Here is a 346,310-nt window from a genome sequence, read left to right on the forward strand (position 1 = left end):
CGCCCAACCGTTCCGAGAGCTCAATCTCACGCAGCCGGTCGCCGGGCAGAAGAGTGCCCTCGCGAATCTCGTCCAGCAGGCGCTGATACGCGGAATTGCCTTGTGGGCCAGGTTGTAACGGGGCGTCATGAAGGGTCATCGCAGGTTCTCTTGTCATCTTGCGTCCAGTTGTATACATATGGATACATTATAAGTCAACGAAGCTGGAACGCTTACCTTGCACAGCCAAACCGATACCCCCTCTCTTCTGACGAAACAGGCCGTCACGCTCGGCCTGGCGGTGTTGGGCACTGGGGTATTTTGGGCGCTGAACCTGCCGCTACCCTTTCTGTTCGGGCCAATGAGCGCATGTTTGATTGCAGCTCTTGCACACGCACCGATGCAAGGCTTTGGACAGGTCTCGGTTGCCGCCCGCACTATACTGGGCGTGGCGGTAGGGGCATCGATTACGCCGGCTCTGTTTGCTGAATTGCCGAAAATGGCCGCGTCAATTGCGCTGATCCCGTTCTTCATCCTGCTGATCGCGCTGGTAGGTGTGCCATTCTTTCGCAAATTCTGGGGCTTTGACTCCACAACGGCTTTCTACGCAGCCATGCCGGGCGGTTTGCAAGACATGATCATTTTTGGCACTGAGGCCGGGGCCAATCCGCGTACCTTGTCCTTGATCCACGGTACGCGCGTGCTGATCATCGTGACGTTGGCCCCCTTGTTCCTCACCGTGTTCTATGATGCCCAGCTCACCAATCCGATTGGCGAGCCCGCGCACAACCTGCCAATACATGAATTGGCGCTGATGGTTCTGGCCGCCATTGTCGGCTGGAAAGGCGGAGAGCGGATCGGCCTGTTCGGGGCGTCAATCCTGGGGCCAATGATCCTGACGGCAGCCTTGTCACTGGGCGACTTCATTCATACCCGACCGCCTCGCGAGGCCATCCTAGCAGCGCAGTTTTTCATTGGCTGCGGAATTGGTGCGAAATTCGTAGGTGTCACATGGGTCGAACTACGCCGGGTAGTGGCAGCGGGCTTCGCCTATGTCATTGTCCTTGCCGTCCTGGCAGCCGCTTTCACCGCCGTTGTCACCACCTTGGGACTGGGCCAACCTGTCGAGGCGTTTCTGGCCTTCGCGCCCGGTGGGCAGGCAGAGATGACGGTGCTGGCCATCGTCTCGGGCGCGGATTTGGGCTTTGTGATCACCCACCATCTGACAAGGATCGTGTTAGTGATCATTGGTGCGCCCATCGCCGCAAACCTTATTCTGCGTTGGTCCAAACCTCGGGGTTGATCATGTGGATCGGAGCGCCTTCGGCATAGGCGTTCACCTGATCGAAAATATCCGCGAATTGCAGGTCGAACTCATCCTCAGTGACAAAGCCGATATGTGGGGTCGCGATCAGGTTGGGATGTGACAAAAGCGGGTCGGTCGGATCAATCAGTGGCTCGGAATCGAACACATCAATCGCCGCTTTGCCGGGGCGACCGACGTTCAGCGCCTCAAGCAAAGCACCAGGTGCGATCAGCCCGGCTCGCGAGGTGTTCACAAACAGCGCCTCCGGCTGCATCTGTGCGAAATCCGATGCGGTGATGATCCCGCGCGTGTCCGGTTTCAAGCGCACATGGACCGAGATAACATCGCTGCTGCCAAAGAACGCTTCACGGCTGGGCGCGACCTGCGCGCCATCCGCCTGCGCACGCGCCCGGCCTTCTACGGATGACCACCAGACCACATTCATCCCAAAGGCCTCGGCATAATTTGCAATGGCGCGAGCAATGCGGCCATAGCCATAGAGCCCCAACTGACGCCCCCTCAGCGTCTTGCCCACGCCCGCCTGCCAGTGCCCTGCTTTGACCGAGGCCATTTGTGCGGGCAAATTCCGCATCCCGGCCATGATTAACGCCCAAGTAAGTTCGGCTGCAGCATAAGACGGCGTCCCGCCATGCATGTTTGAGCACAGCAGCACGTCGTGATCTGTGCAGGCCTCAACATCGACATGAGGATAAACGCTGCGCTGGCTGATCAGTTTCAGGTTTGGTAATTTCTCCAGCAAGGCGCGGGTGACTTTGGTACGTTCGCGGAACAGGACAAGCACCTCTGCGTCCTGCAGTCGTTCGGCCAGAGTGTCAGCGTCTTCGACATGATCCGTCCATACCGTCACCTCATGAGCGGTGAGTTTCTCAAAACAAGGCAGGCCACGCAGCGTGCCAAACCAGTCATCAAGAATGTGGACCTTCATCGGCTTTCTATACCCTGCTCGGTGTTCAGTTTTCTTGGCGTCGGGACAAAATGCGGTGCGTCAAGGGCGGCCAGAGCGTTTCGGACCCGTTCGCTTTGATCCAGCAGATGGTTGAACTGCTCATCACACCCGGCGATCGGCGTTGGGTATTCTGCCATATCTCGCCGCAAGGCCGCTTGCGCCAGCTTTAGTTCCAGACGCGCGATACCGAGGCATTCCGAATAGTCGACCATCGTGACCTCCTCTTTTGTATACCATAGTATACTTAATGGCTGCCACCTAATCAACTCCCGTCCCAAACAGATTGCGGCACATAAACATGCCCGTCAGCCAACTTGCGCGCAGTTCGAACTAAGCCCGCCGCGTTCACGGTGAAACCTTCGTCGGTAGAGAAATTGACCAGCACGTCTATTTTGCCCGAGGCGTGTTCCAGAACAACTTCGGCTGGGCTTTTAGTGGGGCGATCCAGCAAACCGTCGGCGACGGTTCCGGGCGTCAAAGCACAAGACGCCATGCATTGCGCGCCGGTGACCGCCATGGTCGGGTGGGTTTTCCACGGCATGAAATACCGCACCGCAAGCGTTCCGCACTCTCTGGCCGGAGCAACAAGGCCGAACTTAGGGGTGACCGATTTGGACACATCCCCCATACCCATCCGCTGGCCTGCTTCGATCCTAACGGCCTCCATCCGGTCAAAGAACGCGCGGTTTGCGTCCAGCTCCTTGGCGCTCTCATAGCCCGTCAATCCGAAATCTGTGGCGCGGGCGATAGCCATCGGCATAGCGACATCCATGCAGGTCAGTTCGACGCCCTGAACTGCATCGCGCAGGTTGCCCGTAGGCAGGAACGCTCCGGTGGCCGAGCCCACCACGCCCATGAAACTCAACTGCACCGGCGCTGAATGACCGGGAACGCCGGCGATCTCCGCATCACCCTCATAGGTCAATTCGCCCCCGGGTGTATTCACCTTGGCCACGACCCGAGCCCCAGTGTTGACGGCCCGAATGCGAACTTCAGTTTCATCGCCCTGCGGTTTGAACAGGCCCATCTCGATAGCCGCAGGGGCAACCCCGGACAGGATGTTGCCGCAAGTCGGTTTGAAATCGACCAGCTTGTCCTCGACCGAGACCTGAGCGAAGAAATAGTCGATATCGGCCCACTCATCCTCACTGACCGACAGCATCGCGACTTTTGTGGTCACCGCCGCGCCGCCGCCGATGCCGTCGATGTTCAGCGACTGCCCGGAACCAAGGGCGGCTATCAGCACCTCGGCTAGCGCGTCCAGATCCTCGGGCAAATCCGAGCGACGGAAATACGGGCCTTTCGACGTGCCGCCACGCATCAGCATATAAGGGATTGCGGTTTGAGTCATTTTGAACCCCTCACTTCAACGGCCAGGGCAGGCTGACCATGTCCTGCAACAGACCCGGCGGGAAATCGCGGTTCAGAGCGCCCGCCATCAGGCACATGAACCCGATGCCGCAGGCGGTCAGGATCAGAGTCATCTGCCAGCTGGACCCGGCGCGGATACGGAGAAAGGCGATCAGGAACCCTATCAGGGCGAGGATGAAGCCCACCACCCACGTGGCCGCGATCAAACTGGCGAACCATGCCAGAGTGGACCACAGACCGTGGGGTGCGCTGGCGTCTTCACCGGCGATTTCCTTGTCGGCAAAGATCGCGTCACCCTCGGGCCGCCGCATCATCTGGATCAGAAGGATCACGCAACAGAACAGCGAGACGCTGCCGATCACCAGCGGGATGATCTTGTCGGTCATATTGTAGTCGGGGATCATGTTGGCGTTGACCAAAGCGACGATCAGATAGGCCATGATCACCAGCAGAAAGATAAGCGGCGCGCGTTTGGTACCGGCCTGAACATCACCCTCGGCCATGATCATCTTGGCCTGCCGGATACCCAGAATGACCGAGACGACTGTGACCACGATCAGGACGATCACGATGGGGCTGAAGACATACTCCATCCCCTCGCCAAAGCTTTTGCGGAACCGGAATGAGGCGATCTGGAACGCCTGATTGGTGAACTTCTCAACCGGGTTCGACAGAACGAAACCGATCAGGAAGGCGGGGCGCGACCAGTCGAAGCGGCGCAGGAAGATGCCGATCAGGCCGATTACGAACAAGGCCAGCAGGTCTTCGAAGTTCTGACCGGACTGGAACGCCGCAAAGCTGATCAGCATGAACAGGAACGGGGCCAGATAGGTGAAGCGGATCGTGGTCAGCTTGGCGATCCCGCCCGATGCCGCGATGCACAAGATCGTGCCCACGACGTTGGCCAGCGCCAGCAGCCAAACGATTGAATAGGTGATGTCGAGATTGTCTTTCAGCATGCTTGGACCGACCTCGATATCGCCAGACCCCAGCAGGGCCACCGCGCCGATAAAGATCGCCATTGAGCCGGAACCGGGAATGCCAAACAGCAAAGTTGGCACCAGCCCGCCGCCCTCCTTGGCGTTGTTCGAGCTTTCCGGGCCGATGACTCCGCGCACTTCGCCTTTGCCGAAATTGCTCTTGTCCTTGGTGGATTGAACCGAATGGCCGTAGGCAATCCAGTCGACAACCGAGCCGCCGAGGCCGGGTATGACGCCAACAATCACGCCAATGATCGAACAACGCACCGACAGCCATATATTTGCGAACCAGTCTTTGACACCGTCCAGCCAACCGGCGCCCAGTGAGGCCCCTTTGGCAATCGACCGATCTTGACGCAGCAGCGATACGATCTCGGGCACCGCAAAGATTCCCAGGCCAACGATAACCAGCTTCAGGCCGTCCGTCAGATAAGGAATGTCATAAGTCGCCATGCGCAGCGAACCGCCTGCATCCGCCTCACCAATCGTGCCGACCATCAGGCCCAGACCGGCGGCGGCGACTCCTTTCAGCGGGATCCGCCCGGCCAAAATGGCGACCATCGACAGGCCGAGAATTGTGATCATCAACATCTCGGGCAGGCCGAAGGCCAGAACGATGGGCCGCGCGATCAGAATGAACATGGTCAGGAAGGTCGCGCCGACCAGCCCGCCGAAGAGGGACGAGGAAAAAGCCGCCGACAGCGCCCTTGCCGCTTCGCCCTTTTTCGCCATGGGGAAGCCGTCCAGCACGGTCGCCTGCGAGGCCGAGCTGCCGGGGATGCCCATCAGGACGGACGCAAAAGTGTCCGACGTCGGCACTACCGCGACCATCCCGATCATCAGCGCCAGACCAAGGATCGGGTCCATTCCGAACATGAAAGGCAACAGCAGGGACAGACCGGCAATGCCACCAAGCCCCGGAAAGACGCCCACAGCCAGCCCCATAACGACGCCGAGCACAAGATAACCCAATACGATAGGTTGCAGGATAAGACCCCACGCGTCACCAAGCGCAGGTAGAGCGGTGGCGAAAACCTCCATAGCGGCCGCCTTTCATTAACTGTTTTGTATGTAGAGAAACGCGCGCCCTTCGTTGGGCGCGCGACGACGTGTCAGCTTAGTTCAGCTCGACGCCGTAGGCCTCTTTCAGCCAGTTCAGGACGTATTGCTTGGCATTGTCGTCCACATTGGTCGCCGTCTGCAGAGCAGATTTTGAGCCTTCGCCGACAAAAACAGGATACTTACCAACGCGTTTCGAGGAGATATCAGCAAAATCGCCCCGCTCGGTCACAGCTTGGAACGCTGCTGTATAGGCATCGACGACCTCTTGCGGCGTGTCACCGGGCAGGAAGGCCAGCTTCTGAACCGGGAAGCCTGCCACGAAGAAGGCTTTCCACGCATCCCAAGCCTCACCGCTGGTTTCGCAACCATCTGTGGCCTCGCAAACCTCTTTAAAGGTCGGAATATCCGGGAATGTCGGGTCGCGCACGATATTGCCATCCGCATCCAACGCGCCCCACGTCATCATCGGAACGGCCTGACCAGCCTCGACCAGCGGGGCCGAGCCGCCCAGATAGCCCGAGGACGTTTGGTAATCGATATTGGCTTCACCACGTTCGAACATCAGGCGGCCATCACCGCGGCCCTTGATGCCAAAGACAGGCTCAACATTCATGCCCAGCATCTGCCAGGCCAGCAGCGGCACAAGGTCTAAACGAGTCGCGCCCTGCGAGCCGTAGATGAAGTTGGTGTCTTTCAGCGCATTGGCAGAACCATCAAACTTGGCTCCATCCTCGGCGTTCAGATAGGCAACGCCACCGGTACCCGACGCCATAACCGGAATCCAATCGTTGTATTCGTAGCGCACACGCGGGTCGCTCAGCAGATACGGGAACTGTGTTGAACCCGACGTGCCAAACAGCAGGGTGCCATCGTCGTGCTCCTGCTCCTGAAACCAGTTCGCTCCTTTGGTCGATCCTGCACCGGGCATGAACTTAACTACCACAGTCGGCTGACCCGGCAGCGCCTCGGACAGAAGCGGGGCAAAGAAGTTGGCCCATTTGGCCGACCCGCCCGTTTCCGAGAACGGAATGACCCATTCGATGGTCTTGCCCGAGAAATCGACCTCGGCAGCGGCAGGTGCGGCGAGTCCGGCGGCGGCAATCAGCCCCACGACGGCGCGACGGGTGAAGTTGGAAATGGCCATTGGTTCCTCCCTGTTGACCAGACAACCACGTCAGCGCCCTCCGCACCACCGTGATTGCAAATAGAACTGTGGGGTTGATTCCCCCTCCCATCTGGCAATCATGGAGCGCCAACCTTGCGCGAAACTTGCAGGAGCCCGAATGCGGATCGTCATCGTCGAGGATAACGAGACCCTCGCCAACGCCATTGCCTATCGCCTGCGGGACAGGGGCCATGCCGCTGACGTGCTGACAGATGGTGTCGCGGCCGATTTGTATCTGGAACAGGAAGGCGCAGACCTGATCGTTCTGGACATCAACCTGCCGGGTCGGTCAGGGCTTGAGATCTTGCGGTCCCTGCGCAACCGGGGCGACAGCGCGCCTGTCATCCTGCTAACCGCACGTACCGAGACCAGCGACCGTGTTTCCGGTCTGGATATGGGCGCTGACGATTACCTCGTGAAACCCTTCGAAATGGACGAACTCGAAGCCCGCATCCGCGCGCTGTCCCGTCGCAAACAACTGGATTATGGCGCGCGCGAGACCATCGGAGATCTTGAGTTCGACCGCACCGCCCGGCAGGTGAGCGCAAAGGGCCAAATTCTCGATGTGCCGCGTCGGGAAATGGCTGTGCTTGAATGCCTGCTGGAACGGCGGGGCAGGATCGTCCCCAAAAGTCAGTTGACCGATTACGTCTACGGCGTGGGCGCCGATGTCGACGATTCAGCCGTCGAGCCGCATGTGTCACGACTGCGCAAACGCCTTCAGAACCTTGGCATCCGGATCAAGACCGCCCGTGGCCTTGGATATCTGCTAGAGGTGCAGAAGTGATCCGGCACGGCTCACTCAGGCTCAGGCTTTTCATTCTGATCCTGACGCCATTGGTGCTGCTCGCAATCCTGCTTGGATACTGGCGCTACACCGTGGCCCAGAAAACGGCGCAGGAGTTATTTGACGACAGCCTGCTATCCGCCGGTCTGGCCATTTCGCGCGACGTGGCTGTGTCAGAAGGCGATGCCTTGTCGCCCACCACGCGCAGCTTGATCCGCGATGCGTCAGGCGGGGAGATTTTTTATCACGTGACCGGACCCGGTGGCATCTACGTCACAGGGTATGCATATCCTCCGGCCGCTGCAAACCCGTCAGAGCAAGACGCATACCAGCCGCAATTTTTCGAAGCAGTTTATCGGGATGAGTCGGTGCGCGTGCTGAAAATGACTGAGCGGGTCACGTTGGATAACCTGGTGGGCGATGCGACAGTCACAGCGTGGCAACGCGTTGCGGACCGCAACGCTTTTGCCAACGAACTGTCGATCCGCGCCGCGATCCTGATGGGTATTCTGCTGGCCACCCTTGCCGTTGTCGTGTGGTTCGGGGTCGCACGCGGGTTGCGCCCCTTGCTGGATTTGCAGGATGCGATCGACCTACGCTCACCTGACGACCTGAGCGAAATCAGACGCCCGGTCCCGGTCGAGGTTCATGGAATTGTTCAGACGTTGAACCGGCTGTTTGGACAGGTCGAGCACAGCATCAACGCCCATCAGGTGTTTATCTCAGAAGCCGCGCATCAATTGCGAAATCCGGCGGCTGCGGTCCAGTCCATGGCTGAGGCATTGCGCGATGCAAAAACAGATGAGGACAAAGACAAACGGATAATCGAGCTGGTGGCAGCGGCAAAGAATTCGGCTACAGTGGCGGAACAACTATTGTCACTGGAACGACTGCGGCAACCTACGCATCAGGATCAGATGGACAAGATTGATTTCCGTGCGGTTGTGGAAGAGGCCTGCGCTGACATGGGCGTTCATATCCTCACACAAGGGATCGATTTTGAAGTCACATTGCCAGAACCAACAATCTTGGTCTCGGGAGATCGGATCTTTTTGGCAGAGGCTATCAAAAACCTGCTGGACAATGCGCTTAAGCACGGCGGCGCTGAACTGAGCCGAATATCAGTTGTACTGCGTTGTGACGCGGGGAACGTCAAACTAACCGTATCTGATGACGGAACCGGCCTTTCACCCGACCAAAGCGAAGCCGTTTTCAGTCGATTTTCGCAGCTGGAATATTCCGAAGGTAGCGGTTTAGGGTTGTCGATTGTCTCAGCTGTCGCGAAGCGTCACGGAGGAGTGGTCGCAATCAACCAAGTCGAGCAAGGAGCAAGCGTTACGCTCGAGCTTCCCATAGCCCTATAGTTTGTTTCTATTTCTGCCCGGAACCCGAAACCTTTCATAATCAAAGAGAATTATTGCGATTACAGCGAATGACCGGTTTCCGCCAGTTTCATTAGAATAACAATGCGTTCTTGCGCAAACAGTAAGGGCGCAGCCTGCTCCGCTGCACCTGCTTTGGGTCATCGGCATATGGACAATCCAAACGCCTCTGGCTGTAAAGGGTAAGACGCTGCCTTCCCACTCGGGCAACCCTATTAGACAACACCGTGTCCTCGGCTACGCCTGCGGGCCGCACCACTATTGTCGAATAGCATTGCCTCGCCCCCATCCGCGTTCGCCACGTGGCAGATCAGCAGGAACAGGCGCTTTCGGCGTCTGATCTGCAAATCAGCCCTGATTTTCCCAAAAAGAAGTCAGGATCAATGAGATCGGTCCAGGTGTTAGATGAAGGAAGTGAGGCGAAAATGGAAAGGTCCTGTCGCTGGTGGCAGAACTATGTGTCGCCTTACACAAGCACTGTGGAACGTCACTGATTCCTGACTCAATCGGCGCACAAAACCTCAATAAATGGGCAAATCACGTCATTCAATTCTGACCCAAACGTCAAGCATTTCTGACCCAATACCGGTAGCCCCTATTTATTGACACTGCGGCCAAGGTGTGTGGAGAGCCCATTTTGACAAATGCTGCGCGCGCACGAGCGACTTCGAAGCTCTGATTGCTGCCTTGGGTCTGCGCAAGGATCACACCTTGTAGAAGCCAACCAGACTATCTCCACGCTACGGTGCGGTCCGCCTAAGCTGCCATTGAAGTACTGCGACACAATCGCCGAAAGAGAAATTTTTTGTGGAAATTAATGCGAACTCTCCTCAATCGTCACGCAGAACTAGATCTTTTGACAGTTATTTGGTTTTCACCGAAAAACCAAAACAGACCCGCCTGAGGACGGGTCTGTATTTCGGCCGAACGATGTTTTGGGAGGAACATCGATTGGCCGTTTTGGTCTCGCCAGAGGTTCAACCAAAATGCTCTTTGAAGCGATCGATACAGCGGCGGAAACCGTCTTCGAAATTTCCGTTACCGGGATGGTAGACACTTTCGAATGATATCACCCCATCATAGGCGTCGGTTTTCAGAGCATCCGCCATCGGCTGAAACTGATCGGCCAGTTGGCCTTCGCCCATTTGTTTGACCGTCAATGTTGCGCGGGGCGTGTCGACTTGAACGTCCTTGATGTGGATGTGCCCGAGATAGCCATCTTTTACCTCGTCATACCCAGCAGGAAACGCTTGTTCGTGACACCAGCAATTGTTGGCCGGATCCCAAAGTACCTTTAACGTGTCTTTGGCATCCAGATCATCGATCAGCTTACGGGCGGTGTAATTCGAATTCACCATGGTCCCGTTGCCCGTTTCGACGACCAAAGTCACTCCGCCGTCCTTGGCAACGTCAATCGCCGGTGCAATCAGGGGCAGCATCGCGTCCCATGCACCCTTGGCGACGTTCCATTTTTCTGCACCTCCGGACCCCCACAGAATCTGCTCTTTCTTCGGAGTCATAATGCGCACCAATGGGCCGCCGACCACATGCGCCATGTCGATCACGCGCTTCAGAGCATCCATATGCTTGCTATGCAGGTCGTCCCCTGGTTTGTTCGCCCCGGTCATTCCCGCGAAGATGTGGCGCGACAGACAGGATACAGGCTTGCCCCGATCCCGAAGCAGCGCGTCAATTTCCCTGATCTCATCCGCAGAGTGATCGCCAACCTCCGTATCGCCGACAAATTGCAGTTCGGCATATTCGAGGTCAAACTCATCCATCACATCGACCGCGTGTTTCAGGTCGCGACTGATGCCATCACAGATAACGCCAAGTTTCATGTTCTTGTCCTTTCTCAGCGATGCAACTCAGCGCCGACAATGTCTTCGATCACGCGGGTGCAGGCCCAGTTGTCGCCATCGGGGAATTTGGTTTTGCCAGCATGGAAAATCTGCATGGCAGATGAAGCAGTATGCATTGGAACGCCGAGCTCTTCGGCCAGATCCAGTGAGATGGTCAGGTCCTTGTGCATGGTGCCGATGCCCGAGCCAGTGTTTTCGAATTTACGGTCGATGATGTTCTCCAGCGCTGTGTTGGTGCATCCGCATCCCGCGCCAGAGGTCGAAAAGACCTTGAACAGGTTTTCGCCCTTCACGCCCGCCTTGGCGGCAAGAACCGACGCCTCAAATGTTGCCGAAAAGATTGAACCGATCAGAGTCTGCAGACATGCTTTTACGGTCTGACCTTGGCCGGGCCCGTCCCCTACGCGGTGAATGGTGGCCGAGACCGCCTCCATCACTGGTTGGAATTCGTCCAGTACGGTATCAGGGGCCGCAGCCATCATGGTAAGAGTGCCGCCCTGCGCACCCGGAAAGCCGCCAGAGACAGGGCTATCGATCAGGTGAATGCCAGAACCGGCCACGGCCTCACCAATCTCGCGGGCTTCACGCGGTTTGATCGTGGCTGTCAGAATGACCGCCCCGCCCTGCGCCATGTGACGGACCAGACCGTCTTCACCAAGAATGACAGCCTTGGCCTGGTCGCCATTCATGACCATGACATAGACAGCATCCGCGTTGGCCCCCACATCTGCCACGCTGGTAGCAGGCACTCCGCCCATTTCACCTAGCGTCTTCAGTCGCGCCTCACTCAGATCAAACCCCGTGGTTTCGAACCCGTTTTTGATTAGGTTCCTGGCCAGCCCGCTGCCCATGTCTCCCAATCCTATGACACCTACACGTTGCATAATTGTCTTCCTAATGTGTCGCCCGGCTTGGCCGGCGTTGAGGTTTGGCGCCCATAATTTTTTGGGCGTCGATGTGTGCGGGGATTTCAGGCTTTGGCTGACCAAGGCCGGGCAGGTCCGGAAGACACCCCGCTGCCCAATTCTGTGTCGTTACGGTCCCATCACCGCGTCCGGTATCCACATAACCAGTTGCGGGAAGATCGCGATCAATATCAGCACCACCACATTTGCCAGCAGGAACGGCGCGGCCCCGACGAAAATCTTTCCGATCGGCATACGGCAGATCGCAGCGCAGACATTCAGGCAATTTCCTACTGGCGGTGTGCATGCACCAACCGCGAGACCCGAGACCATCACCACACCAAAATGCACGCCGGAAACGCCCAGCTTTTCAGCAACCGGCAACAGAACCGGTGTCAGTAATAGAATGGCGGGACTAACGTCGATGAACGTACCCGCCATCAGGATCAAAATGGCTGTCAGAACCATGAAGGCGACCGGGCCAAGTCCGAGGCCCGAAACGAAATCGGCCAGTTGATTGGGTACACGTTCCAGCGCCAGTACAGTGATGAACACCTGACTGAACGCGATGATCATCATGATCTTGGCCGACATGATGATGGCGTGGCGCATGGCTCCAGGCAGTTCTTTGAGAACGCCGAAGCCGACGATGAATAAGCCGATGATCAGACCGTAAACCACCGCCGCTCCGGCTGTCTCGGTCGGAGTAACGAAACCGAATACAACCGACCCCACGATCAGGATTGGCATCAACGCCACGGCAGCCGAACGCCGCGCCTGTCGCCCTGCCTCGGCCAACGTGAACGGTACATCTTCGGTCGGGTAATCGTTCTTCTTGGCCAACAACCACACGACGATCAGCTGCAGCAGGCCAACCATGATGCCGGGAATGATCCCGCCCAGAAACAGGCGACCGATGCTCTCTTCGGCAGCGACGGCGTAGATAATCATGGGAACAGACGGCGGGATGATCATGCCCATAGTGGACGAGGCAACCGTGATCCCCGCTGCGAAACTCTTGGGGTAACCTCGTTTCTCCATCTCAGGAATCAGCACGGACCCGATTGAAGCAGTATCCGAGGCAGAAGAACCCGAGATGCCACCAAAAATCATCGAGCCCACGACGTTGACCAATCCCAGCCCACCTTTCAACCGACCGACGAAGAACATGGACAGGTCCAGCAGGCGTCGCGTAATGCCTCCGGAATTCATCACCAGTCCCATCAGGATGAAGAAGGGCAGTGAGACCAGCGGGTAATTGTTGATGCCCGAAAAGAATCGCTGCACGACGAACCCTGTCGCCGCGGGGGCCTCGATCAGGAAATACGCCAGTGATGCCAGTCCGAGAGAATAGGCAATGGGAACTCCACAGACCAACAATATTCCAAGCGTGGCAAAAAGGATCAACATGTCAGTCCTCCGGCATCCAGAGAACATCGATGGAGTCCCGACCGCCCAGCGTCAGAACCACGCGAACGAAACAGTAGAAAACGGCAATCGAACAGGAGATCGGAACAATGATGAACACATATGCCTGAGGCATTCCGAAGGGTTGCCACATGTTTTTGCCTGGCCCTGCGATCCAATCGATGGACAGCCAGACCAATGCCGCGTTCATCACTCCGACAAGGACAAGCCCCGCCACGTAGAAGGCCATTTTGACGTAGTAGGGCATCATGTCGATGAAGAATGTGATCGCGATATGCTCGCGCTTCGTAATCGCGACTGCACCGCCCAAGGCCGAAGTGCAAAGAAACGCAATCTTAACCTGTTCGTCGACGCCGTAGATTGCCATGTCAAAGGGGCGCATCAGGACTTTGGTGACGACAATCACCAGAAACACCCCGAACAGCACAACCATCAGCGCTTCAATAACGCGCGTCAGTACACGGTCAATTGCAGAGAGAGAATCCATAAACCGGTTCCGATAAGAAGGGACTCCGGGCGCAGAGTTAAGGCGCCCGGAATTGCCATTTCAGATCAGCCGCAAGACGCCGCTGCAGCACGGGCAGCGTCGATATCATCCATCGTGAAATGACCTGCGTCGATCATCTGTTGATAGACCGGCGCAACGGCTTCCTGGAAACCCGCCAGGGCTTCGGGCGTCAGTTCGTTGATCTCCATGTGCTTACCGAGTTCGCCGACGATGTTCGTTTCAGCATCGCGATACAGCTTGTCCGACATCGCCATCGCTTCGACCGCAACCTCGTCAAAGGTGGCCTGAAGGTCTTCGGGCAAACCGTCATACCATGCCTTGTTGACGATCAAAGGATCGGGGCCGGTCATGTGGTTCGACAGCGTCAGATACTTTTGCACTTCGTGAATATTGAAGTCCCAGATATTTTGCGGCGGGTTATGCTGCCCGTCAATCACGCCCTGTTTGAATGCCTGATATGCCTCTGAAAACGGCATGGCGACCGGAACCGACCCGATGGCTGTGCCCGTGGCGATCATCAGATCAGATTGAGGTTCGCGAATGCGCAGACCTTGCAGATCAGCAACCGATGTTATTGGCTGAACGTTGTTGGTATAGGCCCGGAATCCTTGGCTGATACCGGTGGCAGGGATGTGATATCCGTTCGCCTCAGCACGGGCCTGAACGCCCTTGGTGAAGTCCGAACCGACCAGACATTCCATCTCATCCCAATTCGCGACGAGGAACGGCAACTGGTACAGGTTGAATGCCCCGGACGCGTCGGCAAAGAAACCGCCACGCGTGCCTTGCAGCAAACCGGCCGTCACCTGATCCATCATTTCACGCTCGTTACCAAGCGCGGCACCAAAGAAATTCTCGACTTCGATGCGACCGTCCGTACGTTTTTCAAGTTCAGTCTTGAACCAGTCCATGGACTGCGAACGGATTGAGGTTTCCGGCTGCTCATTACCATATTTAAAGGTGAAGTCCGCCGCCAGTGCTGTACTGGCCGTCATTAATAGGCCGGTTACCCCGGCCAGTAATTTAGCTGTGTAGGTCATGTTATCCTCCCTGAACGGGACTCGATCCCGTTGCATGACGTTGGGATAAGCCCCCTTACAATTCGGTGGCAAGAAAAATTGCATCAAATGACGGGAATGATGGGTTTTGATGTTCTTAGAGGTTTATTTGAGGATGATTTTGATCGGGAATGATGTTAGCAGAGGCTTATGAGCGATGAAGCTGTAATAATCCCAAAGAAGGCACGTGTCTCCGAGATTGCGAGGATCGCGGGGGTCGGCACCGCTACGGTTGACCGGGTTTTGAACAACAGATCAAACGTAAAGCCTGAGACCCGCCAGCGGGTTTTGCAGGCCAAGCACGCGATCGAATCCGGCGCTCAATTGGACCAGCCTGCGCGACCCTGGCGGCTGAAGATATTTCTACCAGAGGAAGCCGGACCATCGACAGAATTTCTGGGCAACTGTTTTCAGAGTGTTTTCACCAATGGCCGCGCCACTGTCGAGTGTGTCTTTTCCACGAAATTGGAACCATCAGTGTTGGCTCGAAAACTAAGAGCCTGCGCCGGGCAGGGAATTGATGCAGTTGGCTTTCAGGCTTTGGATGATCCGCGGGTTCGCGACGCAGTTGAAGAGCTGCACGGTTTGAATATTCCCTGCATACCTGTCGTCTCCGATCTGATCAGCCCTGTTCTGGGCCAATTTGTCGGGACGGACAACATGGCCGCAGGACGAACAGCGGCCTATTTTATGGGTCGAATGCTACGGCAATCCGGAACCGTCGGCGTGATTTCCGGCGAGCAACTATATCGCAACCATTCGGATCGAGAGATGGGGTTTCGGTCGGCCTTGCGAAGGGATTTCAGCCACCTCCGCGTTGTGGGTACCTATATCGGCCACGATGATGTACTGGAAAATCGCGTGGTGGTGGGCCAGATGCTGGACGAGCATCCTGGGCTGCTGGGCATTTATAACGTTGGCGGTGGCAACGAAGGCATTGTGGCGGCTCTGGCTGATCGCGATTTGACGGGAGAAATCATGCTGATCGGCCACAACCTTACGCCGAAGACGAGAAACTACCTGCTGGACGGATCAATGGATCTTGTCATCCATCAGAATATGCAACGGATCGCCGAACAAGCCGTTCAAACCCTGATCGCGACACTGGAAAACCGCTCCCATCAGGCAGAGGTCGTTCCAGTTGAAGTCATCACCCGTGAAAACATCAACGGCGCCACTTTCGGCTGATGTTCACAAGTTTTCTGATGTGCAAAGATCGAAGGGAATAACCCCAACCTGTTCCTGAATTGGTTTTCCAGTCAGACACCGAGACATTATCTGAGTCACGCGATCAGCAACCTGATCCAGCGGATTGTTGACCACCAAATCGATACTGCCATCGGCAAGCGCGGCTTCGGTAACCGGTGTCCGTTCATGGCAGATGTAGACAATCTCTCGCGATTGCCCTGCCTCGCGCAGCGCTTTCAATGCTCCGGTCACTCCGCCTCCGCAATGATAGACGCCGGAGAGGTCTTTGTTGGCCCGCAGCAATTCTGCTGTCGCTTCATATGCGACTGCCGCGTCATCCAGATAGACCACAGAGTCTCGAAGAGGTTTCTGCGGTGCAAATTCGCGCATGTAGCTTCTGAACCCACTCTCAAGCGCTTCGTGCCCCAGATACCTGTGCGACCCGATAAGGATGCCAACCGCGCCTTCGGTTCGATCAAGACGCGCCATCGCCCAACCTGCCGTCCGCCCCGCTTTTCGACTGTCGATCCCGACATAGGCAGTAATGTGAGGCGAAGACAGCGGCGAGAGCAATGCAATGACAGGGACATCAGCGCTGGCGATCGCACGATTGATCTCCGGGTGATCAATCGCAACCAAGCCTATGGCGTCTACCTTGCCGTGCATTTCGTCAATCGCAGTTGCAAGCTCGGACGGCGACAGACTTTCTACATACCGGACCACAACATTTGCCCGGATACTGCGCAACTGCTCTGCTTTTTGCTGCAACTCGATTGCCAATTCGCGATAAAACCACTTGCTTTCCTTTTGAAGAATAAAGCCCAACCGTTTAGCTGGAGCCATCTCCTCAACTCGGCGCCGCAACAATCCTGCCGAGCGATACCCCAACGCTTCTGCCGCTGAAAGAACCCGCGCAGTTGTCGCCGCAGAAACCGGCGCACGCGCATTCAGAACGCGGTCTACTGTTGCGACGCCTACCCCCGCCTTTTCTGCGACGTCTTTGAGTGTGACACGGGCCATAGCACGCTCCATGATAAAACGTATCATCTATTTTACAGAATATTCTGAGAGAAATGATAGAAAATATCACGACAGGTTTGACGATTCAGGCGCTCCTCGGTTCTGCTCGGCAACAGCAATGTAGAAAAGGAACCTGATGTGCTGCAGGACAATACCATTCCTTGGCGGGATTATTCGCTGACGGGCCGGGACAGCGGTCCAAGCTTTGCACCTAAACAGTGGTATTCTACTCCAGTCCCCCGGAAACGGATGAAGGAACTGATGAAGCGCCGCGATGCTCCGGCCCTGATCGACTACGGGATCTGGCTGGGATTTGTGTTGGCAACCGGTGCTCTGGTCATTCTGACCTGGGGTACGTGGTGGGCAGTGCCGTCTGTCATCCTCTACGGGGTGTTTTATGGATCCTGTGCCGACAGCCGTTGGCATGAATGCTGCCATGGGACTGTATTCAAAACGCCTTGGCTGAACACTGCAGCCTATCAGCTGGCCTCATTTATGTCGCTGAAAAACCCCTATCTTTGGCGGTGGAGCCATACACGCCATCACACGGACACGGTGATCGTCGGAAAAGACCCCGAGATTGCGTTTCCACGGCCTCCGCATCCACTCAACATCTTATGGAACATGCTGCATCTGCAATCTGGCTGGAGTGAATTGAAGAAGATGTTTCGGTTGTCGGCTGGTCGTTTGACCAAAGATCAGAAAACCTTCCTCATCGAAGCCGACCGTTCTAAGGCGTTCTTGGCGTCGCGTGTTCACCTCGCAATCCTCGCAATGACATTTGCTTTGGCAATGGTGCTGCAATCATGGCTGCCCATTGTACTGATCGGCGGTCCCACTTTCTATGGTTCGTGGTTGCATCACCTGTTGGCGTCACTACAGCATGCCGGGCTGGCAGAAGACGTCCCGGATCACCGATTGAACTCGCGAACCGTCTACATGAACCGGTTCTTCCGCTTCGTGTATTCGAACATGAACTACCATGTGGAACATCACATGTATCCAATGGTGCCGTTCTACAATCTCCCGGCCCTGCACGAAGAAATCAAAGGCGATTGCCCACCAGCTTACAAGGGAACACTGACCGCATTTCGCGAAATGCTCCCAGCCATTCTGATCCAGCGGCGCGATCCGTTCTACTTTGTCGACCGCAAGCCGTTGCTGCCCAAGGACGCTAACCCCAGCCCAGAATACACTCGACCAACAGCCATAGCGGCCGAGTGACCCACTCCCCGGAATACAGGAAAGCCTATGACGAACTGGACCCGCGCCTGCGCTTGCGATGACATCGAAACCGAAGATCTAATCCGTTACGACAATGGCGATCGTACCTTTGCCATCTACCGAAGCCCCGAGGACGAATTTTACTGCACAGACGGCCTGTGCACCCATGAAGAAGTGCATCTGGAAGACGGTCTGGTGATCGATCATCTGATCGAATGCCCCATGCACAACGGCCAATTCGATTATCGCACCGGCGAGGCAAAGCGCTCACCGGTCTGTGTGAACCTGAAAACCTACCCAGTTAAGGTCGAAGACGGAGATGTCTTTATCGATATCGGGTGACGTCATGAAACGTATCTACGACTGGGACGCGAAGTTCTCACTTAGAAACTACACCGCTTCCGACCTTCGTGCGCTAAAGGGTATCCGCAAGCTGGTTCAGACGACGGCGAATACAACCGAAGAGGCAGCAGCCGCGAAAGATGCCGGAATTGACTTGATCATGGGCAATGCCCACAACACGTCCACCGTGCGTCAAGGCGCGCCTGAATTGTTCTTCACCGCTGCACTCGGTCTCCCGGACTTTGCAACCGAAAGTGACGTGCTGACCGCCGCGTTTGAGGCCATGAAGGATGGTGCCGACAGCATCTACACGGCAAGAGGACCGCACATCGTTGAACTTTTAGCGCGCGAAGACATCCCCGTGATGTGTCATCTTGGCCTGGTTCCTCGCAAATCCACTTGGCGGGGCGGCCTGCGCGCCGTTGGTAAGACTGCGGAAGAGGCTATCGCGCTTTGGAATGCGTTTCGCACAATGGAAGATGCCGGAGCCTTTTCGGTAGAGGCTGAAGTAATCTGTGACCGAGTAATGGCTGAGATTTCCTCGCGTACGTCGCTGATAACATCGTCGCTCGGTTCGGGTCCCGGCGCAGACATCATCTACCTTTTTCAAAATGACATATGCGGAGAGCAACCTGAAAGCCCGCGCCACGCACGCGCCTTTGGTGATCTCAAATCACTATATGAACAGATAAAACACCAACGCCGAGTTGCACTTACGGCGTTCAGGGAATCTGTTGAAGAGGAGCAATTTCCAAACCCATACGAGTGCGCAACAATCTCGGACGCGGAGTTTGAAAGTTTTATTACACGACTAAAATAATCTATTTGGCTAAGGAAAGTTGCACCCAGAACCACATTTTGAGAACCGGAATTATCACCCAACGATGATCGATGTACGTTGGTCCCCATTCGCGACGGGCAGCAAAGAATTTTGTAATCGCGTACAAGTACCTTTCCCGCCCGACCAGCAGGGCGTTGTCGTCGCAACCCACCAGCAGCTGTCGTTCGAGCAACCGCAGCGAATTCGAACTTTGTCCCGCCCACTTGCCACATGACACTAGAAGTTGAACGTCCGGAATGTGCGGGAAGCGGTCGTTCGCTGCGTTCGCGAAACCACATGGTTTGCTGACAAAGCGGACTTTCGAATTGATCGTCTAAGGAAGTGCATTTGAACGTCCCAGAGCTAAGGAGTGCCCCCCAAAAAGATTCGATCCAATGCGTCACCGCGGTGTTCACTGTAAAATTTTTTGATACATGCAAAAAAACTGTGCAGACATTCCGCTGCGCGCGAAAAATAAGCTGAGAAATTGGGCGAACCGGTAGTCCGATGACTACTTTTGATGGAGTTGTAATTGCGATCAATGACGCTTGGGCTCACTTGATTCTCTATGAAAACAAACCTGACAGTCGTTGTAGTCGAACAGAATCAAGAACGTGCTTTTGCAATTGTAGATTCCTTAAAAGAGTCCGGAGACGTTGAGGTTTTTGTGATCGGTAATGTCTCCGGGCTGGCACGCAAAATCGCAACGCATAGCCCAGACATTGTCCTGATAGATATCGACAATCCCTCGCGCGATATGCTTGAAGAGCTGACCGTTGCGTCGGGTCCACTGGAACGTCCCGTGGCTATGTTCGTCTCGGGCGCAGCGGGCGGGTTGTCAAAAGCCGCCGTTGAAGCTGGGGTCTCAGCATATGTAGTCGATGGCCTTCAAGTCGAGCGCATAAAACCTGTGATCGATACCGCCATCGCTCGCTTTCAGGTACTACGTCAGATGCGGACCGAACTGGCGGAGACCCGCCGCGCCTTGGAAGATCGCAAGGTGATCGACCGCGCCAAAGGGTTGTTGATGAAGGCCAAGGGTGTGTCGGAAGACGAAGCCTATGCCCTGCTGCGCAAAACTGCGATGAATCAGAACCGCCGGGTCGCGGATGTTGCCGAAGCCCTTGTAACTGCGTCGGGGTTGTTGTCATGAGAACCCCAATTCTGCCCGTCGCCTATATGCCTCTGGTCGACGCGGCCCCGCTTATCGTCGCGCGCGAGATGGGGTTTGACCATGCCGAGGGTGTTTCGCTGGACCTGCGCCCAGCCCCGTCATGGTCCTCTTTGCGCGACATGCTCGCCTTCGGGCATGTGGATGCGGCGCATTTGCTGTCGCCTATCCCCGTTGCGATGGCTTTAGGTCTTGGTGGCATTGCAACGCCGCTATCCGCCGTGTCTGTCCTTTCCCTGAATGGCAATGTCATCGGCGTTGGAACGCAATTGGCTGACCGGTTGACCGAACAAGGTTACGGCTTCGACTTCTTTGATGCCGCTGCGGCTGGGACTGCGCTGGCAAAGGCCGCCGGTGACGTTTTGGTATTTGGCGTGCCTTTTCCCTTTTCAATGCATGTTGAATTACTGCGCTATTGGGTTTCTAGAACCGAGCTGGCCTCTAAACGGGTCGAAATCCGAACTGTGCCACCGCCGCTGATGGCGCAGGCACTCGCGGGTGGCGAGATCGATGCCTTCTGCGTGGGCGAGCCTTGGGGCTCATTCGCCGTAGACGACAATGTCGGCGCACTGCTGCTGCCCGGCAAGGCGATCTGGACCTGTGCACCTGAAAAGGTGTTGGCGGTCAGAAACGATTGGGCCGAAACCGAGCCGCATTTGCTGGGCAGCCTCATGCGGGCCGTTTGGCGCGCGGGGCGCTGGCTCTCGAACGCAGACAGCCGGACGACCGCGTCCGAGATGCTATCGCGTAAAACCTACCTCAACGTCTCACCCGAACTGATCGACCGAGCATTGATGGGCGAATTCACAATCTCGGCCCGCGGCGAGCAACGCCATGTGGATGGATTCGTCGAGTTCTTTGACGGCGCCGCTACTTTCCCGTGGCGCAGCCAGGCGAAATGGGTCGCGCATCAATTGGCGCAAAGAAACGGGCTGGACGCCGGAACTGCGGAACGACAAGCCGCCAAGGTCTTTCGCAGTGATCTCTATCGCCGCGAGTTACAAGGGTTGGGCGTCGAAACCCCCGGCGCGTCGGAGAAACTGGAGGGGGCGTTGCCCGAGTCGACGGCGGTTGCCTCGGCCAATGGCAGCCTGATTCTGTCTCGGAATGTCTTTTTCGACCGGCGCATTTTCGAGCCTACCGGGTAAGTCTGCACAAAATTTTTGCAGTGCAGCATATCTTCTTGCTGCATTGCAGAATTTTCAGGGTGAAAACCTCAAAAAGTGATGACGCCGCGCTTTGCGACTGACTTAATTAAGACATCGGCAGGCAACGACGCCCACCGACGGAATTCGCCCATAGTCCAGGGCACCTCACAAGAGCAAAGCCGCTCGACCATCCGCCACCTCCTCCCGGCGGACTGTGTCGGCGGCTTTTTTGTTTGCCCAAGGGGTTGGGCTGAACCGAAAGGGATCGAGATGAAAATGCTTCTTTTAGGCCTCGCTGCAACGACGGCACTTGTGTCTCCGGCGCTAGCCGAGTTGGAACTGGAAAAAGACGAGCTGACGTTTGGCTTCATCAAGCTGACCGATATGGCGCCGCTGGCTGTTGCTTATGAGAATGGGTACTTTCTGGACGAAGGCCTGTTCGTGACGCTGGAAGCACAAGCCAACTGGAAAGTGCTGCTGGACGGCGTAATCGACGGTCAGTTGGACGGCGCGCATATGCTGGCTGGACAGCCTTTGGCAGCGACCATTGGGTACGGGACCGAAGCCCATATTATCACTCCGTTTTCGATGGACCTGAACGGCAACGGCATCACCGTCTCCAACGAGGTTTGGGAAGAGATGAAGCCGAACATCCCTGTCATGGAGGATGGCCGTCCTCAGCACCCGATCAGCGCCGAAGCTCTGGCTCCGGTGGTTGAGAAATACAAGTCCGAAGGCAAGCCTTTTAACATGGGCATGGTCTTCCCGGTTTCGACCCACAATTACGAACTGCGCTATTGGTTGGCAGCCGGTGGTCTGCATCCGGGCTTCTACAGCCCCGAAAACGTGACCGGTCAGATCGGTGCAGATGTATTCCTGTCGGTGACGCCTCCGCCGCAGATGCCTGCCACGTTAGAGGCCGGCACGATCTATGGCTACTGCGTGGGTGAGCCGTGGAACCAGCAGGCCGTGTTCAAGGGTATCGGCGTTCCGGTGATTACCGACTATGAGCTGTGGAAGAACAACCCGGAAAAGGTGTTTGGCATCACGGCAGAGTTCGCCGAAGAATACCCAAACACCACTCTGGCCGTGACCAAGGCTCTGATCCGTGCTGCGCAGTGGCTGGATGAAAACGACAACGCCAACCGCCCTGAAGCCGTCGAAATTCTGAGCCGTGCGGAATACGTCGGCGCGGACTATGACGTGATCGCCAACTCGATGACCGGCACGTTCGAATACGAGAAAGGCGACAAGCGCGAAGTTCCTGATTTCAACGTGTTCTTCCGCTACAATGCGACCTACCCGTTCTACTCAGACGCCATCTGGTACCTGACCCAGATGCGCCGTTGGGGTCAGATCCCCGAATCCAAGCCCGACAGCTGGTATGACGAAGTCGCCAAATCCATCTACAAGCCTGAGATCTATCTGGAAGCCGCGCGCTTGCTGGTCGACGAAGGGCTGGCGAATGAGGCCGACTTCCCTTGGGAAAGCGATGGTTACAAAGCGCCGACCCCTGCCGAGGATATCATCGACGGCATCGCCTATGACGGCCGCGCCCCCAACGCCTATCTCGAAAGCCTCTCCATCGGTCTGAAAGGCGATCAGAAGATCGTCGGCTCGGACGTGCAAGGCTAATCCCGAAACAGCGCGCCCGGCATTGGTCGAGCGCGGACCCCAAAGTGCCCCGCCATCGCAAGGACACATCAGATGACAACGGTCGATCCCGAATTCAACGCAGACGCCGCCCGAGAGGCGCGTCGCGCCCGCCTGTTCACCCGTATCAACGCAGCCGACAAATGGTTCCAGGTTCTGGGCCTCAGCTGGGCCACCCCGGTTCTGAAGGCCGCTGCCGGAGACAACCCGCGCGCCCAGATGACCGAGATCTGGCGTCTTCTGGTCGTTCCCCTTTTGTCGATCTGCGCGTTCCTGCTGTTGTGGGGGACATTGGCACCCAAAGTTCAAACCTCTCTGGGCGCGGTCCCCGGACCGGCTCAGGTCTGGGAAGAAATGATCAACCTGAACGAGGACGCGCAGGCCAAGGCCGCCAAACGCGACAAGTTCGAGGCGATGGTTGAGAAACGGAACCAGAAGCTGATCGATGCGGGCCGGGCGGATGAGGTCAAGCAAGTCGCTTACACCGGTGCTCCGTCCTACTACCAGCAAATCTGGACCTCGATCAAAACCGTGTTTTTCGGCTTCCTGATCGCTACGGTTGTGGCTGTTCCGCTTGGGATCGCTGCTGGCCTTTCACCGACTGCAAATGCGGCGCTGAACCCGCTGATCCAAATCTTCAAGCCGGTCTCACCGCTGGCATGGCTACCGATCGTTACCATGATCGTCTCGGCGGTTTACGTCACCAATGACGGCTTGTTCGCCAAATCCTTCCTGATCTCGGCCATCACTGTGACCCTGTGTTCGCTTTGGCCCACGCTGATCAACACTTCTCTGGGCGTGGCATCCATCGATAGAGACTTGGTAAACGTTTCCAAGGTTCTGAAAATGAACACTTATACCAAGATCACCAAGCTGGTGCTGCCCTCGGCCTTGCCGCTGATCTTCACTGGCCTGCGCTTGTCGCTGGGCGTCGGCTGGATGGTTCTGATCGCGGCTGAAATGCTGGCGCAGAACCCCGGCTTGGGCAAATTTGTCTGGGATGAGTTTCAGAACGGCTCGTCCAGCTCGCTCGCCAAAATCATGGTTGCGGTCTTCACCATCGGCATCATCGGCTTTCTGCTGGACCGGGTGATGTACGCGCTGCAATCGCTGTTTACCTTCACGAATAACCGGTGATCGAGATGAGCATTCTGAGCTTCAAGAAGGCCTCGAAATCCTTCGGTGCAGGCGCCGCACGCACCGACGTGCTGAAAGGTATCGACCTTGACGTGCAAGAGGGTGAGTTTCTGGTGATCCTCGGCTTCTCGGGCACCGGCAAGACGACCTTGATCAACCTGATGGCCGGACTGGACACCCCAACCGGCGGAGAGGTCACGTTCAAAGGTACTCCGATCAAGGGGCCGGGCCCCGAGCGTGGCGTGATCTTCCAAAACTATTCTCTGATGCCGTGGCTGACGGTCAGCGGCAATGTGGGTCTGGCGGTAGACACAGTCTTTCCCGGCCTCAGTAAGGCCGAGAAATCCGAGAAGGTTGCGCACTACGTGAAGATGGTAGGCCTAAGCCATGCCGCAACGCGCCGCCCAGCAGAACTGTCCGGTGGGATGCGACAGCGGGTCAACGTGGCGCGCGCCTTGTCGATGAACCCCGAGGTTCTGCTGCTGGATGAGCCTCTGTCAGCGCTTGACGCGCTGACTCGCGCCAATCTGGCGGATGAGATTGAACACATCTGGGAGGCTAACAAGAAAACCTGTGTCCTCATCACCAATGACGTGGATGAGGCAATCATTCTGGCCGACCGGATCATTGCCCTGAACCCGGATGGTACGCTCGGACAGGAGTTTCGGGTGTCGATCCCGCGCCCACGGGATCGGGGCGCGATGAACAACGAAGAAACATTCAAGCGCTTGCGCGCTAACGTCACCAAATACCTGATGGATGTGGGAATCGAGGCCAAGGTCGAAGGCTCCCGCATCCTGCCCGATGTCACCCCAATTCATGGCGTGCCAACGGCGGTGGCAGAGGCGCAGAAAGGGATGATCCAGGACCGCTTCCTAGACTTCTCGCAACTGCACAAGGTTTATCCGACTCCCAAAGGCCCGTTGACCGTGGTCGAGGATTTCGACCTGAAGATCGACAAGGGAGAATTCATCTCGCTGATCGGCCACTCTGGCTGTGGCAAATCCACGGTTCTGACAATGGCCGCTGGGCTGAACGACATCTCGAAAGGCGCGATCAAGCTGGATGGACGCCATGTCGAAGGGGCAGATCCTGAGCGCGCCGTCGTGTTCCAGTCACCCAACCTGTTCCCGTGGCTCAGCGCCAAGGAAAACGTCGCGATTGGGGTGGATAAAGTCTATCCCAAGGCCAGCTTGGCCGAGCGGCAGGATGTGGTCGAATACTATCTGGAGCGGGTCGGTCTGGCCGATGCGATGGACAAATCCGCCTCAAACCTGTCGAACGGCATGAAGCAACGCGTCGGCATCGCCCGCGCTTTTGCCCTGTCTCCCAAACTGCTGCTGCTGGATGAACCGTTTGGAATGCTCGACAGCCTCACACGATGGGAATTGCAAGAAGTTCTGATGGAGGTCTGGTCCCGCACCAAGGTCACCGCGATCTGTGTGACCCACGACGTGGATGAGGCGATCCTTCTGGCCGACCGTGTGGTGATGATGACCAACGGCCCGCAGGCAACGATCGGCAGGATCACCAAGGTTGACCTGCCGCGGCCGCGCACTCGCAAGGCCCTTTTGGAACATCCGGACTACTACGCCTACCGGCAGGAAGTCCTCGATTTCCTCGAAGAATACGAACACGGCGCCAAGCCCAACACACCCGCCCCCAAGGCGATTGCAGCGGAGTGAAATCATGAAGCAAAGACTTGTTGTCATTGGCGCAGGTATGGCCTCAGGTCGGGTGCTGGAACACCTGACCGATGCCGCGCCGGATGCGTTCGACATCACCCTGTTCAACGCCGAGCCTCGCGGGAACTACAACCGCATCATGCTGAGCCCCGTTCTATCGGGAGAGAAGACCTATGAAGAGATCGTCACCCATGACGACACCTGGTATGCCGAGCGCGGCATCTCCTGCCGCTTTGGCGAAAAAGTTGAAAAAATCGACCGCGAGATGAAGGTGGTCGTGGGCGCAAACGGCCACGTTCCATACGACAGGCTGGTGATCGCCACCGGGTCTAACCCGTTCATCATCCCCTTGCCCGGTCATGATCTGGACGGCGTGATTGCCTATCGTGATCTGGAAGACACCCAGCAGATGATGGGCATGGGCCCGGACAACAAGGTTGTCGTCATCGGCGGCGGCCTGCTGGGGCTTGAAGCCGCCGCGGGCATGGCCGCGCATGGGGTTGACGTCACGGTCGTTCATATCATGGGCCACCTGATGGAGCGTCAGTTGGACGAAGCTGCAGGCTATCTGCTGAAGAAGTCGCTGGAAGACAAAGGCATCAAGATTTGCCTGCAGGCGAATTCCAAGGAAATCCTCGGGGAAGACGGCAAGGTCCGCGCTCTGTTACTGGATGAAGGGACCGAACTGCCCTGTGATCTGCTGGTCATGGCGGTGGGCATCCGCCCCAATACCGCGCTGGCGCAGGAGGCAGGGCTGGCAACCGGGCGCGGCATTCGTGTGGATGACAAGATGCTGACCTCGGACCCGGATGTCTACGCCGTGGGAGAATGCGTCGAACATGACGGGGCGGTCTTTGGCCTTGTCGCGCCGCTCTATGATCAGGCGAAAGTGGCCGCGCAGGTGCTGTTGGGCGAAGAGGCAGCGTTTGTTCAGAAAATCCTCTCAACGAAGTTGAAGGTCACCGGCTGTGATCTGTTCAGCGTGGGCGATTTCGCGGATGGGCCGGGACGTGAGGATATCGTGTTCCGCGACCCTTCGCGCGGCGTCTACAAGCGGCTCGTCATCGAAGAGGATCGTCTGGTCGGCGCGGTCATGTATGGCGACACTGCCGATAGCAATTGGTTCTTCGGCCTGATCAAGGACAGTACTAGCATCGAAGACATGCGCGAGACGCTGATCTTCGGTCCGGCTTATCAGGGGGGCGATACCGCGGACCCTCTTTCAGCCGTTGCAGCATTGCCGCCTGAAGCGGAGATTTGCGGCTGCAACGGCGTATGTAAAGGAAACATAGTTGAGGCGATCAACGCAGGCGCCAACGGTCTGGGCGCCGTGCGTGAAAGCACCAAGGCCAGCGCCTCGTGCGGGACATGCACGGGGCTGGTTGAACAGGTGTTGCAAGTCACCCTGGGCGATGAATTCCAAATGCCAACGGCGCAACCGATCTGCGGTTGCACCGATCTGACGCATGAGGACGTACGGCGTTTAATCAAGGGCCAGGAACTAAAAAGCCAGGCCGCTGTCTGGCAGGAGCTTGGCTGGACAACGACAAATGGCTGCCATGTCTGCCGTCCAGCGATCAACTACTACCTGCTGGCGGATTGGCCTTTGGAATATCAGGACGACCCGCAAAGCCGGTTTGTGAACGAACGCAAACACGCCAATATCCAGAAGGATGGTACATTCAGCGTTGTGCCGCGCATGTGGGGCGGGATCACTACCCCCGGAGAACTGCGCGCCATCGCTGACGCCGCTGACAAGTATGATGTGCCAACCGTCAAGGTCACCGGCGGTCAGCGCATCGATCTTCTGGGCGTGAAGGGTGAGGATCTGCCTTCGATCTGGTCGGATCTGAACGAGGCTGGTCTGGTCTCGGGCCACGCCTATTCCAAGGGTCTGCGGACGGTCAAAACCTGTGTCGGAACCGATCATTGCCGGTTTGGCACGCAGGACAGCACCGGCCTTGGTATCAAGCTGGAGAAAATCCTGTGGGGCTCGTGGACGCCGCACAAGCTGAAACTGGCAGTATCCGGTTGTCCTCGCAACTGTGCTGAGGCGACCTGCAAGGATATCGGTGTCGTTTGCGTGGAATCTGGCTATCAGATCAGCATCGGCGGGGCCGCAGGTATGGACGTGAAAGAGACCGAGTTGCTCTGTCAGGTGCCCACCGAAGACGAGGCCATCGAGGTCGTGATGGCCGTCACCCAGGCCTATCGTGAAGGCGGTAAGTATCTGGATCGATTGTATAAATGGCTGGAGAAGGTCGGCATGGACTGGGTCAAGGCGCAGGTTGTGGATGATCTTGAAAACCGGGCCGACTTGGTCGCGCGGTTTGAACTGTCGCAAAGCATCTACCGCAAGGATCCATGGGCCGAACACGTGCGCGACAAGGCGCAAACTTATGCGCCGATTGCAGATTTCACACTGGAGGCGGCGGAATGAGCTGGATCGACATCGGACATATCGACGACATACCACTGCGCGGAGCGCGTCTGGTCAAAACCCATATCGGCTGTATCGCCGTCTTCCGGACCGCCAAGGCAGAAGTATACGCCGCGACAAACAGCTGCCCGCACAAGGGTGGCCCATTGTCCGAAGGCATTGTCCACGGCCAGTCGGTGACCTGCCCCTTACACAATTGGGTGTTCGACCTGAACACAGGCGAAGCGCAGGGTGCCGATGACGGTCGGATCACCACATATCCGGTGCGCCTCGAAGATGATCGTATTCTGCTCGACGTCAGCGCGGTTGCTCAACGGAGCGCAGCCTGATGGACGGCACCAGCCTACCCGAAGTTCGTTCGACCTGCGCTTATTGCGGGGTTGGCTGCGGTGTGCTCCTGAGGCCTGATGGGGTCGGAGGTTTGACCGTTCGCGGCGATCCGGATCATCCGGCGAACCGTGGTCGTTTATGTTCAAAAGGACTGGCGTTAGGTGAAACTGTCGGGCTGCAACACCGGTTGCTGGCTCCTCGCGCCTTTGGCCAGAACACCAGTTGGGACAATGCCTTGCAATTGGTCGCAGATCGGTTCTCTGCCGCAATTAAGAAGCATGGGCCGGACAGCGTGGCTTTTTATGTATCAGGACAGTTGCTAACCGAGGACTACTATGTTGCCAACAAGCTGATGAAAGGCTTCATAGGCTCGGCGAATATCGACACCAACTCGCGGCTATGCATGGCTTCGACCGTGGCCGGGCACAAACGCGCCTTCGGGACAGATACAGTACCCGGAACCTTTGAGGATCTAGACGAGGCTGATCTGGTTGTCTTGGTTGGCTCGAATCTCGCTTGGTGCCACCCCGTTCTGTATCAGCGTGTCATAGCTGCCCGTCAGGCGCGCGGTACGAAGATTGTAGTTGTCGATCCGCGTCGAACAGCAAGCTGCGATCAAGCAGATCTCCATCTGGCGCTGCGACCCGGCAGTGACGTGGCGCTGTTCAATCGGTTGCTGAACAGAATTCACCAAACGGGGCATATTGCTCCGGATTTTCTGGATCGCAGCCTGGGGTTCAATGAAGCCCTCGAACTCGCGCAGCTTGATGATGCGAATGAGACCGGGCTAAGCCCTGATGAAATTGAGGCTTTTTGCGATTTATGGATCGGTACAGAGCGCGTTGTTACGATCTTCAGCCAGGGAGTAAATCAATCCTCCAGCGGATCAGACAAGGTCAACGCGATCCTGAACTGCCATCTGGCCACCGGGCGGATCGGTCGCGCAGGGATGGGTCCGTTCTCGGTCACCGGTCAGCCTAACGCTATGGGAGGCCGAGAGGTCGGTGGCTTGGCCAACATGCTCGCATGTCACTTGGATATCGAAAACGAAGCTCACAGAACAGCCGTCCAGGACTTCTGGAAAGCTCCAAAGATGCCAGAAAAGCAGGGGCTGAAAGCGGTTGACCTGTTTCGCGCTGTCGAAGGCGGTCAGATAAAGGCACTTTGGATCATCCACACCAATCCGGCGGCCACCATGCCGGATGCAGACCGAGTGATGGCGGCTATCAAAAAAAGTCCATTCGTAGTTGTCAGTGACCTGACTGCCCGAACAGACACTGCACGCGTTGCAGACGTTTTGTTGCCCGCTGCGGGATGGGGCGAAAAAAGCGGAACAGTAACCAATTCAGACCGCACGATCAGCAGACAACGCGTCGTTCTGTCACCTCCGGGACAAGCACGTGCGGATTGGGATGTTATGGCCGAGGTGGGCCGCCGCATGGGGTGGACCGAGGCATTCAGTTATGAGTCACCGGCGCAGATTTTTCGAGAATACGCGAACATGACTTCGCTTGCCGTGGCATTTGGCAAAGACTTGGACATTACCGAATTTTCGGACATTGATGACTCGGACTACGAAGATCTGAACCCGTCACGGTGGCCGACGACATCTCGCAAATCGGATGGCCGATTTTTCGGTGATGCGCAGTTTTTTCATCCGGATGGCAAAGCACGTTTTGTTCCTGTCACTCATCGTTCACCCAAAGCGGCGACGTCTGACCAATACCCGTTTCTGTTGAACACAGGACGAAACCGGGATCAGTGGCACACTATGACTCGGTCTGGGTTGTCTCCCCGTCTTTCGGCCCATTTGGCCGAACCATACGTCGAGGTTAATCCGAAGGACGTTGATCGGTTGGGTCTTGGTACCGCAGATTTGGTTGAGCTCAACAGCGTGGTCGGAAGCGGCATTTTTCGACTTCGCATCACAGACACCGTCGCGCCAGGTCAAGTATTTGCTCCCATTCACTGGACAGGTGAAACGGCGCCAACAGCCCGTGTGGATGCGCTTGTTCCAAGTGTAGTCGATCCAATCTCTGGACAGCCTGAGAGCAAGGCGGCGGCCGTTTCTGTGCGACGTATGAATGCCTCGTGGTACGGTTTCGCCGTGTCCGTCGATGCGGCCTCACCTACGGCAGAATATTGGGCAATGAGCAAAACGGCCAAAGGTTACAGGATCGAGTTAGCGGGGAAGCAAGATATTGACGATTGGGAAGACAAAGCCCGCGAGTGGTTTGGGCTATCCGATGCCGTAGTGACTTCAATCGAAGATTCCAAACGCGGCTCGTACAGGATCGCATTGTCTGACGGACAGCGCCTTTTGGCAGCGCTCTTTGTTTCCCGACAACCCATCACACTAATGCGAGAGTTTTTGGCAACTTTGCCTGAGGTCTCACTCCATCAGATTCTGTCTGGCCGGTCATCTTCCGCTTCTGAAGACTGTGGACCAATCATCTGTTCGTGTTTCGGGGTGGGATTAAAGACCATCATTAGCGCCATTCACGACAAACGTTTGATCGATGTGGACGATATCGGAGATACCCTTCAGGCTGGAACGAACTGTGGTTCATGCCGTCCAGAGTTGGTTGACTTGGTCACGGAGCATTCGAAGTTGAAACGCAATAACCCGAAGAATTGCCTGCAAGAACAATAAGGGTAGACACGGGGTTTTCGACCAAGACTGCGGTTTGCTTTTATCGGCATTCAAATAAAGCATGGGTTCTGTTCATACTGTTCAACATATCCAATTTAGCCTTACTGGGGTCAGAAGATGTCTTTGCCTATTGTTTCCGACCTCCACCCATGCCCGAGTTTCGCGTTTGTAGTAAGTGTCTCGTCTGACGAGCCGCACTTAGCAAAAGCGATGAAATTCGCGTCGCTACAGAGGGCCGCGAGGCAACTGAAACAACCCCGCCACCTTTTTTGATGGCGGGTTATTTTTGAGCCCAAATTGAGTCAGAGCTTGATCCGGAAGGCTGCGAAGCCGTCGGCACCTTCTCCGGCGTCCTCAATTGTGACACCCTTGACGTCGCCTATGTAATCCCGTGCTTTCGGGCCTGTCTCGAACAAAACAGTCGTGTCCGCAAGCGGAGCAAAAGACCAGTTGGCATCTGCCTTTGGATCAATCGTACCCTGTTCGACAATGTAGCGAACGATGACGTCGCGGTTGGTATCCGGGGCCTCAAATACGATTGTGTCACCTAAAGCTCCGGGGAATGAACCACCCCCTGATGCGCGATAGTTGTTGGTGGCGATAATGAACTCCATATCATCGGTAACTGGTTCGCCGTCGTAAGAAAGGTTCACAATGCGCGCTGCATCGGGGTTAATCTCTTCTCCCTTGGGTCCGAAGCGCGATGGCTGGGACAGGTCAATTTCATAGGTCACGCCATCTATGACGTCGAAATTGTAGGACGGGAATTCCGGGTTCAGCAGGATCGCATCCTTTGAACCCGTCTCAACCTGATTGAACATTCCGGCCGACCGTTCCAACCAACCCCTAACTTGCGCTCCATTCACGCGGACTGCGCGCACCGTGTTCGGATAGAGATAGAGATCCGCGACGTTTTTGATGGCAACATCACCAACGGGTACATCGGTGTAGTATTCCGGACCACCGCGGCCACCAGCCTTGAAAGGCGCTGCCGCAGACAGGATCGGCAGGCCTTCATGTTCGGTGCCTTTCAGCATCTCTTCGACATACCACTTCTGCGCAATCGAGACGATCTGGACTGAGGGATCATCTGCGACCAGCGCGAAATAACTGTGCAGCGGTGCCGAGGTCTTGCCAACTGCGCGACGAACATAGGCCAGCGTTTCGTCGTGATCCGTCGCAACCGAGTCCAGGACGCGCTCATCATCTTCGACCAAGGCGGTGATTGACCGGTCTTCGTTCCGCCGCGAGATAGGCCGCGCCTCGGATGTGGTTGTCACCACCCGCCATTCATTTCCATCCCGTTGCAGCAGCAGATCAAGCAGACCAAGATGCGACCCCCAGAACCCGCCCATGACGGCGGGCTTGCCCATCAGAGTACCTTTATCGACGTCAATTCCGGGGCGGTCTGCAAAGGTAGGCGACGGAAAAACTAAATGGTTGTGACCTGTGACCAGCGCGTCGATCCCTTCGACGCCAGCCAGCACGACCGACGCGTTTTCCATACCATCTTCATGGTTGGCGTCCCCAATCCCGGAATGCGACAAGGCGATGATCAGGTCGCAGCCCCGCTCCTGCATCTCAGGGACAAAAGCCTTTGCCGTCTCAACGATATCCCGCGCTTGGACATTGCCTTCGAGATGCTTGCGATCCCAGTTCATGATCTGCGGAGGCGTAAAGCCTATCACACCGATCTTGATCGGATGTTTTGTGCCGTCACCCATTTCGATCTCGCGGTCGAGAATGGCGTATGGTTGGATAAGCGTCTTGTCCTCGCGCGGGCTTGCGCCTTTCTCCTTTGCTACATTAGCCAGAACCGCTGGGAAATCCGCACCTGCCAATGAGGTCTCAAGAAAGTTTAATCCGTAGTTAAACTCGTGGTTGCCCAGTGTGGCCGCATCATAGCCAATCGTATTGAATGCGGTGATGATTGGATGGCTGCCCCCTTCTTTCATACCGCGTTCATAGGCGATGTAATCGCCCATTGGGTTTCCTTGCAGAAAGTCTCCGTTGTCCACCAGAAGCGAGTTCGTCGCCTCAGAGCGGATTTCATTTATGATCGAAGCCGTACGGGACAGGCCCACCGTGTCACGGGGCTTGTCGGCATAATAATCATAGGGGAATACATGAACATGGATGTCGGTTGTTTCCATGATCCGCAAATGTGCCTGGTTGTTCGCCGCAGCAGCCGAGAAGGGGTGAAGCGTAACGGCTGCGGCACTTGCAGCAGTTGTGTACAGAAACTGACGACGCGAAATTGGTGGGCGGTTAGAGAACGACATTGGGCACCTCTCAAGTGGGTTGGTCAACGCGACTTTCGCGGACTATCCGCGGCATTCGTATGAAATCGGTTACGAGAGCATGTGTCGCGTTATTCACAGGCGGCTGTACTTAACACCATACGTTAACTTTGGGGGTTTGCTAAGGGATCGCAGATGGTGAACCTAAGCCAATAGTTGCTTATCAATCAAACGCGGCGAGTTTTTGAACCTTCGAACCTGAAGGAAGCAAGCAAAATGCTGAAAAAGATATACTTTGACATATATTTTCTCGTTCATGCACCCTTGTTTCGCAGAGCTGCAACAGATGGTTGCTCCTGTCCGCAGTCCGCTAGTTCTCCAGGCAACACAGTTTGCAGCCTCGGCGAAACCGCTTGCTTGGATCCGACATGGCTTCCAGTAAAACGTCAATAGAGCTAATGAAGTCCTTGACTTGGTATTAAACGGACGTCTTCATTGAATAAGTACTTGTTCTTATTGTTTAACAAATAAGCCATCGGTTAATTGGCGGTTTAAGTTAACAAGGAGATGCTTGCTGGCAGAGTACATGTAGAGATCCTGTTACTAACGTAAGCAAAACTTATTGATGTCCGATATAGCGTCTTGGCTAAAGAAACATGGTTTGTCCAAGTATGCTGTCGCTTTTACTGAACATGAAATCGAACTTGGCGACCTGTCCGAATTAACTGACGAAGACCTAGTAACAATCGGACTTCCCCTCGGGCCGAGGAGGCGGTTTCTGAAAGCCATTCGCGCCAGCATAGAAGAGGAGCGGCGACCGCCCAGCAAAACCAACAGCCCCGAGATCGTGGCAGAGCGGCGACAGCTTACGGTAATGTTTATCGATCTTGTCGGATCAACGGAAATAGCACAAAGCGTCGATCCGGAGGATCTGGCCGATGTACTTCGACTTTTTAAGGAAACCTGTGCGGCGGCTGTTGCAGCGTTTGATGGCCATATTGCCAGCTACTATGGCGACGGAATCATGGTTTTTTTTGGATTTCCCCACGCCCATGAAGATGATCCCGAACGCGCCATTCGTGCGGGTCTGCGTATCATTGATGAGATGCCGGATGTTCGCACCCACGCGAAACTCAACGTCCGGATTGGGGTCGCAACCGGATTGGTCGTGGTCGGCGATCTGCGAGGCGAAAAGATGTTTGAGGACGGAACGGCGATGGGTGAGACGCCCAACTTGGCCGCGCGTCTTCAAGCGATGGCAGATCCGGGGACGATGATTATCGCCCCAACCACTCATCAGTTGGCTGGTGATGCTTTTGAATACGTTTTGCGTGGCGCGTTCAAGCTCAAGGGTTTTGCTAAGGAAGTCGAAGCCTGGCAAGTAACCAGAGAGCGAGAAACAGTCAGCCGGTTTATGGCGATCGACAGTGTTTTGCTCAAGCCTTTGGTCGGTCGCGCCGCAGAATTGAAGGCGTTGAACGATAATTGGGCCTTGGCCAGTAATCGAAATGGGCAGGTTGTGTTGGTGTCAGGCGAGCCGGGAATTGGCAAGTCGCGTCTGGTGGAGGAATTTCGGCAGAACATCTCCGATTTGCCCCACACGCAAATGCGATATCAATGTTCTCCATATCACTTTGCGACTGCACTGTACCCTGTCATTCGCCAACTTGAGAGTGCCACTGATCTTCGCGCTGACGAGTCAAATCACGTCAAGCTTGAAAAAATCCGCGGCGTGTTGAGCGATCAAACCGACCAAGCTTTGAAGTTGGCAGCATCCCTTTTGTCCATACCGTTCGAAGATCATTTGGGGCCGTTGGATCTGACACCGCGGCAGATCATGGATCGGTCTCTGGAATTGTTGCTGAACAATCTTTCGTCAAAGGCTGAAGATCATCCGGTTCTCTTCCTGTTTGAAGATGCTCACTGGATTGATCCAACAACCAAATTGTTGCTGGATCGTTTGGTGGAGCGAATTCGCGACCTTCCAGTTCTGGTGGTTATGACGTTCCGGCCTGAGTTCGATCCAGGTTGGACACTGCAATCGAACCTTACGAAAGTTAATTTGAAGCAATTAAGCTTTCGACAGGTCAAGAGCATTGTTGACGAAGTCGCCAAAGACGAGTTGGTCGCTGACGGGATGTATGATGTGGTCGCGGCAAGATCCGACGGTGTGCCGCTATACGTCGAGGAGGTGACAAAAGATCTCCTTGAATCGGGCGTCCTGACCAGGGGAAGGGACACTTACACGATGGGTGGGGCATCGCCTGCGAACTCGGTGCCAAGTACGTTACATGATGCACTGATGGCACGCCTTGACCGCCTGAGCTCTGCCAAAGAGGTTGCCCAGATTGGAGCTGTAATTGGCCCTCAGTTTACTTACCAGTTGATTTCAAAAGTGGCCAGAATCAGCGATAAAGCGTTACGCGCAGGATTGGAGCTTCTGGTCGAAGCTGGCATAGTTTCAGTTTTTCGCGCAGAGGATTTTGAAACCTTCAGCTACCGTCACGCCCTTATTCGTGACACCGCATACAACAGCCTTCTAAAGCGAGAACGCCGGGTTCTGCACTCTCGCGTCGCGCAATATTTGGATGACACGTTGGCTCACACTGGTGACGCAAGCCCGGAAATTCTGGCTCATCACTATACCATGGCAGGAATGTGTAAGGAGGCCGTAGACTATCGTTACCTTGCAGGCCAACGAGCAGTCCAGCGATCCGCTAACATTGAGGCAAGCACGCAACTGTCGTTGGCGATTGAGCAGCTTGGCGAAATGGATCAAAGTTTTGAACGGGACCGCAAGGAAATTGAGATTCAGGTACTCAAGGCTGGTGTCTTACGATCAACCGCAGGAATAGCTGCCGACGAAACCGGTTCTGTTTATGCAAGAATACGCGAATTGTGTGAACGCATCGACGAAACCGAGCATCTGTTCCCAGTTCTGAATGGTTTGTATTCCTTCCATTTGGTGCGTGCCGAGTATGATTTGGCTAGGGACGTCGCAGCGCAATTGCTGGACCTAGCGGTGTCGACTCGTGAGACGCAGCATCAGATGGTGGCGCATCGCGCAATGGGTGCTGTACTGTTCCACATTGGTGACCTGGTGTCGGCGTATGAGCATTTAAGCAAAGCACTGGACCTCTACAGCAGGAAACGTGATGCGCATCTGGCGTACATCTATGGGTCCGACCATGCGGCGATTACTTCGTGCTTTTTAAGCTTGGCCATTTGGATGCGTGGGGACCCGGACAAAGCCCTTGAGGTTCAACAGCTCGCGGTGGCGGGTGCAAAAGAGCTGGAGCATGCTCATAGCATCGCGCAGTCAATGACCTATCTGTGTATGCTTCACCTTCTGCGCCGTGAACCCGCAAAAGTGCTGGAGATCGCGGAACAGCTTGAGGAACTTTCAGCCAAGCACTCGTTTACATTCATGTCTTTGACCGCGACCTTGTGGCGAAGCTGGGTGAATGCCTATGTTTCGCCGAAACAAGAAACGATCGATGCGTTACACGCAGCGTCTATAACTTGGTGGGAGAGTGGTGCGGGAAACTATAAACCGTTCTTTCTGACCCTAGTGGCGGAACTCACCTTGAACATAGGTAATCGGGACGGTGCCCTGAAATTGTTGGCTCAGGCCCGTGATCAACAGCACCACACAAATGAAGGCTGGGCCCGATCCGAGACCGATCGAGTCTACGCGCTCGCACGTTGCGAGAATGAGCTCGCAGAAAAAGCATTTCTTGAGGCTTTGGCCACTGCAAGAGAACAGAAAGCTAAGATGTTTGAACTCCGAACGTCGGTAGATTACGCAGAACAATGCAGACTATTTGGACATACGCACAAGGCGATATCTGATCTTCGTACTGCTCTGGATGGTATTGCAGGAGGTGAGTCTACGATCGATGTGATTGATGCAATTAAGCTCCTTAATCAAAGACCCGTAAGCTAAATTTCATGCTTTTCAAGGCATCACGCGGTTCTACTGATTGCGAAACTCTTTTTACGGAATGCGGAAATTTTTCACTTCATTGCGCCAACTGTGAGGCAATACGCTTGGAGATTTCGCTGACGCAGCGAATGACAGCATTGCGGGGTGCAACTGTAGCAATAATAGTCGCGCTCAAAGTCGTATCGCGCCGTTTGTCTGGGTCGTGGGTACGACGGCAATCGAACTCACGGGACGCATTCATGCGCCCGGCGATGTAGGCGCGCAAACGAGCTAATTCCTTTCCCGCACCGAAAAAGCGCCAAAGGAGATGGGGGCCGATCTGCGCAATGTGGCAGGTTGCAGTTATATCTGACTGACCTGTTACAGGCAGGCGAATTCGCCCGTGTGCATGGTGAGGTGTTCAAAGATATCGACCGGGTACTGACCGCTGTTCAGGTCGACCTGACGCAACCCGGTCTGTTGGTGAAGATCGACGTTGACGCAGTGATTCGCAACAAAAACGGAGAAATCAGCGGATTCTGAACATGAGTCCCCAAGAAAGGATTTGATCGCACCTTCGGCTTGTGTACTGTATACAGAATACAAGAATGGTAAAATAACAGACACAGGGAGCTAATGTGATGATCAAAACAGCACTACTAAGCGGAACATGCATCGCGCTAATGGCCTCGACGGCCGCTGCAGAGATCAAAGTTGGATTTATCGGGTCACTGTCTTCGGACACCGGTTTGTCCACGCTGCGCGGTGCCGAAGTTGCCATTGAGGAACTGAACGCCAATGGCGGTGTTCTGGGCCAGCAGATCACGCTTGTTTCAGCTGATACCGGGCAGGACCCTACCGAAGGCGTGCGCGCTTACGAGTATCTGGCGGAAACCGAAGAGGTTGATTTTATCATCTCGGGCTCGATCGACGATGTGTCGCTGGGCTGGCTGCCACGGATGCAGGAATACCGCATCCCGACGCTGGACACCTGGACATCTTATATCGGCATCATCGACATGGTGGCCGAAGACCCCGAGGGTATGGCTCCCTATTTCATGAACATCGCCTCGGACGAGGCGCTGGCAACGCTGTACATTAACTTTGGCGCGGATGTGTTGAAGGGCCAAATGGGCTGGGACACCGTGGTCATTTTAGCCGAGGACACAGCCTTTGGCGAGGCCATCACCGGTCTTGTGACCGAGGCGCTGGCCCCCGTGGCCGGGATCGAAGTCAAGGACATCATCACCTATGACGTCGCCACCGTCGATTTCGCGCCGATCTTCAGCCGGGCGCAGGATACGGGCGCAGATTTCATCTATCAGGTCTCGTCGGTAAACTCGCAGGTGGTATCCTCGCAATATGTAAAGCTTCAGGTGCCGATGGCGATGACGGGCGTAAACGTCTCTGCCCTGGGGATGGAGTATTGGGAGGATACAGGAGGGGCTGGCGGTGGCATCTCAACCCTGTCGCCGGTGCCTTCGGTGGGTTTCAAGCTGGACCCGGCCAGCCAGGAATTTGTCGACACCTATCAGGCCAAGTATGACAGCCGCCCGCTGCTGCCCCATTTTAATGGGTTCAACGCTTATCACGGGTTGAAACAGGCGATGGCGGCAGCCGAAGAGGCCGGTGGGTTTGACAAGGTCGAGGCCTGGGCCGAGGCGATGAAGAAGCAGGATCTGGTGCTGGATCTGGATGGTCAGTTGTGGCTGCGTTACGCCTTCTGGGGCGATGACGAGGTTGAGCCCGTCACCAACCGGACCTATCCGCACAACGCGCGTTTTGACTTGTCTGAACCTTTCGACGATGCCCAGCCTTCGATGGTTGTGGTCCAATGGTACGAAGACGGCACGGCGGCTGTGGTCTACCCCGAGAAATACGCGACGGGCGAGTTCACTCTGCCCAGCTGGGTCGAGAAGTAATCCCACCGCGTAGAATAGCATAAAGCGGGCGCGCGCCTTGATGCGCGCCCGAAGCTAAGGATCCAAACTAAATGTTGCAGATACTGATACAGGGGCTTTTGCTCAGCGGTCTCTATGCGCTTATCGCCATGGGTTTCACGCTGATCTTCAGCATCGGCCGCGTCCTGAACCTTGCCTATGGCGCATATCTGATGGTCGGTGGGTATATCTATTTCTGGGTGTCGCAGACCCTGGGAATGCCCAAACTGATGGGTGTTGTCGTTGCCGCCGCGCTGGGTGTGGTGATGGGGGTGCTGAAATACCGCCTGATCGTCAAGACACTGAAAGGCGATCATGTCGCCGTTGAGATTTCAACGCTGATACTGGCCGTCGTCATTCAGGCGGGCGTGGTGCTGGCCTTTGGCGACAGCAGCAAGATCCTGCTGCCGATCGTACCCGGCGTGATTAATGTGGCTGGGGCCTCGGTGACGTATAACATTCTGATCGCTACGCTGATCAGCTGGGCCATTTTGCTGGGCCTCTATGCCTTTGTGCGGCTGACCCATACCGGGCGGGCGATGCAGGCGGTGTCGATGGACGCCAAGGGCGCGGCAATCTCGGGCATCGACCCGGACCGGATCAACCTGATCACCTGGGGCATTTCCGGCGCGCTGGGTGCGCTTGGCGGGGTGTTCTTCGCCAGCTACACGCAGCTGTCGCCCTCGATGTGGGTGGCCCCGCTGATCATCTCGGTCGCGGTTGTCATCGTCGGCGGGATCGGATCGATCATCGGCACGCTGGTGGTGGCCCATATCGTCGGCTTTCTCGAGGTTATCGTGGTGGCGACACTCGCCCCGGAACTGCGCGGCGTGTTCACCATGCTGCTGATCATTGGCGTGCTGGTGACGCGTCCACAGGGCCTCTTTGGCCGCGAGGAACTTTGACGATGGAGCTGCGCTGGTTTCACTTTGCCCTCTGGGGCGGTCTGATCGCTGGAATGCTGTTGCTGCCGCAGGTCGTCTCGAACGGCACACTGCGGACGATGATCTTTGCCAACTACTTGGCGATCTTCGCCATCAGCTGGGACGTATTGTCCGGTCGTACCGGGTATATCAGCTTTGGCCACCCGTTCCTGATCGGGATCGGGGCCTATACCACGGCGATCCTGACCAAGCGGTTTGACGTGCCGGTCGAAATCTCCATCCCGGCTGCAGTTCTGGTCACCATGGCTGCGGGTCTGCTGGTGCTGCTGCCTGCGCTGCGCATCCGTGGCAGTTACTTTGCGCTGGTCACGCTGGCCTTCATGGAGCTGCTGTACCAACTGGTGCAGGTGATCCGTCCGGATCTGACCGGCGGCACCCGCGGCATGTCGGGCATCCAGACCCTGACCCGTGGTGCGGCAAACGGCTATTACCTGTCGACCGCGCTGATGCTGAGCGTTGCGATCAGCATGTGGCTGCTGATGAAAACCCGTCTGGGCACCGCACTGGCCGCCATCGGCATGAACGAGGAAAGCGTGCGGGGCTCGGGCCTCAACACCACGCGGCTCAAGGCGTTTGCCTTTCTGACCAGCGCGATGGTCGCAGGGCTGGGCGGGGCGTTCTATGTCCACTATCTGGGCTCGCTGGCACCACGTGCTCTGTTCGATATCAGCTTTTTGTTCACCATCATCGTGGCGGCGCTGCTGGGCGGAACCTCGACCATCATCGGTCCGATGATCGGAGCGTTCTTCATGACCTTCCTGCTGGAATACCTGCGTCCGGTGTTGCCGGGGGCGGAACGGTACTTCGTCTACGGGGCGATCGCGCTGGTCCTTTACATGTATCAGCCCAAAGGCCTGATCGAACTGATACAGCGCGGCTTTGCCCGGCTGCGGAAAGGAGGTGTGGCATGACCGCAGCGCTGGAAGTCACAAACCTGTTCAAACGCTTCGGCGGGCTGGTCGCCACCAATGGTCTGTCCTTCTCCCTCAAAGAGGGTGAATCCCTGGGCCTGATCGGTCCGAACGGGGCGGGCAAGACCACCGTGTTCAGCCAGATCATGGGCGAGCATCGCCAGAACAGCGGCACGATCGAGCTGTTCGGGAATGAGATCTCGTCCCTGCCGACATCACAGCGGATTCAGGCCGGGGTCAGCCGGACCTATCAGATCCCGCGCCCTTTCGGCGACATGAACGTGGCCGAAAACATCCGCGTAGGCCTGATGCCCGACAATATCTGGCAGATGATCACCAGATCTCCCGATCCCGACCGGGAACGCGAACTTGCCCTAAGCGTCGGATTTACCGAGGCCGATCTGGAACGGACCCCGTCCGAGCTGGCCATGGGTGATCTGCGCAAGCTGGAAATGGCCCGCACCATGGCCACCGCACCCAAGGTGATGCTGCTGGACGAGGTGTTCGCCGGTCTGACCGTGGGGGAGATCGCGCAGATCTCGGAACTGATCCAGCAGATGCGCAAGGATGGCATGACCTTCCTGATCGTCAGCCATGATCTGCCCGCGCTGGAGCCACTGATCGACCGCGCCGTCGCCATCGAGCGGGGCACGATGATCGCCGAGGGCACCTTTACCGAGGTGATGAATGACAAGGCCGTGCAGGCCTCGTATCTGGGGAGCGCCTGATGTCTTATCTGGAAATCGAAAACCTGTCGGCGTTCTACGACAAGGCGCAGGCGCTGACCGACATCTCGATCACCGTCGAACCGGGCGAGATCGTCGCCGTGGTCGGCCCCAACGGGGCAGGCAAGTCCACCCTTTTGGACAGCATCATGGGTTTGGTGGAAACCGAAGGTGACATCCGGCTGCATGGCCACAGCCTGACGGGCCGGACCCCCGCCGAGATCGTGCGCCACGGCGTCGGTTATGCGCCGGAACGGTTCAACCTGTTCCCCTACATGTCGGTGCGCGACAACCTCATGGTCGGTGCCTATACCGCCCGCGAGGATATCGAGGACAACATGGACATGGTCCACAAGCTGTTCCCGCGCCTGAAAGAGCGGGAAGTGCAGGAAACCTCGACCCAATCGGGGGGTGAACGGCAGATGGTGTCCTTTGGGCGTGCGCTGATGACCAGCCCCGAACTGCTGCTGATCGACGAACCGACGATCGGCCTGGCCCCCAAGATCTGCAACGAGATCGCCGAAGTTGTTCGACAGTTGAACAAGGAATTCGGCCTGACCGTTGTGATCACCGAGCAAAACGCCAACTTCGCGTTGTCTCTGGCCAGCCGGATCTACGTGCTGGAATCGGGCCGGATGCAAACCTCGGGAACCGCCGAAGAACTGCGCAACGATGAACGGCTGCTGGAGGCCTATTTCGGCAGCCACTGAGGCATGCGCGGCTTTGTGCTGGCCATTTCTCTTCTTTGCGTCGGCGCTTGTTTGACGAACTGAAAGACTGCAGTCCAACAAAAAATTGTTGGCGAAAGCGTAGCGAATTTTCCTTATGTCCAAGAAGATTAAATTTGTTTACGATCTAACTTAGCGGCTGCATCGAGCGTCCAGAATGCGGGCTGCGATCACAGTATCTTTCCTAGTCGATGAATGACTGGCTGGGGCCGCCAACGAAAGCGGCCCGCAGTATTCAGATTTCAATTGCCTCTGCTATAGCAAGTACATCCTCGAGCTCAACTCCGAGATACCGAACGGTACTGTCCATCTTTGTATGCCCAAGTAAGAGTTGTACCGCGCGCAGATTGCCCGTCTTTTTGTAAATCTGAGTAACCTTTGTGCGCCGCATCGAATGTGTGCCATATGCGCTGGCTTCCAAACCTATAGACATGACCCAATCACGCACGATCCGGGCATACTGGCGCGTTGAAATGTGCAAACGCTCATGGAAACGCCCTGGCCAAAGGTATTCAGACCCAACCATAAGTTCATCTTCCATCCACTTCTCGACGGAGGTTCGAGTACCTTCAGAAATTTCGAAGCGGACCGGTTTCTGAGTTTTACTTTGCAGCACCGAAGCCCGCTCCTTGATCTGACCAGAGGCCATGATGTCAACGACTTTCATCTTCACCAAGTCACAACCGCGCAACTTGCTGTCGATGGCCATATTGAAGAGAGCGAGGTCGCGATGGTTCTCTGCGAGCTCCAATCTTACTCGAATTGCCCAGACGTGTTTGGGTTTTAACGGGCGTTTTTGACCGACGATGCGTCCCTTGTTCCAAGCTGGGCGAAGCGCGCGAATGGCAGGTAAGTTTGGTGTATCCATAACTGATCCTCCTTTCCGCCATTCCCGCCCACAACGACAACCCGACGTTGACAAAAGAGGATATCACAGGATGCCGCGTTGCCGCCGAGATTGGCTGCGAATCATACCTCCCAAAGGCCGCAAAGCGAAACTCTTTTAGGTGCACCAAAATTAGACCTTGGTCACCGTGAGACGTGCTTATCACCGCAGATTTCACTGGGCGAAGTTACGAGCATGTTGCGGGTGCCAGCGTCACAGTCGGAGTACATGCACCGAACACTGAGCATGGCGAACAACGAGAGCAGCCGTGGAACCCAAAAAGAACTCTTTCATCCCAGGTTTGTGTGAAGCGAGGACGATACAGTCGATGCCGTGTTTGTTGGCGTATTCGGTGATTGCGCGACCCGCCGATTGGCTCTCGATCAGGATAGACGACACTTCTGTCTCACTTGTTAGGCGCTCGGCCAAGCGCGCCTTTGCTTTTTGGAGAGACTTTTCTGCGATTCCTTCATCCATATAGTACATTATCTGTCTGTTTGGGGGCTCATGGACATGCGCGGCAGTGATTTTTCCACCTTCGGATACAAGGGCATGTGCCGCCGCAAGTGCGTGTTCACTGATGCCATGCTCCAGAGACAGAGCGACTAGAATATTTTTGTACATTTCAAACCTCCGTATTCAGGTCTTCAGTTTTCTGCTGCTAACTCGCCGCTCCTATTTCACGTTCGGGAGGGCGCACAGGCACCCCAGCCGTAAGAATGGGGTGCGTGCAGTTTCGTCTTGGGCTTATTTGTGCTTTCCCGTCGCTACCTGCTGAGCAGGAGGTCCGGCAGGAACAGGGCCAACTCTGGTACAAAAGTTGTCAACATCAGCGTTGGGAGCCAGGCAAAGACTATGAAGATCAAAGTCGGCCATAACATGCGCGAAACCGGTTCATCACAGACCTGCGCACCAAGATAGAGCAGAGGTGCAGTCGGAGGGGTGATGTTCGCCATACCTAAGTTCACGCCAATCACGGCCGCGAAATGGATGGGATCCATGCCGGTGCTCTGCGCGATGGGCAGTAGGATTGGTGTTGCCAAAAGCAGACCGGAGATATCGTCCATCAGCATCCCGATCAGGATCATCACGACGTTGATCATCAGAAGGATGACGACCGGATTGTCCGAAACGGAATAGACCAGATCTTTGGCCAACTGAGGTGCACCCTGCGAGATCAGGTTGTCCGACACGATCAGAACCATGAAGATCATGACCATGACCACACCAATCGTAACTCCGGAATTCTGGATCGTCTGGGCCAGAGTTTTCCAGGTCAGGCCACGATAGAAGTAGAGCGCGATTGGGATCGAGTAGACCACTGCGATACCGGCGGCTTCGGTCGGTGTCATGATACCGCCATAGATACCGCCAAGGATGATCAACGGCATCATAAGCGCAGGTCCGGCCAGGCGCGCCTGAACTCCGAATGTCGGCAGGAACGGTTTAGGACGCTCCGTCAGGTTGATGTCGTCATACTTCCGCAGCATGAACTGATTAACGATTATCAATAGCGTGATCAGGATGATCGCCGGAATGACCGTGGACAAGAAGCACTTTAGTACATGCTGCTGTGCGACCCAGCCATAAAGGATGTGCGACGAACTCGGCGGGATCAACAGACCTAAAGGGCTGGCCGCTACGATCAAAGCCGCCGATTGCCCACCCGGATAGTTGGCCTTTTTCAGGTGGGGCATCATGATGCCGCCGATACAGGTCAGCGTTGCGTTTGCACTGCCGGAAATGGAGCCAAACACACCGCAGGCCAGCACCCCCGCTGCGCTCAAACCTCCTTTGATGTGACCAATGAACATTTCAGCCAGTGCAACAAGAGGGGCGGCGATCTTACCTTTTTCCATGATGCCACCGGCAATCATGAAGAGGGGGATCGCCAGAAGCACCAGTGAGCGGATACCTGTAGAGCCGGTGGGCAAGTAGCCAGTGATGGATTGATCTCCAATAAGGGCGATGAAAATCAAAACCGATCCGAATGCCACATAAACGCTGACGCCTAACAGCAGCATAAAGCAGACGATAAGGAGACTTCCTCCGATGATCATTGGGTTTCTCCTTTTTGCATTTCGGATCTCAGGGGTAGACCGAGCCCTTTGCGGATGTGCACGTACAAATATGCCGCCGTGAACGTCGCCATGAGGCCAAAGGCAATCATGATTGCAATCCGCCAGGTCACAAACGGAATGCGCAGCACCGGGGTTGCGCGCAGCCGGGGGAATGAGAAGTCATCAAGCAGCGAGACATAACAGGCGTACATGAGGAATAGGATCACCAGCACCTCGACTGTCAGGACGACAAAGCCGCGCCACCAAATCAACCGAGGATTTTGGATCACAATGCCAAGAATGTCCGCGTTGATGTGCAGGTTGCGGGCAGAGGCCAGAACAGCACCTGCAAAAAAGCCGATGATGCTAATGCCCAAAAGCCATTCTTCGTAGGCAAACAGATCACCGCCAAATCCATACCGGATGACAACAACTGCCCCAAATGTGAAAGCCATCAGGAAACCGGCAAACATAACGATCTGCCTCATGACAAAAGCCACTGCTTTCAGCGGATACCCAATAATGACTGGCAACTCGTCAGTGATTTTTTGCGAACTCTTCTTTTCTGCGCTTTCGACGACCAATGGACGTTCAGCTTCAGAACTAGACATCTTTCTCCCTCCCTTTGTTGAGCCAAAGACCAAAAAAGGGCCAGATGATCTGCTGGCCCTTCTTCTCAGTGATTATTGCTGTTCTTTTGCTGCCAGCAGGCGGTCGATGATGTCCTGACCGACGTTTTGTGCCATTGCGGGCCAGACCGTTTCCTGGACATGAGCGGCCATCGCAGCTTGTTCTTCGTCGCTCAGGCGCAAGATGGTGTAGCCTTTGTCGATCAGTTTCTGGCCGAACACTTCGTCGTTCTCACGGTTGTAGGCAAAGAAGTCTTCGGACGCCTTGGTCATAGCGGCTTGCAGAGCGGTGCGCTGTTCATCGTTCAGCTTGTCGAGTGTCCGCTGCGACGCATAGAAAGTTGTCAGTTCCGAAATCGAGTTGTACTCGACAAAATGGGTGCCAACATCTGACTGAGCGAAGATCGAGTAGGTGGCTGTCTTGGTGCAGCAGATCGCCCCATCAACAATACCGGCCTGAAGTGCGGGGAAGATGTCGCCCCATGCCATGGTGGTCGCCTGGTAACCCAGTTCTTCGACCATCGACTTCACAACGCTGGACGACCAGACGCGAATGTTCATGCCCTTGTCGTCAAAAGTATTCCAGTTCTGGGGCTCTTGCGACGAAACGATGCCGATGAACCCTTCCGGATTCTGCGCCATGACGCGCACGCCATATTCGTCGGTGATCTCTTGCAGGATGGTGTTGAACTCGGAGTCCATGTTCAGAAGCGTGCTCTCCATGTCATCCCAGCCGCCCAGCAGGAACGGCATTGACAGGAATTCGAGGCGTGGATCTGTATCGGCATAGATGAACGCCGATGCCAGATCGATGTTGCCGCGTGCAACATCTTCGAACAGCGCCTCACCAGAACCCAGCTGGTTTGCAGGGAAGACCTCGACCTTCAAGCCGACATCCGCTGCTGCCACATCCGCTGCGACCTGTTCCATCATCTTCGTGCCCTGATGATCGATCGGGAACACGCCAGCGAAGCGCAGTGTCATGTCTTCCGCTGCAGCGGTCGTTGAGATTGTGGTTGCAGCGAGCAAAGCTGCGCCACCCATCGCGCCGAGGGCGCGGCGGTTAATCTTCGTAATCATTAAGGTTTCCTCCTCAGTGGTGTGTGTCCCGCCGCATTACGCGCGGTGGGACATTTCTTTGCTTCAGTTCAGCAAAGTTCCGGGGCGATGAACTCGTATCCAAGGTCATCGGCCACAGCCTTGTAAGTCACCTTTCCGTGGGCCACGTTCAGGCCATTCATCAGGTGACGATTGTCTGCAAGCGCCTGCTTCCAGCCATTGTTGGCAATAGCCAGAGCGTGCGGCAGCGTGACGTTGTTCAGTGCATAGGTCGAGGTTCGGGCGACTGCGCCCGGCATGTTGGCGACGCAGTAATGAACAACATCGTCGACAACATATGTGGGCTCGGCGTGAGTGGTGGCTTTGGACGTTTCAAAGCAGCCGCCCTGATCGATCGCCACGTCCACGACGACCGCACCGGGTTTCATTTTCGAGATCAGCTCGCGCGAGACCAGCTTGGGCGCAGCAGCGCCCGGGATCAGAACCGCGCCAACAACCAGATCGGCATTGGTGACTTCTTCCTCCAGTGCAGCTTTGGTTGAATAGACAACCTTGGCCGAGGCCTCGAAGTGGTTTTCCAGCTTCTCCAGAACTGCAGGGTTACGGTCCAGAATGGTCACGTCCGCGTGCAGGCCGACGGCCATCTGGGCCGCGTTGAAGCCAACGACACCACCGCCGATGACCACAACTTTGCCCGGCTTCACACCAGGCACGCCGCCCAGCAATACACCCAGACCGCCCTTGGCCTTTTCCAACGCGCTGGCCCCGGCTTGGATCGACATGCGACCGGCAACCTGGCTCATCGGTTTCAGCAGGGGCAGACCGCCATTGTCGTCGGTGACGGTCTCATAAGCGATGCAGACAGCGCCCGAGTCGACCAGATCTTTGGTTTGTTCCGGGTCGGGGGCCAGATGCAAATAGGTATAAAGGATCTGACCTTCACGCAGCATGGTGCGCTCAACGGCCTGAGGTTCCTTCACCTTCACAATCATCTCTGCATTGGCAAAGATATCGGCTGCAGTTGCAGCAATTTCGGCTCCGGCAGCGCGATAGGCGTCGTCATCAGCCCCAATGCCAGTCCCGGCATTGGTCTCTACGATGACGTTGTGACCATGCGAGACCAGTTCCGCGACGCTTTCGGGGGTCAGGCCAACCCGATATTCATGGTTCTTGATTTCCTTGGGAACACCAATGAACATGTTCTTCACTCCTTGGATCGAATGATCATTTCGCCGTAGGCATCACAAACTCAGCACCTTCCGAGATGCTCTCGGGCCAGCGCTGCATGATGGATTTCTGCTTGGTGTAGAAACGCACACCCTCTTCGCCATAGGCGTGCATGTCTCCGAACAGGCTCTTCTTCCAGCCGCCAAAACCGTGCCAGGCCATCGGAACCGGGATCGGAACGTTGACGCCGACCATGCCGACCTGAACCTGCTTGCCAAACTCACGTGCAGCATTGCCGTCGCGGGTGAACAGCGACACGCCGTTGCCAAACTCGTGGTCGTTGATCAGTTGCAGGCCTTCGGCAAAGTTCGAGACGCGAACACAGGACAGAACCGGGCCAAAGATCTCTTCCTTGTAGATCTTCATGTCTGTCGTGACATTGTCGAACAGAGTGCCGCCCAGGAAGAAGCCTTCCTCATGCCCTTCGACGCTGTAGTCGCGGCCATCGACCAGCAGGTCAGCACCTTCTGCAACGCCAGAGTCGATGTAACCCTTGATCCGGTCACGCGCAGCAGCCGTAACGATCGGGCCCATCTCGGCATCCAGCTCAAGGCCATTCTTGACCTTCAGGGTTTCGGCGCGCTCTTTCAGAACCGGGATAAGCTTGTCGGCAGCATCGCCAACCAGCAGAGCAACCGAGATCGCCATGCAGCGTTCGCCCGCCGACCCAAAGGCCGCGCCAATCAGGGCGTCGGCAGCCTTGTTCATGTCCGCATCGGGCATCACCAGCATGTGGTTCTTTGCGCCACCCAGGGCCTGAACCCGTTTGCCGTGCCGCGCACCAACCTCGTAGATGTAGTTCGCAATCGGGGTCGAACCGACAAAGGACACAGCCTTGACGTCGTCATTCTCCAACAGCGCGTCCACGGCGACCTTGTCACCTTGCACGACGTTGAACACGCCATCGGGGAAACCGGCTTTCTGCATCAGATCCGCGTACAACAGCGCTGCGGACGGATCGGTCGGCGACGGCTTCAGGATAAAGGTATTGCCTGCGGCGATGGCGATCGGGAACATCCACATCGGAACCATGACCGGGAAGTTAAACGGCGTGATCCCGGCCACAACGCCCAATGCCTGACGCGTGGTCCAGTTGTCCATTCCAGTAGACACCTGCTCCGTGTAATCGCCTTTGAGGAGTTGAGGGATGCCGCAGGCAAACTCGATGATGTCGATGCCGCGCTCAACTTCACCCTGCGCGTCCGTAAACACCTTGCCGTGTTCGACGGTGATGGCGCGGGCCAGATCGTCCTTATGCTCGCGCACCAGGGCCAGGAAGTTGTTCATCAGGCGGGCGCGGCGGATCGGCGGGGTATTCGACCACTTGGGAAACGCTGCTTTGGCAGCTGCAACCGCATCGTCAACCGTCTGTACCGTCGCCAGCGACACCGCGCCGGTTTGCGCCCCGGTTGCAGGGTTGAATACCGGCTGGGTCTTCTCACCAGAAGGAGCAGTGATTTGGCCATTAATGTAGTGGCCGATCAAAGCGATCGGGGATGCATCTTTCATGATGTCAGTCCTTTTTGGGGTTAGAAGTCAGTGGTCATGGCAAGTCAGCCAATACCTCTCCAAGTGTTTGACAGAGTGTCGTTATTTCAGGTTCCGAAATGATAAGCGGCGGCGACAAGGCGATAATGTCACCGGTGACACGGATCATTATTCCGGCGTCCCAGCCCCGTTTCATTGCATCATAACCCCGTGCCCCAGGCGCGCCCTCTCGTGGTGCAAGCTCGACCGCGCCCACCAATCCCAGATTGCGGATATCGATGACGTTGGGCAGACCCTTGAGGCTGTGAAGCTGATCCTCCCAGTGCTGCGACAGCAATGCAGCGCGCCGGAATAGATCATTCTGCTTGTAACTCTCCAGCGTTGCCAGCGCCGCGGCGCAGGACACAGGGTTGGCGGAATAGGTATAACCGTGGAACAGCTCAATCGGCGCATCGGCGTTTTCCATAGCCGAGTCATATATCTTGTCGGATACGATGACCGCTCCCATCGGAATGACACCATTGGTGAGGCCTTTGGCGGTCGTGATGATGTCCGGCTTTACATCATAATACTCTGATGCTGTCGCTGCCCCCAAGCGGCCAAAAGCGGTGATGACCTCGTCGAAAATCAGCAGAATGCCATGGCGGTCGCAGATCTCACGCAGCCGCTTTAGGTATCCTTTCGGCGGCAGGAGAACACCGGTCGAACCGGCCATTGGTTCGACGATCACAGCCGCAATGGTCGAGGCGTCATGCAAAGCAACCAAACGCTCCAGATCGTCTGCCAGCTCTGCCCCGTGTTGTGGGCAACCGCGGGAGAAAGCGTTTTTGTCCAGATCATGCGTGTGACGCAGGTGATCAACGCCGGTCAGAAGCGTGCCGAAATGCATGCGGTTCTTGACGATACCGCCAACCGAGATGCCACCAAACCCTGTGCCGTGGTAGCCACGCTCGCGCCCGATCAAACGCGTACGCGCCCCATCGCCGCGCATTCGATGGTAGTGCAGCGCAATCTTTAGCGCCGTATCAACAGACTCGGAGCCAGAGTTGGTGAAGAAAGCATGGTTCATCCCCTCAGGCATCATCGCGGTCAGCTTTGCCGACAACTCAAATGCCTGCGGGTGTGAGAACTGGAAGTTTGGTGCGTAATCCAGCTCGTGCACCTGTTTCTGTACCGCTTCAACGATAAGCGGATCACGGTGACCGGCATTGACGCACCACAGTCCGGCGGTGCCGTCCATGACCCTGCGACCATCGGAGGTAGTGTAGTACATCCCATCAGCCGCTTGGATCATTCGGGGCTCGCGAAGGAAATCACGATTGGCCGAAAACGGCATCCAAAACGATGACATTGAGTTGGGTTGATCGAGCACGTTCTTTCCTCGTGAAACAGATTTTCATTTGATGACAAATCTTTGCAGAGTTCAGACCTTCCGCACACCCGGCTTTATGCGATTCTGTAAGTTATTGAAAAACAGACCGCCGCCCCCTAATGTGCTTAAAATCAAAAGCGGGAAATCATTATGGATGCCTCACTAAAATCTGATCTGGAAACCGCAAGACGGCTGCGATTGATTCGAACCTCAAAGGGCCTCAGTCAGCGCGAAATGGCAAAGCGGGCCGGTGTGGGAAGCGGTACGATTTCTCAAATTGAAAGCGGATCGTCCCAGCCATCTGTGGCATTGCTCAAGAAGATTCTTGCAGGTGTAGACATAAATCTTGGTTTCTTTTTCAGCTTTGAACTCAAAAACGACGACAGCTTTTATTTTCCTCACAGCAGCATGCGTGATCTTGGATCACCCGGAGTTTCCTATTTGCTTGTCGCAGGTGAGCGCCGAGACAGAAAGCTTCAGATGCTCATAGAAAAGTACGACGTCGGAGCTGACTCGGGTCGGTCTGAACTATCGCATGAAGGAGAGGAATGCGCGGTTGTGATAGAGGGCCGTCTTGAAGTGACGGTAGATGGGCAGTCCAGGGTTCTGGGTCCCGGGGACGCGTACTATTTCTCAAGCATATTGCCACACAGGTTTCGAAACGCTGGAGACACACCCTGTAAAGTCATTAGCGCATGCACTCCTTCGTCGTTCTGACTAAATCACAAGACCTCTTCTGTGAACGCTTCAATATTTCGCGGGATGGTCAAATTCGATAACCAACTCAGAATGTGGAAATGAAATCAACATTCACGATCAGGAGCCAACTGTCGCCTTTCTCACGCCCCCCCCCGACGGCGGGCTTATTAGGTTTCGCGCCTGCAGCGAATGGCCGAATGCGTGCTGCCGCTGCGGCATCTTGAATGCTCGGCGAAGGTCGGGATTGGGCCGAATGTCACTTTTCGCTATTAAGGGAATTTAATGATCGTCAATGGTGGCTATCATCCTTCACGCCTCATTCCTTTCGTGGGCCAGCGGGATTTGGACAAGCCAAACGCCCCTGGCCGTCAGGGTGAGGGCGCTGCCCTCCCCCTAGGGTAACCCTATTAGACAGGCCGTGTCCTCGGCTGTGCCTGCGGGCCGCACCACCCCTATCGAATAGCGTTGCCTCGCCCCCTCCCGCGTTCGCCACGTGGCAGATTAGCAGGAACAGGCAGCTTCGCTGTCTGACCTACAAATCAGCTCTGATTTTCCGATATGGATGTCAGATCAAACCATAATGTCTGCGGGAGTATGAAATCGGGGCGGCGTGTTAGTTGATGACTCAAAGATCAAATTCAACTGATATCCAACGTTGGGGGCGCCTTCCGATGTCGAACGTTCACTGATTTCTGGTCCAACTGTGACGGTTGGGTCAGGTTCGTGTGACGTTCAACAAGCACTGTGGAACGTCACTGATCTTTGACTCAATCGACGGTCAAAACCTCAATAGAACTGGGAATCGCGTCATTCATTTCTGACCCAAACGTCAAGCATTTCTGACCCAATACGAATAGCGGCCCTTCATCGGCGCTGCTCCATAAAGTCCGCTCCCGGAGATGCACCGCACGGCTGATCCGCTTGACGGTGCGCCATAGACCATTCATCAACTAGGTCTGCTTAGTTATGTGGATCTTGCGGATCGCATCGACCCGCCCCCTACCTTGCCCCATCAGAACTTCAACCTGCCGTAGCTTCGAGACAATCTCCTCGGCTTGCGTCGCTTATTTCCCATCGTAAATCCTCCGTTCTTCTAAACATAGCGGCGGACCACTTAAAAGGGGGAGGATCAAGAGAACAAGCATGATATTAGATTGGTGTATCCACCGTTCAAACATCACCTTGTGCGACCAGGATCGTGAGCTATGACGCCTTCGACTTCTCGCAGTTTGGCAATATCGCACAGAAGTAGCTGCGGTCCATCCCGGATGACGAGGCGCAACTTGCTCCAGCGGCTCATCTCTCGCGATACTGCCTCACGGTGAGTACTGATACGCACCGCCAAATCGTAGTGGGTCGGGGCCGGCGAGATTATCGCCGTGCCTTCGCGGAAATTGGGACCGCCAGCCAAACGAAGCAACTCATGCACCAACCTTTCGCGGACCAACATAGTCGAAAATTCGAATATGCGTTCTGTCATCACCCGGCTTTGCCTAGCAAAGTGATGCAACAGCGCTGACGCGAAATCCGGTTCGGTTATGGTTAACCGTGCGAACTGCTCGCGCGTTAATACGTTGACGGTCACATCGCTGACCGCAATGATGCTGGCCGAGCGTGGCTCTCCATCGATGGCTGCCAATTCCCCGAATATCTCACCTTCACGGACGTCGCGAAAGGTAACCATCTTACCCTCAGCCGACAAAACCGTCGCGCGCACCACGCCCTCCAGCACCACAAAGGCTGAATCGGATGTGTCATCTTGTGCAATGATTATTTCGCCTGCAGAATAGCACTGAGTTGCACTCATCTGTTCCAAAGCCTGACGTGCCGATGGAGATAAGTAATTGATAAAACAGCTAGCGTCTGGTCGGTCCATGCTCGTCCTTGCGCATTTACTGGGCTGGCAAAAACCCCGCGGAATCACTTGGCCGAGAGCATTATACTGCGGGATGTCAAGGAGGCCGCAAAGAGTTGCAATACGGCCCCAAATAGAATTTGCGCGAAAACCGCCATGGGTTATCCAAAGTTGATGAATGCGATCCAAATATCCGATCGCAAGCTACGAAGCTTGAACGGTTTGCATCGTCCCATAGACCGAGGGCGGTTCGTACACTAAAATTTGACCTAAACTGCTCACGTGGGCCCCTCCAAAGCCCCCAAGTTTTCATACGGTGCGAATAACATGAAAAACAAGGAACTTATTAAAAGAACTGCCGTTATCTGCTACGCAGATGCTAGTAAATACACTCTCCTGACCCGCGAAGATGAAGACGGAACGCATTCAGTATTGAAGTATGAGTTAGAACGTCTTACCCAAATTGTAAAAGATTACGGCGGAACAAATCTTGGATTTGCTGGAGATTCACTTCTCTCTGAATTCCCGACCATTAAAAGTTCCGTAGAAGCAGCTCTCGAATTTCAGAGACGAGAAGAGAAGTGGGCAGATGACGAACAAGTTATTCGCTTGCGGTTTAGAATTGGTATCAATTTTGGCGATGTGATTGAGGATAAAGGGAATATCTACGGGGATGGCGTGAACCTTGCGGAGCGTTTGCACCGACTTGCTGATCCGGGCGAGATCTGTGTATCCGAAGCTATGTATCGGGCCTTGGAAAGTACAAGCTCTTGGCATTTTCATGACATTGGCAAACATTCAGTCCACAATGTTAAACAGCCTATTAGAGCTTACATCGTTTCTGAAAGGTCCTTAACTCGACGGCAAAGTCGGATTGCAGTTACGACCACTCAGCTTGACTATTTGATCGCAATGTCTGTCAGAATTTTGGAATTTTCAACGCTGGCCAACGCAACTGATCTGGAAAAAATGTCTGAAACGACTGAGCACATCACCAGTCGTTTTGAGCTTATCGTCGGTCATTTCGGAGGAACTCCTCAGATCGGTACAAACGGGCGATTGCACGCTTTGTTTGGCACGCCCAAGAGTTTTGGGGACGATGCTGAGCGGGCTATTCAGGCAGCGTTAGATTTCGAGAGATTTTTGACTGAATCTGAATTGCAAACCTCAGTCCGGATTGGTTTGGACATCGGGCCGGTCCTTGTATCTAATATTAAAGGTCGCGAGAAGCAAGCTGTTGGCGCTCCACTGATAAATGCGGACTTAATTGTTTCCGCGTTTGACTCACCTGGTATTTGGGTATCTCGAATTTTGCGTGGTGCGTTGCCACCATCTTTTGAGTTTGATGCGCAGCAGAAAATAATAAAGCGAGACCAAAGGCAGCCGATTTGGAAACTTCTTAATTATAAGCCTACCCACATACCGGATCGAAATTTCGTTGGGCGCAAGCGTGAACTAGGACTGCTGCGACATTTGCTCAGCGATTGCTTCTCTAATGGCAAGGGCGCAACGATACAAATTTCAGGCGAAGCAGGATTAGGGAAATCTTCTTTGCTTTCCCAGTTTTTGAATTTGGCCGACGAGTTTTCCTGCATGAGTTGTTTTGGAGTAATTCGCGATTTCGGAGCGATAAGGGGGCGGGACGCGTTACGAATGATTTTTTTTCGACTACTTAGCACCGAAGAGTTCGTCGTTGAGCGATCGGATCAAGCAATACGAGCAATCGAAAGTCGCTGGCCTAATTCAATCATAGGTTCACTACTTTGCGAAATCATTGGACTGCCCCAGGGGAATGAAGGGGTGCATGAAATCGAAATCACAGATTTGGCGGTCCAAACAAAGGATCGTCGAGAGGCAATTATTGCTCTTTTGGAAGAGGCGACCGAGAAGCGCCCAGTGATCATTGCAGTCGAAGATATCCACTGGGCTGACACTTTTGTTTTGAGCGTCCTAGAAGTGTTTTTCGAGGCTTCACAGAACTTCCCATTATTAGTGGTTTTTACTTCGAGAGAGCAGAACAATATTTCAAACCGCCATCCGATTATTAACTTTCAACTATCGCATCTATCCATCCAAGAATCAAAAGAGCTAGCTCGTGAGACAGTTCGATCAGTTGAGGATGAGGAAAAGAAAAGGCTAGACGCTGAGAGAGTGGCTAGTTGCGTGCAACGCGCCGGCGGCCACCCATTTTTCTTGGTCAATTTAATCAGGAACGACTCGGCAGAAACAACGCACGAATTGCCGCCAACAATCATGAGTGCCATTCGGCATAGATTCGATGGGCTGTCTGAGGGAGAACTCTCGGTTCTTCAGAGTGCTTCCGTGGCGGGTCAGAAATCTGAATGGGACCTTGTCCGATACATCATGGGCTCGCAAGATGCTGATATTTCGCGTTTGGTAGATAGAAGATTGCTCAAAGCAGATCACGACAATTGTGTCTTTGAACATTCTTTGATTAGAGATGCTATGTATTCACTCCTCTTACCCTCCCGAAAGCAGCATTTGCACAAAAAGGCTGCCGAATACTACGAACTTCTCCAACATGATTTGCCTACGCTCGCAGAGCATCTCATGAGCGCCGGAGATAAACGAGCAGCCGACGCATTTTTTGCTGCAGCTCGCGCAGAGGCGCGGCAATATCGCAACGACAATGCGATCACTTTGGCGTCGCGGGGTCTTGAGTTGATTCCAGAGGATGACAATCAAAACCGAATAAAACTGGGGCTGTTCTTGGGAAAAACTCAAGCTTTGAATGGAGATTTGGTAAAATCAAGCGATAGCCTGAAGGCTGCACTTGAACTCGGGACTGACGAAGACGAAATACCTCAAATTGAAGTTCAGCTTGCAGCGAATGCTGCTGGCTGTGATCGCTATGAAGATGCTCTGAAACTACTTGATAGTGCGATCTCCAAGATCTCGAGCACCGGAGATCACGAGAAACTTGCGAATGCATATCGAGAGAGAGGAAACGTTTACTTTGCTCTTGGCAAGATCAAGGAGTGTTCCAATTCTCACAATGCTGCACACAAGCACGCCGAAACTTCCAGAGATCCGACTACTTTGATACAAACTTATGGCGGGATGGGCGACGCCGAATATGCTCTTGGGCGTATGAGGCGCGCGCGCGACTATTTCGAGAGATGCGTAGAGATGGCGACTGCTCATGGTATGCTTCATCTCAGAGGTGCAAACGAACACATGCTTCCAACGTGCGGGCACTACTTCCGCAATCTTGCTTCTGTTGTTAGTGAATGCGAAGCAGCCTTGGAAATTGCGCGTTCAGGTTCTCATCGACGGGGTCAACTTTGTTGCTTTTCGGTACTAAGTGTCGTCCATTTCGACAGAGGTGACAGTGCAGCTGCGCTTGAAGCTGCAGAAAGCGCCGAAAGTCTCGCCAGAACTTTACACTTGGCCCGTTTTCGACCGCTCAACTTGACTTACATGGCCAAAGTCTGTCGTGTCGGACATCAGATCGCCAAGGCGCGGGAATATATCGATGAAGCTTTGCTACTATCGCGTCAGCTCGGTATGAACTACAACGGTCCCCGCATCCTTGCTGAGAAAGCTTTGCTGAGTGACAATGTGGATTCCAAAAAACGTGCACTTGATGAGGGAAAGGAGATTCTGTCCGGTGGTTGTATCGGGTCCGGTCATCTTTGGTTTCATCGAGATGCGATCGAAGTTTCTCTCGGAATCGGAGAATTAGAGAGCGCCGAAGAACATATGGATGCTCTAGAAAGGTATTCGCTCGCCGATGACTTAACTTGGGCAAAACTAATATGTGCGCGTGGAAGAACGCTTATTAAGTACTCAGGTGACGCTGACGTCTCCTCGAAACATGAAGAACTTAAGGCGTTAATGTCGGCAGCTACCAACTACGGCTTCGGATCGCTTGTGGATAATATTAAACAAGATCTTTTGCAGCAATAGAATTAACGCTGCCGGTGTTCGGGTGCTCCCGTATTAACAACTACGCCTCTAGTGTAAAGCATTTGCAGAAGTGCAATTGCATCGGATTCTTTTAGTCTTTGCCTCCAAATCTGAATGATCTCTTGCACAGAAATATTGGACTTCAAAACCCATACAAGGTCTTTCAATGACACGGAATGATAAAAAGCAAATGGTTCATCCAGACTAGGATGATGCAGCGCTGGTGAAAGTTCAACAAAGTTCCCTGCGAGCAAGGGGACTTTTTGGAATTTTGCTTGATTGCATAGTTTTACAATGCTGCTCGGAGAAAGTGGAATTGGCGAGCGAGTTGCTTCAGGGCGGGCTGCAGTTTCTTTTAACGCCGCTCTTCGACGCCAGAAGGTCGTCGGATGCAAAACTGCCTGCTCTCGATAGTAACCTCCCGCCACGTTCTGAGCATGCTGCAGTATTCGGCTCTGTCGTTCTCTGTAAAAAGTTTCAGCAATATCCTTATCTTTAGGCCTCGCAAGCATTGTATTTATGACCGCCGCGCCACGTAGGGCAGAAGACATCGCAAAAATCACTCCTTGAGCAGACAACGGGTCGACGCTAAAGGCTGCATCACCCACTCTAATGAAACCGTCAGAAATTGGCGGCTCCTTTGAGAGAATTGATGCATCACATGCAAAAACCTTAGTGCATAACGTGCCATCGATGTTTCCATCTTCTCTGTTCAAGCCTTGCAATAGCTCTAGGTACGCTGCCTTTAGTGAGGATGCGCGCTTAATGACTGGGTTCCAAGGGTCGGAAAAAACCGCCAAATTGGTCGTGCCATCTGGGAGCGAGGCGCTCCAGATCCATGAATTTTTATCGGCGATTATTCTGGTGCCATAGCATGCCCGAGTTTCTGTGCTCCAATATGCAAAGAGTGCCAAGGTTTTTGGGGACATTCGCTCGGTTCGGGCGGCAAATTGTGACCTGCGTCCCGTCGCGGCCACAACGTAGCAGCAATCTACACGCGCTTGTTCAACCCCGTGTCGGATGATCAAACTCCATTCACCACTTTTTAGTCGCTTTGACTGGACGATTACTGCAGGCATTCTCACGTCAACCCCTGCCTCAAACACCGCGTCGCGAAGAGTTTGATCAAATCTGGCGCGGTCGGTATGGAAGGCTGCCAGCGGATCATCCTGCGTCGATATATGGCGTTTCCCTGCCCAATCCACGACTGATCCAGCACGCTTCATGCAGTTGGCGCTCTCGAGGCGATCACGCACACCAAGAGTGTCGAGTATGGCCAACACCGGGCGGGCTATCGATTCTCCTAGTCGTCGGCAGGGCTCGATATTCCGCTCCAACAGACATACCTTAAGGCCCAGCGTGTTCAGTCGCATGGCAATTGCGCACCCGGCGGGACCGCCACCAACGACACATACATCAAATACCCGGCTGCGCATGTGAGTACTCAGAGTTAATCATTCGCTTCGGCAGCACCCGCAATGGAAGGCTCGGCCACCTCTTGAACACGCAATTCGGAAGACGCAACAACATCTGAGAAAGAAGGGACGGGCAAACCAAAATAGTTTGGAACTTTTTTGCGCAAGCGCACGTATGCCTTTAGGCAATAATGCAACCATCCCCGGACGTAGTCACAAGAAGGCCGGCCCCGTTCAATCACTTCGTGGTGGCAGCCACCTCCACACAAATACCGGGCCCAACATCCCGAGCATGGGCTCTGGAAGTGGACATGCCGTTCCGAAAGCCACCTCCTCTGGGATTTGCCATCTAGGCCCTGCCAGATGTTTCCCATAGCTCCAGCGTCATCGTCAACAAAACGGTGACAGGCAAACAATCCTCCGTCTGCTGATACACCGAGATATCCTGCCCCGGCACCGCATGGGTATGGGCGATGTGTTCCCTGGTGGAGTTCTTTGAGAGCATTGACCATATTTGCGAATGGGAACCGGCGACCAGCCAGAATATGGCTCTCAAACGCCCTTCCGCACGAAATCATTTGCTCCAGCAAGACCGTTAGATCCGATTTGTCCATCTCGCCAATGCCAGTGGGAGAACGCAACATTGGCGAAAAGCCAACACTATGAAACCCGAGCGCTACAAACTCCTCCAGTGTTTCAGTTAGCCTAAGGTTTTTCGGAGTTACCGTCACTCTAGCCGAAACCTGCATCTGCCGTTGTGTCAAGAGTAGCGTCTCGATGCGTTTAAGGATTCTCTCATAGCTACCACGGCCACCTTTGAAAGGGCGCAATGCATCGTGGGTTTCTCCGACTCCATCTAAGCTGATCGTGACGGCAAATCCATGGCGCTCAAAAAACTCCGCATCCTCTGGCCGGACCAAGGTACCATTTGTCGTTATGGAAAAGCCAATTCGCACCCCGAGTTCTTCGGCGCGTTTGGCGGCATAATCAGTCGTTCGTTGCAGCAGCACCCTGTTGATCAGCGGCTCGCCACCTAGAAAGGCTAAGTTAACCCTCTCCCCTGGCTTCACTCCACGGACAAGGCGTTCGACTGACGCCAGTGCTACGTCTTCAGACATGTTCTTTGCAGCGCCTCCGAACTCACCCTGTTGGGCATAGCAGTAGGTGCAGCCAAGATTGCACTTTTGCGCGATGGCCAGCGAAAGTGCATGTGGAGGAAACCGTTTCACCGGCCTGTCATCGATCAGCGGCGGAGTATCTAGACCAAAGCGCGCGAGAAGTGCGCCAGCCCCGTCGGTATCCCCGGCACCCGTCAGCCTCTGATATGCATCAGCAAACTCATCCTCCACCGCAATAATTCTTGAGCCGTTTGCTAGAAACAGGTGGGGCCCGTCTTCAGTATCGAATAAAAAGCCTTGCGAAAGCCATGACCTCTCCTCTCCTGCGAAATCCGCTAGATTTGAGGAGGTCATGTTTCCACCCCTGAGTCATCCCCGGTCGCTGCCGCCGGATTTGGCACCACACCATCAGGAACATCTTTCCCACCCACTACAAATTGGAACTTACTTTCCCAATCTTGCATGACGTCTTCATGTTTGAGGTTCTCCTCAGGTCGCAATGAATAAAACGGTTTGCCATCTTCAACTACGCGATCCGGATTCAACCAATGATTTCCGGCGTCATTTTCGTCAGTTATGTTTACGTAGTCAGGACGATTAGATGCCCAATAATAGCAGGCACAACCAATATAATCTGTTTGCCAAGGCGAACATAAGCTCTCAGTTATCTCTCCTGCTAGTGTAGTCGATTTCGAAATAAGCCCGCTATTGTTTTCCACAAGAGAGTTGACAGTAAACTCATGTGACGATGGAAATTCCACCATGCCCAATCCGTTCGTCGTAATCGCTCGTGCACTGAACTTGCACAAGACCGGCAATTTACTCCGAATAGCCTTTTCGAAGTGGATTCTGGAAAGCGAGTTACTCCACTCAAGCGGAGTGCTGCTGAGCCGTTCGTTTTGGCCACCGATAGTTTTTGGCCCAGTCACGTCAATTGTAAGAGACTTGCCGTCGACACTATCCAAGAACAAACCTGCGAACGTAAATCCTTCCTCAGCAATAAAGTCAATCACGGCTATCAGCTCATCGAGAAAACCAGTCGGCACCTCTGACTGAGACACCGCGATTACTTGATTTGTAGACTCAAGAAGTTCAATTCCCTTGAACACACGTTTCCAAACATTCTGAAAGTTGAACTCCAAGCCTGGAAAAAAATTGCCAACCGCAGTACTTGGATGGGAGGCAGGTGGATTTCCCACGCCCAGGTAGTTCTGTTGAGCGAGAGCATCAGTGGGCGAGATGCTATCAGGTAATGATTTTGCCATCGAATTAATCCTTAATCTTCAAGTTTGAGGGAACCGTAGCTCGCTCTGTAGAATTGTTTTCAGGACTGCGCGGTGTGTTCCTCCATCCTGGGGCAGGATCTATCTTCATCTTCTCAATCCGGACACCAGCTTTCGCACTCGTGGCTCCCGGCTCCACATTGTGTACTGCGACATCGTTTTCTTGAGGTTCATCTGCCCCGGGAACGATACTAGCTGCCACAGGGAGCGCTCCCGGTTGCCCTTCGTGTTCGACGACGTTGTCTTCTTGTGGTTCGTCTGTTTCCTGAGTGAAAGTCGAGTCTGCCAATCCGAGCTTATTGATTTGCCTCATTGTAAGACAAAGCTCGAGGCCTTCATTGCCTCTCATCATCGACGGCATCAATCGTCGCGAGTCATTTGACAAGTCGGCAATTTGTTCAGGCATACGAACAATGCCCATCATAGGAAAGGCGTCTTCTAAGTCGGCCGCTTGCAGTGCAGCGCGAAGTGCGAAACCGTGAGCCTGAACGACGCTTGAGTACTCTGCACCACCCTGCCCAAAAGTAGGTTCATAAATTCGACCCGTCCCGGTAACTTGGCCTGGCATATTGTTTCGATTTTGAGGAATACCGGCGATTGGTTCATCCCCGTTTTGTACCATTGTGTTCATTTGTTGAACTGTCTCGACGCCTCGACGAAGAATATCCTGTACGTCATTCAGTGCACTTTTTTTGCCGTCATCATCAATTGGCGTGTCCACAATAGTACCCATAACCATTTGCTCGACGTCATCGGAGATCGATCGCACCGGCAAGCAATCGGGAGCAAAGTCAGGCACCGCAGACGAAAAACGAGCGTACGAACTAATCGTTTTTTCCGGAAGGGAAATTGAAACCTCGAGAATCCCATCACAAGTATCGTCGAAGTAGCCATGGCTCAGCTTCGTGTTTCCAACGTCCTCACCTTGAAAAATATCTGCGGGCGCAGTGAAGGGCGGTGTATCCGGCTTGTTGTACCAATAGCGATCCCATTTACCCGGATATTCAGTTGCAGGACTCTGTGCTGTATCGTGGCGAGCGGCACGATGTCCCGCATAAACGTCGTCGTTTGTAAGTGGCTCGCCGGTTTCTACATGTCTGTCAACCTGATTTGGTCCAAAGACCTTGCCCATTGCTGGTGTGAACCGAGCGCGGATTTGAGGGTGTGAGTCGTTTGGCCGAATGTACCTGATGGTACCAAATTTTATGTTTTTGCCTGGTTTGAAGTTTTGGCACTCACCCATCAGCGTTTTGGTGTCATGGTCAGAGAACTGATCAACAACGGCGACCACGTTGTCATTCTCATCGCCTGTCCGTCTGAAAGCTTTGGAGTTTGCAGCCACGACACGCCACTTCACATCAGATGCAGACAAGCCCAGTTCCGAGAGGTGTAGACTAGTAAGCCTAAGTAGCGGTCCATCGTCTTCGAAAACAGCCCACACTTCAAAAAAAGGACAAACTGGCTTGATTCTGCCATCGGCATCGCGGAAATTTATCGTCTCCACCTCCTCGACCCGCTGCAGGCTAACTGTTCCGTCGTCTGCGTTTACCACAAGCGATTCTGCTGCGATCAATTGACGGTAAGTCCGCGTTGGATTGTCATCTTCATCCTTTGCAACGGTTGGCTTCCCGTATTCATCGCGAAACACATCCAATACGTAATTCTGCATCGGCTCCGGCGAAGAGCCGAACCTAGCAATTCCCATGGGAGGCAATATTCTGATTTCTTTGATATCGGTGATTGTTTCTGACAATGTCTTACCCCTCCTTAGACGCCGCTATAGTGCAGTGCCGCAACAAGCTTCAGTCATCGAGATCCATTGTTCAACTTCGGGAAGCATCGAGTCTTGTCGTCATCCTAAAGCACTTCGATCTCGACCTAAGTGGGAAATCCCACACTCATTGACTGGGCGCTTTATTCAGGATGTCCTTCATCTATCCATTTCTTGAAGAGGTCGATATCCGCTTGCGGCCATCGCTGATCCGGCGGCATAAGCTGAGGGTGACCTTCAGGCTTCTCCAAACGCCTTAGGATTTTTTGACTGCGGGATTTGACCTCGTCGTAATCTGTCAGATCAAAGCGCTTGAAAGATGGGATCGTCGGCCCTGATTCACCTTTCATGTGCGCCGTGTCTATATCGGTGAATAACGGCTTGATGTCTCTTTCGAAACTGGTATTTGAACCTTCGCTCTCGGGCATGGCAATCCTCTCTCCGTGCGTTAGCTTTGTGATCAATTCTTGGTCTACGCTGCGAATAAATTCAAACACGGACGCATCTGAATCATTCAGAAAGGGATCGCTCGATTTAATATCTTCAACGAGTGACGCTGATGAATGTATCGTTGCTAGATGCGCACGGATGCGATCGCAGTCACGGTCTGGCAGTTGAAGCGTGTAAGGAAGCTCGAACGTCGGTCCAGCACGCATCGGATCGTCCGGCTCACCCAATGGGCGTTCGACGATCCGGTCAGAAATGGCGCTGAGAAGATGCATTTCGTTAAGAGCCGAGTCTCTAAATGCGTTTCGCCACATGATATTTGCCTGCGTGTTACTGTCGATCAAAAGGTGGTGCTGTAGCACGCCAAACATCAGCCTGTAACGAACGTTGAACAGTTGCGCCCATTTCCTCGCATGGACGTTTGAAATCGGAGTGACTTCAAATGCCCTGGCACGCTTGAATTCTAACGTACTCGGATTACACGGTACCGGAAGATGCGGAGACCAGGATTCCGAAGCCTCCAACGAGACTGCGTATGCCTTGTAGAGTTCCAGCAACTCTCTAAAGTGCGACGAATGTCCCTCGCCGTCGATGGTAGGAGCTTCCCCTTGCTCCGCGATCTCCCTAAGCGCTTCTATCGCTTCGCCGCGAGTGGTGATTGGAGGGATAAGGATACCACTGCCGTCGAATGTCCAGTCTTCTTCCTTAGCCTGATACCCCTCAACGAAGTTCAGAAAGTCGCCATCAGAAAGATGCTTCCCTTCTTGTCCATTCTGCGGTGCAGAAAACAAGTCTATGAGCCGAGCGTATAGTAGACCCACTCGATTTACGTTTTGTGTAGAACCGATGATGGCTTCAACCAGTGATCTTTCTAAGTCCTCCACGACTTCAAGGAACGGCATTTCAGCCGCGATGTATCGGTTGAGTGATCCAGCCTCTTCAAGGCAACGAGCGATTTCCTCTTCTGTTCCGCCCCCATCGGGAAGCTTGGCGGGCTGAGCGATCGTCAGCGGCTCAAGTGTAAACGGGAACGGGTAAAACTCTGAACGAAACGGAGTGTCTTCACGCTCAAAGTTTAGAGGCCCTCCGATCAGACGCAGGAGGTTCTGAACGGTAACCAAGTGTCCCATTTCTTCCTTGGCTATCTTCAGCAGAGTTTTGCTCCAGTCACGGGCTATTTTGTGCTGCTTGTTCAGAGTAAAGGAAGCGTACAGATACTGCACCATCAGAGAGTGCTCGATCTCCGCTGCCGTGTGCAGAAGAAAGATCGCTTCGTCGCGTGGTAAGAGTATCGGATCGTGGAAAGGAAGCTCTTTCTCCACCGATGATCCGAGCATTTCCGAGAATGCGACTAAACGTGAACCTTGCCAAGTTAGCAGTCGCGTACGCATCTTTCCCTCCTACGGTTATCACCTTCGGCGTGGAATCAGCCAGCTATATGTCTCTGGTAGATGGCTGTCATCTCTTCTTCGACGGCCGTGAACCAACCGACTTCGTGAAGACTTTGCAGCGCCCCCTCGCTAAGGCCTACTGAAGTCAAACAATTTTGGCATTCCAGTTCAAGCCTTTCCGCATCGAACTCCTGGGTCAGCACCGCAATTGCGTGAACCAAGGATGTCACATAACTTTTACTTTGTTCCGGTTTGGCACCATGTTTCGTAAGCCAGCAAACTGATGTGGCTGTGACTTCGAAGAACATTGCCATAAAGGCCCCAGCGCACGTGTATGCGTGAAACTGCGCTTCATCATCGAAGGTCATAACCTCGCCAATTTGAGAAAAAATATGTTCTACATCCTGCTCTCGCGGATATATCAGAATAGGGCCTATACCCTTGACAATTGGTGGCAATGGGTAGGCGCGAACGATTTTCGGACTAGACCTGCAGTAATGTCGTAATCTTGGCAAATCTATCCCGGTCGCTAAGCTAACAAGTGTTTGATCTGGCCGCAAAACAAGCCTTTGACAAATTTTTTGCACTTGCTCTGAACGCACTGCAAGAATGATAACACTGCACTTTGCAACGATCGTTTCAGCTTCAGCACGTATGACATTGTTGAATTTGGAGGAAAGCTTGTAAGATTGCGCCGAATTTCGGTTCGAGACCCAGACCTGAAACGGCCAAGCTGCGTGACCTAGTAAACCTTCCACTATTGCTGAACCCATGGCGCTGGTTCCAATTACCCCAATTTTCACCATGATTTCATTTCTGTAACTGTACCTCCGAATTTGCCAACAATTACAGTCTGTTTGCGCCAGTTTAGAGCCTTAGAATAAACTGTAAGGAGGATATGCATCGCTTGATCCTTTGTGACAGTTTTTTTCGAATTCTGCCCAAAATTGCACAATTCGCACAGCTACGATGTGTGGTTTCCCACAAGACTAGCTTTTTATTGGCTGGTACTTTCGCGTTACTGAGCCGGCGGAGCTCATCATAATCTCTCGATGCTGCAGGCATTGTTGCAATGGACCAGCTATATTGTAGCTTCCGTGCTCAACCATGCCTCAACGCCGCGATTCTGGTGCTGCAGCCACAAGCACTTTCTGCATCGGCAACAGCCAGCCTTGCAAGAGAAGGTTCAATTTGTGTTGCAGGTGTCGCCAAAAGTCACCTTGAATGAAAGGTCTCGCAACCTTTGGCTGTCCGATGGTGTCACAACGCTCGGCGAAAATCGCTAAACGGGTGTTATGTGAAGCGATCTCTGGTTGTATTATCGCCCATCTGAGTCCTCATCACTCCAGTGCCCCAACTGCAGATTCTCAAGACAGATCATCAAGGTTTGCACAGAGGACGATGTCACGTAGCGCAGAGACGTTCCGAAACGATGAGCTTTCAAAACGTTCTGCCGGATAAGCGCCTTCACCCGCGTTCGCCACGTGGCAGATTAGCAGGAACAGGCAGCTTCGCTGTCTGATCTGCAAATCAGCCCTGATTTCCCAAAAGGGAAGCCAGATCAAACGAAACCCTTAGTGGGAGAATTAAAATGGGAAATTTGGGTCAGTTTGAGACGCAAAGGTCAATTTCAACTGATGTCCAACGTTGGTGGTGCCTTCCGATGTCGAACGCTCACCCCGTTTCTGGTCCAACTGTGACGGTTGGGTCAGGTTCGTGTGACGTTCAACAAGCTGTCGGGCGACACATAGTTTTGCCATTCAACAACAGCTAAGCCATTGATTTTGAGTCATTCGATTTTTTAGGTGCGCACGGGTTTTGCCATTTGCGACTCAAAGGCTTTCCATCGAGATGGAGCAGCCGAAAGAGTCTATTCTGTTTTTTGATCGCCCTCATCGGCACAGATCGTTTCTAAATCACTCAAAATTTCTGCCAATTCTTCTCTCACAAGCTTTAGCCGTGCTATCGATATCGTTTCGCTCCGTCCCGCCAATTCGAGTACAACCGCGAAAACTGTGTCTGAATGCTTCATCAATGCGATCAGGTTTTCGCCTGTTGGTCCGTATGAGCCAGATATCCAGTTCTTAGCCGTTCGTTCACTTGCTCCAGTCCACCGCATCGTTGATTTTGTAGCTCGCCCTGCCCCACCCAGTTCTTGAGAAAGAGCGTCGCTGATCGCCTCCCTGTATTCTGACGCCGAAACGCGCTCGTCGCACTTTCGATGAAACGTGTTGCCCTTTTTATGAAACATGTTTCCGGACCTCTCCCTTTAGGATTGAGAAAGGAATCGCAGAGTTCCCGTACAGGTTTGCAAATTTGAGTGGTGGGAGCCGCAGCATTGAGTTGGCCGAAGAACAAGACAGACAGGGAAAACCGCCGGAACGCTGCACAGTACGTTCGCATGTCGACAGAGCATCAGCGCTACTCGACCGAAAACCAGGCCGACGCCATCCAGCGCTATGCCGATGAACGCGGCTACAGAATTATCCGAACCTATTCTGATGCAGGCAAAAGCGGATTGAGAATTCAAGGCCGCGCAGGCCTATCGCAATTGATCGACGACATCGAAACTGGCCAGACCGAATTCGGAACTGTTCTCGTTTACGATGTCAGCCGTTGGGGGCGCTTCCAGGACGCGGATGAAAGCGCCTACTACGAGTATATCTGCAATCGGGCTGGCATTTCGGTCGAATACTGTGCGGAACAGTTCGAGAATGATGGCAGCCCAATGTCCACCGTCGTCAAAGGTTTAAAGCGGGCAATGGCAGGCGAATACAGTCGCGAGCTTTCGCAAAAGGTCTTTGCGGGGCAGCAGCGGCTGATCGAGTTGGGCTATCGACAAGGCGGCGCAGCTGGGTTCGGGTTGCGGCGGATGCTGATTGATGAAGCAGGACGTACCAAGGGCATTCTTTCGCGAGGTGAACATAAGAGTATTCAGACCGACCGGGTAACACTTGTTCCGGGTCCCGCTGATGAAATCGCAATAGTGAATCAGATCTTCTTGAGATTTGTGAACGACGGTTGGTCTGAAACTGAGATTGCGTCAGACCTGAATCAGCGCGGAATTCCAACCGATCTGGATCGCGATTGGTCACCAGCGGTTGTACGTCAAATTCTGACCAACGAAAAATACATCGGGAATAATCTCTGGAACCGCAATTCCTTCAAACTTAAGAAACGCCATGTCCGGAACGATCCGGAAAATTGGGTTCGCGCTGTTGGTGCCTTTGAAGCAATCGTTGACGCCAACCTGTTCGACGCTGCCGGAGCAATTATTGCAGCCCGCTCCCATGTGTTGTCCGACGAAGAAATGCTAGATCGGCTAAAGGAGGTTTTGGAGGAAAACGGGTACCTCTCGGGCTTTGTCATCAATGAAGCACCAAAGCTTCCATCCAGCGGGGCCTATCAGAACAGATTTGGTAGCCTGTTGCGCGCTTACAGCCTCGTCGGCTTCAAGCCTGACAGAGATTACCGATACGTTGAGATCAACAGACGATTGCGCAGCCTGCATTCCGACATCATCCGGGACATCATCGCCGGAGTCGAAGCCGTTGGCGGAGATGTCGCTCGTGACCCCAATACAGATACCCTCATCATCAATGACGAGTTCACCGTTTCCATTGTCATCGCACGCTGCATGCAAACAGGCGCGGGCGCGTATCGCTGGAACATTCGCCTGAGCACCGGCCAACTTCCGGACTTGTCCATCGTCGTCAGGATGGGACAGGCCAATACCGCGCCCCTCGACTACTACTTGTTGCCCACCTTTGACATGACCAAATCAAAGTTACGCTTGGCGGAAAACAACGGCTTGTCCCTTGATGCATTCCGCTTCGACAACCTGGCGCATTTCTTCGACATGGCCGCACGTACGCCAATACTGGAGGCAGCGTGATGGACCATGCGCCGGTCGGACACACTGTTCTTGTTCCTGTCGATGCAATTACCGTCGTCAACCCAAGGCTCAGGAACAAAAAGGTGTTCGACGAGATTACCGCGAACATCGCGGAGCTTGGGTTGAAAAGACCCATAACGGTTGCTGCGCGTGAGACTGAGGACGGAAGTGAGCCAGCGTACGAATTGGTCTGCGGCCAGGGCCGCCTTGAGGCATTCAAGGTTCTTGGCCAGTCTGAAATACCAGCGATCGTCATAGATGCCAGCAGCGAAGATTGCCTTGTTATGAGCCTGGTGGAAAACCTGGCGCGCAGGCACCACCATTCGCTGGACTTGCTCAGAGACATTGGGCGCCTCAAAGAAAGGGGCTACTCTGAAACTGAAATCGCCGCCAAGACTCAGCTGTCCAAGAAGTATGTCCACGGCGTCATCAAACTTCTGGAAAGTCACGAACACCGCCTCCTGCGTGCAGTGGAGAGTGGTAAGATTCCGGTCAGTGTTGCCGTTGACATTGCGGACGCGGATGACGTCGGCGTGCAACGTGTTCTGAGGCAAGCTTATGAGAAAAAGCTTCTGCGCGGCGGCAGACTCCTGGCGGCTAAACGTCTTGTTGAGGCGCGCCAGAAGCATGGCAAGGGCCGCGCGCCCACTGGCGAACGACCGCGTAAAAGCCTGTCGGTCGAAAGCCTGCTCAAGACTTATGAAAACGATGTCGAGAAAAAGAAGGTGTTGCTGAGAAAAGCAAGTGCAACGCGCAGCGAACTGCTCTTTCTGACACAAGCGCTCAAGACCCTGATGACTGACGAAAACTTCGTCACTTTGCTTCGCGCCGAAGGGCTTACCAATCTGCCAAAGCAGGTTGCAGACCGGTTGGCGCAATCCGAGGAGGTGTCCGCATGACGGTGACCAGGAAAGAACGGACGGTTGTAGCTGCTTTTGAACAGGAACTGGTGACACTCTCATTCTTGAACATCGCGCCGCTCTATGTGCTCACGCCGCAAAAGAAGGCCAGCATCAAGTTCAAACAGATCGCCGCATCAGTTCAGGAAATTGGCCTTGTTGAACCTATTGTTGTGTCCCGCGACCCGTACAACGCTGGTCAATATACTCTGCTTGATGGGCATCTGCGCCTCGAGGTTTTGAAAGACCAGGGTCAGACACATGCGCGATGTCTTGTCTCCACGGACGACGAAGCCTTCACCTACAACAAACGCATCTCTCGTCTCGCGACCATTCAAGAGCACAAGATGATCCTGAGAGCCCTCTCTCTTGGCGTACCGGAGGCCCGTTTGGCGAGCGCGCTTAATGTCAACATCAAGACCCTGAAGCAGAAACGCCAGCTTCTGGATGGTATTTGCGATGAGGCGGCGGAACTGCTGAAAGACAAACAAGTGGCTTTGACTGGGTTTCAGATTCTGAAAAAGATGAAGCCAATCCGCCAGATTGAAGCAGCGCAATTGATGGTCGCCATGAATAAGTTCACGATCAACTATGCCCGATCGCTTCTGGCCGCGACACCCGAGCGCCAGTTGGTGTCAGCGGCAACGCCGAAAAAGATCAAAGGCATTTCGCGCGAACAGCTGGAGCTGATGGAGCGCGAGTCTGCCAATCTGGAACGCGAGGTCCGCCTTGTCGAAGACAGCTACGGCGCGGATCATCTCGATCTGGTCCTGACACGCGGGTACATCGCGAAACTGATGCGCAGCGAGCAGATCACACGCTACCTGTCGCTGCACCATGACGCGTTCTTGCCCGCATTTGAAAAAATCACCGAGAACGAGGCCTTCACTTCATGATCTCTCGCGGCTGATTGAAACGGTTATTGGGGACCCGGACCCATCAAGCGCGGGGACCGCAGGAGACGCCGCACGGTGGGGCGGATCAAGCGCGGCGATGGGGAGGACGGCGACCCCGTCGGAGCCCATCATGCCGGGCCAGATGCCCGGCAGGTTTCTCGATGGTCCGCGCGTGTCTCCCGATACAGAGGCACGCGCAGACAACTTTTGGCTGAAATGCCTCACCATAACGAACCGCGAACGTCGTTGAAGCGGCATAATGTGAAGCGATATCTGGTTCAGTGGTTCTTTAATCTGCTTGTCAAAATGCTCCAGCAAATCAATGCGCTTGATAACGAGCATTGATAGCGCATGCAGATACCAACTGCGATGAGCCAGTCTCAATTGATGCTGCGATCTGTATTTGCATCAGCTTTGGGTCGGACTCTATTCTTGTCGTATTGAAGCTTCTTCGAGCCGTGTTTTGAGACGACCAATAACATTTTGCGCAGTGGCAATCTCATCTGGCGAAAGGCCCTCCGACAGTTCATTCACCCATGGGATTTGCCTCGCAATCGCGGCTTCGTACAACTCCTGCCCCTTTCGAGTCATGACAACCAAGTGCGCCCGCTTGTGGTGTGGGTTCGGCTGAAACTCCACCATGCCTTCTTTGCTCAATTCATTGATGATCCGTTGTACGCCTTGCCGGTGAACACCCATCGTCCGTGCATGCCAGGCAACGGATTCCGGTCGATCAGAATAGGCGATGGCGCCAAGGATCTGCCATCGAGCACTTGTCAGACCGAGTTCTGATACAAGGCGATCACCGGCAAGCTGCAATCGACCGTTCAGCCGAAACACATCCAGTATCAAGGCTGTCACGGCTTCTCCTTCTTCGGTCCTTCGCGCATCCGGCATGTCGATTCCTCATTTTATTTGACAACGTGTTGTCATTGTGTTTGATACTTCCTAAATATGACAACATGACACCAAGTTGAAGCTACTTTCAAGGAGCACCGAAATGGTAAGTTTCAAACCCCTCGACCCGGAGTTTCCAATTGAACGGCAATTGGACATCGACGCTGGACCCGTCGTTCTCGTCAATCTCTTCACAGTCGATCCCGTTGACCAAGTCGCCTTGGTAGAAGCTTGGAAGTGCGATGCCCAATGGATGAAGAAGCAACCGGGTTACATCAGCACCCAACTGCACAAAGTCGTTGGCGACGGCAGCATGTACCTGAACTACGCGGTCTGGGAGTCTGTTGCGGACTTCCGCGCGGCGTTTTCAAACCCCGAGTTTCAGCAGCAGCTCAGCCATTATCCCTCAAGCGCTGTGACCGCCCCCCATCTGTTTGAGAAGGTTGCGGTGCCGAATTGCTGCACGGCCTGACGAAATCCTTTCCAAAAGGCAATTTTAGAGAACCACTATGAAAACAAAGATTCACGCCATCGCGGGCGGCATCGGCTTTGTGATGATCCTCCTCTTCTGGACATCAACGGTCACCAGCGAACTCTTTGCGAGCCATGAAACAGTGGCAACCGTCAAGGCATTGATCCTGAAAGGCATGTTCATCCTCATCCCGGCAATGGCGATTGCTGGCGGATCGGGCATGGCAATGGGCCGGAAACGCAAGGATGCGCTTACGAAGGCCAAGAAAACCCGAATGCCTGTCATTGCGTTGAACGGCTTGCTGATCCTCGTACCGGCCGCTTGGTTTCTGGCTGGCAAAGCCGCTGCTGGCGAGTTTGACAGCACCTTTTACACAGTTCAGGTGATTGAGTTGATCGCTGGCGCAGCCAACCTCGCGATGATGGGATTGAACATTCGCGATGGTTTAAGGATGACCGGCAAAATTAAGCGCCTACACTGAAAGCTCGATTCTAATCCAAGTGCTAGCGAAATTGCCGACATTCGAGCGAAGGCGACGAATTGGTGCATTGTTGTGCCAAGAGGACATCAAGATACACCCAACACAATGTCGGCCTACTGGTCGCTTAGAACAACCAAAGCTTGAAAGTGCTAATCTCAACAAACCGCGAACATCCTTGTAGCGGTTTTATGTGAAGCGATCTCTGGTTGAGTGATGACCGTTCAGTGGAACAAGTACGAAAGGCTGCCTCGCGGGACAAACCGGACTTGTGCACACGCGGTTTTTGCTGACGCAGCGATTGTTCGCACATGCGGCAGTATGATTGCCGCTGCGCAGCGGTGGGTCGTCAAACCGGTCATTAACCGGCTTGCTCTTGGCGCGATCCGGGACCATGCTTTCGCCGCTGGCCTATTCGACAACTCACAGGCGGGACATTGCCGCCGTTGTCCTTTCAGATGTTCGCTGACGCGACATCCATTCGCAAGTGCAGCGCGCTCATCGCTGCGTTGAAGCCGAAGTCATCAAACCGGTCATTCAGCGTAATTGCGATACCCAAATTTCAACCGTTTTCGCTGCTGCCACGTCAAACAACCTAGACAAGCAACGGAGCCGCCTTTCGCTTATATGGCGATTGTCGACGCAGAAATTTCACGCGGCTGCGGCACGCTATTATTGCAACGCAGCGTGCATCGCTGATCCAGCCATCCCTGGGTGTGGTTTGTCTGACTAGGTAGACTAGTCATACTTTTTCAATCCAAGCTTTTGAAATCGAAAATGTTATTAAACGGCAAATCAAAAACGAAAAGCAGCCACCCCTATCGGGGTGACTGAAGTCGGGGAGATTTACGATCTATGCTTTAGAAAGATCAGGTGCCGCCAAAACATGCGGCGTATTGTATGCTTCGAGGTCCAATTGATCTTCGGACTTGGCGATCAGAACGGTGCACGCCGCGTCCCCCGTGACGTTGAGCGATGTCCGCGCCATGTCGAGAATACGGTCGATACCCGCAACGATTGCAACGCCTTCCAGCGGCAGCCCAACCGATGTCAGAACCAGCGACAGCATGACAAGACCAGCGCCGGGAACGCCGGCGGTTCCGATCGAGGCAAGCGTCGATGTCAGGATGATGGTGATGTATTCGGACATGCCCAAGTCAACGCCGAACGCCTGCGCGACAAAGAGTGCAGCAACACCTTGATACATCGCCGTGCCGTCCATGTTGATGGTCGCACCAAGAGGAAGCGTGAAGCTGGCTACGGAACGATTTACACCCAGATTTTTCTGTACAGCTGTCATGGTGACCGGAAGCGTTCCCGAGGAAGACGTGCTGGTAAAGGCCACGATCTGAGGTTCAACGATGCCCTGGAAGAACCGCACCGGGTTCAGACGGCCAAGGAATGTAACCAGACCACCATAGACGAACAATGCGTGTAGGATGCAGCCAATGTAAAGTGCCGCAATGATCGTACCCAACGGAAGAAGAAGATCCAGACCGTAAGTGCCTGCAACCCAAGCCATCAGGGCGAAAACACCGTAGGGTGCGAACGATATGACGATTTCCGTCAGTTTGAGGATGACCGAATTCAGGGCTTCAAAGAAATCCCGGATCGGTTTTCCCGCGTCCCCAACAAGGTTGATAGACAGGCCGAACATGATGGCGAAGAAAATGATCTGCAGCACTTTACCGTCAGCCGCTGCCGCAATTGGGTTTTTGGGCACGATCGCGATAAGCTGATCAATGAATGGTGGTGCAGTTTTTGCTTCCATCGCAGCGGCGGCGCCTAGGTCGATGCCTACACCAGGCTGGAAAAGTGTCCCAAGAAGAAGCCCGATGGCAATCGCGAACGCAGTTGTGCAGAGATAGAAGACGACCGATTTAAGGCCGATCCGGCCCATACGCGCCATGTCGCTGACCGAGGTCATACCGCAAACCAGCGATACAAAGATCAGCGGTACGATCAGCATTTTGATCAGCGAAAGGAACAATGTCCCGATGTACTTGATCGTTGTTGCAAATTGTTCGTTGCCGGTTGTGTTCAAAATGACACCGACGATGACCCCAAGAACAAGGGCGATAACGATTTGCTTCCACAGAAGCAGGTTTCTCCAGGGCGCGAGAAACCCTGTTTTTTGATTTGCGGTTTCCATGATTACCTCCCTTTCCACTGGGCAGTCGGTATGTCGAACTGCGAGCAATCATGTATTCTTTAACAGCCTAGTGATCGGCCTTACGCCCCAAATGGAGAAACGGCGTTGCAAGTTTTGCAACGCCGTTTCTAAACAGTCAAAAGCACTTGAATTTACGTACTCGCTAACTGCACGCATTTGCGGGCGAGCACATCTGTCGGATCGACTGGTAATGCGGCCAATCTCGGGTCACTGGCATCGATAATCAAAGGAAGCTCTGTGCATCCCAGAATGATTGCTTCTGCCCCATTTTCGACCAGATGCCCGAATGCCTGCGCTATCTGCTCGACACAAAGCCCGTCAGTGTATCCGGCTTTCACCCCCTGCGGCCCATAGATGGAGTCCATGACCAAAGCCTGATGGGTTTCGTCCGGCAAAATCGACTGCAGGCCAGCGTTTGAGAGCGCTTGCTGATACAGGCCGCTATGGATGGTTCCGTTTGTTGCCAGGATGCCCACACGTCGACTTTCTGGCGATTGTTCGGTGATGTAGTCCGCTGTGGTGGAAAGAATGCTGACAATCGGAATATCCAGGTGACGCTGAATGCGATCCACATAAGCATGGGCAGTGTTGCACGGGATGGCGATCATATCAGCGCCGCCCCGTTCCAGCTTTTTGCAGGTGGAATAGAGAGCCACTGTGGGATCTGTGCCATTGCTGACCAGGTTCTCGGTACGATCAGGGATTTGCGGATTTTGTTCGACCAGAACTTTGATGTGATCCTGATCTCGCGACGCTTCGGTCGCCCCCACAAGCTTACCCATAAAATCTACGGTTGCAGCTGGCCCGACGCCGCCAACGATTCCCACTTTGAACTTGTGGTGCCGGTCGACCTTGGTCGCGTCCAATGCGTGCCGTGCATACGCAGCAGCCGTGTCGACAGCGGCCATTCCTTCAGGGATCGTGAGTTGATCCAACAGCAGCGGCAACTCCGTCATGCCTGGAACAAAAACTTCCGCCCCTTGCTTTGACAGACCGTTAAGGGCCTGATCGATCGGAGATATAATCTCAGGCCCCCTGTTTCCTGACTTGAAGCCGCCCACACCATAGATCGCCTTCATCACACTCATTTCCAGTTCAGTAGACGGGTAAATGACCGAAACGAGGTCGCCAAACAGCGCTTCGAATAGCCCGCTCTTTCGGACGAAAGGCGTTGTCAGCACTCCAATCCTTGATGGCGCAGACGGTAGTCCATCAATGGCGTCTTTGATGGCGTCGGTCATGCTGATCAGCTTGATTTCAAGCTCATCCTCCAGTTCCTGCAAAAAGCAATGGGTGATAAAGCACGGCAGCAGAGCTGCGTGACACCCCTCCCGCTCCATTTTTGCCAGAGTATCAAACACATACAGCTTCCGATGCGTGGGGCTATAGGCGCTTTCCATTGGCGCAACAGGCTCGCGCATTGGCTTCTGTTCGAATATTAGCTCCCGATGGTCACCCTCCGATTTTACCGGGGTCGATTCCACGATCCGATAAAGCAAATCAGCCCCCGACAGCGCACCAAGCCCACCGACGATACCAAGGCGTAGAGTTCCGGTTTGTTTCATTCGACAATACTCGCTTCGCCAAAGTTCAGATGCGACAGCGCGATCGCAGCCTGTTCGCTAGGCAGCACTGGCTCAGCTGCTGCTTGCAGGCTCAGACCGTTCGCCTGAGCATGTTTTGCAAGTTTTGTTGCCGCCTCATATCCAATGATCGGCGCCAGTGCGGTGACATGTACAAGGCTGTTTTCAAGCAGGGCCTGGCAACGCTCTTCATCTGCAACGATGCCATCCACGCATCGGGCTGAAAGGACGTTCATTGCGCTCGTTAAAGATCCCATCGTTTCCAGAACCTTGTGGATGATGACGGGCTCCATGGCGTTCAGCTGAAACTGTCCTGCCTCAGCGGCCATTGTAACAGTGAGATCGTTCCCGATCGCCTGATAGCAGACCTGATTTACCACTTCCGGGATCACGGGGTTCACTTTTCCGGGCATGATCGACGACCCGGCCTGCACCGCCGGTAGAATAATCTCCCCAATTCCGGCACGCGGGCCTGACGACATCAGGCGCAGGTCGTTGCAGACCTTGGACAGTTTGATGCTGACTCTCTTGAGTGTGCCTGAGAACATGACAAATGCTCCAAGGTCAGAGGACGCTTCAATAAGATCTGCGGCGAGTGACAGGGGCTCACCCGAAATATCCCGCAGATGGGCGACGGCTGTTTCACCAAATTTAACTGGCGCGTTAATACGCGTTCCAATCGCTGTACCGCCCAAGTTTACTTCGGTCAGCAGGCGCGACAAGTCGCTTAAGCGATCCACATCTTCGTTTATTGTTGTCGCAAATCCCCGGAATTCGGCCCCTAGAGACATTGGAACAGCATCTTGCAGCTGGGTCCGTCCGACCTTCATGATGTGGTCAAACTCCTCAGCTTTTGCCATCAAAGATTTACTCAGAGAGTGCATCGCTTCAATGAGCGGGCTGATCCGGGCCAGAACTGCCAACCGGATCGCAGTCGGGTAGACGTCATTTGTGGACTGAGAGCGGTTTACATCATCGTTTGGATGAAGGTGGCGGTATTCACCAAATTGCAGCCCTAATTTCTGTAGGGCAAGATTCGCAATAACTTCGTTGGCATTCATATTAGTGGATGTGCCTGCGCCTCCTTGCATAACGTCGACAACGAAGTGTTCGTGATGCTGACTCTCCAGGATTTCATCACAAACCGCGACGATGGCATCAGCTTTTTGGTGGGCAAGCTCTCCAAGCTGCTTGTTGGCAAGCGCGCAGGCCTTTTTGACCGCCGCCAGCCCTGTGATCAGTTCGGGATAATGACTGATCGCAACCCCCGTGATCGGGAAGTTCTCCAATGCGCGCTGGGTCTGACACCCCCATGCAGCAGCCTGTGGAATACTGATTGCACCCAGACTGTCCGTTTCGGTTCGAGTTGTGGTCATCCAACGGCCTTTCGCTTGAAATCTTATGTGGCCGAAAAAGAGCGGTCACATCCCCGATGTGGATTGGGGTTGCTTCGCAAGCTAAGATTTCGACTGTTGCAGCGCCAACGCTATTGGCGCATCATCATTGCAAAACTTGCAACAGCATATGGTCTTATGACGATGCCACCAGAAAGAACCTGACATGGAGATTGATTGGCTTGAAGATTTTCTGGCCCTTGCGACCGCCGGTGTCTTTGCAAGGGCGGCTGATGCCCGCAACATCAGTCAATCCGCCTTCACCCGGCGCATCAAGAACCTAGAGCACTGGGCTGGTACCCCATTGTTTGACAGAAGCGTTCACCCGGTAGAACTCACCGCTGCGGGCAAGGCGTTCCGACAGACCGCAATTGATACGGTAAGTGCACTGAACCTCACAAAGGACGACATCCGCAGCCTGTCGCGCCGCGAAGCCGATACCCTGGACTTTGTGGCACTGCATACACTGGCGATCTCATTCTTTCCGGCTTGGCTGGGCCAGATGACAGACTACCTTGGCCCTGTAAAAACACGGCTGGTTGCCGAGAATTTTTCCGGTTGCGCCGAGGCTATTCTCAATGGCAGCGCAGACTTCATGCTGTGCTATTCACATCCTTCTGTGCCGACAATATCGGATGAAGCCCGATACCCTTCAACGACAATTGCCAAGGATAAAATTATCGCTGTCAGCGCTGTGAATTCCAGAAACGAACCTGTGTTCAGCCTGGATGAACCGGGCGAAGTACCTTACCTGTCTTATCCGCCCGACACTTTCCTAGGGCGCATATCACAAGTCTGCCTGAAGCGTGGCAACCTACAGGATACCCTGTCCCCGACCTATGAAAACTCTGTTGCTGAGGCGCTCAAATCGGCGTGTTTTGAAGGGCATGGCGTTACGTTTCTCCCAGAAGTATCTGTGAAACGCGAACTGGCTGCAGGCAAACTAACGAAGGTGAGCAAGCCAGGTTTCGAAGTTGAGATATACGTCAAACTCTATCGTTCAATCGAACGATCCAGACCGCAACTGGAACGGTTCTGGAGGCTCAGCCAAAAGCAACAGTAGCTCCGATCTCATAGCGCTGCTTCTGCGATTTCAAAATCGACACTTGAGTTTTTGGCCAATGTCCAAAAGCGCTCGACAGCAGGGCGGCTTGTTTGCATGTTACGAAAGAGCTTGATCGGCATCTGATGCTCTGCATCGGGATGGCTGATCCGCACAAGAGTTCCATCGTCAAGCTGGGGTTTGATGGCCATCTCGGGAAGCCAGGCAACGCCTAGCCCCTCAAGGCATGCCGCCTTTTGCGCCTCGGCAACCGAGTTTTCGCTTTGCGTGTCCAGCCTGTCAGCCAAATCGGCCCGTTCAATCACGTCTCGGCTTAGACGACCGAGAAAACTCTCCGAGGGGTAGGACAAAAAGGGTAGACGACCCTTCTGGTCAAAGTGAAATAGCGCTGTGCCGTCTGTATCGGCGCGGGAGACAGCAACCAGACAATCATCAGAGACCGTGATGGATGGGTACCACGAATTTTCGGTCAGTACCGCCATTGAGGGGTGGTCATAGCTTAGCATGAAGTCAACGTTGCCAGCCGTCAGTGTCTCAACACAATCTGAAAAATTATCCACGACGAAATTGGTCCTGACCGGGCCGATGGATTTGGATATTCTCCTGATCCAAGAAGGAACAAATGATATAGAGATCGTGTGCAGAACCGAAAACTTCAGCACTTCTCCGGCAACGCCTGAAAGCTGAGTCAGCTCTGCTCGAGCCTGTTGCAACGCGCTGAGTGTTTGACACGCCGTCGAACGAAACGACTCTCCTGCTGATGTCAGTACGACCGGGTGAACACTGCGGTCAAAAAGCGGAGCGCCAACCCAGTGTTCCAGATTTTTGATACGTCTTGTGAATGCAGATTGGCTGACTCTGCGGCTATGGGCGGCCTTTGCGAAAACACCCGCCGTGGCTAGGGCGAGAAAATCTTCCAGCCAATCAATTTCCATAGGTCTGCTCCATAGATCACAAGTAATTGTAACCGTTGGCAAGGGAAGGATGAGTTGCAAACATTGCAATCGTGTTGCGAAGAACACCGAATGCGTTTTGGCGTCCTTCCGTTTGGACCCTGACCAAAGACGTGTATTGCGCAAAGGCCGGTACCAATTGAGCTAAGAATTCCACTTTGCCACACGCCAACGGCAGCGGTGCTCTCCGTATTGCAGCACCGAGCTATTAGCTTTTTTGGAAAAAACCACAGTGCGCCCACTCACAGCAGATTTTGAACACTTCGGCTAAATGGCAGCGTTTCCCGTCGCCTTGCAGCAGTGCCACACTCGCGCTTGCGGCAATTTTCTCGCTGCGAGCGCTGGCAGCGAAATTCAAAGGCTTCTGCTGTGGGCTCCTTCGAGCCATTCGCCGCGTCCCGCCTAAATGTCAGGTTTTGAGTTCTCGGAGGGAAGGCCTTAGATAAAGGCCATTGGACATTGCTGAACGGGTGTTACGTGAACCACCTTCTAGTTACATCGTCACCCATCTGGGTCCTCATCGCTCCAGTGTCCAATTTCGTAAACACCCTGCTTTTTCAAGCGACGTATGAACGCTAGGTAGTTAACTACGCGGTCGATCTCATCCAATTCTCCAGTGGCAAAGGCGACCGCAATCATCTTGAATTGGGCCTCAATATCTTCCGCAATTTTTTCGTCTCGTCGAGCCAGACCCTTTCCAGTCCTCAAAGAAACAGTAGTTGTTTCGTCTTCGCTCCACATCTCATCGAGATAGGCCTTTAGATTAAGCTCGGGACTATTCGCGCCCAGCTTGCCTACGGCCTCCCATATTGGTTGAAGCCGTTCAGTAAGACTTCTTCGACTACTAGTCATGTTTCTTCACCTCGCAGTACAGCAGTTCAACGTAGTTGCCCCAATCGATAGACCGTCACTAAAACTGATGAGCATGAGCGGCGGAACATCAACTTAGCTCCGCCACCAGCTTTTATTGACTAAAGCAGTCAGTTTAGATTGACGTTTTACCCCCCCCCAATCGTCAGTTCTCGAACCACGTCCCGTGTCTCGTTCGGGTACGCACGAACGAACCCAGCCTCGCAGGAAATTGTCTCAACTCCTCTTCGGTCCAGCGCCGGAGCCAAATGGATCGCGGCGATCTCAAACTGCTCTGCCATTTGGCCCAGCGTTACGTAGGATTTTTCAAACGTTTGAATACTCTCTTCAGTGATGTAGCAACGGTAGTGCTGCGTGTCCGGGTTTCGCAGCTTTACCTGCTTAAGGTATCCACAATCCCGCAAGAGCCGGATTGACCCGATACTAATTCTCAAGCGCGCCGCCGCATCCAGAAGCGACAGATCGCCAGAAAACACGCGCTCCGATTTTTCCAAGATCTCAGCGCAGTCTATAAGAATTCCAGCCAACCCCTCTACGTCCGGATCTCTCCAAACGCCGGTCAGTCGGCCTGCTGCCCAATCGGCGACAACGCGAGCCAGGGCCACCCTGCTCTGTCGGCTGTACTCCGAGAGGGGCAACCTATGACGTGTCCGAGAGGCAATGCGCAGGCCTTCAAGCCTAGTCAGCAAGGTCTGTACCGAGGACGATGGAACATAGCGCAGAGACGTTCCAAAACGATAGGCTTCCAGAACATTGTGCCGGATCAGTGCCTTAACATGGACCGGATGGATATTCAGCTGGACCGCGGTGGATTTGGTATTCTGCAACCCAGACCAGAAGTCGAGCACGGCAGCCAGATCCTCATGGCTGACATCTTTCATGTATGACAGATCGCTCGCATTTATACCGCGAAGATGAGCGAGAATGCCTCGCACCCGAACCTCGCCGACCCCATGTAGCTCCCGCGCGCGTTCAAGCGTGGTGAGTTTGGGTGCTGTGATTTCCGTACCCAGAACTTTCGCACCGGTCTGCAGCGGATAATTCTCCCGAACGAAATCCTGCACGCAAGACCTGAGCACTGCTGTCGCCGGGTCCTTTTCAGTTTCTTTCAGCCAGGTATAGAATTCGCCCATATCTGTTGTGAAATAAGACCGTTTAGAGGAAGACTGGCGCCTGGCACGCTCCAACTCAGATTTCAGGGCTTCCGGCCCACTCTTCAGAACCTCGAAACCAGTCGACATGCAAGTACGCTCCTGTTCGAAGTCCAAATCCGAACGGCCGACGCCGCGGTCCATAGCAATCGCCATACCTAATGTCAGAGCGGACTGATGAAGATGCGTCAGCTCCAGCGAATCCAACCAGTCACCGGCGACCCCAAACTCAATACGGCGGCTCAGGTAGGTTTCAAACGAGGATCGCCCAAGCGTTGTTGCGTCTTGAGCGGCTTCAAAGATCAGATCCTGGTGACGCGTCACTTGCTCAACCACGTCGTAGGTGAGATGCGCATGCGACGCGTTGGGAAGCTGGAGCAACGGTACGCCATGCTTGGCACAGGTCCCGATCGGCAGCACCAACCACTCAAGAAGTTGAAACGCATTCTCAGGACCCGACCCATTTATGGCATCCACAATACACTTCGGACAGACTCGGGTGGTAGCCCGGCGGAACGAACCCGAGGTGGCAAAGGAATGCCCGACGCGGTACCGACAGGGGCCAACCAATCTGGCCGCCGCCAACTCCAACGCTTCAAGTGGCACCCCAGCCAGTTGTGACAGCCGCTCCAGCTGATCCGGATGGGCTGAACAGATATGGGGCCATCTCAAACCCAGATCTGAACAGAACTCCCTTGTAACACTAAGATTGCGACGTGACAGCCGGGCGACATAGGAAGCAGGCGTCTCCATGTGATGATGAGGCAGAGTGAGAGCGAGTTGTCGTTTCATTGCAACCCTCCGTCCAACGAGGGGTCGCCGTGATCCAACCAGCCCATGATGGTCCTAACATCTATGCTAATGTAGTCTTGGGCAAGGAATGGGTTGAAAGCAGGTATACAACCCGACTTGCGCCGGAATGCTTCTGCAAAATGTCCAAGTCGGAGCTGGGTTTCTCCGTCGTAGAGCGCCTCTTCTATCCCACTCAGACACATTTCGATGATCATTCCAAACTCATTGCCGCCTGCGTGAACCAGCCACTTGAGAAACTCTCTCTGTTGAAGTTCGTTGGAATGTGTCAGACCAGACTTCTCAACGAACTCAGTAAAGATCTCTGTGACCTCGGGTTCGTGGGATATCCAGCTCACTGCACCCAGGTACACAACATCTATGCGCCTTTTAAGCTGAACATCAGAATTGATCATCTCGATCAGATCGGGCGTGCCAGACAGAACAAGACCAACCGGCCAGTCCTTATCGTTCATAAGCGATTTTAGGGTGTTCACCACATCATTGCGGGTTTTGACGCCTTTGCTGATGTAAAGGTCCTGAGCCTCGTCCAGATGCACAAACAGGGTCCTTCGCAGTTGGAGAAACTGACGCACCTGCGTCCAGATGATCCCAACCGATTTGTCCCGAGCGAGCGGATATCCCAAACCGGACAGGATCGTCATGCCAACATTCTTTAGCGTCGCTGGTGACGGCACCAGTAGCCGGATCACTTCCGCCACATCCTGTCCCTCCGTTGGCAGGATCAGGTCCGTATGATTGTCAAACAAGCGGTCTGCGAGAGTGGATTTCCCACTGCCGGACGCCCCGATCAGAGCAAGACCACGCGCCTCGCTGCGACTACCCATTCGGATAGCCGCTCGTCTTCGGCGCAGATGACGATCAAAAACCAGTTTGAGATCGTGGAACACCTGATGCGAAACGAACATGTTTCTAAGACGTGCAATCTGTACGTCGATCTCATCAGATGGGTCGCCAGGGAGATCAGTCATCTTCAATCCTCCATTTCGAAACTCTCGGACGATCCTCATCAGGGTTTTGCTCCCGGACAGCACTATCGTCGGAGACTTCGTCGTCCTCGTCTGATAGCGAGATGACATGCCCGAATAGATCTGGCTCCGGCGGAAGGTCAAAGTCTTCAGGATCATCCGTTTCGATGCTTAAACCTAGGAACAGATCTTCCCTGGCCCGTCTAAGCCCTGCCGGTGTCTGACGCTTCAGGACAGCCCCGAACCTGCGTTCTTCATCGGAGGTCTTTTGGATGATGGCATGCAATGCGTCAGGGACAGTCTTCTCCTGAAGCACGGCCTCAGCCTTGTATTTAAGCCGCAGCTGACGCGCAGTCGCTTCCCACTGTTCATATGACACGGCGTCAAAGCACTTCTGCAGAGCGCGCGCCGCATACCACTTTTTCCCGATCTGAATCATGATCCAACCGAGATCGTTCAGGTCAACTTTTATTTGAACGTGACGGCGACGATCGTGCACATAGAACTCACGAAGTGCCTGGCAGGTTTAGTCGATGCCAAACAGCCTCACTCCTTTGCCAAAAACACGCCTGCGATACCTCACTCCAAAGGCTTTGCGTCGGGTGGTTTCAGCGAGCTGGGGGACAATACCCATTTTCTCGGCGAGGCGTTTCCAGCAGTTATTGGAGGTTTCGCCGTTCAGCCCACGGTGCGGCATGTTGTGATACACGTCCACAACGAACCTGATGAGGATTTCCATCAGCGCGTCATCTGAAAGAGAAGCCATCTCTTCCGAAGGGTAATCTCCTCGCTCTTTAGGATCGGAAAATGTGCGACCGGCGAGGAGAGGCATCAGAGCCGTCCCAAAGGTTCGAAAGATACGCTCCACGCGCCCGCGCAAACGCGGTAGCCCGCCGCGAGGCGTCTCAACAACCCCATGTGCATCAAAGACCGCACTTCGAAACGCGTCGTCCACAAAAGCAACGCCAAGATCGGTCACCAGGGAACTCACCCCGCCGTAGTGATGCCAGGTCGATTTGCAGCCAGCCGCTATCGCAAGGTCCGATTTGTCGCGTGTGATGTCAGACAAAAGAGCCATGGCGTCTTGGCAATTCGGCTTTTCCGCCAGTCTCATACCCACCACACATCGCGTGGCACAGTCGATCGCGAGATAGAGCCAACGACGCCCACGGTTCAGCTTGGCGAGCTCTTCAGGACTCAAATGATCCAGCGCGCCCCTTTCAGCAAGTATCGTGATTAGATCAACGCACCATTCATCTATCTCAACACGCTCCATTGGATAGCTTGCTGTTACACCTTCCTCATAGAGCGCGAACTTGCGATTGGCGTAGTCCACGCCGTGCCTTTGGACGCATGTGAAATACGGATCAAGCTCGGAAAGTGCGCGCTCAACTTTGCGCCGCGAAGGAATTGTGAGTTCCGGCTTGCCCTCCACCACTCGTTGCTTGTTCACAGTTTTGAACCGGTCCCGGCACACGTCCGCGACGTTCTTCTTGGTTAGTCTTTTCCGGGTCAAATAGGCTTCGAGGCATTCGCCCAGCAATCTCGAAGCCTCGAGGCAGAACCGCGCAGTTCGGTTGCCGGATCTATGTGTGCCCGGGATCAAGCCAAGCGGAGAGCCGCCTGCTTTCTCGTATCGTTTCACCCATTCTCTTAAGGTTCTTGGACTGGGTGGGTCCCGATAAACGTTCTTCTTTCCGGCCCTCGGATTCCGCCAATTGCTTTGGGCAGCCCGTGCCTGTTTGTTCACATGGGCCTCGATGGAAGGAATGACACTCTGAAGTGAGAAATCGGTCCTCTTCGCCTCATCGACACGCTCGAACTGGTAAAACCCGTCGACCCAGGAGAAGCGCCAGACTACTTCGGATCTCACGTCATCTGGCAAGCTTGCTATTGCTTCAACACCCGCACTCATTCGCAAGTCCTGGCGTTCAGGTAGGTAATATCCGGGATCAAAGGTCACATCGGGCCTTTGAAGAAGGTCGGCAAATTCGTCGAATGTGAGAGACAGGTTCCGGCCAGTCTCATCAAAATCTTCGAAGTAGTAACCAAAGTCAGTTTTCCGGTCTAATTTGTACTTCCGGCCGTCTACCGTCAGAAGGCCAAAGACACTCACTCTGAAAGGCAGGTTCATTTTACACCCCCCTTCGAAAGCAAAGTGTCGAGATCAATCAGGTGCTTTCTGTCGGCCGTGAGTATGTCTTCAAAGATCCCAATCACAATGCTCCTGAACCCTGCGCCACCGAGCCCCAACAACTGGCACATCTCGTTGATCAGCAGGAACAGGCGCCTTCGGCGTCTGGTCTGCAAATCAGCCCTGATTTTCCCAAAAGGAAGTCAGGATCAATGAAATCGGTTTAGGTGCTGGGTGAAGGAAGTGAGGCGAAAATGGCAAGGTTCTGTCGCTGGTGGCAGAACTATGTGTCGCCTGACAAAGCACCAAATGGCGGACCGAGGAGGATTCGAACCCCCGACCCCTTGATTCGTAGTCAAGTACTCTATCCAGCTGAGCTATCGGTCCGCGTTGGTGAGGCGGTATTTAGACCCGGGGCGGTGGACGTGCAAGTCGATTCTTCAAAAAACTTTCAAAAAGTCACGTCGCCGCGGGGAAGCCTTATTTCAAAGGTTGTTCCGCTTGCGCTGGTGTCTTTCAGAAGCAGATCTCCGCCATGGCCGCGCACCAGTTCCTGTGAAATCGCAAGGCCCAGACCCGAGCCTCCTTTGCGGACGCCGCCCTGAAATGGTGTGAACAGATTCTCGCGCGCCTTTGGCGGCAGACCGGGGCCCGTGTCGCTGACTTCGATGCACCAGCTGGTCTCGAACTCGCATCCGGCGATGGTCACGCGGCCGGGTTTGCCTGATGCGACCAGGGCCTGTCTGGCATTGCGCACAAGGTTCATGATGACGCGGAACAACTGCTCGGGGTCGGCGCGTACGACCAGGTCCTCGGGGACTTCGTTGACGATTTCGACGTGGGCATCCGCAACGGCCAGTTGTTCGCTGGCCGCCACATCCGCTGCCACGTCCCGAACCCGGACCATTGTCAGGGTCGGCGCGGGCTCTTCAGCGCGGCCGAAGGCCAGGGTGCTTTCGCACAGTGAGACGGCCCGCGTGATCGAGTTGACCAGTTTCGGCGCCAGACGACCAACCAGCGGGTCATCGCTGGATTCGATCCTGTCAGTGAACAACTGCGCCGAGGTCAGGATGTTACGCAGATCATGGCTGACCTTGGCGACGGCTCCGCCAAGCTGTGCCAGACGCTCGCGCTGTTTCAGGGCCTGGGTCAGATCGGTCTGCAAGGTTTTCAGTGCCTCTTCCGCCTCGCGCAGTTCCGTGACTTTGGAGGCGGGTGCAATGATACCCCGCGCGTCCTCAGGCGCGCTGGCGTAGCGCTGCATGTAGCCGACAACGCTTTTGATCGGACGGACAAGGACGACGCGAACCGCCAGAAACAAAAGCGACGCCGTGATGATCGAGATTACAAAGGACAGACCGAGAATCCGAAGGCCGTAATCCACCATCGCCATGCGCAAAGGCGCGCTGTCGATGGTCACCTCGATCAACAGCCCGGCCCCTTTGACCGGCTCTCCGATCACGCGAACAACTTCGTTTTCGACCGTGAAGATACGGTTCACCGCGTCGCGGATCAGAATCCAGGGGCCCGCATCGCGCAGATCATAGGTGTTGGTGATCTGCTCGGGGATTGGCGAGGACAGCATCAGCTGCCGGACCTCGTCACGCCGCAAAACCACGTTATAGACACCGGCATTGGCCAGCAGTTCGGCCTCAAGCTCATCGGCCAGCATGTCGTCGGCCAGCAACGCGAGCGAGGCGATCTGCGCACGCTCAAGCCTGTTCAGCAGAAAGTCTTCGCGAAAGCGCGCAATCGAGGGGACAAAGATCAGGATTTCGGCCAACATCACGAAGACCGTCGTCAGGATCAGGAAACGGCCCGAAAGCGAGTTCAATTGGCGCTCCTTCTTTAGGTCAGGGGATCCAGCGCTGGACGAACCTGACCACTCGTTTAACTGTCTGATTCTCAAACAGCCTCGGCGAGAAATAAGCACCCGCCACACGTTTGTTAAGCTCTCCTATCGTCGGATAGGGGGAAACCATCGCGGCGATCTGACCCATCTTAAGGTTATTGGCAAGCGCAAGAGACCACAAGTTGATCAGTTCCCCGGCTTGATGCCCCACGATCGTTGCACCGACAGGTCGGCCTTTTACGACCATAACCTTGATAAACCCTTTCGTCTTGCGCTCGGAAATGGCGCGGTCGTTGTGGTGGTAGTCGAACCGGGCGATTTCCATCTTGTCCCCATGCTGTTCGCGCGCCTGCGCTTCGGTCAGACCAACCTGGGCCAGTTCCGGGTCGGTATAGGTTGCCCACGGAATATGCGCGGTCTTGGCCTTGGATGGCAGGCCAAACAGCGCGGATCGGATGATGATACCGGCATGATACCCGGCGACATGGGTGAATTGCAGCCCGCCAGCGACGTCGCCGATGGCATAGACCTTGCGGTTGCTGGTGCGCAGAGCGTCATCGACCTTGATACCCGTCCGGGTGCGGTCGATCCCCGCCGCCTCAAGGTTCAGGCGTTCGACGTTGGCCTTGCGTCCGGCGGCCATCAGAAGGTGGGTACCGGCAAAGACCTCTCCGGTTTCTGTGACAACCTCGACCGCGCCGTCTGCGCCCCTGATCTCGGCGACCATCGCCTGTTCGCGGATATCGACGCCTTCCGCTTTCAGGGTATCCAGCACGATTGCGGCGGCCTCGGGGTCATCCTTGCCCAGCGCCTTCAGGCCCTCGATCACCGTCACTTTGCAGCCCAGCCGGATATGCGCCTGCGCCATTTCCATACCGATGGGGCCGCCGCCGATGATCAGCAGGTGATCGGGCTTTTCGCGCAGGTCAAAGATGGTTTCGTTGGTATAGAACGGTACCGTCTCCAGACCCGGTATCGGAGGCACAAGCGGCGATGAGCCCGTTGCGATCACCACGCGGCGGGCGGTGATCACATTGTCCCCCGCCTGCACCTGCGTTGGCGACAGGAAGGTCCCAAACTCGCGAATGACCTTCACGCCGAAACCTTCGAACCGGTCCTGACTGTCCATCGGTTCGATCTGTGCGATTACGTCGTGCACGTGGTCCTTGGCGGCCCCATAGTCCACCTGTGGGACGACATCCGACACCCCAAAAGGTGATGCGTGGGCTTGCGCATAGGCGGCCTTGCCACTGGCAATCAGCGCTTTGGATGGGACGCAGCCGAAATTCAGGCAATCGCCACCCATCTTGTGACCTTCCAGCAGAATCACATCGGCCCCCATCTGGGCAGCCCCGGCAGCCACGGACAGGCCACCTGACCCGGCACCGATCACCAGGATATCGGTCTTCAGTTCTGTCATGAGTCAGGCGTCCTTTTTGCCACGCAGGGCTTTGATTACAATCGGCAGAGCAGCCAGCACACACAGACCAATGATAGGCCCGATCACAAATGGCTCCCACAACAGGGACACGTCTGGGGTTTCACCCCGGTCGAACACCCCGCCCAGCCCGACGCCGATCCAAGTGTAGACAATGCCGCCCGGAATGATGCCCAGCGCGGTTGTGATCAGGAAGTTGCGGAACTTCACGCCGACCAGCGCGGGCACCAGATTGGCGACAAAGAAGGGAACGACCGGAACCAGCCGCAACAGGAACAGGACCGAGATCTCATTCTCACGCAGCCCGTCTTTCAGCTTTTTGACCGTACCTTCCGAGGATTCCAGCCGCGCCGTCAGCGACTCGCCCAATCCCCAACGCGCAGCCAGGAAGATGGCAGATGCGCCAACGGTCGCGGCAAAAACGTTGAATAACGTGCCCGCGAACAGACCGAACAGGAACCCGCCGGTCATGGATGCCACAGCAGCGCCGGGCAGCGAGAATGCAACGATCACGATGTAGATCGCCACAAAAGCGGCCGCCATTGCCCAGTAATTTGCATCGCGCCAGGCCAGCAACGCCTCGCGATTGTCGCGCAGGGTCTCGAAGCTCAGGTAATCGCCAAGCGTAAAAAACCCGACCGCAGCAGCGGCAAGGATAACAAGCAAGGGGATATGACGCGCAATTCCGCTGCGCGGCGCCTGGGTCGTTTCGCTCATCTGGCCATCCGGCTTTGTCTGTTTAATTCCTGACCCAACATGCGCTGCCCGACGGCCAAGCAACAGGGCCCTCACGCGGCCTTGAACTATGTGGCAGGGAATGTGAGGGTTTCGGGCGCAAAACCCGGAATTTGAAACCTTTTCCGGGGCCGGGATACAGAATTGTTGCAAAAGGCGTCAAAACCCCGGTCTTGGGGTTTGACTTACCCCCCGCTTAGCAGTAGAGGACGGGCTTCGAACACTAGGGCCAGGCGAATCCGCGCCGCACCCGACCGCTATAGATTGGAGACGGAGCGATGAAACGCACCTATCAGCCTTCGAACCTGGTTCGCAAACGCCGCCACGGTTTCCGCGCGCGCATGGCCACCAAGGCCGGCCGCAAGATCCTGAACGCACGCCGCGCACGCGGTCGCAAATCGCTGAGCGCATAAGCCGCTCACCGATCAGGTTATGAACATGACGCCGCCGGAGGCCCCTGAGGATGGTAGAAACCACCCCCGGGAAACGCCCCCGGCGGCGTCCGTTTGCGCGCCTGTATCCCTGACGGTTCTCAAAACCCGATCGGATTTCCTGAAAGCGGCACGTGCGCGCCGACAGGGCACGTCGTCGATGATGGTGCAGGCCCGCAAGCGCGCACCTGACGAAGCCCCGGGGCTGCGCGTTGGGTTCACCTGTTCCAAGAAAGTGGGCAACGCTGTTGCACGCAACCGCGCCAAACGGCGCTTGCGCGAGGCTGCAAGGGCCGTTTTGCCACAACATGGACAGGACGGGTGGGATTACGTTCTCATCGGCCGCGCCAATGTCACGGCAGATCGCCCATTCGCGGCGTTGCTGGATGATCTGCGATACGCGCTGCGCAAAATACATGCGCCGCGCAAGTGACCTTTCTCTCCCATATCATCGCGCTGCCAATCCGGGCATACCGGCTGATCTTCAGCCCATGGGTCGGATTCAACTGCCGCTATCAACCGACCTGCTCGGCCTATGCGCTGGAAGCGCTTGAAAAGCATGGCCCGATCAAAGGCGCATTGCTCGCCGCGCGTCGCATTGGCCGGTGCCACCCCTGGGGCGGCGATGGCTATGACCCGGTGCCCGAAAAGACCACCAAACCGCCCGACTAGAACAGCGCCAGATTGCCCCGGTCAGTGAACTTTCGGGTCGGAATGACTTCGCGGTCCAGTTTGCCCGTCAATGTGTGGTGCAGGTCTTCATAGAACCGCGACGAATCGAAGTACCAGCTATGGGTGGCCGATGGGCCGTCCGGATAGTCATCGCGATTGTCTTTGAAATACGCGCCGCAATACAGGTTCACGGCCTTTTCCGGATGATCGTCCGGCATGCCGACACGCCCCAGCCTGCGCGACACGCCGACCCGTTTGACCTCGGACACCGACAGCACCTCATCAAAGGGGCTGTAATAACATGTCAGCCGTGTGCAGTGGCGCATCAGGGACGAGGTTTTGGAACTGCCATCCCGGAACGACTTTGCCGACACATCCGCCGCGACAAAGGCAATCTGGCTGGTCATCCAGCTGTGTTGCGCGATTTCGTGGTCATCATCGGCAAAATCCATCGCCTCGCGCACCAGAAACGTGCCCATGGAATGGGCCAACACATGAATGTTGTATCGGCAATCCGCCGTCTGCATGCGCGACAGACGTCTGATCCCATGGGTAAACAGCTTGTCTGCCGAGCGCCGCGCGTCGGCCCGGTCTGAACTGTAACCCAGCACCGACCCGTCGCTGGGCCAGTCAAAGCTGACAAGCGCGCCTTTGAAGCCATGCGCCTCCAGCCCCTTGCGGATTTTCCGGTGCCGCTCCAGCATCTCGAACTGCTCGGTGTTGAAGCCGTGCACAAAGATGACGATGTTGCCCTTTTCATCATCCGTGGCACCGGCCTCGTCCTGAACTTTTCCGACCCACTGCGACACCGGAACTTCGTGTTTTCGGGCCGGTGTCTTTACGTTCGACGGAATCGCCAAATACCGCGCCGTGCCCAGTTTGTTCGAATAGTGATCTCCGCTGCGCCCGCGGACCGAGAAAAAATAGTCCATTACTAGCTCCAACTCCAAATCCCGCGAAGATAGCATAATCGGGGTGGTTTCCCAAACCGGCGAACGCGCAACACCTTGCCCGGACCAACGGTCCGCTGTAACCACGGCCCATGTTTGATGATGCAGACGATATCCACCCGCTCTTCGCCGGCGTGCCCTCGACCACCGAGTTCAAGAAGCTGCGCAAGCGCATCGTGCGCCAGACGCGCGAAGCGATCGAGCAGTATGGCATGGTGGACCCGACCGCCCATGACAAGAACGGCAAGCCGCCCCGCTGGCTGGTCTGCCTGTCTGGCGGCAAGGACAGCTATACCCTGCTGGCGGTTCTGTATGAGCTGAAATGGCGCGGCCTGCTGCCCGTGGATCTGCTGGCCTGCAATCTGGATCAGGGCCAGCCCGGCTTTCCCGCCACCGTCCTGCCCGAGTTTCTGGAGCGTATGGGCGTGCCCCATCGGATCGAGTATCAGGACACCTATTCCGTCGTCATGGACAAGGTCCCGCAGGGCCGCACCTATTGCGCGCTATGCTCGCGCCTGCGCCGCGGCAACCTGTACCGCATTGCCCGCGAAGAGGGATGCTCGGCCGTGGTGCTGGGCCATCATCGCGACGATATTCTTGAGACCTTCTTCATGAACCTGTTCCACGGTGGGCGTTTGGCCACCATGCCGCCGAAACTGGTGAATGAAGAAGGTGACCTGTTCGTCTATCGTCCCCTCGCCCATGTGGCCGAGGCGGATTGCGAGAAATTCGCCAACGCCATGCGTTACCCGATCATCCCCTGCGATCTGTGCGGCAGTCAGGACGGGTTGCAACGCCAGCAGGTCAAACAGATTCTCGACCAATGGGAAAAGAACAGCCCCGGTCGTCGTCAGGTGATGTTTCGCGCCCTGACCAATGCCCGCCCCTCGCATCTTTTGGACCCGAAACTGTTCGATTTCGCCAATCTTGCGTTGAAACCGGACGAAAAAGCCGAAAATTCGGATGAAATTCCTCGGTTGCGTTAACGACTGACTCAGACTGATTTCCTACGGTTGGCCCGTGCGATCACTGCCAGGGGCCAAAAGACCGATGCGGAACCGACCTTCACTTGACCGTCTGGCGCGTAGCCTGACGTCCCTTCTGAACAGCTCTTCCGCTTTGGCATTTGTCCCCGCTCTCAGCCTTGGTGCGTTCTGGATCGGGGGTGAGCGTGCTTTGGTTGCAACAGCACTTGGCCTTCCGCTGCTGATCGCTGGGGCCAGCACGCTTGAGGCGAAAGCCGGGCGCGGGCAACACTCGGGCGGTCTGCTGGCCAATGATCGGTTCGACATTGAACTGAGCGGGATATTTGATCGTTCAAAACAAAGCGGCGATGTGTCGGCCTGCCTTGCCATCGCGCTGGATGACCACACGCAGATCCTTGATCTGCACGGGCAGGCAGCGGCCAACCATATCATGGAACAGGTCTGCGCGCGCGTCCTGTCGATGATCCGTGGCCAGGATATTGCAACACGTCTGGGCGAAAACAAGATCCTGATCGCCCTGCGCCCGTCGCAACATTTGGACCTTGAGGCCTGTATCCAGATGTCAGGGCGCATTCAATCCGCCGTCGAAGACCCTGTCATGCCGAATGGCACAGGTATCTATGCGTCCTGTTCTATCGGCTTCTGCCTGAGTTCGCGAGAGGCGGACGGTGCAGCCGAAAACTGGAAAGAGGCCGCGATCAGTGCCTTGATCGAGGCACAGCAAAACGGCCCCTCAACGATTCGCGCCTTTTCCTCGGATACCCGCCGCCGGTCGCGCATTCGCACCAACCTGCGGAAAGAGTTCGACGCAGCCCTGAATGGCGGCGAAATTCGACCGTGGTTCCAGCCGCAGGTTTCGACCGATACAGGCCGCGTCACGGGGTTTGAGGCTTTGGCCCGGTGGGAACATCCCCAAAAAGGCGTGCTGGGGCCGCATGTGTTCCTGCCCTTTGCCGAACAGGCCGAATTGATGGAACGCTTTGGTCAGGCCATCCGCCACCACGCCTTTCAGGCCATGCGCGATTGGGATCAGGCCGGGGTCATCGTGCCCCGGATCGGCATCAACTTCTCATCTGACGAGTTGCGCGACGCCGGTTTGATTGACCGCCTCAAATGGGAACTGGACCAATTTGACCTGACACCGGACCGTCTTGCTGTCGAGGTTCTGGAAACCGTGTTTTCCCGCCGACCGGACGATGTGATCACCCGCAATGTCACAGGCCTTGCGGCGCTGGGATGTTGCATTGATCTGGATGATTTCGGCACCGGCCACGCCTCGATCGCGTCGATCAAGCGGTTCCACGTGTCCCGGATCAAGATCGATCGATCCTTTGTCGCGAAATCTGATCAGGACCCAAGCCAGCAGCAACTGGCCAGCGCGATCCTGACCATGGCCGAACGGCTGAAAGTGGAAACTCTGGCCGAGGGCGTCGAAACACCGGGTGAACATGCCCTGATGGCACAACTGGGCTGCGATCACGTTCAAGGGTTCGGGATCGGAAAGCCCATGCCGTTTGAAAAAACGCTGGACTGGATTGCCGCACATGGCAACAAGGTCAACGGTGTTCCGAAGATTGGGCGTCAAACAGGGTCATAAGGCGGACTTTAGGCCGATCAGACCCCTGCCGTGACGAAATAACAACCGATTCCGCTTGACCTTTGGGCCTGCACTCTGTTGAACCCTGCGGGTGTCTTTCACTGCTCAAGGTGGCTGTCCCAGATGGACGATCAGAACAAGAATCTCATCCTCGCAACCGCGCTCAGCTTTCTCGTGATCCTGGTCTGGTTCGTGCTGTTCCCCCCGCCGGAACCCACACCTGCCACCGATCAGACCGAGATCGCCGCCACCCAAGAGTCCGAGATTCAGACACCCAGCGCGACTGCGACCGGTGCTGTGGGCGAGGCGACCGCCGCCACCGAAGAGACACTGCCCGAAGAACAGGCCCCGCGGGTCGCGATTGACACCCCGCGCCTGAAAGGCAGCCTGTCGCTGTCGGGCGGGCGCATCGATGAGCTGTTCCTGAAAGACTACAAGGTTTCCATCGAAGACGGCGCGCCCATTGTCGAGTTGCTGGCCCCGGTGGGATCAGACTCGGCCTATTACGCGCTTTATGGCTGGGCTCCGGGCTCGGGCGTGAGCGGCACGGATGTCCCCGGCCCCAACACCCTCTGGACGCTTGAGCAGGGCGAGACATTGGGCGTGGACACTCCGATCACGCTGGCCTGGGACAATGGCAACGGCCTGACCTTCCGCCGCACCGTCTCGGTCGACGAAAACTACATGTTCTCGGTGACCCAATCGGTTGAAAACACCACCGCAGCCGAGATCAGCATGGCCCCCTATGGCATTCTGGCGCGGCACGGCATTGGCGAAGATGGCGACCTTCCCGGCCTCAAGAACTTCTTCATCCTGCACGAAGGCGTCATGGTCATGGCCGACGGCGTTCTGGATGAAATCGACTATGGCGATGTGCGGGACTTCGACATCGACCCCAACGAGCGCGCGCAGGCCGAGGTGTTTCAGGTCAAGGAAGGCGGTTGGGTCGGATTTACCGATCACTATTGGATGACCACGCTGATCCCGGCAGAAGGCGCAACGTTCAAGGCAGCCGCCAAATACGACGCCCGCCGCAAGATCTACCAAACCGAAACCGTGCTACCCACCCTGACCGTCGCGCCTGGCGCGACCGAGCAGGTGACGACGCAGCTGTTTGCCGGTGCCAAGGAATGGGACACCATTCGCGAATATCAGGCGGAAGGCGTGCAGAAGTTCATCGACAGCATCGATTGGGGCTGGTTCTACTTCCTGACCAAGCCGATCTTCTGGCTGCTGCACAACATCAATGTGCTGATCGGCAATATGGGTTGGTCGATCATCGGTCTGACCCTGATCATCAAGGCGATCCTGTTCCCGCTTGCGTTCAAATCCTACGTCTCGATGGCGAAGATGAAGGAATTGCAGCCGCAGATGGAGGCCCTGAAAGAGGCCGCTGGCGACGACCGTCAGAAGATGCAGCAGGGCATGATGGAACTGTACAAAAAGGAAAAGGTAAACCCGGCTGCGGGCTGTCTGCCGATCCTGATGCAGATCCCGATCTTCTTCTCGCTGTATAAAGTGATCTTTGTCACCATCGAACTGCGTCAGGCCCCATGGTTCGGCCCGTTCCAGGACCTGAGCGCACCGGACCCGACCTCGATCTTCAACTTCTTCGGCTTGCTGCCCTGGGCGGGACCTGCACCCGAAAGTTTCATGGCGCTGATCTTCATCGGTATCCTGCCGCTGCTGTTGGGTATCTCGATGTGGCTGCAGCAAAAGCTGAACCCGGCCCCAACCGATCCGACGCAGGCGATGATCTTCGCGTGGATGCCATGGGTCTTTATGTTCATGCTGGGCGGGTTTGCCAGCGGGCTGGTGGTCTACTGGATTGCGAACAACACAATCACCTTCACCCAGCAATATCTGATCATGCGCAGTCAGGGCTACAAACCTGACGTGTTCGGCAACATCAAGTCCGGCTTCAAGCGGACGCCCAAGACGGACGGAAAATGAGCGGGACAGTCTCAGCCCTTTGGCGGCACCCGATCAAAAGCCATGGGCGTGAAGCCCTGGATCAGGTCACAGTAATCCCCGGGCAGACCATGCCCGGGGATCGCGTTTGGGCCGTCGCGCACGAGGCGGCGCAGACCGATGGCACCAAATGGGCGCCTTGCGTCAATTTCAGCCGTGGTTCAAAGGCACCCAAGCTGATGGCGATCTCGGCCCGGATGGAAGGGGACCGCGTCACCTTGCATCACCCCGAACGCCCGGATCTGAGCTTCGCGCCCGATACGCAGCAGGATGTGTTTCTGGACTGGGTCAAGCCGCTGATGCCTGCGGATCGCGCAGCTTCGGCCCGGATTGTCCGGGTACCGGGGCGCGGCATGACCGACAGCGACTACCCCTCGATCAGCCTGTGCAATATGGCCTCGCATCGCGCGGTCGAACAGAAACTGGGCCGCGAACTGTCGCCCAAGCGCTGGCGCGGCAATATCTGGTTCGAGGGCCTGCCCCTGTGGGAAGAATTCGACTGGCTGGGTCGCGACGTGCAGATCGGTCAGGCCGTATTCCACATTCGCGAACGCATCACCCGCTGTCTGGCGACAACAGCCAATCCCGAAACGGGTGAGCGGGACGCAGATACCCTGGGCGCGCTCAACAGTTGGGATCATCAGGATTTCGGCGTCTATGCCGAGGTCATTCAGGGCGGCGAGATCCGCCTTGACGATAAGGTTAACCTGCTATGACATCGCTGCCCTTCCCGCTTGCCGAAGACCCGGACGAGTTCGCGCAAGAGCGTGGGCGCAAGCTGTTCGCCGGGCCTTCGGAATTCGTCAAAGGGGTTGTGGCCATGAACGGTCTGCCCGCCCCCGACCGGCTTGAGGTCTGTTTTGCCGGGCGCTCTAACGTGGGCAAGTCCAGCCTGATCAACGCGTTGACCGGCACCAAGGGTCTGGCGCGCGCGTCGAACACGCCGGGCCGCACGCAGGAAATCAACTTTTTCACCCAAGGCCCGGAACTGTATCTGGTGGACCTGCCCGGCTATGGCTACGCCAACGCGCCGGTCAAGGTGGTGGAGAAATGGCAACGGCTGCTCAAGCAATATCTAAGCGGCCGACAGACCCTGCGCCGCGCCTTTGTGCTGATCGATTCGCGCCATGGGGTGAAGCCCGTCGACGCCGAGATCATGAAGCTGCTGGACACCAGCGCCGTGACCTTTCAATGCGTCATGACCAAGGCCGACAAGGTCAAAGCGAATGATCGCCAGAAGGTTCTGGATCAAGTGCGCGCTGCGCTGTCCAAACACCCTGCGGCCTTCCCTGAAATCGTGCTGACTTCGTCCGAGAAAGGCGACGGAATTCCCACCCTGCGCTCGATCATTGCGCATCTGGAATAGCTTGGCCCTTGGCAGCGCCGTGCAAACCTCCTAACACGGAACGCCAGAGGGACTTAGCCATGAAGACACGTGACATGAACCGGGATTGGATCGCCACCGCCGCCACCTTGAACAGTGCCCTGCCCTATCTGCAGCGCTATGACGGGGCCATCGTCGTCATCAAGCTGGGCGGTCACGCCATGGGCAGTGACGAAGCGATGGAAAGCTTTGCCCGCGACGTGGTTCTGATGCGGCAGGTGGGTGTGAACCCGGTGATCGTGCATGGCGGCGGACCGATGATCAACGCGATGTTGGGTCAGTTGGACATCCAGTCCGAATTCGTGAACGGCAAGCGCGTCACTGACAAACCCACTGTTGAGGTGGTCGAGATGGTGCTGTCCGGCCTTGTGAACAAACGCATCGTGCAGGCGATCAACGGTCAGGGTGGCAGTGCCGTGGGGCTCTCCGGAAAGGATGCCAACCTGATTGTCTGCGATCAGGCCGATCCGTCGCTTGGGTTTGTCGGATCGCCGTCCGAGATGAACCCGAAAATTCTGCACGATCTGTTCTCACATGATGTGATTCCGGTGATTGCACCTCTGGGTGCGGGCAAGAATGGCGAAACCTTTAACATCAACGGCGACACCGCAGCCGGGGCGATTGCATCGGCGTTGAAAGCGGATCGCCTGCTGCTGCTCACCGATGTATCCGGTGTGAAAAACGCAGGTGGTGAGGTTGTGACCGAGTTGAAAGCCGGTCAAATCCGCGAGATGACGATGGACGGCACCATTGCGGGCGGCATGATCCCCAAGACCGAAACGGCGCTGGACGCGCTGCACAGCGGCGTGCGGGCCGTGGTCATTCTGGACGGGCGCGCACCCAATGCGGTCCTGCTGGAGCTGTTCACCGAGCACGGCGCGGGTTCGCTGATCCGGCCCGACTGATCCAATCTGCGGAGGAGAGATGACCGGATATCCCCCACCCTCCTCTTACATGGCCGCAATCAGCTTTGGCTGGGTGGGGCGCGTTGCGCATCAAGCGGGTCTGATCGTCATGGGTGCGACCCATCCACGGGTCAGCGGCGCCAAAGGGCTGGACGGGGGGACTCTGGTCTTACTCGGGGCGGGTTCGGCTTTTTGGCCGGTTTTAAAAGCGTCTCCCGAATGGAAGGGTCCTGATCCGGTGGACCGTTGGTCCAGGCGTGTCATCGGCGGGATGGCACAGTCACTGGGCGCAGAGGCCCATTTCCCATTCGGCGGACCGCCTTACGCCCCATTCATCGACTGGGCGCTGAAATCCGGACGCACCTTCAGCAGCCCGGTTGGCGCATTGGTTCATGACACGGTCGGCATGATGATCTCGTACCGTGGCGCGCTGCATTTAGCGCAGGAATTCGACATCCCCGAGGTCAACGCCGCCTCGCCCTGCCTTGCCTGCCCAGCCCCCTGCACGACGGCCTGCCCGGTCGGGGCGCTGAATGCCGAAGCCTTTTACAGCGTCGATGCCTGCCATGACCATCTGAATTCGCCCGAGGGGCAAAGCTGCATGACCGGCGGATGCCTTGCCCGGCTGGCCTGCCCACTTAGCAGCGGCGCGGGCCGCGACCCGGAACAGTCCGCCCACCATATGAAAGCGTTCCACCCGTCATGACCCGCACTCTGATCCTGACCCGCCACGCAAAATCCAGTTGGGATTATCCAGCGCTTGACGATCACGACCGCCCACTGAACAAGCGCGGGCGCAAGTCGGCCCCGGCGATTGCCGGATGGCTGCGCGAAAACGGGTGGCTGCCGGATGAGGTCATCAGCTCCACCTCAGCCCGGACCCGCGAGACATGGGACAGGATGGGCCTGCAGGCCGCCACGGTCGGCTTTACCCGGACCCTTTATCATGCCGGGCCAGACGAGATGCTGGCCGCTCTGTCAGGCGCAACAGGGGAAACGGTGCTGATGCTGGGGCACAATCCGGGCATCGCGGGTTTCGCACAGCACATCGTGCGGCAAGGCCCAGATCACGCCAGATTCTACGATTACCCCACCTGTGCGACAGCGGTTATCCGGTTCGACATCACAAACTGGGCAGATGTAACATGGCGCAGCGGGGCGGTATTGGGATTCACCATTCCGCGTGAGTTGCTGGAATAAAAAAGGCGAGGCCAAAGCCCCGCCTTTTTTCGGATTTCAACCGGTTCAGTGCCCCAGAATCTGGCTGAGGAACAGCTTGGTCCGCTCGCTCTGCGGATTGTTGAAGAACTCTTCTGGTTCGTTCTGTTCCACGATCTGACCGGCATCCATAAAGATCACGCGGTTGGCGACCTGCCGGGCAAAGCCCATCTCATGCGTCACACACAGCATGGTCATGCCTTCCTCGGCCAGTTCGATCATGGTGTCGAGCACCTCTTTGATCATCTCGGGGTCCAGCGCCGAGGTCGGTTCATCGAACAACATGATCCGCGGCATCATGCACAGGCTTCGCGCAATCGCCACGCGCTGCTGCTGACCACCGGACAGCATACCGGGATACTTGTCGGCCTGTTCCGGGATCTTCACCTTTTCCAGGAAATGCATCGCACGCTCTTCGGCCTCTTTCTTGGGCGTCTTGCGCACCCAGATCGGGGCCAGCGTGCAGTTTTCCAGAATGGTCAGGTGTGGGAACAGGTTGAAGTGCTGGAACACCATGCCAACCTCGGACCGGATCTTGTCGATGTTTTTCAGGTCATTCGACAGCTCGATCCCGTCCACCACGATCTTGCCCTGCTGGTGTTCTTCCAGCGCGTTCAGGCAGCGGATCAGGGTGGACTTACCTGACCCCGACGGCCCCGCGATCACGATCCGCTCGCCCTGATTGACGGTCAGATTGATGTCGCGCAGCACGTGGAAGGATCCGTACCACTTGTTCATGTTGTTGATTTCGATGGCGACCTCGTCGCTCACCTGCATTTTCGAGCGGTCGATTTCGCGTTCTACTGCAAGTTCAGACATGTGTTGAACTCCTTAACGATGATCCGTGGCAAGGCGACGCTCGAGCCACTGGGAATATTGAGAGATGCCGTAACAGACGACGAAGAACAGAAGCGCGGCAAAGCCCAGAAGCTCCCAATAGACGCCGTTCCATTCGGTTGACGCCAGGATGGGACCCCGGATCATGCCCACCAGATCGAACATCGAAATGACCGAAACCAGTGTGGTGTCCTTGAACAGGCCCACGGCCACGTTCACGATCCCGGGGATCGAGATCTTCAGAGCCTGCGGCAGGATGATCAGCCGCATCGCCTGCGGGTAATCAAGGCCCAAACTGTCTGCTGCCTCATACTGTCCACGTGGAAGCGCGGCCAAACCGCCGCGGATCACCTCGGCGATATAGGCGGCCGAGAACATGGTGATCATGATCACAACGCGCAGGAACAGGTCGACCGTGCTGTCAGGCGGGAAGAAATAGGCCAGCATCACCGAAGCCACGAACAGCAGCGTGATCAGAGGCACGCCACGGATGAATTCGATGAAGATAACGCAAACCCACTTGATCAGCGGCATGTTGGACTGACGGCCCAGCGCCAGGGCAATGCCCAGCGGCACCGACAGCGACACACAGGTCACGCCCAGCATCATGTTCAGCATGAAGCCACCCAGGTCACGGCTGGGAACAGCCGAAAGCCAGGCATTTTCCGACGCACCTTCCGGGATCAGCGCCCCGCCGACATTCCATATGATCAGCGCAACGACAATCGCGCCGAAGAACCCGGCGGCAAAGCTGCTCTTGCCCAGTTTCTGGAACACGGCACCTGCTGCCACACAGCCCACCAGCGCGACCAGTGGCGCAAGGATCGTACCGCCCCAGATCAGCCAGAAGGCGATGAACGGGTACAGGCCGGTAAAGATCAGCAGCTTGCGCGGCAGATCGAAGAACAGCACCGGCGCAAACGCCACCAGCATCAGCACAAAGGCCAGATTCGGGCGCCAGTAAGCTTCAGCCGGGTATTTGAACCCATAGATCAGCTGCGGCCAGCGTTCCGTCAGAACCGCGAAACAGGCCCCTGTCTTGCCCGCCAGAATCTCGCGGCATTCCGCCAGCGAGTTTGCGTTCCAGACCCCGTTGAGCATCCATGGCAGGAAGTTCTTCAGCAACAGATAGATCAGGACCAGCGACAGCAGTGTCAGGATGGTGTTGGTGACGCCCGAAAACAGGTTCTCGCGCAGCCATTTGATGGCACCCGTCTGGTTTGCGGGCGGTGGCGAGGGCGGGATTGTCCCGTCAGCCACAAAGGCGATCGGATTTGTTGATTGATCGGCCATGGCTCAGCGCTCCTTCAACTTGACGGATGCGTTGTAGATGTTCATCACCATCGAGATCGTCAGCGAGGCCGTCAGATAGAACAGCATCAGCAGCAGAACACATTCGATCGCGCGACCGGTCTGGTTCAGCGTGATTCCACCCAAGGTCGCGGTGATATCTGCATACCCCACGGCAATGGCCAGCGACGAGTTCTTGGTGATGTTGAGGTACTGCGAAATCAGCGGCGGGATGATCACCCGCAACGCCTGAGGCAGAACCACCAGGTTCATGATCCGACCCGGACGCAGGCCAAGGGCCGCAGCAGCCTCGGTCTGACCTTTCGAGATCGCCTGAATACCCGCCCGCACGTTTTCAGCGATAAAGGCACCAGTGTAGATCGACAGCGCGAACCACAGGGCGATCAGCGGGCCACCGACCTTGATACCACCGCTGAAGTTGAAACCCTTCAACTCGGGGATGTCCCATGTCAGGCCCATCAGAACCATCAGAACGACAAGCGGACCCAGCCAGATGGCCAGTTTGATCATGAACGTCTGGGGGCGCTCGCCAGTCTGTTCTTGTTTCAGCGTGGCGCGTTTTTCGACTTCGTGCGCAGCGAACGACGAACCCACCAGACCGGCGATTACCAGCAGCCAGTTCAGAATTGTCGCGCCAAACAGCCCGTTGGTGAATTCGGGCCGCGGGATATAGACACCCCGGTTGGTGAATGCGAACGCATCGAACAGCATGGTCGAAGACGGGTCTTCGCCCCGGAACGCCCTTGGCCCCGGCAGCACGGCCGTCATGATCGTAAAGATGATGATGATCCAGATCAGAACCGGGATGTTCCGGAAGATCTCGACATAAACCGCCATCAGTTTCGACACGAGCCAGTTGTTGGACAGTCGCAGAACCCCCGCGATCACACCAAACACCGTGGCAGTGATACAGGCCAGGAACGCGACCAGAAGCGTATTGAGAATACCAACAATCGCCGCGCGTCCATGCGAGGATTGGCTGTCATATTCTATCAGTCGCTGGTTGATGTCATACCCGGCTGAGTCGCCAAGAAAGGTATAAGAAATATTGAGCCCTGCGGCTCGAAGATTCTGGATCAGGTTATTGCCAAGATACCAGATGGATAGCGCAATAACGATGGCCGCAATCACCTGAAAGGTCAGCGATCTGTAGCGGGTATCGTTTATGAGCATAGACAACCGAAAATCAGCTTTCGGTGGGTCAGTCATAGTCGACATGTTTTGGGATCCCCGTAGCTTGTGGACTGTTTTTACCCCGGCGAGGTTGTCCCCGCTCCGTTTCTGTCCACAGCAGTTATAGTAGAAGAGGGCGCAGGTTGCCCTGCGCCCTCTCCCGTTGATGACTTAGCGGAACGGCGGCGAGTACAGCAGGCCGCCTTCGGTCCACTGAGCGTTAAGGCCGCGTGCCAGACCGATCGGAGTTTCTTCACCGATGTTTTTGGCAAACACTTCGCCGTAGTTACCACCGGCTTTGATCGCCTTAGCAGCCCAGTCAGCGTCCAGACCCAGCATTTCGCCCAGGGTACCTTCGGTGCCCAGCAGACGGTTCACTTCCGGGTTGTCAGTGCCGCTCGACAGTTCGTCGATATTGGCCGAGGTCACCCCCAGTTCTTCAGCCGAGATTAGCGCGTTCAGGGTCCAGCGGACAACATCGCCCCACTCGTGATCGCCGTGACGGACCAACGGGCCCAGCGGCTCTTTCGAGATGATTTCGGGCAGCAGGACGTGATCACCGGGATTTTCGAACGTAGCACGTGTCGCGGCCAGGCCCGAAGCGTCGGTGGTGTAAACGTCACATGCGCCAGCCAGATACTGCTGCTGCGCTTCTGCGTTGGTTTCGATCGGAACCGGCTCGTAGCTGATGTTGTTGGCACGGAAGAAATCGGCCAGGTTCAGCTCGGTGGTGGTGCCAGTTTGGATGCAGACAGTTGCGCCGTCCAGTTCCTTGGCCGAGCTGACGCCCAGTGCCTTTGGAACCATAAAGCCCTGACCGTCATAGTAGTTCACACCGGTGAATTCGAACTTCAGGTCAACGTCACGGCTGAAGGTCCAGGTGGTGTTCCGGGCCAGCATGTCGATTTCGCCAGACGCCAGCGCGGTAAAGCGAGTCTTGCCGGTGGTCGGAACGAATTCAACAGCGTTCGCATCGCCTAGAACAGCAGCAGCTACAGCACGGCATAGCGAAACGTCAAAGCCCTGCCATTCACCATTCGCGTCGGGTGCCGCAAAGCCAACCAGACCGGTGGTCACACCACAGTTCAGAGTCCCACGCGCCTTGACGTCGTCAATGGTACCCGCCACTGCTGCGCTTGCGGCCAGACCGGCAACTGTTGCCGCGCCCAAGATTACGGATTTTTTCATTTTTACCTCTTCCTGATTTTCCGCCCTTTGAAAGGCGGCTCTGTCCGGCAAGTAAATGCCGGTAAGGTTACCCCAAAGGTGTCTCCCCTTTAGTGGGCATGAGTTTGGGCGCAATCATAAACAAACGTCAAGGGCCGGATCAGTGAAAACGATGGATCAGGCCCGCTGGTTCATGCACTTACGCCCAAAAATCAGGTTGTGACGGATCAAACTGACAGGTCGAAGAACCTCTTGGCGTGCAGAAAGGCGGCTTTCTTTACCTCACTGGCTGCATGGGCCTCGTCGTCGTGGCCCCATTGCTCGATTTGCCAGTCCTCATCCAGACGCGAAATGCGCCATATCTCGTCCGGATTGCGCCAGTTCATGGCCGCAGCAAAGCCCAGGACCAAGGACCCGGACAGGCTGACCAGATCGTGGAACGCCGCCAGCTGGAACGCATCCATGTCATGCACGCGGGCGCGCAGACGCTGCAACGCCTCTGGCGATTGCGGCTTGTGCAGGACACCCGCGACAGGGATCAACCGGGCTGACAAATGTTCAGCGGCCCAGTCCAGCGCCGGGTCCCATTCCCTGGCCTGTCGCATCTGCAGCTCTTGCGGGTGCGTGGCGCGGTAGCACAGCAGATCAGAGTCGCCGTAATCCGCCAGCATATCCGCCACTTCGCCGTGCTGAATGCGCACCTTGTCGATGGCGGCATTGGCCGAGCGGGTGAAGGGCATGGTGGCAGGGTCCACCTCTTTTTCCTGTGCCTCCCATTCGGCAGCCACGGCCTGAGCCATCGCATGTGTCGGCAGGATCAACGCCGCTTTGGCCGGGGTCTTGACCCGGCGACCGTCCAATTCGACCGTGTGGCCACCTTCGGCCTCGACCACGGTACTGTTTGTCCAGAAGCGTTTCGGTTTCCAATCGCTCATGTCTCAGGTCCAAATCGTGTCCAGCGCGCGGGGCAACTGGTCGAAGGTTTCGATCATACAGGTGGCAGAGGTCAGCGCTGATGGATCGTGATAACCCCAGGACACACCGATCCCGGCAACACCGGCAGCGGCGGCCATGTCCATGTCATAGCTGGTGTCCCCGATCATCACCGCGTTCGCCGCATCAACCCCGGTTTCCGCCAACGCGGTCTGCACCATCGAAGGATGCGGTTTTGACGGGTGATGATCGGCCACCTGCCGGGTCACAAAATAGCGCTCAAGCCCATGCGCCTCGATCAACGCGTCCAGACCGCGCTGAGATTTGCCGGTTGCGACACCCAAAAGGATTTCGGGCACCGCATGCAGGGCTTCAATCGCCGCGCGCGCACCGGGATACAGCGGCGAACTGGCGGCACCCAGGTCCAGCCGGTGGGCGTGGAAGGCTTGCTTGTAGCCCTCGACCAATTGCGCCTGCACCGCGTCGGACTGATCCGGCGCCAGCCGCGCAATGGCCTGTGGCAGGGACAGGCCGACAATCGACAGAATCGTCTCTCGGGGCGGGACAACAACCGAAGCCGTCTGAAAACTGGCAGTCATGCAATGGACGATGCTGCCCTGACTGTCGACCAGAGTGCCATCGACATCGAACAGAACCAGCCGCAGGGGTGCGCTCATTGCAGCTCCTCAAACGGGTCGTCAGCGGCAAGGTCTTCGGTCCATCCGAACGTGTCCCAGCTGTGCTTCATATGCTCAGGCAGGGGCGCTTCGATGGTGATCAGTTTGCGCGTCATCGGGTGCTGAAAAGACGCACGCCGCGCGTGCAGGTGCAGCTTTTTGCTGATGATCCCACCCAGTTGCGCGCCCCAGCCATCGCCGAGGTTTTCCTGACCCGATCCGCCGTATTTCCCATCCCCGATGATCGGATGCCCAATCGCCGCCATATGGGCACGCAATTGATGGGTCCGGCCAGTGATCGGCTCCATCGCCACCCAGGCGGCGCGACCGGCGACACGGTAAAGCGTCGCATAATGCGTATGGGCGCGTTTTGCACCCGGCGTGCTGTCGATGTCGCCCATATGCACCGGGATCATCTTCTCGCCCTCGCCCTGCTTGCCATGGCCTGCGGCCTTGACCAGACCGGTCTTGATCTCTCCCAGATAAGGCGTGGGCACACCTGCGACCAAGGCCCAATAGATCTTGCGCGTGTCGCGGTGCCGGAAGGCGGCGGTCAGCCCTTTGGCGGCCTCACGCGTCCGTGCCAGCAGCAAAACACCGGATGTGTCCTTGTCCAGGCGATGCACCAGACGCGGGTTTTCATCATAGCCAAAGCGCAACGCTTCGGACAGGCTGTCCACATGACGTGTCTGGCCGCTGCCGCCCTGAACTGGCAGGCCATGCGGTTTGTTTAACGCCAGAACATGATCGTCGCGGTAAATCACGCAGGACTGGATCATCTTCGCATCCGCGTCGGACACGCTCCGCTTGACCTCGGCTGGTTTGTGATCCGCGTCGGGTAAGGGCGGTACGCGCACGACCTGCCCCACCTCCAACCGGGTCGAGGCTTTGGCCCGGCTGCCATCCACGCGCAACTCGCCCTTGCGGCACATCTTTTCGATGCGCCCCTGGCTGACATGCGGAAACAGGCGGCGCAGCCAGCGGTCCACACGCTGGTCGCCGTCGCCGTCTGCGACCGTAATCATCTGTACGCCACTCATGCCATTGCCCCTTGCGCCGTGCGGCTGACCCGCCCGGATTGCGCTATTGCCAGTGTCCTAGAAAACATGCGCGTCTGTCGCCCGCAACGGCGCAAGAGTCAAGCAATCAGCGGCCCGTCAGATGTTCCGGAAATCTCCGTGCCGCCCGGCCCCGTCCCGGAACCGCCCCGCGCCTGCGGTGCCTTCGCGGCGGATCGCTTCCAGCCCGTTGGCCCATTCGAGCTTCAGCCCATCGCGCACAGACATCCCGCGCGTTTCGATGATCGAGCGTCGGTCAGCCCGTACCGCCTCTTGCGGGAAACGGGCGATGTCGTGGGCCATGGCCTCGGCTGCGGCCCGCGCCTCGCCATGGGGTACAACCTTCTCGGCCAGCCCGATGCGATAGCATTCCTCGGCCTCGACCTTGCGCCCGGTCAGCGCGATTTCCAGCGCTTTGCCCTGCCCGACCAGACGCGGCAGGCGGACTGTCCCGCCATCCATCAAGGTCACGCCCCAGCGGCGGCAAAAGACACCTTGATAAGCGGTTTCGGCCATCACCCTGATATCGCACCACAAGGCAAGCTCCATCCCGCCCGCCACGGCGGCCCCCTCTATCGCACCGATCACCGGTTTCGACAATTCCAGACGCGATGGCCCCATTGGCCCCAATGTCGACGGGGCTGATCCTATGGGAAAGCCGTGTCTCTCGTAATACGCTTCACCCAGTTCCGGATCGGCCAGGGTTGCGGCCATCTTCAGGTCCCACCCTGCGCAGAAATTGCCGCCTTTGCCCCAGAACACCGCCACCTTGGCGTCGCTATGCTCAAACTCCAGAAAGGCATCGGCCAAGGCCTTCGCGTGATCGGCATCCACTGCATTGCGGGCCTCGGGCCGGTCATGAATGACGGTCCAGACATCCTCGGATTTTTCGATTGATACGGGCATGACGCGTCCTCCCTTGCAGTCACTGACCCAAGGGAAACCCGAGTTGCGCCACCTGTCTCCTGTGACGCCACGGCAGCAGCGGACCTGACCCTGCGTTACCCGCTGTTTCGCTGCGACCGCAGCTTGGCAAAGTAATCCAGTCGTTTCTTCAACTCACGCTCGAACCCGCGCTCGACCGGTTGATACAGTACGGGCCGTTTCATCGTCTCGGGAAAGTAGTTCTGGCCTGAAAAACCATCTTCGGCATCATGATCATATGCATAACCTGCGCCGTAGCCCTGATCTTTCATCAGCGAGGTCGGCGCGTTCAGGATATGCTTGGGCGGCGGCTCGCTGCCCGATTGCTTGGCCAGCCGCATCGCCGCCTTGTAGCCCACATAGGCCCCGTTCGATTTCGGAGCCAGCGCCAGATAGACCAGCGCCTGCGCCAGCGCCAACTCGCCCTCGGGCGAGCCGAGCCGTTCGTAGGTTTCCCACGACTGCAAACAAATCGCCTGCGCCTGCGGGTCGGCCAGACCGATATCCTCGACCGCCATACGGGTGATGCGCCGCGCCAGATAGCGCGGGTCTTCGCCGCCGGTCAGCATCCGCGCAAACCAGTAAAGCGCCGCATCGGGGTCTGAGCCGCGCACCGATTTGTGCAGGGCCGAGATCAGGTTGTAATGCTCGTCCCCCGACTTGTCGTACTTGGCCGCGCGGCGCATCAGACGTGTCGACAGCGCATCCGGGTCCAGCGGTGCATCGACGTTCCAGGCGGCGACTTGCTCGATCAGGTTCAGCAAGGCACGCCCGTCGCCGTCGGCCATTTCCTGCAGCGCATCGCGTGCCGCCGGAGTCAGAGGTAGGGTTTTGCCCAGTTCCTTCTCGGCCCGTTGGGCAAGACGCTCCAGATCTGCAAGGCTCAGACGCTCCAGCACCAACACCTGCGACCGGCTGAGCACAGCGGCGTTCAACTCGAAGGACGGGTTCTCGGTCGTCGCCCCGACCAACAGGATGGTGCCATCCTCCATATGCGGCAGGAATCCGTCCTGCTGGGCTTTGTTGAAGCGATGGATCTCATCCACGAAAAGCAAAGTACCCTGCCCGTTCTGACGTCGGATCTTTGCCGCCTCGAACACCTTTTTCAGGTCCGGAACCCCGGTGAAAATAGCGCTGATCTGAACGAAATGCAGATCGGTTTCCTGCGCCAGAAGCCGGGCGATCGTTGTCTTGCCGACACCCGGCGGCCCCCAGAAAATCAGGCTGGACAGGCTGCCCGAGGCCAGCATGACACCCAAAGGCGCATCCGGTCCCAGCACCTGCTGCTGCCCGATCACCTCGGCCAGCGTTTGCGGGCGCAGCCGATCCGCCAAAGGGCGATGAGGGGCCGGTGCAGGCTCGGTCGCGCCGGTGTCGAACAGGTCGCTCATGGCGTTACAGCCGGAACCGCAGTGACAGGGTGCGCCCGCCGCGCTGGATCGTCATCTGCACCCGACGGCTGGGATCGGTCAGCGCTTGCACAACGTCGCGCGGGCGTTCAATGGCGGCACCGTTGATCGCGTCCAGAACATCCCCAGTGCGCAGTCCGGCGCGCGCACCATATGGCCCGGGATCAATGACCACGACCCCGGTCTGGGTCAGGCGCAGCCCCAGCTTTGTGATAACCGCCGGGTTGACCCCTGATACCTTCAATTCGGGCAGCACCGTACGGTCGTCCAGAGTGGTTTCTTCAGCGGCAGGTGTTTCAGGCGCTTTGATCAGAGCCACTTCCACATCTTCGCGATCCTCGCCGCGTAACCGGGTCAGAACCGAGGTTCCACCGACCCCGGCAACGGACATGCGGAATTTCATCTCGGCGGGAGAGTTCACCTCATCCCCGTCCACGTGCGTTACCACATCGCCGACCCTCAGACCGGCCTCGGCCAGTGGGCTAAGGTCATGCAGATCTGAAATCACCACGCCCAATGGGATGGCCAGACCCAGCGACTCGGCGATATCAGCGCTCATATGCTGGCCAGTGATCCCCGCCCAGGGGCTGACGAAACTGTCATTGCCGGCCTGCGCCTGCCGCAGAAACTCGGCCACCAGATTGGCCGGAATGGCAAAGCCGATCCCGTTGGACCCGCCCGAGCGGGTCAGGATCGAGGTATTGATCCCGATCAGATCGCCATTCACATCAATCAGCGCACCGCCCGAATTGCCCGGATTGATCGCCGCGTCGGTCTGAATGAAATACCCCCGCGCATTGCCCGTGGCGGTCCCGGTCCGCGCCAGACCCGAGATGATGCCCGACGACACCGTCTGCCCGACCCCGAACGGGTTACCGATGGCCAGCGCAAGCTCTCCCACCTCAACCTGATCCGAGTCCCGCAGGTTCAGGTAAGGCAGGTCAGACGCATCCTCTAGCCGCAGAATGGCGATGTCGCTTTCCTCATGCCCCAGAACAACCGTCGCCGAAAACTCACGCCGGTCGGTTGTCACCACGCGGATTTCGGTCGCCGAGCCCACAACATGGTAATTCGACACCACATAGCCGTTATCGGACAGGATCACGCCCGAACCCAGCGAGTTTTGCACTCGCGGCTGCGGGGTGCCAAAGCCGCCACCAAAGAAATCCTGAAAGAACGGGTCCGAGAACAACGGGTTGGTGCGCCCCTGCCGGACGATCTTGGCATAGATGTTCACAACCGCCGGGGCGGCTTGTTTGACGACCGGGGCAAAACCCAGACTGATGTCAGCCTGGGACTGCGGAACCCGTGTTTCCGCCGTGGCAAGTGATGCCGACAAAATGGAGAAAGCTAAAACTGTCGCGCGCAGCATTCCGACCTCAATCTTCAGAGACCCGTAGGATATGCGGCCACCGGGCCGGTAATGCAAGCGCGGCATCCGTGACCGCGTTCGGGAAAAAGAAAACCCCCACGTCCGGGACGCAGGGGTCTGACAGTCAGATCGTCGGATCGACTTATTCTTCTGCGGCCTCTTCGGCAGCAACGCGGGCCTTGTCGGCCGCGCCTTTGGCATCGACGTCACGATCAACGAATTCGATGATCGCCATCGGCGCCATGTCACCATAGCGGAAGCCAGCTTTCAGGATGCGGACATAACCGCCCTGACGCTCGGCGTAGCGGGGGCCCAGAACTTCGAACAGCTTGGCGACGTCTTTGTCTTCTTTCAACTGTGCTGCGGCCTGACGGCGGGCGTGCAGGTCGCCGCGCTTGCCCAGAGTGACCAGCTTTTCGATGATCGGGCGCAGTTCTTTTGCCTTGGGCAGAGTTGTTTTGATTTGCTCATGCTCGATGAGCGAGCCAGCCATGTTCGCAAACAGCGCCTTGCGGTGCTCATGAGTACGGTTCAGTCGGCGGTAACCACGTGCGTGACGCATTTTTCAGTTCCTTCTTTCGCGTTTTGCTTTGTCTGGCACCCGATGCGTGTCAGGCGCTCTCCTTGGGGCATCATTGCCCTTGTTGTCCCCGGTAGTCCGGGCATTTGTTGTTGCGTGTGCCGGGCTGAAGCCCGGCCTACGGGTTGGTCCGAAGTAGGCCGGGCTTCAGCCCGGCACCACTTCAGAACGCGTCTTCGAATTTCTTCGCCAGATCTTCGATGTTGTCGGGCGGCCAGTCCTCGACATCCATGCCAAGGTGCAGACCCATGCCGGACAGCACTTCCTTGATCTCGTTCAGCGATTTGCGGCCGAAGTTCGGGGTGCGCAGCATCTCGGCTTCGGTCTTCTGGATCAGGTCGCCGATATAGACGATGTTGTCGTTCTTCAGGCAGTTTGCCGAACGGACCGACAGTTCCAGTTCGTCCACTTTCTTCAGCAGAAGCGGATTGAACTCCAGACCGTCATCCTCGTCCTGGCGGCCGGCCGATTCCGGCTCGTCGAAGTTGACGAAGATCGACAACTGGTCCTGCAGGATGCGCGCAGCATAGGCCAGCGCGTCCTCGGGCGTGATCGACCCGTCGGTTTCGATCTTCAGGGTCAGCTTGTCATAGTCCAGAACCTGACCTTCACGGGTCGGCTGAACGTCATAGGCGACCTTCTTGACCGGAGAATAGATCGCGTCGATCGGGATCAGGCCAATGGGCGCGTCTTCGGGCTTGTTCTTCTCAGCCGAAACGTAACCCTTGCCTGTGTTGACGGTCAGTTCCATGAAGAGATCGGCGCCATCGTCCAGGTGGCAGATGACGTGGTCGCGGTTCAGAACCTCGATGCCGGCGCTTTCGCTGATGTCGCCAGCGGTGACAACGGCGGGGCCTTTGGCATTGATCGACAGGCGCTTGGGGCCTTCGACTTCCATGCGCAGCGACACGCCTTTGAGGTTCAGGATGATGTCGGTGACGTCCTCACGCACGCCCGCAACCGAGGAGAACTCGTGCAGGACGTTGTCGATCTGAACGCTGGTGATGGCCGCGCCTTGCAGCGAGCTCATCAAAACGCGGCGCAGGGCGTTGCCCAAGGTCAGACCAAAGCCACGCTCCAGCGGTTCAGCAACCAGGGTTGCCTGACGTGCAGGGTCGTTGCCCGGCTTGCCGTCCAGCTGGGTCGGCTTGATCAATTCTGCCCAATTCTTGTGGATCATGTAATCCCTCCATTCCTGTCCGCGCCCCATGACCAACAAGGTGCAGACGCCCGAGGTTCAAAATGACGTGCTGGGGCCGTGCAAAAACACTGGCCCCAGCTCAATTCAAAATCGCTTAGACGCGGCGACGCTTCGGCGGGCGGCAGCCGTTGTGAGCAATCGGTGTCACGTCGCGGATCGACGTGATGTTGAAGCCCACGGCAGCCAGCGCGCGCAGAGCCGATTCACGACCCGAACCGGGGCCCTGAACTTCGACTTCCAGCGTCTTGACGCCATGTTCCTGCGCCTTCTTGCCTGCATCTTCAGCAGCCATCTGAGCGGCGTAGGGGGTCGATTTCCGCGATCCCTTGAAGCCCATGGTACCGGCAGACGACCACGAGATGGCGTTGCCCTGTACGTCCGAGATCAGGATCTTGGTGTTGTTGAAGGTCGAGTTCACATGGGCGACGCCCGATGCGATGTTCTTCCGCTCTTTGCGCTTAACGCGAGTCTTATCACGTGCCATCAGTCAGACCCTCCCTTATTTCTTCTTACCAGCGATGGCCTTTGCGGGGCCTTTGCGGGTACGAGCGTTGGTGTGGGTGCGCTGACCGCGAACCGGCAGGTTGCGGCGGTGACGCAGACCGCGATAGCAGCCCAGGTCCATCAGGCGCTTGACGTTCATCTGAACTTCACGACGCAGATCACCTTCAACGGTGTAGTTTTCGTCGATGTATTCGCGGATTTTCAGAACTTCGGCGTCGGACAGTTCGTTGACGCGACGGGTCGCTTCAATGCCTACAGCTTCGCAGATCGCTTTGGCCGAGGTGTTGCCGATTCCGGTGATATATGTGAGGGCGATAGGTACCCGCTTGGCAGTCGGGATGTTTACGCCGGCAATACGTGCCACGTGTCACTTTCCTTTTTGTTGCGGTTCCGTAACTCCGGAACCTTTTTTCACAACACTTGATCTTGGCAGTGACGCCAGAGGATCCAGCATTATTTCGAGGTAGTAAAAGCGCGCGCGACGAATCTCGCACGCACGGGTGATTCCCAAAGGGATGTGGGTCGATATGGGCTTTTGGGCCTGACGTCAATACTCCAACCGGAGCTTTGGCCCCGGCCACTGACAATTTATAGCAAACCCTCTGCTTTCATTTCGGCTTCCCACTCCGCGGCCAGCCCTTCAAACTCACTGAACGCGCTGTTGGCAGGCACGTCTGCCCCGCTGTCCGGCGTCGGCTTCCGGATGTGGTCCACCAGGGGTTTTGCAGCCAACCAATCCCTGACAAACGTCGAGCGCATGTACTTTTTATAGTAGTCGGCGTCGAGAATCCCGGCCTTTATCCCACTGGCAATCAGCTCGTAGTGGTTGAGCATCTCAAGCACAAGGCGGCGTTGTTTCTGCAGCACAGCATTGCTGGGGCTGAACAGCGCCGACAACCCGTTTTCGTCCTGCCGCGCATCCCTGAACGCGACATACCGTTCCTGATAGTATTCCGTGGATTCCGAACGCTCGATCAGGTTCAAAGTCGCCAGCCTGCGGGCAGTTGTCTGGTTTGCCCTGATTGTGGCGCGCGCCATGAAAAAAGCGATGAGGGCCGAGGTCAAAATGGCCGCCGGCCCACCAAAATAGCGTATTAACCACTCAATCCCGGACTCAGAAGCCACGCAAACCAGTATTTGCGTGGCTTCGACCATTTCTGCAGTGCAGTTCATCGGGGATCGTTAATCCCTGTAACCTTCGCGAAAGACAAGCATACAAGCCTCCTGACATGCACGTATTACGCGTGCTTTGCTAACAAAAAGATAAGACCTTACGATTAGTTGTCAAGAACACCGGCAATTGCGCCCTGAACTTCGGCGATCTCGCCCAGCCCGTTGACCTTGGTCAACGCACCTTTGGCATAGTAGTAGCCGATCAGCGGCGAGGTCTTTTTGTAGTATTCCATCAGACGGGTCTTGAGGCTTTCCTCATTGTCGTCGGCGCGGCGCTTGAAGTCGTTTTCCTTGCCGCAGTTGGTGCATTTTCCATCTGCAGGAATCGGCTTGGTGACGTCGTTATAGACTTCACCGCATCCGCCACAGGTCGACCGGGCCGTGATGCGCTGGACCAGCGCGGTATCGTCGACTTCCATCTCGATCACCGCGTCCAGGCTGTTGCCGGTGCTGTCCAGCAATTCACCCAGCGCGTCCGACTGCGCCAGCGTGCGCGGGAAACCGTCAAAGATGAAACCACCCTCGGCGCCCTGCTCCAGCTTTTCGCGGATCAGGCCGATGACGATCTCATCGGTGACCAACTCACCCTTGGCCATGACCTCGGCCACGCGGTTGCCCATTTCGGTGCCGCTGTCCTTGGCCTCGCGCAGCATGTCGCCGGTGCTCAGCTGGACCATGCCGCGTGTTTCGACCAGGTGACGCGCCTGCGTCCCTTTACCGGCCCCCGGGGGGCCAAGAAGAATGATGTTCATCGACGAGCGGGTCCCTTCCTGCCGCGTTTCTTGCTTTTGCCGCGCAGTTGGGACTTTTCGATCAGCCCTTCGTATTGATGCGCCAGCAAATGGCTCTGAACCTGCTGGATCGTGTCCATGGTTACAGAGACGATAATCAGAACCGAGGTGCCGCCGAAGTAGAACGGGATGGCAAACTGGCCCCGAAGGATTTCAGGCAACAGACAGACCGCTGCCAGATAGGCCGAGCCCAGAACCAGCACGCGGTTGACCACGTATTCCAGATATTCGGCGGTTTTCTTGCCCGGACGGATACCGGGAACAAAGCCGTTCTGCTTTTTCAGATTGTCCGCCACATCATCCGGTTTGAACGATACGTTGAATGTGTAGAAATAGGCGAAGAACACGATCATCGAAGCAAAGAACAGCAGATACAGCGGCTGTCCGGGTCCAAAGTTGGCCAGCATCCAGGACATGATCGGACCATTGGCCGCCCCCGACGAGAAGGTCGAGATCGTCACCGGCAACAGCAGCAGCGAGCTGGCAAAGATCGCCGGGATCACACCCGCTGGGTTGACCTTGACTGGCAGGTGGCTGGATCCACCCTCGTACACTTTCATACCGGCCTGACGGCGCGGGTACTGAATGTGGATCTTGCGCAACGCGCGTTCCATGAAGACCACAAAGGTGATCACGGCGATGACCATGACGATCACACCAACGATCACTGCAGGGCTGATCGCGCCGCTGCGGCCCGAGGCAAAGAACTGCGCCAGCGCAGCCGGAACCTCGGCAATGATGCCGACGAAGATGATCAGGGAAATCCCGTTGCCGATGCCGCGCGCGGTGATCTGCTCACCCAGCCACATCAGGAACATGGTGCCGCCGACCAGAGTGATCATGGTCGAAAACCGGAAATACAGCCCCGGATCGGTCGCCAGATCGCCCGATTCCAGCGACACGGCCAGACCATAGGCCTGAACGGTGGCCAGCGCCACGGTGCCGAAACGGGTGTACTGGTTGATCTTCTTGCGCCCCTGCTCGCCCTCTTTCTTGAGCTGTTCGAGCGCGGGAACCATAGATGTCAGCAGCTGCACGATGATCGAGGCCGAGATATAAGGCATGATGCCGAGGGCAAAGATACCCATCCGACCCAGCGCCCCGCCGGTGAACATCGAAACCATGCCGCCGATGCCCTGCCCCGCCTGTTCCATGAACTCGCGCAGCGCCTGTCCGTCAATGCCCGGCACCGGAATGAAGGTGCCCAGACGATAGACGATCAGCAAACCCAGCGTGAACAGGATGCGGTTGCGCAGATCGGTGGCTTTGCCAAGGGCAGCCCAGCTTGTATTGGCTGCCATTTGTTCTGCTGCTGATACCATAAATCGGTCTCTCTTATGCAAACGCCGCCCGGAACCGTTTTCCGGCTCGGACGGCGTCTAGGAAAACTGTGAGGTCTATGTAAGCGGGTCTGGGCCCGCTCACAAGCGCTTACTCTGCCGCAGCAGCTTTTGTGACCTTAAGTGAGCCGCCCGCTTTCTCGACCGCTTCGACAGCGGCTTTCGAGGCACCGGTGACTTCCAGGTTCACCTTGGCGCTGATTTCGCCCTTGGCCAGAACGCGGATGCCGTCCAGCTTGCGACGAACCAGACCGGAAGCAACCAGCGCGTCTTCGGTGATCGCAGCTTTGGCGTCCAGCTTGCCGGCATCGACGAATTTCTGGATCAGGCCCAGGTTGATAACAGCGAATTCCTTGCGGTTCGGCTTGTTGAAGCCACGCTTGGGCAGGCGCTGGTACAGCGGCATCTGGCCGCCTTCGTAGCCGTTGATGGCCACACCCGAACGGGATTTCTGGCCTTTGATACCACGGCCACCCATTTTACCTTTGCCGGAACCCGGACCGCGGCCAACGCGGGTGCGTTTCGGTGCGGCGCCAGGATTGTCGCGCAATTCGTTCAGTTTCATTTCGCTTCTCCTTAGCCGGATGTGACCCCCGAAGCGTGATGGGCCAACCACGGCGTTTCTTGGTTTTGATTCTCGTGGACGGAAATCCACCGGAGCGCTCTACAGCGTTGTGCCTTCAGTTGCAAGGTTTGTTGTCGATTGCCGCCAAAAAGCAAAAGTGGCGCCCGAACGGCGCCTCTTTCACTGTGAGTGGTGGGGTATTTTTACGAGCAATATGCATGCTCACGCGCGATATCCGCGATATCGCAGCGACGGACGCCGATGTCGTCCAGTTCGCGGTTGCTCAGACGCTGCAGCTCGGAATAGGTGCGCTGGTATTCCGCCGCACGGGCACGGGCTGCCTTGAAGCGCTCAACCAAGGTTGCAACGCGGGCGCTGAAGTTGAATCCGGTGTTCGAAAAAGTAGCTGTGTTTGCCATATCTCATTTCCTTTCTGTATTGGGGCGTATTCCCCAATGTTCGCTTGTTTGTTCCTTACTTGGACAAGGCTCAGATAGGCGTGGCTGGTAACGCTAACAACGGAAGTTTCGGTCTAGCCGGTATGCGTTTCGGGAATGGCACGACCAAGCGCCAATTGATCGAAACCTTCTGGCCCGGCAAACCAGAATTGGCCCGATTGCTTCTCACGTTTCGAAAAAATTGGTAGTCTTGCGCAGATGTCAGCGCAGGATGCAGGGTGCGAAATCATGTCATTGGATCTTCTAACCAAGGGGGAAAAGTACTTTCTTCTATACACGGGAACCGGCACCGATCTGATATTCAACCGAGGCGTCGAGCTGCCGGGCTTTGCGTCATTTCCCCTGCTCGAGCATCCGGACACACGCGCAATTCTGGCTGACCAGATGGTCGAACTGGCGCAACTTGCGGGGGAACTGGGCCTGGGATGCATTCTGGACGCGCCCACCTGGATGGCAAACGCCGATCGCGCAGCCCCCTTGGGATATGACAAAGATCGACTGGATGCGGTCAATCGGGATGCAGTGTCCTTGATGGATGAAATCCGTCGGTCAGCCGGTCGTGACGACATTCTGGTATCCGCCTGCATCGGACCTCGTTACGATCCATATGCTGATATTCCCGCCATGCCAGAAGATGAAGCCTGCGCGTATCACACTGCTCAGCTGGCCACACTGAAAGAAACCAGCGTTGACCTCGTCACCGCCTACACGTTCAACCGTCCCTCCGAGGCGATTGGGTGCATTCTTGCAGCGCGGCGTCTGAACCTGCCTATCGTGATGTCATTGGTTGTGGAAACCGACGGTCGGCTGGCCAGCGGCCTGAGTCTTGCCGAAGCGATAGACCAAATAGATGAAGCGACAGATGCGTCAGCGCTGTTCCATATGGTCAACTGCGCTCATCCGTCCCATTTCGCGAGTGCCATGGACAATCACCCCCGGTTGAAAGGGGTCGTTGCCAATGCCTCAAGCTGCTCGCACGCCGAACTCGACGAGGCCGAGTATCTTGACGAAGGCAACCCGTGGCAACTGGGACGGGAAATTGCCCAAATCGTGAAAGAAAACCCGTCTGTGCATGTATTCGGCGGGTGCTGTGGGACAGATATGCGACACCTGCGTCGTATGGGTTCGGAAGTGAACGCTGACGTGATTTCGAGGAAGGAAACGAGACTTTAGGCTCGTCAAATCGAAACCCTCAAACGAAAAACACCCCCGAAAGTTCCGGGGGTGTTTTCACTTGAAGTTCAATCGCGCTTAGTCGCGCTCTTCGATGATCTCAACCAGATGCGGGATCTTGTTGACCATGCCGCGGACCGAAGGCGTATCCTCTAGCTCGCGTGTGCGGTGCATCTTGTTCAGGCCCAGACCGATCAGGGTTGCGCGCTGTTCGGCGGGGCGGCGGATCGGGGAACCGATCTGCTTGACGACGATGGTTTTTGCCATTGCTCGCTACTCCTTACGCTTCGGCTTCAGCCGGTGCTTCGTCCCGCTTGGGCAGGATGTCGGCAACTTTTTTACCACGACGTGCGGCAACCGAACGCGGGCTCTGCTCTTTCTGCAGGCCGTTGATGGTGGCGCGGATCATGTTGTACGGGTTCTGCGAGCCCAGCGACTTGGACACAACGTCCTTGACGCCCAGCATTTCGAACACGGCACGCATCGGACCACCGGCGATGATACCGGTACCTTCAGGCGCGGTGCGCATAACCACTTTACCGGCGCCGTGACGGCCTTCGATGTCGTGGTGCAGAGTCCGACCTTCGCGCAGTTGCACGCGGATCATCTGACGCTTGGCTTGTTCGGTCGCCTTGCGGATGGCTTCAGGTACTTCTTTCGCTTTACCCTTGCCAAAGCCGACGCGGCCTTTCTGATCGCCAACAACCACCAGAGCGGCGAAGCCAAAGCGCTTACCACCTTTTACGGTTTTCGACACACGGTTGATTGCGACCAGACGATCGGCAAATTCCGGTGCTTCTTCACGGTCGCGGCCACGGCCCCGACGGTTTTCACGTTCTGCCATTTGGCATCCCTTTTCTCATGTGGCGCTTGTCGCGCCAGTTTTCTCAATCGAAGTGAGCCACGAAAGAAATCCAGGCCCCCCGATCATCGAGGCGGGCGGACCCGCCTACAAAGCAAGATGGGTGCAAGCACCCATCCTACGGTTCTTTGTCGTGTAGGATGGGTGCTTGCACCCATCGCCACATCAGATCTTCAGACCACCTTCACGCGCGGCGTCGGCAACTGCCTTCACCTTGCCGTGGAACAGGAAGCCACCACGATCGAAATAGGCCTCTTCGACGCCTGCCTTCTTGGCACGCTCGGCGATGGCCGCGCCCACTTTGGTGGCCGCTTCGACGTTGTTCTTGCCAACTACACCCAGATCTTTTTCCAGGGTCGAGGCCGAAGCCAGGGTCACGCCACGAACGTCGTCGATCAGCTGGACGCTGATATTCTTGTTCGAACGGTGAACCGACAGGCGTACACGGCCGGCGTTGACTTTGCGAAGTTTGTTCCGAACGCGCAGGCGGCGCTTCAGAAAAAGGGTTCTTTTGCTGTTTGCCATTGTCTGCGTCCTTACTTCTTCTTGCCTTCCTTGCGGAAGATGAACTCGCCCTTATAGCGGATGCCCTTGCCTTTATACGGCTCGGGGCGGCGCCATTCGCGGATTTTGGCCGCGACTTCGCCCACCTGCTGCTGGTCGATACCTTCCACAACGATCTCGGTCTGCTTCGGCGCGGTGATGGTGACACCTTCCGGAGCAGTGAAATCAACATCGTGGCTGTAGCCCAGGTTCAGCTTCAGGGTGTTGCCCTGCATCTGCGCCCGGTAACCAACACCCTGGATCTCCAGCTCTTTTTTGAAGCCAGTCGTCACACCGGTTACCAGATTGGCAACCATGGTGCGGCTCATGCCCCACTGCTGGCGGGCACGCTTGGACATGCCACGGGGGTCGATCTTGACCACGTTGTCTTCAACCGACAGCGTAACGTCGTCGGTGGCGGTGAAGCTGCGGGTGCCTTTCGGACCCTTCACTTCGATGGTCTGACCTGACACAGAGGCGGTTACGCCGCTGGGCAGCTCGACCGGTTTTTTACCAATACGAGACATTGCAGACCTCCTTAGAAGACGGTGCAGAGCACTTCGCCGCCAACATTGTTGGAGCGAGCGTTTGCGTCCGACATCACACCTTTCGGAGTGCTGACAATCGACACGCCCAGACCCTGACGGACCTGCGGGATGTCATTGACGCCCATATAGACGCGACGGCCGGGCTTCGAGACCCGCTTGAGTTCGCGAATGACAGGGGTGCCTTCGTAGTATTTCAGGCTGATTTCGATGGCCGGATGACCGTTTTCACCGGTCGTCTTTTCATAGCCACGGATGTAGCCTTCGTCCGCCAGCACATCCAGAACCCAACCGCGCAGCTTGGAAGCCGGGGTGGAAACGGTGGACTTGCCGCGCATTTGCGCGTTGCGGATACGGGTGAGCATATCGCCGATAGGATCATTCATATCTATGTCTCCCTTACCAGCTCGATTTCACCATGCCGGGGATCTGACCAGCAGAACCCAGCTCGCGCAGCGCGATACGGCTGACCTTCAGCTTACGGTAGTAAGCGTGGGGACGACCGGTCAGCTGACAACGGTTGTGCAGACGGGTAGCCGAGCTGTTGCGCGGCAGTTTCGCCAGTTTCAGACGCGCTTTGAAACGCTCTTCCATCGGGCGGCTCTCGTCATTCGCGATTTCTTTCAGCTCGGCACGCTTTGCGGCATATTTGGCCACCAGGCGTTCGCGCTTCTTCTCGCGTTCGATCATTGCTTTTTTAGCCATGTCTCAATCCTCCCGGCGCTTACGCGTTGAACGGCATGTTGAAAGCTTTCAACAGTGCCTTAGCTTCAGCGTCGGTTTTCGCTGTGGTGGCAATTACGATATCCAGGCCCCAGACCTCGTCGACCTTGTCGAAGTCGATTTCCGGGAACACGATGTGCTCTTTCATGCCCATGGCAAAGTTGCCCTGACCATCGAAAGACGGCTTAACACCGCGGAAGTCACGAACGCGCGGCAGCGCGATGGTTATCAGACGATCCAGGAATTCGTACATCCGGTCACCGCGCAGGGTCACTTTCGCGCCCAGCGGCATGTCTTCCCGGACGCGGAAACCCGCGATCGACTTCTTCGCCTTGGTTGAAACGGCCTGTTGACCAGCGATTGCAGTCAGATCCTCGACAGCAGCTTTCGCTTTCTTCGAGTCTTTGACCGCCTCAGCACCACAACCGATGTTCAGAACGATTTTGTCCAGCTTGGGCAGCTGCATGTCGTTCTTGTAGCCGAACTCTTCTTTCAGAGCGGCACGGATGGTTTCAACGTACTGAGCTTTCAGACGCGGGGTATAGGTTGCGGAATCAAGCATCGATCACGTCCCCTGTGGTCTTGGCGAAGCGGACCTTCTTGTCACCTTCCATGCGGAAGCCAACGCGGGTTGCTTTGCCGTTCTTGTCCAGCAGCGCCAGGTTCGACAGCTCGATCGGGTTTGCCTGAGGCAGGCGACCACCTTGCGAGTTCTGCGACTGACGGGTGTGGCGGATGGCGATGTTGATGCCATCGACAACAGCTTTACCGGCTTTGGGGTCAACCGAGGAAATGGTTCCCTCTTTGCCCTTGTCCTTGCCGGCCAGCACGACGACCTTGTCGCCTTTGCGGAGTTTAGCAGCCATGATTACAGCACCTCCGGAGCCAGCGAGATGATTTTCATGAAGTTCTTGCCGCGCAGTTCGCGAACAACGGGGCCAAAGATACGGGTACCTACGGGCTCATTGTTGTTGTTCAGGATGACGGCGGCGTTGCGATCGAAGCGGATCGCGGTGCCGTCTTCGCGACGGACTTCCTTGGCGGTGCGTACGACGACGGCCTTGCGGACGTCACCTTTCTTTACGCGGCCGCGCGGGATGGCTTCCTTCACCGAGACGACAATGATGTCGCCGACGGAGGCGTATTTACGCTTGGAACCACCCAGGACCTTGATGCACTGAACTCGGCGTGCGCCGGAGTTGTCAGCGACATCCAGATTGGTCTGCATCTGGATCATGTGGTTTCTCCCGACCTGTGGGGGCTGGTCTTGTTAGATCCCCCAGGGTTTCGACAAATGGGAAAATACCGGAGGCTTACGCTTCCAGAACTTCCCAACGTTTCGTCTTCGATTTCGGCGCGCATTCGATGATGCGGACTGTGTCACCGACCTTGAAGGCGTTCTTTTCATCGTGAGCCCGGTATTTCTTGGACTTACGGATGGTTTTCTTCAGAACCGGATGCGTAAAGCGGCGCTCGACGGATACGGTTACGGTCTGTTCGTTGGCGTCGCTGGTCACGGTGCCTTGCAGGATACGCTTGGGCATCTGATTACTCCTCGGATGCCGCGGCAGCGGCCTTTTCGTTCAGAATGGTTTTGACACGGGCAGCATTGCGGCGGGCCGCTTTGATACCGGCTGTGTTTTCCAGCTGACCGGTTGCCTGTTGAAAGCGCAGGTTAAAGCTTTCTTTCTTCAGGTTGGCCAGTTCCTCGCGGAGCTGGTCCGGGGTCTTGTCACGCAGTTCTTGGGCGTTCATCGCCTTTTTCCTTTGCTCAAAACACCAGAAGGCCCCGTACACGGGTCACCTTTGACCTGGTGGATGAATGATAGACATACGAATCGCCCGACAACGCCGGGAGATCGCAGGATGCCGCCGTATAAGGGTTTGGGGGGTGGGTGGCAAGAGGAAGTTTAAGGCTTTCCGTGTATGGGAGTTTAGCGATCATCCCAAAAACAAAACGTTGCGTAGTCGTTCACCCAACAGGCTTCTTCACGCTGTAGGTCACGCTGGATTCCGTGAGCGTGAGCGGCATAGGGTTCGCCGTTCCACGCAACTACGCCGGTCCCATCATCCTCGACATAGAAACCGCCCCAATACTTACCGTTGTAGGTTTTGAAATCAAAGGAGCCGAAACCATCGGTCGGGTCAAATTCGCATGGCCCATCAACCTTGGTTTCCCATATTCAATAATAAGGCATGAAACCTCTCTGGCCTGCCCTAGCTGTGCAAAAGAGGGTGTGACAACACTAAGACTGCCGATCAATGCAAAACAGATCTTCTTCATTTCTCTCGTTACTTCTTGGTTGTGGAACTAAGTCGGCATTTGATTTTAAGGGAACAATATGCAGGCGACTCGTATGATCCGGTAAACTTCTACTTCCAGTTAAGAACACTAATAATTCTAGCAAGCTACAATCAGGGCTCCGCCCGTTCGCCCCTCAATCGCTCCACCGGAGCGATTGCCGCTGCGCGGACCGGGGCTCACTCCCACTTATAATTGAAACTCACCGAAATCCGCTCGTCCTCGGCCATGTTCATCGGCACCTCGTGGCGCAGCCAGCTTTCCCATAGCAGAACGTCCCCCACCTTCGGCTTCATATAGATGAACGGCTGCAAGTCCCGCCGCCCGCCTTTAAGACGTGTCGGCGCGGCCATCATGCGGCCCGAGCGGGGGTCTTCCAGTTTCAGCGCGCTCGCCCCTTCGGGCATTGCCACGTAGGTCGTGCCTGAAATGACGCTATGCGGATGCAGGTGGCTGGAGTGCATCCCACCTTCGGGCAGGATGTTGATCCACAGATCCTCCAGCTTCAGCGTGCCCTCGCCCAGATCGAACTCCAGATCCTTGGCAAAGGCCGCGACGTGCTGGTCCAGCGCCTTGACCAGATCGGCGAAGATCGGGAAGCGCCAGGGCAGATCGGTCAGCGAGGCATAGCTGGTATAGCCGGGATAGCCGTTCTCTTCGCACCATTCCTGCCCGGCCTCATCATCCTCGGCGATGACAAGGCAAGAGCTTTCCAACTCATCCGCGTCGATCTTGGGATCGAACGCAGACAAGGCGGCGCGGTAAAGACGGGTAACGAAGAGTGATTCAATCTGTGCCATGCCCTGGCTATAGCCCAGCCGGGACGCAAGGGCGAGACCAGCCGCCTTAGAAAAGCGGCTGGTCGGGTGCGACCAATCGTTTAGCATTTATTGTGTATCGAAATGCGCTGCCTCGACCTTCGGTCGAACGCGCCTTCCGATGCTTGCACTCGGCAAAAAGCCAAACGCTTTAACAGAAGTAGCGCAGCCAGATATAAACGTTGGCGATCATCAGGGTCAGGATCATGATCGGGAAGGCCATGATCGCGAACTTGACGAAACCGATGGGCTGCTTGGCCTTCTCGGCAAAGGCCGCAACGGTCAGGTTGGCGCTGGCACCCAGCAGGGTCCCGTTGCCGCCCAGACAGGCACCAAGGGCCAGCGACCACCACAAGGGCTCGATCGCCTCGGGGCCGCCAAACGTGTCAGCGGTGGATTCGATCAGCGGGATCATCGTCGCCACAAAGGGGATGTTATCCAGAATGGCCGACAGAATACCCGAGGCCCAGAAGATGAAGAACGCGGTCCACATCATGTCGCCTTCGGTCAGTTCCAGAACCTTCTGGCCGAAGAAGTCCAGCAGACCCACGTGTTCCACACCCGCGACAATCACAAACAGGCCGCCGAAGAAGAAGATCGTGATCCACTCGACCTCGCCAAAGATGTGGTGCACGGATTCGGATTGTTCCTCGCCGTGCTGGTGACCATAGGCCAGCAGCATCAGCAGCGCCGCACCCGCCAGCGCCGAGGTGCCGGGCTGGACGCCATAACTGTGGCCCAGAGTGAAGCCCAGCAAAACCAGCGCCAGAACGAACAGGGATTTGATCATCAGCCGGACATCGGTGATCGCTTCGTCTTCGTTAAAGCGCATGATCTTTTCACTGGCGGATTTTGGAATGGCGGCCAGCGTGCGGCGGTTCATCAGATAGATGATGCCGGTCAGAACAACCAGACAGATCGCCGAGATCGGGGCCAAATTGACCACAAACTCGTTGAAACTCAGCCCGGCGGCCGAGCCGATGATGATGTTGGGCGGGTCACCGATCAGCGTGGCCGTACCACCAACGTTCGAGGCCAGAATTTCGGCAAAGAAGAACGGGAAGACCGGCGTTTCCAGCGCGTCGGTGATCAGCAGGGTAATCGGCGCGATCAGCAGCACCGTGGTCACGTTGTCCAGAAGCGCGGAAAATACCGCCGTGATCAGTGTCAGCATGATCAGGATGCCGGTCGGGTTGGCCTTCACAAGTTTTGACGCCTTGATCGCCACATATTGAAACAGCCCGCATTTGCTGGTGATCCCCACGATCACCATCATGCCGATCAGCAGCGCAAGCGTGTTTGCATCCACTCCGGCGACGGCCTGTTCCTGATTGAGGATGCCAAACAGCACCATAAGCGATGCGCCCAGCATGGCAAGAATGGCGCGGTTCACCTTTTCAGTGATCAGCACCGCATAAACGGCGACAAGAATGCCGGTGGCAATCCACAGAGGATCAACCCCTAACAGTTGAGGAACGGAGAACGCGTGTTCCCCATGCGAAACAGAATGATCGGTCACAATTTTGGTCCGGTATTTTAGGGGTTAACTCAGCGCGTGATCTATCAGCGAGTTCGGGCTGACAGTGCCGACAAACCGTTTGGTGTCGGGCTCAACCAGGAACACATGGCGCTTGAATTTGTGGATCAGGAAGATGCCCTCCATCACCGGCGTATCCGGGGCGGTCACGGGGATGTTGGCCGGGTTGGACGTGTGATCGCCGACCCGTTCCTCATTCAGTCGCGTGACCTGTTCGCGGAAATCTTCCTTGGTCAGATCCATGAAGCTAAGGTTGCTGATCGGCACCCGGCTTGTTTCCGAGCTCATGCCAATCAGTGCGGCCTTGGGCAGGATCATCTTGATCAGGGTCGGTGCGGTAAACACACCCAGAAACTTTCCGTTCTCGTCGACAACCGGAAGAAAGCGCACCCGGCTGTCCCGAATGATGTCGAACGCTTTTGCGACAGTGTCATCCGGATGTATCGTTTTCTGCGTTTCAGGCGAGACCATCACGTCCCGGCAGGTAAGGCCCATCGTTTTCCTCGGCTTTCGAACTGTATCGCGGCGCTCAGCTGTTTTTGCTGGTTGGCGAAAGCACGGTTGCACACTTGCCAAACACCGAGCCCACGAGAGAATGTCGTTGATGCGGGCGTCATTTCACTAACCGGTGGGATTGGCCAGACTTCAAATCGATTTTTTTTCAGGACGTCGGGTGAATATCGCGCCCGGCACTCGTTTTGGCGGACGGAAGCGCCAAAAGGCTATTGCTGTAACAGGTCAGGCCAGTACCCGTTCGCCTTTGCGATATTCTCATCGATCCTGTTGGCCCAGATGCGCCGGACCTCGATGCTGTAATTCAGGTATAGTTTGTCGTCCCAGATGCGCCACGCAATCGGGTCCACGTCCGCCACGGCATTCTGACTTGCGGCATAGGCACAATAGCCGCCGAACTGAGGGGCAAACCTGTCTGGGTCAGACAGAAACTCCTGCCGGTTTTCGTCGTTCAGAAATACCCAGGTTGCCCCTTTGTATTCGGCACTGATCTCGGGATCGCCTTTTTGCGGATCGCCGCCGCGCCAATAGCTCATGACGTCGTAGCCGTTCATGGCCAGGCCGTTGAAATGGCCCAGGTTCACTTCGGGTGAGGCCGCCCCGAGGGGTGTCGCGCCAAACAAAACCGTAAAAGTCAGGAACACAGGCACCAAGACGTCGTGGATGGTTCGGACAATGGTCGTCATGGCGGTCTTTCCCGGTAAAGCTACCGTGAACACTGCCATGTCTGACGCCACAATGCCATTCAACTGTGGGTGCGCATGACCATAGCGCAACAGGACGCCCCGCCGACTGCCCGACCGGGTTGGTTGTTTCAAGGCCGGGTTTTCAGACCGCCCCCTTCTGGCCGACACCCGCTTTGGTTCAGGCCTTAATCTATGATGCGCCCCTTGCCGCAGCGTGGCGTCGGGCGACCGCCATCGGCATAGGCCACACACAACACCACCTCATCGGGCAATGGCGCGTCAGATATGGTCAGGGTCATCGTATCGTAGTGGTTGATCGACCATGGATCGTCCTTGTGCCCCAGCGGCAAGTCCAGGGCGCAACCCGGCGCACCCAGTTTGGCGTTCGACGGGATGACAGCCTCACCGCCGCCAATCGCCGCGCGCATCGGGGCGCCAAGCTTGGGGTGGATGAGTGCTCCGCCATGCTCGGCATCTCCGTTCAGGCCCACAATCGCGGCCTTTCCGTATGAGATCGGCGCAGCCTTCAACTCGGCAACAGCGTCAGCCACCAATTCCGCGCCCAATGTGCCGCCAATGTCGAACAACGCACTCAGATCCTCGGAAAACACGCCCGCCAAAGGGTTTTTGAACACCGCCACAGCCGCGACACGGGTGATCGGCGCGCAGGGCTGGCCCATCTGGTCAGAGGTAATCACCTCTTTGAAAAGGAGTTTCCTACGCAGCTGAACCATCGAGGCCTCCTGTTTTTCCGACAGCAAATCAGGGGCGACCTTGTGGTGCCTCAGCCAAATACGCAATCCAAATCCAACGCCATGACACAGAAATGAAATACCCCCGCCGGTATCCCGACGGGGGTCAATCTTGTCACGAACGGGGTTACCCCCGGAACGCTTACCAGTCTTCGCGAACCACGACGCGGGTCTTGATCGGCAGCTTCATCGCGGCCAGGCGCAGGGCCTCGCGGGCGATATCGTCATTGACGCCGTCGATCTCGAACATCACGCGGCCAGGCTTGACCTTGCAGGCCCAACGGTCGACCGAACCTTTACCTTTACCCATACGAACTTCGATCGGCTTGGCCGTGACCGGAGTGTCGGGGAAGATGCGGATCCAGACGCGGCCCTGACGCTTCATGTGACGCGTCATGGCACGACGTGCAGCTTCGATCTGGCGTGCGGTAACACGCTCAGGCTCAAGAGCTTTCAGGCCGTATGTGCCAAAGTTCAGATCAGAGCCGCCCTTGGCGAGACCCTTGATCCGGCCTTTGTGCATCTTGCGGAATTTAGTACGCTTTGGTTGAAGCATATCTTTCCCTCCTTAGCGACGACCGCCACCAGCACCACGAGGTGCAGGGCCGTCCTGGAGTTCCTGTGCTTTACGGTCACGTGCCTGCGGATCGTGCTCCATGATCTCACCTTTGAAGATCCAGACCTTGATCCCGATGATCCCATAGGGGGTCATCGCTTCGGCATGTGCGTAATCGATGTCGGCACGCAGGGTGTGCAGAGGCACGCGGCCTTCGCGGTACCACTCGGTCCGTGCGATTTCGGCGCCGCCCAGACGACCAGCGACGTTCACCCGGATACCCAGGGCGCCCATGCGCATGGCGTTCTGAACCGACCGCTTCATCGCGCGGCGGAACGAGACACGACGCTCCAGCTGCTGAGCGATGGACTCGGCAACCAGCTGCGCGTCAAGCTCGGGCTTGCGCACTTCGACGATGTTCAGGTGCAGTTCGCTGTCGGTCATACGAGCAAGCTTTTTGCGCAGAACTTCGATGTCTGCACCTTTCTTGCCGATGATGACACCGGGACGTGCAGTGTGGATCGTAACGCGGCACTTTTTGTGCGGACGTTCGATGATCACACGGGCAACACCGGCCTGCTTGCACTCTTTGTTGATGAACTCACGGATCTTGAGGTCTTCCAGCAGAAGATCACCGTAGTCCTTGGTGTCGGCGTACCAGCGGCTGTCCCAGGTGCGGTTGACCTGCAGGCGCATGCCGATCGGATTTACTTTATGACCCATTAGGCTTGCTCCTCAACTTGACGCACCTTGATGGTGATCTCCGAGAACGGCTTCATGATCTTGCCGAAACGGCCACGGGCACGCGGACGACCACGCTTCATGACCAGGTTCTTGCCAACCCATGCTTCGGCGACGATCAGCTCGTCAACGTCCAGGTTGTGGTTGTTTTCGGCATTCGCGATTGCGGACTGCAGGCACTTCTTGACGTCCTGCGCGACACGCTTGTTCGAGAAAGTCAGGTCGGTCAGAGCCTTTTCGACTTTCTTGCCGCGGATCATTTGCGCAACCAGGTTCAGTTTCTGCGGGCTGGTGCGAAGCATGCGGGTTTTCGCCATTGCTTCGTTTTCAGCCACGCGGCGGGGGTTCTTTTCCTTGCCCATGACTTACTTCCGCTTCGCTTTTTTGTCTGCGGCGTGGCCATAATAGGTCCGGGTCGGCGAGTATTCACCGAACTTCTGACCGATCATGTCTTCCGAGACGTTGACGGGAATGTGCTTCTGGCCGTTGTACACACCAAAGGTCAGACCCACGAACTGGGGCAGAATGGTGGAACGACGCGACCAGATTTTGATGACTTCGTTGCGGCCCGACTCGCGCGCTGCTTCGGCTTTTTTCAGCACGTAAGCATCGACGAAAGGACCCTTCCAAACAGAGCGAGACATGGATTAACGTCCCTTCTTCTTGGCGTGCCGCGAGCGGATGATCAGCTTCTGGGACGCTTTGTTCTTGTTGCGGGTACGCTTACCCTTGGTGTCCTTACCCCACGGTGTAACCGGTGTACGGCCACCCGAGGTCCGACCTTCACCACCACCGTGCGGGTGATCGATCGGGTTCATTGCAACACCACGAACCGACGGACGAACGCCCTTGTGGCGCATACGACCGGCTTTACCGAGGTTCTGGTTGGAGTTGTCGGGGTTGGACACGGCACCGACGGTGGCCATGCATTCCTGACGGACCATGCGCAGCTCGCCCGAGCTCAGACGGATCTGAGCGTAGCCGCCATCGCGGCCAACGAACTGAGCGTAAGTACCGGCCGCACGTGCGATCTGACCGCCTTTGCCAGGCTTCATCTCGATGTTGTGGACGATGGTACCAATGGGCATGCCCGAGAACGGCATTGCATTGCCCGGCTTGATGTCAGCTTTTGCCGACGCGATGACTTTGTCACCAACAGCCAGACGCTGCGGAGCCAGGATATATGCCTGCTCGCCGTCTTCGTATTTTACCAGTGCGATGAATGCGGTCCGGTTCGGGTCATATTCGATCCGCTCGACGGTTGCCGCGACATCAAATTTGTTCCGTTTGAAGTCAACGATCCGGTAGAGACGCTTTGCGCCACCGCCGCGGCGGCGTGAAGTGATCCGTCCGGTGTTGTTCCGGCCGCCCGATTTGGTCAAACCCTCAGTGAGAGACTTGACCGGACGTCCTTTCCAAAGCTCCGAACGGTCGATCAGCACCAGCCCGCGCTGGCCCGGCGTCGTCGGCTTGTACGACTTGAGTGCCATGCTTTCTGTCTTCCGTTTAGCAAGTGCAGGGAGTTTCCCCGCTATGTGATAGGCCCCCGTAGGTGCCAAGGGTATAGGGCCCCGAAGGTCCCCGGTTACAAATATCAGAGGCCCCGGAACGAATCCGAGGCCGCAAGATTGGGAGCGTGTAACAGATCAATTGCACACCGTCCACAGCAAAGGCGCACTTTTCTAAGCAGCGGAGCCGATTGCCCGAAACAAGGTGCTAGTCCAACCAATGTTCAGGTTTTCGTTCAAGCAACCAAGGCGCCGTGTTTCGGAGGGCCCGAACAAACCGCGCATTGAAATCTTCGGCAATTTCTTTTCCGGCGTCTCGCCCAATCGTTGTGCCTTGCTGCGAGTCCCTGCTCATGACCTCGTCAAGCCGACTAGGATCCACTTCCAGTTCCCCGACTTCCTGCGCGATCCTCTCGGCTTGCCGCAGCGGATCAGCAACCAGTGCCCCATAGCTTATCACACTTATCTTCAGACCACGCGCTTTTGCCAGACGCATGGACTCAACCATGTCACTTAACCGCCGGGCCAAACCTACAGGTCGCCCGCCCCACAGCCTGTGCCTGGACCTGGCCCAGGAAACGGGATCTCGTACCAGGAATAAGCATACCGATTCCGGATGGTGACTGCACAGGTCTTCACAGAATGGCGTCACGTTTGACCGCAGCTTTATGCCCATGCTTTTCTGCCCTGCCAAGCGGGTTTTATCCGCGATATCTGCAAGAGCGACCCGAGTCAGCATTCGGAAATCCGCAGGCTGATGATGCAATTTCGGGTTGCCCGCGAGATTGGTTAGAGCGTCCGGTTCAGACCAGGTCAAAAGACCAGCCGCATCACATATCTTGGCAAACAGCGTCGATCCGCAGCGACCAATCGAAAATATGAAAACCGGTCGCGCCGTCAACGGCCGTTGCCAGGATCCGAGATTGCCAAACTTAACCGCGTACCCCTCAGTCGCATTTTGTCGAATGCCCTGATAGTAAAAGCTGTAGCCGGACAGCGAAGCTTCATCCTTTACACGACACCAAAACACCTCGGAGTTTTCTGCGTCGATATGGTGGATATGCAGGTTCGCGAAAGCCTCAGGGCTGAGTGTCACGGGTCCTTCGTCTGCCAGCCGAAGAACATGGCGCGAAGACACAGCTGTTTTCGACTTTCGCGTACCAACGACCCGATACTTCTGGGCCGGGATAGGCGCTGCGTTGTCGGCCTGCTTTACCGTCTGAGAATCTCTGGTCATTCTGCGCGTTTTGTTTTCATTGTTGTCACTCGGGTCTTTCAGGCTGTGGCGCAAAGTACTTCTCTGTGAACTCTATAAAAGTCTCACGATAAAACCGCAGAATATCCTGCGAAACGGGCTGGTTCTCGGAAAAAAACTCCATACTGTGGTAAACGCCCGGCCTCGTGTCGAAAACCACGTCCACGCCCGCGTTGCGCAGCGCCTCGACCATTGCTGAGGTCTGGGCATGGAACAGATCGCATTCGCCAACAAAGGTGAAGGTTGGCGGCAGGCCGGACCAATCTTTCGTGCGGATCGGGGCCTCGTAAGGGGTCACATCGGCGCCGCCCCGTCGCCCTGCCCCCAAAAGCCGGTCCCATCCAAATCGGTTCAACGATGGCGGCCAGCTTTGATCGGCCGGAGCGACCGGTGTCCAGTTGGCCTCGGTATCGTCGATCATCGGGCAGATCGGGAACTGGAACGCGACATTGACCTCACCGCGGTCGCGCGCGCGCAGGGCGGTGGACAGGACCAGCCCGCCTCCGGCGCTTTCGCCGCCGAGAATGATCTGGTCAGACCGCCCGCCGATATCGTGGGCATTGCGGGCCGCCCACACCAGCGCGTCATAACAATCGTCATGCGCCGCCGGGTAGGGCATATCCTTTGCCAGCCGATAATCGGGAACCACAAATACGGCGTCCGTCGCTTTCAGCAGATTGGCGATCGGTTTGAACGACGAGCTTTCCGGCGTCCCGATCAGGTATCCGCCGCCATGTAGATGCACGACAACAGGCAGGGGTTCCTTCTGCGCTTTAGGCGAGATCACAAGGGTCCGGACCGAGCCCGAGCCGTCGCTGCGCAGAATCTGAATCTCGCGGCATTGATACGTCTCCGGAAGCGGTGCTATCGGGTGTTTCGACAGGGCATCCAGCAGCCTGACCGCCCACAGTTTTGCGGGCCAGTTGCGCAACAAGTTAACAGCAAAGGGTACATTCTTTGGGTCGACTTTCATGTCCACTCCCAGACGTTTCACCGCGGCGTTCCCAGGGCCACATGTGCTTTATTACGCCGTTCCGCTTGCGCTCCACCCATTATCCATAAAGCGCACGGGCTTCGGCGAAAGACAAAAGACGGCGGCTTTTTTCGTCCCACAGGTGCAACCGGGCGTTGGCAAAGCTCTCGCGGATGGTCATTCGGTTGCTGTTTGCCAATTCGTCATGGTCCCGCAGCACTTCGGTCAGGCGGTAGAACGGAATGCGGCTGTACAGATGATGGACGTGATGGATGCCAATATTGGCACTAAACCATTGCAGAACGGATGGCAGGATATAATGCGAACTGCCGTGCAGGGCGGCCTCGTGCAGTCGCCAGTCCTTATCGGGATCCCACTGCGTCTCTTCGAACTGATGCTGAACGTAAAACGGCCAGACACCCGCTGTTGCGGCCAGCAAGGTCGAGGGCAGGAAAATCAGCAACAACGGCATCAGCCCGCCAAAGTGGTAGATGGCCAGCAATGCCAGCAGGATGGCCAGATTGGTGGCCATCGCGCTGATCCAGAATTTCATGTGCCCCGTCAAACCAAGCGGCAGGCGATTCTGGAGCAGAAACAGATAGCCCGGCCCAAAGCCAAACAAGGTGATCGGGTGACGATACACACGATACCAAAGCCGGTTTAAGGGGCTCAGCGCCTGATACTCGGCCACGGTCAGGGTGTGGATATCGCCCATCCCGCGCTTGTCCAGATTGCCCGAGCTGTTGTGATGCGTGGAATGCGTGCGGCGCCAGACGTCATAAGGGGTCAGGGTCAGCACTCCGATAATCCGCCCGACCCAGTCACTGACCGTCCGGTTGCTGAAGAACACCCCGTGCCCGCAATCATGCTGGATCGCAAACAGGCGCAGCAAAAAGGCCGCATTGAGGACCGAGATTGCAAAAGCCAGCCAATAGCTGACCGACAGAAGCGCCCAGGACAAAGCCCATAGCGCAAAAAATGGAACTATGCTGACGCCAAGCTCGAATGCGCTGCGCATCTGGTTCGGCTCACGGTATTTGGCCAGCGTCGTCACCCAATCCCGCGCTGCGGCCATTTCCGGTTTTCCCGGGGTCGAATCTATGGGTCGAGTCATACGCCTGCCATTTTATTACGTTTGCAACCGGATAGAGGAACACTCCGGCATCGCAAGCGGTTTATGGAATTGCCGCGACGTCGCGAGATCAATTTCCAGTGTCACCGCCATACGAAAAAACCCCCGCTCTCGCGGGGGTTCTGTTCTTTTCCAAAGACGTTCCGATCAGAGACCGGTGGATACGTCGATGGTGTTGCCCTCTTCCAGGGTCACATATGCTTTTTTGACGTCTTTCCGACGGCCCAGCTGGCCGCGGAACCGCTTGACCTTGCCTTTGGTCACGGTGGTGTTCACCGCTTTGACCTTCACACCAAACAGCGCCTCAACGGCCTCTTTGATCTGCGGCTTGTTGCTGTCGATCGCCACTTCAAAGACAACCGCGCCGTTTTCGGACGCCATGGTCGACTTTTCGGTGATGATCGGCTTGCGGATCACGTCGTAGTGTTCTGCCTTCGCGCTCATTTCAGACGAGCCTCCAGTGCTTCGACAGCCGCTTTGGTGAGCACCAGAGTGTCACGCTTGAGGATGTCATAAACGTTTGCACCCATCGACGGCAGGATATCCAGACCTTCGATGTTGCGCGACGCCTTCAGGAACCCTTCGTTCACGGTCGCGCCGTCGATGACCAGAGCGCGTTTCCAGCCCAGGTTTGCAACCTGTTTGGCCAGAGCGGCGGTCTTGCCTTCGGCTTCGGCGTTCTCGATCACAACCAGTTCACCTGCCTTGGCTTTGGCCGACAGAGCGTGGCGCAGGCCAAGCTTGCGGAACTTCTTCGGCAGGTCGTGGCCGTGCGAACGCGGGGTCGGGCCCTTGTAGATACCACCCTTGCGGAAGATCGGCGCGTTGCGGTCACCATGGCGTGCGCCACCGGTGCCCTTCTGGCGATAGATCTTCTTGGTCGAGTAGCTGGTTTCCGAGCGGGTCTTTACCTTGTGGGTGCCGGCCTGCGCGTTGTTGCGCTGCCAACGGACCACACGGTGCAGGATGTCCGCACGAGGCTCGAGACCGAACAGATCGGCGTTCAGCTCGATGTCGCCGGCTTTGCCGCCGTCCAGTTTGATTACATCAAGTTTCATGCTTCACCACCTTCCGCGGGAGCTTCTTCCGCAGGTGCTTCGGTTGCAGCCGATTTCACAGCAGCCGGGAAAGGCAGGCCTTCCGGTGCTTTCTTCTTCACGGCGTCCTTGACGGTGACCCAGCCCGATTTTGGTCCGGGAACGGCGCCTTTGATGAAGACCAGACCACGGTCGGCGTCGGTTTTGACAACCTCCAGGTTCTGGGTGGTGACACGGGCAGCACCCATGTGACCGGCCATCTTCTTGCCTTTGAAAACCTTGCCCGGGTCCTGACACTGACCGGTCGAACCGTGCGAACGGTGGCTGATCGAAACACCGTGCGAGGCGCGCAGACCACCGAAGTTGTGGCGCTTCATCGCACCGGCAAAGCCTTTACCGATCGAGGTGCCCGACACGTCAACTTTCTGACCTTCCAGGAAGTGTTCTGCCGAAATCTCGGCGCCCACTTCGATCAGGCCATCTTCGGAGACGCGGAACTCGGCCAGCTTACGCTTGGGCTCAACCTTTGCAGCGGCGTAGTGACCGCGCATGGCTTTCGAGGTGCGTTTTGCCTTGGCAGCACCGGCGCCCAGCTGAACGGCGGTGTAGCCGTCTTTGTCAGCGGTACGCTGTGCAACGACCTGCAGGTTGTCCAGGTGAAGAACGGTCACAGGAATCTGCTTGCCGTCTTCCATGAACAGGCGGGTCATGCCAACTTTTTTTGCGATAATACCAGAGCGCATAATCTATACCCTCCGATCTTACGACTGCAGCTTGATCTCGACGTCCACACCAGCAGCGAGGTCGAGCTTCATCAGCGCGTCAACGGTCTGGGGGGTCGGATCAACGATGTCGAGCAGACGCTTGTGCGTGCGGATCTCGAACTGGTCGCGGGATTTCTTGTCAACGTGAGGGCCACGGAGAACCGTGAACTTCTCAATCTTGTTCGGCAGCGGGATCGGGCCGCGCACGTTCGCGCCGGTCCGCTTGGCAGTGTTGACGATCTCTTGCGTGCTGGCATCCAGAACGCGATAGTCAAATGCCTTCAGCCGAATACGGATGTTTTGGCTTTGCATTTTAACAGCCTTTTATCAGGCGTTGAGGTTGAGAGGAGGACAAGCGCGCATCGCCAACCCTCTTCGAACCCAAAAGGCGGGAATCACCCCGCCTTGATGTTCTTGTTGAGAACTCGCGCGTATTAGTGGGGTTGGAGGGGTTTGGCAAGGGGTTTGTTGGCTTGCCCCCAACTACACACTTTACCAGTGATCGAGTCCACAACCAACTCAAAGGACATCTGGAAAATAACGTTCCACAGCAGTGAGATTTACACCATCTGCCCCTCGCCACCACACTGCAGGATAACCCCAATCGTTTGAATGCTCGTCTCCTGGACGTTGGTCCACTGCGAACGTGAATTCACCAAAGAACCCACTTTCATTTTTGGGTTGAAGAATTCCGCTCTTGCTCAAGACCTCTATCAGAACCCGCCGTTCGTATTCATTCGACTTAACAACACCCGACAATGCTCGAGCCAATGCACTTGGCCTTGCATCATCCGCAAGCCCACTGGCAACCTCAAGTATCTGGCGCATTATGTCTAAATCGGTTTGACACGGCTCAAGCATCTCGTCGCTTTCGAAACGGGTTAAATCAAACCAAGCGTAAAGTGCCTGCCCATGCCTAACGCCGCCCCATTTGTGTCGCTCAAAATTCAGAACATTCAAATCTTCTAACTTTGGTTCAGGAAAGCTGTGCTCACCGCAGATGTGGCAGAATTCGGCACCAGAAGGAGCAAGCGATCTTGGGCTGGACAAAATCTTATGTTCAGGAAGGTTAGAAGCGTATCCGTAGCTACCAAGGGCAGAGCGCAACTCCAGCCTTCGCGAACTAAGGCTTGCGAGGAAAGAATCTCCTATTCGTTTTGGTGCCAGTGTCTTGCAATGCGCTACCAATTCCTCAACGATTACGTCATGTTGAACGATTACCGGATCGAACCAAAATCCTTTTGATTTCGCGTATTCGATATCAGCTGCGTCCGAAGCCCCAGCATCTTTTCCTTTCCACCCGGCTTTCCAGTATTGATCGAACAGTATCTTTTTAGCTTTTTTATCAAACATCTAACATATCTGAAGTTACTTAGAGCATGGTTGTTGTATCAGCTAAAGGTGCATGGATATTTTTGGCAACCGCGAAAAGTGTTCTTGGAGACGTAAAAGTATGTAGGTGGAAAATTTAAACTCAATTAAAAAGGCCGCCCCATGTGGGACGGCCTTCGCTAGTTCAACGGGGTGGGCTCTCATTGCTCCTGCGGAGCAACTGCCGCCCACCAGTCGGCAGAGCCGACTTACTCGATGATCTTCGACACAACGCCGGCGCCGACGGTGCGACCGCCTTCGCGGATGGCGAAACGCAGGCCGTTTTCCATCGCGATGGGTGCGATCAGCTCAACGCCGAACGACACGTTGTCGCCGGGCATGACCATCTCGGTGCCTTCGGCCAGGGTCACGGTGCCGGTCACGTCAGTCGTACGGAAGTAGAACTGCGGACGGTAGTTCGCGAAGAACGGGGTGTGACGACCGCCTTCTTCCTTGGTCAGGATGTAGGCTTCGGCTTCGAACTTGGTGTGCGGTGTAACCGAACCCGGTTTACACAGAACCTGGCCACGCTCAACACCGTCACGATCCACACCGCGCAGCAGGGCGCCGATGTTGTCGCCCGCTTCACCGCGGTCCAGCAGCTTGCGGAACATTTCAACGCCGGTGCAGGTGGTTTTGCTGGTGTCGCGGATGCCGACGATTTCGATCTCGTCGCCAACGTTGATCACGCCACGCTCAACACGACCGGTCACAACGGTACCACGGCCCGAGATCGAGAACACGTCTTCGATCGGCATCAGGAACGGCTGGTCAACAGCACGCTCGGGGGTGTCGATGTAGTCATCAACAGCCGCCATCAGTTCCTTGATCTTCTCTTCGCCGATTTCCGGGTTGTTGCCTTCCATCGCGGCCAGAGCCGAACCTGCAACGATCGGAATATCGTCGCCGGGGTATTCATACGAAGACAGCAGCTCGCGGATTTCCATTTCCACCAGTTCCAGCAGCTCTTCGTCGTCAACCTGGTCCACTTTGTTCATGAACACGACCATCTTCGGGATGCCAACCTGGCGGCCCAGCAGGATGTGCTCACGCGTCTGCGGCATCGGGCCGTCAGCTGCGTTCACAACCAGGATCGCGCCGTCCATCTGAGCGGCACCGGTGATCATGTTCTTGACGTAGTCGGCGTGGCCGGGGCAGTCGACGTGCGCGTAGTGGCGGTTGTCGGTCTCGTATTCCACGTGGGCGGTCGAGATGGTGATGCCGCGCGCTTTTTCTTCCGGCGCACCGTCAATCTGGTCATACGCTTTGAAGTCACCGAAATACTTGGTGATTGCTGCGGTCAGCGTGGTCTTGCCGTGGTCAACGTGGCCAATCGTGCCGATGTTGACGTGCGGCTTATTACGCTCAAACTTTTCCTTTGCCATGATGGCCTCCTTTTTCGGTAATGAAGGGAGCCCCTGACCGGAGCTCCCTCAAATCTTCGCTTACGCGTATTTCGCCTGGATCTCGTCCGAGATGTTCTGCGGAACCGGATCGTAGTGGTCGAACTGCATGGTGAACTGGGCACGGCCCGACGACATCGAACGCAGAGTGTTGATGTAGCCAAACATGTTCGCCAGCGGAACGAACGCGTCGATCGCGATCGCGTTGCCGCGCGGTTCCTGACCAGACACCTGGCCACGACGCGAGGTCAGGTCGCCGATGATACCGCCGGTGTATTCTTCCGGGGTGATCACTTCGACCTTCATGATCGGTTCCAGCAGTTTCGCGCCAGCTTTGCGCATGCCTTCACGCATACACATACGGGCCGCGATTTCGAACGCAAGAACGCTCGAGTCAACGTCGTGGAACTTACCGTCCAGCAGGGCAACCTTGAAGTCGATCACAGGGAAACCAGCCAGCGGGCCGCTATCCATGACCGAGTTGATGCCTTTTTCAACACCCGGGATGTATTCCTTCGGAACGGCACCACCAACGATGCGGGACTCAAAGGAATAACCTTCGCCCGGCTCTGTCGGCTGGATCTCCAGCTTAACTTCGCCGAACTGACCCGAACCACCCGACTGTTTCTTGTGGGTGTAGGTGTGCTCGACCGGCATCGAGATGGTTTCACGATAGGCCACCTGCGGTGCACCAATGTTCGCTTCAACCTTGAACTCGCGCTTCAGACGGTCAACCAGGATGTCCAGGTGAAGTTCGCCCATACCCTTCATGATGGTCTGACCCGATTCCAGGTCAGTTTCCACACGGAAGGACGGGTCTTCGGCGGCCAGACGGGCCAGACCCTGGGACATTTTCTCTTGGTCGCCCTTGGTTTTGGGCTCAACTGCGATCTCGATCACCGGATCTGGGAAGGTCATGGTTTCCAGAACCACCGGATCCTTCGCATCACACAGGGTGTCACCGGTGGTGGTGTCTTTCAGACCCGCCAGCGCGATGATGTCGCCTGCAAACGCTTCTTCGATCTCTTCCCGGTTGTTCGAGTGCATCATCATCATACGACCGATGCGCTCTTTCTTACCTTTGGTCGAGTTCAGGATCGAGTCACCCTTGTTCATGGTGCCCGAGTAGATCCGGGTAAAGGTCAGCGAGCCTACAAACGGGTCGTTCATGATTTTGAACGCCAGACCCGAGAAGGCCATCTCGTCGTCTGCACGACGGGCGATGTCACGAACTTCTTCCTCGTCGCCGGGCTTGAAGCCCATGTAATCGACAACATCCAGCGGGCTGGGCAGATAGTCGATCACAGCGTTGAGCAGCGGCTGAACGCCTTTGTTCTTGAACGCAGACCCACCCAGAACCGGAACGAACGCGATGTCCAGCGTACCTTTGCGCAGCAGGGCGCGCAGGGTCTCAACGTCGGGCTCATTGCCTTCCAGGTATTCCATCATCGCGTCGTCGTCCATTTCGACGGCCGCTTCGATCATCTTGCCGCGCCATTCGTCAGCCATGTCTTTCAGGCTGTCGCGGATCGGTGCTTTGATCCAGCTTGCGCCCAGATCTTCGCCCTGCCACAGCCACTCTTCCATGGTGACCAGGTCGATCAGACCTTCCAGCTCGGACTCGGCGCCGATCGGAATACCAACCGGAACAGCACGTGCGCCGGTGCGGTCTTCGATCATGCGAACGCAGTTAAAGAAGTCTGCGCCGATCTTGTCCATCTTGTTGACGAAAACCATACGCGGAACCTTGTAGCGGTCAGCCTGACGCCACACGGTTTCGGTCTGGGGCTCAACACCGGCGTTCGCGTCCAGAACGCAGACGGCACCGTCGAGAACCGCCAGCGAGCGTTCAACTTCGATGGTGAAGTCAACGTGGCCGGGGGTGTCGATGATGTTCAGGCGGTGCTTGGGGGTATCGGCGGTCTGACCGTCCTCGGTGCGTTCCCAGAAAGTGGTGGTCGCAGCCGAAGTGATGGTGATGCCGCGTTCCTGCTCCTGCTCCATCCAGTCCATGGTGGCTGCACCGTCGTGCACCTCACCGATGTTGTGGGATTTACCAGTGTAATACAGGATACGCTCCGAGCAGGTGGTCTTACCTGCGTCGATGTGCGCCATGATACCGAAGTTACGGTACAGTTCGAGCGGATATTCGCGTGCCATTTTTGATAAGCCTCTGAATTACCAACGGTAGTGGCTGAAGGCTTTGTTCGCCTCGGCCATCTTGTGGGTGTCTTCGCGCTTCTTCACGGCAGTACCGCGGGACTGTACAGCGTCCAGCAGTTCACCGGCGAGGCGTTCTTCCATGGTGTTTTCGTTGCGGCCACGGGCAGCGGTGATCAGCCAGCGGATGGCCAGAGCTTCGCGGCGCTCGGGGCGGACTTCGACCGGAACCTGATAGGTTGCACCACCAACCCGGCGCGAGCGAACCTCGACCGACGGTTTGATGTTGTCGAGCGCTTCGTGGAACACTTCGACCGGTGCGCGCTTGATCTTGTTCTCAACGCGGTCAAACGCGTTGTAGACGATGCGCTCTGCGACCGACTTCTTGCCGTCGATCATCAGGTTGTTCATGAATTTGGTCAGAACCTTGTCGCCAAATTTGGCGTCAGGCAGGACTTCGCGTTTTTCGGCGGCGTGACGACGTGACATATCAGCCTCTCCTTCTTACTTGGGACGCTTCGCGCCGTATTTCGAACGGCGTTGCTTACGGTCTTTGACGCCCTGAGTATCCAGAACACCGCGCAGGATGTGGTAACGCACACCGGGAAGGTCTTTCACACGGCCGCCACGGATCAGAACAACCGAGTGTTCCTGCAGGTTGTAGCTTTCACCGGGGATGTACGAGATCACCTCGAACCCGTTGGTCAGGCGTACCTTGGCAACCTTACGCATAGCCGAGTTCGGTTTCTTCGGTGTGGTGGTGTAAACACGTGTGCAGACGCCGCGTTTCTGCGGGCACTGCTCCAGGTGCATGGACTTCGAGCGTTTTACTTTGGGCTGCCGCGGCTTGCGGATCAGCTGTTGAATAGTTGGCATTCCGGTTTCTTCCCCGTTTTGCAACACACATGACATGCACGCGGGTTGCGTGCGGTTAAATTTGCTGCACTCATGCGTCCACAAGCGCAAAACCCGCGAGCGTTCCCATTCCGAGGTGAACGTCGCGGTTGGTTATCAGAGGGCGCGAACGGCAAAATTGTCCGGGCCTTGACCAGTTCATTACTGAAATCGGTTATGGGGCGGCCCCCGGTACCGAGATGTCGCGCGTATTAAGGGGAGTCGGCCCAAGTGTCAACAGCGCACCCGGCCCACAGGTCAACTGGCCGTATCGCGGCGATTTATCAGGGCTTGCTCCGGTTTGGCAATCGTTCTATTCGTTGCAGCCCATCGGATGCGCGGGCATAGTCGCCGCATCGGATGTCCCAGCGGGTGAATCATGCAAATCCTCGGCCTGTGCCGTTTTTCCTTTCCCGCCACTGACGGCTTTCAGATCCTGCATGACACGGTCGAGGACCGGAGGGCCCACCTATACAGCCCCGCCCGGCTGGAAGAACGGTTCCGCCTGTTTGAAACCACCACCCTGCCCTGTTTTCGCGAACAGACCGACCCGGATTTCGATCTGATCCTGCTGACCGGAACCTGTTTGCCCAAACCCTTTCTTGAACGACTGCAAGACGTCACGTCCGACGTGCCCCAGATCCGCATTGTCCAGAAGGACCCCGCGCCGCACAAAGCTGTGGTTCGCGACGTTCTGAACACCGCACGCCAGACGCCGGATCAACCCTGCATACAGTTCCGAAATGATGACGACGACGCGGTCTCGGTGGATTTTGTCGAACGGCTGCGCCGGACGGCGAACGACAACGCAGGCCTGATGCAACGGTATGAGAGTGTCGGGATCGACTTCAACTCAGGCTATCTGGCGCGGTTTGGGCCGGGTGGGATTCGGGCCACCGCCGTCATGCGCTCGCTGTTGGCCGTCGGCCTTGGGATGTTTGTTCAGGGCGGCAGCAGCAGAACCATATTCGACCGATTGCACAACCGATTGGCCCGGTTCATGCCGGTGATCAGCCAACCTGATGCGCCGATGTGGGTGCGCGGGCTGAACGGGTTCAACGACTCGCCCCATGCGCGGACAGACAAGACCGAACTTCGCCCACTGACGTCGCAGCAAGCCGGGGAATTCATCGCCCGCTTTGCTATCGACTCCGATGCCGTGCGGGAAGCCCATAGCAAAAAACCGGACGACCGGCCATGATGCAGGTTATCGGTCTGTGTCGGTTTTCATACCCTGCCATTGGCGGCTTTCAAGTCATGCATGACACGATCGAGGATCGGCGGCGTTTTCTCTATGACCCGGTCAGGTTGGAGCAGCGCTTGCACCTTTTCGAAACGTTGGCCCTGCCCGGTCTGCGGCACCAGACGGATGAGCGTTTCCAGTTTCTGATCGTTGTCGGCGAGTGTCTGCCCGAACCGGCTCTGCACCGGCTACGCGACATCACGCAAGACCTGCCGCAGGTGCAGATCATCCCGAAACCGCCAAAGCGGCACCGCAAAGTCATGCAAGAGGTGCTGAATGCAGCGCGAAAGCACCCGGACCTGCCCTGCCTGCAATTCCGCCACGACGATGACGACGCCATTGCCATCGATTTTGTCCAACGCTTGCGAGTGGCGGCGCAGGATTGCGGCGGAACCCTGAAACTGCACGACACGGTGGGCATCGATTTCAATAGCGGCTATCTGCTGCATTCCGGGGATGCGGGCGTCTTTACGGCGCAGATTCACCGGCCTTTGGTCACGGCCGGTTTGGGCTTGTATGTCGCGGCAGGCAACCCAAAATCCATCATGAACTTCACCCACAACAAGATCAGCCGCGTCATGCCGGTCGTCACCCTGCCGGACAGCCCGATGTGGGTGCGCGCACTGCATGCGCATAACGACTCGCCTCAGGCCCGGAAAAACCTGAATGACCTGACGCCTGTCCGGCCCGCCGATGAACAGATTCTACGCCAGCGTTTTGCGATTGATCCGGATGCTCTGCGGCAGGTTCAGTCGTCCGATTGAAGCGACCGCTCGCGTAGCAGGGTGAACAGCCCCGCCACGACAACCAAGGCCGCACCCATCAGCGTGACGCTGTCCGGCCAATCCCCAAAGACAAGCCAGCCCAGACCCAGCGCCCATAGCAGGCTGGAATAGCGGAACGGGGCGACAAATCCGACCTCGCCCACCCGCATGACCATCACGCTGAACGTATATCCCATCAGAACAAACACGGCCGCAGCCGCCACCAACCCACCGGTTACATGTGCGACCGGCACCCAGCCTTCGAACACCGAGATGATCGCCGCCGTCACCGTGATCGACAATGACGTCGCCAGAGTGACCACCATCGAAGGCACTTGTGCCGACATGCGCCGCGTAATCAGATCGCGCACAGTAACCGACAGCATCGCAATCAGCGCATAGACCGCATACAAGTTGAACCCCTCGGGCCCCGGGCGGACGATCAGCAGCATTCCGGCGAACCCAATCGCAATGGCGATCATCCGCCGCCAACCGATGCTTTCATTGAAAAACAGCGCCGCCCCCAGCGTCACGGTCAGCGGCAACGCCTGCAAAACCGCCGTCACATTCGCCAGCGGCATGTTTTTCAAGGCCGCCAGAAAGAAGAAAGTGGCCGACAATTCTGTCAGACACCGCAGGGCAACCAGAATTTTGTCATGCCGCGGAAAGTTCAGATGCAGCGCCCCAAGATGCCGGCCCAGCAGATAGATCAGCACCGTCGCCAGCACACCTCGCATGGCAATCAATTGGAACAAAGGCAGGTCCTGCAGCGCAACCTTCACCAGAGTGTCGTTGACGGTAAAGGCCATCATGCTGCCCATCATCAACAGGGCACCTCTGACATTGGGGGTCATTCTGGTCTGATCCAAATACAAATGCTTTTGGGCATTGGTCTTTCAGGTCGCTGAAATGTCAACTCATCAATCAATGATCTCGCCCAGCATGACGGTGGTGTGGGGAGACACCTGTCCAGGCCAAAAGGGCCTATCCAAAACCCGCAGCACCTGTAAACTGATTGGCACCCGATACAGCCGCAGGCTGCACCGGGCACGGCGTATTTGCCCACACTCGACGCAAATCGCCCGCTTTTCTCAAAAAAAATCCCAAAAATGTGAGGTCATTTTGATTACAGCCGAATATTGCCGTCTATTCGCCCGTTACAACAGCTGGCAGAACTGTTCGCTTATTGCGGCAGCCGGAGCCGTACCTGATCCAACCGACCTTCCAAGAATGCCGTTGCTATAGGTGTCGGCGCACTGAACAAAAAAAGGCCCCGCGCAATCGCGGGGCCTTTTTCAATTGTCTTAAGCGAAACTTACTCGCGGCTTTCCGGGGTTTCCACCAGAACGTCCAGCTCATCCCCCACCATGTCGTCGTCGAATGCCGGGGCGGCCAGAGCAGCGGCGGCTTCGGCTTCTTCCCGACGGGCTTCGATGACCACGTTGTCACGCGACTGCGCGATGTGGCGGACGGCCTGAGTTGCACCACCGGTACCGGCGGGGATCAGACGTCCGACGATGACGTTCTCTTTCAGGCCAACCAGCTTGTCCTTCTTGCCCTGAACCGAAGCCTCGGTCAGAACGCGGGTGGTTTCCTGGAACGAGGCCGCCGAGATGAACGAACGCGTCTGCAGCGAGGCTTTGGTGATCCCCAACAGGATCGGCTCGCCCTGTGCCGGACGACCACCACGCGAGAGGGTCTTCTCGTTGGCCGCGTCGAACTCTTGCTTGTCGACATGCTCGCCTTTCAGCAGGGTGGTGTCGCCTGAATCCAGGATCTCCCACTTTTGCAGCATCTGGCGCACGATGACCTCGATGTGCTTGTCGTTGATCTTCACGCCCTGCAGACGATAGACGTCCTGCACCTCGTCGATCATGTAATCCGCCAGCGCTTCAACACCCATGATGGACAGGATGTCATGCGGAGCCGGGTTACCGTCCATCAGGTATTCACCCTTCTGGATGAAGTCCCCTTCGGCGACCGGGATGTGCTTGCCCTTGGGCACCATGTACTCGATGGTCTCCATGGACTCGTCAGCCGGTTCGATGCTGATGCGACGCTTGTTCTTGTAGTCGCGGCCAAAGCGCACGTAACCATCGGCTTCTGCGATGATCGCGTGATCTTTCGGGCGACGGGCTTCGAACAGTTCGGCCACACGCGGCAGACCACCGGTGATGTCCTTGGTCTTGGCACCTTCACGCGGGATACGCGCGACAACGTCACCGGCTTCGACCTGCTGACCGTCTTCGACCGACAGGATCGCATCCACCGACATCGGATAGTGAACCGGGTTGCCCGCATCGTTGCGGACCGGCTCGCCATCTTCACCGACCAGAATGATCTCGGGCTTGAGGTCGCTGCCTTTGGGGGCGGCGCGCCAGTCGATCACGATCTTCTGGGTCATGCCGGTTGCTTCGTCAGTCTCGTCGCGGACGGCAAGGCCCGAAACCAGATCGACATATTTCGCGGTACCGGCTTTCTCGGCGATGATCGGCAGGGTGTACGGGTCCCATTCGAACAGCTTTTCGCCACGGGCCACTTTGGTGCCGTCCTTGACGAACAGCTTGGAACCGTAGCCCAGCTTGAAGCTGGCACGCTCTTCGCCGTGCTCGTCGTTGATCACCAGCTTCATGTTCCGGCCCATGACCAGGCTTTCACCTGCGGCATTGACCAGAATCTGCGGGTTCTCGAACGCGACAACGCCTTCCTGGTTGGCTTCCTGGAACGACTGCTGACCACCTTGGGCAACACCACCGATGTGGAAGGTCCGCATCGTCAGCTGCGTACCGGGTTCACCGATGGACTGGGCGGCGATGATGCCGACAGCCTCACCCGTGTTCACCATAGTGCCGCGAGCAAGGTCACGACCGTAGCAGGTGGCACAAACGCCTTCCTCGGACTCACAGGTCAGAGGCGAGCGGATGCGCATCGAGGCAACACCGGCTTCATCGATGGTGTCCGCCATGCGTTCGTCGATCAACTGACCTGCGGCCACGATCACCTCATCGGTGCCCGGACGCAGAACATCGTCAGCAGCGACACGGCCCAGCACACGTTCGGCCAGCGAGGCGACAACCTCACCGTCGTTCACAGCGGCTTCGGCAGTGATCGCGCGTTCTGTACCACAGTCGATCTCACGAACGATACAGTCTTGCGCCACGTCCACCAGACGACGGGTCAGGTAACCCGAGTTCGCCGTCTTCAGAGCGGTATCCGACAGACCCTTACGTGCACCGTGGGTCGAGTTGAAGTACTCGAGAACGGTCAGACCTTCTTTAAAGTTCGAGATGATCGGCGTCTCGATGATGTCACCGTTCGGCTTGGCCATCAGGCCGCGCATACCGCCCAGCTGTTTCATCTGAGTGACCGAGCCACGCGCACCCGAGTGGGCCATCATGTAGACCGAGTTCGGTTCCTGCTCGGAGCCGTCCTCTGCCCGATCCGACGACGAAATCGTCGACATCATGGCTTCGGTGACGCGGTCGTTACACTTCGACCATGCATCGACGACTTTGTTGTACTTTTCGCCCTGGGTGATCAGGCCGTCCATGTACTGCTGTTCAAAGTCCTTCACCTGACCGCGAGTGTCATCAACGATGCCCCACTTGTCATCCGGGATGACCATGTCGTCCTTACCGAACGAGATGCCCGCCTTGAACGCCTCTTTGAAGCCCATCGACATGATCTGGTCACAGAAGATAACCGACTCTTTCTGACCGCAATAGCGGTAGACAGTGTCGATCACCTGCTGCACTTCTTTCTTCCGCAGCAGGCGGTTGACCAGCTCGAACGGCGCTTTGTTGTTCATCGGCAGCAAGGCACCCAGACGCAGACGGCCCGGAGTGGTTTCGTAACGCTTCTGAACTTCGTTGCCTTCGTCGTCGATCTGCGTGATCCGCGCGGTGATTTTGGTGTGCAGATGCACCTCACCGGCGTCCAGCGCGTGCTGAACTTCGTCGATCGAACCGAACACCTTGCCTTCGCCCGGCATGCCTTCGCGTTCCAGAGTCACATAGTAGAGACCCAGGATCATATCCTGCGACGGAACAATAATGGGCGCGCCGTTTGCAGGCGACAGAACGTTGTTCGTCGACATCATCAGAACACGCGCTTCCAGCTGCGCCTCAAGGCTCAGCGGAACGTGAACGGCCATCTGGTCCCCGTCGAAATCGGCGTTAAAGGCCGAACAGACCAGCGGGTGCAGCTGGATGGCTTTACCTTCGATCAGGACCGGCTCGAACGCCTGAATGCCAAGACGGTGCAGCGTCGGCGCACGGTTCAGCATGACAGGATGTTCGCGGATCACCTCGTCGAGGATATCCCACACTTCGGGACGCTCTTTCTCGACCAGTTTCTTCGCCTGTTTCACGGTCGAAGACAGACCCTTGGCTTCAAGGCGCGAGTAGATGAACGGCTTGAACAATTCCAGCGCCATCTTCTTGGGCAGACCACACTGATGCAGCTTAAGCTCCGGACCGGTCACAATGACCGAACGGCCCGAGAAGTCGACGCGTTTCCCCAGAAGGTTCTGACGGAAGCGACCCTGCTTACCTTTCAGCATGTCCGACAGCGATTTCAGCGGACGCTTGTTGGCGCCGGTGATCACGCGGCCACGACGGCCGTTGTCGAACAGAGCATCCACGGATTCCTGCAGCATCCGCTTTTCGTTGCGGACGATGATGTCAGGCGCGCGCAGTTCGATCAGACGCTTCAGACGGTTGTTCCGGTTGATGACGCGGCGATACAGATCGTTCAGATCCGAAGTCGCAAAACGGCCACCATCCAGCGGCACCAGCGGACGCAGTTCCGGCGGAATAACCGGGATCACGGTCATCACCATCCATTCGGGACGGTTGCCCGACTCGAGGAAGGATTCAACAACCTTTAGACGCTTGATGATCTTCTTGGGCTTCAGCTCGCCGGTTGCTTCGGCCAGATCAGCGCGCAGCTGCTCGGCTTCGGCTTCCAGATCGATCTGGGCCAGCATCTCGCGGATGGCTTCTGCACCGATGTTCGCGGTGAACGCGTCCATGCCATAGGCATCCTGTGCGTCCATGTACTCTTCTTCAGTCAGCATCTGGCCATAGGTCAGGTCGGTCAGACCGGGCTCGATGACGACATAGTTTTCAAAGTACAGAACGCGTTCCAGATCGCGCAGCGTCATGTCCAGCATCAGACCGATGCGGGACGGCAGCGATTTCAGGAACCAGATATGCGCAACGGGCGCGGCCAGTTCGATGTGGCCCATACGCTCGCGGCGGACTTTTTGCAGGGTGACTTCCACACCGCATTTCTCGCAGACAACGCCGCGATATTTCATCCGCTTATATTTGCCGCACAGACATTCGTAATCTTTGATCGGGCCAAAGATACGCGCGCAGAACAGACCGTCACGTTCAGGCTTGAACGTCCGGTAGTTGATGGTTTCGGGTTTCTTGATCTCGCCGTAGGACCAAGACAGGATCCGCTCGGGCGACGCCAGCGAGACCTTGATCTCGTCAAAGACCTTCGGGGGCGTCAGCGGGTTGAACGGGTTGTTGGTGATTTCCTGGTTCATTTGTTACCTCAAATCTTGCGGAAGGGGGGACGGGAGAAAGGGCAGCGCCCTTACTCCTCAACCTCCGCATCCAGGAGTTCCATATTCAGGCCGAGGCCACGGACTTCTTTAACTAGAACGTTGAACGATTCCGGTACGCCCGCTTCAAAGTTATCCTCGCCCTTGACGATCGACTCATAGACCTTGGTCCGGCCGGCGACGTCATCCGATTTCACCGTCAGCATCTCCTGCAGGGTGTAGGCGGCGCCGTAAGCTTCCAGAGCCCAGACCTCCATCTCACCAAAGCGCTGACCACCGAACTGCGCCTTACCACCCAGCGGCTGCTGGGTAACCAGGCTGTACGGCCCGGTCGAACGCGCGTGGATCTTGTCGTCCACCAGGTGGTGCAGTTTCAGCAGGTACTTGATGCCCACGGTCACCGGACGTGCGAATTGCTCACCGGTACGACCGTCGAACAGAACCGACTGACCGCTTTCCGAGAAGCCCGCACGCACCAGCGCGTCGTTGACGTCTGCCTCTTTGGCTCCGTCAAAGACCGGGGTGGCGATCGGAACACCGCGGGTCACGTTGCCAGCAGCCTCGATCAGGCCATCCTCGTCCAGACCGGTGATGCCTTCTTCGTAGACATCCTCGCCATAGGCCAGTTTCATTGCCTCACGTACCGGGGTCAGATCGCCGGAACGGCGGTATTCACCCAGAGCGTCGTCGATGTTCAGACCCAGACCGCGCGCGGCCCAACCCATGTGGGTTTCAAGGATCTGACCGACGTTCATACGCGAAGGCACACCCAGCGGGTTCAGACAGAAGTCAACCGGCGTACCATCGGCCAGGAACGGCATGTCTTCCATCGGAACAACCTTGGAGATCACACCTTTGTTCCCGTGACGACCAGCCATCTTGTCGCCCGGCTGAAGCTTACGCTTCACGGCGATGAAGACTTTGACCATCTTCATCACACCCGGCGGCAGGTCGTCGCCACGGCGGACCTTCTCGACCTTGTCTTCGAAACGGGCGTCCAGAGCACGCTTTTGCACTTCGTACTGCTCGTTCAGAGCCTCAACGATCTGTGCGTCCTGCTCACCTTCCAGCGCCAGCTGCCACCACTGACCACGGGTCAGGGTTTCCAGCAGTTCTTCGGTGATCACCGACCCTGCCTTGACGCCTTTCGGGCCTTTGACGGCGGTTTTACCCAGGATCAGACCTTGCAGACGCGCATAGATGTTGCGGTCAAGGATCGCCAGCTCGTCGTCCCGGTCACGGGCCAGACGTTCGACTTCCTCACGCTCGATCTGCAGCGCACGCTCGTCTTTCTCGACGCCGTGACGGTTGAAGACGCGAACCTCGACGACCGTACCGTAATCGCCCGGCTTCACGCGCAGCGAGGTGTCGCGCACGTCAGATGCTTTCTCACCAAAGATGGCGCGCAGCAGCTTTTCTTCCGGGGTCATCGGGCTTTCGCCCTTCGGAGTGATCTTGCCGACCAGAATATCGCCCGGCTCAACATCCGCACCGATGTAAACGATGCCCGCCTCGTCGAGGTTGCGCAGCGCTTCTTCACCGACATTCGGGATGTCGCGGGTGATCTCTTCCGGACCCAGCTTGGTGTCACGGGCGGCGACTTCGAATTCCTCGATATGGACCGAGGTAAAGACGTCATCACGCGCGATACGTTCCGAGATCAGGATCGAATCTTCGTAGTTGTAACCGTTCCACGGCATGAACGCGACGACCACGTTCTTGCCAAGGGCCAGTTCACCCATATCGGTCGACGGACCGTCGGCAATGACCTCACCCTTCTGGACGGTGTCACCCACCTTGATCAGCGGACGCTGGTTGATGCAGGTGTTCTGGTTCGAGCGCTGGAACTTGCGCAGACGATAGATGTCAACGCCAGCGTCGCCCAGTTCCAGATCCTCGGTAGCGCGGATAACGATACGCTGGGCATCGACCTGGTCGATGATACCGGCGCGTTTCGCCTGAATCGCAGCACCCGAGTCGATCGCAACCTTTTCCTCGATCCCGGTACCGACCAGCGGTGCCTCGGCCCGCAGCAGCGGAACCGCCTGACGTTGCATGTTCGAGCCCATCAGAGCGCGGTTGGCGTCGTCATTTTCAAGGAACGGAATCAGCGATGCAGCAACCGAGACCAGCTGTTTCGGAGATACGTCGATCAGGTCCACATTCTCGCGCGGGGCAAGGGTGTAGTCACCAGCCTGACGGGTCGACACCAGATCGTTGATAAACTTGCCATCAGCATCCAGCGTCGCGTTCGCCTGCGCCACGGTGTGACGCATTTCTTCGGTCGCGGACATGTAGTGAACCTCATCGGTCACCTCGGCGTCTTTGACGACGCGGTACGGTGTTTCGATGAAGCCATACTTGTTCACGCGGGCGAAAGTAGCCAGCGAGTTGATCAGACCGATGTTCGGACCTTCCGGCGTTTCAATCGGGCACATCCGGCCATAGTGGGTCGGGTGTACGTCGCGCACCTCAAAGCCTGCACGCTCACGTGTCAGACCACCGGGGCCAAGCGCCGAGAGACGGCGTTTGTGGGTGACTTCCGACAGCGGGTTGGTCTGGTCCATGAACTGCGACAGCTGCGACGAGCCGAAGAATTCGCGGACCGCAGCGGCAGCCGGTTTTGCGTTGATCAGGTCCTGCGGCATGACGGTGTCGATCTCGACCGACGACATACGCTCTTTGATCGCGCGCTCCATCCGCAGCAGGCCAACGCGGTACTGGTTTTCCATCAGTTCACCGACCGAACGGACACGACGGTTGCCGAGGTGGTCGATATCGTCCACGTCGCCTTTGCCGTCACGCAGTTCAACCAGCGCCTTGACGCAGGCCACGATGTCTTCGCGGCGCAGGGTGCGCAGGGTGTCCGGCGCGTCCAGAGCCAGACGCATGTTCATCTTCACGCGGCCAACGGCGGACAGGTCATAGCGTTCGCTGTCGAAGAACAGCGTGTCGAACAGAGCGGACGCAGCCTCGACGGTGGGCGGCTCGCCCGGACGCATGACGCGGTAAATGTCCATGAGCGCGCTTTCGCGGTTCATGTTCTTGTCCTGCGCCATAGTGTTGCGCATGTACGGACCAACATTGACGTTGTCGATGTCCAGAACCGGAATGTCGGTGATACCCGCGTCGATCAGCTCTTTCGCGGTGCCACCGATCAGGTCGCCGTCCTTGTCGTATTCCAGCGTCAGCTCGTCACCAGCTTCAACATAGATCGCACCGGTTTCTTCGTTGATGATGTCCTTGGCGACATATTTGCCAACGATGTGATCGAACGGAACCAGCAGGTCGGTAACGGTGCCTTCGTCGATCAGCTTCTTGACCGCGCGCGGGGTGACCTTCTTGCCTGCTTCGGCAATCACTTCACCGGATTTGGCGTCAACCAGATCATAGGTCGGACGGGTGCCGCGTACACGCTCGGGGAAGAACGGCGTGACCCAACCCTTCTTCTTGTCCAGCTTGTAGGACACGGTGTTGTAATACGCGTCCATGATCGCTTCCTGGTCCAGACCCAGCGCATAAAGCAGGGTCGTCACAGGCAGCTTACGGCGACGGTCGATACGGGCGAACACGATGTCCTTGGCGTCGAACTCAAAGTCCAGCCAGCTGCCGCGATACGGGATGATGCGGCAGGCAAACAGCAGCTTGCCCGAGGAATGGGTCTTGCCCTTGTCGTGGTCAAAGAACACACCGGGCGAGCGGTGCATCTGGGACACGATCACACGCTCGGTGCCGTTCACGATGAACGTCCCGTTCGGTGTCATCAGGGGCATATCGCCCATGAACACGTCCTGTTCCTTGATGTCTTTGACCGATTTCGCGCCGGTGTCCTCATCGACATCAAACACGATCAGACGCAGAGTAACCTTCAGCGGCGCGCTGTAGGTCATGTCGCGCTGCATGCACTCTTCGACGTCGTATTTCGGCTTTTCCAGATCGTATTTCACGAACTCCAGAACGGAGGTTTCGTTGAAATCCTTGATCGGGAAAACCGACTGGAACACGCCTTTGATTCCTTCGCCGTCGGTGGGCTGCTCTGCATCGCCGGAGCGCAGGAAAAGATCATAAGAAGATTTCTGAACCTCAATGAGGTTCGGCATTTCCAGCACTTCGCGGATTTTGCCGTAATATTTACGAAGACGTTTCTGGCCAAGGAACGTTTGAGCCATGTCAGATGTCACCTTTCGATGTTCTCAGCGGGCAAAGACACCGTCGGGCCCCGGCATCTTGCACAATCGAGACAACACGTCCGGATCAATTCATGGCCACCGTCCCGAAGGCGGCCTCCCGATCCGAAAACCGTGTCTTAGAAAACGCCCCCATGATTGAGGCCCTTTCTAAGACAGGTTCGGCTGGACCCGGATTTCTCCGGACCCAGCCAAAATTTCAGGCGCATCAGCGATGCACCGGTAAGCAGGCTTAGGCCAGCTCGACCTCGGCGCCAGCTGCTTCCAGCTTGGCTTTGACTTCTTCGGCTTCTGCCTTGTCAACGCCTTCTTTGATCTTGCCGCCAGCTTCGACCAGTTCCTTGGCTTCTTTCAGGCCCAGACCGGTGATGCCGCGAACTTCTTTGATCACGTTGATTTTCGAAGCGCCGGCGTTCTTCAGAACGACGTCGAATTCGGTTTTCTCTTCCTCAGCTGCGCCACCGGCGTCGCCACCGGCTGCCATGACAACTGCGCCGCCAGCTGCGGGCTCGATGCCATATTCGTCTTTGAGGATGGTTTTCAGTTCTTGTGCTTCCAGCAGGGTCAGACCCACGATGCTTTCTGCGAGTGCTTTCAGATCAGCCATTTTATCAGCTCTTTCCGTTTACAGTGTGTGTTCCAACGTCAGGGGGTTTCCCCTACGCAGATCATTCAGTGCCAACCGCTTACGCAGCTTCCGCCTTCTCTTCGATGGTGGAAAGGATGCTTGCGATGTTGCTTGCAGGTGCGCCAATCGCGCCGGCGATGTTCGAAGCAGGTGCGCCAATGCAGCCCACGATCGAAGCAATAAGCTCCTCGCGAGACGGCATTTTCGAAACTGTTTCGACGCCTTTGCGGTCCAGAGCGTTCTCACCCATTGCACCACCAAGAATCTCAAAATTCTTGTTATCCTTGGCGAAGTCCTCGGCCACCTTGGCTGCTGCCACGGGGTCCTCGGAATAGGTCAGAACGGTCATCCCTGTCAGCAGGTCGGCCATGCTTTCACACGGCTTACCCTCAAGGGCGATTTTGGCGAGCCTGTTCTTGGCAACACGCACGGCACCACCCGCGTCACGAGCACGTGCGCGAAGGTCCTGCATCTCGGCAACTGTCAGACCGGCGTAGTGAGCAACCACTACGACGCCAGAGCTTTCGAAGATTTGGCCGAGTTCCTCGACCACTTTCTCTTTCTGGGCTCTATCCACAGTTCTCTCCAAGTTAGGGGCGATACCTCACCCCGGCTCATATTTGCCGCAGCTTTCGCTCCGGCGTTCAGGTCCGTTATTACGGGATTGGCCAAAACGCGCCCGAGGGTGGGACCCTCAGAATTCTTTGGTCTTACCCGTCTCAGGCAGGGAATTAAGGGGCCGATTGGCACCACCCACCGTCTTGGACGAAACGAAAGAAAGCGCACGACGAATCGCACGCTTTATTCCGCAGGTCTACTTAGGGCAGACAGGTCCGGTTTCCAAGGGGTAAATTGCACGTACCAGCGATCTATCGCCCGTATGTCCGGTTCGGGCGAACCATTGACACGATTGCACCGCTCTTGTCTTGTCAGACCCGCCGCCGGGGCACAGAAATTCAGACGCAGATTTGCGAGACCATGCCAACACTTACGATTTCCGAATACGACATGGCCCGCGAGTTTGCCAACGAATTTGCGCGCGATCACCTGCGCGACCGCATCACCGGGCTTCACAGCGTCTACCGATCACATGGCTTCCCCGGTTCGCGCTTTGTGATGAAGGTCGAAACACCGTCGCAGAACTATGCGCTGAAGATCGACACCATCTCACCCGAATCCGGACGGCTGCCCAACGAATTCCAGGTGCTGACCCGCGTGCACGATCATTTCCGACGGCACGAGACCGCCCGCGTGGTCCGCCCGGTATTCCTGTCGCCCGGCGGCGCGTTCATGGTCACCGAATATGTCGACCGCCCCACCGCCGTTGATGTGATCTACAACAGCACCGACGATAAACAGGTTGCCCAGATCTACCGCCGCGCCGGGTCGTGGCTGCATCACCTGCACAGCATCCAGAAGCCGACCGACTACGCGTTCCGACCGCGCTGGATGACCGACAACATCCGCGAACTGTCAACACTCGTTCCCCCCGATATCGCCCGGATCAGCCAGCCCATGGTCGATGCTTTCTTGGCCGAAGCCGCGCGCCTTCGAAACCGGCCCGACCTGCGCGTATTCTCGCACGGAGATTTCCACGGCCTGAACCTGATCATGGGTCAAGGCACCACTATCGGGCTGGATTTCACCGAAGCACGGGACAAGCTGGCCGTCTATGATATCGTGGATTTCCTGAAAGCGGACATATTCCGGGACGGCCCCAAGCCCGAGGTTGACCGAAGCGGCATCCTGAAAACCAACAAGCAGATGTTCTTCAAACTCTACCGCCACCCCATCGACATGGAGATCCTGGATTGCTGCCTGCGGGGTCGCCTGCTGAAAGACTGGCTGCGCCTGTGGCGGCCGGATTTTATTTGCAGCCAGTTTGAAGAACGTAAACGCGACCGCCTGGAAACCCGCTTGCGGCAAATCTTTCTGTAACGCCTGAGGCAAAGAAAAACCCGGGCCGTTCGCACGACCCGGGCCCATTTTCCAATGACTGAAAGCCGGGGCTTATTCGCCCGCAGCCGCCGCCACGTCCAGAGTCACGCCCGGGCCCATGGTCGAGCTCAGCGCGATTTTCTTCATATAGGTGCCTTTGGCGCCCGACGGTTTGGCCTTGGCCACAGCCGAGATGAAGGCACGGACGTTTTCGACCAGCTTGGCTTCGTCAAAGGACGCTTTGCCAACACCGGCATGCACAACGCCGCCTTTTTCCGCCTTGAACTGAACTTCACCGCCCTTGGCTGCTTCCACGGCCGCTTTCACGTCCATGGTCACAGTGCCGACCTTGGGGTTCGGCATCAGGTTGCGGGGGCCCAGAACCTTACCCAGACGACCGACGATCGGCATCATGTCCGGGGTGGCAATGCAGCGGTCGAATTCGATGGTGCCGCCCTGAATGGTTTCCATCAGGTCCTCTGCGCCAACGATATCTGCGCCAGCTTCTTTCGCCTCGTCAGCTTTGGGGCCACGTGCGAACACAGCAACGCGCATCGCTTTACCTGTGCCGTTCGGCAGGCCGACAACGCCACGAACCATCTGGTCCGCGTGACGGGTGTCAACGCCCAGGTTCATCGCGATTTCGATGGTCTCGTCGAATTTCGAGGTTGCATTGCCCTTGACCAGAGCAACCGCATCTTCAACCGACAGGTTTTCCTTGCCGGCGACAGCTTCGCGCGCAGCGCGGGTACGTTTACCGAGTTTTGCCATCTTACTTCACCTCGATGCCCATAGAGCGGGCCGAGCCCAGGATGATCTGCATTGCGCCTTCGACGTCGTTGGCGTTCAGATCTTTCATTTTGGCTTCGGCGATTTCGCGAACCTGCTTTGAGGTCACGGTTGCCACGGTCTCACGACCTGGGTTTTCCGCGCCACGAGGACGGTTACGCTTGCCGACCGGCTTCAGACCAGCTGCTTTTTTCAGGTAGTAAGACGCGGGCGGCGTCTTGATGTCCATGGTGAAGGACTTGTCCTGATAATAGGTGATCACGGTCGGGCACGGAGCGCCGGGCTCCATGTCTGCGGTCTTGGCGTTGAACGCCTTGCAGAATTCCATGATGTTGATGCCGCGCTGACCCAGAGCGGGGCCAACTGGCGGCGACGGGTTCGCCTGACCTGCAGGAACCTGCAGCTTCATTGTACCAGCAAGCTTCTTGGCCATTTGGTTTTCCTTTCAACTAAGGTGAAACGCGTTCCACCCAGATTATGTTGCGTGGTTCGGACCAGGATCGCGATCCCAGCAACCTCCCACGAGAGAATCTCGCCCGAAGACGATAGAGGCGGCATTTATAGGGGAATGGTGGGGTTGGCAAGAGCATTGCTTCGCAGCGTACTGGAATTACAGTGAGTAATAGTCGAATTTAAAAAATCATCCAAATGCACATTGCGCAGCGCATTCTAAAACTCATAGGCGGGCTTTTCTTGCTGTGGCTTGTCCTGTTTGGCGCAAGCATACATTTTGGCCTTAAAGCAATGTCAGAACAGGAAGAAGCTGCGAAAGAACAGAGAATTCAGAAACTCCGCCGTGAATGGCAAGAGCTATGCGCCGTCGAAGACTGCGCTCAATTTCCTGTTGGTTACATTACCTACAAATTCGGGCCGGATCTGTACTATTTCCCGACAATTGGCTTGATGACCGAAAAACCACCCACTTTCACCGGTGGACTTTTGCCAGGCAGGTATGTCGAACTGGACTAAGAGAACAACACCAGACGCTCTTTCTCAGACAGCGGCAGTTTCAAAGTCTCCAGCTGCTGTCACTATCTTCTGGCGTTCTATGGGCTTGCCACAGGCATTCCAAAAATTCTTCGCGATAGTAGGGGCCATCGAATGGTTTCAACCATAACAAATTTCAATTCTCATGATCACCCTTACGGCCACAACAAGATCGGCCGCTGGCTTGATTTTGAGGTCGACGAAACACCTTCAATCCAAGCGGTCATCCGCGCTGATCAACCGTCTTTCAACGACGATTTTTGGCTTCTCTATTCTGGTGAGCCAAATGAGAAAGGAGGAAGAGATTTACGACTGTTGTCAAAACGCCCATTGATCAATGATAGGCATATTCTAGGCATGTGTGACTCATTGTGCACATTTGCAACAGTTTCATTGAAGGAAGCGACTGGTGGGACACAGCCACATATAACTCTCAAATTGATGACAATACCCAGAGTGAAGTCTTGTAATCCGGGCGGCTCTTCATACGGATGCCCCCTCTCTCTGGAAGCATTCGAAGAAGTCCCGCGCTTATTGGCCGTGATTGACGAAATGTTCGAGGCTGCGAAGAAGAAACCCTCAGTAGAGAACTGACTTGCACCCAAAGCACTTTTGCTACTCACTCGGCACCAAAGCAAATGCTGCGGTACCCACCTGACGCGCCATTCCGGGCACCTGAGAAAAATAAACAACGGACACGAGGTCATGGACTTTCAATACCTGATCGGCCTGGTCGGCATGGCGGCCTTTGCAATCACCGCCGTGCTGGCGGTCGCCCCGCGGGGCATCGACATCTACAGCGCCTGCTTTTGGGGATCGTGACCGCGATTGGCGGCGGCACCATTCGCGACATGGTGCTGGATGCGCCGGTATTCTGGTCGATGGATCCGAACTATATCTGGGTGGCGCTCATCGCCAGTCTTGTGACCGTTTATGCCTACAGATTTGCCCGGCAGGAGTCTGTTTACCGCCTCATGCTATATACCGACGGCCTCGGCGTGGCGCTGTTTGCAATTCAAGGCGCAAACAAGGCCTGGGGGTTGGGGTTCGGCTTGCCGGTCGGGCCTGTGATCCTCGGGGTGGTTACGGCCGTTGGCGGCGGCATCATACGCGACGTGCTGGCCGGGCAACCCACATTGCTCATGAGCCGGGACATCTATGCGTTTCCGGTATCCGTCGGATGCGCCCTTTATGTCCTGCTGCTGTATCTGGTTCCGGAGCACTCGACCGTGTCAGGCGTCGTCTGCGCAACCTTGATTTTCGCCATGCGGGCCGCCGTCATTCGCTGGGACCTGCGATTGCCCGACTGGGTGATGGTTCAGGCCAAACGCAGCTAAAGACTGCTTGGTCTACAAACAAAAAAACGCCACGAGCCCAAGCATCGCGGCGTTTCAAAAATCGTTGAGAGCCAGCTTAGCTCTGCTTCGTGACCTGAGTGAAATCCAGTTCCACCGGCGTTTCCCGACCAAAGATCGAAACCGAGACCTTCAGCTTCTGGTTCTCGTCGTCCACGCCTTCGACCATGCCGTCGAAATCCTCGAACGGGCCGTCGTTGACCTTGACCTTCTCACCTACTTCGAACGAGATCATCAGTTTTGGCGCTTCTTCGCCTTCCTGAACGCGGTTGAGGATCTGGTTCACCTCGGCGTCGCGCATCGGCATCGGGCGGCCCTGCGGGCCCAGGAAACCGGTGACGCGGTTGATCGAGTTGATCAGGTGATAGCCCTGATCGGACATTTCCATATGCACCAAAACGTAGCCGGGCATGAAGCGGCGTTCGGTCGTGACTTTCTTGCCCCGGCGCACCTCGATCACCTCTTCGGTGGGCACCAGAACCTCGTCAATGTCGTCCTCAAGGCCCTGTTCAGCCACCGACGTGCGGATCTGCTCTGCGATCTTCTTTTCGAAATTCGAAAGAACGCTGACCGAGTACCACCGTTTCGCCATGAACCTGTCGTCCTTGTTTGCCGTCAGGGCGGTGCAAGCGCCCTTCATTGAAATTCTATCGCGTGACCCGGAATAAAAAGCGGCGCGCAACCTGATTCGCCGCACGCCCATTCCGAATAGTCATGTCACCTACTCTGACACGCCGTGCTGTGCAAGGGGGCAGTGGCGTTTCCGCCCACCCGAACCGGCTTAGCTGAACGCGCCCAGGATCAGTTGCAAGCCGCCGCGAATACCCAGATCGACCAGAGCGAAAAACACAGCCGTCAGCGCCGCCATGATGAACACCATGACCGTGGTCAACAGCACCTCACGCCGGGTCGGCCAGACGACCTTGGAGACTTCGGCACGGACTTGCTGAATGAACTGGATCGGGTTGGTGGTGGCCATGTGGCTTGATCTCTCTGCTAGCGGATAGGCCGGACATAGCCGGGCATTGCGGCAATTTCAAGGGCGGTTCGGATCAACTCTGCCTGGGCGATGCGGCCCGGTTACGGCTTGGGCTTGTCGTCCCATTCATCGCTAAGGATGCGGCGGGCATCGCCCTCGGGGTCCTCGTACTGGTTCGAGCGCACAGTGTAGACAAACGCAACCAGGCCAACGCCGCCCAGAAACAGGGAAATCGGGATCAGATAGGCCAATACTTCCATTCGGGGTCACCTCAGCCGCTGGGCGTTCAGGGATACGGTAATGGACGAGGTCGACATCGCCAAGGCTGCGATCAATGGCGTTGCCAGCCCGATCACGGCCAACGGAACGGCGACCACGTTATACACGGTGGCAATGCGGAAATTCTCGCGAATCCGTTTGGTGGCTTTGACGGCGGTGTCGCAAGCGTCCGCAATGGGCGACAGATCGGTGCCCAGCAGAACGATATCCGAGGCGACCCGAGCCGCATCCAATGCCGAGGCCGGAGAGATCGAGACATGCGCTGCAGCCAGCGCCGCCGTGTCATTCAGACCATCGCCCACCATCAGGACATGCCCTCCCTGATCGCTGAGCTCCTGAATGCGCGCCGCTTTGTCCTGAGGCAGCGCCTCGGCAATCCAGTTTTCGATACCCAGCTTATCGGCCAAGGCCTGAACGGCACCTTTGGAATCACCCGAGATCAGGATGATCTGCTTGCCCGACCGCGCAAACGCCTCGACCGCTTCTGCTGCGCCGGGGCGCAGGGCGTCCGAGAATGTGAAGGGCACGGGTGGGTTTGATCCGACGGAAAGCCAGGCCGAGGTCTGAGCCCCTTGCGCCCCGCCAACCCAGGCCGCGCGGCCCAATCGGACACGCTGATCGCGATACAGGCCTTCTGTGCCATATCCGGGTACTTCGACGATTTCTTTCACTGCGGCAGGTTTGACCCCGGCGGCACGCGCCGCCTGCGCCAATGCGACCGAAAGCGGGTGGCCTGATGCCTCGGCCAAGGCCAACGCAATTTCCAGGTCAGCGCGGGAATGGTCGCCCAGATTGGTCAGTTCCGGCGCGCCGGAGGTCAGCGTACCAGTCTTGTCGAACACGACCGTATCGACCTCGGCCAGACGTTCCAGAGCGGTGGCGTGTTTGATCAGCATCCCCTTGCGGAACAACCGCCCCGAGGCGGCTGTCGTCACCGCAGGCACAGCCAGCCCCAAGGCGCAGGGGCAGGTGATGATCAACACCGCCGCCGCGATGTTCAACGCGGTGCGCAGATCGCCGGAATAGATGTACCAACCAACGAAGCTGAGTGCCGACAGAATGTGAACGCCCGGCGCGTAAAGCTTGGCTGCCTTATCCGCCAGCGACGTGTACCGGGACCGCCCGGATTCCGCGATCGCAACCAGATCGGCCATCCGGTGGAGTGAGGTATCTTCGCCCACCGCCGTGGCGCGGATGGTCAGCGGGCCGGTCAGGTTGACCTCACCCGCGCTGACGCTCTGGCCTGCGTCGGCAAAGACCGGCAGGGTTTCTCCGGTCAGCAAAGACCGGTCCAGTTCGGACCGGCCCGAGACGATCTGGCCGTCCACCGGCATGCGCCCACCGGGCCGCACAAGGATCAGATCGCCCACGGTCAGGGCTGACACGGCAACCTCTTCCTCGACCCCGTCGATCACGCGGATGGCGCGCGGCACCTCAAGAGCGGTCAGTTCCTCGGCCGCGGACCGTGCGGCGGCGCGGGTCCGGTAATCCAGATACCGCCCGGCCAACAGGAAGAAGGTCAGGGTCAGAGCAGCGTCGAAATAGGCATGTTCACCGCTCAGGGCCGTTTCCCAAAGGGACGTCATCAAAGCCAACAGGATGGCCAGCACAATCGGTACGTCCATATTCAGGCGACGAACCCGCAAGGCCGACCAGGCATTGGTAAAGAACGGCTGCGCCGAAAAGGCAATGGCAGGCAAGGCAATGGCGGCTGAAATCCAATGGAACATGTCGCGCGTCGCGTCCGCCGCCCCTGACCAGACCGAAACCGACAACAACATCACGTTCATCGAGGCGAAACCGGCCACCGCCAGCCGCATCAGCAAATCCCGACCCGCCTTATCCGCGCTGGTTGCGGACAGGGCGCCCGGATCCAGCTCATGCGCCTCATACCCGGCGCGTTTCAGCACCGGGATCAGCTCCGCCGCCCGCGTCTCGGGCGCGGCTTTGATCATGGCGCGTTTCAGGGTCAGGTTGACCCGCGCATCCTCGACACCCGGATGCGCGTTCAATGCGCGTTCGACATTCGCAATACAGGCCGAGCAGTGGATGCCCGGCAAGGACAGCGCAATCTGAACATCCTCGGGGATTGGGCGCGCTGGTTCTGCCGGGGTCGCAATGCACCCCGGGCAAGCCGCCGTTCCGGATGTGATTTGCGCCGTCACTCCGTTAACCTTTCACATAAAGTGGTACGCGCTGTGTGAACTCGGCCCCTGCATGATCGCGTGCCACAAGGCGGATATTCCAATTCCCCTTGCCCAGCGTCGCAGGCGTCGCATAGGCGATACCGTCAAAGGTAAAATCCGGCGAGAAATCATCCTTTACATGGGTCGCGCGACCCACGACCGCCTGCAATTCGGCCACCTGAACCGGGGCACCCGTGGCATCGGTAATGTGCAGGATTAGCAAGCCACCCTTGGTCTCGGCCCGGACCTCCCAGCCCAGCGCCTGTTGTTCCTTCAACCGCTCATTGAATTCCTGGCTGGCGACGTAAGAGTTCTTAACCTCGAGCCCCGGAAAGGTTTTCACCGCGTTATAGGCCAGCAGCAGGTTCACGGCGATAATCACCCCAAAGGCGCCGACGAAAACCGCCAAAGCGTGTTTCCCGGTGAATTTGCGCTCTGTCATGATCCGTTCCCTCGGCCATTGAACGTGGTGTCTTTGTAGGCGCGCTCGCCGCTGGTGATGTCTTCGACCCAAATCCGAACCGGCGTCGTTTCCGCTCCCGCTGGGCCAGCATCGCGAGAGGCGGTGATGTACACGCGCACCAACTGTGCTGTGTCGGCCGTGACATTCACAGTATGCAGGTTTTTGCCTTCAATCTCCAATCGCATCGACGGATCACCGGCAAGCGACAGGCTGAACAGGCGGTCTTCGCCGTGTTTGTTGCGCAGACGCACATCATAGGTGTTCCGGATGGTGCCGTCGGACAAGGTCACGAAGGTCGGGTTGCGAACAGGTGCAACCGTCAGATCAATATCGGACCGGATGAACAGCGCGAACAGCAATGCGAACCCAACCAGTGACCACAGCGCCGTATACATGATCGTCCGGAACCGCAGGATGTGCTTCCACACATTCTTGGGCGGCTTACCCGAGCGTTCGTTGGCCTCATCGCTCAGCGCCATATAGTCGATCAACCCACGCGGTTTGCCGATCTTGGTCATCATGTCATCACAGGCGTCGATGCACAGCGCACAGGTGATGCATTCCAACTGCTGGCCATCCCGGATGTCGATCCCCACGGGGCAGACATTCACGCAGGCCATGCAGTCGATGCAATCGCCCAACTCGGAATCGGCAGTGCGTTTGCCTTTACCGCGCGGCTCACCCCGCCATTCGCGGTAGCCGACGACCAGAGTGTCTTCGTCCATCATCGCGGCCTGAATGCGCGGCCAGGGGCAGGCATAGATGCAGATTTGTTCACGGGCAAAACCGCCAAACAGGAAGGTTGTACCTGTCAGGATCAGCACGGTCGTGTAGGCCACGGGGTGCGCATTGCCGGTGACCAGATCGCGCAGCAATGTGGGCGCGTCGGCGAAGTAGAACACCCAGGCCCCGCCGGTTGCGAGGCCGATCAGGAACCAGGCCGTCCACTTCGTCAGCCGCAGCCGCGCCTTACGGAAGTCCATTTTTTCCTGCCGGTGTAGGCGCAATCGCGCGTTTCGATCCCCTTCGATCCAGCGCTCGACCAGAATGAACAAGTCGGTCCAGACCGTTTGCGGGCAGGCATAACCGCACCAGACGCGACCAAGGGCCGAGGTAAACAGGAACAACCCAAGACCGGCCATGATCAAAAGCCCAGCCACAAAGTAAAACTCATGCGGCCAGATCTCGATCCAGAAGAAATAAAACCGCCGGTTGGCCAGATCCAGCAGCACCGCCTGATCCGGCAGGCTGGGCCCGCGATCCCATCTGATCCACGGGGTCACATAGTAGATACCCAGCGTGACAATCAGGATGATCCATTTCAGGTTCCGAAACGGGCCGGATACGCGTCTTGGGAAAATCGGCTCGCGCGCGGCATACAAGCTGGGGGCGGGATCGGAATCGCTCACTGGCTGGCTCCAAATGGGTCTTCTGCTAGCGTCTTCTTCCAGATCATGTCCGCGCAAACTTTGACATGGGTCAAAACGCGCATCGAACAAACATCTTTTATCACATGCTACCAGATTGCCGCTTCAACCAGGTCACAAATGTCTTCACAGCGGGCCTAAGCGGCGTTTTTGCAGTTAAAACATGGTATCCGCTGAGTTCGGGCTCGGCATACAGCTCGATCAGACGCCCGGCGCGGATGTCGTTTTCGACGAAATGTCGCACCGTTGCGGTGACGCCCTGACCGGCTCGCAACCCGTCCAGCAGCAGGTTTCCGGGCAAAGACATACGCCCGGCCAAAGGCGGATGAGCCACACCACGCTTGGCAAGCCATGTGGATGCCTCGGTTGTGCCCAACTCCTCCAGCCAGGGCAAATGGGCCAGCTCTTCGGGCGTCCAGCTGGTTTTGCCCCCCAACAGGCCAGGGGCGGCGACGACGACAAAGGGTGTTTCCAGCAACATCTCGGACTCGACACCCGACCATCCGCCCGCCCCGTAGCGGATCGCGACATCGACCCCGCCGGGCGTCAAAGCGACCAGATGCGGCGAGGGGTCAATCGCCAGGTTGATCTGAGGGTATTCGGCCTGAAACGCCGGCAGACGCGGCATCAGCCACGACGCCGCAAAACTTGAGGTCAGCGATACGTGCACCGGACGCGCCTCGCCCGATTTCATAAGCTCTTCCACAACGGTGCCGATGGATTCAAAACCCAGATGCAGCGCGCGGGCCAGCTGTTCGCCTTCGGCGGTCAAGGTCAGGGATTTGCCGTCACGCTGAACCAACGCGACGCCCATGTGTTTCTCAAGCGCGCGCAATTGCTGACTTATGGCAGCATGGCTAACATTCAAGGCCTCGCCAGCCTGAACGACGCCGCCCCTCTCTGCAAAAGCAGAAAAGGCCCTTAGCGAGGCCAGCGGGGGTAGTTTCAGCCAATTCACGTGTAATCCCTGCTTACATTTTGGAACGCTAATTGGTTCGCATTTTTTGCCGGAGAACACAATCTTGTTGTTATCCGCAACACCGCGACAGGAGGGAACCCATGCTCTCGATTTATGCCAAAGCGATATTGAACGCGACCAGACTGCACCAACCGGCAACCGCCCCTGCCCCGCACTCAGAGGCAAAGCCAAAGTTGATCGCCTTGCCGCCGGTGGGTCATCCTTTGTCGAAACACGCGCCCAGATCGGTTCAGAAAGACACAAGCAGGGTTCTGACACATCTGCCCTCGGGGCAGTCCTGTCCTCAGACGTGAAATAGGCACCGGCTGTTCAGGAAACGCGCGAACAGATGGAACAGCCGGTGCCGGGACCTGTGGGCAGCGAACCGCCCGCAGGTATTCTTTTGCGCTTACTGACCGCCGCCCAACTGGTGGACGTAAGCGGATACGGCGCGGATCTGCGCCTCGGTCAGGCGGGTATCCCAGTTCGGCATCACGCCGAAACGGCTATAGGTCACGGTCTCGGTCAGCGCCTCTTCGCTGCCGCCGTACAGCCAGATCGCATCCGTCAGGTTCGGAGCGCCCTGGAACATGTCACCTTGACCGTTTTCGCCGTGACAGGCCGAACAGTTGTCTTCGAACACAACCTTGCCCGCCTGTGCAGCCGCATCGTCGGTCTGCGCGTTGGTCAGCGACATGACGTACTGAACCACCTGGGTGATCTCTTCCTTCTCAAGGAGCTCACCAAAGGCCGGCATCTCGGAATAGCGCGCATCGTCGCTTTCTTCGTTCCGGATGCCATAGCTGACGGTAAAATGGATATCCTCCATCGTGCCGCCCCACAGCCATGCGTCATCCAGCAGGTTCGGGAAGCCCGGCGCGCCCTGCGCACCCGAACCATGACACTGCGCGCACCAGGTACGGAACACGGCGCTGCCCGCGTTGACGGCATATTGCTGAAGCTCAGCATCCTTCGAGATATCGTCGAGCGGCGTATCCACCAATTGGGCGTTCAAAGGCGCGTTGGCCTCTTCAAACGCGACCAGTTCCTTTTGCACCTCAGCGCGCGAGGACCAGCCCGTCACACCCGCCGTTGCCGATTGCACAAGCGGCCAGGCCGGATACATGATGGTGTAGATCACGCCCCAGAAGATCGTGGCGTAGAAGGTCCACAACCACCAGCGGGGCATCGGGTTGTCGAATTCCTCGATCCCGTCCCAGCTGTGACCGGTTGTATTCGGATCGCCCGGCTGTTTTTCAGGTGTCTTGCTCATGGCCGCGCCTCCTTGGGTGTGGCGGGTTTGTCTTGCTGGGCGGGGGCATCGGAGTGCCGGAACGGGATGTTGGCGGTGTCCTTGTATTCCTTGCTGGCACCGGGGCGGAAAACCCAAACCACGATGCCAAGAAAGAAGGTGAACAGCAGCAGCAGCATCCAGCTATCCGCGAATTGCCGTAAGAGTGTATATTCTTCCATCATACCCTCCTGTTATCGACTGGCTGCCGGGGTGAAGGTCGAGAAATCGACCAGCGTGCCCAGCATCTGCAGATAGGCAATCAGCGCATCGGCCTCGGTCAGATCAGACTGACCGTCGAAGTTGCGCACATTGACCTTGTCGCCATAACGCTCCAGCAGCCCGTCATAGTCGCTGTCCGGATCAGCCTGCGCGCGGAAGTCGGCCACGGCGTTTTCCAGCATTTCTTCGGTGTAGGGCGTGCCGACCACGGCGTTTGCCGCCATGATGTCGCCGATATATTCACCGTCGATCTTGCGACGTTCCAGGAAGCCGTATTTCGGCATCACCGATTCTGGCACCACCGATTGCGCATCGCGCAGGTGGCGCACATGCCAGTCGTCCGAGTAACGGCCACCGACGCGAGCCAGATCAGGCCCGGTACGCTTGGACCCCCACTGGAACGGGTGGTCATACATCGATTCAGCCGCCAGCGAGTAGTGGCCATAGCGTTCGACCTCGTCCCGCATCGGCCGGATCATCTGGCTGTGGCAGACATAGCAGCCTTCGCGCAGATAGATCTCGCGTCCCGCCATTTCGAGTGGGGTGTAAGGGCGCATGCCCTCCACCTTTTCGATGGTGTTCTCAAGATAGAACAGAGGTGCGATCTGTACGATGCCACCGATGGTCACGACCAGAAAGCTGAAGATCAGCAGGAGGGTCGCGTTGGTCTCGAGGATCTTATGTTTGTCGAGAATTGCCATTGCTCCGGCCCTCCTTATTCAGCCGGGACCGCGACGGTCAGGCTGGCCTCACGGGCCGGCGCTTTCCGCACAGTCATCCACAGGTTGTAGCACATGATCACCGACCCAGCGAGGAACATGACCCCACCCAGACCGCGCACCACATACATCGGGAACTTGGCCGCCACGGTGTCGGCGAACGAGTTCACCAGGAAGCCGTTGGCATCCACTTCGCGCCACATCAGGCCTTCCATGATACCGGTCACCCACATCGACGCGGCGTAGAGCACGATGCCGATGGTGGCGAGCCAGAAGTGCCAGCTGACCATCTGCAGCGAGTAGAGACGCTCGCGCTTCCACAGGACAGGCACCAGGAAGTACAGCGCACCGAATGTGATCATGCCGTTCCAGCCCAGCGCGCCGGAATGCACGTGACCAATGGTCCAGTCGGTGTAGTGAGACAGCGAGTTAACCGCGCGGATCGACATCATCGGACCTTCAAAGGTGGACATGCCGTAGAAGCCGACCGAGATCACCATCATCCGGATCACCGGGTCGGTGCGCAGCTTGTCCCACGCGCCCGACAGGGTCATCAGGCCGTTGATCATACCACCCCAGGACGGCATCCACAGGATGACCGAGAACACCATGCCCAGCGTCGAGGCCCAATCCGGTAGCGCGGTATAGTGCAGGTGGTGCGGACCGGCCCAGATATACAGGAAGATCAGCGCCCAGAAGTGGATGATCGACAGCTTGTAGCTGAACACCGGACGTTCGGCCTGCTTCGGGATGAAGTAATACATCATGCCCAAGAAACCGGCGGTCAGGAAGAAGCCCACGGCGTTGTGGCCGTACCACCACTGGATCATGGCGTCTTGCACACCAGACCAGACGATGACCGATTTCGAACCCCAGATGCTGACCGGGATGGTCATGTTGTTGACCAGGTGCAGCATGGCGACGGTGACGATGAAGGCCAGGTAGAACCAGTTTGCCACGTAGATATGGGGCTCTTTCCGCTTGATGATCGTGCCCAGATAGACCGCCAGATAAGCGACCCAGACGACGGTCAGCCACAGGTCAACATACCATTCCGGCTCGGCATATTCCTTGGACTGGGTTCCGCCCAGAACGTATCCGGTAGCAGCCAGCACGATGAACAGCTGATAGCCCCAGAACACGAACCACGCGAGGTTTCCACCCCACAGCCGTGCGGCGCTGGTACGCTGAACCACATAGAACGAGGTTGCGATCAACGCGTTGCCGCCAAAGGCAAAAATCACCGCCGAGGTGTGCAGCGGACGCAGCCGCCCGAAGTTCAGGTATCCCTGCGCCCATTCGAAATTGAGCGTCGGAAAGGCCAGCTGGAACGCAATAAAGGTCCCTGCAAGGAACCCGACCACGCCCCAAAAGGCGGTTGCGATCACGCCGTAGCGGATCACGTCATCCATGTACTCGCCCGAGCGATCAGTGAGAATATCTGGCTCATCCGTGTTTCGAAGCGTCCAGATGAACAGACCGCCGGCGATGACCATCACCAGAATCGCATGCACCTGATACGCCAAATCGCGTGCATAATTGGACCCGATCGCGGCAAATACCACGACCAGACCAAGCACGATCAGCTTGATGTAATTCGACATATTGCGTCCCTTTACCGTGCCCCGCGCAATTTGCGTGCCGCGCAGAACCTTTTTGACTGTTTGCTGTATTGAAGAAATGCAGCCTGGGCTGCTTTGATCTGAGTCAAGACAGACACCCGTTTTCTATGACACGCATACCTCTATGAATGGGTTATCTGGTCGCAGGGGACCGTTGACCCCAAGTCAAGAGGTCGACATGGCGTATAAATCTCTTCTCACAATTATGACCGAAACACAGGGCGCACAGGCCACGCTTGCCCAGTTGGCGGCTCTGGCCGAAGCGCAGGATGGTCATGCCGAGGCCCTGTGTTTGGGCGTCGATCGCAGTCAGACAGGCTATTACTATGCCGGGGCAAATGCGTTGATCCTTCAGGAAACGCTCAGCCGGGCCAATGCCGAAGCGGATGAGCTGCTGGCCTTCGCTAAGGAGTATCTGCGAAAAACCGGGGCCCGCTGGTCAGCCGAAAGCGGTGTGGCCCAGATCGCGGATATTGGCCGCCATGTGGCACATCGGGCGCGGTTTTCGGATCTGGTCGTGTTGCCGCATCCTTACGGTGAGGATCGCGGCGCCGAGGCCGAACCGATTATCGAAGCCGCCATGTTCGAAGGCCACGCGCCTGTGCTGGTCGTCCCGAATACCGCCCGTCCGATGTCGGTGCCCAAGCGCATCATGATAGCGTGGAACGAAAGCATCGAGGCGATGCGCGCCGTGCGCCGCGCCCTGCCCTTCCTCAAGGCGGCTGATGTGGCCCGTATCGTGGTCATCGACCCGCCGCGCCACGGGCCTGACCGGTCCGATCCCGGCGGGATGCTGTCCCAGATGCTGGCGCGGCACGGCGTCAAATGCGAGATCGAGGTGCTGAGCAAGACAATGACCCGCGTCTCGGACATTCTGAACCGGCACGCGATGGATACGGAATCCGACATGATCGTCATGGGGGCGTATGGCCATTCCCGCTTTCGCGAAGCGATCCTTGGCGGCGCAACACGCAACATGCTGGAACAATCCGCCGTCCCGGTTTTTCTGGCCCACTGAACCACGCTGCGGGCCTGGAGCTTTGAAAGCTGCATCAAGTACGACCGGCTGCAGGTTCGGGCGCACATGAACGTACAACCGTTTCGCGGCACCTTCTGTCACACGGGCTGCCGCCTCTTCACATGCCCGCTAGTGCGGTGAAACGATACTGGCGTGGTGCGCGGACACTCCCTACCTCGGTTTCAAATCGACGGAGGCACAATGCGCACCTTTATCCCAACCCTTGCCGCTGCGGTCATCCTAGCTGTTCTCATCGGCGCAGATGTCGCCAAACCTCTGGGCGCTCACCCATGGTGGTCACAGAAGACGCTGCTGTTTGGCGCGCCGATCGGGCTGATCCTTGCAACCCTGCTTGCACGCGTGTCGGTTCCGGTAACAAGGCTAGCTGTTGCCGTGGTGCTCACAGCGCTCGCTTTTGGTGTTGCAAAATACGGTCAGACCCAATTCGCCGCCTCATATGCCGAAGATGCCCTGGCGGGTAAGCTGTGGTACTTCGGATGGATCGCGGTCGGAGCCACTGCGGCATCCCTGTTGACCTTCCTGATGCAGATGACCCTGCCTGGATCCGCTGGTCGAACGCCATCAGGCTCGGGCAGCAAGATCAGCTAGGCCAAAGCGAACCCAATCGGGTCTAGCCAACGCGGGTGCCTGATCTGGTCAGACCAGGAACCCACCATCCGAATCGTCCCCGGCCTCATCCATCAATCGGGCCATGTCAGGAATAGTCACGTGGCGTTTGCCTTCCAACGCAATCACCCCGTCCTTTTTCAGGGCCGAGATCTGACGGCTGACCGTCTCAAGCGTCAGACCTAGGTAGTCGGCCATCGCCTCGCGGGTCAGGGGCAGGTCAAAGACAATCGCCTCCGACAGCCCCTTTTGCGTGATCGAGGCATCGCGACGCGCAATGATCGACAACAGGCTGGCGATCTTTTCCCGCGCGGTTTTGCGCCCCAGAACCAGCATCCACTCGCGCGCGGCGTCCAGCTCGTCCAATGTCATCTGCAACAGGCGATGCGCGATATGCGGCGTCGCGTTCATCAGATCCTCGAACGGTTTCTTGCGAAAGCAGCACATCACCACGTCCGTGGTGGCCTGAACGTCATAGGCCGCGGCGTCGCGCCCCGGTCGACCCACAAAGTCACTGGGCAGCAAAAGACCCACCATCTGGGTCCGGCCATCCTCCATCGTTTGGGTCAAAGAGGCGATTCCCGACACGACCGAGCCGACAAAGTTCATCTGATCGCCTGACCAGATGATCGTCTGTCCCGCCTCGAAACTGCGGTAATACTTAATCTCTTCAAGGGCTTCCAACTCATCCGTATCACAGCGTGCACAGACCGCCCGGTGACGAATCGGGCAGTCTTCGCAATTGGCGTGATCGAACTGTGCTTTAATTGTCATGCGCGTTCCCACTTGATCTCTGTCAAAGCAGCCAAGTCGTTGGCCTCATAAGGTTATCGTCATGATAGATAAATCACAATTGGCAAGGCTTGGACTATTTGACGCGAAAGTGCCGCGTTACACGAGCTACCCAACCGCCCCCCACTTCAGCAATGACGTGGGGGCTGACCTTTATGGCGACTGGATTTCCGCAATAAAACCCGGAAGCGCCGTCTCGCTGTATATCCACGTTCCCTTCTGCCGCCGGCTGTGCTGGTTCTGCGCCTGCCGCACGCAAGGCACGCAGACGGATAACCCGGTTATTGCCTATGTGGATGTTCTGAAGGCCGAGCTGGACTTGCTGGCCGCGCGCCTGCCAGACGGCGTCGTGCTGTCGCGCCTGCATTGGGGCGGTGGAACGCCAACCTTGCTGAACCCGGACCTGATGCGCGAACTGGCGCAGCATATCCTGGGCATTGTGCCGATGGGCCCGGATGCCGAGTTCTCGGTCGAAATCGACCCGAACGAAATTGACGATGCGCGTCTGGACGCCCTGGCCGAGGCAGGCATGAACCGCGCCTCGATCGGTGTGCAGGATTTCGATGATGAGATTCAAAAGACCATCGGGCGCATTCAAAGCTATGACACCACCCGCGAAGCGGTCGACATGATCCGCGCGCGCGGCATTACCAGCCTGAATGCCGATATTCTGTACGGCCTGCCCCATCAGACCAAGGCCCGCATGACCGAAAGCGTGCAGAAGCTTCTGTCGCTCAGCCCGGACCGCGTGGCGCTTTATGGCTATGCCCACGTGCCGTGGATGGCCAAGCGGCAGCAGCTGATTCCATCAGACGCGCTGCCGACGCCCGAACAACGGCTGGACCTGTTTGATACGGCCCGACGCCTGTTCATGTGGGACAATTACGCCGAGATCGGGATCGACCACTTCGCAACACAGGAAGATGGCCTGACCCGGGCTTTGAACGCGGGGCAGTTAAAGCGCAACTTCCAGGGCTATACCGACGATCAGGCCGAGGTTTTGATTGGGGTTGGTGCCAGTTCGATCTCGCGCTTCCCGCAGGGCTACGCACAGAACAATCCGGCGACCTCGGCGCATACCAAGGCGGTTCGCGACGGGCGGTTTTCAACCTCGCGCGGGCATCTGTTCAAAGCTCAGGATGTGCTGCGCGCCCGGCTGATCGAAGCGCTGATGTGCGATTTCAAGATCAACTCGGCCGAGATTCTGCGCAACTACGACGTCACCGCCCAAGAGTTGCGCGACATGTACAGCGCGGCGAATACGGCTTTTGACGGGTTGCTGCGCATCACCGAGGACGGGCTGTTCATCCCGCCCGAAGCCCGCGCCCTTACCCGGATGATCGCGCGGACCCTCGATGCCTACGACCTCAGCAAGGCCGGGCATAGTTCCGCCATCTGACCCAAAGACCGCGGGCGGCTTTTCCGCCCGCCTCGCGAGATTTCGAACAGGGGCTTGACGCAAGGCTTCTGTTTTCTCCACACTTGGGGTGTGGCCCGTTAAACTGGTCCGCAATTCGAGGCAGGCAAATTCGCAGACATCCCGTGCCGACGCTTTTGCGTTCGACATCCTCATTCGTGCAGCCACTCTGCAACCTGAAAGAGGGACAGCACATATGCGCGTTTTCACCGTCCTGGGCCCCAGTCAATCGGGCAAATCCACTCTGGTCGAGGCCATCAGCCGCCTCGACGGGCGCCCCACAACATTCGACGTATCGGGAACCGTGCATTTGCACGGTTTTTCTTACTTGGACGAACCATGGTGCGCGGTTGACGTTGATGGCGGCGGCGATGCGCTGGCTTATGTCGGTCCGGCCATGGCAATCTCGGACGCGGCAGTTGTCGTCGTGCCACCCGATCCGGACGCCGCTGTGCTGTGTGCGCCGTATCTGAGATTGGTCGAAGAGGCCGGCATCCCCTGCTTTCTGTTCATCAACCGGATGGACAATCCCAACGGCCGCATCCGCGACATTATCGCGGCACTGCAAACCTATTGCACCAATCACATCGCATTGCGCCAGGTTCCGATCCGCGAAGGGGAAACGATCATCGGTGCGGTCGATCTGATTTCTGAACGCGCGTGGAAATATCAGGAAGGCCAACCCTCGGCGCTGATCGAATTGCCGCAATCGGTCGAGGATCGCGAGCAGGAGGCCCGCACCGAATTGCTGGAAACCCTGTCCGATTTCGATGACAACCTGCTGGAGCAACTGATCGAGGACAAGCAGCCCCCCAGCGCCGAGGTCTATGACCTCGCCGCGCAAGTCCTGCAGAACCACCAGCTGATCCCGGCCTGTCTGGGGGCCGCAAGCCATGGCAATGGCCTGACCCGGTTGATGAAAGCCCTGCGGCACGAGGCGCCTGAGTTTGATATCGCCGCCGGGCGTGACGAAGCCGCAGACAATGCCCGCGCAATCGCAGGCTTTGCTGATGTTAAGAAACATATCGGCAAGATCACCGTGCTGCGTGGCCTGGGCGACGGCGTCAAAGCGCACGAGGCGTTGGGCGGCGAAACCGTGGGCAACCTGACCACGCTGGACGCGAAAACCCAGATCAATGCGTTGGAGGCCGGGCAGATCGGTCTGGCGGTCAAATCCGATCACCTGAATCCCGGTTTTATTTATGACAGCCGTGCGGCAACACCGTTGCCGGATTGGGCCGCGTCGCACCCGGTTGCGCACCGGCAGATCGTCTCGCCCGCGCATGAACGCGACGACGTGCGCCTGTCCAACGCCCTGACCCGACTGGTCGAAATCGATCCGGGGCTTCAGATGGAGCAGGATGAACTCAGCGGTCATTCCGTTCTGGGCTCGCAAGGGCCACAGCATATGCGGCGGGTGACGGCGAAGCTGTTAGAAGATTTCGGCATCGAAATCGAAACCAGCGCGGTTGAAACCGCCTATCGCGAAACCATCCGCACGCAGGTGGAACACCGGCATCGGCACCGCAAGCAATCCGGCGGGGCCGGACAATTTGCCGATGTGGTCATCTCGGTCGCGCCGCTGCCGCGCGGGTCGGGCTTTCAGTTCGAGGAAATCGTCAAGGGCGGGGCCGTGCCGAAGAACTATATCCCGTCGGTCGAACACGGGGCCAAGGACGCGCTGGTACAGGGCCCCGAAGGCTTTCCGGTTGTGGATGTCAAAGTCACACTCAGCGACGGAAAGCACCACAATGTCGACAGTTCGGACTATGCCTTCCGCACCGCAGGCAAGAACGCCGTCCGCGAGGCCCTGCCCGAAGCCAAACCCGTGGTCCTGCAACCGATCCTGACCGCCGAGATTCACCTGCCGTCGGATTTCGTCGGCGATCTGGTGCCCACGATCAGCACGCTGCAAGGGCAGGTTTTGGGGTTCGAGGGCAATCCAAACGCCTCGGGCTGGGAGATCTTCAATGCGCAGCTTCCGGCCGTTGCACAGGATGAGCTACACCGCACCCTCGCCAGCGCCACGCGCGGGACCGGTTGGGTCAAGCTCAGCTTTGATCATTATGAGGAGCTGCGCGGACCGGTTCCCAAACCCGCCGACCGGGAAAAGGCCAGCGCCTGAGAAACGCGTCGGGCGGGCGTCAGCCCGCCGCCGCAATCAACTCGCGCGTATAGTCTGTTTGCGCGTTTTCAAACAGGTCTTCTGCCGCGCCCATCTCGATCACGTCACCGTTGCGCATGACGACGACATTATGGGACATGGCGCGCACAACCTTCAGATCGTGGCTGATGAACAGATAGGCCAGCCCGTATTTCCGCTGCAGATCGCGCAGCAAATCGACGATCTGAACCTGCACCGTCATGTCCAGCGCGCTGGTCGGTTCGTCCAGAACCAGCAGTTTCGGGCGCAAAACCATGGCCCGCGCAATCGCGATGCGCTGACGTTGCCCGCCCGAGAACTCATGCGGGTAGCGATCCATCGACGCCGGGTCCAGGCCCACTTCGGTCATCACTTCGGCCACCAATTCGCGCGGGGCGCGATGGGGATCGACCTTATGGATGGCCAGCCCCTCGGCGATGATCTGCTGGCAGGTCATGCGCGGGCTGAGGCTGCCGAACGGGTCCTGAAACACGATCTGCATATCCTTGCGAAGTCGCCGCAACTGCCGCGTGGACCAGCGGCGGACGTTCTGGTCGCGGAATGTAATACCGCCTTCTGACGCAATCAGCCGCATGATGGCCAGCGCCAATGTGGTCTTGCCCGAGCCACTTTCGCCGACGATCCCCAATGTCTCACCCGCCCGGACGCTGAGCGTGGCGTCATTGACGGCCTTCACATGACCCACGGTGCGTTTCAGGAAACCCCGCTGGATCGGGAACCAGACTTTCAGATGGTCCGTGCGCGCGACCTCTTCTGCGTCATATGCAACAGGGTCCGGTTGGCCCGAAGGCTCAGCCGCCAGCAGCTTGCGCGTATAGGGGTGCTGCGGGTTGTCGAAAATCTCAGCCGTGACGCCGGTTTCGACAATTTCGCCATCCTTCATCACGCAAACCCGGTCAGCGATCCGACGGACGATCCCCAGATCATGGGTGATGAATAGCATCCCCATATTCTCGGATTTCTGCAATTCGGCCAGCAGTTCGAGGATCTGCGCCTGAATGGTGACGTCCAACGCCGTTGTCGGCTCATCCGCGATAAGGATATCCGGCTTGTTGGCCAGCGCCATCGCGATCATCACACGCTGTCGCTGTCCGCCGGACAGTTGATGCGGATAGCTGTCCAGACGTTCTTCGGGGTCACGGATACCCACCTTGGTCAGTAGCTCGACAATCCGATCCCGCGCCGCGTCGCCCGATATCCCCTGATGCAGCGCAAGCGATTCCGCCATCTGTTTCTGGATCGTGTGCAGCGGGTTGAGCGAGGTCATCGGCTCCTGAAAGATAAAGCTGATGTCATTGCCGCGCACACCCATCAGCGTGTCCTCGGACGCGCCGATCATCTCCTGCCCGTCATACTGCACCGAGCCTTCGACAATCGCGCTGTCGCCCAGCAAGGACACCGTGGACAGGGCCGTCACGGATTTCCCGGACCCGGATTCACCCACCAAGGCGACTGTTTCGCCCCGATCCACGGTGAAGGAAACGCCTTTGACGGCCGCTGATACCTGCCCGTCCTGCCGGAACGAGACTTTCAGGTCCTGCACATTCAACAGCGACATTTTCATACGCTGATCCCCCCAAGCGCTGCGTGCGTGAAACCCACCCATACGGCACCGAGCATCGCGCCGACCTGCAGCCAGGTCGGGAAAGACCGTTTCGTTGCAAAGATGACCGCGCTGGCGATCAGAACGGCTGTACCCGGCCCGAACAGCACCAGGAAAAACAGGCCAAAGACGTCGTATTGAAACGGGCCGTGGGGGTGCGTGGTAAAGAACTCCCAGCCGAGCCCACCCAACACCAGAATGATGTATCCCAATGCCACTAGCCCCGCGACAAGGATGAGGCGTTCCATCGGCCTGTTGATCACCTTTTCGGTCATGAGAACGTCTTTCTGGGATCAAACGCATCGCGGACGCCTTCGAAAATGAAGACCAGCAGCGACAGCATGATGGCAAAGGTGAAGAACGCGGTGAAGGCCAGCCACGGGGCCTGCAGGTTCTGTTTCGCCTGCAAGGTCAGCTCGCCCAGTGACGGGGCCGAGGATGGCAGGCCGAAGCCCAGAAAATCCAGCGACGCCAGACCACCGATGGTGCCGGTGACGATGAATGGCATAAAGGTCAACGTGGCGACCATTGCGTTGGGCAGCATATGGCGGAACATGATGGTCATGTTGCCCACACCCAGCGCGCGTGCGGCACGAACATATTCCAAATTGCGCGCCCGCAGGAATTCGGCCCGCACAACGCCCACAAGTCCGGTCCAACTGAACAGGATCATCAACGCCACAAGCAGCCAGAAACTTCGCCCCAGAATGGCGAACATGATGATGATCACATAAAGCGACGGGGTCGCCGACCAGATCTCGATTATGCGTTGGAAGATCAGATCCAGCCAGCCGCCAAAGAACCCTTGAATCGCGCCCGCGAATATCCCGATCAGACTGGCCGCACCGGTGACAATCAAAGTGAACAGGATCGACAGGCGGAAGCCGTAGATCACGCGGGCCAGAACGTCTCGCTTGGTGTCATCCGTTCCCAGCAGATTCTGCCCGTTGGGCGGCAACGGGGCCGCGCCCGGGCGATCAACGCTCGTGTTGTAGGAATACGGGATCAGCGGCCAGATGGCCCAGCCGCGTTCGAACCCGTCGGCCTCAAACGTGCCCGCATCAATCTGTTCGATAATACCCTCGGGATCGTCAAAGCACGCATCCAGACCACCGCTGTCGATCAGACACATCACCTCGGGGTCGCGATAGATCGCTTCGGTCTGGAAATCTCCGCCAAACTCGGTTTCGGCGTAGAAGTTGAAGATCGGCGTATAGAACTCGCCCTGGTATTTCACCAAGATCGGTTTGTCATTGGCGATGAACTCGGCAAACAAGGACAGCCCGAACAGGACCGAGAAGATGAGCAGCGACCAGAACGCCCGGCCATTGCGCCGGAAATTGCGCCAGCGGCGCTGATTGAGGGGAGAAAGCGCCATCTACCCCTCCCGCTTTTCAAAGTCGATACGCGGGTCGACAAGGACATACATCAGGTCACTGATAATGCCGACGACCAGCCCCATCAGGCCAAAGATGAACAGGGTGCCAAAGATCACCGGATAGTCCCGCGCCACGGCGGCCTCGAAACCCAGCCGTCCCAGCCCGTCCAGCGAAAAGATCGTCTCGATAATGATCGATCCGCCGAAGAACACACCAATGAACACCGCCGGGAAACCGGCGATCACAATCAGCATCGCGTTGCGGAAGACATGGCCATACAGCACTTTTCCTTCGCTCAGCCCCTTGGCGCGGGCGGTCATCACGTATTGCTTCTTGATCTCATCCAGAAACGAGTTCTTGGTCAGCAGCGTCAACGTCGCAAAGGCCGAAATCGTCAACGCAATGATCGGCAAAGCGATGTGCCAGAAGTAATCCGCGATCTTGCCAAACAGGCTGAGGCTGTCCCAATTGTCCGAAGTCAGCCCCCGCAGCGGGAAAATCTGCCAGTAAGAGCCGCCAGCAAAAAGAACCAGCAGCAGGATCGCAAAGAGGAACCCCGGAATGGCATAGGCCACGATAATGGTTCCGCTGGTCCAGGTGTCGAATGTTGACCCATCCTTTACGGCTTTTCGGATGCCCAGCGGAATGGACACCAGATAAGCGATCAGCGTCGACCACAGACCCAGCGAGATCGATACCGGCATTTTCTCAAGCACCAGGTCAATCACACTGATCGAACGAAAGTAACTCTCGCCGAAATCCAGCGTCAGGTAGTTGCCCATCATGTTCAGAAACCGTTCGAGCGGCGGCTTGTCGAAGCCGAATTCTTTTTCCAGTTCGGCGATGAATTCGGGCGGCAGACCACGAGCGCCGACATACTTGTCGTCGAATACGCCGCCTGCGGGCTCGGCCCCGGCGCCCGCATCGCCGCCGCCTGCGAACCCGGCGAACACGTCCCCCTGCCCTTCGATCTGAGCAATGATCTGTTCGACCGGCCCGCCAGGCACGAATTGCACCAGCGTGAAGTTGACCACCATGATGCCCAGCAAGGTCGGGATGACCAAAAGCAGGCGTCTTAGAATATAGGCGCCCATCTTAACGCAGCGCGCCTTTCGCTTTCAGCGCGGCTTCTTTCTCGGGGTTGATCCACCACAAATCCAGATGACCAAGCGAGTAAGGTGGCAGGTTTTCCGGGTATTCATACATGTCGTAATAGGCCGTCCAGTAGTCCGCGATATATCCCACGGGGATTACGAAGAACTCATACCGCAGTGCCCGATCCAGCGCCATAAGGGCTGTGTCCTGATCTGCCTGATTGTCCGTCTCGAATGACGCGTTGATGATTGCATCAACCAGCGGGCTTGCCAGTCCCGCAGGGTTGAACAAGCTAAAGGCCGCTTCCTCGGACCCGTACATCTGCAGCAAGCCGCCGCCGGTCGAGAGGAACGTGCCATACCGGGTCGAATACACCATGTCATAGTCGCGTTCCCGGCTGCGCAGGGTGTATTGGGCCGGATCGACCTTTTCTGCCGACGCATCAACGCCCAGCGCCTGAAGGTTCTGCACATAGGTTTCGATCATCGTAGCTGTCGATGTGGGCAAATTCGATGGGTAAGGGATATTTACCTTCAGGGTCTGCCCCTCGGCGTTTCGGCGCAGGTTGCCATCGCCAACCGGCCATCCCGCTTCGTCCAGCATCTTGGACGCCTTGCGCAGATTGCGACGGTCGTTCAGCCGCGCCGAATTGGATTCATGCGCCATGATCGCCGGTTCGGACAAAAAGTCCGCAGGTACGACATCCCCCAGCGTTTCCAGAAACGCCAGTTCATCCCCTGTGGGAACATCCTGCGCCTCCAACGGCGTGCCTTGGACAAAGGAACTGCGAGGTGAGTTCAGACCGAACAGCAGGGATTCGTTTGCCCATTCGAAATTGAACGCCAGCGCCAGCGCCTTACGTACGTTTTTGTCTGCAAACTGCGGTTTGCCCAGATTGAACACAAAACCAGACGGGGTCGGCGGGCTGCCATCCGCGATCTCATCCTGCACAACCGAACCTTCGGTCAGTTTGGGGAAATCATAGCTTGTCGCCCAGAGCTTGGGATCGCTCTCGATCCGGATCGTGTATTCACCGGCCTTGAAGCCTTCGAAGGCTGCGGTCTGGTCTGCGAAGTATTCGACGCGAATGGTGTCGAAGTTGTTTCGCCCAATATTGAACGGCAGATCCTTGCCCCAGTAATCGTCACGCCGTTTGTACACGATCCGACGGTTAATGTCGTAGCTGTCCAGTTTATACGGACCCGACCCAACGGCCACTTCCAGGCGGGGTTCGTCCAAACGGCGCGAGTCGTCCGCCTCGAACCAGGCTTTCGAAAACACCGGTGTGGCCCCAACGGTTTCGATCAAGCTGCGCCGCGTCACTTCGGGGTTAAACGTGAATTTGACCGTGTGGTCGTCCAACGCCTCGGCCCCCGTGACCATGCGCCCTACCGCTTGCGCGTATGACGGCAACCCCTGTTCGATGAACAGACGGTGGCTGTAAACCACATCCTCGGCCGTAACCGGCGTGCCATCCCAGAACATCGCCTCGGGCCGAAGGTGGAAAATGACGTAGTTTCGGCCTTCGTCATATTCCAGGCTTTCCGCAAGGACGCCATAATACTGGCCCACACTGTCATCTGCACTTTCGAACAGGCGATCATACTGAATGGTGGTCAAGGCTCCGCTACGGCCTTTGCGCGAATAAGGGTTCAGCGAGTCGAATGTTCCAGACGCCGCCAATGACAACTCTCCGCCTTTCGGCGCATCCGGATTGACGTAGTTCAGATGCGGATAATCGGCCGGATAGTTCAGATTTCCAAAGTAGGAATACCCGTGGCTGCGCGTGATGTTCTCGTCATTCGCCTGCGCAATTCCTACCGATCCAAAAGCGGTGGTTGCCATCATTCCCAGAACCGCCCCCCAATGCCGAACGGTCATCTCGCGCGAAGCAGGCAGGAGGGGTTTCATATGGCTCGTCCTCTGGATCGTTGTCATCTTCTATGTCGGTCCGGCTAGCTAAATCGCCAGCCTTGGATGATTCAAGTTTAGAATGCGTGAACGCTTTGTGAAGATTTTCGGCACAAAAAAAGCCGCTGCACAAGGCAACGGCTTTGGGATTTTCACATTCGTGAGGGCAATCAGTTGCCGATGGTCTGCAGGTAAGCAATCACATCCGCGCGCTCTTGCGGCTTTTTCAGGCCCGCAAAGCTCATGGTCGTGCCCGAGATATAGTCGCTGGGGCGTGTCAGGAACGCGTCCAGGGCTTCGGGTGTCCAGTTGCCGCCATGCGCAAGCATGCCTGCCGAGTAACCGCCAAAACCCTCGGCCGTGCCCAGCGGACGGTCCACTACGCCGTACAGGTACGGGCCGGTGCCGTTTGCGCCATCTTCCAGCTTGTGGCACGCGGTGCACTTGCGGAAGACTTTTGCGCCTTTTTCGACGTCGGCGGCGGCCAGCAGATCCTCGAATACCACCTCTTCGCCGTCGGCGCTTTCGCCCGAACTTTCGGTTTCGATGATATATGCGGCCTGCGCATCACCGTGGCCACCATGCGAATGGTAAAGGATGTCGCCACCCCATTTGGCAAGAAGCAGCACCAGGAAAGTGCCGAACAGGCCTGCTGCGGCCTTGGTAACTGTCATCGTGTCGAACATTGATCGCGTGTCCATTTCAGCTGTCTGTGCAGGTGTCTAAGGCTTCCCCTGACGAGAGGCAAGGTATAGACACCGCGACGAAACGCCCAATTCTGGAACTTGTTGCACGGAATCGACCAAATGACCAATCGCATTGCTTTTCAAGGCGAACCCGGCGCCTACAGTCACGAGGCCTGCCGCAACGCGCGCCCGGAAATGGAGGCTCTGCCCTGCCGCACCTTCGAGGATGTGATCGAATCGGTCCGCTCGGGCGAGGCTGATCTGGCGATGCTGCCGGTGGAAAACACGACCTACGGGCGGGTGGCCGATATTCACCGGCTGTTGCCGCACAGCGGTCTGCATATCATCGAAGAGGCGTTTGTTCGGGTTCATATCAACCTGCTCGCTGTGCCGGGTGCAAAACTGGAAGACATCACCGAGGCGCACTCGCATCTTGTGCTGCTGCCCCAATGTGCAGGGTTCCTGCGTGAACACGACATTCGCGGACGCGTCAGCCCCGATAACGCACGTGCCGCGCGCGAAGTGTCCGAGGCCGGTGACATTCATTCCGCCGCGCTGGCCAGCGAACTGGCCGGAGAGATTTACGGCCTGAACGTCTTGGCCCGCCATATCGAGGATCACGGCGACAACACCACGCGCTTTTTGCTGATGTCCCGCCAGGCCGACCTGTCTCGCCGGGGGGCGCATGAGATGATCACCAGCTTCGTGTTTCAGGTGCGCAACATCCCGGCCGCGCTGTACAAGGCCATGGGCGGCTTTGCCACCAACGGCATCAACATGACCAAGCTGGAAAGCTACATGCTGGATGGCTCGTTCACGGCGACGCAGTTCTACGCAGACATCGTCGGGCACCCGGACGACCGGAACGTGCAACTGGCCATGGACGAGCTTGAGCACTTTACAACCAATGTCGAGATCCTGGGCGTCTACCCGGCAGCGCAACCGCGCGGTTGATGCGGGGTTGTCACGGTCGGGATGAATTGAATTCTGACCGCCGGAACCGCGAACCGCGCCCTAAGCCCCGTGCTTGTGGCGCTGCTCCAACTCGCGGGCAAACTCGCCCAAGCGGATCTGAAACTGTTTGCGGAACCGGGCCTGACCCAGCTTCATCGATTGCAGCAACAGCCGGGCGGGCAGGGATTTGGCGCTGAGCGACATTTCAACGCTCAGGCGGGTTCTGCGTTGTGACAGGGCCAGAAAATCAACCGTGGTGATGCCGCTCATACCTTTGCTGTTGGCTTCGAACCGCATTTGCGCGGGGCGGTCGCAATCGGTCATCACCACCGACATCTGACGCGGTTTGCCGCGCAGTTTGAACTCGGTCTCCCAGGTGGTCCCGGCCTCGACCGGGGCGTCTTGGGTCGTGCGCCGAACATCGATGCCGCGCCGCATGGCCATACGCTCGAACCGTTCGAAATCGGCAACCATTTCGAATACCGAATTGATCGGGGCTTCGATATCTTCGCGCGCTGAAAACTGCATGTCTGCCTTTGCTGCCTTTTGTCCAGTTTTTCCTTAGTCCAGCGTGTCCGCAAGCCAGTTTTGCAACAGAAAATGCGCGATGGCCCCTTTTCGAGCGGGCAGCAGGGTTGGATGCTCGCCTGCGAAAGCCTGCATTATTTCCGTTTTGCTGACCCACATCGCGTCTTCAATCTCGACCGGATCGATCACGATGTCACGCGACAGCGCCTCGCCCGCGCAGCCGAACATCAGCGAGGCCGGGAACGGCCAGGGCTGGCTGGACAGGTACGAGACCGCACCGACCGGCACGCCTGCCTCCTCCATCACCTCGCGCCGTACGGCGGCCTCAAGCGTTTCGCCCGGTTCGACAAACCCAGCCAGCAGCGAATACATCCCCTCGGGCCAGCCGGGCGAGCGGCCCATCAGCACCGCGTCACCATGGGTGATCAGCATAATGACAACCGGATCCGTACGCGGAAAATGCTGCGCGCCGCAGGTCGGGCAACTGCGCTGCCACCCGGCCTGCGAGATTTCACTGGGCGCGCCGCATTTGGCGCAGAATTTATGCGTTTCATGCCAGCCGATTACCGCCTTGGCCGTCGCCGCCAGTTCGGCATCAAGGGGCGACAGGCGGGTCATGATCCGGCGCAGCTCGGCAAAGACATGGCCTTCGGGCAGGTCGGGATGTTGCTGTTCGGTCCGGTCGACAAACGCGCCAACACCGGTCAGGTCCAGCCCTTCGGCGGCCCAGTTCGAAATATCCAGCGCAAACAAAGGGGCATCTGAAGCATCCAGCCCCAGAAAGATCGGGGCAGAAACAATCCCTCCGGGTCCACGTGTGATCAGGGGATGAGACATGGGCTGCAAAGCCAACCGATCCAGCCTGTCACCCTGCACCAGCAGTTTACCGCGCCACAGCAGAACACATCTGGCTGCCGGATCGCCTTGTGCTTGTGACAACTTCTCGGCGTCGCCCCGAATATGGGCCGCACGGTTCAGACCCGCGCCACCGAAAGTCACCTGTTCTGCATTTATCATCACCTGCCCCTTCGGCTTTGCTGACAGGGCTGCCATGACTGCCCCGGCGTTGCAATGGCCTTTCGCGGTGCCGGGCCATGCGCGGCCAGAGGCAATGCTTGCACAGGCCTGGAAACATTGGCATTAAGTCTACCAATTGTTGATTTTGATTTAGCACCAGCATCCAATAGTAGAATTCAAGAGTGAAAACTGGACCTTTTAGACCGGGTCAAACTGAAAGTTCGGATGTGCATATTCGTATCCTCGCGACAACTGATCTGCACATGAATCTGACCGGTTTCGACTATTACTCGGATCAGCCGGACCCCACGATTGGATTCACGCGAACCGCCAGTCTGATCCGCACGGCGAGAGCAGAAGCAGACGGCGCGCTTGTTTTGCTGTTCGACAATGGCGATGCGCTTCAGGGCACGCCGCTGGGCGATCAGGCGGCACAGGACCCTGACGGCCATCCAATGATGCAAGGGTTTGCGGCCCTGCATTATGACGCCGTCGGGCTTGGAAATCACGATTTCGGCTTTGGGCTGGCGGTGCTGGACACTGTGCTTGATCAGGCTCCATGTCCTGTCCTGTGCAGCAATATGCGCCGCCGGTCGGGGGTTTCGCAACGCTGGCAGGACCATGCGGTGCTTGACCGATCGATTTCGCGAAACGGGCAAGACATTCCCATCCGCGTGGGCGTGTTGTCGGTTCTGCCCCCTCAGACCACGCAATGGGAAGCGCATCATCTGGGCGATGACATCGCGGTCGAGGACTGTCTGAGCGCGGCGCGACGCACCGTGCAGACCCTGAAATCGGCGGGGTGTGATCTGGTCATCGCGCTGGCCCATTCCGGCCTCGGTCAGGATCAGGAAGCACCGGGGCTGGAGAATGCCGTGATCCCACTGGCCGCCATTGACGGCATTGACGCCCTAGTGGCCGGGCACACGCATCTGACCCTTCCCGGCAACGACCACCGGGGGCTGGCCCATGTCGACCCTGAGGCCGGATTGGTCCATGGCAAACCGGTTGTCATGCCCGGGTCCGCAGGAAATCATCTGGGCGTGATTGATCTGAACCTGTCCCACTCTGCCGATCTCGGGTGGCAAATCACCGACCAGCAGGTCGGGTTGAGACCGCTTCGCCAAAACAACTCCGCCCCTGAAACGCCAGAGGACCCCGACATGGTCCGGCTTTTTGCACCCGTGCACGCCCGAACCCGCACCAAGATGGCCGAGCCGGTGGCGCGAATCGCAAAACCGATGCACAGCTTTTTCAGCTTTTGCGCCGTTGATCGGGGGCTGGCATTGGTGGCCTCGGCGCAGGCCGCCGCCTTGCGCCCCTATCTGTCCGGCACCGCACTGGCCAATTTGCCCATGTTGTCCGCCGTTTCGCCCTATAAATGCGGCGGTCGGTCCGGGCCGCGCTATTACACCGATGTCCCGGCGGGCGAGGTTTGTTTGCGCCACATTGCGGACCTTTACGTCTTTCCGAACGAACTGAGGGCGGTGAAGGTCAGCGGCGCTCAGGTGCTGGACTGGCTTGAGATGTCGGCGGGTCTTTTCAACACCATGCGTCGCGACGCCGAGACCGATCTGATCGACCCCGGTCGGGTTGGGTACAATTTCGACCTTCTCTTTGGCCTGACCTACCAGATCGACCCGTCCTACCCGGCCCGGTTTGACGCTCAGGGGCAGTTGATCGACAATTCTCACCGCCGCATCCGGCAGGCCAGAATTGACGGGTCTACGCTTGACCCCAATCAGGATTTTGTGGTCGCGCTCAACAATTACCGCGCCAATGGTGGCGGGCATTTCCCGTTTGTGGAAACGGCAGAGCCGATCAACCTGCCTGCAATAGATATCAAGCGAATCCTACGCGATTATCTGACCGGGTACCTGCCCGCCGACCCGCTGTCTCAGGCGGTTTATCCGTTTTCGTTCGCGCCGCAGGCCGGGGTTCAGTCAATCCTCAGTACAGGGCCCGGCGCGCTGAAATACCTGTCAGAGTTGCAGAACTACGACCCTATCGTTCTGGACCCGGACCCGCAGGGGTTCGAACGCATCCGGCTGACACTCTGACGGGTTGTCATTTTCCCCAGGCTTCCCTATATCAAGCGCTGAGAGGTTGGCGCGGGCGAGCGCCTCGCCAACCTGGTCAGGTCCGGAAGGAAGCAGCCACAACGAGCCCCGCTTGGGTCGATGTCCAACCTCTCACCTTTCCCCCATGTATCCGCTCATCAGCACAATCAGGCAACCAACTGGGGCCAGATTGCCGAATTCCGGCGGGCAAATGCGCCGATATGGCCGATCTCTTTCACTCCGAATTCCTTGGGCGACAACAGGTGCCGCCGCGCGCCCGGCCCATACAGATCCGCCAGACGCCATACGGCTTTTGGCGGGACGGTCTGATCGTCGTCGCTGGTGAACAGATCCACCGGAACACCCAGATCCGACCAGCGCGCCGGTGGCAAATCCTTTCCGATCTCTGGCACATAATTCAGCGGCGCGGTGCACCACCTGCGCCATTGCCAATAGACAGAGCCCGGCAGATCGGCACCGAACCCAATGGCTTTGCCGGGCAGATACCCCAGGGCTTTCACAAGCAGCGGAACATGCCCGTGCCAGAACGCCCAGGCCAACCCCCGATAGGGCCATGGGTGATCGGACAGCGTCACCAACCCCGAGCAGACACAGATCATCCGGTCGATCTGGTCGATATCCGGCTGAATCGGCCCCAGCATTCCGCCGACGGAATGACCAATGCTCCACTGCCGGGCGTCGGGAAACCTTCGGCGCATCTCGGCCCGTGCTGCGGGCATATCGATCAGCGCCCAGTCCGACATCGTGACCTGCGAGTCGCGCATGGGGCCGGAAACAGAGTGACCAAAATCGCGATAGTCATACGTCAGGCAGGCCATGCCACGCTCGGCAGCCAACCACCGGGCAAAGTGCTGGTAGTAGTCGCGCGGCACACCGGTCGCCCCGTTCAGAACCACCACCGTGTCGGGATCAGTAAAAGGCCGATACAGTCGCGCCGACAGCTGCGCCGGGCCAGCGGGAAACTGGAAATCCTCGATCTTCACGTGCTGCTGCGTGTCCAACATCGAACCTGCGGGCCTTTCTGAACCAATCGGTTTACCTGCCCAAGAGGCACAACAACCCGCAGCCGAGTCAACCCTGCTGCCACTTGACCACACGTCGCCCGGCACAAGGCATGTGTACGTGACACCCAAAACCCCGCTTGACTCAGAACGCGAACAGACGCTAGCGGTTGTGTGATGGTTTCCGATCCACACAATGGGTCGGGATGAAAAGGGAACACGGTGCGGTTCTGCCCGGTCAAACCGGAACGAACCAAGGCCGCGACTGCCCCCGCAACTGTAAGCGGTAAGCGATGCCGGAATGCCACTGGCCGAAAGGCTGGGAAGGTCGGCAAAGCAACGACCCGCAAGTCAGGAGACCTGCCATCATCAACGTAACCGAAACTCGGGCGGGGTGTCCGGGCAGGTCCTGACAGCGTTTCTTCTGTCTCACCTGTATCATCCCCCGTCCGCCGCGCGGAGGGCGCAGGATGATCTGGAAGACAAAAACCCACGAATACGTGGCGACCATTTGCCAACGCACAGGCGGGCCCTGCCCCGCAATGGCGCGCATGGCACGCGCGCTGGCCGAGGCAATGAACAAGGCCGACCACGTCACCAGCGAAGGATTCGAAATCGAAGGTAGCAGCGACCTGACGCATTGCGCGCAAGGGTGCATGGCCCGCTTTCGCGCCGGACCAGAACAGATACGCATCTTCTGCGGGACCGAGGCGGACACGCCGATCCAAACGCTGGATACCTATGCCGACCTGATTTTTAACGAGACATGCGCGGCCCTTCCGTCCGGGGCCTTGCCAAGAACGCCTTGCGCCATGCTTGAGGTCTTGGCCCTGAGACCTTCAAGACCAGTGCAGGAACCGGCGCGGGTATCAGCCTGAGCGCGCATCCAAAGGTGCGTGGGTCGCTTTCGTGGCCCATGCCATCTGCTCGTCGGTTTCCACCGCGCAGGGGCGCAGGGCCCGCAACCGGGCCAGCGCCTTGTCTGCCGGTTCCCCGCATTCCAGCATCAGGCGCAAGACCACCATACCGGATCGCCCGCACCCACCCCGGCAATGCACCAGCACCCGGCCACCGCCGGACAAAGCCTGCCGCGCCGATGCGCTGACCGACCCCCACCGATCCTGAACGGCGCGCGGCGGGGCGCCAAAATCCTCGACCGGCAAATGAACCCATCGGCTGGCGCGGCCCTGAATGTCACTGCCAAAGGTCCGGGCCCCGTCCTGCAGCATCTCAACTTCCGTGGTCATCGAGATCACAAGACCGGGTTTCCAATCCGCGATTGTATCCAGATCGCCCGCATAATCTCCGCCGCGTCCCGGCATCGAGGTCAGCGCAAGTGTTCCGCCTCCGACTTGCAGCGCGTAGACGACCAGTTGCGACATCAAAGATTTCCTCCCAAACCCAAGCCTGCTTTTAAAATGTGCTTCAAAAATACTGAGATTCCAGTTTACGCCGATCTCGGGTCTTTCCAAACCAAATTTCGCCAACCGCGCGGTGGACGCGGGCTGCAGCGACCACTACGCTGCGACGACGTCCCGAATCCGCCAGAGCAGACATGACCGACACAGACAGCCCCGCCTATCAGGTTCTCGCCCGCAAATACCGTCCGGAAACCTTTGCTGATCTGGTGGGTCAGGACGCGATGGTGCGCACGCTGAAAAATGCGTTCGAAGCCGACAGGATAGCCCAGGCCTTTGTCATGACCGGCATACGCGGCACCGGCAAGACAACCACGGCGCGGATCATCGCCAAGGGTATGAACTGCATCGGGCCGGACGGCGCTGGTGGCCCCACGACCGAACCCTGCGGTCAGTGCGAGCATTGCGTGGCCATCATGGAAGGCCGCCATGTCGACGTGATGGAGATGGACGCCGCCAGCCGTACCGGCGTCAATGATATTCGCGAAATCATCGACAGCGTCCGCTACCGCGCCGCCTCGGCCCGCTACAAGATTTACATCATCGATGAGGTTCACATGCTCTCGACCAGCGCCTTCAACGCGCTGCTCAAGACGCTGGAGGAGCCGCCCGAACATGTGAAGTTCATCTTCGCCACCACCGAGATTCGCAAGGTCCCGGTCACGGTCCTGTCCCGCTGCCAGCGCTTTGACCTGCGCCGGATCGAGCCCGAAGATATGATCGGTCTGCTGCAAAAGATCGCCAGCGCCGAAGGGGCCGAGATTGCCGAGGACGCGCTGGCCTTGATCACCCGCGCGGCCGAGGGGTCTGCCCGCGACGCAACCTCACTGTTGGATCAGGCGATTTCTCACGGCGCAGGCGAAACCACCGCCGACCAGGTGCGCGCCATGCTGGGGCTGGCCGACCGTGGCCGGGTGCTGGACCTGATGGATATGATCCTGCGCGGCGATGCCGCCGGTGCCCTGACCGAGCTTAGCGCGCAATATGCCGAAGGGGCCGACCCGCTGGCGGTGCTGCGCGATCTGGCCGAGATCACCCATTGGGTCTCGGTCGTCAAAATCACGCCGGACGCAGCCGAGGATCCGACAGTATCCCCTGACGAGCGCGCCCGTGGCCAGCAGATGGCCGACGCCCTGCCCATGCGTGTGCTGACCCGCATGTGGCAAATGCTGTTGAAGGCGCTGGAGGAGGTCTCGGCCGCCCCCAACGCCATGATGGCAGCCGAGATGGCGGTGATCCGTCTGACCCATGTGGCCGATCTGCCCAGCCCGGAAGAACTGATCAAACGTCTGCAGGATACACCTGCGCCACCAAATGGCGGACCGGGCGGCGGTATGCCGATCCACGGTAACGGCACTGCACCGGTTGAAGCGCGCGCAGCACCGACCTATGCGCCTGCGCCTCGCGGGGCAGGGGGTGCTCCGGTCGCGGCGCTGGCCCAGGACACGCAGGCCGCTTTGGCGCGCTATCCCAGTTTCGATCACGTGGTCGAACTGATCCGCGTCAACCGTGATGTGAAACTGTTGGTCGAGGTCGAAAACGGCGTGCGGCTGGTTTCCTATCAGCCGGGACGCATCGAGTTTACGCCTGCGCCGCAAGCCCCGACGGATCTGGCCCCACGGTTGGGCTCGGCCCTGCAGCGGTGGACAGGCAATCGCTGGGCCGTGTCGATTGTGTCCGATGGCGACGCGCCGACGATTGCCGAGATTCGCGACAGGGCGGAACTGGCGCTGAAGGAAGAAGCCTCGGAACACCCGCTGGTTCAGGCCGTGCTGGCACATTTTCCAAAGGCCAAGATCACCAGAATAGAAACCCCTGAACAACGCGCGGCACAGGTCGAAACCGAAGCCCTGCCAGAGGTCGAGGATGAATGGGACCCGTTCGAAGAGGATTAACTCGACCCCCGCCCCATGACCGAGGAGCCTGATGCGCACAACCCCGCTGCACCCCAAATTCGGCCTGATTGTTCATGACGTCGACCTGCGCGAGGTCACGCAGGATAACCTCTACCCCCAGATCCGGCACGCCTTCGAAACGCATTCCGCCCTGCTTTTTCCGGGGCAGAGCATCTCGGATGACGATCATATGCGTCTGGGTGAACTGTTTGGTCCGCTGGAAAACCGCGAACAGATGGCGGCGGGGCGCGATGTGGAGTTTCAGGTGTCTGAACTGTCCAATCAGACAGAGGACGGCTTGCGCGCCCGCGACGATCTGCGCCTGCTGGATTTGCAGGCCAATATGCTGTGGCACACAGACAGCACATTCCTGCCTACCCCTGCACTGATCAATATTCTGACCGCCCTCGTGGTCCCACCCAGCGGCGGCGAGACGGAACTTGCCTCGACACGCGCTGCCTGGGCCGAGATGCCCGGCCACCTGAAAGAACCGCTGCAAGACGCCATCATCTGGCACAGGCTGTCGCATTCCCGCATGAAAATCGATGCCGATCTGGCAGCCCTGCCCCGGATGACCCGCTGGCCCGATCGGCCCTGGCGGGCAATCTGGCCGAACCCCGTGACGGGCGAAGAGGCCCTGTTCATAGCATCCCACGCCTTCGCCATCGAAGGGCTGGGGCACAAGGAAAGCCAGGCCATTCTGGACGAGGCCATCGCCTTTTGCACCCGGCCCGAATATGTCTATTCGCATCAATGGACCGCGGGCGACGTCCTGATCTGGGACGAGCGGGCGACGCTGCACCGTGGGCGGCCTTGGGATTACAACCATCCGCGCACGTTGCGGTCGATCTGCTGTTCCGTAACCGAAACGGACGGGCTGAACCGCGTTCGCATGGTGTGATCCGATTCCCGGAACACTCCCGCGCCCGCCACGGGCCATCGGCTGACGCCGATGCCCCTGAGCGGCCTTGGGCCCGGCAGCGCGCGGGCAAGGCCCGCGCGCTGCCGGGCCCAACGGAAGGAAAGGTCTTGCCAAAGACCTTGACGACGGGCGGGAGCATTTCTGACCCCTTGTGCCATGCCATCGCGGCCCGTATTTAGGCATCAAGCAAAGATACAGGAGAATTCGGATGCTCAAAGGACTCGGCGGTCTGGGCGATATGGCCAAGATGATGAAATCCGCGCAGGATTTGCAGACCAAAATGACCGACATGCAGGAAGAACTGAACACCATCATGGTGGTCGGTGAGTCCGGCGCAGGTCTGGTCAAGGCAACCGCCACCGCAAAAGGCGAACTCAAAGGCCTGGACATCGACCCATCGATCTTCAACGGCGACGACAAGGAAGTGGTCGAGGATCTGATCCTGGCCGCGATCAAGGACGCACAGACCAAAGCGGCCGAGCGTTCGCAGGCAGAAATGGCCAAACTGACCGAGAGCATGGGCCTGCCCGCAGATATCAAGCTGCCGTTCTGATCTTCATCTTTTCCCAAATACTCCCGCCGGAGGCTTCCTCCGGCGTCACACAGGACAGGCCGTGAGTTCGAACAGCGACATTGACAACCTGATCGACCTGATGGCCAAGCTGCCCGGCCTCGGCCCCCGTTCGGCCCGCCGCGCGGTGTTGCACCTGATCTGCAAACGCGCCCTGCTGCTGACGCCCCTTTCGGACGCCATGCAGCAGGTCGCCGTCACCGCCCGCGAATGCCTGAATTGCGGCAATGTGGGCACCACCGACATCTGCGACATCTGCAATGACGAAGCCCGCGCGACCGGAGAGCTGTGCGTGGTCGAGGACGTTGCCGACCTCTGGGCAATGGAACGCGCCGGGGTCTTCAAAGGTCGCTACCACGTTTTGGGCGGCACGCTGTCTGCGCTGGACGGGGTCGGGCCGGACGAATTGCGCATTCCCCGTCTCAAGGACCGGGTGCTGGCCGAGGGGATCACCGAGGTCATTCTGGCCCTGAATGCCACGGTCGATGGCCAGACAACCGCCCACTACATCGCGGACCAGTTTGAGGGGCAGGTGCGCCTCACCTCATTGGCGCAGGGTGTGCCGATTGGGGGCGAGTTGGACTATCTGGATGACGGGACGATTACGGCAGCGTTGAGGGCGCGGAAGGAGTTGTAACCGGACATGAGAGGCAAGCGTCAATACATGCCGCCCGTTTCGTCAATTAAGATTGGTGGTCCAAAATAATCCGCCCTAAAGCTGATCCTCATACCGCCTAGGTTTTCTATCCTTAACGTCAAACCAAGCGTTTCATTTCTGAACGAACCTTTTAGGGACCCTTCAAAACCGTCAATACTACCGACCCACCCGTTTGCTTCGGACAACTTGTGCTCAGCCCACTTCTTTAGTTCTTCAACGCGTGTCCCGTCCAATAACAGCTCGGGCCAACTCGTGTTCTCGCAGTTGTAAACACCGTAGCCCGCATATGGGCTGCCCTCAGTTGCATAGGGCCAGTCAAAAACGTGCAATCGAGCTGCGAAATCACCTAAAACAAGATAGAACCCGTGGTGGTCTCCTTCCTTGCCGTCAGGTGTCCCGCCATTCCAAGCACTTTCACTTTTGGTCAGGAAGTAACCCAAGCAGACATCTGCTCCCCAAACCGCAAGATCCGAACTTTCAAACGGCTGCCATTCTTGGTCCCAGATAGGTGGTCAAGCAGAGATGGCCCCCTTCGGCATTCGTAGGTTTCGCAATACTCATGGGGTTCTAAAAAATACTTTTTGTAATCGTTGGAATCTGCGGAGACCGACGAAACGGCTGCTGCGGAAAAAGTACAAAGCACAAAAAGAAACCTGCTTGCTAGCATTCGGTAATACCTGTTTTGAAGATCAAACTGCTTTTGCCGGAGCAAAAAACCGGCGTTCAGTAAAAACTCACATCCGAATTAGGTTCGGTCAATCCAATAATCCGGCACAGCAATTAGATAACATCTTTGTTCAGCTTTGCGTGTCAAATAGAGTTCTGACTGAGCTAAAATTGATTCTGGATAAAACATAATGACCCGCCTTCTCGCCCTGACCCTCGCCGCCTTCACCGCCACCTCTACCCTCGCACAAGACCTCGTCGACAAAGGCTTTGTCGAAGGCTGGAACATCATGATGGACCCCGCGCTTGGAAACGGGTGTCTGATCCAGACGGTGTATCAGGACCTCTCAGTCGTCAGGCTGGGCTATGACGCGCTGGACAATCGCGGGTATTTCACCGTGTTCAACAAGGCCTGGGGCGAGATTGAACCCGGCCAAAGCTATCCGATCCGGTTCGAGCTGGACGGCAAAAGCTTTGATGCCACCGCAATCGGCTTCAAACAGGATCGTGTCCCCGGCGCGACCGTGTTTTTCACCGACCGGGATTTTGTCGCGGCGATTGCGCAGAACAAGACGATGACTGTCTATAGCCCCGCAGGCGAAACCGTGATGGCAATTGATCTGAAAGGTACCGCGAAGGCGCTGGAATACGCGCGGGAGTGTCAGAACAAGACGCTCTAACGTACCGGATCGAACAGCGCGTCCTTGGCGGTGCAGTCCCGGATCACATCCCGCCCGCAGGGCACCGGGTCCAGTTCGCGGGACAGGCACAGGCGGACCTCTTCGATATAGCCTTGCTTGCAGGTGATCGTGATCATGTCGCGTTCCAGCCCCGGATTGGCCTTCAAGAACGCCTCTTCCACCACCGACGCGGGCAGTTTGACCGTTGCATCCAGCTTCCGGAACACTTCGGGCCGCTGAACACGGTCATAAGCCTCTCGCGACAGGGCGAAATAGGCAGGCGCGGACAGGCCCGAGCAGGTTCCGTGTTTCTTCCATTGGTGCCATGCAAGACCAGCGCTGCCCTGAATATCCTCCATCCCGCGGGTCATGGAGCGGGACGGCTGAGCCTCGGGCGTGCGGCAATAAGACGGCCAGCCCTGATGGAATTGCGGCCAGAGCCCATGCAGAATCCATCCGTGATCATGCCGCGCATCGCATTGGTCGGACCCGCGCGCATCCCCTTCGCGGGCGCACCAGTTCGGCGACCAGCTGAGCGACAGGACATAGTAGTCAAATTCTCCGGCAGGTTCGCCATCTGCTCTCAGAACTGTGGGGGTTGCCACAGTGGCGGCAAATGCCAATGCGGCTGCAAGAAAGGTCAGAAATGACTGCATGAGGGGTATCGCGCCTGTAGAGCCTTGGGTATCGGCCAATTTAGCCGTCAAACCAGTGCGTAAGGCAAGGCCCATTCTGGCCACAGAATCGGCGCGCCGAATGTCCGGCACGCCAACGGGGGTTCAGAATTCATAAGCCAGCAGCGCGCCCAGTGTCTGGGTTTGCACACCCTCCTCATCGCCATAGCGATAGGCCAGCGACACACCCAGATTATCGGCCAGCGGCCATTCGGCAGATACGGTTGCCAGCGTATCTGTCCGAGCATTCTCGACATCGCGCACCGCAAAAACGCCGGACAGAATAACCGGGCCAACCGGAACCGCAGCGCCCAGCGTTGCGTAAGTGGCCGAGTCCGGGCGGCCGTCGAATTCATCGAAATAGGCAACCTCGCCCAACAGCTCGACCTCGGTGCCGCCCGCGTCCAGCAGATGAACCAGCCCGAAGACAACGCCGGACTGGTCGGCCTGATCGCCTTCACCGGCGGCCTGTTCCTGTACCGCCAGCGTGTAGGCCGTGTTGCCGATCTCACCCGCCAGCGACAGGGTAACGGATTCAATGTCGCTGGTGTTGGACACACCGCCATCCTCCAGGCGCGTTTGCCCGCGTTCGGTGAACAAAGAGTTGCTGAGGAATGTGCGATCCGTGGTGAAGGCTGCCAGCGTCAGCGCGTGCTCTCCGCCCAGCCCCGAGAAGGGCACGCTGACCGAGGCACCGACCCGTTCGGTGATCTCGTAATCTTCTGCAAAATCAACGCCAAAAACGCCCGGTGCCAGATCCCAGGCAAAGCCGAAGCTGGGGTTGAATTTACCCAGTGCAACTGCGGCGGAGCCGAAATCATAACCAAAATACAGCTCTTCTGCGTAAAGGCCCTGATCTTCGAAAAAGCGGTCATTGGTGGCGTCTTCGACCGGCTCGAACACCAGTGTGGATTGTAGCGAGAACCGGTCGGTGAACTGATAGCCGAACGCGCCCTCGATGGTGGCGAAGGTATCGGTTAGCTCGGCATCTGGATCGTCGGCGTCAAAGGTAAAGTCGCTTTCCAGTTCGACGCTGATCTCGGATGAAAACCGGCTGTCCTGAGCAAATCCGGCGGTGGCAAGAACGAAGAACGGCAAGCTGAGAAGGCTGCTTGTGCGTGTCATGTAAGGAATCCTTTTTGGGTTCCTGTTCAGGTGATCTCCAAAGGACCCAGCCGGATCGCATGCGGGCACGCGCAACCGGAGCGCAGTCTTATGCGGCACCTAAGTGTTGGTCAGGGACGATTTGGAAATCCTGGCTGAACAGAACGAACCTGTTTGGCGTGGTCCCGCCATATGATCCCGGCCCTGGGGCATGTCAAATTGCGGCGCTCGTGATAGAGACCTTACTAACTGACTGTAATCAATCAATATTAGCCAAAACCTCACGGCCCACTGCACAAGATCACACTGCGACGTGATGGGGCGTGACAGGCTTTGAAGCGGGTGGCGTTGTGCCCAACCAACAGCCGGGCGCATTCGGCCCTTCCCTTCTGGCCGTTGCCCGACTATATACGGGCCAAGTTCCCCGACAACGGAAACCTGCCCCATGACCTCGGGGCCGCCGAATTCCGGCGACGGGACAGATGTATGTATAGGAGACGGGCTGATGGCAAAACCGCTTATGGCCAAGGCTACCGCCGTATGGCTGGTGGACAACACCACGATCAGCTTCAAGCAGATCGCGGATTTCGTAGGTATGCACGAGCTGGAAGTGCAGGGCATCGCCGATGGCGACGTGGCTGCTGGCGTGAAGGGCTTTGACCCGATTGCCAACAACCAGCTGACGCAGGAAGAGATCGACGCCGCGCAGAACAACCCGCTGCACAAGCTGAAGCTCAAGTTCAACCCGTCTGCGGCTGGCGAGGAAAAGCGCCGCGGCCCGCGTTATACACCGCTGTCGAAACGGCAGGACCGTCCGAACTCGATCCTGTGGCTGGTCAAGTTCCACCCGGAACTGAGCGACGGTCAGATCGCCAAACTGGTGGGCACCACCAAGCCGACCATCCAGTCGATCCGCGAACGCACCCATTGGAACATTGCCAACATGCAGCCCATCGACCCGGTTGCGTTGGGCCTGTGCAAACAGTCCGAACTGGACGCCGTGGTGCAGAAAGCTGCCGCGAAGAAAGCCGCCGAAGGCGGCGTCATGAGCGATGATGAGCGCCGCAAGCTGGTCTCGACCGAGCAATCGCTTGAGATGGACGCGGCTCCGAAGATTCCGACGGCCATTGAAGGGCTCGAAACCTTCTCGCTGTCTGATGATCCGGAAGACGAGAAAGAAGACAGTGATCCGATCGTGGACGCCGACAGCTTCTTCAACCTGCCCAAAGGCGGCGGGGATGAGGAAGACGAGGATGATCTGCGCCCCTGATCCTGCCAGCCCCGGTCCGATCCGGCCGGGGCACTGTCCTGAGGGAACCTCATGCTGAGCGTATTGTCTGCAGTTTTCGGCCCGCATCGCGCCGTGTCGATCTATGCCTTTCTGAAAACATGGGGTCTGGGTCTGGCAGCGGCTGTGGTGATGGTGATCATCGTCAGCGGTCTTTACCTGCTGGGGGATGATGGCAAGCACGAACATCACTCGTTCATGACCGTACCGGTGCTGTCCGCAACAGCGATCAATGGTGATCTGAAGAACGGCGTCATCGCCTCGGTCCGGTTGCCGGACGGAACGGCTGCGTCGATCACCTCGACCGAAGCGCCGGTGTCCCAGACGGTTGGCACCAGCGCCTGTGTCGAAAAACGGGTTTACGTCGAAAGCGGCGAGCCCAGATACCGGTTCAAACTTCCCAAGTTCTGCGAACCCGGCTGATCCGGGTCGCACCCAACAAAAAACCGCCCGGACCATGCGCCGGGCGGTTTTTTCGTTCAGATCATCTGGAACAGGATCCCGGCGACGATTGCCCCGCCGACCCCAAGGCCAAGATAGGTGGCGAAGACGCGCGGTTTCACCAGCGACCAGACTGCCGCCATAGCCGGGATCGAACTGACCGCTCCGGCAACCATAAAGGACATCGCGGCCCCTGCGGTCATCCCCTGCTCCATCAACCCCGCCAGAAGCGGCGGTGCCACGTAAGAGTTCAGGTAGGCCGGCATCCCAACCAGCGCCGCAACCACGATGGGCAGCACGCCTTCACCGCCCACAACGCGGGCAATCAGGTCGGCGGGCACGTAGCTGACCAGCAGTGCTTCGAGAACATAGGCCAGCGCCAGCCATTTCAGCAGGAAGACGCCGTTATGCACGAACTCAGAGCGGAACCGCTGACGGCGCTCGGGTTCCTGCCAGAATTTCCAGACCGGCTTGTCGTCCAGTTTGGGACCACAGCCGCAACATCCGGCGGGCTTGTATTCCCGCAAGGGCTGGGCAAATGCGCCGCTGCGCATCAGCAGGCGGACAGCAAATCCTCCGAACAGGCCAAGCGCAACGGCGGCTACGGCCTTACCAATAGCAAAGGGCCAGCCCAGCGCGCCTGCCGTGATCAACAAAGTCGGCGGATCAATCAGCGGTGAGCTGAGCCAGAACGCCATCACAGCAGACAGTGGTGCGCCCAGCGCCAGCAGCCCCGCGATGAAAGGAATGACCTCGCAGGAACAGAACGGCGCAAGCCCGCCAAACAGGGCCGCCAGCAAGATCATCCGGGTTTCACGCCCCTCAAACGCGCGCGCCACCATGACCTCGGCCCCCGTGGCCTTGAGGTAGGACAGCAGCAAAACGGCAAACAGGATATACTGGCCCGTATGCGCCAGCGCCTTGGCTGCAAAGGTCACAACCTCAACCCAGTTGCCCGGATCCAACAGCGCCACCAGCGCCAGAATCGCAACAATCAGCGCCCAGGGTGTCCTGATCAGATCCAACACGGCCTTGGCCGAGACCTTCGGGTTTTGCGTCAATTCAGCCATCGTTCGCGGCCTTCCCGACCTCATCGGCGCAGCATTCGCTGAGAATGAACTGCGCCAGATTTCGCAACTCGTCAAAGCAGGCGCGGTTGATCGTGCTGCGCCCGATTTTCTCCTGCTCGACCACACCACCAGCGGCCAGAAACCGCAGATGATGCGCCAGAGTCGATGGCGCGATTCCCGTGCGGTTCTGGATTTCGCCCACTGTCAGACCGGCCTCACCGGCGCGGACAAGCGTTTTCAGAACCTTCAGCCGCGCCTCGGACCCCATGGCCGAAAACCCTGCGGCAGCTGTTTCCCACATCTGAACTCTCCATTAAACTAGATTTCTAGTTATTTAGGTTGATTCCCTGTGCCCGTCAATCCGCACTGCAAATTTTCGGGAAAACCGTAAGTCCAGATTGCCCCACCAGTAAGTCCAATCTATAAGCGCCTATGGCAATCTCAATCGACACCTTCTTTCTTGAGCTTAACGGGCAAGGCACGCTGCAGGCGCAGATCCAGCAGATGATCGCCGAGGGCATCCTGTCCGGGCGGTTTCACGTGGGAGAAAAGCTGCCCTCATCCCGCAAACTGGCGGCGCATCTGGGTGTCAGCCGGATCACTGTCACGCTGGCCTATACCGAGCTTCTGGCGAATGATTATCTGACCGCAAAGGGGCGATCTGGCTATTACGTATCCGAGAATGCGCCCGTGCCGCCAAAATACACGCCGGTTCAGCGCAGCCAGGAAAATGTCGACTGGGACAATGCGCTGGCGCGCCGGTTTTCCGGCGGTGACATGCTGGCCAAACCCAGCGACTGGCGCACATATCGCTATCCTTTCATCTACGGGCAGGCCGACCGGACGCTGTTCGATCACGCCAACTGGCGGCTCTGCGCGGTGCGGGCACTGGGGCACAAGGATTTTGATTCCCTGACCGCCGACTATGCCGATCAGGACGACCCGCTGCTGGTCGAATTCATTGCCCGCCACACTCTGCCACGCCGGGGCATCACTGCCCGACCCGAAGAGATTCTGATCACGCTGGGGGCCCAGAATGCGCTGTGGCTGGCGTCGCGCATCCTGCTGGACCGCGGGCGCACGGCTGCGATTGAAGACCCGTGCTATTACGCGCTGCGGGAATTGCTGACCCATTCGGGCTGCACTATCGAGCCGATCCGCGTGGACAGCGACGGGCTGCCGCCTGCGGCACTGCCCGAAAGCACCGATGTGATTTTCACCACCCCCAGCCATCAAAGCCCGACAACCGCAACCATGCCCGTCAGCCGCCGGACCGAACTGCTGGAACGCGCCCGTGCCCTGAACGCGATGATTGTCGAAGATGATTACGAGTTCGAGATGGCCTACCTGAGCGCGCCGTCTCCGGCGCTGAAGTCGATGGATCGCGACGGGCGCGTGATCTATGTCGGCAGCTTTTCGAAATCGCTGTTTCCGGGGCTTCGGCTTGGCTACATGGTCGGGTCCGAGTCCTTTATCCGCGAAGCGCGCGCGCTAAGGTCGCTGGTGCTGCGTCATCCGCCGGGGCATGTGCAGCGTACAGCCGCCTATTTCCTGTCGCTTGGGCATTACGATGCCCAGATCAGGCGCATGTCCAACGCGCTGGCAAAACGGCGGGCCGCGCTGGATGATGCCGTGCAGACTCATAAGCTGGGCGTGGCCGGGCGCGGGCTGCTGGGCGGGTCGTCCATCTGGATGAAAGCCCCCGAGCATATCGACACCACACAGCTTGCCCGAAGGCTGCAGGATCAGGGCGTGCATATCGAACCGGGCGAGCCCTTCTTTTCGGGCGCAGACCGCCCCAAGAACTACTACCGACTGGGTTATTCCTCGATTGCGCCCGAACGCATCGCCCCCGGCATCAAGCAAATTGCCGATTCAATCCGGGCTGGTTAGGTCCAGACTGGATATATTCCGCTTTGCCGTCTGGCCCTAACGCCGACTGCACCCATGCGCCAAAACCATATCAAAGGCTGGGCAATGCACCCGGCCCAATTCACTCATGATTGGAGAGCGAACCGATGAAAATGACCACGGAAGAAGCCTTTGTTAAGGTTCTGCAAATGCACGGGATCGAACATGCGTTCGGGATCATTGGCTCGGCGATGATGCCGATCTCGGACCTGTTCCCAAAAGCCGGGATCATGTTCTGGGACTGCGCCCACGAGGGTTCGGGCGGTATGATGGCCGACGGTTACACCCGCGCCACCGGCAAAATGTCGATGATGATCGCGCAAAACGGCCCCGGCATCACCAACTTCGTGACCGCCGTAAAGACCGCTTACTGGAACCACACCCCGGTTCTGCTGGTCACTCCGCAGGCGGCCAACAAGACTATCGGTCAGGGCGGCTTCCAGGAGATGGAGCAGATGCGCATGTTCGCGGACTGCGTTGCCTATCAGGAAGAAGTACGTGACCCGTCGCGCGTGGCCGAAGTTCTGAACCGCGTGATCATGAACGCCAAGCGCGCCAGCGCCCCGGCGCAGCTGAACATCCCGCGCGATATGTGGACTCAGGTGATCGACATCGAACTGCCCAAGATCGTCGACTTTGAACGTCCTTCGGGCGGCGAAGACGCAGTCGCTGCGGCGGCCGAAATGCTGTCGAACGCAAAGAACCCTGTCATTCTGAACGGTGCCGGTGTTGTTCTGGCCGACGGCGGTATCGAAGCATCGAAAGCCCTGGCCGAGCGTCTGGACGCCCCGGTTTGCGTTGGCTACCAGCACAACGACGCCTTCCCCGGCTCACACCCGCTGTTTGCCGGTCCTCTGGGCTATAACGGCTCGAAAGCCGGTATGGAGCTGATCAGCGAAGCTGACGTGGTTCTGGCCCTCGGCACCCGTCTGAACCCGTTCTCGACCCTGCCCGGTTATGGCATCAACTACTGGCCGACAAACGCCAAGATCATTCAGGTCGATATCAACCCTGACCGCATTGGCCTGACCAAAGACGTCAGCGTTGGCATCATCGGTGACGCGGCCAAAGTCGCCAACGGCATCCTGTCCCGCCTGAGCGACACCGCAGGCGACGAAGGCCGTCAGGAGCGTAAGGACCGCATCGCCCAGAAGAAATCCGCATGGGCGCAGGAACTGACCTCGATGACCCACGAGGATGACGATCCGGGCACCACCTGGAACGAGCGTGCCCGTGCAGCCAAGCCTGACTGGATGAGCCCTCGCATGGCGTGGCGCGCCATTCAGGCCGCGCTGCCGAAAGAGGCGATCATTTCGTCCGATATCGGCAACAACTGCGCCATCGGCAACGCGTATCCCGCGTTCGAAGAAGGCCGTAAGTACCTGGCCCCCGGCCTGTTCGGTCCCTGCGGTTACGGCCTGCCCGCCATCGTCGGCGCAAAAATCGGCCAGCCGGACGTTCCGGTTGTGGGCTTCGCCGGTGACGGTGCATTCGGTATCGCGGTGAACGAACTGACCGCAATCGGCCGCGAAGAATGGCCCGCCGTAACTCAGATCGTCTTCCGCAACTACCAGTGGGGTGCGGAAAAGCGGAACTCGACCCTGTGGTTTGACGACAACTTCGTCGGCACCGAGCTGGACACCAAAGTCTCTTATGCCGGTATCGCGCAGGCCTGTGGTCTGAAAGGCGTCGTTGCACGCACTCAGGACGAGCTGACCGCAGCGCTGAACCAGGCCATCGAGGATCAGAAGAACGGCATCACCACCCTGATCGAAGCCATGATCAACCAGGAATTGGGTGAGCCCTTCCGCCGTGACGCAATGAAGAAGCCGGTTGCTGTTGCAGGCATCGACGGCGCAGACATGACCCCGCAAGCCGAGGCCTGATCGCAGTGAAGCCCCTGCGTCAAATTCTTGGGGCTGCGACCAGTTCCAAAAAGATCATCGCCCTTGCCGAGGGCGATGATCCACGTGTTGTAGAAGGTGCGCTGAAAGCGCGTGCCGAAAACGCCGCCGACATCATCCTTGTGGGTGACCAGGCCAAAGTGACCGCTCTGCTGTCGGAACTGGGCGGAGCAGATGTTGACGGGATCGACATCCACGACCCGGCCACATCCCCCCACACAGATCGGTTCGCCGCGGCCTACTATGAGCTGCGCAAACACAAGGGCATGACGCCCGAAAAGGCGCGGGAATTGATCAAAAGCCGCCTGAACTATGCCGCGATGCTGGTCCATCTCGGGCTGGCTGATGGCACCGTGGGCGGCGCGGTTGAAACCACCTCGGACACGGTGCGCGCGGCGTTGCAGATCATCGGCAAGGCACCAAACGCCCATATGGTGTCCAGCTTCTTTCTGATGATCTATGACCGCGACCACCACGCGGTTCAGGGCGTTCATCTCTTTGCTGATTGCGGTCTGGTCGTTGATCCCGACGAACGGGAACTGGCCGAGATCGCACAGGCATCGGCTGCGTCCTACCATGTATTGACCGGAGACGCGCCGCGCGTTGCCATGCTGTCCTTCTCGACCAGCGGCAGCGCCAATCACCCCAAAGTTTCAAAGGTGATCGAAGCCACCCGAATCGCCAAAGCCGCCAGCCCGGATCTGCTGATCGACGGAGAGTTGCAGTTCGACGCCGCCTATGTGCCCGAAGTAGCCAGCAAAAAGGCCAAGGATTCCCCTCTGGAGGGGCAGGCGAATGTATTTGTCTTCCCCAACCTCGATGCCGGAAACCTGGGCTACAAGATCGCGCAGCGCATCGGCGGGGCCGAGGCCATCGGGCCGGTGCTGCAAGGCCTGGCGAAACCGGCAAACGACCTGTCTCGGGGTTGCTCTGCCGACGATGTGCTGCACATGATCGCAGTGACGGCAGTGCAGGCGCAACAGCCTGAAACCTAGAACCAGCCCGGACAAAAACCGGGCGACACAACGACTTTGACCTGACCGGAATGCCAGGAGGGTCTGATAACCAGCAAAAGGGACGTACATGAACCAGCCCGTTATCGACACCAGCCCCAAAGTCTCGGACGAGGTGCGGAAGACCACCTGTTACATGTGCGCCTGTCGCTGTGGCATCAATGTGCATATGAAGGATGGCAAGGTCGCCTATATCGAAGGCAACCGCGATCACCCGGTCAACAAGGGCGTGTTATGCGCCAAGGGCAGTGCCGGGATCATGCAGGTCAACGCACCCTCGCGCCTACGCAAACCGCTGCGCCGGGTCGGCCCGCGCGGATCGGGCGAATTTCGCGAGATCGAGTGGGACGAGGCGATCAGCACCGCCGTTGGCTGGCTCAACGAGCTGCACGAAACCGCGCCGCAGAAACTGGCCTTTTTCACGGGCCGCGACCAGAGCCAGAGCTTCACCTCATTCTGGGCGCAGAATTTCGGCACCCCGAACTATGCGGCCCATGGCGGGTTCTGCTCGGTCAACATGGCTGCTGGCGGTATCTACACGATGGGCGGCGCGTTTTGGGAATTCGGCCAGCCCGATTGGGACCATACCAAGCTGTTCATGCTGTTCGGCGTGGCCGAAGACCATGACAGCAACCCAATCAAGATGGGCATCGGCAAGATCAAGAAACGTGGCGCACGGGTAATCGGCGTGAACCCGATCCGCTCGGGCTATAACGCTGTGGCGGATGACTGGGTCGGGATCACACCGGGCACCGATGGGCTGTTCATTCTGTCGCTGATCCACGTGCTGATGAAGGCGGGCAAGATCGATCTCGATTACCTCAGCCGCTATACCAATGCTCCGGTTCTGGTAAATGCCGCAGAAGGGCCAGAAAAAGGCCTGTTCCTGCGCGATGCCGACGGCAAACCGCTGGTGATCGACCGGGCAACGGGCGAACCAACAGCCTTTGACAAACCGGGCGTCCGCCCCGACCTGTCGGCCACCTACGAAAAGGATGGCGTGACCCACCGGCCTGTTTTCCACCTGATGGCCGAAAAATACCTGTCCGACGATCACGCCCCCGAGGCCGTGGCCGAGCGCTGTGGCATCCCGGCCAGCCGCATCCGCGCCATCGCCGCCGAAATCGCCCGCGTCGCCTTTGACGAGGCGATCGAGCTGGACCATGAATGGACCGATTTCCGGGGTGAAACCCATTCGAAAATCATCGGTCGCCCGGTCAGCTTCCACTCGATGCGCGGGATTTCGGCCCATGCCAACGGCTTCCAGACCTGTCGTGCGCTGCATGTGCTGCAAATCCTGTTGGGCACGGTCGAGGTTCCCGGCGGCTTCCGCTTCAAACCGCCCTATCCGAAACCGGTCGAGGCGCACCCGACCCCCCATGGCGACCGCCGTCCCGGCCGTCCCCTGAACGGGCCGCATCTGGGCTTTCCGCGCGGCCCCGACGATCTGCTGCTGGATGATAACGACAACCCCATCCGCATCGACAAGGCCTTCACCTGGGAAAACCCGATGTCGGCCCACGGGCTGATGCATATGGTGATCTCGAACGCCGCTGCGGGCGATCCTTACAAGATCGATACGCTGTTCATGTATATGGCGAATATGTCATGGAACTCGTCCATGAACACCAAGGGCGTGATGGAGATGCTGACCGCCAAGGATGATGACGGCAATTACGTCATTCCGAACATCATCTACTCGGATGCCTATTCGTCCGAGATGGTGGCCTATGCCGACCTGATCCTGCCGGATACCACCTATCTGGAACGGCACGACTGTATCTCACTGCTGGACCGCCCGATCTGCGAGGCCGACGCCGCCGCCGACGCGATCCGCTGGCCGGTGATCGAACCGGACCGCGACGTGCGCGGCTTCCAGTCGGTGCTGATAGAGCTTGCCAACCGCATGAACCTGCCCGGCTTCACCAACGAGGATGGCAGCGCCAAGTGGAAGGATTATGCCGACTATATCGTCAACCATGAACGCCGCCCGAATATCGGCCCGCTGGCCGGATTCCGCGGTGAAAACGGCGACAAGGAAGGGCGCGGCGAGGTCAATCCGGAACAACTGAACCGCTATATCGAAAATGGCGGCTTTTATGTGGCCCACATCCCCGAAGGTGCCGATTACTACAAACCTTGGAACACGGCCTATCAGGACTGGGCCGTGGGCATGGGCCTCTACGACAGCCCGCAACCCTATCTGTTCCAACTCTACTCGGAACCCATGCGCAAGTTCCAGCTTGCTGCCGAAGGTCACGGCGACCGACAGCCGCCCGAACATCTGCGCCAGCGCATCAAAGACAAGATGGACCCGCTGCCGATCTGGTACGAAACCGACCAGCAGGGCAACGAGGGCTTCACCGTCAACGCCCTGACCCAGCGACCGATGGCGATGTATCACAGCTGGGGCACCCAGAACGCGTGGCTGCGGCAGTTGCACGGGCGCAACCCGCTTTATGTGCCGACCAAACTGATGCGCGAACACGGGCTGAAGGACGGCGACTGGGCCAAGGTCAGCTCTCCGCATGGCGAGATCACCGTGCCGGTTATGGAAATGGCGGCGCTGAACGAAAACACCGTCTGGACATGGAACGCCATCGGCAAACGCAAAGGTGCCTGGGCCCTGCAAGAAGACGCGCCTGAGGCGACCAAGGGCTTCCTGCTGAACCACCTGATCCACGAGTTGCTGCCGGCAAAAGGCGATGGCATGCGATGGGCCAATTCCGACCCGGTGACAGGTCAGGCCGCCTGGTTCGACTTGAAGGTGAAAATCGAAAAGGCCAGCCCGCCGCCAGATACCGAAAGCCAGCCTGAATTTGACGCAATCAAGTCACCCGTCGGCACTGGCCCGAAGGATATTGCATGGAAGGTTGGAAAATGACCCAACTCCATTCTTCTTCTGTTCAAAAATACCTCGGGGGTGAATTGAGCCGCAGGCTCAAGAGGGGGCTGGCCCCCTCCCCCACCCTCACAAGCAGAGGTTCACTGACATGACCCAGCTCCCTCAATCCACTGACCGCAAAATGGGTCTGGTCATCGACCTGGACACCTGCGTCGGCTGCCACGCCTGCGTGATTTCCTGCAAGGGCTGGAACACCGAAAACTACGGCGCGCCCCTGTCTGATCAGGACGCTTATGGCGCAAACCCGTCAGGCACCTTCCTGAACCGCGTGCATTCATACGAGGTGCAACCCGCCGAAGGTCATGCCCAACTGATTCACTTCCCCAAATCCTGCCTGCATTGCGAAGACGCCCCCTGCGTCACCGTCTGCCCCACCGGGGCCAGCTACAAGCGGGTCGAGGATGGGATCGTTCTGGTCAACGAAAGCGACTGTATCGGTTGTGGCCTGTGCGCTTGGTCCTGCCCCTATGGCGCACGCGAACTGGACATGGCCGAAGGTGTGATGAAGAAATGCACCCTCTGCGTCGACCGGATCTACAATGAAAACCTGCCCGAGGTGGACCGCGTGCCTTCCTGCGTGCGCACTTGCCCGGCCGGAGCCCGCCATTTCGGTGATCTCGGCGATCCCGACAGCGATGTCAGCAAACTGGTGGCCGAGCGTGACGGCATGGACCTGATGCCCGAGATGGGCACCAAACCCGTCAACAAATACCTGCCGCCACGGCCCAAGGATACAGTCGAGGATCAGATCGATATTCTGGCCCCGCTTCTGGCCCCCGTGGCCGAAGAACCCAAAGGTTTCATGGGCTGGCTCGACAAAGCCCTCGACAAATTGCCCGGAGGGACAAGCTGATGCATCCCGCACCATCCGTCATTATCTTTACCACCCTGTCCGGTCTGGGCTTTGGTCTGTTGTTCTTTCTGGGACTCGGCCTGCCTGACGTCTCGGGCGTGGTGGCCTTTGTCTTCTTTGCCATCGCCTATGCACTGGCCGTCGGCGGGCTGATGGCCTCGACCTTTCACCTTGGCCACCCGGAACGGGCTTGGAAGGCCTTCACCCAATGGCGTTCCAGCTGGCTCAGCCGTGAAGGCTGGTGTGCCGTTCTCGCGCTGATCGTCATGGGGCTTTACGCGATTGGCGCGGTATTTCTGGGTCAGCGGTGGGGCTTGCTTGGACTGCTGGGCTCGCTGTTCTCGCTGGCGACAGTGTTCACTACGTCGATGATTTACACCCAACTCAAGACCATCCCGCGCTGGAACATGAAACTGACCCCCGCAATGTTTCTGAGTTTCAGCCTGGCCGGTGGGGCCTTGCTGGCCGGGCAAACCTCAATCGCCTGGCCGCTGCTTCTGATCGCGGCGCTGATCCAGATTCTGTACTGGCAGCAAGGCGACAGCGCCTTTGCACGGTCCGGAACAAGCCTTGGAACCGCAACCGGGTTGGGCACGCGCGGAGATGTCCGGGCCTTTGAGCCACCCCATACCGGCACCAACTACCTGCTGCGCGAGTTCGTGCATGTGGTGGGGCGCAAACATGCGCAGAATCTGCGTGTGATGTCGTTCGGTCTGGGGTTTGTCCTGCCGCTTCTCTTGATCGTCCTGCCGGTCGAGGGCGTCATCGTGAAGCATCTGTTTGCGCTGCTGGCTGTGGCCTCTCATCTGGCGGGCGTTGCCATGTCGCGCTGGTTGTTTTTTGCGCAGGCCGAACATGTGGTCGGGCTTTATTATGGCAAGCGATAGGTAGGGGGGCCAGCCCCCCTCTTGAGCCTGCGGCTCAATTCACCCCCCGAGATATTTCTGGCCAGATGAAGCTTGGATCCGGGCGGAAATAGAAAGGGCGGCGCTCGGGGATCGAGGCCGCCCTTTTTGCTTGGATTTGTTTTGGCTCAGATCAGACCGGCATGGGCCATGGCTGCGTCAATGGCCGCTTTTGTGCTGTCTTCCAGCGTGGTCAGCGGCAAGCGAACTTCTTCACTGCACCGGCCCAGCTTGCTGAGCGCGTATTTTGCGCCGGCCAGTCCGGGTTCGATAAAGATCGCCTCGTGCAGTGGCATCAGGCGGTCCTGATAGGCCAGTGCTGTCGCATAATTGCCCGACAAGGTGGCCTGCTGGAATTCGGCGCAGAGTTTCGGAGCCACGTTGGCGGTCACCGAAATACAGCCGACACCGCCATGGGCGTTGAAGCCAAGCGCTGTCGCATCCTCACCCGACAGCTGGCAAAACTCGGCGCCGCAGCTGGCGCGTTGCTGGCTGACCCGCGCCAGATCGCCGGTGGCGTCTTTGACGCCGACGATACGCGGCAACTTGGCCAGCTCACCCATGGTGGCGGGCGACATGTCAATGACCGAGCGGCCGGGGATGTTGTAGATGATGATCGGAATGTCCGCACACTCGTGCAGGGTCGCGAAATGTTCGATCAGGCCGCGCTGGGTTGGCTTGTTGTAGTAGGGTGTCACGACCAAAGCCGCGTCCGCGCCGACCTTCTTGGCAAATTGCACAAAGCGCACGGCCTCTACCGTGTTGTTCGATCCGGCGCCTGCGATGACCGGAACACGGCCTGCCGAGGCTTTGACGACCTCTTCCACAACCGTCTCATGCTCATCATGACTGAGCGTCGGGCTTTCCCCGGTGGTGCCCACCGGCACCAGCCCGGTCGATCCGCACTCGATCTGCCATTCGACCAGATGTTTGAGCGTATCCAGGTCCAACTCGCCGTTTGTAAACGGGGTGACGAGGGCTGGCATAGAGCCTTTGAACATGACACGCTCCTTAGGGTGCAGTTTCCGTGTTTTTTACATCGCGGGCCATCACGATTTAGGCTTTGTGAGTTGATCCCGGCGGCGCAAGGTTTATCCTCACAGCCTCTATCCTTGGTTGGTTGGGAAATGCAAGGCATGACACGCGTTCTGGGCCTGTTGGTGGCCGTGATTCTGTATTCCACACTGTCACCGCAGACCGCGCAGGCAGATGCCGCCGCCGATCTGCGTGCCGGGCTCAGCGAGATGCGCAAAGGGGACTGGAACGAGGCACTGCGTGTGTCCGGGCAACGCGGGTCTGTTTCGCGCGATATCATTGTCTGGCACTGGTTGCGGCAAGGGTTTGGCAGTTCCGGCGATGTGCTGGTGTTTCTGGATCGCCGCCCGGATTGGCCAGGCCTCGCCTGGCTGCGCCGGAAAAGCGAGCCATCTTTTACGGGCGCGGACCCGGATCGGGTGCTGAAGTTCTATGCCGACACACCGCCCCAAACAGCAGAAGGCGCGCTGAACTATGCCGTGGCGCTGATGGCCAGGGGGCAACAGGGCGAGGCGCAGGCCGATATCGTCACAGCCTGGCGTACGATGCCGATGGGGTCCGGGTTGCAGAAGGATTACCTTGAGAATTTCGGCAAGCTGTTGAAGCCTCATCATGCGGCACGGTTGGACCGGATGTTATGGGACGGTCATCTGGTCAGTGCGGCGCAGATGCTGCCCTTGGTCGGCGCAGATGACCGCAAACTGGCCGAGGCTCGTATCGCGTTGCAAAAGCGCGCGCCGGGGGTCGATGCCAAGGTTGCGGCGGTTCCAAAGACGGTCGCGGACGCGCCGGGACTTGCCTTTGATCGTTTTGTCTGGCGCGACCGGAAGGAACTGGACGACAGCGCCATCGATCTGATGCTGGCCCGATCGACCAGCCCCGAAGCCCTGGGTGAGCCGGACAAATGGGCCGAAGGGCGGCGCAGACTGGCGCGGCTGGAGATGAGGCAGGGCAGCGCCGCGCGGGCCTATCAGATCGCCGCCAACCACCATATGACGCCTGAGATGGGCTATGCCTATGCCGATCTGGAATGGCTGGCCGGGTTTCTGGCCCTGCGCAGGCTGGACGACCCGGCAACTGCCGTGCGCCATTTCCAGAATTTCTCGACCGCCGTGCAGTCCCCAATCTCGAAAGGGCGTGGAGGGTATTGGCTGGGCCGCGCCTATGCCGCGCAGGGCAATGCCGAGAAAGCCTATGAGGCCTATGCGGTCGGGGCCGACAATCAGACCTCATTCTACGGGCTGCTGGCGGCTGAACAGATCGGGCGTCCGTTTGATCCTGAACTGGCCACCCCCCGCCGTGCACCGCATTGGCGGCAGGCGGGGTTCGCCGATTCCAGCGTTCTGGAGGCGGGGTTGCTGCTGTTGAAAGCGGGCGAGGACAATCTGTCGGAACGGTTTTTGACCCATCTGGTCGAAGGCCTCGACCCGGTTCAGGCCAATCAGCTTGGCGATCTGGCGATTGAGTTGAACGAACCGCATCTGGCGGTGATGATCGCCAAGCGGGCGGCCACCACCGGGACGGTTCTGCCAGCGGCTTATTACCCGGTCCATCCCGTCGCCGATATGGGCCTGCCCATGGCCAAGGAAATGACGCTGGCCATTGCCCGCCGCGAAAGCGAGTTTGATCCGGTTGTGATCAGCGGTGCGGGCGCGCGGGGTCTGATGCAGGTGATGCCGGCCACGGCGAAACTGGTGGCGCAGGAATTGGGGATACTCAGCGGGCATCAGACGGGTCGGTTGACCTCGGACTGGCAATATAACGCCAAGCTGGGGGCCAATTACCTGTCCGGGCTGGCAGCGGATTTCAACGGCAATGTGGTCATGATGGCGGCAGGCTATAACGCCGGGCCTAGACGGCCCGTTTCGTGGATGCAGCGCTATGGCGACCCGCGCCGGGGGCAGGTGGATGTGGTCGACTGGATCGAGACGATACCCTTCAGCGAAACCCGCAACTATGTGATGCGTGTGGCCGAAAGCCTGCCGGTCTATCGGGCGCGGCTGGGTAAACCGGCCCTGCCGATCCCGTTCTCGCAAGAACTGACCGGGTCAACTCTGGCGGCGTTCGCGCCATAGGGTGAACAGGCCCGCCGCCACGACAAAGGCGGCCCCGACGACAACTTCGGGGCGCAGCACCTCACCAAAGATCGAGATGCCCAGGATCGCGCTCCAGACAAGGTGGAAATAGGCGAAGGGTTGAACTGCACTGGCCTCGGCCATTTCATAGCACTTGATCAGTAGCCAGTGCCCAAGCGCGCCGCTGACGCACAGCACCGCCATCCAGCCCCAGTCGCGCGGGGCCATGGGTTCCCAGAACCACATACCGACAAGCGTCATTGCGACTGCGCCGGACACGCCGGTCCAGAAAAAGCTGGTGGCCGTGCTGTCGCGGCGCGCGGTATAGCGCGTCAGAAGGCCATACAGGGCAAACATCAGGGCCGAGATCAGCGGGATGATGGCCCATGGGTTAAACACGCCGACGCCCGGTTGCAGGATGATCAGGACCCCGATACAGCCAACACCAATCGCCGCCCATCTGCGCCAACCCACCTTTTCGCCCAACACAGGGCCGCTGAGGGCCGCGACAAGCAGCGGATAGCAGATGAAGACCGCCATACTGTCGATCAGGCCCAAAACGGTGAAGCTGAACACGGCGACGCAAATCTCACCTGCCAGCAGGATGCCGCGAAAGATCTGCAGCCCAAGTTGACTGGTTCGTGTGGCCGCGCCCAGCCCACCCGATGACCGCGCGGCCAGAGTGATAACGAAGGCCGCAAAGAACCAATAGCGGATCATCACAACCATGTAGGTGTTGTATGTCCCGGCCAGATGGCGCGAGATTCCGTCCTGCAAAGCAAAGACGATGGTGGCACCGATCATCAGGGCGATGCCTGCACGGACGTTGTTTTGCTGCGTCATGCTTTGACCGCCCGTGTCATGTGGCGTTTGCGGCCATAGCCGGGGGTTCGGGTCACGTCGAAACCGGCGTCCTCAAGTCCCCGCCGCACGAATCCGGCGGCGGTGTAGGTTGCGGCGGTGCCGCCTTTGACCGTGTGGTCGGCGACCTGCTGCATCAGGTCCGCGCCCCAAAGCTCGGGGTTTTTGGCGGGCGAGAAGCCATCCAGAAACCACGCATCCGCCTTGTCCTGCCAGTCGCACAAGGTCTGACGCGCATCGCCTACGACAACGGTCAGGTCCAGCGTTTCCAACTGGCATCCACCCCCCGCCCATTGTGCAAGAAATCGATCCGCCCAGGGCGTCAATTCGGGAAATACCGCCAAGGCCCGCCGCATGTCCTCGAGCTCCATCGGATACGCTTCGAAGCTTGTGAACCTCAGCGGGGTCGTGTGACCTGACTGCTCCCATACCGACCAAGCGGTGAGCATGTTCAGCCCGGTGCCAAAGCCCAGTTCGGCAATGTGAAAACCGGGCGCAAAGCGCGCAGGCAGGTCGTTGCCCGCAAGGAACACATGGCGCGTCTCTTCAACCCCGTTTTGCAGCGAGTAATATGGGTCGTCGAAACGATCCGAGACGGGTATCTGATCCTCGGTCCATGTGACCTCGGCGCGCTGGTCTGCCATCGGGGAATCCTGTAGCTAAGCGGCGCGACACTGAACAAGGAAAAGGAATTTGGCAATGGTCGATGTGACGGTCCGCGGCGCTGGGATTTTCGGCCTGTCCATCGCCTGGACCTGCGCGCGACGCGGCGCGAAGGTGCAGGTTGTCGACCCCTTTGGCCCGGGCGCGGGCTCCAGCGGCGGTCTGGTCGGGGCGCTGGCTCCGCACGTGCCCGAGAACTGGAACGCCAAGAAGGCCTTTCAGTTCGACAGCCTGATCATGGCCGAACCCTTCTGGACGCAGGTCGAGGCCGTCGGGGGCGTTTCAGCGGGATACGGGCGGCTGGGGCGCATCCAGCCAATTGCGGACCAGCGCAGCCTTGATCTGGCGCGCGCGCGGGAACTCACGGCACAGGAACTGTGGCAGGGCCGGGCCGCGTGGAGGGTGATCGACGTGGCTGAGGCCGGATCATGGTCCACGCCCAGCCCGACCGGCTATGTCATCCATGACACCCTGACCGCCCGCATGCACCCGCGCCGCGCCTGTGCCGCGCTGGTGGCGGCTTTGGCGGTCATGGGGGTCGAGGTTGTCGCCAACGCACCCGATGCTGGCCACGTCGTGCACGCCACCGGGCTGGTCGGTCTGCAAGAGCTGAGCGACGCTTTCGGCAAAACGGTCGGCAATGGCGTGAAAGGGCAAGCGGCGCTGTTGCGGTTTGATGCGGGCCCGGTGCCGCAGCTGTTTGCGGATGCGATCCATATCGTACCCCATGCGGACGGAACTCTGGCCATCGGCTCGACCTCGGAACGCGGTTACGACGATCCCACCAGCACCGACAGCGCGCTGGACGATGTGATCGAACGGGCGATGCAGGCGGTTCCCGTGCTGCACGGGGCCGAAGTGATCGAGCGTTGGGCCGGTGTTCGCCCCCGCAGCAAAAGCCGCGCGCCAATGCTTGGGGAACACCCGCTGCACCAAGGGCAGTTCATCGCCAACGGAGGGTTCAAGATCGGTTTCGGCATGGCCCCGAAGGTGGCCGAGGTCTTGGCCGATCTGATCCTGGACGAGCGCGACACGATCCCGGATGATTTCCGGCCCGAAGCCTCGCTGTAACACTGGCACCACCGGTGGGGCGGCCGTGACCGCGCGTTATGCGATCAGGCCACGCAGCTTCTGCATCAGGGTGCCCAGTGACTTTTCATACCGCGCACTGACCAGCCTGCCCTGTTCGTCGAATTCGTTCGAACTGTTGGCCAGATGAATCTCGGGGCCTTGCAGGATCATCGGCTGGAACGGCACCATATAGGCGCGCAGGATCATCTGCGCCCGTTCCCCGCCCGCGCGGCCCGCCGCCGCCGACATCACGGCAACCGGCTTGTCGGCCCATGGGTTGCCCTCGGTCCGGCTGACCCAATCCAGCGCGTTCTTCAAAACGCCCGACGGCCCCTTGTTATATTCCGGGGTCGAGATGATCACCGCATCCGCCTGCTCGATCTGATCCCTGAGCGTTTGGACCATGGCCGGGATGCCCTCACCCTCTTCCAGATCACCATCGTAAAGCGGCAGGTTCAGATCGGCTTCGACAAAACTGGCGGGGTCAAACAGGCGCGCGGCCTCGCGCAGCAATTTGCGGTTGGTTGCGTTCTGGCGCAGGGACCCGGACAGGCCCAGCAGCGTGGGGTTGGACATCGGGGGAAACTCCGTTTCGTTGTTTCCCCATAGTTAGACCGGGACAGGCTCGATCCAAACCCCGTTTCTTGCACAGGTGCTGCGCGATCAGGCGTTGCCGCTGGGAACGATCACAATCTCGACCCGGCGGTTCTGTGCCTTGCCCGCAGGTGTCAGGTTCGAGGCAACCGGGTTGTTCTCACCCTGCCCGATGGTGCGAATGCGGTTGTAGTTCACACCGTTGGCCTGAAGAATATCGGCCACCGCATTCGCGCGCCGCACGGACAGGCCCTGGTTGTAGGCGGCGTCGCCATCGCTGTCTGTGTGCCCGATGATCTGCACGTTCGAATTCGGGTAGTTCACCAGATTCTGGCCAACGCGTGTCAGATCAGCGCGCAGGGCCGGGCGCACGGTGGCGCTGTCGGTGTCAAAGGTGATGTCATTCGGCACGGTAACGATCAGACGATCCCCAGCATTGACGATGGTGATCCCGTCATTGGCCAGTTGCTGGCGCAGTTCAGCCGCCTGCTTGTCCAGTTGATTGCCGATCAGACCACCGCCCGCCGCGCCAATCGCCCCTCCGGCCAATGCACCCAGCAGAGGGTCGGAATCATTTGCAATCGCGCCAACACCCGCGCCGACCAGCCCGCCGATAATGGCGCCCTGTCTGGCGTTCTGGTTGGGATCACTGGGCAGGTTCAGCGTGCCCGGATCGGTACACGCCGCCAATGCCATCGCCGAGCACAGCCCACTTGCCATAAAAAACTTGGAAATCGTCATGATGTCACCTTCTGCTCTGGCCCCCGTTTGTTCGGGTTTGCCTTGTTCAGCGCAGTATATCACGGCGTCTGCAGGCAGGCTCAAGCAACAATGCGGTGAGGTCGGCGATTCCCCGCCAAGACGGGTTACTGGGCTGCGGTCACAGCCTCCTGTTCGTTCCACAGATCGCGCAGGGATGCACCCTGGCCGCCAAAGCTCTGACCCGTAGCCTCGCAGGCCCAGATACGGTCGGTTCTGAAATGCCGGAAGGCGCTGCGCAGCTCGCACCAACCTGCCAGCATGGTGCATTCGATGTGATAGATCAGGGCGATGGGCCGAACGACACGTTCCGAGCGCTGACCTTCGCCGTTGACATAAGTGATGCGGATCTTCTGCTCGGCCCGGATCGCCTCGCGATACTGCGCCACAGGCACGCAACCCTTGGCCGAATCATCAACCGGTGCGCCCCAGGTCGCGACCTGCAACCAATCCGCCGGACAATGCAGCGCATCGATCTTCTGACAAATCCGATTGGCCGCCCGTTGCAGGTGGCTGTCACCCGTGCGGGCCAGCATCGACAGACCCACCCAAAGGGCCTCAACCTCTTCGGCATCGAAATTCAGCGGCGGCAGGTCATAGCCGCGCCGCATGATATAGCCGACCCCGGCCTCGCCTTCGATCGGCGTGCGTTGGGCCTGCAATTCGGCAATGTCGCGATAGACCGTGCGCACCGACACCTCCAGCCGTTCAGCCAGCGCATCCGCCGTGACCGGCACGTCCGAGGCACGCAGAATCTGGATGATTTCAAACAATCGGGACGAACGGCGCATGGTGATCTCCGTGACAAGTACTGACACTTTAGCACAGCCCCCTGACAGAGTGGTGTCAGGAGTATTGGGCGAGGCTGGGTCAGCACAAGAAAAGGAGGCAACCATGCCCAGCCGCGACAATCACGTGATGATGACCCTGAAACTGGACCGCTGGTCACAGGACCACAGCCTGCGCGCCTTTGAGATCGAGCGCGAACTGGCATCCGCGCGGTATCGCGAAAAGGCAACGCCGCGCAAACGCACACGGCGCTTTTCTCTGGGCAATCTGAAAATGCTGTGGGGCAGCGCCGTCTAAGATCAGAAATCCGCAGGTGCCCTGAATTTCATCGAAACACCACCTTCGGGATGTTTCAATCGCAACTCCTCGGAATGCAGCATCAGGCGCGGGTAATCCCGAGCCGCACCTTCGGCATAGAACGGGTCACCCAGAATCGGGTGGCCCAACGCTTGCATGTGAATCCGCAACTGATGCGACCGTCCGGTTTTGGGAAACAGACGCACGCGCGTCGTGTCGCCGTCGTATTTCACCACGCGCCAATCTGTGACGGCCGGCTTGCCGGTCTCATGGCACACCATTTGGCGCGGTCGGTTGGGCCAATCGACGATCAGCGGTAAGTTTACCGTCCCCGTCTTGGCCTCAAGGTGCCCCCAAACGCGCGCGACATAGGTTTTTCGGGTCTGGCGCTGCTCGAACTGCATACTCAGATGCCGCTGCGCATGAGGTGTCTGGGCAAACACCATCACGCCCGAGGTATCCCGATCCAGCCGGTGCACCAACAGGGCCTGCGGAAACGCCGCCTGTACCCGGGTCAGCAGGCAATCGGCCAGATGCTCGCCCCGCCCCGGCACGGACAACAGGCCCGAGGGTTTGTTCACCACGATCAGTTGCGCATCTTCGTGCAATATATCCAGCGGTGTCTGGGGGGGATCATAGGTCTCGCTCATGCGGCTGTGCCTATCGCAGAGTGCCCCTTCCCGCAACGTCGTCCTTGCGTGCCGCGCAGTGATCGTAAACCTTTGAGATCAGCAAGGGGAGAGGACATGCATCCAACAATCCAACGTATGCAAGAGGTTGTCGCCAAGGGCGACGAGACGCTGATCCATGAGCTTCTGGCCGAAGACGTCCGGTTCATGCCACCGACCTATTACAGCACGTGGACAGGCCGCGCCCCGGTTGCGGCTGTGCTGGGTCACGTCGGACAGGTTTTTTCCGATTTTCGCTATCGCCGGGTCATGGGCGACGGCAACGATTGGGCGCTGGAGTTCCAATGCAAGGTCGGCGATCTGGATGCAGTCGGCGTGGACCTGATCACCCTGAACAACGATGGCCTGATACAGCAATTCGAGGTCGCCATGCGCCCCCACAAGACCATCGGAGCCCTGCGTGAGGCGATGATGGCCCGCGTAATGAGCGACCCGCGCTTTTTGGAATTCAAATCCGCGCTCAGCTGAACATGCCAAACCCGATTGCCGCCGATCAGATTTTGCGCGTGCCTTTGTTGCCGGTTCTGGCGGTGCAAGGGCTGGCCGTGCGCCGCAAGGCCCAGATGCTGCCCGAACCCATCGGGCCACGTGAAGGGCGCACCGGACGCGGGCCGCGCCTGCGCCTGTTAATTACAGGTGACAGTTCTGCCGCCGGGGTGGGTGCCGGCACGCAGGATCAGGCGCTTTCGGGTCAACTGGTGAACCGTCTGTCCCGGCATCACTCGGTCGAATGGCGGCTGGAGGCCACGACGGGGCATACGACTCAGGACACAATCAACCGCCTGCTTAGGGTCGAGGGCGAATTCGACGCTGTCGTTACTGCGCTTGGGGTCAATGACGTGACTCGTGGGGTCACATACCGTCGCTTCCTCGACCGGCAGAACCAGTTGGCGAAACTGCTGACGCAGCGGTTTGGCGCGCGCAAGGTTGTGGTGACCGGCGTTCCCCGGATGAGCCGCTTTCCCGCCTTGCCGCATCCCCTGGCCTGGGTTCTGGGCCGCCAATCCGCCCGGCTGGATCGCGGTTTGCAACAGGTCGCAGCGGCCCACCCGCAACTCAAGCATCTGACACTGGACTTACCCGACGATCCGGCACTGGCTGCACCGGACGGGTACCATCCAAGCCCCAAAGCCTATGCGATCTGGGCCGACAAAGCCGCGCGGCTTTTGCTTCAGGCCTGAGCCCGCGCCTGCCGGATCATCGGGATCGAATACACCACCAGCGCCGACCAAATCAGCGGGAAGGCGATCATGCGGCCCCGGTCGATCTGTTCTCCGAATACGGTTACAGCCGTGATGAAGATCATTGTGGGCGCGATATATTGCAGGATTCCCATCGTCGACAGGCGCACCAGCTTGGCCCCGTTGGCATAGACCAAAAGCGGCACCGCGGTGACCACCCCTGCGCAGGACAGCAACAGCGTGTCCGACAGCCTCACTCCAAAATGGCCCGAGCCCTGAACACCCAGCCAGGTCACATAGACCAGCGCGGGGATCAGCAGGATCAGAACCTCAAGCAGAAAACCCTGATTTGGGCCAATCGGTAAAGATCGTTTGAAAAACGCATAAAAGCCCCAGGTCACCATCAGACTCAGCGCAGCCCATGGCAGGCGCCCGGCTTCCAGAACCAGAACCACAACGCCCAACGCCGCAAGACCGATGGCCAGCAATTGCGTACGCGTCAGCGACTCTCGCAACAGCAGGGCACCCAGTGCGATACTGAACAGCGGGTTGATATAGTACCCCAAAGCGGCATCCAGCGCGTGGCCGGTTGAAATCGCCCAGACATAGATCGCCCAGTTAATGGAAATCAGCGCTGCCGTCACAGCGGCCATGCCCAGCATCTTGGGATTGCCAAGCGCCGCCTTCAAATCCCGCGTGCGTCCAAGAGCAACCAGCAACAACCCCGCCACCGGCACTGACCAGATCACACGATGCGCCACCACCTCAAAGGGGCCCAGATGATCAAGCGCCTTCATATAAAGCGGAAGAAACCCCCACAAAACATAGGCCGTGACAGCCAGAGCAAGCCCCTTGGGCGTGTCCACGTTCTGGGAAGGTACGGGCGTGTCTGCCACGGGGGAACTCCGGATGATACCGGACCGGTTTACGGCAGATCAGCGGCGCTTGAAAACTCTGAAAACCGTGAAGTCCCACATAACGAATTGTGATGGGTCACCCACGAACGTCACGTAAAAGGCGCTGTTGCGAATGCGAGGCTCTGCCTCGCGCTCCGGGATATTTCGGGTCAGATGAAGTCCGGATCCCCTGCTTCATCTGGCTATAAATATCCCGGGGGAGTCGCCCGGCACGGGCGGCGGGGGCAGCGCCCCCTGCCCCCTTCGTCACAGTTTCACACGCTCGGATTTCGGGTCGTACATCGGCTTTAGCGAGGCTTCGGCTTTCACCTTCACACCACACACGTCGATCTCATAGGTCGAGGCGAGAACATCCGCCGCTTTCTCGCCCTCGCAGGGCACATAGCCCATGCCGATGGCACCGCCCAGCGTGTGACCGTAGTTGCCGGAACTCAGATAGCCCACATATTCGCCGTCGCGTATGATCGGTTCATTGTGGAACAGCAATGGCTCGGGATCGGTCAGCTTGAACTGCACCAGACGGTTCTTCGGCCCGCTTTCCTTGCGCGCGATCACAGCCTCGCGCCCGATAAAGTCGCAGCCCTTGTCGACCTTGACGGCAAAGCCAAGGCCCGCATCAACCACATGATCCTCGCAGGTGATGTCATGACCGAAATGGCGGAAGCCCTTTTCGATCCGGCAACTGTCCATCATGTGCATACCGCACAGTTTCAGCCCAATGTCCTGACCGGCCTCATGCAGTGTTTCGAACACGTGCCCCGCCATTTCGGAGGAAACATAAACCTCCCACCCAAGCTCACCCACATAGGTCACGCGATGGGCTCGGGCCAGGCTCATACCGATCTCGATCTCCTGCGCGGTGCCGAACGGGTTGGTCGCGTTCGAGAAATCGGCCGGAGAAACCTTTTCCAGCAGCGCGCGCGCATTGGGGCCCATGACGGCCAGCACGCCCTCGCCTGCGGTGACATCGGTGATGACCACGTTGAAACCACCGGCATTGCGCTGCATCCAGCTTTGGTCGGCCAGACGCGTCGCCGCCGGGGTTACGACCAGATAAGAGGTCTCGGTCAGGCGGGTGACGGTCACGTCGGCCTCGATTCCGCCAGTGCGGTTCAGGAACTGGGTATAGACGATCTTGCCATTGGGCACGGAATAATCGCCGCCGCCGATATAGTTCATGAACGCCTCGGCATCCGGGCCTTCGACGCGGATTTTGCCGAAGGACGACATATCATACATGCCGACATTCTCGCGCACCGCCCGGTGTTCGACTGCCGAGTTTTCGAACCAGTTCTGGCGTTTCCAGCTGTACTGGTAATCGCGTTCCTGCCCTTCATTGGCAAACCAGTTGGCGCGTTCCCAACCCGCGAGTTCGCCGAACACGGCCCCTTGCTCCTTCAAATGATGATGGAACGGTGTCCGGCGCACACCGCGCGCGGTGGCCTTCTGGCGATAGGGATAGTGGTCGGCGTAAAGCAGGCCCAGCGTCTCTTTCGAGCGTTCATACAGGTACTGTTTGTTGCCCTGAAACGGCTGCATCCGGCTGATATCCACGTCACCCAGATCGAACGGTTTCTCGCCGCTGTCCATCCATTCGGCCAGCGCCATACCCGCGCCACCGGCGGATTGGATACCGATCGAGTTGAACCCGGCGGCGACCCAGACATTGTCCATCTCGGGCGCAAGACCCAGATGATAGGCGTCGTCTGGCGTGAAGGATTCCGGGCCGTTGAAGAAGGTATGAATCCCCGCCTCGGCCAGCATCGGCATCCGCTCGCAGGCGGCCTCGAGGATCGGCTCAAAGTGGTCGAAATCCTCGGGCAGTTGGTCAAACTCGAAACTGTCGGGGATGCCATCCATCGCCCAGGGCTTGGCGTTGGGTTCGAACGCGCCCAGCATCATCTTGCCCGCGTCTTCCTTGTAATAGGCGCATTCGTCCGGCACGCGCAGCACCGGCAACGGGGTCAGGCCGTCGATCGGCTCCGAGACGATGTAGAAGTGTTCACACGCGTGCAGCGGCACGTTCACGCCGGCCATGCGGCCAACCTCGTGGCCCCACATGCCTGCGCAGTTCACCACCATGTCGCATTCGATGTGACCCGAGGCGCTGCCGTCATCCGCAACCCAGTCCACGCCCGTGACCTTGCGGCCCTGTTTGACGATATCGGTGACTTTGATCCGCTCCTTGACGATGCCGCCGCGCTGCCGCGCGCCTTTGGCCAGTGCCAGCGCGATGTTTGCCGGATCGCCCTGCCCGTCCAGCGGCAGGTAAACGGCACCTTTGACACCGTCGAGGTTCAGATGCGGATACATCTCCTGCACCCGCTCGTTCGAGATTTCCTCGACCTCGACACCAAAGGCGCGGGCCATGGCGGCCTGACGGTAGATCTCTTCCTTGCGTTCTTCGGTCAGGGCCACGGTGATCGAGCCGACCCGCTTGAACCCGGTGGCAACACCGGTTTCTTCCTCGAGCGCGCCGTAAAGCTCCTGACTGTATTTCGCCAGCTTGGTCATGTTGGCCGTCGCGCGCAGCTGCGCAATCAGGCCCGCCGCGTGCCATGTGGTGCCGCTGGTCAGTTGCTTGCGTTCAAGCAGAACAACATCGTTCCAGCCTTTCTTGGTCAGGTGATACGCGACCGAACATCCGACGACGCCACCGCCGATGATGACCACGCGGGCCTTGTTGGGAAGATCAACCATTCTGACGACTCCGCTTTGTCAGGTTTTCATCTGCATGACACGAAAGATCGACACAGAATCCATCAAAAACGTCACCGCATCCGCAAAAATCATCTTTGTGCGGATTGTCTCTTTTGCCGACGCATCACGAAAGGCGTGACGCCGAAGAAACTTTTGTAGACCGAGGAGAATCCGTTCGGGAACCCGCAGGCCAGTCCGATTTCGCGAACGCTCATGGTGGTGTTCAGCAGCAGGTTGTTGGCCTTGGCCAATCGCATTTCACGGTAGAACCCGTTGGGTGTGGTGCCGAAGAAGGCCTTGAACTTCCGCTCGAGCGATCTGTTCGAAATGCCAAGCGCGTCCACCAGTTCGTGGATGGGCAAAGGGTCCTCGATATTCGCCTGCATCAGTTTGATGCACTGATCCAGCTTGGCATCGCCTGTTGCCGTGGTTTTCGCGCCCGAGAAGGGTTGCATCGACGCAAAGTCGCGGATGTTCTCGTGCAGCATGATGTCGGCCACGGTCATTTGTGTCGGGCCCGAGATATGGCGACCGATCACAGACAGGGCGATATCGGTGGTCGCGCTCATACCGGCGCAGGTCACCACCCCGCCCCGTTCGGTGGCGATGGACAGCGTGGCCTCGAACCGGGCGCCGCGTTCACGCAGGAAAGAGGCGTTTTCCCAATGGGTTGCCAGATCCGCAGTGCCCTGTTCGTCGATATACCGGCTGGCGGCTTCGGCCAGCAGGAAGACCTGCGCACCGCGATAGGTATAGTCCGAGACGATCCGCCCCAGGGACAGATCCGGGTGGTCCGGGTTCGAGTTGCCGATAACGAACAGATAAGCCGCGTTGGGGTGCGCCGACACGACCTCGGTCGCGACGGTCGCGTCGCTGCTGCTGGCCACGGCATCGCCGCGCAGAGATCGGTAGCTATACGAGAATGGCGGCGTCGGACTCACCCGGTTGGCAATGCGCAGAACATCCACCAGTGACGCGAGTTCCAGCAGCACAAATCCGGGCGCGACCAGAATGTCAAAATGGATCGGGTCAGCGGTCTGATCCGCCGAAGCTGAATTGTTTTTCTTTTTCATTCAGCCCCCATTCGGTTCAGACGATCTGATGACCGGCAGCCACAAGGCGGTGGGCCAGTGCCCCGATATGGTCCGGGCCGATCTCGCAGCATCCGCCAACAATCGTGGCCCCCTGTTCCACCCAAGTCATCGCGTGATCTGCATAGGCGTCGGGGCCAAGGTCATGGCGCTGCTGAAGGCTGTCAACGGTTGGCGCATCCTGCAAAAACCCGTCGGCGATATGGGTGAAACCGTTGGCATAGGCACCGTAGGGCAGCCCCATACCGGACAGGATGTCCAGTGCCGCGGGAACAGCCTCGGGCCGGGTGCAGTTGATCAGCAAAGCCTGCGGTTGGTACTGCGCGACCAAAGGCGCGATCAGCTCCAAAGCCTCGCCCGAGCGCAACCGCGTGCCGTCATCATCCATGGCCGACAGGGCCAGCCACACCGGCTTGCCGCAGCCTTCCGTGCCGCGCAGGGTGCCTTCGGCCTCGAGCAATGAAGACACGGTTTCGATCAGAAACAGGTCCACGTTATTAGCCATCAACGAGACCAGTTCGCCGAACTTCTGTGCCGCATCCTCGGGGTCAGGTTTCAGATCAGGCCGGTAGGTTGCCAGAAGCGGGCCGAGCGATCCGGCCACCCGCCCTGCCGTACCCTGTCGCGCGGCATTGGCCTGCGCGACGGCTGTTTCAACCAGGGTTGCAAGCTGATCCTCGATCCCTTCCCGCACCAGACGCGAGCGATGAACGGCGTAGGTGTTGGTCGTTGCCACGGTCGCGCCGCGCCGGAAATACTCGGCATGAACGTCGTGGACCAGTTCGGGGTGATCGATCATCACCCGTGTCGACCACAATGGCGTGGGGCGTTTTCCACTGCGTTTCACCAGCTCTTGCCCGATCGAGCCATCCAGTAGGGTGATATCGGCCATGTTTCCAGCTCCTTACGGGATCAGCACCAGTTTTCCAGGCAGCGCCTTGGATTGAAAATCCTCTTGCGCCGTGATGATGTCCTCTAAGGGGTATGTGCGGGAAATCAACGGCTTGATACGCCCTGCATTCATCAACTCGACCAAACGCCCAAACACCTCGGCCGCCTGATAGGTGCAGCCGTGGATGGTGATATCGCGCAGATAGATGTCGCGCAGATCGGCCTGAACCATCGGACCGGCAATCGCGCCTGAAACGGCATAATGCCCGCCGGGTTTCAGCGCCAGGATCACCGCCGCCCAAGCCGGGCCACCGACCACGTCGATCACAACATCGAACATGTCGGCGGGCAAATCCGCATCCCGGTCAAAGGTCTGGACCGCACCCTGCGCTTTCACCACATCCGCCTTGGCCGCGCTGGTCACGCCCCAGACCGACGCGCCCCGCAGGCTGGCCAGTTGCACGGCGGCCAGTCCAACGCCGCCCGATGCGCCGGTGATCAGGACCTTGTGGCCCGCAGTCACACCCGCCCGGGTCAGCAGGTTCTCGGCGGTGCCGAAAGCGCAGGGAATGGCGGCGATTTCCTCATCTGACAGGGGCGAGGCACTGACGTCATAAAGATCATCCGCCTCAACCAGACAATATTGCGCAAACGCGCCATCGATCTCGGACCCCAGGGCGATGAACCCTTGCGGATGACCCGGACGTGGGCGCGGCAGGTTGATCGGGCAGGTCACGCGCTGACCCGGCTGGAACGCTGCCCCCGCGCCAACCGTTTCGACGATGCCACACAGATCACCGCCCTGAATCCGGGGGAAGTGCAGCGCACCGCCCCAGCCGCCGGAGTCGACATCCTGATCGACCTCCCCGGTGGCGCTTGTGACGTCCGAGGAATACCAGCCAACCCGCGTGTTGATATCGGTGTTGTTGACCCCGGCAGCCGCGACACGCACCAGCACTTGCCCCGGACCAGGTTGAGGAACGGGAATATCCTGCCGCCATTCCAGCGCCTCTGGCCCGCCGTGACGGGTCAGGTAAACGCCGGACATGGTTTCGGGCAAAGTCATCTGTCAGCCCGCAGCATCGGGATGCGCCGGAACCGGACCCATCGGCACAATGTCGTACCGCGCGTTGAGCGCGGCCATTTTGGCCTCATCGGCAAAGTCAGCCTCATCCATCCCGGCCAGTTCCGCAAGAAAGCCATCGAAGCCCGAGGGTTGGAAGATCATCAGCATTCTGGCGGGGGCCGCATCGGCCACCCGGCAGGCATGGGGCACCCCGGGCGGGACATGCATCGTCGTGCCCGGCATACACCGATGCCAGTCGCCATCGACGTAGAAATCCACCGCACCTTCCAGAAAATAGAAGGTCTCGGCATGGCAGTCGTGGCGATGAAGGCCAAGCGCGAAGCTGGCCTTCAGATTGTCTTCCATGAGCGTATATGCGCCACCGGTGTCCTGACCCGACACCTTCACGAAGGTGTGGTCGTTTTCCCAGTCATAGTTGGGACCCTCTCCGGGCCCCAGTTTGGCGTATCGTTTGCTCATGGCGATCTCCGTACGGGGTTACGCGCGCAACCGCTCGTTCTCGGGGTCCCAAAGCGGTTGGTCCTCTTGTACCACGGCACGGTGTTTCTGACCGTAGATTTCGACCTCAAGCTCGGTGCCGGGATTGGCAAGCTCGGTCCTGATCATGCCCAGCGCGATGGATTTGCCCACGCGATAACCCCATGCGCCCGAGGTCGTCTCACCCACAATCTGATCGCCTTGCCAGATGCAGGACATATAGGGCGCGTCACACTCACCGGCTTCGACCGTCAGGGTAACGAACGACTTCTTCACGCCCTGCTGCTTTTCGTTCAGGATCGCCGCCTTGCCGGGGAAGTCCTGCGGCTTGTCCAGCTTGACGAACCGCCCCAGCCCGCCTTGCAGAAGCGAGTAATCGGTCGACAGATCGCCTTTCCACGCGCGGTATCCCTTTTCGATACGCAAGCTGTTCAGCGCGTACATGCCAAACGGCTTGGCCCCGGCGTCGATGATCGCACCGTAGATCGCGGGCATATGCTCGTTCAGGGCATGAACCTCCCAACCCAGTTCACCGGCAAAGGACACGCGGATCAGATAGGCGGGTTGTCCGGCGACGGTAGCGGACTGGTGGGTCAACCATCCGGTGGACAGGTCCGCATCGGTTAGACCCGACAGGATCTCACGCGATTTCGGGCCGGTCACGATCAGCGTGTCGCGGGTGGTGGTGACATCCTCGACCGACACCCCGGCAGGCATCGCCTTCAGCAGGATATCGCGGTCATGCCACTGCGCCGTGGCGGCGGTGATCATCACGAACTCATCTTCGCCCAGACGGATACAGGACATCTCGGTCAGGATGCGGCCCCGGTCGTCCGAAACGTAGACGAGGTTCATCCGGCCCGCCTTGGGCAGACCGCCCGTGACCAGACCGCGCAGCGCCTCGGCGGCACCCTCGCCCTTGACCATGAAGCGCGAGAAGCCAGGCAGGTCCAGCACACCGCAATGGTCGCGCACGGCCTCACATTCTTCCTTGATCCGCTGCTCCCACGGACCGGACCGGCCCCATGTGTGCGTCGCCTCAAGCGAGGTGTCGTCGCCCGGCATCGCGAACCAGTTGGCGCGCTCCCAGCCGTTATAGGCGCCCATGACACCGCCCAGTTCCTTGACCTTGTCATGCACCGGCGACAGCTTTTTGTCGCGCGCGGCGGGCCATTCGTGGTGGGGGAAGTGCATGGCGTATTCGTTGCCGTAAACCTCAATCCCCTTTTTCACGCAGTAATCGTGATCGGTGTAGTCGGTGTAACGGCGCGGATCGACCGACCACATATCCCATTCGGTGTGGCCATCGACGATCCATTCCGCCAGCACCTTGCCAGCACCACCGCCCTGCGCGATGCCAAAGGTAAAGACGCAGGCCTCGAACGCGTTCTTCACACCGGGCATCGGGCCGATCAGCGGCAGACCGTCAGGCGCATAGGGGATCGGGCCGTTGATGATACGCGAGATTCCGGCCTCACCGGACAGCGGCACACGCTCCATCGCGTCGGCCACGATGTCTTCGATCCGGTCCAGATCGTCGGACCAGAGCTGGAAGCTAAAATCGTCGGGCATCGGGTCGGAATCGGTTTCCCAATGTGCGCGGCAGTTGGGCTCATACGGGCCGATGTTAAAGCCGTGCTTTTCCTGACGCAGGTAATAGGACACATCCACGTCGCGCAGCAGCGGCAGCTTCTGGCCGGATTGCTTCGACCAAGCCTCAATCTCGGGGATTTCCTCGGTCAGCAGATACTGGTGGCTCATCACCATCATCGGCACGGTGCGCCCGCCATAGGGCTTGAACCATTCACCGACACGCTGCGCGTAATACCCGGCGGCGTTGACCACGTAATCGCAGTCGATATCGCCCTTTTCGGTGCTGACGGTCCAACTGCCATCCTCATGCTGTGTCACGCCGGTTGCGGGCGTAAAGCGCAGGATTTTCGCGCCCATGTCGCGTGCGCCCTTGGCCAGCGCCTGTGTCAGCTGCGCCGGGTCGATATCACCATCGCTGGGGTCGAACAGCACGCCTTCCAGATCGTGAGTTTCCAGGAACGGGTATTTCTCCTTGGCCTGCTCGGGCGTCCACATCTCCATCTCGATGCCCTGATAGCGGCCCATGGCACAGGCGCGCTCGAACTCCTGCACGCGTTCCTTGGAATGCGCCAGACGGATGGACCCGGTCTGGTGATAGTTCATCGGATAATCGACTTCCTCGCCCAGACGCGCATACAGCTCGGTCGAATAGCGCTGCATGTTCATGATCGCCCATGAGGTCGAGAAGGTCGGCACATTGCCCGCCGCGTGCCATGTAGACCCGGCGGTCAGTTCGTTCTTTTCCAGCAGAACGCAGTCGGTCCAGCCTTTCTTGGCCAGATGATACAGCGAGGAGGTCCCCACCACACCGCCACCGATAACAACCACGCGGGCTTTTGTCGGAAAGTCACTCATTCGTCTTGATCCCTGTTACTGTGCCCGTTGGGGCAGATCGTCCGTGATGTCGTAGTAATCGCCCTTGTCGGCGACAAAGATATGCTGCGAGAGCATCAATCCGGTGGGCTCATCAAACGCCCCCATGGAAATCGAAATCGTGTCCTCGTCATTGTGCTGCCAGAACAGGAACGAGCCGCATTGGGCACAGAACCCGCGCCGGGCAATGTCCGAGGCACGGAACCAGCGCAGCGTGTCGCTGGCGGTGAAACTCAGGTTGTCCTGATGGGTCGAGGTCGAGGACCAGTGATGGCCCGATTGCTTGCGGCACTGGCCGCAATGACAGGCCGAGGTCGGCGACAGATCCCCATCGATGGTAAAGGCGACCGCGCCGCACAGGCAGGAACCTTTGTGCATGTGATTACCCCCTTGCAACGGGTGTGGAGCTGGTGCCCAGCAACACGCCGTAGATGATGAAACAGGCGGCCATGATCCGGCGCACCCAGATGTTGAACACCGCCCCCAGCGCCGCCTTGCCCATCAGCGCGCCCAGCAGGGTGAACCCGGTATAGCTGAGCGTGGTGATGACCAGCGCGGTGGGCATGATCACCCCCATCTGCTGCCAGACGGGCACATCGGGCTGCACGAATTGTGAAAATGCGGCAAGGTATCCGGCGACGCTTTTGGGATTGATCGTCGCCACTGCCAACGCGTGCAGGTAGACATGGCCAGCCGGGCGTTCAGTCGAGGGCGCGGGTTTGGTGGCATTCATCCAGCCGCGTATGCCCAGCCAGATCAGGAACCCGGCACCGATCAGTTTGGCAATGCAGAACCCGGTAGGTGAGGCCGCGATCAGGGCGGTCACGCCCAACGCAGACAGGACCAGAAACGCGCTGGCCTGAGTCAGGATCGCCAGCACCCCCAGCATCGCCTTGGGAAACGGCAGGCTCATACCGTTCGAGATGCAATTGACCGCATTTGGTCCGGGCGTAGTGACAAACACCACCCAGAACAGCGCGAAAATGGTCCAGGCCTCGAAACTCATCAATACGCTCTCTTCAATACACCGGCGGAGCGATGACCCAGATGGCCACGGCGGGCTCATCATACGGGTTCGCCCATTGATAGGGTTCATGCTTGATGCGGAAACTATCGCCCGGTCCCACCGTGAACTGGCGGCTGCCGATGGTCAGGTCCAGATGCCCGGATACCATATACCCGACCTCCTGCGTCGGTCGGTTGGCCGGGGTCTGCATTTGCGACCGAGGCTCGAAAGTGGAATGCACCATCTCGAAATCGTCGGTCAGATCGGGCGAGAGCAGTTCTTCGATCAGGCCCTCTTCACCCGATCCCATGGGTCTGCGGGTTCCGGCCCGCACCACATAGCCTTGTTCGTCGCTGGGAACAGCAGAATGCGCAAACAGCATCGACATTGGCACGCCCAGCGATTCCGCAATCTGGCGCAGGTCGGAAATCGACGGGTCGGATTTGTCGCGTTCAACCTGGCTGAGCCACCCGACAGAGCGATCCAAACGTGCCGCGATCTCGGTCAGCGTCAACCCACGCGCCTTTCGCAGCGCGCGAATATCGGCACCCAATGTGGCACTCTGAGGGGCTTGGCTGTTCACTGGCCGCTCCGAATCTCGTGAAAATTTCTCCCTGTTTTTCACGATGCCAGAGGTTCGTGAAATTTCAAAGCATTTTTTCACGCAATTTCATCGAGCCGGTAACAGTATCGTTGGACCTGTCGGGCACCGGATGCCCGACAGGTTTTCACACGTCTTCAGCCACACATCAGACTGTGCGGATCGCGGATATGCCCCCGGTTGGCTTCGACATAGGCGATAATGCCGGCCATACAGGACGGCTGGCCACCAAATCCCGGCCATGGTTTGAAGTGCGGGATGTGCACAAAGGTCGTCGGATCCCGCAGCAGAAGATTGGCAAAGACCGAGGCGACGATCAGACCGCCAACACCGGTGAGTTTACCGTGCCCGTGCTGTTCAGCCTCTTGCAGCGCATAGAACCACAAGGGCGTTTTCTGAAACCCTTTGGCGGCAAGCTCTGGCGGCACGGCAACGGGGGCGGTTCCCAGATGCGCGGCAAAGTGCTGACCGCTGGCAAGTTGATACGTATACCGGTCGCGGATCATGTTGCGCAGCGCCAGATTCTTGGATTGCGCCTCGGTCAGCGTCTCGCCGATATCCTCCAACGCGATCTGGCCGGTGACGAAGGGCAGCTCCAGCAGCGGCGCGCCCATTTTGGGCCCAACCGGTCGGGCCTTTTGCGACGCGGTCTTGCCGTTCATCGAGAAATACAGGTCCATGTCGATATTGGCTGCCTTGTCCCTTGGGCCAAAGCCTTGCGTTGCGAACAGGCTGACGGGGCTGCCGGACGCGTTCAGCTTGTATTCGAATTGCGTCGTTGCATGGCCGAAACGATAACAAGCACCGGTGAATTCAACCGGCATGACCGGCGCATCCCAGCCAAAGATCGGACGTTTCATCGCTGCCGTCAGGCAGCTGTCTTCTACGAAGGCATGCAGCAACTCGTTCCAGACGATCCACTGGTAATGCAGACGAATGAACCGCCGCACTTCCTGAAAGTTGCTTAATCCGGGGGATACGTGATCCTTCCAGATTTTGGCACTGATCCCTTCATGGGCGCAGGCGTGAATATCCTTGGCTTCGGACCCGCCCTCGCTCAGCTTGCTCATCAGGATGTTGTGCAACTCGATAAAGATGCCCTGCACTTGTGCGACGATGATGTTCTCGTCGTTGCGCGGATCACCGATCAGGGCCTTGCCCGCGCAGGTGCGTGCCAGATCCAGGTGGTTTTCCTTGCGCCCGAACATCAGCATATGGTCCTGATCCCCGGCTCCATAGAGATGCGGTGACGCCTCGGGCCCGGCGCCATAGACACAATCGAGGTCCAGGCTGGGCGTTCTGACATTCGGGATGGTGGCCGGATCGATGCGGGTGCCCAGGGCCGAGGTCGCATCCAGTGTGATGTCGTGGTCAACGAACTGACCCAGAAAGGTCATGCCCGCATCCGCTGGGCCATCATGGTTTTCCTTGGCCCGCATGGACTGAGACAAGTCGTCCAGCGCATGGATCACATCCGCATGGGTGATTTTGACGATATGAACCGGGTTTGGTGGCTTGAGACGCCCAAGTGTCTGCACAAAGGGTCTGGAGGGGCCCGCGCCGTTGAGACAAACCTTGGTGAGTTGATCAAGCCGCGTAAGGCCGTGATGCATACCTGCCATAACAAAATACTCCTGAAACAAATAAAAAATGTCGGTGAAAATAAAAATCCGACAGGTCGATTCATAGCAGAAATAGGGAAGATTCTCAATTTGACGGCGCGCGAATCCGCCGACGAGAAAGGGTCTTTCAGACCTTTCCGATACTTGGCAGCACAAGCTCAGGTTTAAAGAACCTGAGGTGAAGAGGCGTCAGACGGGTCGGGGCAGCCGGTACCGGATGTGGCGATCAGCCAAAGACCCGCGCCAGAATCGTGCCCAGCGCATCCGCGTCCGCATCGTTGAACGCATCAGGCTGATCACTGTCGATATCGAACACCGCAATCACCTCGCCCGAGGCATCCCGCACGGGCAAGACAAGCTCGGACCGGGTAGAGGAGGCACAGGCGATATGGCCGGGAAACGCATCTACGTCGGGAACCAGCTGAACCTCTCCCGTACGCGCCGCAGCACCGCAGACACCGCGATCGAACGGGATGGTCAGGCAGCCATGTCCGCCCTGATACGGGCCGATCTTCAACAACCCCGGCTCAGTCACACGGTAAAAACCCGTCCAGTCAAACCGATCATCGGCGTGATGCACTTCGCAGGCGATGGTCGCCATCAAGGCAACCTGATCGGTCTCGCCTTCGGTCAGCGCGGCGATGGTTTTGGCAAGCGTGTCGTAATCGGCGGTCATGGTTGCGCTTTTGTCTATCAGGGGCGGGGGCGCTGCCCCCTCTTGAGCCTTTGGCTCAATTCACCCCCGCCGTATTTGAAACAAGAAGAAGGGTCAAATGCGTTCTATGGCGATGGCCGTTCCTTCGCCGCCGCCGATGCAGATCGCTGCGACGCCGCGTTTGAGGCCCCGCTTCTCCAATGCGTTCAGCAGTGTAACCATGATCCGAGCGCCAGACGCGCCGATTGGGTGGCCCAACGCGCAGGCCCCGCCGTTCACGTTCACCTTGTCCCGGGGCAGACCCATTTCATGCATGAAGGCCATCGGGACAACGGCGAAGGCTTCGTTCACCTCCCAAAGGTCGACATCTTCGGTGCTCCAGCCGATGCGGGCCAGCAGCTTTTGCGCAGCCGGGACCGGGGCTGTGGTGAACAGGCCCGGGGCCTGCGCGTGGCTGGCGTGGCCAAGGATACGCGCACGAACGGACAGATTCTGTGCCTCAGCAGCCAAGGCAGACGCCAGAACCAGCGCCGCCGCGCCATCCGAGATCGACGATGCATTGGCAGCGGTCACCGTGCCATCCTTGCGGAAGGCCGGCTTCAGGGTTGGGATCTTTTCGGGCCGGGCTGATTTTGGCTGCTCATCCGCCGATTGGATCACCTCTCCTTTTCGGGTGCGTACCGAAACCGGGGCGATCTCGCCATCGAACGCGCCGCTGTCCTGCGCCGCCAGAGCATTGGACAGGGATTGCAGCGCGTATTCGTCCTGCGCCTCGCGGGTGAATTGGAAGGATTCGGCACAGTCTTCGGCGAAGGTGCCCATCAGGCGGCCTTTGTCATACGCATCTTCAAGCCCGTCGAGGAACATGTGATCGACGACCTGACCGTGCCCGATACGCGCGCCGCCGCGCATTTTCGGCAACAGGTAGGGGGCGTTCGTCATGCTTTCCATTCCGCCCGCAACCATCAGATCGGCATGTCCCAGTGCGATCTGGTCAAAGGCCATCATGGCCGCTTTCATGCCCGATCCGCACATCTTGTTGAGTGTCGTGGCCGGCACCTCTTGGCCCAGACCGGCGGCGAAACCGGCCTGACGTGCCGGGGCTTGCCCTTGCCCTGCCGGAAGAACGCAGCCCATCAGCACCTCGTCCACGGTTTCGGTGCCTGCCTGTTCCAATGCGGCGCGAATTGCGGCCCCGCCCAGATCCGCGGCTGCGACCCCGTCGAACATGCCCTGAAATCCACCCATCGGCGTGCGGGCGGCCCCTGCGATCACAACCTCATTCATCACGGTCTTCCTTTGTTCATTTTCCGGCTTCTGCATACCGAATGGTAAGATTTGCCGTCTAGCGTATTTCTACGAAGCAATTCCAGGAAAGAGGGCGGTCAAACATGGGCCTGACCACTACAACATCCGGTGAGACTCAGATCATCACGGTCCAGACCGACCGGATCGACGCCGCCATGGCCATTCAGTTCAAGGAAGACATGCGGCGCGCAACCGAATCGGGATGCAACCGGGTGGTGCTGGATCTTGGCGGGGTCGAATTTATCGATTCCAGCGGGCTGGGCGCAATTGTCGCCTCGATGAAGCAGCTTGGGGCCGGGCGCAGGCTGGATCTGGCCGGGCTGCAACCGGTGGTCGAAAAGGTGTTTCGCCTGACCCGCATGGACACGGTGTTCAATCTGTTTGCCACCCTGGATGACGCCCTGGCCGGTTCCATCGACTGATCTGGGCGGAGTGGACTGCGTGAAGCCGATAGGGACCAAAACCTGCCTTGAACTGACCTTCCCGGCCACTGAGGCCGAAGCGAGCGCGGGAATTTCGCAACTCAGCACCGGCCTGTCGCGGCAGGGGCTGCCGGCGCATATGGCGGATGATGTGAAGATCGCGCTGGCTGAGGCGATCAACAACGTGGTCGAACATGCCTATGCAGGCATCGCCCCGGCCAAGGTGCAGGTGACGTGCAGGCTGGACCACAACCGGCTGGACATCCTGATTTCCGATACCGGCAATCCCCTGCCCGGCTACAAACTGCCCGACGGTATTCCTGCTTCGGTCGAGACAGGCGTTCAGGACCTGCCCGAAGGCGGGTTTGGTTGGTTTCTGATCCACCAGCTAACCAGCGATATCTGGTATGAAAGGCGGGACGGATGCAATCGCCTGTCGCTGCGGTTTGACTTTGAACCGCAGGACTGACCGGCAAGCAATAGCCATAATAAGGCCTTTTTCGAACCATTGTCGCGCCGCAAACCCCCGTCATACAGTGACTTGTAGCTCAGATAGCTTCCCTCGGCGCCAAGTGTCACAGCCCCCACCCAGTGAACGGCGCCGAGGAACTTCTCTCCCTAATATTACTGGACAAACACAGGCCGCGTCTTAGGTTCGACCCGTCGATGGGGAGGAGGAATACCATGCGGGATCTGCATCTGCCGGGCCGGTCTGAAGTTCTGGCAACCGAAGGGATATGTGCAACGTCGCATCCTCTGGCCGCAAAGGCGGCGCTGGATATTCTGGGTCGGGGCGGCAATGCGATGGATGCCGCAATTGCCGGGGCCATCCTGTTGGGCATTTGCGAACCACAGATGACGGGTTTGGGCGGCGATTGCTTTGTGCTGTTCAACCGGGCAGGTGAAGACAGGATTCGCGCTTTGAATGGTTCCGGGCGCGCCCCGGCACAGGCAGATGCCGAGGCTTTGCGCGCCAAAGGGCTGGCTGCGGTACCTCTGACCAGCCCTGACGCCGTCACCATCCCCGGCGCGGTGGATGCGCTCTGTCATCTTTCAGAGAATGAAGGTCGTCTGGGACTGGACGCCATTCTGCAACCGGCGATTCACTATGCTGAACTCGGCGTACCGGTTGCGCCCCGGGTCGCTTTTGACTGGCAACGCGGCGCGCGCACTCTGCAAGGGGCCGCCAGGCAGCACTATCTGATCAACGGCGGCGTCCCAGAGATCGGTCAGGTCTTCCGGTCTCCGGGTCAGGCCGAAGTTCTGCGCCAGATTGCCAAGCACGGGCGCGACGCCTTCTACACCGGTGAAATTGCCGAGGATATGCTTTCGGCGCTGACCCAACTAGGCGGTGTTCATGGCGCGGATGATTTCGCGGCTACGAAATGCACCGTGACCGACCCGATGAGCGGAACATATCAAGGCATCGATCTGGTCGAACATCCGCCCAACGGTCAGGGGGCGACGGCCATCCTGCTGCTGAACATCCTGAAGCATTTTGATCTGGCCAGCATGGACCCATTCGGGGCGGAACGCGTTCATATCGAGGCCGAAGCCACCAAACTGGCCTATGACGCCCGCAACCGCTTCATCGCGGACCCGGATCATATGGCCCGCGCGGAACGGTTCCTTGATCCCGAAATCGCCGCATCGCTGGCCGCCATGATCGACCCCAAACGCGCGATGCAGGCAGCAGCGCCGCTGACCGAAGCAATTCACAAGGACACCGTTTACATCACGGTGGTCGATCGCGACCGGATGGCAGTTTCGCTGATCTATTCGATCTTCCACAGTTTCGGATCGGGCATCGCATCCCAGAAATACGGCATTCTGCTGCAGAACCGGGGGGCCGGTTTCACTCTGAACCCCGGCCATCCAAATGAGTTGGGTGGTGGCAAACGCCCCATGCACACGATCATCCCCGGAATGCTGCAAGAAAACGGCCGCGTGATGATGCCCTTCGGGGTCATGGGCGGGGCCTATCAGCCGACCGGTCATGCCCGTTTCCTGTCAAACCTCACGGATTTCGACATGGGCCTACAGGACAGCATCGATGCCCCCCGCGCCTTTGCCGACGGGGGTGTGTTGAAACTGGAACGCGGGTTCTCAGAACAGGTAGCGCAACAATTGTCGCAACTTGGCCACACTGTTGAGATTTCAGAAACCCCACTTGGCGGCGCGCAGGCAATCCGAATCCGAAACGACGGCGTGTTAGAGGGCGCAAGCGATCCGCGCAAAGACGGGTGTGCGTTGGGATATTAGGGACATCAGCGTCCGGGCCGGGTTGGCCCGGTGGATCAGTTCAGATGGAAGTGCAGCGGGTAGGACCCGTCCTCGAACGGCCCGAACATATTGGGAATATCGGGATGTTCCACCGGCTCGCCCGATTGGTCGGCGATCAGATTTTGTTCTGAAACATAAGCCACATAGAAGGACTGATCATTCTCGGCCAGCAGATGATAGAACGGCTGATCCTTGATCGGCCGACTGTCTTCGGGGATGGCTTCGTACCATTCCTCGGTGTTGGAAAATTCCGCGTCCACGTCAAAAATCACCCCTCGGAAGGGATGTTTTTTATGTCGCACTACTTGTCCCAAGCCGTACTTGGCATGTGTCTTTAGCATTGTTTCAGCCCCCAAAGCAGTTACTACCTCTTTCCGGGCGGAAAATCCAATCATTGATCTGAAATTCAGGGAAACAGTCTGTGAACCTTCTACTGACAGTGTTCGAAATTGTCGCGCCGGTGTTTATTCTGGCGGGCATTGGATTTGCCTGGGTCAAGCTGGGGTTCGAATACCGCCTGCAATTCGTCACCCGTTTCGCCATGATGCTGGCGGTGCCCAGCCTGATCTTCGTGGCGCTGATGCAGACCGAAATACCGGGTGGCGACCTGTCGCGATTCACCGTGGCCACCATCGTCGCCAACCTTGGTCTGGCGGTCGTGTTTTGGGGAATCGTTCGGGTGCTGAGGCTGGAGCAGCGCACGTACCTTTCGCCTTTGATCTTTGGCAATACCGGCAATCTGGGCCTGCCGTTATGCATCTTTGCCTTCGGACAGGCGGGGCTGGGCTATGCCGTGATTTTCCTGTCGGTGACGGCCCTGTTTTCCTTTACCTACGGCATTTATCTTGTCGCAGGCAAAGGGGCCTTTGGGCAGGTCATCAGGCAACCGATGGTTTGGGCAACGCTGCTTGGGGCATTGTTCCTGTGGCAGGATTGGGAAACCCCGCTGTTTCTGACCAACACATTGGATTTGCTGGGGCAAATGGCGGTTCCGATGATGCTGGTCACTTTGGGCGTTGCGATCGCGCGCCTGACCACCCGCAGTCTGGGGCAAGCCATCTGGCTGTCGATCCTGAAAGTGGTGGTGTGCTTTGCCCTCGGTTGGGCCATAGCGTCCGCTTTTGACCTGGAAGCCATCGCCTTTGGCGTGCTGGTATTGCAAATGTGCACCCCCGTCGCGGTCACATCCTACCTGCTGGCAGAGCGGTTTCAGGCCGACGCAGATGCCGTTGCGGGGATGGTCATGGTCTCGACCCTGCTGTCAGTCGCAGCGTTACCCCTTGTTCTGGCGCTGATTCTGTAGCGATTGTGATTTCCTCAGCGCTCAATCTGCGCTAGAATGCCTGAAAAAAGGCACGAGGCACATGAGCAGAATTCTTTTCGTACTCCTAGGGGTGCTGCTTTTGGCATCCTGTGGGGGCGGCTCGAAACAGCCGCCCAGCAGATTGAACGACGCGTGCAGCATTGCGCGCGAAAAGCCCGACTATATCCGGGCCTTCAAAAGCACCGAGCGTAAATGGGGCGTTCCCGTTCACGTTCAGATGGCCACGATCTATCAGGAAAGCCGCTATCGCCACGATGCACGCACGCCGCACCGCTATGTTCTGGGCGTGATCCCGATGGGCCGTCAAAGCAGCGCCTATGGCTACGGTCAGGCGCTGGACGGCACGTGGGAGCAGTACCAGCGTGAAACCGGCAAACGCCGCGCCAAGCGGGATCGCATTCGCGACGCGTCGGATTTCATTGGCTGGTACATGAACAAAAGCTACGAGCGGAATGGCATCCACCCCGCCGACACGCGCAATCAATATCTGGCCTATCACGAAGGCCACACTGGCTTTGCCCGCGGCAGCCATAACAAGAAATCATGGTTGCTGAACGTGGCCAGCGATGTGGACGCGCGCGCGAACCTGTATCAGTCGCAACTGGCAAATTGCCGGTACTGAGGTGAAGGGGTCAGCGATCAGCTGACCCACTTCTTTTGCTGTTCGAGAACAGATCCTGATTCAGCCTGCCACCCTCGGTCAACGGGCCCAGCAGCACCGTGGTCTGGGTGCCTGCATTGTCATGTATCACCCATTTCCGCAGCTCGACCGGGTTGTCGGTGAACATCAGCTCAATCCGGCCCGAGTCCGGGTTCTTGGGGTCTTGCGCTGTTACCACGGTCGCCGTGCCGTCGAACTCGTGCCCTACCACCATATTGGCCTGACCAAGGTTCACATTCCGCGCCAGAACAAGCGACAGCGGTGTCCGCTTTAGCGGGTATTGTTCGGGTGGCTGGTTCGATTTGGGATCAAAGATCATGACACTGCCGGAACGTGCCAGCACCACCGCACTGTCCGGCGGATCATATTCGAACCGCATTTTACCGGGTCGCTGCATCCACAGCTTGCCGGTGCTCAGCGAGCCATCATCGTTGACCTGAGTAAAACTGGTCTGAACCGTTTTCAGCTGGTTCAGGTAATTCGAAATTTCTGACAGCGGCAGCTTATCAGCAGCCCAGGCCGCAGGCGCGGCCAGTGTCAAAGCAAGGGCAAAAGCAATCTGTTTCATGCTTCACAGATATGCGCTCTGCCCTTGTTATTAAATATCCTATTGCTCGGGGACGAGGATTTCGCGTTTGCCGACGTGATTTGCCGCCGAAACAACGCCTTCGTCCTCCATCTGCTCGACCAGCCGCGCGGCTTTGTTGTAGCCGATGGCAAGTTTCCGCTGGATATACGAGGTCGAGCATTTGCGATCCTTGATCACAATCGCCACCGCCTGATCATAAAGCGCGTCCTCGCCGTTGGTGTTGCCACCGGTGTTCAGGCCCAGAACGGCGTCGATATTGTCGGCCTTTTCTTCGGCCGGGCCATCGACCACGCCGCTCATGTAATCCGGCGGGCCGAATTGCTTCAGGTGGTTGACGATTTCCTCGACCTCTTCATCCGAGACAAAGGGGCCATGGCAACGGGTGATCTTGGCACCACCGGCCATATACAGCATGTCGCCCTGCCCCAGCAGTTGCTCGGCGCCCATCTCGCCCAGAATTGTGCGGCTGTCGACTTTCGAGGTCACCTGGAACGAAATCCGGGTCGGGAAGTTCGCCTTGATCGTGCCGGTAATCACATCAACCGACGGGCGCTGTGTTGCCATGATCAGGTGAATGCCCGAGGCCCGTGCCATCTGCGCCAAGCGCTGGATGCAGGCTTCGATCTCTTTACCCGCGACCATCATCAGGTCGGCCATCTCATCGACGATGACAACGATATAGGGCATCGCTTCGGGGGCGAATTCCTCGGTCTCGAACATCGGCTCGCCGGTTTCGTCATCGAACCCGGTCTGAACCGTGCGGCTGAACATCTCGCCTTTGGCCAGCGCGTCCTTCACGCGGCCATTGTAGCCCGCGATGTTACGGACGCCCATTTTGGACATCTTGCGATAGCGATCCTCCATCTCGCCCACGACCCATTTCAGGGCGACAACCGCCTTTTTCGGGTCGGTCACAACGGGCGACAGCAGATGCGGGATGCCGTCATAGACCGACAGTTCCAGCATCTTGGGGTCGATCATGATCAGGCGGCATTCATCCGGCGTCAGCTTATACAGCAGCGACAGGATCATCGTGTTGATCGCCACCGACTTACCCGAACCGGTGGTCCCCGCGATCAGCAGGTGAGGCATCTTCGCAAGGTTCGCCACCACAGACTCACCGCCAATGTCCTTACCCAGCGCCAAAGGCAGCGCATGATTGCCATCGCCGAAATCACGGCTGGCGAGGATTTCGCGCAGCACCACCATCTCGCGGTTTTCATTGGGCAGTTCGATCCCGATCACCGAACGGCCCGGCAGGGTCGAAACCCGCGCCGACAGCGCCGACATCGAGCGTGCGATATCGTCGGCCAAACCGATCACCCGGCTGGCTTTCAAGCCCGGGGCCGGTTCCAGTTCATACATGGTGACAACCGGGCCGGGGCGGACGCTGACGATCTCACCCTTGACGCCATAGTCATCCAGCACGTTTTCAAGCATCCGCGCGTTTTCCTCCAGCGCCTCATCGCTCAGGTGATGGCGCTGAATGCTGGCCGGGTTCGACAACAGGCCCAGCGGCGGCAGTTCGAAATCGGAATGCCGTTCTTCGAAAGACAGGGCCGGTTGCGCCTCGGCTTGCGCGCGGCGGGATGGTTGCGGCGCGCGGCGCACCGGCTGTGCGACCACCGGCTTGCGCGGCTCGGCCACCGGGATTTTCATCGCCGGGCGCGATTGCGGCGCGGGTTCGGGGGAGTCCTCGAACACGGCGTCATCGTCAAAATCCGGCTCGGGCGCGAAGTCCTGATGCAGAGGCTCCTGCCACTCGGGCGCGGGGTCAGCCGTCAGCATCGGTTCCGGTGGCAACTCGGGCGCGGTCATAGGCGGTTCAGGCGGCAGGCCACCTGTTGGCCCTGCGTTCAGGATCAACGGGTCCGGCCCGCGACCACGGCCTTTGGTCAGCGGCAGGTTCGGATCGGGCTCGGGCGTCACCTCACCGGTTGCCACCTTGCGGTTGCGCACAGCGGCCGAGATTTTCGAGCGGATGCGATCCTCACCCGGCATTTCATCGAAGCCTTCGACCGGCATGGGCTCAACCAGTTCGGGTTCGGGCATCGGATCAGGGCGGCGGATCAGGGCGGGCATACGGGCCAGCAGGCCGGTTTTTGGGGCAGGTTCCGGCGCTTCCTCTTCCAGGTCTTCAAAGACGGGATCCCCAAAGGCAATCTCATCATTCAAAACCGGCTCAACCCGCGCGGCGCGGTGTTCTTTCCACTGCGCCCGGCGATCCCGCGCGGCCTGCGCAGTGGCCGAGGCCCCACGGCCCAGCAGGTTCATCAACAGATCGTAGGCCATCACCAGACCCAGCAGGAAAGCACGCGTTCCGCGGCGCACGTCAACCTTGGTGAAGCCCAGCACAAAGACACCCAGCGCGATCATCCCGACGGCCATGGCCAGCGACATCAGCTTGACCAGGAAATGCGAGGAAATCGGCAGAAGGGTCAGCAACGCCCCCATTACGGTGTCGCCAAACAGCCCGCCCAGCCCATAGCTGTGGGTCGCGCGCCATTCGGCACCGGGCACCAGAGTCGCGGCGTAGACCGAGACAATTGCGATCCAGATCGGGGCAAAGATCAAACGGGCAACGGCACGATCTTCACCGAAATGACCGGCAAATCGCACACCCCAACCGATCAGCACCAGCGCAATACCCCAACTGCCCCAGCCAACGATCATGAACAACGGCGCGGCAATCGAAGCCCCAATCCGCCCCATCCAGTTCTGCACCGGCGCGTCGGTCGAGACCATCCAGTTCGGATCGTCCGGCGTGTAGGACCAGATCATCGCCGCGGCGGCAAAGCCCAGCAGGATTAGGGCGATCCCGATCAATTCCTTGCTGCGCCGCTCGATCGCGGCCTGAGTCGTGCTGTCCAGTAGCGGATCGCGGTTGCGCGCGTTCAATGATGCCATTTTGCCCTCGTACCTCACGAATAGATGCAGTCGCGGAGCGTAATCAGCCCGCGCTGCAACTCTGTTTTTGGGGCCACCATAGCGGCCCGGATAAAGTGCTCGCCCGGGTTTTGCCCCGGATCGCCTTGAGAAAGATATGCGCCCGGCAGGACCCGCACTCCGGTCTCTTGCCACAGCTTCAATGCGGTCTCCTCGCCGTTTTCAACGGGCAGCCACAGGAAAAACCCGGCCTCGGGCGGCATATAGCCCTGCACACCGGCAAAGACCCCATCCGCAATGGCGTATTTTTCCTGATAGAGCGCGCGGTTTTCGACAACATGCGCCTCATCAGCCCAAACCCTGGCAGCAGCAGCCTGCAATGGCATAGGCAAAGGCGAACCGGCATAGTTGCGCAACTGTTTGACACGTTTGATCGTTTCGGAACCGCCCGCGATCAGACCGGACCGCAGACCCGCCAGATTGGACCGCTTCGACAGTGAGTTGAAAAGCGTGATCCGTTCGGGATCTGCCCCCATCTCTTGCGCGACGGTCAGGACGCCTGTGGGGGCTTCATCCCGGTAAATCTCGGAATAGCATTCATCGGCGAAGATGCGGAAATCGTATTTCTCGGCCAGGGCGATCAGTTCGGCCCAATAATCGCGCGATGCCACGGCCCCCTGCGGGTTGGCGGGCGAGCAGATATAGGCAATGGCGGTGCGGTTCAGCACGTCTTCGGGCAGGCCCGCATAGTCGGGCAAATGTCCGGTGGCCGCTGTGGCAGGGACAAAAACAGGCTCGGCTGCGACCGAGATCGAGGCGACCATATAGACCTGATAAAACGGGTTCGGGCACAGAACGACCGGCTTTTGGCCGTTCTTCTGTTCCGGGCACAACGCCATGGCCGCGTTGTACAGCCCCTCTCGGGTGCCGTTCAGCGCCATGACGTTGGTGTCGGGGTCCATACTCACGCCATAACGGCGTTTGATCCAGTCGGTGATTGCCCCACGTAACTCGGGCGAGCCTTCATTCGGTGGATAGCCCTGAAATCCAGCCGCATTTTCGGTGATCACATCCGTCACCCAAGCGGGGAAGTCGTGCATTGGCGCGCCGATGGTCATGTGAATCACGTCACCCCCCGGCTGGTGATGGTCCAACAGGGTGCGCAGACGCGGGAATGCATATTCCGGTAGGTTCGAAAACCGCTCGGGGAAAATCATAACTACTGCCTCAATATCGGGGTCATTTCGCCCCGTCTTTTTTGGCAGATTACAGATCAGACCCCGCCCCGTCCAGACAAAGAGGTGCCGAATCAGGGGATTGTGGCATTCACGCCAATGCGGTTTCCGCCGCTGAGCCCAGCCGCAACAGGGCCTCTTCGGACCCCGGATAACCCAGCATCATCAGCCCGCAACCGGGTGTCTGGGTCGGCAAAGTCAAAGCCGCCAGCCCCATCAGGTTGCCAATGCGGGTGTTGCGCAGGGCCAGCAGATTCTCGGTCACGTAATAGTCGTGATCGCTCAGCAGTCGGTCCAGAATTGGCGGCAGGATCGGTGCGGTCGGGGCCAGAACGGCATCAAATCCGGCAGTGGCCGCATCCCATGCGGCACGGCAGGCTTTGAGTCTGGACCAGGCCGCAACATAGTCGGGGCCTGAAAAAGCCTGACCCATGCGGAACCGTTCCAAAATCTCGGGGTACATTGCCTCGGGGTTGGCCTCGATAACGTCCTTCCACAAGCCATAAGCCTCGGTTGTATAAAGCACTCCGGTCAGGCCCATCGCGTCATTCAGCTCGGGCACGTCCAGCGGGACGATCTCTGCCCCTGCATCGGCCAGACGGGCCAGCGCATCCTCATAGGCCGCGCGCGGGGCGTCTCGCAGATCGTCCTTCGCGACATTCTGCAGATCCGCAAAACGACGACCCGCCAAAGACGCGCCGCGCAAATCGGCGGGGGTACCGCCTTCCAGCAGCGCCAGAACATGGGCCGCATCCTCGACCGACCGGGCCAAGGGGCCGACCGTGTCAAACCGCAGACATAACGGTACGGTGCCTTCAAGGCTGACCCGGCCCGCGGTGGTTTTCAGACCCACAAGATTGTTCCACGCCGACGGGATACGCACCGACCCGCCGGTATCCGACCCAATCCCACAGGCGGCCAAACCCCAGGCAACACTGGCCCCGGCGCCCGAGGATGAGCCGCCCGGCACAGCCTCTTCATCATCGATACAGGGCGGGGTCCCGGTGATCGGGTTCAGGCCAAGACCGGAAAAGGCCAACTCGCTCATATGGGTTTTGCCCAGACAAACCGCCCCCATGGACGTGGCGTTGCGCACAACCACGGCGTCCGCATCCGGAACACGGCCTTTCAACAGGGCCGATCCAGCCTCGGTGCCGATACCGGCCGTATCAAAGAGGTCCTTCCAACTGATCGGAACACCATCCAGCAGGGACCGGCGCAGACCCAAAGCAGCGCGGTCTTTTGCGGCCTTCGCCTCGGCCCGCGCGCGGTCATGGGTGACGCGGGCAAAGATACGGTCGCGATGAGGGTGGGCGTCAATGGCGGTCAGGTAGGTCTCGGTCAGGTCCACAGGGTCGATCTGCCCCATGCCGATGCCCCGACCCAGATCACAGGCCGTCATGGTTAGCCATTCCTGCATCTCACCCCTCCTTCTTTTCTGCCTGAACGGGACGGTAGCGACAGGACCGCACATGGACAATCCCGAAAGGGCGCGCATATTGCAGGGCATGACACGGGCATCGGATATCCTGATCGTTGGCGGCGGCCTGAATGGCCCCGCCCTGGCACTGGCCTTGGCGCAAACCGGTCACGCGGTCAGCGTGATTGATTCTCTGGCCGAGACGGTCCGTACAGACGCAGACTTTGACGGGCGGTCTTATGCGCTGGCGCTGGCCTCGAAACGGTTGCTGGACGCGATTGGTGTGTGGGAGCGGGTCGCGGACCACGCCCAGCCGATGCTTGAGATCAAGGTGACCGACGGCCATGCCGGTTCCGGCCCGTCGCCCTTTTTCATGCATTTCGACCATGCCGAGATCGAAGAAGGCCCGATGGGCTATATGGTCGAGGATCGCCACCTGCGCCGCGCCTTTCTTGAGGCGATGGCAGAGGAAAAGCGCATCACCCAGATCAGCGGCAAGACCGTTGTGGCGCAGGAAACGGGTACATCCGGCGTCACCCTGACATTGGATGACGGCAGCACGGTTGCAGGGCAACTGGTCGTCGGGTGCGACGGTCGGCGCAGCGGTACGGCGGCGCGGGCGGGCATCAAGCGCAGCGGGTGGGATTATGGTCAAACCGCCCTTGTCTGCGCCATCGAGCACGACCTGCCCCATCACGGCGTCGCGCATCAGTTCTTCATGCCCCCCGGGCCACTGGCGATTCTGCCACTGACCGGCAATCGCAGTTCCATCGTCTGGAGCGAACGCACCGACACCGCCTATCGCATCAACGCGCTGCCCGAGGCCGAGTACCTACAGGTTCTGCGGCCCAGATTCGGAGATTTTCTGGGTGACATCCGCCTGCAAGGCGACCGCTTCACCTATCCGCTGAACCTGACCATCGCCAATTCCTTTATCTCGGATCACTTGGCCTTGGTTGGGGATGCGGCGCATGGGATGCACCCGATTGCCGGGCAAGGCCTGAACGCCGGTCTGCGCGACGTGGGCGCGCTGGCCGAAGTGCTGACACTGGCCGGACGGCGGGGTGAAGAGATCGGCTCGACCCTTGTATTGCAGCGGTATCAGGAGTGGCGGCGCTTTGACACAGCCTCGCTTGCGATGGCGACGGATGTGTTCAACAAGCTGTTTTCAAACGACAATCCGCTGCTGCGGATCGGTCGCGATATCGGAATGGGGATCGTCGGATCCTTGCCCGGATTGCGGCGCGGATTCGTGCGTGAAGCGGCAGGTCTGACTGGCGATCTGCCGAAACTGCTGCAAGGCCGCCCGATTTAGTCCAGCGGACGCGCCTCATCCACCAGCATCACCGGAATCCCGTTGCGGATCGGAAAGGCCAGCCCTGCGGTTTTGGACACCAGTTCCTGCTTTTCCGCGTCATAGTGCAATGTTGTATGCGTCTGCGGGCAAATCAGCGCCTCAAGCATATGGCGGTCGAACGCGTTTGCTGGATCACTCATTGCAGTGTTTCCTCATTTGATCCGCCACGCAGGGCGAATTCGATCAATGTCACAAGGGTTTCGCGCCGTGTGCGCAGGCACGGAGCTTCTAGCAGGGCTTGTTTGTCTTCCGGGTCGAAATCCATCAGCATCGACAGGGAATTCACCAAAAGCTCATCATCGGCATCCTTCAGCGAACCCCAGTCGGTGGACAATTGGCGGGATACGAAGAACCGTTCCAAAAGGGTCAGAAACCGTGTCCGATTGAACCCATCATCGTTCTCGGACTTGCCCAGATCGCGATCAAACCCATCCCATGACACCTCGCACCGGCGATACGGGGTGAAGGCGTCCAGTTCGGATTTGATGCGGAACCGGGAAATGCCAGTCAGTGTGATCAGGTACCGGCCATCTTCGGTTTCGGAAAACTGGGTGATGCGCCCGGCGCATCCGATGCGGTGCAGCTTGGTGTCATCGTTGGCCGAGGGGTTCGGCTGGACCATCGCAATCAGCCGTTCCTTGGTCTTCAGCGCGTCATCCACCATTTGCAGGTAGCGCGGCTCAAAAATATGCAGCGGCAGGGGAGAACGGGGCAGCAGCAGCGCCCCGGGCAATGGGAAAACGGATACCGTTTCCGGCAGGTCGGCGGGATGCATCATGTACCCGAGTGTAGCTCTGATCAGGAATTAGGCAAATATCATCGAGCTGAGCTTGCGCCGCCCGTTCAGAACAATCGGATCATTGGGCTTGAGCGCGTCGAAAATCGTGAACAACTGAGCCTTGGCCGCACCGTCATTCCATTCGCGATCCCGGCGGAACAATTCCAGCAATTGCGCCACGGCGTCTTCCACATCGCCGTTGGCGTGCAGCGCCTGCGCCAGATCGAAACGCGCCTGATGGTTGTCGGGCTCGGCCTCGACCGCAGCGGTCAGTTCAGCCACCGGGCCCGCATCTGCCGCCTGTTTCGCCAATTCCAATTGTGCATGCGCCGCTTCCAGTTCGGGCGCGTTGGAAATCTCGGCCGGGGCACCGTTCAGGATCGCCTCGGCCTGTTCCAGATCGTCGGATGCGATATGCGCGCGCACCAGCCCGCCATAGGCCGCTGCATGGTTGGGGTCTTCGCCCAGAATGGCGGCAAAGGTCTGCGCCGCATCTACGGCGGCCCCTTCGGCCAGCATTTCTTCGGCGGCCTGAACGGCCTCCTCCAACTGGCCACCGGGGCTTTCGCCGCCTGCAGCTTCGATCACGCGGTCCACAAAGGCCTTGATCTCGGACCCCGGCAGCGCGCCCTGAAACCCGTCAACCGGCTGACCCTTGAAGAAGGCGTAAACGGTTGGGATCGACTGGATCCGCAACTGAGACGCAATCATCTGCGCCTCGTCCACGTTGATCTTGACCATCTTCACCGCACCTTTGGCGGCGGTTACGGCCTCTTCCAGCAATGGCCCCAACGTTTTGCACGGGCCGCACCACGGCGCCCAGAAATCCACGATCACCGGGATGTCCTGCGACGCCTCGACCACATCGGCCATGAACGTGGCCTCAGAGCCGTTCTTGATCAGATCGGTGGCGGGGGTGCTGTCTGACGGGTTCAGAAGGTCCATGGCAAATACTCTTTCGTTCGAACTTGCGCCCTATATGCAACCGCTTGGCGCAGAAACCAAGGGCTGAGTTTGCCGGTTACAGATCGAAACTTGCAAAGACGGGCGCGTGATCGCTGGGCTTTTCCCATCCGCGCGCCGCGCGCAGGATACGGCTGGAATGGCCCGCGTTCGAGATATCCGGCGTCGCCCAGACGTGATCCAGCCGCCGCCCCTTGTCTGCCGCGTCCCAATCCCGGGCACGATACGACCACCAGCTATACAACTGGCCTTCAGGGATATCCTGCCGGGTGATATCGACCCAACCGCCCGCATCTTGCGTTTCCGCCAGTTGGTCAACCTCGATCGGAGTATGTGAGACCACCTTGAGCAGTTGCTTATGCGACCAGACATCATCTTCGCGCGGGGCGATGTTCAGATCGCCCACCAGAATGGACTTCTCGGGCTTCTCCGCATGGAACCAGTCGCGCATATCAGTAAGGTAATCGAGCTTCTGCCCGAACTTCTCATTCACCTCACGATCCGGCACATCCCCGCCTGCCGGGACGTAAAAATTGTGGATCGTCACGCCATTTTCCAACCGCCCTGCAATGTGACGGGCATGGCCGAGACCGGCGAAATCCTTGTCGCCCACCTCTTCCATCGGCAGGCGCGACAGAATGGCGACGCCGTTATAGCCCTTTTGGCCACGGGCAACCATGTGGGTATACCCCAGTTCCGCAAACCCTTCGGTCGGGATCTTTTCGACCGGAGACTTGCATTCCTGCAAACACAGCACATCCGGAGCCTCTTCCTGCAACAATTTCAGCACGATAGGCTCGCGCAGGCGGACCGAGTTGATGTTCCAGGTGGCAAGGGTGAAGGGCATGGGTCGGGATTCCTCTGTCGCGATTGGGCGGAGGTTAGCGCGACATAGAACCAGGTGCCATGAGAAAAGGTCGCGGAACAACTTCGTTACCTGAATCGCAGTTAAGCGGACAAAGCACCATTTCGCTGCGACTGCGCCAAGGCCCGCTTTACAGGTTTCGCCTTTGTCAAAAACGGTCGTTTCTCAGCGTCAACGTTATCTCAGCCTATAATTCACTACACAACAGGCGCGGATAACTAGGTCGGCAGTGTGGGCAAGGAAGGTGTTGCTCATAGGTTTGAAGTTTTGGCAAGTATGACCGCTTTGGTATTGAGAATTTCTTGAAAGACAGCAAATATCTGACTAGCAGAGTTAAGATCTGATAGGTGCCAGCGCAATGTGGTTGCAAAGACTGTTGTTGGTCGTAACATTCCCGGCCCTAGCGTCTGTGCTCTTTGTTGCTTCCCCCGCGCAAGCGAACCAGCTTAACAACTGGTCGATTTCTTGCGGAGTCGACCAAGGAGCGATCACTAAGAAAGGTAAGGACTGGCGCTTTACCACCAGTTCAAACAGGTGCCCAGGAGGATCTTGGCAGCAACGTGCTGAAATCTCTACAAAACATGTGAAACCAAATGTGAAAGGGGCTTATCTGTTTACTTCAAGGGTATCGATGACAAGCAGCCGCCCAAAGCGCTTCGATATCTTCCAACTGCACGATGGGCGGCGTTCGTGCGCTCCGCCACTCAAGGTAACGGTTCTATCGAATGGCAGAATGGAGCTTTGGAGCGACACTGAGTTCACGAACGGCGGTTGCATATATGGAAAGCTGACTCGGCAACCATCTGCGGGCAGGCTTAGGTTTGATGGGACAGAACAAGAACTGAAAGTCCTCATAAACTTCGATGGTAACGGCGGTTTCGATGTTACCGTTTGGTTGGATGGACGGGTCGAAATGAAGGGCCGATATGACCAGCCCCTTCAAGCTAACGCTTTCAGATCAACCAAGTTCTATTTTAAGCACGGAGCGTACTCACCAAAAACCTTTGACTACGTGCTGTTTTCTCGCGGGATGAGTGTGAAAAAAGTAAGGCTCAGCAACTGAGTACTACGCGTACACCACTCTCTGCGGAAAACCGAAGCAGCGCTGATGACAGGGCACTATCTGCACTGCCTCGCGGGGTGAAGAACTGAGTAGATGCGAAATTTACCGCGCTGCGGGCGCTCGCAGCTCGAAAGGGCAAGGTACAGTTTGGGCTCAAAGCGGACATTTATAAATCAACTCCCCACAAAAAAAGCCGGGCCATCAGGCCCGGCAGTCCAACAGGGAGGTGCATGTCATAACCCGGACATGCGCGGGTTGGGAGTAACCTAATTATGAGGCCAGAGTATCACTTTGATCCAAATCAATCCACCTCGGATCACGATACAAGGCGATATCCACCCGATTCTGTGACCAAAAGGCGTGCATTCGATGGATCAGGCTCGATCTTCTGACGTAGACGGTAGATGTGCGTTTCCAGCGTGTGGGTGGTGACACCGGCGTTGTAACCCCAGACCTCGTGCAGAAGCACATCGCGTGCCACGACGCCATCGGTCGAGCGGTACAGGAACTTGAGAATGTTGGTCTCTTTCTCGGTCAGACGAATCTTGCGGTCTTCCTCGGTGATCAGCATCTTCATGGCTGGCTTGAAGGTGTACGGGCCAAGAACGAATACGGCGTCCTCGGATTGTTCATGCTGGCGCAGTTGCGCACGGATGCGGGCCAGAAGAACCGGGAATTTGAAGGGCTTAGACACATAATCATTGGCACCGGCATCCAGGCCCAGGATCGTGTCGGCGTCGCTGTCATGGCCCGTCAGCATCAGGATCGGGCTTTTGACGCCCTGTTTGCGCATCAGGCGGCACAGCTCTCGCCCGTCGGTATCGGGCAGTCCCACATCCAGAATGACCAGATCGTAGATCGCTTCGCGGGCCCGCTCCATCGCTGACGAACCATCAGAGGCTTCGAACACGTCAAAATCCTCGGTCATCACCAGTTGCTCGCTAAGCGCTTCGCGCAGGTCTTCGTCGTCATCCACCAGCAGGATTTTCTTGAGCTGAGCCATTTCGCGGTCCTCCTAAGCCTTTTCCATCACTTGCGCGTAGAAGATGCAATCGACAAGCTTTGCTGCACCCGTCTCACGCCATCGTGTCAGACGCGGCGGAAATGTTTCACATTTCTTTTGGAAACCGTTAGAAGTCCGCCGAACGCGATTGGGCATTATCAATGAGTCTGAACCCCGACATCACCGAGCTGTTGGCCCGCGCACGGGCTGACCTGCGCATGGGCGTACCCGTGGCCCTGACCGACGACAGCGGCGTCAGTGTGTTGGCGCTTGCGGCCGAGACGCTCAGCCCCCAACGTCTGGCGGATTTGCGCGGGCTTGGCGGGACACCTGTGGTCGCAATCACCGGACGGCGGGCCGAGACGCTGAAAGCGCGCGCCTATGACGGGGATCTGGCGCGGGTTGTGATCCCGGCAGATGTTGAGATTGACTGGGTGCAGGCGGTTGCCGATCCCTCGGATGATCTGAACGCGCCGATGAAGGGCCCCCTGATGACCGAGCGGCAGGGGAACGCAAACCTGCATCGCATTGCCATCGCGCTGATCAAGTCGGCACGCCTGCTGCCGGCAGCTGTTGTGATGCCGGTTGAGGACGGCCGGGCCTTTGCGGCACAGCACGGCCTTACCTGCATCGATCACACGCGTGCGGCCCTTCATCTGGCGGATCGCAGCGCCCTGCACCCGGTTGTCGCCGCGCGTCTGCCGATGGAGGTGTCCGAGGCAGGACGTCTGCATGTGTTCCGCCCCGAAGACGGTGGCGAAGAGCATTACGCCGTAGAAATCGGTCGTCCGGATCGCGACAAACCGGTTTTGGCGCGCCTGCACTCGGCCTGTTTTACCGGCGACCTGATTGGCAGCCTGAAATGCGATTGCGGCCCGCAGTTGCGGGGCGCGCTGGCGCAAATGGGGGCTGAGGGTGCAGGCGTATTGCTGTACCTGAATCAAGAGGGGCGCGGGATTGGCCTGGCCAATAAGATGCGCGCATATTTCCTTCAGGATCAGGGGTTTGACACTGTCGAGGCCAATCACCGGCTGGGCTTTGAAGACGATGAGCGCGATTTCCGGCTGGGCTCGGACATTCTGAAATCGCTGGGCTTTAGCTCGGTGCGTCTGTTGACCAACAACCCGGCCAAGATGTCGATGATGGAGAAAACCGGGATCGCAGTGACCGAGCGGGTGCCGCTGAAAGTGGGTGAGACGGCTCATAACCGGGGCTATCTGGCCACCAAGGCTGCGAAATCCGGGCATTTACTGTGACACCGGGCGATCTGGTCTGGACCCCACGCGGCGTCCGGTTTCTGGGCCGCGTCTTTCCCTGTTCGATTGGGAAAGGGGGCCTGAGCGCCGCAAAACGCGAGGGTGACGGGGCCACCCCAATCGGCACGCACCGCATTGTCGGGATGCTGTATCGCCCGGATCGGATGCTTGCACCCTGTTCCTGGGCGCGGCCCATCGGCCCGACGGATTTGTGGTCCGACGATATGTCCGACAGCCACTATAACAGTTTGGTTTCAGCGCCTTACGCCTTCAACCATGAAAAGCTGCGCCGGGCGGATCCGTTATATGATCTGGTTCTAATAACCGACTGGAACTGGCCAAATGCGGTGCCGGGGGCGGGGTCGGCCATCTTTGTCCATCAATGGCGCCGGCCCCGCTTTCCGACAGAAGGTTGCGTGGCCTTCCGTCGCGATCATCTGCACTGGATCGCCCGGCGGATCGCACCGGGCACGCGGCTGATTATTCCTCAGGCCTGACCCGCTCGCCGAAAATGGCCGAGCCGACCCGCACATGGGTCGCACCAAGGGCGATGGCTTGCTCGAAATCACCACTCATGCCCATGGACAGGCCGTCCAATCCGTTGCGTTCAGCAATTTTGGCCAGCAGGGCAAAATGCAGCGCGGGCTCCTCATCGACCGGTGGGATGCACATCAGCCCCCGTACCGGCAGGTCCAGAGCCTTGCATTCTGCGATGAACCCATCCGCGTCGGTCGGGAGAATCCCGGCCTTTTGTTCCTCTTCCCCTGTATTCACCTGAACGAACAGGTCTGGGCAGGACCCGATCTCCTGCGCCAGCCGCGCCAAGGTTTTGGCAAGTTTCGGACGGTCGACGGAATGGATCGCGTCGCACAGCTCTATCGCTTGTCGCGCCTTGTTGGTTTGCAACGGTCCGATCAGGTGCAGGTCTATCCCGTCGAACTGCTCTTTGAACGGGGGCCACTTGCCCGCCGCCTCTTGCACCCGGTTCTCACCGAAACAGCGGTGGCCCTGTTCCAGTACGGCCCGAACCCGTTCATTCGGCTGAACCTTCGATACGGCGATCAGCTTGACCGACCCGGGGACACGGCCTGCTTTGGCTTCGGCCTTTGTGATACGGGCGGTGATGTCTTGCAGGGACATGGCGTTCCTCGAATCTGTCTTTGGCGCGACAGAACACCATGTGCGGGCAAAAGAAAAGGGCGGGTCCAAAGACCCGCCCTAAGAACCGTTCGGTTCAGATCAACTTAGAAGTTGAACTGTGCACCGAAGTCAGCACGCAGCTGGCTGTCGCCGTCGCCACGCTTCTGGTTGCCGATACCACCGCGCAGCGATGCACCGCCACCCAGGTCGTAGATGGCACCAATGCCGTACTGCTGCAGGTCGTCGTCAGCCGAACCGTCACCGTAGGCGAAGGTCAGGGTGGTTGCTGCGTTCACGTTGTAAGCAGCCGACAGACCATATGCGGTACCGTTGCGGCTGTCATCTGCAACGTCATCGTCCGCGACGAACAGAGTGCCCGAGAAGTCACCGAATTCTGCACCCAGGGTCAGAACGGCCAGGCTTTGCTTGTCAAGCGAACCAATGTCGCTGGTCTCACCATAGGCCACAGCGGCAGTGATGTTGTTGAAGGTGTAGGTCGCGCTGATGTCCCAACGGTCGGCGTCGGTGGTGTCCGAGCCGGTTGCCGCAGCGTTTGCGAAGGTGCGCTGGTCATACGACGCGCCAAACGCGAAATCGCCAACTGCATACTGGAAGAACACAGCATTCGAGCCCGAGCCGGTCGAGCTGTAACCCAGGAAGCTGTAGTCAACGCCCGAGTACTGGCCGATGAAGTTTTCCAGACCAGGCTCGTTACCGTAGTAGTTTGCCAGGTTGTCGAACGAGCCAGCAACGTTGCCCGCGTCAACACGCAGACCGCCGAAGATGACCGAGAAACGCGCGCCGTTCAGGCTGGCCGCGTTTGCTTCGCCATTGCCTGCGTCTTCGTCAGCTTGCAGACGAACACGACCTTCAAAGCGTACGCCACCGTCGGTTTCAACGATGCCGTCGATGTTCAGACGGAAACGCGAGACCAGGATGGTTTCGTCGGTTTCAACGCCAGTCGCTGCGCCAGAACCTGTACCGGTTACGACGGACACGGTGTCAACGGTGCCTGTGCGGTCTTCCAGGTAACCCAGACCGAAACGGCCGTAACCGCTGAATTTCACTTCAGCTGCTGCAACGCCTGCGGTCGCGATCAGCGCCGTCGTTGCGAAGAGAACTTTTTTCATCTTGTTTCCCTCGGTTTCAAAAAGTTTTATCTACTCGACACATACCAAGGCATATGTCTCAGCACGGACACCGTTTCGCTCTTTTTGCCCCCATTGCGCAAGCTTGGCATAAGCGGTGCGGGTTCATTGGGATCAGATTGGTGCAAGGATGCCACAGTCGGTTTTGGGGCCTGTCAGGCGGCAATCACACCGACAATTCATAAAGAATAGGCTTGTTGCACACAGGGACCTTAGTTAGGAGTATCCCCCGACGATGTATAGCAAGTGAAAACAGGATCTGCTGACGATGCGCCTGCCGACGATTTTGGGTCTGATTGCAATTACCGCCGCCGTTTCCGCCTGCGGCCCGAATCGCGGCGCTGCGCCGAACCCGGTTTACAACGATACGGACAGCACCCGATCCGCTGAACGGGAACTGAACGACCCCAACCGTTCGACCATCTGGGATGTGTTCGACCGCAGCGGTGCTGAGCAAACAGCGAATGTGAACCGTTACCTGTGGGCCGCATCGCTGGACGTTCTCAGTTTCCTGCCTGTGCAAGAGGTGGATCCGTTTACCGGCGTAATTGTAACGGGTTACGGCACTCCTCCGGGCGGAGGGCGTTCGTACCGGGCAACCGTGCATATCAGCGACCCGGCGCTTGCGGCGCGGTCCTTGTCGGTTGCGTTGCAGTCCAGCGGCGGTGCACCCGTCAGCGCGGCAACCTCGCGCGCGGTTGAAGATGCGATCCTGTCTCGCGCACGTCAGCTACGCATTGCAGACAGTAAGTTCTAGCAACCCGTCTAATTTCGCACTAAGACCACGCCGGGTTCTGACCCGGCGTTTTCATTCACGAAGGACCGCATGATGTCGCGCTACTCGGCCAACGAAATCGAAGCAAAATGGCAAGAGGCCTGGGACAAGGCCGGGATCTTCACAGCCAACCACAAGGCGGACAAGCCGAAATACTATGTGCTTGAGATGTTCCCTTACCCGTCGGGGCGCATCCATATGGGGCATGTGCGCAACTACACGATGGGCGACGTGATCGCGCGGCACAAGCTGGCGACCGGGCACAACGTGCTACACCCGATGGGCTGGGACGCGTTCGGGATGCCGGCCGAAAACGCCGCCATGGCCATCGGCGGCCACCCAAAAGACTGGACTTATGGCAATATCGCCGACATGCGCGGGCAGATGAAACCTCTGGGCCTGTCGATCGACTGGTCACGCGAATTTGCCACCTGTGACCCGGAATATTACGGCCAGCAACAGGCGCTGTTTCTGGACATGCTCGAGGCCGGGCTGGTTTACCGCAAGAACGCCGTGGTGAACTGGGACCCGGTCGATATGACCGTTCTGGCCAATGAACAGGTGGAAAACGGGCGCGGCTGGCGCTCGGGCGCGCTGGTCGAGCGGCGCGAGTTGACGCAGTGGTTCTTCAAAATCTCGGATTATTCCGAAGAGTTGCTGGATGCGCTGGATACGCTGGACAACTGGCCCGCCAAGGTGCGTCTGATGCAGGAGAACTGGATCGGCAAGTCCCGTGGCCTGCAATTCGGCTTTGACCGCACCGATGGAGGTGAGCCGATCACGGTCTATACGACTCGCCCCGATACGCTGCTGGGTGCGTCTTTCGTTGGCATCTCACCGGATCACCCGATTGCCAAGGAGCTGGAGTCTGAGAACCCCGAAGTCGCTGAATTTGTTGCCGAATGCCGCAAGGGTGGCACCACCGAAGAGGCCATCGAGACCGCTGAAAAGCTGGGCTATGACACCGGCATCCGCGTGCGCCACCCGCTGGATCCGAATTGGGAGCTGCCGGTTTGGATCGCCAACTTCATCCTGATGGATTACGGCACCGGCGCGATCTTTGCCTGCCCGGCGCATGACCAGCGCGACCTCGATTTCTGCCGCAAATACGGCCTGCCCGTGGTCGATACCTTCTTTGCGCTGGATGATGACACGCCGGTCGACAAGATCGCCTTCGTGCCGCCGAAGACCGAAAAGGTGCGCTGGGTGAACCATTTCGCGGGCCTGACCGAGGCCACGGGCGATGAGGCCATCAACACCACCGTCGATTTCGCCGAAAAGGCGGGTTGGGGTGAAGGCGTCACCAAATACCGCCTGCGCGACTGGGGCCTCAGCCGTCAGCGCTATTGGGGCTGCCCGATTCCCGTTGTGCATTGCGATGCCTGCGGCGTCGTGCCCGAGAAGAAAGAGAATCTGCCGGTCCGCCTGCCCGACGATGTCACATTCGACAAACCGGGCAACCCGCTGGACCGCCACCCGACCTGGCGTGACTGCGCCTGCCCGTCCTGTGGTGCCCCGGCCAAGCGTGAAACCGACACGATGGACACATTCGTCGATTCGTCGTGGTATTTCGCCCGATTCACCGCTCCGCGCGCGGAAACGCCCACCGATCTGGCCGAGGCCGAATACTGGATGAATGTCGACCAGTATATCGGCGGCATCGAACATGCGATTCTTCACCTGCTCTATTCCCGTTTCTTCGCGCGGGCGATGCAGATCACCGGGCATCTGCCGAAAAAGGCCATCGAGCCGTTCAATGCGCTGTTCACGCAAGGCATGGTAACGCATGAGATTTACCAGACCCGCGACGCCAAGGGCCGCCCGGTCTATCACCTGCCCGAGGATGTGACCGACGGTAAACTGGCCGACGGCACCGAGGTCGAGATCATCCCCTCGGCCAAAATGTCGAAGTCCAAAAAGAACGTGGTCGATCCGGTCAGCATCATCTCGGCCTTTGGCGCAGATACTGCGCGCTGGTTTGTGCTGTCCGATTCGCCGCCCGAGCGGGACGTTGAGTGGACCGCCGCCGGGGCCGAGGCCGCGTACAAACATCTGACCCGCGTGCACCGCATCGCCTCAGAAATCGCCGAGTCGGACAACCCGGCCAACAGCGAAGACGAAACCTTGCTGCGTGAAATGCATAAAGCCATCCATGATGTGACCGGAGGCGTCGAATCCTTTGGCTTCAACGCCTCGATTGCCAAGCTTTACGCCTTTACCAATACGCTGGCCAAATCCAAGGCGGGCACCGACGCCAAGCGTCAGGCCGCCAAGACACTGGCGCAACTGATGTCGCCGATGACCCCGCACCTGTCAGAGGAACTCTGGGAGTTGCTGGGCGGCGAAGGGCTGGTGGCAACTGCGCCATGGCCGGTGGCCGATGAGGCGATGCTGGTCGATGACACCATCACCCTGCCGATCCAGATCAACGGCAAGCGCCGCGCCGAAATCAGCATTCCAAAGGACATGGACAAGAACGAGGTTGAAAAACTCGCGCTTGGCACCGAAGCTGTGCAAAGGGCGCTGGATGGATCGGCCCCGAAGAAAGTGATCGTTGTCCCGGGTCGGATCGTGAATGTCGTCGTTTGACCGAAGAACCTTTCTGTTGATGCCGCTGGCGCTTGCTGCCTGCGGCTTTCAACCGGTTTACGCTCCGGGCGGGGCAGGATCGGCGCTGTTTGGCAAGGTCGAACTGTCTGCGCCAAATAACGAAAACACGTTCCTTCTGGTTCAGAATCTGGAACAGCAGCTTGGGCGCAGTGCGACCTCGGGTAAGGATTACAAGCTGAGCGTGCAGGTCTCTACTCAGGTTCAGAGCGCGGCCATCACCACAACCAACGAGACCAACCGCTACACGATCAACGGACGGGCGCAGTATTCGCTGCGCTCGAACGCCTCGGGGCAGATCGTGGCCTCGGGCACCGTCACCGATTTCGTGGGCTATTCGGCGTCTGGGTCAACGGTTTCCACACTCGCCGATGAACGCGACGCGACACGGCGCCTGATGACGATTCTGTCGGATCAGATCGTCAATCGCCTTTACGCCACGCCGGGCCTGACCGCATGAAGCTGAGCCCGCGTGAGGCTGACGGCTATTTCGCCAAACCGGATGCAGACAAGACCGGCCTGCTGATCTACGGCGCGGATGCCATGCGGGTGGCGTTGAAGCGTCAACAGGTGCTGGCGGCCTTGCTGGGCGCAAATGCCGAAGAGGAAATGCGCCTGACCCGGATGCCCGGCAGCGACTTGCGCGGCGACCCCGCTTTACTGCTGGATGCGGTCAAAGCGGTCGGTTTCTTCCCCGGCCCCCGCGCCGTGTTCGTCGAAGAAGCCACGGATGCTGCCGCCCCCTCGATTTTGGCCGCGCTTGAGGATTGGGCACCCGGAGACGCGCAGATCATCGTCACCGCAGGGCAGCTGAAACCCAGTTCCAAAATCCGCAAAGCCTTCGAATCGCACCCGGCGGCCTATGCGGTTGGTATCTATGACGATCCGCCCTCACGGGCCGAGGTCGAGCGTGTGCTGGCCCAGGCCGGATTGCGGAACGTGCCGCGCGACACAATGTCGGCGCTGAACGAACTGGCCGTCAGCCTCAGCCCCGGCGATTTCGCCCAGACGGTTGAAAAACTGTCGCTGTTCAAGCGCGGAGATGACAGCGAACTCAGCCTGGAGGACATCGAAGCCTGCGCGCCCCGTTCGACCGAAGCGGCGCTGGACGATGTCCTGAACGTGGTCGCCGAGGGCCGCGCTGGTGAGATCGGGCCGCTGATCCGGCGTCTGCAGGCGCAGGGCACCAATGGGGTGACGCTGTGCATCGGCGCGACCCGGCATTTTCGCACACTTTACGCCTGCGCCTCGGACCCCGGCGGTGCGGCGCAGGGAATCGGCAAGCTGCGCCCGCCGGTCTATGGCAAACGCCGCGACCGCATTCTGCGGCAAGCGCAGGGATGGGGCGCACCCAAGCTGCAAACGGCGCTGACCGTTTTGACCGATACCGACCTGTCCTTGCGCTCAGCCGGGCAGACAGCCCCGGCGATGGCGCTGGTCGAACGTGTCATGATCCGTCTGGCAATGCTCGCCCGGTCGCGCTGACCCTGCGTTTGTCTTGACCCCTGCCCGTTCCGGGCCACACTCAGGCCAGCAAATGGCAGGAGATCAGCATGTACAAGATCTATGGACGCGTCCAAAGCCGCGCCTCGCGCGTCATCTGGCTGCTGGAAGAGCTCGGGCAGCCGTACGAGTTGGTCAATGTCGGACCACGTGATCCACAGGTTGCCGCGTTGAACCACAGCGGCAAGATTCCGGTTCTGGTGGACGGCGATCATGTGATCTCGGACAGTTCCGCGATCATGACCTATCTGGCCGACAAACACGGGGCCTTCACCTTCCCGGCGGGCAGCCCTGAACGCGCCGCTCAGGATTCGGTGTTCCACGCGATTCTGGACGAACTGGACGCGGTCCTGTGGGTTGCGGCACGGCACGGGTTCATCCTGCCCGAGAACAAGCGCGTCCCGCAGATTGGCGAGGCCGCCAAATGGGAGTTCGATCAGAATTTCAAGCGGTTAGAGAAACGGTTCCAGGGTCCGTTCCTGATGGGTGATCAAATGACCATCGCCGATATCCTGCTGGTACATTGCATGAGCTGGGCAAAGGGCGCGGGCTTTTCGTTGGATTCGGACGTGTTGAAAGCCTACGGCAAAGAGATGCGGAACCGGCCTGCCTATAAGAAACTGGCCGAACTCAATTAATCAGGACCGTTTTGCCTCAGCCGGTCTACTGCGGATCGACCGGCCCAGCGCCCTGTGGCCAGACACGCCGTCAACAGGTAACCACCTGTTGGCGCTTCCCAGTCCAGCATCTCTCCGGCGCAAAAAACGCCTGGCAGGGCCGTCAGCATCAAGCCATCGGTCAGGGCCGCGCACGAAACGCCACCTGCGGTTGAGATGGCTTCGTCCATTGGCCGCGGGCCCGCATGATGAACCGGCAGCGATTTGATGAGTTGCGCCAAGGCATCGGGCGCGGACGGGATGGGCCGCCCGAACTCCATGAGCAACGCCGTTCGGGTCGGCCCCAGTTTCAGAACTTTGCGGATGTGATTGGACAGGCTGGCCTTGCCGCGCGGTTTGCTGAGGCGCTGCGCCACGTCGTCCTGCGACACATCAGGCATCAGGTCGAGCGTCAATGGCGCCCCGTCTCGCACCGCTTTGCAGATGGTGTAGATGCCGCCGCCCTCCAGCCCGCGGGCCGAGATCACCGCCTCGCCGCGTGTGTGCAAGGACCCGGCTTGCAGGGCAACACCTTTGATTGGCGCGCCGAAATGCGATGCCATTTGGTCGGACCAGTCGACCAGAAGACCGGCATTGGCGGGAGCAAACGGGGTGATCTGAACACCTTTGTCGGCAAGGGGGGTCGCCCAATTGCCGTCCGATCCCAATCGCGCCCAACTGGCCCCGCCCATCGCTAGAATTGTCGCGCTTGCCGTCAGGCTGTGTTCGCCGTCCGGGGTGTCGAATGTCAGCACATCGCCCTGCCACCCAGTCCAGCGCCAGCGCGTCCTGATCTCAACGCCCGCTTCTGACAGGCGGGCCAGCCACGCGCGCAACAGGGGTGAGGCTTTCATGACGGTTGGAAATACCCGGCCCGTCGAGCCGGTGAACAGCTCTTGCCCCAAACCGCGCGCCCAGTCCTGAACGGCCTGCGCGTCGAACTCGGCCAGCATCGGAAGCAGCCAGTCGGCGGCTTCGTCATAAGACTGGATCAAGGTCTCGAAAGGTTCATCCTTGGTCAGGTTCAGCCCCGATTTTCCCGCCATCAGAAACTTGCGCGCGACCGAGGGTTTGGCCTCGGCCACCAGAACCGAGTGACCGGCCCGGGCAAGCTGTTCCGCCGCCATCAACCCGGCGGGACCTGCCCCGATCACCACTGCCTGCGCCATTCGCACCCTCTTGCCTTCGTCGCCCACAGGCGCATCATTCCCGATCATGACGAACAGCGATCCGATCTGCCCGCTTTGCGACCGCCCGATCCCCGAAGGCGGCGGCAGCCTGCATCATCTGATCCCAAAACTCAAAGGAGGCAAGGGCGGACCCACCGTTCTGCTGCACCAGATCTGCCACAAGGAAATCCACGCCACGCTGACCGAGGCCGAATTGGCGCGCAGTTTCAACACGGTCGAGGCCCTGCGCGCGCATCCCAGGCTTGAGAAATTCCTGAACTGGGTCCGCAAACGCCCGCCCGGTTTTCGTTCGAAAGTGCCGGGAAAACGGCGCGCTCGGTGATCAGCCGGGCAGGACGGGATCACCGAAGGCATCCGAAATCGGCTGGGCCAGGCCCTCGAACTCCAACCCCTTGAAATCCGGCACCGGTGCGAATTGCGCGCCCTGAATGTGCTGAAATTCCAGCGTTGTGTAGGGGCGCTTCCACAACCATTCGCGGTTTCCGACCGCCCACGGGTCGGGATCAGGCGGGGCGTCCTGCGTGAAGGCGTAGAAATGCAGATCGAACCCGTATGGAGCGACGTCCTGCATTGACAGCAGTTTCATGCCCCGGGCGCGGCAGAACGCGTCCTCGGCGGCTATATCGCCGGTACGCAGGGTGATCTGACCGACCCGCGCCTGCGCGAACGGGTTCGCGGGATCGGCTGCATTTTCGGGCCGGTTGCCTTCGAAATCATGTTGCAGAAGTTCGATCACAAAGCCTTCGGGGTCGCTGAGATGGGCCATGTAGCCGATATCCAGAAACTGGCGCGGGACACTGACAGCATGGCCCTGTTTGCTCAACGCCTCAACCGCCGCGTCCACATCGGGCAGAGTAATCCCGATCTTCCAGTATCGTTGCCCCTGATCATGGGCGTACCCGCCGCCACCTGGCATCAGCAACAGATCCGCATCCTGCCCGTCATAGCCGACGCGGCGGTTTTGCCCTTCGGCCCGCACCGACATGCCAAGCGCGTTCCGGTAAAATCCGGCCAGGCGATCCGGATCGGCGACGCGCAATCGCAGCGCGGACAACCTCATCGGCACAGCTCGGCGATGCCAGCGGCGATGTCGGGCTTTGCAGCGACACTGTCCGCCACCAGCTCGCGCGCTGTGGGCATCAGGTCTTCGGGCGCGACGATGCGGTCCACAAGACCGAAGGCATAGGCTTCCTCTGCCGTGATCTTCTGCCCTGCCATCAGGATCAGTTTGGTCCGCGCCGGGCCAATCAGGGCCGCCATGCGTTTGGGATCGGACGGTTGCGGCAGAAAGCCCAGCTTCATCACCGGATAGAAGAACTTGGCCGAGGGCACCGCGATGCGCAGATCACAGGCCAGCACCATCCCGTTGGCCCCACCGGCCAGCGTACCGTTCAATGCGGCCACCGTCAGACAGGGCAAGGCGGCAATCGCGCCCGACAGGCGCTCCCACACGTCCGAGGTGGCCAGCCCGGCGCGCGCCTCGTCCAGATCGGCCCCGGCGCTGAACACTTTGCCGGTACCTGTCAGGATCAGCGCGCTGGCCTCGGTCGCGGCCTCGGCAATCTCGGCCAGTTCGGTCAGCATCGCACCGGTCAGGGCGTTTGCCTTGCCCGGGTTATTGATCGTGACGGTCCATAGACCGTCGTCCTTCGTCAATTCAATCACGTCAAGCCGATCCTTTGGCGGATGTCATCTTGGCGTAGGGAAATCTCGGAGCCCAAGAACTCATCCGAGTCTGACGAACACATCCACATCAGCGCCCGCGCGGGCCAGTCCGCCGGGATGTGAACATCCCAATCCAACTGGCTAACCGGGTTGATGCCGCTGGCCTTGATGACACGTTGCATATCCGTGGCCACAGTGCCCGGCGACAGGCCCATGGCGCGGATACCGTTATGCGCCTCTTCCAGATGCAGGCATTCGGTCAGCATCTTCGCACCCGCTTTCGAGGAACAATAGTGGCTCCACGCCTCAACCGGGTTCGATGCCGCACCGGACGAGACGGTCAGGACCGTACCACCCCTGGCGGCGCGCATCACCGGCAGGGCGGCGCGCATGCCGTAGAATACGCCTTTGAGGTTAATATCGATGGCCTGGCTCCAGGATGCGACATCGGCGTTGGACAGGTGAAAGATCGGCTCGATCACACCTGCATTGCCGATCAGTACGTCCAGACCGCCAAACCGGGCAACGCAATCGGCCACCGCCTGTTCGACCTGCGCGAAATCACTGACGTCGCAAGCCAGCGCAATCGCGTTATCCCCCAGCGCAGCCGCCAGCGCATCAATCTGATCACGACTGCGTGCAATCAGCGCGACATTGGCCCCGGCTGCGGCAAAAACGCGCCCCGCCTCGGCCCCGATTCCCCGGCTGGCCCCTGTTATGAGTACTGTTTTTCCCTGCATTTCCCCCTCCTCAATCCGTGGGCTGGTCCTTGTCCAAAGCCGTAGCGCGGAAACGGGGAAGGCGTCCAGCCCTTGCCCCTTGACGATACCCGCCGCAACCCCGACCATGCGCCACAAATTGATCAAGAAGGGTTACCTTATGTCTGTTTTCCTTCGCCGCAGCTGCGGCGCAGCCCTGGCTTACGCCGTTGCCACCCAAGGCGCCTGGGCCGACCTGACTGCAAATGATGTCTGGGCCGATTGGCAGAACTATTTCCAGTCGATGGGCTATACAATTACCGGCGATCAAAGCAACGCCGGGGACGTGACCACAATCGCGGACATGACCCTGTCGATGACCTTCCCCGAAGATGACGGTCAGTTCCAGATGGTCATGCCGGAAATGACACTGACCGAAAACGGCGATGGCACCGTCAGCATCGGCTTTCCCGACAGCTTCCCGATGACAATCTCGGGCACGGCCGAAGATGAGGCATTCTCGGTCGACCTGATCTATTCGCAGACCGATCTGGACATGGTTGTTTCCGGCTCGCCCGAAGACATGACCTATGACTATTCCGCATCCACCCTCAGCATCGTTCTGGGCGAGTTGCAGGCTGGCGACGAAGCCCTGCCCGATGATGCTCTGAATGTCAGCTTTGACATGACCGACCTGTCCGGAAGCTCTCGCATGTTGATCGGTGATGAGCGCACAATCGATCAGACGTTCGAAGCCGCCGAACTGTCCTACGACATCCAGTTCGAAGACCCTGAGAACGGCGATTCCGGCCTGTTTGTCGGCAAAATGGACCAGTTGACGTTTGCGGGTGAAAACATCCTGCCGCTGGAATTTGACCTCAGCGATCCTGAGGCGCTGTACGCTGCCGGTTTCGCCTTTGCGGGCGATTTCACCTATGCCTCGGGCAAGACCGATATCAGCGGCGTCAGCGAGGGTGAGCAGTTCAACATGGCCAGCTCATCCGAAGGCGGGCGCTTTGCGGCCAGCATGGATGCCGAGCGGATTGCCTATGATATCGAGCAGAACAATACCAAGCTGGCGGTGACAACGGCGGACCTGCCCTTCCCATTGGAAGCCGCGATGGAGAAAGCCGGTCTGCAACTTGAGATTCCGGTTCAACCTTCGGATGAGGTCAAGCCGTTTGGCTTCTCGATGAACCTGACCGATTTCACCATGTCGGATATCTTGTGGAGCATGTTTGACCCCGCAGGCACTCTGCCCCGCGATCCGGCGACCATCGCGCTGGACACCAGCGGCACCGCCAAAGTTCTGATGAACATCTTCGATCCCGAAGAGGCCGCCGAGTTCGAAGCAACAGGCGAGATTCCGGCCGAGCTGCACTCGCTGAAGATCAACGAGCTTCTGGTTTCGCTGGTTGGGGCAAGACTGACCGGTGACGGCGATTTCACCTTCGACAACGCAAACACCGAGGAATTCGGCATGCCCGCCCCGGCTGGTGTCGCGAACCTTCAACTGGTGGGGGCAAATGCACTGATCGACAAGCTGATCGGAATGGGCCTGATGTCCGACAGCGATGCCTTGGGCGCCCGGATGATGATGGGCATGATGGCGGTGCCGGGGGATGAGCCCGACACGCTGAATTCAACCATCGAATTCACCGAAGACGGCCAGATTCTGGCGAATGGTCAGCGTATTAAGTAAATGTGATCGGGCAAGGGCGTGACCGCGCGCCCTTGCCCTTGACCTACGGTGCAGACGTCACAAAACCATTCGGTCACGGGTCTTGCGAGACGGGCTGTGCAAGGCTAGGTCCATTGCAGTCAAACCGGAGGCCCCATGACGCGCACACCAGAAGAAATCAGCCAATCCCTGCTGGATGCGGCCCGCAAAGCCGGGGCTGAAGCGGCCGATGCGATTGTTATCGACGGCTCGTCGGTCTCGGTCGAAGTGCGCGGCGGGGCCCTGGAACATGCGGAACGTTCGGAAGGGACCGATCTTGGGCTGCGGGTGTTTGTCGGCAAACGGCAGGCCATCGTCTCAAGCTCTGACAATCGTCCCGAAACCCTGAACGCGATGGCCGAACGCGCCGTTGCCATGGCGAAAGAGGCCCCCGAGGACCCCTTTGCCGGGTTGGCCGATGCCGCGCAACTGGCCAATGGCTGGGACATCGACGCGCTGGAATTGTTCGACCCCACCCCGGAACCTGCCCCAGATGCGTTGATGCAGGATGCGCTTGCCGCCGAAGCCGCCGCTTTGGCCGTACCGGGCGTGTCGCAAGTGTCCGACGCCGGTGCAAGCTATGGAACCCACCGCGTTTTTCTGGCCGCCACGAACGGGTTTTCGGGCGGGTATGCGCGCAGTTATCGCTCAACCTCGTGCGTCGCCATCTCGGGCGAAGGCACGGGGATGGAGCGGGATTATGACGGCGACAGCCGCACGTTCCAGTCCGACCTGCGCGACCCGCAGGAGATCGGTCGCAAGGCGGGCGAACGCGCCGTGGCCCTTGGGGGTGCGCGCAAGCCCGAGACCGGCAGCTTTCCAGTTCTGTTTGATGAACGTATCTCATCGTCTTTGATCGGGCATTTGCTGGCCGCCAGCAACGGTGCCGCCATCGCGCGCGGGGCCTCGTGGCTGAAAGACAGCCTTGGGAAGCAGATTCTGCCCGAACATTTGTCTCTGATCGAAGACCCCAGCCGCCCGCGCATCTCGGGCTCGCGCCCCTTTGATGCCGAAGGGCTGCCGACCCGCCGCCGCGCGATTGTCGAAAACGGCATTCTGACGGGCTGGACGCTGGATCTGTCCAGCGCGCGCAAGCTGGACATGGCCTCGACCGGCAACGCCACACGCGGCGTGTCGGGGCCGCCCTCGCCCAGCAACTGGAACCTGAGCCTGACCCAGGGTGACCAAAGCCGCGCGGACCTGATCCGCGACATGGGCACCGGCCTGTTGGTGACGTCGATGATCGGTTCGACAATCAACCCGAATACCGGCGATTACTCGCGTGGGGCCTCCGGATTCTGGGTCGAAAACGGTGAGATCACGCACCCGGTCAACGAATGCACCATCGCAGGCAATCTGCACGACATGCTGAAACGGATGATCCCGGCCAATGACGCGCGGGCTTATCTGTCGCGGGTCGTCCCCTCGGTGCTGATCGAAGGAATGACGCTTGCCGGCAACTGATCTGCCACTTCTGATCGACGCAGCCCTTGAGGCCGGAAAGATCGCCACCCGCTATTCCGGGGCGCAGGCGCAACGCTGGGACAAGCCCGACGGGGCCGGGCCGGTGACCGAGGCCGACCTGGCGGTAAACGCCATGCTGGAGCAGCACCTGCCCGCAGCCCGCCCCGATTACGGCTGGCTGAGCGAAGAAACCGAGGATACGCCGGATCGGCTGAACCGCGACCGCGTCTTTGTCATCGACCCGATCGACGGCACCCGCAGCTTTGCCGAGGGTGCCCGCACATGGGCGCATTCGCTGGCCATCGCTGAGAAGGGTGAGGTCACGGCAGCGGTGATCTATCTGCCCCTGCGCGACCTGCTGTACGCCGCAGCCAAGGGTCAGGGGGCCACGCTGAACGGCGCCCCCATCCGCATCGCAACAACCGCCACGCTGGACGATTCCGAGCTTTTGGCGGCCAAACCAAACCTCGCGCCCCATCATTGGCGTCAGGGCCAGCCCCCGTCGTTCACGCGGGCCTATCGCCCGTCGCTGGCCTATCGCATGGCGCTGGTCGCGCAGGGCCGGTTCGACGGGATGCTGACCCTGCGCCCCAGTTGGGAATGGGACATCGCGGCAGGCGACCTGATCGTGCGCGAGGCGGGCGGCATCTGCTCCGACCGTGCAGGCCAACCGCTGCGCTTCAACAATGCCCATCCCCGCCTGAACGGGGTGATTGCCGCCGGGAAACCCCTGCACGACCAGCTATCCGAACAACTGGATCCCAACGGCCCCGGGATCAGCGGATGAGCAAGCCCCGCTCTCTCAGCCTTGCGGCCTATCGGGTTTTGTCGTGGGGGGTTCCCAACGGCAATGGCCAGCCCGACCTGCCGCGACCTGAAGGGGAGTTGTTGTGGATCCACATCGCAGATCAGGACCGGCTGCGGGTGATCAATCACTTCTGCCACCGTCTGCAACAGGTCCGGCCCGGCCTGTCCATCCTGCTGAGCGCACCGCCAAAGGCTGACCTGAAACGATGGGCCGAAACGCCCTATCCGCTGATCACCCTGCCGGTCGAGCACACCGGCGCGGCACGCGGGTTTCTGAACCACTGGCGTCCGAATATGGGGCTGTGGGTTGGCGGCGGCCTGATGCCCAACATCATTACCCGCGCTCAGGAACGGGGCATACCGCTGATCCTGATCGAGGCGACGCTGGAGATCGAGATCCCCAGAACCGCGCGGTGGCTGCCGGACATTTCCCGGTATACATTTGATTGCTTTGACAGAATCCTGACCAAATCCGAAGACACATCACGCCAGATCCGGCGCATGGGTGTTGCATCGGCCAAGGTTGCCGTATCTCCCCCCCTGCAGATCAGCCCCAACCCGGAACCCTGGCCCGAAGACGAGCTTATTGAGATCAATCACATCTTTTCGGGTCGGCCCGTCTGGCTGGCGGCATGGGTGCAGGACAAGGAATTCATCTCGGTTCTCAGTGCCCATCGTCAGGCGATGCGGATGCTGCCGCGTCTGGCGCTGGTGCTGCATGTGGCCGACATGCGCGAAGCCGGACCGCTGCACAGGCGGCTTGAATCGATGGATCTGCGCTGTGCCTACTGGGATCAGGGCGACAAGATCGAAGACACGACACAGGTCATTCTGACATCCGAGCCCGAAGATCTGGGCCTCTGGCAACGAGTCTCACCCGTCACATTCATGGCCAGTTCGCTTGAACGTGGCGCAGCTGGCAAGGACCCGCTTGAGACGATTGCATTGGGATCGGCCATTGTGCACGGCCCCTTTGTGCACAGCCAGCAAGAGCTTTACGATCAGTTGAAACAGGTCAAGGCGGCACGCATGGTGAAATCCGCCACCGAATTGGGCGATGCGATTGTCGAGCTTCTGGCCCCCGATCAGGCGGCGGGCATGGCCCTTGCAGGATGGCAAATGATCACCGAAGGCGCGCCGCAGGCCGACCAGTTGATCGACATGGTGCAGGAAGCGCTGGACCAGCGGAGTGCAGATGATGCGAGCACCTGAGTTCTGGAACACCGGCCCAGACAAGCTGGACCTGCGGGCGCGGCTACTGGCCCCTCTGGGCCGTATCTACGCATCGGCAACCGCGCGCCGCGTTGCATCCGATACCGGCGTCAATCCGGGCGTTCCGGTGATCTGCATCGGCAACCTGAATGCAGGCGGAACCGGAAAGACCCCCACGGCGATCTGGGTTGTGGAACAGTTGCGAAGCAACTGGCACGAACCGCATATCGTCACACGCGGACATGGCGGGTCGCTGGAAGGACCGGTGCGGGTCGATCCAAGCAAACATTCGGCCGCGCAAGTCGGCGACGAACCGCTGCTGCTGGCCATGTTTGCCGAGGTTTGGGTGGCCAAGGATCGCGCCGCCGGTGCGCGTGCTGCCGCACAAGAAGGCGCAAGTGTGATCGTGCTGGATGACGGGTTCCAGAACCCCTCGGTCGCCAAGGATTTCTCGATCATCGTGGTGGACGCGCAACGCGGGTTCGGGAACGGGTTGTGCCTGCCTGCTGGGCCTTTGCGCGAACCCGTCGATGTGGGCCTGAAACGCGCCGATCTGGTTCTGTCCCTTGGCGACGCCCCCGCGCAACAGGTATTTGCCGATCAGTGGGGCGATCAGATTTCAGTGCCGCACGCGACCGGTGTCGTCGAACCTTTGCAAACAGGAATGGACTGGGCCGGGTCGCGCGTGCTGGCCTTTGCAGGCATCGGACATCCCGAGAAATTCTTCCAGACCCTGCGCCAGCAAGGGGCCGAGCTGCTGCGGGCCGAGGCTTTGGACGATCACCAACCGCTGACGACAGCCCTTATGACCCGGCTTGAGAACGAAGCCCGGTCCTTGGGTGCCCAGATGGTGACAACGGAAAAAGATGCGGTCCGGTTGCCCGATGCCTTTCGTCGCAAGGTCGTGACCCTGCCGGTGCGCCTGCAAGTGGCAGATGCCGATTCTGTGCGCGAGATGCTGTTAAAGGCGGCACCTTCGCCCTGATGGATCCGGCCAGCCCTGAACGGGCTGACCGGGAATGGGTTTAGCTGCCAAGCTCGGCTTCGATCAGCCGCTTGAAATCCTCGTAGGACTGGTTCGACACCTTCTCGCCGTTGACGATGAAGGACGGGGTGGCCTGAATATCGTCACGCTCGGCGTTTTCCTGATACCACGCAACCAGTGTCTGGGCGCGGGTACCGTCCTGCAGGCAGGCTTCTAGCTGATCGCCATCGATCCCGGCCAGACGCCCGATCTTGCGCAGCTCGTCGACGATTTCCGGCGGGCCGCCCGCGCGGGTCCATTCGGACTGACCTTCATAGATCAGGTCGGTGATGCCAAAGAACTTCTCGGGACCCGCGCAGCGCGCAACCATCGAGGCCCACAGACCATAGCGGTCAAAATACACCTCTCGGTAGATGAACTTGACCTTCCCGGTGTCGATGAAATCCTTCTTGAGCTGCTTATACGCGCCCTGATGGAAATTTGCACAATGCGGGCAGGTATAGGATGCGTATTCGATGATCTCGACCGGCGCATCCTCGGCACCCTGCACCATTTCGACGATGGTCGAGGTGTCCAGATCGGCCTCTTGCGCGATGGCACTGCCAACCAGCGGGTTGGCCGGGGTGGAATTCGAGGTTGTCAGCCAATAGCCGCCAGCGGCGACGGCGACAGCCGCACAGATTACGGTTGCAATACGGCTCATTCTCAGCCCTTTCTCAGCGTTTCTGTTTGGATAAAACGTTGCGGCCCAAACGTTCAAGGGCAGCGCGCAAATCACCATCGTGAACATCGCGCGACACTTTGTCTGCCTCGGCCGCAATTTCTGGTTTTATTTCCGGTTTTGCGTGTTTCGGTTTGTGATCGAAACTGGCCTGCCCCTCGGCAAATCCTGTCGGAGCGGTCTGGGTGATGCGAATGCGGCTGATCGCGTTATAGCCGTATACGGCGTTCACCTTGCCGCGCAGCTGTTCCTTCTGCATCTCCAGCATCGGGGCCTGTGGGCCCGTGGTCAGCAGGGTCAGCGTCGCGCCGATCCCGCCCTTGCCATAGCCCACATTGACCGGACGCGCGATCGAGGCGGTGTCCTGCCCCACAATCTCGGCCCAGTGGGTCAACAGACGCGACACGGCAAAGCCCCGGCTTTCCCCGGCGCGCCTGATCTGGTCGTTCAGCAATGTCGCGGTCCGTTTGAACCCGCGGGTCGAAGAACGTCTGCGCTGCATCTGGTTTCCAACTCCTGCGCCGCTATTGTAATGGGCGAAACGGCAGGTGCCAGCGAAACCCGACAGAGAGTTAGATAAATCTTGCGTGACAGCCCTGAATTCGACCTGAGCGCCGCATTGCTCGACTGGTATGACCGTCACGCGCGGCACATGCCATGGCGCGTAGGGCCTGCGGATCGTGCCGCAGGCGTGCAGCCAGACCCCTATCGCGTCTGGTTGTCCGAAGTAATGCTGCAACAAACAACCGTTGCTGCCGTACGTGATTACTTCATGCGTTTCACCTCGCGCTGGCCAACCGTTCATGATCTGGCCGCCGCGCCGGATGATCAGGTGATGGGCGAATGGGCAGGGCTTGGCTACTACGCCCGCGCCCGCAACCTGCTGAAATGCGCCCGGGTCGTGGCGGATCAGCATGACGGGCGGTTCCCCGACACCTATGACGCCCTGCTGAACCTACCGGGGATCGGCCCCTACACCGCTGCCGCCATCGCATCCATTGCCTTTGACCGGCCCGAGACCGTGCTGGACGGCAATGTCGAGCGTGTCATGGCGCGGCTTTGTGACATTCATGATCCACTGCCCGGATCGAAACCAGTTCTGAAGGCCAAGGCCGCCGCGCTGACGCCGGATCAGCGCCCCGGCGACCATGCGCAGGCGGTGATGGATCTGGGCGCAACGATCTGCACCCCGAAATCCCCCGCCTGCGGCATCTGCCCCCTGCGTGACCCCTGTCTGGCCCGCATCGCAGGAACGCAGGCAGAATTGCCCCGGAAGACCCCGAAAAAGCCAAAACCCACCCGCCTCGGGCATATCTACATCGCCCAGCGCCGGGACGGAGCGTTGCTGCTGGAGCGTCGTCCCGACAAAGGGCTGTTGGGCGGAATGCTGGGCTGGCCGGGCTCGGACTGGTCGGATGCACCAGCCGAGGCACCTCCGTTCCGCGCCGACTGGAACCTGCTGCCCGGCGAAGTGCGCCACACCTTCACTCATTTCCATCTGGTTCTGCGTATCTGGACAGCGGACCTGCCTGAGCAAGAAACACCAAACGGCCTGACGATACTGCCCAAACACGATTTCAAACCCAGCGACCTGCCAACCGTGATGCGCAAGGCCCACGATCTGTGGCGCGGGCAATAAGCCCGTTGTGCCCCATTGGGTCGCCCGGCTAGGCTGCCCATACCGGTTCGGAGCACGAATGATGATCACAACAGAGACCCTGACCCGCTGGCAAACGGCTCTGCCCTTCTGGGTGTCCTTTCTGCTGGTTCCCCTGATCTGGATCACAGCCATCGCAGGCGGCTGGTGGGTTCTGCTGATCCCGCTGACGACCTGGTGGGCCTTTGCCGCGCTGGACCGCCTGACCGGCCTTAACCTGGACAATGCCGATCCCGAAACGCCAGACGATGTGCTGCGTTGGTACATCCTGCTGACCAAGCTTTGGGTGCCGGTTCAGTTTGTCACCCTGTTTGGCCTGATCTGGTATGTCACGCACACCGATCACCTGTCAGGCTGGTCCAAGGTCGGGCTGTTTTTCGGTATGGGCATCCTCTCGGGTACGGTTGGCATCAACTACAGCCACGAGCTGATGCACCAGAAATCCCGGCTGGAACGCTGGCTGGGCGATATCCTGCTTGCCATGGTCCTCTATTCCCATTTCCGGTCCGAACATCTGTTGGTCCATCACCGCTATGTCGGCACTCCACGCGACCCGGTGACCGCGCGGTATAACGAGGGCTTCCACCGCTTCTACCCGCGCGTCCTGCTGCAATGCCTCATGTCCGCCTTCAAAGCCGAGCGGGACAAGCTGGCCCGCAAGGATCGCCCCTGGACCGACCCGTCGAACCCGTTCTGGCGGTATTGGGCGCTGCAAGGCGGAATGCTGGCGCTTGCGGCCCTGATCGGCGGATGGTCCGGGTTGGGGCTGTTCCTGCTGCAAGCGGGCGTGGCGATCTGGCAGTTGGAACTGGTGAACTACGTCGAACATTACGGGCTGACCCGGAAACATATCGGCGACGGGAAATACGAACATGTTCTGCCGCGCCATTCCTGGAACGCCTCGCAAAAGGCGTCAAACTGGTTGCTGATCAACCTGCAACGCCATTCGGATCACCACTACAAACCCAACCGGCGCTTTCCGTTGCTGCAAAACCACGCAAAAGAGGACGCGCCGCAATTGCCCCATGGCTACCCGGTCATGACGGTGGCCGCGATGATCCCGCCCTTGTGGCGGCGCGTCATGAACCCCCGTGTGCGGGCCTGGCGGCGGCAATACTACCCCGAGATCACCGATTGGCATCCCTACAACAAGGCGCAGAACCCCCAGCCAAATGCGTGACCGCAGCGCGCCCTGCGCGCTGCCCGGCCCAACCGAAGGCGCTGCATCTTCGATGCAGCAACGACGGGCGGGAGCCCCTCAGTACACCCAGATATCCATGGGGTCGGCCACGCCGCGCACGGCCTGAGCGCTGCGCCTAGTGAATCCTTCCATCGCGTATGCGGGGCTTTCCTGCGACGCCTGAGCCCGCAGCGCGTCACTGACCACAACGCGTGCCTTATAGTCGCGCGTCATCGCCTCAAGCTTGGCAGCGACATTCACCGCATCGCCGATCACCGCAAATTCCAAACGGTTGGCCCCGATATCACCCAACACGACCGAGCCATAGTGGACCCCGATCCCCACATGAATCTCAACCTCGCCCGCGCGACGGCGTTCCAGATTCCAGCGGTCGATCATGTCCACCATCGCCCGCGCACAGCCCAGCGCGTTGGTGGCATCCAGCGGCGTCGGGACCGGCGTGCCAAACGTGGCCATCAACCCATCACCCAGATATTTGTCCAGAGTCCCATGATGACGAAACACCTCGGTCTCCATCCGGGCATGGAACCCGCGCAGAACCTCGATCACCTCATACGGGTCGCGACCCGCCGCAAACTTGGTGAAGCCCACGATATCGATGAACAGAACCGCGATGTTTTCCTTGCGCACCTGTTTCAACGGCTCGTCATTCTGGCTGAGTTCATCGACCACATTGGGCGAGAAATAGCGCGACAGGTTCGCCCGCTCGCGTTCCAGCCCCGCATTGGTCATCAACAGCCGGTTCAGCCGCCGCATGGACACGCCCAGCGTCACCGCGACCATTACAAACACGATCACCTCCTGGATGCGCAGTTCGGCCCGGAAACTGTTTGGATCCAACATTTCGGCCACATCCGGATAGCCCTGCAACGCATCCGCCACCCGCTCGCTGATCCCGGGGAAGGGGGTGGCGATCCACCAGGCAATGATCCACCCAGCAGTCCATACCCCTGCGGTCCACGACCCGATGGCAATCACCGTGCGCCAGGAATAAGCCAGCGTGCCCGCCGCCAGAATGATGAAGAAATACTGGAAATTGTCGAACCGGTACTGCATCGCCAGCGGTCGGACATCGTCGCTGAACGGGTTGGGTACGATCATGCCCAAGGTCATGATCAGCAGATCGACAAAGATCAGCAACAGCTCAGCCCGCGATTGCCCCACCCGGCCCGCGCGGCGGATCAGCCAGCCATTGGCGCAGAGCAGCAGCAGGATGAAGTGATACCACAACACCTCCCACTGCGGGTTCAGATAGATCAGCAACACCCCGGTCAGCCCCATCGCGATCCAGCGGGCGCGAACGGCCAGTTCCAGCCCCTCACGCTTGTGCTGTTCCAGCGCGGCTTCGGTATATTTGTTGTCCAGATCGAAATTGTCGGGCCGGGTGACAAAGAACCTTTCAAAACGCGAGGGGCTGGCGCTGGTGTCTGTCATGACGGGTCGCTCTCGTACCAGGTATCAGGATGATCCCATGCAACCATTCCTGCGACCAAAACAAAAGACCCCGCCGGATGATCGGCGGGGCAAGGCGTAGTGCCATGTGTCAGGTCACAGGCACCGGCGGTTTTCGTGAAATCAGTTCATTTCCGCGCGAATCTGCTGGCGCAGCACGTCAATCGGCACCGTCTTGCCGTCGCGCTTGAAACACCAGTATGTCCAGCCATTGCAGGACGGCGCGTTTTCCAGATGTGCGCCGACCTGATGGATCGAACCTTTGACGTTGTCGCCCACCAGCGTCCCGTCGGCGCGGACCTTGGCCTTGTGGCGCTGGTTCATCGAATACAGCTCTTCGCCCGGGCGCAGCATGCCGCGTTCAACCAACTGGCCAAAGGGCACGCGCGGTTCGGCGCGTTTGCTGGCGCTGACTTCCAGCGCCTCACGGTCGAATTTACGGACCTTGGAAATACGTTTCTCGGCCACCTTGCGATAGCTTTCCTCGCGCTCGATGCCGATGAACTCGCGTCCCAGCATCTTGGCAACCGCACCGGTCGTGCCGGTGCCAAAGAACGGGTCCAGAATCACATCCCCCGGATTGGTCGAGCCGATTAGAACCCGGTGCAGCAACGATTCCGGTTTCTGCGTCGGATGTGCCTTGTCGCCGTTTTCATCCTTGAGCCGTTCATGCCCGGTGCAGATCGGCAGCACCCAGTCGCTGCGCATCTGCACGCCTTCGTTCAGGGCTTTCAGCGCCTCGTAGTTGAACGTGTATTTCGCACCTTCGCGCTTGGACGCCCAGATCATCGTCTCATGCGCGTTGGTGAATCGCTTGCCGCGGAAGTTTGGCATCGGGTTCGACTTGCGCCAGACCACGTCGTTCAGGATCCAGTAGCCGGCATCCTGCAGGGCCGAACCCACGCGGAAGATGTTGTGGTACGACCCGATCACCCAGATCGCGCCATTGGGTTTCAGGAGACGGTGCGCCGCCTTCAGCCAATCACGGGTGAACTGGTCATAAGCGCCAAAGCTGGAAAACTGATCCCAGTGGTCGTCAACCGCATCCACCTGAGAGTTATCCGGGCGATGCAATTGCCCCTTGAGCTGCAAATTATACGGAGGATCCGCAAAGATCAGGTCAACCGACGCCTCGGGCAGACTGTTCATCACATCGATGCAGTCCCCGGATAGAATCGTGTTTAAAGGGAGCGCTTTTGCGCCCTTTTTGGTGGTTGTTGTCATTTTACTGCCTCAAGTATCCACGGCGCTTTTGCGCTCATTTGGTTGAGACAAGGATGAGTCAAAGACGATTCGCCGTCAATTTCTTTTTTGAATCAGCGACTTACGATTTGCTCTTGATACAAGATATTGTGGACAGGCTTGAACGAACGTCTATGGTGTGGGGTCACACCAAGATTTTGCAGCGCCTCCTTGTGTTGTTTTGACGGATAACCTGCGTTTGTCTCCCACCCATAGCCCGGATGCTGTTGCGCCAAATCCACCATCACCTGATCACGCCAGTTTTTCGCAAGGATCGAGGCCGCCGCGATCGACACCGATCGCGCATCCCCTTTGACAACCGCCTGCGAAGGGATTTTCAGGCCGCGCGGTATCATATTGCCATCGATCAGCAAAAAATCGGGCGCAGGGTCCAGGGCCGCCACCGCCCGCGCCATGGCCAGATGCGAGGCGCGCAGGATGTTGAGCTCGTCGATTTCTTCCACCGACGCCTCGGCAATCGCAAATTCGGCGCTGTCCCGCAAGGCCGTGTCCAAAGCGGCGCGGCGCTTGGCGGTCAGTTTCTTGGAATCGTTCAACCCGTCGGGAATATCGTCGGGGTTCAGAATCACCGCAGCCGCCACAACCGGCCCGGCCAGCGGGCCGCGCCCGACCTCATCAACACCTGCGACACGCAGATGCCCCCGGTCCAGCAGGGCCTGCTCAAGTTCAAAATTCGGTACCATCATCCCTTTGGCAAACCGCGTTTCACGACCGACCGCAAGAAAAAAGAGAGGGCAGCTTGCGCCGCCCCCTCTCTTGCGCGGCGCTTCTTGCGGCACCGCTCCTGCTCGTGACCGATTACTGGTAAACCACGCGGTATCCTTGCTGGCGCAGGCACGCGGGTTCATACCCCCGCTTGACCTTTTTGCCGTTCCAGAAACCGACCTTGCATTGGTTGGGCAGGCTATTGGCATGTTTGTAGTGTTTCTTCAGGCATTTTGGCCCAAGCAACTGCCGGTTGGGTCCGTAGCCTTTGATTGTCCGCAGGCACCGGTGCGGCAGGTCATATCGCGCCACGCGTTTCGGAACCGGGCGAACATGTGGATGTACGATCTTCGGTTCCTTGTACACGTGATGATACTGGCGGCTCGGCCGATCCCTGCGCTTTTCCTTGTTATAGTGATTGACCGCCGCGCCGATGATGGCAATTGCGGCCAGCCCGCCAAGAATGTCCCCGGTATCTGCAGCCCGCGCTTGCGAGGCGGAGACGCCGGTAACGGCAATGGCGGTGGCGACGATCAGGGCGATGAATTTGCGGTGCATGATGCATGTCCTTTCGCAACTTGGGGCGGACCCGCTAAGGACCGCGAATGTGATGCCCCGACACTGGGCCCGCCCCCTTCAGACAAGCAATAACGCGCGGTTGTTATCGAATATCAGCCGCGTCTAACCCCTTATGTTATTGAATATCCCGGCCACCCATGCGCAGGATGCGGCCTATGAAACAGATCCTCTCTTCTCTGGTCATTGCGACCCTGTTATCGGTGGGCTCCTCTGCTTTGGCGGCGGATTGCTATGCCGACTACAAGGCCAAACAGGACAATCCGTTGCGCCTGCATTACGGCGTGATGCAGGTGTCTTCGTGCAAAAAAGGGCAGGCAAAGCAGGAGGTCGCGCAGCGCCTGCGCGGGTCCGGCTGGACCTTGCTGAACGTCATGTCGGTGTTTGGGCCGGAAGGGTTGGATCAAAGGAAGGCCAATGCCGGAAAATTCTATCTCCGTTTCTGACGCAAGACGCTCCGGGGTTCGACTGGTCGGGCTGGGCATTGCTGCCATCCTGGCCATTCTCGTGACCGCAGCCGCATTTCTGTTCTGGACCCTGCCCGACGCCAACGCCTTCAACGCACGGGTCGAAAGGCTGTTTGTCGAAAGCGACCTGACCACGCAGGCCGAAATCCGGCTGTTGGAGATTCTGGCCCAATCCGGCACCGCCTTTGCCGATACGCTGGCCAGCTATCGGATGGTCATCTATGTGCTGCTTGTCTTTTCCTGCGCGATGCTGATTTCGGCCTTTGTGTTTCTGGTGATGCTGGTGCTGCTGAACCGGCGCATGGCACAGATCGAACGCACCGGGATTCAGGTGACCTCGCTTTTGATCAGCCGCGAGGAAAACACGGTTTACCTCAACAACATGGACTTCAAACTGACCCCTGCCGCGATGGAAACCCTGTCCATTCTGGCCGAATCCCGCCTTGACGACGAGGTCCTGTCAGGTGCCCAGATCGAGGCGATGATCTCGGGCCGTGATGCAGCCGATTGTGACGAGGCAGCCGGGGCCACCCGTATCAAACGCCTTCGCGACGCGTTGGGCAACCAGATGGTCAGCGAATTGTTGGTCAAGAATATCGCCAAAAAGGGCTATATGCTGTCCATCGAAAAGGACGTCATCCAGATGGTGTGACCCGGCGCAGCGGAAAAACTGGGCCGTGCCCCTTGGAATAAAGACCGGAAAACCCCATTATTTTGGGACCCCATGGCAAGGGAGGTCGATCATGAACGTCCACGCCACACCAAGACCCAAAGGTTACGGAATCTCTGTCGAGCCGTTGAAAGGCAGAATTGCCATTTACCGGAACGACATTCTTCTGGCCGAGAGCCACAATGCCAAGGTGATGTATGAGACACGGCTGCCGCCCACCCTCTACATCCCGCGCGCGGATTTGTGCGTGGACCTGAGTTCGGAAACCGAACTGCAGACCTTTTGCCCGTTCAAGGGCACCGCGACCTATCATGACATCAACCTGCCGGGTGAGCATCTGACCAATTCCGTCTGGGCCTATGAAGACGCGCTGCCGGAAAGCATCGCGATTCAGGGCCATATCGGGTTCATGCCCGGCGCCTATACCGAGATCGATCTGGGCCAGAACCAACTGCGCGAACCTGATGACGGGAACATCAGCGGCCCCTTGATTGATTGGCTGATGCGCGGTGCCTCAACCGCCAATACGCCCGAGGCGTTTACAGAAGCGCTGGCCGAGAAAATGCTGGAACACGGGATCGCGATTCAACGCCTCAGCATTCTGGCCTGGTCGCTTCATCCCCTGATCGTGGGCAAGCATTATATCTGGGAAAAGGATCAGGCCGAGATTCTGACCCACGCACCAACCTACGAGATCCATGACCATCCGGCGTTTATCAACAGCCCGCTGCGTCATGTTTCCAACGGGCTGGGTGGCGTGCGGCAACGGCTGAACGACGAGAACCCCCATAACAGTTTCCCGATCATGGAGGATTTGAGGGCCAAGGGCGCAACGGACTATGTCGCCATGCCGCTGCCGTTTTCGGACGGGCGCACCAATGTTCTGACCCTGACCTGCGATCACCCCAACGGCTTCACGACCGAAAATCTTGGGCTGGTTTTTGAATGCTCGGCCGTGATCGCTCGGTATTACGAAGTGTTCATGCAGCGCGAGAACGCGCAGGTTCTGCTGGAAACCTATGTCGGCAAACGATCCGGGGCGCGGGTTCTGGGTGGTGAAATCCGTCGCGGCGACGGGGATGAGATTGATGCGGCGATCATGTTCTGCGATCTGCGCAATTCGACCAGCCTTGAAGAGAAATTGGGACGTGCGGCTTATATCAACCTTCTGAATGAGTTTTTCGAAACCGTATCCGGCATCGTTCACGACAATGGGGGAGAAGTTCTGAAATTCATCGGCGACGCTGTGCTTGCTGTCTTTCCGGCCATCGACGACCCCGCGGTCGCGCGAGAAAGCGCGCAACGTACGGCAATTGGAATTGTCGAACGACTGGGCGAGTTGCGGCAAGCCGGCACCGACACCCATTGCGATTGCTCGATCGGTCTGGCCTATGGGCGTGTGACCTATGGCAATGTCGGCTCGCGCGAAAGGTTGGATTTCACCGTGATCGGTCAGGCTGCCAATGTCGCCGCCCGGTTGGGGGAGTTCGGCAAAACCGTTGGGCACCGCATCGTAGTTTCGGAAGACATCGCGCCGGCCTGCGCACATGCGCAGCCCTTGGGCGAGGTCGCGTTGCATAATGTGTCCAAGCCGGTCAGATCCTATGCTTTGCGCACATCTGCAGATGACATCCTGAATTCTTAGCTTACCCGTGCTTCGATCCGGGTCGTCCGACCAGAAGTGCAATCATAGTCTTCGGCGAACCCAGTTTCGCCAAAGACGGTTCATCCCGTGACTTGTTCGGCCATCAAAGGATTACCCGGCCCCCAGCAGGATCAGCGCGGTCTGCGCAGGAGAGATCGTGTTCTGCAACTGCGCGATCTGGCTGCGCGCAAGGTAGGTATCGGTCAGGCGGGACACAGCGCCCTCATCCGTGAATTGCGACAGATCTTCAGAGCCCGTCAGACTGAACAAACGCTCTTTGAACTCGACCAATTGCGTATCAATGTCCAACTGCCCGAAGGACGCAGGTAATCCCAATGCCGTTTCCATCATGCTGCGCAGCGGCGGTAACCCCATCAGATCGAACCACTTCGTGTCCGTGCTTGTATCCGCCTCAGCCAGTTCGGTCAGTGCGTGTTGCGCATAAAGGGTGATGCGCATGGACTCATCCGAGTCACCTACCGAGATCTCGAAACGTGCGGTCATGTTGTCCTGTGCGACCTGCTCCATAAGCGATGCAAATCCGGTCCGCCGCACCTGACCGGGGCCAAATCCGAAAGCGTCCGAGAACTCGCGATACCGCTTGTCGGCCAGCCGGTTGGACAAGGCGTCATCGGCGCTGGTTCCATCCTCAAGGATCTTGCGGATGAAGAAGCGGTTATCCAGATCACCCTCAAGCCCAAACGCCCCAAGTGCGACTTGCAACAGCCTCCGATCCGACACCAGTTGTTCGGCTGTTTCGACCTGACCGATGTTTTCCAGAAAATACCGTGTCTCTCGCTCGTTGATGTTCGAGGTCGAAAAGGCCTGAAACTGCGAATCGTACGTGCGTTGCAGAAAGCGCCAGCCGACCAGCCCGCCAGTGGGTATGACGGGTTGGAAGGTCATTGCTGATAGGCCATCAAACGCTCTTCCCTCGGCAATAGCGAGCGGAGCGATTTCAGACATTTATAATAATGCTCGGCCACCAGCGCATCGGTTGCTTCGGTCAGAACGCGCCGGCTGTCGGCATCGGTGAAAACCTGACTCAGTTCTTCAACGCGGCGCAGCAGTTGTTGTCTTGCGGAAACAGGATCCATATCCCCGGACAGAACAAGCTGCGCGGCGTAACAGACACGACGGACGGGTGTATTCACCTCATCCGGGTGAATGGCATCTCGCAACCTCAGCACATTGGCCTGCGGCGTCATGATCGAGAACCGGCTGCGTCGATCCCCGTTTTCAATGACAACGCCGTTGATCAGAACCCTCTCTTTCGGGGCCAATTTCAGGACCAGCCCCCCCATCACGCGGCCCCACCCTGACGCAGCCCGCGCAGAACTGCGGTGTTGATTTCCAACAAGGGATCAATGGTTGCGTTGTTGGTCAGAACCTGACTGCTGTGATGTTCGGTAAACTCCGCCAGATAGAAAATGCGGGCCCGCAGGTCTTTGGGCAGGGCGTTATCCGAGTCAGACACGCCCGTTGCAAGAACCGTCCACAGACGCCGGTTTTCATGCACGGCCTGAACAAATCCGGCAAAATCAGTTGACTTGCGTGCTGCGGCCGCTTTGAGACGGCGCGTGATTTTCGAAATCGCCTCGAATTCAGTATCGCGAGGCGTTCGAATAGGGGCAGCGGTTTGCGCGTAGGCGTTGTGAGCAAGCATTTGCGGGGTCACTTGAAATCCTTCCAATAGGCCGTCTTCATGCGGTCAATGCCGGGGCGCGAAACCCGCGCCCCGACGAGGTTCCGGAATTAACGGAACAGCGACAGGATCGACTGTGGCGCCTGGTTGGCAATCGACAGCGATTGGGTTGCCAGCTGCTGCTGTACCTGCAGGGCCTGCAACCGAGCCGAGGTCTCTTCCATGTCGGCATCAACCAGCGAGCCGATACCGGACTTGAACGAGTCGGTCAGTTTCGAAACGAAATCCTGCTGGGTTTCGATCCGACCCTGCACGGACCCAAAGGCCGCCGCCGCGTCGATCGAGGTATCGATCAGCGTTTCGATCGTGCCCAGTGCTGCCGCTGCACCTGCATCGGTCGACACGTCAATTGAGCTCAGCGCACCCAGACCGCCAGAACCCGCGTTGGTGAACTGAGCAGAGATAGAAATGTCCTGATCCGCATCAGCACCTGCAGCGGCGGTACCCGTCGCGAAGGACAGGGTGTTCGGCGCACTGGACGCGTCATAATCAACGGCAAGACCCGTGATACCCAGTGCATCGATCTCATTCTTCAGGCCGACCGCGACCAGAGCATCGGTGTAGTTCTCGTCATAGGTTCCCGACGGATCAAGATCGCTGTCCTGGATCGTATATGACACTTTCTGATCGCCAACGCGGATCGACACGCTGTCACCGACTTCGAAGTTGTCCGTCGAACTGTCGATGAGAATGTCGCCAGTGCCCGTGGTGCGGTCCATGGTGAAGCCTGCCACGTCATTGTCGGTTGTCGCACCGTCCGAACCGGCAAGAACGCCCTTGGCCGTATACCCACCAATCGACAGGTCCTGGCTGGCCACCGAAATCGACGCAGAGTTCACGGCACCGGTGCCATCACGGTCAAGCGAGGACAGGATCGAGACAGTGCCCGCGGTCCCATCCACCAGGTTGAGACCGTTGAACTGCGCGGCCCCGACAACCGATGCGATCTGATCGCGCAACGCGGTCACGTCGTCATTGATCTTGGCGCGGTCAACATTGCCTTCCTGCGCGGCAACGATTTTACCCTTCATCTGGGTCAGCAGGTCGGTCACCGTTTCCGACGCATTCCGCGCTACGGCAACGGTGGATTCACCCAGTGACAGGCTGTCCTTGATGGCGTTGAAGCCTTTGACGTCCGACTCCATGACTTTGGAGATCGCCCACACGGCCGAATTGTCCTTGGCGGTCGCGACATCCTTACCGGTCGAGATCGCGTTCTGGGTCATTTCAAGGTTCTTGTTGACCGACTTCAGGGTCTGCAGCGCAACCATTGCGCCATTGTTTGTCAGAATGCTGGACATAGCTTTCATCCTTTTCCGTTCGGGCCTTTTGCGCCCAGTTTCACCCCGCAATGCCTGCGGGCTTTGCTGTCGTTCTGACCTGTGCGACGCACCCTGAGGCCGTTCGCGCCACCTGTGTTCATCAAGTGCAGGGACACTCTTGACCGTGATCCCCTAACGGAGTGCTAAAACGCCCAACCCGGAAATTTCGGATTTGAATCAAACCGACGGCTGTGCCCGTTTTTCCAGCTTTGCATGGCTGCGCACCTTGTACCCGTTGCGCTGGCCATCTGCGCCGTAGGTGCTGAATTCCTGACGTACCCGGCGCAGTTCGGCCATGCGGGCGGCCACGGCGCGGATGCCGTCTGCCGCGCTGTTCAGCAGGGCCTGATTGCGTTCGACCTTTTGCTGAACGCGAATCAACTCGGCACTGTCGCGAACCTGAAGATCGTTGATCGCACCGATCAGCTTTTCTTTTTCCGGCACCATCAGGGTCAGGCGATCCAGATCACCGTCAACCAGTGCTGCACGTTCAAGGTCCAGAATCTCTTCCAGCGACCGGATCAGAATCGTATCGGAATCAGCTGTCATTTCCGCGCTCCATCATTGATTTGAGTAAAAGTTCCGACAGCCCGACGCCGCCGGACTGGGCCAGTTGTCGTGCTTGATGCTGAACCAGAAAGGACGAGAACTGATCCTCTTCGGCCCCGCCGCCGAACGAGTCGCGCGATTCCCCCAGACCGGCGGATTTCAACATCTCCGCCAGGAATGCGGCCTCAAGCTCAACGGTTGCAGACCTGAGCTTATCCGTGGTTGGAACCGGTGGGGGGAGGGCCGAAACCTTCATTGCTTTCTCCGAAAATTGCATCGAACTTTCTCGATCAAAGAGGAAAGCGGTTAAAATAAATGTAACTTCCTGAGGGCAGATTTCCGGTCACACAAGACGGAGCCGGAGCAAAATGCCCAACCCGCTGACACTGGCGACAAACGCGCCCACATCGACTGCCAAACCCGAGGTTGCGACGCACGAATCGGATGCGTCAAAAAAGACGGCGCATTTTCAGGACATTCTGGATCAGCAGGACTCTGCGCCGAAACAAGATCCCATACCCGAGGTGACAGAAGAAGGGGCTGATTTACCCGAAGCCAAGATTGCCGCCGACGGGCCCGATATCGAAGCCGAGCCTCCTGCCCCCACGCTCGCTGTGGGCGAGGTCAAGCCGGTGCCGGTTGGCGAACGTGCCATTGAACAGGCGCCGCCCACGGGGAAAACAGTGCAAACACAAGTGACGATTGGCACACAGACGGTGCCGCAAACTTTGGAAGCTGGCCCGGCGGCACAAGCAACGATCCTGCATGACCCCGCCCCGCCCAAAGACGTACAAGCAGCCGTGCCGCAGCCGGACACGCGAAACAACGCCCCGCCCAATGCGTCGCCTGCAGCCACGCAGGTGAATATTGGAACGCCCGTCGAATCGGCTTTCGCGGCACGTTCAACAAACGGGCCGGAGCTGTCATCCAAAGGGCAGGTGACAATGCATCGGGATGCCCCAAAGATCGCGAGCGACCTGCCAAAATCACCGCAGTCGCAGGTGCCAATGGATCGACCTCCCAGCACCGCTCAGATGCAGATTCTGGCGACGGCCACCCCTCGTGAGGTTGAAAAACCGGGACCTGTCGAGAAACCAGAGGCTCTGCCTGTTATGGCCGATGAGCCGGTGTTGCAATCTTCGCGTGAATCGGCCCCGTCACTCAGCGCGCCCGCACAGACGGCGCGGGCCGAGGTCGCACGGGCCATTGCCGGACAAATGGCCGCGGCGGTGCAGGCGCGGCCCGGGTCAGGCGCGATCGAGATTGCACTGAACCCCGAAGAATTGGGGCGGGTTTCAATCGTACTGAATGGCCGCGATGACGGGTTTTATGTCACGATTGCCGCCGAGCGTCCTGAAACGCTGGACCTGATGCGCCGACATATTGCCGTGTTGAACGCCGAGTTCCAGAAGCTTGGCTATGGCGATCAGTCCTTCGATCTGGGCACGTCTTCGGACCTTCGGCAGGACGCGCGCGATCCCAACACCTCTGGCTTTGTCGAGATGCCATCCGAAGAAGCGGCGGTCCATACAAATGCAATTCCACAGAAATCGGCCCCGGGCAGGGGCATCGATATGAGGTTATGACAATGATAAACCCAACCCAGCTTGCGCAAAGCACAAGCCAGACTCAGACGGCAGCCAGCACTCAAAGCTCGGCCATTGCATCCGATTTCGAAACCTTTCTGCTGATGATGACCACACAGGCCCAGAATCAGGACCCGTTGGAGCCGATGGATTCCACCGAATACGCCTCGCAGCTTGCGCAGTTTTCGATGGTTGAGCAGCAGGTGCAGACCAATGATCTGCTGTCCTCGCTGACAGCCAGCATGGGGGGTCTGAACCTTGGCGAACTGGCGAATTGGGTTGGAATGGACGTGCGCTCGACCGCGGGATTCCGGTTTGAAAACGCGCCCGTGACCTTGTTCGCCCAGCCCGATGATGCGGTGGACAAAGCGACGATGATCATCCGGGACGAACAAGGCGCGGTTGTCAGCCGGACAGATGTGCCGCTGGATCAGACCGAGTTTATCTGGGCTGGTACCGACGCCGACGGCAATCCGCTGCCCCCCGGAACCTACACGGCCACGCTCCGCAGTTTTCAGGATGGTGACCGGTTGTCGGACACGCCCGCCGCCTCATACAGCCGGGTGGTAGAAGCCCAGATCGGAGACGGGTCGATCCTGCTGACCCTTGAAAGCGGGCAGGTTGTTCCCACCGATCAGGTCACAGCCGTGCGCGCGGGCGCTTGAACTGACGGGCCGGGCGGGCCAAAGCTAGGCCATTCGCGACTCGCTTGAAGAACTGGTTAACGCCCTGCCCGACCTGCCCAAACCTCCGCCCGACCTTGTCCAGCAGCTGATCGACAAAGCGCTGGTTCATGAAGGTGCGCGTTTCGAGACCCTATATGGCGGGCGGACCAATCAGGTCTGGAAGGTGCTTGGCGGCGATTGCGACAGGGTTTTGAAACTCTATAGCTCATCCCTGCGCAACCCTCTGTTTGGCAACGATGCCGAACTGGAAGCCCGCTGCCTGAAAGCGCTGGAACCCACCGGATTTGTGCCTCGGCTGCGCGCCGCAGGGCGGCACCAGCAGGACCGCTGGGTGTTCTACGACCACGCGCCCGGATCACCCTGGGACAAGGAGCCCGAGCCGGTGGCCGAGCTGCTTTGGGATTTGCACCGGCAGCAATTTCCGGTTCCGGCACCAGAAGGGTGCAATGGCAGCGCGGATCTGGAACAGCACGGGCTAAGAATCCTTGATCGGTGTTCGTCCCAAACCCTTCAGACGCTGCTGGACTTGCGGCCCTCACACTCGGTCGAACCGATTTCTGATGTTTGCCTGATCCATGGCGATCCTGTGCCGGGCAACATTCTGGTGGCAGATACCGGTTTGACCCTGATCGACTGGCAATGTCCGGCGTTGGGGGATCCTTGTGAGGATTTGGCGATGTTCCTGTCCCCGGCGATGCAGAAACTATACCGGGGGGCGCCTTTGGCGACCGATCAGACAGAACGGTTCCTGACAGCTTATCGGGATAAGGCGATTACGGTCCGGTACAGACAGTTGCACCCATGGTTCGCCTGGCGCATGGCGGCGTATTGTCTGTGGCGGATGGAAAACGGTGCACCGGATTACCGGCACGGTTTGGAACTTGAGATCGAGGCACTGCGCTGATCCGAACTCACCAATCCGCGATCGACATGGCCGCATATGCAGGCGGCAGAACCGCGCGTCGCCACCTGCCAAGGGGAAATCGCTGCGGAGGCTGTGTCATCGGACCGGGCAGCCCGGCATCTTGTCCCAGAGCCAATCGCGCCAAGGCCCGACCACAATAGGTGCCCATTGCAACGCCGTTGCCATGAAACGCAAAACCCGCGAACAGGCCGGGTTGCCGGGGCACCGGGCCCGCATAAGGCACCAAACCGTGGGACAGGCACACCATGCCCGACCAGATATGCGTGATCTCGATCCCGGCCCAGGCAGGGAACATTCGCCTGAAATCCCTTTGCACCTTGTGACGAATTGCAGCCTCGGCCCGGTCCGAGGATCGCAGTCCACCGCGCATTCCGAACAGAAATCGCCCGTCGGGCATCAATCGGAAATAGTGCAGCAAATGCCGGGTGTCATAGCACATCTGATCCGAGGTCCAGCCCTGCGCCATCTTCTCGGCCTCGGTCAGGGGGCGTGTGACCAGAACGGTGGATTGCGCCGGTAGATACCGGCCAGACAACCAGTCCGGCACATCCTCGCTTGAATAGCCATTGGTGCAGATCAGGACCGTGTTGGCCTGTACACAGCCGTTGGGGGTGGCCAGCCGAAACCCCGGCCCGGATTTCTGGACGCGCTGAACCGGGCTTTTCTGATAAAGCTGCACCCCCAGATCATGCGCAGCGCGCGCGAGGCCAAACAGATACTTGCGCGGGTTCAGGCCAAAGCCGACGGGAGTCGTGTAGCCACCGTAAAACGGGCCGTTCAGCCCCAACGCGGGCAGGTCGTTGGCCTCGTGCAGGGTGCCGTTCTTGTCTGCATGCCGACGCAGACGGGTCATTGCGCGCTTGGTATGCGCCAGTTGGGTTTCGCCTGCGGAATGTGTGTCGGCATCGATCTCATGCTTGTCCAGCAACCCGGCGACCAGTTGGACCGCATCCTGTTCTGCCTGCCCGTAGGCGTCCGCCTCCTGTTCGCCAAACCGGCGCACCATGGTCCTGTGGCTCAGCTTTGAGCCGCCCAGACAGCAAAACCCGCCGTTGCGACCGGAGGCGCCCCAGCCGGGGGTTTCCGCCTCGAACACCGCGACCGAGGCCCCGCCTTCTGCCAGATGCAGCGCGGCAGAGACGCCGGTGAAACCTCCGCCAATTATGGCGACATCGACGCTCTGATCACCTTTCTGCACCGGCCAATCGGGGCTGGGGCTGGTTTCATCCCACCAACACCCCGCGCGCGGGCCGGGGCCGTAGGTATAGTCGGGGAAAATGCGCCTCATTCCGTTCGGGCAGCGGCCATTTCATCTTGTCGCTGCCGCATCATCGCGCGTTTTGTCACCAACGAGGCGGTGATCACGCCAAGGGTGACAACCGCGATCATGATGGTCGACAGCGCGTTGATTTCAGGGCTGACCCCCAGACGCACGGCCGAGAATATCCGCATCGGCAAGGTCGTGGCCGACGGGCCCGAGGTAAAGGACGCGATCACCAGATCGTCCAGCGACAGGGTGAAGGCCAGCAACCAGCCCGAGATCACGGCAGGCGCGATAATCGGCAGGGTCACCAGACGAAACGCTTGCGCCGGAGAGCACCCCAAATCAAGTGCGGCCTCTTCCAGCGACTGATCGAACGTCACTAGCCGCGACGAGACGACGACGGACACAAAGCACATCGAGAATGTCGTGTGCGCCAACACAATGGTCAGGATGCCCCGATCCAATCCGATGCCGATGAACAGCAACAGCAGCGACAATCCGGTGATGACTTCGGGCATCACCAGCGGCGCATAGATCATGCCCGAAAACAGTGTACGGCCAAAGAAACGCCCTCCACGCACCAACACATAGGCGGCAGCAGTACCCAAAACGGTTGCGATTGTTGACGAGAATACAGCCACGCGCAACGTCACCCATGCGGCATCCAGGATCTGTTCGTTCTGGAACAGCTCTCCATACCATTTGGTCGAGAAACCCGCCCAGACTGTGACCAGCTTGCTTTCATTGAAGCTGTAGATGATCAGGATCAGCATCGGGATATACAAGAAGGCGAACCCCAGCGTCAGCGAGACCGTGTTGAACCAGCTTAATCTGCTCATTGTTCGGCCTCCGTCTGTTTTTGCTGGTTGCGCTGGAACAGCACAATCGGGATCACCAGGATCAACAGCAGGACAACCGCAACAGCACTGGCGACGGGCCAATCGCGGTTCGAGAAGAACTCTTCCCACAGAACTTTACCGATCATCAGCGTGCCCGAGCCGCCCAGCAGGGACGGGATCACGAACTCACCAATTACAGGGATCATCACGAGGAAACACCCTGCGATTATGCCGGGACGCGACAGCGGGATGGTCACCAGCCAGAAGGCTTGCAGCCGTGAACAGCCCAAATCCTCGGCAGCTTCGATCAGGGATTCGTCCATCCGCTCCAGCGCCGAATAAATCGGCAGGATCATGAAGGGCAGATAGGTGTAGACGATGCCGATATAGACCGCCGTGTTGGTGTTCAGGATCGTCAACGGGGTCGAGATGATGCCCGTCCAGAGCAGCAGTTGGTTCAGATAACCTTCGTTCGACAGAATGCCCATCCACGCATAGACGCGGATCAGGAAGGACGTCCAGAACGGCAGGATCACCAGCATCATCAGCGTCGGTCGCCATTCCTCGGGCGCGCGGGCCATGCCATAGGCAATCGGATAGCCCACCAGCAACGTGAAGAAGGTCGAGATCACGGCGATTTTGACGCTGGACAGATAAGCCTTCCAATACAGGTCATCCTCGGTCAGCCAGACGAAGTTTTCGAAATCCAACTGGCTGAAGAAGTCCTTGATCCCGGCCCATCCCTGCGACAGGTCCAGCGTCGGCGTATAGGGCGGGATCGCCAGTTCAGTGTCGGACAAAGAGATCTTCAGAACAATGAAGAACGGCACCATGAACAGCGCCAGCAGCCAGACATAGGGAATGGCGATCAGCAGGGCGCGGCGCATCAGTTCGCCAGCAGAACCGCAGCCGTTGCTGTCCAGGACAGCCAGACCGGGTCTTCCCATGTGAACGACCGGCGCGAGATGCGACGGGTATTGGCGGATTGCGCCTTGATGATCGTGCCGTTTGCCAGTTCGACGTGATAGGTGGACAGATTGCCCAGATAGGCGATGTCATGCACCTTGCCCTGAATGGCATTGATCGCGTCTGTTGGGCGATCTGCGGAAATGGTCACCTTCTCGGGCCGGATTGCCAGATGGCAGGATTGGCCATTCGAGAACCCGACGTCCGAGGTTGCGGTCAGCGGGGCCTGCCCCTCGGCCCAGTCGATCTGATAGGTATCCTGACCGTTCGATGTTGCGCGGCCTTCGATAATGTTCACATCGCCAATGAAGTCTGCGACGTAGACCGAATTCGGGGTCTCATAGATGCGATCCGGCGTGGCGACCTGCATCAGCCTGCCTTGATCCATCACCGCGACACGGCTGGCGACGGTCATCGCCTCTTCCTGATCGTGGGTGACGATCACAAAGGTCGTGCCCGTTTTCTCCTGAATATCCATCAGTTCGAACTGCGTGTCCTGCCGCAGCTTCTTGTCCAGCGCACCCAGCGGTTCATCCAGCAAAAGCAACCTGGGCGCCTTGGCCAGTGACCGCGCCAACGCCACCCTTTGCCGTTGACCGCCCGAGATCTGATGCGGCTTGCGGCGGGCAAATTGCTCCAACCGGGTCAGGCGCAGCATTTCCTCGACCCGGTCTTCCAGATCGTGCTTGGGCATGTTGTCCCGGCGCAGACCAAAGGCGATGTTGTCCCAGATGCTGAGATGCGGAAACAGCGCATAGGACTGGAACATCATGTTCACCGCCCGCTTGTTCGGCGGGATCGGGTCAATGTCCTGACCGCCCAGCATGATATGCCCTTCGGTCGGGGTCTCGAACCCTGCCAGCATCCGCATCATCGTGGTCTTGCCGCAACCGGACGGGCCGAGCAGAGCAAAGAATTCCCGTTCGAAAATGTCCAGCGACAGGTTGTCGATGGCGGTAAAACCGCCGAACCTTTTGGTCACATTCTGGAACTGGATCAGTGGTTTCGCCTGCGGGTCATCCCACGGCGCAAAGACTTCGGTGTTCAAAGCGGCCCCCGTCGATCTCTACGGACAAAATGAACACGGGGCGGTCCACCCGCCCCGTGTTAAATGATCAGGTGCCTGACTTGATCTTGGTCCACAAACGGGTCACGACCCGCTGGGTTTTCGACGGGTAAGGCGTCGTGATGTAGAGGTTCTGCATCGTGGCCTCATCCGGGTAAATCGCCGGATCGCCAATCACGTCCTCGGCCAGAAACTCTTGCGAGGCCTTGTTGCCGTTGGCGTAGTACACATAGTTCGACGCGGCGGCCATGTTATTGGCGTCCAGGATGAAATCGAGGAACTTGTGCGCCCCTTCCGGGTTCGGCGCATCCGCAGGAATGGCCATCTGGTCGAACCACATCAGCGAGCCTTCGGCAAACGGGTGGTATTCAATCTCGACCCCGTTATCCGCCTCGGCCGCGCGGTCCCGCGCCTGAAGGATATCGCCCGACCAGCCAACGGCGACGCAGATATCCCCATTGGCCAATGCGTTGATATATTCCGAGCTGTGGAATTTCTGGATATGAGGGCGCACCGCTGTCAGAACACCTTCGACCTTCTTGATAACATCCGGATCGTGGCTGTCAGGATCTTCACCCAGATACTGCAACGCCATCGGTATCATTTCAGCCGGCGCGTCTAGGAAATGCACCCCGCACGAAGCAAGCTTCTCCATGTTTTCGGGTTTCAGAACCAGATCCATGCTGTTCAGGGCCACGTCGTCACCCAGGGCTTCCTTAACCTTGCCGACATTCACGCCGATGCCGGTTGTGCCCCACATGTAGTTGATCGAATGGGCGTTGTTCGGATCGTAACCCGACGTGCGGTCCTGAATGACATCCCAAAGGTTTCCGGCATTCGAAAGCTTGGCTGTATCCAGTTCCTGAAAGGCGCCCGCTTGAATCTGGCGCTGAAGGAACGTGCCCGACGGCACCACCACGTCATAGCCCGATCCACCGGCCAGCATCTTGGTTTCCAGAACCTCGTTGCTGTCAAACACGTCGTAGATCAGCGTCAGACCTGTTTCTTCCTCGAATTTTTTCAGAAGGTCCTCATCGATATAGTCGGACCAGTTGTAGACACGCACCTCGTCGGCAAAGGCCGCCGAAACCCCCAATGCGATGACCGCTGTCAGTGTCAGCGTTTTGATTGACATTTTCTTCTCCCTGCAAGTGTCCCGATATTTTCCCGGTTTTTTGGATTTGATCAAGTTTTGCGTTTTTCAGCCGCACGCAGTATGCTTTCATGACGGTTCAAACCCGGCAAGCTGTCGGCTTGCAAATTGGAATGAACCACTTGGATTTGATCAAAAATAAGGCATCTACGACAAAGATGGACGGCAAAAAAAGCCCAGTACATGAGCAGGTGTACCAAACCCTGAAATCGCAGATCCTGTTCGGCGATCTGGTTCCGGGTCAGCCCGTAACGATCCAGGGGCTGACTGATTCGCTTGGGGTCGGGATGACACCGGTACGCGAAGCGATCCGTCGTCTGATCTCGGACGGGGCGTTGGTGTTTCAGGGCAATCGCAGGGTCAGTGTTCCGCTGGTTTCGGACTCGGATATCGCGCAGATGATCTTTGCCAGAAAGTCAATAGAATCAGAGCTTTCACGTCTGGCGGCAGCCAATCTGAAACCTTCCGATATCGACGCGCTGGAACGGTTGGACCAGCGCCTTGATCGTATGATCGCGGATGGCGATGTCAGCGGATACCTGCAATTGAACTATGCGTTTCACGAGGCGCTGTATGCCCACGCCAACGCCCCGATTCTGCGCGATCTGGCCGAACGGTTGTGGCTGCGCTTCGGCCCCTCGCTGCGTGTCGTCAGCGGGCGTTTCGGAACGCAAAGCCTGCCGGACAGGCATAAAGACATCATTGCCGCCCTGCGCAAAGGAGACGCCGAAAAAGCCGCCCTGGCCACTGCGCAGGACATCGAACAAGGGATGGAGCTGATGGTCGGCGCGCTGGCCACCGCCTAGGCAACAGCGATTCGATTGACAGCAAAAAATTTGATCATATTCTGAGTGCCAACTGCTGCAGGAGGTTTCAGGATGTCCACCATCACCAATCACATGCCCACGGCCGAGTTGCAGGCACTGGACGCGGCGCACCACCTCCACCCGTTTTCCGCCAATGGGGCGCTGGGTCAGGAAGGGGCGCGGGTGATCACGCGCGCCAAAGGTGTCTATCTGACCGACAGCGACGGCGAAGAGATTCTGGATGCCATGGCCGGTCTGTGGTGCGTGAACATCGGCTATGGGCGCGATGAACTGGCCGACGTGGCCGCACGTCAGATGCGCGAACTGCCCTATTACAACACCTTCTTCAAAACGACCCATGTTCCCGTTATTGCGCTGGCGGCGAAAATTGCCGAACTGGCTCCGGGTGATCTGAACCACGTGTTCTTCGCAGCCGGCGGGTCCGAGGCCAATGACACCAATATCCGTCTGGTCCGCACCTACTGGGCCGAGAAAGGCCAGCCCGACAAGAACATCATCATCAGCCGTCACAACGCCTATCATGGCTCGTCCGTGGGGTCGGCCTCGTTGGGAGGCATGGCGGGGATGCACGCGCAGGGCGGCATTCCGATCCCGAACATCCATCACATCAACCAGCCGAACTGGTGGGCCGAGGGTGGTGATATGTCACCCGAAGAGTTCGGCCTGGCCCGCGCCCGCGAGCTGGAAGAGGCCATTCTTGAACTGGGCGAAGACCGCGTGGCCGCCTTTATCGCCGAACCCGTGCAGGGCGCGGGCGGTGTGATCGTGGCCCCCGATACCTACTGGCCCGAAATCCAGCGAATTTGCGACACATACGACATCCTGCTGATCGCGGATGAGGTGATCTGTGGCTTTGGACGGACCGGCAACTGGTTCGGGTCGCAAACCGTGGGCATCCGGCCCGATATCATGACAATCGCCAAGGGGCTGAGTTCCGGCTACGCGCCGATTGGCGGCTCGATCGTCACCGACGAGATTGCCAAAGTGATCGGCGGCACCGAGTTCAACCACGGCTACACCTATTCCGGCCATCCCGTCGCTGCTGCGGTCGCGCTGGAAAACCTGCGCATTCTGGAAGAAGAGAAAATCGTCGAGCATGTCCGCGACGTGGCCGCGCCCTATCTGAAACAGAAATGGGAGGCGCTGGCCGATCATCCGTTGGTGGGTGAGGCCAAGATCGTCGGCATGATGGCCTCGGTCGCGCTGACCCCGGACAAGGCCAGCCGCGCCAAGTTTGCGTCGGCGCCGGGCACCGTGGGCTATATCTGCCGCGACCGCTGCTTTGCCAATAACTTGATCATGCGCCATGTGGGCGACCGAATGATCATCTCTCCGCCGCTGATCCTGACCCCTGCGGATATCGACGAGATGTTTGTGCGGATCTACAAATCGCTGGATGAGGCTCAGGCAGAAATCATCGCGCAGGGGCTGATGAAGGCGGCGTCCTGACATTCTGACACTGGCCGGAGACGACCTAACGTCTCCGGTATCGCCGTGCGCAACCGCTATTTCTGCGCGATGGATTTGAGGCCAAGCAGGATGGCGGCGCCGATCATGAAGCCGCCGCCAGTGCGTTCGATCCAAACACGCGCGGTTCCTTTGAACCGCTTGGCAATCCAGCTTGCGCTGAACCCGTAGGCCGACAGAAACACGCCATCCATCGCGATATAGGTCGCGCTCAGGATCAGGAATTGTGGCCAGAAGGCACTGTCGGCAGAGATGAATTGCGGAAACAGAGCGGCAAAGAACACGACCGCCTTCGGATTGGCCGCCGAGGTCAGAAAGCCTTGCATCCACAGGGTTTTCAGGGATGCCTTGGGCCGGGCCTCATCCAGATGCGGATCGTCCGGCTTGGCGCGACGGATCATCATGAACCCAAGCCACAGAAGATAGGCAACACCCGCCCATTTGATGACGGCCAGCGCAGTGCCCGAGGCCGCAACGATGGCGGCCAAGCCCAGACCGGCGGCCAGCATCTGCAGCGCATTTGCGGTCAGGTCCCCTGCCGCCGTTGAGAGCGCACGTTTGAACCCATGTGCGCCGCTATTTGACAGCATCAGCAATTGGCTCGGTCCCGGGGTGCTCATCAATGCAAGCACCGTCAGGACGTAGATGGTCCAGGTTTCGATAGTCATGTGATCACCTTCTGCATCTCGCGAAGGCTATCACCAATTCCCTGAAACGCCAGCGCGCATTCACCTCAACCGTTCCAGCAACTTCAACGTCGGATACCCGTCCGGCAGCAACCCCTGCGCCAGTTGATAGGCCCGAACCGCATTGATCGTGTTCGGCCCGGTGCGCCCGTCGATGCCCTGCGTGTCGAACCCCGCATTGGTCAGGCGGGTTTGCAGCTCTTTCTTTTCGGTGAAACTGAGTATCCGATCCCCCCGAGGCCAGTCACTCTGAAACGGTGCGCGCCCGGCCAGACGGTCTGACAGGTGACCGATCCCGATCACATAGGCATCCGCGCCGTTATAGGCCTCAATCACGCGGAAATTGTCGAAGATCATCAGCGCCACGCCCTGCCCTCCGGCGGGCAGCAGGATTGCGGCCTGCCCGTAGTCGCGCACGGGTTTACCATCGCGCCCAACCACACCTCGGGCCGCCCAGTCCGACGGCATCAGAGTATAGTCCCGCTTGGCCGTGGCATAGTCGAACCCATCCGGCAGTCGTACCTCGACCCCCCAGGGCTGTCCTTCGGTCCAGCCATGTCGTGCCAGATAGGCAGAGGCAGAGGCCAGCGCATCCGTCGGATCGTCCGACCAGATATCGCGCCGCCCGTCGCCATCGAAATCGACGGCGTGGTCCAGATACGAGGTCGGCATGAACTGCGTATGCCCCATCGCCCCGGCCCAACTGCCGATCATCCGACCCGCGCTGACATCCCCGGCCTGAACGATCTGCAAGGCGGCGATCAACTGCGCCTCAAAGAACGACGCACGGCGGGCATCAAAGGCCAGAGTGGCAAGCGACCTTATGGTCTGGTTGTTGCCGCGATACGATCCGAAGGACGTCTCCAACCCCCAGATCGCCGTCACGACCTCTTTCTCGACGCCATACTGCGCCTCGATCCGGTTCAGCACCGCGCCGTGACGATCCAACGCCGCGCGTCCGTTGGCGATACGCGTGTCCGAGACGGCGCTGTCCAGATACTCCCAGATTGGCTTGCTGAACTCGGCCTGATTGCGGTCGCGCCGGATGACGTCCTTGTCGTATGTCAAACCCACCAAGGCCCGGTTCAGAGTGGTCTGCGAGATGCCCTGATCCCGCGCCCGATCCCCGAACGCCCCCAGCCAGGCCTGAAACCGCGCGTTCCCTGCCGCCGACACCCGCACCACCTCAGCCGACGGCCGGGGCACCGGGCGAATTGACGTTGTCACCTCCGCCGAAGCCAATTGGATTTCGCCCTCCAATGGCCGAGACTCGGGCCTTGGAGACTGTTCTGTCGCTGACGCCTGCACGATGGATGCCCATAATGCGGCGGTCATGACGCCACCTACGCATTTACGCATTCCGTTTTTTCCTGATTACTGCTCAACCTCGAGGATAGCGCAAAATCAGGTATTCTCAAAGCGCTCAGCGCTCGTCCTCGCGCGCTTGTGCTTGGCGTTCGGCACGGATACGCGCAAGCACATCGCGCAGCATCGGCACGCGATTGGGGCGAAAGCTTTGATCCGTCACGGACATGTCGCGGATCCGGTCCAGCCGGAAGACGCGGAAATCCTGCCTGAGATGACACCAGCTGAGCAACACATTCGAGCGGTCCATATAAACAATGCTCAGCGGATCGACCCGCCTGCGGGTCTCATCGCCCTTGGCATCGGTATAGGCAAACTCGATCGTCCGCTCATCCCACGTCGCCTGCCGCAGCTCGGCGACCTCGATCGTCGGCGCGGGTGGACGCGCAAATCGCGTCGCGGCCAGCACCGCGTGGCTAAGCCTGTGAGACTGGCGTGGCGGCAACCGCCCCTGCAACTTGCGTAATGCGGCGCTGGCGGCCTCTGACAGGGCCGGATCGCCGATCACCTGCACTTCGCGCAGGCCCAGAACCAGGGCCTCAAGCTCGTCATCGGTGAAGCCAAGCGGCGGCAGAGTTGCATCTTCAATCAGGGTGAATCCGAACCCGGCCTCGCCGTCGATAACGGCCCCAAGGCCGCGTAACGCATCAATGTCCCGATGAATCGTGCGCGGCGACACGCCCAGATCCTCGGCCAGTTGCACCGAGGTTTTCGGGGACGGGCCAGAACGCAGGGCTTGCATCAATTGGAACAGGCGGGCGGTGCGGGACATGATGTATCCTAACTTACCCCTAATGCCAGAAACTGTCATCAGGTGCGTCTAGGGTCTGGCCATCCCCAATGACGGAGCCACAGATGCTGACCCTACTGACCTTCCCCTCGGCCTTTGGCGTGTTCAGCGCCAGCCCGTTCTGCGTGAAAACCGCGCTGATGCTGCAGCACTCCGGCCAAAGCTGGCAGCGATCCGACATGCTGGATCCCCGCAAGATGCCGCACCAGAAACTGCCCGTCCTTCGCACGCCTGAACGGCTGGTGCCCGACAGCGACCTGATCCGCGAATGGCTGGAACATCAGGGCGCCGATTTCGATCAGGGCCTGACGGATTTGGAAAAGGCACAGTCCCGCGCGCTGATCCGAATGGTTGAGGAGCACCTTTATTTCCACATCGTTCTGGATCGCTGGGGTAATGATCAGGTCTGGTCTATCCTGCGCGAGATGTTCTTTGACGGAATCCCGGCACTGATCCGCAAACCGGCCTCGAACGCGATCCGCAAATCCGTTCTGAAGGGGATCAGGACCCAGGGCATTGGCCGCTTTTCCCAGAATGAACGTCTGGACCGGGTTGAGCGCGACCTTGAGGCGATCTCGGCCTATCTGTGGCAATCGCCGTTTCTGCTGGGCGAACGCCCGACGGCGGCGGACATGAGCGTTGGGCCCATGCTGGCCGCGATGCGTGCCACCCCTGCCGATACCCCCCTGACCCGGCGGATCAAACAGGATAACCTGCTCAACAGCTATGTGGATCGGATGGAACAGGCAGTACCGCTGGCATGACACAGTTCGAGGACCCCGCCGTCGCCGCAGCCTTCGCGGCCTTGCCACCAGAGACCCGCGCCGGTGCGTTTGCCTTGCGCAATCTGATCCTTGAGACGGCCAGCGACCTGCCCAGCGCGCAACCGCTGCAAGAGGCGCTGCGCTGGGGTCAGCCTGCGTATCTGGCACCCAAGGGCTCGACCATTCGGCTGGGCGGGCATAAGTCCGCGTGCTTTGCCCTGTTCGTGCATTGCCAAAGCCGGTTGATGGGTGATTTCACCAGCGCCTTTCCGGGTGAAGATCGGATCGACGGAAACCGGGCCGTGCTGTTCGACGATATGGGCCAGATCGATCCCACCCGCCATGGCTGGCTGATCGCGCAGGCCTTAACCTATCACCTCTGACGCCGTTTGCGTTCGACCTTGCGCTTGATCTTGTCCTTCTTGCGCTTGGTGCTGACCGCCTTGCGCCTTGCACCGCGTTTGGCGGGGCCGCGCCCGCGCGGCAGGGCCTGATCGTCGATGGACAGCAGTTCCAGTTCCAGCCCACCTGTCACCGGCGTCGCTTCGGTCAGTCGCACGGTGACGCGTTGGCCAATCGCGATGATCAGCCCGGTGTCCGAGCCCATCAGCGTTCCGGCTTCGCGGTCGAAATGAAAGAATTCACGCCCCAGCGAACGTACAGGCACCAGACCATCCGCGCCGGTTTCGTCCATCTTCACAAAGGCCCCGAAGCGCGCGATGCCGCTGATCCGACCCGAGAACTCATTGCCCACACGTTCGCTGAGATACGCGGCCAGATAGCGGTCGGTCGTGTCACGTTCCGCCATCATCGAACGCCGTTCCGTGTCCGAGATATGGGTGGCGGTTTCGTCGAGCCTTGCGATCTCATCCTCGGTCAGCCCGTCCTTGCCCCAGCCATGGGCCGAAATCAGCGCGCGGTGCACGATCAGGTCGGCATAGCGGCGAATGGGTGAGGTGAAATGCGCATAGTTGCGCAGCGCCAGCCCGAAATGGCCAAAGTTTTCCGGGTTGTAGTACGCCTGCGCCATGGATCGCAGAGTGGTGAGGTTGATCAGCTCCGCATCCTCGGTCCCGGCGGCGGCGTTCAGCAGCGCGTTCAGATGGCGGGTTTGCAGCACCTGACCCTTGGCCAGATTCAGACCAGCCGCCTGCGCCGTTTCCCGCAGGCTTTCCAGCTTTTCGGGCGCGGGTTCCTCATGCACGCGGAACAGCAGCGGGCGGCGTTTGGCGATCAGGGTCTCGGCAGCGGCCACATTGGCGAGGATCATGAACTCCTCGATCAGCTTATGCGCGTCCAGCCGGTCGCGGAACGCCACGCTGGTGACTTCGCCGGTGTCGGACAGGACGATCTTGCGCTCGGGCAAGTCCAACTCCAACGGCTGTCGTACCGCCCGCGCCTTTTTCAGCGCGGCATAAGCGGCATAGAGCGGTTTCAGAACCGTCTCAAGCAACGGCCCGGTGCGGTCGTTGGGGGAGCCGTCAATGGCCTCCTGCACCTCGGCGTAATGCAGCGACGCAGCCGAGCGCATCAGGCCGCGCACGAACCTGTGGCCGATCTTGTTGCCATCCGCGTCGATCTGCATCCGCACGGCGATACAGGCACGCGGGACGCCTTCGTGCAAGGAGCACAGATCACCCGACAGACGATCCGGCAGCATCGGCACCACACGGTCGGGGAAATAGCTGGAATTGCCTCGCTTGCGCGCCTCGCGGTCCAGCGCGGTGCCGGGCGTCACATAGGCGGCAACATCGGCGATGGCGACCCAGATCACATGGCCGCCGGGGTTCTTGGGATCGTCATCGGCATGGGCATAACAGGCGTCGTCATGATCGCGCGCGTCCGAGGGGTCGATGGTCAGCAACGGCATGTCCCGCAGATCCTCGCGGCCCTTCAGGCCAGCGGGTTTGGCCTTGTCGGCCTCATCAATCACCTTGTCGGGGAAATCGTCGGGGATGCCATGCTGATGGATCGCAATCAGTGAAACAGCCTTGGGGGCCGTCGGATCACCCAGCCGTTCCACGATCCGCGCACGGGGCAGGCCCATGCGGTTCTTGGGGCCGGCCTGTTCGGCCTCGACCAATTCGCCATCCTTGGCCCCATGCACCGCGCCATCGGGCACCAACCATTCGGTCGAACCAGCCTTGTCGATAGGTACGATCCGCCCGCCCTCGGCCCCTTTGCGAAAGATGCCGACGATCTTGCGCGGGTTGGTGCCGATGCGGCGGATCAGGCGCGCCTCGTAATTGTGGTCTTCTTCAAGCACCACGGTCAGGCGGGCCAGAATGCGGTCGCCTTCGCCCAGCGCCGGATCGCTGGCGCGGGTGATCAGTAGCACGATGGGCTCGACCCCCTCGCCATGCCACTCCAGCGGGCGCGCAAACAGGTCGCCATCGGCATTGGGGGCCTTCACCTGCAACACGCTGACCGGTGGCAGGCGATCCGGGTCGCGATAGCTGCGCTTGCGCTTTTCCAGATGCCCCTCGGCCTCAAGTTCCTTGAGGATGCGTTTCAGGTCGATCCGATCCGCGCCCTTGATGCCAAAGGCCTTTGCGATATCGCGTTTCGAGGTCAGGGTGGGGTTCGCCGAGATCCAGTCCAGGACCTCCTGCTTGGTGGGGATGCGAGTCATGATCCCGGCCTAGCACGGGGACGCGACCGCGTCATGACCAAAAACATCAGCGATCGAGATCGGCCACCGTATCCACATCATGCAACTGGTCCAGCAGCGCCACCCGGCAACCGGGGACCGAGGCCAGCGTGTCCGCCAATGTGTGCTCGCTGGACCAGCGCACGTCGCGAAACAGCCCCGGCGGCAGCGCCCCATAGCGTTGCGCGCCGACCAGCCAATAGCCGCCATCAGGGGCCGGACCGAATACCATCTGCGCGCGCCCCAGCGCCCCGAACGCCCGCGCAATATGCCCACGCGAGATACCGGGAATATCCGCGCCTATCAGACATACCGGCCCTTTGGGCATCCCGCGCAGCATCCGCCCCATGCGGTCACCCAGATCACCCCGCCCCTGCGCCGCACGCGGCAGGTCAGCGGGCCAGATGCGGCTGGTCAGCCCCTCGCGATCCGGAGACACCGCCAGAACGATCTGCCAGCGCGGGTCCCGCAGCCGCCGGATCAGCGCCCGTGTCTGATGCCGGAACCACCACGCCGCGCCGACCATGCCGATATCGCGCCCCAGCCGCGTCTTGACGCGCCCCGGATGGGGCTCCTTGACCATGATGACCAGAGTGCGCTGCATGGCTTAGGCAAAATAATCCGTCAGAATGCGCGTATAGATCGCCTTGAGCTGTTCGATCTGGGCCACCTCGACGCATTCGTCCACCTGATGCATGGTGCGGCCCACCAGCCCGAACTCGACCACCGGGCAGTGGTTCTTGACGAACCGCGCGTCCGAGGTGCCGCCGGTCGTCGACATCTCAGGCTGCACACCCGTCTCCGCCTCAACCGCCTGCGCCACCAGATCGGACAAAGGACCGGGCGGGGTCAGAAAGCTTTCGCCCGAGATTTTGATTCTGGTCTCAACCTCAACGCCATATTCTTCGGCCGCACGCGCGGCCTCAGCTTTCAGCCAGTCACTCAGGCCCGTGCCGGAATGCAGGTCGTTGAAGCGGATATTGACGGTGCCACGGCATTGCGCCGGGATGACATTTGTTGCGGGGTTGCCGGTGTCGATTGTGACCACGGCCAGCGTCGAGGCATCGAAATGGTCACTGCCTTGGTCCAGTTCATGACTGGCCAGACGGTCCATCAGCCGCGCCATCGCGGGCAGAGGGTTCTTCGCCCGGTGCGGATAGGCGGAATGGCCCTGTACGCCCGTCACGGTGAACCACGCGGTCATCGACCCGCGCCGCCCGATCTTCATCATCTCGCCCATTGTGTTCGGACAGGTGGGTTCGCCGACCAGACAAACGCTCATCCGTTCGCCGACCTGATCCATATGATCAAGCAGGGCGGTGGTGCCATCCAGCGCATCGGCCTCTTCATCGCCGGTTATGGTCAGGATGATCGCGCCATCCGGCGGCGTGTCGCGTACGAAATCCACGGCGGCAGCAGCAAAGGCGGCAACGCCAGATTTCATGTCCGTTGCGCCGCGCCCATACATCACCCCGCCCTGAACCTCGGCCCCGAAAGGTGGTTTGGTCCAGGCGGAGTCGTCGCCAACCGGAACCACATCGGTATGGCCGTTGAATCCAAATGTTCGCGCATGTCCTTTGGCGCCCCAACGGGCGAACAGGTTGCTGATCCCACCGCGATCCACTCGGGCGCATTCGAACCCTGCATCCGACAAAAGACCCTGTAACAGGACCAATGCACCGCCTTCGGCAGGTGTGACCGATGGGCAACGGATCAGGTCCGCTGTCAATTGAACTGGATCGGTCATTTAAGGGCCTCTTTGATGGTGGTGCGCTCAGGTTCGTGCACAGATTCAACGAATTGGCCGGATTGCCAACCCCAATCCGCAATTTTCACAGTGACGAACACGCAACGTATCGACCTGGGACGCCAATAAATCATGGTGCTTTACCCCGGGACGTGCTTGCCGCCATGCACACATTCGCGTTACAGGGCCGCGAAACAGGTGAATTGACCATGAAGCGCGCTTTCTACGCCCTGATCTGCCTGACTTTCGCCGTTCTCGCACAGCAAAGCCTGGCACAAACGCTAAATGTCACAACCGTGACCCGACCGCCGTTTTCCTACGTGGAGGACGGGGCCGAGACCGGATTCTCGATGGACCTGCTTGCGGCGCTGGCCGAGGCGCTGGACTGGGACTACACGGTATCCCGGGTCGACGGGTTTTCGGACATGCTGGGCGCCGTGCAGGACGGGTCTGCAGATCTGGCGATTGCCAATATCTCGATCACCGCGATGCGCGAAACCCAGATGGATTTCAGCCAGCCGATCTTCGAGGCCGGATTGCAGATCATGGTGCCCTCGGACGCGGTGCGCAGGCCATCGCTGCTGCAGGCCCTGCTGTCGACCGAGCTGTTCATTGCCATTGGCCTGGCCTTTGCCATCCTTCTGGGCGGCGGCATGCTGATGTGGGGGTTCGAGCGGCGCGCGCAGCCCTATTTCGACCGAAAGCTGAACGAGGCGTGGTTTCCATCCTTCTGGTGGGCGCTGAATCTGGTCGTGAATGGCGGGTTTGAGGAACGGATGCCGCGCACGCCCTTCGGCCGCATTCTGGGCGTTGTACTGGTCGTCTCGTCCCTGTTCATCGTGTCGGTCTTTACCGCCCGGATCACCAGCGTCATGACGGTGGACGCGATCACCGGCAATGTGAATTCGGTCAATGACCTCTACGGCAAGAATGTCGGCACCATCACGGGCTCGACCGCCGCCAGTTTCCTGACCCGGCGCGAGATTGAATTCACCGGTTACACCGGGCTGGATCAAATGCTCGAAGCATTCAAGGCCGAAGATCTGGACGCGGTGGTGTTCGACGCGCCCATTCTGTCCTACTTCGCCGCCCATGAAGGTCGTCGGATCGCCAGCATGACCGGAGGCATCTTCCTGCGGGAAAACTATGGCATTGCCTTCCCGACCGGTTCGCCCCTTGTCGAAGAGGTCAATCAGGCGCTGTTGGCCCTGCGCGAAGACGGGACCTATGACGAGATTTACCGGAACTGGTTCGGGATGCAGAACTAGGGAAAGTCTGCTTTACGGCTGCGCGTCACCTTCGAAAAACGGCGTCATCTGTGCGACGATCACCGCATTCTCATCCAGCGCCCGCTGCATCAGGGCACGTTCGTCCGGATCAATGTCGTGGCCCTGCGCCTCGCGCTCGGCCAAGGTCCCATAGCCCGTGACATCCAGAGGCGCGGTATCTGCCTGTTTCAGGATCGCCACGGTTTCGCGCACCGCCTCGGCTTCATCCACGCCACTGGCAAAGCACATCAGGGCTGCCCCGGTCGCCCCGTCGGGCAAGCCGTCGCCGTCCTTGCGACCGATTTGGACCAACAGGGTGTAGACTTGCTGACGCGAAGGTTTCTTTTGCTTTTCCATGCAACGGGCCATAGCCGCGCGCCCGCCTACGGTCAAGCAGCCGGGAATTGCGCGCAGGCTTTCCGGCGTCCATAGTGCCAAAACACAGCCCGTTGCCAATTGCAGAGGACTTTTGATGCCCTATCCCGATTTTATTACAGCCTTCCCAAGCCTCGACATTCCCTTCCCCGAGGACGTGGTGCAAACCGCCGTCATCCGGTCTGATGCGGGTCTGGTGGCGTTCTTCACGTTCCTTAAGGATTTTGAACTGCCCGCACATTCGCACAAAGCGCAGTGGGGCACGATTGTCGAGGGCGAGGTTGAATTGACCATCGGCGGCGAGACCAGAACATACGGCCCCGGCGACAGCTATTCGATCCCTGCGGGCGTCGAGCATGGCGGCAAGATCAAGGCCGGTACGCGGGCCATTGATGTGTTTGAAGAACCGGATCGCTATCCGATCAAGGGATAGACAGGCAACAAAAAAAGGCTGCGGCACGCGCTACAGCCCTTTTGCACGTATGCGGACGCTTTAGTCGCGCAGCAACTCGTTGATGCCGGTTTTCGAGCGGGTCTTTTCGTCCACCCGCTTCACGATCACCGCGCAATACAGGCTGATGTTGTTTTTCGACGGCATCGAACCCGCCACAACAACCGAATAGGGCGGCACTTCGCCATAGGTCACTTCACCGGTTTCGCGGTCAACGATCTTGGTGGATTTGCCAATGAACACACCCATACCCAGAACCGAGCCTTCGCGGACGATACAGCCCTCGACCACCTCGGACCGCGCGCCGATAAAGCAGTTGTCTTCGATGATGGTCGGACCGGCCTGCATCGGCTCCAGCACGCCGCCAATACCGACGCCACCCGACAGGTGCACGTTCTTGCCGATCTGCGCGCAGGACCCGACGGTGGCCCAGGTGTCAACCATGGTGCCCTCGTCAACGTAAGCGCCCAGGTTCACGAAGGACGGCATCAGCACCACGCCCGGCGCGACATAGGCCGATTTGCGGACCACGCAGTTCGGAACCGCGCGGAAGCCAGCGGCCTTCCACTGGTCCTCACCCCAACCGGCGAACTTGCTGTCCACCTTGTCCCACCAGCCACCGGCCTGCGGGCCTCCCGACTGGATTTCCATGTCCTTGATGCGGAAGCCCAGCAGAACCGCCTTCTTGGCCCACTGGTTCACGTGCCAGTCGCCGCTCTCCAGCTTTTCGGCCACACGCAGCGATCCGCTGTCCAGTGCGTTCAGCGTATCCTCGATGGCTTCGCGCTGTTCGCCGGTGGTTGCGGGCGAGATGGTATCGCGGGCCTCCCATGCGGCTTCGATGGCGGCTTCCAGTTGCGCATTGGACATTGGGCGTCTCCCTAGAGAATCTGTTCGTGTCGGTGTGGCCTATACGCAAGCCGGACCCACAGCGCAATGCGACGAACGCGGGTCTTTTTGCGTCCAATCCACGCTATCCTCAGCTTGCGCGGCGAATATGCCGGATCAGAATGGCCGTTGCCGCGCCCGTATCCTTGCGCTTCAGGGCCTGCACGATGGACAGGTGGTCCTTGTCCACACGCTGCGTCCATTTGGGGCGCCAATGGGCAAACAGATGCCGGGCGCTGGCGATGTGCAGGTCATCGATGGTGTGCAACAGGCGCGGCAAACCGCAGGGCGTCAGGATTGCACGGTGAAAGGCGCGATTGCGGGCCTCCCATTCCGGCATGGTTTCAGCGTCGTCGCAGGCGATACGAGCCGCTTCGATCCGGTCAAGATCCGTGGGCGACATGTTTTGCGCCGCCTGCTGCAGGGCAAGCGGTTCCAGCGCCACGCGCATCTCGATCACTTCGCGTATTTCAGCGGGGTCCAGAACCGAGACTCGCATTCCCCGTCGGGGCTCGCTGTGGGCCAGCCCGTGCGCCTGAAGCCGCAGCAGCGCTTCGCGCACAGGCACGTGGCTGGTGTCAAAGGATTTGGCGATGTGGTCCTGACGCAGTTTCTCACCGGCGCTTAAAGCCCCGGTGATGATCTGCTGGCGCAGGTTTTCGTAGATCGTGTCGGCAATCGTGGCGTTCATAGATTATCGATAAAATCGTCAACGCCTGTCCACAAGCCGATAATTCACGCCGCAAACGGATCGGGGGCGATATTTCCACCGCAAACCAGAACCGCCACACGTTCCCCCGGTTCCGGCTGATACGCACCCGACATCAGGGCTGCCAAGGCCGCTGCCCCTGCGGGTTCAACAAGGATACGATGGGCCCGCCACAAGGCGCATTGTGCGTCGGAAATCGCCTGATCCGAGACCAGAACCGAGGGCATCCCCTGCGCCAGATCAAAACAGATCGATCCAATCCGCCGCGCACCCAGCGCGTTGGCTGCAACCCCAGAAACCGAAACATCCACCGGTTCACCCGCTTTCAACGCCGCATGCAACGCGCAGGAGGTTTCCGGCTCAACCGCCACGACCTTGCGCGCACCCTGAAACCACGCCAACGCCCCGGCAATCAGGCCGCCGCCGCCAACAGCGATCAGGACGGTATCAGCCTGCAAACCTTGCGCGTCCCATTCCGCAAAGCACGTCCCCTGCCCCACCACGGTGGCCGGTGCGTCATAGGCATGGATCTGCATCGCGCCGGTCTGTTCCTCATGCGCCTGCGCCATGGTCAGGGCATTGGCGTATTCGCCGGGCACCACGCTCAGATCCGCGCCGATCTGTTCGATCAGGGCGATCTTGGACGGTCCGGCCAGTTCCGGCACGAAGATCTTGGCCGGATGGCCCAACGCCCGCGCAGCATAGGCCGCCGCTGCGCCATGATTGCCGCCTGAAGCCGCCACAACGCCCGCCTGCGGCACATCCGTGCTGAGCAGCGTGTTGAACGCGCCCCGCGCCTTGAAGCTGCCGGTGTGCTGCATATGCTCCAGCTTCATCTCAATCGGGTAGCCGGGAATGTGGCTCTCCATCACCGGGGTCACCTGTGCGTGCCCATCTATCCGACCGGCTGCTGCCTGAATTTCGCTCTTCCAATCCATGTTTGTCTTTCCGTGACTGGCACTCTGCCCGCGAACCCTATAGCTGTTTGTCAAACACGCAAGCAGGGATCGATCAACGATGAGAGAAGACCGCCACAGCCCGTTCCGCGATGCGCAGACCGACCGCTCGACCGCGAGCGAGGTGCCGGATACGCCGCAGACGCGCTCACCCGCCTATCGCCTTGCCTTCGCCGACGAAGAATTCCTGTGCCGGGACGAACTACGCCCGGTGCGCCTGCAGCTGGAGCTGCTGAAACCCGAGATGATCATGAGCGAACGTCAGATCACCTCGACCATCGTCATGTTCGGCGGCGCGCGTATTCCGGAACCGTCGCAAAAGCACACGGCACGGACCGAAACGCTGGCCGGGCTGTCCGAGTATTATGACGAGGCACGCGAGTTTGCCCGGCTGATGACCGAGAAATCGAACGAAACCGGCTGCCGCGAGAACGTGATTGTCACCGGCGGTGGCCCCGGCGTGATGGAGGCCGGAAACCGGGGCGCGCAGGATGCAGGTGGCTGTTCCATCGGGTTGAACATCGTCTTGCCGCATGAACAGGCCCCGAACCTGTATGTGACGCCCGAGCTCAGCTTCAACTTCCACTATTTTGCGATCCGCAAGATGCATTTCCTGATGCGCGCCCGCGCCATCACCATCTTCCCCGGCGGCTTTGGCACGATGGATGAGCTGTTCGAGTCGCTGACCCTGATCCAGACGGGCCGGATGGACCGCGTGCCTTTCCTGCTGTTCGGCCGCGAATTCTGGGAAAAGGTGATCAACTGGGAAGCCCTTGCCGATGCAGGCACCATCTCGGACGAAGATCTGGACCTGTTCCGCTTTGTCGATACCGCGCAAGAGGCGGTCGAGATCATCGAGAACTGGGAACCCGCCCCACCCCGCGACGCAATTCCGGGACGCTAAGAGATGGCCCCCAAGATTGGAGAGATGCTGCATTTGCGCGGCAATGCGCTAAACGCGGGTGAGCCGGTGGCCCTGCCGCTGACCCAAAGCAGCATGTATCACCTGCCGGGGCCGACAGATGGTCTGGCCACCTATGGCCGTGTGGACAACCCCACATGGGTCCAGCTGGAACATGTTCTGTCGCATCTGGAAGACGCGCCGTGCCTTTGCTTTCCGTCGGGGATGGCGGCGATTTCGGCGGCGCTGTTTGCAACCGTTCAAGCCGGATCGCGGCTGTTGATCCCCTCGGACGGCTACTACGTCACGCGTCTGCTGTCGGATCGGTTCCTCTCACGCCTCGGTGTTGAGGTCGAAGAACGCGCGACGACTGACTTTGCCGAGGGTGGTTTTGCTGGGTTCGATGTGGTGTTTGTCGAAAGCCCCTCGAACCCCGGTCTGGACATGATCGACCTGAAATCGGTTGCCGAACAGGTGCGCGCCGCCGGTGGGGTGACCATCGCCGACAACACAACCTTGACACCGCTGGGCCAGCGCCCGTTGGATCTGGGCATCGACGTGGTTGTGTCATCCGACACCAAGGCGATGGGCGGGCATTCCGATATGCTGATGGGCCATGTGGCCAGCCGTAATTCGCAGATCATGGAACGGGTCGAGGAATGGCGGAAGGTGTCCGGGTCAATCCCCGGCCCGCATGAGGCTTGGCTGCTGCATCGCGGGTTGGAAACTCTGGATGTGCGCTTTGACCGCATGTGCAACTCGGCGCAGGTGCTGGCGGAGCGGTTGGCGGAGCATCCGAAGGTGAAACAAGTTCGCTATCCGGGCCTGCCAGACGACCCCGCGCACGCCTTGGCGCAGGCTCAAACGGCGCGATTCGGGTTCCTGTTGTCCCTGACGCTGGACGGCGAAACGCAGGCCGAAGCCTTCATCAACACCTGCCCCTTGCTGCGCCCCGCAACCTCATTCGGAGGCGTTCACAGCTCGGCCGAACGCCGCGCCCGCTGGGGCGATGACGTCGATCCGGCGTTCATCCGCCTCTCTGTTGGCTGCGAACCGGTCGAGGAACTGTGGCAAGCCATCGAGGCCAGCCTGAACGCGCTGTGATTACTTTTTAGGTTCGCGCAGTTCTTTGAACACATAGATCGGCAGCACGATACTGCCGATCAGCGCGCCCAGCCAGACCAGCAGCGTCGCCGCCAGCAGGTTCGAGATACCGCCGATGGTCAACCCAGCCGTGATCCAATCGGTCACCAGCAGGCCCACGAAGGTCACGATCAGCGCGATCCCGCCTTTCAGCGCGGGCGCTTTCTTTTCCCCAAGTTTCAGGATCAGCGGCTCGGCCACCACCTGAACCAGGGTGAAGACGATCACCACAACGATGAACGACAGCGGCTTGATCGAAAACCCGGACAGCAGCAGCACAGCCAACAACAACCCAAGAGCATTCCCGGCCAGCAGGGCCAGAGCGGATTTGATTCTGCGCGACATGGGGTGGCCTCCGTCAAGCGACATTTAAAAACATGCAGATGTTAACAGGTTTGCAGGAAATTAAGAAGCAATTCAATCGTCTCTTCCTTTTGGGCCCTTGAAATCGCATGATAAAACGCAACCACCCTGTTCTGACCGAACTGTGAGAGAGGTGAGATGAGCGACGATCCCTATTCCGTCCTTGGTGTAGCAAAGGACGCAACTGCCGCCGAGATCAAGAAAGCCTATCGGCGCATCGCCAAGGAATGCCACCCGGACCTGAAACCCGGCGACGCAGAGGCCGAGGCCAAATTCAAAGCCGCCGCCGCAGCCTATGACCTGCTGAAAGACCCCGAAACGCGCGCACGCTATGACAACGGCGAAATTGACGCTTCGGGTCAGGAACGGCCGCAGCAGCAATACTACCGGGACTACGCCGAAGCAGCGGGCAACCCCTATCGCGGGCGTCAGGCGGATCCGGACGACATGTCCGACATCTTCGCCGAATTCATGCGGGGACGCGGCGGTTTCGGTGGCCAACGCACGCAGGAATTTCACGCGCCGGGGCACAATCTGAATTATACGCTCGAGATCGGATTTCTGGATGCCGTCTTTGGTGCCAGCCAAAAGCTGACCCTACCGGATGGGGACCGGATCGAGGTCAAGATCCCCACCGGTATCACCGACGGCCAAACGATCCGCCTGCGGAGTAAGGGCGCTCCGGGCTATGGTGAAGGGCCGCCGGGCGATGCTTTGGTGACGGTCTCGGTCGCCAAACATCCGGTGTTTGACCGTCAGGGTGACGACATCCACATAACGTTGCCGATCACTATTGATGAGGCCATTCTGGGCGGCAAAATCCCGGCCCCCACCATAGATGGTGGCGTGAACGTCAATGTGCCCGCAGGCACGAGCAGCGGCAAAACCCTGCGGCTGCGCGGCAAAGGGGTGAAGAAACGCGGCTCATCTGACCGAGGTGATCAGCTGATCGAACTGACCATCGCAATGCCCGGTACGATTGATGAAGAATTGAAGACATTCATGGAGACCTGGCGCGACACGCACCGCTATGATCCGCGGAAAGGAATGCCGTCATGACCCTGACCGAAAAGGAACTGATCGAGACCATCTCGCGCCTGACATCGGACCGTCTGACCGAGTATCTGGCGGCCGAAATCGTGATCCCCGAACAATCGGATCAGGGGCTGGTCTATCACAGCATCGACGTCGCCCGGCTGGAACTGGCCTGCGAGCTGCACGAGCAATACGATATGGAAGCGGACGCGCTGTCGGTGATGATCTCTCTGATCGACCAGATGCACGGTTTGCGCGCGGAACTGCGCGAGGTGCTGAACGCGGTTCGAGCACAACCCGAACCCGTCCGCCAGCAATTGATCGAGGTTATCGGAACGGCTCGGTTCCGACGCGGCTAACGGGCGGACCCGCCGTCGCACCGTCAACAGGCGATGCGATTGCTATTCGCCGGTCTGATACTCTTCGGGCACATAAAAGGTGTAATCGCGCTCGGCGACCTGCTCGTGACAATCATGGCAATAGGCCACTGCATTGGCGCGGAATCCCATCGTGTCGCCAAACAAAGAGCCATCCGGCAGAACCATGATATAGCGCCAATCCGCCATGTCGGGATCTGTACCAGCGGCCAGTTTTTCCATCACGAACATCGCACCGGGAAAGATCTTCCCCTCATCCGTGACGGTCATGCTGTCCTTGGCCAGCACGGACCCCACCGGCAGAACCTCGCCTTCCTGCAAGGTCCCGTAATTATGCGCCATCCTGTTGGCATAGCTGTTCACGAACCGCTGCCCATGGGTGGCCGAGATATAGGGCGCATCGTTAAACAGCGGCCAGCTTTGGTAATTGCGCAGCAGATCCAGCTGTGCCGCCGCATAGCCACGCGCCATCCGCTTCGCCAAGGACTTGTAGACAGCGTTGGCCTCGTCCTTGCTCAACTCGGCGGGGTTTTCGATTGCGATATGGGCATCCTGTTCGTCGGCCTGCGTCTGGCCCACAAAAATCAGAAGCGAAGCCGAAATAATAAGAACGGTCTGAAATCTATTGCTGAAAACTGTATTCATAACTAGGCCTACCTGAAAAACAGTTCGCTTGCGCATCGGGACTTACATTAATCCACATAGCGAACATCAATCATCCTGCCAGAACCGGTCCGTCCACCTCACCGTTTCGTGCACAAAGGTGAGCCCCAAATCCGAAACCCGGGCAGGACAAACATAACAAATTTTGCATGCAAAAAACAGAAGCCGAAATGTTAAGATTTCATCTTCAACCGTCGGCTGAGCAGATGCCTTAGCTGTTCAACCCAGCCTCGGCCTCGATCTGTTTGCGCGACTTGCGGGCGCGTTCTGTGGCCGATTTCAACTGACCGCAGGCCGCCATGATATCCTCGCCCCGCGTCTTGCGGATCGGTGAGGCATATCCGGCCTGATAGATGATGTTCGCAAAGGCCCGGATACGGTTGTTCGAGCTGCGCTTGTAGGGCGCGCCGGGCCATTCGTTGAACGGGATCAGGTTGATCTTGGCCGGAATCTTGTGCCGCTTGATATGGTCGATCAGACGGTGCGCATCCTCGTCACTGTCATTCACGCCATCCAGCATCACATATTCGAACGTGATCCGTTCCGAGTTCGAGGCATTCGGATAGCTGGCCAGCGCCTGCAGCAATTCCTCGATGTTCCAGCGCTTGTTGATCGGCACCAGCACGTCGCGGGTCTCATCGGTGGTTGCATGGAACGAAATCGCCAGAAGGCAACCGATTTCCTCGGCCGTGCGTGCGATTTCAGGCACCACTCCGCTTGTCGACAGGGTGATCCGGCGGCGCGACAGGGAAATGCCTTCGGGGTCCATGGCGATCTTCATCGCATCACGGACATTTTCAAAATTATATAGCGGTTCACCCATGCCCATCAGAACGATGTTCGACAGCAGGCGCGTTTCGTCCTTGGGCGCGCCGGGGGTGGGCCATTCCTCAAGATCGTCGCGGGCCATCATCACCTGACCGACAATTTCCGCCGCCGTCAGATTGCGCACCAGTTTCTGCGTGCCGGTATGGCAAAAGGAACAGGTCAGCGTGCACCCGACCTGAGACGAGATACACAGCGTGCCGCGATCATCCTCGGGGATATAAACCACCTCGACCTCATGCCCGCCCGCGATGCGGCACAGATATTTGCGTGTGCCGTCCTCGGACACCTGACGGGTCACGACCTCGGGGATTTCTATCACGAAATGCTCGGCCAATTGCGCGCGATAGGCTTTGGCCAGATTGGTCATTTCACCAAAATCGCGCACGCCCCATTGATAGATCCACTGCCAGATCTGCCCGGTGCGCATCTTGGCCTGCTTTTCGGGTGTACCATGTTCGATCAGCACCTCGCGCAGCTGGTCGCGGGTCAGACCGACAAGGTTCACCTTCCCCTCGGGCAGTTTACGGGGGATGGTCATGACGTCTTGAGTGATCGGCGCTTTGGGCGACATGTGGCTGTCTCAACGGATTCTGGCTTGGGATGCGCCTCTATATAGGATCGCGCGCAAAGATCAAAAGGAATCGTCAATCCCGGTCTCCTGCTTTTTTTGACGCGCCCAGATACAGTTCGGCCGCACCGGGATGAGCGATGCGGCCGATTTCGTTTTCCGATACCGATGAGCCGGTCAGAAGCTTGCAGGCAAGATGTTACAATCCGCTGCATCCAGGGTTTTTACCGGATCTTCCGGTCCACATTGCTCGCCGGACACCGGATAGGTGTCGCTTGATTTCTCACATGCGCTCAGCACCGCAGCGGCGGCGATCATAAGGGCGACAATGGACTTGTTCAGCATTCGAAAGCTCCTTTTCTTCCTCTGAACCGATTAGTTCAGAAAACGGGGCAACCTGCTTTGATACGGATCAAATTCGAATATGTACGTTACGTAAAGCGGTCGTTTTTTGAGCCAAAAAGAAACCCCGCCGAAAGACGGGGTTACCTATATCTGAATTTAGAATGGGTCAGTTGGTGCAGCGCTTTTCGGCGTCTTCGATCGCTGCAGTAAAGCCCAGCAATGAAAATGTGTCCTTGGTCTGCGTTCCCCGCTCCGACCGTGCGGTCAAAACCGCCTCGGTTCCGCGCTTCATGGCGGTGACGATCTTGGCATCATCCGCCGCTGTTGCAGGCCAGGCCCATTCGCCTTCGGTGAACAATTCGAACTCGCTGCCATCTACGTTCAGGTTCACGGTCGACCCTGCCGCAAACGGATAGCCACCGGTAAAGGTCACCTGACCTTTGACCTCGGCATTGGGGCGATAGAACACGAATAGCAGGATGTCGCTGCGACGGACCGAAACCACACGCCCGCCACGGGTATTCACCGTTTCCTTGGGGGCGGAAACGCTCCAACATTCGGTGGGATCATCCTCGACAAAAACGCTCCAATCCGTTTTTGCCGCTACGCGATTTGTGCTTGTCGCCTGTTGAGCGATTGCAGTCGTGGCCATCCCCGCCACGCACAGGCCCGCGATCACGCGGACGAGCATTGATCCCATTTGTCCAGCCTCCTAGCTCGACCTTCTACCTCATACCCATCAGAATGCGTCGCGAACCCTGCCGGTTCGTCTTGGAAAAGTTGCGCATCCCGATGATTGCCGACATACACACACTAACGCAGGTTTCGCCACAGGCGAAAGGGCGATTGGCAGAATTTTGCGCATAAATCCGGAGGTCAAGATGACTCAGCCCATACCGATGACAGAACTGTGGCGTGGTCCCCTGCTGGAAAGTCTGCATCTGGGTCATGCGGTGGTCTGCGATGGCACCGGGCAGATCGTGCAAAGCTGGGGCGATCCAAATGCGGTGATCTATCCGCGATCCTCGGCCAAGATGATTCAGGCACTTCCCTTGATTACGTCGGGCGCTGCAGCGAAGTACGGATTGAACTCAGAGCATCTGGCGCTGGCTTGTGCTTCGCATAATGGCGCTGCGATCCACACTGAACGTGTAGCGGAGTGGCTGGATCATTTGGGTCTGGCAGAACCCGATCTACGCTGCGGCCCGCAGGAACCGGCGGATAAGGCCGCGCGCGACCGGCTGATTTTGGCCGACGATACGCCCTGCCAGATTCACAACAATTGCTCAGGTAAGCATTGCGGGTTTCTGACCCTTGGTCAGCATATGGGGGCCGGGCCGGAGTATCTTGAGATCGACCACCCGGTGCAGCAAGCCTGCCTGTCAGCAATTGAGGAGACAACCGGCGAAACCAGCCCCGGTTATGGGATCGACGGATGCTCGGCCCCGAACTTCGCGACCTCATTGGTGGGGCTGGCGCGGTCAATGGCGTGGTTCGCCTCGGCCGCGGACCGGTCCGACCGATCCAGCGATGCGGCGCAGCAGTTGACCGCCGCGATGATCAAACATCCCGAACTGGTCGCGGGCGAAACCCGCGCCTGTACGGAACTGATGCGCGCCATGGAGGGGCGTGCGGCGATCAAAACCGGGGCCGAAGCCGTATTCGTGGCCATCCTGCCGGAAAAACGCATGGGTGTGGCGCTGAAAATCACCGACGGAACCACCCGCGCCAGCGAATGCGCCATTGCCGCCTTATTGGTCAGCCTTGGCGTGCTGGAGGCCGACCACCCGGCCACCAGAAAATTCATGAACGCCACACAATACAGCCGCCGTGGGCTGGAATGCGGCGTGATCCGACCCGCGCCGGGTTTTCCGGGCTAAGCCCGCTACATCTCAATCTCGTGGACCTCGGCCACCTCGACCGAGCCGGAACCGTTGACAACCATCGGGCAGCCCTTGGCCAATTCAGTCGCGGCGTCCATGCTGTCGGCCTTGATCACCGTAAAGCCCGAGGCCGGGTTTACGCCGCCATTGTCGACAACCCCGCTGCTGCTGACGGTGTAGGATTGGCCAACCGGGTTTCCGGGGATCTCCAACGCCTCACCCATGTTCTGAAACCACGCGCCCCAGGCGGCCATGGTCGCCTCGATCTCGGCGGGGTCGGTGGGGGTGTGGCCCCCGTGATAGACAAACAAATATTGGGGCATAACGCTCCTCCCTGATGAAAACCTATGTGCACAGCGCTTCGAGTTTGCGCAGTGAAGATGTCCAGCCCATGTTGTGGTTCTCGGCAGCTTCCGCATCGAGCAGTTCCCGGTGATCCACCACAAGGCGCGAACCGGTTTCGGTTGCCGTGACGGCAAAGGTCACATGACTTTCCGCGCCGCGCTGATCCTGATCGTCATGCCAGGCCCAGGTGAACCCAACAGATTTGGGCGGATCGACATGGGTGACATGGCCCGAGACCTTGTATTGCTGGCCCTCGCTATTCTCCATCACCGAAAACCATGGACCCGTGCGCGAGAAATCCAGATTGTGCTGGGGCACATGCATCCCCTCGGGGCCCCACCATTGCAACAGCTTCGCGCCGTTGGTGACCCATGCAAACAGCGTTTCAGGATCAACGGGAAACTCCCGCTCGAGCTTCAGGTCGGCCATGAGTTTTCCCTTTCCAGTATGTCGCCCAAGCGATCCAGACTGCTTTCCCAGAACTGACGCTTCGAGATCGTCCAGTCGGCAATGGCGCGCAGCCCCTCGGGGCGGATCGAATACATGCGCTGTGTGCCCTGCACCCGCTGCTGTACCAGCCCCGCCGCGCGCAGCACTTTCAAATGGCGCGAGATCGCGGCACCGGACATGCCCTTGCCCTTGGTCAACTCGCCTGCGGGCATCTCTCCGGCCTCCATCAATTGCTCAACAATCGCGAAACGGGTCGCGTCGGACAGGGCGGAGAAGGTGGTGAGAAGCGTGTTCATGATCACTATTTAACACAAAAGTTAAATTAAAGAAAGCCCGAAGCGGCTGTGTGAACTCGGTCACGTTCTGCACCTTAAGTGTTTCAAAAACCGTCACAATTCACTGATAGACAGACATAATGTCTGCGAACTATAATCAAATATGCGAGTTTCGTGTTTTATGTAAGTTGTTAAGGAGTTTTGAAATGCGCCGTACGACCGTTTCAGCATTTGCTGTTCTGACAGTCGCCCTTTCCGGATGTGGGACACTCTGGTCTCAGGAAGAGCCGGTTGATACTTCAGGCGAGGCGACGCAATCGGCCGTCGCGGCAACGCCGGCTTCGGCGACGTCGTCGGGAAGCTCTGGCACGTCTTCAACATCCTTGGCCGGTGAAGAACGCGGCGGCGAAGGCGGTTCAAGCGGCGGTGGTTCCGGTGGCGGTTCCGGCGGTTCGTCGGGCGGCAGTTCGGGAGGTTCATCGGGTGGCAGTTCGGGCGGATCTTCCGGTGGCAGCTCCGGCGGTTCATCGGGTGGCGGTAGTGGCGCCGGCGGTAGCGGTGGCGGCACAAGCTGGGACTAATCTGAAAGGTTCAAGTGATGTCACAGCAAGCGCTGAAGCAACGACTCTGTCGCTTGCTAGCTTGTTCAACGTTCGCGCTGCTTGGCGCGCAAGCTTTGGACGCACAGGTCGCCGCCACTTCTGGTCAGTCTTCGTCATCGGCTAATCGCATCGCCATTGTGATCGGAAATCAGGATTATCTGAGCGTCGGTGACCTGACCAATGCCCGAAAGGATGCCGAAGATATCGCCGACATGCTTCGGGGCTTCGACTTTCGGGTCTATGATGGCTACGACCTGAGCAAGCGCGAATTCGAAGAGCTTATTCGAACGGCCGTGTTAAACATCCCGCCCTCAGCCGATGTGCTGTTTTATTACGCGGGTCATGGCATTCAGATCGGTCGCAGGAATTATCTGCTGCCGGTCGATGCCAAATTCGAAAGCATTTATGACGTCCCGCTGGCAACCATGACGTTGGATCGTGTGATCGATACCCTGTCGGCGCGCAGCGCAGCCCATGTCGCCATATTGGATTCGTGCCGCGACAACCCGTTTCAGGACCTCCGGCTCGCCGCAGATCTGGATGCAAACCTGTTCGAAACCCGCGAAGGGTTTGATGTGTTCAAGACGCCGCTGAATTCTCTGGTAGCGTACTCCACGTCACCCGGTGCGGTGGCGAGTGACGGTGAGCAAGGCCAGAACAGCCCCTATACTGCTGCGGTTCTGGAAACGGCGACAACTTCGCCCTTCGAAAATATTCAACAGCTTTTCCCGGTTATTCGCGAACGTGTTCACTCCAAAACAGCAGGCCAGCAAATCCCATGGGAAAGCTCAACACTGGTGCGCCCGTTCTATCTGGCACAACAATCCACTGAACCGGTACCAGCGCCCTTAGAATTAGAAGAAGTTGGTCCACAAGCGGTGCAACTCAGCTATCAGTTCGACAAGTCGATCCCATTGTTGCGAAGCCTGGAACAGGCATTGGGAACCGAAATTGTCGACCTGCAGGTGATTGAAAACCCGACCCGGGGGGCCGTCAGCCTCAACGATCAATCTGCGGCCAGCGCGGTCGAATACGCGCCAGAGATCTCGGACGCGCGCGCTGTTGAGGTCGGCAATGTGGCCTTCAACGATACGTTTTCGGTTCAGATTCTGACGCAAGACCAAATACGGCAAACGGTCGACGTGTCTCTGGACCTGGAAATGAACGCCTGCGACCTAGAGGCCGGAGATGCGCTGGACATCAATGGCGTCGGCGTCTTCCGCCTGCCGAACGAATTGGACATGGCAAAAGGGCTGGCGGCTTGCACTCAGGCTGTTCAGGACAATCCCGGAAATCCGCGATTTCTCTATCAACTGGGGCGTCTCCAGCAAGCCGCTGGTGACGTGCCCGCTGCTTATGAAAGCATCTCGGCGGCCGAAGCCGGGGGCCACATCCGCGCCAAATATGCGCTGGCCATCTTGTTACAAACCCAACAAATTGATCGTGAAGTTACCAAAACACCTTATGACACGGAAAAAGCGCGCGCACTTCTGGAAGAAGGAGCGGCGCAGCGCGATCCATACGCCATGCACACTCTCGGCAAGCAGCTGTTGCGTAACGGCGAAACGTCAGAAGAGAAAAAGCGCGGGTTCGAACTGTTGGAACGTTCGGTTGAGCTTGGCCACACCTTCTCGATGAACGAGCTTGGGCTGTACTTTCTGCGTGAGAACTCGGACCACTACATCCCCGAACGCGGGCTGCGCTATCTGCGCGCCTCGGAACTGCGCAAGGATATCTACGGCTACGATAACCTTGCCTATGTCTCGCTGGAAGGGCTTGGTGGAAACCCTGTCGATTTCGCAAAGGCCGAGGCCTATTTTCGTGCCGCCTCTGACGGCGGGCATCCGACCGCTCCGGCTAGCATCGCCCGCATGATCCTGCGCGATCAGTTGCAGGGACGAACCCGCGCCGAGGCGTTGCAGTGGTACGATACATCACTGGAACGCGGTGATGCGTGGGGTGGGGCCAACGGGGCCTTCATCATTCTGGATGGTCAGGTGCCGGGACGTGGCCCTGCCGATGCGGCGCTGCGGGCGGCCAAGGCCGCGTTGCTGGCCAATGAAGAACCCGCCGCGCAGGCGATGGGTCAGTTGGACGGGATATCCAAGGCTGATCTGGACCGGGCCCTGCAAATGGCCCTGAACGAGGTCGGAGAAAATGTCGCCGTTGACGGTCAGGTCGGCCCCGCCACGCTGGCCGCGCTGGAAAGCGCCAGCGCACGGTTCGGGGTTCCCGTGTCTTACGCGTCGACAAATGACCCCAAAGCGCGCTTGCTGCTGGCGGCCAGAGTGTATTGGGCCAAAAACCCGGTTCGGTTCGATCTGTTCTAGGGGTGATCAGCCCTGAAACTCGGACTTCCTGTAGCCCTGCAGATACAGCAGCGCGGTCAGATCACCGTGGTTGATCCGCACGTCACATTCCGCCGCGACCGAGGGTTTGGCGTGCAGCGCAACTCCGGTTCCGGCGCGGTACAACATGCCCAGATCATTGGCCCCGTCCCCCACCGCGATCACATCCGCCTCGGCCAAACCGAGCTTGGCTGTGATCCGTTCCAGCGACTCGACCTTGGCTTGCCGACCCAGAATCGGACGTCCGACATCGCCGGTCAGGCGTCCGTCTTCGGCCAGCAGCGTGTTGGCGCGGTTTTCGTCAAACCCCAACAACTCGGCCACGCGCGCGGTGAAGGCGGTGAACCCGCCTGACACCAACGCCGCATAGCCGCCATTTGCCCGCATGGTGGAAACAAGTTCGCGCCCGCCGGGCATCAGGGTGATCCGGGTGTTGAGCACCTGATCGATCACCGCCTCGTCCAGCCCTTTCAGCAGACCGACCCGTTCGATCAGGGCCCCTTCGAAATCCAACTCGCCATTCATGGCGCGCGCGGTGATGTCCTTGACGCGTTCGCCCACACCGGCCTCATCAGCCAGTTCGTCGATGCATTCCTGCTGAATCATGGTGCTGTCCATATCGGCCAGCAGCATCTTTTTGCGTCGCCCCTCGGACGGTTGCACAACCAGATCGACGCCCATCTGCTGCAAGTCCGCCCAAACATCCCAGCGATTGTCCGGCATGTCCGGCACGGCAAATTCTGCCGCCTCGTCGGGGTTCAGCCAGACAATTTCGGCACCGCCCCAGGCGTTTCGCAGCGACTCGACCAGAGCCGGGTCCAGCGACGGTGCGGCTGGGTTGGTAAGCAATGTGGCAACAAACATATCGTATCTCCGGCAAGCTGCCATGCGCATATCGCAGGTGCAGCATATGCACCAGAGCGGGATTGGAAAACGCCCGTAAAATATATCGCAAACGGGGCTTTACCACCCCACATTTCCACGACAGATTCAGCGCAGGCAGCTGGGAAAGGAATACGGGATGGGCAACCCGCTTTATGATCGCTTGTTTGGGATTCACGCGGGGAAAGACACGGCGTTTCTGCATCTGCCCGACGGGCGCACAATCACCCATGCCGCGTTTCTGGATATGGCGGCGCGGATCGCCAACGCGCTGACAGGGTATGGGCTGGAACCCGGCGATCGCGTAGCCGTTCAGGTCGAGAAATCGCCTGAGATGCTGGCGCTATATGCGGCCTGCGCGCAGGCGGGGCTGATCTTTCTGCCTTTGAACACCGCCTACAAAACAGCCGAGCTGACCTATTTCATCGAAAACAGCGGGGCCGCTTTGGTCGTCTGCGATGCGGCCAGTGAGGCGGAACTGACCCCAATTGCACAGGCTCAGAACGCCCGGCTGGAAACGCTGAACGCCGATGGCTCGGGCAGTCTGATGCGTCGGGCTTTGGGCATGTTACCGGCCTTCGAACCGGTTCACCGGACCGAGGATGATCTGGCCGCATTCCTATACACCTCTGGCACCACCGGACGCTCAAAGGGGGCGATGCTGACACAGGCGAACCTGCTATCAAACGCCGATACGCTGGTGCGGGAGTGGCGGTTCACGCGCGAAGATGTGCTGTTGCACGCGCTGCCGATCTTTCACACGCACGGGCTGTTTGTGGCAACGAATGTGATCCTCGCCTCGGGCGGGTCGATGATCTTTCTGCCGAAGTTTGATCTGGACGACATGCTGCGCCTGATGCCACAGGTGACATCGATGATGGGCGTGCCCACCTTCTACACGCGCCTGCTGGGCGACGCGCGCTTCACCGGTGATCTGACCCGACATATGCGGCTGTTCATCTCGGGCTCAGCCCCCCTGCTGGCCGAAACCCATGAGACATTCGAGGCCCGCACAGGCCACCGCATCCTTGAACGCTATGGCATGACCGAGACCAACATGAGCACCTCGAACCCCTATGACGGTGAACGCCGCGCGGGCACGGTCGGGTTTCCTCTGCCGGATGTCGAGTTGAAAGTGACCGATCCGGACAGCGGCGAGACCCTGCCGCAGGGTGAGATCGGCATGATCGAGGTGCGCGGCCCGAACGTCTTCAGCGGCTACTGGCAGATGCCTGAAAAAACAGCAGCCGAACTGCGCGAGGATGGCTTCTTCATCACCGGTGATCTAGGTCGCGTGGACGAGGATGGCTATGTCCACATCGTCGGGCGCGGCAAAGACCTGATCATCTCGGGCGGGTTCAACATCTACCCCAAGGAAATCGAGTTGCTGCTGGACGATCAGGCCGGCGTGTTGGAAAGCGCCGTGATCGGCGTGCCGCATCCCGATTTCGGAGAAACGGTTCTGGGCATCATCGTGCCCTTGCCCGGCCAGTCACCGGACCTGACCGCAATCATGGCCTCGGTTCAGAACGACCTCGCCCGATTCAAACACCCGCGCGAGCTGATCCTGATGGACGCCCTGCCGCGCAATACGATGGGCAAGGTGCAGAAAAACGCCCTGCGCGAGCAATTCAGGGATCGGTTCGTCAAGGGCTAGGGGTCAGCGGCACACGGCCGTTTTCGGTCAGCAACCAGCAGTCGCGGCCCTCGAAAACCGCTGGAACCAGCGGTCGACCCATCCCCGCTCCGCCATCCAGATTGATCCGGTTGCCACGATGCTCGGCCCGCTGGGCGGGTGTGTGCCCGTGCACGATCAGACAGGGATGCGGGCGCGGATCGTCCAGAAACTCGCCCCGTATCCAGACCAGATCCTCTTCGGTTTGATCCGCCAAGGGGACGCCGGGCCGAATGCCTGCATGGGCAAAGAACACCTCGCCTTCCTGATGATGTGTCACAAGGCCGTTCAGAAAGTCGATATGAGCCTGCGGTACAACATCGTGCACCCGCTCAAGCAGCCGGTAAATGCGGTCTTCTTCCGTAAACTCCACACCGTAGGACGCCAAAGTCTCGGCCCCGCCCAGGCGGTGATGTAGCCAGTGTTCCCCGACGCGCAGCTTGGCCTCGGCTGTGGAGCCATCCTGCAAGAAACGGGCAAACATCCGGTCATGATTGCCCAACAGAAACACCCAGTTGCGCCCGGCGCGGTGTTCTGCGGCCAGAAGGTCCAGAACCGCGCAACTATCCGGACCGCGATCCACATAATCACCCAGAAACACCACACGGGCATCCGGCCCGCCATCACGCTCGATCAGGTCAAGCGCCTGTTGCAGCATCTCAAGCTGGCCGTGAATATCGCCAATTACGTAAACGGGGGATGGCATCAGGTGCCCTCGTACAGATTGAATATCTGGCTTGTTGCGCAAATCTTCGGGCGGGAAAAGAAAATACCCGCGCCTTGGGGGGCGCGGGCAGGAATTGTCTCAGAAATTCAACACTTAAAGCGTTTCGGGTTTTACATGCACCACTATTCGACACGAATGTCCCGAGAACGCCGCAGGCGTGGCAGGGCATTCGTGTCTCAGGTTAAACCCGAAACGCTTCTTTAGGCGACATCGAACTCCAGCGGCTTGATCTGTGTGAACAGACCCGTCTCTGCCAGCTTGGCGCGGGCCTCAGCCGGCACAGGTTCGTCGACGTAAAGCAGCGCAATGGCCTCGCCGCCCGCCTCGGACCGGCCAAGGGTAAAGTTCGCGATGTTGACATCGTTCTCACCCATGGTCTGACCCAGCGCACCGATGATGCCCGGAACATCTTCGTTGGTGGTATACAGCATATGCGCGCCCACTTCGGCATCGATATTGATGCCCTTGATCTGGATGAAACGCGGCTTGCCATCGCTGAACACGGTGCCCCCGATGGAACGCTCGCGCTTTTCGGTCACCACGGTCACTTTGATATAACCTTCGAACGCGCCCGATTTGTCCTGATTGGTAGTCGAAATCTGAATACCACGTTCACGGGCCACAACCGGGGCCGAGACCATGTTCACCTCGGGGTTGAACTTCTTCATGATCCCCGCCACGACCGAGCAGTTCAGTGCCGCAAGGTTCATCCCGGCGGCGACACCGTCATAGAGGATGTTGATCGCTTTGATCGGCTCATCCGTCATCTGGCCGATAAAGCTACCCAGATGACCTGCCAGCTTGATCCACGGGCCCATCACCTTGGCTTCTTCCGCCGTCACGCTAGGCATGTTCAGGGCGTTTTCCACGGCACCGGTCAGCAAATAGTTCGAGATCTGCTCGGCCACCTGCAGCGCCACGTTTTCCTGCGCTTCGGTCGTGGCCGCGCCCAGATGCGGCGTGCAGACCACGTTGGGCAGGTTGAACAGGGCGTTTTCCTTGGCCGGTTCCTCGCTGAACACGTCAAAGGCCGCGCCTGCGACCTGACCGGATTGCAGCGCCTCGGCCAGCGCCTCTTCATCCACAAGGCCGCCACGGGCACAGTTGATGATGCGCACGCCCTTCTTGGTTTTGGCCAGGTTCTCGCGGCTCAGGATGTTGCGGGTCTGGTCGGTCAGCGGCACGTGCAGAGTGATGAAATCGGCGCGGGCCAGCAGATCGTCCAGCTCGACCTTTTCCACGCCCATCTTGGCGGCTTTCTCTTCGCCCAGATAGGGATCATAGGCGACAACCTTCATCTTCAAACCCAGCGCGCGTTCGCAGACGATGCCGCCGATGTTCCCCGCACCGATGACGCCAAGGGTCTTGTTGGTCAGCTCGATCCCCATGAACTTGGACTTTTCCCACTTGCCCGCATGGGTCGAGGTGCTGGCCTCGGGGATCTGGCGCGCCACGGCGAACATCATCGCAATCGCATGTTCGGCGGTGGTGATCATGTTGCCAAAGGGCGTGTTCATCACGATCACGCCTTTTTTCGAGGCCGCGTCCTTATCGATATTGTCGGTGCCGATCCCGGCGCGGCCGATGACTTTCAGCTTGTCGGCCTTTTCCAGAATGGTCGGCGTGACCTTGGTGGCCGAGCGGATGGCGAGGCCGTCATACTGACCGATCACCTCGGCCAGCTTGTCTTTGTCCTTGCCCAGATCGGGCATGAAATCCACATCGATGCCGCGGTCGCGGAAAATCTGCACGGCGGTTTCGCTGAGCTTGTCGGATACGAGTACTTTGGGGGCCATATCTCTGGTCCTTTGAAGAAGTCTTGGGATGGCGGGCTGAAGCCCGCCCTACATTTCAGTTCTGCGTAGGCCGGGCTTCAGCCCGGCACGGGGACGTCAGGCAGCTTCTGCTTGCGCCGCGATCTCGGCCTCGAAGGCCCAGGCCAGCCACGGCAGCATCGCCTCGATATCCGAGGTTTCCACCGTACCGCCGCACCAGATGCGCAGACCCGCAGGCGCGTCGCGATAGGCACCGATGTCCAGCGCGATATTCTCGGCCTCCAGCCGTTTGGCCACGGCCTTGGCGAAGGTGGCACCGTCCTGAATGCGGGTATCCGTGAACTTCAAGCAGACCGAGGTGTTGGATTGCGTCGCCGCATCCTCGGCCAGATTGGCGATCCAGTCGTTCTGGTCACAGAACGCATGGACCGCACCGGCATTGGCATCGGCCCGGGCGATCAGCCCTTGCAGACCCCCAACCGAGCGCGCCCAGTCCAGCGCGAACAGGTAATCCTCAACCGCCAGCATCGATGGCGTGTTGATCGTGGCACCAGTGAAGATACCCTCGATCAGCTTGCCGCCCTTGGTCAGGCGGAAAATCTTGGGCAGTGGCCATGCAGGCGTATAGCTTTCCAGCCGTTCCACCGCGCGGGGGCTGAGGATCAACATCCCGTGGGCCGCCTCGCCACCCAGCACTTTCTGCCAGCTGAAGGTGGTCACATCCAGCTTGTCCCAGGGCAGGTCCATCGCAAAGGCCGCCGAGGTCGCATCGCAGATCGTCAGACCTTGACGGTCATCGGCAATCCAGTCGCCATTCGGCACCCGCACGCCCGAAGTTGTGCCGTTCCACGTGAACACCACATCATTGGCGAAATCGACCGAGGCGAGATCAACGATCTCCCCGTACTCAGCCGTTTTCACTTCGGCGTCGATCTTCAGCTGCTTGACCACATCCGTAACCCAACCGGCACCAAAGCTTTCCCACGCCAGCATCTCGACCTTGCGTTCGCCCAGCAGCGACCACAGCGCCATCTCGACCGCGCCGGTGTCCGAGGCGGGAACGATGCCAATCTTGTAATCCGCCGGAATGCCCAGAATTTCACGCGTGCCTTCGATGGCCGCTTTCAGCTTGTCCTTGCCAACAGCGGCACGGTGCGAGCGACCCAGCGCGGCATCGGCCAGTTTGGTCAGATCAAATGTGGGGGGTTTGGCGCAGGGGCCCGAGGAAAAACGCGGATTCGCCGGCCGCGTCGCCGGTTGTTCATTCGTCATCTGTATTACCCTTCCAGATACACGCCCCTCGTTGGGGAGGGGTGTCCCACGGACAGCCCTATGCATCCCCAAAAAAAACAGCAAGCAGAAAAGACGCTTCAGAGTCGGTTAACGACACAAAAAAACCGAACGGAGCAGGAACGTGTGTTTCCGATTGGCACAAAATTGACACAAGCGAAACTCGCTTTGTTCCTCCGGTCGATGAGCACGAACGTGTTGCGCGAGTCGTTGGGTATGCGCTCACCATCAGTGACTATGAAGCCTGGAACCGCGCGGCTGCAGTGTTCTCAGCCCGCTTGTCTGAGCAAGAGCGCGCGGGCCTGCTGTTTGCCGCCCTAAAGAGCTTGGACGAGGACACGGCCTATAGAATTGCCAGCCTCGTTCTATTCGGCACCCACCAAGGGGAGGCCGTAGGATGAGCGTCACTGCGTGCAAATGGGCTTGGGAGGCTGATCTATCAGCGCCCCTGAAACTCGTGCTCCTAGCCTTGGCCCACTGCCACAACGGACGCACCGGCCAATGCAATCCACGTGTCGAGGTGATCGCAGAGATGGTCGGCCGCTCTAAGCGAGCCGTTCAGTACTCGCTGAAGGAGCTAGAAGAGTTCGGGTACATCCGCCCAATCAAGCGACGCAAGGGCGCAAGGCAGGCGTCAAATCAGTACGCTTTGGCTCTGGATGGTGTGGTTTTTCAGAGTGCAAAAAGCAGCACCCTGAAGAAGAAGGCCAAATGCAGCGAATTGCACCCTGAAAGTGTCGAGAATTGCACCCTGTATATAGAAAGGGAATCTGAACAGGAACGCACCCAGCACCCCAGCGCCTTGAAAATCGTCAATGGCGGGAGGTGCTGAGAATGGTTGTGTGGCTGATCTCGGATCTGGTCCCAATGCCCGGCTTTCTGGGAGAACCGTCGTACGCGGAGCGGGCTGTTCCTTTCTCTCTCCCCAAAAAAAGGGAGGGAGTCTGATGGCGAAAGCTACGAAAGACGCAATGGCGGCCCTTCGCTTCCTGCCGACTCTCAAGATCGCTCAGGGTCGATTGGCAGGGAAACCGCTCCGGTTGGCCCAGTTTCAAAAGCAATTTGTACGCGGTGCCTTTGCCAAGGATATCGAAGTCGGAGTGCTGAGCATCGGCAGGGGCAACGCCAAGACCGCGCTTTCGTCTGGGGTGTCTTTGGGACACCTGGTCGGTGAGATCGCGCCCCAGCCCGAACGCGAGATCATCTTCGCAGCACGGAATCGGGATCAGGCCAAAATCGCCTTTGGGTTCCTGCTGGGCTTCATCGAGGGCCTGCCAGACGAGAGGCGTGAGGAATACGATTTCACCATTCGCCGTGGATCTCGGCTCGAGGTGGAAACCGGATTCAACGGCGGCGGGTTGGCCCGAGTGATCGCAGCCGATGGCAAGTCCATTCTCGGCGGTGCACCAACGCTGGCCGTGATGGACGAGCGCGCTGCATGGGATGGGGAGAAAGGCGACGCGCTGGAAAACGCGATCCTTTCCGGACTCGGAAAACGCGACGGTCGGGCGCTGATTATCTCGACCTCGGCACCGGACGACGCAAACACATTCAGCCGGTGGATGGATGAACCACCGCCGGGAACCTATGTTCAGGAACATCGGCCAGACCCAGGCTTGCCACCAGACGATCTTGATAGCCTGCTGATCGCAAACCCCGGTTCGAAAGAGGGTATCGGCAACACACCCAAATGGCTGGTGGCCCAGGCACGACGCGCAATGGCGCGGGGCGGATCCGCCCTGTCGAGCTTTCGAAACCTCAACCGAAACGAGCGTGTCGCCGCTGATGATCGATCGGTGCTGATCACCGTGGATGAATGGCTTGCTGCTGAGGTGTCGCCGGACAAACTGCCGCCTCGCGACGGGCCGGTGGTGCTAGGCGTGGACTTGGGCGGCAGTCGCAGCATGTCGGCATCAGCACTGTACTGGCCGGAGACGGGACGGCTCGAAGCCACTGGTGCATTCCCCAGCAAGCCCAGCCTTGCGGATCGTGGCGCTGCTGACGGGGTACGGACCCGGTATGTCGACATGTCCGAACGTGGCGAACTGGCCACCATGGGACAAACAACCGTGCCCGTTGGCCCATGGCTGGCCTCGGTTGTGACGCAGTTGGACGGCCAACCACCCGCCGCAATCGTTGGAGATCGCTTCCGCCACGCTGAATTTGTCGAAGCTCTGAATAAGGCGGGACTCGAGCGCGTTCCGTTTCTCTGGCGTGGCTTCGGTTGGAAAGACGGCGCTGAGGACATTGAACGGTTTCGGCGGGCTCTGTTTGAGGGGCGGGTCAAAACGGTTCCGTCCATGTTGCTGCGCAGCGCTTTCGCAGACGCAATCACGCTGGTCGATCCCGCGGGCAACCACAAACTGGCGAAGGGTCGGAGCCTCGGGCGGATCGACGCCGCCGCAGCAACGGTTCTGGCCGTGGCGCAAGGTGCGCGCATGGTCAGCAGCCCGGCCAAGCAAGCGAGGGCTCCGGTATGGGTGTGAAACGATACGGCACATGGGTCTACCGCGATGCGCGCTGGCCAGTTCTGAGGCTAAGAGCCAAGCGGCGCGACGGCTGGAAATGCGTCCAGTGTGGTTCTCGGTACCGGCTCCAGGTCGATCACATCGAGCCTGTCCGCGATGCGCCAGAACGCGCCTTTGACCCCGAAAACCTGCAAACGCTCTGTGGCCCATGCCACGGACGAAAGACCCGGCTGGAATGTGGGCACAATCCTCTTCCACCGGACCGCCAGGAATGGCGCAACCTGCTGCACGACATGCAGCGCAACCTATCGAGCAAAGGAGAAACACATGCTTGATTCAGTGAAGATCCAGCGCCGTCAGTCGGAAATCCGGCAGGAGCTGGCAGAGTTGGTCGGGAAGGAAACCCCGACCGAAGATGAAACCCGGTCCATGGAAACACTGGACTCGGAATATCGCAGCAATGAAACCCGCTATCGCGCGGCGCTGATCGCCGAGGACGAGGAGCGCCGGGAGGCTGGTGAGGAACTGGATACCCGCTCCGAAAAGGAATGGGACGATCTCGTTGAAGGCTTCGAAGTCCGGCAGGTCGCAATGGCGCTGGACACTGGTCATCAGATCGACGGCCGCACCGCGGAGGTGGTGACGGAACTGCGCAGCCAAGGCGGTTATCAGGGCCTGCCAATCCCATGGGAAGCGCTGGAGGTTCGCAGCACCGTTTCCTCGGGTACGCCTGATCCAATCCAGACCCGCCCGATCATTGATCGCTTGTTCCCCAACTCTGTGGCCGCTCAGATGGGCGCACAGATGATTTCTATCGATCACGGGGATATCGAATGGCCGGTGGTCACTCAGGGCGCGACTGTGGGCTGGCAAGCTGACGAAAGCAGCGATGTTCCGGCACCACAGGCATTCCAAACGACTGATCGCGCGATGGCACCCGACAACACCATGGGCACGCGGATGCAAATCACCCGCAAGACCCTGAAGAAATCCGGAGCAGCGCTGGAACAAGCCGTGCGGCGCGACATGAACAGTGCCATGGGCATTGAGATGGATCGTGTCGTATTCCTCGGCTCTGGCTCGTCTGGTGAGCCTCTGGGTGTGATTGCCGGTGCCAGCACATACGGGATCACGGAAACCGCCATAGATGCAACGGCCTCTTGGGCGGCTTATCGGGCGGCAGTCACACGGTTCATCACTCGCAATACTGCTACTGGGCCGGGTTCAGTCAATGGCCTGATCCGGCCCGAACTCTGGGACTTCCTCGATGGCGCGGTCTGGGACGCTGGCAGTGGGATCACCGAATGGGATCGCTTAGCGGCACGAATGGGCAACCTGCCCATGTCGCACAACGCCCTTGCCGCGCCTACGGGAACTCCGTCGTCCTGTTCGTCGCTGCTGACCACGAGCGCGGGCGGGGTGGCTCCGATCTTCGTTGGCAAATGGGGCGCAGTGGACATGATCCGCGACCCGTACACCGATGCCGCATCTGGTGGGATGCGTTTGACGGCTTTGGCCACCATGGACGTAACCGTGGCGCGCCCTGCACAGTTGGAAGTTCTGACGGGGCTCGAACTCGCATGATGTTGACCGGCTTCGCAGAAGGCAGCCTTGAACTGCGGAAACGGGCGTCCGGCGCGATGGCGCTGCGGGGCCGGTTTCCATACAACAGCCGCGCCGTCCTGAGTGACGGCGGGCGCACCGGGCGTCCACGCAAAGAGCAGTTTGCGCCCGGGGCATTCCGCTATTCGGTCGAGAACCAGCAGGAGATTCACCTCCTGATCGGCCATAGCTTTGACCGGCCTCTTGCATCACGCGGCGCCGGTTCTCTTGAGCTAGAAGACAGGGACGACGCGCTAAGTTTCGAGGCGACGATTGCGCCCGAGATGCAGGAGGTCAGCTGGGTTCAGGACTTCTTTGCAGCGTTCAATGCCGGTCTTATCGTCGGCTTGAGCCCGGGGTTTCGCATCCCGCCCCAGCGCACCGTCCCGAATGCTGAAGAAGTGACCGAGGAAGATCCGGCTGAAGGCAACGCTCTGATCCGTACGATCTTTCAAGCAATTCTGTTTGAACTGAGTTTGGTCACTCGCCCAGCCTATTCGGAAACCGAAGTCGAGGCGCGCAACTGGAAACCAGCCCCCGAAGCACCTCGCATCTTCCTTCCCCGATCACACCGCAACCGTTGGAGGCTCTGATGGTAGAAATCTTAGTTCAGAACGAAAGTATGCCGGCGGCTTTTCCAGCGGTGCCCGTGAACCTCAGCGCCAAGGCGCAGGCTTTGGATTCTGATATGGTCTGGCAGCGGATCGAGGCGCACACGGCGCACAGGTATTCCGAACGGCAGGTTGTCTGGATCGTCGAGGGGCCGGGGCGCTTTGTGCCGAACCTGACCCCTGCAACGATCACACTGATAGAAGTCTGGGAGTCGGGCGCATGGGCAGAGGCTGTGCTGACCGAAAGCTGGAACGGGGGCTATGTGCTGCTTGGAGACGGGCCTTATCGCTTCACAGCGACCGTTGGGGGCGGAACGCCACCCCCGGACGTGTACGAGGCGTTTGTGCGCCTGGCTGAGTATTGGGCCGAGGGACGCGCCATTGTCGATGAACCGGGCGCATCGTCATACAAGACCAGCATCGGCGGCCAGATCAATTACGAGATCCAGCGCAACCCGGCTTGGATGGCGCGGGCGATCCAGAATAGCGGCGCTGGTGATCTCCTGCGGAACTATCGGAGGGTCGTGGCATGAATTGGGCGTTCTGGCGCAAGCCGAAAACCGAGACGCGCTCAGCGATGTCAGGCTTCACGGCCGAGCTCATGGCCGCGCGGGAATCCTACATTTCCGGTCGCCGCGGGATCGCAGAACTGACCGGGACCGTTCAAAGCTGCGTGTCGCTCTGGGAGAACGGATTGCGGCTGGCAGATGTAGACGGGACCGACTTCTTGACTGGCCGTGTTCTCGGAATGACGGCGCGCGCTCTGGCATTGCGTGGCGAGGCGGTGTTCCTGATCCGCGAGACTGGCCTTGTGCCATGCAGCGACTGGGATCTGCGTACGGTCGACGGTGAGCCCCGCGCCTATCGTTTGTCGGTCAGTGAGGCGGGCGGAGGCAAGGCTCTGACCGCGCTCGCTGGCGAGGTGCTGCACATCAGGATCGGTGTGGATTCCGTGGTGCCCTGGGCAGGCTCTGCCCCTCTGAAGCGCGCCCAGCTTACCGCTGGGACGCTGCAGGCAATCGAGACTGCGTTGGGTGAGGTGTTCGAGAACGCCCCGCTTGGTTCGCAAATCGTACCGTTTCCAGAAAGTCCAGACACGGACATGAAAGCAATCGGACGTGAGTTCAAAGGCGCGCGGGGCAAGTTGTTGCTGCGGGAATCGACCACGGTTACAGCGGCGGGCGGGCCCGCGCCTCAGACCGACTGGAAACCGCAGGACGTGACGCCTGATTTATCCAAGGCCATGACGCGAGAAAGCCTTGATGCGATGCGCGGGTCAATCTGCATGGTGTTCGGGATTCTTCCAGCGCTGATGGACAAAGCCGTCACTGGTCCAGCCGTCAGAGAGGCACAGCGACATCTTGCTCAATGGATGCTCCAGCCGATTGCTGAGGCAGTCGCGGAGGAATGCACCGCCAAGCTGGGCGCAGACGTCAAACTGGATGTGATGCGACCGCTCCAAGCCTTCGACGCTGGCGGGCGGGCGCGGGCAGCAGCCGGGGTGATACAGGCACTTGCGCAGGCCAAAGAAGCGGGTGTCGATCCGGCTCAAGCATTGAAACTAGTCGATTGGGGGGCTGAGTAAGCCTCTTTGCGTCCTTTCAAGGTAGAAAAGTCCCCCAATGGAGGCAGGTTGCGCCTCGGGTCATGAGAGCACCCTAAGCAACCCCGTAAGTCGGCGAGTGGGTAAACCCCGACATGGCGCGGCCTATCTCCTGTGGCGTGGCGCAGCACCGGCACGCTTGGCATTGGCGGGGCCGGTGCACCCATTCAAAAGTAAAGGCTGTGTCAAATGACTACGAAATTTATCGGAGTTTCACCCGCAGAGGCGCGCCGTCGCCTAGATGAATGCCTGAAAAATGCTCCTGTTTTGTCACGTGATGAACTACCCAATGCCGAATTACCCCCTCGTAATTGGCACTTGCACCAGAAGGTGTTTCCAAGGCTCGTAAGGCGACCAGATTGGCGTCAACGCCTAGCAGTTGTGGTCGATCAATGGTCGATGAAGAATTACACCACCGATATTGATAATTGCTTCTCGTTCACCTGTTCGGCTTTAGACGCAATGATCGGGTCGAGGTTTCACGAGTATCACTGGAACAACCTTCGAGGAAACTATCGGGGTTATTTCCGATACGTGCAGGTAATGGCAGGGCGGGATTTCTTCGACATAGCTGGCCTACGGACTCGGTGGCAAGACGCAAAGCACGGCGACATTCTGCAGGTTGAGTCACCAACTCCCATTCGAGGAAAAGTCCATATCTCCTATTCGATCAAAACCGAAAATCCACGGGAAGTGATGACATTCACTGTGCAAGGGCTGGTGGTCGAAACATTGATCGATTCGTTTGCACCATACATGCGCATCTGGAGCCCTAGGTTTGCAATTGGAGCGGATTAACAACCGCGCTGCTTTCAACCCTAGTTACTAGCTCGACCGGCGTCGTAGTCCTATGATTTCCAATTAAACCGCAGCCCAAGACTTTCCCTTGTGTATTGCACGAACTCGAGCACCGCATCAGCTGCCCAATTCGCCCTTTGAGCGCTCGAACACCGCATAGGAAAGAAGGGCTGATCACGTGTCATAAGCGGGCTTTCCATGCCACGCAGCTTCTTTTCCAGTTTTTTGGATCTTTTAGGGTTATCATCCCATTCGGGACGGTAGTGTGCGATGGCATTTCGCAGATCGACGAGCAGTTTTACCGGTTGCGTCGGTTTTAGCCCTCGATCAAGCCTTTTAGCTCCGTTCTTCGTCAGCAGGTGATCGTACCTATCAAACAAGGGCTCGCGATCGATTGATTCAAAGAAGTCTTTATCGCGCCCCAGGTCTTCCAATGCCTCATAGTAGCTGGCCTCAAGGCAGGCAACCGAACTCAATATAGACGCCATGAACAACCAAGCGGCCTTATCTGCGTGCGAACCATACTCTGCGTTTTTGTAGGTCTCTTCGAGCGCCTTCACTTCACTGGCTAAGAACTTCGCACCTTGGCAAAGTTGAGATGCTCGATTGTATCGCTGCCCAACCGTTGGACCGCCGACACGCGCCTGCGGAGTAAAAACGTTTGCGCACCAACTGATTATTTCTTTAGCCATGAGTTGAGCCTAGCCGATACCGATTGCAAACTTTAGCATTAGCCACTTGGTTCGGTCTAAGTGCCTAAAGGTTTCGTACCTTTGTTCGTAGACTTTCATATTCATTTCGTCTTTTTTCACCGTAGTTGCCCTCAATTGTCCGAAACACGTTTCCGGAAGCAGCTGTGGATTTGGAACGCATAAACTTCTGTATGGTAGAACTATCGCTGCACGAGCAACCTTAGTTCATCTCCTGAACTAGATCTTTGATACGCTTTGCTTTTCCATAATGCCGGTGACCCGATGAATCATCGGCGTATGGCCTGACCTTAATGTTCATGTCCAAAAGTCTACCTCCAATACTCTCTCGGAAACCCGTTGAAGGATAGTACTTATAGGCAATCGCCCCGTCCGCGAGTGTTGTTGGCATTCGGGTGTCAGCTTCTAACGGAAACGCATCACCAATCATGTAAGTCAATGTACCCTTTTGAGGCAGTTCCAGCCCCAAATTGGTCACTGTAACATCTCGGTGGCCTACGTTTGTCGCGATTATTTTGACGAACTGACGTCCAAGCTCACCCGTGCTGGATACAGGTATCGCAAATTCGATTTTTACTCGTATGCGCCTGCGTGTTCGGCTCCGCAACTCTATGTAATTCACAATACCGAGGATCGCGCCGGTTAATCCGAAACCAAGAAGAATTAGATCACGAACGGCTTCAAAGTTTCCCATTTTTTCTGAGCCTCACACCCGCGCCGCCGCCATTTTCTGCAATGAACTCAACTCCCGCACGTTCCAATGCGGCGCGAACAACGGAGACCGTTGCATCTTTGATCCTGTCTCCGCGTTCCAACCGAGAGATCGTGTCAGGAGAGACGCCAGCTAGTTCAGCGGTTTCTCGGACCCCGAGACCCGTCGCAACTCTAGCCATTTTACACTGTATTCCATTCATTTTCAGAACACCGTACTGAATTTTATTGACTGCGTAGCTATCGGCACTTATCGTAACCACGTTCTGAAAATCTATCAACCGGAGAGTGACCAATGATCGACAAGCGTAGTTTTCACGGAAGAACCGCACCGAACGGCGCAGAGGAAGCCTGCTGGGATATCTATTCGCTTTGCAAAGTGGGCGTAGCTGCGGCTGACACATGTTCTAAGCCAAAAGACCTATTGCTAGCCTTTGAGACGCTCTTCGAAACCATCGCAGATCTAGCGGAAACCGCCGTCCACCTTATGGACGAAGCTGATCAGCCCGGAGACAGTAAGTTGGAAAACAGCACAACCTGACTTGACTGTGGGTAGGTACTCACGCTAAAGGATCTGTGAGTACCTACCCACGGAGGTTGAAGTGAACCTGTTCGAAGAGAAATACTCGCCATCTGAGTTTGCAGACAAGATCGGGGCCACCACCGACAATCTTAGGGATTGGCGCCGCAGAGGATTGGATATTGGCCTCAGCGCGGCGGTAAATGGTCGAAAAACCTACAGTGATTACGATCTTTTTGAAGTCGAGTTGATGCGCGCGCTGAAAGTCGATTGCTTGGACGAAATGCGGGGAGCCATCGACGTCGCCCGCTGGATTGCACCGAACGTCCTAAAGCGTTTCGGGATATCCTGTGCCAACCACCCGATGGTTGGTTGGGTAAAGCAAGCCGGCCACGACGAGAAGCGTTTCTACTTGGTTAACGGCCTTGGAAATGTTCGAATGGCTGACGATGTTTCGGACGCGTTGCAAGATTGGGGCGATCACGTCGGTTTTCGGGTAATTGACTGCGAAGCTGCTGCGAGGCGCATAGCCGGGTGGGTAGTGACTGAGCTTTGCGAATACCGGATGGATCCCAATATATTGCCATGACCGTCCCCGCCCTCTTTCCCGACTACACCACACCGGCGGATCTAGCCGGGCACTTTGGTGTCTCGGAGAGGACAATGCAGGGCTTGGTTCGAGCACATGGCTTATTTGCCAAGGTCGGTCGAAAGGTGGTTCTTTTCCCCGAACACGTTGAAGCACTCAAGGAGGCCCTGAAATGCCCCTCAAGCTCGAACGTCGTGGCAAATACTGGCACTACATCGGAACCGTTGCCGGAAGGCGACTCCGAAAGTCTACGGGAACGACTGACAAGAAAATCGCGGAGCGGGTCAAAGCGGAAGCCGAGGCGCTCGCCTGGAAACGTGCTTTCGATGGACCGGGAGCGGGTTTGACGATGGCGCAGGCCTTTATTGCGTACCTAGATGCAGGAAAGCCCGAACGCTTCATTTCCAAGCTCAACGACCATTGGGGCGACACACTGGTCGATGATGTAACACCAGAGGCAATCCGCCAGTCAGCCCGCAAGATTTACCCAAAAGCAAAGCCTGCCACTTGGAACCGTCAGGTAATCGTTCCTACGCAAGCAGCGATAAACCACGCAGCAGCACTATTCAAACGGCCCGAGATCAAGGTTAAGCGCTTCCCAGTCGATCCTGAGAGGAAAGAAGCCGCGACACTGGATTGGGTGAACGCCTTCGCCAGCCAAGCGACAGAGGACGGCCTAACGCACCTTTCAGCCATGTGTCTGTTTATGTTCGGCACAGCTGCGCGTATCGGTGAGGCTTGCGGTGTGACCTGGGCAGATGTGAATCTGCAAGCAGGGACTGTCAATATCCACATGAACAAGCCCACACCTTGGTCGAGGGTTGCTCACCTGCCACCTCGAGTGGTCGCGGCCCTTGCAAACATCCCCAGCAACAGAAAGCCCGAGGATCTGGTGTTCGGTTACGCAGGGCGAGGCAGTGTAACCAAGGTCTGGAACAACGTAGCAGACCGTGCAGAGATCGATCCACTGACCCCCCACTGCTGCCGTCACGGGTTCGCAACGACGATGCTGCAGGCGGGCTTTGACGTAAAAACGGTCGCAGAACGTGGCGGTTGGAAAGACCCGAACGTGGTCCTCAAAACCTACGCTCACGCTATCAAAGATATCACAGTCACAGATGCAGTTTTTGACACACCAATGACACAAGCCGAAAGTGATCGACCCACAAGCATCAGAAAACAAAGGGGAATATCAAAATGAACGCAACCCCTCGTTGGGGAGGGGTGTCCCACGGGCAGAGCTATTGCCTGCTCAACCGCTCAGCAAGCGGAAAAGACCTCTCCGATGCCAAAAACGACATCGGAAATCGCGTATATCGGGAACACAGGTTTCCTATCGGCATCACGGATCGAAGCGAACGGCCTCGCCCGTGTTCAGCGCCTGCTGCGCCGCCAGCCCCATGCGCACGGCCCATCGACCGTCGTGAAGTGAGACATCCGGAGCAGTACGCTGACCGCGCAACAGTTCCAGAAACCCCTGGTGCTGATAGAAAGTCGATCCGTTGTGATCCCCTGCGGCCAGCAATTTCGGATCGACCGGAATGTCGGTCGAAACCGGCCCCTTCGGATCGCGCGGACTGACGATCACCTGAGGCACGGGCGGTTCGCCCAGATTATCAGGCCAGAACCGGCCCGGTCCGGGGACCAGCGCCTCGATCTTGGCTTTGGGACCAATGGCCGAGACCTCTTCCTGATAGCGTGAGCCTTCGGCGAACATGCATAGTTCCAGCATCGCCCGCGCCCCGTTGGCGAAATCGACCAGCACATAGCCATGATCCAGAATATCCGGCGCCTCGCCGCCGTAGTCTTCATCCAGATGGTTCACGGCCTGCCCTCCGCTTGCGGTGATCCGCACCGGATCCGAGCCGATGATCAGGCGCATCAGGTCGAAGAAGTGACAGCATTTTTCGACAAAGGTGCCGCCGGTATTGCGATTGAACCGGTTCCAGTTGCCGACCTTGCCCAGAAACGGGAACCGATGTTCGCGGATCGACAGCATCTGAACGCCGCCGGTCACATCCGTCTGATTAATCAGCGCCGAGATTGGGGGCATATAGCGGTACTCCATCGCCACCCAGATCGGATGGGGGTAGTCGCGCTGAATCTGCTCAAGCCGGGCGGCATCCTGCGGATCGGTGAACAGCGGCTTTTCCACCAACAGCGGCAAGGGACGCGTGGCTGCGATTTCGCAAATCTGATCCACATGCAGGTGGTTTGGGCTGGCGATGACGAGGCAATCCAGATCCTCGACCGCCAGCAGCTCTTGCACAGACGTCACCATGACCGCATCCGGCGCAATGGTTTGCGCCGCTTTGGCCATGTCCGGATCAGGTTCGTAGATCGCCGCAACCCGCGTGCCTTCTAACAAAGCGATATTGTGCAGATGCTCCTGCCCCATCATGCCGCATCCGATCAGCCCGTAATGGATGGTCCGGGTCATGCGCGTTTCCTTTTACTTCAGACGTTGGACATAGGTGGCCCGATCCGGATCGAACCATGTTTTTGAAAACTCGACGGGTTCGGCCTTTTCCGACCAGCTGAACCGCTCGATATACCCCACCGTTTCACCGGCGGGTTTGGTGAAACTCTCGGGCGTCCAATCGGGCAGCGACCCGACCGAAACCCTGTCTTCGGCTCGCGTGATCCAGAACCCAAGCTGGTGCTGATAATAACGATAGAGCGAGTCCGACAGCAGGCTGCGATCGATCCGACCCGCTGATTCGTCCAGCCATATCTCTTCAACCGCGATGATTGTGTCATTCAGATAGCGCATCCGCCGCACGCGCGAGCCCCGGCTTGAGGCCCCGAATTGGGGCAGATCGATGGGCTTTTCCACTTGATCGACCGACAGAATATCCGCACGCGGCAAGCCCCCGCCTTCGGGCAGTTCCAGCCGGAACATCGCATAGACGCTGTTCTGCGTTCCGGTCTCGCGCACATAGTTGCCCGAGCCCTGTATCCGCTCCAGCATCCCTTTTTTCTCAAGCTCGGCGAGCGATTTTCGCAGCGTCCCGACCGAGACCTGAAGCTCGGCCGCCATGTCCCGTTCGGGTGGCAGACGTTCCCCATCGATCAACCGACCGGCTGCAATTTCGCGGATCAGAAGTTCGGCGATCTGAACATAGATCGGCAATGCGTTGGGGTTTCGGCTGTTCGAGGGCACGTTCAGGCGCTTCTTTCAGTCGCAGGAAAAATTGATACACTATTGATCTACATCAATGTGCTTGCTACGCAAGAGGAAAGTCAAAGATGTACGGAGCGTGAATCAAATGAGCATCGTCCCCATCACATCCCCCGATCTGGATGCGGCCGAAGTCTCGTGGTTTGCGGCGCTGTGCTCGGACGATTACCAGTTTCTGGGCGTGCCCGATGGCGATCTGCGGTCCAGCTGGGACCACTGTTCCGGCATCGTGAAAGAGGCCGAGGCGCAGGGGTTTCGCAACATCCTGTGCCCCTCGTCCTATCAGGTCGGTCAGGACACACTGAGTTTTGTCGCAGGTTGCGCGCCGATCACCGACAAGATCAACCTGCTGGCCGCCGTGCGGTGCGGTGAGATGCAACCGATCATGCTGGCCCGCACCATCGCGACGCTCGATCACATGCTGAAAGGGCGGCTGACGGTCAACATCATCTCATCAGACTTCCCGGGCGAGAAAGCCGACAGCGCATTCCGCTACCAACGCTCGCGCGAGGTGGTCGAGATTCTGAAACAGGCCTGGACGCGGGATGAGATCAATCACGCGGGTGAGGTCTATAACTTCTCGGGCCTGACCACCGACCCCGCCAAGCCCTATCAGACCGACGGCCCGCTGCTCTATTTCGGCGGCTACTCGCCGTCTGCTTTGGACCTGTGCGGCGAGCATTGCGACGTCTATCTGATGTGGCCTGAAACCAAGGACCAATTGGCCGAACGGATGAAGGCCGTTCATGCAGTTGCCGAGAACTACAACCGCACGCTGGATTACGGCCTGCGTGTCCACATGATCGTCCGCGATACCGAGGCCGAGGCGCAGGAATACGCCGACTACATCGTCTCGAAACTGGATGACGACTATGGCCGCGCGATCCGGGAACGGGCGCTGGACGCGACCTCGCTGGGTGTGGCGCATCAGTCAAAGAACCGCGATCTGGCCGATGAGTATGGCTATGTTGAACCCGGCCTGTGGACCGGTGTCGGACGCGCACGGTCGGGCTGTGGTGCTGCGCTGGTCGGGTCGACCGATCAAGTTATGTCCAAGATCGAGGAATATCAGAAGATGGGCATCCGCGCCTTCATCTTCTCGGGCTATCCGCACATGGACGAGGCCAGGCACTTTGGTGCCCGCGTGATGCCGAACCTGAAAACCTGCTCGCTGCCCGAAGCCTATGGGCGCGTGCCCGCAACACCCCCGGCGACCCCGCTGGGCAATGGAGTTCGTCGCTGATGCAACGTGTGAAACTATCCGACACGCTGGAGCTAAGCCGCCTGGTCTATGGCATGTGGCGGCTGGGCGATGACAGCGACACGTCCGTGGGCCATGTCGAGGCCAAGATACAGGCTTGTCTGGATCAAGGTATTACCACATTCGATCAGGCCGATATCTATGGTGGTTACACTGCCGAGGCGGTTCTGGGCAACGCGTTGCGCGCCAACCCCAGCCTGCGCCAGCGGATGGAGATCGTCACCAAATGTGACATCATCGCGCCGATGGGCCGGTATGCGGATGCCAAGGTCAAGTATTACGACACCTCGCGCGACCATATCCTGAAGTCCGTCGATACCTCTCTGTCGGAAATGGCGATTGACCATATCGACCTGCTGCTGATCCACCGTCCCGACCCGTTCATGGACCACCACGAAACCGGTGCCGCACTGGATGAGGTTGTGGCCAGCGGCAAGGTCGGCGCGGTTGGCGTGTCGAACTTCCGCCCCTGGGACTGGTCGCTGCTGCAATCGGCGATGAAAACGCAGCTGGTCACCAACCAGATCGAGATCTCTCTGGGCGAAATCAGCCCCTTCACCAACGGCGATCTGGCCTTTCACCAGCTGCATGGGCAACCGATCATGGCATGGTCGCCTCTGGGCGGCGGTCTTCTGATGGCCGGAAACCCGCCCGTGGGCGTCGTCGCTGATGAGATCGCAGCCGCGTTCGGCGTGGATCGTGCTGCCGTGGCCGTGGCGTTCCTGTTGGTCCATCCGGCAAATATCCTGCCGGTTCTGGGCACCAATAACCTGAGCCGCATCAAAACCATCTCGGACGCTCTGAAAGTCAATCTGGATCGTGAAAGGTGGTATCGCCTCTATGAGGCGGCACTGGGGCATGAGGTACCATGATGAACGCCATCTCAAAGGACATGACCCGCACATTCGTTCCCCACAAGGACGACACCCGCACCCTGCGCGACGCCTTTGGCCGCTTTGCCACGGGCGTCACCATCGTGACCTGCGACAGCGCGGATGGCCCGGTCTGCATAACCGCCAACAGCTTTTCGTCCCTGTCACTGGACCCGCCGCTGATCATGTGGGCGGGCGACCGTAACTCGCGCCGCTTCCCCTATTTTCACAAGGCCCGCCATTTCAGCGTGCATGTGCTGTCGGCGGAACAGGCCGAACTGTGCTTTGGCTGCTCGAAAGACGCCTTTGCGCTGCGCGATATCGATCATGAGCGGTGCACGAACGGAACGCCGCTGCTGTCGGATTGCCTGGCGCGGTTCGAATGCGAACAACATGCGTATCACGACGCGGGTGATCACGTCATCGTCGTCGGAAAGGTTCTCAAGGCCAGCATGGCGGACGGAGACGCGCTGACCTTTTACGCCGGAAAACTCGGCCAATTCGCGAAAACCTAAGCGCGATCTGACGACCGTGGGACAAACCCGCGGCTGAACAAGGGAGGATCCGCATGGGCGGACTGGCATCGGCGTTAGCGCCGATTGCATTCGTGAACGAAACCGCGCTGCGTCTGGGCCGCGCGGTTGGTGTCGTTGCGATTGCACTCATGGTGATCGCGATCCTGATACAGGTGTTCTTCCGATACGTTCTGGGCAACGCGCTGCCCTGGCCGGATGAGGCCGCGCGGTTTTGCATGTTGTGGATGACCGGCCTGATGGCCCCCACCGCCTTTCGGCGCGGCGGTTTTGTGGCCATCGACATGCTGCAAAGGTTCCTGCCGCGCGTCATCGGCCAATCGCTCAACCTGTTCCTGTTGCTGATCTCGCTCGCTGTGCTGCTGGTCGCGGTCAATATTGGCTGGTCCGAAGTCACCGGCTTTGGCGGCAAATTCGCCACCGCCGCGCTGTATCTGCCTACCTCATTCGGGTTCGACGAATGGTATCGCATCCCGCGTAGCTGGATGATGGCCTCGCTGCTTGTTGGGGTCATCCTGCTGATCTCGGTGAATATCGAGCTGATCCTGCGGTCGTTCATCACTCTGCTGGGCGGAGGTCACCTGTTGCCCGAAATTCCTGACGCGGCAGTGGGGGCCGAATAAATGCTGATCTGGTTCCTGCCCACCTTCCTGATTTTCCTGCTGATCGGTCTGCCGGTCTTTTTCGCGTTGCTGGCCGCCCCGGGTATCCTGCTGTGGCTGAATGGCCAAACCAACGACATCACGCTGCTTTATCGCAATGTCTACAATGGCATGGACAGCTTCCCGCTGATGGCGATCCCCTTCTTCATGCTGGCCGGAGAGTTGATGAACCGCGGCGGCATCACCATCCGCCTTGTCGAGTTTTCGCAGGCCCTGATGGGCCACCTGCGCGGCGGTTTGGCTCATGTGAACGTGCTGAGTTCTATCCTCTTCGCGGGCCTCTCGGGCTCGGCGGTGGCCGACACGTCGGCGCTGGGGTCGATGCTCATCCCGGCGATGGAGAAACAGGGCTATACCCGCAAATTCGCCGCCGCGATCACAGCGGCGAGTTCGGTGATCGGGCCGATCATCCCGCCTTCGGGCATCATGATTATCTATGCCTACGTGATGGGCGAAAGCGTGGCCGCCCTGTTCCTTGCAGGTATCGTGCCCGGCGTGATGGTTGGTGTTGGTCTGATGCTGATGATCAAACTCATGGCCGACCGCTATGATTTCCCAGTCGCCAGCCGCAAATACACCTGGCCCGAACGGCGTCAGGCCAGCCTGAAAGCCTTCTTTCCGCTGATGACCCCTGTGATCATTCTGGGCGGCATTCTGGGTGGCATCTTCACCCCGACCGAGGCTGCGGCCGTCGCCGTGGGATACGCCTTTATCATCGGTTTCTTTGTCCTGCGCACGCTGACGTGGAAAGAGGTGCCTGAGGTGCTCAGCAACGCAGGCATGACCTCAGCCGTCGTTCTGCTGCTGGTCGGCGCGGCGATGGCGTTCAAAACCGTGGTCAGCCTCAGCCATGCGCCGGAACAACTGGCCTCGCTGATCCTCAGCCTGTCGGAAAACCCGCTGATCCTGCTGTTCCTGATCAACCTGCTGCTGTTCATCGTCGGCATGTTTTTGGACGCGGGCCCTGCGATCATCATCCTTGGGCCCATCCTTGGCCCCATCTTCACCAGCCTCGGTGTCGACCCGATCCACTTCGCCATCATCATGAGCGTCAACCTGACCGTTGGCCTCGCCACGCCGCCGATGGGCCTGGTCCTGTTCGTGGCCGCCGCCGTGTCCCGTGAACGGGTCGAAACCATCGCCAAGGCGATCCTGCCGTTTCTGGCGGTCGAAATCATCGTGATCTTTCTGATCACCTATATCCCCGCACTATCCATGACGATCCCGAGGATAACGGGATTTGCCAACTGAGTATCACAGGGAGGAAACGCATGCTCAGAGACTTCATCAAAACCGCAGCGGTGGCCACATCGCTTGTGGCCGCGTCCGCCATGGCAGCCACGGCCGCCGACTACACGCTGCGCGCCACTGCCAATTCGAACGAAAATGACGAGGATTATGACGGCCTGATCGTCTTCAAGAACTATGTCGAGGCCGCCTCGAATGGAGCAATCGAGGTCGAGCTGTTCATCGGCACCCAGCTGTGTTCGAACGGGGCCGAGTGCTTACAAGGTGTGGCCGAAGGTCAGATCGACATCGTCATCCAGACCTCGAGTGGCACGTCAGGTATCTTCCCCTTCGTTCAGGTGCTGGACTTGCCCTATCTGATGTCGGATGACCGCGTGGCCGAAGCGGCGCTGGCCAACGGCTCTTCCTTCGTGACAAAAATGCAAGAGATGGTCGCCGAAAACTCGGGCGGCGCATTGCGCCTGATGACCATCGGCAATACCGGCGGCTGGCGTAACTTTGCCAATACTCAACGCCGCGTCCAGAACCCTGGCGATATGGAAGGGTTGAAAATTCGGACAGTTGTCGCTGACTTGCCGCAGGAGCTGGTCAAAGCACTTGGCGCAGCCCCGACGCCGATCCCGTGGCCGGAACTGTTCACCTCGTTCCAGACCGGCGTAGTTGAAGGGTCCAAGAACGGCATCACCGACATCATGAGCATGAAGTTCCCCGATGCCGGTCTGAAATACATCACGCTGGACGGGCACGCATACATGGGTGCGTTGTGGTTCATGAACAACGAAAAGTTCATGTCGATGCCGCCTGAGCTGCGCAATGTCATCGTCGATGGGTTCTATCAGCTGCAGCAGGCCACATTCGCCTCGCCCAAGCGCAAGTCAATCCAGGCTTATGAGGAATTCGTGGCCGAAGGTGGCGATCTTTATGTGCCGACACCGGAAGAGAAGGCCGCATTCAAGGAAGCCGCTGCACCTGTCTATGATTGGTTCAAGGCCAATGTCGATGGCGGAGAAGCAGCCTTTGACGCCTTGGCCGCGGCAGTTGCCGAAGCAGAAGCCGAGATTGCAGCAACCCGCGCAGCCGAAACGCAGTAAAGCGGTCTGACAAGAGAACCTTGCGCGCGGCCCCGTCGCGCGCAAACCTGCCCCTCGCCGGAGAAACTCTGATGCTCGACCAAACCGATGCATTTCGCCGCCAAGGTTACCTCGTCTTCGAAAATGCGCTCAGCCCGGAAGACCTGCAGATGCTGCGCGGCACCTGCGACACGCTTCTGGAGGAGCCTGCCCATGATGGCGGCGGCAATGTGCACAAAATCGGGCTAGGCGATGCGCGCCGCTTTCTGCGCCATCGCCATGCCGAGTTCCCGTCTTTGGAGGACTTCTTGCTCGGCCCCAAGATCGCCGAAATCATCAGCGCCTGCGGAATCGAAGACCCGATGCTGTTCAACGAGCAGTTTGTGGTCAAAGGCGCGGGCAAAGGCGCGAGTTTCGCCTGGCATCAGGACGGCGCCTATGTCGGCTTTGATCACACACCCTATCTGACCGTCTGGATCGCAGTGGATGATGCAACCGAAGAAAACGGCTGCGTTTATATCCTGCCGCGTGACCTTGACGCCGAGCCCGGTCTGGACCGGCATGAATGGCAGGATGAAAGCAACGAGCTTAACGGGTATTTCGGCGAGGATACAGGCACTCCGATGACCTGCAAGGCGGGCACGATCGTGACCTTTTCCAGCCTTACGCTTCACAGTTCAGGGGCGAACACAACCGACAGCCCGCGACGGGCCTTTGTGTGCCAATATTCCTCGGGGCCGATCATCGACCCTGAAACCCACGCCCCAAAACGGTTTGCGAAACCGTTGCGGGTTTGATCCATCATCTGAAAGGGTACATCCACCCTTTGTAATCATTGACCAGAATATGCGCCCTTTCGATCTGCTCCGGCGACATTTTCTTGACCACTTCCTCAAGGCTGATCGCCGCGTCGGGATCGCCTCCAATCGCGCTGAGCGTATACCACATGTAAGCCCGCACCAGATCGGGCGCGGGCATGCCCAATCCCAGCTCATAGTACCATCCGACCCCCGACTGCGCCCCCGGATGCCCCTTCATCGACGCGCGAAGATACCATTCAAACGCGCGTTCATAGTCCTGCTCGACCCCAAGACCCAGCCCGTACATCACACCGATCAGTTCCTCGGCCTCGGCATTGCCCGACCGGGCGGCGGGCAACAGTTCCTCGCGCGCGGCCTCAAACTCCCCCGCCTCCATCAGATCGCGCGCCTGTTCCAATTCGGCTATCGCAGGGTTCGCAAGCAGGCAAAGGGCAAATACAAGCTGGCGCATGGGGTTGTGTTCCTTTTGGCCGGGACTGCTGCGGCACAGGATTTACCGCGCCCGCTGACCGATGATGACTTCATCCCCTTTGATATGGAACAGGCCGCCATCGGTCATCAATTGTTTTATGATCCGATCCTGTCGGGCAACCGGAACATATCCTGCGCCCACTGCCACCACCCGGATTTCGGCACATCAGACGGGTTGTCGCTGGGTATTGGCGAGGGTGGTCAGGGTCTGGGGCCGGACCGCACACCCGGCATCGGAGCAGACAAGATCCGCAAACGCATCCCACGCAATTCGCCGGGGCTGTGGAACCTTGGCGCGCGCGAGCTTGATACTGTCTTCCACGATGGTCGGCTGAGCATTTCTGATGTCTACGGCAACGGCTTCAACTCACCCGCGCAGGAATGGCTGCCCGAGGGGCTGAACTCTCTGCTCGCCGCACAGGCGCTGTTCCCCCTGACATCGCAATTCGAAATGGCGGGGAATGTCGGCGAAAATCAGGTGACCGGGGCCGTCGCTGACCGGATCGATCTGGGCTGGCCCATTCTGGCCAAACGCGTCCGTACCGATCCGCGATACGGTCCCGCGATGATAAAGGCATTCGACGAGGTCCAAAGCACCCAAGACATCACGATCACCCAGATTGCCAACGCTCTGGCTGCTTTCATGGCCATCGAATGGCGCAGCACCGACAGCCCGTTCGACCAATATCTGGCTGGCGACCCCAATGCCCTTACCAAAGTTCAGAAAGACGGCATGACGTTGTTTTACGGCAAGGCAAACTGTTCGACCTGCCATTCCGGACCGCTGATGACCGATCAGCAATTCCACGCTTTGGGTTTGCCCCCGTTTGGCCCCGGCCGCACCCGCCAATGGGACCCTTACGCCCGCGACGTGGGCCGTATGGGCGAAAGCAACCGGATCGAGGACGCCTATCGCTTCCGCACCCCAATGCTGCGAAACGTCGCCCTGACCGCGCCTTACGGCCATAACGGCGCCTTCCCGGACCTTGAAAGCATGATCCGCCACCATTTGGACCCAAAGACCAGCTTGGCGAACTGGACACCCGCCATGGCGGCTTTGCCTCAGGTTCCCTGGCTACAGAAGGCAGACTTCGTTGTCTGGCAGGATCGTTTCGAAATGCAACGTGTGCGCAACACAATCGATATCTCCTCGGTCGCGCTAACCGATGCAGAAATCGACGCCCTCGTCGCATTTCTGAATGCACTGACCGGGACGAGCGTGGACACGCCGCCTTTCGGCGTTCCAAAAGGGTTCGAACCCTAAAGAAAACCCCCCGCCTTTTTGTGGCGGGGGGTTTTGTTGTTATTCAGCTGCGTCTTTGTATGCGTCCATTGGGGGGCATGTGCAGACGAGGTTTCG

General features: G+C 58.5%; 344 protein-coding genes, 1 tRNA gene, 1 other RNA gene, 2 pseudogenes and 1 riboswitch. Of the genes and pseudogenes, 135 read left to right on the forward strand and 213 right to left on the reverse strand.

Translation table 11 applies throughout. The annotated features are described in order from the left end of the window. Positions 1–217: 217 nt before the first annotated feature. On the forward strand, positions 218–1,282 hold the full coding sequence (locus tag ACR0C9_RS09250; RefSeq protein ID WP_480780865.1) for an AbrB family transcriptional regulator: 1,065 nt from the start codon (positions 218–220) through the stop codon (positions 1,280–1,282). On the opposite strand, the gene ACR0C9_RS09255 is transcribed toward ACR0C9_RS09250, so the two are convergent. The 5 genes from ACR0C9_RS09255 to ACR0C9_RS09275 form a co-directional block, all read right to left on the reverse strand. Beyond that, a complete protein-coding gene (locus ACR0C9_RS09255) occupies positions 1,251–2,231 on the reverse strand; it encodes a D-2-hydroxyacid dehydrogenase family protein (protein WP_480780866.1) in 981 nt (326 codons plus the stop codon). The genes ACR0C9_RS09250 and ACR0C9_RS09255 overlap by 32 nt on opposite strands. Next, a complete protein-coding gene (locus ACR0C9_RS09260) occupies positions 2,228–2,464 on the reverse strand; it encodes a hypothetical protein (RefSeq protein ID WP_170456743.1) in 237 nt (78 codons plus the stop codon). The genes ACR0C9_RS09255 and ACR0C9_RS09260 overlap by 4 nt, the downstream gene beginning before the upstream one ends. Before the next feature lie 50 nt (positions 2,465–2,514). Beyond that, positions 2,515–3,603 (reverse strand): 4-oxalomesaconate tautomerase, encoded by a 1,089-nt coding sequence (locus tag ACR0C9_RS09265; protein WP_170456745.1) that lies wholly within the window; start codon positions 3,601–3,603, stop codon positions 2,515–2,517. 10 nt (positions 3,604–3,613) lie between these two features. Further along, the gene (locus ACR0C9_RS09270; protein WP_480780867.1) at positions 3,614–5,644 is read right to left on the reverse strand and encodes a tripartite tricarboxylate transporter permease; all 2,031 of its coding nucleotides are present in this window, start codon (positions 5,642–5,644) and stop codon (positions 3,614–3,616) included. Positions 5,645–5,720: 76 nt separating this feature from the next. Then, positions 5,721–6,809, reverse strand: coding sequence for a type 2 periplasmic-binding domain-containing protein (locus ACR0C9_RS09275; RefSeq protein ID WP_170624810.1), 1,089 nt, complete (start codon positions 6,807–6,809; stop codon positions 5,721–5,723). A gap of 139 nt (positions 6,810–6,948) precedes the next feature. On the opposite strand from ACR0C9_RS09275, the gene ACR0C9_RS09280 reads away from it, so the two are divergent. Beyond that, complete coding sequence (locus tag ACR0C9_RS09280; protein WP_170456751.1) at positions 6,949–7,617, forward strand: response regulator transcription factor; 669 nt, start codon at positions 6,949–6,951, stop codon at positions 7,615–7,617. 53 nt (positions 7,618–7,670) lie between these two features. Continuing rightward, positions 7,671–8,981: a sensor histidine kinase gene (locus ACR0C9_RS09285; RefSeq protein WP_480781013.1), complete on the forward strand. Its 1,311-nt coding sequence runs from the start codon at positions 7,671–7,673 to the stop codon at positions 8,979–8,981. Positions 8,982–9,976: 995 nt separating this feature from the next. Here ACR0C9_RS09285 and ACR0C9_RS09290 read toward each other — a convergent pair. The 5 genes from ACR0C9_RS09290 to ACR0C9_RS09310 form a co-directional block, all read right to left on the reverse strand. Next, a complete protein-coding gene (locus ACR0C9_RS09290) occupies positions 9,977–10,840 on the reverse strand; it encodes a sugar phosphate isomerase/epimerase family protein (RefSeq protein WP_170456752.1) in 864 nt (287 codons plus the stop codon). A gap of 14 nt (positions 10,841–10,854) precedes the next feature. Further along, positions 10,855–11,745, reverse strand: a complete 891-nt coding sequence (locus ACR0C9_RS09295; protein ID WP_170456754.1) for an NAD(P)-dependent oxidoreductase — start codon at positions 11,743–11,745, stop codon at positions 10,855–10,857. 150 nt (positions 11,746–11,895) lie between these two features. Continuing rightward, positions 11,896–13,176, reverse strand: a complete 1,281-nt coding sequence (locus tag ACR0C9_RS09300; RefSeq protein WP_480780868.1) for a TRAP transporter large permease — start codon at positions 13,174–13,176, stop codon at positions 11,896–11,898. A 1-nt stretch (position 13,177) separates the two neighbouring features. Beyond that, positions 13,178–13,681, reverse strand: a complete 504-nt coding sequence (locus tag ACR0C9_RS09305; RefSeq protein ID WP_480780869.1) for a TRAP transporter small permease — start codon at positions 13,679–13,681, stop codon at positions 13,178–13,180. Between the two features lie 65 nt (positions 13,682–13,746). Next, positions 13,747–14,742 (reverse strand): TRAP transporter substrate-binding protein, encoded by a 996-nt coding sequence (locus tag ACR0C9_RS09310; protein ID WP_480581719.1) that lies wholly within the window; start codon positions 14,740–14,742, stop codon positions 13,747–13,749. Positions 14,743–14,910: 168 nt separating this feature from the next. Between ACR0C9_RS09310 and ACR0C9_RS09315 the strand changes: the two genes are divergently transcribed. Then, positions 14,911–15,948, forward strand: coding sequence for a LacI family DNA-binding transcriptional regulator (locus ACR0C9_RS09315; protein WP_480780870.1), 1,038 nt, complete (start codon positions 14,911–14,913; stop codon positions 15,946–15,948). Between the two features lie 3 nt (positions 15,949–15,951). Here ACR0C9_RS09315 and ACR0C9_RS09320 read toward each other — a convergent pair whose 3' ends face one another. Further along, positions 15,952–16,812: a substrate-binding domain-containing protein gene (locus ACR0C9_RS09320; RefSeq protein WP_480781014.1), complete on the reverse strand. Its 861-nt coding sequence runs from the start codon at positions 16,810–16,812 to the stop codon at positions 15,952–15,954. Positions 16,813–16,836: 24 nt separating this feature from the next. After that, a pseudogene (locus tag ACR0C9_RS09325) lies at positions 16,837–16,995 on the reverse strand (LacI family DNA-binding transcriptional regulator); the annotation flags it as partial. Between the two features lie 111 nt (positions 16,996–17,106). Here ACR0C9_RS09325 and ACR0C9_RS09330 point away from each other — a divergent pair. The 11 genes from ACR0C9_RS09330 to ACR0C9_RS09380 all read left to right on the forward strand — a co-directional run bounded on the left by ACR0C9_RS09330 (position 17,107) and on the right by ACR0C9_RS09380 (position 31,571). Then, positions 17,107–18,192: a fatty acid desaturase gene (locus ACR0C9_RS09330; RefSeq protein WP_170456764.1), complete on the forward strand. Its 1,086-nt coding sequence runs from the start codon at positions 17,107–17,109 to the stop codon at positions 18,190–18,192. A 27-nt stretch (positions 18,193–18,219) separates the two neighbouring features. Then, positions 18,220–18,534 carry a MocE family 2Fe-2S type ferredoxin gene (locus ACR0C9_RS09335; protein WP_170410362.1) on the forward strand — a complete coding sequence of 105 codons (315 nt, stop codon included), beginning with the start codon at positions 18,220–18,222 and terminating at the stop codon, positions 18,532–18,534. Between the two features lie 4 nt (positions 18,535–18,538). Continuing rightward, on the forward strand, positions 18,539–19,354 hold the full coding sequence (locus ACR0C9_RS09340; protein ID WP_170456766.1) for a 3-methyl-2-oxobutanoate hydroxymethyltransferase: 816 nt from the start codon (positions 18,539–18,541) through the stop codon (positions 19,352–19,354). Positions 19,355–19,922: 568 nt separating this feature from the next. After that, positions 19,923–20,507, forward strand: a complete 585-nt coding sequence (locus ACR0C9_RS09345; protein ID WP_170623060.1) for an ANTAR domain-containing protein — start codon at positions 19,923–19,925, stop codon at positions 20,505–20,507. Next, on the forward strand, positions 20,504–21,673 hold the full coding sequence (locus ACR0C9_RS09350) for an ABC transporter substrate-binding protein (protein WP_170734275.1): 1,170 nt from the start codon (positions 20,504–20,506) through the stop codon (positions 21,671–21,673). The genes ACR0C9_RS09345 and ACR0C9_RS09350 overlap by 4 nt, the downstream gene beginning before the upstream one ends. A 270-nt stretch (positions 21,674–21,943) precedes the next feature. Continuing rightward, positions 21,944–23,308: a CmpA/NrtA family ABC transporter substrate-binding protein gene (locus ACR0C9_RS09355; RefSeq protein WP_480627358.1), complete on the forward strand. Its 1,365-nt coding sequence runs from the start codon at positions 21,944–21,946 to the stop codon at positions 23,306–23,308. A gap of 72 nt (positions 23,309–23,380) precedes the next feature. Beyond that, positions 23,381–24,463, forward strand: a complete 1,083-nt coding sequence (locus tag ACR0C9_RS09360; protein ID WP_170455992.1) for an ABC transporter permease — start codon at positions 23,381–23,383, stop codon at positions 24,461–24,463. Between the two features lie 5 nt (positions 24,464–24,468). Then, positions 24,469–26,148, forward strand: coding sequence for an ABC transporter ATP-binding protein (locus tag ACR0C9_RS09365; protein WP_170455994.1), 1,680 nt, complete (start codon positions 24,469–24,471; stop codon positions 26,146–26,148). A gap of 4 nt (positions 26,149–26,152) precedes the next feature. Beyond that, positions 26,153–28,588 carry a nitrite reductase large subunit NirB gene (nirB, locus tag ACR0C9_RS09370; RefSeq protein ID WP_480780871.1) on the forward strand — a complete coding sequence of 812 codons (2,436 nt, stop codon included), beginning with the start codon at positions 26,153–26,155 and terminating at the stop codon, positions 28,586–28,588. Then, positions 28,585–28,917: a nitrite reductase small subunit NirD gene (nirD, locus tag ACR0C9_RS09375; protein WP_170455998.1), complete on the forward strand. Its 333-nt coding sequence runs from the start codon at positions 28,585–28,587 to the stop codon at positions 28,915–28,917. The genes nirB and nirD overlap by 4 nt, the downstream gene beginning before the upstream one ends. Beyond that, positions 28,917–31,571 (forward strand): molybdopterin-dependent oxidoreductase, encoded by a 2,655-nt coding sequence (locus ACR0C9_RS09380; protein WP_480780872.1) that lies wholly within the window; start codon positions 28,917–28,919, stop codon positions 31,569–31,571. The genes nirD and ACR0C9_RS09380 overlap by 1 nt, the downstream gene beginning before the upstream one ends. Before the next feature lie 302 nt (positions 31,572–31,873). Here the strand turns inward: ACR0C9_RS09380 and ACR0C9_RS09385 are convergent, their stop codons facing one another. Further along, positions 31,874–33,853 carry a bifunctional 2',3'-cyclic-nucleotide 2'-phosphodiesterase/3'-nucleotidase gene (locus tag ACR0C9_RS09385; protein ID WP_170456002.1) on the reverse strand — a complete coding sequence of 660 codons (1,980 nt, stop codon included), beginning with the start codon at positions 33,851–33,853 and terminating at the stop codon, positions 31,874–31,876. Positions 33,854–34,436: 583 nt separating this feature from the next. Here ACR0C9_RS09385 and ACR0C9_RS09390 point away from each other — a divergent pair. The 7 genes from ACR0C9_RS09390 (at position 34,437) to ACR0C9_RS09420 (ending at position 42,966) form a co-directional block, all read left to right on the forward strand. Beyond that, positions 34,437–37,757 (forward strand): ATP-binding protein, encoded by a 3,321-nt coding sequence (locus tag ACR0C9_RS09390; RefSeq protein WP_480780873.1) that lies wholly within the window; start codon positions 34,437–34,439, stop codon positions 37,755–37,757. Between the two features lie 336 nt (positions 37,758–38,093). Then, entirely contained in the window at positions 38,094–38,279 is a 186-nt protein-coding gene (locus ACR0C9_RS09395; protein WP_170456006.1) for a RidA family protein, read from the forward strand. A gap of 98 nt (positions 38,280–38,377) precedes the next feature. Then, entirely contained in the window at positions 38,378–39,658 is a 1,281-nt protein-coding gene (locus ACR0C9_RS09400; protein ID WP_170623048.1) for an ABC transporter substrate-binding protein, read from the forward strand. A gap of 71 nt (positions 39,659–39,729) precedes the next feature. After that, the gene (locus ACR0C9_RS09405) at positions 39,730–40,581 is read left to right on the forward strand and encodes a branched-chain amino acid ABC transporter permease (RefSeq protein WP_170523080.1); all 852 of its coding nucleotides are present in this window, start codon (positions 39,730–39,732) and stop codon (positions 40,579–40,581) included. 2 nt (positions 40,582–40,583) lie between these two features. Further along, entirely contained in the window at positions 40,584–41,531 is a 948-nt protein-coding gene (locus ACR0C9_RS09410) for a branched-chain amino acid ABC transporter permease (RefSeq protein ID WP_170456012.1), read from the forward strand. Continuing rightward, positions 41,528–42,259, forward strand: coding sequence for an ATP-binding cassette domain-containing protein (locus ACR0C9_RS09415; protein ID WP_170456157.1), 732 nt, complete (start codon positions 41,528–41,530; stop codon positions 42,257–42,259). Before ACR0C9_RS09410 ends, ACR0C9_RS09415 begins: the two co-directional genes overlap by 4 nt. After that, positions 42,259–42,966 carry an ABC transporter ATP-binding protein gene (locus ACR0C9_RS09420; RefSeq protein WP_480780874.1) on the forward strand — a complete coding sequence of 236 codons (708 nt, stop codon included), beginning with the start codon at positions 42,259–42,261 and terminating at the stop codon, positions 42,964–42,966. The genes ACR0C9_RS09415 and ACR0C9_RS09420 overlap by 1 nt, the downstream gene beginning before the upstream one ends. A gap of 253 nt (positions 42,967–43,219) precedes the next feature. On the opposite strand, the gene ACR0C9_RS09425 is transcribed toward ACR0C9_RS09420, so the two are convergent. From ACR0C9_RS09425 to aptA, 8 genes are all read right to left on the reverse strand, one after another. Then, positions 43,220–43,852 (reverse strand): tyrosine-type recombinase/integrase, encoded by a 633-nt coding sequence (locus ACR0C9_RS09425; protein WP_480780875.1) that lies wholly within the window; start codon positions 43,850–43,852, stop codon positions 43,220–43,222. 231 nt (positions 43,853–44,083) lie between these two features. After that, complete coding sequence (locus ACR0C9_RS09430; protein WP_480780876.1) at positions 44,084–44,494, reverse strand: universal stress protein; 411 nt, start codon at positions 44,492–44,494, stop codon at positions 44,084–44,086. A 143-nt stretch (positions 44,495–44,637) separates the two neighbouring features. Continuing rightward, positions 44,638–45,930: a TRAP transporter large permease gene (locus ACR0C9_RS09435; RefSeq protein ID WP_170456020.1), complete on the reverse strand. Its 1,293-nt coding sequence runs from the start codon at positions 45,928–45,930 to the stop codon at positions 44,638–44,640. After that, a complete protein-coding gene (locus ACR0C9_RS09440) occupies positions 45,927–46,541 on the reverse strand; it encodes a TRAP transporter small permease (protein ID WP_480627364.1) in 615 nt (204 codons plus the stop codon). The genes ACR0C9_RS09435 and ACR0C9_RS09440 overlap by 4 nt, the downstream gene beginning before the upstream one ends. A gap of 72 nt (positions 46,542–46,613) precedes the next feature. Beyond that, positions 46,614–47,603, reverse strand: coding sequence for a TRAP transporter substrate-binding protein DctP (gene dctP / locus ACR0C9_RS09445; RefSeq protein WP_170456159.1), 990 nt, complete (start codon positions 47,601–47,603; stop codon positions 46,614–46,616). 104 nt (positions 47,604–47,707) lie between these two features. Further along, a complete protein-coding gene (gene ald, locus ACR0C9_RS09450; protein ID WP_170733111.1) occupies positions 47,708–48,817 on the reverse strand; it encodes an alanine dehydrogenase in 1,110 nt (369 codons plus the stop codon). Between the two features lie 25 nt (positions 48,818–48,842). Next, positions 48,843–50,354: a CoA-acylating methylmalonate-semialdehyde dehydrogenase gene (locus tag ACR0C9_RS09455; protein WP_480780877.1), complete on the reverse strand. Its 1,512-nt coding sequence runs from the start codon at positions 50,352–50,354 to the stop codon at positions 48,843–48,845. A gap of 34 nt (positions 50,355–50,388) precedes the next feature. Then, the gene (aptA, locus tag ACR0C9_RS09460) at positions 50,389–51,684 is read right to left on the reverse strand and encodes an omega-aminotransferase AptA (protein WP_480780878.1); all 1,296 of its coding nucleotides are present in this window, start codon (positions 51,682–51,684) and stop codon (positions 50,389–50,391) included. Positions 51,685–51,855: 171 nt separating this feature from the next. On the opposite strand from aptA, the gene ACR0C9_RS09465 reads away from it, so the two are divergent. Beyond that, a complete protein-coding gene (locus ACR0C9_RS09465) occupies positions 51,856–52,422 on the forward strand; it encodes a cupin domain-containing protein (protein WP_170456026.1) in 567 nt (188 codons plus the stop codon). Positions 52,423–53,357: 935 nt separating this feature from the next. Here ACR0C9_RS09465 and ACR0C9_RS09470 read toward each other — a convergent pair. Both ACR0C9_RS09470 and ACR0C9_RS09475 read right to left on the reverse strand, forming a co-directional pair. Then, positions 53,358–53,479, reverse strand: a pseudogene (locus ACR0C9_RS09470) (IS3 family transposase); the annotation flags it as partial. 102 nt (positions 53,480–53,581) lie between these two features. Continuing rightward, entirely contained in the window at positions 53,582–54,280 is a 699-nt protein-coding gene (locus ACR0C9_RS09475; protein WP_480780879.1) for a Crp/Fnr family transcriptional regulator, read from the reverse strand. Between the two features lie 306 nt (positions 54,281–54,586). On the opposite strand from ACR0C9_RS09475, the gene ACR0C9_RS09480 reads away from it, so the two are divergent. Continuing rightward, the gene (locus tag ACR0C9_RS09480) at positions 54,587–58,189 is read left to right on the forward strand and encodes an AAA family ATPase (RefSeq protein ID WP_480780880.1); all 3,603 of its coding nucleotides are present in this window, start codon (positions 54,587–54,589) and stop codon (positions 58,187–58,189) included. Positions 58,190–58,191: 2 nt separating this feature from the next. Here the strand turns inward: ACR0C9_RS09480 and qhpG are convergent, their stop codons facing one another. The 7 genes from qhpG to ACR0C9_RS09515 form a co-directional block, all read right to left on the reverse strand. Next, on the reverse strand, positions 58,192–59,625 hold the full coding sequence (gene qhpG / locus ACR0C9_RS09485; protein ID WP_480780881.1) for a flavin-dependent monooxygenase QhpG: 1,434 nt from the start codon (positions 59,623–59,625) through the stop codon (positions 58,192–58,194). A 14-nt stretch (positions 59,626–59,639) separates the two neighbouring features. Then, complete coding sequence (locus tag ACR0C9_RS09490) at positions 59,640–61,076, reverse strand: radical SAM protein (RefSeq protein WP_480780882.1); 1,437 nt, start codon at positions 61,074–61,076, stop codon at positions 59,640–59,642. After that, positions 61,073–61,987, reverse strand: a complete 915-nt coding sequence (locus tag ACR0C9_RS09495) for a hypothetical protein (protein ID WP_480780883.1) — start codon at positions 61,985–61,987, stop codon at positions 61,073–61,075. Before ACR0C9_RS09495 ends, ACR0C9_RS09490 begins: the two co-directional genes overlap by 4 nt. A 4-nt stretch (positions 61,988–61,991) precedes the next feature. Then, the gene (locus ACR0C9_RS09500; protein WP_480780884.1) at positions 61,992–63,758 is read right to left on the reverse strand and encodes a hypothetical protein; all 1,767 of its coding nucleotides are present in this window, start codon (positions 63,756–63,758) and stop codon (positions 61,992–61,994) included. Positions 63,759–63,919: 161 nt separating this feature from the next. Beyond that, positions 63,920–65,614 carry a ferritin-like domain-containing protein gene (locus tag ACR0C9_RS09505; RefSeq protein ID WP_480780885.1) on the reverse strand — a complete coding sequence of 565 codons (1,695 nt, stop codon included), beginning with the start codon at positions 65,612–65,614 and terminating at the stop codon, positions 63,920–63,922. Positions 65,615–65,649: 35 nt separating this feature from the next. Next, positions 65,650–66,420, reverse strand: coding sequence for an NAD(P)-binding domain-containing protein (locus ACR0C9_RS09510; RefSeq protein WP_480780886.1), 771 nt, complete (start codon positions 66,418–66,420; stop codon positions 65,650–65,652). A gap of 1,064 nt (positions 66,421–67,484) precedes the next feature. Then, positions 67,485–67,865, reverse strand: a complete 381-nt coding sequence (locus ACR0C9_RS09515; protein WP_480780887.1) for a hypothetical protein — start codon at positions 67,863–67,865, stop codon at positions 67,485–67,487. Between the two features lie 87 nt (positions 67,866–67,952). Between ACR0C9_RS09515 and ACR0C9_RS09520 the strand changes: the two genes are divergently transcribed. The 3 genes from ACR0C9_RS09520 to ACR0C9_RS09530 are packed head-to-tail and all read left to right on the forward strand — an operon-like array spanning position 67,953 to position 71,304. Beyond that, the gene (locus tag ACR0C9_RS09520) at positions 67,953–69,509 is read left to right on the forward strand and encodes a recombinase family protein (RefSeq protein WP_480780888.1); all 1,557 of its coding nucleotides are present in this window, start codon (positions 67,953–67,955) and stop codon (positions 69,507–69,509) included. After that, positions 69,509–70,408, forward strand: coding sequence for a plasmid partitioning protein RepB C-terminal domain-containing protein (locus tag ACR0C9_RS09525; protein ID WP_039970451.1), 900 nt, complete (start codon positions 69,509–69,511; stop codon positions 70,406–70,408). Before ACR0C9_RS09520 ends, ACR0C9_RS09525 begins: the two co-directional genes overlap by 1 nt. Beyond that, positions 70,405–71,304 (forward strand): plasmid partitioning protein RepB C-terminal domain-containing protein, encoded by a 900-nt coding sequence (locus tag ACR0C9_RS09530; protein WP_480780889.1) that lies wholly within the window; start codon positions 70,405–70,407, stop codon positions 71,302–71,304. The genes ACR0C9_RS09525 and ACR0C9_RS09530 overlap by 4 nt, the downstream gene beginning before the upstream one ends. 426 nt (positions 71,305–71,730) lie before the next feature. Here the strand turns inward: ACR0C9_RS09530 and ACR0C9_RS09535 are convergent, their stop codons facing one another. Continuing rightward, positions 71,731–72,201 carry a MarR family winged helix-turn-helix transcriptional regulator gene (locus ACR0C9_RS09535; RefSeq protein WP_480567723.1) on the reverse strand — a complete coding sequence of 157 codons (471 nt, stop codon included), beginning with the start codon at positions 72,199–72,201 and terminating at the stop codon, positions 71,731–71,733. A gap of 103 nt (positions 72,202–72,304) precedes the next feature. Here ACR0C9_RS09535 and ACR0C9_RS09540 point away from each other — a divergent pair, with 103 nt between their 5' ends. Then, on the forward strand, positions 72,305–72,673 hold the full coding sequence (locus ACR0C9_RS09540; RefSeq protein ID WP_480780890.1) for an antibiotic biosynthesis monooxygenase family protein: 369 nt from the start codon (positions 72,305–72,307) through the stop codon (positions 72,671–72,673). Between the two features lie 37 nt (positions 72,674–72,710). Then, positions 72,711–73,154, forward strand: a complete 444-nt coding sequence (locus ACR0C9_RS09545; protein WP_170657276.1) for a hypothetical protein — start codon at positions 72,711–72,713, stop codon at positions 73,152–73,154. Between the two features lie 850 nt (positions 73,155–74,004). Here ACR0C9_RS09545 and ACR0C9_RS09550 read toward each other — a convergent pair. The 3 genes from ACR0C9_RS09550 to ACR0C9_RS09560 form a co-directional block, all read right to left on the reverse strand. Continuing rightward, positions 74,005–75,303 carry a dicarboxylate/amino acid:cation symporter gene (locus tag ACR0C9_RS09550; RefSeq protein WP_170531559.1) on the reverse strand — a complete coding sequence of 433 codons (1,299 nt, stop codon included), beginning with the start codon at positions 75,301–75,303 and terminating at the stop codon, positions 74,005–74,007. A 152-nt stretch (positions 75,304–75,455) separates the two neighbouring features. Further along, complete coding sequence (gene cuyB / locus ACR0C9_RS09555) at positions 75,456–76,889, reverse strand: cysteate racemase (RefSeq protein WP_480473290.1); 1,434 nt, start codon at positions 76,887–76,889, stop codon at positions 75,456–75,458. Beyond that, positions 76,886–78,283 carry an aspartate ammonia-lyase gene (locus ACR0C9_RS09560; RefSeq protein ID WP_170531563.1) on the reverse strand — a complete coding sequence of 466 codons (1,398 nt, stop codon included), beginning with the start codon at positions 78,281–78,283 and terminating at the stop codon, positions 76,886–76,888. The genes cuyB and ACR0C9_RS09560 overlap by 4 nt, the downstream gene beginning before the upstream one ends. Positions 78,284–78,467: 184 nt before the next feature. Here ACR0C9_RS09560 and ACR0C9_RS09565 point away from each other — a divergent pair, with 184 nt between their 5' ends. Further along, entirely contained in the window at positions 78,468–79,364 is an 897-nt protein-coding gene (locus ACR0C9_RS09565; protein ID WP_480780891.1) for a LysR family transcriptional regulator, read from the forward strand. A gap of 8 nt (positions 79,365–79,372) precedes the next feature. On the opposite strand, the gene ACR0C9_RS09570 is transcribed toward ACR0C9_RS09565, so the two are convergent. The 10 genes from ACR0C9_RS09570 to ACR0C9_RS09615 form a co-directional block, all read right to left on the reverse strand. Then, positions 79,373–80,299: a LysR substrate-binding domain-containing protein gene (locus tag ACR0C9_RS09570; RefSeq protein ID WP_480473292.1), complete on the reverse strand. Its 927-nt coding sequence runs from the start codon at positions 80,297–80,299 to the stop codon at positions 79,373–79,375. Between the two features lie 519 nt (positions 80,300–80,818). Then, positions 80,819–81,169 carry a hypothetical protein gene (locus ACR0C9_RS09575; RefSeq protein WP_480780892.1) on the reverse strand — a complete coding sequence of 117 codons (351 nt, stop codon included), beginning with the start codon at positions 81,167–81,169 and terminating at the stop codon, positions 80,819–80,821. Between the two features lie 146 nt (positions 81,170–81,315). After that, a complete protein-coding gene (locus ACR0C9_RS09580; RefSeq protein WP_480780893.1) occupies positions 81,316–83,130 on the reverse strand; it encodes a TniQ family protein in 1,815 nt (604 codons plus the stop codon). Then, positions 83,127–84,119, reverse strand: a complete 993-nt coding sequence (locus tag ACR0C9_RS09585; RefSeq protein WP_480780894.1) for an ATP-binding protein — start codon at positions 84,117–84,119, stop codon at positions 83,127–83,129. The genes ACR0C9_RS09580 and ACR0C9_RS09585 overlap by 4 nt, the downstream gene beginning before the upstream one ends. Then, complete coding sequence (locus tag ACR0C9_RS09590; protein ID WP_480780895.1) at positions 84,112–84,555, reverse strand: hypothetical protein; 444 nt, start codon at positions 84,553–84,555, stop codon at positions 84,112–84,114. Before ACR0C9_RS09590 ends, ACR0C9_RS09585 begins: the two co-directional genes overlap by 8 nt. Positions 84,556–84,642: 87 nt before the next feature. Then, complete coding sequence (locus ACR0C9_RS09595; protein WP_480780896.1) at positions 84,643–86,250, reverse strand: transposase family protein; 1,608 nt, start codon at positions 86,248–86,250, stop codon at positions 84,643–84,645. A gap of 310 nt (positions 86,251–86,560) precedes the next feature. Beyond that, positions 86,561–86,637 (reverse strand) — tRNA-Arg (locus ACR0C9_RS09600). A gap of 64 nt (positions 86,638–86,701) precedes the next feature. Continuing rightward, positions 86,702–88,084 (reverse strand): ATP-binding protein, encoded by a 1,383-nt coding sequence (locus ACR0C9_RS09605; RefSeq protein WP_480780897.1) that lies wholly within the window; start codon positions 88,082–88,084, stop codon positions 86,702–86,704. Between the two features lie 19 nt (positions 88,085–88,103). Next, positions 88,104–89,522, reverse strand: coding sequence for an FAD-dependent oxidoreductase (locus ACR0C9_RS09610; protein WP_170524910.1), 1,419 nt, complete (start codon positions 89,520–89,522; stop codon positions 88,104–88,106). A 3-nt stretch (positions 89,523–89,525) separates the two neighbouring features. After that, entirely contained in the window at positions 89,526–90,257 is a 732-nt protein-coding gene (locus ACR0C9_RS09615; RefSeq protein WP_170456167.1) for a TVP38/TMEM64 family protein, read from the reverse strand. Positions 90,258–90,553: 296 nt separating this feature from the next. Here ACR0C9_RS09615 and rpmH point away from each other — a divergent pair, with 296 nt between their 5' ends. From rpmH to yidD, 3 genes are read left to right on the forward strand one after another with little or no spacing between them, the layout of a single operon-like run. After that, a complete protein-coding gene (rpmH, locus tag ACR0C9_RS09620; protein WP_005980833.1) occupies positions 90,554–90,688 on the forward strand; it encodes a 50S ribosomal protein L34 in 135 nt (44 codons plus the stop codon). A 25-nt stretch (positions 90,689–90,713) separates the two neighbouring features. Then, complete coding sequence (gene rnpA / locus ACR0C9_RS09625) at positions 90,714–91,139, forward strand: ribonuclease P protein component (RefSeq protein ID WP_170624821.1); 426 nt, start codon at positions 90,714–90,716, stop codon at positions 91,137–91,139. Beyond that, positions 91,136–91,378: a membrane protein insertion efficiency factor YidD gene (gene yidD / locus ACR0C9_RS09630; RefSeq protein WP_480708722.1), complete on the forward strand. Its 243-nt coding sequence runs from the start codon at positions 91,136–91,138 to the stop codon at positions 91,376–91,378. Before rnpA ends, yidD begins: the two co-directional genes overlap by 4 nt. Here yidD and ACR0C9_RS09635 read toward each other — a convergent pair. Continuing rightward, positions 91,375–92,310, reverse strand: a complete 936-nt coding sequence (locus ACR0C9_RS09635) for an alpha/beta hydrolase (RefSeq protein ID WP_170456086.1) — start codon at positions 92,308–92,310, stop codon at positions 91,375–91,377. The genes yidD and ACR0C9_RS09635 overlap by 4 nt on opposite strands. Before the next feature lie 110 nt (positions 92,311–92,420). On the opposite strand from ACR0C9_RS09635, the gene ttcA reads away from it, so the two are divergent. From ttcA to ACR0C9_RS09675, 8 genes are all read left to right on the forward strand, one after another. Continuing rightward, positions 92,421–93,314 carry a tRNA 2-thiocytidine(32) synthetase TtcA gene (gene ttcA / locus ACR0C9_RS09640; protein WP_480780898.1) on the forward strand — a complete coding sequence of 298 codons (894 nt, stop codon included), beginning with the start codon at positions 92,421–92,423 and terminating at the stop codon, positions 93,312–93,314. Positions 93,315–93,378: 64 nt separating this feature from the next. Next, positions 93,379–94,911, forward strand: a complete 1,533-nt coding sequence (locus tag ACR0C9_RS09645) for a bifunctional diguanylate cyclase/phosphodiesterase (RefSeq protein ID WP_170624822.1) — start codon at positions 93,379–93,381, stop codon at positions 94,909–94,911. Between the two features lie 123 nt (positions 94,912–95,034). Next, the gene (yidC, locus tag ACR0C9_RS09650) at positions 95,035–96,864 is read left to right on the forward strand and encodes a membrane protein insertase YidC (protein WP_480780899.1); all 1,830 of its coding nucleotides are present in this window, start codon (positions 95,035–95,037) and stop codon (positions 96,862–96,864) included. Further along, positions 96,861–97,598: an MOSC domain-containing protein gene (locus ACR0C9_RS09655; protein ID WP_170456093.1), complete on the forward strand. Its 738-nt coding sequence runs from the start codon at positions 96,861–96,863 to the stop codon at positions 97,596–97,598. The genes yidC and ACR0C9_RS09655 overlap by 4 nt, the downstream gene beginning before the upstream one ends. Next, positions 97,595–98,248 carry a ribosome biogenesis GTP-binding protein YihA/YsxC gene (gene yihA / locus ACR0C9_RS09660; RefSeq protein WP_170456095.1) on the forward strand — a complete coding sequence of 218 codons (654 nt, stop codon included), beginning with the start codon at positions 97,595–97,597 and terminating at the stop codon, positions 98,246–98,248. Before ACR0C9_RS09655 ends, yihA begins: the two co-directional genes overlap by 4 nt. A 59-nt stretch (positions 98,249–98,307) precedes the next feature. Further along, the gene (argB, locus tag ACR0C9_RS09665; RefSeq protein ID WP_170456097.1) at positions 98,308–99,171 is read left to right on the forward strand and encodes an acetylglutamate kinase; all 864 of its coding nucleotides are present in this window, start codon (positions 98,308–98,310) and stop codon (positions 99,169–99,171) included. Between the two features lie 19 nt (positions 99,172–99,190). Beyond that, on the forward strand, positions 99,191–99,877 hold the full coding sequence (locus ACR0C9_RS09670; RefSeq protein ID WP_480780900.1) for a ferredoxin: 687 nt from the start codon (positions 99,191–99,193) through the stop codon (positions 99,875–99,877). Next, positions 99,874–100,371 carry a SixA phosphatase family protein gene (locus ACR0C9_RS09675; protein WP_480583085.1) on the forward strand — a complete coding sequence of 166 codons (498 nt, stop codon included), beginning with the start codon at positions 99,874–99,876 and terminating at the stop codon, positions 100,369–100,371. The genes ACR0C9_RS09670 and ACR0C9_RS09675 overlap by 4 nt, the downstream gene beginning before the upstream one ends. Positions 100,372–100,416: 45 nt before the next feature. On the opposite strand, the gene ACR0C9_RS09680 is transcribed toward ACR0C9_RS09675, so the two are convergent. From ACR0C9_RS09680 to ACR0C9_RS09770, 19 genes are all read right to left on the reverse strand, one after another. Then, entirely contained in the window at positions 100,417–101,208 is a 792-nt protein-coding gene (locus ACR0C9_RS09680; RefSeq protein ID WP_480583087.1) for an amino acid ABC transporter ATP-binding protein, read from the reverse strand. Between the two features lie 12 nt (positions 101,209–101,220). After that, positions 101,221–102,519 carry an amino acid ABC transporter permease gene (locus ACR0C9_RS09685; protein WP_480780901.1) on the reverse strand — a complete coding sequence of 433 codons (1,299 nt, stop codon included), beginning with the start codon at positions 102,517–102,519 and terminating at the stop codon, positions 101,221–101,223. A 3-nt stretch (positions 102,520–102,522) separates the two neighbouring features. Then, positions 102,523–103,755: an ABC transporter permease subunit gene (locus ACR0C9_RS09690; RefSeq protein ID WP_170624828.1), complete on the reverse strand. Its 1,233-nt coding sequence runs from the start codon at positions 103,753–103,755 to the stop codon at positions 102,523–102,525. A 126-nt stretch (positions 103,756–103,881) separates the two neighbouring features. Then, entirely contained in the window at positions 103,882–104,898 is a 1,017-nt protein-coding gene (locus ACR0C9_RS09695) for an amino acid ABC transporter substrate-binding protein (protein WP_170456105.1), read from the reverse strand. A 206-nt stretch (positions 104,899–105,104) separates the two neighbouring features. Next, positions 105,105–105,812, reverse strand: a complete 708-nt coding sequence (locus tag ACR0C9_RS09700) for an ATP12 family chaperone protein (protein ID WP_480780902.1) — start codon at positions 105,810–105,812, stop codon at positions 105,105–105,107. Between the two features lie 3 nt (positions 105,813–105,815). Continuing rightward, positions 105,816–106,487, reverse strand: coding sequence for an HAD-IA family hydrolase (locus ACR0C9_RS09705; RefSeq protein ID WP_480780903.1), 672 nt, complete (start codon positions 106,485–106,487; stop codon positions 105,816–105,818). Continuing rightward, the gene (locus ACR0C9_RS09710; protein WP_480627257.1) at positions 106,484–107,527 is read right to left on the reverse strand and encodes an RluA family pseudouridine synthase; all 1,044 of its coding nucleotides are present in this window, start codon (positions 107,525–107,527) and stop codon (positions 106,484–106,486) included. Before ACR0C9_RS09710 ends, ACR0C9_RS09705 begins: the two co-directional genes overlap by 4 nt. 117 nt (positions 107,528–107,644) lie before the next feature. Further along, the gene (locus tag ACR0C9_RS09715; RefSeq protein WP_480780904.1) at positions 107,645–108,451 is read right to left on the reverse strand and encodes a crotonase/enoyl-CoA hydratase family protein; all 807 of its coding nucleotides are present in this window, start codon (positions 108,449–108,451) and stop codon (positions 107,645–107,647) included. Positions 108,452–108,546: 95 nt separating this feature from the next. After that, positions 108,547–109,860: a replication-associated recombination protein A gene (locus ACR0C9_RS09720; protein ID WP_480583099.1), complete on the reverse strand. Its 1,314-nt coding sequence runs from the start codon at positions 109,858–109,860 to the stop codon at positions 108,547–108,549. Between the two features lie 4 nt (positions 109,861–109,864). Then, positions 109,865–111,250, reverse strand: a complete 1,386-nt coding sequence (locus tag ACR0C9_RS09725; RefSeq protein ID WP_170456117.1) for a trypsin-like peptidase domain-containing protein — start codon at positions 111,248–111,250, stop codon at positions 109,865–109,867. 142 nt (positions 111,251–111,392) lie between these two features. After that, positions 111,393–111,812 carry a 50S ribosomal protein L17 gene (gene rplQ, locus ACR0C9_RS09730; RefSeq protein WP_170334079.1) on the reverse strand — a complete coding sequence of 140 codons (420 nt, stop codon included), beginning with the start codon at positions 111,810–111,812 and terminating at the stop codon, positions 111,393–111,395. 181 nt (positions 111,813–111,993) lie between these two features. Continuing rightward, positions 111,994–113,010: a DNA-directed RNA polymerase subunit alpha gene (locus ACR0C9_RS09735; RefSeq protein ID WP_170377644.1), complete on the reverse strand. Its 1,017-nt coding sequence runs from the start codon at positions 113,008–113,010 to the stop codon at positions 111,994–111,996. Between the two features lie 115 nt (positions 113,011–113,125). Beyond that, positions 113,126–113,515: a 30S ribosomal protein S11 gene (gene rpsK / locus ACR0C9_RS09740; protein WP_008757289.1), complete on the reverse strand. Its 390-nt coding sequence runs from the start codon at positions 113,513–113,515 to the stop codon at positions 113,126–113,128. Positions 113,516–113,530: 15 nt separating this feature from the next. Next, positions 113,531–113,899 carry a 30S ribosomal protein S13 gene (gene rpsM / locus ACR0C9_RS09745; protein WP_170456119.1) on the reverse strand — a complete coding sequence of 123 codons (369 nt, stop codon included), beginning with the start codon at positions 113,897–113,899 and terminating at the stop codon, positions 113,531–113,533. 224 nt (positions 113,900–114,123) lie between these two features. Then, a complete protein-coding gene (locus tag ACR0C9_RS09750) occupies positions 114,124–114,690 on the reverse strand; it encodes a DUF4760 domain-containing protein (RefSeq protein WP_480780905.1) in 567 nt (188 codons plus the stop codon). 122 nt (positions 114,691–114,812) lie between these two features. Then, complete coding sequence (locus ACR0C9_RS09755) at positions 114,813–115,460, reverse strand: adenylate kinase (RefSeq protein ID WP_480780906.1); 648 nt, start codon at positions 115,458–115,460, stop codon at positions 114,813–114,815. Continuing rightward, a complete protein-coding gene (secY, locus tag ACR0C9_RS09760) occupies positions 115,457–116,821 on the reverse strand; it encodes a preprotein translocase subunit SecY (RefSeq protein ID WP_170456125.1) in 1,365 nt (454 codons plus the stop codon). The genes ACR0C9_RS09755 and secY overlap by 4 nt, the downstream gene beginning before the upstream one ends. A gap of 109 nt (positions 116,822–116,930) precedes the next feature. Continuing rightward, positions 116,931–117,404: a 50S ribosomal protein L15 gene (rplO, locus tag ACR0C9_RS09765; RefSeq protein ID WP_170456127.1), complete on the reverse strand. Its 474-nt coding sequence runs from the start codon at positions 117,402–117,404 to the stop codon at positions 116,931–116,933. 203 nt (positions 117,405–117,607) lie between these two features. Next, positions 117,608–117,823: a DUF1127 domain-containing protein gene (locus ACR0C9_RS09770; RefSeq protein WP_170456129.1), complete on the reverse strand. Its 216-nt coding sequence runs from the start codon at positions 117,821–117,823 to the stop codon at positions 117,608–117,610. A gap of 267 nt (positions 117,824–118,090) precedes the next feature. Between ACR0C9_RS09770 and ACR0C9_RS09775 the strand changes: the two genes are divergently transcribed. After that, positions 118,091–119,035, forward strand: coding sequence for a homocysteine S-methyltransferase family protein (locus tag ACR0C9_RS09775; RefSeq protein WP_480780907.1), 945 nt, complete (start codon positions 118,091–118,093; stop codon positions 119,033–119,035). Positions 119,036–119,113: 78 nt separating this feature from the next. On the opposite strand, the gene rpmD is transcribed toward ACR0C9_RS09775, so the two are convergent. The 33 genes from rpmD to rpsL form a co-directional block, all read right to left on the reverse strand. Next, positions 119,114–119,302 carry a 50S ribosomal protein L30 gene (gene rpmD, locus ACR0C9_RS09780; protein WP_170456133.1) on the reverse strand — a complete coding sequence of 63 codons (189 nt, stop codon included), beginning with the start codon at positions 119,300–119,302 and terminating at the stop codon, positions 119,114–119,116. Positions 119,303–119,315: 13 nt separating this feature from the next. Further along, on the reverse strand, positions 119,316–119,879 hold the full coding sequence (gene rpsE / locus ACR0C9_RS09785; RefSeq protein WP_170356677.1) for a 30S ribosomal protein S5: 564 nt from the start codon (positions 119,877–119,879) through the stop codon (positions 119,316–119,318). A gap of 183 nt (positions 119,880–120,062) precedes the next feature. Beyond that, on the reverse strand, positions 120,063–120,422 hold the full coding sequence (rplR, locus tag ACR0C9_RS09790; RefSeq protein WP_039523386.1) for a 50S ribosomal protein L18: 360 nt from the start codon (positions 120,420–120,422) through the stop codon (positions 120,063–120,065). A gap of 11 nt (positions 120,423–120,433) precedes the next feature. Then, positions 120,434–120,967, reverse strand: coding sequence for a 50S ribosomal protein L6 (gene rplF / locus ACR0C9_RS09795; protein ID WP_170456135.1), 534 nt, complete (start codon positions 120,965–120,967; stop codon positions 120,434–120,436). A gap of 11 nt (positions 120,968–120,978) precedes the next feature. After that, positions 120,979–121,371: a 30S ribosomal protein S8 gene (gene rpsH / locus ACR0C9_RS09800; RefSeq protein WP_068340741.1), complete on the reverse strand. Its 393-nt coding sequence runs from the start codon at positions 121,369–121,371 to the stop codon at positions 120,979–120,981. Between the two features lie 13 nt (positions 121,372–121,384). Then, positions 121,385–121,690, reverse strand: a complete 306-nt coding sequence (rpsN, locus tag ACR0C9_RS09805) for a 30S ribosomal protein S14 (RefSeq protein ID WP_068340744.1) — start codon at positions 121,688–121,690, stop codon at positions 121,385–121,387. Positions 121,691–121,709: 19 nt separating this feature from the next. Further along, positions 121,710–122,270 carry a 50S ribosomal protein L5 gene (gene rplE / locus ACR0C9_RS09810; RefSeq protein WP_170524974.1) on the reverse strand — a complete coding sequence of 187 codons (561 nt, stop codon included), beginning with the start codon at positions 122,268–122,270 and terminating at the stop codon, positions 121,710–121,712. Beyond that, entirely contained in the window at positions 122,263–122,574 is a 312-nt protein-coding gene (rplX, locus tag ACR0C9_RS09815; RefSeq protein WP_170456139.1) for a 50S ribosomal protein L24, read from the reverse strand. The genes rplE and rplX overlap by 8 nt, the downstream gene beginning before the upstream one ends. 2 nt (positions 122,575–122,576) lie before the next feature. Continuing rightward, on the reverse strand, positions 122,577–122,945 hold the full coding sequence (gene rplN, locus ACR0C9_RS09820) for a 50S ribosomal protein L14 (RefSeq protein ID WP_008757934.1): 369 nt from the start codon (positions 122,943–122,945) through the stop codon (positions 122,577–122,579). A gap of 76 nt (positions 122,946–123,021) precedes the next feature. Continuing rightward, a complete protein-coding gene (gene rpsQ, locus ACR0C9_RS09825) occupies positions 123,022–123,252 on the reverse strand; it encodes a 30S ribosomal protein S17 (protein ID WP_068340771.1) in 231 nt (76 codons plus the stop codon). Between the two features lie 4 nt (positions 123,253–123,256). Then, positions 123,257–123,463: a 50S ribosomal protein L29 gene (gene rpmC / locus ACR0C9_RS09830; protein WP_010437082.1), complete on the reverse strand. Its 207-nt coding sequence runs from the start codon at positions 123,461–123,463 to the stop codon at positions 123,257–123,259. A 726-nt stretch (positions 123,464–124,189) separates the two neighbouring features. Next, positions 124,190–124,810, reverse strand: coding sequence for a 2OG-Fe(II) oxygenase family protein (locus ACR0C9_RS09835; RefSeq protein ID WP_480780908.1), 621 nt, complete (start codon positions 124,808–124,810; stop codon positions 124,190–124,192). Positions 124,811–124,979: 169 nt separating this feature from the next. After that, a complete protein-coding gene (locus tag ACR0C9_RS09840) occupies positions 124,980–126,347 on the reverse strand; it encodes an ArsB/NhaD family transporter (protein ID WP_480780909.1) in 1,368 nt (455 codons plus the stop codon). A 24-nt stretch (positions 126,348–126,371) separates the two neighbouring features. Continuing rightward, the gene (locus tag ACR0C9_RS09845; RefSeq protein ID WP_170456146.1) at positions 126,372–126,860 is read right to left on the reverse strand and encodes a CBS domain-containing protein; all 489 of its coding nucleotides are present in this window, start codon (positions 126,858–126,860) and stop codon (positions 126,372–126,374) included. Between the two features lie 227 nt (positions 126,861–127,087). Continuing rightward, positions 127,088–127,564 (reverse strand): YHS domain-containing (seleno)protein, encoded by a 477-nt coding sequence (locus ACR0C9_RS09850; RefSeq protein ID WP_480780910.1) that lies wholly within the window; start codon positions 127,562–127,564, stop codon positions 127,088–127,090. A gap of 185 nt (positions 127,565–127,749) precedes the next feature. Continuing rightward, positions 127,750–128,298, reverse strand: a complete 549-nt coding sequence (locus ACR0C9_RS09855) for an amino acid synthesis family protein (RefSeq protein ID WP_480780911.1) — start codon at positions 128,296–128,298, stop codon at positions 127,750–127,752. A 160-nt stretch (positions 128,299–128,458) separates the two neighbouring features. Continuing rightward, complete coding sequence (gene rplP / locus ACR0C9_RS09860; protein ID WP_058283513.1) at positions 128,459–128,872, reverse strand: 50S ribosomal protein L16; 414 nt, start codon at positions 128,870–128,872, stop codon at positions 128,459–128,461. A 12-nt stretch (positions 128,873–128,884) separates the two neighbouring features. Beyond that, positions 128,885–129,595, reverse strand: coding sequence for a 30S ribosomal protein S3 (rpsC, locus tag ACR0C9_RS09865; protein WP_008758042.1), 711 nt, complete (start codon positions 129,593–129,595; stop codon positions 128,885–128,887). Continuing rightward, the gene (gene rplV / locus ACR0C9_RS09870; protein WP_039538267.1) at positions 129,595–129,975 is read right to left on the reverse strand and encodes a 50S ribosomal protein L22; all 381 of its coding nucleotides are present in this window, start codon (positions 129,973–129,975) and stop codon (positions 129,595–129,597) included. The genes rpsC and rplV overlap by 1 nt, the downstream gene beginning before the upstream one ends. Before the next feature lie 3 nt (positions 129,976–129,978). Next, on the reverse strand, positions 129,979–130,257 hold the full coding sequence (gene rpsS, locus ACR0C9_RS09875) for a 30S ribosomal protein S19 (RefSeq protein ID WP_005980699.1): 279 nt from the start codon (positions 130,255–130,257) through the stop codon (positions 129,979–129,981). A gap of 3 nt (positions 130,258–130,260) precedes the next feature. Further along, positions 130,261–131,103 (reverse strand): 50S ribosomal protein L2, encoded by an 843-nt coding sequence (gene rplB, locus ACR0C9_RS09880; protein WP_170356688.1) that lies wholly within the window; start codon positions 131,101–131,103, stop codon positions 130,261–130,263. 226 nt (positions 131,104–131,329) lie between these two features. Further along, positions 131,330–132,412 (reverse strand): hypothetical protein, encoded by a 1,083-nt coding sequence (locus ACR0C9_RS09885; RefSeq protein WP_480780912.1) that lies wholly within the window; start codon positions 132,410–132,412, stop codon positions 131,330–131,332. Continuing rightward, positions 132,384–133,349 (reverse strand): alpha/beta hydrolase, encoded by a 966-nt coding sequence (locus tag ACR0C9_RS09890; protein WP_480780913.1) that lies wholly within the window; start codon positions 133,347–133,349, stop codon positions 132,384–132,386. The genes ACR0C9_RS09885 and ACR0C9_RS09890 overlap by 29 nt, the downstream gene beginning before the upstream one ends. 79 nt (positions 133,350–133,428) lie before the next feature. Continuing rightward, the gene (locus ACR0C9_RS09895) at positions 133,429–134,463 is read right to left on the reverse strand and encodes a fatty acid desaturase (protein WP_480780914.1); all 1,035 of its coding nucleotides are present in this window, start codon (positions 134,461–134,463) and stop codon (positions 133,429–133,431) included. A gap of 165 nt (positions 134,464–134,628) precedes the next feature. Next, the gene (locus ACR0C9_RS09900; protein ID WP_008757532.1) at positions 134,629–134,925 is read right to left on the reverse strand and encodes a 50S ribosomal protein L23; all 297 of its coding nucleotides are present in this window, start codon (positions 134,923–134,925) and stop codon (positions 134,629–134,631) included. Further along, positions 134,922–135,539, reverse strand: coding sequence for a 50S ribosomal protein L4 (rplD, locus tag ACR0C9_RS09905; RefSeq protein ID WP_155148664.1), 618 nt, complete (start codon positions 135,537–135,539; stop codon positions 134,922–134,924). Before rplD ends, ACR0C9_RS09900 begins: the two co-directional genes overlap by 4 nt. Beyond that, the gene (gene rplC / locus ACR0C9_RS09910) at positions 135,536–136,261 is read right to left on the reverse strand and encodes a 50S ribosomal protein L3 (RefSeq protein WP_170351686.1); all 726 of its coding nucleotides are present in this window, start codon (positions 136,259–136,261) and stop codon (positions 135,536–135,538) included. The genes rplD and rplC overlap by 4 nt, the downstream gene beginning before the upstream one ends. 18 nt (positions 136,262–136,279) lie before the next feature. Further along, positions 136,280–136,594, reverse strand: coding sequence for a 30S ribosomal protein S10 (gene rpsJ / locus ACR0C9_RS09915; protein WP_008756422.1), 315 nt, complete (start codon positions 136,592–136,594; stop codon positions 136,280–136,282). 207 nt (positions 136,595–136,801) lie between these two features. Next, complete coding sequence (locus tag ACR0C9_RS09920; protein WP_480780915.1) at positions 136,802–137,635, reverse strand: hypothetical protein; 834 nt, start codon at positions 137,633–137,635, stop codon at positions 136,802–136,804. 227 nt (positions 137,636–137,862) lie between these two features. Further along, the gene (gene tuf, locus ACR0C9_RS09925; protein WP_480780916.1) at positions 137,863–139,038 is read right to left on the reverse strand and encodes an elongation factor Tu; all 1,176 of its coding nucleotides are present in this window, start codon (positions 139,036–139,038) and stop codon (positions 137,863–137,865) included. A gap of 60 nt (positions 139,039–139,098) precedes the next feature. Continuing rightward, a complete protein-coding gene (fusA, locus tag ACR0C9_RS09930) occupies positions 139,099–141,216 on the reverse strand; it encodes an elongation factor G (protein ID WP_480586628.1) in 2,118 nt (705 codons plus the stop codon). Between the two features lie 18 nt (positions 141,217–141,234). After that, positions 141,235–141,705 (reverse strand): 30S ribosomal protein S7, encoded by a 471-nt coding sequence (rpsG, locus tag ACR0C9_RS09935; RefSeq protein ID WP_039529242.1) that lies wholly within the window; start codon positions 141,703–141,705, stop codon positions 141,235–141,237. A 15-nt stretch (positions 141,706–141,720) separates the two neighbouring features. Further along, on the reverse strand, positions 141,721–142,092 hold the full coding sequence (gene rpsL / locus ACR0C9_RS09940) for a 30S ribosomal protein S12 (protein ID WP_480780917.1): 372 nt from the start codon (positions 142,090–142,092) through the stop codon (positions 141,721–141,723). Between the two features lie 397 nt (positions 142,093–142,489). On the opposite strand from rpsL, the gene ACR0C9_RS09945 reads away from it, so the two are divergent. Further along, the gene (locus ACR0C9_RS09945; RefSeq protein ID WP_480780918.1) at positions 142,490–143,311 is read left to right on the forward strand and encodes a putative rhamnosyl transferase; all 822 of its coding nucleotides are present in this window, start codon (positions 142,490–142,492) and stop codon (positions 143,309–143,311) included. After that, positions 143,308–144,117, forward strand: coding sequence for a putative rhamnosyl transferase (locus tag ACR0C9_RS09950; protein ID WP_480780919.1), 810 nt, complete (start codon positions 143,308–143,310; stop codon positions 144,115–144,117). The genes ACR0C9_RS09945 and ACR0C9_RS09950 overlap by 4 nt, the downstream gene beginning before the upstream one ends. Here ACR0C9_RS09950 and ACR0C9_RS09955 read toward each other — a convergent pair. The 5 genes from ACR0C9_RS09955 to rplJ all read right to left on the reverse strand — a co-directional run bounded on the left by ACR0C9_RS09955 (position 144,102) and on the right by rplJ (position 155,084). Next, positions 144,102–144,971 (reverse strand): DMT family transporter, encoded by an 870-nt coding sequence (locus ACR0C9_RS09955; protein WP_480780920.1) that lies wholly within the window; start codon positions 144,969–144,971, stop codon positions 144,102–144,104. The genes ACR0C9_RS09950 and ACR0C9_RS09955 overlap by 16 nt on opposite strands. 461 nt (positions 144,972–145,432) lie before the next feature. Next, positions 145,433–149,674: a DNA-directed RNA polymerase subunit beta' gene (gene rpoC / locus ACR0C9_RS09960; RefSeq protein WP_480780921.1), complete on the reverse strand. Its 4,242-nt coding sequence runs from the start codon at positions 149,672–149,674 to the stop codon at positions 145,433–145,435. A gap of 50 nt (positions 149,675–149,724) precedes the next feature. Beyond that, positions 149,725–153,861 (reverse strand): DNA-directed RNA polymerase subunit beta, encoded by a 4,137-nt coding sequence (gene rpoB, locus ACR0C9_RS09965; RefSeq protein ID WP_480780922.1) that lies wholly within the window; start codon positions 153,859–153,861, stop codon positions 149,725–149,727. A 250-nt stretch (positions 153,862–154,111) separates the two neighbouring features. Then, on the reverse strand, positions 154,112–154,486 hold the full coding sequence (gene rplL / locus ACR0C9_RS09970) for a 50S ribosomal protein L7/L12 (RefSeq protein ID WP_008755409.1): 375 nt from the start codon (positions 154,484–154,486) through the stop codon (positions 154,112–154,114). A gap of 79 nt (positions 154,487–154,565) precedes the next feature. Further along, complete coding sequence (gene rplJ / locus ACR0C9_RS09975; RefSeq protein ID WP_170335589.1) at positions 154,566–155,084, reverse strand: 50S ribosomal protein L10; 519 nt, start codon at positions 155,082–155,084, stop codon at positions 154,566–154,568. Between the two features lie 401 nt (positions 155,085–155,485). On the opposite strand from rplJ, the gene ACR0C9_RS09980 reads away from it, so the two are divergent. Continuing rightward, complete coding sequence (locus ACR0C9_RS09980) at positions 155,486–156,445, forward strand: phosphotransferase family protein (RefSeq protein WP_480780923.1); 960 nt, start codon at positions 155,486–155,488, stop codon at positions 156,443–156,445. 72 nt (positions 156,446–156,517) lie between these two features. Here the strand turns inward: ACR0C9_RS09980 and rplA are convergent, their stop codons facing one another. Both rplA and rplK read right to left on the reverse strand, forming a co-directional pair. After that, on the reverse strand, positions 156,518–157,216 hold the full coding sequence (gene rplA / locus ACR0C9_RS09985) for a 50S ribosomal protein L1 (RefSeq protein ID WP_170455063.1): 699 nt from the start codon (positions 157,214–157,216) through the stop codon (positions 156,518–156,520). A 1-nt stretch (position 157,217) separates the two neighbouring features. Next, the gene (gene rplK / locus ACR0C9_RS09990) at positions 157,218–157,667 is read right to left on the reverse strand and encodes a 50S ribosomal protein L11 (protein WP_010440985.1); all 450 of its coding nucleotides are present in this window, start codon (positions 157,665–157,667) and stop codon (positions 157,218–157,220) included. Positions 157,668–157,882: 215 nt separating this feature from the next. On the opposite strand from rplK, the gene ACR0C9_RS09995 reads away from it, so the two are divergent. The 3 genes from ACR0C9_RS09995 (at position 157,883) to ACR0C9_RS10005 (ending at position 159,558) form a co-directional block, all read left to right on the forward strand. After that, positions 157,883–158,203: a hypothetical protein gene (locus tag ACR0C9_RS09995; protein WP_480780924.1), complete on the forward strand. Its 321-nt coding sequence runs from the start codon at positions 157,883–157,885 to the stop codon at positions 158,201–158,203. 132 nt (positions 158,204–158,335) lie between these two features. Next, complete coding sequence (locus ACR0C9_RS10000; protein WP_480780925.1) at positions 158,336–158,815, forward strand: hypothetical protein; 480 nt, start codon at positions 158,336–158,338, stop codon at positions 158,813–158,815. Positions 158,816–159,039: 224 nt separating this feature from the next. Next, a complete protein-coding gene (locus ACR0C9_RS10005; RefSeq protein ID WP_480627309.1) occupies positions 159,040–159,558 on the forward strand; it encodes a trimeric intracellular cation channel family protein in 519 nt (172 codons plus the stop codon). A 76-nt stretch (positions 159,559–159,634) separates the two neighbouring features. On the opposite strand, the gene nusG is transcribed toward ACR0C9_RS10005, so the two are convergent. The 11 genes from nusG to ccoN form a co-directional block, all read right to left on the reverse strand. Next, positions 159,635–160,168, reverse strand: a complete 534-nt coding sequence (gene nusG / locus ACR0C9_RS10010) for a transcription termination/antitermination protein NusG (RefSeq protein ID WP_152459924.1) — start codon at positions 160,166–160,168, stop codon at positions 159,635–159,637. Positions 160,169–160,357: 189 nt separating this feature from the next. Continuing rightward, entirely contained in the window at positions 160,358–160,555 is a 198-nt protein-coding gene (gene secE, locus ACR0C9_RS10015; protein WP_050605011.1) for a preprotein translocase subunit SecE, read from the reverse strand. A 101-nt stretch (positions 160,556–160,656) separates the two neighbouring features. Then, entirely contained in the window at positions 160,657–160,815 is a 159-nt protein-coding gene (gene ccoS, locus ACR0C9_RS10020) for a cbb3-type cytochrome oxidase assembly protein CcoS (RefSeq protein WP_170455067.1), read from the reverse strand. Between the two features lie 6 nt (positions 160,816–160,821). After that, on the reverse strand, positions 160,822–162,999 hold the full coding sequence (locus ACR0C9_RS10025; RefSeq protein WP_480780926.1) for a heavy metal translocating P-type ATPase: 2,178 nt from the start codon (positions 162,997–162,999) through the stop codon (positions 160,822–160,824). Positions 163,000–163,003: 4 nt separating this feature from the next. Further along, positions 163,004–163,462, reverse strand: a complete 459-nt coding sequence (locus tag ACR0C9_RS10030) for a FixH family protein (RefSeq protein ID WP_170624520.1) — start codon at positions 163,460–163,462, stop codon at positions 163,004–163,006. Continuing rightward, entirely contained in the window at positions 163,459–164,892 is a 1,434-nt protein-coding gene (ccoG, locus tag ACR0C9_RS10035; RefSeq protein ID WP_480780927.1) for a cytochrome c oxidase accessory protein CcoG, read from the reverse strand. The genes ACR0C9_RS10030 and ccoG overlap by 4 nt, the downstream gene beginning before the upstream one ends. A 100-nt stretch (positions 164,893–164,992) precedes the next feature. Next, entirely contained in the window at positions 164,993–165,868 is an 876-nt protein-coding gene (locus ACR0C9_RS10040) for a LysR family transcriptional regulator (RefSeq protein ID WP_170455075.1), read from the reverse strand. A 409-nt stretch (positions 165,869–166,277) separates the two neighbouring features. Further along, the gene (gene ccoP, locus ACR0C9_RS10045; RefSeq protein ID WP_170455077.1) at positions 166,278–167,141 is read right to left on the reverse strand and encodes a cytochrome-c oxidase, cbb3-type subunit III; all 864 of its coding nucleotides are present in this window, start codon (positions 167,139–167,141) and stop codon (positions 166,278–166,280) included. Further along, positions 167,138–167,341, reverse strand: a complete 204-nt coding sequence (locus ACR0C9_RS10050; RefSeq protein ID WP_170455079.1) for a cbb3-type cytochrome c oxidase subunit 3 — start codon at positions 167,339–167,341, stop codon at positions 167,138–167,140. The genes ccoP and ACR0C9_RS10050 overlap by 4 nt, the downstream gene beginning before the upstream one ends. A 12-nt stretch (positions 167,342–167,353) precedes the next feature. After that, positions 167,354–168,082 carry a cytochrome-c oxidase, cbb3-type subunit II gene (gene ccoO / locus ACR0C9_RS10055; RefSeq protein ID WP_170455081.1) on the reverse strand — a complete coding sequence of 243 codons (729 nt, stop codon included), beginning with the start codon at positions 168,080–168,082 and terminating at the stop codon, positions 167,354–167,356. Positions 168,083–168,096: 14 nt separating this feature from the next. Continuing rightward, the gene (gene ccoN, locus ACR0C9_RS10060; protein ID WP_170455084.1) at positions 168,097–169,704 is read right to left on the reverse strand and encodes a cytochrome-c oxidase, cbb3-type subunit I; all 1,608 of its coding nucleotides are present in this window, start codon (positions 169,702–169,704) and stop codon (positions 168,097–168,099) included. Positions 169,705–169,900: 196 nt separating this feature from the next. Between ccoN and ACR0C9_RS10065 the strand changes: the two genes are divergently transcribed. Then, positions 169,901–170,740: a universal stress protein gene (locus ACR0C9_RS10065; RefSeq protein ID WP_170455085.1), complete on the forward strand. Its 840-nt coding sequence runs from the start codon at positions 169,901–169,903 to the stop codon at positions 170,738–170,740. Positions 170,741–170,941: 201 nt separating this feature from the next. Continuing rightward, positions 170,942–171,349 (forward strand): hypothetical protein, encoded by a 408-nt coding sequence (locus ACR0C9_RS10070; protein ID WP_480627310.1) that lies wholly within the window; start codon positions 170,942–170,944, stop codon positions 171,347–171,349. A 48-nt stretch (positions 171,350–171,397) separates the two neighbouring features. Here the strand turns inward: ACR0C9_RS10070 and fnrL are convergent, their stop codons facing one another. After that, positions 171,398–172,141: a transcriptional regulator FnrL gene (fnrL, locus tag ACR0C9_RS10075; RefSeq protein ID WP_480627311.1), complete on the reverse strand. Its 744-nt coding sequence runs from the start codon at positions 172,139–172,141 to the stop codon at positions 171,398–171,400. A gap of 61 nt (positions 172,142–172,202) precedes the next feature. Here fnrL and hemN point away from each other — a divergent pair, with 61 nt between their 5' ends. Both hemN and ACR0C9_RS10085 read left to right on the forward strand, forming a co-directional pair. Then, positions 172,203–173,558 carry an oxygen-independent coproporphyrinogen III oxidase gene (gene hemN, locus ACR0C9_RS10080; protein WP_480780928.1) on the forward strand — a complete coding sequence of 452 codons (1,356 nt, stop codon included), beginning with the start codon at positions 172,203–172,205 and terminating at the stop codon, positions 173,556–173,558. A gap of 214 nt (positions 173,559–173,772) precedes the next feature. Next, positions 173,773–175,701, forward strand: coding sequence for an elongation factor G (locus tag ACR0C9_RS10085; protein ID WP_480586582.1), 1,929 nt, complete (start codon positions 173,773–173,775; stop codon positions 175,699–175,701). A 19-nt stretch (positions 175,702–175,720) separates the two neighbouring features. Here the strand turns inward: ACR0C9_RS10085 and ACR0C9_RS10090 are convergent, their stop codons facing one another. The 6 genes from ACR0C9_RS10090 to ACR0C9_RS10115 form a co-directional block, all read right to left on the reverse strand. Next, positions 175,721–177,298 (reverse strand): ABC transporter ATP-binding protein, encoded by a 1,578-nt coding sequence (locus ACR0C9_RS10090; protein ID WP_480781015.1) that lies wholly within the window; start codon positions 177,296–177,298, stop codon positions 175,721–175,723. 2 nt (positions 177,299–177,300) lie between these two features. Next, entirely contained in the window at positions 177,301–177,618 is a 318-nt protein-coding gene (locus ACR0C9_RS10095; protein ID WP_480780929.1) for a hypothetical protein, read from the reverse strand. Continuing rightward, positions 177,615–178,721 (reverse strand): ABC transporter permease, encoded by a 1,107-nt coding sequence (locus ACR0C9_RS10100; protein ID WP_170455097.1) that lies wholly within the window; start codon positions 178,719–178,721, stop codon positions 177,615–177,617. Before ACR0C9_RS10100 ends, ACR0C9_RS10095 begins: the two co-directional genes overlap by 4 nt. Further along, a complete protein-coding gene (locus ACR0C9_RS10105; RefSeq protein ID WP_170455099.1) occupies positions 178,722–179,816 on the reverse strand; it encodes a microcin C ABC transporter permease YejB in 1,095 nt (364 codons plus the stop codon). A 1-nt stretch (position 179,817) separates the two neighbouring features. Next, the gene (locus ACR0C9_RS10110; protein ID WP_480780930.1) at positions 179,818–181,728 is read right to left on the reverse strand and encodes an extracellular solute-binding protein; all 1,911 of its coding nucleotides are present in this window, start codon (positions 181,726–181,728) and stop codon (positions 179,818–179,820) included. Between the two features lie 170 nt (positions 181,729–181,898). Further along, positions 181,899–182,414 (reverse strand): c-type cytochrome, encoded by a 516-nt coding sequence (locus ACR0C9_RS10115; RefSeq protein WP_170624701.1) that lies wholly within the window; start codon positions 182,412–182,414, stop codon positions 181,899–181,901. Between the two features lie 120 nt (positions 182,415–182,534). On the opposite strand from ACR0C9_RS10115, the gene ACR0C9_RS10120 reads away from it, so the two are divergent. Further along, complete coding sequence (locus ACR0C9_RS10120; RefSeq protein ID WP_170455103.1) at positions 182,535–183,368, forward strand: prephenate dehydratase; 834 nt, start codon at positions 182,535–182,537, stop codon at positions 183,366–183,368. A gap of 60 nt (positions 183,369–183,428) precedes the next feature. On the opposite strand, the gene ACR0C9_RS10125 is transcribed toward ACR0C9_RS10120, so the two are convergent. Together ACR0C9_RS10125 and nudC are read right to left on the reverse strand one after the other, a co-directional pair. Beyond that, entirely contained in the window at positions 183,429–183,896 is a 468-nt protein-coding gene (locus tag ACR0C9_RS10125) for an SRPBCC family protein (RefSeq protein WP_480627317.1), read from the reverse strand. Between the two features lie 33 nt (positions 183,897–183,929). After that, positions 183,930–184,913: an NAD(+) diphosphatase gene (nudC, locus tag ACR0C9_RS10130; protein ID WP_480627324.1), complete on the reverse strand. Its 984-nt coding sequence runs from the start codon at positions 184,911–184,913 to the stop codon at positions 183,930–183,932. Positions 184,914–185,140: 227 nt separating this feature from the next. Here nudC and ACR0C9_RS10135 point away from each other — a divergent pair, with 227 nt between their 5' ends. Next, positions 185,141–186,973, forward strand: coding sequence for a bifunctional 2',3'-cyclic-nucleotide 2'-phosphodiesterase/3'-nucleotidase (locus tag ACR0C9_RS10135; protein WP_480780931.1), 1,833 nt, complete (start codon positions 185,141–185,143; stop codon positions 186,971–186,973). 39 nt (positions 186,974–187,012) lie between these two features. Next, positions 187,013–187,111: signal recognition particle sRNA small type (gene ffs / locus ACR0C9_RS10140), an RNA gene on the forward strand. A 29-nt stretch (positions 187,112–187,140) separates the two neighbouring features. Here ffs and ACR0C9_RS10145 read toward each other — a convergent pair. Next, positions 187,141–187,998 (reverse strand): alpha/beta hydrolase family protein, encoded by an 858-nt coding sequence (locus tag ACR0C9_RS10145; protein WP_480780932.1) that lies wholly within the window; start codon positions 187,996–187,998, stop codon positions 187,141–187,143. Between the two features lie 158 nt (positions 187,999–188,156). Then, positions 188,157–188,377, forward strand: a riboswitch (cobalamin riboswitch). An 88-nt stretch (positions 188,378–188,465) separates the two neighbouring features. On the opposite strand from ACR0C9_RS10145, the gene ACR0C9_RS10150 reads away from it, so the two are divergent. Further along, a complete protein-coding gene (locus ACR0C9_RS10150; protein WP_480780933.1) occupies positions 188,466–188,873 on the forward strand; it encodes a hypothetical protein in 408 nt (135 codons plus the stop codon). On the opposite strand, the gene ACR0C9_RS10155 is transcribed toward ACR0C9_RS10150, so the two are convergent. Further along, a complete protein-coding gene (locus ACR0C9_RS10155; protein ID WP_170455113.1) occupies positions 188,865–189,377 on the reverse strand; it encodes a phosphatase domain-containing protein in 513 nt (170 codons plus the stop codon). The two genes, ACR0C9_RS10150 and ACR0C9_RS10155, sit on opposite strands and share 9 nt — an antisense overlap. A 140-nt stretch (positions 189,378–189,517) precedes the next feature. On the opposite strand from ACR0C9_RS10155, the gene ACR0C9_RS10160 reads away from it, so the two are divergent. The 4 genes from ACR0C9_RS10160 to recR all read left to right on the forward strand — a co-directional run bounded on the left by ACR0C9_RS10160 (position 189,518) and on the right by recR (position 193,438). Then, positions 189,518–191,308, forward strand: a complete 1,791-nt coding sequence (locus ACR0C9_RS10160; protein WP_480781016.1) for a DNA polymerase III subunit gamma/tau — start codon at positions 189,518–189,520, stop codon at positions 191,306–191,308. Between the two features lie 31 nt (positions 191,309–191,339). Further along, complete coding sequence (locus tag ACR0C9_RS10165; RefSeq protein WP_480780934.1) at positions 191,340–192,209, forward strand: TauD/TfdA dioxygenase family protein; 870 nt, start codon at positions 191,340–191,342, stop codon at positions 192,207–192,209. 229 nt (positions 192,210–192,438) lie between these two features. Next, on the forward strand, positions 192,439–192,783 hold the full coding sequence (locus ACR0C9_RS10170; RefSeq protein ID WP_039529126.1) for a YbaB/EbfC family nucleoid-associated protein: 345 nt from the start codon (positions 192,439–192,441) through the stop codon (positions 192,781–192,783). 61 nt (positions 192,784–192,844) lie between these two features. After that, the gene (gene recR, locus ACR0C9_RS10175) at positions 192,845–193,438 is read left to right on the forward strand and encodes a recombination mediator RecR (protein ID WP_480780935.1); all 594 of its coding nucleotides are present in this window, start codon (positions 192,845–192,847) and stop codon (positions 193,436–193,438) included. A gap of 20 nt (positions 193,439–193,458) precedes the next feature. Here recR and ACR0C9_RS10180 read toward each other — a convergent pair whose 3' ends face one another. Beyond that, positions 193,459–193,899 (reverse strand): hypothetical protein, encoded by a 441-nt coding sequence (locus tag ACR0C9_RS10180; RefSeq protein WP_170455119.1) that lies wholly within the window; start codon positions 193,897–193,899, stop codon positions 193,459–193,461. 417 nt (positions 193,900–194,316) lie between these two features. Between ACR0C9_RS10180 and ACR0C9_RS10185 the strand changes: the two genes are divergently transcribed. After that, on the forward strand, positions 194,317–194,805 hold the full coding sequence (locus ACR0C9_RS10185; RefSeq protein WP_480780936.1) for a hypothetical protein: 489 nt from the start codon (positions 194,317–194,319) through the stop codon (positions 194,803–194,805). Here the strand turns inward: ACR0C9_RS10185 and ACR0C9_RS10190 are convergent. Both ACR0C9_RS10190 and ACR0C9_RS10195 read right to left on the reverse strand, forming a co-directional pair. Continuing rightward, positions 194,802–195,461: a ribonuclease T2 gene (locus ACR0C9_RS10190; RefSeq protein ID WP_170455123.1), complete on the reverse strand. Its 660-nt coding sequence runs from the start codon at positions 195,459–195,461 to the stop codon at positions 194,802–194,804. The genes ACR0C9_RS10185 and ACR0C9_RS10190 overlap by 4 nt on opposite strands. Positions 195,462–195,584: 123 nt before the next feature. Next, positions 195,585–196,604 (reverse strand): hypothetical protein, encoded by a 1,020-nt coding sequence (locus tag ACR0C9_RS10195; RefSeq protein WP_170455125.1) that lies wholly within the window; start codon positions 196,602–196,604, stop codon positions 195,585–195,587. A 484-nt stretch (positions 196,605–197,088) separates the two neighbouring features. Here ACR0C9_RS10195 and ACR0C9_RS10200 point away from each other — a divergent pair, with 484 nt between their 5' ends. Both ACR0C9_RS10200 and ACR0C9_RS10205 read left to right on the forward strand, forming a co-directional pair. Continuing rightward, entirely contained in the window at positions 197,089–197,853 is a 765-nt protein-coding gene (locus tag ACR0C9_RS10200; protein WP_170455127.1) for a DUF1013 domain-containing protein, read from the forward strand. A 51-nt stretch (positions 197,854–197,904) separates the two neighbouring features. After that, positions 197,905–198,294, forward strand: coding sequence for a hypothetical protein (locus ACR0C9_RS10205; RefSeq protein ID WP_170455129.1), 390 nt, complete (start codon positions 197,905–197,907; stop codon positions 198,292–198,294). A gap of 56 nt (positions 198,295–198,350) precedes the next feature. Here ACR0C9_RS10205 and ACR0C9_RS10210 read toward each other — a convergent pair whose 3' ends face one another. Together ACR0C9_RS10210 and ACR0C9_RS10215 are read right to left on the reverse strand one after the other, a co-directional pair. Continuing rightward, on the reverse strand, positions 198,351–199,382 hold the full coding sequence (locus ACR0C9_RS10210; RefSeq protein ID WP_480627142.1) for a permease: 1,032 nt from the start codon (positions 199,380–199,382) through the stop codon (positions 198,351–198,353). Then, complete coding sequence (locus ACR0C9_RS10215; RefSeq protein ID WP_170455133.1) at positions 199,375–199,683, reverse strand: winged helix-turn-helix domain-containing protein; 309 nt, start codon at positions 199,681–199,683, stop codon at positions 199,375–199,377. The genes ACR0C9_RS10210 and ACR0C9_RS10215 overlap by 8 nt, the downstream gene beginning before the upstream one ends. A 131-nt stretch (positions 199,684–199,814) precedes the next feature. Here ACR0C9_RS10215 and pdxR point away from each other — a divergent pair, with 131 nt between their 5' ends. The 6 genes from pdxR (at position 199,815) to ACR0C9_RS10245 (ending at position 208,855) form a co-directional block, all read left to right on the forward strand. After that, positions 199,815–201,275 carry a MocR-like pyridoxine biosynthesis transcription factor PdxR gene (gene pdxR, locus ACR0C9_RS10220; protein ID WP_170523981.1) on the forward strand — a complete coding sequence of 487 codons (1,461 nt, stop codon included), beginning with the start codon at positions 199,815–199,817 and terminating at the stop codon, positions 201,273–201,275. Positions 201,276–201,400: 125 nt separating this feature from the next. Beyond that, positions 201,401–203,179 carry a sulfoacetaldehyde acetyltransferase gene (gene xsc / locus ACR0C9_RS10225; protein ID WP_170737878.1) on the forward strand — a complete coding sequence of 593 codons (1,779 nt, stop codon included), beginning with the start codon at positions 201,401–201,403 and terminating at the stop codon, positions 203,177–203,179. Between the two features lie 5 nt (positions 203,180–203,184). After that, positions 203,185–204,192: a phosphate acetyltransferase gene (pta, locus tag ACR0C9_RS10230; RefSeq protein WP_170455139.1), complete on the forward strand. Its 1,008-nt coding sequence runs from the start codon at positions 203,185–203,187 to the stop codon at positions 204,190–204,192. A gap of 88 nt (positions 204,193–204,280) precedes the next feature. Continuing rightward, a complete protein-coding gene (locus ACR0C9_RS10235) occupies positions 204,281–207,094 on the forward strand; it encodes a molybdopterin oxidoreductase family protein (RefSeq protein ID WP_170455141.1) in 2,814 nt (937 codons plus the stop codon). A gap of 109 nt (positions 207,095–207,203) precedes the next feature. Then, entirely contained in the window at positions 207,204–207,968 is a 765-nt protein-coding gene (locus ACR0C9_RS10240) for a 4Fe-4S dicluster domain-containing protein (protein ID WP_170455142.1), read from the forward strand. Continuing rightward, complete coding sequence (locus ACR0C9_RS10245; RefSeq protein WP_480780937.1) at positions 207,968–208,855, forward strand: dimethyl sulfoxide reductase anchor subunit family protein; 888 nt, start codon at positions 207,968–207,970, stop codon at positions 208,853–208,855. Before ACR0C9_RS10240 ends, ACR0C9_RS10245 begins: the two co-directional genes overlap by 1 nt. A gap of 146 nt (positions 208,856–209,001) precedes the next feature. On the opposite strand, the gene dapA is transcribed toward ACR0C9_RS10245, so the two are convergent. Then, positions 209,002–209,874 (reverse strand): 4-hydroxy-tetrahydrodipicolinate synthase, encoded by an 873-nt coding sequence (dapA, locus tag ACR0C9_RS10250; RefSeq protein ID WP_170455146.1) that lies wholly within the window; start codon positions 209,872–209,874, stop codon positions 209,002–209,004. Between the two features lie 135 nt (positions 209,875–210,009). Between dapA and ACR0C9_RS10255 the strand changes: the two genes are divergently transcribed. Continuing rightward, positions 210,010–211,983, forward strand: a complete 1,974-nt coding sequence (locus ACR0C9_RS10255) for a lytic transglycosylase domain-containing protein (RefSeq protein ID WP_480780938.1) — start codon at positions 210,010–210,012, stop codon at positions 211,981–211,983. Here ACR0C9_RS10255 and ACR0C9_RS10260 read toward each other — a convergent pair. Next, entirely contained in the window at positions 211,957–212,826 is an 870-nt protein-coding gene (locus ACR0C9_RS10260; RefSeq protein WP_480780939.1) for a DMT family transporter, read from the reverse strand. The genes ACR0C9_RS10255 and ACR0C9_RS10260 overlap by 27 nt on opposite strands. Beyond that, positions 212,823–213,488, reverse strand: coding sequence for a tRNA (5-methylaminomethyl-2-thiouridine)(34)-methyltransferase MnmC2 (gene mnmC2, locus ACR0C9_RS10265; RefSeq protein ID WP_170455152.1), 666 nt, complete (start codon positions 213,486–213,488; stop codon positions 212,823–212,825). The genes ACR0C9_RS10260 and mnmC2 overlap by 4 nt, the downstream gene beginning before the upstream one ends. A gap of 55 nt (positions 213,489–213,543) precedes the next feature. On the opposite strand from mnmC2, the gene ACR0C9_RS10270 reads away from it, so the two are divergent. After that, the gene (locus ACR0C9_RS10270) at positions 213,544–214,578 is read left to right on the forward strand and encodes an NAD(P)/FAD-dependent oxidoreductase (protein WP_480780940.1); all 1,035 of its coding nucleotides are present in this window, start codon (positions 213,544–213,546) and stop codon (positions 214,576–214,578) included. A 36-nt stretch (positions 214,579–214,614) separates the two neighbouring features. On the opposite strand, the gene ACR0C9_RS10275 is transcribed toward ACR0C9_RS10270, so the two are convergent. From ACR0C9_RS10275 to ACR0C9_RS10285, 3 genes are all read right to left on the reverse strand, one after another. After that, positions 214,615–215,154 carry an NAD(P)H-dependent oxidoreductase gene (locus ACR0C9_RS10275; protein WP_170455157.1) on the reverse strand — a complete coding sequence of 180 codons (540 nt, stop codon included), beginning with the start codon at positions 215,152–215,154 and terminating at the stop codon, positions 214,615–214,617. 87 nt (positions 215,155–215,241) lie between these two features. Further along, on the reverse strand, positions 215,242–215,913 hold the full coding sequence (locus ACR0C9_RS10280; protein ID WP_170455159.1) for a YiaD family glycine zipper/OmpA-like lipoprotein: 672 nt from the start codon (positions 215,911–215,913) through the stop codon (positions 215,242–215,244). Between the two features lie 125 nt (positions 215,914–216,038). After that, positions 216,039–216,722 carry a helix-turn-helix transcriptional regulator gene (locus ACR0C9_RS10285; protein ID WP_480780941.1) on the reverse strand — a complete coding sequence of 228 codons (684 nt, stop codon included), beginning with the start codon at positions 216,720–216,722 and terminating at the stop codon, positions 216,039–216,041. A gap of 103 nt (positions 216,723–216,825) precedes the next feature. Between ACR0C9_RS10285 and ACR0C9_RS10290 the strand changes: the two genes are divergently transcribed. Continuing rightward, entirely contained in the window at positions 216,826–217,017 is a 192-nt protein-coding gene (locus ACR0C9_RS10290) for a hypothetical protein (RefSeq protein ID WP_480780942.1), read from the forward strand. A 2-nt stretch (positions 217,018–217,019) separates the two neighbouring features. Here ACR0C9_RS10290 and ACR0C9_RS10295 read toward each other — a convergent pair whose 3' ends face one another. Continuing rightward, positions 217,020–217,703 carry an RluA family pseudouridine synthase gene (locus ACR0C9_RS10295; RefSeq protein WP_480586363.1) on the reverse strand — a complete coding sequence of 228 codons (684 nt, stop codon included), beginning with the start codon at positions 217,701–217,703 and terminating at the stop codon, positions 217,020–217,022. Between the two features lie 60 nt (positions 217,704–217,763). Here ACR0C9_RS10295 and ACR0C9_RS10300 point away from each other — a divergent pair, with 60 nt between their 5' ends. Together ACR0C9_RS10300 and ACR0C9_RS10305 are read left to right on the forward strand one after the other, a co-directional pair. After that, positions 217,764–218,174, forward strand: coding sequence for a nuclear transport factor 2 family protein (locus ACR0C9_RS10300; protein WP_170455167.1), 411 nt, complete (start codon positions 217,764–217,766; stop codon positions 218,172–218,174). Positions 218,175–218,176: 2 nt separating this feature from the next. Beyond that, positions 218,177–218,887: an SGNH/GDSL hydrolase family protein gene (locus ACR0C9_RS10305; RefSeq protein ID WP_480780943.1), complete on the forward strand. Its 711-nt coding sequence runs from the start codon at positions 218,177–218,179 to the stop codon at positions 218,885–218,887. On the opposite strand, the gene rarD is transcribed toward ACR0C9_RS10305, so the two are convergent. The 13 genes from rarD to ACR0C9_RS10370 all read right to left on the reverse strand — a co-directional run bounded on the left by rarD (position 218,878) and on the right by ACR0C9_RS10370 (position 233,687). Continuing rightward, positions 218,878–219,783, reverse strand: a complete 906-nt coding sequence (gene rarD, locus ACR0C9_RS10310) for an EamA family transporter RarD (protein WP_170523928.1) — start codon at positions 219,781–219,783, stop codon at positions 218,878–218,880. The genes ACR0C9_RS10305 and rarD overlap by 10 nt on opposite strands. A 267-nt stretch (positions 219,784–220,050) precedes the next feature. Further along, positions 220,051–222,504, reverse strand: coding sequence for a GcvT family protein (locus ACR0C9_RS10315; protein WP_480780944.1), 2,454 nt, complete (start codon positions 222,502–222,504; stop codon positions 220,051–220,053). A gap of 89 nt (positions 222,505–222,593) precedes the next feature. Further along, a complete protein-coding gene (locus tag ACR0C9_RS10320) occupies positions 222,594–223,577 on the reverse strand; it encodes a GlxA family transcriptional regulator (RefSeq protein ID WP_480708653.1) in 984 nt (327 codons plus the stop codon). A gap of 16 nt (positions 223,578–223,593) precedes the next feature. Further along, a complete protein-coding gene (locus ACR0C9_RS10325) occupies positions 223,594–224,487 on the reverse strand; it encodes a homocysteine S-methyltransferase family protein (protein WP_480780945.1) in 894 nt (297 codons plus the stop codon). 12 nt (positions 224,488–224,499) lie between these two features. Beyond that, positions 224,500–225,552, reverse strand: coding sequence for a zinc-binding dehydrogenase (locus ACR0C9_RS10330; protein WP_480780946.1), 1,053 nt, complete (start codon positions 225,550–225,552; stop codon positions 224,500–224,502). 3 nt (positions 225,553–225,555) lie between these two features. After that, positions 225,556–226,032, reverse strand: a complete 477-nt coding sequence (locus ACR0C9_RS10335; RefSeq protein ID WP_480780947.1) for a cupin domain-containing protein — start codon at positions 226,030–226,032, stop codon at positions 225,556–225,558. A gap of 18 nt (positions 226,033–226,050) precedes the next feature. Beyond that, positions 226,051–228,498 (reverse strand): GcvT family protein, encoded by a 2,448-nt coding sequence (locus ACR0C9_RS10340; RefSeq protein ID WP_170455181.1) that lies wholly within the window; start codon positions 228,496–228,498, stop codon positions 226,051–226,053. A gap of 15 nt (positions 228,499–228,513) precedes the next feature. Beyond that, complete coding sequence (locus tag ACR0C9_RS10345; protein WP_170455183.1) at positions 228,514–228,894, reverse strand: GFA family protein; 381 nt, start codon at positions 228,892–228,894, stop codon at positions 228,514–228,516. A 4-nt stretch (positions 228,895–228,898) separates the two neighbouring features. After that, complete coding sequence (locus ACR0C9_RS10350) at positions 228,899–229,522, reverse strand: LysE family translocator (RefSeq protein ID WP_480780948.1); 624 nt, start codon at positions 229,520–229,522, stop codon at positions 228,899–228,901. Between the two features lie 13 nt (positions 229,523–229,535). Further along, a complete protein-coding gene (locus ACR0C9_RS10355; protein ID WP_170455187.1) occupies positions 229,536–230,105 on the reverse strand; it encodes an XRE family transcriptional regulator in 570 nt (189 codons plus the stop codon). A gap of 155 nt (positions 230,106–230,260) precedes the next feature. Next, the gene (locus tag ACR0C9_RS10360) at positions 230,261–231,745 is read right to left on the reverse strand and encodes a peroxidase family protein (RefSeq protein ID WP_480780949.1); all 1,485 of its coding nucleotides are present in this window, start codon (positions 231,743–231,745) and stop codon (positions 230,261–230,263) included. A gap of 226 nt (positions 231,746–231,971) precedes the next feature. Next, on the reverse strand, positions 231,972–232,421 hold the full coding sequence (locus tag ACR0C9_RS10365; protein WP_170455191.1) for a GAF domain-containing protein: 450 nt from the start codon (positions 232,419–232,421) through the stop codon (positions 231,972–231,974). A gap of 93 nt (positions 232,422–232,514) precedes the next feature. Further along, complete coding sequence (locus tag ACR0C9_RS10370) at positions 232,515–233,687, reverse strand: acetyl-CoA C-acyltransferase (RefSeq protein ID WP_480627130.1); 1,173 nt, start codon at positions 233,685–233,687, stop codon at positions 232,515–232,517. Between the two features lie 104 nt (positions 233,688–233,791). On the opposite strand from ACR0C9_RS10370, the gene ACR0C9_RS10375 reads away from it, so the two are divergent. From ACR0C9_RS10375 to ACR0C9_RS10385, 3 genes are all read left to right on the forward strand, one after another. Next, the gene (locus ACR0C9_RS10375; RefSeq protein WP_170624586.1) at positions 233,792–234,130 is read left to right on the forward strand and encodes an STAS domain-containing protein; all 339 of its coding nucleotides are present in this window, start codon (positions 233,792–233,794) and stop codon (positions 234,128–234,130) included. After that, positions 234,102–234,599, forward strand: coding sequence for an ATP-binding protein (locus ACR0C9_RS10380; RefSeq protein WP_480780950.1), 498 nt, complete (start codon positions 234,102–234,104; stop codon positions 234,597–234,599). The genes ACR0C9_RS10375 and ACR0C9_RS10380 overlap by 29 nt, the downstream gene beginning before the upstream one ends. A gap of 215 nt (positions 234,600–234,814) precedes the next feature. Next, positions 234,815–236,392 carry a gamma-glutamyltransferase family protein gene (locus ACR0C9_RS10385; protein WP_480780951.1) on the forward strand — a complete coding sequence of 526 codons (1,578 nt, stop codon included), beginning with the start codon at positions 234,815–234,817 and terminating at the stop codon, positions 236,390–236,392. Between the two features lie 35 nt (positions 236,393–236,427). Here the strand turns inward: ACR0C9_RS10385 and hspQ are convergent, their stop codons facing one another. Continuing rightward, positions 236,428–236,754 carry a heat shock protein HspQ gene (hspQ, locus tag ACR0C9_RS10390; RefSeq protein ID WP_170455199.1) on the reverse strand — a complete coding sequence of 109 codons (327 nt, stop codon included), beginning with the start codon at positions 236,752–236,754 and terminating at the stop codon, positions 236,428–236,430. Positions 236,755–236,834: 80 nt separating this feature from the next. Here hspQ and ACR0C9_RS10395 point away from each other — a divergent pair, with 80 nt between their 5' ends. Together ACR0C9_RS10395 and ACR0C9_RS10400 are read left to right on the forward strand one after the other, a co-directional pair. Beyond that, a complete protein-coding gene (locus ACR0C9_RS10395; protein WP_480586321.1) occupies positions 236,835–237,716 on the forward strand; it encodes an AEC family transporter in 882 nt (293 codons plus the stop codon). Between the two features lie 61 nt (positions 237,717–237,777). After that, the gene (locus ACR0C9_RS10400; RefSeq protein ID WP_170455203.1) at positions 237,778–238,359 is read left to right on the forward strand and encodes a transglycosylase SLT domain-containing protein; all 582 of its coding nucleotides are present in this window, start codon (positions 237,778–237,780) and stop codon (positions 238,357–238,359) included. A gap of 10 nt (positions 238,360–238,369) precedes the next feature. Here ACR0C9_RS10400 and ACR0C9_RS10405 read toward each other — a convergent pair whose 3' ends face one another. The 4 genes from ACR0C9_RS10405 to ACR0C9_RS10420 form a co-directional block, all read right to left on the reverse strand. Beyond that, a complete protein-coding gene (locus ACR0C9_RS10405; protein WP_170455204.1) occupies positions 238,370–238,966 on the reverse strand; it encodes an outer membrane lipoprotein carrier protein LolA in 597 nt (198 codons plus the stop codon). A 39-nt stretch (positions 238,967–239,005) separates the two neighbouring features. Beyond that, the gene (locus tag ACR0C9_RS10410) at positions 239,006–241,894 is read right to left on the reverse strand and encodes a DNA translocase FtsK (RefSeq protein WP_480780952.1); all 2,889 of its coding nucleotides are present in this window, start codon (positions 241,892–241,894) and stop codon (positions 239,006–239,008) included. Positions 241,895–241,908: 14 nt separating this feature from the next. Continuing rightward, entirely contained in the window at positions 241,909–243,090 is a 1,182-nt protein-coding gene (locus tag ACR0C9_RS10415) for an aminotransferase class I/II-fold pyridoxal phosphate-dependent enzyme (protein ID WP_170455209.1), read from the reverse strand. 109 nt (positions 243,091–243,199) lie between these two features. After that, positions 243,200–244,528 carry an amidase gene (locus ACR0C9_RS10420; RefSeq protein ID WP_480780953.1) on the reverse strand — a complete coding sequence of 443 codons (1,329 nt, stop codon included), beginning with the start codon at positions 244,526–244,528 and terminating at the stop codon, positions 243,200–243,202. A 52-nt stretch (positions 244,529–244,580) separates the two neighbouring features. On the opposite strand from ACR0C9_RS10420, the gene ACR0C9_RS10425 reads away from it, so the two are divergent. Beyond that, complete coding sequence (locus tag ACR0C9_RS10425; protein ID WP_480780954.1) at positions 244,581–245,843, forward strand: FAD-dependent monooxygenase; 1,263 nt, start codon at positions 244,581–244,583, stop codon at positions 245,841–245,843. Here the strand turns inward: ACR0C9_RS10425 and ACR0C9_RS10430 are convergent. From ACR0C9_RS10430 to ACR0C9_RS10445, 4 genes are all read right to left on the reverse strand, one after another. Then, positions 245,840–246,025 (reverse strand): Trm112 family protein, encoded by a 186-nt coding sequence (locus tag ACR0C9_RS10430; protein WP_170455213.1) that lies wholly within the window; start codon positions 246,023–246,025, stop codon positions 245,840–245,842. The genes ACR0C9_RS10425 and ACR0C9_RS10430 overlap by 4 nt on opposite strands. Then, positions 246,022–246,663 (reverse strand): LON peptidase substrate-binding domain-containing protein, encoded by a 642-nt coding sequence (locus ACR0C9_RS10435; protein WP_170455215.1) that lies wholly within the window; start codon positions 246,661–246,663, stop codon positions 246,022–246,024. The genes ACR0C9_RS10430 and ACR0C9_RS10435 overlap by 4 nt, the downstream gene beginning before the upstream one ends. Before the next feature lie 27 nt (positions 246,664–246,690). Beyond that, positions 246,691–247,608, reverse strand: a complete 918-nt coding sequence (gene trxA / locus ACR0C9_RS10440) for a thioredoxin (protein ID WP_170455217.1) — start codon at positions 247,606–247,608, stop codon at positions 246,691–246,693. Between the two features lie 76 nt (positions 247,609–247,684). Next, entirely contained in the window at positions 247,685–248,473 is a 789-nt protein-coding gene (locus ACR0C9_RS10445; RefSeq protein ID WP_480780955.1) for an exodeoxyribonuclease III, read from the reverse strand. A gap of 376 nt (positions 248,474–248,849) precedes the next feature. Between ACR0C9_RS10445 and ACR0C9_RS10450 the strand changes: the two genes are divergently transcribed. Next, a complete protein-coding gene (locus tag ACR0C9_RS10450; protein WP_170634246.1) occupies positions 248,850–249,554 on the forward strand; it encodes a hypothetical protein in 705 nt (234 codons plus the stop codon). 316 nt (positions 249,555–249,870) lie between these two features. Here ACR0C9_RS10450 and ACR0C9_RS10455 read toward each other — a convergent pair whose 3' ends face one another. Then, positions 249,871–250,557, reverse strand: coding sequence for a response regulator transcription factor (locus ACR0C9_RS10455; protein ID WP_050605036.1), 687 nt, complete (start codon positions 250,555–250,557; stop codon positions 249,871–249,873). A gap of 161 nt (positions 250,558–250,718) precedes the next feature. Here ACR0C9_RS10455 and ribA point away from each other — a divergent pair, with 161 nt between their 5' ends. Together ribA and ACR0C9_RS10465 are read left to right on the forward strand one after the other, a co-directional pair. Continuing rightward, on the forward strand, positions 250,719–251,813 hold the full coding sequence (ribA, locus tag ACR0C9_RS10460) for a GTP cyclohydrolase II (RefSeq protein WP_480780956.1): 1,095 nt from the start codon (positions 250,719–250,721) through the stop codon (positions 251,811–251,813). Continuing rightward, a complete protein-coding gene (locus ACR0C9_RS10465; protein ID WP_480780957.1) occupies positions 251,810–252,310 on the forward strand; it encodes a L,D-transpeptidase family protein in 501 nt (166 codons plus the stop codon). The genes ribA and ACR0C9_RS10465 overlap by 4 nt, the downstream gene beginning before the upstream one ends. On the opposite strand, the gene ACR0C9_RS10470 is transcribed toward ACR0C9_RS10465, so the two are convergent. Both ACR0C9_RS10470 and ACR0C9_RS10475 read right to left on the reverse strand, forming a co-directional pair. After that, the gene (locus ACR0C9_RS10470) at positions 252,294–252,953 is read right to left on the reverse strand and encodes a YggS family pyridoxal phosphate-dependent enzyme (RefSeq protein ID WP_480780958.1); all 660 of its coding nucleotides are present in this window, start codon (positions 252,951–252,953) and stop codon (positions 252,294–252,296) included. The two genes, ACR0C9_RS10465 and ACR0C9_RS10470, sit on opposite strands and share 17 nt — an antisense overlap. Before the next feature lie 104 nt (positions 252,954–253,057). Beyond that, complete coding sequence (locus ACR0C9_RS10475; RefSeq protein WP_480780959.1) at positions 253,058–254,083, reverse strand: porin; 1,026 nt, start codon at positions 254,081–254,083, stop codon at positions 253,058–253,060. A gap of 286 nt (positions 254,084–254,369) precedes the next feature. Here ACR0C9_RS10475 and ACR0C9_RS10480 point away from each other — a divergent pair, with 286 nt between their 5' ends. The 5 genes from ACR0C9_RS10480 to ACR0C9_RS10500 all read left to right on the forward strand — a co-directional run bounded on the left by ACR0C9_RS10480 (position 254,370) and on the right by ACR0C9_RS10500 (position 259,624). After that, complete coding sequence (locus tag ACR0C9_RS10480) at positions 254,370–254,858, forward strand: DUF3576 domain-containing protein (protein WP_480586287.1); 489 nt, start codon at positions 254,370–254,372, stop codon at positions 254,856–254,858. 72 nt (positions 254,859–254,930) lie between these two features. Beyond that, positions 254,931–257,465 carry a leucine--tRNA ligase gene (leuS, locus tag ACR0C9_RS10485; RefSeq protein ID WP_480780960.1) on the forward strand — a complete coding sequence of 845 codons (2,535 nt, stop codon included), beginning with the start codon at positions 254,931–254,933 and terminating at the stop codon, positions 257,463–257,465. Further along, positions 257,452–257,943 (forward strand): LPS assembly lipoprotein LptE, encoded by a 492-nt coding sequence (gene lptE / locus ACR0C9_RS10490; RefSeq protein ID WP_480780961.1) that lies wholly within the window; start codon positions 257,452–257,454, stop codon positions 257,941–257,943. The genes leuS and lptE overlap by 14 nt, the downstream gene beginning before the upstream one ends. Next, positions 257,940–258,968, forward strand: a complete 1,029-nt coding sequence (gene holA, locus ACR0C9_RS10495; protein WP_480780962.1) for a DNA polymerase III subunit delta — start codon at positions 257,940–257,942, stop codon at positions 258,966–258,968. Before lptE ends, holA begins: the two co-directional genes overlap by 4 nt. A gap of 68 nt (positions 258,969–259,036) precedes the next feature. Beyond that, positions 259,037–259,624 carry a glutathione S-transferase family protein gene (locus ACR0C9_RS10500; RefSeq protein WP_480780963.1) on the forward strand — a complete coding sequence of 196 codons (588 nt, stop codon included), beginning with the start codon at positions 259,037–259,039 and terminating at the stop codon, positions 259,622–259,624. On the opposite strand, the gene ACR0C9_RS10505 is transcribed toward ACR0C9_RS10500, so the two are convergent. Next, positions 259,621–260,859: a TIGR03862 family flavoprotein gene (locus ACR0C9_RS10505; RefSeq protein ID WP_480780964.1), complete on the reverse strand. Its 1,239-nt coding sequence runs from the start codon at positions 260,857–260,859 to the stop codon at positions 259,621–259,623. The genes ACR0C9_RS10500 and ACR0C9_RS10505 overlap by 4 nt on opposite strands. Between ACR0C9_RS10505 and ACR0C9_RS10510 the strand changes: the two genes are divergently transcribed. Continuing rightward, on the forward strand, positions 260,858–261,154 hold the full coding sequence (locus ACR0C9_RS10510; protein ID WP_480627114.1) for an HNH endonuclease: 297 nt from the start codon (positions 260,858–260,860) through the stop codon (positions 261,152–261,154). The genes ACR0C9_RS10505 and ACR0C9_RS10510 overlap by 2 nt on opposite strands. Here the strand turns inward: ACR0C9_RS10510 and ACR0C9_RS10515 are convergent, their stop codons facing one another. Genes ACR0C9_RS10515 through ACR0C9_RS10525 form a run of 3 tightly spaced genes read right to left on the reverse strand, consistent with a single transcriptional unit; the run spans position 261,155 to position 263,237 of the window. After that, entirely contained in the window at positions 261,155–261,892 is a 738-nt protein-coding gene (locus tag ACR0C9_RS10515) for a VOC family protein (protein WP_480627113.1), read from the reverse strand. Next, positions 261,889–262,497, reverse strand: a complete 609-nt coding sequence (locus ACR0C9_RS10520; protein WP_170455246.1) for an enoyl-CoA hydratase/isomerase family protein — start codon at positions 262,495–262,497, stop codon at positions 261,889–261,891. The genes ACR0C9_RS10515 and ACR0C9_RS10520 overlap by 4 nt, the downstream gene beginning before the upstream one ends. Then, positions 262,494–263,237 carry an SDR family oxidoreductase gene (locus tag ACR0C9_RS10525; protein ID WP_480780965.1) on the reverse strand — a complete coding sequence of 248 codons (744 nt, stop codon included), beginning with the start codon at positions 263,235–263,237 and terminating at the stop codon, positions 262,494–262,496. Before ACR0C9_RS10525 ends, ACR0C9_RS10520 begins: the two co-directional genes overlap by 4 nt. A 139-nt stretch (positions 263,238–263,376) precedes the next feature. Between ACR0C9_RS10525 and ACR0C9_RS10530 the strand changes: the two genes are divergently transcribed. The 5 genes from ACR0C9_RS10530 to lpxK all read left to right on the forward strand — a co-directional run bounded on the left by ACR0C9_RS10530 (position 263,377) and on the right by lpxK (position 269,383). After that, positions 263,377–264,897, forward strand: a complete 1,521-nt coding sequence (locus ACR0C9_RS10530; RefSeq protein ID WP_170624617.1) for a DUF2125 domain-containing protein — start codon at positions 263,377–263,379, stop codon at positions 264,895–264,897. 135 nt (positions 264,898–265,032) lie between these two features. Beyond that, positions 265,033–266,379: a TldD/PmbA family protein gene (locus ACR0C9_RS10535; protein ID WP_170624619.1), complete on the forward strand. Its 1,347-nt coding sequence runs from the start codon at positions 265,033–265,035 to the stop codon at positions 266,377–266,379. Then, positions 266,366–267,166 carry a 3'(2'),5'-bisphosphate nucleotidase CysQ gene (locus ACR0C9_RS10540; protein WP_170624621.1) on the forward strand — a complete coding sequence of 267 codons (801 nt, stop codon included), beginning with the start codon at positions 266,366–266,368 and terminating at the stop codon, positions 267,164–267,166. Before ACR0C9_RS10535 ends, ACR0C9_RS10540 begins: the two co-directional genes overlap by 14 nt. Further along, complete coding sequence (locus ACR0C9_RS10545) at positions 267,163–268,398, forward strand: glycosyltransferase N-terminal domain-containing protein (RefSeq protein ID WP_170455253.1); 1,236 nt, start codon at positions 267,163–267,165, stop codon at positions 268,396–268,398. The genes ACR0C9_RS10540 and ACR0C9_RS10545 overlap by 4 nt, the downstream gene beginning before the upstream one ends. Further along, positions 268,385–269,383, forward strand: a complete 999-nt coding sequence (gene lpxK / locus ACR0C9_RS10550) for a tetraacyldisaccharide 4'-kinase (RefSeq protein WP_170624713.1) — start codon at positions 268,385–268,387, stop codon at positions 269,381–269,383. Before ACR0C9_RS10545 ends, lpxK begins: the two co-directional genes overlap by 14 nt. Positions 269,384–269,423: 40 nt before the next feature. Here the strand turns inward: lpxK and ACR0C9_RS10555 are convergent, their stop codons facing one another. Both ACR0C9_RS10555 and ACR0C9_RS10560 read right to left on the reverse strand, forming a co-directional pair. Then, positions 269,424–270,086, reverse strand: coding sequence for a DsbA family protein (locus tag ACR0C9_RS10555; RefSeq protein ID WP_170455256.1), 663 nt, complete (start codon positions 270,084–270,086; stop codon positions 269,424–269,426). Between the two features lie 13 nt (positions 270,087–270,099). After that, the gene (locus ACR0C9_RS10560) at positions 270,100–270,606 is read right to left on the reverse strand and encodes a DciA family protein (protein ID WP_170455258.1); all 507 of its coding nucleotides are present in this window, start codon (positions 270,604–270,606) and stop codon (positions 270,100–270,102) included. 81 nt (positions 270,607–270,687) lie between these two features. Here ACR0C9_RS10560 and mutY point away from each other — a divergent pair, with 81 nt between their 5' ends. Both mutY and ACR0C9_RS10570 read left to right on the forward strand, forming a co-directional pair. Beyond that, on the forward strand, positions 270,688–271,743 hold the full coding sequence (mutY, locus tag ACR0C9_RS10565; RefSeq protein WP_480780966.1) for an A/G-specific adenine glycosylase: 1,056 nt from the start codon (positions 270,688–270,690) through the stop codon (positions 271,741–271,743). A 61-nt stretch (positions 271,744–271,804) separates the two neighbouring features. Further along, positions 271,805–272,941, forward strand: a complete 1,137-nt coding sequence (locus ACR0C9_RS10570) for an alkane 1-monooxygenase (RefSeq protein WP_170455414.1) — start codon at positions 271,805–271,807, stop codon at positions 272,939–272,941. A gap of 78 nt (positions 272,942–273,019) precedes the next feature. Here ACR0C9_RS10570 and ACR0C9_RS10575 read toward each other — a convergent pair whose 3' ends face one another. The 4 genes from ACR0C9_RS10575 to ACR0C9_RS10590 form a co-directional block, all read right to left on the reverse strand. Then, positions 273,020–274,396, reverse strand: coding sequence for an adenylate/guanylate cyclase domain-containing protein (locus ACR0C9_RS10575; RefSeq protein WP_480780967.1), 1,377 nt, complete (start codon positions 274,394–274,396; stop codon positions 273,020–273,022). A 141-nt stretch (positions 274,397–274,537) separates the two neighbouring features. Beyond that, complete coding sequence (locus tag ACR0C9_RS10580) at positions 274,538–275,638, reverse strand: site-specific DNA-methyltransferase (RefSeq protein WP_170737798.1); 1,101 nt, start codon at positions 275,636–275,638, stop codon at positions 274,538–274,540. Between the two features lie 92 nt (positions 275,639–275,730). Further along, complete coding sequence (locus ACR0C9_RS10585) at positions 275,731–276,363, reverse strand: ribonuclease HII (protein ID WP_480780968.1); 633 nt, start codon at positions 276,361–276,363, stop codon at positions 275,731–275,733. Between the two features lie 112 nt (positions 276,364–276,475). Beyond that, positions 276,476–276,940, reverse strand: a complete 465-nt coding sequence (locus tag ACR0C9_RS10590) for a hypothetical protein (protein ID WP_170455268.1) — start codon at positions 276,938–276,940, stop codon at positions 276,476–276,478. 176 nt (positions 276,941–277,116) lie between these two features. Between ACR0C9_RS10590 and ACR0C9_RS10595 the strand changes: the two genes are divergently transcribed. The 3 genes from ACR0C9_RS10595 to ACR0C9_RS10605 all read left to right on the forward strand — a co-directional run bounded on the left by ACR0C9_RS10595 (position 277,117) and on the right by ACR0C9_RS10605 (position 279,740). Next, positions 277,117–277,404, forward strand: coding sequence for a hypothetical protein (locus ACR0C9_RS10595; protein ID WP_170455270.1), 288 nt, complete (start codon positions 277,117–277,119; stop codon positions 277,402–277,404). Further along, entirely contained in the window at positions 277,376–278,077 is a 702-nt protein-coding gene (locus ACR0C9_RS10600; RefSeq protein WP_170523814.1) for a helix-turn-helix domain-containing protein, read from the forward strand. Before ACR0C9_RS10595 ends, ACR0C9_RS10600 begins: the two co-directional genes overlap by 29 nt. Before the next feature lie 91 nt (positions 278,078–278,168). Further along, a complete protein-coding gene (locus ACR0C9_RS10605; RefSeq protein ID WP_480780969.1) occupies positions 278,169–279,740 on the forward strand; it encodes a DUF427 domain-containing protein in 1,572 nt (523 codons plus the stop codon). Between the two features lie 111 nt (positions 279,741–279,851). Here ACR0C9_RS10605 and ACR0C9_RS10610 read toward each other — a convergent pair whose 3' ends face one another. The 6 genes from ACR0C9_RS10610 to ACR0C9_RS10635 form a co-directional block, all read right to left on the reverse strand. Next, complete coding sequence (locus tag ACR0C9_RS10610) at positions 279,852–280,646, reverse strand: DUF1217 domain-containing protein (protein ID WP_170624631.1); 795 nt, start codon at positions 280,644–280,646, stop codon at positions 279,852–279,854. Continuing rightward, positions 280,643–281,044 carry a flagellar biosynthesis repressor FlbT gene (gene flbT, locus ACR0C9_RS10615; protein ID WP_170455278.1) on the reverse strand — a complete coding sequence of 134 codons (402 nt, stop codon included), beginning with the start codon at positions 281,042–281,044 and terminating at the stop codon, positions 280,643–280,645. The genes ACR0C9_RS10610 and flbT overlap by 4 nt, the downstream gene beginning before the upstream one ends. Continuing rightward, a complete protein-coding gene (gene flaF, locus ACR0C9_RS10620) occupies positions 281,044–281,418 on the reverse strand; it encodes a flagellar biosynthesis regulator FlaF (RefSeq protein WP_480780970.1) in 375 nt (124 codons plus the stop codon). Before flaF ends, flbT begins: the two co-directional genes overlap by 1 nt. 77 nt (positions 281,419–281,495) lie before the next feature. Then, complete coding sequence (locus ACR0C9_RS10625; protein WP_480780971.1) at positions 281,496–282,746, reverse strand: flagellin N-terminal helical domain-containing protein; 1,251 nt, start codon at positions 282,744–282,746, stop codon at positions 281,496–281,498. Positions 282,747–282,944: 198 nt separating this feature from the next. Next, entirely contained in the window at positions 282,945–283,316 is a 372-nt protein-coding gene (locus ACR0C9_RS10630) for a flagellar biosynthesis protein FlgN (RefSeq protein WP_480780972.1), read from the reverse strand. Then, entirely contained in the window at positions 283,306–283,572 is a 267-nt protein-coding gene (locus tag ACR0C9_RS10635) for a rod-binding protein (RefSeq protein WP_480780973.1), read from the reverse strand. Before ACR0C9_RS10635 ends, ACR0C9_RS10630 begins: the two co-directional genes overlap by 11 nt. A gap of 112 nt (positions 283,573–283,684) precedes the next feature. Between ACR0C9_RS10635 and ACR0C9_RS10640 the strand changes: the two genes are divergently transcribed. Further along, complete coding sequence (locus tag ACR0C9_RS10640; RefSeq protein ID WP_480780974.1) at positions 283,685–284,902, forward strand: flagellar hook-length control protein FliK; 1,218 nt, start codon at positions 283,685–283,687, stop codon at positions 284,900–284,902. 2 nt (positions 284,903–284,904) lie between these two features. Next, positions 284,905–285,567: a flagellar hook capping FlgD N-terminal domain-containing protein gene (locus ACR0C9_RS10645; RefSeq protein WP_480780975.1), complete on the forward strand. Its 663-nt coding sequence runs from the start codon at positions 284,905–284,907 to the stop codon at positions 285,565–285,567. On the opposite strand, the gene ACR0C9_RS10650 is transcribed toward ACR0C9_RS10645, so the two are convergent. Beyond that, on the reverse strand, positions 285,542–285,697 hold the full coding sequence (locus ACR0C9_RS10650; RefSeq protein ID WP_170455293.1) for a hypothetical protein: 156 nt from the start codon (positions 285,695–285,697) through the stop codon (positions 285,542–285,544). The two genes, ACR0C9_RS10645 and ACR0C9_RS10650, sit on opposite strands and share 26 nt — an antisense overlap. On the opposite strand from ACR0C9_RS10650, the gene ACR0C9_RS10655 reads away from it, so the two are divergent. Beyond that, complete coding sequence (locus tag ACR0C9_RS10655) at positions 285,689–286,492, forward strand: phosphotransferase (protein WP_170455416.1); 804 nt, start codon at positions 285,689–285,691, stop codon at positions 286,490–286,492. The two genes, ACR0C9_RS10650 and ACR0C9_RS10655, sit on opposite strands and share 9 nt — an antisense overlap. A gap of 7 nt (positions 286,493–286,499) precedes the next feature. Here the strand turns inward: ACR0C9_RS10655 and ACR0C9_RS10660 are convergent, their stop codons facing one another. The 5 genes from ACR0C9_RS10660 to ACR0C9_RS10680 all read right to left on the reverse strand — a co-directional run bounded on the left by ACR0C9_RS10660 (position 286,500) and on the right by ACR0C9_RS10680 (position 291,783). Beyond that, a complete protein-coding gene (locus ACR0C9_RS10660) occupies positions 286,500–287,801 on the reverse strand; it encodes an NAD(P)/FAD-dependent oxidoreductase (RefSeq protein WP_480780976.1) in 1,302 nt (433 codons plus the stop codon). After that, positions 287,798–288,616, reverse strand: coding sequence for an ABC transporter permease (locus ACR0C9_RS10665; RefSeq protein WP_170455297.1), 819 nt, complete (start codon positions 288,614–288,616; stop codon positions 287,798–287,800). The genes ACR0C9_RS10660 and ACR0C9_RS10665 overlap by 4 nt, the downstream gene beginning before the upstream one ends. Next, positions 288,613–289,503 carry an ABC transporter permease subunit gene (locus ACR0C9_RS10670; protein WP_170634396.1) on the reverse strand — a complete coding sequence of 297 codons (891 nt, stop codon included), beginning with the start codon at positions 289,501–289,503 and terminating at the stop codon, positions 288,613–288,615. Before ACR0C9_RS10670 ends, ACR0C9_RS10665 begins: the two co-directional genes overlap by 4 nt. Then, positions 289,503–290,630 (reverse strand): ABC transporter ATP-binding protein, encoded by a 1,128-nt coding sequence (locus ACR0C9_RS10675; protein WP_480780977.1) that lies wholly within the window; start codon positions 290,628–290,630, stop codon positions 289,503–289,505. Before ACR0C9_RS10675 ends, ACR0C9_RS10670 begins: the two co-directional genes overlap by 1 nt. A gap of 67 nt (positions 290,631–290,697) precedes the next feature. Beyond that, positions 290,698–291,783: a polyamine ABC transporter substrate-binding protein gene (locus ACR0C9_RS10680; RefSeq protein ID WP_170737774.1), complete on the reverse strand. Its 1,086-nt coding sequence runs from the start codon at positions 291,781–291,783 to the stop codon at positions 290,698–290,700. A gap of 176 nt (positions 291,784–291,959) precedes the next feature. Here ACR0C9_RS10680 and ACR0C9_RS10685 point away from each other — a divergent pair, with 176 nt between their 5' ends. Then, complete coding sequence (locus tag ACR0C9_RS10685; RefSeq protein WP_480586220.1) at positions 291,960–292,607, forward strand: GntR family transcriptional regulator; 648 nt, start codon at positions 291,960–291,962, stop codon at positions 292,605–292,607. Between the two features lie 72 nt (positions 292,608–292,679). Then, the gene (locus ACR0C9_RS10690) at positions 292,680–294,077 is read left to right on the forward strand and encodes an aspartate aminotransferase family protein (RefSeq protein ID WP_170624643.1); all 1,398 of its coding nucleotides are present in this window, start codon (positions 292,680–292,682) and stop codon (positions 294,075–294,077) included. A gap of 56 nt (positions 294,078–294,133) precedes the next feature. Here the strand turns inward: ACR0C9_RS10690 and ACR0C9_RS10695 are convergent, their stop codons facing one another. From ACR0C9_RS10695 to ACR0C9_RS10705, 3 genes are all read right to left on the reverse strand, one after another. Further along, a complete protein-coding gene (locus tag ACR0C9_RS10695) occupies positions 294,134–294,763 on the reverse strand; it encodes a LysE family translocator (protein ID WP_170624645.1) in 630 nt (209 codons plus the stop codon). Positions 294,764–294,823: 60 nt separating this feature from the next. After that, the gene (locus ACR0C9_RS10700) at positions 294,824–296,140 is read right to left on the reverse strand and encodes a lytic murein transglycosylase (protein WP_480780978.1); all 1,317 of its coding nucleotides are present in this window, start codon (positions 296,138–296,140) and stop codon (positions 294,824–294,826) included. Positions 296,141–296,204: 64 nt separating this feature from the next. Beyond that, the gene (locus ACR0C9_RS10705; protein WP_170624650.1) at positions 296,205–296,918 is read right to left on the reverse strand and encodes a helix-turn-helix transcriptional regulator; all 714 of its coding nucleotides are present in this window, start codon (positions 296,916–296,918) and stop codon (positions 296,205–296,207) included. 68 nt (positions 296,919–296,986) lie between these two features. On the opposite strand from ACR0C9_RS10705, the gene ACR0C9_RS10710 reads away from it, so the two are divergent. Continuing rightward, a complete protein-coding gene (locus ACR0C9_RS10710; protein ID WP_480780979.1) occupies positions 296,987–297,700 on the forward strand; it encodes a glutathione S-transferase family protein in 714 nt (237 codons plus the stop codon). Beyond that, a complete protein-coding gene (locus ACR0C9_RS10715; protein WP_480780980.1) occupies positions 297,697–298,083 on the forward strand; it encodes a DUF1801 domain-containing protein in 387 nt (128 codons plus the stop codon). The genes ACR0C9_RS10710 and ACR0C9_RS10715 overlap by 4 nt, the downstream gene beginning before the upstream one ends. On the opposite strand, the gene rnr is transcribed toward ACR0C9_RS10715, so the two are convergent. Genes rnr through dapE form a run of 3 tightly spaced genes read right to left on the reverse strand, consistent with a single transcriptional unit; the run spans position 298,074 to position 302,097 of the window. After that, positions 298,074–300,332, reverse strand: coding sequence for a ribonuclease R (rnr, locus tag ACR0C9_RS10720; protein ID WP_170523771.1), 2,259 nt, complete (start codon positions 300,330–300,332; stop codon positions 298,074–298,076). The genes ACR0C9_RS10715 and rnr overlap by 10 nt on opposite strands. Before the next feature lie 46 nt (positions 300,333–300,378). Continuing rightward, complete coding sequence (locus ACR0C9_RS10725; protein ID WP_170455319.1) at positions 300,379–300,954, reverse strand: TIGR04282 family arsenosugar biosynthesis glycosyltransferase; 576 nt, start codon at positions 300,952–300,954, stop codon at positions 300,379–300,381. Between the two features lie 3 nt (positions 300,955–300,957). Further along, the gene (dapE, locus tag ACR0C9_RS10730) at positions 300,958–302,097 is read right to left on the reverse strand and encodes a succinyl-diaminopimelate desuccinylase (RefSeq protein ID WP_480780981.1); all 1,140 of its coding nucleotides are present in this window, start codon (positions 302,095–302,097) and stop codon (positions 300,958–300,960) included. A 209-nt stretch (positions 302,098–302,306) separates the two neighbouring features. Between dapE and ACR0C9_RS10735 the strand changes: the two genes are divergently transcribed. Further along, entirely contained in the window at positions 302,307–303,365 is a 1,059-nt protein-coding gene (locus ACR0C9_RS10735) for a transporter substrate-binding domain-containing protein (RefSeq protein WP_170523762.1), read from the forward strand. A gap of 12 nt (positions 303,366–303,377) precedes the next feature. On the opposite strand, the gene ACR0C9_RS10740 is transcribed toward ACR0C9_RS10735, so the two are convergent. Next, a complete protein-coding gene (locus ACR0C9_RS10740; protein ID WP_170455325.1) occupies positions 303,378–303,722 on the reverse strand; it encodes a hypothetical protein in 345 nt (114 codons plus the stop codon). 115 nt (positions 303,723–303,837) lie between these two features. Here ACR0C9_RS10740 and ACR0C9_RS10745 point away from each other — a divergent pair, with 115 nt between their 5' ends. Next, positions 303,838–304,173: a cupin domain-containing protein gene (locus tag ACR0C9_RS10745; protein ID WP_480586191.1), complete on the forward strand. Its 336-nt coding sequence runs from the start codon at positions 303,838–303,840 to the stop codon at positions 304,171–304,173. Positions 304,174–304,233: 60 nt separating this feature from the next. On the opposite strand, the gene dapD is transcribed toward ACR0C9_RS10745, so the two are convergent. The 3 genes from dapD to ACR0C9_RS10760 form a co-directional block, all read right to left on the reverse strand. Then, entirely contained in the window at positions 304,234–305,061 is an 828-nt protein-coding gene (gene dapD, locus ACR0C9_RS10750) for a 2,3,4,5-tetrahydropyridine-2,6-dicarboxylate N-succinyltransferase (RefSeq protein WP_170523757.1), read from the reverse strand. A gap of 109 nt (positions 305,062–305,170) precedes the next feature. Next, a complete protein-coding gene (locus tag ACR0C9_RS10755) occupies positions 305,171–305,770 on the reverse strand; it encodes a GntR family transcriptional regulator (RefSeq protein ID WP_170523754.1) in 600 nt (199 codons plus the stop codon). A 44-nt stretch (positions 305,771–305,814) separates the two neighbouring features. Beyond that, positions 305,815–306,726 carry a threonine/serine dehydratase gene (locus ACR0C9_RS10760; protein ID WP_480780982.1) on the reverse strand — a complete coding sequence of 304 codons (912 nt, stop codon included), beginning with the start codon at positions 306,724–306,726 and terminating at the stop codon, positions 305,815–305,817. Between the two features lie 79 nt (positions 306,727–306,805). On the opposite strand from ACR0C9_RS10760, the gene ACR0C9_RS10765 reads away from it, so the two are divergent. Then, positions 306,806–307,648 carry an LOG family protein gene (locus ACR0C9_RS10765; protein WP_170634163.1) on the forward strand — a complete coding sequence of 281 codons (843 nt, stop codon included), beginning with the start codon at positions 306,806–306,808 and terminating at the stop codon, positions 307,646–307,648. Positions 307,649–307,651: 3 nt separating this feature from the next. Beyond that, positions 307,652–308,749 (forward strand): cystathionine gamma-lyase, encoded by a 1,098-nt coding sequence (locus tag ACR0C9_RS10770; RefSeq protein ID WP_480780983.1) that lies wholly within the window; start codon positions 307,652–307,654, stop codon positions 308,747–308,749. Here the strand turns inward: ACR0C9_RS10770 and ACR0C9_RS10775 are convergent, their stop codons facing one another. Further along, the gene (locus tag ACR0C9_RS10775; protein ID WP_170624665.1) at positions 308,750–309,133 is read right to left on the reverse strand and encodes a phage holin family protein; all 384 of its coding nucleotides are present in this window, start codon (positions 309,131–309,133) and stop codon (positions 308,750–308,752) included. A 156-nt stretch (positions 309,134–309,289) separates the two neighbouring features. Between ACR0C9_RS10775 and ACR0C9_RS10780 the strand changes: the two genes are divergently transcribed. After that, positions 309,290–310,210: a DnaJ C-terminal domain-containing protein gene (locus ACR0C9_RS10780; RefSeq protein WP_480780984.1), complete on the forward strand. Its 921-nt coding sequence runs from the start codon at positions 309,290–309,292 to the stop codon at positions 310,208–310,210. After that, positions 310,207–310,545 (forward strand): hypothetical protein, encoded by a 339-nt coding sequence (locus ACR0C9_RS10785; protein ID WP_170455343.1) that lies wholly within the window; start codon positions 310,207–310,209, stop codon positions 310,543–310,545. Before ACR0C9_RS10780 ends, ACR0C9_RS10785 begins: the two co-directional genes overlap by 4 nt. A gap of 42 nt (positions 310,546–310,587) precedes the next feature. On the opposite strand, the gene ACR0C9_RS10790 is transcribed toward ACR0C9_RS10785, so the two are convergent. The 4 genes from ACR0C9_RS10790 to ACR0C9_RS10805 form a co-directional block, all read right to left on the reverse strand. Continuing rightward, positions 310,588–311,142, reverse strand: coding sequence for a cytochrome P460 family protein (locus ACR0C9_RS10790; protein ID WP_480780985.1), 555 nt, complete (start codon positions 311,140–311,142; stop codon positions 310,588–310,590). Between the two features lie 295 nt (positions 311,143–311,437). After that, a complete protein-coding gene (gene rlmN / locus ACR0C9_RS10795) occupies positions 311,438–312,625 on the reverse strand; it encodes a dual-specificity RNA methyltransferase RlmN (RefSeq protein WP_170624667.1) in 1,188 nt (395 codons plus the stop codon). A gap of 174 nt (positions 312,626–312,799) precedes the next feature. Beyond that, a complete protein-coding gene (locus ACR0C9_RS10800) occupies positions 312,800–312,967 on the reverse strand; it encodes a hypothetical protein (protein WP_170455349.1) in 168 nt (55 codons plus the stop codon). Positions 312,968–313,133: 166 nt separating this feature from the next. Beyond that, positions 313,134–313,667, reverse strand: coding sequence for an invasion associated locus B family protein (locus tag ACR0C9_RS10805; RefSeq protein WP_170455351.1), 534 nt, complete (start codon positions 313,665–313,667; stop codon positions 313,134–313,136). Between the two features lie 181 nt (positions 313,668–313,848). On the opposite strand from ACR0C9_RS10805, the gene ACR0C9_RS10810 reads away from it, so the two are divergent. After that, complete coding sequence (locus ACR0C9_RS10810; protein ID WP_480780986.1) at positions 313,849–314,847, forward strand: asparaginase; 999 nt, start codon at positions 313,849–313,851, stop codon at positions 314,845–314,847. Between the two features lie 5 nt (positions 314,848–314,852). Here ACR0C9_RS10810 and ACR0C9_RS10815 read toward each other — a convergent pair whose 3' ends face one another. The 3 genes from ACR0C9_RS10815 to ACR0C9_RS10825 are packed head-to-tail and all read right to left on the reverse strand — an operon-like array spanning position 314,853 to position 315,941. Beyond that, on the reverse strand, positions 314,853–315,173 hold the full coding sequence (locus ACR0C9_RS10815; protein WP_170624673.1) for a YciI family protein: 321 nt from the start codon (positions 315,171–315,173) through the stop codon (positions 314,853–314,855). 22 nt (positions 315,174–315,195) lie between these two features. After that, a complete protein-coding gene (locus ACR0C9_RS10820; RefSeq protein WP_480780987.1) occupies positions 315,196–315,624 on the reverse strand; it encodes an SRPBCC family protein in 429 nt (142 codons plus the stop codon). Next, on the reverse strand, positions 315,612–315,941 hold the full coding sequence (locus tag ACR0C9_RS10825) for a metalloregulator ArsR/SmtB family transcription factor (protein WP_170624675.1): 330 nt from the start codon (positions 315,939–315,941) through the stop codon (positions 315,612–315,614). The genes ACR0C9_RS10820 and ACR0C9_RS10825 overlap by 13 nt, the downstream gene beginning before the upstream one ends. Positions 315,942–316,126: 185 nt before the next feature. Here ACR0C9_RS10825 and ACR0C9_RS10830 point away from each other — a divergent pair, with 185 nt between their 5' ends. Together ACR0C9_RS10830 and ACR0C9_RS10835 are read left to right on the forward strand one after the other, a co-directional pair. Then, positions 316,127–316,501 (forward strand): hypothetical protein, encoded by a 375-nt coding sequence (locus ACR0C9_RS10830; RefSeq protein ID WP_480780988.1) that lies wholly within the window; start codon positions 316,127–316,129, stop codon positions 316,499–316,501. 95 nt (positions 316,502–316,596) lie between these two features. Then, on the forward strand, positions 316,597–318,852 hold the full coding sequence (locus ACR0C9_RS10835; protein ID WP_480780989.1) for a caspase family protein: 2,256 nt from the start codon (positions 316,597–316,599) through the stop codon (positions 318,850–318,852). Between the two features lie 6 nt (positions 318,853–318,858). Here the strand turns inward: ACR0C9_RS10835 and serB are convergent, their stop codons facing one another. After that, positions 318,859–319,734: a phosphoserine phosphatase SerB gene (gene serB / locus ACR0C9_RS10840; protein ID WP_480780990.1), complete on the reverse strand. Its 876-nt coding sequence runs from the start codon at positions 319,732–319,734 to the stop codon at positions 318,859–318,861. Between the two features lie 157 nt (positions 319,735–319,891). On the opposite strand from serB, the gene ACR0C9_RS10845 reads away from it, so the two are divergent. Next, on the forward strand, positions 319,892–321,409 hold the full coding sequence (locus tag ACR0C9_RS10845; protein ID WP_480780991.1) for a malonate--CoA ligase: 1,518 nt from the start codon (positions 319,892–319,894) through the stop codon (positions 321,407–321,409). Here the strand turns inward: ACR0C9_RS10845 and ACR0C9_RS10850 are convergent. The 3 genes from ACR0C9_RS10850 to ACR0C9_RS10860 form a co-directional block, all read right to left on the reverse strand. Next, positions 321,399–322,133, reverse strand: coding sequence for a metallophosphoesterase family protein (locus tag ACR0C9_RS10850; RefSeq protein WP_480780992.1), 735 nt, complete (start codon positions 322,131–322,133; stop codon positions 321,399–321,401). The genes ACR0C9_RS10845 and ACR0C9_RS10850 overlap by 11 nt on opposite strands. A gap of 221 nt (positions 322,134–322,354) precedes the next feature. Next, positions 322,355–323,950: a phosphoglycerate dehydrogenase gene (serA, locus tag ACR0C9_RS10855; protein ID WP_480627093.1), complete on the reverse strand. Its 1,596-nt coding sequence runs from the start codon at positions 323,948–323,950 to the stop codon at positions 322,355–322,357. A 96-nt stretch (positions 323,951–324,046) separates the two neighbouring features. Then, entirely contained in the window at positions 324,047–325,201 is a 1,155-nt protein-coding gene (locus tag ACR0C9_RS10860; RefSeq protein WP_480780993.1) for a phosphoserine transaminase, read from the reverse strand. Between the two features lie 415 nt (positions 325,202–325,616). Here ACR0C9_RS10860 and ACR0C9_RS10865 point away from each other — a divergent pair, with 415 nt between their 5' ends. The 8 genes from ACR0C9_RS10865 to ACR0C9_RS10900 all read left to right on the forward strand — a co-directional run bounded on the left by ACR0C9_RS10865 (position 325,617) and on the right by ACR0C9_RS10900 (position 332,301). Beyond that, a complete protein-coding gene (locus tag ACR0C9_RS10865) occupies positions 325,617–326,051 on the forward strand; it encodes a helix-turn-helix domain-containing protein (RefSeq protein ID WP_480780994.1) in 435 nt (144 codons plus the stop codon). A 115-nt stretch (positions 326,052–326,166) separates the two neighbouring features. Then, the gene (locus ACR0C9_RS10870) at positions 326,167–327,705 is read left to right on the forward strand and encodes a terminase large subunit domain-containing protein (protein ID WP_480780995.1); all 1,539 of its coding nucleotides are present in this window, start codon (positions 326,167–326,169) and stop codon (positions 327,703–327,705) included. After that, entirely contained in the window at positions 327,696–328,022 is a 327-nt protein-coding gene (locus tag ACR0C9_RS10875) for an HNH endonuclease (protein ID WP_480780996.1), read from the forward strand. Before ACR0C9_RS10870 ends, ACR0C9_RS10875 begins: the two co-directional genes overlap by 10 nt. Next, on the forward strand, positions 328,015–329,271 hold the full coding sequence (locus ACR0C9_RS10880) for a phage major capsid protein (RefSeq protein WP_480780997.1): 1,257 nt from the start codon (positions 328,015–328,017) through the stop codon (positions 329,269–329,271). Before ACR0C9_RS10875 ends, ACR0C9_RS10880 begins: the two co-directional genes overlap by 8 nt. Further along, positions 329,268–329,882 carry an HK97 family phage prohead protease gene (locus ACR0C9_RS10885; protein ID WP_480780998.1) on the forward strand — a complete coding sequence of 205 codons (615 nt, stop codon included), beginning with the start codon at positions 329,268–329,270 and terminating at the stop codon, positions 329,880–329,882. Before ACR0C9_RS10880 ends, ACR0C9_RS10885 begins: the two co-directional genes overlap by 4 nt. After that, positions 329,882–330,433, forward strand: a complete 552-nt coding sequence (locus tag ACR0C9_RS10890; protein WP_480780999.1) for a hypothetical protein — start codon at positions 329,882–329,884, stop codon at positions 330,431–330,433. Before ACR0C9_RS10885 ends, ACR0C9_RS10890 begins: the two co-directional genes overlap by 1 nt. Further along, entirely contained in the window at positions 330,430–331,485 is a 1,056-nt protein-coding gene (locus ACR0C9_RS10895) for a phage portal protein (RefSeq protein ID WP_480781000.1), read from the forward strand. The genes ACR0C9_RS10890 and ACR0C9_RS10895 overlap by 4 nt, the downstream gene beginning before the upstream one ends. Before the next feature lie 207 nt (positions 331,486–331,692). After that, the gene (locus tag ACR0C9_RS10900; RefSeq protein ID WP_480781001.1) at positions 331,693–332,301 is read left to right on the forward strand and encodes a DUF6950 family protein; all 609 of its coding nucleotides are present in this window, start codon (positions 331,693–331,695) and stop codon (positions 332,299–332,301) included. A 50-nt stretch (positions 332,302–332,351) separates the two neighbouring features. Here the strand turns inward: ACR0C9_RS10900 and ACR0C9_RS10905 are convergent, their stop codons facing one another. The 3 genes from ACR0C9_RS10905 to ACR0C9_RS10915 all read right to left on the reverse strand — a co-directional run bounded on the left by ACR0C9_RS10905 (position 332,352) and on the right by ACR0C9_RS10915 (position 334,126). Continuing rightward, on the reverse strand, positions 332,352–332,993 hold the full coding sequence (locus tag ACR0C9_RS10905) for a hypothetical protein (protein ID WP_480781002.1): 642 nt from the start codon (positions 332,991–332,993) through the stop codon (positions 332,352–332,354). A gap of 220 nt (positions 332,994–333,213) precedes the next feature. Next, positions 333,214–333,705: a hypothetical protein gene (locus tag ACR0C9_RS10910; protein ID WP_480781003.1), complete on the reverse strand. Its 492-nt coding sequence runs from the start codon at positions 333,703–333,705 to the stop codon at positions 333,214–333,216. Next, a complete protein-coding gene (locus ACR0C9_RS10915) occupies positions 333,692–334,126 on the reverse strand; it encodes a helix-turn-helix domain-containing protein (protein WP_480781004.1) in 435 nt (144 codons plus the stop codon). The genes ACR0C9_RS10910 and ACR0C9_RS10915 overlap by 14 nt, the downstream gene beginning before the upstream one ends. Here ACR0C9_RS10915 and ACR0C9_RS10920 point away from each other — a divergent pair. The 3 genes from ACR0C9_RS10920 (at position 334,018) to ACR0C9_RS10930 (ending at position 336,032) form a co-directional block, all read left to right on the forward strand. Further along, positions 334,018–334,263 carry a hypothetical protein gene (locus ACR0C9_RS10920; protein ID WP_480781017.1) on the forward strand — a complete coding sequence of 82 codons (246 nt, stop codon included), beginning with the start codon at positions 334,018–334,020 and terminating at the stop codon, positions 334,261–334,263. The two genes, ACR0C9_RS10915 and ACR0C9_RS10920, sit on opposite strands and share 109 nt — an antisense overlap. Positions 334,264–334,324: 61 nt before the next feature. Further along, on the forward strand, positions 334,325–334,831 hold the full coding sequence (locus ACR0C9_RS10925) for a MerR family transcriptional regulator (protein ID WP_480781005.1): 507 nt from the start codon (positions 334,325–334,327) through the stop codon (positions 334,829–334,831). Between the two features lie 172 nt (positions 334,832–335,003). Continuing rightward, positions 335,004–336,032: a tyrosine-type recombinase/integrase gene (locus ACR0C9_RS10930; protein ID WP_480781006.1), complete on the forward strand. Its 1,029-nt coding sequence runs from the start codon at positions 335,004–335,006 to the stop codon at positions 336,030–336,032. 141 nt (positions 336,033–336,173) lie between these two features. On the opposite strand, the gene ACR0C9_RS10935 is transcribed toward ACR0C9_RS10930, so the two are convergent. Beyond that, positions 336,174–337,271, reverse strand: a complete 1,098-nt coding sequence (locus ACR0C9_RS10935; RefSeq protein WP_480781007.1) for a Gfo/Idh/MocA family protein — start codon at positions 337,269–337,271, stop codon at positions 336,174–336,176. 12 nt (positions 337,272–337,283) lie between these two features. Further along, a complete protein-coding gene (locus tag ACR0C9_RS10940; RefSeq protein WP_480781008.1) occupies positions 337,284–337,994 on the reverse strand; it encodes a GntR family transcriptional regulator in 711 nt (236 codons plus the stop codon). A gap of 106 nt (positions 337,995–338,100) precedes the next feature. Between ACR0C9_RS10940 and ACR0C9_RS10945 the strand changes: the two genes are divergently transcribed. The 7 genes from ACR0C9_RS10945 to ACR0C9_RS10975 all read left to right on the forward strand — a co-directional run bounded on the left by ACR0C9_RS10945 (position 338,101) and on the right by ACR0C9_RS10975 (position 344,455). Next, positions 338,101–339,255 carry an LLM class flavin-dependent oxidoreductase gene (locus ACR0C9_RS10945; RefSeq protein WP_480781009.1) on the forward strand — a complete coding sequence of 385 codons (1,155 nt, stop codon included), beginning with the start codon at positions 338,101–338,103 and terminating at the stop codon, positions 339,253–339,255. Continuing rightward, entirely contained in the window at positions 339,255–340,145 is an 891-nt protein-coding gene (locus ACR0C9_RS10950; protein ID WP_480781010.1) for an aldo/keto reductase, read from the forward strand. Before ACR0C9_RS10945 ends, ACR0C9_RS10950 begins: the two co-directional genes overlap by 1 nt. Then, entirely contained in the window at positions 340,145–340,660 is a 516-nt protein-coding gene (locus ACR0C9_RS10955) for a flavin reductase family protein (protein ID WP_480781011.1), read from the forward strand. Before ACR0C9_RS10950 ends, ACR0C9_RS10955 begins: the two co-directional genes overlap by 1 nt. A gap of 53 nt (positions 340,661–340,713) precedes the next feature. Next, positions 340,714–341,301, forward strand: coding sequence for a TRAP transporter small permease subunit (locus ACR0C9_RS10960; RefSeq protein WP_170523682.1), 588 nt, complete (start codon positions 340,714–340,716; stop codon positions 341,299–341,301). After that, entirely contained in the window at positions 341,302–342,591 is a 1,290-nt protein-coding gene (locus tag ACR0C9_RS10965; RefSeq protein WP_170378746.1) for a TRAP transporter large permease, read from the forward strand. It abuts the gene before it with no gap. A gap of 20 nt (positions 342,592–342,611) precedes the next feature. Then, on the forward strand, positions 342,612–343,679 hold the full coding sequence (dctP, locus tag ACR0C9_RS10970; RefSeq protein WP_170455385.1) for a TRAP transporter substrate-binding protein DctP: 1,068 nt from the start codon (positions 342,612–342,614) through the stop codon (positions 343,677–343,679). 71 nt (positions 343,680–343,750) lie between these two features. Continuing rightward, the gene (locus ACR0C9_RS10975; RefSeq protein WP_480781012.1) at positions 343,751–344,455 is read left to right on the forward strand and encodes a phytanoyl-CoA dioxygenase family protein; all 705 of its coding nucleotides are present in this window, start codon (positions 343,751–343,753) and stop codon (positions 344,453–344,455) included. Positions 344,456–344,459: 4 nt separating this feature from the next. Here the strand turns inward: ACR0C9_RS10975 and ACR0C9_RS10980 are convergent, their stop codons facing one another. Further along, positions 344,460–344,930: a tetratricopeptide repeat protein gene (locus ACR0C9_RS10980; protein WP_170455389.1), complete on the reverse strand. Its 471-nt coding sequence runs from the start codon at positions 344,928–344,930 to the stop codon at positions 344,460–344,462. 15 nt (positions 344,931–344,945) lie between these two features. Between ACR0C9_RS10980 and ACR0C9_RS10985 the strand changes: the two genes are divergently transcribed. Further along, entirely contained in the window at positions 344,946–346,214 is a 1,269-nt protein-coding gene (locus tag ACR0C9_RS10985) for a cytochrome c peroxidase (RefSeq protein WP_170455418.1), read from the forward strand. Positions 346,215–346,310: the final 96 nt, after the last annotated feature.

Source organism: Ruegeria sp. C12 (genome assembly GCF_056537745.1).

What these genes read in the sequence shown, in the direction of transcription:
- ACR0C9_RS09255 (WP_480780866.1), bottom strand. Translation starts at nt 2,231, where the DNA reads ATGAAGGTCCACATTCTTGATGACTGGTTTGGCACGCTGCGTGGCCTG.
- ACR0C9_RS09260 (WP_170456743.1), bottom strand. Translation starts at nt 2,464, where the DNA reads ATGGTCGACTATTCGGAATGCCTCGGTATCGCGCGTCTGGAACTAAAG.
- ACR0C9_RS09265 (WP_170456745.1), bottom strand. Translation starts at nt 3,603, where the DNA reads ATGACTCAAACCGCAATCCCTTATATGCTGATGCGTGGCGGCACGTCG.
- ACR0C9_RS09270 (WP_480780867.1), bottom strand. Translation starts at nt 5,644, where the DNA reads ATGGAGGTTTTCGCCACCGCTCTACCTGCGCTTGGTGACGCGTGGGGT.
- ACR0C9_RS09275 (WP_170624810.1), bottom strand. Translation starts at nt 6,809, where the DNA reads ATGGCCATTTCCAACTTCACCCGTCGCGCCGTCGTGGGGCTGATTGCC.
- ACR0C9_RS09280 (WP_170456751.1), top strand. Translation starts at nt 6,949, where the DNA reads ATGCGGATCGTCATCGTCGAGGATAACGAGACCCTCGCCAACGCCATT.
- ACR0C9_RS09290 (WP_170456752.1), bottom strand. Translation starts at nt 10,840, where the DNA reads ATGAAACTTGGCGTTATCTGTGATGGCATCAGTCGCGACCTGAAACAC.
- ACR0C9_RS09295 (WP_170456754.1), bottom strand. Translation starts at nt 11,745, where the DNA reads ATGCAACGTGTAGGTGTCATAGGATTGGGAGACATGGGCAGCGGGCTG.
- ACR0C9_RS09300 (WP_480780868.1), bottom strand. Translation starts at nt 13,176, where the DNA reads ATGTTGATCCTTTTTGCCACGCTTGGAATATTGTTGGTCTGTGGAGTT.
- ACR0C9_RS09305 (WP_480780869.1), bottom strand. Translation starts at nt 13,681, where the DNA reads ATGGATTCTCTCTCTGCAATTGACCGTGTACTGACGCGCGTTATTGAA.
- ACR0C9_RS09310 (WP_480581719.1), bottom strand. Translation starts at nt 14,742, where the DNA reads ATGACCTACACAGCTAAATTACTGGCCGGGGTAACCGGCCTATTAATG.
- ACR0C9_RS09315 (WP_480780870.1), top strand. Translation starts at nt 14,911, where the DNA reads ATGAGCGATGAAGCTGTAATAATCCCAAAGAAGGCACGTGTCTCCGAG.
- ACR0C9_RS09335 (WP_170410362.1), top strand. Translation starts at nt 18,220, where the DNA reads ATGACGAACTGGACCCGCGCCTGCGCTTGCGATGACATCGAAACCGAA.
- ACR0C9_RS09340 (WP_170456766.1), top strand. Translation starts at nt 18,539, where the DNA reads ATGAAACGTATCTACGACTGGGACGCGAAGTTCTCACTTAGAAACTAC.
- ACR0C9_RS09345 (WP_170623060.1), top strand. Translation starts at nt 19,923, where the DNA reads ATGAAAACAAACCTGACAGTCGTTGTAGTCGAACAGAATCAAGAACGT.
- ACR0C9_RS09350 (WP_170734275.1), top strand. Translation starts at nt 20,504, where the DNA reads ATGAGAACCCCAATTCTGCCCGTCGCCTATATGCCTCTGGTCGACGCG.
- ACR0C9_RS09355 (WP_480627358.1), top strand. Translation starts at nt 21,944, where the DNA reads ATGAAAATGCTTCTTTTAGGCCTCGCTGCAACGACGGCACTTGTGTCT.
- ACR0C9_RS09360 (WP_170455992.1), top strand. Translation starts at nt 23,381, where the DNA reads ATGACAACGGTCGATCCCGAATTCAACGCAGACGCCGCCCGAGAGGCG.
- ACR0C9_RS09365 (WP_170455994.1), top strand. Translation starts at nt 24,469, where the DNA reads ATGAGCATTCTGAGCTTCAAGAAGGCCTCGAAATCCTTCGGTGCAGGC.
- nirB (WP_480780871.1), top strand. Translation starts at nt 26,153, where the DNA reads ATGAAGCAAAGACTTGTTGTCATTGGCGCAGGTATGGCCTCAGGTCGG.
- nirD (WP_170455998.1), top strand. Translation starts at nt 28,585, where the DNA reads ATGAGCTGGATCGACATCGGACATATCGACGACATACCACTGCGCGGA.
- ACR0C9_RS09380 (WP_480780872.1), top strand. Translation starts at nt 28,917, where the DNA reads ATGGACGGCACCAGCCTACCCGAAGTTCGTTCGACCTGCGCTTATTGC.
- ACR0C9_RS09385 (WP_170456002.1), bottom strand. Translation starts at nt 33,853, where the DNA reads ATGTCGTTCTCTAACCGCCCACCAATTTCGCGTCGTCAGTTTCTGTAC.
- ACR0C9_RS09390 (WP_480780873.1), top strand. Translation starts at nt 34,437, where the DNA reads ATGTCCGATATAGCGTCTTGGCTAAAGAAACATGGTTTGTCCAAGTAT.
- ACR0C9_RS09400 (WP_170623048.1), top strand. Translation starts at nt 38,378, where the DNA reads ATGATCAAAACAGCACTACTAAGCGGAACATGCATCGCGCTAATGGCC.
- ACR0C9_RS09405 (WP_170523080.1), top strand. Translation starts at nt 39,730, where the DNA reads ATGTTGCAGATACTGATACAGGGGCTTTTGCTCAGCGGTCTCTATGCG.
- ACR0C9_RS09410 (WP_170456012.1), top strand. Translation starts at nt 40,584, where the DNA reads ATGGAGCTGCGCTGGTTTCACTTTGCCCTCTGGGGCGGTCTGATCGCT.
- ACR0C9_RS09415 (WP_170456157.1), top strand. Translation starts at nt 41,528, where the DNA reads ATGACCGCAGCGCTGGAAGTCACAAACCTGTTCAAACGCTTCGGCGGG.
- ACR0C9_RS09420 (WP_480780874.1), top strand. Translation starts at nt 42,259, where the DNA reads ATGTCTTATCTGGAAATCGAAAACCTGTCGGCGTTCTACGACAAGGCG.
- ACR0C9_RS09425 (WP_480780875.1), bottom strand. Translation starts at nt 43,852, where the DNA reads ATGGATACACCAAACTTACCTGCCATTCGCGCGCTTCGCCCAGCTTGG.
- ACR0C9_RS09430 (WP_480780876.1), bottom strand. Translation starts at nt 44,494, where the DNA reads ATGTACAAAAATATTCTAGTCGCTCTGTCTCTGGAGCATGGCATCAGT.
- ACR0C9_RS09435 (WP_170456020.1), bottom strand. Translation starts at nt 45,930, where the DNA reads ATGATCATCGGAGGAAGTCTCCTTATCGTCTGCTTTATGCTGCTGTTA.
- ACR0C9_RS09440 (WP_480627364.1), bottom strand. Translation starts at nt 46,541, where the DNA reads ATGTCTAGTTCTGAAGCTGAACGTCCATTGGTCGTCGAAAGCGCAGAA.
- dctP (WP_170456159.1), bottom strand. Translation starts at nt 47,603, where the DNA reads ATGGGTGGCGCAGCTTTGCTCGCTGCAACCACAATCTCAACGACCGCT.
- ald (WP_170733111.1), bottom strand. Translation starts at nt 48,817, where the DNA reads ATGTTCATTGGTGTTCCCAAGGAAATCAAGAACCATGAATATCGGGTT.
- ACR0C9_RS09455 (WP_480780877.1), bottom strand. Translation starts at nt 50,354, where the DNA reads ATGAAAGATGCATCCCCGATCGCTTTGATCGGCCACTACATTAATGGC.
- aptA (WP_480780878.1), bottom strand. Translation starts at nt 51,684, where the DNA reads ATGTCATCGTTTTGGATGCCGTTTTCGGCCAATCGTGATTTCCTTCGC.
- ACR0C9_RS09465 (WP_170456026.1), top strand. Translation starts at nt 51,856, where the DNA reads ATGGATGCCTCACTAAAATCTGATCTGGAAACCGCAAGACGGCTGCGA.
- ACR0C9_RS09475 (WP_480780879.1), bottom strand. Translation starts at nt 54,280, where the DNA reads ATGGACCGACCAGACGCTAGCTGTTTTATCAATTACTTATCTCCATCG.
- ACR0C9_RS09480 (WP_480780880.1), top strand. Translation starts at nt 54,587, where the DNA reads ATGAAAAACAAGGAACTTATTAAAAGAACTGCCGTTATCTGCTACGCA.
- qhpG (WP_480780881.1), bottom strand. Translation starts at nt 59,625, where the DNA reads ATGCGCAGCCGGGTATTTGATGTATGTGTCGTTGGTGGCGGTCCCGCC.
- ACR0C9_RS09490 (WP_480780882.1), bottom strand. Translation starts at nt 61,076, where the DNA reads ATGACCTCCTCAAATCTAGCGGATTTCGCAGGAGAGGAGAGGTCATGG.
- ACR0C9_RS09495 (WP_480780883.1), bottom strand. Translation starts at nt 61,987, where the DNA reads ATGGCAAAATCATTACCTGATAGCATCTCGCCCACTGATGCTCTCGCT.
- ACR0C9_RS09505 (WP_480780885.1), bottom strand. Translation starts at nt 65,614, where the DNA reads ATGCGTACGCGACTGCTAACTTGGCAAGGTTCACGTTTAGTCGCATTC.
- ACR0C9_RS09510 (WP_480780886.1), bottom strand. Translation starts at nt 66,420, where the DNA reads ATGGTGAAAATTGGGGTAATTGGAACCAGCGCCATGGGTTCAGCAATA.
- ACR0C9_RS09515 (WP_480780887.1), bottom strand. Translation starts at nt 67,865, where the DNA reads ATGTTTCATAAAAAGGGCAACACGTTTCATCGAAAGTGCGACGAGCGC.
- ACR0C9_RS09525 (WP_039970451.1), top strand. Translation starts at nt 69,509, where the DNA reads ATGGACCATGCGCCGGTCGGACACACTGTTCTTGTTCCTGTCGATGCA.
- ACR0C9_RS09530 (WP_480780889.1), top strand. Translation starts at nt 70,405, where the DNA reads ATGACGGTGACCAGGAAAGAACGGACGGTTGTAGCTGCTTTTGAACAG.
- ACR0C9_RS09535 (WP_480567723.1), bottom strand. Translation starts at nt 72,201, where the DNA reads ATGCCGGATGCGCGAAGGACCGAAGAAGGAGAAGCCGTGACAGCCTTG.
- ACR0C9_RS09540 (WP_480780890.1), top strand. Translation starts at nt 72,305, where the DNA reads ATGGTAAGTTTCAAACCCCTCGACCCGGAGTTTCCAATTGAACGGCAA.
- ACR0C9_RS09545 (WP_170657276.1), top strand. Translation starts at nt 72,711, where the DNA reads ATGAAAACAAAGATTCACGCCATCGCGGGCGGCATCGGCTTTGTGATG.
- ACR0C9_RS09550 (WP_170531559.1), bottom strand. Translation starts at nt 75,303, where the DNA reads ATGGAAACCGCAAATCAAAAAACAGGGTTTCTCGCGCCCTGGAGAAAC.
- cuyB (WP_480473290.1), bottom strand. Translation starts at nt 76,889, where the DNA reads ATGAAACAAACCGGAACTCTACGCCTTGGTATCGTCGGTGGGCTTGGT.
- ACR0C9_RS09560 (WP_170531563.1), bottom strand. Translation starts at nt 78,283, where the DNA reads ATGACCACAACTCGAACCGAAACGGACAGTCTGGGTGCAATCAGTATT.
- ACR0C9_RS09565 (WP_480780891.1), top strand. Translation starts at nt 78,468, where the DNA reads ATGGAGATTGATTGGCTTGAAGATTTTCTGGCCCTTGCGACCGCCGGT.
- ACR0C9_RS09570 (WP_480473292.1), bottom strand. Translation starts at nt 80,299, where the DNA reads ATGGAAATTGATTGGCTGGAAGATTTTCTCGCCCTAGCCACGGCGGGT.
- ACR0C9_RS09575 (WP_480780892.1), bottom strand. Translation starts at nt 81,169, where the DNA reads ATGACTAGTAGTCGAAGAAGTCTTACTGAACGGCTTCAACCAATATGG.
- ACR0C9_RS09580 (WP_480780893.1), bottom strand. Translation starts at nt 83,130, where the DNA reads ATGAAACGACAACTCGCTCTCACTCTGCCTCATCATCACATGGAGACG.
- ACR0C9_RS09585 (WP_480780894.1), bottom strand. Translation starts at nt 84,119, where the DNA reads ATGACTGATCTCCCTGGCGACCCATCTGATGAGATCGACGTACAGATT.
- ACR0C9_RS09590 (WP_480780895.1), bottom strand. Translation starts at nt 84,555, where the DNA reads ATGATTCAGATCGGGAAAAAGTGGTATGCGGCGCGCGCTCTGCAGAAG.
- ACR0C9_RS09595 (WP_480780896.1), bottom strand. Translation starts at nt 86,250, where the DNA reads ATGAACCTGCCTTTCAGAGTGAGTGTCTTTGGCCTTCTGACGGTAGAC.
- ACR0C9_RS09610 (WP_170524910.1), bottom strand. Translation starts at nt 89,522, where the DNA reads ATGACAGAACTGAAGACCGATATCCTGGTGATCGGTGCCGGGTCAGGT.
- ACR0C9_RS09615 (WP_170456167.1), bottom strand. Translation starts at nt 90,257, where the DNA reads ATGAGCGAAACGACCCAGGCGCCGCGCAGCGGAATTGCGCGTCATATC.
- rpmH (WP_005980833.1), top strand. Translation starts at nt 90,554, where the DNA reads ATGAAACGCACCTATCAGCCTTCGAACCTGGTTCGCAAACGCCGCCAC.
- rnpA (WP_170624821.1), top strand. Translation starts at nt 90,714, where the DNA reads ATGACGCCGCCGGAGGCCCCTGAGGATGGTAGAAACCACCCCCGGGAA.
- ACR0C9_RS09635 (WP_170456086.1), bottom strand. Translation starts at nt 92,310, where the DNA reads ATGGACTATTTTTTCTCGGTCCGCGGGCGCAGCGGAGATCACTATTCG.
- ttcA (WP_480780898.1), top strand. Translation starts at nt 92,421, where the DNA reads ATGTTTGATGATGCAGACGATATCCACCCGCTCTTCGCCGGCGTGCCC.
- ACR0C9_RS09645 (WP_170624822.1), top strand. Translation starts at nt 93,379, where the DNA reads ATGCGGAACCGACCTTCACTTGACCGTCTGGCGCGTAGCCTGACGTCC.
- yidC (WP_480780899.1), top strand. Translation starts at nt 95,035, where the DNA reads ATGGACGATCAGAACAAGAATCTCATCCTCGCAACCGCGCTCAGCTTT.
- ACR0C9_RS09655 (WP_170456093.1), top strand. Translation starts at nt 96,861, where the DNA reads ATGAGCGGGACAGTCTCAGCCCTTTGGCGGCACCCGATCAAAAGCCAT.
- yihA (WP_170456095.1), top strand. Translation starts at nt 97,595, where the DNA reads ATGACATCGCTGCCCTTCCCGCTTGCCGAAGACCCGGACGAGTTCGCG.
- argB (WP_170456097.1), top strand. Translation starts at nt 98,308, where the DNA reads ATGAAGACACGTGACATGAACCGGGATTGGATCGCCACCGCCGCCACC.
- ACR0C9_RS09670 (WP_480780900.1), top strand. Translation starts at nt 99,191, where the DNA reads ATGACCGGATATCCCCCACCCTCCTCTTACATGGCCGCAATCAGCTTT.
- ACR0C9_RS09675 (WP_480583085.1), top strand. Translation starts at nt 99,874, where the DNA reads ATGACCCGCACTCTGATCCTGACCCGCCACGCAAAATCCAGTTGGGAT.
- ACR0C9_RS09680 (WP_480583087.1), bottom strand. Translation starts at nt 101,208, where the DNA reads ATGTCTGAACTTGCAGTAGAACGCGAAATCGACCGCTCGAAAATGCAG.
- ACR0C9_RS09685 (WP_480780901.1), bottom strand. Translation starts at nt 102,519, where the DNA reads ATGGCCGATCAATCAACAAATCCGATCGCCTTTGTGGCTGACGGGACA.
- ACR0C9_RS09690 (WP_170624828.1), bottom strand. Translation starts at nt 103,755, where the DNA reads ATGTCGACTATGACTGACCCACCGAAAGCTGATTTTCGGTTGTCTATG.
- ACR0C9_RS09695 (WP_170456105.1), bottom strand. Translation starts at nt 104,898, where the DNA reads ATGAAAAAATCCGTAATCTTGGGCGCGGCAACAGTTGCCGGTCTGGCC.
- ACR0C9_RS09700 (WP_480780902.1), bottom strand. Translation starts at nt 105,812, where the DNA reads ATGAGCGATTGGAAACCGAAACGCTTCTGGACAAACAGTACCGTGGTC.
- ACR0C9_RS09705 (WP_480780903.1), bottom strand. Translation starts at nt 106,487, where the DNA reads ATGAGCGCACCCCTGCGGCTGGTTCTGTTCGATGTCGATGGCACTCTG.
- ACR0C9_RS09710 (WP_480627257.1), bottom strand. Translation starts at nt 107,527, where the DNA reads ATGAGTGGCGTACAGATGATTACGGTCGCAGACGGCGACGGCGACCAG.
- ACR0C9_RS09715 (WP_480780904.1), bottom strand. Translation starts at nt 108,451, where the DNA reads ATGCCCGTATCAATCGAAAAATCCGAGGATGTCTGGACCGTCATTCAT.
- ACR0C9_RS09720 (WP_480583099.1), bottom strand. Translation starts at nt 109,860, where the DNA reads ATGAGCGACCTGTTCGACACCGGCGCGACCGAGCCTGCACCGGCCCCT.
- ACR0C9_RS09725 (WP_170456117.1), bottom strand. Translation starts at nt 111,250, where the DNA reads ATGCTGCGCGCGACAGTTTTAGCTTTCTCCATTTTGTCGGCATCACTT.
- rplQ (WP_170334079.1), bottom strand. Translation starts at nt 111,812, where the DNA reads ATGCGTCACGCACGTGGTTACCGCCGACTGAACCGTACTCATGAGCAC.
- ACR0C9_RS09735 (WP_170377644.1), bottom strand. Translation starts at nt 113,010, where the DNA reads ATGATCCACAAGAATTGGGCAGAATTGATCAAGCCGACCCAGCTGGAC.
- rpsK (WP_008757289.1), bottom strand. Translation starts at nt 113,515, where the DNA reads ATGGCACGTGATAAGACTCGCGTTAAGCGCAAAGAGCGGAAGAACATC.
- ACR0C9_RS09750 (WP_480780905.1), bottom strand. Translation starts at nt 114,690, where the DNA reads ATGGTCGAAGCCACGCAAATACTGGTTTGCGTGGCTTCTGAGTCCGGG.
- ACR0C9_RS09755 (WP_480780906.1), bottom strand. Translation starts at nt 115,460, where the DNA reads ATGAACATCATTCTTCTTGGCCCCCCGGGGGCCGGTAAAGGGACGCAG.
- secY (WP_170456125.1), bottom strand. Translation starts at nt 116,821, where the DNA reads ATGGTATCAGCAGCAGAACAAATGGCAGCCAATACAAGCTGGGCTGCC.
- rplO (WP_170456127.1), bottom strand. Translation starts at nt 117,404, where the DNA reads ATGAAACTGAACGAATTGCGCGACAATCCTGGCGCCGCACCGAAACGC.
- ACR0C9_RS09770 (WP_170456129.1), bottom strand. Translation starts at nt 117,823, where the DNA reads ATGGCAAACACAGCTACTTTTTCGAACACCGGATTCAACTTCAGCGCC.
- ACR0C9_RS09775 (WP_480780907.1), top strand. Translation starts at nt 118,091, where the DNA reads ATGTCATTGGATCTTCTAACCAAGGGGGAAAAGTACTTTCTTCTATAC.
- rpmD (WP_170456133.1), bottom strand. Translation starts at nt 119,302, where the DNA reads ATGGCAAAAACCATCGTCGTCAAGCAGATCGGTTCCCCGATCCGCCGC.
- rpsE (WP_170356677.1), bottom strand. Translation starts at nt 119,879, where the DNA reads ATGGCAGAACGTGAAAACCGTCGGGGCCGTGGCCGCGACCGTGAAGAA.
- rplR (WP_039523386.1), bottom strand. Translation starts at nt 120,422, where the DNA reads ATGGCAAACAGCAAAAGAACCCTTTTTCTGAAGCGCCGCCTGCGCGTT.
- rplF (WP_170456135.1), bottom strand. Translation starts at nt 120,967, where the DNA reads ATGTCTCGTATTGGTAAAAAACCGGTCGAGCTGCCCAGCGGCGTAACC.
- rpsH (WP_068340741.1), bottom strand. Translation starts at nt 121,371, where the DNA reads ATGAATGATCCTATCGGCGATATGCTCACCCGTATCCGCAACGCGCAA.
- rpsN (WP_068340744.1), bottom strand. Translation starts at nt 121,690, where the DNA reads ATGGCTAAAAAAGCAATGATCGAACGCGAGAAGAAGCGCGAACGCCTG.
- rplE (WP_170524974.1), bottom strand. Translation starts at nt 122,270, where the DNA reads ATGCTTGATTCCGCAACCTATACCCCGCGTCTGAAAGCTCAGTACGTT.
- rplX (WP_170456139.1), bottom strand. Translation starts at nt 122,574, where the DNA reads ATGGCTGCTAAACTCCGCAAAGGCGACAAGGTCGTCGTGCTGGCCGGC.
- rplN (WP_008757934.1), bottom strand. Translation starts at nt 122,945, where the DNA reads ATGATCCAGATGCAGACCAATCTGGATGTCGCTGACAACTCCGGCGCA.
- rpsQ (WP_068340771.1), bottom strand. Translation starts at nt 123,252, where the DNA reads ATGCCCAAGCGTATCCTGCAAGGCACCGTGACCAGCGACGCCAACGAA.
- rpmC (WP_010437082.1), bottom strand. Translation starts at nt 123,463, where the DNA reads ATGAACGCCCAAGAACTGCGTGACAAGACCCCGGACCAGCTCCGCGAG.
- ACR0C9_RS09835 (WP_480780908.1), bottom strand. Translation starts at nt 124,810, where the DNA reads ATGGCACAGATTGAATCACTCTTCGTTACCCGTCTTTACCGCGCCGCC.
- ACR0C9_RS09845 (WP_170456146.1), bottom strand. Translation starts at nt 126,860, where the DNA reads ATGGGCCTTACCTGCCGGGACGTGATGGTCTCGCCTGAAACGCAGAAA.
- ACR0C9_RS09850 (WP_480780910.1), bottom strand. Translation starts at nt 127,564, where the DNA reads ATGACGACCATTGTCCGAACCATCCACGACGTCTTGGTGCCTGTGTTC.
- ACR0C9_RS09855 (WP_480780911.1), bottom strand. Translation starts at nt 128,298, where the DNA reads ATGGTTCAGCTGCGTAGGAAACTCCTTTTCAAAGAGGTGATTACCTCT.
- rplP (WP_058283513.1), bottom strand. Translation starts at nt 128,872, where the DNA reads ATGCTTCAACCAAAGCGTACTAAATTCCGCAAGATGCACAAAGGCCGG.
- rpsC (WP_008758042.1), bottom strand. Translation starts at nt 129,595, where the DNA reads ATGGGTCATAAAGTAAATCCGATCGGCATGCGCCTGCAGGTCAACCGC.
- rplV (WP_039538267.1), bottom strand. Translation starts at nt 129,975, where the DNA reads ATGGGCAAGGAAAAGAACCCCCGCCGCGTGGCTGAAAACGAAGCAATG.
- rpsS (WP_005980699.1), bottom strand. Translation starts at nt 130,257, where the DNA reads ATGTCTCGCTCTGTTTGGAAGGGTCCTTTCGTCGATGCTTACGTGCTG.
- rplB (WP_170356688.1), bottom strand. Translation starts at nt 131,103, where the DNA reads ATGGCACTCAAGTCGTACAAGCCGACGACGCCGGGCCAGCGCGGGCTG.
- ACR0C9_RS09890 (WP_480780913.1), bottom strand. Translation starts at nt 133,349, where the DNA reads ATGAAAGTCGACCCAAAGAATGTACCCTTTGCTGTTAACTTGTTGCGC.
- ACR0C9_RS09895 (WP_480780914.1), bottom strand. Translation starts at nt 134,463, where the DNA reads ATGACTCGACCCATAGATTCGACCCCGGGAAAACCGGAAATGGCCGCA.
- ACR0C9_RS09900 (WP_008757532.1), bottom strand. Translation starts at nt 134,925, where the DNA reads ATGAGCGCGAAGGCAGAACACTACGACGTGATCCGCAAGCCGATCATC.
- rplD (WP_155148664.1), bottom strand. Translation starts at nt 135,539, where the DNA reads ATGAAACTTGATGTAATCAAACTGGACGGCGGCAAAGCCGGCGACATC.
- rplC (WP_170351686.1), bottom strand. Translation starts at nt 136,261, where the DNA reads ATGCGCTCTGGTATTATCGCAAAAAAAGTTGGCATGACCCGCCTGTTC.
- rpsJ (WP_008756422.1), bottom strand. Translation starts at nt 136,594, where the DNA reads ATGCAAAGCCAAAACATCCGTATTCGGCTGAAGGCATTTGACTATCGC.
- ACR0C9_RS09920 (WP_480780915.1), bottom strand. Translation starts at nt 137,635, where the DNA reads ATGTTTGATAAAAAAGCTAAAAAGATACTGTTCGATCAATACTGGAAA.
- tuf (WP_480780916.1), bottom strand. Translation starts at nt 139,038, where the DNA reads ATGGCAAAGGAAAAGTTTGAGCGTAATAAGCCGCACGTCAACATCGGC.
- fusA (WP_480586628.1), bottom strand. Translation starts at nt 141,216, where the DNA reads ATGGCACGCGAATATCCGCTCGAACTGTACCGTAACTTCGGTATCATG.
- rpsG (WP_039529242.1), bottom strand. Translation starts at nt 141,705, where the DNA reads ATGTCACGTCGTCACGCCGCCGAAAAACGCGAAGTCCTGCCTGACGCC.
- rpsL (WP_480780917.1), bottom strand. Translation starts at nt 142,092, where the DNA reads ATGCCAACTATTCAACAGCTGATCCGCAAGCCGCGGCAGCCCAAAGTA.
- ACR0C9_RS09945 (WP_480780918.1), top strand. Translation starts at nt 142,490, where the DNA reads ATGCAAATCCTCGGCCTGTGCCGTTTTTCCTTTCCCGCCACTGACGGC.
- ACR0C9_RS09950 (WP_480780919.1), top strand. Translation starts at nt 143,308, where the DNA reads ATGATGCAGGTTATCGGTCTGTGTCGGTTTTCATACCCTGCCATTGGC.
- ACR0C9_RS09955 (WP_480780920.1), bottom strand. Translation starts at nt 144,971, where the DNA reads ATGACCCCCAATGTCAGAGGTGCCCTGTTGATGATGGGCAGCATGATG.
- rpoC (WP_480780921.1), bottom strand. Translation starts at nt 149,674, where the DNA reads ATGAACCAGGAAATCACCAACAACCCGTTCAACCCGCTGACGCCCCCG.
- rpoB (WP_480780922.1), bottom strand. Translation starts at nt 153,861, where the DNA reads ATGGCTCAAACGTTCCTTGGCCAGAAACGTCTTCGTAAATATTACGGC.
- rplL (WP_008755409.1), bottom strand. Translation starts at nt 154,486, where the DNA reads ATGGCTGATCTGAAAGCACTCGCAGAAAGCATCGTGGGTCTGACCCTG.
- ACR0C9_RS09980 (WP_480780923.1), top strand. Translation starts at nt 155,486, where the DNA reads ATGCCAACACTTACGATTTCCGAATACGACATGGCCCGCGAGTTTGCC.
- rplA (WP_170455063.1), bottom strand. Translation starts at nt 157,216, where the DNA reads ATGGCAAAACTCGGTAAACGTACCCGCGCTGCGCGCGAAGCTGTCGCC.
- rplK (WP_010440985.1), bottom strand. Translation starts at nt 157,667, where the DNA reads ATGGCCAAGAAGCTTGCTGGTACAATGAAGCTGCAGGTTCCTGCAGGT.
- ACR0C9_RS09995 (WP_480780924.1), top strand. Translation starts at nt 157,883, where the DNA reads ATGCACATTGCGCAGCGCATTCTAAAACTCATAGGCGGGCTTTTCTTG.
- ACR0C9_RS10000 (WP_480780925.1), top strand. Translation starts at nt 158,336, where the DNA reads ATGGTTTCAACCATAACAAATTTCAATTCTCATGATCACCCTTACGGC.
- nusG (WP_152459924.1), bottom strand. Translation starts at nt 160,168, where the DNA reads ATGGCGAAACGGTGGTACTCGGTCAGCGTTCTTTCGAATTTCGAAAAG.
- secE (WP_050605011.1), bottom strand. Translation starts at nt 160,555, where the DNA reads ATGGCCACCACCAACCCGATCCAGTTCATTCAGCAAGTCCGTGCCGAA.
- ccoS (WP_170455067.1), bottom strand. Translation starts at nt 160,815, where the DNA reads ATGGAAGTATTGGCCTATCTGATCCCGATTTCCCTGTTTCTGGGCGGC.
- ACR0C9_RS10030 (WP_170624520.1), bottom strand. Translation starts at nt 163,462, where the DNA reads ATGACAGAGCGCAAATTCACCGGGAAACACGCTTTGGCGGTTTTCGTC.
- ccoP (WP_170455077.1), bottom strand. Translation starts at nt 167,141, where the DNA reads ATGAGCAAGACACCTGAAAAACAGCCGGGCGATCCGAATACAACCGGT.
- ACR0C9_RS10050 (WP_170455079.1), bottom strand. Translation starts at nt 167,341, where the DNA reads ATGGAAGAATATACACTCTTACGGCAATTCGCGGATAGCTGGATGCTG.
- ccoO (WP_170455081.1), bottom strand. Translation starts at nt 168,082, where the DNA reads ATGGCAATTCTCGACAAACATAAGATCCTCGAGACCAACGCGACCCTC.
- ccoN (WP_170455084.1), bottom strand. Translation starts at nt 169,704, where the DNA reads ATGTCGAATTACATCAAGCTGATCGTGCTTGGTCTGGTCGTGGTATTT.
- ACR0C9_RS10065 (WP_170455085.1), top strand. Translation starts at nt 169,901, where the DNA reads ATGGCGTATAAATCTCTTCTCACAATTATGACCGAAACACAGGGCGCA.
- ACR0C9_RS10070 (WP_480627310.1), top strand. Translation starts at nt 170,942, where the DNA reads ATGCGCACCTTTATCCCAACCCTTGCCGCTGCGGTCATCCTAGCTGTT.
- fnrL (WP_480627311.1), bottom strand. Translation starts at nt 172,141, where the DNA reads ATGACAATTAAAGCACAGTTCGATCACGCCAATTGCGAAGACTGCCCG.
- hemN (WP_480780928.1), top strand. Translation starts at nt 172,203, where the DNA reads ATGATAGATAAATCACAATTGGCAAGGCTTGGACTATTTGACGCGAAA.
- ACR0C9_RS10085 (WP_480586582.1), top strand. Translation starts at nt 173,773, where the DNA reads ATGCGCGTTTTCACCGTCCTGGGCCCCAGTCAATCGGGCAAATCCACT.
- ACR0C9_RS10090 (WP_480781015.1), bottom strand. Translation starts at nt 177,298, where the DNA reads ATGTCGCTGTTGAATGTGCAGGACCTGAAAGTCTCGTTCCGGCAGGAC.
- ACR0C9_RS10095 (WP_480780929.1), bottom strand. Translation starts at nt 177,618, where the DNA reads ATGACCGAAAAGGTGATCAACAGGCCGATGGAACGCCTCATCCTTGTC.
- ACR0C9_RS10100 (WP_170455097.1), bottom strand. Translation starts at nt 178,721, where the DNA reads ATGGCGCTTTCTCCCCTCAATCAGCGCCGCTGGCGCAATTTCCGGCGC.
- ACR0C9_RS10105 (WP_170455099.1), bottom strand. Translation starts at nt 179,816, where the DNA reads ATGGGCGCCTATATTCTAAGACGCCTGCTTTTGGTCATCCCGACCTTG.
- ACR0C9_RS10110 (WP_480780930.1), bottom strand. Translation starts at nt 181,728, where the DNA reads ATGAAACCCCTCCTGCCTGCTTCGCGCGAGATGACCGTTCGGCATTGG.
- ACR0C9_RS10115 (WP_170624701.1), bottom strand. Translation starts at nt 182,414, where the DNA reads ATGTTCGACACGATGACAGTTACCAAGGCCGCAGCAGGCCTGTTCGGC.
- ACR0C9_RS10120 (WP_170455103.1), top strand. Translation starts at nt 182,535, where the DNA reads ATGACCAATCGCATTGCTTTTCAAGGCGAACCCGGCGCCTACAGTCAC.
- ACR0C9_RS10125 (WP_480627317.1), bottom strand. Translation starts at nt 183,896, where the DNA reads ATGCAGTTTTCAGCGCGCGAAGATATCGAAGCCCCGATCAATTCGGTA.
- nudC (WP_480627324.1), bottom strand. Translation starts at nt 184,913, where the DNA reads ATGATAAATGCAGAACAGGTGACTTTCGGTGGCGCGGGTCTGAACCGT.
- ACR0C9_RS10145 (WP_480780932.1), bottom strand. Translation starts at nt 187,998, where the DNA reads ATGTTGGACACGCAGCAGCACGTGAAGATCGAGGATTTCCAGTTTCCC.
- ACR0C9_RS10150 (WP_480780933.1), top strand. Translation starts at nt 188,466, where the DNA reads ATGATCTGGAAGACAAAAACCCACGAATACGTGGCGACCATTTGCCAA.
- ACR0C9_RS10155 (WP_170455113.1), bottom strand. Translation starts at nt 189,377, where the DNA reads ATGTCGCAACTGGTCGTCTACGCGCTGCAAGTCGGAGGCGGAACACTT.
- ACR0C9_RS10165 (WP_480780934.1), top strand. Translation starts at nt 191,340, where the DNA reads ATGCGCACAACCCCGCTGCACCCCAAATTCGGCCTGATTGTTCATGAC.
- ACR0C9_RS10170 (WP_039529126.1), top strand. Translation starts at nt 192,439, where the DNA reads ATGCTCAAAGGACTCGGCGGTCTGGGCGATATGGCCAAGATGATGAAA.
- ACR0C9_RS10185 (WP_480780936.1), top strand. Translation starts at nt 194,317, where the DNA reads ATGACCCGCCTTCTCGCCCTGACCCTCGCCGCCTTCACCGCCACCTCT.
- ACR0C9_RS10190 (WP_170455123.1), bottom strand. Translation starts at nt 195,461, where the DNA reads ATGCAGTCATTTCTGACCTTTCTTGCAGCCGCATTGGCATTTGCCGCC.
- ACR0C9_RS10195 (WP_170455125.1), bottom strand. Translation starts at nt 196,604, where the DNA reads ATGACACGCACAAGCAGCCTTCTCAGCTTGCCGTTCTTCGTTCTTGCC.
- ACR0C9_RS10200 (WP_170455127.1), top strand. Translation starts at nt 197,089, where the DNA reads ATGGCAAAACCGCTTATGGCCAAGGCTACCGCCGTATGGCTGGTGGAC.
- ACR0C9_RS10205 (WP_170455129.1), top strand. Translation starts at nt 197,905, where the DNA reads ATGCTGAGCGTATTGTCTGCAGTTTTCGGCCCGCATCGCGCCGTGTCG.
- ACR0C9_RS10210 (WP_480627142.1), bottom strand. Translation starts at nt 199,382, where the DNA reads ATGGCTGAATTGACGCAAAACCCGAAGGTCTCGGCCAAGGCCGTGTTG.
- ACR0C9_RS10215 (WP_170455133.1), bottom strand. Translation starts at nt 199,683, where the DNA reads ATGTGGGAAACAGCTGCCGCAGGGTTTTCGGCCATGGGGTCCGAGGCG.
- pdxR (WP_170523981.1), top strand. Translation starts at nt 199,815, where the DNA reads ATGGCAATCTCAATCGACACCTTCTTTCTTGAGCTTAACGGGCAAGGC.
- xsc (WP_170737878.1), top strand. Translation starts at nt 201,401, where the DNA reads ATGAAAATGACCACGGAAGAAGCCTTTGTTAAGGTTCTGCAAATGCAC.
- ACR0C9_RS10235 (WP_170455141.1), top strand. Translation starts at nt 204,281, where the DNA reads ATGAACCAGCCCGTTATCGACACCAGCCCCAAAGTCTCGGACGAGGTG.
- ACR0C9_RS10240 (WP_170455142.1), top strand. Translation starts at nt 207,204, where the DNA reads ATGACCCAGCTCCCTCAATCCACTGACCGCAAAATGGGTCTGGTCATC.
- ACR0C9_RS10245 (WP_480780937.1), top strand. Translation starts at nt 207,968, where the DNA reads ATGCATCCCGCACCATCCGTCATTATCTTTACCACCCTGTCCGGTCTG.
- dapA (WP_170455146.1), bottom strand. Translation starts at nt 209,874, where the DNA reads ATGTTCAAAGGCTCTATGCCAGCCCTCGTCACCCCGTTTACAAACGGC.
- ACR0C9_RS10255 (WP_480780938.1), top strand. Translation starts at nt 210,010, where the DNA reads ATGACACGCGTTCTGGGCCTGTTGGTGGCCGTGATTCTGTATTCCACA.
- ACR0C9_RS10260 (WP_480780939.1), bottom strand. Translation starts at nt 212,826, where the DNA reads ATGACGCAGCAAAACAACGTCCGTGCAGGCATCGCCCTGATGATCGGT.
- mnmC2 (WP_170455152.1), bottom strand. Translation starts at nt 213,488, where the DNA reads ATGGCAGACCAGCGCGCCGAGGTCACATGGACCGAGGATCAGATACCC.
- ACR0C9_RS10270 (WP_480780940.1), top strand. Translation starts at nt 213,544, where the DNA reads ATGGTCGATGTGACGGTCCGCGGCGCTGGGATTTTCGGCCTGTCCATC.
- ACR0C9_RS10275 (WP_170455157.1), bottom strand. Translation starts at nt 215,154, where the DNA reads ATGTCCAACCCCACGCTGCTGGGCCTGTCCGGGTCCCTGCGCCAGAAC.
- ACR0C9_RS10280 (WP_170455159.1), bottom strand. Translation starts at nt 215,913, where the DNA reads ATGACGATTTCCAAGTTTTTTATGGCAAGTGGGCTGTGCTCGGCGATG.
- ACR0C9_RS10285 (WP_480780941.1), bottom strand. Translation starts at nt 216,722, where the DNA reads ATGCGCCGTTCGTCCCGATTGTTTGAAATCATCCAGATTCTGCGTGCC.
- ACR0C9_RS10290 (WP_480780942.1), top strand. Translation starts at nt 216,826, where the DNA reads ATGCCCAGCCGCGACAATCACGTGATGATGACCCTGAAACTGGACCGC.
- ACR0C9_RS10300 (WP_170455167.1), top strand. Translation starts at nt 217,764, where the DNA reads ATGCATCCAACAATCCAACGTATGCAAGAGGTTGTCGCCAAGGGCGAC.
- ACR0C9_RS10305 (WP_480780943.1), top strand. Translation starts at nt 218,177, where the DNA reads ATGCCAAACCCGATTGCCGCCGATCAGATTTTGCGCGTGCCTTTGTTG.
- ACR0C9_RS10315 (WP_480780944.1), bottom strand. Translation starts at nt 222,504, where the DNA reads ATGGTTGATCTTCCCAACAAGGCCCGCGTGGTCATCATCGGCGGTGGC.
- ACR0C9_RS10320 (WP_480708653.1), bottom strand. Translation starts at nt 223,577, where the DNA reads ATGAAAAAGAAAAACAATTCAGCTTCGGCGGATCAGACCGCTGACCCG.
- ACR0C9_RS10325 (WP_480780945.1), bottom strand. Translation starts at nt 224,487, where the DNA reads ATGGCCGATATCACCCTACTGGATGGCTCGATCGGGCAAGAGCTGGTG.
- ACR0C9_RS10330 (WP_480780946.1), bottom strand. Translation starts at nt 225,552, where the DNA reads ATGACTTTGCCCGAAACCATGTCCGGCGTTTACCTGACCCGTCACGGC.
- ACR0C9_RS10335 (WP_480780947.1), bottom strand. Translation starts at nt 226,032, where the DNA reads ATGAGCAAACGATACGCCAAACTGGGGCCCGGAGAGGGTCCCAACTAT.
- ACR0C9_RS10340 (WP_170455181.1), bottom strand. Translation starts at nt 228,498, where the DNA reads ATGAGTGACTTTCCGACAAAAGCCCGCGTGGTTGTTATCGGTGGCGGT.
- ACR0C9_RS10345 (WP_170455183.1), bottom strand. Translation starts at nt 228,894, where the DNA reads ATGCACAAAGGTTCCTGCCTGTGCGGCGCGGTCGCCTTTACCATCGAT.
- ACR0C9_RS10350 (WP_480780948.1), bottom strand. Translation starts at nt 229,522, where the DNA reads ATGAGTTTCGAGGCCTGGACCATTTTCGCGCTGTTCTGGGTGGTGTTT.
- ACR0C9_RS10360 (WP_480780949.1), bottom strand. Translation starts at nt 231,745, where the DNA reads ATGGCAGGTATGCATCACGGCCTTACGCGGCTTGATCAACTCACCAAG.
- ACR0C9_RS10365 (WP_170455191.1), bottom strand. Translation starts at nt 232,421, where the DNA reads ATGACCGCCGATTACGACACGCTTGCCAAAACCATCGCCGCGCTGACC.
- ACR0C9_RS10370 (WP_480627130.1), bottom strand. Translation starts at nt 233,687, where the DNA reads ATGAATGAGGTTGTGATCGCAGGGGCCGCCCGCACGCCGATGGGTGGA.
- ACR0C9_RS10375 (WP_170624586.1), top strand. Translation starts at nt 233,792, where the DNA reads ATGGGCCTGACCACTACAACATCCGGTGAGACTCAGATCATCACGGTC.
- ACR0C9_RS10380 (WP_480780950.1), top strand. Translation starts at nt 234,102, where the DNA reads ATGACGCCCTGGCCGGTTCCATCGACTGATCTGGGCGGAGTGGACTGC.
- ACR0C9_RS10385 (WP_480780951.1), top strand. Translation starts at nt 234,815, where the DNA reads ATGCGGGATCTGCATCTGCCGGGCCGGTCTGAAGTTCTGGCAACCGAA.
- hspQ (WP_170455199.1), bottom strand. Translation starts at nt 236,754, where the DNA reads ATGCTAAAGACACATGCCAAGTACGGCTTGGGACAAGTAGTGCGACAT.
- ACR0C9_RS10400 (WP_170455203.1), top strand. Translation starts at nt 237,778, where the DNA reads ATGAGCAGAATTCTTTTCGTACTCCTAGGGGTGCTGCTTTTGGCATCC.
- ACR0C9_RS10405 (WP_170455204.1), bottom strand. Translation starts at nt 238,966, where the DNA reads ATGAAACAGATTGCTTTTGCCCTTGCTTTGACACTGGCCGCGCCTGCG.
- ACR0C9_RS10410 (WP_480780952.1), bottom strand. Translation starts at nt 241,894, where the DNA reads ATGGCATCATTGAACGCGCGCAACCGCGATCCGCTACTGGACAGCACG.
- ACR0C9_RS10415 (WP_170455209.1), bottom strand. Translation starts at nt 243,090, where the DNA reads ATGATTTTCCCCGAGCGGTTTTCGAACCTACCGGAATATGCATTCCCG.
- ACR0C9_RS10420 (WP_480780953.1), bottom strand. Translation starts at nt 244,528, where the DNA reads ATGCAGGAATGGCTAACCATGACGGCCTGTGATCTGGGTCGGGGCATC.
- ACR0C9_RS10425 (WP_480780954.1), top strand. Translation starts at nt 244,581, where the DNA reads ATGGACAATCCCGAAAGGGCGCGCATATTGCAGGGCATGACACGGGCA.
- ACR0C9_RS10430 (WP_170455213.1), bottom strand. Translation starts at nt 246,025, where the DNA reads ATGAGTGATCCAGCAAACGCGTTCGACCGCCATATGCTTGAGGCGCTG.
- ACR0C9_RS10435 (WP_170455215.1), bottom strand. Translation starts at nt 246,663, where the DNA reads ATGATGCATCCCGCCGACCTGCCGGAAACGGTATCCGTTTTCCCATTG.
- trxA (WP_170455217.1), bottom strand. Translation starts at nt 247,608, where the DNA reads ATGGACCTTCTGAACCCGTCAGACAGCACCCCCGCCACCGATCTGATC.
- ACR0C9_RS10445 (WP_480780955.1), bottom strand. Translation starts at nt 248,473, where the DNA reads ATGCCCTTCACCCTTGCCACCTGGAACATCAACTCGGTCCGCCTGCGC.
- ACR0C9_RS10450 (WP_170634246.1), top strand. Translation starts at nt 248,850, where the DNA reads ATGTGGTTGCAAAGACTGTTGTTGGTCGTAACATTCCCGGCCCTAGCG.
- ACR0C9_RS10455 (WP_050605036.1), bottom strand. Translation starts at nt 250,557, where the DNA reads ATGGCTCAGCTCAAGAAAATCCTGCTGGTGGATGACGACGAAGACCTG.
- ribA (WP_480780956.1), top strand. Translation starts at nt 250,719, where the DNA reads ATGAGTCTGAACCCCGACATCACCGAGCTGTTGGCCCGCGCACGGGCT.
- ACR0C9_RS10470 (WP_480780958.1), bottom strand. Translation starts at nt 252,953, where the DNA reads ATGTCCCTGCAAGACATCACCGCCCGTATCACAAAGGCCGAAGCCAAA.
- ACR0C9_RS10475 (WP_480780959.1), bottom strand. Translation starts at nt 254,083, where the DNA reads ATGAAAAAAGTTCTCTTCGCAACGACGGCGCTGATCGCGACCGCAGGC.
- ACR0C9_RS10480 (WP_480586287.1), top strand. Translation starts at nt 254,370, where the DNA reads ATGCGCCTGCCGACGATTTTGGGTCTGATTGCAATTACCGCCGCCGTT.
- leuS (WP_480780960.1), top strand. Translation starts at nt 254,931, where the DNA reads ATGTCGCGCTACTCGGCCAACGAAATCGAAGCAAAATGGCAAGAGGCC.
- lptE (WP_480780961.1), top strand. Translation starts at nt 257,452, where the DNA reads ATGTCGTCGTTTGACCGAAGAACCTTTCTGTTGATGCCGCTGGCGCTT.
- holA (WP_480780962.1), top strand. Translation starts at nt 257,940, where the DNA reads ATGAAGCTGAGCCCGCGTGAGGCTGACGGCTATTTCGCCAAACCGGAT.
- ACR0C9_RS10500 (WP_480780963.1), top strand. Translation starts at nt 259,037, where the DNA reads ATGTACAAGATCTATGGACGCGTCCAAAGCCGCGCCTCGCGCGTCATC.
- ACR0C9_RS10510 (WP_480627114.1), top strand. Translation starts at nt 260,858, where the DNA reads ATGACGAACAGCGATCCGATCTGCCCGCTTTGCGACCGCCCGATCCCC.
- ACR0C9_RS10505 (WP_480780964.1), bottom strand. Translation starts at nt 260,859, where the DNA reads ATGATCGGGAATGATGCGCCTGTGGGCGACGAAGGCAAGAGGGTGCGA.
- ACR0C9_RS10515 (WP_480627113.1), bottom strand. Translation starts at nt 261,892, where the DNA reads ATGAGGTTGTCCGCGCTGCGATTGCGCGTCGCCGATCCGGATCGCCTG.
- ACR0C9_RS10525 (WP_480780965.1), bottom strand. Translation starts at nt 263,237, where the DNA reads ATGCAGGGAAAAACAGTACTCATAACAGGGGCCAGCCGGGGAATCGGG.
- ACR0C9_RS10530 (WP_170624617.1), top strand. Translation starts at nt 263,377, where the DNA reads ATGTCTGTTTTCCTTCGCCGCAGCTGCGGCGCAGCCCTGGCTTACGCC.
- ACR0C9_RS10535 (WP_170624619.1), top strand. Translation starts at nt 265,033, where the DNA reads ATGACGCGCACACCAGAAGAAATCAGCCAATCCCTGCTGGATGCGGCC.
- ACR0C9_RS10545 (WP_170455253.1), top strand. Translation starts at nt 267,163, where the DNA reads ATGAGCAAGCCCCGCTCTCTCAGCCTTGCGGCCTATCGGGTTTTGTCG.
- lpxK (WP_170624713.1), top strand. Translation starts at nt 268,385, where the DNA reads ATGCGAGCACCTGAGTTCTGGAACACCGGCCCAGACAAGCTGGACCTG.
- ACR0C9_RS10555 (WP_170455256.1), bottom strand. Translation starts at nt 270,086, where the DNA reads ATGAGCCGTATTGCAACCGTAATCTGTGCGGCTGTCGCCGTCGCCGCT.
- ACR0C9_RS10560 (WP_170455258.1), bottom strand. Translation starts at nt 270,606, where the DNA reads ATGCAGCGCAGACGTTCTTCGACCCGCGGGTTCAAACGGACCGCGACA.
- ACR0C9_RS10570 (WP_170455414.1), top strand. Translation starts at nt 271,805, where the DNA reads ATGATCACAACAGAGACCCTGACCCGCTGGCAAACGGCTCTGCCCTTC.
- ACR0C9_RS10575 (WP_480780967.1), bottom strand. Translation starts at nt 274,396, where the DNA reads ATGACAGACACCAGCGCCAGCCCCTCGCGTTTTGAAAGGTTCTTTGTC.
- ACR0C9_RS10580 (WP_170737798.1), bottom strand. Translation starts at nt 275,638, where the DNA reads ATGACAACAACCACCAAAAAGGGCGCAAAAGCGCTCCCTTTAAACACG.
- ACR0C9_RS10585 (WP_480780968.1), bottom strand. Translation starts at nt 276,363, where the DNA reads ATGATGGTACCGAATTTTGAACTTGAGCAGGCCCTGCTGGACCGGGGG.
- ACR0C9_RS10590 (WP_170455268.1), bottom strand. Translation starts at nt 276,940, where the DNA reads ATGCACCGCAAATTCATCGCCCTGATCGTCGCCACCGCCATTGCCGTT.
- ACR0C9_RS10595 (WP_170455270.1), top strand. Translation starts at nt 277,117, where the DNA reads ATGAAACAGATCCTCTCTTCTCTGGTCATTGCGACCCTGTTATCGGTG.
- ACR0C9_RS10600 (WP_170523814.1), top strand. Translation starts at nt 277,376, where the DNA reads ATGCCGGAAAATTCTATCTCCGTTTCTGACGCAAGACGCTCCGGGGTT.
- ACR0C9_RS10605 (WP_480780969.1), top strand. Translation starts at nt 278,169, where the DNA reads ATGAACGTCCACGCCACACCAAGACCCAAAGGTTACGGAATCTCTGTC.
- ACR0C9_RS10610 (WP_170624631.1), bottom strand. Translation starts at nt 280,646, where the DNA reads ATGACCTTCCAACCCGTCATACCCACTGGCGGGCTGGTCGGCTGGCGC.
- flbT (WP_170455278.1), bottom strand. Translation starts at nt 281,044, where the DNA reads ATGGGGGGGCTGGTCCTGAAATTGGCCCCGAAAGAGAGGGTTCTGATC.
- ACR0C9_RS10625 (WP_480780971.1), bottom strand. Translation starts at nt 282,746, where the DNA reads ATGTCCAGCATTCTGACAAACAATGGCGCAATGGTTGCGCTGCAGACC.
- ACR0C9_RS10630 (WP_480780972.1), bottom strand. Translation starts at nt 283,316, where the DNA reads ATGACAGCTGATTCCGATACGATTCTGATCCGGTCGCTGGAAGAGATT.
- ACR0C9_RS10635 (WP_480780973.1), bottom strand. Translation starts at nt 283,572, where the DNA reads ATGAAGGTTTCGGCCCTCCCCCCACCGGTTCCAACCACGGATAAGCTC.
- ACR0C9_RS10640 (WP_480780974.1), top strand. Translation starts at nt 283,685, where the DNA reads ATGCCCAACCCGCTGACACTGGCGACAAACGCGCCCACATCGACTGCC.
- ACR0C9_RS10645 (WP_480780975.1), top strand. Translation starts at nt 284,905, where the DNA reads ATGATAAACCCAACCCAGCTTGCGCAAAGCACAAGCCAGACTCAGACG.
- ACR0C9_RS10650 (WP_170455293.1), bottom strand. Translation starts at nt 285,697, where the DNA reads ATGAACCAGCGCTTTGTCGATCAGCTGCTGGACAAGGTCGGGCGGAGG.
- ACR0C9_RS10660 (WP_480780976.1), bottom strand. Translation starts at nt 287,801, where the DNA reads ATGAGGCGCATTTTCCCCGACTATACCTACGGCCCCGGCCCGCGCGCG.
- ACR0C9_RS10665 (WP_170455297.1), bottom strand. Translation starts at nt 288,616, where the DNA reads ATGAGCAGATTAAGCTGGTTCAACACGGTCTCGCTGACGCTGGGGTTC.
- ACR0C9_RS10670 (WP_170634396.1), bottom strand. Translation starts at nt 289,503, where the DNA reads ATGCGCCGCGCCCTGCTGATCGCCATTCCCTATGTCTGGCTGCTGGCG.
- ACR0C9_RS10680 (WP_170737774.1), bottom strand. Translation starts at nt 291,783, where the DNA reads ATGTCAATCAAAACGCTGACACTGACAGCGGTCATCGCATTGGGGGTT.
- ACR0C9_RS10685 (WP_480586220.1), top strand. Translation starts at nt 291,960, where the DNA reads ATGGACGGCAAAAAAAGCCCAGTACATGAGCAGGTGTACCAAACCCTG.
- ACR0C9_RS10690 (WP_170624643.1), top strand. Translation starts at nt 292,680, where the DNA reads ATGTCCACCATCACCAATCACATGCCCACGGCCGAGTTGCAGGCACTG.
- ACR0C9_RS10695 (WP_170624645.1), bottom strand. Translation starts at nt 294,763, where the DNA reads ATGACTATCGAAACCTGGACCATCTACGTCCTGACGGTGCTTGCATTG.
- ACR0C9_RS10700 (WP_480780978.1), bottom strand. Translation starts at nt 296,140, where the DNA reads ATGCGTAAATGCGTAGGTGGCGTCATGACCGCCGCATTATGGGCATCC.
- ACR0C9_RS10705 (WP_170624650.1), bottom strand. Translation starts at nt 296,918, where the DNA reads ATGTCCCGCACCGCCCGCCTGTTCCAATTGATGCAAGCCCTGCGTTCT.
- ACR0C9_RS10710 (WP_480780979.1), top strand. Translation starts at nt 296,987, where the DNA reads ATGACGGAGCCACAGATGCTGACCCTACTGACCTTCCCCTCGGCCTTT.
- ACR0C9_RS10715 (WP_480780980.1), top strand. Translation starts at nt 297,697, where the DNA reads ATGACACAGTTCGAGGACCCCGCCGTCGCCGCAGCCTTCGCGGCCTTG.
- rnr (WP_170523771.1), bottom strand. Translation starts at nt 300,332, where the DNA reads ATGACTCGCATCCCCACCAAGCAGGAGGTCCTGGACTGGATCTCGGCG.
- ACR0C9_RS10725 (WP_170455319.1), bottom strand. Translation starts at nt 300,954, where the DNA reads ATGCAGCGCACTCTGGTCATCATGGTCAAGGAGCCCCATCCGGGGCGC.
- dapE (WP_480780981.1), bottom strand. Translation starts at nt 302,097, where the DNA reads ATGACCGATCCAGTTCAATTGACAGCGGACCTGATCCGTTGCCCATCG.
- ACR0C9_RS10735 (WP_170523762.1), top strand. Translation starts at nt 302,307, where the DNA reads ATGAAGCGCGCTTTCTACGCCCTGATCTGCCTGACTTTCGCCGTTCTC.
- ACR0C9_RS10740 (WP_170455325.1), bottom strand. Translation starts at nt 303,722, where the DNA reads ATGGAAAAGCAAAAGAAACCTTCGCGTCAGCAAGTCTACACCCTGTTG.
- ACR0C9_RS10745 (WP_480586191.1), top strand. Translation starts at nt 303,838, where the DNA reads ATGCCCTATCCCGATTTTATTACAGCCTTCCCAAGCCTCGACATTCCC.
- dapD (WP_170523757.1), bottom strand. Translation starts at nt 305,061, where the DNA reads ATGTCCAATGCGCAACTGGAAGCCGCCATCGAAGCCGCATGGGAGGCC.
- ACR0C9_RS10755 (WP_170523754.1), bottom strand. Translation starts at nt 305,770, where the DNA reads ATGAACGCCACGATTGCCGACACGATCTACGAAAACCTGCGCCAGCAG.
- ACR0C9_RS10760 (WP_480780982.1), bottom strand. Translation starts at nt 306,726, where the DNA reads ATGGATTGGAAGAGCGAAATTCAGGCAGCAGCCGGTCGGATAGATGGG.
- ACR0C9_RS10765 (WP_170634163.1), top strand. Translation starts at nt 306,806, where the DNA reads ATGAGAGAAGACCGCCACAGCCCGTTCCGCGATGCGCAGACCGACCGC.
- ACR0C9_RS10770 (WP_480780983.1), top strand. Translation starts at nt 307,652, where the DNA reads ATGGCCCCCAAGATTGGAGAGATGCTGCATTTGCGCGGCAATGCGCTA.
- ACR0C9_RS10775 (WP_170624665.1), bottom strand. Translation starts at nt 309,133, where the DNA reads ATGTCGCGCAGAATCAAATCCGCTCTGGCCCTGCTGGCCGGGAATGCT.
- ACR0C9_RS10780 (WP_480780984.1), top strand. Translation starts at nt 309,290, where the DNA reads ATGAGCGACGATCCCTATTCCGTCCTTGGTGTAGCAAAGGACGCAACT.
- ACR0C9_RS10785 (WP_170455343.1), top strand. Translation starts at nt 310,207, where the DNA reads ATGACCCTGACCGAAAAGGAACTGATCGAGACCATCTCGCGCCTGACA.
- rlmN (WP_170624667.1), bottom strand. Translation starts at nt 312,625, where the DNA reads ATGTCGCCCAAAGCGCCGATCACTCAAGACGTCATGACCATCCCCCGT.
- ACR0C9_RS10800 (WP_170455349.1), bottom strand. Translation starts at nt 312,967, where the DNA reads ATGCTGAACAAGTCCATTGTCGCCCTTATGATCGCCGCCGCTGCGGTG.
- ACR0C9_RS10805 (WP_170455351.1), bottom strand. Translation starts at nt 313,667, where the DNA reads ATGGGATCAATGCTCGTCCGCGTGATCGCGGGCCTGTGCGTGGCGGGG.
- ACR0C9_RS10810 (WP_480780986.1), top strand. Translation starts at nt 313,849, where the DNA reads ATGACTCAGCCCATACCGATGACAGAACTGTGGCGTGGTCCCCTGCTG.
- ACR0C9_RS10815 (WP_170624673.1), bottom strand. Translation starts at nt 315,173, where the DNA reads ATGCCCCAATATTTGTTTGTCTATCACGGGGGCCACACCCCCACCGAC.
- ACR0C9_RS10820 (WP_480780987.1), bottom strand. Translation starts at nt 315,624, where the DNA reads ATGGCCGACCTGAAGCTCGAGCGGGAGTTTCCCGTTGATCCTGAAACG.
- ACR0C9_RS10825 (WP_170624675.1), bottom strand. Translation starts at nt 315,941, where the DNA reads ATGAACACGCTTCTCACCACCTTCTCCGCCCTGTCCGACGCGACCCGT.
- ACR0C9_RS10830 (WP_480780988.1), top strand. Translation starts at nt 316,127, where the DNA reads ATGCGCCGTACGACCGTTTCAGCATTTGCTGTTCTGACAGTCGCCCTT.
- serB (WP_480780990.1), bottom strand. Translation starts at nt 319,734, where the DNA reads ATGTTTGTTGCCACATTGCTTACCAACCCAGCCGCACCGTCGCTGGAC.
- ACR0C9_RS10845 (WP_480780991.1), top strand. Translation starts at nt 319,892, where the DNA reads ATGGGCAACCCGCTTTATGATCGCTTGTTTGGGATTCACGCGGGGAAA.
- ACR0C9_RS10850 (WP_480780992.1), bottom strand. Translation starts at nt 322,133, where the DNA reads ATGCCATCCCCCGTTTACGTAATTGGCGATATTCACGGCCAGCTTGAG.
- serA (WP_480627093.1), bottom strand. Translation starts at nt 323,950, where the DNA reads ATGGCCCCCAAAGTACTCGTATCCGACAAGCTCAGCGAAACCGCCGTG.
- ACR0C9_RS10860 (WP_480780993.1), bottom strand. Translation starts at nt 325,201, where the DNA reads ATGACGAATGAACAACCGGCGACGCGGCCGGCGAATCCGCGTTTTTCC.
- ACR0C9_RS10865 (WP_480780994.1), top strand. Translation starts at nt 325,617, where the DNA reads ATGAGCGTCACTGCGTGCAAATGGGCTTGGGAGGCTGATCTATCAGCG.
- ACR0C9_RS10870 (WP_480780995.1), top strand. Translation starts at nt 326,167, where the DNA reads ATGGCGAAAGCTACGAAAGACGCAATGGCGGCCCTTCGCTTCCTGCCG.
- ACR0C9_RS10875 (WP_480780996.1), top strand. Translation starts at nt 327,696, where the DNA reads ATGGGTGTGAAACGATACGGCACATGGGTCTACCGCGATGCGCGCTGG.
- ACR0C9_RS10880 (WP_480780997.1), top strand. Translation starts at nt 328,015, where the DNA reads ATGCTTGATTCAGTGAAGATCCAGCGCCGTCAGTCGGAAATCCGGCAG.
- ACR0C9_RS10885 (WP_480780998.1), top strand. Translation starts at nt 329,268, where the DNA reads ATGATGTTGACCGGCTTCGCAGAAGGCAGCCTTGAACTGCGGAAACGG.
- ACR0C9_RS10890 (WP_480780999.1), top strand. Translation starts at nt 329,882, where the DNA reads ATGGTAGAAATCTTAGTTCAGAACGAAAGTATGCCGGCGGCTTTTCCA.
- ACR0C9_RS10895 (WP_480781000.1), top strand. Translation starts at nt 330,430, where the DNA reads ATGAATTGGGCGTTCTGGCGCAAGCCGAAAACCGAGACGCGCTCAGCG.
- ACR0C9_RS10900 (WP_480781001.1), top strand. Translation starts at nt 331,693, where the DNA reads ATGACTACGAAATTTATCGGAGTTTCACCCGCAGAGGCGCGCCGTCGC.
- ACR0C9_RS10905 (WP_480781002.1), bottom strand. Translation starts at nt 332,993, where the DNA reads ATGGCTAAAGAAATAATCAGTTGGTGCGCAAACGTTTTTACTCCGCAG.
- ACR0C9_RS10910 (WP_480781003.1), bottom strand. Translation starts at nt 333,705, where the DNA reads ATGGGAAACTTTGAAGCCGTTCGTGATCTAATTCTTCTTGGTTTCGGA.
- ACR0C9_RS10920 (WP_480781017.1), top strand. Translation starts at nt 334,018, where the DNA reads ATGATCGACAAGCGTAGTTTTCACGGAAGAACCGCACCGAACGGCGCA.
- ACR0C9_RS10915 (WP_480781004.1), bottom strand. Translation starts at nt 334,126, where the DNA reads ATGTGTCAGCCGCAGCTACGCCCACTTTGCAAAGCGAATAGATATCCC.
- ACR0C9_RS10930 (WP_480781006.1), top strand. Translation starts at nt 335,004, where the DNA reads ATGCCCCTCAAGCTCGAACGTCGTGGCAAATACTGGCACTACATCGGA.
- ACR0C9_RS10935 (WP_480781007.1), bottom strand. Translation starts at nt 337,271, where the DNA reads ATGACCCGGACCATCCATTACGGGCTGATCGGATGCGGCATGATGGGG.
- ACR0C9_RS10945 (WP_480781009.1), top strand. Translation starts at nt 338,101, where the DNA reads ATGAGCATCGTCCCCATCACATCCCCCGATCTGGATGCGGCCGAAGTC.
- ACR0C9_RS10950 (WP_480781010.1), top strand. Translation starts at nt 339,255, where the DNA reads ATGCAACGTGTGAAACTATCCGACACGCTGGAGCTAAGCCGCCTGGTC.
- ACR0C9_RS10955 (WP_480781011.1), top strand. Translation starts at nt 340,145, where the DNA reads ATGAACGCCATCTCAAAGGACATGACCCGCACATTCGTTCCCCACAAG.
- ACR0C9_RS10960 (WP_170523682.1), top strand. Translation starts at nt 340,714, where the DNA reads ATGGGCGGACTGGCATCGGCGTTAGCGCCGATTGCATTCGTGAACGAA.
- ACR0C9_RS10965 (WP_170378746.1), top strand. Translation starts at nt 341,302, where the DNA reads ATGCTGATCTGGTTCCTGCCCACCTTCCTGATTTTCCTGCTGATCGGT.
- dctP (WP_170455385.1), top strand. Translation starts at nt 342,612, where the DNA reads ATGCTCAGAGACTTCATCAAAACCGCAGCGGTGGCCACATCGCTTGTG.
- ACR0C9_RS10975 (WP_480781012.1), top strand. Translation starts at nt 343,751, where the DNA reads ATGCTCGACCAAACCGATGCATTTCGCCGCCAAGGTTACCTCGTCTTC.
- ACR0C9_RS10980 (WP_170455389.1), bottom strand. Translation starts at nt 344,930, where the DNA reads ATGCGCCAGCTTGTATTTGCCCTTTGCCTGCTTGCGAACCCTGCGATA.